This window comes from Corynebacterium simulans, assembly GCF_001586215.1.
Classification (GTDB): Bacteria; Actinomycetota; Actinomycetes; order Mycobacteriales; family Mycobacteriaceae; genus Corynebacterium; species Corynebacterium simulans.
In genome coordinates, this window is record NZ_CP014634.1 from 57,672 (window position 1) to 516,667 (window position 458,996).

Annotated in this window: 419 protein-coding genes, 8 tRNA genes, 3 pseudogenes and 1 riboswitch (2 of these 431 cut by a window edge); of the genes and pseudogenes, 165 read left to right on the forward strand and 265 right to left on the reverse strand. The window is 58.7% G+C overall.

Annotated features, from left to right (window positions below):
- Together WM42_RS00270 and WM42_RS00275 are read left to right on the forward strand one after the other, a co-directional pair.
- Positions 1-887, forward strand: partial view of a Mu transposase domain-containing protein gene (locus WM42_RS00270; RefSeq protein ID WP_235591219.1) — the 3' portion only. Its footprint begins 193 nt before the window's first position; 887 of the gene's 1,080 nt are visible here — the last part of the coding sequence; its start codon lies beyond the left edge, outside the window; its stop codon occupies positions 885-887.
- A gap of 6 nt (positions 888-893) precedes the next feature.
- Complete coding sequence (locus WM42_RS00275; RefSeq protein WP_062034988.1) at positions 894-1,661, forward strand: ATP-binding protein; 768 nt, start codon at positions 894-896, stop codon at positions 1,659-1,661.
- A 351-nt stretch (positions 1,662-2,012) separates the two neighbouring features.
- Here WM42_RS00275 and WM42_RS00280 read toward each other — a convergent pair whose 3' ends face one another.
- The 4 genes from WM42_RS00280 to gndA all read right to left on the reverse strand — a co-directional run bounded on the left by WM42_RS00280 (position 2,013) and on the right by gndA (position 6,770).
- A complete protein-coding gene (locus tag WM42_RS00280; protein WP_061922558.1) occupies positions 2,013-2,870 on the reverse strand; it encodes a VWA domain-containing protein in 858 nt (285 codons plus the stop codon).
- A 71-nt stretch (positions 2,871-2,941) separates the two neighbouring features.
- Positions 2,942-3,805 carry a hypothetical protein gene (locus WM42_RS00285; RefSeq protein WP_061922555.1) on the reverse strand — a complete coding sequence of 288 codons (864 nt, stop codon included), beginning with the start codon at positions 3,803-3,805 and terminating at the stop codon, positions 2,942-2,944.
- Positions 3,805-5,205 carry a DEAD/DEAH box helicase gene (locus WM42_RS00290; RefSeq protein ID WP_062034990.1) on the reverse strand — a complete coding sequence of 467 codons (1,401 nt, stop codon included), beginning with the start codon at positions 5,203-5,205 and terminating at the stop codon, positions 3,805-3,807. The genes WM42_RS00285 and WM42_RS00290 overlap by 1 nt, the downstream gene beginning before the upstream one ends.
- Before the next feature lie 119 nt (positions 5,206-5,324).
- Positions 5,325-6,770 carry an NADP-dependent phosphogluconate dehydrogenase gene (gndA, locus tag WM42_RS00295; protein ID WP_062034992.1) on the reverse strand — a complete coding sequence of 482 codons (1,446 nt, stop codon included), beginning with the start codon at positions 6,768-6,770 and terminating at the stop codon, positions 5,325-5,327.
- Between the two features lie 43 nt (positions 6,771-6,813).
- Between gndA and WM42_RS00300 the strand changes: the two genes are divergently transcribed.
- The gene (locus WM42_RS00300; protein WP_235591039.1) at positions 6,814-7,275 is read left to right on the forward strand and encodes a PaaI family thioesterase; all 462 of its coding nucleotides are present in this window, start codon (positions 6,814-6,816) and stop codon (positions 7,273-7,275) included.
- A 52-nt stretch (positions 7,276-7,327) separates the two neighbouring features.
- Here the strand turns inward: WM42_RS00300 and corA are convergent, their stop codons facing one another.
- The gene (gene corA / locus WM42_RS00305; RefSeq protein WP_061922546.1) at positions 7,328-8,401 is read right to left on the reverse strand and encodes a magnesium/cobalt transporter CorA; all 1,074 of its coding nucleotides are present in this window, start codon (positions 8,399-8,401) and stop codon (positions 7,328-7,330) included.
- Between the two features lie 108 nt (positions 8,402-8,509).
- Here corA and WM42_RS00310 point away from each other — a divergent pair, with 108 nt between their 5' ends.
- A complete protein-coding gene (locus WM42_RS00310; RefSeq protein WP_062034994.1) occupies positions 8,510-9,109 on the forward strand; it encodes a class I SAM-dependent DNA methyltransferase in 600 nt (199 codons plus the stop codon).
- A 27-nt stretch (positions 9,110-9,136) separates the two neighbouring features.
- On the opposite strand, the gene thiD is transcribed toward WM42_RS00310, so the two are convergent.
- The 3 genes from thiD to WM42_RS00325 all read right to left on the reverse strand — a co-directional run bounded on the left by thiD (position 9,137) and on the right by WM42_RS00325 (position 12,306).
- Positions 9,137-9,979 (reverse strand): bifunctional hydroxymethylpyrimidine kinase/phosphomethylpyrimidine kinase, encoded by an 843-nt coding sequence (gene thiD / locus WM42_RS00315; RefSeq protein ID WP_062034996.1) that lies wholly within the window; start codon positions 9,977-9,979, stop codon positions 9,137-9,139.
- Positions 9,967-10,064: riboswitch (TPP riboswitch) on the reverse strand. (Overlaps the previous gene by 13 nt.)
- 178 nt (positions 10,065-10,242) lie before the next feature.
- Positions 10,243-10,785 (reverse strand): CAP domain-containing protein, encoded by a 543-nt coding sequence (locus tag WM42_RS00320; RefSeq protein ID WP_062034998.1) that lies wholly within the window; start codon positions 10,783-10,785, stop codon positions 10,243-10,245.
- A 180-nt stretch (positions 10,786-10,965) separates the two neighbouring features.
- Positions 10,966-12,306, reverse strand: a complete 1,341-nt coding sequence (locus WM42_RS00325) for an NAD(P)/FAD-dependent oxidoreductase (protein WP_062035000.1) — start codon at positions 12,304-12,306, stop codon at positions 10,966-10,968.
- Between the two features lie 198 nt (positions 12,307-12,504).
- Here WM42_RS00325 and WM42_RS00330 point away from each other — a divergent pair, with 198 nt between their 5' ends.
- Positions 12,505-13,818, forward strand: a complete 1,314-nt coding sequence (locus tag WM42_RS00330) for a class I SAM-dependent methyltransferase (RefSeq protein WP_062035002.1) — start codon at positions 12,505-12,507, stop codon at positions 13,816-13,818.
- Here WM42_RS00330 and WM42_RS13490 read toward each other — a convergent pair.
- Positions 13,815-14,345, reverse strand: coding sequence for a heterodisulfide reductase-related iron-sulfur binding cluster (locus WM42_RS13490; protein WP_062035004.1), 531 nt, complete (start codon positions 14,343-14,345; stop codon positions 13,815-13,817). The genes WM42_RS00330 and WM42_RS13490 overlap by 4 nt on opposite strands.
- A 54-nt stretch (positions 14,346-14,399) precedes the next feature.
- On the opposite strand from WM42_RS13490, the pseudogene WM42_RS13540 reads away from it, so the two are divergent.
- Positions 14,400-14,624: pseudogene (locus tag WM42_RS13540) on the forward strand (hypothetical protein); the annotation flags it as partial.
- A 336-nt stretch (positions 14,625-14,960) separates the two neighbouring features.
- On the opposite strand, the gene WM42_RS00340 reads toward WM42_RS13540, so the two are convergent.
- Together WM42_RS00340 and WM42_RS12815 are read right to left on the reverse strand one after the other, a co-directional pair.
- Positions 14,961-15,659, reverse strand: coding sequence for a YceI family protein (locus WM42_RS00340; protein WP_062035006.1), 699 nt, complete (start codon positions 15,657-15,659; stop codon positions 14,961-14,963).
- 6 nt (positions 15,660-15,665) lie between these two features.
- Positions 15,666-16,007 (reverse strand): hypothetical protein, encoded by a 342-nt coding sequence (locus WM42_RS12815; protein WP_235591278.1) that lies wholly within the window; start codon positions 16,005-16,007, stop codon positions 15,666-15,668.
- Between the two features lie 127 nt (positions 16,008-16,134).
- On the opposite strand from WM42_RS12815, the gene WM42_RS00345 reads away from it, so the two are divergent.
- Positions 16,135-16,509: an RNA polymerase-binding protein RbpA gene (locus tag WM42_RS00345; RefSeq protein ID WP_061922522.1), complete on the forward strand. Its 375-nt coding sequence runs from the start codon at positions 16,135-16,137 to the stop codon at positions 16,507-16,509.
- A 142-nt stretch (positions 16,510-16,651) separates the two neighbouring features.
- Here the strand turns inward: WM42_RS00345 and WM42_RS00350 are convergent, their stop codons facing one another.
- Genes WM42_RS00350 through WM42_RS00360 form a run of 3 tightly spaced genes read right to left on the reverse strand, consistent with a single transcriptional unit; the run spans position 16,652 to position 19,702 of the window.
- Positions 16,652-17,542, reverse strand: a complete 891-nt coding sequence (locus WM42_RS00350) for a polyprenol monophosphomannose synthase (RefSeq protein WP_062035008.1) — start codon at positions 17,540-17,542, stop codon at positions 16,652-16,654.
- Between the two features lie 4 nt (positions 17,543-17,546).
- Positions 17,547-19,094: an apolipoprotein N-acyltransferase gene (lnt, locus tag WM42_RS00355; RefSeq protein ID WP_062035010.1), complete on the reverse strand. Its 1,548-nt coding sequence runs from the start codon at positions 19,092-19,094 to the stop codon at positions 17,547-17,549.
- Positions 19,094-19,702: an FxsA family protein gene (locus WM42_RS00360; RefSeq protein ID WP_062035012.1), complete on the reverse strand. Its 609-nt coding sequence runs from the start codon at positions 19,700-19,702 to the stop codon at positions 19,094-19,096. The genes lnt and WM42_RS00360 overlap by 1 nt, the downstream gene beginning before the upstream one ends.
- Positions 19,703-19,802: 100 nt before the next feature.
- On the opposite strand from WM42_RS00360, the gene WM42_RS00365 reads away from it, so the two are divergent.
- Complete coding sequence (locus WM42_RS00365; RefSeq protein WP_062035014.1) at positions 19,803-20,684, forward strand: hypothetical protein; 882 nt, start codon at positions 19,803-19,805, stop codon at positions 20,682-20,684.
- A gap of 70 nt (positions 20,685-20,754) precedes the next feature.
- Here WM42_RS00365 and WM42_RS00370 read toward each other — a convergent pair whose 3' ends face one another.
- The 13 genes from WM42_RS00370 to WM42_RS00430 form a co-directional block, all read right to left on the reverse strand.
- A complete protein-coding gene (locus WM42_RS00370; RefSeq protein ID WP_062035016.1) occupies positions 20,755-21,507 on the reverse strand; it encodes an SDR family oxidoreductase in 753 nt (250 codons plus the stop codon).
- The gene (locus WM42_RS00375; protein ID WP_062035018.1) at positions 21,508-22,692 is read right to left on the reverse strand and encodes a M24 family metallopeptidase; all 1,185 of its coding nucleotides are present in this window, start codon (positions 22,690-22,692) and stop codon (positions 21,508-21,510) included.
- Between the two features lie 23 nt (positions 22,693-22,715).
- A complete protein-coding gene (locus WM42_RS00380; RefSeq protein WP_062035020.1) occupies positions 22,716-25,529 on the reverse strand; it encodes a DEAD/DEAH box helicase in 2,814 nt (937 codons plus the stop codon).
- A gap of 21 nt (positions 25,530-25,550) precedes the next feature.
- Positions 25,551-26,612 carry a twin-arginine translocase subunit TatC gene (gene tatC / locus WM42_RS00385; protein WP_425248772.1) on the reverse strand — a complete coding sequence of 354 codons (1,062 nt, stop codon included), beginning with the start codon at positions 26,610-26,612 and terminating at the stop codon, positions 25,551-25,553.
- A gap of 85 nt (positions 26,613-26,697) precedes the next feature.
- Entirely contained in the window at positions 26,698-26,961 is a 264-nt protein-coding gene (tatA, locus tag WM42_RS00390) for a Sec-independent protein translocase subunit TatA (RefSeq protein WP_062035022.1), read from the reverse strand.
- A gap of 77 nt (positions 26,962-27,038) precedes the next feature.
- The gene (locus tag WM42_RS00395; RefSeq protein ID WP_062035024.1) at positions 27,039-27,995 is read right to left on the reverse strand and encodes a helix-turn-helix transcriptional regulator; all 957 of its coding nucleotides are present in this window, start codon (positions 27,993-27,995) and stop codon (positions 27,039-27,041) included.
- A 2-nt stretch (positions 27,996-27,997) separates the two neighbouring features.
- Positions 27,998-28,996, reverse strand: a complete 999-nt coding sequence (locus tag WM42_RS00400) for a helix-turn-helix transcriptional regulator (protein WP_062035026.1) — start codon at positions 28,994-28,996, stop codon at positions 27,998-28,000.
- Between the two features lie 34 nt (positions 28,997-29,030).
- Positions 29,031-30,407: a Pup--protein ligase gene (gene pafA / locus WM42_RS00405; protein WP_201057431.1), complete on the reverse strand. Its 1,377-nt coding sequence runs from the start codon at positions 30,405-30,407 to the stop codon at positions 29,031-29,033.
- Positions 30,408-30,451: 44 nt separating this feature from the next.
- Complete coding sequence (locus WM42_RS00410) at positions 30,452-30,643, reverse strand: ubiquitin-like protein Pup (protein WP_061922482.1); 192 nt, start codon at positions 30,641-30,643, stop codon at positions 30,452-30,454.
- A 73-nt stretch (positions 30,644-30,716) separates the two neighbouring features.
- Entirely contained in the window at positions 30,717-32,234 is a 1,518-nt protein-coding gene (dop, locus tag WM42_RS00415; RefSeq protein WP_062035030.1) for a depupylase/deamidase Dop, read from the reverse strand.
- Entirely contained in the window at positions 32,219-33,778 is a 1,560-nt protein-coding gene (gene arc / locus WM42_RS00420) for a proteasome ATPase (RefSeq protein WP_062035032.1), read from the reverse strand. Before arc ends, dop begins: the two co-directional genes overlap by 16 nt.
- Before the next feature lie 91 nt (positions 33,779-33,869).
- Positions 33,870-34,706 (reverse strand): tRNA (adenine-N1)-methyltransferase, encoded by an 837-nt coding sequence (locus WM42_RS00425; RefSeq protein WP_061922473.1) that lies wholly within the window; start codon positions 34,704-34,706, stop codon positions 33,870-33,872.
- Between the two features lie 45 nt (positions 34,707-34,751).
- Positions 34,752-36,011 (reverse strand): M18 family aminopeptidase, encoded by a 1,260-nt coding sequence (locus WM42_RS00430; RefSeq protein WP_061922470.1) that lies wholly within the window; start codon positions 36,009-36,011, stop codon positions 34,752-34,754.
- Positions 36,012-36,057: 46 nt separating this feature from the next.
- Here WM42_RS00430 and WM42_RS00435 point away from each other — a divergent pair, with 46 nt between their 5' ends.
- Complete coding sequence (locus tag WM42_RS00435; RefSeq protein ID WP_061922467.1) at positions 36,058-36,882, forward strand: RecB family exonuclease; 825 nt, start codon at positions 36,058-36,060, stop codon at positions 36,880-36,882.
- Here the strand turns inward: WM42_RS00435 and WM42_RS00440 are convergent.
- The 9 genes from WM42_RS00440 to WM42_RS00480 form a co-directional block, all read right to left on the reverse strand.
- Complete coding sequence (locus WM42_RS00440) at positions 36,879-38,546, reverse strand: formate--tetrahydrofolate ligase (protein WP_062035034.1); 1,668 nt, start codon at positions 38,544-38,546, stop codon at positions 36,879-36,881. The genes WM42_RS00435 and WM42_RS00440 overlap by 4 nt on opposite strands.
- An 85-nt stretch (positions 38,547-38,631) precedes the next feature.
- Positions 38,632-39,939, reverse strand: a complete 1,308-nt coding sequence (locus WM42_RS00445; protein ID WP_062038975.1) for an anaerobic C4-dicarboxylate transporter — start codon at positions 39,937-39,939, stop codon at positions 38,632-38,634.
- 295 nt (positions 39,940-40,234) lie between these two features.
- Positions 40,235-41,767 carry an aspartate ammonia-lyase gene (gene aspA, locus WM42_RS00450; RefSeq protein WP_061922458.1) on the reverse strand — a complete coding sequence of 511 codons (1,533 nt, stop codon included), beginning with the start codon at positions 41,765-41,767 and terminating at the stop codon, positions 40,235-40,237.
- A gap of 144 nt (positions 41,768-41,911) precedes the next feature.
- Positions 41,912-42,757 (reverse strand): ATP phosphoribosyltransferase, encoded by an 846-nt coding sequence (hisG, locus tag WM42_RS00455; protein WP_061922455.1) that lies wholly within the window; start codon positions 42,755-42,757, stop codon positions 41,912-41,914.
- Positions 42,758-42,774: 17 nt separating this feature from the next.
- Positions 42,775-43,038, reverse strand: a complete 264-nt coding sequence (locus tag WM42_RS00460) for a phosphoribosyl-ATP diphosphatase (RefSeq protein ID WP_062035036.1) — start codon at positions 43,036-43,038, stop codon at positions 42,775-42,777.
- Between the two features lie 49 nt (positions 43,039-43,087).
- Positions 43,088-43,765, reverse strand: coding sequence for an HAD family hydrolase (locus WM42_RS00465; RefSeq protein WP_246815585.1), 678 nt, complete (start codon positions 43,763-43,765; stop codon positions 43,088-43,090).
- 98 nt (positions 43,766-43,863) lie between these two features.
- Entirely contained in the window at positions 43,864-44,247 is a 384-nt protein-coding gene (locus tag WM42_RS00470; protein WP_062035040.1) for a hypothetical protein, read from the reverse strand.
- Positions 44,248-44,271: 24 nt separating this feature from the next.
- On the reverse strand, positions 44,272-45,510 hold the full coding sequence (gene mshC, locus WM42_RS00475) for a cysteine--1-D-myo-inosityl 2-amino-2-deoxy-alpha-D-glucopyranoside ligase (protein ID WP_062035042.1): 1,239 nt from the start codon (positions 45,508-45,510) through the stop codon (positions 44,272-44,274).
- A 92-nt stretch (positions 45,511-45,602) separates the two neighbouring features.
- Positions 45,603-46,427, reverse strand: a complete 825-nt coding sequence (locus WM42_RS00480; RefSeq protein WP_201040701.1) for an undecaprenyl-diphosphate phosphatase — start codon at positions 46,425-46,427, stop codon at positions 45,603-45,605.
- Between the two features lie 124 nt (positions 46,428-46,551).
- On the opposite strand from WM42_RS00480, the gene WM42_RS00485 reads away from it, so the two are divergent.
- Together WM42_RS00485 and WM42_RS00490 are read left to right on the forward strand one after the other, a co-directional pair.
- On the forward strand, positions 46,552-47,562 hold the full coding sequence (locus tag WM42_RS00485; RefSeq protein ID WP_145915022.1) for a hypothetical protein: 1,011 nt from the start codon (positions 46,552-46,554) through the stop codon (positions 47,560-47,562).
- Positions 47,563-47,577: 15 nt separating this feature from the next.
- Positions 47,578-48,687, forward strand: a complete 1,110-nt coding sequence (locus WM42_RS00490; RefSeq protein ID WP_062035046.1) for a quinone-dependent dihydroorotate dehydrogenase — start codon at positions 47,578-47,580, stop codon at positions 48,685-48,687.
- A gap of 92 nt (positions 48,688-48,779) precedes the next feature.
- Here WM42_RS00490 and WM42_RS00495 read toward each other — a convergent pair whose 3' ends face one another.
- A complete protein-coding gene (locus WM42_RS00495) occupies positions 48,780-49,319 on the reverse strand; it encodes a YbhB/YbcL family Raf kinase inhibitor-like protein (RefSeq protein ID WP_062035048.1) in 540 nt (179 codons plus the stop codon).
- A gap of 228 nt (positions 49,320-49,547) precedes the next feature.
- Between WM42_RS00495 and WM42_RS00500 the strand changes: the two genes are divergently transcribed.
- Positions 49,548-49,633, forward strand: a tRNA-Leu gene (locus WM42_RS00500).
- A 168-nt stretch (positions 49,634-49,801) separates the two neighbouring features.
- Here the strand turns inward: WM42_RS00500 and WM42_RS00505 are convergent.
- Positions 49,802-50,431, reverse strand: a complete 630-nt coding sequence (locus tag WM42_RS00505; protein WP_062038979.1) for a DedA family protein — start codon at positions 50,429-50,431, stop codon at positions 49,802-49,804.
- Between the two features lie 223 nt (positions 50,432-50,654).
- On the opposite strand from WM42_RS00505, the gene WM42_RS00510 reads away from it, so the two are divergent.
- Positions 50,655-51,371 (forward strand): TVP38/TMEM64 family protein, encoded by a 717-nt coding sequence (locus tag WM42_RS00510; RefSeq protein ID WP_062035050.1) that lies wholly within the window; start codon positions 50,655-50,657, stop codon positions 51,369-51,371.
- A 119-nt stretch (positions 51,372-51,490) separates the two neighbouring features.
- On the forward strand, positions 51,491-52,063 hold the full coding sequence (locus WM42_RS00515) for a hypothetical protein (protein ID WP_062035052.1): 573 nt from the start codon (positions 51,491-51,493) through the stop codon (positions 52,061-52,063).
- Here the strand turns inward: WM42_RS00515 and WM42_RS00520 are convergent.
- The gene (locus tag WM42_RS00520; RefSeq protein ID WP_062035054.1) at positions 52,060-52,902 is read right to left on the reverse strand and encodes a DUF3097 domain-containing protein; all 843 of its coding nucleotides are present in this window, start codon (positions 52,900-52,902) and stop codon (positions 52,060-52,062) included. The genes WM42_RS00515 and WM42_RS00520 overlap by 4 nt on opposite strands.
- Before the next feature lie 33 nt (positions 52,903-52,935).
- Between WM42_RS00520 and WM42_RS00525 the strand changes: the two genes are divergently transcribed.
- Positions 52,936-53,703, forward strand: coding sequence for an Rv1486c family protein (locus WM42_RS00525; protein WP_062035056.1), 768 nt, complete (start codon positions 52,936-52,938; stop codon positions 53,701-53,703).
- Positions 53,704-53,709: 6 nt separating this feature from the next.
- On the opposite strand, the gene WM42_RS00530 is transcribed toward WM42_RS00525, so the two are convergent.
- From WM42_RS00530 to WM42_RS00540, 3 genes are all read right to left on the reverse strand, one after another.
- Positions 53,710-54,783, reverse strand: a complete 1,074-nt coding sequence (locus WM42_RS00530; protein ID WP_062035058.1) for a ferrochelatase — start codon at positions 54,781-54,783, stop codon at positions 53,710-53,712.
- Between the two features lie 30 nt (positions 54,784-54,813).
- Positions 54,814-56,742 (reverse strand): DIP1281 family NlpC/P60 protein, encoded by a 1,929-nt coding sequence (locus tag WM42_RS00535; RefSeq protein ID WP_062035059.1) that lies wholly within the window; start codon positions 56,740-56,742, stop codon positions 54,814-54,816.
- A 1,763-nt stretch (positions 56,743-58,505) separates the two neighbouring features.
- Complete coding sequence (locus WM42_RS00540) at positions 58,506-59,003, reverse strand: Rv1476 family membrane protein (protein ID WP_062035061.1); 498 nt, start codon at positions 59,001-59,003, stop codon at positions 58,506-58,508.
- Positions 59,004-59,397: 394 nt separating this feature from the next.
- Here WM42_RS00540 and can point away from each other — a divergent pair, with 394 nt between their 5' ends.
- Together can and WM42_RS00550 are read left to right on the forward strand one after the other, a co-directional pair.
- The gene (gene can / locus WM42_RS00545) at positions 59,398-62,214 is read left to right on the forward strand and encodes an aconitate hydratase (RefSeq protein ID WP_235591279.1); all 2,817 of its coding nucleotides are present in this window, start codon (positions 59,398-59,400) and stop codon (positions 62,212-62,214) included.
- Positions 62,215-62,368: 154 nt separating this feature from the next.
- Entirely contained in the window at positions 62,369-62,941 is a 573-nt protein-coding gene (locus tag WM42_RS00550) for a TetR/AcrR family transcriptional regulator (RefSeq protein ID WP_062035063.1), read from the forward strand.
- 5 nt (positions 62,942-62,946) lie between these two features.
- Here WM42_RS00550 and WM42_RS00555 read toward each other — a convergent pair whose 3' ends face one another.
- Entirely contained in the window at positions 62,947-63,615 is a 669-nt protein-coding gene (locus WM42_RS00555; protein ID WP_062035065.1) for an SDR family oxidoreductase, read from the reverse strand.
- Between the two features lie 37 nt (positions 63,616-63,652).
- On the opposite strand from WM42_RS00555, the gene WM42_RS00560 reads away from it, so the two are divergent.
- Together WM42_RS00560 and WM42_RS00565 are read left to right on the forward strand one after the other, a co-directional pair.
- The gene (locus WM42_RS00560; protein WP_062035067.1) at positions 63,653-63,922 is read left to right on the forward strand and encodes an ACT domain-containing protein; all 270 of its coding nucleotides are present in this window, start codon (positions 63,653-63,655) and stop codon (positions 63,920-63,922) included.
- 2 nt (positions 63,923-63,924) lie between these two features.
- Positions 63,925-65,289 carry a PFL family protein gene (locus tag WM42_RS00565; RefSeq protein WP_062035069.1) on the forward strand — a complete coding sequence of 455 codons (1,365 nt, stop codon included), beginning with the start codon at positions 63,925-63,927 and terminating at the stop codon, positions 65,287-65,289.
- Positions 65,290-65,374: 85 nt separating this feature from the next.
- Here the strand turns inward: WM42_RS00565 and WM42_RS00570 are convergent, their stop codons facing one another.
- The 12 genes from WM42_RS00570 to WM42_RS00625 form a co-directional block, all read right to left on the reverse strand.
- A complete protein-coding gene (locus WM42_RS00570) occupies positions 65,375-66,439 on the reverse strand; it encodes an ATP-binding cassette domain-containing protein (RefSeq protein ID WP_062035071.1) in 1,065 nt (354 codons plus the stop codon).
- Entirely contained in the window at positions 66,430-67,113 is a 684-nt protein-coding gene (locus tag WM42_RS00575) for an energy-coupling factor transporter transmembrane component T family protein (RefSeq protein WP_062035073.1), read from the reverse strand. Before WM42_RS00575 ends, WM42_RS00570 begins: the two co-directional genes overlap by 10 nt.
- Positions 67,113-67,859 (reverse strand): glycosyl transferase family 9, encoded by a 747-nt coding sequence (locus WM42_RS00580; RefSeq protein ID WP_062035075.1) that lies wholly within the window; start codon positions 67,857-67,859, stop codon positions 67,113-67,115. Before WM42_RS00580 ends, WM42_RS00575 begins: the two co-directional genes overlap by 1 nt.
- 91 nt (positions 67,860-67,950) lie before the next feature.
- Complete coding sequence (locus WM42_RS00585) at positions 67,951-68,889, reverse strand: nucleoside hydrolase (RefSeq protein ID WP_062035077.1); 939 nt, start codon at positions 68,887-68,889, stop codon at positions 67,951-67,953.
- A 144-nt stretch (positions 68,890-69,033) separates the two neighbouring features.
- Positions 69,034-70,665, reverse strand: coding sequence for an ABC-F family ATP-binding cassette domain-containing protein (locus WM42_RS00590; protein WP_062035079.1), 1,632 nt, complete (start codon positions 70,663-70,665; stop codon positions 69,034-69,036).
- Positions 70,666-70,787: 122 nt separating this feature from the next.
- Positions 70,788-71,195 carry a metal-sulfur cluster assembly factor gene (locus WM42_RS00595; protein WP_062035081.1) on the reverse strand — a complete coding sequence of 136 codons (408 nt, stop codon included), beginning with the start codon at positions 71,193-71,195 and terminating at the stop codon, positions 70,788-70,790.
- Complete coding sequence (gene sufU / locus WM42_RS00600) at positions 71,196-71,645, reverse strand: Fe-S cluster assembly sulfur transfer protein SufU (RefSeq protein WP_061922380.1); 450 nt, start codon at positions 71,643-71,645, stop codon at positions 71,196-71,198.
- Positions 71,645-72,889 carry a cysteine desulfurase gene (locus WM42_RS00605; protein ID WP_062035083.1) on the reverse strand — a complete coding sequence of 415 codons (1,245 nt, stop codon included), beginning with the start codon at positions 72,887-72,889 and terminating at the stop codon, positions 71,645-71,647. Before WM42_RS00605 ends, sufU begins: the two co-directional genes overlap by 1 nt.
- Positions 72,890-72,897: 8 nt before the next feature.
- Positions 72,898-73,656, reverse strand: a complete 759-nt coding sequence (sufC, locus tag WM42_RS00610) for a Fe-S cluster assembly ATPase SufC (protein WP_062035085.1) — start codon at positions 73,654-73,656, stop codon at positions 72,898-72,900.
- 29 nt (positions 73,657-73,685) lie between these two features.
- Positions 73,686-74,867, reverse strand: a complete 1,182-nt coding sequence (gene sufD, locus WM42_RS00615) for a Fe-S cluster assembly protein SufD (RefSeq protein ID WP_062035087.1) — start codon at positions 74,865-74,867, stop codon at positions 73,686-73,688.
- On the reverse strand, positions 74,868-76,313 hold the full coding sequence (gene sufB / locus WM42_RS00620; protein ID WP_062035089.1) for a Fe-S cluster assembly protein SufB: 1,446 nt from the start codon (positions 76,311-76,313) through the stop codon (positions 74,868-74,870).
- Between the two features lie 16 nt (positions 76,314-76,329).
- Positions 76,330-77,028 carry a helix-turn-helix transcriptional regulator gene (locus tag WM42_RS00625; protein WP_062035091.1) on the reverse strand — a complete coding sequence of 233 codons (699 nt, stop codon included), beginning with the start codon at positions 77,026-77,028 and terminating at the stop codon, positions 76,330-76,332.
- A gap of 148 nt (positions 77,029-77,176) precedes the next feature.
- Between WM42_RS00625 and mptB the strand changes: the two genes are divergently transcribed.
- The 5 genes from mptB to WM42_RS00650 all read left to right on the forward strand — a co-directional run bounded on the left by mptB (position 77,177) and on the right by WM42_RS00650 (position 82,995).
- A complete protein-coding gene (mptB, locus tag WM42_RS00630; protein WP_062035093.1) occupies positions 77,177-78,904 on the forward strand; it encodes a polyprenol phosphomannose-dependent alpha 1,6 mannosyltransferase MptB in 1,728 nt (575 codons plus the stop codon).
- 6 nt (positions 78,905-78,910) lie between these two features.
- Positions 78,911-79,840, forward strand: a complete 930-nt coding sequence (locus WM42_RS00635) for an ABC transporter ATP-binding protein (RefSeq protein ID WP_062035095.1) — start codon at positions 78,911-78,913, stop codon at positions 79,838-79,840.
- Positions 79,841-79,849: 9 nt separating this feature from the next.
- Positions 79,850-80,611: an ABC transporter permease gene (locus tag WM42_RS00640; protein WP_062035096.1), complete on the forward strand. Its 762-nt coding sequence runs from the start codon at positions 79,850-79,852 to the stop codon at positions 80,609-80,611.
- A 271-nt stretch (positions 80,612-80,882) separates the two neighbouring features.
- The gene (locus WM42_RS00645) at positions 80,883-81,887 is read left to right on the forward strand and encodes a COX15/CtaA family protein (protein WP_062035098.1); all 1,005 of its coding nucleotides are present in this window, start codon (positions 80,883-80,885) and stop codon (positions 81,885-81,887) included.
- 136 nt (positions 81,888-82,023) lie between these two features.
- Entirely contained in the window at positions 82,024-82,995 is a 972-nt protein-coding gene (locus WM42_RS00650; RefSeq protein WP_062035100.1) for a quinone oxidoreductase family protein, read from the forward strand.
- Positions 82,996-83,056: 61 nt separating this feature from the next.
- On the opposite strand, the gene WM42_RS00655 is transcribed toward WM42_RS00650, so the two are convergent.
- Positions 83,057-84,001, reverse strand: a complete 945-nt coding sequence (locus tag WM42_RS00655; protein WP_062035102.1) for a heme o synthase — start codon at positions 83,999-84,001, stop codon at positions 83,057-83,059.
- Between the two features lie 291 nt (positions 84,002-84,292).
- Here WM42_RS00655 and tkt point away from each other — a divergent pair, with 291 nt between their 5' ends.
- From tkt to pgl, 5 genes are all read left to right on the forward strand, one after another.
- Positions 84,293-86,362, forward strand: a complete 2,070-nt coding sequence (gene tkt / locus WM42_RS00660; protein ID WP_201057435.1) for a transketolase — start codon at positions 84,293-84,295, stop codon at positions 86,360-86,362.
- 7 nt (positions 86,363-86,369) lie between these two features.
- On the forward strand, positions 86,370-87,452 hold the full coding sequence (gene tal, locus WM42_RS00665; RefSeq protein WP_062035106.1) for a transaldolase: 1,083 nt from the start codon (positions 86,370-86,372) through the stop codon (positions 87,450-87,452).
- 63 nt (positions 87,453-87,515) lie between these two features.
- Positions 87,516-89,087, forward strand: coding sequence for a glucose-6-phosphate dehydrogenase (gene zwf, locus WM42_RS00670; protein WP_082787598.1), 1,572 nt, complete (start codon positions 87,516-87,518; stop codon positions 89,085-89,087).
- Between the two features lie 13 nt (positions 89,088-89,100).
- Positions 89,101-90,033: a glucose-6-phosphate dehydrogenase assembly protein OpcA gene (locus tag WM42_RS00675; RefSeq protein WP_062035107.1), complete on the forward strand. Its 933-nt coding sequence runs from the start codon at positions 89,101-89,103 to the stop codon at positions 90,031-90,033.
- A 45-nt stretch (positions 90,034-90,078) separates the two neighbouring features.
- Positions 90,079-90,846, forward strand: a complete 768-nt coding sequence (gene pgl / locus WM42_RS00680; protein ID WP_062035109.1) for a 6-phosphogluconolactonase — start codon at positions 90,079-90,081, stop codon at positions 90,844-90,846.
- An 85-nt stretch (positions 90,847-90,931) separates the two neighbouring features.
- Here the strand turns inward: pgl and secG are convergent, their stop codons facing one another.
- The 29 genes from secG to pyrR form a co-directional block, all read right to left on the reverse strand.
- On the reverse strand, positions 90,932-91,168 hold the full coding sequence (gene secG, locus WM42_RS00685) for a preprotein translocase subunit SecG (RefSeq protein WP_061922327.1): 237 nt from the start codon (positions 91,166-91,168) through the stop codon (positions 90,932-90,934).
- 125 nt (positions 91,169-91,293) lie between these two features.
- Positions 91,294-92,073 carry a triose-phosphate isomerase gene (gene tpiA / locus WM42_RS00690; RefSeq protein ID WP_062035111.1) on the reverse strand — a complete coding sequence of 260 codons (780 nt, stop codon included), beginning with the start codon at positions 92,071-92,073 and terminating at the stop codon, positions 91,294-91,296.
- Between the two features lie 51 nt (positions 92,074-92,124).
- The gene (locus WM42_RS00695; protein ID WP_062035113.1) at positions 92,125-93,342 is read right to left on the reverse strand and encodes a phosphoglycerate kinase; all 1,218 of its coding nucleotides are present in this window, start codon (positions 93,340-93,342) and stop codon (positions 92,125-92,127) included.
- Between the two features lie 138 nt (positions 93,343-93,480).
- Entirely contained in the window at positions 93,481-94,488 is a 1,008-nt protein-coding gene (gene gap / locus WM42_RS00700; RefSeq protein ID WP_062035115.1) for a type I glyceraldehyde-3-phosphate dehydrogenase, read from the reverse strand.
- A 497-nt stretch (positions 94,489-94,985) separates the two neighbouring features.
- Entirely contained in the window at positions 94,986-95,975 is a 990-nt protein-coding gene (gene whiA, locus WM42_RS00705) for a DNA-binding protein WhiA (protein ID WP_062035117.1), read from the reverse strand.
- A 139-nt stretch (positions 95,976-96,114) separates the two neighbouring features.
- Complete coding sequence (locus WM42_RS00710; protein ID WP_062035118.1) at positions 96,115-97,083, reverse strand: gluconeogenesis factor YvcK family protein; 969 nt, start codon at positions 97,081-97,083, stop codon at positions 96,115-96,117.
- Between the two features lie 49 nt (positions 97,084-97,132).
- On the reverse strand, positions 97,133-98,005 hold the full coding sequence (gene rapZ / locus WM42_RS00715) for an RNase adapter RapZ (protein WP_062035120.1): 873 nt from the start codon (positions 98,003-98,005) through the stop codon (positions 97,133-97,135).
- Between the two features lie 45 nt (positions 98,006-98,050).
- Complete coding sequence (gene uvrC, locus WM42_RS00720; RefSeq protein ID WP_062035122.1) at positions 98,051-100,102, reverse strand: excinuclease ABC subunit UvrC; 2,052 nt, start codon at positions 100,100-100,102, stop codon at positions 98,051-98,053.
- Positions 100,103-100,105: 3 nt separating this feature from the next.
- Complete coding sequence (locus WM42_RS00725; protein ID WP_062035124.1) at positions 100,106-100,660, reverse strand: PH domain-containing protein; 555 nt, start codon at positions 100,658-100,660, stop codon at positions 100,106-100,108.
- A 30-nt stretch (positions 100,661-100,690) separates the two neighbouring features.
- Positions 100,691-101,170 carry a 6,7-dimethyl-8-ribityllumazine synthase gene (gene ribH, locus WM42_RS00730; protein ID WP_061922304.1) on the reverse strand — a complete coding sequence of 160 codons (480 nt, stop codon included), beginning with the start codon at positions 101,168-101,170 and terminating at the stop codon, positions 100,691-100,693.
- 19 nt (positions 101,171-101,189) lie between these two features.
- Entirely contained in the window at positions 101,190-102,494 is a 1,305-nt protein-coding gene (locus tag WM42_RS00735) for a bifunctional 3,4-dihydroxy-2-butanone-4-phosphate synthase/GTP cyclohydrolase II (RefSeq protein ID WP_062035126.1), read from the reverse strand.
- A gap of 11 nt (positions 102,495-102,505) precedes the next feature.
- On the reverse strand, positions 102,506-103,120 hold the full coding sequence (locus WM42_RS00740; RefSeq protein WP_061922298.1) for a riboflavin synthase: 615 nt from the start codon (positions 103,118-103,120) through the stop codon (positions 102,506-102,508).
- 53 nt (positions 103,121-103,173) lie between these two features.
- Entirely contained in the window at positions 103,174-104,199 is a 1,026-nt protein-coding gene (ribD, locus tag WM42_RS00745; protein ID WP_061922295.1) for a bifunctional diaminohydroxyphosphoribosylaminopyrimidine deaminase/5-amino-6-(5-phosphoribosylamino)uracil reductase RibD, read from the reverse strand.
- 54 nt (positions 104,200-104,253) lie between these two features.
- Positions 104,254-104,919, reverse strand: a complete 666-nt coding sequence (rpe, locus tag WM42_RS00750; protein ID WP_062035128.1) for a ribulose-phosphate 3-epimerase — start codon at positions 104,917-104,919, stop codon at positions 104,254-104,256.
- Positions 104,920-104,973: 54 nt separating this feature from the next.
- Positions 104,974-106,473 carry an RsmB/NOP family class I SAM-dependent RNA methyltransferase gene (locus WM42_RS00755; protein ID WP_062035130.1) on the reverse strand — a complete coding sequence of 500 codons (1,500 nt, stop codon included), beginning with the start codon at positions 106,471-106,473 and terminating at the stop codon, positions 104,974-104,976.
- On the reverse strand, positions 106,470-107,432 hold the full coding sequence (gene fmt / locus WM42_RS00760; protein ID WP_061922287.1) for a methionyl-tRNA formyltransferase: 963 nt from the start codon (positions 107,430-107,432) through the stop codon (positions 106,470-106,472). The genes WM42_RS00755 and fmt overlap by 4 nt, the downstream gene beginning before the upstream one ends.
- A 50-nt stretch (positions 107,433-107,482) precedes the next feature.
- Positions 107,483-107,992, reverse strand: coding sequence for a peptide deformylase (gene def / locus WM42_RS00765; protein WP_061922284.1), 510 nt, complete (start codon positions 107,990-107,992; stop codon positions 107,483-107,485).
- Positions 107,993-108,098: 106 nt separating this feature from the next.
- Positions 108,099-110,135, reverse strand: a complete 2,037-nt coding sequence (locus WM42_RS00770; protein WP_062035132.1) for a primosomal protein N' — start codon at positions 110,133-110,135, stop codon at positions 108,099-108,101.
- 11 nt (positions 110,136-110,146) lie between these two features.
- Entirely contained in the window at positions 110,147-111,379 is a 1,233-nt protein-coding gene (gene metK, locus WM42_RS00775) for a methionine adenosyltransferase (protein WP_062035134.1), read from the reverse strand.
- Positions 111,380-111,513: 134 nt separating this feature from the next.
- Positions 111,514-112,731, reverse strand: coding sequence for a bifunctional phosphopantothenoylcysteine decarboxylase/phosphopantothenate--cysteine ligase CoaBC (coaBC, locus tag WM42_RS00780; RefSeq protein WP_062038988.1), 1,218 nt, complete (start codon positions 112,729-112,731; stop codon positions 111,514-111,516).
- 198 nt (positions 112,732-112,929) lie between these two features.
- On the reverse strand, positions 112,930-113,232 hold the full coding sequence (gene rpoZ, locus WM42_RS00785; protein ID WP_061922276.1) for a DNA-directed RNA polymerase subunit omega: 303 nt from the start codon (positions 113,230-113,232) through the stop codon (positions 112,930-112,932).
- A 40-nt stretch (positions 113,233-113,272) separates the two neighbouring features.
- The gene (gene gmk / locus WM42_RS00790; protein WP_061922273.1) at positions 113,273-113,842 is read right to left on the reverse strand and encodes a guanylate kinase; all 570 of its coding nucleotides are present in this window, start codon (positions 113,840-113,842) and stop codon (positions 113,273-113,275) included.
- Between the two features lie 8 nt (positions 113,843-113,850).
- Positions 113,851-114,171 carry an integration host factor, actinobacterial type gene (gene mihF / locus WM42_RS00795; RefSeq protein ID WP_005531652.1) on the reverse strand — a complete coding sequence of 107 codons (321 nt, stop codon included), beginning with the start codon at positions 114,169-114,171 and terminating at the stop codon, positions 113,851-113,853.
- Positions 114,172-114,450: 279 nt separating this feature from the next.
- A complete protein-coding gene (pyrF, locus tag WM42_RS00800; protein WP_062035136.1) occupies positions 114,451-115,302 on the reverse strand; it encodes an orotidine-5'-phosphate decarboxylase in 852 nt (283 codons plus the stop codon).
- On the reverse strand, positions 115,286-118,627 hold the full coding sequence (gene carB, locus WM42_RS00805; RefSeq protein ID WP_062035138.1) for a carbamoyl-phosphate synthase large subunit: 3,342 nt from the start codon (positions 118,625-118,627) through the stop codon (positions 115,286-115,288). Before carB ends, pyrF begins: the two co-directional genes overlap by 17 nt.
- A gap of 25 nt (positions 118,628-118,652) precedes the next feature.
- Complete coding sequence (gene carA / locus WM42_RS00810; RefSeq protein ID WP_062035139.1) at positions 118,653-119,825, reverse strand: glutamine-hydrolyzing carbamoyl-phosphate synthase small subunit; 1,173 nt, start codon at positions 119,823-119,825, stop codon at positions 118,653-118,655.
- 40 nt (positions 119,826-119,865) lie between these two features.
- Positions 119,866-121,215, reverse strand: a complete 1,350-nt coding sequence (locus WM42_RS00815; RefSeq protein WP_062035141.1) for a dihydroorotase — start codon at positions 121,213-121,215, stop codon at positions 119,866-119,868.
- Positions 121,216-121,254: 39 nt separating this feature from the next.
- The gene (locus WM42_RS00820) at positions 121,255-122,208 is read right to left on the reverse strand and encodes an aspartate carbamoyltransferase catalytic subunit (RefSeq protein ID WP_062035143.1); all 954 of its coding nucleotides are present in this window, start codon (positions 122,206-122,208) and stop codon (positions 121,255-121,257) included.
- 1 nt (position 122,209) lies between these two features.
- A complete protein-coding gene (gene pyrR / locus WM42_RS00825) occupies positions 122,210-122,788 on the reverse strand; it encodes a bifunctional pyr operon transcriptional regulator/uracil phosphoribosyltransferase PyrR (protein ID WP_061922257.1) in 579 nt (192 codons plus the stop codon).
- A gap of 469 nt (positions 122,789-123,257) precedes the next feature.
- Here pyrR and WM42_RS00830 point away from each other — a divergent pair, with 469 nt between their 5' ends.
- The 5 genes from WM42_RS00830 (at position 123,258) to WM42_RS00850 (ending at position 126,823) form a co-directional block, all read left to right on the forward strand.
- Complete coding sequence (locus tag WM42_RS00830; protein ID WP_062035145.1) at positions 123,258-124,679, forward strand: TIGR01777 family oxidoreductase; 1,422 nt, start codon at positions 123,258-123,260, stop codon at positions 124,677-124,679.
- Between the two features lie 80 nt (positions 124,680-124,759).
- Positions 124,760-125,263: a YbjN domain-containing protein gene (locus tag WM42_RS00835; protein ID WP_062035147.1), complete on the forward strand. Its 504-nt coding sequence runs from the start codon at positions 124,760-124,762 to the stop codon at positions 125,261-125,263.
- Positions 125,256-125,744: a YbjN domain-containing protein gene (locus WM42_RS00840; protein WP_061922248.1), complete on the forward strand. Its 489-nt coding sequence runs from the start codon at positions 125,256-125,258 to the stop codon at positions 125,742-125,744. The genes WM42_RS00835 and WM42_RS00840 overlap by 8 nt, the downstream gene beginning before the upstream one ends.
- Positions 125,745-125,786: 42 nt before the next feature.
- Positions 125,787-126,326: a hypothetical protein gene (locus tag WM42_RS00845; RefSeq protein WP_062035149.1), complete on the forward strand. Its 540-nt coding sequence runs from the start codon at positions 125,787-125,789 to the stop codon at positions 126,324-126,326.
- A gap of 2 nt (positions 126,327-126,328) precedes the next feature.
- Positions 126,329-126,823 carry a hypothetical protein gene (locus tag WM42_RS00850; RefSeq protein ID WP_062035152.1) on the forward strand — a complete coding sequence of 165 codons (495 nt, stop codon included), beginning with the start codon at positions 126,329-126,331 and terminating at the stop codon, positions 126,821-126,823.
- Between the two features lie 27 nt (positions 126,824-126,850).
- Here the strand turns inward: WM42_RS00850 and WM42_RS00855 are convergent, their stop codons facing one another.
- The 8 genes from WM42_RS00855 to WM42_RS00890 are packed head-to-tail and all read right to left on the reverse strand — an operon-like array spanning position 126,851 to position 134,137.
- The gene (locus tag WM42_RS00855; protein ID WP_062035154.1) at positions 126,851-127,594 is read right to left on the reverse strand and encodes a sulfite exporter TauE/SafE family protein; all 744 of its coding nucleotides are present in this window, start codon (positions 127,592-127,594) and stop codon (positions 126,851-126,853) included.
- Entirely contained in the window at positions 127,591-128,067 is a 477-nt protein-coding gene (gene coaD / locus WM42_RS00860) for a pantetheine-phosphate adenylyltransferase (protein WP_061922236.1), read from the reverse strand. The genes WM42_RS00855 and coaD overlap by 4 nt, the downstream gene beginning before the upstream one ends.
- Before the next feature lie 10 nt (positions 128,068-128,077).
- A complete protein-coding gene (gene rsmD, locus WM42_RS00865; RefSeq protein ID WP_062035156.1) occupies positions 128,078-128,653 on the reverse strand; it encodes a 16S rRNA (guanine(966)-N(2))-methyltransferase RsmD in 576 nt (191 codons plus the stop codon).
- Positions 128,650-128,865 carry a biotin/lipoyl-containing protein gene (locus WM42_RS00870; protein WP_061922230.1) on the reverse strand — a complete coding sequence of 72 codons (216 nt, stop codon included), beginning with the start codon at positions 128,863-128,865 and terminating at the stop codon, positions 128,650-128,652. Before WM42_RS00870 ends, rsmD begins: the two co-directional genes overlap by 4 nt.
- Positions 128,866-128,875: 10 nt before the next feature.
- On the reverse strand, positions 128,876-131,002 hold the full coding sequence (locus tag WM42_RS00875) for an ATP-dependent DNA helicase RecG (protein WP_062035158.1): 2,127 nt from the start codon (positions 131,000-131,002) through the stop codon (positions 128,876-128,878).
- Positions 131,003-131,004: 2 nt separating this feature from the next.
- Positions 131,005-132,351, reverse strand: coding sequence for a DAK2 domain-containing protein (locus WM42_RS00880; RefSeq protein ID WP_062035160.1), 1,347 nt, complete (start codon positions 132,349-132,351; stop codon positions 131,005-131,007).
- 10 nt (positions 132,352-132,361) lie between these two features.
- On the reverse strand, positions 132,362-133,039 hold the full coding sequence (locus WM42_RS00885; protein WP_235591280.1) for a uracil-DNA glycosylase: 678 nt from the start codon (positions 133,037-133,039) through the stop codon (positions 132,362-132,364).
- A 27-nt stretch (positions 133,040-133,066) separates the two neighbouring features.
- On the reverse strand, positions 133,067-134,137 hold the full coding sequence (locus WM42_RS00890) for a thiamine-phosphate kinase (RefSeq protein ID WP_062035162.1): 1,071 nt from the start codon (positions 134,135-134,137) through the stop codon (positions 133,067-133,069).
- Between WM42_RS00890 and WM42_RS00895 the strand changes: the two genes are divergently transcribed.
- Positions 134,085-134,987: a DUF3515 domain-containing protein gene (locus WM42_RS00895; RefSeq protein WP_062035164.1), complete on the forward strand. Its 903-nt coding sequence runs from the start codon at positions 134,085-134,087 to the stop codon at positions 134,985-134,987. The genes WM42_RS00890 and WM42_RS00895 overlap by 53 nt on opposite strands.
- A gap of 6 nt (positions 134,988-134,993) precedes the next feature.
- Here the strand turns inward: WM42_RS00895 and WM42_RS00900 are convergent, their stop codons facing one another.
- Together WM42_RS00900 and WM42_RS00905 are read right to left on the reverse strand one after the other, a co-directional pair.
- On the reverse strand, positions 134,994-136,061 hold the full coding sequence (locus WM42_RS00900; RefSeq protein ID WP_062035166.1) for a D-alanine--D-alanine ligase family protein: 1,068 nt from the start codon (positions 136,059-136,061) through the stop codon (positions 134,994-134,996).
- A 22-nt stretch (positions 136,062-136,083) separates the two neighbouring features.
- Positions 136,084-137,082, reverse strand: coding sequence for an NAD(P)H-dependent glycerol-3-phosphate dehydrogenase (locus WM42_RS00905; protein ID WP_062035168.1), 999 nt, complete (start codon positions 137,080-137,082; stop codon positions 136,084-136,086).
- Between the two features lie 216 nt (positions 137,083-137,298).
- Here WM42_RS00905 and WM42_RS00910 point away from each other — a divergent pair, with 216 nt between their 5' ends.
- Positions 137,299-138,297, forward strand: coding sequence for a bifunctional NUDIX hydrolase/histidine phosphatase family protein (locus WM42_RS00910; RefSeq protein ID WP_062035170.1), 999 nt, complete (start codon positions 137,299-137,301; stop codon positions 138,295-138,297).
- A 60-nt stretch (positions 138,298-138,357) separates the two neighbouring features.
- Here WM42_RS00910 and WM42_RS00915 read toward each other — a convergent pair whose 3' ends face one another.
- From WM42_RS00915 to leuC, 3 genes are all read right to left on the reverse strand, one after another.
- Positions 138,358-139,275, reverse strand: a complete 918-nt coding sequence (locus WM42_RS00915; protein WP_061922206.1) for a hypothetical protein — start codon at positions 139,273-139,275, stop codon at positions 138,358-138,360.
- A gap of 95 nt (positions 139,276-139,370) precedes the next feature.
- Positions 139,371-139,961, reverse strand: coding sequence for a 3-isopropylmalate dehydratase small subunit (gene leuD, locus WM42_RS00920; protein WP_062035172.1), 591 nt, complete (start codon positions 139,959-139,961; stop codon positions 139,371-139,373).
- Positions 139,962-140,027: 66 nt separating this feature from the next.
- On the reverse strand, positions 140,028-141,449 hold the full coding sequence (gene leuC / locus WM42_RS00925) for a 3-isopropylmalate dehydratase large subunit (protein ID WP_062035174.1): 1,422 nt from the start codon (positions 141,447-141,449) through the stop codon (positions 140,028-140,030).
- A 50-nt stretch (positions 141,450-141,499) separates the two neighbouring features.
- Between leuC and WM42_RS00930 the strand changes: the two genes are divergently transcribed.
- Positions 141,500-142,183 carry an IclR family transcriptional regulator gene (locus WM42_RS00930; RefSeq protein ID WP_062035176.1) on the forward strand — a complete coding sequence of 228 codons (684 nt, stop codon included), beginning with the start codon at positions 141,500-141,502 and terminating at the stop codon, positions 142,181-142,183.
- Between the two features lie 105 nt (positions 142,184-142,288).
- On the opposite strand, the gene WM42_RS00935 is transcribed toward WM42_RS00930, so the two are convergent.
- Positions 142,289-143,092: a hypothetical protein gene (locus WM42_RS00935; protein WP_062035178.1), complete on the reverse strand. Its 804-nt coding sequence runs from the start codon at positions 143,090-143,092 to the stop codon at positions 142,289-142,291.
- Between the two features lie 200 nt (positions 143,093-143,292).
- Between WM42_RS00935 and WM42_RS12820 the strand changes: the two genes are divergently transcribed.
- Both WM42_RS12820 and WM42_RS00945 read left to right on the forward strand, forming a co-directional pair.
- Complete coding sequence (locus tag WM42_RS12820) at positions 143,293-143,583, forward strand: hypothetical protein (protein WP_082787599.1); 291 nt, start codon at positions 143,293-143,295, stop codon at positions 143,581-143,583.
- A gap of 105 nt (positions 143,584-143,688) precedes the next feature.
- The gene (locus tag WM42_RS00945) at positions 143,689-144,321 is read left to right on the forward strand and encodes a hypothetical protein (protein WP_062035181.1); all 633 of its coding nucleotides are present in this window, start codon (positions 143,689-143,691) and stop codon (positions 144,319-144,321) included.
- A gap of 106 nt (positions 144,322-144,427) precedes the next feature.
- Here the strand turns inward: WM42_RS00945 and WM42_RS00950 are convergent.
- Positions 144,428-144,500: transfer RNA gene (locus tag WM42_RS00950), tRNA-Glu, on the reverse strand.
- A 475-nt stretch (positions 144,501-144,975) separates the two neighbouring features.
- Here WM42_RS00950 and WM42_RS13545 point away from each other — a divergent pair.
- From WM42_RS13545 to WM42_RS00960, 3 genes are all read left to right on the forward strand, one after another.
- Positions 144,976-145,407, forward strand: a complete 432-nt coding sequence (locus WM42_RS13545) for a hypothetical protein (RefSeq protein WP_235591277.1) — start codon at positions 144,976-144,978, stop codon at positions 145,405-145,407.
- 99 nt (positions 145,408-145,506) lie between these two features.
- The gene (locus tag WM42_RS00955) at positions 145,507-146,586 is read left to right on the forward strand and encodes a Mu transposase domain-containing protein (protein ID WP_235591219.1); all 1,080 of its coding nucleotides are present in this window, start codon (positions 145,507-145,509) and stop codon (positions 146,584-146,586) included.
- A 6-nt stretch (positions 146,587-146,592) separates the two neighbouring features.
- Complete coding sequence (locus tag WM42_RS00960; RefSeq protein ID WP_062034988.1) at positions 146,593-147,360, forward strand: ATP-binding protein; 768 nt, start codon at positions 146,593-146,595, stop codon at positions 147,358-147,360.
- Between the two features lie 417 nt (positions 147,361-147,777).
- Here WM42_RS00960 and WM42_RS00965 read toward each other — a convergent pair.
- The 3 genes from WM42_RS00965 to gltX form a co-directional block, all read right to left on the reverse strand.
- Positions 147,778-147,850 (reverse strand) — tRNA-Glu (locus WM42_RS00965).
- 35 nt (positions 147,851-147,885) lie between these two features.
- A tRNA-Gln gene (locus WM42_RS00970) sits at positions 147,886-147,957 on the reverse strand.
- 279 nt (positions 147,958-148,236) lie between these two features.
- On the reverse strand, positions 148,237-149,745 hold the full coding sequence (gltX, locus tag WM42_RS00975; RefSeq protein ID WP_062035183.1) for a glutamate--tRNA ligase: 1,509 nt from the start codon (positions 149,743-149,745) through the stop codon (positions 148,237-148,239).
- 200 nt (positions 149,746-149,945) lie between these two features.
- Between gltX and WM42_RS00980 the strand changes: the two genes are divergently transcribed.
- The 7 genes from WM42_RS00980 to WM42_RS01010 are packed head-to-tail and all read left to right on the forward strand — an operon-like array spanning position 149,946 to position 158,856.
- Positions 149,946-152,291 (forward strand): choice-of-anchor M domain-containing protein, encoded by a 2,346-nt coding sequence (locus tag WM42_RS00980; protein WP_062035185.1) that lies wholly within the window; start codon positions 149,946-149,948, stop codon positions 152,289-152,291.
- A 56-nt stretch (positions 152,292-152,347) separates the two neighbouring features.
- Positions 152,348-153,433: a choice-of-anchor M domain-containing protein gene (locus WM42_RS00985; protein ID WP_062035187.1), complete on the forward strand. Its 1,086-nt coding sequence runs from the start codon at positions 152,348-152,350 to the stop codon at positions 153,431-153,433.
- Entirely contained in the window at positions 153,433-154,917 is a 1,485-nt protein-coding gene (locus tag WM42_RS00990) for an anchored repeat ABC transporter, substrate-binding protein (protein WP_062035188.1), read from the forward strand. Before WM42_RS00985 ends, WM42_RS00990 begins: the two co-directional genes overlap by 1 nt.
- A gap of 45 nt (positions 154,918-154,962) precedes the next feature.
- Positions 154,963-155,898, forward strand: coding sequence for a choice-of-anchor M domain-containing protein (locus tag WM42_RS00995; RefSeq protein WP_062035190.1), 936 nt, complete (start codon positions 154,963-154,965; stop codon positions 155,896-155,898).
- The gene (locus WM42_RS01000) at positions 155,882-156,622 is read left to right on the forward strand and encodes an anchored repeat-type ABC transporter ATP-binding subunit (RefSeq protein ID WP_061922149.1); all 741 of its coding nucleotides are present in this window, start codon (positions 155,882-155,884) and stop codon (positions 156,620-156,622) included. The genes WM42_RS00995 and WM42_RS01000 overlap by 17 nt, the downstream gene beginning before the upstream one ends.
- Positions 156,619-157,485 (forward strand): anchored repeat-type ABC transporter permease subunit, encoded by an 867-nt coding sequence (locus tag WM42_RS01005; RefSeq protein ID WP_062035192.1) that lies wholly within the window; start codon positions 156,619-156,621, stop codon positions 157,483-157,485. Before WM42_RS01000 ends, WM42_RS01005 begins: the two co-directional genes overlap by 4 nt.
- Before the next feature lie 15 nt (positions 157,486-157,500).
- Complete coding sequence (locus tag WM42_RS01010; protein ID WP_062035194.1) at positions 157,501-158,856, forward strand: choice-of-anchor M domain-containing protein; 1,356 nt, start codon at positions 157,501-157,503, stop codon at positions 158,854-158,856.
- Here the strand turns inward: WM42_RS01010 and WM42_RS01015 are convergent, their stop codons facing one another.
- Positions 158,857-160,005 (reverse strand): CE1 family esterase, encoded by a 1,149-nt coding sequence (locus tag WM42_RS01015; RefSeq protein ID WP_235591281.1) that lies wholly within the window; start codon positions 160,003-160,005, stop codon positions 158,857-158,859.
- 89 nt (positions 160,006-160,094) lie between these two features.
- Between WM42_RS01015 and WM42_RS01020 the strand changes: the two genes are divergently transcribed.
- The gene (locus tag WM42_RS01020) at positions 160,095-161,198 is read left to right on the forward strand and encodes an isochorismate synthase (RefSeq protein WP_062035196.1); all 1,104 of its coding nucleotides are present in this window, start codon (positions 160,095-160,097) and stop codon (positions 161,196-161,198) included.
- Positions 161,199-161,265: 67 nt separating this feature from the next.
- Here the strand turns inward: WM42_RS01020 and WM42_RS01025 are convergent, their stop codons facing one another.
- From WM42_RS01025 to WM42_RS01060, 8 genes are all read right to left on the reverse strand, one after another.
- On the reverse strand, positions 161,266-162,075 hold the full coding sequence (locus tag WM42_RS01025; protein WP_201057394.1) for a fumarylacetoacetate hydrolase family protein: 810 nt from the start codon (positions 162,073-162,075) through the stop codon (positions 161,266-161,268).
- Between the two features lie 73 nt (positions 162,076-162,148).
- Positions 162,149-163,165: a 3-isopropylmalate dehydrogenase gene (locus WM42_RS01030; protein WP_062035201.1), complete on the reverse strand. Its 1,017-nt coding sequence runs from the start codon at positions 163,163-163,165 to the stop codon at positions 162,149-162,151.
- A gap of 87 nt (positions 163,166-163,252) precedes the next feature.
- Complete coding sequence (serA, locus tag WM42_RS01035; protein ID WP_062035203.1) at positions 163,253-164,839, reverse strand: phosphoglycerate dehydrogenase; 1,587 nt, start codon at positions 164,837-164,839, stop codon at positions 163,253-163,255.
- Between the two features lie 66 nt (positions 164,840-164,905).
- Positions 164,906-165,862 carry a hypothetical protein gene (locus WM42_RS01040; RefSeq protein WP_062035205.1) on the reverse strand — a complete coding sequence of 319 codons (957 nt, stop codon included), beginning with the start codon at positions 165,860-165,862 and terminating at the stop codon, positions 164,906-164,908.
- Positions 165,810-167,603, reverse strand: a complete 1,794-nt coding sequence (locus tag WM42_RS01045; RefSeq protein ID WP_062035208.1) for a GmrSD restriction endonuclease domain-containing protein — start codon at positions 167,601-167,603, stop codon at positions 165,810-165,812. Before WM42_RS01045 ends, WM42_RS01040 begins: the two co-directional genes overlap by 53 nt.
- A gap of 98 nt (positions 167,604-167,701) precedes the next feature.
- Complete coding sequence (gene ilvC, locus WM42_RS01050; RefSeq protein WP_062035210.1) at positions 167,702-168,715, reverse strand: ketol-acid reductoisomerase; 1,014 nt, start codon at positions 168,713-168,715, stop codon at positions 167,702-167,704.
- Positions 168,716-168,806: 91 nt separating this feature from the next.
- The gene (gene ilvN, locus WM42_RS01055; RefSeq protein WP_062035213.1) at positions 168,807-169,331 is read right to left on the reverse strand and encodes an acetolactate synthase small subunit; all 525 of its coding nucleotides are present in this window, start codon (positions 169,329-169,331) and stop codon (positions 168,807-168,809) included.
- Entirely contained in the window at positions 169,328-171,121 is a 1,794-nt protein-coding gene (locus tag WM42_RS01060) for an acetolactate synthase large subunit (RefSeq protein WP_062035215.1), read from the reverse strand. The genes ilvN and WM42_RS01060 overlap by 4 nt, the downstream gene beginning before the upstream one ends.
- 415 nt (positions 171,122-171,536) lie before the next feature.
- Between WM42_RS01060 and WM42_RS01065 the strand changes: the two genes are divergently transcribed.
- From WM42_RS01065 to WM42_RS01075, 3 genes are all read left to right on the forward strand, one after another.
- Positions 171,537-172,109 (forward strand): PH domain-containing protein, encoded by a 573-nt coding sequence (locus WM42_RS01065; protein ID WP_062035217.1) that lies wholly within the window; start codon positions 171,537-171,539, stop codon positions 172,107-172,109.
- Positions 172,110-172,125: 16 nt separating this feature from the next.
- The gene (gene ilvD / locus WM42_RS01070) at positions 172,126-173,979 is read left to right on the forward strand and encodes a dihydroxy-acid dehydratase (protein WP_062035219.1); all 1,854 of its coding nucleotides are present in this window, start codon (positions 172,126-172,128) and stop codon (positions 173,977-173,979) included.
- 79 nt (positions 173,980-174,058) lie between these two features.
- Positions 174,059-175,327 (forward strand): glycosyltransferase family 87 protein, encoded by a 1,269-nt coding sequence (locus WM42_RS01075; protein WP_062035221.1) that lies wholly within the window; start codon positions 174,059-174,061, stop codon positions 175,325-175,327.
- On the opposite strand, the gene WM42_RS01080 is transcribed toward WM42_RS01075, so the two are convergent.
- The 3 genes from WM42_RS01080 to WM42_RS01090 form a co-directional block, all read right to left on the reverse strand.
- Positions 175,282-175,602, reverse strand: coding sequence for a transcriptional regulator (locus WM42_RS01080; protein WP_062035223.1), 321 nt, complete (start codon positions 175,600-175,602; stop codon positions 175,282-175,284). The genes WM42_RS01075 and WM42_RS01080 overlap by 46 nt on opposite strands.
- On the reverse strand, positions 175,595-176,050 hold the full coding sequence (locus WM42_RS01085; protein ID WP_062035225.1) for a hypothetical protein: 456 nt from the start codon (positions 176,048-176,050) through the stop codon (positions 175,595-175,597). The genes WM42_RS01080 and WM42_RS01085 overlap by 8 nt, the downstream gene beginning before the upstream one ends.
- 97 nt (positions 176,051-176,147) lie before the next feature.
- A complete protein-coding gene (locus WM42_RS01090) occupies positions 176,148-177,089 on the reverse strand; it encodes a DoxX family protein (RefSeq protein ID WP_062035227.1) in 942 nt (313 codons plus the stop codon).
- Between the two features lie 176 nt (positions 177,090-177,265).
- Here WM42_RS01090 and WM42_RS01095 point away from each other — a divergent pair, with 176 nt between their 5' ends.
- A complete protein-coding gene (locus tag WM42_RS01095) occupies positions 177,266-178,357 on the forward strand; it encodes a glutathione S-transferase family protein (protein WP_062035229.1) in 1,092 nt (363 codons plus the stop codon).
- On the opposite strand, the gene WM42_RS01100 is transcribed toward WM42_RS01095, so the two are convergent.
- Positions 178,311-179,195 (reverse strand): LysR family transcriptional regulator ArgP, encoded by an 885-nt coding sequence (locus WM42_RS01100; protein ID WP_062035231.1) that lies wholly within the window; start codon positions 179,193-179,195, stop codon positions 178,311-178,313. The two genes, WM42_RS01095 and WM42_RS01100, sit on opposite strands and share 47 nt — an antisense overlap.
- 70 nt (positions 179,196-179,265) lie before the next feature.
- On the opposite strand from WM42_RS01100, the gene WM42_RS01105 reads away from it, so the two are divergent.
- Both WM42_RS01105 and WM42_RS01110 read left to right on the forward strand, forming a co-directional pair.
- Positions 179,266-179,931 (forward strand): LysE/ArgO family amino acid transporter, encoded by a 666-nt coding sequence (locus tag WM42_RS01105; protein ID WP_062035233.1) that lies wholly within the window; start codon positions 179,266-179,268, stop codon positions 179,929-179,931.
- Between the two features lie 151 nt (positions 179,932-180,082).
- The gene (locus WM42_RS01110; protein ID WP_062035235.1) at positions 180,083-181,357 is read left to right on the forward strand and encodes an Nramp family divalent metal transporter; all 1,275 of its coding nucleotides are present in this window, start codon (positions 180,083-180,085) and stop codon (positions 181,355-181,357) included.
- A gap of 5 nt (positions 181,358-181,362) precedes the next feature.
- Here the strand turns inward: WM42_RS01110 and WM42_RS01115 are convergent, their stop codons facing one another.
- The 3 genes from WM42_RS01115 to gatB form a co-directional block, all read right to left on the reverse strand.
- Positions 181,363-182,793 carry a YkvI family membrane protein gene (locus WM42_RS01115; protein ID WP_062035237.1) on the reverse strand — a complete coding sequence of 477 codons (1,431 nt, stop codon included), beginning with the start codon at positions 182,791-182,793 and terminating at the stop codon, positions 181,363-181,365.
- A 166-nt stretch (positions 182,794-182,959) separates the two neighbouring features.
- A complete protein-coding gene (locus tag WM42_RS01120; protein WP_235591282.1) occupies positions 182,960-183,955 on the reverse strand; it encodes an NAD(P)-dependent alcohol dehydrogenase in 996 nt (331 codons plus the stop codon).
- A 119-nt stretch (positions 183,956-184,074) separates the two neighbouring features.
- Positions 184,075-185,592 (reverse strand): Asp-tRNA(Asn)/Glu-tRNA(Gln) amidotransferase subunit GatB, encoded by a 1,518-nt coding sequence (gatB, locus tag WM42_RS01125; RefSeq protein WP_062035239.1) that lies wholly within the window; start codon positions 185,590-185,592, stop codon positions 184,075-184,077.
- A 135-nt stretch (positions 185,593-185,727) separates the two neighbouring features.
- Here gatB and WM42_RS01130 point away from each other — a divergent pair, with 135 nt between their 5' ends.
- Positions 185,728-186,537: a DUF4261 domain-containing protein gene (locus WM42_RS01130; protein ID WP_062035241.1), complete on the forward strand. Its 810-nt coding sequence runs from the start codon at positions 185,728-185,730 to the stop codon at positions 186,535-186,537.
- A gap of 55 nt (positions 186,538-186,592) precedes the next feature.
- Here the strand turns inward: WM42_RS01130 and WM42_RS01135 are convergent, their stop codons facing one another.
- The gene (locus WM42_RS01135) at positions 186,593-187,624 is read right to left on the reverse strand and encodes an ATP-dependent 6-phosphofructokinase (protein WP_062035243.1); all 1,032 of its coding nucleotides are present in this window, start codon (positions 187,622-187,624) and stop codon (positions 186,593-186,595) included.
- 10 nt (positions 187,625-187,634) lie between these two features.
- The gene (locus WM42_RS01140; RefSeq protein WP_062035245.1) at positions 187,635-189,023 is read right to left on the reverse strand and encodes a DHA2 family efflux MFS transporter permease subunit; all 1,389 of its coding nucleotides are present in this window, start codon (positions 189,021-189,023) and stop codon (positions 187,635-187,637) included.
- A gap of 49 nt (positions 189,024-189,072) precedes the next feature.
- On the opposite strand from WM42_RS01140, the gene WM42_RS01145 reads away from it, so the two are divergent.
- Positions 189,073-189,396: a hypothetical protein gene (locus tag WM42_RS01145; protein WP_062038997.1), complete on the forward strand. Its 324-nt coding sequence runs from the start codon at positions 189,073-189,075 to the stop codon at positions 189,394-189,396.
- Positions 189,397-189,403: 7 nt separating this feature from the next.
- On the opposite strand, the gene gatA is transcribed toward WM42_RS01145, so the two are convergent.
- Positions 189,404-190,888, reverse strand: coding sequence for an Asp-tRNA(Asn)/Glu-tRNA(Gln) amidotransferase subunit GatA (gene gatA, locus WM42_RS01150; protein ID WP_062035247.1), 1,485 nt, complete (start codon positions 190,886-190,888; stop codon positions 189,404-189,406).
- Positions 190,888-191,190 (reverse strand): Asp-tRNA(Asn)/Glu-tRNA(Gln) amidotransferase subunit GatC, encoded by a 303-nt coding sequence (gene gatC, locus WM42_RS01155; protein ID WP_061922076.1) that lies wholly within the window; start codon positions 191,188-191,190, stop codon positions 190,888-190,890. Before gatC ends, gatA begins: the two co-directional genes overlap by 1 nt.
- Positions 191,191-191,399: 209 nt before the next feature.
- Between gatC and WM42_RS01160 the strand changes: the two genes are divergently transcribed.
- The gene (locus tag WM42_RS01160; protein WP_062039000.1) at positions 191,400-192,062 is read left to right on the forward strand and encodes an ACT domain-containing protein; all 663 of its coding nucleotides are present in this window, start codon (positions 191,400-191,402) and stop codon (positions 192,060-192,062) included.
- Here WM42_RS01160 and ligA read toward each other — a convergent pair.
- Entirely contained in the window at positions 192,052-194,070 is a 2,019-nt protein-coding gene (gene ligA / locus WM42_RS01165; RefSeq protein ID WP_062035249.1) for an NAD-dependent DNA ligase LigA, read from the reverse strand. The genes WM42_RS01160 and ligA overlap by 11 nt on opposite strands.
- A 54-nt stretch (positions 194,071-194,124) precedes the next feature.
- Here ligA and WM42_RS01170 point away from each other — a divergent pair, with 54 nt between their 5' ends.
- The 4 genes from WM42_RS01170 to WM42_RS01185 all read left to right on the forward strand — a co-directional run bounded on the left by WM42_RS01170 (position 194,125) and on the right by WM42_RS01185 (position 197,789).
- Entirely contained in the window at positions 194,125-194,796 is a 672-nt protein-coding gene (locus tag WM42_RS01170; RefSeq protein ID WP_062035251.1) for a 3'-5' exonuclease, read from the forward strand.
- A 38-nt stretch (positions 194,797-194,834) separates the two neighbouring features.
- On the forward strand, positions 194,835-195,356 hold the full coding sequence (locus tag WM42_RS01175; RefSeq protein WP_062035253.1) for an ArsR/SmtB family transcription factor: 522 nt from the start codon (positions 194,835-194,837) through the stop codon (positions 195,354-195,356).
- Complete coding sequence (locus WM42_RS01180) at positions 195,356-196,366, forward strand: serine hydrolase domain-containing protein (protein ID WP_145915023.1); 1,011 nt, start codon at positions 195,356-195,358, stop codon at positions 196,364-196,366. The genes WM42_RS01175 and WM42_RS01180 overlap by 1 nt, the downstream gene beginning before the upstream one ends.
- Before the next feature lie 292 nt (positions 196,367-196,658).
- On the forward strand, positions 196,659-197,789 hold the full coding sequence (locus WM42_RS01185; protein ID WP_062035255.1) for an ATP-binding protein: 1,131 nt from the start codon (positions 196,659-196,661) through the stop codon (positions 197,787-197,789).
- Here the strand turns inward: WM42_RS01185 and WM42_RS01190 are convergent, their stop codons facing one another.
- Together WM42_RS01190 and mnmA are read right to left on the reverse strand one after the other, a co-directional pair.
- Positions 197,790-198,701, reverse strand: coding sequence for a uroporphyrinogen decarboxylase/cobalamine-independent methonine synthase family protein (locus WM42_RS01190; RefSeq protein ID WP_062035258.1), 912 nt, complete (start codon positions 198,699-198,701; stop codon positions 197,790-197,792).
- Positions 198,701-199,786 (reverse strand): tRNA 2-thiouridine(34) synthase MnmA, encoded by a 1,086-nt coding sequence (mnmA, locus tag WM42_RS01195; protein WP_062035260.1) that lies wholly within the window; start codon positions 199,784-199,786, stop codon positions 198,701-198,703. The genes WM42_RS01190 and mnmA overlap by 1 nt, the downstream gene beginning before the upstream one ends.
- A gap of 58 nt (positions 199,787-199,844) precedes the next feature.
- On the opposite strand from mnmA, the gene WM42_RS01200 reads away from it, so the two are divergent.
- Positions 199,845-200,666 (forward strand): spermidine synthase, encoded by an 822-nt coding sequence (locus tag WM42_RS01200; RefSeq protein ID WP_062035262.1) that lies wholly within the window; start codon positions 199,845-199,847, stop codon positions 200,664-200,666.
- Here the strand turns inward: WM42_RS01200 and WM42_RS01205 are convergent.
- Positions 200,647-201,747, reverse strand: coding sequence for a glycoside hydrolase family 25 protein (locus WM42_RS01205; RefSeq protein ID WP_082787603.1), 1,101 nt, complete (start codon positions 201,745-201,747; stop codon positions 200,647-200,649). The genes WM42_RS01200 and WM42_RS01205 overlap by 20 nt on opposite strands.
- Positions 201,748-202,169: 422 nt before the next feature.
- Here WM42_RS01205 and WM42_RS01210 point away from each other — a divergent pair, with 422 nt between their 5' ends.
- The gene (locus WM42_RS01210; RefSeq protein ID WP_235591283.1) at positions 202,170-203,123 is read left to right on the forward strand and encodes an HNH endonuclease signature motif containing protein; all 954 of its coding nucleotides are present in this window, start codon (positions 202,170-202,172) and stop codon (positions 203,121-203,123) included.
- Here the strand turns inward: WM42_RS01210 and WM42_RS01215 are convergent.
- Genes WM42_RS01215 through WM42_RS01250 form a run of 8 tightly spaced genes read right to left on the reverse strand, consistent with a single transcriptional unit; the run spans position 203,095 to position 212,287 of the window.
- The gene (locus WM42_RS01215; protein WP_235591284.1) at positions 203,095-205,401 is read right to left on the reverse strand and encodes a bifunctional lysylphosphatidylglycerol flippase/synthetase MprF; all 2,307 of its coding nucleotides are present in this window, start codon (positions 205,399-205,401) and stop codon (positions 203,095-203,097) included. The two genes, WM42_RS01210 and WM42_RS01215, sit on opposite strands and share 29 nt — an antisense overlap.
- Complete coding sequence (locus WM42_RS01220; RefSeq protein ID WP_062035272.1) at positions 205,388-206,590, reverse strand: alpha/beta hydrolase; 1,203 nt, start codon at positions 206,588-206,590, stop codon at positions 205,388-205,390. Before WM42_RS01220 ends, WM42_RS01215 begins: the two co-directional genes overlap by 14 nt.
- Before the next feature lie 59 nt (positions 206,591-206,649).
- Positions 206,650-207,759: a cysteine desulfurase family protein gene (locus WM42_RS01225; protein ID WP_062035274.1), complete on the reverse strand. Its 1,110-nt coding sequence runs from the start codon at positions 207,757-207,759 to the stop codon at positions 206,650-206,652.
- Entirely contained in the window at positions 207,759-208,700 is a 942-nt protein-coding gene (locus tag WM42_RS01230) for an electron transfer flavoprotein subunit alpha/FixB family protein (RefSeq protein WP_062035276.1), read from the reverse strand. Before WM42_RS01230 ends, WM42_RS01225 begins: the two co-directional genes overlap by 1 nt.
- Before the next feature lie 9 nt (positions 208,701-208,709).
- Positions 208,710-209,486, reverse strand: coding sequence for an electron transfer flavoprotein subunit beta/FixA family protein (locus WM42_RS01235; protein ID WP_062035278.1), 777 nt, complete (start codon positions 209,484-209,486; stop codon positions 208,710-208,712).
- Between the two features lie 24 nt (positions 209,487-209,510).
- On the reverse strand, positions 209,511-210,650 hold the full coding sequence (locus WM42_RS01240) for a THUMP-like domain-containing protein (protein WP_062035280.1): 1,140 nt from the start codon (positions 210,648-210,650) through the stop codon (positions 209,511-209,513).
- On the reverse strand, positions 210,647-211,474 hold the full coding sequence (locus WM42_RS01245; protein ID WP_062035282.1) for an NUDIX hydrolase: 828 nt from the start codon (positions 211,472-211,474) through the stop codon (positions 210,647-210,649). The genes WM42_RS01240 and WM42_RS01245 overlap by 4 nt, the downstream gene beginning before the upstream one ends.
- Before the next feature lie 12 nt (positions 211,475-211,486).
- The gene (locus WM42_RS01250; RefSeq protein WP_062039006.1) at positions 211,487-212,287 is read right to left on the reverse strand and encodes an ABC transporter ATP-binding protein; all 801 of its coding nucleotides are present in this window, start codon (positions 212,285-212,287) and stop codon (positions 211,487-211,489) included.
- Positions 212,288-212,378: 91 nt separating this feature from the next.
- Here WM42_RS01250 and WM42_RS01255 point away from each other — a divergent pair, with 91 nt between their 5' ends.
- Positions 212,379-214,346 carry a maltotransferase domain-containing protein gene (locus WM42_RS01255; protein ID WP_062035284.1) on the forward strand — a complete coding sequence of 656 codons (1,968 nt, stop codon included), beginning with the start codon at positions 212,379-212,381 and terminating at the stop codon, positions 214,344-214,346.
- 34 nt (positions 214,347-214,380) lie between these two features.
- A complete protein-coding gene (glgB, locus tag WM42_RS01260; protein ID WP_062035287.1) occupies positions 214,381-216,501 on the forward strand; it encodes a 1,4-alpha-glucan branching protein GlgB in 2,121 nt (706 codons plus the stop codon).
- Here glgB and WM42_RS01265 read toward each other — a convergent pair.
- From WM42_RS01265 to rho, 23 genes are all read right to left on the reverse strand, one after another.
- Complete coding sequence (locus WM42_RS01265) at positions 216,498-218,108, reverse strand: hypothetical protein (RefSeq protein ID WP_070498332.1); 1,611 nt, start codon at positions 218,106-218,108, stop codon at positions 216,498-216,500. The genes glgB and WM42_RS01265 overlap by 4 nt on opposite strands.
- Positions 218,109-218,114: 6 nt before the next feature.
- Positions 218,115-218,912: an ABC transporter ATP-binding protein gene (locus tag WM42_RS01270; protein WP_062035291.1), complete on the reverse strand. Its 798-nt coding sequence runs from the start codon at positions 218,910-218,912 to the stop codon at positions 218,115-218,117.
- A gap of 53 nt (positions 218,913-218,965) precedes the next feature.
- Positions 218,966-219,361: an arsenate reductase/protein-tyrosine-phosphatase family protein gene (locus WM42_RS01275; protein WP_062035293.1), complete on the reverse strand. Its 396-nt coding sequence runs from the start codon at positions 219,359-219,361 to the stop codon at positions 218,966-218,968.
- 21 nt (positions 219,362-219,382) lie between these two features.
- Positions 219,383-220,819 (reverse strand): cation:dicarboxylate symporter family transporter, encoded by a 1,437-nt coding sequence (locus WM42_RS01280; protein WP_062035296.1) that lies wholly within the window; start codon positions 220,817-220,819, stop codon positions 219,383-219,385.
- Between the two features lie 123 nt (positions 220,820-220,942).
- Positions 220,943-221,827, reverse strand: a complete 885-nt coding sequence (locus WM42_RS01285; RefSeq protein ID WP_061921997.1) for a tetratricopeptide repeat protein — start codon at positions 221,825-221,827, stop codon at positions 220,943-220,945.
- Complete coding sequence (locus tag WM42_RS01290; protein ID WP_061921994.1) at positions 221,824-222,132, reverse strand: MTH1187 family thiamine-binding protein; 309 nt, start codon at positions 222,130-222,132, stop codon at positions 221,824-221,826. The genes WM42_RS01285 and WM42_RS01290 overlap by 4 nt, the downstream gene beginning before the upstream one ends.
- Positions 222,133-222,142: 10 nt before the next feature.
- Entirely contained in the window at positions 222,143-222,427 is a 285-nt protein-coding gene (locus WM42_RS12825) for an Rv1322 family protein (RefSeq protein ID WP_082787604.1), read from the reverse strand.
- Positions 222,427-223,119, reverse strand: coding sequence for an endonuclease NucS (nucS, locus tag WM42_RS01300; protein ID WP_062035300.1), 693 nt, complete (start codon positions 223,117-223,119; stop codon positions 222,427-222,429). The genes WM42_RS12825 and nucS overlap by 1 nt, the downstream gene beginning before the upstream one ends.
- Positions 223,120-223,143: 24 nt before the next feature.
- Entirely contained in the window at positions 223,144-223,620 is a 477-nt protein-coding gene (locus WM42_RS01305) for a DUF2550 domain-containing protein (RefSeq protein WP_062035302.1), read from the reverse strand.
- A gap of 180 nt (positions 223,621-223,800) precedes the next feature.
- The gene (locus WM42_RS01310; protein WP_062035304.1) at positions 223,801-224,169 is read right to left on the reverse strand and encodes a F0F1 ATP synthase subunit epsilon; all 369 of its coding nucleotides are present in this window, start codon (positions 224,167-224,169) and stop codon (positions 223,801-223,803) included.
- Positions 224,170-224,179: 10 nt separating this feature from the next.
- Positions 224,180-225,625, reverse strand: a complete 1,446-nt coding sequence (atpD, locus tag WM42_RS01315) for a F0F1 ATP synthase subunit beta (RefSeq protein WP_062035306.1) — start codon at positions 225,623-225,625, stop codon at positions 224,180-224,182.
- Between the two features lie 3 nt (positions 225,626-225,628).
- Complete coding sequence (locus WM42_RS01320) at positions 225,629-226,612, reverse strand: F0F1 ATP synthase subunit gamma (protein WP_062035308.1); 984 nt, start codon at positions 226,610-226,612, stop codon at positions 225,629-225,631.
- A 57-nt stretch (positions 226,613-226,669) separates the two neighbouring features.
- Positions 226,670-228,310 carry a F0F1 ATP synthase subunit alpha gene (gene atpA, locus WM42_RS01325; RefSeq protein WP_062035310.1) on the reverse strand — a complete coding sequence of 547 codons (1,641 nt, stop codon included), beginning with the start codon at positions 228,308-228,310 and terminating at the stop codon, positions 226,670-226,672.
- Positions 228,311-228,375: 65 nt separating this feature from the next.
- The gene (locus WM42_RS01330) at positions 228,376-229,191 is read right to left on the reverse strand and encodes a F0F1 ATP synthase subunit delta (RefSeq protein ID WP_062035312.1); all 816 of its coding nucleotides are present in this window, start codon (positions 229,189-229,191) and stop codon (positions 228,376-228,378) included.
- A 6-nt stretch (positions 229,192-229,197) separates the two neighbouring features.
- A complete protein-coding gene (locus WM42_RS01335; protein WP_061921968.1) occupies positions 229,198-229,764 on the reverse strand; it encodes a F0F1 ATP synthase subunit B in 567 nt (188 codons plus the stop codon).
- 45 nt (positions 229,765-229,809) lie between these two features.
- A complete protein-coding gene (locus tag WM42_RS01340) occupies positions 229,810-230,049 on the reverse strand; it encodes an ATP synthase F0 subunit C (protein ID WP_005532052.1) in 240 nt (79 codons plus the stop codon).
- Between the two features lie 105 nt (positions 230,050-230,154).
- On the reverse strand, positions 230,155-230,955 hold the full coding sequence (atpB, locus tag WM42_RS01345; RefSeq protein ID WP_061921965.1) for a F0F1 ATP synthase subunit A: 801 nt from the start codon (positions 230,953-230,955) through the stop codon (positions 230,155-230,157).
- Positions 230,956-231,392: 437 nt separating this feature from the next.
- Positions 231,393-231,836 carry a Cg1360 family ATP-synthase-associated protein gene (locus tag WM42_RS01350; protein ID WP_062035314.1) on the reverse strand — a complete coding sequence of 148 codons (444 nt, stop codon included), beginning with the start codon at positions 231,834-231,836 and terminating at the stop codon, positions 231,393-231,395.
- Between the two features lie 38 nt (positions 231,837-231,874).
- Positions 231,875-233,050, reverse strand: a complete 1,176-nt coding sequence (locus WM42_RS01355; protein ID WP_062035316.1) for an MraY family glycosyltransferase — start codon at positions 233,048-233,050, stop codon at positions 231,875-231,877.
- A gap of 15 nt (positions 233,051-233,065) precedes the next feature.
- Entirely contained in the window at positions 233,066-233,734 is a 669-nt protein-coding gene (locus WM42_RS01360; protein WP_062035318.1) for an L-threonylcarbamoyladenylate synthase, read from the reverse strand.
- A 30-nt stretch (positions 233,735-233,764) separates the two neighbouring features.
- Positions 233,765-234,610 carry a peptide chain release factor N(5)-glutamine methyltransferase gene (gene prmC, locus WM42_RS01365; protein ID WP_062039009.1) on the reverse strand — a complete coding sequence of 282 codons (846 nt, stop codon included), beginning with the start codon at positions 234,608-234,610 and terminating at the stop codon, positions 233,765-233,767.
- Between the two features lie 17 nt (positions 234,611-234,627).
- Positions 234,628-235,704 carry a peptide chain release factor 1 gene (gene prfA, locus WM42_RS01370; protein WP_061921954.1) on the reverse strand — a complete coding sequence of 359 codons (1,077 nt, stop codon included), beginning with the start codon at positions 235,702-235,704 and terminating at the stop codon, positions 234,628-234,630.
- Positions 235,704-237,494: a transcription termination factor Rho gene (rho, locus tag WM42_RS01375; RefSeq protein WP_062035320.1), complete on the reverse strand. Its 1,791-nt coding sequence runs from the start codon at positions 237,492-237,494 to the stop codon at positions 235,704-235,706. The genes prfA and rho overlap by 1 nt, the downstream gene beginning before the upstream one ends.
- Positions 237,495-237,831: 337 nt before the next feature.
- On the opposite strand from rho, the gene WM42_RS01380 reads away from it, so the two are divergent.
- From WM42_RS01380 to mobA, 5 genes are all read left to right on the forward strand, one after another.
- Positions 237,832-239,592: a long-chain fatty-acid--CoA ligase gene (locus tag WM42_RS01380; RefSeq protein ID WP_061921948.1), complete on the forward strand. Its 1,761-nt coding sequence runs from the start codon at positions 237,832-237,834 to the stop codon at positions 239,590-239,592.
- A 71-nt stretch (positions 239,593-239,663) separates the two neighbouring features.
- The gene (moaA, locus tag WM42_RS01385; RefSeq protein WP_062035322.1) at positions 239,664-240,680 is read left to right on the forward strand and encodes a GTP 3',8-cyclase MoaA; all 1,017 of its coding nucleotides are present in this window, start codon (positions 239,664-239,666) and stop codon (positions 240,678-240,680) included.
- Positions 240,681-240,738: 58 nt separating this feature from the next.
- A complete protein-coding gene (locus WM42_RS01390) occupies positions 240,739-241,941 on the forward strand; it encodes a molybdopterin molybdotransferase MoeA (protein WP_235591285.1) in 1,203 nt (400 codons plus the stop codon).
- A gap of 32 nt (positions 241,942-241,973) precedes the next feature.
- Entirely contained in the window at positions 241,974-242,453 is a 480-nt protein-coding gene (gene moaC / locus WM42_RS01395; protein ID WP_061921938.1) for a cyclic pyranopterin monophosphate synthase MoaC, read from the forward strand.
- Between the two features lie 3 nt (positions 242,454-242,456).
- A complete protein-coding gene (gene mobA, locus WM42_RS01400) occupies positions 242,457-243,059 on the forward strand; it encodes a molybdenum cofactor guanylyltransferase (protein WP_062035326.1) in 603 nt (200 codons plus the stop codon).
- A 16-nt stretch (positions 243,060-243,075) separates the two neighbouring features.
- On the opposite strand, the gene WM42_RS01405 is transcribed toward mobA, so the two are convergent.
- Positions 243,076-243,558 (reverse strand): molybdopterin-binding protein, encoded by a 483-nt coding sequence (locus WM42_RS01405; RefSeq protein WP_062035328.1) that lies wholly within the window; start codon positions 243,556-243,558, stop codon positions 243,076-243,078.
- Positions 243,559-243,790: 232 nt separating this feature from the next.
- Here WM42_RS01405 and WM42_RS01410 point away from each other — a divergent pair, with 232 nt between their 5' ends.
- Genes WM42_RS01410 through narI form a run of 5 tightly spaced genes read left to right on the forward strand, consistent with a single transcriptional unit; the run spans position 243,791 to position 252,098 of the window.
- A complete protein-coding gene (locus WM42_RS01410) occupies positions 243,791-245,116 on the forward strand; it encodes a nitrate/nitrite transporter (RefSeq protein WP_062035330.1) in 1,326 nt (441 codons plus the stop codon).
- Positions 245,117-245,148: 32 nt separating this feature from the next.
- The gene (locus WM42_RS01415; RefSeq protein ID WP_062035333.1) at positions 245,149-248,877 is read left to right on the forward strand and encodes a nitrate reductase subunit alpha; all 3,729 of its coding nucleotides are present in this window, start codon (positions 245,149-245,151) and stop codon (positions 248,875-248,877) included.
- Positions 248,877-250,472: a nitrate reductase subunit beta gene (gene narH, locus WM42_RS01420; RefSeq protein WP_062035337.1), complete on the forward strand. Its 1,596-nt coding sequence runs from the start codon at positions 248,877-248,879 to the stop codon at positions 250,470-250,472. The genes WM42_RS01415 and narH overlap by 1 nt, the downstream gene beginning before the upstream one ends.
- A 15-nt stretch (positions 250,473-250,487) precedes the next feature.
- Positions 250,488-251,306 (forward strand): nitrate reductase molybdenum cofactor assembly chaperone, encoded by an 819-nt coding sequence (gene narJ, locus WM42_RS01425; protein WP_082787605.1) that lies wholly within the window; start codon positions 250,488-250,490, stop codon positions 251,304-251,306.
- 9 nt (positions 251,307-251,315) lie between these two features.
- Entirely contained in the window at positions 251,316-252,098 is a 783-nt protein-coding gene (narI, locus tag WM42_RS01430; protein ID WP_062035339.1) for a respiratory nitrate reductase subunit gamma, read from the forward strand.
- A gap of 58 nt (positions 252,099-252,156) precedes the next feature.
- On the opposite strand, the gene WM42_RS01435 is transcribed toward narI, so the two are convergent.
- The 3 genes from WM42_RS01435 to WM42_RS01445 are packed head-to-tail and all read right to left on the reverse strand — an operon-like array spanning position 252,157 to position 255,778.
- Positions 252,157-253,524, reverse strand: a complete 1,368-nt coding sequence (locus WM42_RS01435; RefSeq protein WP_062035341.1) for a multicopper oxidase domain-containing protein — start codon at positions 253,522-253,524, stop codon at positions 252,157-252,159.
- Positions 253,525-254,724 (reverse strand): hypothetical protein, encoded by a 1,200-nt coding sequence (locus tag WM42_RS01440; protein WP_062035343.1) that lies wholly within the window; start codon positions 254,722-254,724, stop codon positions 253,525-253,527.
- Positions 254,711-255,778, reverse strand: a complete 1,068-nt coding sequence (locus tag WM42_RS01445; protein WP_235591286.1) for a DUF8744 domain-containing protein — start codon at positions 255,776-255,778, stop codon at positions 254,711-254,713. Before WM42_RS01445 ends, WM42_RS01440 begins: the two co-directional genes overlap by 14 nt.
- Positions 255,779-255,853: 75 nt before the next feature.
- Between WM42_RS01445 and WM42_RS01450 the strand changes: the two genes are divergently transcribed.
- The 4 genes from WM42_RS01450 to WM42_RS01465 all read left to right on the forward strand — a co-directional run bounded on the left by WM42_RS01450 (position 255,854) and on the right by WM42_RS01465 (position 259,364).
- A complete protein-coding gene (locus WM42_RS01450) occupies positions 255,854-256,114 on the forward strand; it encodes a DUF2249 domain-containing protein (protein WP_062035345.1) in 261 nt (86 codons plus the stop codon).
- A 22-nt stretch (positions 256,115-256,136) separates the two neighbouring features.
- Positions 256,137-256,853 (forward strand): molybdate ABC transporter substrate-binding protein, encoded by a 717-nt coding sequence (gene modA / locus WM42_RS01455; protein WP_062035347.1) that lies wholly within the window; start codon positions 256,137-256,139, stop codon positions 256,851-256,853.
- 10 nt (positions 256,854-256,863) lie between these two features.
- Positions 256,864-258,549, forward strand: coding sequence for an ATP-binding cassette domain-containing protein (locus WM42_RS01460; protein ID WP_062035349.1), 1,686 nt, complete (start codon positions 256,864-256,866; stop codon positions 258,547-258,549).
- Positions 258,550-258,668: 119 nt separating this feature from the next.
- Positions 258,669-259,364 (forward strand): helix-turn-helix transcriptional regulator, encoded by a 696-nt coding sequence (locus WM42_RS01465; RefSeq protein WP_061925864.1) that lies wholly within the window; start codon positions 258,669-258,671, stop codon positions 259,362-259,364.
- On the opposite strand, the gene thrB is transcribed toward WM42_RS01465, so the two are convergent.
- The 4 genes from thrB to argS all read right to left on the reverse strand — a co-directional run bounded on the left by thrB (position 259,361) and on the right by argS (position 264,732).
- On the reverse strand, positions 259,361-260,290 hold the full coding sequence (gene thrB, locus WM42_RS01470) for a homoserine kinase (protein WP_062035351.1): 930 nt from the start codon (positions 260,288-260,290) through the stop codon (positions 259,361-259,363). The genes WM42_RS01465 and thrB overlap by 4 nt on opposite strands.
- Entirely contained in the window at positions 260,287-261,624 is a 1,338-nt protein-coding gene (locus WM42_RS01475) for a homoserine dehydrogenase (RefSeq protein WP_062035353.1), read from the reverse strand. The genes thrB and WM42_RS01475 overlap by 4 nt, the downstream gene beginning before the upstream one ends.
- A 111-nt stretch (positions 261,625-261,735) precedes the next feature.
- The gene (gene lysA, locus WM42_RS01480) at positions 261,736-263,070 is read right to left on the reverse strand and encodes a diaminopimelate decarboxylase (RefSeq protein WP_062035355.1); all 1,335 of its coding nucleotides are present in this window, start codon (positions 263,068-263,070) and stop codon (positions 261,736-261,738) included.
- Positions 263,071-264,732, reverse strand: coding sequence for an arginine--tRNA ligase (argS, locus tag WM42_RS01485; protein ID WP_062035357.1), 1,662 nt, complete (start codon positions 264,730-264,732; stop codon positions 263,071-263,073).
- 197 nt (positions 264,733-264,929) lie between these two features.
- Between argS and WM42_RS01490 the strand changes: the two genes are divergently transcribed.
- From WM42_RS01490 to WM42_RS01520, 7 genes are all read left to right on the forward strand, one after another.
- Entirely contained in the window at positions 264,930-266,582 is a 1,653-nt protein-coding gene (locus tag WM42_RS01490; RefSeq protein WP_062035359.1) for an L-lactate permease, read from the forward strand.
- Between the two features lie 330 nt (positions 266,583-266,912).
- Positions 266,913-267,698 carry a (Fe-S)-binding protein gene (locus WM42_RS01495; protein WP_061925881.1) on the forward strand — a complete coding sequence of 262 codons (786 nt, stop codon included), beginning with the start codon at positions 266,913-266,915 and terminating at the stop codon, positions 267,696-267,698.
- Positions 267,698-269,203: a lactate utilization protein B gene (locus WM42_RS01500; RefSeq protein WP_062035362.1), complete on the forward strand. Its 1,506-nt coding sequence runs from the start codon at positions 267,698-267,700 to the stop codon at positions 269,201-269,203. Before WM42_RS01495 ends, WM42_RS01500 begins: the two co-directional genes overlap by 1 nt.
- Positions 269,200-269,835 carry a LutC/YkgG family protein gene (locus tag WM42_RS01505; RefSeq protein ID WP_062035363.1) on the forward strand — a complete coding sequence of 212 codons (636 nt, stop codon included), beginning with the start codon at positions 269,200-269,202 and terminating at the stop codon, positions 269,833-269,835. Before WM42_RS01500 ends, WM42_RS01505 begins: the two co-directional genes overlap by 4 nt.
- A 94-nt stretch (positions 269,836-269,929) precedes the next feature.
- Positions 269,930-270,003: transfer RNA gene (locus tag WM42_RS01510), tRNA-Arg, on the forward strand.
- A 194-nt stretch (positions 270,004-270,197) separates the two neighbouring features.
- Entirely contained in the window at positions 270,198-270,524 is a 327-nt protein-coding gene (locus WM42_RS01515; RefSeq protein WP_062035365.1) for a DUF2651 family protein, read from the forward strand.
- A 3-nt stretch (positions 270,525-270,527) separates the two neighbouring features.
- Entirely contained in the window at positions 270,528-271,490 is a 963-nt protein-coding gene (locus tag WM42_RS01520) for a hypothetical protein (RefSeq protein WP_062035368.1), read from the forward strand.
- Here the strand turns inward: WM42_RS01520 and WM42_RS01525 are convergent.
- Together WM42_RS01525 and istA are read right to left on the reverse strand one after the other, a co-directional pair.
- Complete coding sequence (locus tag WM42_RS01525; protein WP_062034988.1) at positions 271,408-272,175, reverse strand: ATP-binding protein; 768 nt, start codon at positions 272,173-272,175, stop codon at positions 271,408-271,410. The genes WM42_RS01520 and WM42_RS01525 overlap by 83 nt on opposite strands.
- Positions 272,176-272,181: 6 nt before the next feature.
- A complete protein-coding gene (istA, locus tag WM42_RS01530) occupies positions 272,182-273,792 on the reverse strand; it encodes an IS21 family transposase (protein WP_062035370.1) in 1,611 nt (536 codons plus the stop codon).
- A gap of 321 nt (positions 273,793-274,113) precedes the next feature.
- On the opposite strand from istA, the gene WM42_RS01535 reads away from it, so the two are divergent.
- Positions 274,114-274,539, forward strand: coding sequence for a cupin domain-containing protein (locus WM42_RS01535; RefSeq protein ID WP_062035372.1), 426 nt, complete (start codon positions 274,114-274,116; stop codon positions 274,537-274,539).
- A 91-nt stretch (positions 274,540-274,630) separates the two neighbouring features.
- Here the strand turns inward: WM42_RS01535 and WM42_RS01540 are convergent, their stop codons facing one another.
- The 7 genes from WM42_RS01540 to WM42_RS01570 all read right to left on the reverse strand — a co-directional run bounded on the left by WM42_RS01540 (position 274,631) and on the right by WM42_RS01570 (position 283,511).
- Positions 274,631-274,831: a hypothetical protein gene (locus WM42_RS01540; protein ID WP_062035374.1), complete on the reverse strand. Its 201-nt coding sequence runs from the start codon at positions 274,829-274,831 to the stop codon at positions 274,631-274,633.
- 142 nt (positions 274,832-274,973) lie between these two features.
- The gene (locus WM42_RS01545; RefSeq protein ID WP_062035376.1) at positions 274,974-275,261 is read right to left on the reverse strand and encodes a hypothetical protein; all 288 of its coding nucleotides are present in this window, start codon (positions 275,259-275,261) and stop codon (positions 274,974-274,976) included.
- Positions 275,262-275,345: 84 nt separating this feature from the next.
- Complete coding sequence (locus WM42_RS01550; RefSeq protein WP_062035378.1) at positions 275,346-275,864, reverse strand: MarR family winged helix-turn-helix transcriptional regulator; 519 nt, start codon at positions 275,862-275,864, stop codon at positions 275,346-275,348.
- A gap of 36 nt (positions 275,865-275,900) precedes the next feature.
- On the reverse strand, positions 275,901-278,480 hold the full coding sequence (locus tag WM42_RS01555; RefSeq protein WP_062035380.1) for an AAA family ATPase: 2,580 nt from the start codon (positions 278,478-278,480) through the stop codon (positions 275,901-275,903).
- 4 nt (positions 278,481-278,484) lie between these two features.
- Positions 278,485-279,582 (reverse strand): metallophosphoesterase family protein, encoded by a 1,098-nt coding sequence (locus WM42_RS01560; RefSeq protein ID WP_062035382.1) that lies wholly within the window; start codon positions 279,580-279,582, stop codon positions 278,485-278,487.
- Positions 279,583-279,636: 54 nt separating this feature from the next.
- Complete coding sequence (locus WM42_RS01565) at positions 279,637-280,470, reverse strand: SWIM zinc finger family protein (RefSeq protein ID WP_062035384.1); 834 nt, start codon at positions 280,468-280,470, stop codon at positions 279,637-279,639.
- On the reverse strand, positions 280,470-283,511 hold the full coding sequence (locus WM42_RS01570) for a DEAD/DEAH box helicase (protein ID WP_062035386.1): 3,042 nt from the start codon (positions 283,509-283,511) through the stop codon (positions 280,470-280,472). The genes WM42_RS01565 and WM42_RS01570 overlap by 1 nt, the downstream gene beginning before the upstream one ends.
- A gap of 237 nt (positions 283,512-283,748) precedes the next feature.
- On the opposite strand from WM42_RS01570, the gene putP reads away from it, so the two are divergent.
- From putP to WM42_RS01585, 3 genes are read left to right on the forward strand one after another with little or no spacing between them, the layout of a single operon-like run.
- Complete coding sequence (gene putP, locus WM42_RS01575) at positions 283,749-285,311, forward strand: sodium/proline symporter PutP (protein ID WP_062035388.1); 1,563 nt, start codon at positions 283,749-283,751, stop codon at positions 285,309-285,311.
- Positions 285,312-285,371: 60 nt separating this feature from the next.
- Positions 285,372-285,908, forward strand: a complete 537-nt coding sequence (locus WM42_RS01580; RefSeq protein ID WP_062035390.1) for an HNH endonuclease family protein — start codon at positions 285,372-285,374, stop codon at positions 285,906-285,908.
- 37 nt (positions 285,909-285,945) lie between these two features.
- Complete coding sequence (locus WM42_RS01585) at positions 285,946-286,389, forward strand: hypothetical protein (RefSeq protein WP_062035392.1); 444 nt, start codon at positions 285,946-285,948, stop codon at positions 286,387-286,389.
- 70 nt (positions 286,390-286,459) lie between these two features.
- Here the strand turns inward: WM42_RS01585 and fepB are convergent, their stop codons facing one another.
- The 4 genes from fepB to WM42_RS01605 are packed head-to-tail and all read right to left on the reverse strand — an operon-like array spanning position 286,460 to position 290,366.
- Entirely contained in the window at positions 286,460-287,485 is a 1,026-nt protein-coding gene (gene fepB / locus WM42_RS01590) for a Fe2+-enterobactin ABC transporter substrate-binding protein (RefSeq protein ID WP_062035394.1), read from the reverse strand.
- Positions 287,486-287,531: 46 nt separating this feature from the next.
- A complete protein-coding gene (locus WM42_RS01595; RefSeq protein WP_062035396.1) occupies positions 287,532-288,326 on the reverse strand; it encodes an ABC transporter ATP-binding protein in 795 nt (264 codons plus the stop codon).
- Positions 288,323-289,369 carry a FecCD family ABC transporter permease gene (locus WM42_RS01600; protein WP_062035398.1) on the reverse strand — a complete coding sequence of 349 codons (1,047 nt, stop codon included), beginning with the start codon at positions 289,367-289,369 and terminating at the stop codon, positions 288,323-288,325. The genes WM42_RS01595 and WM42_RS01600 overlap by 4 nt, the downstream gene beginning before the upstream one ends.
- 1 nt (position 289,370) lies before the next feature.
- On the reverse strand, positions 289,371-290,366 hold the full coding sequence (locus WM42_RS01605) for a FecCD family ABC transporter permease (RefSeq protein WP_201057396.1): 996 nt from the start codon (positions 290,364-290,366) through the stop codon (positions 289,371-289,373).
- Positions 290,367-290,432: 66 nt separating this feature from the next.
- On the opposite strand from WM42_RS01605, the gene WM42_RS01610 reads away from it, so the two are divergent.
- Positions 290,433-291,527 (forward strand): alpha/beta hydrolase, encoded by a 1,095-nt coding sequence (locus tag WM42_RS01610; protein ID WP_062035403.1) that lies wholly within the window; start codon positions 290,433-290,435, stop codon positions 291,525-291,527.
- A gap of 93 nt (positions 291,528-291,620) precedes the next feature.
- Here the strand turns inward: WM42_RS01610 and WM42_RS01615 are convergent, their stop codons facing one another.
- The gene (locus tag WM42_RS01615; protein WP_062035405.1) at positions 291,621-293,612 is read right to left on the reverse strand and encodes a DEAD/DEAH box helicase; all 1,992 of its coding nucleotides are present in this window, start codon (positions 293,610-293,612) and stop codon (positions 291,621-291,623) included.
- A gap of 161 nt (positions 293,613-293,773) precedes the next feature.
- On the opposite strand from WM42_RS01615, the gene WM42_RS01620 reads away from it, so the two are divergent.
- Complete coding sequence (locus tag WM42_RS01620) at positions 293,774-294,652, forward strand: SGNH/GDSL hydrolase family protein (RefSeq protein WP_062035407.1); 879 nt, start codon at positions 293,774-293,776, stop codon at positions 294,650-294,652.
- On the opposite strand, the gene hutI is transcribed toward WM42_RS01620, so the two are convergent.
- The 5 genes from hutI to WM42_RS01645 all read right to left on the reverse strand — a co-directional run bounded on the left by hutI (position 294,649) and on the right by WM42_RS01645 (position 300,831).
- Entirely contained in the window at positions 294,649-295,827 is a 1,179-nt protein-coding gene (hutI, locus tag WM42_RS01625; protein WP_062035408.1) for an imidazolonepropionase, read from the reverse strand. The genes WM42_RS01620 and hutI overlap by 4 nt on opposite strands.
- Positions 295,828-295,875: 48 nt before the next feature.
- A complete protein-coding gene (gene hutU / locus WM42_RS01630; RefSeq protein ID WP_062035409.1) occupies positions 295,876-297,552 on the reverse strand; it encodes a urocanate hydratase in 1,677 nt (558 codons plus the stop codon).
- A gap of 277 nt (positions 297,553-297,829) precedes the next feature.
- A complete protein-coding gene (locus WM42_RS01635; protein ID WP_145915024.1) occupies positions 297,830-298,492 on the reverse strand; it encodes a flavin reductase family protein in 663 nt (220 codons plus the stop codon).
- Position 298,493: 1 nt separating this feature from the next.
- Positions 298,494-300,047 carry a histidine ammonia-lyase gene (hutH, locus tag WM42_RS01640; protein WP_062035410.1) on the reverse strand — a complete coding sequence of 518 codons (1,554 nt, stop codon included), beginning with the start codon at positions 300,045-300,047 and terminating at the stop codon, positions 298,494-298,496.
- A 76-nt stretch (positions 300,048-300,123) separates the two neighbouring features.
- Positions 300,124-300,831, reverse strand: coding sequence for an IclR family transcriptional regulator (locus WM42_RS01645; protein ID WP_062039021.1), 708 nt, complete (start codon positions 300,829-300,831; stop codon positions 300,124-300,126).
- Positions 300,832-300,929: 98 nt separating this feature from the next.
- Between WM42_RS01645 and hutG the strand changes: the two genes are divergently transcribed.
- Positions 300,930-301,862, forward strand: a complete 933-nt coding sequence (gene hutG, locus WM42_RS01650; RefSeq protein ID WP_062039024.1) for a formimidoylglutamase — start codon at positions 300,930-300,932, stop codon at positions 301,860-301,862.
- Positions 301,863-301,902: 40 nt separating this feature from the next.
- Here hutG and WM42_RS01655 read toward each other — a convergent pair whose 3' ends face one another.
- Positions 301,903-302,337: a hypothetical protein gene (locus WM42_RS01655; RefSeq protein ID WP_235591287.1), complete on the reverse strand. Its 435-nt coding sequence runs from the start codon at positions 302,335-302,337 to the stop codon at positions 301,903-301,905.
- Positions 302,338-302,435: 98 nt separating this feature from the next.
- On the reverse strand, positions 302,436-303,782 hold the full coding sequence (locus tag WM42_RS01660) for a YjiH family protein (RefSeq protein WP_062035411.1): 1,347 nt from the start codon (positions 303,780-303,782) through the stop codon (positions 302,436-302,438).
- Positions 303,783-303,916: 134 nt separating this feature from the next.
- On the opposite strand from WM42_RS01660, the gene WM42_RS01665 reads away from it, so the two are divergent.
- The 4 genes from WM42_RS01665 to WM42_RS01680 all read left to right on the forward strand — a co-directional run bounded on the left by WM42_RS01665 (position 303,917) and on the right by WM42_RS01680 (position 307,136).
- Positions 303,917-304,330 carry a (deoxy)nucleoside triphosphate pyrophosphohydrolase gene (locus tag WM42_RS01665; RefSeq protein ID WP_061921839.1) on the forward strand — a complete coding sequence of 138 codons (414 nt, stop codon included), beginning with the start codon at positions 303,917-303,919 and terminating at the stop codon, positions 304,328-304,330.
- Positions 304,331-304,424: 94 nt separating this feature from the next.
- A complete protein-coding gene (locus WM42_RS01670) occupies positions 304,425-304,637 on the forward strand; it encodes an NUDIX hydrolase (RefSeq protein WP_338079382.1) in 213 nt (70 codons plus the stop codon).
- Positions 304,638-305,167: 530 nt separating this feature from the next.
- Positions 305,168-306,205 (forward strand): DNA cytosine methyltransferase, encoded by a 1,038-nt coding sequence (locus WM42_RS01675; RefSeq protein WP_061921833.1) that lies wholly within the window; start codon positions 305,168-305,170, stop codon positions 306,203-306,205.
- Positions 306,206-306,215: 10 nt separating this feature from the next.
- The gene (locus WM42_RS01680) at positions 306,216-307,136 is read left to right on the forward strand and encodes a NaeI family type II restriction endonuclease (protein ID WP_062035412.1); all 921 of its coding nucleotides are present in this window, start codon (positions 306,216-306,218) and stop codon (positions 307,134-307,136) included.
- Between the two features lie 4 nt (positions 307,137-307,140).
- Here WM42_RS01680 and WM42_RS13130 read toward each other — a convergent pair whose 3' ends face one another.
- The 3 genes and pseudogenes from WM42_RS13130 to WM42_RS01700 all read right to left on the reverse strand — a co-directional run bounded on the left by WM42_RS13130 (position 307,141) and on the right by WM42_RS01700 (position 311,271).
- Positions 307,141-307,809 (reverse strand): hypothetical protein, encoded by a 669-nt coding sequence (locus tag WM42_RS13130; protein WP_141744854.1) that lies wholly within the window; start codon positions 307,807-307,809, stop codon positions 307,141-307,143.
- 242 nt (positions 307,810-308,051) lie between these two features.
- Positions 308,052-309,854, reverse strand: a pseudogene (locus tag WM42_RS01695) (FAD-binding and (Fe-S)-binding domain-containing protein); the annotation flags it as partial.
- A 133-nt stretch (positions 309,855-309,987) separates the two neighbouring features.
- Positions 309,988-311,271, reverse strand: a complete 1,284-nt coding sequence (locus tag WM42_RS01700) for an MFS transporter (protein ID WP_082778585.1) — start codon at positions 311,269-311,271, stop codon at positions 309,988-309,990.
- 142 nt (positions 311,272-311,413) lie between these two features.
- On the opposite strand from WM42_RS01700, the gene WM42_RS12830 reads away from it, so the two are divergent.
- Positions 311,414-311,986, forward strand: coding sequence for a hypothetical protein (locus WM42_RS12830; RefSeq protein ID WP_235591288.1), 573 nt, complete (start codon positions 311,414-311,416; stop codon positions 311,984-311,986).
- Here the strand turns inward: WM42_RS12830 and WM42_RS01710 are convergent.
- The 3 genes from WM42_RS01710 to WM42_RS01720 are packed head-to-tail and all read right to left on the reverse strand — an operon-like array spanning position 311,941 to position 315,439.
- Positions 311,941-312,858: an ECF transporter S component gene (locus WM42_RS01710; RefSeq protein WP_141744855.1), complete on the reverse strand. Its 918-nt coding sequence runs from the start codon at positions 312,856-312,858 to the stop codon at positions 311,941-311,943. The two genes, WM42_RS12830 and WM42_RS01710, sit on opposite strands and share 46 nt — an antisense overlap.
- The gene (locus tag WM42_RS01715) at positions 312,848-313,684 is read right to left on the reverse strand and encodes a hypothetical protein (protein WP_062035418.1); all 837 of its coding nucleotides are present in this window, start codon (positions 313,682-313,684) and stop codon (positions 312,848-312,850) included. Before WM42_RS01715 ends, WM42_RS01710 begins: the two co-directional genes overlap by 11 nt.
- A gap of 60 nt (positions 313,685-313,744) precedes the next feature.
- Positions 313,745-315,439, reverse strand: coding sequence for a carboxylesterase/lipase family protein (locus WM42_RS01720; protein ID WP_062035420.1), 1,695 nt, complete (start codon positions 315,437-315,439; stop codon positions 313,745-313,747).
- A 188-nt stretch (positions 315,440-315,627) separates the two neighbouring features.
- On the opposite strand from WM42_RS01720, the gene WM42_RS01725 reads away from it, so the two are divergent.
- On the forward strand, positions 315,628-316,395 hold the full coding sequence (locus tag WM42_RS01725) for a hypothetical protein (RefSeq protein ID WP_235591289.1): 768 nt from the start codon (positions 315,628-315,630) through the stop codon (positions 316,393-316,395).
- A 154-nt stretch (positions 316,396-316,549) separates the two neighbouring features.
- On the forward strand, positions 316,550-320,266 hold the full coding sequence (locus tag WM42_RS01730) for a multifunctional oxoglutarate decarboxylase/oxoglutarate dehydrogenase thiamine pyrophosphate-binding subunit/dihydrolipoyllysine-residue succinyltransferase subunit (protein ID WP_201057398.1): 3,717 nt from the start codon (positions 316,550-316,552) through the stop codon (positions 320,264-320,266).
- Between the two features lie 118 nt (positions 320,267-320,384).
- Here WM42_RS01730 and WM42_RS01735 read toward each other — a convergent pair whose 3' ends face one another.
- On the reverse strand, positions 320,385-321,170 hold the full coding sequence (locus WM42_RS01735) for a hypothetical protein (protein ID WP_062035424.1): 786 nt from the start codon (positions 321,168-321,170) through the stop codon (positions 320,385-320,387).
- A gap of 133 nt (positions 321,171-321,303) precedes the next feature.
- Between WM42_RS01735 and WM42_RS01740 the strand changes: the two genes are divergently transcribed.
- Positions 321,304-322,440 (forward strand): Mrp/NBP35 family ATP-binding protein, encoded by a 1,137-nt coding sequence (locus tag WM42_RS01740; RefSeq protein WP_062035427.1) that lies wholly within the window; start codon positions 321,304-321,306, stop codon positions 322,438-322,440.
- Between the two features lie 31 nt (positions 322,441-322,471).
- Here WM42_RS01740 and WM42_RS01745 read toward each other — a convergent pair whose 3' ends face one another.
- The 3 genes from WM42_RS01745 to sigE all read right to left on the reverse strand — a co-directional run bounded on the left by WM42_RS01745 (position 322,472) and on the right by sigE (position 324,433).
- Positions 322,472-323,077 (reverse strand): twin-arginine translocase TatA/TatE family subunit, encoded by a 606-nt coding sequence (locus WM42_RS01745; RefSeq protein WP_062035429.1) that lies wholly within the window; start codon positions 323,075-323,077, stop codon positions 322,472-322,474.
- A 104-nt stretch (positions 323,078-323,181) separates the two neighbouring features.
- On the reverse strand, positions 323,182-323,640 hold the full coding sequence (locus tag WM42_RS01750) for an anti-sigma factor family protein (protein WP_062039033.1): 459 nt from the start codon (positions 323,638-323,640) through the stop codon (positions 323,182-323,184).
- 127 nt (positions 323,641-323,767) lie between these two features.
- Positions 323,768-324,433: an RNA polymerase sigma factor SigE gene (gene sigE, locus WM42_RS01755; protein ID WP_061921797.1), complete on the reverse strand. Its 666-nt coding sequence runs from the start codon at positions 324,431-324,433 to the stop codon at positions 323,768-323,770.
- Between the two features lie 151 nt (positions 324,434-324,584).
- On the opposite strand from sigE, the gene WM42_RS01760 reads away from it, so the two are divergent.
- Positions 324,585-325,229 carry an O-methyltransferase gene (locus tag WM42_RS01760; protein WP_061921794.1) on the forward strand — a complete coding sequence of 215 codons (645 nt, stop codon included), beginning with the start codon at positions 324,585-324,587 and terminating at the stop codon, positions 325,227-325,229.
- Between the two features lie 84 nt (positions 325,230-325,313).
- Here WM42_RS01760 and glgC read toward each other — a convergent pair whose 3' ends face one another.
- Positions 325,314-326,531, reverse strand: coding sequence for a glucose-1-phosphate adenylyltransferase (gene glgC / locus WM42_RS01765; RefSeq protein ID WP_062035432.1), 1,218 nt, complete (start codon positions 326,529-326,531; stop codon positions 325,314-325,316).
- A 109-nt stretch (positions 326,532-326,640) separates the two neighbouring features.
- Here glgC and glgA point away from each other — a divergent pair, with 109 nt between their 5' ends.
- The gene (gene glgA, locus WM42_RS01770) at positions 326,641-327,795 is read left to right on the forward strand and encodes a glycogen synthase (protein WP_062035434.1); all 1,155 of its coding nucleotides are present in this window, start codon (positions 326,641-326,643) and stop codon (positions 327,793-327,795) included.
- Between the two features lie 26 nt (positions 327,796-327,821).
- Positions 327,822-329,264, forward strand: coding sequence for a GH32 C-terminal domain-containing protein (locus WM42_RS01775; protein ID WP_062035436.1), 1,443 nt, complete (start codon positions 327,822-327,824; stop codon positions 329,262-329,264).
- Between the two features lie 114 nt (positions 329,265-329,378).
- Here WM42_RS01775 and WM42_RS01780 read toward each other — a convergent pair whose 3' ends face one another.
- From WM42_RS01780 to dapE, 7 genes are all read right to left on the reverse strand, one after another.
- Positions 329,379-330,245, reverse strand: a complete 867-nt coding sequence (locus tag WM42_RS01780; protein ID WP_062035438.1) for a methyltransferase domain-containing protein — start codon at positions 330,243-330,245, stop codon at positions 329,379-329,381.
- A 10-nt stretch (positions 330,246-330,255) separates the two neighbouring features.
- The gene (locus WM42_RS12835; RefSeq protein WP_005531903.1) at positions 330,256-330,423 is read right to left on the reverse strand and encodes a DUF3117 domain-containing protein; all 168 of its coding nucleotides are present in this window, start codon (positions 330,421-330,423) and stop codon (positions 330,256-330,258) included.
- A gap of 79 nt (positions 330,424-330,502) precedes the next feature.
- Positions 330,503-330,784 carry a hypothetical protein gene (locus WM42_RS01785; RefSeq protein WP_062035440.1) on the reverse strand — a complete coding sequence of 94 codons (282 nt, stop codon included), beginning with the start codon at positions 330,782-330,784 and terminating at the stop codon, positions 330,503-330,505.
- Positions 330,785-330,787: 3 nt separating this feature from the next.
- The gene (locus WM42_RS01790) at positions 330,788-331,522 is read right to left on the reverse strand and encodes a glucosyl-3-phosphoglycerate synthase (RefSeq protein ID WP_062035442.1); all 735 of its coding nucleotides are present in this window, start codon (positions 331,520-331,522) and stop codon (positions 330,788-330,790) included.
- Positions 331,519-332,370: a dihydropteroate synthase gene (gene folP / locus WM42_RS01795; RefSeq protein ID WP_062035444.1), complete on the reverse strand. Its 852-nt coding sequence runs from the start codon at positions 332,368-332,370 to the stop codon at positions 331,519-331,521. Before folP ends, WM42_RS01790 begins: the two co-directional genes overlap by 4 nt.
- Positions 332,360-333,124 carry an LOG family protein gene (locus WM42_RS01800; RefSeq protein WP_062035446.1) on the reverse strand — a complete coding sequence of 255 codons (765 nt, stop codon included), beginning with the start codon at positions 333,122-333,124 and terminating at the stop codon, positions 332,360-332,362. The genes folP and WM42_RS01800 overlap by 11 nt, the downstream gene beginning before the upstream one ends.
- A 5-nt stretch (positions 333,125-333,129) precedes the next feature.
- On the reverse strand, positions 333,130-334,230 hold the full coding sequence (gene dapE, locus WM42_RS01805) for a succinyl-diaminopimelate desuccinylase (protein ID WP_062035448.1): 1,101 nt from the start codon (positions 334,228-334,230) through the stop codon (positions 333,130-333,132).
- An 89-nt stretch (positions 334,231-334,319) separates the two neighbouring features.
- On the opposite strand from dapE, the gene WM42_RS01810 reads away from it, so the two are divergent.
- The 5 genes from WM42_RS01810 to WM42_RS01830 all read left to right on the forward strand — a co-directional run bounded on the left by WM42_RS01810 (position 334,320) and on the right by WM42_RS01830 (position 339,051).
- Complete coding sequence (locus WM42_RS01810) at positions 334,320-335,681, forward strand: amino acid permease (protein ID WP_062035450.1); 1,362 nt, start codon at positions 334,320-334,322, stop codon at positions 335,679-335,681.
- Positions 335,682-335,763: 82 nt separating this feature from the next.
- Positions 335,764-336,741, forward strand: a complete 978-nt coding sequence (gene dapD / locus WM42_RS01815; RefSeq protein WP_062035452.1) for a 2,3,4,5-tetrahydropyridine-2,6-dicarboxylate N-succinyltransferase — start codon at positions 335,764-335,766, stop codon at positions 336,739-336,741.
- 105 nt (positions 336,742-336,846) lie between these two features.
- Positions 336,847-338,193, forward strand: a complete 1,347-nt coding sequence (locus WM42_RS01820; protein ID WP_235591338.1) for an amino acid permease — start codon at positions 336,847-336,849, stop codon at positions 338,191-338,193.
- A gap of 152 nt (positions 338,194-338,345) precedes the next feature.
- The gene (locus WM42_RS01825) at positions 338,346-338,570 is read left to right on the forward strand and encodes a helix-turn-helix transcriptional regulator (RefSeq protein WP_062035457.1); all 225 of its coding nucleotides are present in this window, start codon (positions 338,346-338,348) and stop codon (positions 338,568-338,570) included.
- Positions 338,563-339,051 carry a hypothetical protein gene (locus WM42_RS01830; RefSeq protein ID WP_062035459.1) on the forward strand — a complete coding sequence of 163 codons (489 nt, stop codon included), beginning with the start codon at positions 338,563-338,565 and terminating at the stop codon, positions 339,049-339,051. The genes WM42_RS01825 and WM42_RS01830 overlap by 8 nt, the downstream gene beginning before the upstream one ends.
- A gap of 147 nt (positions 339,052-339,198) precedes the next feature.
- Here the strand turns inward: WM42_RS01830 and WM42_RS01835 are convergent, their stop codons facing one another.
- From WM42_RS01835 to typA, 9 genes are all read right to left on the reverse strand, one after another.
- Entirely contained in the window at positions 339,199-339,726 is a 528-nt protein-coding gene (locus WM42_RS01835; RefSeq protein ID WP_062039037.1) for a GtrA family protein, read from the reverse strand.
- Between the two features lie 66 nt (positions 339,727-339,792).
- Positions 339,793-340,620 (reverse strand): pseudouridine synthase, encoded by an 828-nt coding sequence (locus WM42_RS01840; protein ID WP_062035461.1) that lies wholly within the window; start codon positions 340,618-340,620, stop codon positions 339,793-339,795.
- Positions 340,621-340,623: 3 nt separating this feature from the next.
- Positions 340,624-341,727, reverse strand: coding sequence for a succinyldiaminopimelate transaminase (gene dapC, locus WM42_RS01845; protein WP_062035463.1), 1,104 nt, complete (start codon positions 341,725-341,727; stop codon positions 340,624-340,626).
- A gap of 86 nt (positions 341,728-341,813) precedes the next feature.
- Entirely contained in the window at positions 341,814-342,137 is a 324-nt protein-coding gene (gene fdxA, locus WM42_RS01850) for a ferredoxin (RefSeq protein WP_005531876.1), read from the reverse strand.
- Between the two features lie 50 nt (positions 342,138-342,187).
- Positions 342,188-342,568 carry a hypothetical protein gene (locus tag WM42_RS01855; RefSeq protein WP_062035465.1) on the reverse strand — a complete coding sequence of 127 codons (381 nt, stop codon included), beginning with the start codon at positions 342,566-342,568 and terminating at the stop codon, positions 342,188-342,190.
- On the reverse strand, positions 342,565-343,434 hold the full coding sequence (locus WM42_RS01860; protein ID WP_062035468.1) for a PIG-L family deacetylase: 870 nt from the start codon (positions 343,432-343,434) through the stop codon (positions 342,565-342,567). The genes WM42_RS01855 and WM42_RS01860 overlap by 4 nt, the downstream gene beginning before the upstream one ends.
- Positions 343,424-345,007, reverse strand: coding sequence for an ABC transporter family substrate-binding protein (locus tag WM42_RS01865; RefSeq protein ID WP_235591290.1), 1,584 nt, complete (start codon positions 345,005-345,007; stop codon positions 343,424-343,426). The genes WM42_RS01860 and WM42_RS01865 overlap by 11 nt, the downstream gene beginning before the upstream one ends.
- A 165-nt stretch (positions 345,008-345,172) precedes the next feature.
- Positions 345,173-346,024 carry a type IV toxin-antitoxin system AbiEi family antitoxin domain-containing protein gene (locus tag WM42_RS01870; protein WP_062035472.1) on the reverse strand — a complete coding sequence of 284 codons (852 nt, stop codon included), beginning with the start codon at positions 346,022-346,024 and terminating at the stop codon, positions 345,173-345,175.
- A gap of 191 nt (positions 346,025-346,215) precedes the next feature.
- Positions 346,216-348,126 (reverse strand): translational GTPase TypA, encoded by a 1,911-nt coding sequence (gene typA / locus WM42_RS01875; protein WP_062035474.1) that lies wholly within the window; start codon positions 348,124-348,126, stop codon positions 346,216-346,218.
- A 397-nt stretch (positions 348,127-348,523) separates the two neighbouring features.
- Here typA and WM42_RS01880 point away from each other — a divergent pair, with 397 nt between their 5' ends.
- The 3 genes from WM42_RS01880 to WM42_RS01890 are packed head-to-tail and all read left to right on the forward strand — an operon-like array spanning position 348,524 to position 350,716.
- On the forward strand, positions 348,524-349,204 hold the full coding sequence (locus tag WM42_RS01880) for an Rv1157c family protein (RefSeq protein WP_062039040.1): 681 nt from the start codon (positions 348,524-348,526) through the stop codon (positions 349,202-349,204).
- Positions 349,204-349,740: a ribonuclease FAU-1 family protein gene (locus WM42_RS01885; RefSeq protein WP_062035477.1), complete on the forward strand. Its 537-nt coding sequence runs from the start codon at positions 349,204-349,206 to the stop codon at positions 349,738-349,740. The genes WM42_RS01880 and WM42_RS01885 overlap by 1 nt, the downstream gene beginning before the upstream one ends.
- Positions 349,741-349,795: 55 nt before the next feature.
- Positions 349,796-350,716, forward strand: coding sequence for a DUF808 domain-containing protein (locus tag WM42_RS01890; protein WP_062035479.1), 921 nt, complete (start codon positions 349,796-349,798; stop codon positions 350,714-350,716).
- Positions 350,717-350,750: 34 nt separating this feature from the next.
- Here the strand turns inward: WM42_RS01890 and zupT are convergent, their stop codons facing one another.
- Positions 350,751-351,551, reverse strand: a complete 801-nt coding sequence (gene zupT / locus WM42_RS01895; RefSeq protein WP_062035481.1) for a zinc transporter ZupT — start codon at positions 351,549-351,551, stop codon at positions 350,751-350,753.
- A gap of 121 nt (positions 351,552-351,672) precedes the next feature.
- On the opposite strand from zupT, the gene WM42_RS01900 reads away from it, so the two are divergent.
- A complete protein-coding gene (locus WM42_RS01900; protein ID WP_062035482.1) occupies positions 351,673-352,752 on the forward strand; it encodes a hypothetical protein in 1,080 nt (359 codons plus the stop codon).
- A 32-nt stretch (positions 352,753-352,784) separates the two neighbouring features.
- A complete protein-coding gene (locus WM42_RS01905; protein WP_062035483.1) occupies positions 352,785-354,203 on the forward strand; it encodes a hypothetical protein in 1,419 nt (472 codons plus the stop codon).
- Here the strand turns inward: WM42_RS01905 and selB are convergent.
- The 3 genes from selB to WM42_RS01920 all read right to left on the reverse strand — a co-directional run bounded on the left by selB (position 354,200) and on the right by WM42_RS01920 (position 357,490).
- Positions 354,200-355,984 (reverse strand): selenocysteine-specific translation elongation factor, encoded by a 1,785-nt coding sequence (gene selB / locus WM42_RS01910; RefSeq protein WP_062035484.1) that lies wholly within the window; start codon positions 355,982-355,984, stop codon positions 354,200-354,202. The two genes, WM42_RS01905 and selB, sit on opposite strands and share 4 nt — an antisense overlap.
- Positions 355,985-355,987: 3 nt before the next feature.
- Positions 355,988-357,349, reverse strand: coding sequence for an L-seryl-tRNA(Sec) selenium transferase (gene selA, locus WM42_RS01915; protein ID WP_062035485.1), 1,362 nt, complete (start codon positions 357,347-357,349; stop codon positions 355,988-355,990).
- 46 nt (positions 357,350-357,395) lie between these two features.
- Positions 357,396-357,490 (reverse strand) — tRNA-Sec (locus WM42_RS01920).
- 118 nt (positions 357,491-357,608) lie between these two features.
- On the opposite strand from WM42_RS01920, the gene selD reads away from it, so the two are divergent.
- Positions 357,609-358,607, forward strand: a complete 999-nt coding sequence (gene selD / locus WM42_RS01925) for a selenide, water dikinase SelD (RefSeq protein WP_062035486.1) — start codon at positions 357,609-357,611, stop codon at positions 358,605-358,607.
- A 33-nt stretch (positions 358,608-358,640) separates the two neighbouring features.
- Here selD and yedF read toward each other — a convergent pair whose 3' ends face one another.
- The 5 genes from yedF to fdnG form a co-directional block, all read right to left on the reverse strand.
- A complete protein-coding gene (gene yedF / locus WM42_RS01930) occupies positions 358,641-358,946 on the reverse strand; it encodes a sulfurtransferase-like selenium metabolism protein YedF (RefSeq protein ID WP_082787610.1) in 306 nt (101 codons plus the stop codon).
- A gap of 49 nt (positions 358,947-358,995) precedes the next feature.
- Entirely contained in the window at positions 358,996-360,252 is a 1,257-nt protein-coding gene (gene yedE / locus WM42_RS01935; protein WP_062035487.1) for a selenium metabolism membrane protein YedE/FdhT, read from the reverse strand.
- 184 nt (positions 360,253-360,436) lie between these two features.
- Positions 360,437-361,555, reverse strand: coding sequence for an NrfD/PsrC family molybdoenzyme membrane anchor subunit (gene nrfD, locus WM42_RS01940; protein ID WP_062035488.1), 1,119 nt, complete (start codon positions 361,553-361,555; stop codon positions 360,437-360,439).
- Positions 361,552-362,610, reverse strand: a complete 1,059-nt coding sequence (locus WM42_RS01945; RefSeq protein ID WP_005531846.1) for a 4Fe-4S dicluster domain-containing protein — start codon at positions 362,608-362,610, stop codon at positions 361,552-361,554. Before WM42_RS01945 ends, nrfD begins: the two co-directional genes overlap by 4 nt.
- 13 nt (positions 362,611-362,623) lie before the next feature.
- Positions 362,624-365,911, reverse strand: a complete 3,288-nt coding sequence (gene fdnG / locus WM42_RS01950) for a formate dehydrogenase-N subunit alpha (RefSeq protein ID WP_235591291.1) — start codon at positions 365,909-365,911, stop codon at positions 362,624-362,626.
- Positions 365,912-366,015: 104 nt separating this feature from the next.
- Between fdnG and lplB the strand changes: the two genes are divergently transcribed.
- Positions 366,016-367,089, forward strand: coding sequence for a lipoate-protein ligase small subunit (lplB, locus tag WM42_RS01960; RefSeq protein WP_062035491.1), 1,074 nt, complete (start codon positions 366,016-366,018; stop codon positions 367,087-367,089).
- 17 nt (positions 367,090-367,106) lie between these two features.
- Here lplB and WM42_RS01965 read toward each other — a convergent pair whose 3' ends face one another.
- Both WM42_RS01965 and WM42_RS01970 read right to left on the reverse strand, forming a co-directional pair.
- Complete coding sequence (locus tag WM42_RS01965; protein ID WP_062035492.1) at positions 367,107-368,288, reverse strand: type II toxin-antitoxin system HipA family toxin; 1,182 nt, start codon at positions 368,286-368,288, stop codon at positions 367,107-367,109.
- Positions 368,285-368,500 (reverse strand): helix-turn-helix domain-containing protein, encoded by a 216-nt coding sequence (locus tag WM42_RS01970; protein ID WP_062035493.1) that lies wholly within the window; start codon positions 368,498-368,500, stop codon positions 368,285-368,287. Before WM42_RS01970 ends, WM42_RS01965 begins: the two co-directional genes overlap by 4 nt.
- Before the next feature lie 376 nt (positions 368,501-368,876).
- Here WM42_RS01970 and WM42_RS01975 point away from each other — a divergent pair, with 376 nt between their 5' ends.
- Positions 368,877-370,244, forward strand: a complete 1,368-nt coding sequence (locus WM42_RS01975) for a dicarboxylate/amino acid:cation symporter (RefSeq protein WP_062035494.1) — start codon at positions 368,877-368,879, stop codon at positions 370,242-370,244.
- Positions 370,245-370,362: 118 nt separating this feature from the next.
- Here WM42_RS01975 and WM42_RS01980 read toward each other — a convergent pair whose 3' ends face one another.
- From WM42_RS01980 to WM42_RS13815, 6 genes and pseudogenes are all read right to left on the reverse strand, one after another.
- Entirely contained in the window at positions 370,363-371,004 is a 642-nt protein-coding gene (locus tag WM42_RS01980; RefSeq protein ID WP_062035495.1) for a pentapeptide repeat-containing protein, read from the reverse strand.
- Between the two features lie 173 nt (positions 371,005-371,177).
- The gene (locus tag WM42_RS01985; RefSeq protein ID WP_062035496.1) at positions 371,178-371,645 is read right to left on the reverse strand and encodes a hypothetical protein; all 468 of its coding nucleotides are present in this window, start codon (positions 371,643-371,645) and stop codon (positions 371,178-371,180) included.
- Entirely contained in the window at positions 371,645-372,316 is a 672-nt protein-coding gene (locus WM42_RS01990) for a hypothetical protein (RefSeq protein WP_062035497.1), read from the reverse strand. Before WM42_RS01990 ends, WM42_RS01985 begins: the two co-directional genes overlap by 1 nt.
- A gap of 158 nt (positions 372,317-372,474) precedes the next feature.
- Complete coding sequence (locus tag WM42_RS01995; RefSeq protein ID WP_082787611.1) at positions 372,475-373,671, reverse strand: MFS transporter; 1,197 nt, start codon at positions 373,669-373,671, stop codon at positions 372,475-372,477.
- 67 nt (positions 373,672-373,738) lie between these two features.
- Positions 373,739-374,812 carry a GTP-binding protein gene (locus tag WM42_RS02000; RefSeq protein WP_062035499.1) on the reverse strand — a complete coding sequence of 358 codons (1,074 nt, stop codon included), beginning with the start codon at positions 374,810-374,812 and terminating at the stop codon, positions 373,739-373,741.
- Positions 374,813-374,855: 43 nt separating this feature from the next.
- Positions 374,856-375,163: pseudogene (locus WM42_RS13815) on the reverse strand (D-arabinono-1,4-lactone oxidase).
- A 354-nt stretch (positions 375,164-375,517) separates the two neighbouring features.
- Here WM42_RS13815 and WM42_RS02015 point away from each other — a divergent pair.
- Both WM42_RS02015 and WM42_RS02020 read left to right on the forward strand, forming a co-directional pair.
- Positions 375,518-377,065: a succinic semialdehyde dehydrogenase gene (locus WM42_RS02015; RefSeq protein WP_062035502.1), complete on the forward strand. Its 1,548-nt coding sequence runs from the start codon at positions 375,518-375,520 to the stop codon at positions 377,063-377,065.
- A 33-nt stretch (positions 377,066-377,098) separates the two neighbouring features.
- Positions 377,099-378,091 (forward strand): winged helix DNA-binding domain-containing protein, encoded by a 993-nt coding sequence (locus WM42_RS02020; protein WP_062035503.1) that lies wholly within the window; start codon positions 377,099-377,101, stop codon positions 378,089-378,091.
- Here WM42_RS02020 and WM42_RS02025 read toward each other — a convergent pair.
- Together WM42_RS02025 and ychF are read right to left on the reverse strand one after the other, a co-directional pair.
- Positions 378,088-378,996, reverse strand: a complete 909-nt coding sequence (locus WM42_RS02025; RefSeq protein ID WP_062035504.1) for a cation diffusion facilitator family transporter — start codon at positions 378,994-378,996, stop codon at positions 378,088-378,090. The two genes, WM42_RS02020 and WM42_RS02025, sit on opposite strands and share 4 nt — an antisense overlap.
- A gap of 279 nt (positions 378,997-379,275) precedes the next feature.
- On the reverse strand, positions 379,276-380,361 hold the full coding sequence (ychF, locus tag WM42_RS02030; protein WP_061921651.1) for a redox-regulated ATPase YchF: 1,086 nt from the start codon (positions 380,359-380,361) through the stop codon (positions 379,276-379,278).
- A gap of 47 nt (positions 380,362-380,408) precedes the next feature.
- Between ychF and WM42_RS02035 the strand changes: the two genes are divergently transcribed.
- The 3 genes from WM42_RS02035 to WM42_RS02045 all read left to right on the forward strand — a co-directional run bounded on the left by WM42_RS02035 (position 380,409) and on the right by WM42_RS02045 (position 384,111).
- Positions 380,409-381,938: an AI-2E family transporter gene (locus WM42_RS02035; RefSeq protein ID WP_062035505.1), complete on the forward strand. Its 1,530-nt coding sequence runs from the start codon at positions 380,409-380,411 to the stop codon at positions 381,936-381,938.
- Between the two features lie 46 nt (positions 381,939-381,984).
- Positions 381,985-383,058 carry a DNA recombination protein RmuC gene (locus WM42_RS02040; RefSeq protein WP_062035506.1) on the forward strand — a complete coding sequence of 358 codons (1,074 nt, stop codon included), beginning with the start codon at positions 381,985-381,987 and terminating at the stop codon, positions 383,056-383,058.
- Between the two features lie 90 nt (positions 383,059-383,148).
- Positions 383,149-384,111 (forward strand): DUF6542 domain-containing protein, encoded by a 963-nt coding sequence (locus tag WM42_RS02045; RefSeq protein WP_062035507.1) that lies wholly within the window; start codon positions 383,149-383,151, stop codon positions 384,109-384,111.
- Between the two features lie 104 nt (positions 384,112-384,215).
- Here the strand turns inward: WM42_RS02045 and WM42_RS02050 are convergent, their stop codons facing one another.
- Entirely contained in the window at positions 384,216-385,187 is a 972-nt protein-coding gene (locus WM42_RS02050) for a 4-hydroxy-3-methylbut-2-enyl diphosphate reductase (RefSeq protein ID WP_062035508.1), read from the reverse strand.
- Positions 385,188-385,410: 223 nt separating this feature from the next.
- Between WM42_RS02050 and xseA the strand changes: the two genes are divergently transcribed.
- From xseA to WM42_RS02065, 3 genes are all read left to right on the forward strand, one after another.
- Entirely contained in the window at positions 385,411-386,652 is a 1,242-nt protein-coding gene (xseA, locus tag WM42_RS02055; protein WP_062035509.1) for an exodeoxyribonuclease VII large subunit, read from the forward strand.
- 80 nt (positions 386,653-386,732) lie between these two features.
- Positions 386,733-387,029 carry an exodeoxyribonuclease VII small subunit gene (locus WM42_RS02060; RefSeq protein ID WP_062035510.1) on the forward strand — a complete coding sequence of 99 codons (297 nt, stop codon included), beginning with the start codon at positions 386,733-386,735 and terminating at the stop codon, positions 387,027-387,029.
- Positions 387,029-387,391 carry a hypothetical protein gene (locus WM42_RS02065; protein ID WP_061921631.1) on the forward strand — a complete coding sequence of 121 codons (363 nt, stop codon included), beginning with the start codon at positions 387,029-387,031 and terminating at the stop codon, positions 387,389-387,391. The genes WM42_RS02060 and WM42_RS02065 overlap by 1 nt, the downstream gene beginning before the upstream one ends.
- Here the strand turns inward: WM42_RS02065 and WM42_RS02070 are convergent.
- The gene (locus WM42_RS02070) at positions 387,388-388,023 is read right to left on the reverse strand and encodes a DUF4245 domain-containing protein (RefSeq protein ID WP_062035511.1); all 636 of its coding nucleotides are present in this window, start codon (positions 388,021-388,023) and stop codon (positions 387,388-387,390) included. The genes WM42_RS02065 and WM42_RS02070 overlap by 4 nt on opposite strands.
- Positions 388,024-388,245: 222 nt before the next feature.
- On the opposite strand from WM42_RS02070, the gene glpX reads away from it, so the two are divergent.
- The 4 genes from glpX to WM42_RS02090 all read left to right on the forward strand — a co-directional run bounded on the left by glpX (position 388,246) and on the right by WM42_RS02090 (position 393,335).
- A complete protein-coding gene (gene glpX, locus WM42_RS02075; protein WP_062035512.1) occupies positions 388,246-389,259 on the forward strand; it encodes a class II fructose-bisphosphatase in 1,014 nt (337 codons plus the stop codon).
- A gap of 249 nt (positions 389,260-389,508) precedes the next feature.
- On the forward strand, positions 389,509-390,909 hold the full coding sequence (locus WM42_RS02080) for a class II fumarate hydratase (RefSeq protein WP_062035513.1): 1,401 nt from the start codon (positions 389,509-389,511) through the stop codon (positions 390,907-390,909).
- A gap of 207 nt (positions 390,910-391,116) precedes the next feature.
- Positions 391,117-391,740 carry a TetR family transcriptional regulator gene (locus WM42_RS02085; RefSeq protein WP_062039043.1) on the forward strand — a complete coding sequence of 208 codons (624 nt, stop codon included), beginning with the start codon at positions 391,117-391,119 and terminating at the stop codon, positions 391,738-391,740.
- Positions 391,734-393,335 (forward strand): MDR family MFS transporter, encoded by a 1,602-nt coding sequence (locus WM42_RS02090; RefSeq protein ID WP_062035514.1) that lies wholly within the window; start codon positions 391,734-391,736, stop codon positions 393,333-393,335. The genes WM42_RS02085 and WM42_RS02090 overlap by 7 nt, the downstream gene beginning before the upstream one ends.
- A 460-nt stretch (positions 393,336-393,795) precedes the next feature.
- On the opposite strand, the gene WM42_RS02095 is transcribed toward WM42_RS02090, so the two are convergent.
- From WM42_RS02095 to WM42_RS02110, 4 genes are all read right to left on the reverse strand, one after another.
- The gene (locus tag WM42_RS02095) at positions 393,796-394,356 is read right to left on the reverse strand and encodes a GNAT family N-acetyltransferase (protein WP_201057400.1); all 561 of its coding nucleotides are present in this window, start codon (positions 394,354-394,356) and stop codon (positions 393,796-393,798) included.
- Positions 394,357-394,443: 87 nt separating this feature from the next.
- Positions 394,444-395,802 (reverse strand): RNA 5'-3' helicase PhoH2, encoded by a 1,359-nt coding sequence (gene phoH2 / locus WM42_RS02100; RefSeq protein ID WP_062035516.1) that lies wholly within the window; start codon positions 395,800-395,802, stop codon positions 394,444-394,446.
- A gap of 229 nt (positions 395,803-396,031) precedes the next feature.
- The gene (locus tag WM42_RS02105) at positions 396,032-396,694 is read right to left on the reverse strand and encodes an LGFP repeat-containing protein (protein ID WP_062035517.1); all 663 of its coding nucleotides are present in this window, start codon (positions 396,692-396,694) and stop codon (positions 396,032-396,034) included.
- Between the two features lie 120 nt (positions 396,695-396,814).
- Positions 396,815-397,609, reverse strand: coding sequence for a LysR family transcriptional regulator substrate-binding protein (locus WM42_RS02110; protein ID WP_062035518.1), 795 nt, complete (start codon positions 397,607-397,609; stop codon positions 396,815-396,817).
- Positions 397,610-397,710: 101 nt separating this feature from the next.
- Between WM42_RS02110 and WM42_RS02115 the strand changes: the two genes are divergently transcribed.
- Entirely contained in the window at positions 397,711-398,097 is a 387-nt protein-coding gene (locus WM42_RS02115; protein WP_235591292.1) for a DUF5997 family protein, read from the forward strand.
- Positions 398,098-398,143: 46 nt separating this feature from the next.
- Here the strand turns inward: WM42_RS02115 and WM42_RS02120 are convergent, their stop codons facing one another.
- Genes WM42_RS02120 through glyA form a run of 3 tightly spaced genes read right to left on the reverse strand, consistent with a single transcriptional unit; the run spans position 398,144 to position 402,116 of the window.
- The gene (locus tag WM42_RS02120; protein WP_062035520.1) at positions 398,144-398,827 is read right to left on the reverse strand and encodes an aminotransferase class IV; all 684 of its coding nucleotides are present in this window, start codon (positions 398,825-398,827) and stop codon (positions 398,144-398,146) included.
- Positions 398,814-400,766, reverse strand: coding sequence for a chorismate-binding protein (locus tag WM42_RS02125; RefSeq protein WP_062035521.1), 1,953 nt, complete (start codon positions 400,764-400,766; stop codon positions 398,814-398,816). The genes WM42_RS02120 and WM42_RS02125 overlap by 14 nt, the downstream gene beginning before the upstream one ends.
- Positions 400,767-400,814: 48 nt before the next feature.
- Positions 400,815-402,116: a serine hydroxymethyltransferase gene (glyA, locus tag WM42_RS02130; protein ID WP_061921596.1), complete on the reverse strand. Its 1,302-nt coding sequence runs from the start codon at positions 402,114-402,116 to the stop codon at positions 400,815-400,817.
- 148 nt (positions 402,117-402,264) lie between these two features.
- Here glyA and coaA point away from each other — a divergent pair, with 148 nt between their 5' ends.
- Positions 402,265-403,191, forward strand: coding sequence for a type I pantothenate kinase (gene coaA / locus WM42_RS02135; RefSeq protein WP_062035522.1), 927 nt, complete (start codon positions 402,265-402,267; stop codon positions 403,189-403,191).
- Positions 403,192-403,223: 32 nt separating this feature from the next.
- On the opposite strand, the gene WM42_RS02140 is transcribed toward coaA, so the two are convergent.
- Genes WM42_RS02140 through mca form a run of 3 tightly spaced genes read right to left on the reverse strand, consistent with a single transcriptional unit; the run spans position 403,224 to position 405,256 of the window.
- Positions 403,224-403,994, reverse strand: a complete 771-nt coding sequence (locus tag WM42_RS02140; protein ID WP_062035523.1) for an isoprenyl transferase — start codon at positions 403,992-403,994, stop codon at positions 403,224-403,226.
- A 49-nt stretch (positions 403,995-404,043) separates the two neighbouring features.
- Complete coding sequence (locus WM42_RS02145) at positions 404,044-404,358, reverse strand: hypothetical protein (RefSeq protein WP_062035524.1); 315 nt, start codon at positions 404,356-404,358, stop codon at positions 404,044-404,046.
- Positions 404,359-404,362: 4 nt separating this feature from the next.
- The gene (gene mca / locus WM42_RS02150; RefSeq protein ID WP_062035525.1) at positions 404,363-405,256 is read right to left on the reverse strand and encodes a mycothiol conjugate amidase Mca; all 894 of its coding nucleotides are present in this window, start codon (positions 405,254-405,256) and stop codon (positions 404,363-404,365) included.
- 94 nt (positions 405,257-405,350) lie between these two features.
- Here mca and WM42_RS02155 point away from each other — a divergent pair, with 94 nt between their 5' ends.
- The 3 genes from WM42_RS02155 (at position 405,351) to WM42_RS02165 (ending at position 406,957) form a co-directional block, all read left to right on the forward strand.
- Positions 405,351-405,836 (forward strand): DUF4307 domain-containing protein, encoded by a 486-nt coding sequence (locus tag WM42_RS02155; protein ID WP_062035526.1) that lies wholly within the window; start codon positions 405,351-405,353, stop codon positions 405,834-405,836.
- Positions 405,837-406,100: 264 nt separating this feature from the next.
- On the forward strand, positions 406,101-406,622 hold the full coding sequence (gene greA, locus WM42_RS02160; RefSeq protein WP_061921580.1) for a transcription elongation factor GreA: 522 nt from the start codon (positions 406,101-406,103) through the stop codon (positions 406,620-406,622).
- Positions 406,623-406,666: 44 nt separating this feature from the next.
- Positions 406,667-406,957 (forward strand): hypothetical protein, encoded by a 291-nt coding sequence (locus WM42_RS02165; RefSeq protein ID WP_062035527.1) that lies wholly within the window; start codon positions 406,667-406,669, stop codon positions 406,955-406,957.
- 103 nt (positions 406,958-407,060) lie between these two features.
- Here the strand turns inward: WM42_RS02165 and WM42_RS02170 are convergent, their stop codons facing one another.
- The 4 genes from WM42_RS02170 to WM42_RS02185 all read right to left on the reverse strand — a co-directional run bounded on the left by WM42_RS02170 (position 407,061) and on the right by WM42_RS02185 (position 411,501).
- Positions 407,061-408,809, reverse strand: a complete 1,749-nt coding sequence (locus WM42_RS02170; protein WP_235591293.1) for a hypothetical protein — start codon at positions 408,807-408,809, stop codon at positions 407,061-407,063.
- A 135-nt stretch (positions 408,810-408,944) separates the two neighbouring features.
- Positions 408,945-409,667 carry a DUF3558 family protein gene (locus WM42_RS02175; protein ID WP_062035528.1) on the reverse strand — a complete coding sequence of 241 codons (723 nt, stop codon included), beginning with the start codon at positions 409,665-409,667 and terminating at the stop codon, positions 408,945-408,947.
- A 399-nt stretch (positions 409,668-410,066) separates the two neighbouring features.
- Positions 410,067-410,894 carry a Bax inhibitor-1/YccA family protein gene (locus WM42_RS02180; RefSeq protein ID WP_062035529.1) on the reverse strand — a complete coding sequence of 276 codons (828 nt, stop codon included), beginning with the start codon at positions 410,892-410,894 and terminating at the stop codon, positions 410,067-410,069.
- Positions 410,895-411,126: 232 nt separating this feature from the next.
- On the reverse strand, positions 411,127-411,501 hold the full coding sequence (locus tag WM42_RS02185) for a PH domain-containing protein (RefSeq protein WP_062035530.1): 375 nt from the start codon (positions 411,499-411,501) through the stop codon (positions 411,127-411,129).
- 569 nt (positions 411,502-412,070) lie between these two features.
- Here WM42_RS02185 and WM42_RS13745 point away from each other — a divergent pair.
- Positions 412,071-412,193, forward strand: a complete 123-nt coding sequence (locus WM42_RS13745) for a hypothetical protein (protein WP_256366452.1) — start codon at positions 412,071-412,073, stop codon at positions 412,191-412,193.
- Between the two features lie 263 nt (positions 412,194-412,456).
- Here the strand turns inward: WM42_RS13745 and WM42_RS02190 are convergent.
- The 6 genes from WM42_RS02190 to WM42_RS02215 all read right to left on the reverse strand — a co-directional run bounded on the left by WM42_RS02190 (position 412,457) and on the right by WM42_RS02215 (position 417,222).
- Positions 412,457-412,530 (reverse strand) — tRNA-Leu (locus WM42_RS02190).
- A gap of 69 nt (positions 412,531-412,599) precedes the next feature.
- Positions 412,600-413,556 (reverse strand): Ppx/GppA phosphatase family protein, encoded by a 957-nt coding sequence (locus WM42_RS02195; RefSeq protein ID WP_062035531.1) that lies wholly within the window; start codon positions 413,554-413,556, stop codon positions 412,600-412,602.
- Between the two features lie 40 nt (positions 413,557-413,596).
- The gene (locus tag WM42_RS02200) at positions 413,597-414,145 is read right to left on the reverse strand and encodes a DUF501 domain-containing protein (RefSeq protein WP_062035532.1); all 549 of its coding nucleotides are present in this window, start codon (positions 414,143-414,145) and stop codon (positions 413,597-413,599) included.
- A gap of 93 nt (positions 414,146-414,238) precedes the next feature.
- Complete coding sequence (locus WM42_RS02205) at positions 414,239-414,832, reverse strand: septum formation initiator family protein (protein WP_062035533.1); 594 nt, start codon at positions 414,830-414,832, stop codon at positions 414,239-414,241.
- A 178-nt stretch (positions 414,833-415,010) separates the two neighbouring features.
- Complete coding sequence (gene eno / locus WM42_RS02210) at positions 415,011-416,288, reverse strand: phosphopyruvate hydratase (RefSeq protein WP_061921551.1); 1,278 nt, start codon at positions 416,286-416,288, stop codon at positions 415,011-415,013.
- Positions 416,289-416,430: 142 nt separating this feature from the next.
- Positions 416,431-417,222, reverse strand: coding sequence for a lysozyme family protein (locus tag WM42_RS02215; RefSeq protein ID WP_062035534.1), 792 nt, complete (start codon positions 417,220-417,222; stop codon positions 416,431-416,433).
- Between the two features lie 203 nt (positions 417,223-417,425).
- Between WM42_RS02215 and WM42_RS02220 the strand changes: the two genes are divergently transcribed.
- The gene (locus tag WM42_RS02220; RefSeq protein ID WP_062035535.1) at positions 417,426-417,869 is read left to right on the forward strand and encodes a hypothetical protein; all 444 of its coding nucleotides are present in this window, start codon (positions 417,426-417,428) and stop codon (positions 417,867-417,869) included.
- A gap of 22 nt (positions 417,870-417,891) precedes the next feature.
- On the opposite strand, the gene WM42_RS02225 is transcribed toward WM42_RS02220, so the two are convergent.
- The gene (locus WM42_RS02225) at positions 417,892-418,518 is read right to left on the reverse strand and encodes a MazG nucleotide pyrophosphohydrolase domain-containing protein (RefSeq protein WP_062035536.1); all 627 of its coding nucleotides are present in this window, start codon (positions 418,516-418,518) and stop codon (positions 417,892-417,894) included.
- An 82-nt stretch (positions 418,519-418,600) separates the two neighbouring features.
- Between WM42_RS02225 and WM42_RS02230 the strand changes: the two genes are divergently transcribed.
- Positions 418,601-420,100 (forward strand): amino acid permease, encoded by a 1,500-nt coding sequence (locus WM42_RS02230; protein WP_062035537.1) that lies wholly within the window; start codon positions 418,601-418,603, stop codon positions 420,098-420,100.
- A 105-nt stretch (positions 420,101-420,205) separates the two neighbouring features.
- Here the strand turns inward: WM42_RS02230 and mfd are convergent, their stop codons facing one another.
- Together mfd and WM42_RS02240 are read right to left on the reverse strand one after the other, a co-directional pair.
- Entirely contained in the window at positions 420,206-423,850 is a 3,645-nt protein-coding gene (mfd, locus tag WM42_RS02235; RefSeq protein ID WP_062039049.1) for a transcription-repair coupling factor, read from the reverse strand.
- A gap of 12 nt (positions 423,851-423,862) precedes the next feature.
- On the reverse strand, positions 423,863-424,471 hold the full coding sequence (locus WM42_RS02240) for a TetR/AcrR family transcriptional regulator (protein WP_062039053.1): 609 nt from the start codon (positions 424,469-424,471) through the stop codon (positions 423,863-423,865).
- 84 nt (positions 424,472-424,555) lie between these two features.
- Here WM42_RS02240 and WM42_RS02245 point away from each other — a divergent pair.
- Positions 424,556-424,630: transfer RNA gene (locus WM42_RS02245), tRNA-Gln, on the forward strand.
- Positions 424,631-424,697: 67 nt separating this feature from the next.
- Here WM42_RS02245 and WM42_RS02250 read toward each other — a convergent pair.
- Positions 424,698-426,329, reverse strand: coding sequence for a multicopper oxidase family protein (locus tag WM42_RS02250; RefSeq protein WP_062035538.1), 1,632 nt, complete (start codon positions 426,327-426,329; stop codon positions 424,698-424,700).
- 79 nt (positions 426,330-426,408) lie between these two features.
- Here WM42_RS02250 and WM42_RS02255 point away from each other — a divergent pair, with 79 nt between their 5' ends.
- The 9 genes from WM42_RS02255 to ppk2 all read left to right on the forward strand — a co-directional run bounded on the left by WM42_RS02255 (position 426,409) and on the right by ppk2 (position 435,503).
- A complete protein-coding gene (locus tag WM42_RS02255; protein ID WP_062035539.1) occupies positions 426,409-427,653 on the forward strand; it encodes an MFS transporter in 1,245 nt (414 codons plus the stop codon).
- Between the two features lie 120 nt (positions 427,654-427,773).
- A complete protein-coding gene (glmU, locus tag WM42_RS02260) occupies positions 427,774-429,219 on the forward strand; it encodes a bifunctional UDP-N-acetylglucosamine diphosphorylase/glucosamine-1-phosphate N-acetyltransferase GlmU (protein ID WP_062035540.1) in 1,446 nt (481 codons plus the stop codon).
- A gap of 15 nt (positions 429,220-429,234) precedes the next feature.
- On the forward strand, positions 429,235-430,209 hold the full coding sequence (locus WM42_RS02265; protein WP_062035541.1) for a ribose-phosphate diphosphokinase: 975 nt from the start codon (positions 429,235-429,237) through the stop codon (positions 430,207-430,209).
- Positions 430,210-430,352: 143 nt separating this feature from the next.
- Complete coding sequence (locus WM42_RS02270) at positions 430,353-430,595, forward strand: TM2 domain-containing protein (RefSeq protein WP_062035542.1); 243 nt, start codon at positions 430,353-430,355, stop codon at positions 430,593-430,595.
- Between the two features lie 481 nt (positions 430,596-431,076).
- Entirely contained in the window at positions 431,077-431,715 is a 639-nt protein-coding gene (locus WM42_RS02280; RefSeq protein WP_062035544.1) for a 50S ribosomal protein L25/general stress protein Ctc, read from the forward strand.
- 120 nt (positions 431,716-431,835) lie between these two features.
- Positions 431,836-432,375 carry an aminoacyl-tRNA hydrolase gene (pth, locus tag WM42_RS02285; RefSeq protein WP_062035545.1) on the forward strand — a complete coding sequence of 180 codons (540 nt, stop codon included), beginning with the start codon at positions 431,836-431,838 and terminating at the stop codon, positions 432,373-432,375.
- A gap of 102 nt (positions 432,376-432,477) precedes the next feature.
- On the forward strand, positions 432,478-433,548 hold the full coding sequence (locus WM42_RS02290) for an HNH endonuclease signature motif containing protein (protein WP_062035546.1): 1,071 nt from the start codon (positions 432,478-432,480) through the stop codon (positions 433,546-433,548).
- A gap of 108 nt (positions 433,549-433,656) precedes the next feature.
- Positions 433,657-434,523 (forward strand): fumarylacetoacetate hydrolase family protein, encoded by an 867-nt coding sequence (locus WM42_RS02295; protein WP_062035547.1) that lies wholly within the window; start codon positions 433,657-433,659, stop codon positions 434,521-434,523.
- A 71-nt stretch (positions 434,524-434,594) separates the two neighbouring features.
- Complete coding sequence (gene ppk2, locus WM42_RS02300) at positions 434,595-435,503, forward strand: polyphosphate kinase 2 (RefSeq protein ID WP_061921420.1); 909 nt, start codon at positions 434,595-434,597, stop codon at positions 435,501-435,503.
- A 37-nt stretch (positions 435,504-435,540) separates the two neighbouring features.
- Here the strand turns inward: ppk2 and WM42_RS02305 are convergent, their stop codons facing one another.
- The 3 genes from WM42_RS02305 to WM42_RS02315 all read right to left on the reverse strand — a co-directional run bounded on the left by WM42_RS02305 (position 435,541) and on the right by WM42_RS02315 (position 439,483).
- Positions 435,541-436,557: a glycosyltransferase 87 family protein gene (locus WM42_RS02305; RefSeq protein ID WP_061921418.1), complete on the reverse strand. Its 1,017-nt coding sequence runs from the start codon at positions 436,555-436,557 to the stop codon at positions 435,541-435,543.
- Positions 436,558-436,975: 418 nt separating this feature from the next.
- Entirely contained in the window at positions 436,976-438,454 is a 1,479-nt protein-coding gene (locus tag WM42_RS02310) for a glyceraldehyde-3-phosphate dehydrogenase (protein WP_167599039.1), read from the reverse strand.
- Positions 438,455-438,490: 36 nt separating this feature from the next.
- A complete protein-coding gene (locus tag WM42_RS02315; RefSeq protein WP_062039057.1) occupies positions 438,491-439,483 on the reverse strand; it encodes a nitronate monooxygenase in 993 nt (330 codons plus the stop codon).
- A 65-nt stretch (positions 439,484-439,548) separates the two neighbouring features.
- Here WM42_RS02315 and pth (WM42_RS02320) point away from each other — a divergent pair, with 65 nt between their 5' ends.
- The 9 genes from pth (WM42_RS02320) to WM42_RS02360 all read left to right on the forward strand — a co-directional run bounded on the left by pth (WM42_RS02320) (position 439,549) and on the right by WM42_RS02360 (position 451,124).
- Positions 439,549-440,262: an aminoacyl-tRNA hydrolase gene (pth, locus tag WM42_RS02320; protein WP_082787612.1), complete on the forward strand. Its 714-nt coding sequence runs from the start codon at positions 439,549-439,551 to the stop codon at positions 440,260-440,262.
- A 38-nt stretch (positions 440,263-440,300) separates the two neighbouring features.
- Entirely contained in the window at positions 440,301-441,131 is an 831-nt protein-coding gene (locus WM42_RS02325) for an SDR family NAD(P)-dependent oxidoreductase (protein ID WP_062035548.1), read from the forward strand.
- Positions 441,132-441,183: 52 nt separating this feature from the next.
- Positions 441,184-442,824 carry a peptide chain release factor 3 gene (locus WM42_RS02330; RefSeq protein ID WP_061921410.1) on the forward strand — a complete coding sequence of 547 codons (1,641 nt, stop codon included), beginning with the start codon at positions 441,184-441,186 and terminating at the stop codon, positions 442,822-442,824.
- A 159-nt stretch (positions 442,825-442,983) separates the two neighbouring features.
- Entirely contained in the window at positions 442,984-443,076 is a 93-nt protein-coding gene (locus WM42_RS13820) for a potassium-transporting ATPase subunit F (protein ID WP_061921406.1), read from the forward strand.
- Positions 443,073-444,725, forward strand: coding sequence for a potassium-transporting ATPase subunit KdpA (kdpA, locus tag WM42_RS02340; RefSeq protein WP_061921404.1), 1,653 nt, complete (start codon positions 443,073-443,075; stop codon positions 444,723-444,725). Before WM42_RS13820 ends, kdpA begins: the two co-directional genes overlap by 4 nt.
- Positions 444,722-446,854 (forward strand): potassium-transporting ATPase subunit KdpB, encoded by a 2,133-nt coding sequence (kdpB, locus tag WM42_RS02345; RefSeq protein ID WP_062035549.1) that lies wholly within the window; start codon positions 444,722-444,724, stop codon positions 446,852-446,854. The genes kdpA and kdpB overlap by 4 nt, the downstream gene beginning before the upstream one ends.
- 3 nt (positions 446,855-446,857) lie before the next feature.
- Positions 446,858-447,595: a potassium-transporting ATPase subunit C gene (locus WM42_RS02350; RefSeq protein ID WP_082787613.1), complete on the forward strand. Its 738-nt coding sequence runs from the start codon at positions 446,858-446,860 to the stop codon at positions 447,593-447,595.
- A 104-nt stretch (positions 447,596-447,699) separates the two neighbouring features.
- A complete protein-coding gene (locus tag WM42_RS02355) occupies positions 447,700-450,375 on the forward strand; it encodes a DUF4118 domain-containing protein (protein ID WP_062035550.1) in 2,676 nt (891 codons plus the stop codon).
- Positions 450,375-451,124 (forward strand): response regulator, encoded by a 750-nt coding sequence (locus WM42_RS02360; RefSeq protein ID WP_062035551.1) that lies wholly within the window; start codon positions 450,375-450,377, stop codon positions 451,122-451,124. Before WM42_RS02355 ends, WM42_RS02360 begins: the two co-directional genes overlap by 1 nt.
- On the opposite strand, the gene WM42_RS13495 is transcribed toward WM42_RS02360, so the two are convergent.
- The gene (locus WM42_RS13495; RefSeq protein ID WP_201057402.1) at positions 451,102-451,272 is read right to left on the reverse strand and encodes a hypothetical protein; all 171 of its coding nucleotides are present in this window, start codon (positions 451,270-451,272) and stop codon (positions 451,102-451,104) included. The two genes, WM42_RS02360 and WM42_RS13495, sit on opposite strands and share 23 nt — an antisense overlap.
- A complete protein-coding gene (locus WM42_RS13500) occupies positions 451,269-451,535 on the reverse strand; it encodes a patatin-like phospholipase domain-containing protein (protein ID WP_062035552.1) in 267 nt (88 codons plus the stop codon). Before WM42_RS13500 ends, WM42_RS13495 begins: the two co-directional genes overlap by 4 nt.
- On the opposite strand from WM42_RS13500, the gene WM42_RS02370 reads away from it, so the two are divergent.
- Both WM42_RS02370 and WM42_RS02375 read left to right on the forward strand, forming a co-directional pair.
- Positions 451,522-452,001 carry a hypothetical protein gene (locus WM42_RS02370; RefSeq protein WP_235591294.1) on the forward strand — a complete coding sequence of 160 codons (480 nt, stop codon included), beginning with the start codon at positions 451,522-451,524 and terminating at the stop codon, positions 451,999-452,001. The two genes, WM42_RS13500 and WM42_RS02370, sit on opposite strands and share 14 nt — an antisense overlap.
- A gap of 2 nt (positions 452,002-452,003) precedes the next feature.
- Entirely contained in the window at positions 452,004-452,546 is a 543-nt protein-coding gene (locus tag WM42_RS02375; RefSeq protein WP_062035554.1) for a gamma carbonic anhydrase family protein, read from the forward strand.
- Here the strand turns inward: WM42_RS02375 and WM42_RS02380 are convergent.
- A complete protein-coding gene (locus WM42_RS02380) occupies positions 452,543-453,196 on the reverse strand; it encodes a hypothetical protein (RefSeq protein ID WP_062035555.1) in 654 nt (217 codons plus the stop codon). The genes WM42_RS02375 and WM42_RS02380 overlap by 4 nt on opposite strands.
- 136 nt (positions 453,197-453,332) lie before the next feature.
- Between WM42_RS02380 and WM42_RS02385 the strand changes: the two genes are divergently transcribed.
- The 5 genes from WM42_RS02385 to WM42_RS02405 form a co-directional block, all read left to right on the forward strand.
- On the forward strand, positions 453,333-455,720 hold the full coding sequence (locus tag WM42_RS02385; RefSeq protein WP_062035556.1) for an MMPL family transporter: 2,388 nt from the start codon (positions 453,333-453,335) through the stop codon (positions 455,718-455,720).
- 2 nt (positions 455,721-455,722) lie between these two features.
- Entirely contained in the window at positions 455,723-456,322 is a 600-nt protein-coding gene (locus WM42_RS02390) for a TetR/AcrR family transcriptional regulator (RefSeq protein ID WP_061921380.1), read from the forward strand.
- 196 nt (positions 456,323-456,518) lie between these two features.
- Complete coding sequence (locus WM42_RS02395; protein ID WP_061921377.1) at positions 456,519-457,730, forward strand: NAD-dependent epimerase/dehydratase family protein; 1,212 nt, start codon at positions 456,519-456,521, stop codon at positions 457,728-457,730.
- Between the two features lie 15 nt (positions 457,731-457,745).
- Positions 457,746-458,885: a glycosyltransferase family 4 protein gene (locus WM42_RS02400; RefSeq protein ID WP_062035557.1), complete on the forward strand. Its 1,140-nt coding sequence runs from the start codon at positions 457,746-457,748 to the stop codon at positions 458,883-458,885.
- A 16-nt stretch (positions 458,886-458,901) separates the two neighbouring features.
- A protein-coding gene (locus tag WM42_RS02405) for a DUF6882 domain-containing protein (RefSeq protein WP_062035558.1) crosses the window boundary here: on the forward strand, positions 458,902-458,996 show its 5' portion. Its footprint extends 1,132 nt past the window's final position; 95 of the gene's 1,227 nt are visible here — the first part of the coding sequence; the start codon lies at positions 458,902-458,904; its stop codon lies off the right edge, out of view.

The following is a 458,996-nucleotide window of genomic DNA, read 5'->3' on the forward strand; positions in this document are numbered from 1 at the left end:
TGCTCGTACCGGCCCGACCTGGAAAACCTCGGGATAAGGCCGCTGTGGAACGCGCCGTCCAACTCGTCTACTCGCGCATCCTCGGCTACTTCGATGGGATCACCTTCTACAGTCTTGATGAACTCAATGAGGCTATCGCCCAGCGCGTCGACGACATCAACATGAATATGCCTAGGCCCGATGGGATAACCCGTAAAGAGTTGTTTGATGCTGATGAAGCGCCCATGATGCGTGACTTACCAGATACCCCGTTTACGGAAGTGTCCTGGCGAAACGTCAAAGTCGACCGTAACTGGCACATCTGCTGCGACTACCAGTACTACTCAGTGCCGTTCCAATACATCGGCAAAACCCTGCGGGCACGGCTGACCAACAGCCTGGTGAGCATCTTCGACGGCGACGACCTAGTCGCAGAGCACTCACGTATGCACGGGTTCAAGTACCGCTATTGCACTGACCCAGCCCATACCCCGGATAAGGACATTGCCGGGGTCAAACCTCTTACCCGTGACGAGCTGCTTGCTCGAGCATCATCATTTGGGCCGGCAACGGCCAAGGTCGTCTCCTCAATTTTGGAACGCAACGCCAAAGCCGTACCCCGCGGGCTACACACTGCCCGCAACGTGCTCGTCAAGCTGGGCAACAAGCACAACAAGACCACGCTTGAGCCTGCCTGCCAGCAAGTCATTGACCATAGCCTGGCACCCAACATGCAGGTCATCGCGCGGATTCAGGCCGACATCGCCCGCAACGGTCACACCCTCAACCAAACGCCAGCCGTCCAGGCCGATCACGCCCAGTCGCGCATTGTGGATATCACCGCAATCCCTGATGCAGTATTCCTGCGCCCAGCCAGCCACTACGACATCCCGAAGAAGGAGGCCTAGACCATCATGACCACCATCAACCTTGACGATGACATCCGAGCTACACTGCGTAAACTGCGTCTTTCCACCTTCGCTGATATCTTTTTCGACCTAGTCGCCGCCGATGACGCCAACACCGCTCTACCGGAGGAAATCTTCCTCAAAGCCGTGGAAGAAACCGCGGCCAAGCGCCGGCAAACCAACATCGCAAAAGCCATCACCCAGGCGAAATTCCGCTATCCGGGAGCAACACTCGCCGAGCTGATCAACCCAGATGAACGAGGGTTGAATCTACGCCAGCTCAAACGACTAGCCGCAACACCCTGGCGCGACGAACCTTCCAATGTGCACGTCCTAGCGCCCACCGGTGCGGGTAAAACCTACATCGCCTGCGCTATCGGTATTGCTGCTTGCCAGGCTGAATACAGTGTCGCGTACTACCGGCTGGATCAGCTCGTCGATGAATTAGGGGCCTTCCTGCCAGCAGATGAACGCTATGTAGCTAAAATGCGCAAGCTACAAAACATTGATGTACTCATCCTCGATGATTTCCTGACCATAGGAATCAACCAGCGCGGACAAGAAGACCTAACCAAGATCATATTCGACCGCGACGGCAGACTGCCGACCATCATCGTCTCCCAGACAACCGCCGCCTACTGGGTGAAGAAACTACCCGACCCCATCGGCGCGGACTCACTGGTCAGCAGACTCAATGCCGGACAGCGCATCGAACTCGGCGACTACGACATGCGCCAACACCTGGCAAGCGCCACATATGGCGCCAACGAGTAGTCGATCGGATTAGAAGCCCGGCCGCTGGCCCCAACAGGGCCAGCGGCCCGGCCCTACCACCTAGTCGGAATCCAGCCCTACCACCGTTCCGCAACACCCCTACCAACAAGCCGCTCTCAGCAGAACGGGCTAGTAAGGCACTAGCTCTAGGTGCACCGCAGCCGGATCTCTAAATGGTGAGGACGCGACGTAAAAGCTGTGCTTGATGTATAGCGATGATGTTGGTGTTACGCGACCTCACCATCTGATCCTCACCATTTGGACTTCACCATTTGGACCTCACCATTTGCAGCGAAAGACGGAGACGCTACGGGGGGAGGCCCCGAGGTGGCGTAAGGCCAGCAACGGCGATTAAACTCCTGCGGCTTGATTTAGGGCTTTCTCGAGGGCGGACTGGTCGGCAGGGTCGGTGACTTCGGTGAAGGAATCGGCGGCGTCGTCAAGCACTGCGTCTTTTTCCCCGGGGCCAATATGCACGACGGAAAGCGAGACGTTGTCGCTCTTGGCATCGGCGAGAGCTTGCTGGAAAGTTGGATCATCCATGTCTTGGGCCGTACCGGTGGTAACGAGCAGAACCTTGGCCTTTTGCTCGGTGCCTGCGGCTTGGTCGGCTGCGTTTGCCACCGCTGCGGTCACGGCGCTGCGGGTCTGCGGAACGCCGCCGGTTCCAAACTGCTGCAGGGCAAAGGCCACTGGGGCGGCCTCCCCATAGCCGATATTCTGGCGGTAGCCCACCGTCGCGGTCTCAGACAGTGGGGAAGAATAGTTCCACAGGCCTACCAAACCAGACTTTTCGCCAAGCGCGTTGGCGGTGTTGCCCAAGGCCTGCGTTACCTGGTTGAAATACGGTGCCAGACCCTCGGAGGTATCGAGGAGAACCAGGGTATTTTCGGCGAACGTGGCAGGCTTATTTTCCTCTGGTTGCTTCTCCGCGGAAGAAGGAGCGCTTTCTGAAGACTCAGGCGCAGAGCTTGCGGCGGCGCTGCTTTCTGCTTGCTCATCGCGCGCGGCAGCATCAGAAATTGCTGCGCCTGATTCCTCGGCTGGCTCTACTGCGGAAGACGCTGCTGCAGTGGCGGTCGAGGCGTCATCGTTGCCGCGGAAAAGGAAATAGGCGCCGACGGCGAGTGCGAGGATCAACGCTGCAAGGAGGGCCAATACCCAGCCTGCCACTGCGAATGTGTTTTTGCCGTTGGAATGTCTTGCCACGAAAGTTCCTTCCACACTGGGGCGGTAATAGCCGTTCTCACAACCGGATATCGAGCCTTAAGGAGGCCACATTAACGGTTGCTAATTGTAGCCGCCATGGCTTCGTCAACAATGGCGACAAGCCGTTGACGCAATGGTTTGGCTTTCTGGGCTAGCCCGCGCTGGCGCTCCACATATTCCGCCTTGCCGGCCGCGGTCTCGATTGGGACCACGCCGAAGCCCCAGCCACGGCAATCATAAGGTGAGGCCTCCATGTCGAGTGTTCTGGCTTCGATGGCAAGTTCCAGCGTTTCGATGAACAGTTCGCCTGGAACCAGCGGGCCGAGTTTCCAGGCCCACTTGTAAAGGTCCATCGTGGCGTGGACGCAGCCGGCCTGGTCGCTGTCTGGTTGGCCCTCACGGGTCAAGACCGTGAGGTTGAGCGGGCGCGCAGGCTCCGTGAAAAATCGGAAAGCATCATAGTGCGTGCAGCGAATGCGATGGGATTCCACTACCTCGTTGGTGCGTTCGGCACCAAGGCGTAGCGGCAGGTTATGGCGCGGTGAGTCCGTCTTGTAGACCATGGCCCACTCATGTAGCCCGAAGCAATCGAACTGAGCCGGATTCGTGGTTGTTTTAGCCATCAGGTTGCGGATATAAGTGATGGAATCGCCCCGCCGTGCCCAGAAGTTTCCCAGGTCAAGGGTTACGCCTTGCTCTGTGCGATGGTAGTCGCGCCATTCCTCATGCGGGATCGTGCCCGGCGTGCCGGCGAGCGTGACGTTAAAGCCAGGGTGCCAACGGCGCAAATGCGAGGGACGCACCGGATAGTACTCGAAGAGGAAGTCATAAACCGGGTGATAGTCACCGGGATGGCGGAACTGGGCTAGCAGCTCGTTGGCGCGGGAGACGTGGGCGTCATGCCGTGTCCGCCACTCCTGCTCAGTCAGCAGCATTAGCGCTGACCACCACCTCGGCGGCGAGAGCCACCTGGCTTTCCGTTGCGGGAGCGGTAGCCCTTGCCGTTGCTCGAGGCTCTGCGGTCTGTAGAGTTGCGGCCCGAGCCCTTCTTCGGCTGATTAGGCTTACCCTGCGAGCCTTTCCGGGATCCAACCGGCTTTTTCTTCCCGCCTTGCTGGGAAGATGCATTCTGATTCGGTGGAGGAAGGGGGCTACCGCTTGGCTTACGCGCGCCGGTGATCTTGGCTAGCTCTGGGGCACCGGCGGGGGTGGGGCGATCGCTGAGATCGAGTTCTGCTGCCGCAACGCCGGCCTTCTTGATGAGCTTGGCAACTTCCTCACGCTGTTGGTCCATAACTAGTGTCACCACGGCACCTGATTCGCCGCCGCGCGCGGTACGGCCAGCACGGTGCAGATAAGCCTTGTGCTCAGCTGGTGGGTCAACGTGGACGACAAGGGAAACGTTCGCGATGTCGATGCCTCGGGCAGCGATATCGGTAGCCACGAGCACCGGCACGGATCCGTCGGCGAAGCCCTCAATCGCCTTGGTGCGTGCACCCTGGCCCTTATCGCCGTGCAGTGGAAATGCATTGATGCCCACACGGCGCAGCTTCTTGGCTTGGCGGTCGACGCCATGCTTGGTGCGCATGAACATGATCGTCTTGCCCTCACGTGCGGCGATTCGCACGACGACGTCGTTTCGCGCGTCGCGGTCGCCCACGAATACCAGGTGGTGTTCCATCGTGTCCACGGCAGCCTCAACAGGCGCAGTGGAGTGTGTTACTGGGGAGTGCATGAACTGGCGCACCAGCTTGTCCACGTCTCCGTCCAGCGTGGCAGAAAACAGCAAGCGCTGGCCGTCGGCAGGCGTGAGCTTTAAAAGCTTGCGCACCTGCGGCAGGAAGCCCATGTCCGCCATGTGGTCAGCCTCATCGAGCGCTGTGATGGAGACGTCCTCCAAGGAGAGCTTGCCCTGGTTGATGAGGTCCTGTGCACGGCCCGGCGTGGCAACCAAAAGGTCGACGGGACGTGCCAGAGAACGGATGTGATGATTGATGTTCACGCCGCCGACCACGGAAAGCACGCGCAGGCCCAAGGCATTAGCTGGGTCGTTGAGGCGCTCGTGGATCTGGGTGGCAAGCTCGCGGGTGGGCGCGAGCACTAAGCCGCGTGGCCGGGCAGGCTTCGAGGCGCCGGATTGAGCCAGGCGCGCGAGCATCGGCAGACCAAAGGTGAAGGTTTTGCCGGAGCCTGTCGGGCCGCGGCCAAGCACGTCCTTGCCAGCGAGCGCGTCAGGGATAGCCGCCTGCTGGATGGGAAATGGTTCGGTGATGCCCTGTTTGTTGAGGACACACACGATTTCTTGCGGTAAGCCGAGTTCGGCGAAAGTAGTCATTGCCTTAAATCTTAGTGGCCAACGCTTCTTAGACCGCAATCCAGGCAAAGCAAAAGCGCTAGGCATCCTCCGCTGAAGAAGAGAACCTAGCGCCTTGAAAGAAGGCTGAAAAAGCCTTTTTACATCTCAGTCAGGCTGCGGTCGCCGGACCACTCGATGTGGAAGGTGCCTTCCTTGTCCACGCGCTTGAAGGTGTGCGCACCGAAGAAGTCACGCTGACCCTGAATCAGCGCAGCCGGCAGACGCTCAGCGCGTAGGCTGTCGTAGTAGGACAGGGAAGAGGCGAATACCGGCACCGGCAGACCCATCTGGGTTGCGGCAACGACAACGCGACGCCACGGAGCGATGAGTTCGGCGAGCTCGCCCTTGAAGTATGGGTCGAGGATGAGAGCAGGCAGCTGCGGGTTGGTGTCATAAGCCTCGCGGATGCGATCCAGGAACTTCGCGCGGATGATGCAGCCGCCGCGCCAGATGGTGGCAAGATCGCGTGGGTCAACGTCCCAACCGAACTGCTCGGAGCCAGCCTTGATCTCATCGAAGCCCTGCGAGTACGCGATGAGCTTGGAGGCGTAAAGGGCACGGCGTACGTCCTCGATGAACGCCTGCTTGTCGACATCCGAGGGGATGAGGCCTGCTGGCAGCTCACCGTCTTGCGCAGCTGCGCGCTGAGTAGCAGAAGAAGACAGTGCGCGGGCGAAGACTGCCTCTGCGATGGCGGTGACTGGTACGCCGAGCTCTAGGCCGTTGATGGCGGTCCAGCGGCCAGTGCCCTTTTGGCCGGCGGCGTCCAGGATGACGTCGACAAGCGGCTTGCCCGTTTCTGGATCGTTCTGTGCGAGTACCTCAGCGGTGATCTCAATCAGGTAGGAATCGAGGTCGCCGGAGTTCCATTCCTTGAATACCTCAGCGATTTCTGCCGGCTCCAAGCCCGCGCCGTAGCGCAGCAGCTGGTATGCCTCGCCGATGACTTGCATGTCGGCGTACTCGATGCCGTTGTGGACCATCTTGACGAAGTGGCCAGCACCATCCGGGCCGATGTGGGTAACGCACGGGGTGCCGTCGACTTCAGCGGCGATGGACTCGAGAATTGGGCCCAGAGTCTCCCAAGATTCAGCCGGACCACCCGGCATAATGGAAGGACCGTTGAGAGCGCCCTCTTCGCCGCCGGAGATGCCCGCGCCGACGAAGTGCTTGCCCTTGGCAGCTACTTCCTTCTCACGGCGCATTGTGTCCGTGTAGAGGGCGTTGCCGCCGTCAATGATGATGTCGCCTTCATCCATGGCTTCTGCCAGCTGGTCGATGACTGCATCGGTAGCCTTGCCCGCCTGAACCATGATGATGGCCTTGCGTGGGCGCTCGAGAGAAGCGACGAAGTCCTCGATGGTCTCGGAAGGGATAAAGTTGCCTTCAGAACCGTGCTCTTCGATGAGCTTGTGGGTCTTTTCCGGGCTGCGGTTGTAGACGGCTACGGTGTTGCCGTTGTGGGCAAAGTTGCGGGCCAAGTTGGAGCCCATAACAGCCAAGCCGACAACGCCGATGTGGGCGAGTTCAGTCTTTTCAGTCATGGGCTCTATCCTACGTCAGAGTTTGCAGCTACTCTGTCATGGCATGAGCCAAGAAAACCCAGACAAGTTTGAACTCATGGCGAAAATGGTCGCCACCGTCCAAGAACGCCCGCTTTCCGCCGAGGAACTCGCGATTTTCAACGCCCACAACCACGGCTTTGGCGAGCTGCTCGGCCTGGATTTTACTTTTGTCTCGAAGGACGAAGTACGTGCCCAGCTTGAGGTCAAGCCTGAGCACCACCAGCCGTGGGGCGTTGCCAACGGCGGCCTTTATTGCTCCATCGCGGAATCCGTGGGCTCCATTGCATCCTTCGTTGCAGCGGCTGCACCGGTCGTTGGAATCAACAACAATACTGACTTCATCCGCTCAGTGTCTGACGGAATTCTGGAAGCAGTGGCAACACCAGTACAGCTGGGTCGGCGCACTCACATCTGGTGCATTGAGATGCGCCAAGCCGGCAAACTCATTGCGCGCACGAACCTGCGCACGATGGTCAACCCATAGTGCTGCGGACCCTAGGGAATGCTGTGTACTCCCTAGGGCGTTTGTTTCAGCCCTAGAGCCAGTGGTTGCGTCGGAACCACCACCACATGACCGCGACCACGAGCACCATGACGCCTAGCGCCATGAAGTAGCCGCCGCCCCAGTGCAGTTCCGGCATGACATCGAAGTTCATGCCGTAGATGCCGGCGACCAGGGTAGGGGCAGCCCACATGCCGACCACCGCGGAGATGGTGCGCATGTCGCTGTTTTGCTGCATGGTCACCTTGGCAACGGAGGCGTCGATAAGCGAGGTTAAGCGCTCGTCGAAGCCCGCAACCTGGTCCTTGACCACAAGCTCGTGGTCGTTGACGTCGCGCAGGTAGGAACGGATCTGCTTGGAGATGAGATCCTTGTGATCATTGGTCATGGCCTTTAGCGCTACCGAAAGCGGGTCAATGGCGTGCTTCATCTCCAAGATCTCACGCTTAAACATGTAGATCCTGTCGATGTTGAACTTGGTCTGTGGGGTAAAGACCTCTTCCTCGATCTCATCGATCTCTATTGCGATGAGGCGAACGATCTCGGAGTAGCGGTCCACCAGCATATCCAGAATCTTCCAGGCCATGGCTACCGGGCCGAGCTCAACCAAGTCCTGCTCGTCCTGCACGGTGTAGGCGAGATTGGGCAGCTTAGCCGAGTGGCGCACCGTAATGATGAAGTTGTTGCCCAAAATCATCTGGACCTCACCAGTGGAGATGATCTGGCGCTTATCGGCAACCTCATCATGGTCGCGGTAGTTAACCGAGCGTGCGACGACGAAGAGCTGGTCATCATAGCGCTCCAGCTTGGGACGCTGGTGCGCCTGAACGGCGTCTTCCACAATCAGCTCGTGAATACCGAACTCGGAAGCGACCTTCGTCATCTGGGATTCATAAGGCTCATGCAGACCCACCCAAACGAATCCGCGGCCATATTCCTCGACGGTCCGGAGTGCGGAGTGAGGGGTGAACTCGCCCGGTAGTGCCTCGCCGTCGACGAAGACACGGCAGTGTTCTATCGCGCGCTCAGCTGGAACGGAGAAGGTGCGGGAGGAACTAGGAGGATCGTTTCTCTTGCGTGGCCTAAAGGGCGACGGGACAGACGGCATCGTTTCAGCCTCCTTCACTTCTATAACGTTTGCGCGCCAAAACAGGTTCGGCAGGCAGTTTTACTTAGCGGCTAAATCCTACACTGCTTAGGGCATATACTAGTTTTCATGCCTACCTGGAAAGAAGTAACCGCAGCTAACCCCGCGCACTCGGAGAATTTCGCACGCAAATGGAAGATGCTTGCTGCGCAGGGCAAAGACATCCACGGTGAAGCACGGCTTGCCGACGCCATGGTGGAACGCGGCTCTCGCATCCTCGACGCCGGCTGTGGCACGGGCCGCCTAGGCGGCGAGTTGGTGAGCCGCGGCCACACGGTGGTGGGCGTCGACGTGGACCCGATCCTGATTTCGCATGCCGAGCATGACTTTCCGGATGGCCAGTGGGTAGTCGGCGACTTGTCTGAAGACGAGATTCCCGAAGGCGACTTCGACCTAGCGGTATCTGCAGGTAACGTCATGACCTTCCTGGCAGTAGATGGCCGTGAGGCAGCCCTGCGCAATATCTACAACTCGCTGCATTCCGACGGCCGTTTTGTCGTCGGTTTTGGTGAGGGCCGCGGCTGGGCATTCGATGACTTCCTGACCTTAGCTAAGGAGGTGGGCTTCCGCGTTGATTTCCTTTTCTCCTCGTGGGATATGAAGGTCTTCAAGGAAAGCTCCACCTTCCTGGTGGCGGTTCTCACGCGCCCGGGCGCTGACCTTCTCTAAACGCGCTTGAGTAGCTGATACGAGCTGCTATGAAAGCCCTGCGAGGCGTCGCAGCATATGGCCATGGTCCACCGGGCCGTGGCCTTTTCCTACGTTTAGGGCATCCGCATTGGCAATCGCCTCGTGCAGCCAGGTGGTGGACCATTCCAGAGCCTCTGCTAGATCTTCGCCGGCGCCCAATCGTGCTGCCAGTGCCGAAGACAGTGAGCAGCCGGTGCCGTGGGTGTTCTTGGTCTCTACGCGCGGGCTCGATACCTGCACTAAGACGCCGTCCGCGCTTACAGCAGCGTTTCCTGCATCGCCGGATGGCAGGTGGCCGCCTTTGACGATGACGGCAGTGCCGGTATCAGCAGCCCAGCGCTGGGCGATGACCGTAGCCTCCTCGAAGGTCTGGGCCTGCGGAGTATCTGTGAGCACCGCGAGCTCCTTCAAGTTCGGCGTAATCACGGTGGCCTTGCTGCACAGCTGCCGCACTGCGGCCTCAGCTTGCTCGTCCAAGAGGCGATCGCCACTCGTTGCGACCATGACTGGGTCGAGAACAACCGGCGTGGAAGGTGCTAGCTGGTCTAGAAACTTTTCCACGGAGGCGGTGATATCTGCATTGCCGAGCATGCCGATCTTGACGGCGTCAACCGTGACGTCGTCAAGCACTGCGTCCAACTGGGCCTGTAGGAACTCCAGCGGCGGCGTGTGCACCGAGCGCACGCCCTGCGTATTTTGCGCCACCAGCGCCGTTACCACGGACATGCCATAAGCACCCGCAGCCATAAACGCCTTCAAGTCCGCTTGGACGCCGGCGCCGCCTGTCGGATCGGTGCCCGCAATGGTCAATACGCGCGGCAAACTACCCCGTGGATGAGAATTCTCCACAACTATCCCTTCGCTAGTGCTAACTAAGTGCAGGTTCTAAGGGTCTAATCTCAGCCGCAGGCCTGCGGCACCCCTTGTTGTAGAAGTGAGATTAACAAAGACTGGGAGTGCACGAAGGCGGTTTGCCTAGCTTATCGGCAGGTAGTGCGTTGGAGGCCCCGTCTATTATCACGCAATGTTGCGGAGTTCAGATGCATCGACAAAAGAAGAGTCCAGCTCCCACGGCGTTGTGGGAGCTGGACAATGCATCAACCTAATGCGGACTATGCCCTAGTATTCGGTACTGCAACGTCAGAGATTTTTTGAACAATGACTTTCTGGCCCTTGAATTTGCCGCTCTTCATGATAGCTACGCCATGGCCTGCGTGCTTGGCATCGTCAGCGCGCATGTTGGCGCGGTGGCCGCTGGAATTGTGCCAGCTGTTCCAGACGGCTTCGGACACATCATTGGTCATGATGATCGCAATGTTTTCGCGTTCATTGAACTTAGGGTCGTGGTAGAACTGGCCGGTCTCAGCAAGATAGTTTGCCCACTCCTGAGCGCGCTGATCCATCGTGCTGGAGCGCTGTACCGCCTCCAAACCATACTTTGCGCGGTACTTGTTGAGCTCGTTGAAGACGCGGGTTTGATCTGCAGCCACGTTGAAGTTTCCGTTGCTAGGGCTCGTAACCGAGGGATTGCCCGGCTGCGGTGCATTGGAGCTAGAGCCCACTGAACCGCCGGTGAAAATACCGACGAGAGTCAGGATGAGAGTGAGAAGGCCGGCCAGAATCTGCGGGACCATGTTGAGCAAGGAAGTAGGCATAGAGAACCGTCCTTGTAAGGAGAGAAGGGGTAGATACATTTCTCATATAACCACCCGTCACGCGTCTTCGGACGTGGTTCCGCAGAAACGAGATCAAGGACACAAAATCCCCCGCACACCAGGTGGTTTGGTGGTTGTGCGGGGGATAGCTGCAACAGTTAGAACAGCGACTATTTGGGCCTACTTGTTCTTGTTGATGAAGTTGCGAGCGATGCGCTGCTGCTCGGTGATTTCGAGGTTGCCGCGGTCGCGGGAGATCATGTTCTGGATCCAGTTCACCGCGACGGTGGTGCGGTTGCGGAAGCCAAGGACGTACATGATGTGCAGTCCCATCCAGGAAACCCAAGCCGGGAAGCCATCGAACTCGGTCTTGCCCATCTTCACAACCGCGTTGAAGCGGGAGATGACGGCCATGGAGCCCTTGTCGAAGTACTCGAATGCCTCGCGCTCGTTGGCGGTGGACTCCTCGTCGACCTTTGCCTTGATGAGCTTGGCCACGTGTGCGCCACCCTGGATCGCAACCTGTGCCACGCCAGGCAGGCGGTTCAGGGAGATCATGTCGCCGACCATGTAGACGTTGGAGTGCTGGCCCACGGTCAGATCATCATTAACGGAGACACGGCCAGCGCGGTCTGCTTCGACGCCTGCCTGGTCAGCAACCATCTTGCCCAGTGGGGAAGCGGCCACACCGGCGGACCAAATCTTGGTTGCGCCCTCAATGGTGACGACTTCGTCGTTCTTCATGTTCTTGTAAGTGACGGCGTCCTCGGTGACGTCAGTGACCATGGCATTCAGACGCACATCGACGCCAAGACGCTCCAGGGTGCGCTGCGCCTTGCGGCCCAGGCGCTTGCCGAATGGCGGAAGAACCTGCGGTGCGCCATCAAGCAGGTAGATCTTGGCGCTGGTGGTGCCGTAGTTGGAGTACTGGTCACGCAGAGTGCGGTTAGCCAGCTCGGCGATCTGGCCGGTCAACTCAACACCAGTTGGGCCGGCGCCGACGATGACGAAGGTCAGGAGACGCTCGCGCTCAGCTGGGTCGTCAACGAACTCGGCCTTTTCGAAGGCGGAGACGATTCGGGAACGCAGCTCCAGTGCGTCATCCAGGGTCTTCATACCCGGAGCGAACTCAGCGAAGTGATCGTTGCCGAAGTAGGACTGTCCAGCGCCAGCGGCGACGACGAGGGAATCGTAGGCGAAGGTACGCTGGAAGCCCTCCAGCTCAGCGGTAACGGTCTGGCCTTCCAGGTTGATGTCGGTGACTTCGCCGTTGACGAAGTGAGCGTTGGCCTGGTTGCGCAGTAGCTGACGGGTGGAAGGAGCAATCTCGCCGGCGGAAATCATGCCGGTGGCTACCTGGTACAGCATCGGCTGGAAAAGGTGATGGTTCTTCTTATCAATCAGGGTGATCTCAACGTCAGCGTACTTCAGCTGCTGAACTGCATTGAGGCCGCCGAAGCCGGCGCCGATGACGACTACATGGTGGCGTCCGCCTGCAGGGCGGTAAGGGGTTTCAGCCATAGTGGGGAGATACCTTCCTAAGAAAGCGAAAAGTTTTGTACCGAATCAGTCTAAACCCTAGTCACCGTACATGCATACTTTATGTAGGCTAAACAGCTCCTTCTTCGGCATGGCGGCGCATCTAGGTGGGCTTTTCACACTAGGGTTAATTGGAAGCCTTCGTGCACGTAGACGTTTGCCAAGGAGAAAACCGGACCAATGGGTGATTTTCCACATCTAGCCACCATCGATGCCAATCAGTGGCCGAGCGTAGCGACGCTTCCGGCGGTGAGCTTTGCACGTTTTAAAGCCCGGCGTGCGGAGGCGGAATTCGCCAAGGCCTGTGATCTCGCGGAGTTGGATCTGGATCCTGAATCTAAGGCAGAGGGCGGACCAGACCTTTCCGTGTTGCACGACGCCCTCTTCATTCGCATCGCAGCCACCGGCTGGCTTGGCTTTGCGGAATCTTATCTGGCGGGCGAGTGGACCACCGCTGACTCTGACAAGCTGGTCAAGGTATTGCGTGGACTGCTGCGTGCGAATTATCGCCCGAAGGCGCGCGAGCTCGACGTCGAGCATTCCACCCCGGGTGAGTTACCCGTGGAATTGGTGCGTCTTTATGCCGGTGATGGCTATACCCATTCGGGCGGCATCTTTGCCAGCGGCGTTCCCACGACAGTCCGAGAGGCGGTGCCTAGCTTTAGTCCACAGGCTGGCCGCAAGGAACCTAAGGAGCACTTCGTTGACGTCACGCACGTTAGTGAGCCGACTGCGGTGGACCGTACCGATCTAAAGGATGGCCAAGAGCGTGCTGCGCAGTGGCTTCTCGACGCCACGCGCACCGGCGCCGGCACTCATCTGCTGGTTTATCCCGCAGCCGGAATGAATGTGGCTGTCGAAGCAGTCAACAGGCGGGCGACGGTGGATGTGCTGACTGCCGACGCCGAGCAAGTCGAGGACTTCAACGAAACCCTAGTGCTCGAGGGCGCAGCAGATTCGGTACAGGTTCAGCAGATCGATGACACCGTGCCGCATCCGAAACAATGGCGTGGTCGCTACGACGCGATCATCAGCGTGGAAAAGCTAGAGCTGCTTACGCCTGCAGAGCGCAAGCGCTTCGTGGGGATTCTGGATCGCTCTCTGATCCCAGAGGGCAGGGTCGCGCTCGCCTCGACTTTTGCTACCGAGACGATGACCCCGGCTGCCCGCTCGGCGTTACAGGTACTGCGCGCCTATGTCTGGCCCGGTCTGGATTACCCAACGCTCGAGGAAACGCACAAGCTTTTCGACCGCAACTCGAATCTGCGCATCGTCGCGCAGACGCACGTGGGCGGTCACTACGTGGAATCGCTACGCGAGCAGCGCAGCTATTTCGATGGTCATCTACGCGAAGCCGCGGCGGCAGGTTTCGATCCTGTGTTCCGCCGCCTGTGGACTTTCCAGTTTGCGTTGCGCCAGGCTTTGCTGGAGCTTGGCCAGGTGGATGCCGTGCAGCTCACGGCCACCCACCGCCACCGTGGTGGCCGCCGTTAAGGCGTGACCACTGGGCGCGAAGCCCGCTCGAGCAGTACCGCGATTGAGTCGTAGGCCTTGCCGGAGATCATCTCCAGGCCCATCTCACAGGTGCGGTTGTCGGAGACGAAGGCATCGAAGTCTTCCGCCTCCAGGCTGGCTCGCTCCTCACGGGTGGCAGATTCCACCAGCTCCGGGTGCAGCATGACGCGGTCACCAGCGGAGCCGCAACACATGGCGCCCTCTGGCACCTTGGCTTCGCCGCAGAGTCCGGCCAAGGCAACGAGGTCATCGCTGATACCCATGTGGTGGGTAGAACACGTCGGATGTACTGCGATCCTGCCCATAGAGTGCACGATCGGCAGGTGAGGGGCCACTTCATCGCGCAGCCATTCCACAACATCCATGATGCGCAGCTGATTCCACAGTTTTAGCTCGGCGTCGGAAAGCTCTTCTGGCACGTTGTCGAGCAAGCCATGAGTGCAGCTGGCGGCGTCGACAATGATCGGCAGTGCGCCCTCGTCGGACCACTGCCAGAGATCGCGCACGATCTTGGTGGCTTGGTAGGTAAAACCCTCCTTATAGCCCTTGGATGACCACGGGGTCTGGCGTCAGCATTAGCGCTTCAGTTCTTTACGCCGGAGGCTGCGTTGCCTGGCGTCGTTGCTGCGGTGTGGGCGAACATTACTGGCGCCGTGTTCGCGGCGCTGGTTCGCCGCAAGCCTTTGCCGGGAGAAAGCGGACCCGGAGGTGATGCCGAGACTGTCGGTGAGTCTGACTCTAGTGCACGGAGGGAGGCAGACGAGGTTTCTGTGCCTGCCGGTTAGATGGGAGATTGGCCAGCCCTGTCTGAAATGACATAATGTACATTATCGGACATTTATCAATATAGATAAACGCGATCGCCCGCCATTTTCGCGGTTGTCCGGCATACACTTACACCACCGTTTAAAGTAACTGTGACTTTAAGCGGTGGTGTTTCCGTTACTGGCGTTTGTATGCGTTAAACAATTGGAACCCCGTCAGACATCCCAATAAGACTGCAACGCCGAGCAACAACCACATCTGTTGGATGCCGACGAATATGGCAAAGCCAATCAACACTACGAGCCTGAACCAGATGATCGGAATCAGATGTTTGGAGTTCATCACTATCTGATTTTCTACTTCTCGAGCGTTACACGGATATTAACTTCGCCTTCTTCGGCGATCTTTGCGGCGATTAGTTCTGGGGTCTCAATTCCATAATCCAGTCGGTTCACCGGAATGTTGCCGCCCAGGACAATCGTCTTGCCGTCACGGACAACGTCAAAATCTTCACTAACCTTCTTCGTCTTGTCCTTAATAGTAAGCTCGCCCGTCAGTGTCACCTTGGCCAACGAGCCGTCCTCAGGAACGTTCGACAAGTCAGCGGGCTCCGTCAGCTTGAAGCTGGCCTCCGGGTACTCGCGCGTGATGAAGAGCTTGTCCTTCATATTCTGGTCACGGACCTTCTTATCCGTGGTCAGGCTGGTCATATCGACAACGATTGTGCCTTCTTCAACCTTTTGGTCCTTAATTACGGCCTGACCTTCAACTTCCTTGGTGGAACCCGAGGTGCGGGTTTTCTCAGCAGGTAGGATTTCGTCGATGCTGAAGCCAACTGAGGTGAAATTATGCGGCGTACCAGCGATAACGTGCCATTTGCCGTCTAGTTCAGTGCTTGCTGGCTTGGTATGTGTGGCGTCGACAGGCTTGGTCTCTACGCCACGGCCCATGTAGATCGAGTAAAACAGCGGGCCAAGCGCCACCAAGGTTGCAATGAGGATCAGCACCACGAAAATGGAGATGACCAGCTTGCGGTTACGTAGAAGTTTCTGCATTTGTCCTTATCTCAATTCCTCGAGCCGACGTGCCAGAGTGACAAGCTCCGTGCATAGCTGTTGAAGCTCTTTAGCGTCCGCGCCTTCCTGTGCGGCAATCCCGATGTCCTCTGCGGAGCAACGCAGCTCAAACAGGCCGTCGCGAAGCGCGTCAGCGCGTTCGGGCGTCATGATGACAGCGTCTTTCGGAATCGAGGTTCCAGAGACGTTGTTGCGCTGCTCGTATGCTCGTTGTTTGCAAGATGGGCTGCAGAATTTACGAGGGCGTCCACGCCCTCCTTGCGGGATCTCCTTGCCGCACCATTGGCATGTGGCTTGGGCGCGGTCGCGGGTAGCTTGACGGATCACCTGATACACCTTAGTCCATTTATCCCGGGGTGGGAACAAACCCGCGGAGTACTTCGTTATACTGTTAGTTTCTTGGGTGATGTATGTCTACCCTTCCAAGCACACTTTATGAAAAGGATGATGTTGCATGGCAGATCGCGTACTCCGTGGTAGCCGCATGGGCGCCGTCAGCTACGAGACGGACCGTGACCACGATCTCGCACCACGCCAGATGGTCAAGTACCGTACCGAAGATGGTGACATCTACGAAGTTCCTTTCGCAGATGATGCGGAAATTCCTGAGGAGTGGATGTGCAAGAACGGTAAGCTTGGCACCCTGATTGAGGGCGAAGGCGTTGAGTCCAAGCCAGCTAAGCCACCACGCACCCACTGGGATATGCTGCGTGAGCGCCGCTCCATTGAGGAGCTGGATGAGCTTCTCAGCGAGCGCATTGAGAACCTGCGCTCCCGCCGTCGTTCTGCCGCTCGCCTGCTCAAGGAACAGCAGGAGAACCAGGGCTAGTGCGGCCTTCCCCAGCGGAGAAACGCAGCTAAATAGAAATAAGAAAGCGGCCTGTCAGCTCTCCTAGATATTAAATCTAAGTGTTAAAGGAGAAGCTCACAGGCCGCTTTTGCGGGCTTAGCCCGACGAAGTACTTGGTGTACTACTTGGAGTTGCCGAACTGGTGCTTGAGCAGAGACTTGACCTCGTCTGCGAAGTCACCGGTCCAGGCAAGGCCTTCCTTGACCTTGGCACCCAAGCCCGGGATGTTGCTGTGGCGGTAGGTGTAGGATGCGATGTTTCCTACCTCACCGGCGAAGTTCTTGACCTGCTCAGAGCGATGCGCGACGCCCCACTTGGTTACCTCCATCAGTGAATCCTTGACGAAAGAGCCGTCAAGCTTAGACTCGCCGTACTCGCGCTCGGTGAAGGTGATTGGCACCTCGCGTACATCCCAGCCGTCTTTGACGGCGCGGAAAGCAAGATCTACCTGGAAGATGTAGCCAGCCTTAGACAAGTCTTCGAAGTCGATGGACTCGAGCAGCTCGCGGCTGAATGCGCGGTAGCCTGCAGTCATATCGGACAGGCCTGCGCCCAGAGCCACTGAGATGTAGATATTGCCCAGGCGAGACAGGTACTCGCGGGAAGCCGGCCAGTTGACGGTCTCGCCGCCTGGAATGTAGCGGGAGCCGATTACCAGATCAGCGCCCTTGTCGATCTCAGCGAGCAGCAGGTGCAGTTGCTCCGGTGCGTGAGAGCCGTCAGCGTCCATCTCACAGAGAACCTGGTAGTCGCGCTCTAGGCCCCACTTAAAGCCGGCGATATAAGCGCCCAGCAGGCCACCTTTGCCCTCACGGTGCAGGACGTGCAGCTTTTCGTCTTCAGCTGCGAGCTTATCCGCTGCTTCACCGGTGCCGTCGGGAGAATTATCGTCAACGATGAGGATGTTGACCTCTGGCGTTGCCTTGCGGACGCGTCCGGTGATTAGCGGAAGGTTTTCGATCTCGTTATAAGTCGGGATGATAACCAAGGTGGAAGCGTGGGTGTTGCTCACGTTTTTAAAGCTCCTCTTTGTTTGCTGCCGCTAAGACGGCAGAGTTTCTGCGTGGCGCGCTTAAACAAGGTTTCTTCCGCAATGAGCGAAGAGCCCACAACGCGCTGACTGTACCAATGATAACCATCAGCCATTGCAGGAGCGAACCAAACCTTACAGCGATCGTCGTACCCTCGCGCAGCGGAAGCGTCTCAATCAGATACTTGGGCTCAAAAATTTCGCTCTGTTGGCTCACCGTGCCATCTGGGGCGACGATGGCGGAGACGCCGGAGGTCGCCGCCACCACAACCGCGCGGTCGGTCTCCATGGCGCGCAGACGGCTCATGGCCAACTGCTGATAGGTCATGTCGGAGTATCCGAAGGTGGCGTTATTCGTCGGCGTCGTAAGAATCTGCGCCCCATTGCGAATCGAGCTGCGGAAGGCTTGGTCGAAAGAAACCTCGTAACAGGTAGCCACCCCAACCAATACGTTGTTCATGTGGACCACGCCGGGGCCATCGCCGGCCTTGAAATCACCGGCCAAATCCACCAAGTCGGTGATCTTGCGGAAGAAAGAACGCATCGGCATGGTCTCGCCGAAAGGCTGCAGATACTTTTTGTAGTGGTGCTCTCCTACTTCCCCATCTGCTTTAAAGACCTGCATGGTATTACGCGAGCCCGCTGCGTCCTCAGTCAGTGTGCCCACGAGGATGGGGGCCTTGATGGCGTGCACCGCGGCGTCGATAAGCGCGCTTGCTTGGGCGTCCTCAAATGGGTTTACGTCGGAAGAATTCTCCGGCCAAATGACCATGTCCACTGGTTTGCCTGCCGCGGCGGCCTCCTTCGTTACCCGCACGTGGTTTTCCAACACCGCACGGCGCTGAGCGGCAAAGTCTAGCCCCATGCGCGGCACGTTGCCCTGGATTGCTGCAACGTTGACCTCACCTACTGTTTTGCTTGGGCGATTAACTAGACTGCCTGCAGCGAACCCAACGATAAGCGGAAGGATGACAGCAGCGGCAGCCCCCGCACGCAACTTGCCGCGCGATCGAATCATCCCTACGAGGCCGGACGCCATTAGCACCGTGGCGAAGGTGATAAGCGCAGGCCCGCCTAGCGGTGCGAGGTTCGCAAGCGGCCCGTCGATCTGCCCCCAAGCCAGACGCACCCAGGAAAAACCGCCGAAGGGAACGCTCGAACGCAGCATCTCGACGGCGACGTAGAAGAACGCAAAGAAGATAAACCCCGTTTTATGTCGCGCTAACGCAGTGCCGCCCATGCCCAGCAGGAGGCTGTATAGCGCTAGCCAAAACGCCAAGGCGACGTAAGGAAAATTGCCCACCAATTCGCCGATCCATGGCAGCGTGAGCAGGTAGAGCACGAATCCATGTGCAAACGCGTTGCCCGCGCCGGCGCGCAAAGTAGGGGCATTACTCCCCCACGGCGTGAGCACGCCATAGAGCAACGCAATGCCTAGGATTCCCATTGGCCACCAGCCGAGTGGCTGGACGGCTAGAAAAGTAAGACCGCTCGACAGGCAGGCTAGCGTCAGGCGGATTAAAAGGTGTTTCATTACTTCGCGGAATCCCCCGCAGAACCAGATCCACCGTCGGTGAAATCATCCGGACTGAGATTCTCGCTCCACTTGCGGATTTCTTCCTCGTCAAGGACCTCTGCCGAGCCGTCTTGGAAAGGATTCCGCACGTTAGAACCATTGTTTGTTTTGAAGCCATCGAATCCGCCGAAGCTGCCATAAGAATCGTGGTGCTGTGCCATGGGGCTAGCTTCGAAGATGCGGGTACCCATGTGCTCAATCTTGCGCACCATTGATGCTGCGAGGATAGTACGCGCCAGGGAACGGGTAGGCGCGAAGATCAGCAACGCGCCCACAATGGTGGACACAAAGCCTGGCATCGATAAGAGCATGCCGCCTGCCAGCGTGAGTCCCACGTTGCCTGCGGTCTTTCCCGCCTGCTTGCCGTCCATGTAATAGATGCCATCTTCGCCGCGGACCACCTGACGACGCATGATGCGGCGAACCTCCCATGCGGCAATGGTCATGCCGAAGAACATGGTGATAAAAAGCGCCAGCACCGCGCCCAAGATGCCTAGCCATTTAGCCACGGCCCAAAAGGCGACGGACTCGAGCAAAACATAGGCGATAAACAGAACAAAAGGCATGGCTTCTACCCTACCTATCCGCAAACTTTGCGCGTGCGGCCAACACCCCTTGGCAGACGCGAATATTGGCGGTAGGTCGAGGAAAGTTAAGATCGCAGCCATGACTGATTTGCCCCACACCCCGCCCCAAGAATCACCGCAGGGCGCTCCTCATGGCGCGCCGCTGCTGCTTGACGACGCCACCTTCGGCACCATCGCACGCTTTGTTCCGGTCGCAGGCTCGACCACCGCGACCGACTGGGTAGAGATTGCGGCCCTGGCTCAAGATTTGGCCGATGGGAATGTGTACTTGACAGAAGGCGCCGCACTGGAGCTACGCGGCGTGCATGATCAGCAAGAGCTGTTGGAGCGCGTTAGCGCCCCGGGTTTGCTGGCAGGTACTAAGCCGGTGCTGGCCTCTCCTCTATCTGCCGCTGCTCGTGCCGTGGCACGCGATATCGCAGCAGTAGTAGAAAGCTTGGATGCTGCGGCAAACCTGCGCCTCGGAGTCGACGGCGGCCACGGCGACATCCTGTACGAGGGGCTGGACTTTGGTGCGATGCTGGAGGGCGAAAATAGCGCGCGCCTGATTAAAGGCGGCGCACTAGATAAAGATGTTTTCAGCATCGAGGAGCTAGTGCCAGCCCTAGTCCAGGCGCTGGAAGAAAGCGATACCCTTTCAGCTACCGTGGCGCATGGCTCCGGCAATGCCCAACACGACCGTGGGGCTTTTGAAGGCGAGCGGCCAGCGCTGCCAATTGGTTGGCTGGCTGAGCATACTCGCGAAGGAATCGTGGACCTTGGCGCGGGCCTACACAAAGGAATCATCCCGGCAGAGTTTGCGGATCTGATTGGTCGTCTCGATGTCCCGATTACCGTCACCCCGTGGCAGGGACTTATCTTCCACGACATCGCGGAAGGCGATGCCGAAGTGGTCCTGCGTGTTCTTGCGCCACGCGGGTTCATCTTCGACATCAATTCGCCGCATCTCTACAGCTTTTAAGCGCGCCTATTGGCCACGCAGTTTGGCTTGGCTACAAGCTAAACTCGGCAGTCAATTCTCAACGCTGCGTCTAACGCGGCATATGCCGCCAGATAGGACGTGGTACAAGCCGCATGACCCATGCCAGAGCCTGCAAAGCGCGAGGAATCCAAAGCGTGCGGCTGCGAGGCATGCGGCCTTCATCTGCCGTGATGGAATCCACGACGGCGTCTGCCACGACGTCGGGAGTCACTGATAACGGCGCCGGCTTCATACCAGTGGTCATGGAGCCAATCACGAAGCCCGGGCGAGCAGTGATTAGCGCGAGCGGACCACCGTGCAAGCGATCTGCCAGTCCCTGGCAAAAGGCGTCTAGACCAGCCTTGGTGGAACCATAAACATAGTTCGCGCGGCGCGCGCGCCATCCGGCAATCGAAGAAAAAGCGACGATGTGTCCGGACTTCATCTCATCAGCTAAGACCGTAAGCATGGACACCTGAGCGGCATAGTCCACCAGTGCGATATCGAATGCGTGTGCTTCGTCATGCTCCGCGCGTTCTTGCTCGCCCAAGATGCCGAACGCGACTACCGCCGTTTTGAGTTCTTCGCCCTCGCCAAGGCAGCGCTGCGCCGCGTGTACGAGGTCGCGATGCTTTTCTACCTGGGTGGCGTCGAAATCTAGCGTATGTACTTCGGTGGCACCCGCGGCGCGAAGCGTGGCGACGCGCTCGTCAAGGCCTTGCAGGCCACGGGCGGCCAGCACCAGTTCATTTCCCGGCGCAAGGCGCAGCGCAATCTCGCCGGCGATGTCGCTGCGACCGCCCAAGATCAAAACCCCTGCCATCTAGCGCAGCTCCCGCGGAGCCTTGTTCAGGGACTCGTAACCATCCGCAGTGGTGTAAACGATGTCCTCCAAGCGCATGCCCCATTTGCCCGGAATGTAGATGCCCGGCTCAATGGAAAAGGCCATGCCTTCCTCCAGCACGAGCTCGTTGCCTTCCATGATGAAAGGCTCCTCGTGAGTGGAAAGCCCAATGCCGTGACCGGTGCGATGGGTGTAGTACTCGCCATAGCCCGCCTCTTCGATGATGGAGCGGGTGGCGCGGTCTACATCCTGCGCGGTGGCACCGGGCTTGGCCGCAGCGCGGCCGGCAGCCTGGGCACGCTCCAGCACTGAATAAGCTTTCTGGAAGTCCTGCGGTGCCGCGGAAACGTCGCCGCCGACGACGTAGGTGCGGGTGGTGTCGGAGTGGTAACCGGACGGCAAGGTTCCTCCGATGTCGACGACCACCGGCTCGCCTTCAGTGAGCACGCGGTCGCCGTAGTCATAATGCGGGTTCGCGCCATTCGGGCCAGAACCAACGATGATGAAGTCGATCTCGACATGCTCGCGCAGGATCAGCTCACGCAGATCAGCGGCGACGTCGGCCTCGGTGCGGCCAGGCTGAAGCAGCTCCGGCACGGCGTTATGCACGGCGTCGATAGCCGAGCCCGCCTTGGCCAGCTCCTTGATCTCGGCGTCATCCTTGCGGGTGAAAAGCTCAGCCAAAGCGTAGGTGGCTAGTACGTACTGCGGTTGCGCAGAAGAATTGGCGCGCAGCTTATCCTGCAAGCGCAGCACATGATCGGCAGTCAGGGAGGCGCCCAGCGCAATAGTGGGCGCCTTGTTCCCTTTGTCCCCTGTGCTTTCAGAGCCTTCCTGCTGCTGTGCAAAGGAATCGCAGGCCAGCGCATAGGGATTTTCGCCATCTTGCCAGCCGCGCAGTTCGATGCCCAGCTCCGCGACAGGAGAAGCATTCAGCGTCTCAATATCGGTTGCAGGGGCAACGATGAAAGGCGCGGCGTCCGGGCGCAAGACCAGTGCGGTCAGGCGTTCGTGGGAAGAAACCCACGAGCCGGTGAGGTAGGCAAAGTCTGCGCCGGTACCGAGAATAAGGAGGTCAATCCCCTTTTCTGCGGCGACTTCTTGCGCATGCTTAAGACGCTGCGCGTAGACCGAAACGGGAAAAGCAACTTGTGAATCAGACATGCCCTCGAGCCTACCTTTTTGGATTAAGCTCCAATTGCCACAACGCCGCGCTGAATCGCATCCATAGCCCTGCGGGCATTGCGGCGAATATCTTCCTCGTAGCCCGTCTTCGCAATCTGCTGGAGCATATCGACCATCTGGCGGCACCAGCGCACGAAATCACCTGGAGTAAGCTCCGCACCGGCCTCGTTGGCTGCTGCCATGCAGTAGCCCAGCGGTGCGCCCGCGGCCCACTGGTGGATGGCGAGCGCAAAGCCGGCCTCAGGCTCGCGAGTGCGCGGCAGGTTGTGGCGTGCTTCGTCTGCGATGAGCTCAGTGTAGATGCGGTAGGTTGCCTCCATCGCATCGGCCATCGCCTCCGTTGCAGCCTCCGGCTCACCGCGGGTCTCCTTGCGGTTTTCGAAGACACACAGCGAAGCCACGCCCGCGAGCTCCGCGGGATCCAACTCGTTCCAGATACCGCGCTTGAGGCACTGCGCGACTAGTAGGTCGGATTCGCTGTGGATTTGTGCAAGGCGCTCGCCCTCGTCGGTGATAACGGGGGTACGTTCTGCGCCAAGGCCTTCGAACTCCACATAGTCCATCTCTGAAAGTAGGTCTACGATGCGGCTGAAGGTCTTGCCCAAGGTGTCGGTGGCGCGCTCGATACGAGCGTTGACCTTCTCGAGGTCACGTTCACGGCGGGCAAGCTTCTGAGCCAGGCCTGCGAGCTGCTCGCGGTCCGTGGCCGGCCACGCATGCGCTGGGTGTTGGCGAATAGCGTCGCGCAACTGACCGACCTTTTTATTTGGTCGGTTGCGCGGCTCCAAACGCATCTTCTTCGGGCGGTCATAGTGGTTGCGCTTGAAGGAATCCTGCACGAACTTGGTGTTGCGACGGGGATTCTTCTGCACTGGGCGCGGCAGCTTCATACGCCCGACCACAATCGGCGGGTTGTTGATCCCGGAGGCGTCGATGCGACCGGACCAGCCGGTTTCAGTAGTCACCCAAGGGCGCGGATCGGTAGCCTGGTTTGCCGGGGTGACCACCACGGCCAAGATTGGGCGCTTTTTGCCTGCGATAGCAATGACTTCACCGACTTGCAGGCGGGCGAGCATCACCGTGACTTCTTGGTTGCGTTGTGCGGTGTTGTTCGCGTGCGCGGCTTTTTCTTCTTCGGTGAGCTTGCGGCGCAAACGGATATAGTCCATGAGCACCTCGGCCGGGTCCTCCCCGTCACGCGCCGGCGGTGCTAGAGCATCGATGGCGTCGTCAAGCTGATTGCGAAGCTCGCGTACGCGGTGCTCTGCCTTTTCTACCTCGCGGGTCTCCTCCACCACTGAGCCGTCTGCCTGGAACTGTGCAAAGGACTTTTCCAGCAGGCGCAGCGATTCCTCGAAGCCCAGCATGCCGAGCAGGTTGATGGCCATGTTGTAGCCCGGCGTAAAGGTGGAAATGAGCGGGTAGGTACGCGTGGAGGCAAGACCTGCGACGGCGTGCGGATCCATCGCTGGCGCCCATTGCACCACCGCATTGCCTATGGTGTCGATGCCACGACGGCCCGCGCGGCCAGTCAGCTGCGTGTACTGGCCCGGGGTGAGATCGACGTGCGCCTCGCCGTTGAATTTGATCAGTTTTTCTAGCACCACAGTACGGGCCGGCATGTTGATGCCCAGCGCCAGGGTTTCCGTGGCGAATACCGCGCGCACGAGACCTTTAACGAAGAGCTCTTCAACGATGTGGCGGAAAGCCGGCAGCATGCCCGCGTGGTGGGCGGCAAATCCTCGCGACAGCGCTTCGCGCCAACGCTTGAAGTCAAGCACCTGGAGATCTTCTTCCGGAATGCCTTCTACGCCGGCATCGATAATCGCCTTGATCTCCTCGGACTCTTCCTGAGTGGTCAACACCATGCGGCTGCGCAGGCATTGATAGAGCGCGCCGTCGCAGCCAGCACGGGAAAAGATGAAGGTAATTGCCGGCAGCATGTCCATTCCTTGGAGCACCTGAAGGGTTTCCGGCCTGCCGAGCGGACGATACCGGTCTTGGGATCGGGCATTGCCAGAGCGGCCGCGCTTATCGCGGCTTCCGCCGTGTCCGCCACCCTTGTGGCGAGCGCGGCTGCGAAAACCTGCACGGTCGTTGCCAGCCGTCTTGCCGTCGTCACTATCGCCGGCTTCAAGGCGCCGGATGCGGCGCGCTAGTTCGGCGTTTACCTGTCCCTCAGTCTCTGGCTCGAAGAACGGATAGACCTTGCGGCCAATCATCATCCATTGGTCGAGCGGAACTGGACGGTGCTCAGAGACGATGACGGTGGTATCTCCGCGTACGGTAGACAGCCACTCACCGAACTCCTCCGAGTTAGAAACCGTGGCTGACAGACCGATGATGGATACGCTTTCATCAAGGTTGAGGATGACTTCTTCCCAGACCGCACCACGAGAGGCATCGGCCAGGAAGTGGATCTCGTCCATGACAACGTGGCTAAGCCGCTCCAAGGCTCCGGACTCGGCGTAGATCATGTTGCGCAGAACTTCGGTGGTCATCACCAAGATTTCCGCGCCGGAATTGATGGAGACATCGCCAGTTAGAAGCCCCACAGCATCCTCGCCGTGGGCAGCTACGAGATCGTGGTATTTCTGATTGCTTAGCGCTTTAATCGGCGTGGTGTAGAAACAGCGAGTGCCGCGCGAAAGCGCCAGGGAAACTGCAAACTCACCGACGATGGTCTTACCCGCGCCAGTAGGCGCGCAGACCAGCACGCCGTGGTCATCTTCAACCGCACGGCAACCTTCCACCTGGAAGTCATCGAGGGGGTGGCTAAGTTCTGCGCGAAAGGTATCCAGGTGCATGGAAGTCATAAGCACCAAGGCTACCTGTTGCTACAACACATCGTCGAAGAAGCTCGCGTTATTGTTCGGTGCCGACTGAGAGTTGGGAATTGATGGCTGTGAAGCCTGCGTGGGACGGGTTTGCTGCGGTGCGGCAATCGGGGTCGGAGCCGAGACTGCGGAGGCGCCGCCAATGCCGCTGGCTTGGGTATTAAGCGGTGAGGCTGTCTCGTCGTCCAAGTCCAACCACTCGGGGCGTTCGCGTTTGCGGCGCCTATCGTTGATGCGGCAGAACTGGAATGCAAGCTCTACGAGCAAGCACAGCGAGCCAGCGAGCACCAGCATCGAGAACGGATCCTGGCCAGGCGTCATAAACGCGGCAAAAATCATAATCAACACGATGATGATGCGGCGCTTGTCCTTAACGTGCTCGTACCGCAGGATGCCCAACAGGTTCAAAGCAACAACGAGCAACGGGATTTCGAAGCTGACACCGAAGATAATGAGCAAACCGAGCAAGAAACGATAATAGTCCCCACCAGTCAACGCTGCGGTCTGGAATTCCTCACCAATGCCCATGAGGAATTCAAGGCCAACCGACAGAATGAAGTAAGCAAGAACTGCACCGGCAACGAAAAGAATCACCGCGATAGCGACGAAGCTAAAAGTAAAGCGGCGCTCATTCTTATGCAGGCCAGGAACAATGAAGGCCCAGATTTGGTAGAGCCACACCGGCGAAGACAGCACGGCACCCGCTAGGGCGCCCACCTTAACTCGCAGCATCAGCATCTCGAACGGGGTGGTTGCCAAAAGGCGGCACTCTCCGTCCGCGGTAAAGGACACGCGCTTTTCTTCCGGAAGCGAACAATAAGGTCCGCGCAGAATCTCACCGAGCGGTGGCATGTTAAACGGTGCCTGTTGATACCAAATGAAACCGACGATGGTTCCTACCACCAGCGCAAGCAAGGAGATGACAATGCGGCGGCGCAACTCTTGCAGGTGCTGGACGAGCGTCATCTCCCCCAACGGGTTCTTTTTTGCCTTGCGTTGCGCGCGCAAACGCGCAAGTGCGCTCGCGGGCTTCGCGGCTTTCGCAGGAGAATTCTTCGGCATTGTTTAAAAGGATGCTTTCACATAAAAAGGCGAACACCGAACCTCAGCTGAGGCTGGAGTTCGCCGTGGTTGCTAGGCCTAGTGATTAGTTAGCGTTGCCGCCGTTTGGCTGGGCCTGGCCTGGCTGCGAAGAGGTACCGTTCCAGAACTCCTCGTCGGACTGCTTAGCGGCAGAAATCTGGTTTGGCTCCTGCTTTGGCTGGTTTTCCTGGTGCATCTCGTTTACTTCAGACTTGAAGATGCGCATGGAGCGGCCCATCGAACGAGCCAGCTCCGGCAGCTTGGTAGCGCCGAACAGAAGCAAAACGACAAGCAGAATAGCTAGAATTTCCCAAGGTCCCAGGCTCATGGGTTCCTCTTTCTTTTCAGATTATTGGTGTGGGGCGGCAGTTTTAAAAAGCAACCGCCTTCTGAACTTACGAACGGCTATTTAGTATAACCGCCCAGTGCCGCTAGACGGCGATCTGTAATCGCCTTCACGAGCGAATCCGGGCTGGTGACCCGCACTCTATCAGCTTGGCTTAACGCGAAACGAATAAACCACTCCTCCGATCCAATCGCCATCGTTGCAGCTACGTAGCCATTTTTTAACGTCTCGCCCAAGTCAATGTCGTGCTGTTCTGCTAACCATGTGAATTCTGGGTGAATCTCTAATGTCGCTTTCTTGGCGTGTCGCATGGCAAAGGGCTGCTCGGGATCGAAGTCAAGTTCCCGCAGGTGGGGGTAGGCCTTTTCAGCAAGCGTCTCGACCTCCTGAATGCGGTCCAAGCGAAAGGTGCGATGCGCTTTTTTCGATTCCTCCCACGCAACGAGGTATGGCTCGGATTCATAGATAAAGATGCGCGCAGGATCCACTGTGCGTTCTTTTTCCTGGTTGCTGGAGGCGGACCAATATTTAAAGCGCACGCGGTGCCGCTTATCGACGGCGCTTGCTAGCGTGGCCTGGACTTGAGACTCATGTGGATCGGTATCCGCGAGAGAGTCATAGATAGCTGCTGTCTTTTCATCCATAATCTCCCGCAGCTTTGCGGCTGCTGACTTAACGGCCTCGGTATCGATGAGGCCAGGCATGGCCTCGAGGCTTTCGAGGGTGAGCAAAAGCGCACCGGCTTCCGTCGGAGTAAGCCGCAGCGCCTGCGTTAAGCCTTGGTCATTGTAGATTTGGATGCCGTCGCGATAATCGAAGGACAGGTCGATCAGGTCTTCGGTGTGACGGCCTACGCCTGAGCAAAAGAGGCGATCCACCGCGTCTTTAAGCTCCGCCGGCGTCATACCAAGGTCGGTGGCGGCTTCCATCGGGGTTTGGCCCGGATGATTGCGAAAGTACGGGATCAGGTTTAAAGAGCGTACTAGCGCTTGCAACTTCTGCGAACCATCAGCCATGGCTACTCCCCTCCTTCCAGTGCGGCCTCATCTGTGACGCCGAGTGGCGCACTCAGCAGCTTAATTATCGCCTCGCGTACCTCTGCAGGTTCCTTAACCTCCACCTCGGGCGCATAACTTGCTGCTATTCGCACGAGCCAATCCTTATCCACGCCGCGCATCTCCACGATTCCATCATCGCGTCGTACACCTGCTGCTTCCAGCTCCCGGGCACCGCCTTCAGGAATCGCCACCAGCGCATCGACGCGCTGACCGCGCTTAAGCGTGTCTACCACCAGCTCTTGCAGTGGCTTGGGGGCAACAAGGTGGGTTGCCTCCTGCCGGGAACGTTTCACATTATCGATGCGAGTGGCGCGAAATACGCGAGGGGCTTGTCTGTCGACGTCCCAGCCCACGAGGTAAACGCGGCTGTCATGGTTGACTAATCCCCACGGATCCATAGTGCGCCGGACTGCCGGCGCGGAAGGCCGCGCGTAGTAATCGAAGCTGATACGCAACCCCTTACGCACGGCCGTCAGCACTGCGGTGGTTACCTCAGGGCTAATGCGGGTGATGTCGTTAACCGCAACGTAGACCGGCGCGCCGCTGAGATCCCTTGAGGCGCCCGAGGCGGCAATCTTGGTCCAAGCAGACAGCGTGAAATCGCTGAGTCCGCCCGGCTTGCCGATGCCGCCGGCTACGCCCAACACCATCGCTTCCTCTGGGGTGAAGTGGACCGGAGGAAGTTGGTATTCCTCCTGGTTAAGACGATAGGTCGAGCCAAATTCACCACTGGTATGGACCACTGGCACGCCTGCGCGCTGGAGGGTGACGACGTCGCGCGCAAGCTGTTTTAGAAAGGCCTCGTCTCCGCGATCTTGGTAGCCTTCCACGTTCTTGCGGATCCAGGCTGCGCTGCGATCGGGACTGCCGCCGCCGTGGGCTGCGCCCTGCAGTGCAAAGGAAAGATTGGTCAATCTTTCAACGGCGGGGTCGCGTTTGCCTGGTTGAGGCTTCGCCATAGGCCCGTGTGCTCCTTAAAGGCAATAGGTAAATTTATGCGTTGTGCTCCATGTAGTCTAACAACGCTTGCAGCCGTGCATCTTCGAAGACAAACGGGTCTGAGAACTCCTCAGTGTGCGGTTCAGGTCGGTTTACCTTCAGACGCGTCCAATCCACGGTGACGTTGGCGCCCAAGCGGCGTGCCGTCTGCAGGAATTCTCCGCGCAGGCGCGCACGCGTAGTCTGCGGCGGAGTATCGACGCAGGCCGCGATAGCCGCGTCGGTGGTCCAACGCTCAACCATCTTGCGCGATTCCAACACATTGAATAGGCCGCGGCCAGGGCGAATGTCGTGATAGGTCAAGTCAATCTGCGCCAGCTTGGGGTGGGCCCAATCGCCGCCGAGGCGCTCACGATAGCGATCCAGAAGGCTGCGCTTGATTACCCAATCGATCTCGCGGTCTACGCCGCTGAAATCTTGGGTATCAATTGCGTGCAGCGTGCGCTGCCAGAGGTCTACTACCTTGCGCATCTCGGCATTCGGAGTGCCCTCATCCGGGCGTTCCTCCAGCCAGCGTTGGGCTGCCTCGCACAGGGCGTACTGCACTTCCAATGCTGTGATGGTCGAGCCGTCCTTCAACCCCAATTCGGTACGGCCAGTGGTATCGCGGGCGATGTCACGGATGCGATGAATAGGATCAACGACATCGAAACGCGGTACGTCGAAGCCTGCCTCTAGCATTTCCAGCATCAACAACGTTGAACCAACTTTCAACGCCAGCGTGGTCTCCGACATGTTGGAATCGCCGACGATGACGTGCATGCGGCGGAAGCGTTTCGAGTCACCATGCGGCTCGTCGCGTGTGTTGATAATTGGTCGCGAACGAGTCGTGGCCGAGGACACGCCCTCCCAGACTTGATCCGCGCGTTGGGAAAGCAAAAAGCGAGCTGGCTGGTCTGCCTTAGCCGGTTGAATCTTGCCGGCGCCGCAGATGAGTTGGCGGGTGATCATGAAAGGCAGCAAGGCCAGGCCTAAGTCTTTGAGCACCGCGTGACGGCTAATGAGGTAGTTCTCGTGGCATCCATAAGAGTTGCCTGCTGAGTCGACGTTATTTTTAAACAAGTAGACGGAAGCTGGGCGATTTTCGGCAGCCATCGTCCCTTCAGCCTTGCGGGCGAGCTCGTCTACGATGCGGTCGCCGGCGCGCTCATAGTTGATGAGCTGAGTGAGGCTATCGCACTCGGCAGTGGCGATTTCCGGGTGTGAGCCCACATCAAGGTAGAGCCTTGAGGCATTTGGGCTAAAGATATTCGAGGAAGAATATTGCTCCACAACGGGCCGGAACAGGATGCGCGCCACCTCATCCGGAGTCAGCGCGCGCTGATTGCCATCGACCCGTGAGGTCACGCCATATTCGGTCTCTATGCCCATGATGCGGCGGGCATAGACATGATCCGTGTGCGCCTCGCTCACGTCTATTCGCCGCCCTTTTGCACATATGCGCGTACGAATTCTTCAGCATTGTTCTCGAGCAGGCCGTCGATCTCATCAAGCAGATCATCCGTGCCCGCGCTATTGATGCTCACCTGGCCCGCGGAGAACTCCGCTGCCTCGTCACCGTTGCTACCGCCGTTGCCGGCGTTTACCTGGGATTGGTTTCCGCTCATTGTCCTTAATCCTTCTTTCTTTCCTACTATCTTTCTATCTTTTCGGTGAATTGCTTCCTATGGATTCTTCGCGCTAACTGTGCCGAATCGCTACCCCGGCCTTGTCGAGCTCAACGAGTAGTGTTTCGACGTCGTCAGCCCGCTCGATGAGCTCCGCAGCATCAGCTGCGCCTAGCTCTAGCGTGTCATCGAGAGTGACGGTCGCGATGTTGGAACCGTGACGCAGGGAGACAGACTGCCAGCTGGCGGCAACGACTTCCTCACCGTATTTTTCTATGACTCGGCCGCGGAAGAACGCACGCGTATCCCGCGGCGGGTTTTGGGCTGCCCTCGCAATCTCCTCCTCACTGACGAGCACGCGCATGCGCCCCTTTCGCACCAGCGCATGGTAAAGCGATTTGGCGGGATCGACGTCAGTGTATTGGAGATCGATAAGCGCCAGTTTGGGATCGTCGACGGCCACGCCGCGATCCATGTATGCCTTGAGCAACTGGTATTTGGCTACCCAGTCCACCAGATGCGCCGCGGAAAGCGGCTCTGCCGCGAGCAGGCCGACGACCTCGTCCCACGCCGCCAGGACCTTCTCATCCACGGCGTTCGTCGGAGTGACCCGCTTGCGATATTCAGCTAGCAAATCAAGTGCTGTGAGCTCGCGGCCGTCCTTGAGCTTCAGCTTGTGCTGTAGCTTGAGGTCTCGGCTGACCAAGGAGACCTCGGCTACCGCATCGCGGAGCTGTAGGTCGCTGAAATCGACGCCCGCTTCAATGGCATCAAGCACTAAGGAGGTCATGCCAAGCTTTAACAGGTTTGCTGTCTGTGACATGTTGGCATCGCCAATGATGACGTGTAGGCGGCCAAAGTCCTCAGCTACCGCGTGCGGCTCGTCGCGAGTGTTGATGATGCCGCGGTTGAGCGTTGTCTCCAGCGAGATTTCCTGCTCGATGTAGTCGGCGCGCTGGGAGATCTGAAATCCTGGCTCTTCACCTTCTTGTCCAAGGCCAACGCGGCCAGCGCCAACCACTACCTGACGTGCCACGAAGAACGGGATGAGGCCCGCGGCAATCGCGGAAAATTCGGTAGAACGCCGGTACTGGTAATTCTCGTGCGAACCGTAGGATGCGCCTTTGCCATCCACATTGTTCTTGTAGAACTTCAGTGGCGGGCACGGATCATGGTTCGCCAGCACAGATGTGCCCTGCGCGGATAGGCGCGCTACCGCTTCGGCGGCTTGTTGCAAAACTACGTCACCGGCGGCGTCGTAAAGCATGGCGTCCCAAGCATTCGTGCATTCCGGGGAGGAATACTCCGGGTGCGCGTGGTCGACGTAGAAGCGCGCACCGTTTGCGGTCACCACGTTGGCCACGCCGATTGCATTCGGATCGACCACGGGAACGGTTTGATAGCGCTTCAAATCAAAACCGCGGGAGTCACGCAGCGGATGCTCCTCGCGGAAGTCCCAGCGCGAACGCGCCAAAGTATGAAGCGCCGCATAAGCCACGACCGCATGGGTCGAGGTGACAATGGGCGAAAGCTCTGGACTCGTGGGAGTGGAAATCCCGTACTCAGTCTCTGTTCCTAGGACGCGTGCCATGAGGTACTCCTAAAGCCCATTAGCTCAACTCGGGTTACTTCTGCGCCAGCCTGGGTGCCGGCAACAATCTTGGTCCACTCCTCAGGGCTAGCCGAGGTCGGTACGTATTCTGACTCCGCCTGCTCCGCGGCAATGGCCTGGCGCAAGTGATCCGAAGTAATACCGTGCGTGCTCATCTCGCTATCAGCAAGCGCTTCCTTGATCGCAAGCTTCTTTGCACGCGCTACGATGTTGGCAATCATCGCGCCAGAGACAAAGTCGCGGTAGAACAACGTCCGCGGCTCATCATTGCGGTAATGCAGACGCACGAAGGGCCGCTCCGAATAGAGCTCTTCGACTGCTGAGTCAATGAGCCCCTCGAGGTCCGCCTGGTGCGGTACCTTCTGACCCAGATGCCGGCTAAAGATCTCGCGGGCGCCTTGCTTGCTGGGGCGATTGACGCGAATCTTGATGTCGAGCCGGCCCGGGCGCATGATGGCAGGATCGATGAGCTCCTCACGGTTGGTGGCGCCGATGACGATGACGTTGCCCAGCTTTTCGACGCCATCGAGCTCCGTCAGCAGCTGCGGAACCACCGTTGTTTCCATATCTGAGGAAACTCCGGAACCACGGGTGCGGAAGATGGATTCCATCTCGTCGAAGAAAACGATGACCGGGCGGCGCGAGTCCTGGGCTGCGAGCTCGCGAGCGCGTTCAAAGATCAGGCGAATGCGGCGCTCGGTCTCACCCACGTACTTGTTTAAGAGTTCAGGGCCTTTGACATTCAAAAAGAAGCTCGGGCCGCCGCTACCCATCTTGGTAGCAAGGGAGTTTGCCACGGCCTTAGCAATCAAGGTTTTGCCGCAGCCCGGCGGCCCATAGAGCAACACGCCCTTCGGCGGCTCCAAGTCATATTGCCGGTAAAGATCCGGATGCAGGAAAGGAAGCTCGACGGAATCGCGAATTTGGGAGATCTGAGCATCCAGACCGCCGATGTCGTCGTAACTGAGCTCTGGGACCTCCTCCAACGAAAGTTGCGCCACCTCGGACTTTTCAATCTTTTCGAGTGCGACACCTGCCTTGCCGTCGACAAGGACTGTGTCGCCAGTGCGAATGCCCTCGCGAAGACGTGCGGACAAGAGCACCACCTGCTCCTCGCCGGAGGAGTTCGCAATAATGACGCGGGTGGTGCCTAAAGTCTCTTGCACGGTGGCAAGGCTTCCCGTTTGCGGGTGACCACAAGCTTCGACAACGACGAAGCCCTCGCCCAAACGCACGAGTTGGCCGGCTTCGAGGCTGCCTGGCTCTAGGTTGGGCGAGACCTTAACCCGCATGGGGCGGCCGTTGGTATAGACCTCGGCGTCGCGCCGGGAATCATGCGGCTTTCCTGAGTATCCGAGGAATACACCATAGGTCGAGGCAGGCTCTGAAAGCTCATTGACCTCGGCCAACATCTGCTGCAGCTTGTTGCGGGAATCCTGCAGCAGCGAAGCGAGCTTGGTGTTGCGCTCGGCTAACTGATCAATCTGCCTTTTGAGGGCGGCTGTGTGACTTGCGTCGGTCATAGCTACACACTAGCGCGTGAACCATGCCGACAAGTCAGGTTGGCCTAAAATCCCCCGCGGATTCTTTGGCTCCGCTTCGTTTCTTTTGCACCTACTTGCGGGCGCGGCGCTGCGGGCGGGGTGGAGTCACGCCGTCGGCAAGGCGGCGCGTCCAGATGAGGAACGCAGTGTGCGCGTTCATGCGGTGCTCTGGACGGGTGGCAAGGCCTTCCACCTTCCATTCACGCACGAGGGACTCCCAGGCCTTCGGCTCGGTAAAGCACTTCAGCTCGCGGATCCCCTCCATGACCTTCATCAGCTGCGGCACGGTAGCCACGTAGGTCATGAAAACGCCGCCTGGGATCAGGATGTCGCGAACCTTCTCCAGGTGCTCCCACGGCTCAAGCATGTCGAGGATGACGCGGTCAACCGGACCGCCGAGTTCTTCCACGGTGACGTCCGCCAAATCACCCAAGCGCGGCGTCCACCACTCAGGCTGCTCGCCGAAGTATTCCTTGACGTTGTCCACGGCGTACTCCAGGTGGTCATCGCGCACCTCGTAGGAGAAGACGTGTCCCTGCGGGCCAACGGCGCGCAGCAGCGTCATGGACAACGCACCGGAGCCGGCGCCAGCCTCCAAGACGCGTGCGCCCATGAAAATATCGCCTTCGACCAGGATCTGCGCGGAGTCCTTCGGATAGATGACCGCCGCGCCACGCGGCATGGAAAGCACGTGGTCCACCATCAAGTGACGGAAGAGCAGGAAGTCGCTGCCCAGCGTGGAGCGCACCACGGAGCCCTCATCCAGACCGACGATTTCGTCGTGGCGGATGATGCCCTTGTGCGAGTGAAACTCGCCGCCTTCCTCAAGTATCACCGTGTAGTGGCGGCGCTTAGCATCGGTCAGTTGGACGCGATCGCCATAGTGAAAAGGTCCGGAATAAGGCATGGTGTGTGCTTCCTATGCTTTCTCGTGGATTTAAAGGAGGTTTAATTAACCCAACAAGTATGCCTCAATGGCCTTGGCCATCCATACTTGGTCACGTTCGCCGACCATCTCGCGTGCGGAGTGCATAGAAAGCATCGGCACGCCGACGTCGACGGTGTCGATACCTAAGCGGGTCGCGGTGATGGGACCGATGGTGGAGCCACAGGGCACGTCGTTGTTGCCCACGAAGCGCTGGAAAGGAACCTTGGCCCGCTCGCATGCGCGCTCCCACAGGGAGACGGTCGTTGCGTCGGACGCGTAGCGCTGATTGCCGTTGATCTTGGTGACGGGGCCCTTACCGATAATCGGGTGATGCGTGGGATCGTGCTTGCCTGCGTAATTAGGGTGGACCGAATGCGCGGCGTCGGCCGACACGCAGCAAGAACGCGCATACATTTGATACCGCTCCTCCTCGTTGGCTCCCAGCGCGCGACCAGTGCGCCCCAGGACATCGGCGAGAATCGGGCCGGCAGCACCGAAACGAGAAGCCGAGCCCACCTCTTCGTGGTCGAAGGCAGCCATGACCAAAATGTCTTCGTGTCCATAGTCCTTCTGCTGGGCGGCATTGCGCATTGCGACGAGGCTGGCAAACACGGAAGAAAGATTATCCATGCGGCCGGCCGCGATGAAGCGCTCACCGGTGCCGAATACGGCGCCCCGCTGGGCATCGGCAGTAATGAGATTGAATGCAGAGATCTCATCCTGAGCCACGCCGATGGACTCCGCTACCACGCGCAATACCGAGGCATCGGGAGTGCCCACGGAAAGCACCGGCTGCATGTTGTGCTGGCGATCCGGCTTGAACTCGTCCTTGCGGTAGAGGTGGATAGCCAGCGAAGGAAGACGCAGAATCGGGCCGGTGTTAACCAAATGATGCACGCCATCCTTCGTTACCACCTGACCGGCAACGGTCAGCTCACGGTCAAACCAGGTATGCAGCAACGGGCCGCCGTAAATTTCTACCGCGACCTGCTGCCAGCCCGCAGCATCAAAATCGGGGGTCGGCTTGAGCACAAGGCCCGGCGAATCTGTATGAGAACCGATGATCCTAAACGCGGAGTGTTTGCCCGCGCCCTCCGGCACGAACCAAGCCATGATGGCGCCGCCGCGAATCATGTAGTGGCCGCCTGGGGCTGCTGACCATTCCGCGGCCTCATCCTGGCGGACAAAGCCCACCTCTTCTAGCTGGCGCGCCACCTCGTGGGCCGCGTGATAGGAAGAAGGAGAAGCGGCTATGAAATCAAGGAACTCATCCGAAATACTCATGCCTCCTACTTTGCCATGAATTGCGCCGCGCTAGGCTAAAAGGACCATGGCTGATGCACGAAAACCTCGCCCGTTGGCGCTTTCGCCTTCTCGGGCCTCAGACTATAAACAGTGCCCACTTCTCTACCGCTTTCGGGCAATTGACAAGCTCCCCGAGCCGAAGACCGTAGCGCAAGTAAAAGGGACGCTGGTCCACGCAGTTTTAGAAAACACCCACAAGCTGCCGCGCGAAGAGCGTGACTACCCCGCTGCAGTGAAAATGATTAAGCCGGAATGGGCCAAAATGGTCGCTGCCGACGCCGAGCTTAAAGAGCTCGTGCCCGAGGAAGAAACCCTCGATTTCTTCGTAGCGGCCCGCGAATTGCTCAAGGGCTATTTCCAGATGGAAAACCCGCAGGGCTTCGATGCTAAAGAATGCGAGATGTACGTCAATACTGTCTTGCCAAACGGCGTGCCGGTCCGCGGCTTCATCGACCGCGTGGACGTTGCCCCAACCGGTGAGGTCCGCGTCGTGGATTATAAGACCGGCAAGAAGCCAATCCCCCGCTTTAGCCAAGACGCCCAGTTCCAGATGCGTTTCTACGCGCTTGTCTATTGGCGAATGCTGGGCGTCATCCCCGCCCAGCTGCGCTTGATGTATCTCAAGGTCATTGACTCGATGTTCCTTACCCCAACCCGCGAAGAGCTGGAGTACTTCGAGCGCGACCTAGGCGAGCTCTGGGCAAAGATCGAGGGCGACGGTAAGGAAGGTCTCTTCCGCCCGAAGACCTCGAAGCTTTGCGGCTGGTGCTCTTTCCAAGAGCTTTGTCCTGAATTCGGCGGAACCCCGCCCGAGTATCCGGGTTGGCCGGGCTCCGCCGCAGATAACTAGAACAGGCCGGAAATGGTGCCATCGGCGGCAACATCGATGTTGTTGGCCGCCGGCTTCTTCGGCAGACCCGGCATGGTCATGACGTCGCCAGTCAGCACCACGATGAAGCCCGCGCCAGTACGCGGCAGCAGCTCGCGCACGTGGAGGGTATGGCCCTCTGGAGCGCCCAAGGAAGCCGGGCTATCGGAGAAGGAGTACTGCGTCTTTGAGATGACCACTGGGAAGTTATCCCAGCCATTGTCCTTGATGTACTGCAGGTCCTTCTTGGCCTTCGGGTCGTACTCGATAGAGGTTGCACGGTAGACCTCGGTGGCGATCTTTTCGATGGACTTTTCCACGCCCTCTGCTGGATCGTAGAGCTGATGTGCCTGACCCTCGGAGAGGTTTTCTAAGAGAGTTTCTGCCAACTCCTTGGCTCCTTCGCCGCCCTTTGTCCAGACATCTGCCTCAGCCAGGGCGACGCCAAAGTCCTTGGCCCAGGTCCGCATGAATTCGCCCTCGGCCTCGGTATCGCTGTAGAAGGAGTTGAGCGCAACTACTGGTTGCAGACCAAACTTGCGGATGTTTTCAACGTGGCGCTCGAGGTTGACGATGCCCTTGCGCAGTGCGTCAAGATTTTCCGTGGTCAGGTCCTCACGGGCCTGGCCGCCGTTGTACTTTTGGGAGCGGATGGTGGCAACGACCACAGCACCCGCGACGTCGAGCTCGCCAAAGCGAGCCTTGATATCCATGAACTTCTCGCCGCCCAAGTCAGCGCCAAAGCCAGCCTCGGTGAGCACAATGTCGCCGAACTTCATCGCAGTCTGTGTTGCAAGCAAGGTGTTGCAGCCATGCGCAATGTTGGCAAAAGGTCCACCATGTACGAATGCTGGGGTGCCGCCGAGAGTCTGCACGAGGTTCGGGTTGAGGGCGTCGCGCATCAAAGCGGTTAGTGCGCCCTCAGCACCAAGCTCGCGTGCCGTGACTGGCTCTTGGTCGAAGGTATAGCCAACGGTGATATCACCCAAGCGCTTCTTAAGGTCTTCGAGGTCAGTAGCCAGGCCCAAGATAGCCATGATCTCAGAAGCTGCGGTGATGGTGAATCCAGTTTCCGCAGGCACTCCGTGTGCCGGGCCGCCGAGGCCGGTGACGATGCCGCGCAGCGCACGGTCATTGACATCGAGGCAGCGCTGCCAGGTCACGCGGCGCGGGTCGATGCCGAGCTGGTTTCCTTGGTGTATGTGGTTATCGACGATGGCAGCCAAGGTGTTGGTGGCCGCTGCGATGGCATGGAAATCACCGGTGAAATGAAGGTTGATATCCTCCATCGGGACAATTTGGGAATAACCACCGCCGGCGGCACCACCCTTGATGCCCATGACTGGGCCTTGGGAAGGCTCACGCAAAGCGACGATGGCCTTGTGCCCCAGTAGTGCCAAAGCATCGGTTAGGCCAATCAGCGTGGTGGACTTGCCTTCACCAGCCGGTGTTGGAGAAACACCAGTGACGAGCACCAGCTTGCCTTTAGTGGGAAGGTCCTCGAGCTTCGTGATATCCACCTTGGCTTTGGTGTTGCCATAAGGAATTAGCGCTTCCTCCGGGATTCCCGCACGAGAAGCAATATCGGTAATTGGCTCCAGTTTGTGAGCCTGTGCGATTTCGACGTCTGAGAGTTGGGTAGCCATGGCTTTATGCTACAGAGAAAAGCCGCCCGATCTGCCGGTTTCGGAGAAAAGGACAGTGGGCGGCTAAATTGTCAAATCGCGGGCTCTAGGCGATGACAGCACCGAGTGCGTAACTCAGCAGAACAGCGACCACGATGGAGACCGTTCCTGGGATAAGGAATGGATGGTTGAACACGGCCTTTCCGATGCGGGTGGAGCCGGTATCGTCCATCTCAACTGCGGCCAGCAAGGTTGGGTAGGTCGGGAGGATGAACAGAGCGGAAACGGCTGGGAATGCGGCCAGTGCGGTCAGCGGACTTGCGCCCAGGGCCAGTGCGGCCGGCAGCAGCGCCTTGGTGGTAGCAGCTTGGGAGTACAGCAGTGCGGCGGCGAAGAAGAGAACGACGGCCAGCATCCACGGAGCGGACTTGACGACGTCGCCCGCCATGGCCTGGATGTTGTCCATGTAGTGGTTGATGAGCGTGGTGCCCAGCCAAGCGACGCCGAGAACACACATGGAAGCAGACATACCGGACTTGAATACCGGGGTGTTGAGGATGTCGGCGGCTGGAATCTTGGTGATCATCACGATGAGCGTTGCTGCGGTGAGCATGACCGTCATGATGGCCTCGTTGCGTGGCAGAGTCGGTTCTGCGATGAGGCCAACCTGCTCCGAGGTCAGCGTTGCCCAAATCATGACAATGACGATGGCAGCCAGGAAGATGTAGATGGAGGCCTTTGCACCCTTTTGCGTGCTTTGGTCGGTGTGTCCCTTCGGCATTGCGACGAGGCCCTGTGCGAGGCGCTCCTGATAGACCGGATCGTCTTCTAGTTCCTTACCCGAGTGGTTTGCTAGCCAAGCAGCCGGGAAGATGCTGAGGAATGTTGCTGGAATAAGAACGCCGAGCAGCTGGAGGTAACCGATGCCGGTTGGCTCCAGAAGTGAGGCCAGCAGGACCACAGCGGCGGAAATCGGCGAGGCACAGATTGCCATCTGGGAGGCTACAACGGCGATGGAAAGCGGACGCGATGGGCGTACCTTGCCTTCCTTTGCTACCTCGACGATGACGGGCAGCGTAGAGAATGCGGTGTGGCCAGTACCTGCTAGAACGGTCATCAGCCAGGTGACGATCGGTGCATAGTAAGTGATGCGGCGCGGGTTCTTACGCAGGAAGCGCTCGGCCACCTGGACTAGGTAGTCCATACCGCCCGCGCGCTGCATGGCGGCGATGGCGGCAATAACGGTCATGATGATGCCGATGACGTCGAAAGGAATATCTTCTCGGGTAACCGGTACGCCTGTTAGGCCCAGCAAGAGGACGCCGAGACCGCCGGCGACACCGATGCCGATTGAGCCAATGCGGGCACCTAAGTAAATCGCGGCAAGGACAATGAGGATATGGACTACAGCCATGAGAATCTCCACAAGGTCGAAAAATTAAATGGCTTCCTCAGCCGAAAATAAACGAGTCAGCCATGCTCTGTCCTCCCCATTGTCCCCCAAATCATGTGGCTTTGGTTAATTAAAACGCCCGTTTGTGCTTGTTCCCACAAAAATAGCCTATTGCATTACGGTTGGTTGATTGAAAACCAAAGAAATCCCTGTACAGCAACAAAACGACGAAAGGCCATGTGGTAAAACCACATGGCCTAAAACCCGTACTTAATAGCTCGCGGGGGCGCTGATACATTTAGGGCTTAGGTCGGATTTAGTCCTCGTCGATGTAGAGCTGGCCGCGGAACTCTGGGTGCATCAGGTTCTCAACGGACAGAACCTTGGACAGGGTTGCCTCGTCCATAAGGCCCTTCTCCAGAACGAGTTCCTTGACGCCCTTGCCGGTCTTCAGGGACTCCTTAGCGATTTCGTCACCGTTGTGGTGACCGATGAACGGGTTCAGGTAGGTGACGATACCGATGGAGTTTTCAACGTATGCGCGGCAGACATCAGCGTTGGCGGTGATGCCGGTGACGCACTTCTCGCGCAGGGTGTCAACAGCGTTGCCCATGATACGGATGGACTGGAACAGTGCCTCACCGATGACCGGCTCCATGACGTTGAGCTGGAGCTGGCCAGCTTCAGCAGCCATGGTGACAACGTGGTCATTGCCGAAGATCTTGAAGCAGACCTGGTTGACAACCTCTGGGATAACCGGGTTGACCTTACCCGGCATGATGGAGGAACCAGCCTGGCGAGCAGGCAGGTTGATCTCGCCCAGGCCAGCGCGTGGGCCGGAAGCCAGCAGGCGCAGATCGTTACAGATCTTGGCCAACTTCATAGCGGTGCGCTTGATGACGGAGTGCAGCAGAACGTATGCGCCGCAGTCGGAGGTTGCTTCGATGAGGTCGCGAGCGGTCTTGATCTCCAGGCCAGTGACCTCGGATAGAGCTGCGGTGACCTGGTGGCGGTAGCCAGCTGGGGTGTTAACGCCGGTACCGATTGCGGTGGCACCGAGGTTGATCTCCAGCAGGCGCTTCTGAGCGTCGCGCAGTACAGCCTGCTCCTCAGCCAGGTTATGAGCGAATGCCTTGAACTCATCACCCAGGGTCATAGGAACAGCGTCCTGCAGCTGGGTGCGGCCCATCTTCAGGATGTCCTGGAACTCGTTGCCCTTGTCGTGGAAAGCGTTCTGCAGGGAATCGATACGCTCGATCAGGGTGTCCAGGGAGTAGTACAGACCCAGGCGGAAACCGGTTGGGTATGCGTCGTTGGTGGACTGGGACATGTTGACATCATCGTTCGGGTTGATGATGTCGTATGCGCCCTTTTCCTCGCCGAGGTACTCAAGAGCGAGGTTGGCAACAACCTCGTTGGTGTTCATGTTCAGCGAGGTGCCCGCGCCGCCCTGGAAGACGTCGAGCGGGAATTGGTCCATGCAGCGACCCTCGTCCAAGATCTGGTCACATGCCCAGATGATTGCTTCTGCCTTCTGCTTAGGCAGAACGTGCAGACGACGGTTGGCCATTGCGGTGGCCTTCTTGACCATCACCATGCCGCGGATGAAGTCTGGAATGGTGTTGATAGTGACGTAGGAGATCTGGAAGTTGTCGATGGCGCGCAGGGTGTGGACACCGTAGTACGCGTCATTCGGGATCTCCATGGAGCCGAGAAGGTCGGTCTCGGTGCGAGACTTCTTAGAAGAAGACTTCTTAGCCTTGGCAGCGTCCTTGGCCTCGTTAGCAGAAGGTTTTACGCCCTCCTGCTTAGCGTCGATTTCTGCATCCTTCTTAGTGGTCTTAGCCATTTGGCGGGACTCCTTAAGTGGTCAATACTCGCTGAAAAATCCGCGAGCATTTCGAACGATAGTTGTTTGAGTAAACTCAAGGCCCATCGTAGCTAGAGCAGGCATTCCGGCGTTCAATCTGCGCAAGATCTCTAAAATTTACCCCTAAAAGCGGGCGATGCGTAGCTCTGATGCCAGGATAGCTTCCGCTCCCAACGCCGAAAGGTGGTCCATAATTCGATTCGCATCCTGCCGTGGGACCATCGCGCGCACCGCTACCCAATTGTCCCTTGCGAGAGGGGCAACCGTGGGCCCGGTAAGCCCCGGTGTTACTGCCGAAGCCGCCTCCAAGTCTTCTTTGGGCACGTTGTAATCGAGCATCAAATAGTTACGCGCATTTAGGATGCCCTGGATGCGTTGGAGGACTACTTGCTCTTCATCGCTCAATCCCACGCCGGCGCGCTTGATGAGGACCGCCGTGGACTCGGTGATGGCTTCCCCAAACGGGGCAAGCCCCTGCTGACGCAGCGTCGCTCCGGTAGAGACCACGTCTGCGATCGCATCGGCAACGCCTAAGTGGATGGAAATTTCCACCGCACCATCGAGGCGGATAACTTCAGCTTCAATCCCCCGCTGCCGCAGATCCGCGCGCACGAGATTGGGATAAGAAGTAGCGATCTTTTTGCCCTGCAGCTTCTCAATGGTCCAGTCTTCACCTTGGCGGGCGGCGTAGCGGAAAGTGGATGCGCCAAAGCCTAGATCTAGAACCTCGTTGAATGATGCGCGGGAGTCACGCGCGAGATCGCGACCAGTAATGCCTAAGTCCAAGACGCCTTGGGCGACGTAGATGGCGATGTCTTTGGGGCGCAAAAAGAAAAACTCGACACCGTTAGCCTCGTCAACGATGTTGAGTGCCTTGGAGTGCCCGCGGCCTTTGTAGCCGGCTTCTGCCAAGATGCTAAGGGCAGCCTCGGACAATGATCCCTTGTTGGGAACGGCAACTTTAATCATCTTAAGGCTCCTTCCCTTTAGAGATACTTGTAGATATCTTCTGGCCTAAGGCCCCGCTTTAGCATCATGACCTGTAGCCAGTAGATAAGTTGCGACATTTCCTCGGCGAGCTCTTCGTCGGATTGATACTCGGCAGCAATCCAGACCTCACCGGCTTCCTCGATGATCTTCTTGCCAAGATGATGAGCGCCCTTATCGAATGCAGTCACGGTTCCAGAGCCCGCCGCACGGGCCTGAACCTTCTCGGACAGTTCTGCAAAAAGGGACTCGAAATTCTTCACGGATTCTATTGTTGCATAGAAACTTGGCTCCGAGGGCTAAAATCGATAACTAAATAGATTTGGACGAATTAGAGCTGATCTCGCCAAACCACGCATAGACATCGGCCGCATTAACGCCGTCTAAGTGACGCGCAGGCCGTAGCGTAGAAATTTCAGTTACTTCCGCTGGAACCACTACCCTGTCATCCTCCGGTAGGCCAATGACATGGCAGCCGGCGTCGACAGCCGCACGCATGCCCGCAGCGGAATCCTCAAAGACCAAGCAATCAGCGGGATGAAGGTCGAGGCGACGCGCTGCCTCCAAGTACATATCGGGTGCAGGCTTTCCGGCTGGTACTTCGTCACCGCAGATTGTATCGACGAAGAACTCTTCGCCTATCTCCGGAATGGCCGAAGAAGCGACATAGCGCTCCGTATTCGTGGTGACCATCATCGGCATACCATCCGCATGCAGTTCGCGCAGAAGCTCCGGGATACCTGGGAAGATTTCTAGGTTGCCGTGGAAGAGATTTTTGACGTAGTCAAAAGTAACCTCCTGGTAACGCTGATAGTCACCGGGCATAAGCTCGACTCCAGCCAACTCAGCGCAGACTGAAAGAGTTTTTTCAAAAGTGCCGCCAACCGTAGCAAGCCGCTCCTTCGGGGTCATTGCATGGCCCATAAGGCTAGACAGATGCAATGTGGCTTGGGCCCACAAAGGCTCAGAGTTGGTTAGTGTGCCGTCCATGTCCCAAAAGATTGCTGCGGGCCGTTTGGGTATGGCTTGACTGGATGCGAAACCTGCAGATTCGAAAGATGAGCTCATCAAAAGATAAGGGGTTACGTTTAGAAGTCGAGCTCAGGCAGTTGCGCCAAGGCTTCGTCATCGGCGCCGGTGGCTGCGGAGGCATTGTAGATAAGCTCAGAGAGCTCTTCCTTTTCCTCCGGCTCCAAAACTGCATCCGCGTTCTTGCGGTTGAACGCAGCCAGCTTCTCGACTGACTTGTTTACGCTCGCGGCAAGAGATTGCCCGTCTGGATCATCAGGGAGTGCATCAAGATCGTCAAGAAGCTTTTCCACAATGGAACGCAGCTCTGGAAGAACGCCGGCGTCGAAGGGCGCCTCCCAGAATTCTTTCTCTTCTTCTTTGAGGTAGCTGCCAGTGGCAAAAGACTCGAGATTGCTGATGAACTCATCGACGGTGGGCTGAAAGTCTGCGCGAATGCTCATGAAGTGAATTCTGCCTGATATTTCTTAAACGTGCACGCCAAGTAGCGAATAAAAAGCGGTGCGCAGCAATTCAGCCGCCTGCTCGTCATCTGCGCCGCGCTCGCCCGCTGCCCACTCGTCGACGGCCTGCAAAGCTGCCGGCGTATCCAGGTCATTGGAAAGCGCGAGACGCACTGCGTCGACAAGCGCCTGTGCGGCATCTACGCTGCCCGGATTCTCCAGAGCCTTACGCCAGTTTGCCAGGCGTTCGTTGGCCGCGTGCAGAACCTCATCGGACCAATCGCGCTCGCTGCGATAGTGGCCTGCGAAGACGCCCAGGCGAATGGCGGAGGGATCAACGCCCGCTTCAACCAGCTTGTGTACGAAAACGAGGTTGCCCAGAGACTTCGACATCTTGACGCCGTCGAGGCCAATCATGCCGGTGTGCACGTAAACCTGCGCCATACGCTCCACACCCAAGGCTGCCTCCGCATGCGCTGCTGAGAACTCGTGGTGTGGGAACTTAAGATCGCTGCCGCCGCCCTGGATATCAAACGAGGCGCCCAGGCGATTGGTGGCGATAGCAGAACACTCAATGTGCCAACCAGGTCGGCCCGGGCCAAATGGAGAATCCCATGCCGGCTCGCCTTCACGGTTAGCGCGCCAAATCAAGGCATCCAGCGGGTTGCGCTTTCCTGGACGCTCAGGGTCCCCACCGCGTTCGGCGAAGAACTCCTCCATCTCCGCTGCGGAGTAGTTGGACTCGTAACCAAAGGCTTCCGTGGCTTCGATGGACGCATAGACGTCGGGGTATTCGGGGTCGTCAACGATGTAGGCGGCGCCGGCGTCGAGAAGCTTGCCCACCATCTCGGTGACCTCATCGATGGCTTCCATCGCGCCCACGTAATCCTGGGGTGGCAAAACAGAAAGCAGCTCCATATCGGAGCGGAAAAGATCAATCTGGGAGGTGCCGAGCTCACGCCAATCGACGCCGTCGCGCTCTGCACGCTCAAAGAGCGGGTCATCCACATCCGTGATGTTTTGGACGTAATGAACCTTGTAGCCGTTATCCAGGAGCTGGCGATAGGCCAGGTCAAAGGTCAAATATGTTGCCGCGTGGCCCAGGTGGGTCGAATCATAGGGAGTAATACCGCACACGTACATGGTGGCGGTGTCCCCCGTTACCTCTACCTTCTGGATCTGCTGATCCGCGGAGTCGTAGAGGCGGAGTGCGTGGGGTTTCCCTGGAACTAATTCAACATGGGGTTCAGGCCAAGAATGCATGCGGTCTATCGTAGCGCCCTTTTCATGCCTAATGCACTTTGTACAGCATTAGGCATCAGGCAGGGCTAATAGCCAGTTATGAGAAAACCGGCCTATGGCTGAAGGTAGCCGAAAGCGATGAGCGCCATGATGATAATGCCCACTGGGATGCGGTATGCGGCAAACCATTCGAAGGAATGGTTGCCCACGAACTTCAGCAGCCATGCAATGGAGGCATAGCCAATCGCAAAGGCGATGAGGGTGCCCACCAGCAGCTGCGCGCCGGTTGCGGACTGGCCGACAGTCGGGCCGAAGGCATCCCCCAAAGAAAACAGCCCGGAAGCCAACACGGCTGGGATTGCGAGCAAGAAGCTAAATCGAGTTGCCACCTCGCGGTCGAGGCCCAAGAAGAGACCTCCAGAGATGGTACCGCCGGAACGGGAAACGCCAGGCACCAGCGCCAAGCACTGGCATAGACCCATGACGATGGCGTCCTTCATGTTCAATTCTTCGAAGCCGCGCTCCTTTTTTCCGGTGCGCTCAGCCGTGATGAAGACAAAAGAGAAAAGGATGAGCATCGCAGCCGTAATCCACAGGTTGCGCAGATTGTCACGGATGAAATCCTTGCCCAGCACGCCCAGGATGCCGATCGGAATGGAACCGACAATGACCATCCATCCCATTCGATAGTCTTGACCCCGTTTTTCCTTGTTGAAAAGTCCAGCAAACCAGCCTTTAAGGATCTGCCAAATCATTCCGGCGAAGTAGACCAATACGGCTGCTTCCGTACCAAGCTGGATCACGGCAGTAAAGGATGCACCAGCGTCTTGACCCCAAAAAAGCTCGGAGACGATCCGCAGGTGGCCGGAAGAGCTAACTGGCAGAAACTCGGTGAGGCCTTGGACAATGGATAGGACGATGACCTGAAGCCAGGACATTGCGTCTGTTGCTGCTGCAGTATTCACTTGGGTGAGCATACATAGTCTGGCGCGCTTCGGGATCTACCCACGCTGGCTGCTAGGATAAACAACCGTGAAACCACTGGCCAGAACAAAGAAATTGATGCCACTGACGCTTTTTGCAAGCGCCCTAGCACTTAGTGCATGCCAGCCGGAGGTAGGCGTTGGCGGTGATCCAGATTCAGCCCTGAAGGTAAACGCCACGCCTGCTCCTACCTCCAACGATGGGGTAAAGCCTGCAGGCAAGGTCGCGAAATTTGCGGAGAAGGTAACGGACCTCGCGGCCCACGGCAACACTATCGCCGTCCGCACCAAGGACGCACTCTACGTCGGTCAGCAGAACGAGTTCCTCGGCGGCGACGCAAAGAAGATAGACATCGACGAAAAGTGCGGCGATTTGAACGCCTCCGAGCAGAGCTTCGTACTTGCCTGCGGCGATAAGGTCTATCTCATTGACCCAACCAAGCCCGATGCCCCGACCGAGGTAGCCATGGAAGAAGAAGCTCCGGTCACCGTCGCCACGCAACTTTCCAGCGGCGAGATCTTCGCAGGCTCCAAGGACTCGCGCACGGTTGGCATCTATGAGGACGGCAAGCGCGATCGCGACATTGAGGTCGAGGAAGGCTCCGATCAGCTCCTAGCTGTGCCTAACGACGCCGGTGCCGACAACGTCGTGCGCATCCTGCGCGCTGATTCCACGATCCAGAACATCGATTGGCAAAACGATCGCGCCGGCGGCCGCCTTCGCGCAGGCCAAGGCATCGGCCAGATCTCTGTTGGTGGCGGCGCCCTCGTCCTTGCCTCCGATACCTCTGGCGAGCGTCTTGCGGTATATACCGCCGACGACGTAATCCGCCTGCACCAATACGGCAACGTCGACGGCTCGCCATGGGGCGTGGCATGGGACCCACAGCGCCAGCTGGCATGGGTTACGACCACCGACAACGGCAAGGCACATGCCTTTTCCATCGTCTCCGGCGTCCCAGAGAACAAAGGTAGTGTTGACACGGTCGCAGATGCTCAAAATATCGCCGTGCTTGACGACGCCACCGTGGTCACCGCCTCTGCGAGTGGCAGCGGCATCCAGTTTATTTCCGAACCGAATCTGAAGTAAGGGCCCTTTAAAACCATGCAAGAAACTCGCGTCGACGCACTGCGCAAAGCCGCCTATCAATTAGCGCTCAAAGGCATGTTTAAGCTCGCGCCCGAGCGCATTCACCTCATTATGATGGGTGCTTTATCCGGCTTGCAGAAAGCACCCCTGCTGCACCGCGGTCTACACAAGGTGGTGCCAGTCAATGATTCAGTACTGGAGCAAGAGGTATTCGGTGTAAAGTTCCCGCGTCCGCTGGGACTTGCAGCTGGTTTTGATAAGAATGCCGCAGCCGCCGATACTTGGTCTGCTGTTGGCTTTGGCTATGCAGAACTGGGCACCGTCACGGCAAAGGCGCAACCGGGAAACCCTGCCCCACGCCTTTTCCGCTTGAAGGCGGATCGCGCAATCTTAAACCGCATGGGCTTTAACAACGAGGGCGCAGCCGCTGCAGCCCGCAACCTGCGGGCACGTCGGACTTCCGACGTCATCGGCATCAACATTGGCAAGACTAAAGTCACCCCTGCCGAAGAAGCGGTCCAGGACTACCGCCAGTCAGCTTCGGTTTTGGGCGACCTGGCTGACTACCTCGTAGTTAACGTCTCCTCGCCAAACACCCCGGGCTTGCGTGACCTCCAAGCCGTTGAGTCCCTGCGTCCGATCATGGCCGCTGTGCAGGAATCCACCAGCTCTCCAGTCCTGGTCAAGATCGCTCCAGATCTCTCTGACGAGGACGTTGACGCCGTTGCCGATATGGCGGTCGAGCTGGGCCTTGCGGGCATCGTGGCCACCAACACCACTATTTCACGTGAGCGACTCAAGACCCCCGCCGACGAGGTTGCTGCAATGGGCGCCGGTGGAATTTCGGGCGCACCGGTTGCGGCGCGCTCCTTGGAGGTCCTCCACCGCCTCCACGCGCGGGTGGGTGACAAGCTCGTGCTCATCTCCGTTGGTGGCATCGAAACCCCGGAGCAGGCGTGGGAGCGCATTGCTGCAGGAGCCAGCCTCCTGCAGGGCTACACGGGCCTGATTTACGGCGGCCCGGACTGGATTCGCGATATTCACCGCGGCATCGCCGAGCAAATTCGTGCTCACGGCCTTCGCAACATCTCTGAGGCTGTAGGATCCGGCCTTCCTTGGAAGTAGAAAGCTGCCAAGACAAAACCACGAAACGCCCGTCCCACCACCTCAACCTACAAGGTGGTGGGACGGGCGTTTTAACACGTCTTTAACGAGCCTTAGGTGGTCTCGTACCAACCCCAAGTGATCGCACGCCCCAGGGCGTGGAAATGAAGATTAAAGCCTAGGACAGTCGGCGTGGATTCTGGGGCGATGTCGAGCTTTTCCACATCTACCGCATGCACTACGTAGAGGTAACGGTGCGGGGCATGCTCTGCGGGCGGATTCGGGCCGTAGTAGGTCTTCTTGCCGGAATCCCCGCGCAAGCTAACCACGCCTTCGATGCCTAGGTCCTCAGCCGAACCTGCGCCGGTTGGAAGTTCTGTAACGGTGGCTGGGATGTTAAAGGCCGCCCAGTGCCAGAAACCCGATGCCGTAGGCGCGTCTGGGTCGAAGCAGGTAACCGCATAGGATTTCGTGCCTTCAGGCGCGCCGCTCCACTTCAGCTGTGGAGAGACATCAGAGGGGGCGCGGAAACGCTCAGCGATCTCCTCGCCCTCTACAATGTCTGCGGAGGTCAGCTCGAAGCTCGGCAGATCCTTTAACGGCGCATACGGATCGTGGCCGGGGAAACGGGAATCTTGTGCATATGAAGTCATATTTCAGTTGTACCTGAGGCCACACTATGCTGTCGATGAGTCTGGCATCTCAATTGGCAGCCCCCACGACATACCGCAGGCGCAACTGCCAACTTACAACGATGTACTTTTACGCGCTTTAAAGGCCTCAAAACTAAGCCATTTTCCACTACTACCTGCTGATTTGTTTAATCTACGCGTTTCGCGCTACAGTATTCGAGTGCCCAGCCGAGAGGCTGAAAACACCCAGCCCGGGTGGCGGAATGGCAGACGCGCTAGCTTGAGGTGCTAGTGTCCTATTAACGGACGTGGGGGTTCAAGTCCCCCCTCGGGCACAAATGTGAAGTCTCGCGACATCGTTCCTATCGATGTCGCGAGACTTTTTCCGTAGCATCTATTGCCCTCCCTGCCTCGAGCTAAGATGAGGGCAATTATCCAAATGTTAAAACAAGGCGCACAACTCTCGCTTGCCTCGGAAGCGCGGCCACCGCCAAGGTAGCCGCCTAGACGACAGCCTCCGGCTCAGCCTCGGAACCCTTAAGCTTTTTCGCTTTACGGCGTTCGATGAAGTACTTGATGATGATAGGCAGTACTGAAAGGAAGATGATGAGCAACATGATCTTCTCAATCGAGTCCGCGATTCCCGGAATATTGCCCAGGAAGACGCCCACCAGATTCATCGACACCACCCACGCGATGGCGCCAGAGACGTTCCACCCCACGAAGTTCTTATAAGGCATCTTCGCTGTTCCAGCGGCAACCGGGATGTAGGTACGAACAATCGGTACGAAGCGGCCGAGCACAAGCGCAACCGGGCCATGCTTGGCAAAGAATTTTTCTGCCGCGACGAGGTGCTCAGTCTTCAAGATGCGTGCATCATCTTTGAATAGGCGGCGGCCGAAGCGATGGCCCAGGTAGTAACCAACTTGATCGCCCAGCACTGCAGCCACAATACCCACGCCGAGAAGCGTCCAGATATTCACGTGCAGCTGGTCGCGCAAGATCGCCGCTGTAACCAGCAGCGAGTCACCCGGCAGGAACGGGAACAAAACGCCCGACTCAATGAATACAACGACGGCAATGCCGGCGATTACCCATGGCCCAAATGATTCCAATAGGGTCGCAGCGTCCATGTAGGACAAAAGGTTAGAAATTGCGTCCACTCGATACTCCAAAACATTCTTAAAGCGCCTCAACCAAAAAGGAGGCGCAGGTGATTGCATTTAAGTATCTCCCCTGTCTTGCCACTAAGTACAGCTCGACATGGCCCTTCACGGCAAATTGTCGCGATCGACACAGCATACATTCAGCCACCGCGATTCCACATCCAAAGATTGGCCCACTACTGTTTTATCCATGACTCGACTTCTTGGATGGCTGCGTAGCTTGGGCGGCTTCGTAAAAGACGTCTGTGCCTCTGCAGTCGCCGCCGTGCAAGGTTGGTCAGCCACGCGATGGTTGGTCGTCCTCACTGCTGCCATTTGCCTAGGCGTTGTCGCAGCGCTTGTCGATGTCCCTGACATCACCGCCCTGCGCTCCTGGGCAGAGAATATGGGCACCTGGTTCATTATCGCCTTCTTCCTAGGTTATGTCATATTTACGCAATTTCCGCTGCCCCGTACCTTTTGGACCGTGGCTGCCGGCATCCTCTTCGGCCCTTGGCTAGGTCTTAGCATCTCTCTTGCGGCATTGACTGCATCTGCAGTGCTTTCGCTTTTCATCGTTCGCCTTCTCCTCGGCGACTGGATTCGCCCGCACCTCACCCACCCTGCGGTCTTCAAAATCAACACGAGGTTAGAAAGGCGCGGGTGGCTTGCCATCGCAAGCTTGAGAATGGTGGCAGGCGTGCCTTTTTCCCTCCTCAATTATGTCGCCGCGCTCACCCCTATCCCAGCCGGCCAATTCACCGTGGCCACACTTGTGGGCTCCATTCCCACTACCGCCATCGGCGTATTCTTCGGCGATACTCTGACCGGCCAATCCGAGCCTTGGATCTTCGTCGCCATTGCCTTTCTCGCGGCCATAGGCGTCGCAGGCTTGGTTCTCGACGCCAAGTTGCCGATGCGCCCCTAGTTAAACCCTCAAACGCCATGAAAGCCAAAGACCGGCGAGTCAAGTTTCACCTATAGACTTTATGGACGCTATGCTGATTAGCACTTCGCTTTGAATATTCTTCGACCCTAGGAGGCACAATGCTCGCTGTACACGCACGTTATCGCGGCCGTTCGGTACGCCGCGCGGAACTGGTGCAGCGATCCGCCACCGCCCTTTCCACGCTCGACGGAGTCGGTGAGTTCCACGTCCTGGGTGTCGAGGACATCTGCGCGGTGGCGCACTCTGCGTCCTCCGTGTGTGACGTTGTCATGGCGCTGCTTGCCGACGGCGACTGGGCCATCGGCATCGGCGTATCCCCCGGAGCAAGCGGCGACGAAGACGCTGCCCGCCAGGTGGCCACTGCCGCGCTGAAAGGCTCGGCGCGCGCGGGCCAGGTATACGCCAAGATCAGCAAGCGAGGGCGCGCTTCGGAAGCAAACGATATTGCCGCCACATTTGCCTTGCTTGGATTCGTACTCCACAAGCGCACGATTGAGGGCCGCGAGGCAACCTCGCTAGTGCGCGCTGGGCTAAATCAGAATGAGGCAGCCGAGGAACTCGGTATCTCCAAGCAGGCAATGTCGCAGCGTCTACAGGCCGCTGGTTGGGCCGCCGAGATGGCGGGTTGGCAGCTGGCGGTCAACATCATTGAACGCGCCGATACCCTTTAATATCCGAGGTCAGCTTTCGAAAGCTCGGGCGTAGTCACGAAATCGACCAGCCTTTCCACTGCCCCAATCAGCGTCGGATCTAGATCCCGGAACGTATTGACGGCGGTATAAACTCGGCTCCAGCCTTCCTTCGGGTCAGACCAGCCCACGCGCTTAACGATGCCCGTCTTCCAATCCTCACCGTATGGCACCTCCGGCCATTCGCGAAGACCCAGACGCTCGGGCTTTACTGCCGCCCAAATATCGATAAAAGGATGGCCCGTTACCAGCACGTGCTCGCCCACACTCTGGGTAAGGCGGGTTTCCTTAGAACCTTCGACTAGATGGTCTGCCAGAACGCCGACGCGCCTGCCGGGGCCAGGCTGGAACTCAGCGAGACGTTCTTCCAAGTTGTCTAGACCCTCCAGGTATTCCACGACCACGCCCTCAACGCGCAGATCATGGCCCCAGACCTTCTCCACAATCGCGGCGTCGTGAATGCCCTCAACCCAGATGCGCGAGGGTGCCGCAACCTTTGCCTCAACATTGGCCACCCGCCGCGAACCGGAGTTGGACTTTTGCGGGGCCTGCTTTTCGACGTAGCGCGTCAGGGTAACCGGCTGCCCCTTCAACAGGAAGCCGCCTTCCACCAAGTTGAAAACACGCTCGTTTCCGTACCGATCCTCGAGGCGGACTACTTGACCAAACACGGTCTTGTCCACGCCCATCACTGCGCCGACAAAGTCGTCGCCACGTACCTCAACAACCATTCCAGGTTCTGCTGGAACTTTTGGGTACTCCTTCTTCTGTGCGCGCTTATGGCCTGCAAAGATGTCGCCGCCGTATGGATCGATACTCATGGGCCAAAAGTCTATCTACTAAACTTTGCCGTCATGGATATGCGCGCCGAGGTTTGGTCTCCTTTACAAAACACCGCAGTCTGGCTGGGCGCCTGGCTGTGGGGACACGAGTCCACGGACGATCTCTTGGATGCGATGCAGGAGCTCGGCGGCTTGCAGGTGATGGAGGATGAAGCACCCTTTGTGGATTTGCTAGCTTACCTGCGGGCAGAAACTTCCGAGATTGTGCAAAACGGCGAGTGCGAGCCCGTGCTGCGTCTTGTCCTTTCCGGGCCGGGTGAGTCCCCGCTATTGCCGGCAGGCTCGAAGTCATGGAAGGCGGCGGCCGCAAGCGATGCGGGCACAATCGTTGTGCGCATCAATAATCGCAGCCGTCACTTAGTGCTCGTGCCCCACTATGGAAACTCCAGCACCACTTGGCACGTGTTTGAGGAGGAACTGCCCTTGCCTGCGCCTGCGTGGCTGAGCCCCGGCGAGGCTGACGAGCTGCTCAGCAAGGCAACCAACCAAGCCGCACTACTCATCGAAGCTGCGGGCTACAAATCGGATGCTTTGCATAATCCACGGCTAACCGTGGGCAGTCTCAGCGATTTTTATGACACACCGGGACTTCCACGAACAGTATCACCGCGGGCCGCGAAGCTTTTCTCCCGTGCAGACCGCGTGGGCGCGATTATCGAAACCGTGACGGAAAGAATGAACGATCACAGCTTCGATCATCACCTTTTAGGTCTGTGGCGGCATATCCGTCAAGCGCGTATGGCGGGCGTTGCACACGCGCTTTCGGATTTCAGCCGCTAAGGGCCATTATTTACGCAGCGACCAAATATCGCAGCAGCCCTCAGCGCAGGGAGCGCCGTTGGTAGTACAGCCTTGAACGGTGACGTTGCCAATGCTCTCCCACTGCTTATCCTGCTCGAGCTCCTCAATAAGATCCACGATCATCGATGCAAAAGAATCGGTCGGGCCAGCGGTACGGGTACGTTCAACGAGCACGCCCATCTCGTCGGCCGCGTTCTTAAGCTCCGTATCGAGGTCCCATACAACCTCCATATGGTCGGAAATGAAGCCGATCGGACAAACGACGACCGCCTCAACGCCATCCTTGTCATGGATTTCAGTGGTATGATCGACGATGTCGGGCTCGAGCCATGGGGTCTTTGGGTTGCCGGAACGCGACTGCCAGACCAAGTCATAGTCAGCTACACCTGCGGCTTCTGCCACGAGACGGGAGGCTTCGGCAACCTGGCGGGAGTAGATATTTTTATCGCCTTCGCCGCCACCGACGTTATCGTGCGCGGTAGGTACAGAATGCGCAGTAAAGAGCATGCGTACCTGCTTGCCCTCGGGGATCTTGGCGTAGGCGTCCTTTACCGCCTGTGTCATCTCCGCGATGAACTTCGGGTGATCGTAGAACTGACGGATCTTAGTGAACTCAATCTCCGGCAGGCCTTTTTCCGCGAGGTGCTCGCGCAGCTGGCGAATATCCTCGTCGTACTGGCGGCAGGCAGAATAACCGCCCCACGCAGAGGTTGCGAGAACTGCAACGTTACGGACGCCGTCAGCAGCCATCTGCTCCACTGTTTCGGTGCCGAATGGGTGCCAATTACGGTTACCGAAGTAGACAGGTAGATTATGTCCGCGTTTTTTCAGCTCCTGCTCGACGTGATCGATGATTTCGCGGTTGAGCTTGTTGAGCGGGCTTACGCCGCCGAAATGAAAATAGTGCTCGCCCACTACCTCAAGGCGCTCACGTGGAATGCCGCGCCCGCGGGTAACGTTCTCTAGAAACGGAACGACCTCCTCGTTTCCTTCCGGGCCACCGAAAGAAAGAACGAGGAGGGCGTCGTAGTTGCAGGCAAGCTGTTGTGCGTCAGTCATACCGCAACTTTACCAACCAAAGGTTGGGGCTTAGAGGAGGCGCACGACATTAGGCGTCATTCCGGACCAACGCACAGGAGAAATCTGAACGTTAGATCCAGACTGAGGGGCCTCAATCATGGTGCCGTCGCCAAGATAGATAGCTACGTGCTGGCTTGCGCCGGGCCCGTAGAAGATAAGATCGCCGCGCTGCATCTCGCTAGCTGGGACCTGAGTACCCTTCTGGTACTGGTAGCCGGTGTAGTGCGGCAAGGAGATGCCGACACCGGCAAAGGCGTACATCGTAAGGCCAGAGCAGTCGAAGCCGACCTTGTTGTAGTCGCCGTAGGAGTCAGCCACGCCGCCGTCGCGGATACCCTTGGTGGGGCCGTTCGCGTTGCCACCGCCCCAGGCATAGGGCATGCCGATCTGGGACTTTGCGCGGGCGATGACCGCTTCAATCTTCGCGTTGCGGTCGGCATCGCCAAGCGCACTCGTTGCTTTTTCCGTGACATCATCCGTGGTGTCCAACTCGCCCAGGACGTCAGAGACCTCACCGGTCAATTCATCGTCCTCGGTGTTGCTGGTGGTGCCGCCCTGGAGAGCTGCTAGCTGCGAAGAACCCTGCGCCAGCGAGTCCAGCTCCTCCTGGGTCAAGCCCGTATGATTTGGCTGGGCCGCACCAACAATCGCGGCAGCCGCACCGATTGCGGTGCCCGCGAGCGCCAGTGTCGAGGAGTCGACGGAAGAACCCTGCATGCTGAATCCTTCGGAGGAAAGCTTCTGCACGTTCGGATCCGAAGACAGCTCCTGGGCCGCCTCCGCTGCCTTCTGGACGTCGCTCGCGCTAAGCTGCGAGCCAGACTTATCCGCACGGAAGTCCCGAGTTACGGACTCCGGCTCCCCTCCCTGCATCATCGAAGCAGACTCGGTAGCAGATGTAGATGACTCCGCCGCGGAAACGCCAGAAGCAGCCGCCGCTTCGCCACCGTTGGCATTAGCATTCGCAGAAGCGCTTTCCGACGCCGACTGCGTCGCGCCCGCAGCAGTGCTTGCCGCCGCGTTAGCGGTGTTGGATGCGGATGCGTTCTGCTCAGTGGAAGCCACCGCGGACTCCTGGGAGCCTGCTGCCGGCGCCTGCGAAGTAGCCGCGCCAGAGGTCTGAGCTTCCCTCTTTGTCAAGTCATTTGACTTGACGTTTGAGCCGGGCTCCGCAGCCTTAGACTCGTTTGTATCTAGCCCCTTGGCTTGATTTAGTGCATCTTGCACCTGGGAGCGCTGCTTTAGCAAGCTCTCGCGCTCGGAGGAAAACTCGGCCACGTTCGACTGGCTTTCTTCCAGGGTTTGACGCGCTTGAGCTTCAGCCTCGGTAGCTTTTTCCTCGCGCAGCTGTGCCAACTCCTGGGTCTTGCGAAGCTGCGATTCCTTGTTCGCCTTCTCGGTGCGCTCTCGCTCCAACCGATCCAAGACCGCCTGCTGATCCTTGGCTTGCGTATGCAGATAGGTTTGGCGCTCCAGCATGTCGCCGCGCGCATCATTTCCCGCAGCCGTGGAGACAGCGTCAGAAGTATTGGCACGGCGATAAGCAGTACGCGAAAGCTCATTGAGCTTCTTCTGAGCCTTTTCGACTTCCGACTGTGCGGAATCGAGTTCACCACGCGCCGCAGTGGTGCCACGGCGAGCCTGAGCGGCTTCCGTACGCGCGTCCTGGAGGTCGACCAAGGCACGGTTTACTGCCTCACGTCGCATTCCAATTTCTCCCTCGAGCTTCGCAATCTGCTCTTCAATGGTGGCAATGGCGCCAGCAAGGTCAGCGACAGATGCATCTTTCGAGGAAAGCAAGGACTGGATGTTGACCGGTTCTTCCGCCTGGGCGGCAACCGGAGCAAGGGTGGAAACGGTAGATAGCGTCGCGGTGGTTGCGACGGTGACTAACAGCGTCTTCAGACGCCGGGAGCCGTACTTAAAGATGGTGGCCACGAGAAGTATCTCCTAGACACCCACACTTCGCCGAATCGTTTCACGGCATGCAAAAGCACATCCCTACACAATCGGCCTCAATCAGCCCAGCCAAACCCGATAGAAGCTACGAGAGTTCTCGCCTGCGACCAGCGAGGTAGACGTAGAGCATCTACCTCGGCACAAGATACAGATGTGCCTGTCGGAGAACTGGCTGGCAGAAAGCTAGCGGGTTTGCACTGTTGATTTAGATTTAGGAATGCCCGGGACTTAGCTTAAGCCAGCTTAAAAGCGCATGGCTTAATTAGCGCACCCCTTTAATCTCTTTTGCCTAATCGCACAATGGCAAAAGCTAGGGGCACGTTACCCGGCACCAGGCCGCCTGGAATAGGTGCAGATATACGCGTTAGATACGTACACTGCCCTGACAGTACGACCTTTAGGCAGGTTGTGCTTACGGTGAAAATGCGTGACGTTTATGCGCCGATCACGGGCGCGGGAGAAGCAATGCTGTGTTGAACTCGCGCCTTAACCCCGTATGAACCGCTCTAAAATCCGTGGCCTGCCGTCGCCGCAATTCCGTTGCGCTTGCGCGCGGTCGGGAGGGCGGAAAGCAAAATCCACGAACCTTGAACGGGCCGCACGAAGCTAGCCCTACGAGTAACTCGCTATGCCGATCACATTGCCATCCCCTTACCGAGAACCCGCAGAAGCTTCTCGCCCCAGAAGGCTGAAGCTGCACCGGCACCCGGTGAGGCGACGACAAGACCAACCGGCTTGCTTGTCCCCAATCGGAATGTGGGTGTGTCAATTCTTAAAAAATTCGAACACTGGAATCGGCTTCGACGAATCGTTCTTGGGGTGCCAGGTGTGTTCGAAATAAGCCAGCGCTGCTTTACGACGCCGCTGTCTCCGACACGCAACAGAGTTAAAGGCTCGCGCCTTAAAGCGTTATGCGTCAGGGCTTCAAACAACTAGGCCCCATCCCATCTGCTCATCGTGAGCCAGGCGGCGAACCTCAATCCCGCGATTTCCACTCGTGGCGTGCTTCCCCACATACCCGTGTGTCATCTCGATTGAGAGTCAAGGCTTGGCCCATGAACGTATGGAACAAGAATCAACCCGTGAGTCGATATTTGAACCATACGTCACCGACACACCGTCGCGCACACTTTCCTCAAAATTCACTCCAGTCAAGTCGCGCCACATGACGTTACAAAGGCAGCCAACCTGCAATAATTTTGTTACCTTCCCGTGATTGTGTGTTTCATCACACTACTAGTGAAATCTCCACGCAAACCCCCTTTAGCAGCCCCTCCCCCACCGCTTGTCAAGTCAGGGTGGTTGACTAGATCCCCTACCCCACTCTTGGAATTTGACACTCGCCAGACCAATTTCGACATCCGCCGGCGCCCAGATGTCCACAATCCCATAGCCGCCAGATGGGCATGGATTGGTTTCCGCTTTAACTAAAGGGCGCAAAACGATCGCCTCGCCCAGCGTTAAATGGGAGGCAAATTCCCAACGGATTGAGGTCCAGATCCGCGCGAGATCGATGGCTCAGGTGTAGCCAGATCGGTAAATTTAATGGCCAACTTTCGGGTTGATTGCAACCGCACGGTTCCCCTCATTCGGCACCCGGTGACCCCGACGGTTCACTCAGGTTCTGGGGATAGTTTTTCGAACAAATCTAAGTCTCATAGTTTCCGAAACGCTGAAAACGAGAGAAATCTTCGAGCTTCGGTTGAACCGAGGTTCGGCGGACAATCGTCCCACCGTTGGGCCTAGCCCATTTTCTCGGAACGCGTTTCACGCCTTGATGCAGACCTGAAAGCTATCCAAGCAACGGCGAGCGCGAGCACCATCATAATGGCGGTGAGAAACACCGAATGGACGTCAAACCTATCTATGCCATCATAAAAGCGTTCAAGGAGCTCAACCTGATCGATACCCCTAGGAATCTTGCGTTGCACCGCTTCCAGTTCCGCACGCGACAGCGAGCTACTCACGGCAGAGACATGCGAAGGCACTTGAACAATGACGGTATCTAATCCCGTGGCATTTTGAAGATCGACGGCAAGGTTGCGGCTTTCTGCCGCAGTGGCGGTGTAGTCATCCACAACAGCAACGCCATGGCCGGCATGCAACGCCGCAGAAATGGAGTCCTGAACGGATTGATCGTTGGCCAGGTCCGCATTAGTAAAGGCGGAGCCATCCGCACGTAGCTGCGCGGCGAGGTCAGCGATATCAATCACCGGAGATTCGGCGCTTTCCACACTCATTGCTCCCCTCCTCCACTTCGGTTGCTAATGCTGCCTTGCCGTAACCCACCCTATAAATAGCAACCCATGGGCGCCCGTGAGCGAGCAGCTTCGATTTATAAAGTATCGCTGCCATCATCGGGACCGCCTATGTGACGCGCGGAACTTTCCAAAAAGATGAAACAGAACGCTCGTACTGTTATAGTTGACACGGTCGTCGGTCGAAACCATTAGACTGGTTTCCGAACCTTCGCGTTCTTCTCGTTTCCAGCGCCTTGGCCTTAAACGCAAGCGCCTTATTCCTCATATATATGTGAACCATATATGTGAACATGGAAAGTGGCGGCTTACCTTTAAGGCGGTAGAGCTGGAAACCATGAACTTTTGTTCTGACAAACAAGGAATGGAGCTCCCTGTGACTGAAAGCCTAAACTCCTTCGGTGCCAAGAAGACTCTTGACGTCAACGGCAAGTCCTATGACTACTTTGACATCAACGCAGTCGCTGGCCTGGAGAAGCTGCCTTACTCCCTGAAGGTGCTTGCTGAGAACCAGCTGCGCTACGAGGACGGCAAGAATGTAACCAAGGATCACATCAACGCACTTGCTAACTGGGATCCGTCCGCTGAGCCGGACACCGAGATCCAGTTCACTCCGGCACGTGTGCTGATGCAGGACTTCACCGGTGTTCCGTGTGTAGTCGACCTCGCCACCATGCGTGAGGCAATCTCCGCTCTGGGTGGCAAGCCAGAGCAGGTTAACCCGCTGAACCCGGCAGAGATGGTCATCGACCACTCCGTTATCGTTGAGGCCTTCGGTTCCGCAGAAGCGCTCGAGAAGAACGTTGAAATTGAGTACGAGCGCAACCAGGAGCGCTACCAGTTCCTGCGTTGGGGTGCTGAGAACTTCTCCAACTTCCGCGTTGTCCCACCGGGAACCGGCATTGTCCACCAGGTCAACATCGAGTACCTGTCCCGCGTCGTCTTCGACAACGACGGTGTCGCATACCCAGATACCTGTATCGGTACCGACTCCCACACCACCATGGAAAACGGCCTGGGCATCCTGGGCTGGGGTGTTGGCGGCATCGAGGCTGAGGCTGCAATGCTCGGCCAGCCGGTCTCCATGCTTATCCCGCGCGTTGTCGGCTTCAAGCTGACCGGCGAGATCCCAGTCGGCGTTACTGCAACCGACGTCGTTCTAACCATCACCGAGATGCTCCGCGAGCACGGTGTTGTCCAGAAGTTCGTTGAGTTCTATGGCAATGGCGTTAAGTCCATTCCGCTGGCTAACCGCGCAACCATCGGCAACATGTCCCCAGAGTTCGGCTCCACCGCCGCAATCTTCCCGATTGACGAGGAAACCATCAAGTACCTCGAGCTCACCGGTCGCCCAATGGAGCAGATCGAGCGCGTCGAGGCTTACGCCAAGGCGCAGGGCATGTGGCTGGAGCAGGACGCTCCAGAGGCAGAGTACTCCGAGTACCTCGAGCTGGACCTGTCCACCGTTGTTCCTTCCATCGCCGGTCCGAAGCGCCCACAGGATCGCATCCTGCTGTCCGAGGCAAAGGAACAGTTCCGTAAGGATCTGCCTACCTACGCAACTGGCGACGTCGTCGTTGACGAGTCCTCCCTTGAGGCAAAGCGCATGACCTCCGAGGGCGACGCTGACGAGGCGCTCGTTGACGTCACCGGCGGTCTGAACAACTCCCGCGAGGGCCACGGCGAGTCCGCAGCTAAGGGCGGCTCCGGCCGTCAGTCCAATCCAGTTACCGTCACCTCCCCGAAGGGCGGCGAGTACACCCTGGACCACGGCATGGTTGCAATCGCTTCTATCACCTCTTGCACCAACACCTCTAACCCATCCGTCATGGTTGGCGCTGGCCTCATCGCCCGCAAGGCTGCTGAAAAGGGCCTGACCTCCAAGCCATGGGTTAAGACCATCTGTGCACCGGGTTCCCAGGTTGTTGACGGTTACTTCCAGCGTGCAGACCTCTGGAAGGACCTTGAGGCTCTGGGCTTCTACCTCTCCGGCTTCGGCTGCACCTCCTGCATCGGCAACTCCGGCCCGCTGCCGGAGGAGATCTCCGCTGCCATCAACGAGCATGACTTGGCTGCAACCGCAGTCCTGTCCGGTAACCGTAACTTCGAGGGACGTATCTCCCCAGACGTCAAGATGAACTACTTGGCTTCCCCAATCATGGTTATCGCTTATGCTATTGCCGGCACCATGGACTTCGACTTCGACACCCAGGCTCTGGGTCAGGATCAGGACGGCAATGATGTCTTCCTGAAGGACATCTGGCCTTCCTCCGAGGAGATCGAGGACACCATCCAGAAGGCAATCTCCCGCGAGCTCTACGAGGCTGACTACGCTGACGTCTTCAAGGGCGACGATGCATGGCGCTCCCTCGATGTGCCAGAGGGCGAGACCTTCGACTGGAACGAGGACTCCACCTACATCCGCAAGGCACCGTACTTCGACGGCATGCCGGCAGAGCCGACCCCAGTCGAGGACATCAAGGGCGCTCGCGTTCTTGCCAAGCTGGGCGATTCCGTCACCACCGACCACATCTCCCCTGCTTCCTCCATTAAGCCGGGCACCCCTGCTGCTCAGTACCTGGATGAAAACGGCGTTGAGCGTCAGGACTACAACTCCCTCGGTTCCCGTCGTGGTAACCACGAGGTCATGATGCGTGGTACCTTCGCCAACATCCGTCTGCAGAACCAGCTGGTCGACGTTGCTGGTGGCTACACCCGCGACTTCACCCAGGAAGGCGCACCGCAGTCCTTCATCTTCGACGCTTGCGAGAACTACAAGGCAGCTGGCATCCCGCTGGTTGTTATCGCTGGCAAGGAGTACGGCACCGGTTCTTCCCGTGACTGGGCTGCTAAGGGCACCAACCTGCTTGGCGTCAAGGCTGTCATTACCGAGTCCTTCGAGCGTATCCACCGCTCCAACCTCATCGGTATGGGCGTTATCCCACTGCAGTTCCCAGAGGGCGAGTCCCACGAGTCCCTCGGCCTAGATGGCACCGAGACCTTCGACATCGAAGGCATCTCTGCTCTCAACGAGGGTGGCATCCCGAAGTCGGTTCACGTAACCGCTACCAAGGAATCTGGCGAGACCGTCGAGTTCGACGCTAAGGTCCGCATCGATACCCCGGGTGAGGCCGACTACTACCGCCACGGCGGCATCCTGCAGTACGTGCTGCGCCAGATGGTTAAGGCTTAAGGTCTTCACACCATCTAATTCCTAGGTAAAACCCTAGGTAGAGCGGGGACCGCAAGTTATCTTGCGGTCCCCCTTTTAGACTTGACCAGGGGAATCCAAGCTCCGGTTAGAACTTAATATTTTTAACTTGCCATCTAGAAGAAACGGATTTTCTATGCCCATCGTGAGTGATGCTGAGCTCAACCGACGTCGACATGACATCCTCGTCGGTGCACGCAAGTGTTTCGCCGAGCATGGCTACGAGGGAGCTACGGTCCGCCTTCTAGAAGAGGCCACGGGCAAGTCCCGCGGCGCCATCTTCCACCACTTCGGCGACAAAGAGTCATTGTTCTTGGCGCTGGCGCGTGAAGACGCTGCCCGCCAGGCGGAGGTCGTTGCGAATAACGGCTTGGTCGAAGTAATGAGTGAAATGCTCCGCCACCCAGAGCGCCACGATTGGCTGGCTACTCGGTTGGAGATCTCATCGCTGCTGCGGACCGATCCTTCGTTCCGCGCGCGGTGGGTGGACCAACAATCGGTGCTTTCCGACGCAGTCCGTGCCCGCCTACAGTCCAACGCTGAGGAAGGTCGAATGCGCGACGACGTCAGCGTGGACACGTTGGTGCTCTACCTCGAGACCTTCATGGATGGCTTCATTTCCCGCCTGGCTCTCGGTGACCACGCTGGTCTTAGCGCTGTGCTAGACCTCGTGGAGCAAACCATCCGTAAAGATAAAGCGGGTGCCTAGCCGGCTTAAATACTGCTGACTGGATTCTCGCCATCGATGAAAGCCAACGGGCTAGCCGGAAGGCTCTCGCGGCCAACAACTTCAGTAATCACCTCGGCAACCAGCTCACGGCTAGTCTGGCCGTGAGGATTCGTATCCTCGATTACCTCGATGCCGCCCGCTGGCTCTTCCGTAAGCGCAGAAGGGCCGAGGATGACATAGTTCAGTTCAGAAGAATTCAGGCGGTTGTCTACCGCCTTCTTTGACTCAACGTAGGCGTACCAAGACTCATCATTGGGATCGGTCTCGTTGTGCGTTGCGCCAACGTAGGAGATCATCACGTAATCAGGTACCTTTTTGCCCTCTGCTTTGAGCAGCTCTAGGGCGTCGATAGTTGCCATTGCGCCATCGCGATCTACAGCCCAGGTAAGGTCTGCGCCGCCACGTCCGCCGTTACCGGCACCCCACACCACGACGTCGAAGTTTGCGAAGAGCTCAGCCCATTCTTGCGCGCTGGTTTTTGTGATGTCCTTCAGCACTGCGGTAGCGCCTAGGTTTTCAATCTCTTCCACTTGGGACTCGGAGCGGATCAGCGAATGAACGCTGTGGCCCGCTTTGACCATCTTCGGGGTGGCAAGCAGACCGACCTTTCCGTGTCCGCCAATGTACAGTACTTTCTTTTTCGTCAAAGTCATGGCCCCACCGTACGTGAAAGGCGATAGAATTTAATCCATGATTGCCATCATGACTGTTACCGGTGCGGATAGCACCGGAATTATCGCTTCTGTTACAACCAGTCTCGCTGAACTTGGAGTCAACATCGTTGACGTCTCCCAGACCTTGATGTCTGGCTTCTTCACGATGATTCTGCGCGTGGAATTCGATGAATCGCAGGTTACGATTCAGCAGATTCAGGAGGCCATGAACAAGGTGGGTGAAGACATTAACCAGTCCATCCGCGTTCAATCCGAGGCGCTGTTTACAGCGATGAACGAGATCTAAATATGCTCAATCGATTCAATACTGCAAGCATCCTCGACACAATCGAGATGATCGATAAGTACCGTCTCGATATCCGTACCGTCACCATGGGCATCTCGCTGCTTAGCTGCACGCGCTCTTCTATGGACGCTACAGCACAGGCTGTCTATGACTTGGTCACCGAGCGTGCCAAGCACTTAGTTGAGGTCTGCGAAGGCATCGAGCAAGAGCTCGGCATCCCGATCGTGAACAAGCGCATCTCGGTGACCCCGGTCAGCCTGATCGTTGCTGGGGTCGACGGCGACCCAGTCGAGGTAGCCAATGCGCTCGATCGCGCAGCGGCTGAGACCGGTGTGAACTTCGTCGGTGGTTACTCTGCTCTCGTGGAAAAGGGCGCCACCACTGCGGAAAAGCGCCTTATCAATTCCATTCCCGAGGCGCTTTCCACAACTGAGTTGGTCTGTTCTTCGGTGAATATTGCCTCCTCCCGCGCGGGCATCAACATGAACGCAGCCAAGCGCATGGGTGAAGTCATCAAGGAGGCCGCCGAACTGACCAAGTATCAGTCGGCGATCGCCTGCGCCAAGCTGGTGGTCTTTGCAAACTCCGTGGGCGACAACCCGTTCATGGCGGGTGCCTTCCACGGCATCGAGGAACCGGATTGCGTGGTTTCCGTGGGCGTTTCCGGCCCCGGCGTAGTTGACCGTGCGTTGGGCAACCTCGAGGGTGCCACCCTGGATCAGGTTGCCGAGGAGGTCAAGAAGGCCGCGTTTAAGATCACGCGTGCTGGCCAGCTCGTGGGCAACATGGCCTCCGAGCGCCTTGGCGTTCCCTTCGGCATCATTGACCTTTCCCTGGCGCCAACCGCCGAGCTCGGCGATTCCGTGGCACACATTCTGGAGCACATGGGCCTTGACCAGGTCGGTACTCATGGCACGACAGCCGCGTTGGCACTGCTTAACGACGCCGTGAAGAAGGGCGGCATGATGGCATGCTCGCGCGTCGGCGGCCTTTCGGGTTCCTTCATCCCGGTCTCCGAGGACAAGGGCATGATCGACGCAGTGCGTTCCGGTGCCATCTCCATGGACAAGCTGGAAGCCATGACCGCAATCTGCTCGGTCGGCTTCGACATGATTGCGCTTCCTGGCGATACCTCTGCGGCAACTATTGCCGGCATGATCGCGGATGAAGCCGCCATCGGTGTGATGAACCATAAGACCACCGCAGTACGCGTCATCCCGGTTCCGGATGCGGAAATCGGTGACGAGGTCAACTTTGGCGGCCTGCTAGGTTATGCGCCGGTCATCCCCGTGAACAAGGTGGGAAACTCCACGTTTGTCAACCGCGGCGGCTTTATCCCCGCCCCGGTCCACGGATTCCGCAATTAATGGCGTGTGGGTAATGGTGAAGGTTTCACCCTTCACCGTTTCCCGCGCTCCACGGATTCTCATCCTTGAGGTTTCGGGCGCTGCGTCAGTTCGCTAGGTTTATTTCGTCTACCTTTGCGTAGGAGGCGACCTCGGCCACGAATGCGGGATCGTGGCAGGTCAATACTATTGACGCCGATGCGGAGAGCGCGTTGTGAATGAGGCGATGGACCATCACTCTGCCACGGGCGTCGAGAAGCGTGTCCGGCTCATCAAGGATGAGAATACTGCGGCGCAGTGCCACCGCATGCGCTACCTGCGCGACCCGCAATTGCGACGCCGAGACGTCCAGTGGGTGCTCTTCTAGAGGTAGGTCAGGTATGAGATCTGGCTCCTGCACCCACGCTCCAATGGTGGGTTCGAGCACTTGGTCCATGGGCGATTGCAGCGCCATCGCGATGCTGGGATGGGCGGGTTCATTGCTGTCGAGGCCAGCGGCTGCGCGCAGCAACGTGGTCTTGCCTGAACCGTTTCCGCCACGCAGCCACAGCACTCCTCCGGGCCGCAGTTTCAAGTCCACCGGGCCAACCTCGAAAGAGCTGGATTCCGGAGCTTTGAGGTGCCACCAGCGCCTGGGTTTCGCACCGCGCTTGGCACGCAACTGGGATATCGTGATGCTTTCCGAACTCGGAGCCACGCGGGCAAGGTCTAGATTGCCGTCTGCGCTGGAGTCATGCTCGACGAGGATGACCGCGGTTTCCTTCAGCGTTCCGAGATAACTGGCGATGCGCTCGCGTGAATCGAGATCGAGGCCCGCCCACGGCTCGACCACGATGAGCACGGGTGGCTCGGCTATCGCGACCTGCGCGAGCGCAAGCCGGCGTGTTTGACCACCAGACAGGCTGGAGGGTTTGCGCATGCCGTCGAGGGCGACGTCGCAAAGCGCCTGCTCTATCCTGGCTTCCATGTCCTGCGGATCCATCCCAAGGTGTTCCAACGCAAGCGCTAGTTCTTCCCTGACTGTCTCGCGCAGGAGAGATACGTGTGCTGCCGCATCGGCGCCGATTACTGTGTCAACACCCAAAATCTCTGCGAGTTGATGCGCAACGTCGTCGGCATTTTCGCTAAAGCCCACGCGGACGGTCTTGCTTGTTCCTGGGACTAAATCCATAGCAATACTCCAAGAACGCTGATGATGGGCAGTGCCCACCGTACGATGCGCTGAACCAGGCTGTCTGGAACGGGGACCAAAACTGTGCGTCGGCCTGGTCTGTCGAATCCGATCGCGGCTAAGGCCTGGCCCCGTTGCGCGCCCTGGGTGAGCAGGCGTGCGATGACCGGGATGATGACACGGGAGGCAACGTTGCGAAAGGAAACCTTCACGCCGCTGAGGCGGTTAGCGTCGCGTACCGCGGCGATGGCGCGCGCACCCTCGGGCAGGGATTGAAGGGAGGCACCCACCACGTAGGCGGCTTTGTGGCCGAGGCGAGAGGTTTGGAGCCACTTGGCGACGTCGCTGACCTTAACCATGGCGGCAGCCGCCACGATACAGCCCATCAAGGCGGCGAAACGTAGGGAAAGTTGGCCTGAAAGAAGCAGGCCATCACTGGTGAGTAATGGGAATATACGGGCAGTGCCGTAGGGCGCGTGAATGAGCACCATCGATGCCGCGGCGGGAAGTGCAAGCACCGTGGTGGTAGCGACCACCGCTATTGAGCGTGATGCGATGGTGCCAAATATGAGCCACATGATGAACACAGCCGCATTGAGTAGGGGTGAGTTGACGGCCACGATGAGAAACCAGGTGGAGGCTGCGGCGCTAAAAACAGTGGCTGGGTGCATCATTAACGCGGGCGCAGGCTTTCGAGGGTGCGCTTCGGCAGTGCCTTGATTGCTGCCCACACGATGAGGAAGACGATGGCCTTATCGAGCGGATCGGAAATGAAGGACTGCAGGGTCACCGAAGCGATAAGCGAGTTTCCGAGCTCGCGGAAGAGCGAGACCACGGCGCCTGTTCCCAGGCCAGCGGTGCCGCCGTAAACGAATGCTGCGACGGGCGCGGCCAGCATGCCGGAAATGATTCCGATGATGGCGCCGGAAAGGATGACGGCCCACCACTTTTTGAAGGCGCCCTTGTTGATCGCCCAACCCGCAAGGAAACCTGTCGCAGCCGATACAGCCGCAAATGGCAGGGCTGCCGGGTTGAGAAGACCCCACACCACGGAGGATAAAGTACCCGTAGCCAGGCCAGCGATAGGGCCGGCAATGGCGGCGACGAGGATGGTACCCACGGAGTCGATGTAGAGCGGTACACCAATGGAACCGATGATCTCGCCGACGACGATGTTGAGGACCAACGCGACAGGGATGATTGCGATGGTTCGGGCGGGAAGCGCTGGCAGCGCGCCTGCAAGCAGTAAGGCGGCACCGAGCAAGTAGCCGACCAAGGTGATGAGTGCTTCAGTGGAGCCCGCGACGGACTCCCAGGAAGTCGGACGAACCAAAACGAGATAGATCCAGGTGGCTACGACGATGAGCGCACCGGCGATTACCAGGCCTTTGCGGGCTGGCGATAAAGAGATCTGTGACATGAAACTTTCACTTTGGGAAGTAGTAGATGTACAAAGTGTTGGCAAAATTCTGCCCTATGTCACCTCGGGCAGCCCATCAATAATAAGCGCACTAAACGCGACGAGCCAAAATCCCGGCCGCACGGGTGAGCTCTGCGTGCGCGCCTACGATATCTACGGCGGTCACCATGTGTGCGTTGGCCGGCGCATCCCAATGTCCCCGTAGGTCCGCCACGGATGTTCCGCGCAGCAACTGCGACTCAGCCTCCACATCCACGGTGGTGTTGTGCTTAAGGAAGTCCACCTTGCCAAGCGCGATCATGCAGGTGAGCAAGTCATGGATTTGAGCTTGGTAGCCCTCCCCTTGCTCTTGATGGAACTCGAAATAGAAGCGCAGGATCTCTGGAAGGTGGTGGGCCACCGGATGCTCGCCAAGCTCCGCGATGAGTCGCTCCAAGCGCGGCGGCGCAATGAGAAACTGCTCGGTCACTTCCAGTGAGCACAGCGTCGCTTGGCTGTTGCTTTCGCGCAAGTCGGCAAAGGCCTGCTTTGCGGCATGCGGGTCTACCCAGAAGTTCCACTCCGCTGTGGGCGTGGTGTTGCCGCGGTAGTTCACTGCGCCGCCCATCACTGTCATCTGGCTGAACTTGCTCACCCCGGCTAGCGCTGCATTGGTGAGCGGACCGGTGACGATGAGCTGCGCGCCCTGTTCAGCTGCGTTGTTCCACAGGTCCCGCCAGTTGTAATCGGAGTTCCAGTCCGGGGCCGTGACATAGCCCAGGCCAGCTGGGCCATGGGTTTCCGGGGTCGTTACCAGTGGAACCTCCAAGGGAGCTGGGTGGCCGGGTGCCACGGGGATCTCCCCTAGCCCGCATGCGCTGAGAATGAACGCCGCGTTGCGAGCAGTGGTGTCGACGTCGATGTTGCCGGCCGTCGTGGTGACACCAACGAGTTCAATCTCGCCGGCGTGGTGAAGCGCCGCGAGATAGATAAGGGCAAGGGCGTCATCAATTCCGGGATCGCAGTCAAGCAGGATGCGGGGCGTAGTCATCGGCTAAAGGCTCCTAAAAGACGAGGGTATCGAGGAATTTCTGGGCGCGCTCCGTCTGCGGGTTGTCAAAGAACGCATTGGGCTCGCCGGTCTCTACGATACGTCCTGCGTCCATGATCACAATCTGGTCCGACACTGCAATGTTTAGGCCAGCTCAACGATCTCTAAGTATTCGTCGTTCCATAGATCCTCATCGCCATCAGGCATGATGATGACGCGCTCGGGCTTGAGTGCTTTCACTGCTCCCGGATCGTGGGTGACCAATACGACTGCTCCAGTGTAGGAGCCCAGAGCGTCGAGGACCTGCTCACGCGATTGCGGGTCGAGGTTGTTGGTCGGCTCATCGAGGAGCAGTACGTTTGCGCGCGAGGAAACGAGAGCGGCAATGGAAAGTCGGGTCTTTTCACCACCGGAGAGCGTGCCTGCCGGTTGCTCCAGCTTGTCGCCGGAGAACATAAAGGCACCGAGGAGGCCGCGGAGATCCTGTTGGCCTGCGTTCGGGCAGGCTTCAATGGTGTTCTCCCACACGGTCTTGTTCGGGTCGATGTTGTCGTGCTCCTGCGCGAAGTAGCCGATACGCAGACCATGGCCGGAAACAATGCCGCCCTCACCGTCGGTGCGTTCTACTCCCGCAAGCAGCTTCAGCAACGTGGTCTTACCAGCTCCGTTGTAACCGAGAACAACCACGCGGGAACCCTTGTCGATGGCGAGATCGACGCCGGCAAAGACTTCCAAGGAGCCGTACATCTTGGTAAGACCCTTAGCGTTCATCGGGGTCTTGCCGCACGGCGCGGGCTCAGGGAACTTAATGTGCGCGACCTTGTCGGCCACGCGCACTTCGTCCAGTTGGTTCATCATGCGGTCCGCGCGGGCAAGCATCTGCTTGGCAGCGGCCGCCTTGGTGGCCTTCGCACCGAGCTTGGCAGCCTGCTTCTGCAGGGCCGAAGCCTTCTTCTCCGCATTGGCGCGCTCACGTCGGCGGCGAGCTTCGTCGGTAGCACGCGCATCCAGGTACTTCTTGAAGCCCATGTTGTAAATGTCGGCCTCGGCGCGCACCGCATCAAGGAACCAGATCTTGTTGCACACGGCCTCAAGGAGGTCCACATCGTGGGAGATCATAATGAGACCGCCCTCGTGCTTGGACAAAAAGCTACGCAGCCAGGTGATCGAGTCAGCGTCCAGGTGGTTAGTCGGCTCGTCCAGCAGCAGGGTGGTCTGGGATTTGCCCGAGCCAGCCGACGCTGCGAAGAGGATCTGTGCTAGCTCCACGCGGCGGCGCTGACCGCCGGAGAGAGTCTTCAACTGCTGGTCAAGGATGCGCTGCGGCAAGCCTAAGTTGTCGCAAATCTGCGCACACTCGGCGTCGGCCTCGTATCCGCCAAGAGCGTGGTACTCCTCCTCTAGACGGGAATACTTGCGGATGGCTTTGTCGCGGAACTTTTCATCCGTGGCAGTCTCCATCAGCTCCTGCTGCTTTGCCATACGGCGCTTGATCTCGTCCAAACCGCGGGCGGAGAGAACGCGCTCACGAGCGGTGATTTCGATATTGCCTTCGCGGGAGTCCTGTGGCAGGTAACCAATGGGGCCGGAACGCGTGACAGAGCCGCCATAGGGCTCGGTCTCCCCTGCCAGGATACGCATGGTGGTCGTCTTGCCCGCACCGTTGCGTCCGACCAGCCCGATGCGGTCGCCCGGCTGCACACGCAGGTGCTGGCCAGGGGCGTCGAGAAGCGTACGTGCGCCCACGCGCACCTCGAAATCATTGGTCACAATCACGAGGAATCAGTCTATCAACCGGCGCTAACAGGTCATAGCTGAGCCAAAACCAGAAAACAAGATAAGTCCCGCGGCCATTCGGCAGCGGGACTTATCAAGATGTGGAAGCTTAAATTGCTTGCCTAGACTGCGAAGCCTAGGGCCTGCAGCATTTCGCGGCCTTCCTCGGTGATCATGTTCGGACCCCATGGCGGCATCCAAACCCAGTTGATCTGGACGGCGTCAGCAAGCTTATTGCCCACCACTGCGTCTTCAACCTGCTCGCCGATGACATCGGTCAGCGGGCATGCCGGCGAGGTCAGCGTCATGTTGATCTTGGCGGTCTCCTTGCCGTCGACGTCCTCGAGCCAGACGTCATAAACCAAACCCAAGTCCACGACGTTGATGCCCAGCTCTGGGTCAATCACGTCACGCATGTACTCGGTGATGTCGTAGGCCTTGGCAATCTGCTCCTCGGTCTGCGGTGGGCGCTCGCCGCTGCCGGAAAAGTTGGCGTTGGAATCCTGATATGGATCTACTGGTTCAGACATTTATTTCTCCAGTTCATTGAGTGCTTCCATGGATGCGGCCTGAAAGGCCTTCCATCCGAGCAAAGCGCATTTGACGCGGGCGGGGAACTTGGCGACGCCGCCGAAAGCAACACCGTCTCCAATGATCTCATCGTCGCCCTCGATTTCTCCGCGGGAGGTGACCATCTTTTCGAACTCGTCGAGCTTCGCGCGCGCTTCATCCAAGGACTTGCCCACGATCTCCTCCGCCATGACGGAGGTGGAGGCCTGCGAGATGGAGCAGCCTTCGGCATCGTAGGAAACATCCTTTACGGTCTTGCCGTCCTCCGAAAGCTTCACGCGCAAGGTGATCTCGTCACCGCAGGATGGGTTGACGTGGTGAACCTCGGCCTGTCCTTCACGCAAGCCCGCGAATTTCGGGTTCTTATAGTGGTCCAGGATGACGTCCTGATACATCGAATCTAGATTCATTACTCCACTCCAAAGAATTCACGTGCTGCCTTGACGGCCTGGATGAGCTTATCGACTTCTTCCTCCGTGTTGTAGAGGTAGAAGCTGGCGCGCGCAGTCGAATTGACGTTGCCCGCACGGTGCAGCGGCCACGCGCAGTGATGACCGGTGCGGATCGCGACGCCGTACGAATCCAGGACCTGGCCCAGATCGTGCGGGTGCACGCCATCGACGACGAACGAGACCGCACCACCGCGGCTTTCGGTATCCTTCGGGCCCACGATGTGCAGACCAGGGATTTGCTGCAGGCCTTCTAGTGCACGGGCGGTGAGTTTTTGCTCATGCGCATGGATATTGTCCATGCCGATTTCAGACAAGAACTTCACCGCCGCACCAAGACCAACTACCTGGCTGGTCATCTGAGTGCCCGCCTCAAAGCGAGTCGGCGGCGCGGCGAAGGTGGTCTTATCCATCTTCACGATTTCGATCATCGAACCACCCGTTAGGAAAGGCGGGAGCTTTTCCAGTAGCTCAGCCTTTCCGTACAGGGCACCGATGCCGGTCGGACCACACATCTTGTGGCCTGAGAACGCGGCAAAGTCGACGTCGAGCGCGTGAAAATCCACCGCCATGTGTGGCACGGACTGGCAGGCGTCGAGGACGACCAAGGCGCCGACCTCACGAGCACGGCGCACCAGCTCATCGACGTCGGCCACCGCACCGGTGACGTTGGACTGATGGGTAAAAGCCACTACCTTGACGGAATCGTCGAGCTCGAGGGATTCGAGATCGATGCGGCCGTCTTCGGTCATGGAATACCACTTCAGCTGCGCACCGGTGCGCTGGCACAGTTCCTGCCATGGCACGAGATTGGCGTGGTGTTCCAGCTCGGTAATGACCACGGTGTCGCCCTCGCCTACGTACAGATCGCCTGCGCGTTCGTCGGAAAGCACGTAGGCAACCTCGTTGAGAGCCTCAGTTGCGTTCTTGGTGAACGCAATCTCATCGCGATCCGCGCCCACGAAAGCCGCGATGGCTTGGCGAGCGGACTCGTAAGCGTCGTCAGCCTCCTCCGCCAGCTGATAGGAACCGCGGTGGACCGGAGCGTTCGTGCCTAGCACGAACTCCTCCTCGGCCTTCCACACTGGCAGCGGACGCTGGGACGTAGCTCCCGAATCGAGGTACACCAGCGGCTTATCGTCGCGTACGGTGCGGCTCAGGATCGGGAATTGCTCCCTGATGGCACAAACGTCGAAGTTAGACATTGTCCTTCTTACTTAACGAATTGATCGTAACCGGACTCTTCAAGCTGGTCAGCCAGCTCAGCGCCGCCGGTCTTGATGACCTGGCCGTTGGCAAAGACGTGGACGAAGTCCGGTTTCACGTAATTGAGGATGCGCTTGTAGTGGGTAATCATCAAGATGCCGCCGTTGGTCTCCTCTTGGAAGCGGTTGATGCCCTCGGAAACAACGCGGAGAGCATCGACGTCCAGGCCGGAGTCGGTCTCATCCATGATTGCGAACTTTGGCTTGAGCAGATCGAGCTGCATAACCTCGTGACGCTTCTTCTCGCCACCGGAGAAGCCCTCGTTGACGGCACGGTGTGCGAAGGACTTATCGATGGAGAGCTTCTCACGTGCCTCGGTTAGTTCCTTGTTCCACTCGCGCAGCTTCGGGGCCTCGCCGCGGACAGCGGTGACTGCGGAGCGCATGAATTGAGCCATCTTGACGCCCGGAACCTCGGTTGGGTACTGCATAGCCAGGAAGAGGCCAGCGCGTGCGCGCTCATCAACTTCCATCTCGAGGACGTTTTCGCCATCGAGCAGGATCTCGCCCTCGGTTACTTCGTACTTTGGATGACCAGCGATGACGTAGGACAAGGTGGACTTGCCGGAGCCATTCGGGCCCATGACGGCGTGGGTCTCACCGGACTTGATGGTCAGGTTGACGCCCTTGAGGATTTCCTTGGCCTCGCCGTCCTCCTCGTTCGGGAGGACCTGCGCGTGGAGATTCTTGATTTCCAGGGTAGACATTGAGTTAGACCTGCTTTCGGGGATTGTTTCTAAGCGTTGATTTTTTCGAGCTCGTCAATGACGCGGGTTTCTAGATCCTCGCGCAAGGACTCAACTGGAATGCGGGAGATGACCTCGGAGAAGAAGCCGCGGATGATGAGGCGGCGTGCCTCTGCAGCCGGGATACCGCGCGACATCAGGTAGAACAGCTCGAGGTCGTCGAAGCGGCCAACGGTTGCGGCATGGCCAGCACCCACGATTTCGCCGGTCTGAATCTCTAGGTTCGGGATCGCATCGGCGCGCGCACCCTCAGTCAGGATGAGGTTGTTGTTGGTCTCATAGGTATCGGTGTTGTTGGCATCCTTGCGGATCAGTACGTCGCCAACCCAGCAGGTGCGGGCCTCGACACGGCCAGACTCGGCGGAACCGTCAGCGTGGGTTTCACCCTGCAGCGCACCCTTGTAGAACACGCGGGAGCGGCAGTTCGGTACTGAATGGTCAACGAGCAGGCGGTTCTCGAAGTACTGGCCTGCATCGGCGAAGTAGACGCCGAGCATCTCTGCGTCGCCGCCTGGAGCGGTAAAGGCTACGCGTGGAACGATTCGCACGATTTCGCCGCCGAAGATGGCGGTGTTGTGGCGCAGAACAGAATCTCGACCCATGGAGGCTACCTGGTGGCCCAGGTGTACCGCGTTGTCTTCCCAGTCAGCGTCGACAACAACGGTGACGTTGGCGCCGTCGCCGACGATGAACTCAACGTTGTCAGCGTGGGTGCCGGAACCGACGTACTTGAGCACGACGGTGGCCTCTGCGTGGTGGCCTACCTGGATGGAGGTTGCCCCGAAGGAGGTCACGCCCTCACCCGCGCCAGTGATGGTGATTTCCACTGGCTTATCCAGCTGAGCCTCAGCATCGATGGTGACCAACTGCGCCTCTGGCATGGAAGACCATGCCTGGGCTGCAACGCGGTCTGCAGGCGCACCTGCCTTGCCCAGACGGGAATCGTCGGCAGCGACAGTCTCGGAGCTAACGCCTTCCGGTGCGCTGACTGCAATCTTCTGCGCTACCGCCGGAGCGAACTCGCCGTTGTGCAAGCCACGCAGGTTACGCAGGGCGATAAAACGCCAAACCTCGTCGCGACCGTGTGGTACTGGGAAGTCCTCCACATTGAAAGACGTGAACTGATCGCCCTTGGTGACGTCAGCCGGATTGAATTCGTTAGATGCGACCACTTAGCCCACCGATCCTTCCATCTGCAGTTCAATAAGGCGGTTGAGCTCGAGGGCGTACTCCATCGGGAGCTCCTTTGCGATTGGCTCCACGAAGCCGCGCACGATCATCGCCATTGCCTCTTCTTCCGCGATGCCGCGGGACATGAGGTAGAACAGCTGCTCTTCGGAAACCTGGGACACCGTTGCCTCGTGGCCCAAGGTCACGTGGTCATTACGGATGTCGTTGTACGGGTATGTATCGGAACGCGAATTGTTGTCCACGAGCAATGCGTCGCACTCGACGTTCGCGGTCGAGTTGGAGGCGTTCGCGTTGACCTGCACCAGGCCGCGGTAAGCCGCGCGGCCACCGTTGCGGGCGACGGACTTGGACACGATGTTGGAGGACGTATGCGGGGCCATGTGCAGCATCTTGGAACCGGTGTCCTGAACCTGATCCTCGCCAGCGAAGGCCAGAGAGAGAACTTCGCCCTTGGCATGCTCGCCGGTCAGCCAACAAGACGGGTACTTCATGGTGACCTTGGAACCGATGTTGCCATCGACCCATTCCATGGTGCCGCCCTCTTCCACCTTTGCGCGCTGGGTAACCAGGTTGTAAACGTTGGTGGACCAGTTCTGGATCGTGGTGTAGCGGCAACGGCCGCCCTTCTTCACGACGATCTCGATAACGCCGGTGTGCAAAGAATCGGAGTTGTAGATAGGAGCGGTACAACCCTCGATGTAGTGAACATAAGCGTCTTCCTCAACGACGATGAGGGTGCGCTCGAACTGGCCCATGTTCTCGGTGTTGATGCGGAAGTATGCCTGCAACGGAATATCCACGTGCACGCCCTTTGGAACATAGACAAAGGAGCCGCCGGACCAGCAGGCATTGTTCAGCGCGGAGAATTTATTATCGCCAGCCGGGATGACGGTGCCGAAGTACTCCTGGAGAATTTCCGGGTACTCGCGCACTGCGGTATCGGTATCGACAAAGATAACGCCCTGGGCCTCAAGGTCCTCGCGAATCTTGTGGTAGACAACCTCAGACTCGTACTGCGCAGCAACGCCGGAGACCAGGCGCTTCTTCTCGGCATCCGGGATACCCAGCTTGTCGTAGGTCTCCTTGATATCAGAAGGAAGATCGTCCCAGGTCTGCGCCTGCTTCTCAGTGGAGCGGACGAAGTACTTGATGTTGTCGAAGTCGATAGCGGAAAGATCCGGGCCCCACGTTGGAACCGGCTTCTTGTTAAAAATGCGCAGTGCCTTCAGACGGGATTCCAGCATCCACTCCGGCTCGTTCTTCTTCTCAGAGATATCGCGGACGACGTCCTCGCTGAGTCCTCGGTGAGCCGCCTGGCCCGCTTCGTCGGAATCGTGCCAGCCGTACTCATAGCCACCGATGGAAGAGATGATCTCGTCATCACTCATCTTGGTCTCGAGGCCTGGCGCCGGTTGTGCCTGAGTCATAACCCGCTCCTTTCGTCTAATGATTTGTTTTCCGGTCTTGGCTAACCGGTGTCAAGGGGATGTTTGTCAAGGGGATGTTTGTGGTGCAGATTCCATGGCCATCTGCAATAGAAGCCAAGGGCTGCACGTGTTTACCTAACAGGGCAGAAAAGACTTCCTGTTCAGCCTCACATAGTTCCGGATGCTCTGCAGCCACATGGGCGACTGGGCAATGGTGCTGGCAAATCTGCACACCAAAGCCGGCACTGTTGACGGTCGCAGCATAGCCATGTTCGTCCAAGACAGCAGCCAACTTTTGGGCAACTTCCTCTATGGACTCATCTTCCCCGATAAGCGGGTGCACGTCCTCAAGGAGCTTTTCAAAGCGGGCTTTTGCGAAATTGCGCACGGCCTCGGCTCCACCTGCCGCCCTTAGGGCGTTCAGGGCATCGGAAGCCAGTGCGTCGTAGGCATGCCCGAATTGTGCACGCCCGCGGTCTGTGAGGCGGAAATGCTTGGCGGGGCGGCCGCGGCCAGCCGCGAGCGACTTACGCTGGACCACCTCCGTGAGCTCTTCTTCCACCAGAATGTCTAAGTGCCGGCGGATACCGGCGGCCGAAAGACCTAGGCGCTCGCCAAGATACGAGGCCGTAACCGGCCCATCCTTAAGAAGGAGAAGCATGACCTGGCGGCGGGTATCGCCTTCAGTGGTTCTGGTCTCCTTTTCTGGGACCATCTGCTACACCTCCCGTCTTGAATGCGAACGACTATTTTTAGACAACACTAGTGTTCCCTAATTCATTCCCAATTTCCACCAACGCAGGTACCCGGCGTGGCGAGCCCTCACCCCCAACCCAATTGGCGGCCCGCTAGAGTAAACATTTATGAAACAACGCCTCACTGCTTTCCTCACGGGTATCCGCCAGGATCTCCCGCGTCTTGGCAGTGCGGGATCGCGTTCCGCGCAGCTGCATGCCGATGGAAATAGCGAAGATGCGGCCGGCTCCCTGCCCGGCGCACTCTATGATCTTCTGCCAGATGAAGACGCCGCTCGCCCGCGTACCACCATCGCCCAGCTGCGCGCCTTCTTTGTGCTGCGATGGATGGGCACGCTGGGTGCCATCCTCATCGCCGTCGGCGGCCTTGGGGCCGGCGCGCTGCCCGTAGTAGGCAACCCCTATGACAACGTGCCCTTCGGGTCATTGATGTCGCGCATGTTGCAATCGGCTTCTGCCCTCGTCTTCTGCGGTGTAGGCCTGATGGTCACCGCATGGGTGCTCATGGCCCCGTTTGTTGGAACGCCTTTGCGCAACACCGAAAACAATGGCGAGCATTCACGGCCAGGCCGGTTGGTTACTGAAAGCCAGCTCTGGCGCACCTGGGCCGGTTGGGTGATCCCGCTTATCTTCACTGCGCCCCTTTTTACCCAGGACATTTATTCCTATTTGGCCAACGGCTCCATCGTCGCCCAGGGCCTCGATCCATACTCTGGTGGCCCGGTGGAGCTTCTCGGTTCAGCCGATCCTTTGGCGCGCTCGGTCCCCTTCATCTGGGCTAACTCGCCCTCGCCTTATGGCCCCGTCGCACTCGGGTTGGCCGGGATAGTCAGCGTGCTCACCAGCAATTCGATCATCCTGGGGGTTATCGCACACCGCCTGCTTTCGCTAGCCGGCATCATCGCCGCTGGCTGGGCCATCTCGCAGTTGGCTATCCGCTGCCGAGTCTCGCCCGAGTCCGCACTGTGGTTGGGCATCCTTAACCCGCTGACAACGTTGCACCTGGTAGGTGGCATCCACAATGAATCGGTCATGCTGGGATTGGCCTTGGTTGGCGTTGAGCTCGGCCTGCGCGGCGTCGACCGCCTAGGCGGCGCTCCGGCATGGCTGTACTTTTTATGCTCGGGGTTGCTCATATCATGCGCCGGAATGGTCAAAGTTACGGGCTTCATTGGACTGGGATTCGTCGGAATGGCTCTCGCCCGCGTGCTGCTCATCCGCCGCGGATACTCCACCCCACGCGCCATCGGTAGCGCCATCGCCCTGCAATTTTTCATCCTGATGGCCGCAATTGCCCTTGTCACGCTGACTTCCGGGATCGGGCTTGGCTGGATAACCGGGCAAGGCGGCGCGGCATCCATCCGCTCGTGGTTGTCCTCTAGTACTGCAGTCGGCGTCAGTGCTGGCTTCCTCGGAATGCTCTTAGGACTGGGCGATCACACCGACGCCATCCTCACTTTCACCCGTACCATCGGCGTCATCATCGCAGCCGGTTTCATGCTGCGTATGTTGCTAGCCACCTATCGTGGCAGCATCCACCCGGTAGGCGGCCTCGGCATCGCCACCTTGGTGCTGGTCATCTTCTTCCCGGTGGTTCACCCGTGGTACATCCTGTGGGCCGTACTGCCCTTGGCGGCGTGGGCCAACCGTCTCATCTTCCGTATCACGGTGGTTATATATTCTGCGGCGATGAGTTTCTTCGTGCTCCCTCGGGGCCTTGGCCTACCGCCCGGCACAATCTTGGTCATTTATACCGCAGCTATCGTCACTTATCTCGTGGTCATGGGACTGTGGATGGTGCTATTACGCCGTTCGCGAATCAGTGTCCTAAACTAGGCACTCGTGAATGCAACTTTCGATGGAGCACCAGCGCTAGAGCTCAGCAACGTGGTCAAGTCCTTCGGCGATAAACGGGCCGTCGACGGACTCAGCTTCCGCGTAGAACGCGGCGAGATGCTGTGCCTGCTTGGACCTAACGGCGCCGGCAAAACCACCACCATCGAGATGTGTGAAGGCTTTAAGAAGCCGACGTCGGGAAGCATCCGCGTCTTGGGCCTTAATCCCAGCACCGACCCCGATGCCGTGCGCGAGCGCATCGGCATCATGCTCCAGGGCGGCGGTTCCTACTCTGGCATCCGCGTACGCGAGATGCTGCAGCTCAGCGCCAAGTACAGTGCAAACCCGCTCGATCCCGACTGGCTGATTGAACAGCTGGGGCTTAAAGGAGTGGAGAAAAACACTTATCGACGCCTCTCCGGTGGCCAGCAACAGCGCCTGTCCCTAGCGCTGGCAATCATCGGCCGCCCGGAGTTGGTCTTCCTCGATGAACCAACTGCAGGGCTCGACGCCCAATCCCGCTTGGCCGTGTGGGATCTCATCCGCGCGCTCCGCAACGACGGCGTAACCACCGTTTTGACCACCCACCTGATGGACGAGGCCGAGGCTTTGGCTGACCATGTGGTCATCGTGGACCACGGACACATGGTGGCGCAGGGTACAACGGCAGAGCTCATGGAATCCACGGGCTCACCTCTCATCACTTTCGAGACAGCCACCGAGGTGGACCTTAACGCGCTCAACACGGCAGGGCTGCCCACTGAGGCCACCCGCCCACTGCACTACCGCGTGGAAACCCCGGCTACCCCAGACGTCATCGCCCGCCTGGCCCAGGAGCTTGCCCAGCAAAGCGTTACCTTGCGCAACCTGGACACCACCCACCGCAACCTTGAGGATGTCTTCCTCGACATCACCGGCCGCGAGCTGCGCAGCTAAGGAGTAATCATGACGCGTTTCGAACCAGGAACCTTTCAGCCTCACCCGCAGCGTGCCAGCGTCTGGACCATGGCACGAGCTCAGGGCCTAATCGAGTCCAAACTCATGCTGCGCCATGGTGAGCAGCAACTGCTCAGCATCGTCATTCCCCTGGCCTTTTTGATTGGCGCCGCACGGATGGAGAACATCACCGGCCACGGCCTGAAAGAAATATTCCCCATGGTCTTGGCTGTGGCGGCCACAAGCTCCGGCTTTACCGGCCAAGCCATCGCGCTGGCCTTTGACCGCCGATACGGCGCACTGAAGCGAACCGGCGCCTCCGGCGTCCCGGCCTGGACCATCATCGTGGGCAAGATTGCCGCTGTCTTCTCAATGGTCGCGGTCCAAGTCCTCGTCCTCGGCGGTGTTGCCTTCCTGCTTGGCCTTCGGGCTAGCCTTGGCGGCATCTTGCTGGGGCTTATCACCCTCATCCTGGGCGTGTGCGCCTTCACCGCGCTCGGCCTGCTGCTCGGCGGCACTTTAAGTTCCGAGGTAGTCCTCGCGGTTGCGAACCTCATCTGGTTCATTCTGATGGGAGTCGTCGGCTGGGCCATGTACACCCAGGGCTTGAGCAATGACGGCATCCTTACCGTGGTGCCCACCGTCGCGATGGCAAGCGCGCTCGCCGACGCCCTCAACCACACCTTCCCCTGGCAGGAACTACTCGTGCTCCTCGCCTGGGCCGGCGCCGCCTCCTTCGCAGCGGTGCGCTGGTTCCGCTTCGAGGGCTAGTCGCGCACCTGGCCGCACCACGCGGGCTTGATCCGTTTGATGAGGGCTCACATCTGCAAATGGTGAGGTCACCCCGTAACAGCTGTGACCCGAGTATTGCGCTGAGACTGGTGCAGCCTCACCTCACCAAGTCGACCTCACCATTTGGAAACTGCGAAATGCAACCGCGAAAAAGTTCCATTTCTGGCAGCAAATGTGACTTTTATCTTTTTCGCTCCCGCAGGCATTCGGGGTTTCGTTCCGAGCCTGTCCGAGCGGTAGTCTTTTTAACGTGAATTCCGGTAACAAAGTATCTACGTTTTTCCGCGAGGCGACGCCCGCCATCAAGGCGCAGCGTTTCATCGCGATGATTCTGCTTGTCTGCCAAGGCGGCATTACCGTATCCGGCGCCATTGTGCGCGTTACTGGTTCCGGCCTTGGCTGCATCACCTGGCCCGAGTGCCACCCGGGCTCGCTTGTTCCTCTCTCCGGCGCAGCACCGTGGATCCACCAACTCATCGAGTTCGGTAACCGCCTACTTACCTTCGTCGTCACGGCCGCCGCAGTGGCTGCCATCATGGCGATGCATATGGCGCGCCGCCGCACTGAGTTGAAGGTTTACGCGTGGTTGAACTTGGCCGGCATCGTGGTTCAGGCAATCATCGGCGCCATCTCCGTTTTATTGAAGCTCAACTGGTGGGCCGTGGCGCTGCACTTCCTGCCATCGATGGTTCTCGTCTGGTTGGCTGCAATGCTTTACTCCCGCATCCTTGAGCCTGACGACGGCGTGCGTACCCAGATCTTCCCGCAGGCCATCCGCGTGTTGGCCGCGATGGCATCCATTGCCCTCGCCGTGGTTCTCACCACCGGCACCATGGTCACCGGCTCTGGTGTCCACTCTGGCGACGATGGCGTCGGCATGGAAGGGCGCCTCAACGTCGATACCGAGATGATGGCCGTGGCTCATGCGATTTGCATGTACGCCTACCTGATCCTCACCGTCATTGTGGTCTTCATGCTTTACCGCGTTCAAGCACCAGCTTTGGTCAAGAAGGCCGCGTGGATGCTCATCGCCTGCATTCTCATCCAATGGGGTATCGGCGTCGCCCAGTTCTACATGCACATCCCGCGCTGGACGGTGCCAATCCACATCGGCATGTCTTCCGTAGTCACCGCTTTCACCGCTCTCCTATGGGCGCATGGTGTTCGCCGCGTCAACGGCACAGAGGGCCTGAAGACTGGCTCCCCAGCAGCCGAAGAAAAGTTCGCTGCACGGCAGGCAACACTGGCGAAATAAAACTTAAACCAGGTTGTAGACTCCCGAGACTTAATAGTCTTCGGCGAAACCGCTCCACCTACTCAAACCGGCCCTGAGGCCGTTCGGTGGAGCGGTTTTCCTGCATGTATGCGAGTAGCTGCGATAGCCTTGAAACATGTACGCAATTCAGGTCAACCACAAAGGTGGCCCAGAGGTCCTCGAGTATGTAGAGACTTCGGCACCCACCCCTACCGAGGATCAGCTGCTTGTCGACGTAATCGTGGCCGGTGTCAACTACATCGACACCTATTACCGCGAAGGCATCTACAGCGCCACGCCTCCTTTCATCCTCGGCCTCGAAGGCACTGGTCGCGTTGTCCACGACCCAAAGGGCGAAATCGCCGAGGGCACCATGGTGGCTTGGGACCACGCTTTCGGCTCCTATGCGGAGCAAGTATGCGTGCCGCGCGACCGCATCGTTGCGGTCCCCGATGACTTCCCGCCTGAGGTAGCTGGTTCGATGCTCCTGCAGGGAATGACCGCTCATTACCTAGCAAATGGCGTGTACCAGCTCGGCGAGGGCGCCTCCTGCCTTATCACCGCGGGCGCAGGAGGCGTGGGCCTTATCCTCACCCAAATGGCTAAGGCAGCCGGTGCCACGGTTTACACGGTGGTCTCTACCGATGAAAAAGAAGCCTTGTCATACGAGGCTGGCGCTGACCAAGTGTTCCGTTACGGCGAAGGACTTGCTGAGCAGGTTCGCCGCTTCAACGGTGGTTTCGGTGTGGACGTTGTCTACGACGGCGTCGGCAAGGATACCTTCATGGAGTCGCTCGAAGTGGTGCGTCCACGCGGCACCGTGGCACTGTTTGGCGCGGCCTCCGGCCCGGTTCCACCGATGGATCCGCAGCTACTCAACAAGCACGGCTCAATCTTTTTGACCCGGCCTTCTCTGGGCGCGTGGACCTCCCAGGAAGGCGAGTTCCAAATGCGTGCCCAGGCAGTCGTTCAGGCGGTAACCGACGGCGACGTGGTCTTCAACGTCACGGCCTCCTACCCGCTCGCAGAAGCCGCGCAAGCCCATCGCGATCTCCAAGAGCGCAAGACCACCGGTTCTATCGTCTTAAGAGTGCGCGAGGACAACTAGGCTAGGTTTTATTGCCGCTTGTTCTATTTCACCTTCAGACCCACCAAGTTGGCTGATCGTGTTAGAACCAAGCCGTCGACCAGCCAAGCATGCTGCCGATGGATTCCCAGCCCAGCACAGCGTCGATAGATAGGCCGATGAACAAGACCGACAGGTAGTTATTGGAGTAGATGAACAAGCGCATGGGCTTGACCTTTTCGCCCTGCTTGACGCCTCGGTGAAGTGCAACGGCAATCCACAAGAAGACGGCGCCGGAACCAACTGCAGCCACCAAATAGATCCACGAGGCGGCAGGGATGATCAGGAAGGTCACGATGAGCGTACCGACCGTGTACCAGACAATCTGGCGGGTTACCTCGACCTCAGGGGCGACTACCGGCAGCATCGGAACGCCTGCCTTGCGGTAGTCCTCCTTGTACTTCATTGCCAGTGCCCACGTATGCGGCGGTGTCCAAAAGAAGATAATAAGGAACAGCACGATAGCCTGCCACCACTTATCGGGCTCACCAGCAGGGGCATTGTCACGAATTACTGCCCATCCCACCATCGCCGGCATACAGCCAGCGAGGCCGCCCCAGACGATGTTTTGGGAATTGCGCATCTTCAAAAACTTCGTATAGACGAAGACATAGAAGAAGTTAGTCAGGATGACGAAGAACGCTGCCAGCCAGGAGTGCGCCAGAACGCCCAGCCAGAAGACCGAAAGCGCCAACATCACCCACGCAAAGATGGCAGCATTGCGGCGCGAGATACTCGCACGCACGAGCGGCCTAGCGCGAGTGCGCTGCATTTTCTGGTCGATCTCATAGTCCACCACATTGTTGAAGGTGTGGGCAGCCGCAGCGCCCATCCAGCCGCCGAAGATGGTGGAAAGGATTAGCCAGAAGTTATCCGTGACGGATTCAACACCACGCTGCGCTTGGAGCATCGCCGGAATTGCGGCGACTAGCAAAAGCTCAATGATCCTCGGCTTCGTCAGCGCAAAATAGGCCTTTAACGTCTCCAAGGAATATTCCTCCAGTATCTGGCACGGGGTAAATTTTTGTGGCCGCCTGGTTATGGCCGCAATCTAGTTGTCGGCTTCGGGGGTTAGAAAGTTCCCCCGCCTTTAACCAAGGCTTCTTAACCATGCCAGCCTACAGTTTCTTGGACCGTTTTAGATAATCCACCACAATCCGTGACAATCCACCACCCGTTAATCAAAACATCTAGACTTGAGGGGTCAATACTCAACCGATCCACAAAGTAAGGGGCGTCCCCAGTGTCGCAAGAAAAGCTGACCCCAGAATTGCAAGCCATGGTCGAGCGCCGTTATCCGGCTGACTGGACTGATGTGGATACTCGCGCGGTCGACACCGTCCGCGTTCTCGCAGCAGATGCTGTCCAAAAGTGCGGCTCCGGCCACCCCGGCACCGCGATGTCCCTGGCACCGTTGGCTTATACCCTGTACCAGCGCGTCATCAATCATGACCCGAACGATGTTAAGTGGGCCGGCCGCGACCGTTTCGTTCTTTCTGTTGGTCACTCCTCGCTGACGCAGTACATCCAGCTTTACTTGGGCGGCTTCGGCCTGGAGCTGGAGGACCTCAAATCCCTCCGTACCTGGGGTTCGCTGACGCCAGGCCACCCCGAGGTCAACCACACCGACGGCGTGGAGATCACCACCGGCCCGCTCGGCCAGGGGTTGGCCTCCGCAGTCGGCATGGCCATGGCGGCCCGCAAGGAACGCGGGCTTTTCGACGCCGCAGCCCCGGCCGGCGAGTCCCCGTTCGATCATTTCGTTTACGTCATCTCCTCTGATGGTGACCTACAAGAAGGCGTTACCGCCGAGGCTTCCTCGCTGGCAGGGACCCAGAAGCTGGGCAACCTCATCGTCTTTTGGGATGACAACCGCATCTCCATCGAGGACGATACGAACATCGCCTTCAACGAGGACGTCGTAGCGCGCTACGAGGCCTACGGCTGGCACGTCCAGACCGTCGAGTCCGGTGAAGACGTCGAGGCGCTCGAGGCCGCTGCACAGGCCGCCCGCGAGGAAACCGAGCGCCCATCTTTCATCCGCGTCAAGACCGTCATCGGTTACCCGGCACCAAACAAAATGAACACCGGCGGCGTGCACGGCGCTGCGCTAGGTGATGAAGAGGTTGCCGCCACCAAGGAAGTTCTGGGCTTCGATCCAGAAAAGACTTTCGAGGTCTCCGACGAGGTAGTAGCCCACACCCGCAAGCTGCGTGAGCGCGGCGCCGAGGCGAACGCTAAGTGGCAGGAAAAGTTCGACGCTTGGGCTGCCGCAAACCCAGAGGGCAAGGCGCTCTTTGACCGCATGCAGGCACGTAAGCTGCCGGAGAACTTCGCAGCAGAATTACCGGTCTGGGACGAGGGTGATTCCATCGCTACCCGTAAGGCCTCTGAGGCCACCATCCAGGCACTGGCTGCTGCAGTTCCGGAGATGTGGGGCGGTTCCGCCGACCTGGCTGGCTCCAACAACACCGTCATCAAGGGCGCCCACTCCTTCGGCCCTGAGTCCATCACCACCGGCGCTTGGGATGCTAAGCCTTACGGCCGCAACCTCCACTTCGGTATTCGCGAGCACGCGATGTCCGCAGTCATGAACGGCATCGCGCTGCACGGCAACACCCGCGTTTACGGCGGCACCTTCCTGATCTTCTCCGAGTATCAGTACCCGGCCGTCCGTCTCGGTGCCTTGATGTCCACCGATACTTACTACGTCTGGACCCACGACTCCATCGGCTTGGGCGAGGATGGCCCAACCCACCAGCCGGTCGAGACCTTGGCTGCCCTTCGTGCTATCCCGAATCTCTCGGTCATCCGCCCAGCCGACGCCAACGAGACTGCGCAGGCTTGGGCCGCCGCCTTCGAGTACAAGGCAGCTCCAAAGGGCCTTGCGCTTTCCCGCCAGAACCTGCCGGTGCTTGCCGGCACCAAGGAAAAGGCAGCCGAGGGCGTACGTCGTGGCGCCTACGTCTTGGTAGAAGCATCCAAGGAAACCCCAGACGTCATCCTGCTGGCCACCGGCTCCGAGGTGCAGCTGGCTGTCGAGGCCGCAAAGCAGCTCGAAGCAGAAGGCACCGCCACCCGCGTTGTCTCTGCGCCATGCCTGGAATGGTTCGACGAGCAGGACGATGCCTACCGCGAGTCCGTGCTGCCTTCCGCAGTCCGCGCCCGCGTCTCCGTCGAGGCTGCTCTCGCAATGCCTTGGTACAAGTACACCGGCACCTTCGGCCGCAATGTCTCCCTCGAGCACTTCGGCGCTTCTGCCCCAGCCGGCGAGCTCTTCGAGAAGTTTGGCATCACCACCGAAGCCGTAGTCAACGCCGCCCACGAATCCATCACCGCTAGCAAGTAAGGAAAACATGTCGCATATTGATGAACTCGCTCAACTCGGTACCTCTACCTGGTTGGACGATCTTTCCCGCGAGCGCCTAGACTCCGGCAACCTCGAGGAGATCATCTCCTCCAAGTCCATCGTGGGTGTCACCACAAACCCGGCCATCTTCGCCGCTGCGATGTCCAAGGGCACCGCTTACGATGCCGCGATTGCGCAGCTTAAAGAAGAGGGCGCAAAGGCTGACGACGCCGTCTATGCCCTTGCCATCGAGGATGTTGCCCGCGCATGCGATATGTTCGCAGGAATCTACGAGGCATCTTTAGGCCGCGACGGGCGCGTTTCCATCGAGGTCGATCCCCGCATCTCCGCCGATGCCGAGGCCACCATCCAGCAGGCACGCGAGCTGTGGGCGCGCGTTAACCGTCCGAACCTGATGATCAAGATTCCAGCCACCGAGGGTTCCCTTCCGGCCATCGCTGACGCGCTTGCCGATGGCATCTCCGTCAACGTCACCTTGATCTTCTCCGTCGAGCGCTACGGTGAAGTCATCGACACCTTCAAGAAGGGCCTGCGCCGCGCCGAGGAGGCCGGCCACGACGTTTCCAAGATTCACTCCGTGGCTTCCTTCTTCGTCTCCCGTTTGGACAGCGAAGTCGACAAGCGCCTCGAGGCAATCGGAAGCGATGCTGCCTTGGCAGCGCGCGGCAAGGCGGGCGTCGCCAATGCCCAGCGCGCCTACGCCCTGTTCAAGAAGGAGCTGCTGGAGGCAGGCGATCTTCCCGCAGGAGCGAATGTGCAGCGCCCGCTGTGGGCGTCGACGGGCGTTAAGAACCCCGACTACCCCGCTACCTTGTACGTTTCCGAGTTGGCTGGCCCGCACACGGTCAACACCATGCCGGAAAAAACTATCGACGCAGTGCTAGCAGAAGGCAACTTGCACGGTGATACCCTAAGCGATTCCGCCGAGCAGGCAGAAGCCGTCTTCACCGAGCTGGCAGAACTCGGTATCGACTTCGACGATGTCTTCGCGGTCCTAGAAAAAGAGGGCGTCGATAAGTTCGTCGCCGCTTGGGAAGAACTTCTGGAATCGATGGCCGCGCGCCTGTAGCTGCGGCCGCCTATTTGGCCGCGCGCCCCGCTGACTAACCTCGGCGGGGCGCTTGTCGCTAGAATGTGTCGCTGGAGAATTAAATTGGGAAAGGAACCCCCTGTGACGGAATCGAGCGCCTGGGTAAATCCACTGCGCAACGCGAAGGACAAGCGCCTACCGCGCATCGCCGGTCCCTCGGGCATGGTGATTTTCGGTGTAACCGGTGACCTCGCTTATAAGAAACTGCTACCCGCCATCTACGACCTTGCACACCGCGGCCTCCTGCCCGCTGGTTTCACCTTGGTTGGCTATGGCCGCCGTGACTGGAACAAACAAGAGTTCTGCGACTACGTGATGGGTGCAGTCAAGGCAGGCGCCCGTACCAAGTTCAACGAGCATGTCTGGCAGCACCTGGCGCAGGGCATCGAGTTCGTGCACGGAGCTTTTGATGACGCCGGCTTCGACGCCCTGTCCGCACGCTTGGCGGAGCTAGATTCCTCCCGCGGTACCGGCGGCAACTGGGCTTATTATCTTTCTGTTCCACCGGAGTTCTTCTCCAGCATCTGCCACCAGCTTGAGCGCGTTGGCATGGCCAACAGCGCTGACGATTCTTGGCGCCGTGTCATCATTGAAAAACCTTTCGGCCACGACCAAGCATCTGCTCGTGAGCTCAATGAGATTGTCAACGCGGTCTTTCCGGAGTCTTCCGTATTCCGCATTGACCACTACCTTGGCAAGGAAACCGTCCAGAACATTATGGCGCTGCGCTTTGCCAACCAGATCTTCGAGCCGATGTGGAATGCGCACTACATCGACCATGTGCAGATCACTATGGCAGAGGACATCGGCTTGGGAGGCCGCGCCGGCTACTATGACGGCATCGGCGCCGCCCGCGACGTTATCCAGAACCACCTGTTGCAGCTGCTCGCCCTCGTAGCTATGGAAGAGCCTTCTTCCTTTGAACCGGAGGCACTGCAGGCGGAAAAGATCAAGGTCTTGCGCGCGACTCAGGCGGTTCACCCGTTGAACAAGACCACCGCCCGCGGCCAGTATTCTGCAGGTTGGCAGGGCTCCGAGTACGTGCGGGGCCTGCGTGAGGAGGACGGATTCGATCCTGCTTCTACCACTGAGACCTATGCGGCCTGCACCCTTGAGGTCAACTCCCGTCGCTGGGCCGGTGTGCCTTTCTACCTGCGCACCGGCAAGCGCCTCGGCCGCCGCGTCACCGAGATCGCACTGGTATTCAAGACCGCCCCGCACCAGCCGTTCGACAACGGTCAGGCAGAGGCCCTCGGCCAGAACGCCGTGGTCATTCGCGTCCAACCAGACGAGGGCGTAACAATGCGCTTCGGTTCAAAGGTGCCGGGTTCCACCATGGAAGTCCGCGATGTCAACATGGACTTCGCCTACGCAGAGGCCTTCACCGAGGAATCTCCTGAGGCTTATGAGCGCCTCATCCTCGATGCTTTGCTCGACGAGTCCTCACTTTTCCCGACCAACGAGGAAGTCGAGCTCTCCTGGTCCATCCTCGACCCAATTCTTGACTATTGGGCCAAGGCCGGGCAGCCGGAAGAGTACCCAGCGGGCACTTGGGGCCCTGAATCCGCCAACACGATGCTGCGCCGCCGAGGCCATACCTGGCGTCGCCCTTAAGGAGGCCACAGCGATGATTATCCCATTGCCTGATACCACGACCCGCAAGATCTCCAAGAAGCTCGTTGAAGCGCAGGAGCACTACACGCTAACCACTGGCCGCGTGCTCACGCTCATTGTTGCCGCTAACGAGGGAGACGATATCGAGGGCATCCTAGCCTCCGTTCGCGACGCTTCGCACGAGCACCCCTCCCGCGTGCTCGTCGTCATCGCCGGCTCCGGCGACAAGGAAACCCACCTCGATGCCGAGCTGCGCGTCGGCGGTGAGGCTGGCGCCTCGGAGATCGTCGTCATGCACCTGCACGGCGACCTAGCTGAGCAGTCCGAGTCCGTGGTTATCCCGCTGCTGCTTCCGGATACGCCACTGGTTGCATGGTGGCCCACCAAGTGCCCAGCAAATCCAGCGCAGAGCCCAATCGGCAAGCTGGCGCAGCGCCGGATCACCAACGTGGCCTACGGGGATGGGGCGAGCCATGAGGAACTCATGCAGCTCTCCCGCGGCTATACCCCGGGTGACTCGGATATGTCTTGGGCAGCCATTACCCTGTGGCGCGGCATCGTGGCATCGGCGCTTGACCGCCACCCACATGAGCCGGTCGAGTCCGTGGAAGTCTGCGGAGCCGCAGAAAGCCCGGCCGCTGACTTTGCTGCGGGCTGGCTTGTCGACGCCCTGGGTGTTCCGGTAACCCGGAAGACCACGACCGCCCCGGAGCCGGGGGCGTTTCCTATCCACTCCCTGCGCTTTAAACGCGTATCCTCACACGTAACAGTCGACGTCGTCGACGCTAGCACCGTCCGCGTACGGGTTCCGGGTTCCCCGGATTCCCTGGTCTCGTTGAGCGTGCGTTCGCAGGCAGAAATCCTCTCTGAGGACCTGCGCCACCTCGACTCTGACAAGACATATGCGCACTCGCTTCGCGCACTGTCACGCGTGGGCTACAGTTAGTCGTACACCTTTATTTTTTATAACCCTTTTAAGGATCAAACACACATGGTCACTCTTCACCGCGTGAGCGATGTAGACGAACTCATATCCTCTGCCGCCCGCAAATTCATCGACGTAGTCACGTCGGTCCAGGCCCCGGGCGGCGGCCTTCACAACGACGGCGTGGCGCGCGTCGTTCTCACCGGCGGTGGTGCCGGCATTGGAACCCTGCGCGAGCTGGCTCGCCTCGATGCCGCTGCGAAGCAGCAGAGTGAGGATTACCCAGCCTTGGCCATCGATTGGACCCGCGTGCACGTTTTCTTTGGCGATGAGCGCAATGTTCCAGTCTCCGATCCTGATTCCAACGAGGGCCAGGCCCGTGCGGCACTCCTGCACGCAGCGGGCGTTCCGGAAGAACACATTCACGGTCTCGACTTGGGCGCAATCGCCATGGAACATGCGGCGAAGGCCTATGCGGGCGAGATTTCGGAGTTCGCACCTAACGGCTTCGACCTACATCTGCTCGGCATGGGCGGCGAGGGCCACATCAACTCCATGTTCCCGCATTCTGCGGCAGTAATGGAACAAGAAGACCTCGTTGTAGCAGTCCCCGACTCTCCCAAGCCACCAGCAGAGCGAGTCACGCTGACGCTGCCTGCGGTTAACCGCTCCGAGCGTGTGTGGTTCTTGGTCTCCGGTGAGGAAAAGGCTGAGGCGGCCTCCCACATCGTGGCTGGCTCCCCCGCCATCGAATGGCCTGCAGCCGGTGCGCATGGCACTAGCGAAACCATTCTTTTCCTAAGCGACGACGCCGCGACGGTAATCGAAGAATAAGCAACGAAGAATAAGCAGAAAAGTAAAAGGCCGCGCTTCCTTAAAAGTAAAGGAAGCGCGGCCTTTCTTTAAGCCTGCTTAGGCTTTAAACGGCGTATGCCTGGATCAGATTGAGTGCTACGATGCAGGCCAACCAGATAATGACCATCACGATGGTGTAGCGGTCCAAGTTCTTCTCCACGACGGTGGAGCCAGAAAGGTTGGACTGGACGCCGCCGCCGAAGAGGCTGGAAAGTCCGCCGCCCTTGCCCTTGTGCAGCAGCACGAAGATGGACATGAGGATCGCGGCAATCACCAAGATGATTTCCAGTGCCAAGATCATAGGATCGTTCCTCTCAGAATTTATTAATTAACTCCGGACTACTCTACACCACGACGCGGGCCGAAGAATACTTCGACCCACATGCGTAGCGCTGGTTATCCGGTACCTATTTCTTGACTCGGTGCTTAGACAACGGTGGATGCGTTCGCAGCGAGCTTGGCAAATTCGTCGCCTACCAAGGAAGCGCCGCCAACTAGCCCGCCATCGACGTCGGGCTTGCCCACGATCTCAGCGACGGAGTCAACCTTGACGGAACCGCCGTAGAGAATACGAATGCCTTCTGCCACCTCTTCGCCCGCAAGTCCGCACACGAGAGCACGGATTGCAGCGCAAACCTCCTGGGCGTCGTCAGCGGAGGCAACCTTGCCGGTGCCGATGGCCCAGACAGGCTCATAGGCAACGACGGTTTTAGACAAGTCCTCAGCGGACAGGCCTGCGAGGGAATTGCGGGTCTGGTTGACCACGTAGTCAACGTGGGTGCCGGACTCGCGAACGTCGAGCGGCTCGCCGACGCAGACGATCGGGCTCAAGCCGTGCTTGAGTGCTGCAGCAGCCTTTTCCGATACGAGCTCGTCAGTCTCGCCGTGGTACTCGCGGCGCTCAGAGTGGCCAACTACGGCCCACTTGCAGCCCAAGGATGCGAGCATCTTGCCTGAGACCTCACCGGTGTAGGCGCCAGAATCGTGCTTGGAGATGTCCTGTGCGCCGTAGGTCAGAAGCAGCTTGTCGCCCTCGGAGAGGGTCTGCATGGTGCGCAGGTCAGTAAACGGCACCATGAAGGCGACGTCGACCTTGTCGTAGTAGTCCTTCGGCAGGGAGAAGTCGAACTTCTGGATGGAGGCGATTGCTTCCTTGTGGTCCAGGTTCATCTTCCAGTTACCGGCAATCAGTGGTTTACGTGCCATGGAAAATTTTCCTTTCGGGGTTTTGTGCGTAGGCCTGTGTAACTGCGGCGCTTATGCCTGCAGAACGGATACGCCCGGCAGTTCCTTACCCTCGAGGAACTCGAGGGATGCGCCGCCGCCGGTGGAGATGTGGGAAAAGCCCTCTTCATTCAGGCCAAGCAGGCGAACCGAAGCGGCGGAGTCGCCACCGCCGACGACGGTGAAGGAGCCGTTGTTTTCGGTGGCAGAGATGATGGACTTAGCAACGCCTTCGGTGCCCTTGGAGAATGCCTCCATCTCGAATACGCCCATCGGACCATTCCAGAATACGGTCTTAGAGGATGCAATAACCTCGTCGAATGCCTTAACGGACTCAGGTCCAATGTCTAGGGACATCCAGCCCTCTGGGATGCCGTCGAGGGCGACAACCTTGTTTTCCGCATCAGCGTTGAACTCGGTAGCGGCGATGAGATCTACTGGCAGAACGAGCTTGTCACCGAAGCGCTCGAGCAGGTCCTTGCAGTTGTCGATCTGGTCTTCCTGCAGCAGAGAGTTCTGAACGTTGTAGCCCTGTGCCGCGAGCAGGGTGTAGCACATGCCTCCACCGATGATGACCTTGTCAGCCTTATCTGCCAGCGCTTCGATGACGCCGAGCTTGTCAGAGACCTTCGCGCCGCCGAGGACAACCACGTATGGGTGCTCTGGCTTTTCAGCGACAGCTGCGAGCGTCTCGACTTCCTTCTGCACGAGTTTGCCTGCAAACGCCGGCAGGCGCTTAGCGACGTCGTATACGGAAGCCTGCGCGCGGTGGACAACGCCAAAACCGTCGGAGACGAAGGCGCCGTTATCCGCAGCCAAGGCAGCGAGCTCATCAGCGAAAGCGCCGCGCTCAGCCTCATCCTTGGAGGTCTCGCGAGCATCAAAACGCACGTTCTCGATCAGCATGACGTCACCGTCGTTAAGACCATTTGCGCGCTCGTGTGCGTCCTCACCGGTTACGTCGCCAGCAAGCGCTACGTATTGACCCAGTGCCTCAGAAAGAGCCTCTGCTACCGGCGCCAGGGAGTACTTCTCGTTTACCTCGCCCTTTGGACGGCCCAAGTGTGCGGAAAGGATGACCTTGGCGCCACCTTCAACGAGTGCCTTGATGGTTGGCAGGGATGCGGTGATACGTCCGGAGTCAGTAATGTTGCCTTCCTCGTCGAGCGGCACATTGAAGTCGGATCGTACGAGGACGTGGCGGGAGCCCACACCCTCTGCGATGAGGTCATCAAGGGTCTTGAAAGCCATTGGATTCTCCTTCATTGAAATCTTTGAAAAACGTTCTACACAAGACTACCGGCCCACGCATGACCCTTGGGCGGGAAATTACGTGAGCCGGTAGAACATCTAAGCCAAGCCTCTAGTTAGGACTTGCAAGCGCCGAGCTTAAAGCTTGGAAGCGACCAAGGAGGTGGTGCGCACGAGCTGGTTGGTGTAGCCCCACTCGTTGTCGTACCAGCCAAGGACCTTGACGAGGTTGCCGTTGGAGACCTTGGTCATGCCGGCGTCGAAGATGCAACCGTGTGGGTCGGTGATGATGTCGGTGGAAACGATTGGGTCTTCGGTGTATGCGAGGGTCTCGCCGAACTCGCCAACAGCGGCTTCCTTGATTGCAGCGTTAATTTCCTCAACGGTGACGTCGCGGGAAGCGGTGAAAGTCAGGTCGGTTGCGGAACCGGTGATGGTCGGAACGCGCATTGCGTAGCCGTCCAGCTTGCCTTCGAGCTCCGGAAGAACCAGTGCAACTGCCTTTGCAGCGCCGGTGGAGGTCGGAACCATGTTGACCGCTGCAGCGCGTGCACGGCGTGGGTCCTTGTGTGGTGCATCCTGGATGCGCTGGTCACCGGTGTAGGAGTGAACGGTGGTCATCAGGCCCTTTTCGATGCCAAACTTGTCGTTAAGGACCTTTGCCATCGGTGCCAGGCAGTTGGTTGTGCAGGAAGCTGCGGAAATAACGTTGTGCTTTGCAGCGTCGTATTCGTCGGAGTTGACGCCGTAGACGAAGGTGCCGTCAACGTTCTTGCCCGGTGCAGAAATAATGACCTTCTTAGCGCCAGCCTCGATGTGAGCCTTTGCTGCCTCACCATCGGTAAAGAAGCCGGTGGACTCGATAACGATGTCAACGTTGTGCTCGGACCAGTTCAAGTTCTTTGGATCGCGCTCAGCAGAAACTGCGATGCGGTGGCCGTTGACGGTGATGGACTCGTCATCATGGGTGATCTCGCCGTCGAGGCGGCCGAGAACGGAATCGTACTTGAGAAGATTTGCCAGGCTGCCGTTGTCGGTGAGGTCGTTGACTGCAACTACCTCGAGGTCGGAGTCGCCCTGGGCAACTGCACGGAAGAAGTTGCGGCCGATGCGGCCAAACCCATTGATGCCTACGCGGATGGTCACTGTTTTTCTCCTCTATAAATCGAGTAAAAGTTATGTGGGCTCCGAGGCATCTCCTATAGTTCGTCTTTGGTGCGAAGAACCTCGGTGAGTTTTCCCAACACGGCCGATACTACCGAGCAAACACCAAGCATGCAGCGGCAAAAGGGCCGCCCCGAGGCTTTCTAGAACCAGGTAATGACGTAAGGCAAAAACAGGCGTACAATCTTTCGCCCACATGCCTAATCCGCACTGAAAATCCCCTGCACTACTCCCGAGTTTGTCTGTATATGTTGGTTTATGTTGCCTGGGGTGGGATATATCACTCCCCCAGCTCAGCGCGGATTAGCAGCCATATCCAGCAGGTACCAGACACAGCAATGCTCGGTGTTAAGTATTCGCCTACTCCCGAATGTGCCTGTTTTGCCCGAACAAAACCGCCCCGTCCGATCGGACAAGGCGGCTGGCGGCTAAGGCTTTGATCGAAGCCTTAAAATCAGAAACTTTTTGAGCTAGAAAGTCTACGACTCGTCAAAAAGGTCCTCTGTGATCGATTCGTTGGTGTCCGGGATATCGAGCTCCTCGGCGCGCTTATCTGCCATGGAAAGCAAGCGCCGGATACGTCCGGCAACAGCATCCTTAGTCATTGGAGGATCAGCCAGGCGACCCAGTTCCTCCAAGGAGGCCTCGCGGTGCTGGACGCGCAGGCGACCCGCATCTGCGAGGTGCTCGGGCACGTCGTCGCCCAAAATTTCCATCGCGCGCTCGACGCGGGCGGCCGCGGTTACCGCAGCACGCGCAGAACGGCGCAGGTTAGCGTCATCGAAGTTATCAAGGCGCTTCGAGGTATCGTGCGCCTCGCGCTTGACGCGCTTCTTCTCCCATGTCAAGCGGGTTTCCTGAGCGCCCATGCGGGTCAACAACGCGCCAATAGCATCGCCATCGCGCACAACGACGCGATCGGCGCCACGGGTTTCCTTGGTTTTTGCAGAGATTCCTAGGCGGCGTGCACAGCCCACCAAAGCCAGCGCGGCTTCTTGGCAAGGGCACAGCACCTCGAGGGTGGACGATCGGCCCGGCTCGGTCAGCGTTCCTTGGGCAAGGAATGCGCCCCTCCATGCGGCCTCGTTGTCAGCGATAGAGCCCGAGATTACCTGCGGCGGCAGCCCCACCACCGGATGGCCCGAACGAGTGACCAACCCTAGGCGACGCGTTAGCTCCTTTGCACCGGAGGAAACGCGCAGCTGAACGCGAGACTTCTTCTGCGAACCGGCCGGCCCCACAACATGCGAGGTAGCCTTGACACTGTAGAGGTCATCGAGGGCTTCGATGAGCCGCTCGGCAATGCGCAGATTGTCCACTTCGATTTCGTAGGCCATCTGGTCCCCGCTCACGGTCAGCTCGCCGGCAAAGCGCAACATAGCGGAAATTTCCGCGGCACGAGCGGACTGGCGTGGAACGGAGACTGCTGTGAGTTCATCCTTGACCTGTTCGGTCAATGAAGCAGACAAAGTCCTTGCCCCTTTCTCAATGATTCTTGCTGCACAGACCAAGGATCATCCATCCAGGCCTGCGCAGTCACGGTATGCCTTATACAGACATAGAGAAACACTAGTCTAGCCTGCACGATAATTCCTTGGCCGCACCAGGCTAGTTTTGCTCGAGCAATCCCTTCAGCGCAGCAGAAAGTTTGTGTGGATCATGCTTGTTTAAACGCACTCCGTTTTCATCACGCAGGCTAACGTCAGCGAATACCGCTTGGGCGCCCAGTACGTTGGCGGCGCGCTGCAGATAGCTGCGCTCACTCTCACTCGGGATAGCGTTGGAATCCACCAAGACTCGGTCGATGCGCAGTTCCGGCGCATGCTGCGCCAACACGTGGAGATGCCGCTCCGCAGAAAAGCCCTGAGTCTCGCCCGGCTCTGCGGAAAGGTTCAGCACAACCACGCGCATCGCGGAAGAGTTCTTCACAGTGTTCACGATTTCCGGCACCAGCACGTGCGGTAGCACCGAGCTAAACCAAGATCCGGGGCCGATGGTGATGAGGTCGGCATCGGAAAGCGCGGCCAAAGCATTCGGATTGGCCTGTGGATGCGCCGGCAGGATGCGTACGCGACGTACCTGACCCGGCGTGGAAGCCACCGCCACTTGGCCGCGTACGGCCCGCATGATGCGGGGATCGTCGTCAAGCCCGGCGACCTCCGCCTCGATGTCCAGCGGCTGATTGACCACCGGCAGCACGCGGCCGCGGGAATTGGTCAGCTGGGCCACCTTATCCAGGGCCGCCTGATAGTCGCCGAGAACCTCAGTCAGGCCAGCAATAAGCAAATTACCCACGGCGTGCCCTGCCATCGCACCGTTGCCCCGGAAACGATGTTGCAACGTCTCTGCCCACATTTGGCCAGTTTCCGTGTCATCGGAAAGCGCGGCCAGCGCCATGCGCAGATCACCGGGTGGAATGATGTCCAGCTCACGGCGCAGACGCCCTGAAGAGCCACCGTCATCGGCGACGGTAACTATGGCTGAGATCCGCTCCACGCCCGTCATCTGGGCAGCAAGAAGGGTTTGATAAAGACCATGGCCGCCACCGAGGCAAGCCATGTGGGTTTGTCGAGTCATTGGTGGATTTATAAGCTTTCCGGGTCAATTGTGCAAGGAAATAGAAAAACTAGCCGCGTTGAATATCGCGGTGCAGAGCGTTTACCTCGAGGTCTCCGCGCTGACGCAGGCGCCGGGTCAATTCCTCGGCAACGGCAACGGAACGGTGGTGGCCGCCCGTACAGCCGACGCCAACTGTGATGAAGCTCTTGCCCTCGTGACGATAGCCCTTGAGCATGGTGCCGAACATATCCAGAAAGTGCTCAATGAACTTCTCGGCAGCAGGATGGGCCAAGACATAATCCGAGACCGGCTCATCGGTGCCACGGTAACCGCGCAGCTCCGGAACCCAATAAGGATTGGGCAAGAATCGCACGTCAAGCACAAGGTCTACATCGCGAGGCGAACCATTTTTGAAGCCAAAGGACTCGACGGTGACGTGCTGGACGTCTTTGCGCATATCACCGAAGGCGGCCTCCATCGCCCGCCGCAGATCATGGATGGAGAGATTGGTGGTATCGATGATGATGTCAGCACGCTCGCGGGAATGCGCGATGGCTTTTCGCTCCCTCTGAATGCCCGCCTTCAACGTGTCGCCGCCCTGTAGGGGGTGGGTACGGCGCACGGAATCGAAACGACGAATCAAAACGTCATCGCGTGCATCGAGAAACAGTACCGTTGGCTTCATGCCGAGTTCGCTAACCTCATCGATGGTCTCCAGCAGCGAACCTGGAAACATGCGGGAACGCACGTCAGTTACCGCTGCGACCTTCTTAACCTTGGTCTCCTCCATCGCGCACAGCTTGAGAAGATCAACGATGGCCTTCGGCGGGATGTTGTGGGCGACGTAGTAGCCTTTGTCCTCCAAGACTTTGGCTGCGGAAGTCAAGCCACCACCCGACATACCGGTGATGAAGATGGGCGGGGATTCTAAGTGCGTCATGCAGCCTATCTTAACCCGCGAAGACTTATAGAACACTGAATTTCTTTAACCATGCAGATGTTCATAGACCACACCGGCAAGTTTCGGGCCAAAGCCCTTTACCGCTGCGATCTCCTCCGCCGAAGCTTCCTTGAGCTTTTTCACCGAGCCAAAGTGCTTGACCAAATCGGTGCGGCGCTGCGGCCCCAAGCCCGGCACCGAATCCAGTACCGAAGAACGCATGCGCTTGGAACGCTGCTGGCGGTGATAAGTAATAGCAAAGCGGTGTGCCTCGTCGCGGATCTGCTGTAGCAAGTACAGCGCCTGCGAGTTACGCGGGAGAATAACCGGTTCATCATCACCCGGGACCCAGATTTCCTCCAAGCGCTTTGCAAGGCCAACGAGGGTCACGTCCACGATACCGAGCTCATCAAATACCTCTTGCGCTGCCGCAACCTGCGGAGCGCCACCGTCCACGATGAATAGCTGCGGCGGGTAGGCAAAACGACGTCCCGCTTCTGCGGATTCTTCCTGCACATTCTCGTCGTCGAAGGTGGACTCCTCGACTTCCTCGTCTGGGTTGGCGAGCTTGTCCTCGTTGTGGCGCTTGAAACGGCGGCGAGTTACCTCGGCGATGGAGCCGACGTCATCAGAGCGACCCTCACCAGCCGCCTCCTTGATGCGGTAACGCCTGTAATCAGCCTTGCGTGGCAGACCGTCCTCAAAGACCACGAGGGAAGCAACCACATCGGTGCCTTGAATATGGGAGATATCGGTGCACTCGATGCGCAGCGGCGCCTGGTCCATCCCCAAGGCTTCCTGGATGTCCTGCAGGGCCGCCGAACGCGCGGTGAGATCACCGACGCGCTTGAGCTTGTGCTGGCGCAGCTGCTCCTTAGCGTTGCGCTCGACGGTCTCCATCAGGGAGTGCTTATCGCCGCGCTGCGGTACTCGCATATTCACCTGCGCCCCACGCAGATCCTCGAGCAGGGAGATGACTTCAGCCGACTCGTACGGCATGGCCTGCACCAAGATCTCCCGCGGAATCACGTTGCCGCGGCGGGTTTCCGTATGCGATTCCTGGTCCACACCGCGCCTGCTAAGAGCAGCGTCTTCCTCCATCTCTTGCTGCTCGCGGTCTGCCGCATCCGAATAGAACTGGATCAGGAAGTTTTGCATCAACGCCGGCAAAGCCGGATCGCTTTCGCCTTCTTCCCACGGCCCCGTCGGGGCTTGGTCGCCTGAGCGCTCTACGACCCAGCCGCGCTGGCCACGGATGCGGCCGTCACGCACATGGAAGATCTGCACAGCGGCCTCCAGCTCATCAGAGCTAAAGGCAATGAGATCCGCATCAGTTCCGTCATTGAACACGACGGCCTGCTGCTCCATAATTTTGTTGATTGCGCCTAAGTCATCGCGCAGGCGCGCAGCAAGCTCAAACTCGAGGTTTTCCGCGGCTTGCTCCATGCGCTGGGTTAGTTCACGGGTCACGGCGGAGGTATTGCCGTTCATAAAGGAAACCAGCGAATTTACGGTCTCCCTATGATCTGCCTTCGATACCGCACCGGTACACGGTGCCGAACATTTGCCGATATATCCCAATAGACACGGACGGCCCAAGCGCTCGTGCCGGTTGTAGACACCCTTGGAACAGGTGCGCATGGGGAACACGCGCGTGAGCAGGTCCAAGGTTTCGCGCACCGCCCAAGCATGGGAATACGGACCAAAATAACGCACGCCCTTCCGCCGCGGGCCACGGTAAAAGAAGGCGCGTGGGACGATCTCTCCTACCGATACCGCAAGCATCGGATAGGTCTTATCGTCGCGGTACATGACATTAAACCGCGGGTCGAAGCGCTTAATCCAAGTATATTCCAGCTGCAGCGCTTCCACCTCGCTGGCAACTACGGTCCATTCCACAGACGCAGCGGTAAGCACCATCTGGCGCGTGCGCGGATGCAACTGCGTGATGTCCTGGAAATAGTTAGACAAACGTGCGCGCAGGTTCTTGGCCTTGCCTACATAAATTACCCGGCGGTTTTCATCGCGAAACTTATAAACGCCAGGCTCTGTTGGAATAGTGCCTGGCGCTGGTCGGTAGGTAGCGGGATCTGCCACTTTTTAATCCTGCGGCATGTACTTAACTTCAAGGTCGCGGAAAGCGCGAACCTTCGGAATAACGGCGGCCTTATCGCCAGCCTGCAGTGCCCAGACCGGCACATACTCGAAGTCGGGCAACTCGATGCGCGCCATCCGCTCGCCCTCTGGGAAGGATAGTCCGTAGACGACCTGCCAAGGATAAAAACGGGTACCTACGATGTTACGCACCTCGACGCCGTCTTCATTCGCACGCAAGCGCGGGCGCGTCAGGGCCAGCCAAGACAGAACCGAGATAAGCAGGCCCACGCCGGGGAAAGCGAACTTATCGATAGTGGTGACGGCAGCACCGGTGAAGGAGATATCCAAGGTAAGGCCCATGAAAATATGGATAGCCATGACGAGGATGACCCAGCCGATGGCCACCTTGCGCAAAAATTGCGACTTAGCCTCATAAATCCACGGCTTCGTCGAAGTCTGCGCGAACGGATCCGCACTGGTGTAGGCCAGAACCTCGGCGTCGGTAAGCTGCGTGCGTGTCGACGTCTCGCGGGCCCCAGATTCTTGTGCGTCAGTCATTAGTTCCTTCTTCGTGGTTTACAGGCTGGCCTAGCCTGCCAGCCCATCTAGTGTACGCAATTTCAATACCGTGTCTAAAGCGGCCACCATCGACTCCGCGCCCTTGTCTTCATCTGAGGTGGCAAAGCCTGCGCGATCGACTGCCTGAGAATACTCGTTCACGGTGAGCACGCCGTTGCCCACCGGAGTGGACTCGTCTAGAGCGATGCGGGTTAGGCCCTGCGTTACGGAGTCACACACGTAATCGAAGTGCGGGGTGCCGCCCTTTACCACGCAGCCCAGCGCAACCACGGCATCGTGGGTCCGGGCCGCCGCCTGCACCACGACGGGAAGTTCGAGTGCCCCAACCACGCGAGTCTCGGTCACCTGCGCGCCACATGCACGAGCAGTCTCTACAGCGCGCTTGTGCAGCTGGTCGCAGATTTCGGCGTTCCACGTCGCGGTTACGACAGCCACGCGGATCCCCTCAGCGGGGACCAATTCAATTTCAGGCAAGCCTTCTTTAGCCATCGGAAACCTTTCTTAGTGCTTAGTTGCGGTGGTCTTCATCATTCGCGTCGTGGCCACCACCTGCTGGATGCTGCATATCCCAGTGTTCAACCTGCGGCAGGTCATGGCCCATGCGGTCACGCTTGGTGCGCAGGTAGGTGATGTTGTCCTCGTTTGCTTCCACAGCAAGCGTAGTGTGCTGAGAAGCATCGACACCAAAGCCGGCCAAACCCTCACCCTTGTGCGGATTATTAGTCATGAGGACAACGGAAGCAATGCCAAGGTCCCGCAGAATCTGACCCGCCACGGAATACTCGCGCGCGTCTTCGGGCAGGCCCTGCTCGAGATTGGCATCGACGGTGTCAAGGCCTTTGTCTTGCAAACGATAGGCTTTCAGCTTGTTCACCAAGCCAATGCCGCGGCCTTCTTGGCCACGCAGATAAATCACCACGCCACGTCCGGCTTCCTGAACCGCCTTGAGCGAAGCGTTGAGCTGAGGGCCACAATCACAGCGACGGGATCCAAACACGTCACCCGTGAGGCACTCAGAGTGCACGCGCACCAGCACGTCTTCCGCGCCGCGAAGCTCCTCGACGTCGCCTGCAACCAGCGCGATGTGCTCGTTGCCGTCGATGTCATGGGTGTATCCCAGCACATTGAACAGGCCGTGATCGGTGGGCAGGCGCGATGCCACCGAGCGGCGAATCTGGGTTTCCTTGTGGCGGCGCCAATCAATGAGCTGCTCGATGGAGATCATGGTCAGCCCATGGGTATCGGCAAAGCGTCGCAGTTCCGGCGAACGCGCCATATCGGTGGGGTCTTCCTCGGAGACGATCTCGCACAAAACGCCGGCCGGCCGCAGCCCCGCCAAGCGCGCGAGATCTACCGCAGCTTCCGTGTGTCCATCACGCTCCAGAACGCCGCTTGGGCGTGCGCTCAAAGGAACCACGTGACCCGGACGGGTGAAGTCAGAGACCGTGGTGGTCGGATCAGCCAAGCGCCGGATGGTCTCTGCTCGGGAGCCCGCGGAGATTCCCGTGGTGCCGGTCGCTGCATCTACTGTCACCGTGTAAGCGGTGGCGCGCACGTCCTCGTTAAGCGCCATCATCGGCGGCAGGTTCAGTCGCGCGCAATCTTCTGGCAACAGCGGCGCACAAATATAGCCGGAGGTGTAGCGGACCATGAAGGCCACGAGTTCTGGGGTTGCCAGCTCCGCGGCGAAAATGAGGTCGCCTTCGTTTTCTCGGTCTTCGTTGTCAACCACAACCACCGCTTTGCCGGCCGCAATATCAGCAATGGCCTGTTCAACAGTGTCGAGTTTGACGGAAGATTCTGCTGCGGTCATAAGGATTTACTTTAGCCCCTGTGGTTTGCGTCCTGCGCGTTAGGCCCGTACATCTTCTCAACGTACTTGGCCAACACATCTACTTCTAGGTTTACGGCAGCGCCGACCCCCATCGTGCCGAAGATTGTGTCGCGCAGGGTGGTTGGAATCAGCGACACCTCAAACCAGTCCGCTCCGATCGCGCTTACGGTCAACGAGGTGCCGCTAACTGCGATTGAGCCCTTCTCGACGACGTATCGTGCAAGGTCGTGGGGAAGGCTAAAGCGCAACACTTCCCAATTCTGCGAAGGGGTACGCGATAAAAGTTCTGCGGTGCCGTCCACGTGGCCTTGCATGATGTGTCCGCCCAAACGCGTGGTGGGCAAAAGCGCCCGCTCCACGTTGACGACGGAGCCCTCGCGCAACTGCCCCAGCGCCGAGCGTCGCAACGACTCGGCCATGACGTCGGCGACGAAAGCATCGCCATCCAGCGCTGCCACCGTAAGACAGACTCCGTTGACCGCAATCGAGTCACCGAGCGCGGCGTCGCTAAGCACATGAGGCGCTCTAATCCCCAGCCGAATCGCATCGCCCTGCTCCTCAACGGAGCAGACGGTGGCTAGTTCCTCTACGAGTCCTGTAAACAAGCAAACTCCTTCTATTTATGATTTGTTGACTCTGTGTGTCTAACTCTGTGCGTCTAACTCGGCGAATTGAGCACGTACTCAATTAAGACATCATCACCCAAGACCTTGGTGGCACTGCGGCGGAAACGCTTAGCGTCGCTCAAGGTCTGGGCCACCGGATGCGCCAATACGCCACGGCCTTCGCCCAAAAGAACCGGGGCAATATAAGCCTGCACTGCATCGACGTAGCCTGCGTTGAGAAAAGAGCTAGCAAGACCTGCCCCGCCTTCCACCAAAATATCGCGTGCGCCATCCGCATAGAGCTCGCACAAGGCTTGGTCGATGTCCTCAAACTGCAGGTAGCCGAGCTCGCGCAAGTTGCTGGCCGCCGCGCCCGCGTCCTCCAAGTTGCGGCGACCAATCACCACGCGGCGCGGCTGCTGCTCAAAAAGGCTGCCGTCTGGGCGGCGGGCGGTAAGCGACGGGTTATCGGCCAAAGCCGTGCCCGTGCCGATCAAGATAGCGTCGCGTTGTGAGCGGTCAACGTGCACCCAGGCGCGGGCATGCTCGCCAGTAATCCACTGGCTGGTGCCGTCTACTGCGGCGGTGAACCCGTCGAGGGTCTGCGCAAATTTGAGGGTGACGTGTGGCCTGCCCATTTCGATGGCACGCAACCACGGCAAGAGCGCGTCGGGAACATCCTTGTCAACGGGTGCCGCAACCTGTGCAACTTCAATCCCAGCTGCTTGCAGGGTGCTCGCTCCCCCGGCTGCTTCCTGGTTTGGATCGCCATGCAGGAAAAAGACCCGCGAAACCCCAGCATCAATAAGCGCCTGCGCGCACGGACCGGTGCGCCCGGTGTGGTTACACGGTTCAAGGGTGACCACCGCAGTGCCATTGCGCGCAGCCTCCCCAGCTTCGTTGAGAGCCATTACTTCCGCGTGCGCACCTCCTGCCGGCTGGGTGGCACCAGTACCAACCAATTCGCCCTGAGCATCTAAAATGACGGCACCCACAGGCGGATTGGGGCTAGTGGTACCGCGGACAGACTGGCCAGCCTCCATTGCACGCAGCAGGGCCGCTTCTAAATCAAGCTTCATGAAAATTCTTTCAGGCTTTTGCGAGCTTCGATTCAAAGCTCTATTCACGGTCTTCTACAGGGTGGCCAGCTCGCGCAATTCCGCGACTGCGCCAGCTTTATCCTCCTGCTTATAAATTGCAGAGCCGGCAACGAAAGCATGGCAGCCAGCCATTGCTGATTCACGGATGGTCTCCGCCGAAATGCCACCGTCGATCTCAATGAGAGTTGCAAGCCCTTCATCATCAATAACTGCACGCAAAGCACGCACCTTATCCAGCATCTCCGGCATAAACTTCTGGCCGCCAAAGCCCGGCTCCACGGACATCACGAGCACCAAATCAAAGCTAGCGAGCTTGTCCAACCACGGCTCGATTGCGGTATCCGGCTTGACCGAGATACCTGCGCGCACGCCCAGCCCCCGAATCTTTTCCGCCAAGGCGAGGCTGGCCGCCACATCCGCAACAGCTTCCGCGTGGAAAATGATGCAATCGGCGCCGGCTGCAGCATAGGTCTCCACCCATTTTTCTGGCTCCTCAATCATCAAATGCACATCAAGCACCTGGTCCGTGACTGCGTCAACGGTCTTGGTGACGTCTGGGCCAAAGGAAAGGTTGGGGACGAAGTGACCATCCATGATGTCGACGTGGATCCAATCAGCGTTGGATACGGCGCGCACTTCTTCGCCCAAGCAGGAGAAGTCAGCGGCGAGGATGGATGGGGAAATAATCGGAGCGGACATGCCCCATAGTCTAGACCTAACCTGCGACGCCTCGCCGCGAAACCGGCTCGGCGCCTAGTTCGTGCGCCGCAAAGCTGCGAAGAACATCGCATCCGTGCCATGACGGTGCGGCCACATCTGGACCGACTTGTGGCGGCCCACATCCCCCATGTCTGGAATTAGCGTATGCGCGTCGAGTTCCTCTGCGCCCAGCTCGGCCACGGCGCGGTCCACAATATCGCGCGTTTCCCTAAGGTCTGGCGAACAGGTGGAATAAACCACCACGCCGCCAGGACGGACGAGCCGCAGCGCGGATTCGAGCAGCTCAAATTGCAGCTCATTGAGGTCAGCAATGTCGCTTTCAGCCTTCCGCCAACGAGCCTCCGGACGGCGGCGCAAAGCACCCAGGCCGGAGCACGGGGCGTCGACCAGCACGCGATCGAAGCCCGGCTCCAGGCCAGGTTCGCGGCCATCCCCCACGTGCACGCGCACCGGGAGATCCGCCACGGTCTTTTTGATGAGCTCCGCACGGTGCGGTGAGACCTCGACTGCATCAACGGTGGCCTGCTCAATACGCGCCAGCGCACCCATCAGCGCCGCCTTACCGCCAGGGCCGGCGCACAGATCCAGCCAGCGTCCGGAATCCTCCCCTTCCAGCGGCGCCTCCGCAACGGCGCGGGCGATAAGCTGCGAACCCTCGTCCTGCACTGCGGCAAGTCCTTGCTTGACCGGCTCCAGATCGCCTGGATCACCGGCAGACATGTACACCGCATAAGGCGAGTACTTGCCCTCCTCGTTGCCGGTCATAAGGGCCAGCTCCTCCGCACTGATCTCACCAGGACGTGCCACCAAGTGCACGATCGGGCGCTGCGAATCCCCCTCCAAGGCGGCCTCCAGCTCGCCCAAGCCGACGACGCGGGCGAAGGATTCCGCAATCCAGGTCGGGTGCGCATGCTTGAAGGCAAGCGCTGCTACCTCACCACTCGGCGCGAGCTTGTCCAGCCACTTCTCGGAAGGCGTGCGCGTTACCGTACGCATAATGCCATTGGCAAAGCCCTTCGCCTTCTCGAAGCCGGCGGCCTCCACCAAGCGCACGGTGGTATCAACCGCAGCGTGAGCCTCAACGCGGGTGAAAAGCACCTGATAGGTACCCAGACGCAATGCGTCGAGCACCTCTGGTGCGATGGCATCGAGCCCACGGGAAGAGCACTTTTCGATGACGGCATCGAGCACGCCCTCACTGCGTAACGCCCCGTAGGTCAGCTCGGTGCAGAAAGCTGCGTCCCGGGCCTCCAACTTGTGTACGCGCAGCGCCTTCGGCAGGGTGAGATTCGCAAAAGCATCATCACTGTGCACGCGGCGCAGTACCTCGTAGGCAACCGCGCGCGGGACATCGATGCCCGCGCGGCGCGCTGCTTTCACGAAGGAAGGGTTCTCCTTCCTGCCGCACGCATTGTTGCGCACCGGCCGCCTATTACCTTTATTAGGTTTGCCAGACTGACCGCGCCCCTTATTCTGGGACGTTTCCTTAGGCTTGTCTCCAGACTTGGAACGAGAACGGAATCCGCCGCTCATGAAAACCTCACTTCTTTAGCGCCGCCAAGACCGCGTGCCCAGTCTGCAGCGTTCATCATCTTCTTTCCTGGGGGTTGCAGGCGATCAAGCTTGACAATCCCCTCGCCCGTTCCAACGTATACGGCCTTCTTCGTGATGTGCGCCTGACCTGGTTCGAGCGCGACGTCGGCAAGCGCCGCGCCAGACTCAGCTTCCTCGACAAGGCTTAGCGGAGAAAGCTTCACGCGCTGAGAATCCAGCAGCGTCCAAGCGCCTGGCCCCGGAGTATGCGCGCGGATGTGGCGATCCACCACGGTAGCCGGTGCCGTCCAGTCCACTTGCGCGTCCTCCACCGCAATCTTGGAGGCGTACGTGGCCTCGCCCTCCTGCGGGCGCGGTGTGATGCTGCCGGCTGCCAAACCGTCCATTGTCTCAACCAGCAGATCTGCCCCCTTAAAAGCCAGGCGGGTCAGCAAGTCATCGGCAGTGTCGGTCTCCGAGATATCTGACTCCACGACTCCGAGAATCTCACCGGTATCGAGGCCTTCATCGATGCGGAAGGTGGTAGCGCCCGTGCGCTCATCGCCTGCCGCAATCGCTGCCTGGACCGGCGCCGCCCCTCGCCATGCCGGGAGCAAAGAAAAGTGCAGGTTTACCCAACCGTGCTCGGGTACATCCAGCAGGTCCGGTGTAATCAGATTGCCATACGCCACCACCGGAATCGCAGCCGGTTCGAGCTCATGCAGGCGCTCACGCAGCGCCTTTCCATCCTCGGTATCCGGCTTCAGCGAGGTAGGAGTTAACACCTCTATGCCGTGCTTTTGCGCCAGCTCTTTCACCGGGCTCGGATGCAGACTGCGCCCACGCCCCTTGCGAGCATCCGGCCGGGTAAGTACGGCGACGACTTCGTGTTCAGAGGCAATCAGCTTTTCCAGTGCCACGACCGCGGGTTCCGGCGTTCCAGCGAAGATGATTCTCATGCTGTGGCGTCTCCTTTATAAGTATGCTTTGAAAAATACTAGGTAGTTTTTTAAGAATTAAACCAGTCAGAATTGCGGATTACCTGCATGGCCTGCTTGCGCTTTTCCTTAGTCAACCGGTCCAGGAACAACACGCCATCGAGATGATCGGTCTCGTGTTGGATACAGCGCGCCATGAGCCCGGAGGCGACCATAGAAATGGCGTTACCACGGATATCGCGGCCGCTTAAAACCACGGTTTCGTAACGCTCCGTATTTTCAGAAATCCCAGGGATGGAAAGACAGCCCTCAGGGCCATCCTGCTTCGCCTGTCCGATGGGCTCCCACACGGGATTGATGATTGCGCCACGCAAACCCGTTTGCACGTGCGAGCAATCGTAGACAAAGATGCGCTTGGTCAAGCCAATCTGATTCGCCGCAAGTCCTACTCCGCCTGCCTCGTCCATAGTCTCCAGCATGTCAGCCGCTAGCGCTGCAAGTGAAGCATCGAATTTCTCAATCTCCACCGCACGGGAGGTGAGAACTGGGTCGCCGTACATGCGGATTGCTCTTAGTGCCATTTAATAGGAGCCTTCCTCGCCTCATCCACGTTGATTCTTCTTTTATTTGCTGCCCTCGACAATAGTGGAACAATCCCCCGGCACCGCCTAACGGGGTATGGAAGGACTAGCCGATGTGGATGGGATCGACTTGGATGCGCAAAGGAAGCTCGTCCTTGCGCGCGCTGCGGGCGGCATTGGCCTTACGCAAGGCGTTGCCCAATTGGGCACGCGGGCCCAACGGGGTCCTAATCAGTACGCGTTGCGGCGGCCCAAATCGCTGCTCGTCATATTCGCCGGGCAGGCTCAGCCCCGGTGGCAACGGTACGGGTCCCAAAACCTCCACGTTTTCCGGTAGCTCCGCAATAGACATGAAGTGATCCAGGCTGGCATCGGCACCATCGACCGCAGCCATGTGCACTGCTGGCGGGAAACGCACTTCCCGACGCCCCGCCAGCTCACGGCGTGCGGCACCAACCATGTCCCAATTCAGCAAGGACTGAATGACCGGCAGTTCACCGTCAGCGGCGATGACCACTTCACCGCCCTTGTTGTGCGAACAGACCAAGGTAGCTGCAGACGCCCACTTAGAGAGAGCTTCCTCCGTGGCGCGCAGATCCTGGCGGTTGAGCAGCGTGCCTGCATCCAACAGCAAAGCTGCGCCGTAGTGCCCGCCGTGGGCGACGGCCGGTTCTGCGCCCGGCGTTGCGATGACCAGTGCCGCCTCATCTGCGACCTCGTCTACGACCTTGTTGCCGCCCGAGACAACGATGCGGGTACTCGGAAACGCCCGTCCCAACTCTTCCGCCGTGCGCTCAGAGCCCAGTACGATAGCCCGCAGCCGCGGCGAGCCGCATTCGACACAGCGGAATTTCGACTCGATGCGGCCACACCACCGACACGTGGGCAAGGAGGCATGGTGCGTATCTCCCCCGCGTCTATCGGCGGCAAGGCCCAAGGGGCCGTTACAGTGGCGGCAGCGCGCGGGGGCTCGGCAATTGCCGCAAGCCAGAATTGGTGCGTAGCCCTTCCGCGGGACCTGCACGAGCACCGGCTGCGCACGGTCCAGCGCACGCTTCGCAGCTTGGAAGGCAGGCCCTGTAACCGAGGTGGTTCCGCCCTGCAGATCGCGCGCAACCTGCAGGCCAAACGCCCCTACCGCAGTCATTGCAGGACGCCGTGTTTCCAACGTGGATTCACTAGCGAGCAGGTCATGCGCCCACCCAGATTCGACCAGCAGCTGTGTCTCTGCGCTGCGGGCATGCCCCGCCAGAATCAGACTGCAGCCTTCCTTAGCTGAGCGCGTGGTCAGCACCTCGCGGGTGTGGACATAGGGTTTTAGGTTATCTACGAGGTTGTCGTTGCCATCATCAAAAATGAACGCCAGGCGTAGGTTCTGTACCGGCGCAAAGGCCGCCGAGCGGGTACCCAACACAATGCGCGCCTGCCCCACCAAAGCGGAAAGATATCGGCGGTAGCGTGCCTGCGGACCCGTGGCATTGCCCAAGACGGTGATCTGCTTGGCTGCGACCACTTTTCGCAAAGCCTTTTCCAGCTTGTCGACGCCGCGTTGGTCCGGCACCACGAGCAAGACTCCGCCGCCGTCGAGTGCCACTTTTGCGGCCAATGTCGCGACGGCACTCGCCCAGTCATCGCCCGGCGCAATCTGCCATGCGGCGCGGGCCAGCCCACCGGCCAATACCGAGTCCACAAAGGACTCACCATGCTGATATGCCGACCACCCCGAAAGAACTGGTTCTTGTGCCTCGCCCATCTCCTCCCACGGGGTGGCGAGATCGGATTCTTCTGCCTTGGCATGCCGCGGCGGAATCGCGGAGCGAATAATGTCTGAGCGCACCGCCCCATAGCGGGCCGCGAGCGACTCGATGAGTTCGGCAAGCTCAGCTGAGTAGACCGCATAAGGCGAAATCACGCGGTCCAGATAGCGCAGCTGGCCGTCGAACTCGCTGTCATTGCGGCGCTCCAAAACGATGGCGTCTGTCAGCCGCCCATTGAAGCGGATGCGCACGCGCACGCCGGGCTTAGCAGCAGCCGACTGCGATTCGTCGACGCGATAATCGAAGCCGCGGTCTAGGTGGGCGACGCCCAATAAAGGCAACACCCGCGCGACCGGTTTATGGGCGGCGGGTGTTCTAGCTGGCATAGGCTCTGATACTACAGGCCGGCAGCCTCACGCAGTGCGACGGCACGGTCGGTGGACTCCCATGGCAGCTCAATGTCGGTGCGGCCGAAGTGGCCGTAGGCTGCGGTCTGGCGGTAGATGGGACGCAGCAAGTCGAGATCGCGGATGATAGCGGCCGGGCGCAAATCGAAGACCTTGTTGACGGCGGCCTGAATCGTGGCGTCGTCAAGCCCGTGTTTCGCAGTGCCAAAGGTCTCGACGTACAGGCCCACCGGCTTCGCACGGCCGATGGCGTAGGCGACCTGGACCTCAGCCTTGTCAGCCAAATCCGCAGCGACGATGTTCTTAGCTACCCAGCGCATGGCGTAGGCCGCAGAGCGGTCCACCTTGCTCGGGTCCTTGCCGGAGAACGCGCCACCGCCGTGGCGAGCCATGCCGCCGTAGGTATCGACGATGATCTTGCGGCCGGTAAGGCCAGCATCGCCCATCGGGCCACCCAAGATGAAGGAGCCGGAAGGGTTGACCAGCAGCGTGGTGTCCTCGCCGTAGAAGTGCTCGAGCTTGGCGTCCTTGATAACCCATTCCACGACGTGCTCGCGCAGTTGCTCCATGAGCCACTCCTGGGAAACCTCGGGATCGTGCTGGGTGGAGATAACCACGGTGTCCAGGTGGGAAGGTCGGTTATCGTCGGTGTAGGCGAAGGTCACCTGGGTCTTGCCGTCTGGGCGCAGGTGATCGACGATGCCCTGCTTGCGAACCTCGGTCAAGCGGCGCGAAAGGCGATGTGCCAGTGCGATAGGCAACGGCATGAACTCATCGGTCTCGTTGGTGGCGTAGCCGAACATCAGGCCTTGGTCACCGGCACCGGCGGTATCATTTTCCTCGTCGTAGTCATCGGAACGGTCACGAGCCTCCGTAGAGGTATCGACGCCAGCGCCAATTTCCTGGGACTGCTCGCCGATGGCGACGTTAACGCCACAGGTGTGGCCGTCGAATCCGACGTCGGAGGAAGTAAAACCGATGTCCGTCAAGGTCTTGCGGACCAACTGCGGGATTTCTACGTAGCCGGTGGTGCGAACCTCACCGACAACGTGAACCTGGCCGGTGGTCACGAGGGTTTCCACTGCCACGCGCGCCTTCGGATCCTTTTCCAACAGCGCATCCAAAATGGTGTCGGAGATAGCGTCGCAGATCTTGTCCGGGTGGCCCTCAGTCACGGATTCGCTGGTGAACAAACGGGTAGCCGGTGCAGGGTTTAAAGTCACAGATATTCCTTAGTGCAGACAGAAAAGCTTAACTAGCGAAAGCTCTTTTAGCGTTCGATGCATGGTTCTGGCCCCAAGCTTTAACAACTAGCCAGCATAGACCAAGCGGTCTATTAAATCAATTAGGCTTTTATCTAGTTGCCCATTATCTCTTGTACTGCGTCGAGGATTTGGGACGCGACCACATGCTTTGAACCATGAGCCACCACTTGCGGCGCTGCATCACGACTTAAAATCCAGCCCTCGCTATCAGACTGCCCAAAGACCTTACCCTCGCCCACCTCGTTGGCCATCAAGAGGTCACAGCCCTTCTTCAAAAACTTTTTCTTGGCAAAATCGAGCGCGGAATGGGTGGCATCGCCGGTCTCCGCGGCAAAGCCCACGATGACGGCATTGGGGTTAAGCTCGCCGGCATCACGCTTGGCGACGATCCCTTTGAGTACATCAGGGTTCTCCACTAACTGGATGCTAGAAAGCTCGGCATCTGCCTGACCTTTCTTCATCTTTGACTCTGCAATGTGTGCCGGGCGGTAATCGGCAACGGCAGCGGCCATGATGACCACGTCTGCATCGCGCGCTTCCTCCTCCATCGCCGCCTGTAGCTCCGCCGTCGAAACAACCTTGCGAACCTTTGCCCCAGACGGAACAGGCAGCTTCTCCGTGTTACCGGCGACGAGGGTGACGTTCGCGCCGCGTTGTGCGGCAATCTCGGCAAGTGCGAAGCCTTGCCGGCCGGAGGAACGGTTACCCAAGTAACGCACCGGGTCAAGGTTCTCCTGCGTACCGCCTGCAGAAATAACGACATTCTTGCCTGCAAGCCCCTGGCCCATGCGGTAGCCCGCCAACTCGGTGCGCACGAGCTCGGCAATCTGCTCTGGCTCGGGCAAACGCCCCGGGCCCGAATCGCGGCCGGTTAGGCGGCCGTGTGCTGGCTCCATCACGGTGATTCCGCGGCGCCGCAAGGTGGCAACGTTATCCACCGTGGCCGGGTTCTGCCACATCTCGGTGTGCATTGCAGGGACAACGATGACAGGGCAGGTCGCCACCAGCACCGTGGCCGTCAGCAAGTCATCGGCACGGCCAGCGGCGATGCGGGAGATGACATCGGCCGTGGCGGGAGCTACAACAACGGCGTCTGCGTGCTGACCAATATTGACGTGCTGGACTGAATCCACATCATCGAAAACCGAGGTGCTCACGGGGTTGCCAGAAAGCGCCTCAAAGGTAGCCGCGCCCACGAACTGCAGTGCCGCTTGAGTTGGCACAACGCGGACGCTATCTCCGTGCTCTTTGAAGTCGCGGACTAAATGGCAAGCCTTGTATGCGGCGATACCACCGGCTACTCCCACCACGATATTGCGCGGCCGAGCGGATGTTTCTGATGCAGTAGAAGGCGCGGAAGAAGATGCAGAAGAATGAAGGTTCGCTTGATTCACCCGGCCAATTCTACAGCCCGGAAACTTTTCGGCCGCAAGACGCCAAAAGGCCCAGGCTCCCCCGCCAAGATGGCGGCAGGATACCTGGGCCCGACAAAGCTTATTTGAAAGCTTTTACTTTCCTTCCTCGTGATCGAGGAGACCAGCTTCAATCTCACGCAGAGCGATGGAAAGCGGCTTCTCGCCCGCCTCAGGGGTTACCAGAGGACCGACAAACTCGAAGACACCCTCATCCTGCTCTTGGTAGTAGCTGTTGATCTGACGCGCGCGCTTAGCGGCGAAGATCACCAGAGCGTACTTGGACGAGACCTTATCGAGGAGCTCGTCGATCGGCGGAGCAGTAATGCCCACTGGCGGATCGAACACTGGCTCTGGCTTCGGGGCCTCAGCATTAGCAGGGGTGGTCACGTTAGTCACATGCACCTTTACTTCACTTGGAAATGGTCAAAATCTAGTTCTATCCCTGCAGGATAGCACTAATAGCTGCCACGGCGTCATCAAGATTCTCATTGACAACGACGTGCTCGAACTCGTCTTGTGCGGCAAGTTCAGCGTGTGCGGTCTTAAGCCTACGGTCGATGACGTCCTGCGGCTCGGTGCCACGGCCGGTCAGGCGCTCAACGAGCACCTCCCATGACGGCGGCGCCAAGAACACGGTCTTTGCTTCCGGCAGGGCGGCCTTGACGTTGCGAGCGCCTTCCAGGTCCACCTCTACGAGTACGGGGCGGCCTGCCTCCATTGCTTCCTTTACGGGCTGTGCAGGAGTGCCGGAGCGCTGGAGCCCGCCGTGAATATCTGCCCATTCGAGCATTTCACCGGCGTCAATGCGCTGCTGGAAAGCTTCAGGAGTAACGAAGAAATAGTCAACCCCGTCCTGCTCACCAGGTCGGGGTTGACGCGTCGTCATTGAGACGCTGAAGTACAGCTGATCGACGTCATCGCGCAGACGCGAAACCACAGTGGACTTACCCACAGCGGAAGGCCCAGCCAGAACGACCAGGTTACCGCGTGCAGTTGCGTCAGACATCGCGAATCTTATTCGCCGTAGCCGAAGCGCTCGAGCAGGGCACGGCGCTGACGATCGCCGAGGCCGCGCAGACGACGGGTCTGAGCAATCTCGAGATCTTCCATGATTTCCTTAGCCTTGACCTTGCCAACCTTCGGCAAAGCCTCGAGGAGAGCGGAGACCTTGGTCTTACCGATGATCTCGTCGGTCTCAGCCTTGTCCAGAACGTCCTTCAGGTTGGTTTCGCCGCGCTTCAGCGCAGCCTTGAGCTCGGCGCGAGCCTTGCGGGCCTCAGCGGCCTTTGCGAGAGCTTCCTTGCGCTGCTCATCAGTCAACTTTGGAAGGGCCACGGGTTTCCTCCGATTTCATTAGATTGATAATTTACGTCCAGTAAGTCTTACCAGAATTCGGTCGCGAAAACGGGAATCAAAATCCCGCTGTGCCGAGCAAAACGACTAAAACCACTAGTCACAGGCTCGGCGCGAACCGACTTCTGGCAATCCTAGCACTGGTGATTACGCGATGACATCATTTGGGTCCGTATTGTACGGAATTCCTGCACGTCATCGCGGTGCGTTTCTCAAAGTACCAGGTAAATGGCGGGCCTTATAATCGGCCGCGCCATAACCTTAAAAAGCGGTCTCTTCGGTGGCCTCTGCCAGGGAAGATTTCACTGCTTCACGCAGGTCAACAACCTGCGGGCCAGCGGAAAGGACCGAACGGGAAACGCTGGCGAAACCCAACTGCGGGGCCGCCGCAGTGATTACTTTCACGTCCTGCGCAGTAGCACCTTGGGCACCGACGCCCGGCAGCAAAACCGGGCCGTTCAGCTCGTCTAGGACAGGCGGCTGCGCAAGCGTGGCGCCGACTACGACGCCGACGTTGCCCGGACGTCCTGCGACTTTGTACGCGGCATTGAGCGCGGCGCATTGGTTGACCACGCCCTGCGCCAGCGTCACGCCTTCTTCGTCCATGATGGACTGAAACGCCACGGCCTCCGGGTTGGAAGTTGCAGCCAGAACGAAGACTCCCCTGCCCTTTTCTTCCGCCAGGTCGAACACCGGCTGGAGCGAACCGACTCCTAGATATGGAGAGACGGTCACTGCATCCGCGGACAACGGCGAATCATCGCTAAGCCATGCAGCAGCATAGCCGGCCATCGTGGAGCCGATGTCGCCACGCTTGGCGTCGGCAAGCGTCAAGCAACCTGCTTCACGCAAGTCCCGCAGGGTCTCTTCCAACACCGCAAAGCCCGCAGACCCAAAGCGCTCGAAGAAGGCCACCTGCGGCTTAACCATTGCGACGGTCTCGGCGAATGCCTCCACGCAGGTACCCGCGAATCTCCGTAGCCCATCGACGTCGTCGTTTAAGCCCCAAGCACGCAGCAGATGCGCATGCGGGTCGATGCCCACGCACAGCCTGCCGCGCTCGGCACCGGCAGCGACGAGCCGCTCACCGAAGGTGCTAGTGCTTTGCGTCATGCTCAAGCTCCTGCAGTGCACGTACCTCAAGGTTGCCGATGCGCAGCGCCTCGATGCCCTGGACCGCAGCGGTAACGCCCTGGACGGTGGTAACAAGCGGAACGCCCACGGAAACAGCCGCCGCGCGGATGTCGTAGCCGTCGTGGCGTGCGTTGTCTGAACCAGCCGGGGTATTGAGGATGAGGTCGACCTTGCCGGCAAGAATCTGGTCAACGATGGACTCCTGGCCATCTGCTGCCTCGGAGACCTTGACCGCTACCTCGCACTCCACGCCGTTGCGGCGCAGCATCTGCGCGGTGCCTGCGGTAGCCACGATGTTGTAGCCCATGAAGGCCAGACGCTGGATTGGGAAGATGAGGGTGCGCTTGTCGCGGTTAGCCACGGAGACGAAGACCGTGCCCTCAGTCGGCAAGTGGCCGAAGGCAGCGATTTCGCCCTTGGCAAAAGCCGCGCCGAAGTTACTTGCTAGGCCCATGACCTCGCCCGTGGACTTCATCTCTGGGGAGAGCAAGGTATCAAGCAGCGTGCCGTCTGGGCGGCGGAAGCGGTTGAAAGGCAGCACAGCTTCCTTGACCGCAATCGGGTGCTCCAGTGGCAAGGAACCACCATCAACCTCGGTAGGCAGCATGCCTTCTGCACGCAGATTAGCGATGGACTCGCCCATCATGACGCGAGCTGCAGCCTTAGCCAGCGGCACGCCGGTGGCCTTGGAAACAAAAGGCACGGTGCGCGATGCGCGCGGGTTCGCCTCGATGACGTACAGCGTGTCATCCTTCAGCGCGTACTGCACGTTCATCAGGCCCTGTACACCGATGCCCTTAGCTAGCGCGCGGGTGGAGCGGCGAACATTATCGATGTCTTCAGGCCCCAGAGTCATCGGTGGCAGTGCACAGGAGGAGTCACCGGAGTGAATGCCGGCCTCCTCGATATGCTCCATCACGCCGGCCAAGTAGACCTCTTCGCCATCGCAGAGAGCATCCACGTCAATCTCGATTGCGTTGTCGAGGAAGCGGTCCACCAATACAGGGTGGTCGGAGGTGATTTCCGTTGCGCGGTCGATGTAGTCACGCAGGGAGTCCTCATCGTAGACAATCTCCATGCCACGGCCGCCGAGCACGTAGGAAGGACGAACCAGGACCGGGTAGCCGATGTCGCGGGCTACAGAACGTGCCTCCTCGAAGGAGGTTGCGGTGCCGAAATCTGGCGCTGGAAGCTTTGCTTCTGCCAGTACCTTGCCGAACTCGCCGCGGTCCTCAGCCAAGTCGATTGCCGCAGCGGAGGTACCGACGACTGGAACACCAGCCTCGGTCAGGCGCTCTGCAAGGCCCAGCGGAGTCTGGCCGCCGAGCTGAACGATGACGCCGGCAACTGGGCCGGACTGGGTCTCAGCGTGGTAGACCTCCATAACGTCCTCGAAGGTCAACGGCTCGAAGTACAGGCGGTCAGCGGTGTCATAGTCAGTTGAGACCGTCTCCGGGTTGCAGTTGACCATGACGGTCTCGTAGCCGCGCTCGGACAGCTCCAACGCTGCGTGGACGCAGGAGTAGTCGAACTCGATGCCCTGGCCAATACGGTTCGGGCCAGAGCCCAAAATGATGACCTTGCCCAACTTATCGGCAGGCATCGGCTTGACCTCGGACTCTGCGTCTGGGTCCAGCTCGTAGGAGCTGTAATGGTACGGGGTCTGCGCCTCGAACTCGCCAGCACAAGTATCGACCGTCTTGTAGACCGGGCGAATGCCCAGCGACCAGCGCAGGGATCGCACGCCATCTTCGCCAGCGAACTCGGTACGCAGGGCGGCAATCTGGGCGTCGGAAAGCCCGTAGAACTTCGCCTCACGCAACAGCTGCGCGTCCAGGACCGGTGCGTTCAGCAGCTCCTCGCGGAAGTCAACCAAGGCCTTGAGCTCAGCAAGGAACCATGGGTCGATCTGGGAGTGCTCGTAGAGCTGTTCGACGCTAGCGCCGAGGCGGAAAGCCAGTTCTACGTCGTACATGCGGCCCTCGGTCGGACGCTCTAGGTCCTTGAGCACTGCATCCAGGTCCGTCGCGCGATCGCCGGCGAAGTACTCATCCGGGCGGGTCCAGAAGCCGTGCTGCTTGGACTCCAGGGAGCGCATGACCTTGTTGAGACCGGCGATGTAGTTACGGCCGATGCCCATGGCCTCGCCGACGGACTTCATCGTGGTGGTCAGGGTGTCATCAGCGCCCGGGAACTTCTCAAAGGCAAAGCGTGGTGCCTTGACGATGACGTAGTCCAAGGTCGGCTCGAATGCCGCAGGGGTAACGCCGGTGATGTCGTTTTGTACTTCGTCAAGGGTGTAGCCGATTGCCAACTTGGCTGCCAACTTCGCGATTGGGAAGCCGGTGGCCTTGGAAGCCAGCGCGGAGGAACGAGACACACGCGGGTTCATCTCGATGACGATGATGCGGCCATCAACCGGGTTGACGGCGAACTGGATGTTGCAGCCGCCGGTGTCAACGCCGACCTCGCGAATAATCGCAATGCCGAGGTCACGCATCTTCTGGTACTCGCGGTCGGTCAAGGTCAGAGCCGGAGCAACGGTGACGGAATCACCGGTGTGCACGCCCAAGGCATCGACGTTTTCGATGGAGGCAATGACCACTACGTTATCGTCGCCGTCGCGCATGAGCTCCAGCTCGAATTCCTTCCAACCGAGGATGGATTCCTCGATGAGCACGTTTGCCTCGGGTGAAGCAGCTAGGCCGCCGCCTGCGATGCGGTCGAGATCTTCCTGGTTATAAGCCAGGCCAGAGCCCAAGCCGCCCATGGTGAAAGAAGGACGCACGACTACCGGCAGGCCGAGCTCTGCGACGGTCTCGTGCACCTCGTCCATGTTGTGGCACACGCGGGAACGCGCGGACTCGCCGCCGATGGACTCGACGATGTCCTTGAACTTCTGGCGGTCCTCACCACGCTCAATCGCCTCAATGTCGGCGCCGATGAGCTCGATGCCGTACTTGTCCAAGATGCCTGCGCGGTCCAACTGCACCGCAGCATTCAGTGCGGTTTGTCCGCCCAGGGTTGCAAGCACCGCATCAATCTTGTGGCCTTCTTGCTGTTCCTTAACAATGATCTTTTCGATGAACTCAGGGTCAATCGGCTCCACGTAGGTGTGGTCTGCGAATTCTGGGTCCGTCATGATGGTTGCCGGGTTGGAGTTGACCAGCGTGACACGCAGGCCTTCTTCCTTCAGCACGCGGCAAGCCTGGGTGCCGGAGTAGTCGAACTCGCAGGCCTGGCCGATAACAATTGGGCCAGAACCGATAACCAGGACGTGGTTTACATCGTTACGCTTTGGCATAAGTTTCTAATCCTCTTCCTGGTGCCTACTTGTTAGGGGTCTTTTCGGTCATCAGCTCAACGAACTGATCAAACAGCGGGTTTGCGTCATGCGGGCCCGCAGCGGACTCTGGGTGATACTGAACGGAGAAAGCCATTCCGTCCTTGAGCGCTACGCCCTCAATCGTGTTGTCGTTGAGACAGGTATGGGTGACGATGCCGCGGCCGAAGTCGGTATCGAATTCCTCGCCAGCCGGGTTCTCCTGGCCAGACGGACTAGCGATGGCAAAGCCATGGTTTTGCGCGGTGATGTCGATCTTGCCGGTCAAGACGTTGCGTACCGGTACGTTGATGCCACGGTGCCCGAACTTCATCTTGAAGGTGTCTAGGCCCAGCGCGCGGCCTAGAATCTGGTTGCCAAAGCAGATTCCGAAGAAGGGAATGCGGGCATCCAGGATGTCGCGGACGATGGCCACCATTTTGTCGGCGGTAGCTGGGTCACCAGGGCCATTCGAGACAAAGACGCCATCCGGGTTGTACTGCTTAATCTCAGCATAAGGGGTATTAGCCGGTACCACGATGGTCTCAATGCCGCGCTTGGCAAAGTTGCCCGGCGTAGCGGTCTTAACACCCATGTCGTAGGCCACGACGGTGAACTTCTTTTCGCCTTCTTCCGCCACGGTATATGGCTTTTCGGTAGCGACCTGCTCAGATAGATCCAGGCCCTCCATCGATGGCTGGCCCTTGACCTCCTCAAGCAGCTCCTCTACTGGGCGCTGCGCGTCCTCACCGGAGAACAAACCGGCGGCGATGGAGCCATAGTTGCGCAGGTGACGAACCAAGGTGCGGGTATCGATTCCGCGGATGCCGATGATGCCTTGGGCTTCCATCTCATCCGAAAGGGAACGCTCCGCGCGCCAGTTAGATACGCGCTGTGCGAGGTCACGAATAACCAGGCCGGCAACCCAAATCTGGTTGCCATGAGACTCGTTGTCTTCGTCGTTCCAGCCGGTGTTACCAATGTGCGGCGCTGCAGAAACGACGATCTGGCGGTGGTAGGAAGGGTCAGTCAAAGTTTCCTGGTAACCAGTCATTGCAGTGCTGAACACTGCCTCACCGAGGGTGGTGCCGGTGGCACCAAAGCCGTATCCGCGGAAAGTGCGGCCATCAGCCAGCACGAGAATTGCCGGGATTCTTGCTGGTTTAGTCTCAGTCACAATGTGGCCTTTCTGTGGCTTGGTGGGTCTATAGGGTGCAAGGTTACTTGCCTTCAGCTTCGTCTGCGGCCAGTTCGTAGGTCACGGTGCCGCGCAGAATAGTGTGGGTGACGCGTGCGCTGAACTCCTCGCCCTCATAAGGGTTATTCTCAGACTTCGAAGCCAGCGTGGTGGAATCGGAGACCCACTTGTGCTCGGGGTTCACGATGGTGAGGTTGGCGGGCTCGCCCACTGCGATCGGACGGCCGTGGTCCGGCAGCTTGGTGATCTCTGCCGGGCGCTCCGACATCACACGGGCGACGAAGCGCCAGTCTGCGAGACCGGAGGCCACGAAAATCTTGGCGATAATCGCCAGCGAGGACTCAAGGCCCAGCATGCCTGGCTTCGCGTTTTCGAACTCAACGCACTTGTCTTCGGAACCATGCGGTGCGTGGTCGGTTGCCACGACGTCGATGATGCCGTCGAGCAGCGCCTGGCGCAGAACCAAGGTGTCGCGCTCCTCGCGCAGCGGCGGATTCACGCGAAAGACGCCGTCATAGCTCACCAGTTTTTCATCAGTAAGCAGCAGGTGATGCGGGGTAACCTCCGCAGTCAGTGGAATATCCTGGCCCTTTGCCCACTTCAGCAGCTCGACGGTGCCCTCGGTGGATGCATGGCAGATGTGCATGCGATTGCCGTAGTCACGCGCCAGCAGTGCATCGCGGGCGACGATGGACTCTTCCGCCACGCGCGGCCAGCCGCGCAGGCCCAGCTTGGCTGCCGTCTCCCCCTCGTGGGCAGATGCGCCCTCGGTCATGCGGTGGTCTTCCGCGTGCTGCGCGAGCAAGACGTCCAAGCCCTTGGCGTATTCGAGCGCGCGGCGCATCAACTGCGGGTCCTGCACGCACTTGCCATCATCGGAGAACATGCGCACTTTCGCGTCCGAGCGCGCCATCATGCCGAACTCGGTGAGGGTCTTACCCTCCAGACCCTTGGTAATAGAACCCACCGGGTGAACGTCGCACAGGCCGAGCGCCTGTGCCTTAGCCCAAACGGACTCCGCGATAATCGGCTGATCGGTCACCGGGTTGGTGTTGGCCATGGTAAATACGGCGGTAAAGCCGCCCTTGGCAGCAGCGCGGGAACCGGTTTCGATGGTCTCAGTGTCCTCGCGGCCTGGCTCGCGCAAGTGCACGTGCATATCGACCAAGCCCGGCAGCAGCACGTTGCCTTCGGCGTCGATTGCCTCATCGAACTGCGCGCTTGACTCAAGGTCAGCGCCCATATCCGCAATGACACCGTCGGCGATGAGCACCTGCACTGGCTCTCCCTCGCCGTAGGGGCGCACGTTCTTAATCAGCAATCGCTTTTCCGCAGCGGCAGAAAGACGGCCGGTTTCTGGATAGTTAGTCATGGTCTCTTACTCTCTTCCCTTTTCTTGATTCCGGCTGAATTAGATTCCGGCGTGTTCTCCGTTGGTCAACAGCGTGAACAGCACCGCCATGCGGGCGTATACGCCGTTGTTTACCTGCTGCAAGACTGCCGCCTTGTCGTAGTCAGCAACGGCATAGTTGATTTCCATACCGCGCAGCATTGGGCCCGGGTGCATTACGATTGCGTCCTTCTTCATGGCTGCGGCGCGCGCCTTGGACAGGCCATAAAGGTTCGCGTACTCGCGGTGCGATGGGAAGAAGCCGCCGTTCATGCGTTCTGCCTGAACGCGCAGCATCATGACGATGTCTGCGTCGGCCAGCTCGGAATCAAAGTCATAGGAGACCTTGACCGGCCAGGTATCGACGCCGAATGGGAGAAGAGTAGGCGGAGCCACAAGGGTGACTTCCGCACCGAGGGTGTTAAGAAGGTCAACGTTCGAGCGAACCACGCGGGAGTGCAGGCAGTCACCCACAATCTTGACCTTGAGCCCGGAGAAGTTGCCGCCCTTGATGCCAAGTCGCTGGCGCATGGTCACGGCGTCGAGAAGCGCCTGCGTTGGGTGCTGATGTGCACCATCGCCGGCGTTAATAACGGAAGGGCCATCGCCGTTAGGCGCTACCCAACCCGCCAACTGCTGCGGCGCGCCAGACGATGCATGGCGAATAATGATAGCATCCGCACCGACAGCGCTAAGCGTGAGGCCGGTGTCCCTCAAGGACTCGCCCTTTTTCACTGACGACGTCGAGGTCGACAGGTTGATGACGTCTGCGGACATCCACTTACCCGCCGTCTCAAAAGAGGAGCGGGTACGAGTGGAGTTTTCATAGAACAGTGTAAAGACGGTACGTCCGCGAAGGGTCGGAAGCTTCTTCACTTCCCGGCCTTCAAGCGCTTCGTGGAAACGGTCTGCCTCATCGAGCAGACCAACGATTTCGTCTTTGTTGAGATCAGCAATGGAAAGTAGGTGCTTCATTTTAAGCCTCCGCGGTCTTGCGGGTCAGGACTACCGCGTCCCGGCCATCAATTTCGGCGTTGTAGACGATGACATCTTCGTCGCGTGCCGTTGGAATGTTTTTGCCGACGTAGTCTGCGCGAATCGGCAGCTGGCGATGGCCGCGGTCCACGAGGACTGCGAGCTGAATGATTTCCGGACGGCCAACGTCGGCCAGCGCATCAAGTGCAGCGCGAATGGAGCGACCGGAATATAGGACGTCATCGACCAGGATGACGGTCGCGCCGTTGATACCACCGTTCGGAATTTTGGTGGGCTGCAATGCGCGGTGCGGCTTGTTGTGGAGATCGTCGCGATAGAGCGTGATGTCTAGGGATCCCCATAGGATTTCTACGCCGGAAAATTCCGCAATTTTTTGTGCAAGACGCTGAGCCAATGGCACGCCACCAGAGGGAATGCCAAGGAGTACGACCCGAGTTGCGTTCTCAGAGTCGAGCGCCGTCTTTTCAATGATCTGGTGCGCGATGCGTGCGACAGTGCGCGCGACGTCATCAGAGCTCAACAGCTCGTTAGACTCCGCGTTGGTGTCAATTCCACTCATCGTGACCTCCTTCCCCGCCTCACAGTGCGGTCTTTAAAGGATGCCGGTAAATGGGAATGAAGTAACTTTGCGCCCACCGTGGGCGGAAAATTGCCTCAAGCGTCCGAGCAACGTGGTTGCTCACATGGACAACGATGATTTTAGCATCAACCTATAGTTCCTCGAAGTCGTTTCATTCAGCTACTACCCCCACAAGTAGCAACGATCTCAATTTCGCCGACCTTTTCACGTATCGCGGCGGTCAGCGCAGCCTACCCAACCCCGCTCGCAGGTGTGAGCCTGCACACTAGTTCCGGTTGAACTGCGGCGCTTCTCGCCCAATTGTTAATGTTTAGGGAATAAAAAGTATTTGGGCTCCCCATGAGTCCGCCGTACTGGCACCTAAATCCGCTGAATTCTTGTCCCGTACAGTCGGCATCAATATCCTGCGCGATCGGCATAGATATAAGGAGAGGAAGACCAAAACCACGTGAGCTTTTCGGCCAAACACGAAGTTCCAGCCCCACGCGAGCAGGTATGGCAATGGCATACCCGTCGCGGCGCACTAGCGCGCCTTACTCCTCCTTTTACTTTCATGACCCCGTTAAAGCAGACAGAATCCTTGGCTGATGGCACCTCGATCCTGGGCCTGCCGGGCGGCCTCAAGTGGGTTGCCCGCCACGACCTTTCACGCTTCCAAACCAACGTCAGCTTCAGCGACGTTTGCCTCAACGCTCCCATGCGCTCCTGGGCCACATGGCGCCATCACCATCTCTTTGCCGATGCCACTACCGGTTCCGATAACGATGCTGGCGCTACCCAAATCACCGACACCGTCGACACCCGCATTCCGTCATGGGCTGTTAACTCCGTCTTCGCCTATCGCCAACACCAGCTCATCGAGGACTTCCAGTTTTTGAACCGTCTGCGCGACCTTGACACCCACGCCACGGCACCGGCTGTCGACCCTTCGGGCACCGTTCGCCCGTTGGTTTTCGCCATCAGTGGTTCCCGCGGTGGCGTGGGTCGAAAGCTCACCGCGCAGCTGACTACCGCAGGACATCAAGTTATCCAGCTTGTGCGCAATAGCCCCAAACCGGGCCAGCGTCAATGGCGCCCGAACCTGCCGGCGCCGGATCTCTTGGAGGGCGTCGACGTCCTTATCCATCTAGCCGGCGAACCAATCTTCGGCCGCTTCAACGCCGCCCACAAGGCAGACATACGGGAGTCCCGCGTGAACCCGACACAGCTACTGGCTGAGGTTGCCACCGCAACGCCTGAGCTCAAGGCAATGGTCTGTGCATCGGCAATCGGCATCTATGGCGCCGACCGGGGCGATACCGAGCTGACTGAAGAGTCCAGCCGCGGTGACGGCTTCCTGGCTGACGTGGTCAGCGATTGGGAGGCCGCCTGCACACCTGCCCGCGAGGCCGGAAAGCGTGTGGTCAATGTTCGCACCGGAATCGCCCTCTCCGGCAACTCCGGCTTGCTGCCGCTTTTGCGCGCGCTGTTTTCTACAGGACTCGGCGGCGCGTTTGGCAAGGGCGAATTCTGGTACAGCTGGGTCGCCATGGATGACCTGACTGATATCTACTTCCGCGCAGCAATCGATTCGCAACTTGCTGGCCCAGTCAACGCCGCCTCGCCTACCCCGGTCCTTAACAAGGATTTTGTCCATGCGCTCGGTGAGGAGCTCAAGCGCCCAGCGGTCGTGCCCATTCCAACTTTCGGCCCGGCACTGCTCTTGGGCAAGGAGGGCGCAAGCGAGCTCGCTCTGGCTAACCAGAAGGTCATCCCGGCCCGCCTGAAGGAGCTCGGCCACACCTTCCGTTACTCCACAGTCGCAGCTGCGCTTGCACACGAGCTAGGAGGCGAGGAGTTGTGGACTCCCGCCACGCGGGCGGCCAACTAGCAGGCACGCATCCCGGCTCCGGTAGCCTTGATCAAGATTCCGATTTATTCACCATGTAAGCAACGTGAGGATTGTTTTCAGTGACTGATCAAGCCGATGGTCAACCAACCATCTTGCCCGATACCCCTATCGAGCCAGTGACGCTCGAGCGCATTGCGGAAATCTTCGACTCTGAGAAGTTGGAGTACCGCATCGAAGAACAGCCAGTTTCTGAAGAAAAGACCGTCAAGATGCTGCGCACTGGTTTCTCGAACGCAGCCATCGCATTCCAGCTGCGCGAGAACGCCATCACCGCCGATTCCGTGTGGCGCGGCACCATTCCGGCATCTGAGGGCCCGAACCTTCTGATGCACATTAACCAGTGGAATCAGAACCATTTTGCGCCGACCTTCCGATTCTTCGAAGGTCCGGAAAACACCCTGGCTGTCTCCGGCGTGCGCGAGCTGGACACCGCCCACGGCGCTTCCCGCAACCAGCTGGGCGCTTTCGTTATGTCCACCTTGGACGCCATCCTGCAGTCCTTCGCATGGATTGAGCAGCAGTACCCGCAACTCGTCACCTGGGAGGAACACGAAAATGACTAATCAAGCTTATGCTCAGCCGCAGGTCACGCTCGACCGCATCATTAGCGCAATGCAGACCTTCGACATCGAGTTGACCAAGGTCGAAGGCCGCGACGATGCCGCTACCGCTAACTTGAACGGCCTGCCTTGCCTGTTCGCAGTTCTGGATTCCGTCGCCATCGTGCGCTGCGATGTGCCAACCGACGCCGTCTACACCCAGGCCGATGCTGGCCTGTTCCTAGCCGCGAACCAGATCAACTCCGTCGCCTTCGGCGCACGTGCCGTTATCTCCGAGCACGAGAACCTGCTTGTCGTACGTACCGAGCGCGATATTCCTTGCGCCGCTGGCCTCTCCGATGATCAGTTGACCGCTGCTTTAAAGGGCGCAGTCGACGGTGTCATTGGTGCCCAAGACGCAATGGTTGCCTCCGCAGAGGAGATGGCCAAGCTCGGTTCCGAAACCGCAGCCCAGGCCGGCGAGGCCAGCCCCGCCAGCGAATAGCGCTCCTTTAACTCCGCGAAACACCTCTAGAAAGCGTGCGTTGTGACCAACCAGTCCATCTCTGAAGTCAACATTCACCGGCTCGCAGAGCTCTTCGAGCAGCTCGAGGCCGATTACGTCCTACTCGACAAAATCGAAGACCCCGCCCGGGAGGACGCTGCCGCTGACGGCGGCGAAGGCTTGGTACTGCAGACTGGTTTGCCACACATCACCATCCACTTCGACATCGAGGATGACACCTTAAGTGCCTTCGCGGTGTGGGAAGGTCGCCTCCCGGCAAGCGCGGAAGACAAGGTTGGCGCATTCATTGCGGAATTCAATTGGAACATGTCCGCGCCGACCTTAAGTTATGACTTCCGTCCGAAAGGCACTGGCGCGGGCGCCAAGCAGGAGGAAGAAGAAATTGCCATCTGCGCCAACCGCGCGATGGGCGTAGGCATCGGCCTTAGCTCTAACCAGCTAGGCAGCTTCGTCTTGAGCGCCTTCGATAGCTTCGGCATGGCTTTCGACGCCGTTGCCGAAGCCTTCCCGCAGGCAGCTAAGTGGAACGATAAGGCAGCAAACAAGAAAGGTCGCAGCTAAGAATGTCTACCCCGAACGCATTTCCTTTTGACCTGTTTAGCAAGCCTGATTTTCCTGCAGTAACGCTAAAGCGCGTGCGCGAGCAACTCAGCACCCCGGAGATGAACATGTTTCCGGAGGATAACCCGGACTTTCCGGATTCCTTGAGTGCTCACCTTAATAACTTGAAGTGGGTCATCAGCGGGGCGGAAGATTTGGTGAAGCTGGAGTGCCTCCTGCCCACCACCCTTTCCTACGAGGATGTCTCCCCCGTCTTCCACGTCATCGCCAACGAGCACAACGCTTCTGCTTTCGACGGCCGCGCTCTCGTGGGCCGGAGCGAAGAAGACACCGTGGAACTGCGTGGCGACGCCACCTTCGTCACCACCGCGGGCATGAACGACGAGCAGCTTTTCCACGCGTTGAACCTCGCGGTCATCGCCGCCCAAGACGCGCTTCTTAGCACCCTGGACCGCTTCAACGAGTTCGCTCACGCGGTCCAGGAATCAGAAAGCTAAGGGAGGCTGAGGGACCTCCGTCCCCGTTTAGAGACTAATCAGGCCACGAATCAAAGCGCTGACTGCGCCCAGGGAAGCCACGGTCAAAGAAAGAATGCGTGCCTTCTCGCGCGGCACGTGGCGCGCAATACGAGTGCCCGTGGCGATGCCGAGGAACATGCCAATGACGCCGGCGGGCCAAATTAGCCACGTCACATCACCGAATCCGCCCGCACCCACGGCCAACTTGGTGCTCACTGAGAATAGACCGCCCACGATAAAACAAGGCTGCAACGTAGCGGCGTAGACCGCCTGCGGCCAGCGCGCCGCCTGCGCATAAACGGTAATAACAGGGCCGGCTACACCAGCTAGCGTGTTTGTGAAACCGCCGAGCACACCCGCTGACAGGGAGGGGCCAAGGCCGTGCATTTCCGGCACGAAGCGCTTGCCAAAGGTCACCACGCCCAGGGCGATGAGCAGGGCCGCGCCCACCAAGACCAGCAAGGCGGCCGAGTCGATATTAGCCACCAGCAAGGCCGCCGGGATTGCGCCCAGCACCATCACCGGCGCAATACGCAAGAACTTGCCCCAGTCCACGTTGGCACGCATCGAATACGTAGTCAGCATCGCGTTGACCACCGCCAGCACGTTGATGACCATGATGCCCTGGACTGGGCCCAGAAGCAGCGTCAAAATAGGTCCGCCGACGAGTCCAAGCCCCATGCCGGAGACTCGTTGCAGGCAAGAACCCAACGTCACGGTCAGTAGGATCGCGAGTGGGATTGCAATCATTGGGCGTACTTCTCCACCACTGCGCGGCCCACGTGCGCTGGGAACATGCCCGTGACGTCCCCACCAAACTTGGCCACCTGCTTGCACAGCGAGGAGCTGATGTAGCCGTACTTTTCATCGGTGAGCAAGAAGACCGTATCGATGCCGGAAAGACGGCGGTTCATCTGCGCCATCGGCAGCTCGTATTCGTAGTCCAAGGAGGAGCGCAGCCCCTTGACCAGTGTGTCCACACCGTGTTCCGTGGTGTAGTCCACGAGCAGGCCGGACCAATAATCGACCTTGATGTGCTCGTCGAAAGTCGCACGAATAAACTGCACGCGCTCTTCCACGCTAAATAGGCCGGAAGGCTTATCCGGGTTGCCGGTGACCAACACGGTTACTTCGTCGAACATCGCCGCCGCTCGGTTGATGATGTCCACGTGGCCCAAGGTAATGGGGTCGAAAGAACCCGGGCATACTGCTTTAGTCGGCATAGGTTTTCCTTTACTCCCCGCTTGCATCCGGACGGTGGTAGATGGCCATATCAAAGCGCGCTATACCAAATGTGCGCTTCTTGAGCTTCTGGCCGGTGGGCTCAAAGCCTTCGGGCCACTGCGGTTCTGGGCTATCTACGTGACGCTCGATGACGACAATCGCTGCATCATCAAGCACGGGCTCAATGGCGTCCAGCAGGCCCTGTACATCGTTGAAAGCATAAGGTGGGTCTGCCAACACCATGTCAAAGTAACCGCGCGGTGCGGTGGCCAGGTAGGTGGAGGCCTTCATCTCGCGTACGTCCACGCGCGGGTGCTTGACGACGCCCACGTTGTGCTTGATCACCTTCACTGCCGCCGGGTTGGATTCCACCAGAACGACTTCCTCCGCGCCGCGGCTAGCTGCCTCCAGTCCCAAGGCACCAGAGCCGGCAAACAAATCCAGCACGCGGCTATCAGCAAAACCCCAGCGCACATTCAACGAAGAAAAGAGGCCCTCGCGTGCGCGGTCCGCGGTAGGGCGCGTGCCGGACTCTGGCACCTTGATGCTGCGCCCGCGGGCTTCTCCGGCGATAATTCTGGTCATCGTGCCTCCCCAATAATCGCTAGTACGTCACCGCCATAGACTGCGGCAAAGTCTTCAGTACACAACTTATCCACCACTCCACGTCCCGGGACTACGACGGGAGCTTCTAGTTTGGTGGCCTCCACGGTAGCGATGGCATCTCCCGCAGAGACCTCTTGGCCCACGCTCACGTGAAAACGCACAGTGCCGGCAAAAGGTGCGCAAATGTTCATGGGCTCTAGATTAGTTCTTTTCTAGGTATTCCTGCTCGCTCTCGGTCATGTTCCGGGTTAATTCCACCGCCAATTCTGGGTTGCGCTGCACTAAACGGTACGCATCATCGTGCGTGCGCTCAATGATGTCGCGGTCATGGGCCAAGTCCAGCAGGCGCAGCGAGCGCTGGGTTCCCGATTGCAGGGTGCCCAGGATGTCTCCCTCGTGGCGCTGTTGCAGGTCAATCTCCGCCAACTCGAAGCCTGAGGTGGTGTCCGCAATCTGCATGATGCGTTTAAAAGAGCCCGTGTTTTCCGCCGCGGTGGTATGGAACAGGCAGATGGAAGCATTGCCGCCGCGGCCGACGCGGCCCCGCAGCTGATGCAGCTGCGAGACACCAAAGTTCTCGGACTCGCGAATGAGCATCACCGTGGCATTGGGCACGTCAACGCCGACCTCGATGACGGTCGTAGAGACCAACACATCTGTTTCACCCCGCGCAAAGCGCGACATGACCTCATCTTTATCGTTCATGCGACCATGCAGAACGTCGAGTTTAAGGTCACGTAGCGGTCCGGCCTGGAGTTGGGACGCCACCTCGAGTACGCCACCTTCTCCCTCGATGCGCGGGCAGACGATATAGGCCTGGTGGCCAGCCTGCACCTCCTCACGGATGCGCGCTAAAGCACGCTGCACCCAGGCTGGTGCCCATTCCGGAACCACGCTGGACTGGATGGGCTTGCGCCCGCCAGGCAGCTCGCGCAGGGTAGATACCGCCAAGTCACCGAAGACAGTCATGGCGATGGTGCGCGGAATCGGCGTTGCCGTCATGACCAGCATGTGTGGGCTCGTGCCCTCTCGAGTTTTCGAGCGCAGGCTATCGCGCTGCTCCACGCCAAAGCGATGCTGCTCGTCTACTACCACGAGACCTAGGTCGAAGAACTCTACAGAGTCCTGGATAATGGCGTGCGTGCCGATGACGATGTCGGCCTCGCCGGAGACAATGTCCAGCAGTGCCTGGCGCTTTTCCGCAGAGCGCTGGGAACCGGTCAGGACGGCGACCTTGACGCCATCGGGCACGCTCGCGCTAATCGACGCCCCGTGCTGCGCCGCCAGCACCTCAGTCGGTGCGAGCAGTGCCGCCTGTTTGCCTGCATCGACCGCCTGCAACATCGCACACGTAGCCACCATGGTCTTGCCGGAACCAACCTCGCCCTGCAGCAGGCGCATCATGGGCAGTGTGCCGCAGAGGTCTTCGTCGATTTCCGCAATGACCTTACGCTGCCCTGCCGTTAGTTCGAAGGGTAGGTTGCTCAGCAGCCCATCACGGTAGCCGTCCAAGATGGAAGGCATCGCCACGGCGGTACGCGCCTTGAAGTCGCGTTGGCGCAGGGCCATGACGAGGCCAATGGACAAAGCCTCGTTGTACTTCAAACGCTGAATAGCTCTTTCCGGGCCAGCCGCTGTGGGCTCGTGGACTTCACGGATAGCTTGGTCAAGTTCCACCATCATCCGGTAGTCCAGCGGCTCGGGGATCGTCGGAGTATTCTCCAGCACCATGTGGATAGCGCCCATGATGTACCACGAGGTCACCTTGCCGCTGGCGGGATAAATAGGAATCCACTCGCGCTCAAGCAAAGATTCCAGTTGCCCGAACTGCGAGAGGTTACGCAGCGAGCCTGTAGCCGTAACCTTGCCGCCGCTGCCTCCGGAAGGCGCTGCGTCGTAAAGCGCGTTGCTCGCGCTGCCTGCACCGCCTGCATCGATAACCACGAAGTCAGGATGTTGGAGCTGCGGCTGCCCGCGGTAGAACTTCAGCTTGCCGCTTAGCATCAAACGCATGCCTTGGCGCAGCACGCGGGTGAGATAGTGCGCGTTGAAGAAGGTGGCGGTAATCCCATTGTCCATCGCCAAAGTGAGCAAGAACCTCTTGGCTGTGTTCCGCTGCTGCAGACGCACCACCTGGCCGGTGACGGTGACATAATCGCCTTCGTTGGCACCGCCCAGGCCTACCTCTTTGTTGTGGCGGATGTAGTCACGCGGATAGTGGCTGAGCAGCTCGCCGCAGGTGGTGTACCCAAATGCCTTTTTGATTTTGGTGGCGTCTTTGGCCGGCAAGATCTCTTTCAACTCCCGCTCGTCCCGCCATCCCAGCATGCTTACTCCACTCCGATCTCAGTCTTGATGCCCTCAACATGGATGGCAACGACCTCCACCTCGAGTGCCTCAGACAGGTAATCATCATCCAGCTTAAGGCTGGTGAGGACGGTGACTTGCTCTCCCCCGGCAGCCAACATTTCACGGCTTTTGACCAAGATAGAGTCAACGTCTTCATGCGCAGGTTTATCCACGCGCATGGAACGCGCGGCATCCCCCATAACAGAAACCATGGAATCGGTGTCAGGATTATCCGGCTCATAGACGGAGATTGCCGCCAGGCCTGCAACCAAAGACTCAGTGGGCACCACGCGGGCCTCCCCGGCATCGCCCTCAAACCCGTTGGGCAGGTAAATATCCTGCGGCTGCGAAACCGTGACTTGCTCGCCTGGGCGAACAATCTTGGCGCCTACGGTTTCAAAAAGTGCTGCGACCGGGCCTGCCGGCGCTACCGCAAAGATGCGCCGTGATGACTCATCCACTACGGGTTCGTCTGCTGCCTCCGGCAGTACTTCCAAGCGCAGGTTGCTTACCACGCCGGAGCCGAAGGCCATCTCGATGACAGGGCCGGCCTCACGGGTATGAATGTGTACCGAGCCGGAGTTCTCAGTGGCGCGGGCAATGACGAGGCTATTGCCATGCTCACCTATCTTTTCACCAAGTGCGTCCAGATCCCCTTCGAAGAAGAAGACCACCTCGAGCTCGGCCTCAACCTCGTCTTCGTGTTCGGCCTCGCGCACTGCGCCGCCCTCGATCTCAGCCAGCAAGGCCTCAAGCAGGATGACGAACCCGGTACCGCCAGCATCGACCACACCGGCCTCTCGCAGTACAGCAAGCTGCGAAGGGGTCTTGGACAATGCAGTGCGGGCGGCAGTGATGGTTTCGACCACAATGTCGTGGAATTGCTTGCCAGGCTGCTCAGCAGACGCGGAAGCCGCAGCTGCCGCCGCACGCAAGACCGAAATGACCGTGCCCTCCACCGGACGCGCAATGGCGCGTTCCACCAGCTGCACTGCGAGGCTCAAAGCAGACGCAAAAGTCTGGCCATCCACGCGGGAATCAACCGTGGTATCCGCGATGCCGCGCAGCACCTGGGATAACACCATGCCGGAGTTGCCACGGGCGCCGCGCACGGAACCGATAGCAAGTGCCTCGGCTACGTCGCCTCCCTTTTCCACCTGCTCGAGTGCAGCCTCCATGGTGTGGGCCATGTTGGAGCCGGTATCGGAATCTGGAACCGGGAATACGTTAAGCGCATTGATTTCAGCGCGTCGGTGGGAAAGTTCACCAACAGTTCGGATCGCCCAGTTATGAAGACCACGGGCATCTAACGAACTCGGATATGACATGCCGAATAGTTTACAAGTGCCAGTCGACATCCGGCGCGCCCTGGTCGCGCAAAAGCTCATTAGCGCGCGAAAACGGCCGTGAGCCAAAGAATCCTCGGCGTGCGGAAAGAGGCGAAGGATGCGCCGAATTGATAATCGGCACGTCCGGCAAGAACTTCGCGCAGGCCTTGGCATCATTGCCCCATAAGATGGCCACCATCGGCTGCCGGTTGAGCGCCCGGATTGCAGCCTCCGTGATGGCCTGCCAGCCGAGCTTACGATGCGAGCCTGCCTCACCCGGTGCCACCGTGAGCACGCGATTTAAAAGCATGACTCCCTGGGACTCCCAAGCGCTCAAGTCACCGTCTTCGCGCGGGGCGACGCCTACGTCCTCGCTTAACTCTTTGTAGATGTTGTGCAAGGAACGCGGTGGTTTAACCCCAGGTGCCGTGGCAAAAGACCTACCTACCGCGTGTCCTGGCGTGGGATAAGGGTCCTGCCCCACGATGAGCACGCGTACTTGGGGCAAAGGCACGCGAAAGGCAGCAAAGACATTTTCGGCCGCTGGCAGGAATCCATCTTCCGGCAGCTGCTGCAATTGCTGCTCAATGGCCGGCAGGTGCTCTTCTAGTACCGGCACCAAGACCGGCAACCACGAGCTATCGATTACCGACGTATCAAAAAGTTGCGAGTACGGCGCAGTCATCATTTCCTCCCCTGAAAATTCCTCGCTGCTTTAAAAGCTCTGCCAGCCAGCGTCATACCCCGGCTTCTTACCATCCACGGTCAGCCCAGTGCCGCGGTTGACGGTGCCGATGACGCGGAACCCCGATGGCGCTTCCTTGTTGGTGGTAGCCACCAAGGTATGGTCCTCGCCGCCAGTGAGCACCCATTCCCATGGGTCAACGCCCAAAACCACGCCGGCTTCAGTGAGCAAAGCGTCAGGAGCGATGGCGGTGGAATGCAAGTCGATGTGCACGTTGGAGCGCTTTGCCACGCCCGCGATATCTGGCACGAGGCCATCCGAGTTATCCGTCATGGCGGTAGCCCCCGTGGCGCGGGCGATTACGCCGCGGCCTGGTTTGAGCGAGGGATTGCAGTGGGCGTCGATAAGCGGCCATAGCTCCGAAAGCTCGGGCGGTAGGTCGCGCCCATATTCCTGCAGCAATGCAAGCCCCGCCGCGGAGTAACCAATCTTTCCGTGGCTGACCAGCTTCTGTCCCGCTCGTGCCCCACCCAGGGTCAATGGGGGTTGGCTTCCGCCCAACGTGCCAATTGCGGTAACGGTGATAACCAGCTGTGAACCGCGCGTGAGGTCACCACCGACCAGCTCTGCGTTATAAAGGGCGCAACGCTGGGCGATGCCCTCCGCAATACCGCGCACGAAGGACACGTGGGTCTCCGCAGGCGCCGCAATCGCGAGCAACGCTGCAGTGGGACGCGCGCCCATCGCCTCGATATCGGCAAAGTTGCGCAGAATCGCTTTCTGGCCCACCTCCATCGGAGTGGACCAGTCACGGCGGAAATGCCTGCCCTCCACCATCATGTCGGTGCAAGCCACCGTGCGTGAGTTCGGCGGATCCGGGAACATGACGGCGGCATCATCACCGTTTAGCGCGCTGGGCGCCGCGGCTACGATTTCACCGATGACATGTTGCTCGCCGGCTTGCCCAAGGGTATGCGACAAATGCACGATGGCCTTTCTCAAAGGGAGGTTAATACTGACACTACTTAACGCGTTAGGATGAACGCTTATGACCAACCAATTTAACCGCACCGCCGTATTTATCTCACTTGGACTATCCATTGCGATGGTATTCGCGGTTATTTTTGGCGCGAAGTTCTACTTCGAAAACACGGCCAAAGCCCCAGTTGCGCTGTCCCCCATTCAATCAGACGACGCTAACTCCGCGGAGTGTAAGGCCGTCGTCGCCGCAGCGCCCGAGGAGTTCATGGGCCAGCCCCGGGCCGAAATCGCCGAGCCGGTTCCGGCGGGCGCCGCTGCGTGGGCAAAACTTTCCTCCGAGTCGGTCAGCTTGCGCTGCGGCGCCAACCTGCCGTATCAGTACACCGCCTACTCCCAGACCGAGGACATCGACGGCGATGCCTGGCTCAAGGTCAAAGACATGACCCCAGGCTCCAACCTCACCACGTGGTACAACACCGATCGCAGCCCTGTGGTAGCAGTGACCACCTTCAACGACGAGCGTCCCACCGGTTTGGAAAAGACGCTCGAGCCGCTGCGCAAGGAGCACCACGAGCCCCGCCCGGCACCGCTTTTAAAGCTTGCCGACGGCCCGGATAAAATGTGTACCCCTTTGGAAAAGGCGCTGCCGGAGCACATCGCGGATGGCTACACCCGCCGCAGCGACATCGAGGACAAAAACACCTACGTCTGGAGCGCGGAAGGCCGCGAAGACATCGTGGTGCGCTGCGGCGTCGGCGAACCCGAAAACTACAAACCGGGCGTACAGCTCCAGCAAGTAAACGATGTGCCTTGGTTCGAAGACACCACCTTGGCCGAGGGAACTACCGGCGGAACCTGGTTCGCCTTGGGCCGCGCGAACGACTTAGCCTTGTTCGCGCCCCAAGACGTTGCCAACTCTGCGCTGGTGCGCATGAGCGACACTTTGGCCAAGCACACCCCTGGCCAGTAGCGAAGGTTATTTCGCGCGAGCGAGAGCGTTGTCTACCAGGGCGTCGAGAAGCGCTGCGTAATCGACGCCGGTGGCGGCAAATACCTGTGGATACATGGAGATCGGGGTAAAGCCCGGGAAGGTGTTGATCTCGTTGATGTAGAAAGCATCTTCGGTGATGAAAAAGTCCACGCGGCTAATGCCCTCACAGCCCAGTGCGCGGAAAGCCGCGATGGCGGTCTCTCGCAAAGTCTTGGTTAGGTCTTCCGCCAGCGGGGCCGGAATCTGTGCACTGACGCCTTCATCGATGTACTTGGCATCGAAGCCATAGAAGCCTTCGTCAGCCTCCTCAATGCCATTGAGCTGTGCCGGAACCGAAGCAATGATGGAACCATCCGCGTACTCCAGCACGCCGATTTCTACCTCAGCGCCCACGATCTCAGGCTCGACGAGCACCTTGCCATCGCTTTCGAAGGCCACCTCGGCTGCGTGCGGGAAATCCGCCCAATCCCTGACCTTGGAAACGCCGATGGAAGAACCACCACGTGCAGGTTTTACAAAGACCGGCAAACCCAGTTCCTGCTTTTCTTCCTCGGTCAACGCGGTGCGCTCCTTGAGCACCACCTCGGGCGCTACCGGCAGGCCCTCTGCCTTGAGCAGCTTTTTGGTAAATTCCTTGTCCATTCCGGCCGAAGAAGCCAGAACGCCGGTGCCCACATAAGGAATATCGGAAAGCTCAAACAGCCCCTGGACAGTGCCGTCTTCGCCATATGGTCCGTGCAGAACCGGGATGATGACATCGACTTGCGCATAGTGGTTGTGCTGAGTGACGTTGTGGAAACGGCCCTTGGTGGCTGGGTTTAGGGACAACGCCAATTCATCGCCCAAGGTCACCTCCGGCATAACGCCATCGATGATTTCTAGGCCTTCGGTGGTTCCCGGCGTCCACTGGCCTTGCTTAGTAATTCCGATAGGCACCACCTCGTACTTCGCAGGGTCAAGGTGATTCATGATCGCGCCTGCGGAAATACAAGAGACAGAATGCTCGGAACTACGACCGCCATATACAACGGCTACACGGATCTTTTCGCTCATAACGGCAAACTTTACCCTCGCACTATTCCGACTTCTTTGAACGCCCCATCAACGCGACGATCATGTCTTCGACGTCGACGCCGCGGTGGCAAACTCCGTAGACCGCTTGGGTAATAGGCATCTCGACGCCCACCTGCTGAGCCAACCGGAAAATAGAATCCGAGGAGATAACGCCTTCTGCCACTTGGCCATTCGTTGCAGCCTTGGCTTCTTCCAGCGTGCCGCCCTGGCCCAAGCGGTAGCCAAAGGTGCGGTTACGAGAGAGGGTCGAGCTACAGGTGGCCACGAGGTCACCCATGCCAGCAAGTCCAGAGAAAGTAAACGGGTCAGCACCCAAAGCCACGCCAAGGCGAGTGATCTCCGCAAGACCGCGAGTGATGATGGTGGCCAGAGTGTTATTGCCCAAGCCACGACCAGAGGCCATGCCGCAGGCGAGGGCGATGACGTTCTTGCAGGCACCACCGATCTCGGCACCAATGACATCGGTGTTGGTATATGGGCGCAGATACGGTGCGGCCGCTGCATGCTGGACAGCCTTCGCGCGCTCCTCGTCGGTGCACGCGATGACGGTGGCCGCCGGCTGCTCCTCCGCTACCTCTTTAGCCAGGTTCGGGCCGGAAAGTACTGCGATGCGCGATTCATCGACACCAGTTGCATCAGCGATGACCTCGCTCATGCGCTTTAGAGTTGCTGCCTCCACGCCTTTCGAGATGGACACCAAGGTGGAATCAGCAGGCAGCAAGGGCGCCCACTTTTCCAAGTTGCTGCGCAAGGTCTGCGAGGGCACACCGAAAATCACGATGGCGGAACCGTCGAGCGCCGCTGCGGCATCCGACGTCGCAATAAGGCCCGAGGGCAGCTCGAGGCCCGGCAAGTAATCAGGGTTGATATGCGTCGTATTAATAGCCTCAGCCAGCTCGGGGCGGCGCGCCCACAAGTGGACCTCGCTTCCCGCATCAGCGAAGACTTTCGCCAAGGTGGTTCCCCAAGAACCCGCGCCCATTACTGCAACCTTTTGCATTAGCTCTCCCCTTTGCGTATCTCGTGCAACATACCTAGATTAGCCCAACCGGCCCGCACAAAAGACAAGCTTTTTCAGCCTGCGGGCCAACTGGGGGTAAGTGAAGTAATATTCAGCCAACCGAGCGCGAAGAACCGGCGCGTGCGGATGCAAAGCGCGCTCAAAAAGCGCAAGATAGTTAAGAATAAGCTGCGCAGCCATCTGTTAAGGAGCGAAATGCCCAAGGCAAAAAACATGCATGAGACGGACAAAGACGCAAAGTCTGAGGTCTTCATCTCGGGCCGTCATCAGGAAATTCCTACCAATCCCGCCAAGGAATTCAAGCGCACCACCTTGGCAGCCGGCGCCGTGTTGTGGCGTGGCAATCCCCAGGATCCCGAGGTAGCGGTAATCCACCGCCCCCACTACGACGATTGGTCTTTGCCTAAGGGCAAGGTCGATCCAGGTGAGTCCCTGCCCACCACTGCGGCGCGCGAGATCCTTGAAGAGACCGGCTATGATGTCAAGCTTGGCAAGCTCATCGGCAAGGTCACCTATCCAGTCCAAGGCCGCACGAAGGTGGTCTACTACTGGTTGGCCCAGTACCTTAAAGGCAGCTTCGAAGACAATAGCGAGACCGATGAGCTGCGCTGGCTGCCCATCGATGAGGCCTGCGAGCTGCTTACCTACGACGTCGATACTGACGTTTTAGCTAAGGCCAAGAAGCGTCTGCGCTTGGCTCCCACCACCCGCGTTCTCTATGTGCGCCATGCACGCGCCCATCAGCGTCGCAACTGGGAGGGTGACGATAATCTGCGCCCGTTGGATAAAAAGGGGCGTCGCCAAGCAGAAATGCTCGTTCCGATGCTTTCGCCCTACCACCCCACCGCCATCTACTCGGCGAGCCCACAGCGCTGCCAGCAAACCGCAGCGCCGCTTGCCGACGAACTCGGGCTCGACATTGCTGTCAACAAGGACTTCGGGGACGAGGGCTGGCAAAAGTCTCCCGCAGCTGCCGAGCAAGCCTTCCAACGGGTGGTGGCGAAGGGCGGCGTGCCGGTCATCGTCAGCCAAGGTGAAACCATCCCCGGCATTCTCGAAAGCCTAAAGCCACAGTTCCTCAAGACCGACTTCGAAGACCTTCGCTTCAAGAAGGGCTCGGTGTGGGTGCTCTCCTTCAACAACGGCGTGCTCACCGGCGCTGACTACCTCGCTAGCGCGCTGCCAGTTCGCTAGCAAAACGTATTGAACTCGGATCCTATTTTAGGAATCCGAGTTCTTTAGGTTTTCGCCGTTTTATACCCAACGGTGAACCGGGCGGCCAGTGGCTTGCCTGTAGAAAATCATCATCATGAATGCCTGGATGCCGAGGGCGAACGAGAGCCCGACGATTGGAATGCAGGCCAAGAGGCTAACGAGCAATCCGCCCACAATGAGGCACAGGAGAGACTGGCCAACGTTATTCTTGGTCAGATTGAAGGAGGTGCGGAAAGTTTCGCCGAGACTCATCTCTGGGTTATCCGCCTTGATATATGGAACGAAGGAGAGGAAGAAGCTGGCAAGCAAACCCGGAATGATAAGCAGGATAAGGCCCACATACACGATGATTTGGACCACGATGTAGTGACCCATTAAGCCAAAGGTATTTCCGCTTTTAAAGAAGTCTCCAAAGCTCGCGCGTTGGCCGTCCGTCTCTTTCGCGGCGGCTCTGTAGACGTTTGCTGTCATCCAAAAGCAATAGAACAACATGAAGACTACGCAGAAAACGCCCCCAATCGGTGCCAAAATATTTCCAGCTTCGGAAGGATCGGAAGTGCTCGGTGCTAGCCCCGCGACGATTGCTACTATTACCCCCGCGAGCAGAAACATGATGACAAAGTGCGCAAGCGGTGCCAAAATCCACGGTCCAGGATTGCGGAAGAAGCCCTTAAACCCCTGTCCGATGGCGTCGCCGGCATCTAACCTTGGCGGCGGCCCCTGCAACTGACCAGTCATCTGGTTGCCATTAGGGGCGTTGCCAGCACCGGCATAACCCGCGCCGCCCTGTGCGCCGTACTCGCCGTACTCGCCATATGGAGGCAGGCCCGGATTAGGCTGTCCGCCCTGAACAGGTTGGCCAGACTGCCCGAAGGGATTGTTCGGGTCGTTCTGGTTAGCGTTCGGGTAGTTACCGTTAGCGTTAAAACCGTTATTGTTTCCAAATTCTTGAGTCACGACTCACAGACTATTCTGACGCGTGCAAGGTTTCTAGAGAAAAATCAGTCCTGTTACCGATTGTTAACGCAACAGGGGTAAGTGACTGGCAATTATCAAAAAGAAGCAACAGAAGGTTTAAAAGTTGGACGCCGGTCTTCGTAGTCTGTGATCGCGTCTTCGTTGCGCAGCGTCAGCCCTACGTCATCGAGTCCCTCCATGAGGCGCCAGCGCGTGTAGTCATCAATCTCGAAGGAATACTGATTGCCGCCAACGCTTAAGCGTCGCGCCGCCAGGTCCACCGTCACCGAAGTCTCGTTTTGTTCCAGCTGCTTCCATATCAGCTCAATGTCTTCCTGCGCCATGATGCCAGTGAGCAGCCCCGCCTTGCCGGAGTTGCCGCGGAAGATATCCGCAAAGCGCGAGGAAAATACTGCCTTGAAACCGAATTCCCGCAGCGCCCACACCGCATGCTCACGCGATGAACCGGTACCGAAGTCGGGGCCTGCGAAAAGCACCGAGCCGTTGCAGAAAGGCTCACGGTTAAGCACGAAGTTTTCATCCGCGCGCCAATTTGAAAAAAGTCCCTCGGCAAAGCCCGTGCGCTTGACGGACTTTAGGTAGCGGGCCGGAATAATTTGATCAGTATCGACATTGGAAGCGCGCAGCGGCACGCCGATGCCGGTATGGGTAGAAAATTTCTCCATGGTGGTTGCCTTCTTTGCTTAATAGGGTTTGATGTTGGTACCGAATCTAGAAACGGGTAGATTGGCCTAGCTAAGGTCTGCTGGGCTGGCCAGGTGCCCTAAGATCGCAGTCGCCGCGGCCACGGCGGGAGAAACCAGGTGGGTGCGCCCGCCTGGGCCCTGCCGGCCTTCGAAGTTGCGGTTTGAGGTCGAAGCAGAACGCTGCCCCGGCTTTAGCTGATCCGGATTCATGCCCAGGCACATGGAGCAGCCCGCCGTACGCCACTGCGCGCCAAAGTCCTTGAAAATCGTGTCGAGGCCTTCTTTTTCAGCTTGGGCCTTGACCAAGGCAGAGGAAGGCACCACGAGCATGTTTGTCTCGGGATAAATGCGTTTTCCTTTAACCACCGCGGCGGCCGCGCGCAAATCCTCGATTCGCGCATTCGTGCACGAGCCCAAGAAGACGGTATCGATCTTGATGTCTCGCAGCGGCGTGCCGGGCTCAAGATCCATATAGGCCAGAGCCTTTTGCGCCGCGGCCTTAAGGTTCTCATCACCAATATCCTCTGGGTCTGGCACATTTGCACTCAATGGCAAGCCTTGGCCCGGGTTGGTGCCCCAGGTGACAAATGGAGACAGCTCGGAAGCATCGATTTCCACGACCGCATCAAAATGCGCGCCCTCATCGGTAGGAAGGGTCTTCCAATAGGCCACGGCGGCTTCCCAGTCCCTGCCCTTCGGGGCAAACTCGCGGCCACGCACATACTCAAATGTGGTCTCGTCCGGAGCGACCATTCCCGCACGCGCGCCCGCCTCGATAGACATATTGCAGATGGTCATCCGCGCTTCCATCGACATGTTGCGAATCGCCTCGCCGCGATATTCAATGATGTAGCCTTGGCCGCCGCCGGTACCAATCTTGGCAATGATGGCCAAAATCAGGTCCTTCGCGCTCACGCCTTCCGGCAGGTCGCCGTTTACCTCTACAGCCATGGTTTTGAATGGCTTTAAAGAAAGCGTCTGCGTTGCCATAACGTGCTCAACCTCGGAGGTACCGATGCCCATGGCGATGGATCCAAAAGCACCGTGCGTCGAGGTATGCGAGTCGCCACAGACGATTGTCATACCCGGCTGCGTAATTCCAAGTTGCGGGCCCACGGTGTGGACGATTCCCTGCTGCTCCTCGCCCATCGAATGCAGCCGCACCCCAAACTCTTCGCAATTTTCTCGGAGGGTCTTGACCTGTGTACGTGAGACCTCGTCCTTAATCTCCAGCAGATTTCCCGTGGCAATCCCGCGGGTTGGAACGTTATGGTCCTCCGTTGCCAGGTGCAGCTCTGGGTGGCGAAAAGGACGGCCAGACAAACGCAGCCCATCGAAGGCCTGCGGGCTGGTAACTTCGTGGAGGAGTTGAAAGTCGATATAGATGAGATCTGGTGCGCCATCGCTTCCCTTTTGGACTACGTGATCACGCCAGACTTTCTCAGCCAAAGTCAGTTTTTCCGACATATTCATCACTCCGCTTGAAATCTCATGAATTGGAACGTAAATTTCATTATATGGGAGAGTATAGCGAAATATCCGGAATCAAGGTTTTAGATCGCGCCGTCGCCATCATGATGGCAGCCGCCAACCGTCCGTCCAACCTCAACGAACTCTGTGAAACCACCGGCCTGCCTAGGGCAACCACGCACCGCCTCGCCACCGCGCTTGAGGCTCACCGCATCTTGACTCGCACCCCGGATGGCAAATGGGGCGCCGGGCCCGCACTCCCGGGCAATCGGGATCATCTCATCGAAGCAGCCGGCCCCATCATGGACAAGCTGCTCGCAGACACTGGCGAATCCGTGCAGCTCTATCAGCTCTCGGGCAATTCTCGTACCTGCATTGCCACCCGTGAGCCCGAGTCCGGCCTGCACAACGTGGTTCCCGTTGGCCGCCAGCTCCCTCTTACTTCCGGCTCGGCCGCCCGCATCTTCGCCGCCTTCGAAGATATCGATATCGAAAACGCGACCTTCAGTGTCGAGGACGTCGAAAGGGCCCGCAGCAACGGTTACTCCGAATCCATCGAAGAGCGCGAAGCAGGTCTTGCCTCCATCTCTGCACCAGTCTTCGACCCGTCCGGCACACTCGTCGCGGTAATTTCCGTGTCCGGTTCCGCCGAGCGCTTCCGCCCTTCCCCCTCCGAGAAGTACGCCCCGCTGCTTGCCGACGCCGCGCAGAAACTCACTGCCCGCCTATAAGACATGAATCTATAAAACTTCGAATAAGCCGCCACCTCAGAAAAGGTGACGGCTTATTTCTTTTAAAGGGCAGGCTTTCTACCTCAGCCGCCTACACCCGGTTGCCTAGATAATGATTCCGTAGTTATTTGCAATGCCGCGGATCGCATCGATACCAAAGCCCTCGCTACTGGTGGTTGCCAGCCCTTCAGCTTGATCACCCGCCTTGCGGAGCTCAACCCCCGGCACCTCTACGATGTTGCGCGGCGGTGCGATGTTGGGGCGGCGCGGCACGAAGCCTTGGTGCGGCAGGCCAGCCAACTCGTTGGCATAAGGCATGCGCGCATAGTTTGCAAAGGAGGCCTGCTTGCCGTTGCGGCTGACCACGGTTCCGCCCTGGTAGATTCCAACGACGCCCGAACGGCCCGGCATGAACACGCCAGAGCCGCTGTCACCGTTTACCTTGGGCAGGTTCGTGGCGTAGTGCATGCCGTCGAAGTCCTTCGGGCCGTCGATCGCCTGCGCGCAATCATTGCCGCTGAGACGACCGGTTACACAGACCTGCTCGCCGGCACGCGGAACCGGATTGATGCCGTCGCCACTGAGCGGATTACCTTCGCTGTAGGTGCCGGCCGCAAACTGCACATAGGCCAAGTCATGTTCTGCTGCACCGGAAGGTTTAAACCACCGCAGGGTACCCAGGTGCTGGCCATACTCGTTGTAGACCTGCTGCCCCGAAAGACCACAGTGCGCGGAGGTCCAAGCACGCGAACCTTCCACGTATCCAACAGTGCAAGCAGTGCCTTCGGCAGTAAGAATTACTTGCCCTTGCTTCACACCAACCCCCGGATTGGCATGGGCCACGGCCTGGCCGCCCAGCAGGGCAAGCGTTGCGCCGGCAACGGCAGCAAAACCCTTTATTAGTCGCATAGATCCCTTCCTCCCTTGCGCCACTTCCTTAACATAGCGTGCCGAGAGCGTTTTTCATACCTCACCCACACCCCGCGCGTCACTAAAGAAAAAGTTTTGAAAAACTTTGGCCGCCTTATTGAAATCGAAATGAAAACATTGTTTAATGGAAACAGATTGAAAACGCGGAGCAACCGCACGACCCACAAGGAGTAGAAACCATGGCACACACCATCCACGAAGACCACGCACACACCCACGGCGAGGGCTGCGGCCACGTCGCATTCCCACACGGCGACCACACCGACTACCTCCACGATGGCCACATCCACCGTGAGCACGAAGGCCACTGGGACGAGTGCGAGAGCACTGAACATCACGAGCATGCGGACCACGACCACCAGCACGGTGAGGGCTGCGGCCACGTTGCGGTTCCCCACGGCGACCATGTTGACTACCTGCACGATGGCCACCGCCACGCCGCCCACGAAGGCCACTGGGATGACCACTAATCGGTAGCGAACTATAACCGTTACCTCAACCGTCACCTCTTTCTTAGAGGTGACGGTTTTAATCTTTTCGAACATACGCCACACGATCCGCGTTAGGCTTAGGGCATGTTTGCTTCACGACGCCTTCCGCTAACGCTCGCCACCATCGCACTCGCCGGCGGGTTTACTGCGGCTTGCAGCCCCGCCCCGAGCGATCACCCCACCCCGGCTGAGCCAAGCTTCAACAACAGCTTTGAAGAGTTAAAGGCCCTTCAGCAAACCAACGGCGCTTCCGTCCCCGATGCCCCGCAGCCCACGCTGGACCCCAACGCACCACAAACAGTGGCGCAGCAGGCAACCCCGCAAGGTGGTGGCCAGGAAGACGCCAACAACCACGTCACCGACCAAAACGCACGCCAGAATCTCATCGACTCCCTCGGCGTACAGGCAGGAGACGCTCCAGGAACGAAGGTGACGGTTAACGGCACTCCATCCGAGCTGTGCATGATGGGTGACGGTTACCACATCAACTTCCTCATGGCGGGCCCAAACACCAGCTGCGACTTTGCCAAGGAAACCACAAGCGCGCTTATCAATGCCACCCCAAGCCCTGCAGAGGACCTGCGCGGGTATATCCCCGGTTCCTTAAACGTTGCTAGCCCAGTAACCGGCAAGACTTATCAGATGAGCTGTAACGTGGCCGAAAACGCGCTGATCACTTGCAAGGGCGGCAACAACGCCACGATTTTCATCGTCTAGGGCGTTGAGCCAAAAGCACCAACGATTGGTACGCGCGAGTTTTAAACCATAAGCAAAAATCTCGAAACACTAACCACCTGGAAAGTGTTTCGAGATTTTCTATTTGTACCCCGTACGGGATTTGAACCCGTGTTACCGGCGTGAGAGGCCGGCGTCCTAGGCCGCTAGACGAACGGGGCTCGTTTAGCTGTCCGTTGCGGACTTGATAAGAGTAAACGATGCGTAAACAATTAAACAAATCGCCTGCTAGCAATAGAAAATCCCGAACCCTTTGGCGCTTTTCTTGCGTGGTTAGCAGCTTGCTTTCTCTTAGGCTGGGCGCGGATCGAATCAGTGGTTATTCCGCTTGCAATCTGTTGATAGACAGAGCCTGGAAATTTAGCGTGCCAACTCGGGTTCGGGATGACGCTTAACGTCTAACAGCATTCGATTTAGGCTCCTACTTCTACGAGAGTTGGTTTAAAAGGAAGTTATGGATTCTAGCGATGCTGCCTAGTTGCCGTTTCGGCGTAGTTGGTAGGGGCAATCCGCGTAGTTGGTCGGGGTTTTCCGGATAGATGGTAGGGCTCTCTGTTTTCGGTCATTGTATAGGTGGCGTTGGCACAACTTGTGCCGGCGCGTCATCACCTTTCATGACCTTAAGGAGGGCCTTTCATGGCCAACTTCAAAGACATCATGGCGATGTGTTTGGACGGGGGAAGCTATGCTGCCATCTCTGCGGCGTTGGGATGTTCCAACCGGGATATTGCCAAAACCAAGACACTGATTGCGGACCTGAGCATCACCAAGGAGTCGTTTGCTCAGCTGGATCCATCATTCTTCGACGAGCACTTCAGCGACCATCGCGGGGCCCGTCGCAAGCGCTACGACCAGCCAGACTTCGAAAAGCTCGCCAAGCGACTAGCCAATAACAAGCACTTGACCCGCCACAAGCTCTGGCTGGACTACGTTGCTGCACCTGTCGGTGAAGGCGAGTCGAAGTATCAGTACTCCCAGTTTTGCGAACGCCTGCGCACCCACATCCGCACCACTGGAATGACCTCGATTATCGAACACGAGCCAGGCCAGGAACTCTATGTCGACTGAGCCGGCGACAAGGTTTCCATCATTGACAAGGCCATCGGTGAAGTCGGCATGAAAGCCAGCTTATTCGTGGCCATCTGCCCCTATTCTTCACTGTTGTTTGTGACAGCAACAGCTAACGAGAAGATGGACAACTGGATTTCCTGCCATGTGAAAGCCTTAGACTACCTCGGTAAATGCCCTGGCATCATCGTTCCTGACAACGCACCGACCGCGACTTATCGGCCGGTGAAGAACAAGCCCGGCCGGCGCATTCAACAACGCTACGCGGACTTCGCCGACTACTACGACATCCTGCTCGTACCGGCCCGACCTGGAAAACCTCGGGATAAGGCCGCTGTGGAACGCGCCGTCCAACTCGTCTACTCGCGCATCCTCGGCTACTTCGATGGGATCACCTTCTACAGTCTTGATGAACTCAATGAGGCTATCGCCCAGCGCGTCGACGACATCAACATGAATATGCCTAGGCCCGATGGGATAACCCGTAAAGAGTTGTTTGATGCTGATGAAGCGCCCATGATGCGTGACTTACCAGATACCCCGTTTACGGAAGTGTCCTGGCGAAACGTCAAAGTCGACCGTAACTGGCACATCTGCTGCGACTACCAGTACTACTCAGTGCCGTTCCAATACATCGGCAAAACCCTGCGGGCACGGCTGACCAACAGCCTGGTGAGCATCTTCGACGGCGACGACCTAGTCGCAGAGCACTCACGTATGCACGGGTTCAAGTACCGCTATTGCACTGACCCAGCCCATACCCCGGATAAGGACATTGCCGGGGTCAAACCTCTTACCCGTGACGAGCTGCTTGCTCGAGCATCATCATTTGGGCCGGCAACGGCCAAGGTCGTCTCCTCAATTTTGGAACGCAACGCCAAAGCCGTACCCCGCGGGCTACACACTGCCCGCAACGTGCTCGTCAAGCTGGGCAACAAGCACAACAAGACCACGCTTGAGCCTGCCTGCCAGCAAGTCATTGACCATAGCCTGGCACCCAACATGCAGGTCATCGCGCGGATTCAGGCCGACATCGCCCGCAACGGTCACACCCTCAACCAAACGCCAGCCGTCCAGGCCGATCACGCCCAGTCGCGCATTGTGGATATCACCGCAATCCCTGATGCAGTATTCCTGCGCCCAGCCAGCCACTACGACATCCCGAAGAAGGAGGCCTAGACCATCATGACCACCATCAACCTTGACGATGACATCCGAGCTACACTGCGTAAACTGCGTCTTTCCACCTTCGCTGATATCTTTTTCGACCTAGTCGCCGCCGATGACGCCAACACCGCTCTACCGGAGGAAATCTTCCTCAAAGCCGTGGAAGAAACCGCGGCCAAGCGCCGGCAAACCAACATCGCAAAAGCCATCACCCAGGCGAAATTCCGCTATCCGGGAGCAACACTCGCCGAGCTGATCAACCCAGATGAACGAGGGTTGAATCTACGCCAGCTCAAACGACTAGCCGCAACACCCTGGCGCGACGAACCTTCCAATGTGCACGTCCTAGCGCCCACCGGTGCGGGTAAAACCTACATCGCCTGCGCTATCGGTATTGCTGCTTGCCAGGCTGAATACAGTGTCGCGTACTACCGGCTGGATCAGCTCGTCGATGAATTAGGGGCCTTCCTGCCAGCAGATGAACGCTATGTAGCTAAAATGCGCAAGCTACAAAACATTGATGTACTCATCCTCGATGATTTCCTGACCATAGGAATCAACCAGCGCGGACAAGAAGACCTAACCAAGATCATATTCGACCGCGACGGCAGACTGCCGACCATCATCGTCTCCCAGACAACCGCCGCCTACTGGGTGAAGAAACTACCCGACCCCATCGGCGCGGACTCACTGGTCAGCAGACTCAATGCCGGACAGCGCATCGAACTCGGCGACTACGACATGCGCCAACACCTGGCAAGCGCCACATATGGCGCCAACGAGTAGTCGATCGGATTAGAAGCCCGGCCGCTGGCCCCAACAGGGCCAGCGGCCCGGCCCTACCACCTAGTCGGAATCCAGCCCTACCACCGTTCCGCAACACCCCTACCAACAAGCCGCTCTCAGCACCTAGTCGAAGGCGTTAGAGTAGCGTCGGTGAAAATGATGCGTTTCAATATCCGCCATCTACTCTCCTTTCATCCGGTAACTGCTTATATCTGCAGTCTAGGCACCGAATATCAGCCGCGGAAGCACTTTGGAGAACTTCCCAGTGGTCCCTCCCCTGGTACTTAAGCCTAAGACAAGAAGTGCTCGAGATTTAGCGCGCTGGTATGGGGTAAACAAGGACCGGTCCGCGCCGCCAACATAAGAAAAATCTCGAAACACAATCTTTAACGAAAGTGTTTCGAGATTTTTAATTTGTACCCCGTACGGGATTTGAACCCGTGTTACCGGCGTGAGAGGCCGGCGTCCTAGGCCGCTAGACGAACGGGGCATAGAACTGTGATACGACTTTAAGCAGTATCACTGCTGGCCTACCAGGACTCGAACCTAGAATGACGGTACCAGAAACCGTTGTGTTGCCAATTACACCATAGGCCATCATCGCTTTGAGCTGTTAACCACCTTGGAGGCGAACCCCGCGGTGTTGCTCGCTGCAACGGTTTATTACTATAGCCACCGTTTCGGTTTTCACACAAATCGCCACGTCATCGCAGCTTTTTGAACTTTAAAAGGTGCGTTTTAGCGCGTTCTAATTACAACGTTGCGCTTTGCACCAGCCGCCGCTTCCGACTGTCCCAAACAGACGCGGCCCCACTCCCAACTCATTGCGGGAACGGGGCCACGAGAAGTGCTTAGCTAGTAGCTACAGCTTTGCCGCTACTGCTGCGCGGGCGCCTGGAACGGCGTGACAGCCAGAGCGGCACGCAAGCGATTGAGGGTGGACTCCTTGCCCAGGAGCTCCATGGACTCAAACAGTGGCGGGGAGACCTGCTGGCCGGAGATAGCTACGCGCAAAGCACCGTAGGCCTTGCGCGGCTTCAGCTCAAGCTCCTCAATGAGGGCCTTGGACAGTACGGTCTCAATGGCATCCGTCTTCCACTCCTCCAGCTCCTCCAAGCGAGCAATGGAGACCTCCAGCGGCTGCACCGCATCTTCCTTGAGGTTCTTCTTTGCAGACTTCTCGTCGAGCTCCAGCTCGGCATCCGGAGTAACCAGGAAGCTCATGAGGCCATAGGCATCGCCAAGCATCTTGATGCGGGTCTGTACCAGGTCTGCCACGAAGGCAAACTTTTGCTCGTCATAATCAGCCGGGAAATCGGTGTACTCGGTCAGGTAATCACGCAGACGCTGCGCGAAGACCTCGGGCTCCAGCAGGCGAATGTGATCGGCGTTGATAGCCTCCAGCTTCTTCTGGTCAAAACGAGCCGGGTTACCCAGAACGTCTTCCACATCGAAGTTCGCAACGAGCTCGTCCACGGAGAAAATGTCCTGATCCGCAGACAGGGACCAGCCCAGCAGGGACAGGTAGTTGAGCATGCCCTCCGGAATGATGCCGGCGTCGCGGTGATTAAAGAGGTTGGACTGCGGGTCGCGCTTAGAAAGCTTCTTGTTTCCCTCGCCCATAACGAACGGCAGGTGGCCAAATTCCGGGGTCTGCTTAGCGATGCCGAGTTCCTTCAGCGCCTCGTACAGCGCCAGCTGACGCGGAGTGGAGGAAAGAAGGTCCTCACCGCGCAGAACGTGCGTGATACCCATCAGCGCGTCATCGACCGGGTTAACCAAAGTGTAAAGCGGTGCGCCGTTGGAACGTGCAACGACGTAGTCCGGCTGGGTCTCAGACTTGAAGGTCAACTCACCACGAACGAGGTCCTTCCAGGTCCAATCCTGCTCCGGCATGCGCAGGCGCCACACTGGTTTGCGGCCTTCCGCCTCGAATGCCGCAATCTGCTCGTCGGTGAGATCGCGGTCGTAATTGTCGTAGCCCAACTTTGGGTCACGGCCGGCCGCCTTGTGGCGCTCTTCTACCTCCTCGGCAGTGGAATAAGCCGGGTAGACGTAGCCACCCTCCTTCAGCTTCTCCAGAACATCGGCATAGATGTCCATGCGCTGGGACTGGCGGTAAGGCTCGTGCGGACCACCTGTCACAACGCCCTCGTCCCAGTCCATGCCCAGCCACTTTAGGGAGTCAATGATGGCCTGGTAGGACTCTTCGGAGTCACGTGCAGCGTCGGTGTCTTCGATGCGGAAAACCAGCTTGCCACCAGTATGGCGCGCGTATGCCCAGTTAAAAAGCGCAGTACGAACCATGCCCACGTGCGGGGTGCCGGTGGGCGATGGGCAGAAACGTACGCGTACGTCAGAAGTAGTTTCAGTCATGCCCACCATGGTAATGCAGTCTCTTTAAGCCAGTGCCACCACCCAACTCCCGTCACTTCCACGGCTTCACCCAAAATGGGGTAACTGAAAATAGAATTCAATAGTTTCTGCCAGCGGTTTCACAATCTACATCAGGCTGCTCAAACAAAATGGAAACTATTTTCTATAGTGAAGGCCTTGGATCAGAACTGAAGAAAGGTCTCCACGCTGTGGCACGTTCTCGCACCCGCTACCTAGCCATCCTTACTACTCTCTCGCTTATCGCCCCGGCACCGGCCTTCGCCGGGCCCGACGACGGAAAGGCAATCGCCACACAGGGACACGTCGATTCCCCCAAAACATTTTGGGAAGACGATAACTTCACGCTCAAGTCTGAGCATAACTCCACCACCACAGACCTAGCAGACACCGTCGCGTGGATCGGCAAGGGCTGGAATATCGACGGAGGAAACCAATACCAATTCACTCTGCCGGACAACGGCGCTTTCGATTTCATTGGTCAAGCACGCAAGACCTACTACACGGCACCAGCCAACATCTTGGGCAGCGCCGATCCAATCTGGCTTGGCTTCGGCGCGGATTCCGGGCTGCCTGAAGATGACTTCCGCGATAACTTCGCCTCGCTCGACATCCTCTCGGTAGACGGTCCTGGCGATTTCGAGCTTTTCAGGTATCGCGACTCCGAGGGCGGCCTCGACCGCTTCATCGGCACCACGCCGAACTCCGCGTATTCTTCGATGCTGCACGCAGGCTCCCACACCCATAACTACACGCTTTTCACCAAGCCTGGCCGCTACGAGGTCACCTACCGCACCACCGCGCGTAAGAAGGACGGCACGCTCGTCGCCTCGGAGCCGACCACCACTTCCCTACAGGTAGGAGGCATGAAGCCTGCCGATAACACGACTCCTTCCTTGCGGGAGCGCTACGACGCCGCGACTGACGGCGATGCCTCTGCGGCAGGCTACAAGCTCGACATTTCGCCGAAGTCCAATCCTGAAAAGGACGGCGACAAGAACCTGTCCACCATCAGCTTCAATGCAGAAAACAAGGCTTCAGGCACGCTGACGCTGCTTATCGACGGCTATTTCCTCACCGATCTGCCTGTAACCGATGGCCAGGCCGAGTGGGACGAATTCCTGGGCCCGGAAAAATCGAACATCCAGGCCGTCTTTACTCCGGAAGGCTCGGAACCACGATGGATCTCGCAACAGGTTGAATACGCTCCAGGCGCAACAAATTCGACGGATTCGACCAAGTCTGCCGATGCGTGGGAAGAAACCCACAACGTGCGCAAGCTTGCGCCGCAGGAGGAGATGACTCCAACGAGCAAGAAGTTTCAGGCCAAGATTGAGCCGGCCGGCAAGTCTGCATCCAAGGTCGTCGTCGATACTGAGGACAAGAACTTCAATGGCTTTATCAGCGGCGGCTTCTACAAAAACGACAGCGATATCGCCACTCTTGATTTCACGGGCGCTGTTACCAACGGCCACGGCGAGTTCCTTGTGGACGAGGCGACCTTTTATAACGACTACAAGCTCAAGTTGACGCTGAACCCGCATCCGACGGTCAAAGCGGAGTCCGGCTCGGTCGTCGTCGCTGATTCCTATGCCTTCGGTAAGACCTTCGAAAAGGACGGTGCTCTGGGTACTTCCCCACAGCACCAGGACGCCGACAAGCGTGAGGAAGGCGAGAAGGAAGAAGGCGCTGCCGATCCTTCAACCACGTGCAACGAAAAACTCGTCCTGAACCGCGGCCACATCGACATCATGGCCACTCGAAAGGACGATCACTTCGATCTGCGTCTCAAGGACGAAACCAACATCGGTGCAAACAAGATGGTGATGCGCCGGCTTGACGACGTCGTGATTTCCGTGCGCGACAACGCCCTGATGAAGCGCCCCGAAAAGTTCGGAGGTGCCGAGTACGACTTCATGAACCCAGTCGGCGAAAAGACTTATGTCTTGCCGCAAACGCAGAACCGCGACATCATCTGGCCGGGCTACAACACTGAGAAGCTTGATTATTCGCAGTTCAAGGACGGTAAGGTGCACCTGAACCTGCAGCCAAAGGAGGTGCCGGAAGGCGCCACCTTTGGCATGTGGACCACCGGCGGTCTCGGCGGCAAGGACCAGGTTCTCATGGATTCGAGCAAGGACGACTTCACCATCGATACCGTCTTCGCATCACACGCCCACACCAACTGGGCCTTCAGCAAGCCAGGCGTCTACAAGTTCGACGTGACCTACACCGCCACCACCACCGACGGCAAGAAGGTCGAATCTGAGCCACAAGAGCTGCTATTCACCATCGGCGACGAGGCCACCAACAACTGCGGTAAAGACAAGCCAGCACCGAAACCAGAGCCCAAGCCGCAGCCGAAGCCGCAACCCAACCCAGAGAAGGAAGGTTCTTCTGCTGAAGGTTCTTCCTTCAACCCGTGGAGTCTGGTGCTCCCGCTCGTGCTGGCGACCATCTTCCAGGCGGCGCTGAACTTCATCCATGATCACCGCGCGGAGATTGATTACTGGGTAAAGGGAATCACTGGCCGCTAAATGGGCCCTGACCGTTCCTAAACCGCATTTGTTAATTGCAGAGGACTTAAATAGTTATGGACACACTCTCTCCTATGCCGTCCCGGGTCGTACCTCGGCCTGCGCTTTACCGTCGCACCCTGGGCTGGTTGTTTACGGTGATGCTCGTAGTCTTTTCGATGCCGCTTGCTGCGGCGCAGGCCCAAGAGACGGAATTTGATTCCGGTCACGTCGACGTCTTCTACGTCACTGCGCCGGATGGCCAGCTCTCACTGTCGATGAAGGAAGACATCACCGGCTCAGAGGTCGAGCGTCCCGGCGATGACGTAGTGTTGCGGGTCAACGAAAACGCGTGGTCTGATGCCACCGAGAGCGTGGACGCCATCGGCACGCCCACGTACTTTCTGCCGCAGACCCAGAAGTCGGACATCATCTGGCCGGGCTGGGATACCCAGAAGGCACAGCAAGCAGGCTACAAGGACGTTGACCTCAACTTCGTGGATGTTAGTGGGCCTGGTGCGGTCTACATCTTTGAGACAACGGGCTTCGGTGACATTGAATCTGTTACTGACTCCGGTGACTTGGAGCTGCGCAGCGGCGAGGTCATCAATCAGCCCTACCCTGCTCATCGCCACGTCAACTGGGCGTTTAGCGAGCCAGGTACCTACACCATGACCGTGCAGGCTTCTTCTAATGGCGATACCAGTAACAAGGTCACCTACACCTGGTCCGTAGGTGATGGTGAAGCCGCAGGCGAAGAAGATGGAGAATACGTTGAAGACGAGGACTTCGACGACGTCGAGGGCGAATCCGATTCCACCGATTCGGATGCCGAGTCCGACGGGCATTCTGCCTCGGCAGGTTCCTTGTCTTCTGCTGGTGGAGCACTAGGCGGTGCCAATGCAAGCGGCAATCGTGCGGCTTCAGGTAATCACTCTTCGGGCAAGCCCGGCCGCGAAAAGTCGCGCAAGCATGTGCGTCGGGGCCACAAGTCGCACTCGGGTGCGCAGGAAGATGGCTCGGATGTGGCTTTGCAATCGGCGGGCAACGACTTCGTTGAAGCCCCCAACTACCTGCCGTGGGGCTTGGGGTTGCTCGGCGTTGGCATGTTGATGCTGGGCCTTGGTGTTATGCGCTGGGTGCTGGCGAAGGTCCAGGACTAATGCTGCACCGAAACAATCGTTGGGCTGTCGCGTCGTCGCTAAGCGCCGTGGCTCTCATAGCCGGCTGCGCGGCCCCAGGTGTTGGGCAGGCGCCGGAGGGCCTGAATGTCGTGGCGACAACGCCGATTCTCGCGGACGTCATTAGCCACGTTGCAGGCGAAGACGCCAACGTCACCACCCTTATCCCCGCAGGTAAAGACCCACATACCTTTGAGCCTTCGCTGCGCACCATCCGTAACGCGGCGAACGCGGACGTCGCGTTCGCAAACGGCTATCTGCTTGAGCCGCAAGGGCTCATGGATACTTTGCGGGAGACCACGCATGTCCCGGTTATCGAGGTCGCAGACCAAGCTTCCACCCGCGGCGCAAAGCTCGTTCCGCTCGTGGAAAACACTGCCCTCGATACCGTGTGGCTGGGACTGCGCATCCAGGATGCCCCGGCCAACTCGCACGCGGTGGAGCTCAGCATGGTCTCTGCCGAGGGTCCCGGTGACGTGGCAGCTTACGTGGTCTCCACCTTCGGTACGCCGGAGGTGCTGTTCAACAGCGCGGACGGTATCAACGATCATGAGGACACCGCCCGCTTGCCCGCTAACGCGCACACGCATGTCTCGTGGGGCTTTTCCAAACCCGGTATCTATCGCATTGGGTTTAAGGCCCACTCTGAAGACGGCGATACCGCGGTGCAAAATATCACCGTCGCCGTGGGCGTTAATCCCCCAGAAGGAATGCGCGCACACGATGAGGGGCACGTGGACATCACAGCGAATATCGCAGCGGGGTCCATTGATCTGCAGGATAACGGCGCCCACTTCGATCCCAACACCACTGCGGTAGCTTTGCCTTCTTCAACATTGCAGCCGATTCCGCCGAATCCGGCGTATCGCTTCTTGGGCCGTCCGGGCAGCGAGACCTATCTCCTGCCACAAGCCGTGCTGGGCAAGCACATCCATGGCGAGGTTGACCCACACCTGTGGCACAACGTCGACAATGTCATCGCAGAAACCGAGGTGGTGGCCGATAACCTCGCGCTGGCAGACCCCACCCATGGTGCGGCCTACCGCGAGCGCGCGGCGTCGTATATCGAGCAGCTGAAGGAGACCGACGCTTTCGTTGCCGAGCAAATAGCCTCCATCCCGCAGGCCCAGCGCCATCTGGTCACGCCGCATCACGGCTATGCCTACCTGGACCAAGGCTACGGCATGCAGGTCGCAGGCTTTATCACCCCGAATCCTGCCATCGAGCCCTCCCCGCGCGATGTCATTGCGCTGCGCAGGACGTTGGAGAACCTGCACCTACCAGCCGTTTTTGTAGAGCCGACACAACAAGCAAGCACGGCAACACTCACCGAGGCAGCCGCGCAACAAGGAATCCGCGTCTGCACCATCTACGGCGACACGTTGGATGAAAAGGCTCCGACGTACATCGACATGATGCGTACCAATGCGCAGACGCTCCACCGCTGCCTTAACCCTTCGCCCTAACCAGTCACACCTAAAGAAAATCTCTGAGAAACAAGGAATCCACAAATGAATTCAACTTCCGCGAAAGCCACTGGGCCGCTAAGTCGCATCCTCGCGAGTGCGACGGTGGTCTATGCGTGCTTGGCCGTTCTAGCTGCGATCTTGGTAACCTCCGCCATCCCGGCGCCTAGTGCATGGGCTGGTGACCTCGCCCAGGTGGTCAAAGACGACGAAGAATTCGCTCCGGCAGGCACCGAAGCAATCATCGACCATGGCCACGTGGACGTCGGCGCGCAGTTTACAGGCGAAGGCGCGCACTTCCTCGCGCGCGACGATTCCGCAGCCACACCCGTATGGCGCGAGCTTGACGACGTCGTGTTCAAAGTAGGCGACGAAGCCCAACTCGCGCTCCCAGACGATGAGCAATTCGGCTTCGTCGGCGGCAATGCCGGCGAGAACGTCTGGGTCATCCCGCAGACAGAGCAAGCAGGCGTTCCCTGGGTGGGCTGGAATACCCAGGCACCCTCGCTTATCGATGCCGCCGACCGCGGCGTGAACATGGAGTTCCTCGGTCACACCGGCCCGGGCGAGTTTTCGCTCTTCCTCCAAAATGGCGGCTTCGAAGCACCCCAGGTGCTCTGGTCCACCGCTAAGAACCAGCGCGAGGATTTCTGGGTAGACCTCAACACCCATACCCACGCCAACTGGGTTTTCACTGAGCCGGGCATCCACCAGGTGGGTATCCGCCTTAAGGGAAAGACCAAAAATGGAGAAGACTTCAGCACCGACGGCATTTTGACCTTCGCGGTTGGAGCAGAGACCGACGTGACTGAGGCCAACGCCACCGAGTGGGATCAAGAGGCTGCTCAAGAAGGCTCCTCTTCCTCCATCGCTGGATGGATTTGGGTATTGCTCGGAGCCGGCGCAGTCGTGCTTATTGTCTCGGCTTTCCTTCTTATCCTTGCAGCGCGCAAGAAAGGCAAGCATGCCGACCAAGACTAAGGAAGCACTGATAGATCTAGAACACGTGCGCGTGACCTTGAGCGGGCGCCGCGTTATCAACGATGCATCGCTGCGCGTATACCCTGGCGAATTCATCGGTCTTTTAGGCCCCAACGGCGCCGGCAAGACGACGTTGATGCGCTCAATCCTGGGCTTGGTTCCTGCCAGCGGGCACATTCAGTGCGCGGCGTCGGTGGGTTATGTGCCACAGCGTCACGACGTAGAGTGGGACTTTCCCATCAACGTCTATCAGGCGGCGTTGAACGGGCGCACGGGTTTGATTGGGTGGTTCCGCAGGCCCCGCGCCAAAGACCACGCGGCAACCAAGCGCGCGCTGGAGCTGACGAACCTCACGCACTTGGCAAAGCGGCCCATCGCTGAGCTTTCCGGTGGCCAACGCCAGCGCGTGCTCATCGCGCGCGCTTTAGCCACAAATCCGCAGGTGCTCCTGCTTGATGAGCCTTTCACGGGTCTCGATGCCCCCAATACGGAGGCGTTGCTCTATCTTTTCGACGAGCTCTGTGCAGGTGGCACGAGCATCATCATGTCCACCCACAATCTGGCGGAGGCTGCGCACACGTGCCAGCGCTTGGTGCTATTCAATAAGGAAATCACTGCGGATGGCCCTGCTGAGCAAGTGCTTGGCGACGCCGCCGCCTGGACCGCCGCCTTCGGCGTCAGCACCGATTCCCCGCTCCTTTCCGCGATTGGGGTGGCCGCATGATCGAGGTCTCCCTGTTTGATTTCTTTAGCGATCTGGCTAACCCGCAGCTAGACTTCCTCGCTCGCGCGGTGGGTATCTCGATGCTGTCTGCGGTGGTCTGTGCCGTGGTGGGCTGCTACGTGGTGCTGCGCGGTATGGCTTTCATCGGCGATGCTGTCTCCCACGCGGTGTTCCCGGGCCTGGCGGTTGCTTTTGCCCTGCAGGGATCCATCCTGCTGGGTGGGGCGGTTGCCGGCACGGTCGTAGCATTGCTCATCGCTTGCTTTTCGCAGCGCCGCAGCGTGCGCGCCGACTCCGTCATCGGAATCTTCTTTGCGGCTTCCTTTGCCCTCGGCATGGTGATCATCTCTCGGACTGAGGGCTACACCGCATCGCTGACGAGCTTTCTCTTCGGCACCTTGACCGGCGTATCGAAAGCGGACCTCTACACCGCCGCTGCAGTCACCGTGATCATCGTGGGCCTCATCGCATTGCTTGGTCCACAACTTACGGCCAACTGCCTAGACAAGGAAACGGCACGCGCAATGGGCCTTCCCGTTTTCGCCCTCGACATCGTGCTCTACCTCTGCGTAACCGGCGCGGTGGTCATCTCGGTGGGAACCATCGGCAACATCCTGGTGCTGGCACTGCTTATCACTCCCGCGGCTACTGCCCGCCTGCTAACCAACTCACTGGGCACGATGATGCTCACCTCCAGTGCCATAGGCATCTTCGCGAGCTTCACCGGCATCTACTTGGCGTGGGCCATCGACCTACCAGCGGGCGCCACCATCGTGCTCGTGCTTACCGCCCTCTTCCTAGTGGCATGGGCAATCTCCCCGCTTCTTCAGAAGAAGACGTCCGAATCCAAGACCAACTCATAGAGAGGACTACCCCACATGATTTTCTCGCACTCCCGCGTACCACGCACCGTCGTCGCCCTCGGCGCTGCCACCTTCCTCGGCCTTTCCGCACCACAGGCTTTCGCGGAGGATACCTGCGCCGTGATGGATAGCTACCACATCGAAAAAGGCCACCAGGATGCCGCAGTGCGCGACGACGACGGCCCGCTGCGCTTTACCGTAGACGACGACAGCACCGGTGAGCACGTCGAGCGCGATTCCCGCGATTTCGTCGTGGTAGTCGATGACAACATGACGGGCTCTCTCGACGAGCTAGGCTTCCCCGGCATTTCTGGCGATGCATGGCTGCTTCCCCAAGACCAAGACCATGACCGCCCGTGGTTCGGTTTCTCGCTGCTGCACCTTTCGAACATGACTGAGGATGAAACCGCTCAGCTATCCATGGAGCTTCACGACGCACCTGAGGGCGGCCGCGTCCTCGCTTGGCAAACCGGCGACTTGAGCGACTCAGAGCTCAAACTCGATAGCGAAGACCCGAGCATGACATGGGATTACCCACGCTCCCATACCCACGTCAATTTCGGCTTCACCCAGCCGGGCGCCTACGCCGTCACTTTTACCTTCACCCTCCCGGACGGCTCCGAGCACTCACTCGACGCCCCGTTCCTCGTGGGCAATTCAACCGATGATTCAGAGCTCTGTGAGCTCGATTGGGGCGGCAGCTCCGCAGGCAACTCTGGCCCAAAGAGCAAGGCTGGACAGTTGACCACTGACATCAACGATACCGCAAAGGCCATCGGCACCCTCGACAAGGCCCTCGATAAGACCCTCGACGAGGCCGACAAGATGGTTGCCACGGAGGCGCCTAAAGCCAAGTCTGACAAGAGCAAGAACGAAAGCAAGAACAAGACCGAGCAAAAAGACAAAGACAAGGCCAAGGACAAGTCCAAGGCCAAGGACACCACCAAGGCCCAAACCGAAAAGAAGGCTGCTAACCCGCAGCCACAATCGACGCCAGGCGGCACGGTTATGGGCAGCAAGCCAGCAGTCCGCTCGGCTAATACGGCAGGATCCACTAACACAGGAACCAAGTCAGCACCGTCGAAGTCCGAACAAAAGGAAACAGAGAAAAAGAAGAAGGCGTCGGCAAGCGCACACCGCCCCGGACGTGGAAATAGCCTTGCCACCGAAGACGGACAAGGCTATGTAGAAACGGATGCGCAAGAATTAAGCTATGGCGTCCCGATGCTCAACTTCTGGGCCGGCGTTCTCTCCGGTATCGGTGCATTCGCATTGCTTTTGGGCACCGGTTTGTTTATTTGGGCCCAGTTCTTCCGCAAGCCAAAGCGCAATCAGTCACAGGAACTAGGCCAAACCCAGCAGATCCTTTAGTTACTTGCGCTTATCCGAAAGGAAGTTCCACACCTCGTTCGAGGTGTCCGGCTCGTACCACCAGGTGTGGTCGCCCTTGACCTTGAGGAGCTCAACGTTTTTCAGGCAGTTGTTAAAGCGCAGGCGCTCAGCCATTGGGCCGTTCTGCTCAGCCTGGAAAGTCATATCGCAACGGTTGCGTTTGAGGTAGCCGCCAAGAACCTCACGAACCGGTAGGTAGCCGGCCTCATGGCGGATGCCGCCCTCGTACTGCATCATGCGGTCATTCACTCCGTGCATGAGGAGGGTGTGCATCGGGGCGTCAACGCAGTTCTGCTCGACCGGATTGTAGAAAGCGCCGGAGACGGTTGCCACAGCAGCGAAGGTCTCCTGCGCGTGGCAGCCCAGAACAGAAGTAAAGCCGCCGCCATTAGACATTCCCATCGCATAAACGCGGGAGCGGTCGACGCGGTAATCCTTGTCGACGTCGTCCAAGATGCGCTGAATGAAGCGAATATCCTCGCCGTCGTGAGTCTTTGCATACGGCGCAGCCTCCCAAGCGCGCTCGAAGCCCTCAGGGTAAACGATGATCGCTTCCTTAGCGGCGCCAGTATTTCCCATGCGGTTGTAGCTGGAGAAGTTCTCTGGGGAATCCTCCCAACCGCCGAAGCCGTAGAGTACCGGTGCTGCCACGTCCGGGTTGTAGTTGTTCGGGATCCGCAGCAGGTAGCGGCGAGTTTTGCCCTCGTGCTCCATGTTGATAGAACGCATCTGGCCATTTGAAATCGGCTGAACTGGGTTCACGGTCGGGTCCGCTGGGACTACCGGCTCAGCTGGCGCGGCAGGATTATCATTTTCTGGCGGCAGCTGCGGCTGAGTTGCCAGCTCAGGCGATACGGCCGGGGTCGATTCCTTAACACCTTCAGGAATCAGATGAGAGCCATCAGCCGTAGGAGCAGGTGCAGGTGTAGGTGCAGGTACCGGGGCTGGCGCAGGGGCCGGAACGGGTGCGGGAGCTGGTGCCGGAGCAGGCGCTTCCTGAGCGGCGGCGAAACCAGGCGCGCTGACGACGATGGCCGCGGCGGCGAGGGATACCGCTGAACGTTTGAGCTTATTCATCCAGCTTTGCGGGCTAAGCACCTGGGACTCCTTGGGTAGGGAAAAGATCACTGTTGACACAGTAATCACACTTTTCACACAGGCCTCATTCAACACACGGAATTCTGTCAATTTTCTCCAAGGAAGTAAGCTTGATTCTCATGCACGAGAACAGACCAGCCACCGCACCTGACTTTTTGCTCTCCCGAGCCACGGGATCGGTACGCACACAGGGTTCTCAACGCACCTTTACCGACGTCGAGAAAGCAATCGCCGCACTACGCGATAAGTCCGCGGAGATGATTGTTGGCGCGCTGCCTTTCAACACGGACGATCCAGCCGCACTCACCGAGCCTGCTTCCATCATTCGCGAGGACGGCCCGCTCGAACCGCCGGCCTACTATCGCCAGGGCACGCTCAACGCACGGGTTACCGGATTCGACCCGGAACCAGAAGAACACCTGCGCCGCGTCGACGCCGCAATTGCCACGATTCAAACCTCCAAGCTTGACAAGGTGGTCTTAGCGCGCGCCGTCGACCTCGAATTCACCGAAGCAGTCGATCCACGTCTCGTGGCCGCAAGGCTTATCGATATTTCCGCGAACCGTGACGGCTTCATCGCCGATCTCACCCCGGCTGGCCGCGAGGGCGCCACGCTGGTCGGCGCATCCCCCGAGGTACTGGTCAAGAAACAAGGCTCGACTGTCACCGCTTTCCCGCTAGCAGGCTCCGCGCCACGCCAAGCTGATAAAGCCCGCGACCATTTGGCTGGGCAAGACCTACTGCGTTCCGCGAAGGATCTCCACGAACACTCCTTTGTGGTCGATCACCTACGCCGCATCCTCAGCCCGCTGTGCACCACTCTCGACGCACCGAGCACCCCGGAACTGATCAACACCAATGAGATGTGGCACTTGGGCACGCCTATCGCCGGCACCTTGAAGGAACCCGAGCTAACCGCACTGGAGCTTGCCATGCTGGTTCACCCCACCCCGGCAATCTGTGGCACGCCCACCGAGGCCGCCCAAGCACTCATCGAAACCGCAGAAACCGATCGAGGCTTCTACGCGGGCACCGTGGGTTGGTGCGACAACAACGGCGACGGCGAGTACATGGTCGCCATCCGTTGCGCCGAAGTAGCCGGCAACGGCCTTAGCGCCCGCGCCTGGGCCGGCGGCGGAATTGTCGAGTCTTCTAATTCGCAGGAAGAACTGGCTGAGACCACCGCAAAGCTACGCACCATTCTGCGGGCGTTGGGCCTTTAAAACCACGTCCGCGTTGTGAGTAACGCTCCTCGAATTCTTCCCGGGTAGGCAACGAAGGCTTTAAGCTTTAAGCCTTTTCAATCGGGTTCTTAAGCGTGCCAAGTCCCGGAATCTCGATTTCAATCGTATCGCCAGGGAACATCGGCGCGGTACCTGCCGGAGATCCGGTTGTGATGACATCACCAGGCAGCAAAGTATAGGAGGCGGAAATTTCCTCGAGAATTCCGCCCATCTTCACAATCATCTGGTCAGTGTTGGAGTCCTGCTTCTGCTCGCGTTTACCATCGTGAGTCAGGTAAGCATTGATCTTCTGATCATCCAGATTCAATGAGTCCAAGTCAGTTTCAATCCATGGACCCAGCGGGCAGAAGGTATCGATGCCCTTCGCACGCGCCCATTGACCATCCTTGAACTGCAGGTCACGGGAAGAGACGTCATTGCAGATGACGTAACCCAAAACGTGATCCTTCCAGTTCTCAGCCTTGATATTCTTCGAAACCTTGGAGATCACAACGGCCAGCTCACCCTCGAACTCCACCTTCGTGGCAAATTCTGGGATCTTGATTGGCACGTTCGGGCCGACGACTGCGGTGGAAGGCTTGATGAAGATTGTCGGCGGGAGGTGCTCGGCGGACTCTTTGAAGACCTCCGCGACATGGTCTGCATAATTACGGCCAAGCGCTACAACCTTGGTTGGCAGGGTCGGAGCTAGCAGGCGAACTTCGCTCAGCTTCCACTCGCGGCCAGTCGGTTCTGGGGTGGTAAATGGAGTACCGGCAATCTCCTTTGCCGTCAGTTCCTCGAGTGGGGCATCCTTTGGCCCGTCGATGATGGCAAAGCAGATTCCTTCTGGGTGAGCTATTCGTCCTAAACGCATAACGGCCATGCTACCAATTTGCGTTCTTCACTCGTTAGCTAAGGGTGCGTGTGAATTCTTTTCACACCCGAGCTTAGGCTAGCGCGGCCGCAATCCTGTCGCCAACTTCTGCGGTATGAATCGTTTCATTGCCCCGCTTGGCGACGTCGCCTTCCACAGCGGCTTCAATCCGCCCCGCGTTTGCATCGTCTCCGAGATGCCGCAGGAGCATCGCCGCCGACAAAATGGCCGCAGTTGGGTCGGCAACCCCCTTACCCGCAATGTCCGGCGCCGAGCCATGCACCGGTTCAAACATGGAAGGATTCACGCCTGAGGCATCGATGTTTCCAGAGGCTGCGAGCCCGATACCGCCCGTGATGGCACCGGCCAAATCCGTGAGGATATCGCCGAAGAGGTTGTCTGTAACAATGACGTCATAGCGCGAAGGATCCGTCACCATAAAAATGGTCGCAGCATCGATGTGCTGATAATCCACGGTTACTTCGGGATACTCCGCGGATAACTCGTCGACGGTGCGCTGCCACAGCCCACCCGCATTAACCAAGACGTTGGTCTTGTGTACCAGGGTCAAATGCTTGCGGCGGCACGCCGCCCGCTCAAATGCGTCACGCACTACGCGCTCGACACCAAAGCGGGTGTTTTGGGAAACCTCCGAAGCCACCTCATGTTTGGTGCCTTCCCGCAAAGTTCCACCGTTGCCACAATAGAGACCTTCGGTACCCTCGCGGACCACCACTAAGTCAACCTCCCCCGGGTTTGCCAAAGGCGAGGTTGCCGTGGGATGGAGCTTGGCAGGGCGCAGGTTGACGTGATGGTCAAGCTCGAAGCGCAGCTTTAACAGCAGGCCCCGCTCCAAGATACCGGGCGCAACCTTATCGGGCGCGCCGATGGCGCCAAGCAAAATCGCATCATGCTCACGCAATGATTCCAGGTCGGCAGCAGTGAGAAGCTCGCCATTGCGCAGGTAACGGCGGCTACCGAGGTCAAATTCGGTCACCTCGATATCGTCACGCACGGTACGCAATACCTTGAGCGCTTCCGCAGTGACCTCAGGCCCAATGCCGTCTCCACCAATAACCGCCAGTTTCATGATGCGGGATTCCTTTCTCACATAATGGATGTGAGAATCAGGTTAGCAGACCCTTCAACGCTATTTCTCGAATTTCCACCTCCCTCTTTAAGCGTCGAGATCCAGCTGCACGCACTCCGCACCGAGAGCCGCCTTAATGTCTTCAATCATCTCGTCTGGCACCTCTTGCTCGACGCGAAGAATGAGAACGGCGTCGCTTGGTGTCTTGCCCTGCGTCAGTGCAGCCGCCACGATGTTGATCCCGGCGGCCCCCAGCTTGGTGCCCACCGTACCGAGCGCACCGGGGGCGTCATCGTAGCTAAAGAAGAGGTTGCGGCCCGTTGCCCGCATGTCGACGCCACGAGCGTTGATGCGGATGATCTTCTCCACGCCATCGATGCCCGTGATGGCGCCGGTCAGCTGGGAGGTCGAGCCATCCGCGCCAATCACCATCACCACGAGCGAGGAACGCTGCCCCTTCGATTCAGCCTGGGTCCGCACGTCCACCTCGACACCGCGCGCATGTGCAATCTGCATGGCGTTGACAAAGGTCACAGGCTCGTCGACGACGCCACTGAACAAGCCGCGCACAGCCGAAAGGCCCAGCGCCGAGACGTCCTCGTTAGCGAGTTCACCGCGCGCCTCTACCTCGATGGCAACCGGCGCCTGGCCCAGCAATTTTCCTGCGGCAAGCCCCAGCTTTCGTGCGAGATCCAGCCAACCGGCCACTTCCTCGCCCACGTGTCCCGCGGACACGTTAACTGCATCGGCAACGAATTCGCCGGAGAGCGCCTTTAGAACAGAGGCCGCCACATCCGTACCTGCTCGGTCTTGCGCTTCCACCGTCGAGGCGCCTAGGTGCGGCGAAGCGGTCACCTGCGGCAGCTGAAATAATGGCGAATCAGTGCACGGCTCGGTTTCGAATACATCGAATCCTGCTCCCCTATGCCTGCCCGCCTTAATGGATTCCGCCAGCGCAGCCTCATCCACAAGACCACCGCGTGCGGCGTTAATAAGGACTTGGCCCTCCTTCGCCTTAGCAAGCAGCTCCGCGTCGAACATCCCCGCGGTTTCCTTCGTCTTAGGCAGGTGAATGGTTACGAAGTCAGCGCGGCGCATTAGCTCCTCAAGCTCCACGAGCTCGACACCCAATGCGGCAGCGCGTGCCGGATTGGCGTAAGGATCATGGGCGATGATGGTGGTTTCAAAGGCCTTCAAGCGCTGGGCAAACAGTTGGCCAATGTGGCCAAAGCCGACGATTCCGACGGTCTTGCCGTAGATTTCCACGCCCTTGAACGAGGAGCGCTTCCACTCGCCGTCACGCAAGGACTTATCGGCTGCAGGAATTTGCCGGGCGGTAGCAAGCAGCAGGGCAATCGCCTGCTCGCAGGCGCTGTGAATATTGCTGGTTGGTGCGTTAACCACCATGACGCCACGCTCGGTGGCAGCAGGGATATCAACGTTGTCGAGCCCCACGCCCGCACGCCCGACAATCTTGAGGCGCCGAGCTGCGGCGAGCACCTCGGCGTCGACTTGCGTGGCAGAACGCACGAGCAAGGCATCCGCATCCGGCACTGCAGCGAGCAGATCGGCGCGGTTTGGCCCATCGACCCAGCGGACTTCCACCCCATCTCCCAATGCGACGACGGTGGACTGGGCAAGCTTATCGGCGATTAATACGACCGGCTTCGACATGACTTCCTTAGTTAGGCTGTGTTGGGCAAACGCATGAACCATGCGCATGTTGCAAGGAAGTGTAGTTTATTCTTGCCAGCCTTGAGCGATTTTCTCGCTAAATTCTTTCGGTTGACCGAATTCGGGGCCGAGGGCCACTACCGGCCCGTTTTCGAGACCGATAACCATGGCCGCGCCTACCTTGGTTGCCGTGGGATCCGGGTCCGGCATCAGCAGAATGCTGCCGCCATATGCGTTGGCGTTGGCAACATTGACCAGCGGAGTCTGCGCCGTGGCAACGATGTTCGGCGCCATCTGCCCGTCCCTGCGGGTCTGGCCAGGAATAGCCGGCATCTTCTCGTGGGTAATCTCCTGCGGCAGCGGCTGCCATGCCGCCTTCAACTCGAAGCGGTCGTTTGCATCCAGTCTCGCTACTTCCTCGACCATGCGTGCAGGATCCGCGATCACCTTCGAGGTAAATGAATAGGCTGTGTATTCTCCCAGCGCCTTAGTGTTTCCCGGGTCATGGACAAATTGATGCTCGTGCTCATGGCCCGGATGGAAAGTATCGGCGAAGGGAACATCACCCACCGTAACCACGAGCCCAGCTCCGATGTCGTCAACCAAGCGTAGAATCTCGCTGCGGTTGGAATCGTCGTAGACCACCATCGGCGCACGTTGCGCGATGGCAATTGAAGCCGAACGCAGTTTTGCCGCGTCGGAATTTTCCGCCACGAACAAGGTATGCGACTTATTAAAGAAAAGTCGCGCTGATTCGATGCCCCATTCGTCCTGGACCACCGTCACTTTGTCGACGAACTTCGGGTCGATAAGTCGGTTCGTGTTCTCCGCATGCGCGCGGGTTAGATCGATGTCCTCGTCAGCCATTCTCGCCAACGCAGGCGTGACAAGCTTTTCCCCACGCCCGATGTCAGAGCATGCATAAAGCGTGGGAAGCATCAGCGCGGTTAACGACGCCGCGAGGACCTTCTTAACGCCCAAAAGCTCGCGGGCCTTCCTCGCCGCCAGAGAGGTTGGCTTCATCAACGTCGCGGATTACCTCCTTGTCGAGCGCATATTCAACGATGCCGACGAAGCGTTCACGTCGATCCACGAAGAATTGCTCGGCCTTGGTCGAACGGAAAAGGTCAATGTTGAGCTCGTGCGAGGAAAGTACGGCGTCGAACTCGGCATCTTCCATGATCGACTTGGACTGTACACGCGGCAGGTAGCGCTCCGGCGCATAGCCATCTAGAACTACCTCGGTGCGCTTGCCCATCGGCGTGCGGTTCAAAACGGAATTGGCAAGAACGTCACTGATGCCATGACGCTTGCACCAGTTCAGCGGGAAAACCGGATAAAAACCCGGCTTGAGCTCCTCGAAAGTCTTGCGACTAAATTCGGTGCCGGTGCGCCAATCGCGTGCGCCGCGGGCCATGAGCAGCGCATATAGACCGTGCCAAACTCCGTCGTGCTCGCCCACCGAAAGCAGGCGGGACTCGCGGAACGAAGCATCTTTCACGGTCTTCGGCATCTCCTCGGTATCGCCAGCAACCCAGGCGGTGACCTCGTCGACGTCGCGTGCCGCGCGCAGCATAACTGCTGAAGAGCCATAAAGCTCACCAAATACGCCACTCCAGAACCAACGGTTTAAACGGTCCCAGGACTTCTTATCCGCCAAGACGCCCCGACGACCGGCCAGGCGAGCCAGAATTACGGCCAACGGAATGATCTGCTCGCTATAAGGCACCTGCTCCAGGCTCAAGATGCAGCGATCCGCCAAGAACTCTGCGACCTCGCGGAAGGTGATGCGCAATGTTGCCGAGGCATTCTTATACTCGTCCAGTGACAGCTGCAGGATATCCTCACGCTGCCCGCCGGCCGCTCCCTTCTGCCCAGAAACATAAAGCGAGACCGCAGAAAGAAACTCGGTGCGCCCAATTCCGTCAAGCGCCGCGCACTTGCGCAGATCGGCCTCGACAAGCGCCCAATCATCCGCCAAATGGAACTTTGGATCCTCAGAAGCAAAGACTGCGGTGAGCAAATCGAATACGTCCATCTGTAGGCCGGCGGAGTTTGCCTGCGCAAAGATTGAGCCGATGCCCGCCTGCGCTGTCTCGCGGGAAAGACGAATCATCGGAACGTTATAGCCAGAAAGCGGACGCAGGATGCGGTTGTTAAAGGCCGCGACAACCTCTCGGTTGATGCCGTCGCCGACTGCAGCCAGCTCGAAGAGCATGCTGGTGCCCTCTTCGCTCAGCAGCGCCGATACCGGAATGCAGCAAGCACCTAGCGCAGATTCACGGTCCACGATGGCGCCTTCGATAGCCGGCGCAAAGTGGGAGCAAACCTCACCGCGCTCATCGACGGCGAAGACCGCTTCATCCGGCATAACTTCATGCGAGATGGCCTTGCGCAAGTCCAAGTAGAAGGTGCGGGTTACCTTCTTCGAACGGAAGTCGGTAGTGGCAACCGAGCCGTTGCCGCGGAAGCAATGATAGAGCGTGGTCAGACGCTGTTGACCATCCAACAATAAAAGTCCCGGGTTGACGCCGGTATCGGGAGCGCCCGCAAGCGCCCGGGGCTGGAAGCGCATCGTTTCGTTGCGCGTATCCAGCGCCATGAGCGCGCCTATGGGATATCCACGTAACACCGTGACGATGAGGGAACGGATGCGATCCTCGTCCCAGGAATATGAGCGCTGAAAGTCCGGAAGCTGAATATCGCCGCGGTCAATGCGTGCGAAGAGGTCGTTGAGGTCGTAGCTTGGCGTCGTAAAACCCATAACTTTGACAGTACCCTCGCTCACACGGCATTGCCCGTCCAGAAATATATCTCACATATTCGCAATCATTCAGACATCAAAGCCACACCGATGGTGTTCTAGAACCCGCTCTGCGTCGGCGTCTGCACCCAGCTCATGAGCTCACGCAGCTTCACGCCGGTCTCCTCCACCGGGTGCTGGGCAACCTTGGCACGCATATCTTCCAGTTCCTTGTTGCCGCCTTCAACGTTCGCGACCAAGCGTCGCACAAAGGTGCCGTTCTGAATGTCAGTCAGCACATCCTTCATGCGCGCCTTCACGGAAGCGTCGATGATGCGAGGACCCGCCAGGTAACCGCCAAACTCGGCCGTATCAGAAATAGAGTGATTCATGGCGCTCAGGCCACCTTCGTAAATGAGGTCCACGATGAGCTTGATCTCGTGCAAGACTTCAAAGTAAGCCATTTCCGGCTCGTAGCCCGCCTCAGTCAGCGTCTCGAAGCCATACATAATTAACTGCTCGAGGGAGCCACACAGAACCGCCTGCTCGCCGAAGAGATCGGTTTCGGTCTCTGCCTTAAACGTCGTTGGAATGACGCCGGCACGAGCACCACCAATAGCGGCAGCGTAGGAAAGCGTCAGATCGCGGCCTTCCCCACGCGGGTCCTGCTGCGTTGCAATCAAGCAAGGCACGCCCTTGCCGTCGATAAACTGGCGGCGCACCAGATGACCCGGCCCTTTCGGCGCAACCATGCCGACCGTGATGGACGCATCCGGCTTGATGAGACCGAAGTGAATATTGAGTCCGTGGCCGAAGAAGATCGCGTTGCCAGGCTCCAGGTTGGGTGCAATATCCTCGGCAAAAATCTGCGCTTGCGAGGTATCCGGAGCAAGCAGCATGACGATGTCGGCCCACTGCGCAGCCTCAGCGTTACTCATGACCTGGAAGCCAGCTTCTTCTGCCTGCTCTCGGGATACAGACTCCCCGCGCAGGCCGATAGCAACCTCCACGCCGGAGTCGCGCAGGTTCTGCGCGTGCGCATGGCCTTGAGAGCCATAACCAATGACGGCGACTTTTCGATTCTGGATTATGGACAGGTCAGCGTCGGCTTCGTAAAAAGTCTCAATTGCCATTTCTTTAATTCCTTACTGTGTCAATGGTGGGTGTGGAACCTAAGACCACTTGTACCACACCGTGAGATTGAATGTTCGTATTATGAGATTCTTAATTGGAAGGGGCTAGAGTCTTAGGCCCGCGCCCCAGCGCCACGTGACCAGACTGCGCTAGTTCCCGGATGCCAAACGGCTCCAAGACGTCGAGCAATGCTCGTAGCTTACCTGGCGTACCGGTTGCCTCGATGACAACCGACTCTTGCGCGACGTCGACTATGCGGGCCCTAAAAATATTCACCGCATCCACAACCTGCGGGCGGTTCGTGTTGTCAGCATTGACCTTCACCAGCATGATCGCGCGGGCGATGCTTGCCTCTTCTTCCAGCTCCACTACCTTGAGAACCGGCACGATCTTATTCAGCTGCTTGGTCACCTGCTCGATAACGACGTCGCAGGCATCAACCACGATGGTAAGCCGGTTTATCCCCTCCACTTCGGTGCGCGCCGAGACGAGGGACACTAAGCTGTAGCCGCGCCTGGTGAACATACCGGTCACGCGCGAGACTATCCCCTCAATGTCCTGGACCAATACCGACAGGGTATGGCGAGTAACTTCATTCGTTGCTACCTGACTCACTTTTCTTCCCCAGCTTTCTCAAACAATGGGCGCAGACCCCGCGCGTATTCAATTTGTTCATTGGAAGCGCCACCGCCAATCATGGGCCACACTTGCGCATCGTGCCCCACGATGAAGTCGATAACCACCGGCCGGTCAGTTATCTCCTGCGCCCTGCGTATGGCAGGTGCCACCTCTTCCGGAGTGGTCACTCGAATCGCTTCGCATCCAAGAGCCTTGGCCAGTTGGACAAAGTCCGGCAGATACTCGTCAGGTTCGCGCAGCTTGGTGTGCGAGTAATTCCGGTCATAGAAAAGGGTCTGCCATTGGCGCACCATACCCAGGTTGCCGTTGTTAATGACGGCCACCTTAAACGGCAGCCCCTCGATGGCGGCAGTGACCAATTCCTGATTGGTCATCTGAAAGCATCCATCACCATCAATTGCCCACACTTCTTTATCTGGACAGGCAGCCTTTGCCCCCAACGCCGCAGGGACGGAATAGCCCATCGTTCCCGCGCCGCCAGAATTCAGCCACGTGCGCGGATGCTCAAAGTCAATAAACTGAGCCGACCACATCTGATGCTGACCAACTCCCGAGCAGTAAATGGCTTCAGGTCCAACAAGCTCGCTGAGTTGCTCAATCACATATTGCGGATTCATCAACCCATCCGGGGTCGGCTCGTAGCCACGCGGGAATTGCTCTCGCAGCCCCACCAGATAGGTCATCCACTCCCCAATCTCGGGCACGGCTAATTGATCGTCCCGAACGAAAGCCTTCCGCAACTGGATCAGCACCTCTTTGGCATCGCCAACGATGGGTACCTCGGCCGCACGAATCTTGCCTATTTCGGCTGGATCAATATCAGCGTGGATCACCTGCGCACGCGGAGCAAAGGTTGCCACTTCTCCCGTAACTCGATCATCAAAGCGCGCACCGACCGCTATCAGAAGATCCGCTCGTTGCAGGGCGGCAACCGCAGATACAGTTCCGTGCATACCGGGCATACCGAAAAATTGCGGATGTGTAGACGGGAATGCTCCCAAGGCCATGAGGGTAGTAACCACGGGGATACCAGTAAGCTCCGCAAACTCCCTTAGCTCCTGCGCAGCATTAGCCTTGATTACGCCACCGCCGACGTACAGCACCGGCGCCTTCGCCGAAGCAATCAGCTGGGCGGCCTGCGCAATCTGCCGCGGGTGTGGAATGGTGTTGGGCTTGTATCCTGGCAGATCAATTTCCGGCGGAAACTTGTACGCCACCCGCGCATTTTGCACGTCCTTAGGGATATCAACCAGCACCGGACCAGGCCGACCTGTGGACGCCAAATGAAAGGCCGCAGCAATGGCAGTGGGGATCTCCTGCGGATCGGTGACGATGAAGTTGTGCTTGGTAATCGGCATCGTCACGCCCCTGATATCTGCTTCCTGAAAGGCGTCGGTGCCAAGGAGCCCAGTGCCCACCTGCCCCGTAATGGCCACCACCGGCACGGAGTCAAGGTTGGCGTCGGCAAGCGGCGTCACCAAGTTGGTCGCCCCAGGGCCAGAGGTTGCGATCATAACGCCCACCTTCCCTGAAGCTTGCGCGTATCCCTCAGCGGCATGACCCGCACCCTGTTCATGACGCGTGAGCACGTGCCGCAGCTTCGCAGAACGGTTCAGCGCATCGTAGAGTGGCAGAACTGCGCCGCCTGGGATACCAAAGACGATCTCAGTACCAAGATCCTCTAGGGTCCGAACAATGGTCTCAGCGCCGCTTAGCGTTTCCGGCTTCCCCTGCATTGCAGAAGCTACCGTTGCCGGTGTCGGCATTTTTGTAGTCGCCACTTCTAAAGCGCTCCTTTTACTTGGTCTCGGTATCTACTTTGCGTTTTCTCCCCAATGGGTGGCGAGGAGTCCGTAAGATTTCGGCGCCCAGGGTGCGGCGACGAGGCCTACAAGCTGACCAGAAATAACAAAAGCCCTCGTTCCAACTGCCTGGTAGGTAGTTGACGAGGGCGTTTGCTTTTCGACGTCGCTAAAGAAGTTGCTCGGCGACTCGATGCGGCAAACGCCGCGCCGGTACTACTAGCTGAAGTCGAATAATGATCATGGCAATTACTATACACATACAGGTATTCAGGATGCGGCAAATACCCCCATTTTTGGGATGTGCGTTCCATAAAATGGGATTGTTCTGGTGAGGCGGTTTACACAGCGCTGTCCATGTGAATTAGCATAGGCAGCTATGACGCCATCTCACCCACGGAAAGCTGACTCCGCATCTACCGCGGACGCCCAGGCCACCCATGCCCAGGCAAAGGTATTCACACCCGCCCGCGACCACATCTTAGGAATTATCTTCCTCTCCGCCATCGCTCTGCTCAGCATCGGTTGGGCCCCAAAATACCTGGGATGGCTTCTCATGATCCCCATCCTCGGAATCTGGTGGGTTCTCAAGTCTCGCACCCGCGTGAGCGAAAAAGGCATCGCCATTAGCTACGCGTTCAAAGGCTCCAAGACCATCCCTTGGGAAGAGTTCTCTGGTATCGGCTTCCAGCGTGCACGCGCCTTTGCGCGCACGAAGTCGGGCAAGCAGCACTCCCTTCCCGGCATCACCTTCAATTCTCTACCTGAGCTTTCTAAGGCCTCGCGTGGCCGCATTCCCGACGCCCTGACTGCCGGGCGCGAGGCGGCCGACGAGAAAGTCGTGGTGGTCCACCGTGACGGCCAACAAGTCTTGATGAGCAAAGAAGAGTACGCCCGCCATCTAGCAAAGCACCCGGAGCTCAAGAAAGACGCTGGTCGCACTAAGAAGTAAGGATGACCCACTCCCCATGTATCCGCTGCGCTCTAAAGTTACAACCGTAGGCAGGCAAGCCTCTGGCGCCAGAGCGCTCTGGCGCGCAACCGGCACCCAAGAACATGAGTTCGGCAAACCCATCGTGGCGATCGCAAACTCCTATACACAGTTTGTGCCCGGACACGTTCACCTTAAAAACGTCGGCGACATCGTAGCGGATGCAATCCGCGCCACTGGTGGCGTGCCCAAGGAATTCAACACCATCGCAGTTGATGACGGCATCGCCATGGGCCACGGAGGCATGCTCTACTCCCTGCCTTCGCGCGAGATCATCTCCGATTCCATCGAGTACATGGCCAACGCGCATACTGCCGACGCCTTGGTATGCATCTCCAATTGCGACAAAATCACCCCGGGCATGCTCAATGCCGCGCTTCGTCTCAATATCCCCACCATCTTCGTCTCCGGTGGCCCGATGGAGGCAGGCAAAGCAGTCGTCGTCGATGGCATTGCGCACGCACCGACGGATCTCATCACCGCCATCACCGCCTCGGCATCCGAGGCAGTATCAGACTCCGACCTACGTACCATCGAGGAATCCGCGTGCCCGACGTGCGGCTCGTGCTCTGGCATGTTCACCGCCAACTCGATGAATTGCCTTACCGAGGCTTTGGGTCTGGCACTGCCCGGAAACGGGACCACTCTGGCAACCCACACCGCGCGCAAGGAGCTTTTCACAAAGGCAGGCACCACCATCGTCGACATGTGTCGCCGTTACTACGGCGAAGAGGACGATTCCGTGCTGCCGCGCGCCATCGCAACGAAGGAAGCCTTTAGCAACGCCATGGCACTGGACATGGCGATGGGTGGGTCCACCAACACCGTCCTCCACACCTTGGCCGCAGCACAGGAGGGCGAGGTGGACTTCACTTTGGAGGACATCAACGAGATCTCCTACCGCGTACCGTGCCTGTCCAAGGTCGCGCCTAACGGCACCTACCACATCGAGGACGTCCACCGTGCCGGCGGCATCCCCGCCATCCTTGGTGAGCTGCGTCGCGCTGGCCACCTCAACCTGAAGGTGCACACCGCGCTCTACGACAACGCTGAACAGTGGCTCGACGACTGGGACATCCGTAACGACAAGGCTCTAGACAAGGCGCGCGAGCTCTTCTACGCCGCACCGGGTGGCGTGCGCACCACCGAACCTTTCTCCCAATCCAACCGCTGGGAGTCGCTGGATACCGACCAAGCCAATGGCTGCATCCATGATGCAGAGCACGCTTACTCCTCCGACGGCGGCCTCGTGGTCCTGCGCGGCAACCTCGCTCCGAATGGCGCCATCGTCAAGGCAGCGGGTGTCGAGGAAGAACTGTGGAAGTTCAGCGGCCCGGCCCGCGTGGTGGAGTCTCAAGAAGAAGCCGTCTCCATCATCCTGCGCCGCGAGATCAAGGCTGGCGATGTCATCGTCATCCGCTACGAAGGCCCCTCCGGTGGCCCCGGCATGCAGGAGATGCTGCACCCGACGTCCTTCCTCAAGGGCTCGGGTCTCGGCAAGGCATGCGCGCTGATTACCGACGGTCGTTTTTCTGGCGGCACCTCCGGACTCTCCATCGGACACATCTCCCCGGAGGCCGCACACGGTGGACTCATCGGCTTGGTCGAAGATGGCGATCAGATTTCCATCGACATCCACGCGCGCAAGCTCACCCTGGACATTGATGAGGCAGAAATTGAGCGCCGTCGCCAAGCGCAGCTGTCCCGCGAAAAACCCTGGACGCCCGTCTCCCGCAATCGCCCCGTGACCAAGGCACTGCGTGCCTACGCGGCGATGGCCACCTCGGCCGACCGCGGCGCGGTCCGCGTGGTCGATGGACACGTGAATTAGCCCAAATCATCACACTAACTTCGCCCATGCGCCACGTCCTACGCAGCGCATGGGCGAAAGTGTCCTATTGTTGATTCCGATGAAATCCGCGAATACTACGACTGCATCGGCGGCCAAATGGGCGCTGACCCTCTTCGGACTAATTGCCGGAACCATTGGAATGGTCAAGCACACGCGTATGACCGATTTCCCCATCGACATGGTGATCTACCGCGAAGGCGTCAAGGCATACATCGAGGGACGTTCGCTCTACTCCGAGCCAATGATGGCCGGTGACATTGCGCTGCCTTTTATCTACCCACCTTTCGGCGCGCTCGCGATGGTACCGCTTACTGCGCCCGACTGGATCACCCACGATCTAGCCGGCGACATCATGAACGTCCTGTCAGACCTGCTGCTTCTGGTCTGCCTCTATTTTGTATTCCGCGCGATTTTAAAGCGTCAAGACCTGTTGCTGCCCGTCGTTGCGCTGTGTTGGGCGGCTGCCCTGGCCTTTGAGCCGATTCGCCTCAACAATGGCTTTGCCCAGGTCAACATCGTGGTGATGGCATTGGTCGTCCTCGATCTGGTGCCCCGCAAGCGTTTTCTGCCGCAGGGCATCCTCATCGGCTTGGCTGCCGCCATCAAGATTACTCCGCTGGCGATGCTCCTTTATTTCTTGCTGCGCAAAGAACTGAAGCCGATCTTCGTTGCGATCGGCACAGCAACCGCGGCCACCCTCATCGCCGGCGCAGTGCGCTGGCAGGCCTTCGAGGAGTTTTTCACCTCTAAGCTGCTCGACATGGGCTCCGGCGCGGATTTCGGCGTGGCCACGGATTATCAGTCCAATAGCTCGCTCAAGGCGGTGGTCCAGCGCCTTTATACCTCCACGGAGGCAATGGAAAACAACAGCACCCTGATCAACCTCATCTGGTTGGTCGGCTCCCTCGCGGTGGTTGTGATTGGCGCACGCCTTATCCTGGCTCTTTTGAAACGCAACATGCTTGTCGACGCCCAGTTGGTCACCGCCCTCGTCATGCTGCTGATTTCCCCCGTCTCGTGGTCACACCACTGGATCTGGCTGGCACTTATCATCCCGGTCTTTACCTACCGCGCATGGACTTGGCGCAACCACACTTGGGTTGCGGGCTTTCTCCTCGCGGTAATGACGGCGTGGATCGCCATGGTTGTGTCCGTCCCGCCGAAGTGGTGGTTCGGCGATTCCATCGACGTTCACAGCCAGCCCTATTATCAGAAGTTCTTGGTCGACGACTTCGTCTGGCTCACCTTCATCGCAGTAGCGCTCTTTGCCTACTGCCTGCGCTACGTTGCGGCCTCGCCTGCCATCTCGCGCAGAGCCTCCAAATGATTTGCAAAGGCCTCGCGGCCTTCGGCAGTCAGCATCACCCACACGGTGTCCTTCGACCGCGAGGAACCATATTCCCTAAAGCGGCTGACCAACCCTGCCTCCTCTAGCGTATTCAACTGCTTGGACAGCGTGGCGTCGGAAAGCCCCGTCTCATCACGCAGCGAGGAAAAGCGCATCTCCATGCGCATCGTGGCATCCGCCGCGCCATAAGCATTGAGCGTGGCGCAAATCTTAAAGCGGTTAATCGGGTGAATAACGGGGTTAAGCTCAGGCATTGCCCACTGCTCGCTTCTGCAGATCAAGCGCACCGCTTTGCAGTGCCCAAAAAGCTCCGCACGCCCAGGCCGCGGCCACAACGACCACCGCAACGACATTGCCCTTAATAAACGGGTTGAAAAGAATCGGGCTTAGCATAATGAACACGCCCAACCAATAGCGCTTATCCGCCTTGGGCTGGTTAAAGGGATCTTGGCGCAGAGCGGGGCGCGTCTTCTTTTTACGCTCCACAACAATCGCAATGGCGCATATTACAACCAAAAAGACCACCAAAAAAGCTGTCGAGGGTGCTCCTTTGGGGAGAAGATTCATCGCGACGATCGAACCGGCTCCAAAAATCGCAATCAGAAAATAGAGAAAAGTTTGTTTGCGGCTCGCCCGCTCGTTTATCTGCGCTTCGAAGTTCAATGCTTCGAGCACATCATCCGAGGTCTGTTTGTTTTCCATATAAGAAACTATGACACTTTCCACTATGGAAATCAAGGGGATCTAAAAAATCCGCCAGCCCAATGCGAGCCAGCGGATTCCTAAACTAAAGAGCGATTTAGGCCAGTGGATTAACAGCGGCGCCGAACCACCACAGCGCTACCAGCACGGCGATACCGATGACCACGAAGATCCACGAGGTAGCCAGTGGGCGACGCGCCCAAGAACGCTTTGCATCGAAGGAGATAAAGCCCGGGCCGGTAAACTGCAGTGCCACCGCAATAACGAACAGCACCAGCGACAACCAGACGGAATCCGGCCAGTTGAAGATATCCAGGCCAGCGCCGGAGGCAGCCAGCTCGTGCAGTGCCATAAAGCCGGTAACAACGAGGCCAATCATTGCCGCAAAAGGAGTCACTAAGCCGAGCAGCAAGAAGGCGCCAGCGATAAGCTGCATCGTCGGAACCGCGATAGCCAGCGGGGATGCGAAAGCATAATCAGCAAAGTCCGTTTCTAAGCCAGAAAGCCCCTCGCTGCCACCGAGCTTGAAGAAGGTGGTTGCACCGGCGATAAGCAAGTAAGCGCTCAGCGCGATACGCACGAAAAGCAGACCAAAGTCAATGGTTCCGCGGCGACCATACTCGCGGTAGCCATCACGGCGTACCTGCTCATCTTCCTTGGTCTCAGCCGGAACTTCATCCTCTACTTCTTCATCCTCATCGAGGTCAGCCGCGCTAGCCGGCATCGCAGTGGTAGCAAAGTCCTCATCATCGTAGGCAGGCTCCGGCACCTCTTCCGCCTTCTCCACCTTCTCCGTCTTTGGCTCCTCCGCACGCGGCGTCTCAAACTGCCGGGTTTCAGTAGCCTCTTCCTCCTCAAGGGCCGCCTCTGGCACAGTCTGCGCGTTCGGCTTAATCTCCTGCGGCTCAGCGCGGCCGGCACGCTTAAACAAGCGGGACCGGGTGGGCTTTTCTTCAGCCTTCGCGTCGGCGTTATAGGTCGGGATATCGAGATCGTCGTCGAAGCTCGTTGCTTTATCGGGTACGTTCTTATCGCTCATACTTCAAACCTAGGGCAGCACCCAGCGCAAATGTTGCACATCACACGGCGCGGCGCGGGCTAGCCATAGATTTTTATCGACGCCTTGGCCACTTCCATTTAAAGGATGTACCATCGAGAAATAAACTTTGTTGACACGTATACAAAACTGCGCAGACCACTGGAGGGCCACTCGAAATGAGCACCAATTCAAAAGCCGACTGGGCCGGCGACGCTAAAAATGCCTCACCCGACGGCGAATTTATCCGCGATACCAACTACATCGAAGACAGGATCTCCGGCCGGGTTAGCGAGGTTACAGCCCAAGATAACGGCACCTTCCACTGGCCACTAGAGTCCGGACGATACCGCCTGATTGCCGCCCGCGCCTGCCCATGGGCACACCGCGCCGTCATTACCCGCCGCCTCATGGGGCTCGAGGACGCCATCTCCTTGGGCCTGGCCGACCCCACCCATGACATCCGCTCCTGGACCTTCGACCTTGATCCGGGCGAAGTAGACCCGGTCCTCGGCATCGCGCGCCTTCAGGAGGCATACTTCAACCGCTACCCCGACTACTTACGTGGAATCACGGTCCCTGCGCTCGTCGAAGAGTCAACGAAGCGCGTGGTCACCAATGATTATTCTTCCATGGTGCGCGACTTCATCAAGGAGTGGACACCATTCCAGCGCGCCGGTGCGCCGAATCTTTACCCGGACGAGCACGCTGCCGAAATTGAAGAGCTAAACGACTATATCTTCCACAACATCAACAACGGCGTGTACCGTTGCGGCTTCGCCGGCTCCCAGGATGCCTACGAAAAGGCATACGCAGACCTCTGGGAGGCGCTCGATTGGGTTGAAAAGCGCTTGGGAACCCAGCGCTACATGGTCGGAGACCACATCACCGAGACCGATATCCGCCTTTTCGTCACGCTGATCCGATTTGATCCCGTCTACTACTCCCACTTCAAGTGCTCGCGGGCCAAGATGGCGGAAATGCCCAACATCCGCGGCTACCTGCAGGAGCTCTTCCAGCTTCCGGGATTCGGTGATACCACCGACTTCACTGAGATCAAGCAGCACTATTTCATGGTCCACACCGAAATCAACCCCACCAAGATTGTCCCGGTTGGCCCCAATATGGATTGGCTCGTGCAGCCACATGACCGCGAGCGCTTTGACGGTCAGCCTTTTGCTGCAGGCACCCAGCTTCCAGGACCACTCCCTGCTGGCGAAGAGATTAAGAATCCTGAGCCCTTCCAGCAGGCACTTGCCTCAAAACACTAGAGGCAGCAACCACTATCTCGGTGAGATGCTCGAGCATCTCTGACTCCAGGCGCCAGCGCTGCCAGTAGAGATCGATGTCCATCGGCTTATCATCCAAGACCTTAAGCTCCCCGGCGTCGATAAGCGGCCGCGCCTGCAGCTCACTGACCAGACCCCATCCCAGGCCGTAACGCACAGCGTCGAGATAGCCCTCGGAAGAAGGAATCTGTGAGACCCGCGCGCGGATGACATGCGAATCAATAAATCGCTCGCGCATCGCATCGTCCAAAATCTGATCGTTGGGGCCATATCCCACCAGCGGCATTGTCTCCCATGACTCAAACCCTTCAGCCAGGTTCGGGGCCGCCACCGCGAAATAGCGCAGCGAACCCAAGTAGGTCGACTCGCAGCCGGAGACCGGCGCATGCTCGCGGGTGATCGCACCCAGCACGTCGCCGCGATGCAGCATGGCCAGGCTGCGCGCTTCATCTTCAATGCGGATGCGCAGCGCCACCTCGCCGCGCTTGGCGACGTCGCGCACCACCTGCTTGAACCACGTGGCCAAGGAATCTGAATTGACCGCTACGGTAAGTGGCACGCGAGCCAGCCGGGCCTGCAGACGGGCATCCGTTTCCGCCTGCAGCAACGCCATGCGCCGGGCCGACTGCAGCAAAATCTCCCCCGCCTCGGTTGCCGTAACAGGCGTGGAGCGATGCAGAAGAATGCGGCCCGTCTTCTGCTCAAGCGCCTTGATGCGCTGACTAACCGCGGAAGGCGTGATTCCCAACACTGCGGCCGCAACTTCAAAGCTGCCCTCTTCTAAAATCACCAGCAAAGTTTCCAAATGCACCGGGTTCATGAAGCTATTCTAAATCAGCTTTAGAATCATTAACTAGACTTCAGAACACTGCTTAGGCACACTAAATCTCATGTCAATTCTGCTCGCAGGCTTCCTTCTCGGCCTATCTCTGATCATCGCCATTGGCCCCCAAAATGCGTACATCATCAAGATGGGTGTCAAACGCGATCACATTGGCGCCATCATCCTCGCCTGCTTGCTTAGCGACGTCATCCTGATCAATGCCGGCGTCGGCGGCATGGGCGTCCTCGTGGAGAAGTTCCCTACCGGCCTAGTCATCATGAAGTACCTAGGTGCGGCCTATCTGCTTTACTTTGGCTTTAGCTGCTTCCGCGATGCCTTCAAGAAGGAACAAGAGGCACTCGTCGTCGAAAGCACTCAGCCCACGGTGCAGCCACGGCCAGTCCACGGCTCTACTGCCGTCATAACCGCGCCCCGCCTTAAGTCACGCACCTGGCTAAAGCCCGTTATGGGAGCGATGGCACTGACCTGGCTCAACCCCCTGACATACGTTGACGTATTGGTCATGCTTGGCGGCATTGCACAGCAATATGGCCAGCAGCGCTGGCTTTTTGCCGCCGGCGCGCTGCTGGCCAGTGCCGTGTGGTTCCCCACCCTGGGCTATGGAGCATTCAAGCTTTCGCCTGTGCTTGCAAAGCCCATCACATGGCGTTATGTGAACTTCGCTATCGGTTGCGTGATGATGATTCTGACAACCAAGCTCCTGCTCCACTAATCACACCTTCACTAGTCGCATCTTCACTAGTCGCACTCAGGGGCGCCGAAGCCGCCCTGCCACAAAGTCGAGTGCTCAAAACCACACCAGAGCGCCGGGCTCTACTCTATTGTGACCTGTAGTACATTTTGACTTACAGGAAGGCGCACCCATGAGTACCCCCGCATCCTCATCACCTCCCGCCAGTGGGCATACAGACGTACCAAAGTGGAAGGTAATCGGACCTGGCCTCGTCGCCGCCGCTACCGGCGTTGGTTCTGGTGACCTGGTCGCCACGCTCATCGCCGGTCAGAAGTACGGCTTCGCGCTTCTCTGGGCCTGCATTGCGGGCACCATCATGAAGATCGTCTTGGTCGAGGGCGTCGGACGCTACACCCTGGCCACCGGCAACACCATGTTCCATGGTTGGTCATCCCTCGGTAAATGGACCTCCTGGTACTTCGCCCCTTACATCATCATCTGGGGTTTTGTGTACGGTGCCGCTGCCATGAGCGCCACCGGCATGGCTCTCCACGCGCTCATCCCGCAAGTCCCACTCGTAGCTTGGGCCGTCATCTCCGGCCTCATCGGATTCGGATTAACCTGGGCCGGCCAATACCGAATGTTCGAGAAGATCATCGCCGTCTTGGTGGGCGTCATGTTCCTCACCGTAGTGGGAATCGCCAGCCTATCGCTAAGCAACATCGGAGAAATCCTCAAGGGCTTGGTTCCAACGCTGCCAGAGGGCTCATTCGTTTATGTGCTCTCTCTTGCCGGTGGCGTGGGTGGCACAATCACACTTGCCGCTTATGGCTACTGGCTGCATGAGAAAGGCTGGGACTCCCCTCCGTGGATGCGCGTCATGCGCCTTGACAACACCGTGGCTTACGTGGTCACCGGTATATTTGTTGCTGCAATGCTCATCATCGGCGGCGACTTGCTCTACTCGGCCAACATCGCTGTTTCCAAAGGCGATAAGGGACTACTTGATCTGGCTGACGTGCTCCGTGACCGCTATGGCAGCTTCATGGCACCGGTCTTCTTGATTGGATTCTGGGCCGCCGCGCTGTCTTCCGTTCTTGGCGTGTGGAACGGCGTTTCCATAATGTTTGCTGACTACGTTGGGCACATCAAGAAGCTGCCTCAGGAACACCCCGATACGCAGATGGGTGGCAAGTACTACCGCTGGTACGTCTTGTGGCTTACCTTCCCACCGATGCTGCTGCTCTTCCTGGACAAACCCACGGCACTCGTTATTTCCTATGGTGTCCTCGGCGCATTCTTCATGCCATTCCTCGGCCTCACCCTATTGATCTTGCTCAACACAAGGCACACGCCGCGCGAGTGGCGCAACGGTTGGTTCGTCAACACGTTGATGGCCATTATCTCGGCGGCGTTTGTGTATATCTGCGTCAACGAGCTCATCAAGATCTTCGTTGGCGGCTAGTTCAGCTATTTCGCGTCTTCTGCCTCTTCGGTAGCTTCTTCAACGGGTTCCTCCGGATCTCCGGAGGCACCCGTTTCTTCGAGCCAAGCCTTGATCTCTTCCTCCGTGCGATCTGTTTCTACAGCGTCGCGCTCGGTGTAGTAGGTCGCTTCGTTGCGGTTTTCTTCCCACTCGCCCTTATCGAAGTCGACCTCCTCGTCACCGTCTAGGCTCTCTGCGACTTCGGTCGCCAGATCCTCGTACAGTGCCTCGTCCTCCATGTTGGAGTCAACGATGTGCTGGCCGATTTCGTCATCGTAACGAGCAGCGTCGTATTCCTTGTCTGGGTGCAGCTTCAGGTGCATCAGGGCGCGGATGCGCTCGCGGCGCATGCCCTCATCCCTGATCTGACCAAGGGAACGCAGCCACGCAACGGCCAAGATGACCACCAGAATGAAGCCAATGTAGCCCAGAACCGGGTAAACGTACTGCATCAGAGTCTTAAAGCCGGCGAAAGAAACCGCAAAGCCTGCCAGGCAGCCCGCCAGGAAGATCGGACGGTAACGGTCCTCATGGCCAGCGGACAGACGCTTACCCAGCGCGTAGAACATGCCGATAGCGGTATTGAAGATCATCAGGTAGATGATAATTGCCATGATGACGCCCAGTACTGGGTGGATGGAGTCAACCAAGGTCAGCATCGGAATGTCAGAGTCACCGAGCATATCGGTGTTCATCAGCAGCGCAAAGCCTGCGATTCCCATCAGGACCGCATAGAGAATGCCGCCGACAACGCCGCCCCAGCCTGCTTCGCGCGGGCTGATGTTATCGCCACCGATAACCAGGGACATGGACACCGCGAGAATCAAAGCTAGGCCGTTGTAGTTGAGCGCTGAAACCAACCAGTTGGAGATCGGAGACTCGATCTCAGCAGAAGCTGCGATAGCGGCACCCGGATCAGCGGGCATGTTCATCAACGTGTAGATGCCGACTCCCAAAACCGCGATGATGATGGTTGGCGTGAGCATACCGATGACCTTCGAGACCTTGTTGACGTCGAGCATTCCCACACCCATGACCATGACGAGCATGAGCAGTGAGCCCACCCAAGCCTGCCAGCCGAACTGCTGCTCTAGGTTGGAACCTGCGCCTGCCAACATCACGAAGCCGACCGCAAACAAGGTTAAGATAACGGCCACATCGAGGCACTTGGAAACGATTGGGTGGGTGACCTCACGGAATACCTGGTTGTGCTCTGAGGCATGGAAGTAGCTACCCAACTGCAGGAAGACCGTGCCGGCCAGCGTCATTACGATGCCAGCAACGATGATTCCCCACACACCAGATAGGCCAAAGGACGTGAAGTACTGCACGACTTCCTGGCCGGTTGCAAAGCCGGCACCGACGAGCAGTCCCACGAAGGACAAAGAAATGGACAGAATATTTTTGGTAGACACGTGTGTCTGATTGCCTTACTAATTAGACGATTTAATAGACGATAGCCTCGATCAAGAATACGCAACCGTAGCCCGCAAATCACAAACGCCCGGGCGCCAATCCATTAAAACCTGAAAAATAGGCTCGATAGAAAAGCGCCCGGACCTGTGGAAACCCGAGAAGTATTTAGTTATTAAACGATTCGGTATCAATTACGAATCGGAACTTGACGTCACCTTCGACCACGCGATCGTAAGCTGCGTCAACCTCGTCTACATTCACCTTCTCGATGACTGCACCCAAACCATGCTCCGCACAGAAGTCGAGCATCTCCTGAGTCTCGCCGATGCCACCGATGTTGTTGCCCGTAAGGACCTTACCGCCGCCCACAATTCGGCTGAGCTTCAGCGACATTGCCTCCGGTGGCAGGCCAACCACGGACATAATGCCGCGTGGCTTCAGCAGCCCAAGGTATCCCTCAAGATCGTACTGCGCCGAAATCGTGGAGAGGATGAAGTCGAACTCACCACGGTGGTTGCTGAAGAAGTCCTCTTCCTCAGAGGTTGCGAGCGTGCGGTGTGCGCCAAGCTTCTTCGCTTCTTCTGCCTTGCGGGAAGTACGGGAGAGCACGGTGACATCTGCGCCCTTTGCAGCAGCAATCTGGACGCCCATGTGCCCCAAGCCGCCGAGACCGACGATAGCCACTTTGTCCCCCTCCTTGACGTTCCAGCGCGCCAGGGGCGAGTAGGTGGTGATGCCTGCACACAGCAGCGGTGCGGCAACGTCGAAGTCGAGCCCGTCTGGAATGCGCAGAACAAAGTTCTCGTTAACAACGACCTTTTGCGCGTAGCCGCCCTGGGTAATGGTGCCGTCGACGTCTTTAGAGTTATAGGTGCCAACGTAACCGTTCAGACAGTTCTGCTCCATGCCGGCCTGGCACTGCTCGCACTCGCCGCAGGAGTTGACGAGGCAGCCGACACCGACGCGGTCACCAACCTTGAACTGGGTGACCTTTTCGCCCACTGCGGATACGACGCCCGCAATCTCGTGACCGACGGTCAGCGGGAAGTGAGCCTCTCCCCACTCGTTACGAATGGTGTGAATGTCGGAGTGGCAGATACCCGCGGCCTTGATGTCAATAACTACATCATCCTCGCGCGGGTCGCGGCGCTCGATTTCCACGACCTTGAATGGTGCATCGGGAGAGGTCTTCTGAAGTGCTTTAGTCTAAATTGGCATGGGAACCACCCTACGCCTGTTTTCATTACCGGCGCCTAATGAAAATGGCTCCCAAAACTCAATTAACCCTGCAGCTTCTCCGCAATCAGCTTGTTAACCTGCGCTGGGTCTGCCTTGCCGCGGGTGGCCTTCATGACGGCACCCACGATGGCGCCGGTGACCTTCGTGTTGCCAGCCTTGTACTTCTCCACGATGTCCGGGTTAGCGGCAAGAGCCTCGTCAACAGCGGCTTCAATCGCGCCGTCGTCACGCACAACCTCGAGCCCGCGCTTAGCGACGACCTCGTCAACGTCACCCTCGCCCGCCAACACGCCGTCGACAGCCTGTCGAGCCAACTTGTTGGTCAGCTTGCCCTCGTTGATCAATGCGATAACGCGCGCGACCTGCTCCGGGGTGATATCGAGAGCGCTAAGCTCCACGCCAGCCTCGTTTGCCTTACCCGCCAGGTAAGAAACCCACCAGGAACGTGCCTCATCCGGCTTCGCGCCAGCTTCAGAGGAAGCGACGATGAGATCAAGCGCGCCAGCATTGACGAGGTCACGCATTTCTTCATCCTTCAAGCCCCACTCTTCCTGGATGCGAGCGCGGCGAATCCACGGCATCTCCGGCAAGGTCTTGCGGATTTCCTCAACCCAGTCGCGGGAAACGATAACCGGCGGCAGATCCGGGTCGTTGAAGTAACGGTAATCCTCAGCGGTCTCCTTTGGACGTCCCTTGGAGGTGGAACCATCCGCCTCCTGGTAATGGCGGGTCTCCTGGACGATCTCGCCACCATCGGTGATGACCTGAGCCTGGCGCTGCATCTCGAAGCGCACTGCCTGTTCGACGGACTTCAGGGAGTTGATGTTCTTGGTCTCGGTACGGGTGCCGAACTCCTCCTGGCCCACCGGGCGCAGCGAAAGGTTGGAGTCCACGCGCATAGAGCCCTGGTCCATGCGGGCATCGGAAACGCCAAGAGCCGCAACCAGCTCGCGCAAAGCGGAAACATAAGCCTTGGCTACCTCAGGAGCGCGCTCGCCAGCGCCGATGATCGGCTTGGTGACGATCTCGATGAGCGGGATGCCGGCGCGGTTACAGTCCACCAGGGAGCTCGTCGCACCATGGATACGGCCGGTAGCGCCACCGATGTGGGTCAGCTTGCCGGTGTCTTCCTCCATGTGTGCTCGCTCGATCTCAACGCGCCACTCGGTGCCATCCTCCAGAACGACATCCAGGTAACCGTCGTACGCGATCGGCTCGTCGTACTGAGAGATCTGGTAGTTCTTCGGCTGGTCCGGGTAGAAGTAGTTCTTGCGCGCGAACCGAGAAGACTCAGCGATCTTGCAGTTGAGCGCAAGACCAATCTTGATTGCACCCTCGACGCCGGCAGAGTTGACTACCGGCAGTGCGCCTGGCAGGCCCAAGGACACTGGGTCGACGTTCGAGTTCGGCGCTGCGTTGAAGTTCGTCGGCGATGTGGAAAACATCTTGGTTTGGGTATTGAGCTCGACGTGAACTTCCATACCCATTACTGGTTCGAACTTCTCCAGGACCTCGTCGTAGTCCATCAGATCATAAATCGCAGCAGTCATGGGTGCCATCTTAGTATGAAGCCACGAACGCGCATGCATTCCCCTAGGATGGTCGATACGGTTGGGCGGCGCGCGCCCGAAACCACTGCACAACTAAAACGAAACTACAGCGAAAGCAAGCCGCAAACAGCTAAGGAGCCCTCAATGACCACCGCTTCCCCACAAGGAACCCCACACGCTGTTGACTATGGCCTCGTCACGTCTCTGGCCACCTCCCTCGTGTTCTTCGACAGCGCGCCCGACACCGAAGCGATGAAGTCCATGATTACACAAGCCTTCGGCGAGAACCTCGGACCGCTGGAGCAATCGGAGAAATCCTTGGTCGTAGAAATCAACGACGAGTATGCCCTCGCGTTTACTCCGGCCGCAGCAACTCGAGCAGACCTTGAAGGTGATCCATCCTTCCATCAGCACCCAATTCTGTCCGGCGATCCTGCAGGCTGGGAGGACATCGCGTGCATGGTCCTTATCAACGTCTTCCCCTCTAACGAGCGCCTCGAACTCATCAAAAACACCCGCGAGGCCCGCCTGCACCAGCTGGTCACGTTAGGCCTTGCGACGTCGGCAATTGCCCAGACTCCCGGCGCAATTGCGGTCCTTAACTCCGTGGGCCGCGTGGCCGAGAGCACGGAAAACTACGTTGAAGCTGTGGCCGATAAGCTGCCCGCACACTACCTCGCGTCCACTTGGGTGGCACAGGACGACAACGGCCTTCAGGCCTACACTTTGGGCATGCCCATGCTCGGCCACCCAGAACTCCAGATCCGCGACTTCCAGGGCAGCCCCGACGAGCTGTACTCCATGCTTGCCAACATTGCTGACTACGCCCAACAAGGCGCGACCTTAAAGGATGGCGACACCATGGCCTTCGCGGAGGGCGAACCCCCGATTCGCATCACTGCGGAGCCGTGGATTGTCGACGCCGACGTGCCCGCCCTTCGCATTCACTTCTAGGCAAAACGAAAAATGTCACCTCACAGGCGAGGTGACATTTTTATTTGCGTCCTATCTAGCCAAACAACGCTTGGGCGTTGGCATAACGCTTTGGCGGAACCGTCTTGAGCTTGCCCACGGCTTCTTCCAGCGGAACCAGGTCGATGCTCTCGCCGTGCAGCGCCACGCACATGCCCGACTTGCCATCGTGAGCAGCACGAGCTGCGTGCACGCCGTAACGGGTAGCCAGAACGCGGTCGTAGGCAGTCGGCGTACCGCCACGCTGGATGTGACCAAGAACGGTGGTACGGACGTCGTAGCCCGTACGCTTCTTGATTTCATCGCCGATGACTTGGCCAATGCCGTTGAAGGTCTGGTGACCGAACTGATCCACTCCGCCCTCTTCAAAGTCCATGGTGCCTTCCTTCGGCAACGCACCCTCAGCCACACAGATGATTCCGTACTTCTCGCCCATCTGGAAACGGCGTTCCATCGCCTTGGTGATGTCGGCAATATCGAAAGGCACCTCGGGAATGACCGTATAGTGCGCGCCGCCGGCCATGCCCGCGTGCAGTGCAATCCAGCCCACGTGACGGCCCATGACCTCCACGATGAGGATGCGGTCATGCGACTCTGCGGTGGTGTGCAGACGGTCAATTGCATCGGTCGCGACGGAAACTGCCGTATCGAAACCGAAGGTGTAGTCGGTGGCGTTGACATCGTTGTCAATAGTCTTTGGTACACCAATGACCGGAATGCCATTGTCGGACAGCCACTTCGCTCCCTTTAGCGTGCCCTCGCCACCGATAGCAATGAGCGCGTCGACGCCAGCGTCTTCCATATTTGCCTTGATGGTATCCAAACCAGCCTTGAACTTATCTGGGTGCAGACGACCGGTACCCAGAATGGTTCCACCACGCAACAGGATGCGATCGATCTCGGCATCGTCATAAAGATCTCGCCGGCGATCTTCCATCAGGCCTACCCAACCATCTTCGTAGCCCACGACAGTGGAACCGAATTCGTTGGAAGCGGTGCGAACAACCGCGCGGATAACAGCATTCAGGCCGGGGCAATCGCCGCCGGAGGTAATTACAGCAAGGCGCATGAGTTCCAACTTACCCGCTCATAATTTCGCTCGCACCGTGCAGGGTGTCCCGAAAGCTTAAGGAAGCCAGCCCACCGACTACAAGCACCGCTAAGATGACGAACAGTGCTGCAGAAATACCCGCCGCCTGAAGTGCGGCCGAAACTGCCGCGACGCCGAGGACCGAGCCCACCTGGCGCGAGGTGTTGTACACGCCCGAAGCAGCCCCCATTAGATCCGGCGGTACGTCGCGCATAGTGGTCGCCGCATTCGAGCCCCAGATGAAGGATTGCCCGCAGCCCAGCACAGCAATCGGCGCACACATCCACCACGCGCCGAAATCTAGGTTAATCACCACAAGCGCCGCGCTAAACGACGCCGCCATAATCACGAAACCGGTAATCGCCAACCGCCGCGGGTCCAGGCGATCCGCCAAGATCCCCGCCACCGGTGAAATTAATAAAGACACCATTGCCATCGGCGCCACGATGACTCCTGCAGTTGCCGCCCCAACCCCCTTGTCTTGCTGCAGCCACAACATGATGGGCAGCATCATCGACGCGGCCATAAAGCCCATAGCAGCGATTGCGAAGCTGCCCGCGGAGTAATTGCGGTCGTCGAAAAGCCGCAGCGGCACCAAAGCCTCGCTGCCAGCTCGAGATTGCAACCACACAAAAGCTCCCAGACCTGCAAGTCCTACGGCCAACAGTGCCCAAATCCAGCCATCCCAGCCAGTCTCAGGGCCTTGCTGAATGCCGAACACGAGGGCGCTCAAAGCAATAAAGGACACCGCCACCGAAACGCCGTCGACCTTGCGCGCTGTGGTCTTAAGCGCCGGAACCCACATGGCCGAAAGCACCACTGCCGCAACCACGAAAGGAACGTGCACCCAAAACACTGCCGGCCAGCCAAAGCCACCAACAAGGAATCCGCCCAGCAAAGGTCCCAAAAGTGAAGCAACCGAACCAATAACTCCCCATACGCCAAGCGCACGTCCCCGCCGCTCACGAGCAAAGACGCGATTAATGACAGCCATCGACTGCGGCATCTGCAACGAGGCGCCGACGCCCTGCAGCGCACGGGCAGCAATCAGAACCGAAATATTGGGCGCTAAAGCACAGGCCAGCGCACCCAAACCGAATACACTCACGCCCAGTTGGAACATTCGCTTTTGCCCGAAAATGTCTCCCAGACGGCCCGTGCACAGCAATGGAACGACCACGCCCAACAAATAAATAGCCGAGACCCACAGCACCTCGTTGATAGAGGCACCTAGCCCTTTCTGGATGCTAGGCAAAGCAACTGCGATCATTGACTGATCGAGCAATGACACGAAAAAGCCCAGCGACAAGGCGAACATCGCCCGCCACGCCTGCCGCTCTGGTGGCAATCCTTCAGCTTCAAAAGTGGGCACATTCATGATTGCGAAGTCTAGCGACAGCCACCGACACGGGCCTAAACTGGCCGTCATGGCAATGATCGATATCAAGAAACCTCAGCAAGTATCCACCGCCACCACCGTGACCTTTGGCCTCATCGGTGGCTGGCTCAGCGCCAAGGAGACCGGCATTCGCCCGTTGGGCGGCGTCATCCTCGGTGCAGCGGGAATCTGGGCCGGCCGCAGCTGGTTGGAAAAGACCAACCCAGCTACCACCGCTGCCCTGTCCGCACTCTATGTAGGCGCATTCGGCGCCTCGCACCCGCTGGCCAAGAAGATTGGCGCGTGGCCCGCCGTGCTGAGCGTAACGGCGGCCTCCGCGGGTGCTTCCTACGTCCTCTCAGACGCGAAGTAAAAGCTAGCTACTTACGGCCAGCTTCGTAGGCAGCGCCGACCTTGTACAGGCGGTCATCTGCGAAGGCCGGGGCCATGATCTGCAGGCCCGTCGGCAGGTTGGTATCAGATGCCATGCCGGCGGGCACGGACATGCCGCACACACCCGCGAGGTTCAATGGCAGCGTGCACAGGTCGAAGTTGTACATGGCCATCGGATCCTCAACCTTCTCGCCCAGCTTGAATGCGGTGGTCGGGGTGGTCGGGGAAACCAAGACATCGACCTTCTCGAAGGCCTTCTCAAAGTCCTGCGCAATCAGCGTACGCACGCGCTGTGCCTGCAGGTAGTATGCATCGTAGTAACCCACGGACAACGCATAGGTGCCCAGCATGATGCGGCGCTTGACCTCAGGACCAAAGCCCGCCGCACGGGACAAGGACATAACCTCTTCTGCAGAGTGCGATCCATCGTCGCCCTCGCGCAGGCCATAGCGCATGCCGTCGAAGCGCGCCAGGTTAGAAGAAACCTCACACGGCATAATCAGGTAGTAGGCGGCCAGCGCATCATCAAAGTGCGGGCAGTCCACCTCGACAATCTCCGCACCCTGTTCTTTAAGCTGCTCTACCGCTGCGTGGTAAGCCTCCATGACGCCCGGCTGCCAGCCGTCGCGCTCAAATTGCTTAATGAGGCCGACCTTGACGCCAGTAAGATCGCCCTTTGCTCCTTCGCGAGCAGCCTCCACGACCGGCGCGACCGGCTTATCCACGGAGGTTGCATCGAATGCGTCGTGGCCAGCGATAACCTCATGCAGCAGCGCAGTATCCAGAACCGTGCGGGCGGTGGGGCCAGCCTGATCCAGAGAAGAAGCAGCAGCGATGAGGCCATAACGAGAAACCGTGCCGTAGGTCGGCTTCACGCCGACGGTATTGGTCAGCGCTGCCGGCTGACGGATCGATCCGCCAGTATCGGTACCGATGCCCAACGGCGCCTGGCCTGCCGCAAGAGCCGCAGCAGTACCGCCACCGGAGCCACCCGGGGTGCGCTCGGTGTCGTACGGGTTATGGGCCGGGCCATACGCGGAGTTCTCATTGGAGGAACCCATTGCAAACTCGTCCAAGTTGGTCTTGCCCAGAATCGGGATGCCCGCCTCACGCAGCTTGGTGACCAAGGTTGCGTCATAAGGAGACATCCAGCCCTCCAGCATCTTGGAAGCTGCGGTAGTCGGGGCGTCGGTAGTAACCAGCAGGTCCTTCAGAGCCAGAGGAACGCCAGCCAGTGCGGAGGCCGGCTTTTCGCCTGCATCGAGCGCCTTATCGACGGCGTCGGCAGTAGCCAGCGCCTGCTCCGCACCGACGTAGAGGAATGCGTTGAGCTCGTCGTTGGTCTCCGCAATGCGATCCAAGAATGCCTGCGTCACCTCGCGGGAGGTCAGCTCACGGGAATGGATCTTATCCGCCAGCTCCGCAGCGGAAAGGCTTAAGATGCCCTCTTCAGGTGCAATGAAAGTCGACATTATTCTTCTCCTCCACCCAAAATCTGCGGTACTACGAAACGATCATCCTCAGCAGCCGGAGCCTGATCCAAGGCCTGCTCGGCGGTCAGGGTGCGCACGATGACGTCCTCACGCATCGGAGCGACCACGGAGTGCGGGTGGGACATCGGCTCGACGCCCTCGGCGTCGACCTTACCCACGGCAGACACGGAATCGACAATCTTGTCGATCTGCGTCGCAAACTGCTCCAGCTCTTCGTCGCTTAGCGCGAGGCGCGACAGCTTAGCCAGGTGCGCGACCTCTTCACGCGAAATCTCAGACACGCGTTCTCCATCCTTTAATACACAGACGTGATTGGTTACATGCTTGTAGCTATCGCACCATGGTACTGCACGAACAGGTTCCGACACAGCACCGGTCCCCGATCACCTACGCGCGAATTTAATTCCGGTTTTCCAGAAAATTTCTATTGAACACTGTGGAATTGGGCTTGTACGATAGTGAAAACTATTCTTACGACCGAAAGTTAAAAATGTCCTTCCTCGTCCGTGTCCTCCTTCCCGATACCCCCGGTAGCTTAGGCAAGTTAGCGGACGCTTTAGGCAACGTCAACGCCAATATCGAATCCGTCGACATCGTGGAAAACTTCCCCGATGGTTCAGTCATGGATGACATCGTGATTGAGCTACCCAAGGGCGCAATGGCCGATGAAATCATCACCGCCGCCCAAGGCGTCGACGGCGTCGATATCGATTCGATCCGCCCCTTCAGCGGCCGCGTCGATCGCCGCGGCCAGATTAGCTTGCTTGCCGACGTCGCTTCCAAGAAGAACGTCACCGCCGCTATGCAGGAAGTATGCGCCGCAATCCCGAAGGCACTTACCTCTAACTGGGCCATCGTAATCAACAACAATGCCCCCATCAGCCGCGTGGTTGGCTCCGATGCCGCTCCCGCCGACGACGGCACCATCCCCGAAAGCATTGACGTCGACACCGCCCGAATCTTGAACCCAGACCGCGAGGAGTGGATCCCCGAGTCTTGGTCACTTCTCGATTCTGCGCTGGCCGCAGCACCACTGGTTGGCACCAACTACGTCATCGTCATGGGCCGCGTCGGCGGGCCGGATTACCTAGCCTCCGAGGTAGACCACTTGGGCAATCTCGGCACGATTTTGGGTGCTTTCCTTAGGAAGTAGCCAACAGCTCCTTAAAGCCCTCCTCATCCAAGATGGTCAGGCCCAGATCGCGCGCCTTCGTTTCCTTCGAGCCGGCATTCTCACCAACCACGACGTAGTCGGTCTTCTTAGACACCGAGCCAGAAGCCTTTCCTCCCCTTGCGATAATGGCCTCCTTCGCCGAGTCGCGGGAGAAGTCCTCCAGGGTGCCGGTCACGACGATGGTAAGCCCCTCGAGCGTCTGCTCTAGTTTTTCGGTGACCGTATCTTCCATAGTCACGCCAGCATTCGCCCACTTTTCCACGATGTTGCGGTGCCAGTCGATTTCGAACCAGGCCTTAAACGACGCCGCGATAATCCCGCCTACGCCGTCGGTATCCGCGAGCTCGCTTTCCGACGCCGCGCGCAGCGCCTCCATCGAACCGAAACGCGTCGCCAATGCACGCGCGGCAATCGGGCCAACGTGGCGGATCGAAAGGCTAACAAGCACTCGCCAAAAGTCAGTCTGCCGCGCGCTTTCCAAGTTCTTCAACAGCTTCTTGCCTTGCGCGTTGAGCTTGCCCGCTTTGGTCGTATAGGCAGAAGACTGCAGCAGCTTTTCCTCATCCAAATCGAAGAGTTCCGCCTCGTCGACCAGCACTCCCGACTCGATGAGGTCAATGGCGGCCTTCTCACCCAAGGCCTCAATGTCCATACCTTTGCGAGAAGCCAAATACTCCAGGCGGGCGGAAAGCTGTGCCGGGCAGCTGCGCGTATTGGGACAACGCCAGTCTTGGTCGCCGTCTTTTTGCGGTGCCAACCTCGTGCCACAGGATGGGCAGTTTTCCGGGAACACCCACTCATGCACGCTATCGTCGCGCAGTTCGAGAACGGGCCCCAGCACCTCAGGAATGATTTCACCGGCCTTGCGGATAACGATGGTATCGCCAATCATCACGCCTTTGTTCTTGACCTCGAACTGGTTGTGCAAGGTTGCCTTCGACACCGTCGAACCAGACACGAATACCGGTTCCATCACTGCAAACGGCGTAATCCTGCCGGTACGTCCCACACCGACCTCGATGTCCAGCAGCTTCGTGGTCACTTCCTCCGGCGGGTACTTGTACGCGATGGCCCAGCGCGGCGCACGCGACGTCGCGCCCAGCGCCCTTTGTGAAGCCAAGTCATCGACCTTGACCACGAGACCATCCATCTCGAAGTAAGCATCATGGCGATGCTCTGCCCAATACTTCACTTCCTTTTGCACGGCTGCAGCCGAGCTAACCTTCTTTGTATATGGCGAAACCGGCAGCCCCCAAGCCTCCAGCGCCTTGTACGCATCATGCTGGGAGGTCGGCTCAAAGCCCTCACGGGCACCGATGCCATGGCAGACCATGTGCAGGCGACGCTTCTTGACCTCGTTCGGGTCCTTCATGCGCAAGCCACCTGCCGCTGCATTGCGCGGATTGGCAAACGTCGGCTTGCCGTCTTCGCGGCGTGCCGCGTTAATCTCCGCAAACTCGTCAGGGCGCATGTACACCTCGCCGCGGATTTCCACTAGCTCTGGAACGGGATATTCATCGCTGTTGCTTAGCTCATGCGGAATATCTGGGATGACCCGCGCATTCGCCGTAATGTCTTCACCCACGCGGCCGTCGCCACGCGTTGCAGCCGTAATAAGCTTGCCGCCGCGGTAAACCAAATCAATGGAAAGTCCGTCGATCTTCAGCTCAGTCAGATAGGACTTCGCCGGAGTCCTATCCAGCCAATCCTGCATCTCTGCCTCATCGAAGACGTTATCCAAGCTGTAGAGGCGCTCTAGGTGCTCAATATCCGCACCCTCGGCTGGGGTCGCGCCGACCTGCTGGGTCGGAGAATCCGGAACTGCCAACTCCGGATGCTCTGCCTCTAGCTGCAGAAGCTTTTGGAAAAGCTTGTCGAAATCTGCATCTGGAATCGCGGGCTCACCGTTGTAATAAAGCTCCCGGTGCTTGCGCACTTCCTGCGCTAGTTCGGACCATTCGCGTTGAATATCTACTGGATTAGTCACAGTGAAACAGTCTAGCCAGACTCCATGTCTGGCCGAAGCGCTAGAGTGTTCCACATGAACTTCGACGCCAGCCGCATGCTCTCCTTTGACCTCGAAACCACCTCCGTAAACCCAAAAGAAGCACGAATCGTCACCTCTGCATTGGTCCGTATTGATGGCCGTGAAGTGGACAAACGCGAAATGCTCGCCGACCCAGGCGTAGAAATCCCTGAGGCCGCTGCAAAGGTCCACGGCATCACCACTGAGAAGGCCCGCGCCGAGGGCCAACCGCATGACGAAGTCCTCGAAGAGACCGTCCGCTCCATCAAGCAGGCGTGGGAAGATGGCCTCACCCTCATCGTCTACAACGCCGCCTACGATCTCTCCGTCCTGCGCGCGCTCACCGGTGATTTCACCGTCACCGGCCCTGTCTTCGATCCTTTCGTGGTTGATCGCGTCAAGGATAAGTGGCGCAAGGGCAAGCGCACGCTTGGCGACGTTTCTGCCCACTACGGCGTCACCCTCGAAAACGCGCACGAAGCGACTTCCGACGCCCTTGCCGCAGCCCGCATCGCGTGGATGCAGGTTCGCCAGCGTTACCCCGAGCTATCCCAAATGAGCACCGACGAGCTCATGGAGTACCAAGCAGTCGAATGGTACAAGGACCGTGAATCCTTCAAGAAGTACTTGGAAGGTCAGGGTAAAGATGCCAGCGACATCTCCACCGCTTGGCCAATGATTGGCTAAACATTGCAAGGTTTTTAAAATTATGGAATTCTAGAATTATGGATTCCAAAACTTCCGCACGCCAACTCGAAGCCCGCCTCACCGCCCTCGAGGCTCGTGTCGAGGCTCTCGAAGAGCAGAACTCGGCCGCTCCGCCCCCAGCACCCACCTCCGATTCCCGCTACTGGCTCGTCGAGGCCCTCGAAGAAGGGCCCGACATTCCCGACGGCTCCGTCATCTTTGGCGGCGACATCACCATCGGCAATCGCGAGTACAAATACCAATGGCAGCGCCCCACCCAATTCGTCACCGACGAGTCTTGGGAAGAAAACATCAAGCGTCTTACCGCCATCGCACATCCCACCCGCGCGGAGATCCTGCGTCGCCTCCTATGTGCGCCCGCCAGCGCCAACGACCTTGTACAGGAGGGCCTGGTTAGCTCCACAGGAACCGCATATCACCACCTCAACGAACTAAGCAGCGCCGGTTGGATCGCCAAATCCAAGTCCGGCACCTTCGAAATCCGGCCGACCCGCGTCATCCCCCTCATGATAATCATCACGGCGGCGGAGGCGCACTAATGAACTTTTCCATTGGCAAACTCGCAATCGGATTCCTGGTCACTGCTCTCGTGGCATCCGGCCTTGTCCTGGTAGGCCCTCACCGCATTGCCCTGGCAACCGAGGCCACTGGCTCAACCGACCTAGCCCAGAAGCTGCGTGACAATGCGCAGCGCGGACACCACAATCTGACGGCCTTTACACTGGCGAACGGCGAGACCTCCTTCGCAGGCCTTGGCGCCGATGAGCACACCGAAGTCGAAATCGGGTCGGTAACCAAGATGTTCACCGCGGAACTCATCCGCCAAGAGGTCTCTGAAGGCAACCTCAAATACGACGCTAGGGTTGGTCAGTTTCTTGATACCGGCGATTCTCCTATCAGCGATGTGCGCATCGAAGAGCTAATGGAGCACACATCTGGGCTACCAAGACTCGCTGTAACTAATCCCTTTACCGGAATCTCCACCATGCTCACAGGAGGCAACCCCTACGCGAAAGAAACTAAAGAGCAACTCATCGATGCCGCCACTTCCTCCGACCTCGCAGGTCGCGGCGAAGAGAATTATTCCAACCTCGGCTACGGACTTCTCGGGCTCATCTTGGAAGAGGCTTCCGGTAAGCCTTTCGAACAACTGCTGCAAGAGAAAATCTTTGCACCGATTGGAATGCAGGAGACTTACCTCATGACCCCAGGCAGCGTTCCTTCCGATGCCCCGCGTGGCTACACCAGTCGCGGACAAAAGGCTCAACCCTGGGAATTTCCAGCAAGTGGCGCCGCCGGCGGTATTCGGTCAACGCCCAAAGACATGAGCTTGTTCGCCAATTGGCTCATCGAACATGGCGACTTCCAGCATGGCTGGCAAGACAACGAGGCCCCAGTTCCCGCTGGTTACTGGCACAACGGAGGCACTTACGGATATTCGACAATGCTCATTATCGATCCACAAAGTTCAAAAGTAGCCTTCGTCTCAAATGACACTGAGAAGGGAACTGAAGAACTCGCTCGCACTATTTTTGGAGAGCTAGATTGATGTTTTCACTTGTAGTAATTATCGGTCTTCTGCTGAACATTGCGTGGCACCTCGTGAGAACTAAAACAGTATCCACAAACCGCATAGTCGACGTTTGCATAACCTGCATTGTCGTTGCTCTTCTTGGGCGAACCCTGCCTTGGAACTCCGATCTCAGCGTGTTCTGGTGGTACGCTTTGGTAGCCATGACGGCACTTTATGCTGGAAAAGTGGCCTTTCGTAGAAAGTCTCCCAAATCTCCGGCCGCCAAAAAGTCTCCCAAATCTCCTTGTTTGAGGTAGCCTTGCCGTCTATGAGCACCCGCAGTAATCCTTTCCGCCCCACCTTCGGAGTCCCGCCTCTTTATTGGGTGGGCCGTACTGCTGTGCTCGATGCATTCCGCAATGCTCTGCAGTCCCCAGCCGGCGCCTCCGCTCGCACGATGATCGTCAGCGGTGCACGCGGTATCGGAAAGACAGTTCTACTCAATGAACTGGAAGATTCTGCGAAAGCACAAGGCTGGATATGCATTCGGGCTTCTGGGCGCACCAACATGGTCGAGGAGCTCGTCGAGACCACCATTCCGCGGTTGATCGAGCAACTCGCGCCCCGCGACAAGCGGAAAATCAACCGCATCGGCATCGGCGGGGTCGGCTCAATCGGCCTGGAGCACAACACGGATGAGCCTTATAAGCCCACGCTAAATACCCGCCTCCGCGATCTCCTCGCCCAACTATCCGGGGTCGGAATTCTGCTCAGCATCGACGAAGTGCAAGACGCCTCAGTAGAAGACCTCACTTCTATCGCAGTGGCCTACCAGGATCTCCTGCGCGATGAGCTCGACATTTCCTTTGTCGCCGCCGGATTGCCGCAAGGCGTCAACCGCCTGCTCGATCTCCCCGGCGTTACTTTCCTGCGCCGCGCCCAAAGATTCGTTCTAGGTCCGCTTTCTGCAGGCAACGCCGCCGAAGCCTTTACTGCCACCGCAGCTGACTCGGGCCTTAATTTCTCAGAGGAGGCCATCAGCAAGGCCGTCGAGCTGTCGAAGGGCTACCCATACCTCGTGCAGCTGGTGGGTTCCTTGGCTTGGGAGCGCGCAAACGCACGCGACGAGACCAAGATTGCAGCTTCAGACGTAGACAGCATTGCCGACGAAGCCATTTCCATCCTGTGCACACAAGTGCACTTGCCTGCCGCGTCCTCGCTGCCTCCTGCTCAGCGCCAGTTCCTTGACTCGATGTCTAACGCTTCCGTTGATGGCATCGCCACGATTACGGAGATTGCAGAAAGCCAAGGCCGCACGGTCCGCTCGCTTTCGGCAACGCGCCAAAGGCTTATCGACGCCGACCTCATCGAGCCCGCCGCCCACGGCGAGCTGCAATTCGTCATCCCCTACATGGAGTGCTTCTTCAACTCCACCGACAAGCTCGGCAGGGTCGACTAGCTATAGATCACCGGCGTCGCGCACCAACATTCCCGCCGTCTCCACGACCGAGCGCAGCGTGCTTGCCGACGCCTCCCTTGGCACCACGTCTACCGCATCCACCAGCAGCTCACGTGGCATTCCCATGCGGTCAAAGTGCCGGGCCACAGCCACTGCTTCTGCCCGCGCATCGACGCCTGCAATTGCGAAACCGATTCGCTTGCCTTCGCTTAAGAACTCGCCAAGACCATCGATGTTCTTTGCCGTGTCGAGCCCAACGAAGTCAGTCACGAATGTTTCCGCGGCATCGGCGATTTCCCAGTGCGGCCCCGCAACTAGGTAATCCGCGCCCAGCTCCTTGAGCTTCTCCCGAGCAACTTCCGCTGGGATCGCGCGAATCTCGTCAAAGTCGGTGGTACCGGGGACCTTTCCAGTAAGGACGTCGCCAAGCAAAGGCTCGTCCACCTGCACCCGCACCTCACCGTGGAAGCGACGCACCAGCTTCTTCACGTGCTCCCCGATGCCCATCTGCAGGGCTTCATGCAGATCGCGGGTAGCACCGGCGTCGGAAAGCACGCGGTGTCCATTCGCAAGCTCTACCGCCGCTGCTAAGCTCCACGGCCCCAAAACCTGCATCTTTAAAACGGGAACAGACTCGCCCCATACCTCTTGGATGGCGTCCAAATCACGCTCCCACAGATCCCATGTGCGTCGCATCATAAGCTGAGGGCGCTGGGTCATCTGCCACGCGCGTGGGCCGCGGTCAACGTTGACCGCTTCTAAAAGCGCGGCCGTAGAACCCACGGCATCCGCACCAAGCCCACGCTCCGGAAGCTGCGGAATCGCCGGCAGATGTCCAGACTCGCCCATCACGATGTCGGCGGCCTCCGTCATGGACACCCCACGCATCGGACCCAGCGAGAATCCCGTCACTATGCTGTCCCACAGATGGTGCCGGAACCGAGGACGATATCCCCCAATTCATCGGGACTTGGCAGGTACAGCACTGCGGCCTGGCCGCGTGCCACACCGGAGAGCGGTTCTTTTAGCTCCAGCGTCATCTTGTCGCCCTCGCGGTCCACAAACGCCTTGCAAGGCACAACCGACCCGTGCGCGCGAACCTGGACCTCACATTCCAGCTCGCCGTCCATGGCCGGGTGCAGATACTTCAAGCGATCTGCCTGAATCCTCGTCACCGCCAAGTCCTCGCGCGAACCCACGGTCACGGTGCCGCTCGCTGCATCGATGTCGGTGACATAGCGCGGGCGTCCGTCTGCCGTCGGTTCCTTGATGTCAAGGCCCTTGCGCTGACCGATGGTGTAGTTCCATGCACCGTCATGTTGCTTGAGCTCCTGGCCCTCCTGGTCCACGATCATGCCTGGACGCAAACCAATTCGCGAGCCCAAAAATGCCTGCGTATTGCCATCCGGAATAAAGCAAATGTCATAGGAGTCAGGCTTTTTGGCCGTGGAAAAGCCATGACGGGCCGCTTCCTCGCGAATCTGCGGCTTTGGGGTATCGCCGATCGGGAAATAACAATGCTCTAGTTCCTCCGCGGAAATAACGCCCAAAACATAAGACTGATCCTTGTTTTCATCCTTGGAACGGCGCATGTAGCCGGCGTCGTCGAGCGTGGCGTAATGGCCCGTCGCTACCGCATCGAAGCCCAACGCCATACCTTTTTGGAGTAGCGCGCGAAACTTGATCTTCTCGTTGCAGCGCAGGCACGGATTCGGCGTCTCGCCGCGGGCATAAGAATCCACGAAGTCCCCGATGACCTCTTCCTTAAACTGCTCGGAAAAATCCCAAACGTAGAAAGGAATGCCCAGCTTGTCACAGATGCGACGTGCGTCTGCAGAGTCCTCCAAGGAACAGCAACCCCTGGCCTTTTCGCGGGTTTGTTGTGCGTCTTTGTGCAGTGCCAAATGCACTCCCACCACATCGTGGCCTGCTTCCACGGCGCGGGCCGCGGCCACAGAGGAATCGACTCCGCCTGACATCGCTACGAGAACTCGCACTTAAACTCCTTTTCTTCGGCGGCCAAGCTTACTCTTCCAACCCATTAAGCTTAAATGCATGCGCAAAAAGGACGATCTCGTTGGCACCTACGAAATTTCTACCGGCACCGCGGAGGTGGTGGCGGACGAGTACCACGATAACGGATACACACTCATGGTCAATGGAGTACCTTCAAGCCACATCGTGTTGGGCGCACCGGAAGTCCTCGAGTTTGAGTACATGCGCTGGATCGCCACCGCAGTCGAAACGCTTCTGCCAGTGGCACCCGATACCCTCCGCATGACACATCTGGGTGGTGCAGGCTGCTCGCTCCCTCGCTATTTCGCCAGCATTTGGCCCAAGTCCCGCCATACCGTAGTGGAACTCGATGCCAAGCTCGGCGAATTAGTACGCACGCTTTTCGACGTCCCCCGTTCCCCCACCGTCAAAATCCGCGCCGGCGAAGCTCGCGCGGTCACCGATGGCTTCGCACCCGCTAGCCGCGACGTAATTATTCGCGATGTCTTCGCTGGCGACAAGACCCCGCATCCGCTTACTACCCGCGAGTTCTTTCAATCGGTCCGCCACGCCTTGGCGCCTGGAGGACTCTACGTTGCCAATTGCGGAGATCACCGAGATCTCAAAATCGCAAAGTCGGAATTGGCCGGGATGAAGGAGGTATTCGAGCACGTGGCCGTAATCGCGGATCCCCCGATGCTCAAGGGACGGCGTTACGGCAACATCGTTCTTCTCGCCTCAGATCGCGAAATGCCAGCTGCCGGCTCCGTGGAAGCCGCACAACTGGCAAAGTCACTGTTATCTGGCGCGGTCCCTGCCCACTATAAGGACGAGGCGTGGACCATTAACTTCATGCAAGGCGCTACTGCGCGAGCTGATTAACGGCGTCCTGCGCTTGCTCGACTTGGTTCGGGTTGGCGCCGTTCGCGGTGGCAACGTGGCCGGCGTTGTCTAGAAGGATTGCAAGGTCACCGACGGTGAAGTCACCGGAGGCCATGCCAACCAGGTCCTCAATCGGCAAGGAACCATTCTTGGTCAGCTGCTTCACGAAGTCCGTAAAGACGCTCGCAGAGTTGCCATCCAAGCCAGCCTGCTGTGCGGCGTCGATAAGCTGCGGGCTCGCAATGATGCCTGCTGCCAGTGCGAGGATCGCGCCGATCAGCGGTGCGCTGTTGGAGCTCAGGTCTGGCGCGTCGTCGCCAAGCACAAGCCCCTCAAGGATGCCACCGATGTCCAGGTAGTTGCCGTTGCTGAAGGAATCCAGCTGGCCCTCGCTACCATTGAAGACGTTCATATCGACCGGACCAGTGATGCCGTTAACGCGGCCAGAGCCGGAGCGCTGCCAGAAGGAAATCTTATTCCAGCCACCGACTGGATCCGGCGCCTCATCCTGGTAGGCCGCGAGCCATAGCGGCATGTCGGAGAACTCCGTGGTGTTCCCCATCTGCCCCATCCAGAAGTACTTATAGGTATAGATCATCGGGGTACGGCCGGTTAGCGTGCGCAGCTCCGTGGTGAAATCACGGATCCACTGTTCAAGCTGCGCCGAAGAAAGACCTTCATCAACCTCAATATCAAGCACGGGCGGCAGCGTTTGATTCGGAACCAGCGCAAGCTGTGCAGCGAAGTGTGCAGCCTGACGCGTGGCTGACGACGCCGGGCGTGCGTAGTGGTAAGCACCAACCTTCAGACCGCTCGCTGCGGCGGCGTTCGAGTCGGTGATGAAGTGGGGATTCGTCCAGTCGGAGCCCTCGGTCGCCTTAACGAAAGCAAAGGACTGGCCGTCGGACTTTACTTCGCCCCAGTTGATCGGAGCCCCGCCCGGGTGCTGATGGTTTGCAATATCGATACCCGTGGTCGCACCGGAGGTCCAGGCGCCGGCTGTCATCGTGCCTGCGACAGCAAGCGCCACAGAACCAACAACGGCGACGATAGCCTTGCGCATTCCCTTAGATGAAGTCATGCGCGCTACTGTACCGACGAAACAACACAATCCCCTTTAGTAACACGCGTATCTTTGCTTTTATTTTTGCCCAGTTTTCTCTTCCCTTATCATTCGTACATATTTTCGAGTTTCTGTTGATTGGGTTCGGTGGGCTGGATATAATGAGGGCATGAAGATTTCAAGGCAGTTTATTCCAACGGGGGTATGGAAAATTGGAAGCATATTATCTTGTAAATGACCTTTCCAGCACATTAGCAACCTCAGCTCGCAACATCCGTAAGCTCGAGTTCAAACAATGGGAAAATAGCCTCCCTGATCTCGATTCAGACATCGAACTAGTTATCCATAGTTTGGCCACACATACCGGCCTTGGGAAAACCAAAACTAAAAACATCGCCTTCGCGCTCTATCGCCTACGCGAACTTCCACGCCTGCGTACGATGCAGCTCGATTCCTACTTCCTCGATATGACACGCCTGTGCACTATCGACTCCGCCCTTAACAAGCTAGGCGCACCCACTCCCGAGATTCTCCAACGCGTCGATGAAGCCCTTTGTGAGTTCTTCACACCCACCAGCCCAGCAGAAGTCTTGCCTTCTAGCCGTGCCATCCGCACCTTTATCCATGACCTCATCAAACTCCTCGCCCCAGAAATAGATCCTAAAAAGGGCGAGGAAGAAGCCAACAACTCTTACTCCACTTACCCTGTGCCCGGTGGAAAAGAAGCCATTAGCGCCGAATACGAACCAGTAACTGCCTATGAGCTCGACCAACGCATAAAGAACACCGCCGAGAAACTGGAGATAACTCCTGCAGAAGCGCTCGAAAAGCTCATCCGCGGAGAGGCTAACTCCGAGACCATCGTCATCCTGAATATGTACCGCGCCTCGGATATTCCCAATGCACCCGCTTTCATCCAGGGTGCCGGCTGGGTCTCCCCCGAGATCGCTGATTCCTTCGAGCCAAAGGTCGTACGTGACATGACCAAGGCCGCTACCGCGGAGAGCCCTAGCTACACCACACCTTCCACCATCGGCGCTTTCGTTGAAGGCCGCGATGGCACTTGTCGCATGCCACACTGTGACAGGCCCGCGCAGCACTGCCAGAAAGATCACCGGATCAACTTTGCCGAAGGCGGACCGACCGCAGGCTCGAATCTGGCTAGCCTCTGCCAGCACCATCACAACATCAAGACCGATGGCCGAGCCAACTACATCATGGACCCGCTCACCGGAGACATCGTCTGGCTCTTCGACGATGGGCACTGGGAGTATGACGAGCCGACCGGCCCGCTAGCTCCCAAGAAGCGCAACTGGGTACAAACTTTTGCCCAAGCCATGGAATCCCGGCGAAGGGAGGCGCACGCTAAGTGTTTGAATGACGAAGTGCCTTAAGCGCCTCGGTGGCCTTCAGATTCGGAAGGTAAGCATGGACCACCGCGAGGCCAATCGCTGGGAGGGATAACTCATCCTCATAACACAGGAACCACTTGTGCTCCTCCGGCTGGAACTTGCGCTTGCTTGCGGCTAAAGACCGAAAGCCGTAAAGCGGTTCCATCTGCTCGCCGAGTTTCATCAGCAGTGAATCTAAGGTCGAAGGATTTTCGGTCGTCCCTGCCAACGGAGCGCCCGAAAGCGAAATCCATTCACAGCCCTCACCCGCCGCGATAACGAGCGCCTCAGAAATCAACAGCTCCATAACCCCTTTGAAACCTCGCTCATTACGGCGCATCACATCGAGGGTGTAGCCCACCAACTGCCCATCACGCCGCACCGGCAGCCAGCTGGTCATGCCGTGCACCAGACCATCATCGTCTAGAGCCAAAAGGAGACGAGTACCTGAAACCTGCATCTCGTCGATACCTCCCAGAGTAAAGCCCATCTCCGGAAGGGCCTTCTCGCCGACCCATTCTTCGCTTAGCGTGACCAAAGCGGCGGCAACAGCAACATCGAGTTGATCCCACGTGGTCCACACGGTTCTCACGCCTTCTTTTGCTGCCTTATTTCGCGCGGTGCGGATATTCTGGAACTTCTTGCCCTTGAACTCCGTGTTTTCACAGCTCAACACCGCCTCGTCCGCGACCTGAAGCCGCTTCAATCCAGGATGAGAAACCGCGAAATCGCTTGCCACCGAATACCACGCAGGAGTTAGTCCCTGAGATTTGACGAACTCCTCGAACTCGCGAGAGATGTCATCGCCAACCGGTCCACCCAATGTCAAAGCAACGCCATTGGAAGCGCGATATGCCACGAAGGAATCGCCAGCGAAGAAATATCTGTTTCCCTCCCACAAGGTCATGAAGGATAGGTGGTCGCCAGTTCGGCGCTGCAGGATTTTCCGTGCCCGCGAGCGGTCCGATTCCCGTTGCGGGTCCGAGGGCGCGGAGAAGCACCGCCACAGCGCCCAAATGACGCACAGCCACCACACGTTGCCGACCCACGAATAGACAAACCAGCCAAATCCACTTGCCGGCACCAATTCATGGGGAGAGACGAGCGTTATTACTACAGGCAAGAAACGCAACGGCCACTCCGCCAACGCTGCGCTTAGCGACGCCCCGCCCACAAAGGCAGACTTCAACAACAAGGTAGAAAGCAACCAGGTGGCAGAACAAATAAGGAATACCCCGCCCAGCCAAGCCGCGTGCTTTTTAATAATCTGCGGCGCTTCACGAACTTGGAAGAGCCGGCGGGAGTACATGAGCACAGCGAGGCAGAACAACCAGGGCAACAGGGCTTCAAACAGGTTAAGCCCGTAGATGAAGAAACCGTCTTGGTCTAGGTCCCACAGCTGAACGAGCAGGAAGGCCAAGGAAGCAACTTGGATGAGGCACGAAAGTACCCACGCAGCATGGCGGCCACGCACGAGCCCGAAACACAATACAAGTTGGATAAGCAGCGGCATGAGGTTGGCAAGCAAGGGACCGACACCATGCATGCGTGCGACGTCAGCCGCGGATATACAGTCCCTGGACGTTTCGTCGAGAGTGCAGAGAACCTCAACCGCGACGTCGGAAAGCGCAGGCCCCCACATCAGCTCGGTGAGGAGGGAAAATGGGCCTTCGGCGATTGGATTGATAGCAACCAGCACCGGGCTAATGGCAACCGCGATGAGGATGAAAGCTACGAGCACGCGCCGCTCGCGCAACGAGGGCTTTGCGGTCTCCCGCGGATGACGCCACAGGCCTAAAAAAAGGCCGAATACCGCGGCGGTAAGTCCCAAGATGTCGGCCATCGAACCAGCATAAAAGACGTTCGTGAACGCAAGAACGAGGATGATAACCCGAAAACGGCGCTTCCACAGGCGCGGCATCTTCGCCGAGGCATACATCGCAGAGCCGAAAATCCAGCCTATTGGTGTAAAGAGGTAGCTGTTGAGGAGATCGTCGCCCCATCGGTTCAGGCCCGATACTTCGACGCCTCGCGCGATGAAAAAGGCAATCGGTAACGAAAGAAACTGAAGGAAAAGGCCAACGACGAGGTATTTCCTGCTGCCCAAGACTCGCTCGGCAGGGCCACCGAAAAGAATGGCGAAGAAGGTTACAACGACGGATCCGCCAATTGTGACGGTGGTCAAACCGGTTGCCTCAACCCAATCATTGTCCACGAAGTGGAGAACCCACATGACCACAATCAGGAGCAAAGTTACGGGAAATTGCTTAAGTATGAACATCGTTGTCCTCGATTCCATGGAATGGGTCATGGATGGCTGTAAGTCCCCCGCGGCGCGCAGCAAAAGCGAAGGATTGACGCAGTGCTGGGCGCCACACCCCGAAGGAGTGGCCACCGCTTAGAGCACCGACATAAGTCTTTCCGCCTGCCCCGCGAACGAGCTCAGCAAGTTGGTTTTGAGCAGCAATCGCGGGCTTGTCCTTGTCGCCTGCAAAGAAGACGACACTGAGCCCGGGATAGCGATTTTTCTTCAGCAAGAAGGCCGGATTTTGCGCCTGGAAGGCTTGCTCATCTCCGCCAAAGAACTTCTGGACGGTATCGGCATGCTTGCCGATGGTCGGCTCCGCCTCACCGGAGAAGTCCAAATACGTTCCGAAGGCCTCGGGATGGTTGGTGGCAACCTGCAAAGTACAGGTACCTCCGTAGGAAAGGCCGCCGAGAGTCCAATGCGACTGGTCTTCGTCAACGCGCAATTGCTTTTTGATCTGGGCTGGAACGTCTTTGGTCAGATAGGTCATTACCTTGGCGGATTGAGAGTCCGCGCAAACAGGGTTAGCGGTTTCAGAACCGGTGGCGTCAACTGCTACGACGATGGGCGATACTCCCCCGTTTGCCTTCTGAAATTCATCGGCGGTCTGTGCGGCTTCGCCAGTTCCAAACCACTGGGTTGGGCCACCGGGATTGCCATGGAGCAAAACGAGCACCGGCAGGCGCTTTCCGCTCCAATAGGCTGGCGGCAAATAGGCGGTAGCTTCGCGGGCTTTGAATCCTTGGCTTGGTAAGTCGAGATGAACCAGACCGGCGGAACTGCCCGCATGCGAGGCTAGTTCGGAGGCGGGAATAGTTTGGGCCACCGGTCGCGGATCGAGGGAACCGACCGTGGAATAGGTCTGGTACTCGAGGTTGACTAGCCCGACGACCGCAACGAGTGATGCGATGCCCGCGAGCGTCGTGGAAAGTTTCGGCTTACGCAGCAGTGCGGCGAGGCAGATACCAGAGGCGACGAAGACATGAGCAGGGATATCCCAATGCTGGAGGAAATACCAGGCACCAACCGATATAAACAAAGCCAAAACAACAGGCACAATCTTGCGCGCCCATGCAACAACTATCGCGGAAAGAACCACGATGACCGCATATATCGCCCCATTTACGGGTTCGGCCAGCGGCAGGCCAAGGAGGAAATTCACTCCTAAATCATAGGCCTGCGCTGGCCAAATAGGCTGTTAAGTACCTGGGAGGTCGGTACTTATACGCTGCGGGCGCGCTTGACGACGTCGGGAAGCTGCGCCAGGACGTACTCGACGTCGGCAGGCGTTGTGTTCCTACCAAGGGTAAAACGCAGCGAACCGATTCCATCAGAGTCGGACACATTCATCGCCTCAAGGACGTGCGACATGCGGTTGACGCCCGAGTGGCAGGCGCTGCCGGTCGAGGCCTCGATGCCCAAGGAATCGAGCAACATGATGAGGCTGTCGCCATCGGTGCCGGGGAAGGACACATGCAGGTGCGAAGCCAACATAGGTTCCTCGCAATTGAGGATGACGTTGTCGATGCTGGAGAGAATGCCGGCACGCAGCTGGTTACGAAGAGCACCGACGCGCTTGGTCTCGGAATCGATCTCAGAGACAGACTCCTCGAGCGCAGCCGCAAGAGCAGAAGCACTGGCGACGTCCACGGTGCCGGGGCGGATGCCCCTTTCTTGGCCGCCTCCGAAAGCGATGGGCTGCGGGGCTGGGCTGCGTTTTGCAAGCAGCAAGCCGATGCCACGTGGGCCGCCGAACTTGTGGGCGCTCGCCGCGAGCGTGGTAGCACCGAGCTCGTGGAAGTCGATGGGCAGCTTGCCTGTGACCTGAACTGCATCGATGTGAACTGGGGTGCCAACTAAGTTTGCGCGGCGCACAATCTCGGCAACTGGCTGGATGGCACCGGTCTCGTTGTTTGCCCACATGCAGGTGGCAACGTCGGCAGGCGTATCTAGTGCGGAGAAGTCGCTGACGTGGGAATAACGATCGACGGGCAGAAGATCGACCTGTGCATCCGGCAGCTGGGCAACGCTATCGCGAACGGCTGGGTGCTCGATAGGAGTCGAAACCACGCGGTTGGTGGTGCCCAGACGGTACAGGCCTTGGATGGCGATGTTGTCGGCTTCGGTGCCGGAGGAAGTGAAGATGACCTCGATCGGCTCACAGCCAAGAATATCCGCGACTTTCTCGCGGGCGTCGTCAAGCACGGAGCGAGCCTTTCGGCCCGAGGCATACTGCGCGCCGGAGTTTACCGCGCCAGAGGCGGCAACCCACGCATCGATGGCCACCTGGCGCATCGGCTGAGTAGCCGCATAGTCAAAGTAGTGCGACATTACTTGCGGGACTCCAGCTCAGCGACCAAAGCCGGGGAAATCTCGTGGACGTCACCAACGACGCCGAGGTCAGCGATCTGGAAGAAAGGCTCGTCCTGATCCTGGTTAACCACAACGATGGTGCCGGAGGTCTGCATGCCGGAGGTGTGCTGGATAGCACCGGAGATGCCAAGCGCGATGTACAAATCCGGGGAAACCGTGACGCCGGTCTGGCCCACCTGGTGTGCTGGGTCGTAGAAGCCCTGATCGACTGCATCGCGGGTGGCACCGACGGCACCGCCGAGGGCGTCGGCAAGCGGCTCCACGATGGTGGAGAAGTTGTCGTCGACGCCGCGGCCACCAGAGACAACTACCTTCGCGGCAGTCAGCTCCGGACGAGCAGACTTCTCATGCGGGGTAAAGGAGGTGACGGTGACGTCCTTGGCAGTTGCGGCCGGCAGGGGCATCGGCGCCGGAGCGGCGGCTACCGGCTGCGGATCCGCGGCGATTGCGCCTGGGCGCAGGGTGTAGATCGGGCTCGCGCCAGATGCTGTCGCAGTAGTCTCGTAGGAACCGCCGAAGATGGTCAGGTGCGCGGAGCCGTCGGCGTTAATCTCGTCGACGTTGACGAGGGCGCCGGAAGCCAGACGCGCGGAAAGGCGGCCGGCAATCTCGTTGTTGGTCGGGGTCGCAGCTAGCACGATTGGGGCTGGGTTCGCGGCGGCGAGGGCGTGCAGGGCATCGACCTCGGGCAGGATGATGCGGTGCTCGTAGTCCTCAGCGCTTGCCTGCACGATCTGTGCGGCGCCAAGGGCGGCCAGCTCGGAATCGAAGGCATCTGCTTGCTTGCCGACGACGACTGCGGAAACGGTACCCAGCGCACGCGCTGCGGTAATCAGCTCACCGGTAACAGGGCTAAGGGCGTTATCTTCGTGCTCTACAAGTACGTATACGTGAGACATTTTCGGCTCCTAGATAAGGTTCTTCGCGGCGAGGAAGTCGGCAATCTGCTTTGCGGCTTCCTGCGGATTCGGCTCGGTGATGACCTCACCCGCGGTGCGGGCAGGACGCTGGGCGGCGGCTGTCACCGTGGTGGTTGGTGCCACGGCATCGATGCCAAGGGAGGCCACGTCGAGGGTGGTGATCTCGGCCTTCTTGGCCGCCATGAGTCCCTTGAAGTTCGGGAAGCGCGGCTTATCGGCCTTATCGGTGAAGGTCGCGATGGCTGGCAGGGCTGCCTCCAGCTCCCAGTGGCCGTGAGCGTCCTCGCGCACACCGCGCAGGACGCCGCCCTCGAGGCTCAGGGACTTCAGCTCGGTCATCGCCGGGAGCTGACGGTACTCAGCGAGCAGGCCAGCCAGCAGGCCGGTGGAAGCATCAGAGGAGTAGTTGCCCAGGGTGATGATCTGGACGTCCTCGATAGTGTTGATGGCCGCGTTGAGTGTCCAGGCGGTGGAGAGTGCATCGGCGCCGGAAAGGGCGTCGTCAAGCACGTGTACTGCGTCGTCTGCGCCCATCGCAAGGGCCTTGCGCAAAGCTTCGTCAGCGCCGGCGGGGCCCATGGTCACTGCGACGACGCGGAAGTCTGGGTTTGCTTCCTTGATGCGCAGGGCCTGCTCGACGGAATACTCGTTGACCTCGTCGATGACGTTGTCGACGCTCGTGCGGTCGAGGGTGTGGTCTTCCTCGAGGGACTTGGTGGACCAGGTATCCGGTACGTGTTTGACCAGAGCCACGATTGCGGGCATTGGACACTTCCCTTTCCGATAGATTTATGTTGCGTAATTATCCTCGGACGATACTACTCGTGGTCCGCACAGCAACGCGATTCCCTTAGTTCCGATGCGTGTCATGATGACGGCCATGGAACGGCTTCCTTTGAGCTTAAGCTTCTTCCGCAACTGATCGGGGTCGACGTCTAGACCGCGGACCAGTATCTCGAGGGAGCCAGCATCGTGTGACTGCAGTGCGGCTTTGAGTTTCTTGACTGGCACCGCCTCGATGAATTCAAATCCGGACGTGCCTGCCGGGATGCGTTGCCCTGTCAGGTAAGCGATGCGCGGGTCCAGCTGGTGGAGGCCTTCGCGCTTGGCGTAGTGACGCACGAGCCCCGCGCGTACAACCGCGCCGTCTGGGTCCATGATGTAGGTGCCAATGTCGTCGGCTTCGGGCAGGTCGGCCTCGTCGAAGTCGGTGTTGGAGAGAACATCAGCCTTTCCGCCTTTGATCATGACTGCGCTGCGGCCAACGCCCAGGCCGGGTGTATACAGGCAGGCCTCTTTGACGTTGCCGTCGACGCTGGCGACGGATACTAAACCTTGCCAATCTGAAAAGTCGAGACCGGGGGCACACTTGACGGCGAGTTCGCACTCGTGTGCCGCCAGAAGATCGGGCAACGGCGGCAGGAGCTTTGCGGGATCGGTGATGCGTTTGCCGCCGCTTCGGCGCGCTGGATCGGCGATGATAACGGGTGCCGTTGAGCTCTGCGTCAAAGCGTCTGCGCAGAAGAAGGGATGCGGGGTGTTGTGCTGCGCCATCTTGATGCGCGACCGGTCGAGGTCAGAGCCTACATATTTTCCTGGAGCCCACGCAGCCCCCTCGGTACCGATGGAACAGGTGACATCGTGGACGAGCTCGACACCCAGGCTTGTCAAGAAAGCGGCACGATGTTTGGCTACTTCGAGCGGGGTGGCCTGCTGCACGGAATCGGAGTCCATAAGCCAGTCACTGGGCAGCTTTTTACTGTTTCGGGCTTTGATGAGTTCGGCTACGGCGCGGGCGTGCTCACCGAATTCTTGCTGGAGCTTGGCGACGTCGCCTAATTGGGAGGCCTTGCTGAATTCAAGGTCAAGTCCCGCTATCTCCGGTTGGTGCTGGATTAAGAAGTCGATCTCGGCGAGGGTATAACTCATATTCTGTCTACGGGTTGAGTGCTGAAGAATTCGCGGTAGCGCGGGTCGTGCTCTGGGTCGCCGATGATGGGGCGAAGATCGGAGAAGGAGGCGTCGTCAAGCGCTTCTCGCACCGTGGAGTAATTGCTAAGCCGCAGCATTTGCGCCCAGGTGGGAAGGGCTAGGCGGACCAGCCCGGCGCGCCACCCGTCGAGGACGAGGCGGGGCGGGAACCATCCGGCGTCGGCAGCCTCGGTGGTTTCCCCGTCTGGTTCTTGGCCTTCCGGTAGAACGGCGATGAAGAAGAAGGTATCGAACCATTGTCCGCAGTCTTCGCCTGCCCACCGAGACCACGGCATGAGCATGTCGGCGTCGGCGCGCATGCCGTTGTTCATGAGGAATTCGGTAAAGGAAATCTCGTGGGTCTCCAGCATGACGCGTTCGCGGTGATAGCGTGAGGCGTCGGAGACGATTCCGTCATCGCGAACGGCGAGCAAGGTACCGGATTCCTCGAAGAGTTCCCGGATGGCGGCGAAGACCAAGGCATGGGTCTTGTATTTGGTAACGCCCATGCGACGGGCCAAGGAAATAACGGAGCGGCCCGCCCAGAGATCGCCGGAACTCCACATTCTTGGCGGGAAATCGCGGGGGTCTACTCCCCCGCCCGGAAACACTGCGTGCCCCGGGTAATTGCGCATCGTGGAGACCCGTTCCTGGAGCCAAACCTCGAGCCCTTCTTGGCCGTCGCGCAGCAGCAGGACGGTAGCGGCCAAGCGTCCACCGTTAAAACCGGTGGTTTCGCTGTGGTCGATCGCGTCAAGGCGCTCGTGAATGGGTCGGGTCATGCAAAGTTCCGTTTAGCGTATGCGGCGAGCGAAGTAACGTTCACCGATTCGATCCACCTGAATTGGTTGGTGGAAAGCCTGCGTAAGGTTTTCTGAGGTAAGGACCGTATTGATTAGTCCCTTCGCCACGACCTTACCCTCATCGAGGATCATCGCATGGGTAAATCCATAAGGGATTTCCTCGACGTGGTGGGTAATCATGACGATTGCTGGTGCATCGGCATCCATTGCCAGATCGCCCAAGTAACCCACGAGATCCTCGCGGCCTCCTAAGTCCATGCCAGCGGAAGGCTCGTCGAGAATGAGTAGCTCAGGGTTGGACATAAGGGCACGAGCCAAGATGACACGCTTCTTCTCACCCTCCGATAGGGTTCCCCAGGTGCGTTCGGCCAAGTGGCGGGCGCCCACCTGGTCAAGAATTTCGAAGGCGCGGCTAAAGTCCATGTCTTGGTATTCCTCGCGGAAGCGTCCCAAGACTGCATAGCCGGCGGAGATAACGAGGTCGTCGACTCGCTCGCCGTCGGGAATGCGGTGCTGTACTGCGGCGGAAGAAATGCCGATTGCGGCACGCAGATCGCGCATGTCGGTCTTGCCGATCTGCTCGCCCATCAAAAAGGCGGTTCCTTTAGAAGGAAACTCTTCCGCAGAAGCCATGCGGACCAAGCTGGTCTTGCCGGCGCCGTTTGGGCCGATGATGACCCAACGCTCGTCGAGCTCTACTTGCCAATCGACTGGGCCCACCAAGGTTCTTCCGCCACGGCGCAGCTCGACGCCGCGAAAGTCGATGAGCCAATCTTCGTCGGTTACGGGCATTGTTTCGTTATTCACAGCATTCACGTCTTATATTGTGGCGGAAATTCTGGTTGCCCGGTGAAACTGACACAGCTGCACTACTCTAAAGGGCATGACTACACGCCTCGCCATCGATGATGTCCGTCCTAGCTTCTCTCCCACTAAGGCCGTGGTTAATGAGGTGGTTCCGGTAACCGCGTTGGTCTGGCGGGAAGGCCATGATGCGGTGTCGGCAACCCTTTCGGTATGGAATACCGAATCCCCTTCGGTTTCCTCGGTGACCATGGACCAAGACCCAATTGACCCTGACCGTAGGCATGGTGTGTTTACTCCGCTTACCTGTGGGCGCTGGTTCTTCCGTATCGATGCGTGGTCAGACCCGATGGCAACGTGGCGCAATGCGGTGGAAAAGAAGATGGCTGCGGGGCAGACGGCCGCCGAGCTTTCCAACGATCTCCTCCACGGCGCAGAGCTTTTTGAGCGGGCGGGAATGCCCGATGTTGCTAAGTCGCTAGCGAATGAGTCTTTGGACCTGGCCTCGCGCGTCGAGGCAGCGCTTTCCGACGCCGTGGCAAAGAAACTGCATGCGCACCCCTTACGGGATCTGCTCGTGGAAGGCGAGGTCCACGAGGTACTGGTCGAGCGCCGAGAAGCGCTTTATAACTCTTGGTATGAGCTCTTCCCGCGTTCTACGGGCGGTTGGGATGAAGAAGGCAACCCAGTCCACGGCACTTTCAAGACCACGGCCAAGGCGCTGGAGCGAGTCGCAGACATGGGCTTCGACACAGTGTATTTTCCGCCGATCCACCCCATCGGCAAGGTTCACCGCAAGGGCAAGAACAACTCGGTGGTGGCTGAACCAGGCGACGTCGGCTCGCCGTGGGCAATTCAAGATCATTCCACCACTCACCCAGACTTGGGCACGATGGATGATTTCAAAAAGCTGGTTTCCCGCGCGCAGGAGCTGGGGCTCGAGGTAGCGCTGGACTTAGCGCTCCAGGCCGCACCGGACCATCCGTGGGCCAAGACGAACCCAGAGTTTTTCACGGTCTTGGCTGACGGCACCATCGCTTATGCGGAGAATCCTCCGAAAAAGTACCAGGACATCTATCCCCTAAACTTCGACAACGACCCAGACGCGATCTATAAGGAGATCTTCCGCATCGTGATGATCTGGATCGAGGCGGGCGTAACCACCTTCCGCGTGGATAACCCGCATACCAAGCCGGCAAACTTTTGGACCTGGCTCATAGACAAGGTGCACGTGACCCATCCAGAGGTCATCTTCCTGGCGGAGGCCTTTACCCGCGCGCCACGGCTGTTCGGCTTGGCAAAGGCAGGCTTTACCCAGTCCTATACCTATTTCACCTGGCAAACCTCGAAGCACGAGCTGACCGAGTTTGCCAAGATGCACGTGGATCAGGCGGATATTTGCCGCCCCAACCTCTTCGTGAATACGCCTGACATCCTGCACGAGTCTTTGCAGACCGGCGGGCGGGCCATGTTCGCTATCCGCGCGGCTTTGGCCGCGACTCTGTCTCCGCTATGGGGCGTGTACTCCGGCTATGAGCTTTATGAGCACGAGGCAGTGGCGCCGGGCAGCGAGGAGTACATGGACTCTGAGAAGTACGAGCTGCGCCCGCGCGACTTCCAGGAGGCGGCTACCCGTGGCGCATCGTTGGAATCCTATATTCGCCTGCTCAATCTCATCCGCCGTGAGAACCCCGCGCTGCAGCAGCTGCGCAACCTCAAATTCCACGACGTCGATAACGAAAAAATCATTGCCTACTCCAAGGCAGATCCTGCGACGGGCAACGTGATCCTGGCCGTGATCAACCTGGATCCGCGCAATGCCCAAGAAGCCACCGTTACCGTAGATATGGAAGCGATCGGCAGGGCCGACGGTGACGTCTACACCGTCCACGATGCCATTACCGGCGCCGCCTATAACTGGTCCAACCGCAACTTCGTGCGACTCGAACCGATGCGCGACGTCGCCCATCTGTTCGTGCTGCCGCAGGCTGACCCGCATTCCTTGGACCGCCTTGCCTGGCGCGACGTCAACGATTATCGACCTTAAGTCCTGTCTCCTTCGATTTAGGTAACGTGAACTCATGAACATTCCGGAAGCAGATCTCGCCCGCCTCAACGAGTGCCGCCACCATGCCCCACATGACTTTTATGGCTGGCACGACGGCACGGTTTTAACTCGTCGCCCCGGCGCCGAGAAGGTGGAGCTGGTCACCGAAACTGCAGTGCACGAGATGAATGCTGTAGGCCACGACCTGTGGGAGTGCGCACTAGACCAGGAGCAGGATTATCGCTTCCGGGTGACTTACCCAGGCCAGGCTCCGGTCGAGGTGGCCGACGGCTACCGGTTTTTACCCACTGCCAGCACTTTCGATCTACATCTGATTTCAGAAGGTCGTCACGAGCGGCTTTGGGAGGTACTTGGCGCGAATCTGCACAGCTACGACACGCATTTGGGCCGGGTTGAAGGTGTTTCGTTTGCGGTGTGGGCGCCGAATGCCAAAGGCGTTGCCGTAGTAGGCGACTTCAACGGCTGGAATCCCGCGCAGTCGCCGATGCGCTGTTTGGGCGCAACCGGGGTCTGGGAGCTCTTCGTCCCCGGCATCGGCCCCGGCGAGCGCTATAAGTTCGCGATTCAAACCGCGGACGGCCGGCGCATCGATAAGGCTGATCCGATGGCGAAGCAAACGATTGCTCCGCCGGAGACAGTCTCGGTAGTCATGGCAAACGATTACGAATGGAATGACTCCGCATGGATGGATGCTCGTAACGGCAATCTCGATGTGCCGATGAGCGTCTACGAGCTGCATGTGGGTTCTTGGAAGCAAGGCGCCGACTACAACAGGCTGCGCGCTGAGCTCATCGATTACGTCCTCGAGCAAGGCTTCACCCACGTCGAGCTGCTTCCGGTGGCAGAGCACCCCTTCGGCGGCTCTTGGGGCTACCAGGTCTCGGGCTACTACGCGCCGTCGGCGCGCTGGGGGTCGCCGGATGAGTTGCGTGCGCTAATCGACGCCCTGCATAACGCCGGCATCGGCGTCCTCATCGACTGGGTTCCGGCGCACTTTCCCAAAGACGAATTTGCACTGGGCCGCTTTGACGGCCAGGCACTCTACGAGCACCCCGATCCCCGCCGCGGCGAGCAGGCCGACTGGGGAACCTACGTCTTTGACTTTGGCCGCAACGAGGTGCGCAACTTCTTGGTAGCAAACGCGCTGTATTGGGCCGAAGAATTCCACGTCGACGGCCTGCGCGTGGATGCTGTAGCCTCGATGCTCTACTTGGACTACTCCCGTGAAGTATGGCTGCCCAATCAGTACGGTGGACGCGAAAACCTGGAAGCGGTACAGTTCTTGCAGGAGACGAACGCTACCCTGCAGCGCCTGCATCCCGGCGTGCTGACCATTGCCGAGGAATCGACCTCTTGGCCGGGCGTTACTGCTCCCACCTCGGAAGGCGGCCTCGGATTTTCCCTGAAATGGAATATGGGCTGGATGAATGACACCCTCGAGTACTTCACACATGAGCCCATCTACCGCCAGCACCATCACGGCGAGCTGACCTTCTCTATGGTCTATGCCTATTCAGAACGCTACGTGCTGCCGTTTAGCCACGATGAGGTGGTCCATGGCAAGGGCTCGCTGTGGACGCGCATGCCTGGCGACGATTGGAACAAGGCCGCAGGCTTGCGTGCGCTGTACGGATATATGTTCTCGCATCCGGGCAAGAATCTGCTGTTTATGGGCCAAGAGTTTGGCCAGGTCGCAGAGTGGAACGAATCCAGTTCTGTGGACTGGGCCAATCTCGAAGGCTGGGGCGGTGAGTGGCATCGAGGCATCAAGCGCTTAGTGCGCGATATCAATATCGTTTACAAAGACACCCCTGCCCTGTGGTCCCAGGACTTTACGCAGGATGGTTTCCAGTGGGTCAAGGCTGATGACTCGAACAATAACGTCTTGGGTTACGTGCGCTACGGCAACGATGGCTCGGCGCTGCTCGCCGTGTGCAATTTCTCAGGCAACTCCATTCCGAACTACCACATGTGGCTGCCCCGCGACGGCGCGTGGGAGTTGCTGCTCAACACCGACGACGCCGTCTACGAGGGCGCGGGCAATGACTTGGCACATAAGGTGCACTCCACATCGAATTCCGCGGATCTACACCTCCCGGCCAACTCCGTGCAGTGGTACCGCTTTGTGGGCTAGCTGACCCAGGTGTCGACCTTGGCGTAAATCTCCGGCATCCGGCCGTCGACCCGCTTGCCGGCGATAAACGCCACCAGTGCGTGGACGATAGCCGGTACGGCAAGGCTCAAGATGACACCGACTGCTAGCAACGGAGCCTTGTCTTGGGTAACGGCGATGCCTAGGCAAACAAGACCTGGGGCCACGGCAATCCAGCCGAAGATGAGTCCGAAGAGGCTGGCCACAAAGGCGGGTGCGGAGTAGCCAGACTTATCAGTCCACGCATTGGTACCCGGCGCGGAGACGGGATAAGGGTTATACACCGACAAAGCGAGTGCGCAGGAGCTTACGGAAAGCAGCATTCCTATTGCAGCACAACCAAAGGCCAATACCTTCAGGCGTTCAGGGCTGATGATGAGCGCCAGGATGACGCAAATGAGGATGACAACTGCAGAAGGCGTCAGGTGCGCGCGATGGCGGGCCAGCAGAAATTTGCTTGGTGCACAAGGTGCCATCATCTTCAGCCAGCCGGAGGGGCCATCGTAGCCATAGTCGTTGACGCCGAGCAGGCCGCCCAGGAGACCGAGCATCACGAGCACGCCTAAACCAGCGGTCAAGTTGCCGTTAAAGATGTGGTAGAGACAGAATCCTGCGAGCACCGGCATGAAGATCAAGGTATTTACTAGGCGCATATCGCGGACGATATAAAGCAACGAGCGCGAGTACTCCATCATGGCGGGACTGCGATAAGCCAGGCCCATCAGGCGGAGGCGGGATACGCCGTGCTCCTTTGTCTTTGTGGCTGGCGCAGGCCGGGCGTGCTTTTGGCTTTGGGCGAATTCTGTTTTGATTAAGTGCCGCCAGACCGCGAAGAGCCCCACTGCGGTGAGAATAGCGATTAGAAGCTGTGCGAGTGCTTCCATGTAAGAGCCATTGCCAAGCGCTGTGGCCCAACCGGTCGCTGCGGTAAACGGCGTCCACGCGGCATACTTGCCGATGGTGCCGAGCGGCACTGCATCTTCAATCTGGCCGTTTAAGAGAATGACGCAGAGCATCAATACGGTGCCGAGAATGCCGCCAATGAACTTGCTGCGATCACTTTCCAAGCTGACCACGTTGCTGGCAACGCTCATCAGGCACTCCGACAAACAGATAGTGATAAACCACGAAAGCGCCATGCCGAGCACGAATGCGGGTATTGCAATGACATTGAAGTCACCGATGCTCACGAGCATGATCGCACCGACGATTGCCCAGATGATGCTAAAACCTGCAGAAAGCCAGACGCGGGAGTTAAGGAAAGAAATGCGCAGCATGGCGGGCCGGACCTCTTCTAAAGAAAGCGGCAGGCCCTTCAAGGTATCGGGGTAAAGCTGCTTTTCACCGGCGGGCATGATTATCGCGAGCATGAGGTACATCGCTACGCCGAGGAGGTTGACTGTGGTGAGAGCGTGAGCATTGCGCGTGCCTTCGCTCAGATCTAAGCCGGCCATAAACCCAGTGTTGGCGAGACCAATCAGGCCATAGATGGCGAAGAGGAGCACCATCATCCACTGCGCGGTGTTTTCCTTGAAAGTCCTGCTCCATAGTGTGCGGTGTAGCTTGACGAGGGTTTTGCTGGTGTCCATCACGGCCTAGTTTCCACCCAACCACTGGAAGGCGTTGGAATCGAGATCGGCGCCGCCGACGAGCTCGATGAAGACGTCAGTGAGGCTCTTGTCACCGCGGACCTCATCGACGGTGCCGGAGGTAAGCACTTGGCCATCATTAATGATTGCCACGGAGGTACAAAGTCCTTCGACTAGGGACATGACGTGGGAGGAAATCACCACGGTGCCACCCCGGGCAGCGAAGTTCACGAGCACGTTTTGGATGAGGCGGCCGGATACTGGATCGACTGCCTCGAGCGGCTCATCGAGGATGAGCACCTCGGGATTATGGAGTACTGCGCCGGCAAGCAGAATCTTCTTGGTCATGCCAGCGGAATAGTCGGCGATGCGTTTGGAGGCGGCGTCGTCAAGCGCGAGCACGTGCAGGAGCTCGGCGGCGCGGCGCTGTGCCTCCCCCTCGTCGAGCTTGCGTAGCGCGCCCAAGTAGTAGAGATACTCGGCGCCGGTGAGGCGGTCGAATACGGGTGCGCCGTCCATGAGCAAGCCCATCGATGCCTTCGCAGGGATTGGATCGTGCCACACGCGGTGACCGGCAACGAATGACTCGCCGCTATCGGGGCGCAGAAGACCGCAGCCCATGGTCAGCATGGTGGTCTTGCCCGCACCGTTGGGGCCGACGATGCCATAAATAGAACCCCGCGGGACGTCGAGATCTAGATTGCGGACGGCGGGAGAACCATTGAAGGATTTGTTAAGGCCACGGATTGCAAAGGCTTGCTGCCTAGGATCGGACGAAATCGGTGCTCGGTGCGGACTAGTCATGCACCGCATTTTATTAGAAAATGTTACCTATTTCTAGGTATTTAGTATCTAAATTAATTATGGCGCGCAATCAATTCTTTGACGCGGGCATCAATATCGTCGCGCAGCTCGACCATCCTTTGCTTGCCCTCCACGCCACGCTGGGAGGGATCTTCAATCTCCCAGCGCTCGGCGGGTCCATCGTACTCGGCGCCACCGACGATGATGACGTGATCGACATTGGCGGCAAGTTCCGGATCAACCGGCTTGGGCGTGCCCTCAGACATGTCGGCGCCCACTTCGGCCAGGCAATGGGATGCCTCGAGATTTACATCGCCGGACTGCCCCGGTTCGGTCACTTGCACGCCGGCCGAATAGACCTTCCACGAGGGAGCATGCAGCTTCGCCAAAGCTGCGGCCATCTGGGACTTGCCGCGGTTGGAATTACAGAGGAATAGTACTTTCGTCATAGGCTCGCAGTATAGCGAGAACTACTTGTAGTACATCTCAGAGCCGTCTTTGTAGCGCTCCAAATCAACCTGCTGCGTTGGCTGCAGGCGCTCGTGGGCTGGGTTCTCCACGTCTGGCATGCGCAGGTTAACGGTGCTGTCCTTGCCAGAATCAGCGTATGGTTCCTCACCGTTGAGTACCTTCGTGACGCGGTCCATGTCCACGGTCTTGGTCCAGCGGCCAACCAGGATGGTTGCGAGCGCGTTGCCGGCAAAGTTGGTCAGAGCGCGAGCCTCGGACATAAAGCGGTCGATGCCCATGATGACGTCGACGCCGCCGAGGAGCTCAGGGCGGTGGGACTGCAAGCCCGCAGCCAGCGTTGCGATGCCGGCTCCGGAGACACCCGCTGCGCCCTTGGACGCGATGATCATAAAGACCAGCAGGCCCACCTGCTCGCCCAAGTTCATCGGCATATGCATTGCCTCGGAAATGAAGATGGCGGAAAGCGTCAGATAAATAGCGGTGCCGTCCAGGTTGAAGGAATAACCGGTCGGTACAACGATACCCACGGTCGGCTTCTCCACGCCGAGGTGTTCCAGCTTGCGCATGAGGTTCGGCAATGCGGATTCAGAGGAAGAAGTAGCAACGATGAGCAGGAACTCGCGGCCCAGATACTTGCAGAGCTTCCACATGCTGATACCGCCGAATACACGGGCGATGAGGCCGAGTACCACGAATACGAAGAGGAAGCAGGTGATGTAAAAAGCCAGCATCAGGGTGGCCAAGGACTTCACGGCATCCATGCCGGTCTCACCAACGACGCCTGCCATAGCTCCGAAAGAGCCGAGCGGAGCCAGCCACAAAATCATGTTGAGGATCTTGAAGACGAGGCGCTGCAGGCTGGCGACGAAGCCAAGAATAGGTTCGCCTGCTTCGCCCATGGACTGCACGGCGAAGCCACACAGTAACGCGATAAACAGGACCTGGAGAACAGATCCCGAGGTAAACGCCGAGAACATGGTCTCTGGGACGATGGAGCTGACAAAGCCCCAAAGACCCTCGCCTTCCGCACCTGCCTTGATGTACTTAGAGCCATCACCGCCGCTAATATGAAGGCCAGCGCCGGGATCGATGAAGTTTCCGACCACGAGGCCGATCGCCAGCGCAAAGGTGGACATCGTGATGAAGTACGCCAGAGCGATGCCGCCGGCCTTACCGACCGATGCCGCAGCGCGCACCGAGCCGATGCCCAGCACGATGGTGCAGAAGATGATTGGCGCGATGACCATCTTAATGAGGCTGACGAACATCGTGCCCAATGGCTTGAAGTTAACGGCAACGCCCGGGGCGACTAGACCCAAGGCAATACCGGCAATCACCGCAACGATGACGCCGATGTAGAGCCAGTGGGTACGGTCCTTCTTCGGGGCTTTGGGCTCCGGGATTTTTGGACCATTAATTGGTTGCAAAGTCGGCATAGAGCACTCCCTTTTAATTGGCCTTTTAATTGGCTCTGTCAAGGATTTCTGCCCTGATAATAGAACCGGATAAAAGCGATCCAGAAATTCCAGAAAGCCGGGGGTGCTCTAGTTACCCCTTCGCTAATAAAGAGCGCTTGCGAGCTTGGTGCGCGCTTGCAGGACACGGGAATCGGAGGCGTCGAAAAGCGCGAAGAGCTCGAGCAAGCGAACCTTGAGGGCTTGCTTGTCGTCGCCTGCGGTTCTTTGCATCGCCGAGATGAGGCGCTCGAAGGCTTTCTCGGGCGCACCGGCGACGACCTCGGCGTCGGCGGCATCGCACTGCTTGGCGACGTCGGCTGGCGCAGCGTCGGCAGCAGCAATCGGGTCCTCGGTGCGGTTGGCTGGGTCCAGACGACGCAAAACCTGGGTGGTGTTGCGGGCCTGCTTGACCTCGGCGTTGTCTGGATCGTCGGCCAAAATGGCGTCGTAGTGGGCGATGGCTGCGTCGAAATCGCCGTGGTTTAGGGACTCCTCGGCGGCCTGCACGCGTGGGTCCGCGGCAGTTTCTGGTTCTGGGGTCTCGGTGCTGAGACCACTCAATTGCGGCCCAAGCTTCTCGACGAGCGTGGCAGTCCACTGCTCCAGCGCATCCTTGGGCTGGGCTCCCTCGAAGTTGGTAATCGGCTGGCCGGCAGCTAGGGCGACGGTGGTCGGCAGGTTTCGCACGCCAAAGACCTGCGCTACCTGCGGGATAGCATCAGCGTCGATGTAGCCAACGATGAACTTGAGACCACCGGCCTCTGCGACAGCGCGCAGGTCATTCTTCAGTTGCTCGGAGGCGGGCGAACGCGAAGAACCGATGAGCGCAATAACGGGGACCTCGGCGGAACGGCGAATCAATTCGGATTCGAAGTTAGCCTCGGTTACCTCGAAAAATGCAGATACCCCGGAAGGCGCTTCCTCAGTCTCCTTTTGCTGCTTCAGCGCGCCCAAGTCAAGGGCACCGCCTACATAAGGTCCGGTCACTTGTTTTCCTCCAAACGTCGATTCACAGACTCCACCTTTTGCGTCAACTGGCCAGTCACACCTTCGCGGATATCGGCCTTGACTACAAGCGAGGTACGCGGCGAAACCTTGCGTACCGCATCGGTGGCTTCCTTGATTACGGCAAAGACCTCATCCCATTCGCCTTCTATAAGGGTAAACATGGCATTGGTCTCGTTGGGCAAGCCGGATGCGCGCACCACGCGGACGGCTTCGGCGACGGCTGCAGACATCTCCGCAGTTTCCTCGCCCACCACGGTTGGCGCGACAGAAAAAGCAACAATCATGCCCGCTATCCTACCCACGCTCCCAGCAGTGACGGTGCCAATGGCGGCGGTCATCTTCCCTGCCGCCTGTATCACGCGGCCAGGCCACGATATGGGCAACGCGAGGCGGAATATTTTGGTTGCAGCCGGGGCAGATATAAAACTTTGTAGCCGCCGCGCTGCCGATGTGGCGCATAACGAAGAGCTCACCGTGGGTCCACTTTGGGCCCTCGACGGTCTGCGAGCCTAGAAAAGTAGAGCCATCCTTAGGCAGCGGGCGCGGGCTGACGCGGTTTCTCCTATTGCGGCGTGGCATTAGAAAAGACGCAGCTCGTTCGACTCGATGCCGCGCAGATCTTGGTAGTCAAGGATGACACAGCGAATACCGCGGTCCTCGGCCAGCGTACGGGCCTGCGGCTTGATTTCCTGGGCTGCAAACACGCCTTGCACGGGTGCCAGTAGCTCGTCACGGTTGAGAAGCTCCAGATAGCGTGTGAGCTGCTCGACGCCGTCTATACCACCGCGGCGCTTAACCTCAACCGCAACGAACTTATTGTCTTGGTCTTTGGCCATGATATCGACTGGGCCAATTGCGGTTGGATACTCGCGCCGAACGAGTGAATAGTCCTCGCCCAGGGTATCGATGTGCTCGGCGAGCAGCTCCTGCAGGTGTGCCTCGACGCCGTCCTTAACAAGCCCTGGGTCCTCGCCCAACTCTACGGAGATGTCTTGGTGAATCTCCGCGATGGTGATACGCAGCTGCTCCCCCTTGGGGTTTTCAACGAGCCACAGCTGCTCACCAGTGTCCTCGCCGTCGATGTCAGTGATGGCGGATTCCTCCAGCGTGCACGGCGGAGTCATCCAATTCAGCGGCTTATAGGCGCGGTCGTCGGCGTGGATCGACACGGAACCATCTGTCTTGATGAGGATGAGGCGATCGGCGACTGGCAAATGGGCATCCAAACGGCCGACATAATCAACTGAGCAACGAGCGATGACTAAACGCATGCCCTCTACCCTATAGGTAGCCGCCTACTCCTTAGTAAAACGGGTAGCGCGCTGGCGCAGACGCCGATAGTCAGGACGTTCCAAGCGCTTGGAAGGCGCCGCCTCAATCCAGGCGGTGAGCCCCATGATTCCGTGTAGGTCAGTGGCGATTTCGTATTCCTGATCCGCGAAGGAAAAGCGGATGACCTGGTCGGCGGCGGACATAAAAGCAGCCTCGTCATCGTCCAATTGACGAGTGCCAATTAGTTCGACGCCGAGGCGATTGAAACGAAGGTCTGCTTGGACCGAAACCGAGCGCAGCTTGAAGTACTCCACGTATTCCCCGCTATAGCGCATCACGCCATGACGCCAAGAACGAGAGTTTTTAGCAGGCAGGGTTCTCAGCAATACAGAGGTCCCGCGCGCCCGCAACTTGAAAAAGCGGCGAGCAGCAAGCATAAGACACAAAAGGATAGAAGCCGCCACGATGAGGAACAACCAGCCTAGACCTGAAATGTTCATATCCTGCCGCTCCTTTTAATCCTGAACCTGAAAGATATTAGGTAAAATTCTAGTATCTTCCCCAGCCGTTATGCCACTAAACCCCGTAGCAAAAGCCAACGAAAAAGCGCCCCACCTTTCTGGTGAAAGAAAGGTGGGGCGCTTATGAGAGCGGAAGGGCTTTGCTGCCCGTTACTCTACCTAGCCCTTGGCGCGACGAAGTGCTCGCTGAGCGGCTTCACCACGGTTGTGGACAATGGGCTCCTCGGACTTCTGGTCTTCGGAAGCCTGTGCCTCATCAACTTCAGTGGACCAAGTGGCCCAGTTGGCGAGGACAGTGATCTTGTCCTTGGACACGGAGAGGAAGCCACCCTGGACCGCGGCGACGAGGCGCTCGCCGTCGACTGGGTGGATGGTCACAACACCATTGTCGGCCAGCTGACCGACCAATGGCTCGTGGCCAGGAAGCACGCCGATCTCACCCTCAGTGGTCTCAGCCGTAACCAGCGTGGCCTTACCAGCCCACAGCTTACGCTCGACGGATACCAGTTCAGCGGTGATGTCAGCCATGTGCCACTCCCTACTTCTCGGAAAGCTTCTTGTACGCAGCCTCGACGTCGTCCAAGCCACCCAGGCCGTTGAATGCCTGCTCTGGGTAGTGATCGAACTCGCCGTTGCAGATGCGCTCGAAAGCATCGATGGTCTCGGTCAGCGGGACGTAGGAGCCCGGCAGGCCGGTGAACTTCTCTGCGACGAAGAAGTTCTGGCCCAGGAAGCGCTCGATACGACGTGCGCGCTGAACGGTGACCTTGTCCTCCTCGGACAGCTCGTCCATACCAAGGATGGCGATGATGTCCTGGAGTTCCTTGTTCTTCTGCAGGATGTGAATGACGCGCTGCGCAACCTCGTAGTGGTGCTCGCCCACGATGGACGGCTCCAGAATACGAGAGGTCGAGGTCAGCGGGTTCACAGCCGGGTAAATACCCTTGGAAGCAATACCACGGTCCAACTCGGTGGTTGCATCGAGGTGGGCGAAGGTGGTGGCCGGAGCCGGGTCGGTGTAGTCATCCGCAGGGACGTAAACGGCCTGCAGAGAGGTAATCGACTTGCCCTTCGTGGAGGTAATGCGCTCCTGCAGGACACCCATCTCGTCAGCCAGGGTTGGCTGGTAGCCAACGGCGGAAGGCATACGACCCAGCAGGGTCGAAACCTCAGAGCCGGCCTGGGTGAAACGGAAGATGTTGTCAATGAACAGCAGCACGTCCTGGTTCTGCACATCGCGGAAGTACTCCGCCATGGTCAGGCCGGACAGAGCCACGCGCATACGGACTCCTGGCGGCTCATCCATCTGGCCGAACACGAGGGCGGTGTCCTGGAGAACGCCCATCTCTTCCATCTCGAGGAAGAGGTCGGTGCCCTCACGGGTACGCTCGCCGACGCCGGCGAAGACGGAGGTACCGGAGAACTCGCGTGCGATACGAGTAATCATCTCCTGGATGAGAACGGTCTTACCAACACCTGCACCGCCGAAGAGGCCGATCTTGCCGCCCTTCACGTACGGGGTCAGGAGGTCGATAACCTTAATACCGGTCTCCAGGATTTCGGTTTTGCCCTCGAGCTGATCGAATGCCGGCGGCTCGCGGTGGATGCCCCACTGCTCGCCGTCGCGGCCCAGACCAGGCTGGTCGAGGCAGTCGCCCAGTGCGTTGAAGACGTGGCCCTTGACCACATCGCCGACTGGAACGGAGATTGGCTTGCCAGTATCGGTCACGGTAGCGCCGCGGACGAGGCCGTCGGTCGGTGCCATGGAAACGGTACGGACGAGGTTGTCACCGAGGTGCTGAGCGACCTCGAGGGTGACGGTCTTTGCAACAGCCTCGAGAGAAATCTCGACGGTCAGTGCGTTGTACAGTGCCGGCAGTCCGCCACGCGGGAATTCCACGTCGACGACCGGACCGATGACGCGCACCACACGGCCGGCAACAGCCGACGACTGTGTGTTCTGCTCTTGCAGAGCTGAAGTCATAATCTAGTCACTTTCTGCGCTTTCGGCGAGCGCCCCAGCGCCACCGACGATCTCTGTAATTTCCTGGGTAATCTGTGCCTGACGAGCCTGGTTGGCCACGCGCGAGAGGTCCTTGACCAGCTCGGTTGCGTTGTCAGTAGCAGACTTCATTGCGGTACGGCGTGCTGCGGACTCGGAAGCGGAAGCCTCCAAGAACATCGCAAAGAGGATACGAGAGACGTACTGCGGAAGCAGTGCCTCCATAAGAGTGTCAGCATCCGGCTCGAACTCGAAATCAGGCGAAACCTGATCCGTAGGCTCGGAGTCGGAGAGCGCGGACTCTCCGAGGTGGAATTCCTCATCCTCAATAACCGGAACCACCGGCAACAACTGCTGTGCACGCGCGGTTTGGGTCAGCATGGACTCAAACTCGGTGTACACAACGTGAACCTGGTCGAAGCCACGGATGCCTTCGCCCTCGGTGTTGAGGCCGTCGCGGTACTTGGCAGTCCCCTTGGAACCTGCAATGAAGCCGTCGATCATGTGACGACGGACATCGTGGGTGGTCTCCCAGGACGGATCCTGCGAGAAACCAGCCCAGCTTCCTGCGACATCAGCTTCACGGAACTTGTAGAAGCCAACGCCCTTATTACCCGTGACGTAGCGGACGGTCTCGTAGCCTTGCTTCTTGAGCAGGGCTTCGAGCTCGGCTGCCTTCTTGAAGATGTTGTTGTTGTAGCCACCACACATACCGCGGTCAGAAGAGACCACGAGAATAGCGGCGACCTTGCCATCTTCCCGTTCACGAAGCATCGGGTGATCCAGCGAGCTGGCCGCTGCGAGCTTGTTCATCACATTCGCAAGCTCGTGTGCGTAAGGCTGTGAAGCCTCAACCCTAGCCTGTGCCTTGGTAATGCGCGAGGTAGCAATGAGCTCCTGTGCCTTGGTGATCTTCTTAGTGGAATTGACGGACCGGATTCGGTCGCGCAGTTCACGAAGATTAGCCATGGTGTTCGCTCCTCCCTTCTATTATCTCGACGGTTGATTCTTAGAGCTGTGCGGACTCTAGTTAGCCGTCTTACGGGAGACGCTGAGCTCGGTCTTCTTTACCTCTGCCGCATCGAGCGGATCGACCTCTGCCTCGGAGCCCAAGTTGTGGCCCTCGGTGGTGCGGAAGGTCGGGGCGAAGTCCTTAGCAGCCTTGACGAGCGCATCCTTGGATTCGTCGGACAGAGGCTGGCCACCAGCGATCTGCTCGAATACCTGCGGGGTATTCGAGTGCAGGTACTCGTGTACCTCAGCCTCGAAGCGACGTACATCCTCGACGGGAACGACGTCGAAGATGCCCTGGTCAGCCAAGTAGATGGAAACCATCTGGAACTCGACTGGCTGCGGGGAGGACTCCGCCTGCTTGAGCAGCTCAACCAGACGCTCACCGCGCTCGAGCTGTGCCTTGGAGGCAGGGTCGAGGTCGGAAGCGAAGGCAGCGAATGCCTGCAGGTCACGGTAAGCAGCAAGCTCAAGACGCAGGTTACCGGCAACCTTCTTCATGCCCTTGGTCTGTGCAGCGCCACCCACACGGGAGACGGAGACACCGACGTTAATTGCCGGACGGACGCCCTGGTTGAACAAGTCGGACTCCAGGAAGACCTGGCCGTCGGTAATGGAAATAACGTTGGTCGGGATGAAGGCGGAAACGTCGTTCGCCTTGGTCTCGATGATCGGCAGTGCGGTCATGGAACCTGCACCCATGTCGTCGGAGAGTTTTGCAGCACGCTCCAGCAGACGGGAGTGGAGGTAGAAGACGTCGCCCGGGTAAGCCTCGCGGCCCGGCGGACGGCGCAACAGAAGGGAAATCGCACGGTAGGCCTCAGCCTGCTTGGTGAGATCATCGTAGATGACCAGGACGTGGTTGCCCTGGTACATCCAGTGCTGACCCAGAGCTGCACCGGAGAACGGTGCCAGCCACTTGAAGCCGGCGGCGTCGGAAGCCGGAGCTGCCACGATGGTGGTGTACTCCAGTGCGCCGTGCTGCTCCAGGGTGTGGCGGACTCCAGCAATGGTGGAGCCCTTCTGGCCGATAGCGACGTAGATACAACGTACCTGCTTGTCCTTGTCGCCAGACTCCCAGTTAGCCTTCTGGTTCAGGATGGTGTCGATGCAGACTGCGGTCTTACCCGTCTTACGGTCACCAATGACCAACTGACGTTGACCACGACCAATCGGGGTCATTGCGTCAATAGCCTTGATGCCGGTCTGCATCGGCTCTTCAACCGGCTGACGCTGCAGCACGGAAGGTGCCTGCAGCTCGAGGACGCGGTCCTCTTCAGCGGCGATTGGGCCCAGGCCGTCGATCGGCTGGCCCAGTGGGTTGATAACGCGGCCGAGGAATTCCTCGCCCACAGGGATGGAAAGGACTTCGCCAGTCCTCTTGACCTCGTCGCCCTCGGTGAGGGACTCGAAGTTGCCCAGGACAACGACACCGATGGAGTTGGTGTCAAGGTTCTGTGCGACGCCAATAACGCCGCCTGGGAACTCGAGCAGCTCATTCGCCATAACGGATGGCAGGCCAGAAACCTGCGCAATACCGTCAGCTGCCGAAATGACCACGCCGACCTCCTCACGGGAGGCCTCCGCGGAGTAGCTCGAGGTGTAGTTCGCAATCGCGCTACGAATCTCATCGGAGGAGATCGTCAGCTCCGCCATGTTCTTCCTGCTCTCGGTAGTTTCTTCCAGCAATTACTTAATCATTTCTGTCGTTTCGGCCTGACTTAAGCCATCTTGGCACGCAGGCGGGCAATCTTGCCTGCCGTGGAGCCGTCGATAACTTCGTCGCCGACGCGGATGGTCATACCACCGAGGAGGCTGGTGTCAACCTCAGAGTGAATGGACATCGCACGACCATAAATTTTGCCCAGCTTCTCAGCGAGTGCTGCACGCTGGCTATCATTCAGCTCACCCGCGGTGGTAACACGAGCAATGGTGCGACCCTGCAGCTTAGCTGCGTAGTCGGCCAGTGCCGCGACATCATCGATCGGGTTCTGCTCAGGGCGGCCGATGGCCTGGAGCGCGAGCGCCTCAGAAAACATCGTTACCTTGCCGTAGAGCACGCTTGCCAGCAATCCGCGCTTACGTGCGGACGTAGCAGTTCGGTCGGAAAGCAGCTGGGTCAGCTCTGCCTCGTTCTTCAGGATGCTAGACAGGCGGAAGAGCTCGTCTTCTACCTGGCCCAGCTGGCCCTGAGCCTCAGCACCGCGCAGAAGAGCGCGGCGGCCGAGAGACACGAGACCCTTGACGAAGTCACGGGAGGTGGACCACTGCTCGGCAGCAGAAGCTTCGATCACCTGGGTGGCGACCGGAGCAATCTTTGCACCGAAGAGGTTCTGTACCAGTGACTTGCGGTTTGCAGCCGGAACGGCGGCGTCGGTTAGCGCGACGCGCAGTTCACGGTCAGCATCAAGGACATCAACGACCTCGAAAAGGTCGAGACCTGCCTGTGCCGCCGTCGCAATCGCATCGTCCTGCGCCAGAATCTGATCCAGCTGGGACTCTACGTGTGCGAGGGCTTCGCGGCTAGCTGCCTTCATAGTTGCCTACTTTCCGGCCGGTGCCACAGAATCGAGCTCGGACAGGAAGTTGTCAATCGTGGAGGACTGCTTGGTTGCGGAAGAAAGTTCGCCGCCCAGCAGCTTCTCAGCCAAGTTGATGGAGTTCTGTCCGATATCGGAACGCAGCTCAGAGATGACCTGTGCACGGGAAGCTTCCAGCTGCTTCTCGCCAGAGGCGACAATGCGGCGGGACTCTTCTTCTGCCTGGGTCTTAGCCTCAGCCTCGATCTGCTTGCCGCGCTCGCGCGCCTGCTCGCGGATCTCTGCAGCTTCTGCACGTGCGTCAGCAAGCTGTGCGTTGTACTTCTCGAGAGCAGCCTTAGCTTCAGCCTGCTGAGCCTCAGCACGCTTCATGCCGCCCTCGATGCGGTCCTCGCGCTCCTGGAGCATCTTGTTGTATGCCGGAAGAACGAACTTCCAGAACAAAATCAAGATGACAACGAAACAGATCAAAGACCAGAAAATGTCATAGTTCTTGGGCAGAAGAACGGAGAAGCTGCCGGAACCCGGGTTCTCCTCCCCCGCCGCAAGCGTATAAAAGACGTTGTTCATGTGGTCTCCAGTCTTAAAAGGTTGGTTTAGGAAAACGCGAACTTTTTAGAACAGGAAGCCTGCAACGAGGCCGATAAGTGCAAGAGCCTCGGTGAAGGCGATACCCAGGAACATGGTGGTACGCAGCTGGCCGGCCATTTCAGGCTGGCGTGCCATAGCCTCAACGGTCTTGCCGGCAACGATGCCGATACCGATACCAGGGCCGATTGCGGCGAGGCCGTAGCCAACAGCCTTCAGGCTGTCGAGGTTAGCGGCAGCATCCTGTGCAAGAATGATTTCGTTCATGGTGAAAGTCGTTCCCTTTCGTATGTCCTGCCCGCAGGTTTACGGACAGGGAGATAGTTTCTGTGAAGTTGAGATTATTCTCGGTCGCGCTCGTCGACCTCGTCCTTAGTGCGAATCCGCGTGCAGGGACAGTTCGATGTACACCGCCGTCAAAAGCGCGAAGATGTAGGCCTGCAGGAAGATGACCAGAAGCTCGAACAGGCTGAAAGCCAGTCCCAGAACAATGGTCAAACCGGACAGTGCCGTCCAACCGTTCAGCTGCCAGAAGAAGAAGTTCGAAGCAGAGAAGAGAAGGACCAGAATGATGTGTCCTGCCAAGAAGTTCGCCATGAGACGAATGGCGAGGGTAACTGGTCGCAGAATGAAAGTCGAGAAGAACTCGATCGGCACAACGAGCAAGTGCAGAGCCGGCGGCAGGTTAGGAATAACCACCGAGGACTTGATGAACTTGCCGAAGCCATAGCGCTTTGCGCCGGCGTAAATCATTGCGATGTACGACACGACTGCAAGGACGATAGGCATGCCGATACGACCATTTGGCGAGACGTTGAGTCCCGGGATGATGGTCGGCACATTCATAAACAGGACTGCGAAGAAGATCGTCGCGATTACCGGAAGGAATCGCTTGGCCTCCTTAGTACCCAAAATATCTTCGGCGATGTGGATACGGACGAAATCGACCGCATTCTCGCCGACGTTCTGCAGACCCTTCGGAACCAACTTCGGGTTCTTGAAGGCCAGCATGAAAAGAACCACCAATACCAGCGTCATCAAGATGCGCACCAGCATTAGGCGATCAAGCGCGAACCATCCGTCGGCAAAGTCGCCGAAGAACAGATGGTCAGCATCTACTTGCCCCGGGAAGAATTCTTCACCCAGATCAGGCGCGTGGAAGTGCCCTTTCATGGCCAATGTTGTAACGCTCAGCGTTCTCTCCCGTGTTAGGGCCGCCGCAAAATAGCTTTGCGGACGGTGCGATGGACGTCTCAAGCTCTCTGTCACGACTTCGGACTCCGTCGCACATCTTCGAAGAAGTGACAGGGATTGACCGCGCGGGATCCAATGCAAAAATCTCGGTCCCGTGGTAACCCGCGAGAAATAATATCAGTTCAGGGCCTAATTCACGTGTACCAGGGTAGGCACAGGTTGACACCCGTAGCTCGCGGGCGATTCTTTGGCCGAAATAGAGCCCATGACTAGGCAAAAGCCCCCGTATGGCCTTTGTCACAAACCGTTTTTGTACACCACCTCGGGGGTGGAATTAACACCCTTTCCACATCTTCCCCCAAGGAAATTAAGACTAGAGGGCTCGTGTTTTATCCCCGCCGCCCTTTTCAGGATGGCTAGTGCACATAGGAGACGCGGGCACTGACGACGCCCCAGGCCTCGGTACCCAGCGTTGCAATAAGGGCCATCACTACGGTGACAAAGAGCGCCATCTTATCGTAGAAGTCCATGTCGCGGATGACCGCGAGGATGACAATCAGCACCAGCAGTTTGATGAGCCAGCTACCCATAACGACGATGATCGTGTTGGTGGGGCTAGTCTTCGAGGCAGCAAGCACGGAAAGAACCGTCAGCAGCACAAACCCACCGCCGATGCCGGCACCGACGAGCACTCCCCAAATTCCCGGAATTCCACGCATGCCACCCCACACAGCGAGCGAGATAATCGTGATGGCCACCAGCGCAATCGAGCCGAAGCGCAGTGCACGCTTGAGCGGCAAAACTGGGTCGTCAAAGTCATCCACGTTGTTTATTGCCGCGTTCGTCATCGGATCAGTCATAGGCCAAAAGCCTACCGCACTACGACAGCCCGGGACTCCTAGGCGGGATCGGTATGCGCCACCACCGTGGTAGCCCGTTTACTTGGGCCAAGCTTCCCCTGGCGCAGAGGAATGAGCGTGACGCCGAATGCCACCCCCAGCGCGATGGCGGTAAGCGCGACGGCAACGGGCCACGGGACGATGGAAAAGGACACCGCGCCGAAAGCTACCGCCGAGACCCACAGGTATAGCACCAAGACGGTGCGGCGGTGGGTATGGCCGAGCGAAAGCAGGCGGTGATGAATGTGCGCCTTATCAGCAGAAAAGGGCGATCGGCCCTGCGAAAGGCGGCGAATAACCGCCCAGACAAGGTCCAAGACTGGAATAAACACAGCTGCGGCGACCACAATGAAAGGCGATGCGAGCGCCACCATGTCAACGGTGCCATACAGCGACATGTTGATCTTGCCGGAAGCAGAGGTGGAAGCTGCGGCCAGCAGGAGACCAATGAGCATCGATCCGCTGTCGCCCATAAAAATGCGCGAAGGCTCAAAGTTATGCGGCAGGAAGCCCGCACAGATACCGACCAACGCAGCAGAGATGATCGCCGGCGGATAGGCAGAGACTGCCCCACCCTGGTCATGCAAAACCGTGATGGAAAAGATCAAGATGGCGCCACCTGCAATAAGCCCTAAGCCAGCGGCGAGACCATCAAGGCCGTCCACAAAGTTCATTGCGTTGATGAGCAGCACCGTAAAGAAGGTTGTCAAGAGTGTGCCCTGGATTTGGTCGAGCAACACCGTAGTTCCGCCGCCGAATGGAATAAACAGAAGCGTCCAGGTAAGGCCAAGGCCGCTCATGATTCCAGCGGCGAGCAATTGGCCGACCAACTTCACCATCGCACCCAGTTCGAGGGCATCGTCGATGACGCCCACGAGCACGATGGCCAGCGCTGCCCAAAACACGGCATTCATCTCAGGGGTAACGGGCATGAAACCGCGAGTCAAGGCTGGAAGCTGGGCGGCTAGGAAGACTGAGGCGCCGAAACCGGTAAACATTGCCACGCCACCCATCTGCGGGGTGGGCTGGGAATGCGAATCGCGCAGGCGAATCTCTGCCACTCGCCCAGTGCGGACGAGGAAGCTACGTACCAAGCCCGTGGCGAGGTAGGTAAAGGTCGCTGCGACCAAAATGACAAGCGCTAGCTCGCGCAGCGGTACACCGGTGCCACTCACACAATCTCCTTTTGTTTAGGCAATGGGGCGAGTGCGCAGCGACTCGGCGCTCACGCCAATGACCTCAGCGATTTCTTCGGCAGAAAGCGCGCCCTCACGCAGCAGGTATGGGTGCTCACCGGACAAATCGATGATGGTGGAAGGCTTGCCAACGGCAGTCTCGCCACCGTCCAAGTAAACGGTAACGGCTTTACCAAGCTGCTGCTTTGCAGCCAGCGCGGTGGTCGGTGGCTGGTGGCCGGAAATATTCGCGGAGGACACAGCCATTGGGCCAACCTCGCGCAGAAGCTCGATGGCAATAGGATGCAGCGGCATGCGCAACATCACCGTGCCGCGGGTATCTCCTAAGTTCCACGGCAAGGAAGGCGCCTGCGGGACCACGATGGAAAGTCCACCGGGCCAAAAAGCCTCGACGAGTGCTCGCGCAGTATCGGTGTACTCCGCGACGAGACCGCGGATGGTGTCCCAGGACCCCACGAGGACCGGAACGGGCATATCGGGGCCACGCTGCTTGGTTGCAAGGAGGCTGGCCACAGCGTCGTTGTCGAAGGCGTCACAGCCGAGGCCGTACAACGTGTCAGTAGGCATCACGACGAGGCGGCCAGACTTTGCTGCTTTGACCGCGATGGCTAGGCCTTCTTCACGCTCTGCCTTATCGGCACAGTTATAAATCTTTCCCTGCATTCTTTCCTCACTTCGTGTGTTCAGACCAACCTACTGTACTCCCGCCGGGGTGGCGGTCGCACTTTTAATAGCAGTTACAAAACGCGCGGTACCTGTTAGGTCTCGCAGCACTGCGACTTCGTGGAATCGCCCAGAATTCAGCAATGCAACTTGCACGGCCTCGCTCGTGGCATCGTCGTGCTCGATGCCCACTTTCCCGCCGGGACGCAGTAACTTCGCAATGCGAGGTACGAGGCGGTCGATGACCTCCATGCCATCGGCGCCGCCGAAGACCGCCATGTGGGGGTCGCGGTAGACTTCGGGCTCTAGGTCTGGCGTCTCCGGAACATAAGGCGGATTCGTGAGCACGAGATCCACGGTGCCGTCGAGTTCGGCCAGAAGCGAGAAGTCTGTTGCATCGCCGTGGACCAGATGCACGCCTTGGGCAAGATTGCTGCGGGCAAAAGGCAGCGCATCTTCAGAAAGCTCGACCGCAAATACATCCGCGTCCGGCCGCTCGTGGTTTACATAGGCGGCCAGTGCCCCGCTGCCGGTACACAAGTCGACAACGCGGGGCTTGGCGACGTCGCGAAGCACCCGCACTCCCCAATCCGCCAGGACTTCCGTTTCTGGGCGTGGAATAAACACGCCCGGACCTACCTTGAGCTCGAGCGGACCAAACCACGCCGTGCCCAGAATATGCTGCAGCGGCTCGCGAGCCTCACGGCGTTCGACCCAGCCCTCATAGGCGATGGCAAAGCCGGGAATCGGTTGGGCATCCAGCGGGATGTCCATATGCCCACAACCAATGAGCTCGGCGGCAAGCACTCGTGCGTCCCACTCCGGGCTAGGTACTCCAGATGCGCGAAAGCGCTCCGCGGCATCGCGAAGCGCCATTGCGTAGGTATCCACCTCTAGTCTTCCGCCTCCAAGCGCTCGGCGCGCTCTTGAGCCTGCAAAGCGGTGATCAGATCCTGCATATCGCCGTTGAGAACGGAATCCAGGTTATTCGCCTTGTAGCCGATGCGGTGATCAGTGATGCGGTTTTCCGGCCAGTTATAGGTGCGGATACGCTCGGAGCGGTCCAAGGTGCGCACCTGGGATGCACGTTGCTCCCCTGCCTCAGCCTCACGGGCTTCGCGCTCGATCTGATCCAGGCGTGCCTGCAGCACCTGCAGTGCGCGGGCCTTGTTCTGAATCTGGGAACGTTCCTTCTGGCAGGTGACCACCAGGCCAGTCGGCAGGTGGGTAATGCGTACTGCGGAGTCAGTGGTGTTAACGCCCTGGCCGCCCTTACCGGACGAGCGGTAGACGTCGATGCGCAGGTCCTTTTCGTCGATGTTGACGGATTCGACCTCATCCGGCTCCGGGTAAACCAACACGCCGGCTGCTGAGGTCTGGATGCGGCCCTGAGACTCGGTCACCGGAACGCGCTGGACGCGGTGGACGCCGCCCTCGAACTTGAATACGGACCAAGCGCCGTCGCGAGACGGGGTCTTGGACTTAAACGAGATGGACATGTCCTTCACGCCGCCCAAGTCAGACTCGTTGAGGCCCAAGACCTCCCACTGGAAACCAGCTTTGTCGGCATAACGCTCGTACATTCGCGCGAGATCGCCTGCGAACAATGCGGCCTCCTCGCCGCCGGCGCCAGCCTTGATCTCCATAATGATGTCTTCGGAGTCGTGCTCGTCACGTGGAGCGAGTAGGTCTGCTAGCTTTTCCTCCAGTTCAACGACGAGCGGCTCGAGGCGGTCGACTTCGTCCTGAAAGTCATGGTCCTCGTAGGCCATTTCCTTGGCATCTTCGAGGTCCTGACGAGCCTGCTCTAGCTCGTTGTTGACCGCGACGATTGGACGCAGTTCGGCATAGCGCTTAGACAGCTTACGGAACATCGTCTGATCGCCAGCGACCTCGGGATCGCCCATCTGCATCTCGATGCCCTGGTACTCGGAGACAATGTCGTCTACGAGGGAAACTTGATTAGCCATTAGATGTAATCCTCAGCTTCCTTGTCAGCGACCATCGGCGCCGAGCTTGCCACCTGCATCAAGAACTCGCCGTTGGAGCGGGTCTTCTTCAGCTGCTTGATGAGCAAGTCGATAGCGGCGAAGGAATCCAAACCAGAAAGGATGCGACGCAGCTTGGTCATGATGCGCGCTTCCTCCGGAACGAGCAGCAGCTCGTCCTTGCGGGTGCCGGATGGGTTAACGTCCACGGCCGGGAAGATGCGACGCTCGGAAATGGCGCGGTCGAGCTTGAGCTCGGCGTTGCCGGTGCCCTTGAACTCCTCGAAAATGACCGTGTCACCGGTGGAGCCGGTCTCCACCATCGCGGTGGCGATGATGGTAAGGGAACCGCCGTTTTCGATATTGCGGGCAGCACCCAGGAAGCGCTTCGGTGGGTAGAGCGCATTGGAGTCCACACCACCGGAGAGGATGCGGCCGGATGCTGGGGAGGAGTTGTTGTAAGCACGGCCCAGGCGGGTAATCGAGTCCAGGAGAACCACGACGTCCTTGCCCTGCTCCACCAAGCGCTTCGCGCGCTCGATGGCCAGCTCGGCAACGGAGGTGTGCTCTGATGGCGGGCGGTCGAAGGTAGAGGCAATGACCTCACCCTTGACGCTGCGCTGCATGTCGGTGACCTCTTCTGGGCGCTCGTCTACTAGGACGACCATGAGGTAGCACTCTGGGTTATTTGCGGAAATCGCGTTGGCGATGTTCTGCAAAATGGTGGTCTTACCGGCCTTCGGCGGGGAAACAATCAGCGCACGCTGGCCCTTGCCGATAGGCATGATGAGGTCGATAACGCGGGTGGTCAGGATCTTCGGATCCGTTTCCAGGCGCAGACGCTGGTTCGGGTACAGCGGGGTCAGCTTGGAGAAGTGAGGACGGTCCTGTGCCGCTGCTGGCTCCATGCCGTTTACCGTGTCAACCTGCACCAACTGGTTGTACTTGCGGCGATTACGGCCATTGCCGTGGGTATGAGTTGGGCCAGAGACCTTGACCTGGCCGGTCACGGCGTCGCCAGAGCGCAGGCCCAAGCGCCGGACCAAGTTGTTGTTGACAAAGACGTCAGAGCTTGCCGCGCGGTAACCGGTGGTGCGCAGGAAAGCCACGTTGTTGTCGACGACCTCGAGGATGCCGCCTACTGCCTGGACTTCATCGCCCTCGCGGATCTGGAGATCGTTGCCGCCGTTGTTGTCATTACCACCGCGGTTGCGGCGGTTGCGACGGTTGCGGCGGTTGCGGCGGCCGCCACCGTTGTTGTCATCGTCATCATGGCGGCGGTTGCGGTTGCCGCGGTTGCGCTCGCCGTTATCACGGTTGTCACGGTTATTGTTATCGCGATTGTCGTTAGAGTTCTCGGAATCCTTGTTCGGCTCCTTGGCCTCTTCCTTAGCGCCCTCCTGCTTTGCCTCGGCGTTCTCGCGCTCCTGGCGGCGGGCGCGGTTGCGGCGGGCACGGCGAGCCTGGGAGCGTGACTCGTAGCGCTGCTCCTCGTTCTTCTCACCCTTTTCTTGGGTCTTGTCTTCGCCACTATCCTTGGCGTTATCCTCAGCCTTTGCCGACTTCTCTTCAGCGGGCTTACGTGTGCGGCGCTGTGGCTTTTCCGCCTTTTCTGCCTTCGCAGGGACCTGGCCAGTGCTCAGGGCGGTGATCAGATCGCCCTTGCGCAGACCCGAGATGCCGCGCAGGCCGCGCTCGGCAGCCAGCTTGCGCAGTTCCGGCAGCTTCATGGATGCGTAATCCTGTGCTGCGGCTTTGTCCGTATTGCTCACGGATATCCTTTCGTCGCTTCACCAGCGTCTAAATGCTTTTCGCCTGCAGTCCGGCTTAAGCGCTGGAAGCCAATCTGTATTTTTATGGTGCATGCCGCCACAAGCGGGAAGCCGCGGGCGGTGAAATATCTAGGCCTCTCCTCTGGGAAAAGGAATGCCACGGAGGAGAATTGATAGAAGGCGACTGCGAGCGAGAAAAAAGAAACGCTCTGCGGCGGTTCTGCAATACTCGGTTACGCGGGAGCTTTCCTAAAATTCGGGCTAGTCCGCGTCAGTCACGAGCCACTATACCGTATTAGCATCCCGCGCCGGAAGTGACACCGCTAAAGTAGAACTCATGCTTTCTACCATGCAGGATATCCCCCTGTCCCTGACCCGCATCCTGGAATACGGATCGACGGTGCATGGGCAGACGCAGGTGACCACGTGGCGCAACCATAGCGAGCCGGAAACCACCGACTTCGCCGCCATCGGCGCACGCACGGCCGCATTCGCGCACGCATTGCACGATGAGTTGGGCATTACTGGGGACCAGCGCGTGGCATCTTTCATGTGGAACTGTGCTGAACACCTAGAGGTCATGTTCGCCACTGCCTGCAAGGGTGCTATTTTCACCCCGCTAAACAAGCAGTTAATGAATGATCAGATTCGCCACATCATTAACCACTCCGAAGCGGAAATTGTAGTTGCCGATCCGCGCTTAAAGGATCAGCTGGCTAAGGTCTTAAACGGCGTAAAAACCGTGCGTGCGGTGGTTCTCATTGGTCTAACCGATCCCGCCGACTACCTGGGCAAGTTTGGCGCTGGCATCGAGGTCTATTCCTATGAGGCGCTACTCGACGGCCGCCCTACCGAGTACAACTGGCCTGAGCTAGACGAGCGGACGTCGGCCGCCTTGTGCTATTCCACCGGCACCACTGGCGCGCCCAAAGGCGTGGTCTATTCCCACCGCGCGCTCTACCTGGAGAGCATGCAGTTGCGCGCCTCCGATTCGCTGTGCGTTACCCACGGCGAGACCTTCCTGTGCTGCATCCCGATTTATCACGTGCTCAGCTGGGGCGTTCCCTTTGCCGCCTTTATGACGGGCACGCCACTAGTGCTTCCCGACGCCGACGTATCCGCACCGACGCTTGCTAGCATCATCGCTGCCACCTCGCCCCGCGTGGCGCATGGCGTGCCCACCATTTGGATTCAGCTTTTCGCGCACTATCTCAAGAATCCCCCAAGCCGCATGACGCTGACCGAGATCTTCGCCGGCGGCTCTCCCGTCCCGCCGCAGCTGATCAAAATGTGGGAGGAACGCTACGGCGTCGACGTCGTGCACGTGTGGGGCATGGTGGAAACCACAACGGTGGGCACGGTGGCCCGCCCTCCCCAGGGTGCCGATGGCGATACCCGCTGGGCATACCGCATATCCCAAGGACGTTTCCCGGCCTCCTTGCAATACCGTGTGGTCAATGACGGCGTCGTCGTGCCCAAGTCCGACCGCAATGCCGGCGAGATCCAGGTCCGCGGCAACCTCGTTACCGGCTCCTACTACCACTCGCCCACTTCTGAACCGGGCGGTAGTGCCGACGAGTTCCGCGGCAAGCAAGTCGAGGATGCCGAATCCAAATTCACCGCGGATGGCTGGCTGCGCACTGGCGACGTCGGCTCGGTAACGGAAGACGGCTTCTTGACCGTCGAAGACCGCGCCCGCGACGTCATCCGCTCTGGCGGCGAGTGGATCTATTCGGTCCAGCTCGAAAACCTCATCATGGCTAACCCGGTCGTCGTGGAAGCCGCCGTCATCGGTTATCCGGATAAACAGTGGGTGGAACGCCCTCTGGCGGTAACGGTGTTGGCACCAGGGTTTTCTCCGACAATCGAAACCGCCGAGCGCATCCGCGAGGGTATGCGCAAGGAGCTGCCTTCGTGGATGCTGCCGGAGTACTGGACCTTCGTAAAGCACATCGACAAAACCTCGGTGGGCAAGTTCGATAAGAAGGACCTGCGTTCACACTTGGCTGAAGGCGAATACAACATCATTCGATTGAAAGGCCCTGGCGAGTCACAGCGTCTGGATGACTTGCCACAGCATTTCCCGCCCCGTGATTAGACCCCGGATTAAACGCGAATATTTCCGGGTTAATATGGATAAGACCACTCTCCTTATAGACTAGGACGACAATGACTTATCCGCTTCTAGACAAATACGGCCGCAGGGCCCGCGACCTGCGCGTTTCGCTTACTGATCGCTGCAATCTCCGCTGCACGTATTGCATGCCAGCCGAAGGTCTCGAGTGGTTTCCCACCGCAGAAACCTTGAGCGATGAGGAAACGATCCGCCTTATCCGCATCGGCGTCGAAAAGCTAGGCATCCGCCAGGTACGTTTCACCGGCGGCGAACCGCTCCTGCGCAAGTCTTTGGAGAAGATTGTCGCTGCTACTAAGCAATTGCGCACCGACGAAGGTAAATCACCGTCTACCGCACTGACCACGAACGGCTTGGGCCTCGACCGGCGTATCGATGGATTGGTGGAAGCAGGCCTCGACCGCGTGAACATCTCGCTCGATACCACCGACCGCGAGCTTTATGCCCGGCTAACCCGGCGCGACCGCATCCAGGATGTCTTCACAGCCATCGAAGCCGCGACCCGCGCCGGGCTGCACCCAGTCAAGGTCAATGCGGTAGTGATGCCGGGCATTAATGAGGATTCTATTATCCCGCTGACGGAATACTGCATTGAGGCAGGCGCACAGCTGCGTTTTATCGAGCAGATGCCGCTGGGCCCGCGCGATAAGTGGCGGCGCGAGGATATGGTGACCGCGGACGATATCTTGGCCCGCCTCGGCGAGTCCTTCGAGCTCTCCCCCGCTGATGAGCCGCGCGGCTCTGCCCCGGCATCACTGTGGAATGTCTATCGCGGAGGCCACGAGATAGGACAAATCGGCGTCATCGCCTCAGTCACCCGCTCCTTTTGTGGTTCCTGCGATCGCACGCGCCTGACAACTGACGGTGCGGTGCGCAATTGCCTATTCGGTAATTCGGAGACCTCTCTTCGCGACCTCATGCGCGCGGGCGCCAGCGATGAAGAGCTCATGGAGGCCTGGGCCGCAGAAATGTGGGCGAAGCTGCCCGGCCACGGCGTGAATGACGAGGGTTTCTTGCAGCCGGATCGTTTGATGGCAGCAATCGGTGGCTAAAGGCTAAGGATCTAGTTTGAAAAGCATGCGCACCCCACAAGAACATTTTGAGGCGATAATGTCTCACGCCCGGCCGGTGCCGGTAGAGGTATTTCCGGAAGCCCAGCCAGTCAACGAGAAACTTCTAGGCCGCGTTATTGCAGAAGGCGTTACTGCGTGCCTAGCAGTGCCGCCTTTTAGCAACTCTGCGATGGATGGCTTCTTGGTACACCTAAAGGATCTGGTTGAGCTGCCTGCGCGTTTGCCCGTCGCAGGCGACGTTCCGGCGGGCCAGGCACCCATGGAGGTGCCAGCGGGCAAGGCGGTGCGCATCATGACCGGCGCGCCGGTTCCGGAGGACAACGATGGCCTAGTTGTAGTCCCAGTGGAGTTGACCGATATTCCAGCCGGCCCACACGAGCTGCCGAGTGAGGTCACCATCAACGAGACGCCAAGGCGCACGCACATCCGCCCGAAGGGAGAAAACGTTCGGGAGGGCGCGAACATCGCCAAGCCGGGCACCGTGGTTGATGCCGGCCTTATTGCCGCGCTGATTTCGGCTGGCATCACGCATGTTCGCGTCTACCGCCCCGTTCTCGTAGGCGTGGTCTCCTCCGGCGACGAACTGGTCGAGGGCTCGAGCCTCGAGCCGGGCCAGCTACCCGATTCGAATGGGCCGATGATCGAATCGCTGATTCGCTCCACCATCCCGCACGCAGTGGTAACGCACATGCGCTCTTCCGACTCCTCGGAGCAGCTGCGCGAGACGATTGAGCAGCTGTTTCATTCCCACGAGGTAGTAATCACGACGGGCGGTGTTTCCGCCGGTGCCTTCGACGTCACGCAGACCGCGCTTCAGACCGCAGAGGACTGTGAAGCTTGGTTCGGCGGGGTCAAGCAAAAGCCCGGCACGCCGCAAGGTTTTTCCCTCTATGGAGGTTTGCCGGTTATCTCCCTGCCGGGCAATCCCGTAGCGGCGTTTGTTTCCTACCACCTTTATGTTTCGCCTTTCCTCGAGGCCTTGAGCGGGCGCCCTGCCCGCACGAAGGTCTGCAGCGGGCGCACAATCGTCGCGCGCGCCGGGGAGGAGTTCCCCATGGCGCACAAGCACGGCACGGCATTTGTGCCCACGCGTTTGGAGTTCGGCGAGGCCGTCGTGGCGTACCCCTTTGCCAGCGGGTTGAGCAGCCACTTCGTAGCCTCGCTCCACGGCACGTGCGGTCTGGTTGAGGTGACCTCCGAAATTCAGGCTGGCGATGAAGTCCGCGTGGTTGTCTATTAATTCTCGATTAGGACTTAATTAGACTAGACCCCATGAAATTTACCCATCTCAATTCCTCCGGCTCCGCCTACATGGTGGATGTGACAGAAAAGCAGCCCACCGTCCGCTCCGCTACCGCGCAAGGCGAGGTTGCATGTTCTCCTGAGGTTCTTTCTGCGCTTCGCGACGGCACGGTTCCCAAGGGCGACGTGCTAGCGGTCGCGCGCATCGCCGGCATCTCGGCGGCCAAGAAGGTCCCGGAACTGCTTCCCCTCGCCCACACCATCGGCGTGCATGGTTGCTCGGTCGATCTGGAAATCCGAGACGACCATGTCTTCATCGAGGCAACGGTGCGAACCGCCGATCGCACCGGTGTGGAGATGGAGGCGCTTACCGCGGTCAACGTTGCGGCGCTGTCCATCATCGATATGGTCAAAGGCGTCGACCGCTCCGCATTTATCCGCCGCTGTGGGATCACCGCAAAGTCCGGTGGCCGTTCCGGCGACTGGAGCCGCGAGCTTCCTAAAACCTAGGCAATGCTGAACTACAAACCGCATGAGCTAGGAATCATCATCCTGGCAGGCGGCCACGGCACCAGGATGGGCGGGCGCGATAAGGGCTCGGTGCGTGTACGGGGCGAAAGGCTTGTCGACGTCGTGCGCAGGCAGCTTCCTTATGGCGCGCCGGTCTGCGTGGTTTCCCCGTTTCCGCTGGGCCTGCCGCAGGTATGCGAAAATCCGCTTTTTGGTGGGCCTGCAGCTGGCATCGTGGCAGGCCTGAAGAACCTAGAAGCACGTAGTTTAGCGCCACTTCGCTATATCGCAGTGTTATCTGTGGATGCGCCGGATTCGCCCCAAATGCTGCCAAAGTTGTTGGAAAAACTCGCCGCTTGCGAAGCGCAAAGCTCGATTCCCTCGGTAGCGGCGGCTTTAAGCGGCGATTTTATCCAGCCGCTGTGCGCGCTGTGGCACTACGACGGCCTGCGCCAAGCGGTAGATTCCTTCGACTGCCTGCACAACAAGTCAGCCCGCAGGCTGTTGCACGCAGTCCCCCGCCTCATCGCGGTGCCGGGTACAGGCGCGGAAGAGGACTACGATACCTTGGCTGAACTCGCCGAATGGGAGCGCCGCCGAGCGTAGTAAGTAACCGCGCTTATCAGTTACTCTTCGCATCCCGGAAGATATCCCCGAGCAAAGGGAGAACGACACCCAAGGTGTCAGCAACTGCGCCGCGGGAGGACGCGGAATTGATAATCAGCGAGCCACAGCCGCGGTCAGTCATGCCAATGACCCCGCGGGAAAGGCCAGTCTTGTGCGAACTCTCCAGACCTTTGAGCAGCACCTGGGTTTCCAGCCCGTGAAGGCGGGCAGCGATGAACTCTTCGGTTACTTCAGGTGTGTAGTTGGTGGGACCGACGCCAGTACCTCCAATGACCACAATGACGTCGACGCCAGCCCGTACTTGCTCGCGCAGCGCTTCGGCCACGCGGGCGTAGCCTTCCGCAACGACATCGTGGCTCGTCACTTCGAGCCCCTGAGCCAACAAAAGCTCCTTGGCCAAGGTTCCTGCAGAATCAGGCTTTGCGCCGCTCAAAACGCGGTCAGCGGTGACGATTATGGCAGCGGTGGCAGGTTTCATTTGGGCGTCCTTTACCTCGGTTTAGTGGTGTGACATTTTTAACAGAATCGAGTCATAAGCAGCGGTTTCCCACCCCTTAATGGGTTAACCAGCGAAAGGTCGGTATGTGAAATGTTTTCGCAACACTAATGTTTCCTAATTAAACTCGGATAACTCCGTAGAAAATGTCTCTTTTTAGGGTAATTGAAACTAAATTGGACAGAGACAGTTTCTACGAGAATACCGAGGAAAAATGACTGCACTTGATACGTCGGGCAAGACCATCCAAGGATGGAACCCCGAAGAAAAAGACCACTGGGATTCCAAAGTTGCGTGGCGAACCTTGTGGGTTTCCACCTTCGTGCTGATCATCGGTTTTGCAACGTGGTACCTCGTTTCCGCAATTGCACCGATGCTCAACCAGATCGGCTTCGATCTCAGCAAGAGCCAGCTGTACTGGCTAACCTCTATTGCAGGCCTCGCATGCGGCTTATTCCGCCTGCTGTTTATGTTCCTGCCGCCTATCATCGGCACCCGCAAGCTGGTATTCGTTTCCTCCCTGCTGTTCATCATCCCGATGCTCGGCTGGTTTTTCGCCGTGCAGGACACCTCCACCCCATACTGGTGGCTTTTAACCTTGGCTTTCCTCTCCGGTATCGGCGGCGGCGTCTTTTCTGGCTTTATGCCTTCCACCGGCTACTTTTTCCCTAAGCGCATGTCCGGCACCGCCCTCGGCCTGCAGGCTGGCTTGGGCAACTTCGGTATTTCCTTCATTCAACTGGTTGCACCGTGGCTGATGGGCTTTACCCTCCTGGGAATCGGCTTCGTGGCACCGCAGCGCACAGATGATGGCGCAATCTTCGTGCACAACCCGGCCATCTTCTTGGTTCCATGGGCAATAGTTGGTGCTGTTCTCGCATGGATGCTGCTCAAGGACGTTCCAGTCAAGGCAAACTTCCGCCAGCAGATCGATATCTTCGGCAACAAGAACACGTGGATCTTGACCGTTGTCTACTTGATGACCTTCGGCGCTTTCTCCGGCTTCGCGGCTCAAATGGCGCTTCTTATCAACCAGACCTTCGGCGCCGATTCCCAGTTTGCTGGCCAGTTCGATGACCTGCCGCGCGGTGCTGCCTATGCCTTCCTCGGCCCGCTGATCGGCGCGCTGGTCCGCGCGCTGTGGGGCCCGCTGTGCGATAAGTTCGGCGGCGCTATCTGGACCTTCGTCGGTTGCGTAGGCATGACGGTGTTTACTGCCCTTTCTGCGCTTTTCTTAAACCCCTCCGACCCGAGCGAGTTCAAGGGCTTTTTGACCTGCATGCTCATCATGTTCTTCTTCACCGGCCTAGCCAATGCCGGCACCTTCAAGCAGATGCCAATGATTTTGCCGAAGCGTCAGGCAGGCGGCGTCATCGGTTGGACTGGTGCCATCGGCGCATTCGGCCCGTTCGTCGTAGGCGTGTTGCTTTCCATGATGCCGGCCGCCACGTTCTTCTGGGGCTGCGTTGTGTATTTCGCAATCACCTCTGTCCTCGTGTGGATCTACTACGCTCGTCCACGCGCACCTTTCCCCGGCTAAACCACGCCTTTCCAAAGGAGTAACCCACCCCCATGACTGAAAATAAATCCGGCCCCAGCTCCCTTTTCAAGCTCGGCGCCTATCTGCGCAAAGGCGAAGCCAGCGACTCTGGCCAACAGCTGTTTTTGAAGGGCGGCAGACAGGCAGATGTCTTCTACCGCAACCGCTGGGCCTTCGACAAAATGGTTCGCTCCACACACGGCGTCAACTGCACGGGTTCTTGCTCGTGGAAGGTCTACGTCAAAGATGGCGTCATCACCTGGGAATCCCAGGCCGTGGACTATCCCACCACCGGCAATGACATGCCGGAATACGAGCCGCGCGGATGCCCTCGTGGTGCTTCTTTCTCCTGGTACACCTACTCGCCTACCCGCGTGCGCTATCCCTATGCGCGCGGCGTTCTGGTGGACATGTTCCGTGAGGAAAAAGCTAAAAACGGCGGCGACTCTGTCCTCGCATGGCGTGCCATCCAGGAAGATCCTGAAAAGCGCAAGGCTTATATCTCCCAGCGTGGCAAGGGCGGCCTGATTCGTATCAGCTATGAAGAGGCGATCGACATCGCTGCTGCGGCGCACGTTTACACCATTCGCAAGTACGGTCCGGACCGCATCTTCGGCTTTACAGTTATTCCTGCCATGTCGCAGGTCTCCTATGGCGCCGGCACCCGCTTCCTGCAGAGCATCGGCGGCGTCGCTCTGTCCTTCTATGACTGGTACGCCGACCTGCCGCCGGCATCCCCCCAGACCTTCGGCGATCAGACTGACGTACCGGAATCCGGTGACTGGTACAACTCTTCCTATCTCATGATGTGGGGCTCCAACATCCCGGTAACCCGTACCCCGGATGCACACTTCATGGTGGAGTCACGCTACAAAGGGACCAAGGTCGTCGTGGTTTCGCCGGACTTCGCCGACAACACGAAGTTCGCCGACGAGTGGGCCCGCATCGAACCCGGCTCGGATGCCGCTTTGGCCTTTGCCATGGGGCATGTCATCTTGAAGAAGTTCCACGTTGAGCGCCAAGAACCGTACTTCTTGAACTACATGCGCAAGTACACGGACTCGCCTTTCTTGGTCACCTTGGACGAGCGCGAGGACGGCACCTATACCCCAGGCAAGTTCCTCACGGCTTCCCAGGTCTCCGATGCGGAGCTGAATTCCTCGCCAAACGCCACCCACCGTGGCCTCGTCATGGAAGAAGACGGCAAGGTAGTCGATCCGGGCGGCACCGTCGCTGACCGCTGGGACAACAACTCGGCGAAGTGGAACCTCTCCCTCGACAACGCCGATCCTGTCATGTCCATCGCAGAGACCGATTCCTTCGAGACCGCCGAGGTACTCTTCCCGCGCTTCGACCTGGATGCGGACCCAGCCGACATCGGCACCGAGAAGCCTGTCGGCACGGGCATCGTGCACCGCGGTGTGCCGGTTCGTCGCGTCGACGGCAAGCTCGTGACCACGGTCTTCGACGTCATGCTCGCACACTACGGCGTCAACCGCGAAGAACTTAACTTGCCAGGTTCCTGGCCGAAGGACTTCTACGATGCCTCCGAAGTGGGCACGCCAGCCTGGCAGGAAGGCCTCACCGGCGTGCCTGCCGATACCGCCATCCGCATCGGCCGTGAGTTTGCGCAGAACGCGGCAGATTCCAAGGGACGCTCCCAGATCATCATGGGTGCCGGCGTCAACCACTACTTCCACGCAGATACCATCTACCGCACCTTCTTGGCGCTGACCTCGATGTGCGGCACCCAGGGTGTCAACGGTGGCGGCTGGGCTCACTACGTGGGCCAGGAGAAGCTGCGCCCTGTCAACGGGTGGACCCAGTGGGCCATGGCCACCGACTGGCAGCGTCCTCCGCGCCACATGATTTCGACAGGCTTCTACTACTTCGCCACCGAGCAATACCGCTACGACAACTCCCGCGCCTCCCATCTGGGATCGCCCCTGGCCAACCACGGTGCCATCGGTGACAAGATGGTCTCCGACACCATGGCTGAGGCTATGCGTCGCGGCTGGATGCCGGCTTACCCGCAGTTCAACCGCAACAACCTATTGCTTGCGGCAGAGGCAAAGGAAAAAGGCGTCGACATCAATGACTACGTTGTAAGCCAACTCAAAGATGGCGACCTCGAGTTCTCCTACGACAACCCTTCGGCAGAAGAAAACTGGCCGCGCATTCTTTTGAACTGGCGTACCAACCTGCTGGGCTCTTCTGCAAAGGGCACCGAGTTCTTCTTGCGTCACTTGCTCGGAATCGACTCCGATGCCACGGCCGAAGAGCTCGCTGCCGAGGATCGTCCACGCACCATCAAGTGGGTTGATGAAGCTCCTGAGGGCAAGCTCGACCTCATGATGACCACAGACTTCCGCAATACGTCGACGACCTTGGTCTCTGACATCGTGCTGCCGGCAGCTACCTGGTACGAAAAGCACGATATGTCCTCGACGGATATGCACCCATACCTGCACTCCTTCAACGCGGCCATCAACCCGCCGTGGGAGGCGCGCACCGACTTCGAGGTCTTCCGCGACCTCGCGGCTTCGCTTTCTGCCAAGTCCGCAAAGTGGCTCGGCGTGCAAACTGACATCGTCACGCAACCGAGCCACCACGACTCCCCCGATGAGTTGGGCATGCCAAACGGCATTGTGCCCGACGTCGAAAAGCTCGGCTTGGTGCCAGGGGTTACCATGCCGAAGCTGCATGTGGTGGAGCGTGACTACACCAAGATCTATGAGAAGTGGACCCACTTGGGCCCGCTGCCGGCCAAGGCCGGGACTGCGGTGCATGGCACCAAGTTCAACGTGGAAAAGCAGGTCAAAGAGCTTGAGCTCATCTGTGGAACCTCGAAGACCTCGATGGGTGAGCTCATTGACTTGAGCAAAGACACAAAGGTCATCGACGCCATCTTGCACCTGTCCGGTGTATCCAACGGCGAGCTGGCAAAGCAAGGCTTCGAGTATCTGTCTTCGCGCACCGGCCGTGACATGACACCGCTTGCGACCTCCGATGAAGACGTGCGCATCAGCTGGGATTCCATCAAGGAGCGCCCGACCGAGGTCATCACCTCGCCGGAATGGACGGCTGACAAGCGCAATAAGCGCCGCTACACGGCGTTTAGTATCAACGTCGAGTTCGACAAGCCATGGCACACGCTGACCGGCCGCATGCACTACTACATCGACCACGATTGGTTCATGGACTACGGCGAGGCGCTGCCTATCTTCCGCCCACCGCTTGATCATCTGCATATGCACGGCGAATTCGCGCCGGGCCAGACCTTGCAAAATGAGCGCGGCGAGGTCGAGGTCACACTGCGTTATCTCACCACCCACAACAAGTGGTCGATTCACTCGCAGTACTTCGACAACCTGCACGTGCTGTCTATTTCCCGCGGCGGCCAGGTGGTCTGGATGTCGGACAAGGACGCCGCAAAGATCGGCGTGAAGGACAACGAGTGGGTTGAGGTCTACAACCGCAACGGCATCGTGTCCGCCCGCGCCATCGTCTCCCACCGCATCCCGGAGGGCACGATGATCTGCAACCACGCCCAGGAACGCACCGTTGGTACCCCAATCAACGAGTTCACCGGCCGCCGCGGCGGCACGCACAACTCGCTGACCCGTATCTCCATCAAGCCGGTCCATATTGCCGGCGGCTACGGCCAGCTGACCTATCACTTCAACTACATCGGCCCAACCGGCAACAACCGCGACGAAGTCACCCGCGTGCGCCGTCGCTCCCAGGAGGTTTCTTACTAATGAAAGTCATGGCCCAAATCTCCATGATCATGAACCTGGACAAGTGCATCGGCTGCCACACCTGTTCGGTCACGTGTAAGCAGGCATGGACCAACCGCGAAGGCACCGAGTACATCTGGTTCAATAACGTCGAAACCCGTCCCGGCGTGGGCTACCCGCGCACCTGGGAGGACCAGGAAAAGTGGAAGGGCGGCTGGGAGCTTACCGGCTCTGGCAAGCTAAAGCCCAAGGCCGGTGGACGCTTGAAGAAGCTGGCTACCCTGTTCCATAACCCGAACCTGCCGACGATCCAGGACTACTACGAGCCGTGGAGCTACCAATACGAGGATCTGATGGGTGCCAAGGCTGGTCAGAAGACCCAGCCCACCGCAAAGCCGGTCTCTCAAATCGATGGCCGCGAAATAAACAAGATTGAGTGGTCTTCCAACTGGGATGACAACCTGGGTGGTTCTATTGAAACCATGGACCAGGACCCTACCCTGCACCAGATGAATCTGCAGGTAAAGAAGGAGATCGAGGACTCCTTCATGTTCTACCTGCCACGCATCTGCGAGCACTGCATGAACCCCACCTGCGTGTCTTCGTGCCCTTCCGGCGCGATGTACAAGCGCGCTGAAGACGGCATCGTGCTCGTGGATCAGGACCAGTGCCGCGGCTGGCGCATGTGTGTCTCGGGCTGCCCTTATAAGAAGGTTTACTTCAACCACAAGACCGGCAAGGCCGAGAAATGTACGCTCTGCTACCCGCGCCTTGAGGTAGGCCAGCCCACGGTTTGCTCTGAAACCTGCGTGGGCCGCCTGCGCTACTTGGGCGTCATCTTCTACGATGCCGATCGCGTGGCCGAGGCCGCCGCGACGCCGAATGAGCAGGACCTCTTTGAAGCGCAAAAGTCCATCATGCTGGACCCACACGACCCTGCTGTCGTAGCTGCCGCACAGAAAGAAGGCATCCCGCACTCCTGGATCGATGCCGCGCAGAACTCGCCAATCTACGACCTCATCTTCAAGTACAACGTCGCGCTTCCGCTGCACCCGGAGTACCGCACGCTGCCGATGGTCTGGTACATCCCGCCGCTTTCGCCCATCGTGGACCAGGTAAGCGCCACCGGCAATGACGGCGAGGACCACAAGATCCTCTTCTCCGCACTGTCTAACATGCGTATTCCGCTGGAGTACCTCGCAGGTCTTTTCACCGCAGGCGATACCGTGCCAGTGGAAAAGTCGCTGCGCCGCCTAGTCGCTATGCGCTCCTACATGCGCGATATCAACTTGGGCAACGAGCCACAGGAGGAGATTGCACAGGCCGTCGGCATGACCGGAGAGGACATGGTGGCAATGTACCGCCTGCTTTCCATCGCCAAGTACGACGACCGCTACGTCATCCCGACTGCCTCCCCGGAGACCCCGCGTGGCATCGCTTCGCTGGATCCTTTCGGCGACGTTGACCCGGCACGCGCTTCCGAGGACGTCTTCCATGACTTGGGCATGGGCGCGCCGGAAGCCTGCACGCACGGCGCGGCAGCAGGTTCCGGCACGGTTTCCCTACTGTCGTGGACTGGTGACCGCCCCGATTCGATGTTCCCAAACCGGGACTAGGGGGTAAGGCTGAAGATGAATATCTTTGAAAAGCTTGCCACCCGTGCGGCTCAACCTCCGCAAGATGACGCCGTGGCAGGATACGGCACCGTCAGCGGTGTGCCTGCCGGCATCGGCTCTTTGGGCGGAGCTGCCGATGTCAAGCGCACGGCACGTACACACACCGGCCAGGTCCCCACTGACTTCGTGACACCGGTGGCGGTCGATGAGACCCAGCGGCGCATCGTCGCCATGGCAGCCAGTGTCTTGCTGCGCTACCCGGAGGAGGATTTCCTCTCCCATTTGGACGTGGTCCAGGACCAGCTCGACCAGCTACCAATGGCGCTGGCAACGGACTTCATGGGCTTTATCGACGCCGCCCGTACCGCGGGGCTGCGCGCGCTGCAGGAGCACTACGTTGAGACCTTCGATCAGCGCCGCCGCTGCTCGCTGTTTTTGTCCTACTACGCCGTCGGCGATACCCGGCAGCGCGGAATGGCCATCTTGTCCTTCTCCCAGCAGCTTGAGTCCTTTGGTTTCCAGCTGGCAGAAAATGAATTGCCGGACCACCTCTGCGTGGTTCTGGAAGCGCTAGGACTCGCCGAGGGCGAAGACCATGCGCGCGCCGTTGAGATGCTGGCGAGCTATCGCGAGGGCATAGAGGTGCTGCGTGCTGCGCTTTCACAACAGGATTCGCCTTATGTGCGTCTTATCGTCGCCGTGTGCAAGGCGCTGCCGAAGGTAGATGCCGAAACCGCGCAGAAATACGTCGATCTCATTCGTACCGGCCCTCCAGCTGAAATGGTGGGCATTGCCGATCTTCCTTTCCCCACTGCCCAACCTGATCTCGTTTAAGGAGCACTCATGGATTATTTCAACAACTTTTTCTGGGGTGCCTTCCCGTGGCTGGCCATCGCCGCGTTTTTCGTCGGCATCTTCTGGCGCTGGCGCACCGACCAATTCGGTTGGACCACGCACTCTTCCCAGATCTATGAATCGAAGCTGCTACGCCTTTCCTCCCCGCTGTTCCACTGGGGCATGGTCTTCGTGGTCATCGGCCACCTGATGGGCTTGGCTTTCCCAAAGTCGTGGACGCGTGCAGTAGGCATCAGTGACCACGCTTATCACCTGTTAGCGACGATCCCTGGCTCCATCGCGGCGGTCGCCGTGGTTCTTGGCTTCGTGGGTCTGCTTTACCGCCGCATCGTTAATCGCTCAGTGTTTCTGTCCACCTCGAGCTCGGACAAGGTCATGTACTTCTTCCTGGCGCTAGCGCTGCTGTCTGGCACCATCGCGACGTTTAGCACCCAGGTCTTCGGCGGGCCACATGGCTATGACTACCGCGAGACCATCTCGCCGTGGCTGCGCCAGCTGCTGATCTTCAACATCCACCCGGAGTGGATGGCTGATGTTCCCTGGCAGTTCAAGGTCCACGTTTTGTGTGGATTTACCATCATCGCCGTCTGGCCTTTTACTCGCCTGGTCCACGCTTTCTCGGCGCCGGTGGGCTACGTCACCCGTCCGTACGTGGTCTACCGTTCCCGCGACCAGCGCGCCACGGATATGCGCTCACACACTGCGTGGGAGCCGGTGCGTTCCCACCGCGCGCAGCTCGACGCCAACGAGACTCCTGCCCACGGAGCCTAATCACTAGATCGATTAGAGGAGCGAGGAAGATTTCTTCCTCGCTCCTTTTGTCTAAGCTCTACTGCGTGACCACAATCTTTCCGTGCTGGCCCTTTTCGGCCGAGGTCATGATGTGATTGACAAAGCTATAGGTGCCGGGTTCATTGAAGGTCATCTCCACGAAGCCGCCCTGCGCGGGTAGGAGATCCAGCGCCTGCGAACCCGAATCGCGACGGTCCTTAATCAGGTAGTCGCCCTCCTTGTACGCGGTGTCAAATTGCTCGCCCACCACGTGGAAAGACAACGGCTGGTCTGGGCCCACGTTGAGCAGCCAGATGCGTACCTTATCGCCCACCTTGGCATGCAGTGGCTCAAGGTCGTACTGATTCGGATAGTAATTAAACGCCATCAGGTCGTACTCGCCGTTTGAGACGCGGTCGGCGTCGGCGCCATTTTCGTCGCCCAGGAAGATTTCGTCGGCGATCATTGCGTACTCCGCATCGGCGTCGCCAAGCTCTGGCGGATCGATGACCACCGCACCGGCCATGCCGTTGGCAATGTGTAGGCTCATCGGCGCCGTGGAGCAGTGATACATCCAGATGCCGGAGCGATGCGCGGTGAACTCATAAGTCAGGGACTCGCCCGGCGCGATGGTCTTCATGTTCTCATCCGGGTTGACCTCGCCGGCGTGGAAGTCCACGGAGTGGCCCATGCTTCCCTCGTTCTTGATGGTGATCTTGAACTTATCGCCCACCTTGCCGCGCAGGGCTGGCCCTGGGGCTTGGCCGTTGAATAGCCACCGCGTTTGTTTTACACCTGGCGCTACCTCGACCTCTTCCTCGGTCATGGTCCAGGTTTCCTCGTGGGTGGTTCCTTCGGCCTTGGCCAAGCGGGCATCGAAAGCCTTGAAGTCGTCGCGCTTCTGGGTGCGCTCCGCCGCACTCGGTACGTCGGGGTGGCTCGCAGAGTGATGGTGCTCGTGCATGGCATCGCCTGCTGTGCCTGCAGCTCCCGCGGCGTCGTCAGTCGTGTTGATCTGGAGCACCATACCCTGTGCTTTGTGCCCGGCGATAGTGCAATAGCCCTGGGTGGATTCGTTGATAATGCCCGCATCGAGCTCAACGGTCTTGCCTGGCTCCACACGGCCGGTCTCGTTGTCACCAATCTTTAGGTCGTGGACCTGGTCGCCGTCGTTGGTGAAGTTGACCACAAGGTGGGCGCCCTGTGGCACGTCAATCGAAGCCGGGACGAAGGCCATGCCGGAGACTGAGACGTCGACAACGGTCGCTTCCACGCCCGCGCTTTCCGACGCCCTTTGCGCCTTGCCCGTGCTATTAAACACCGCGAGCGCGATAACCGCAGCAAGGGCAATGCCGATGAGCAGCCAGGAGGCCCAATTGTTTTGAACCGGCGGCTTCGGAGATTGATTCGAAGAAACGCTGAGCATTTAGTTCTCCAGTCTTTTCTGCTTGTAAACGGCCACTACGATGGCCAAGACGTTGGTGATAAGGCCAAGCCCCATCATGATAAGCCCGGCAACATCCGCGCCGAGTAAGCACAACACTGCGCCCAAGTTGATAAGCACCAAACGCGCATAACCGCCGCGGTCAGCGACTTTTCGCCCTAGTGTGACTTTCGCCAGACCGCCGCCCAACAGGGTGGGCAGGAGGTGATGCAGCACGCCGATGACCAATTGCAACAGGCCAGCGCCGACGAAGGCGGGCATGAGCAACAACGTCACCGCGCGCGGGTAGACGCCGATGACGGCGCACACCGCGTCCGCAGCGCACAAGCTGAGCATCCACAGCAGGCCCGCCTGCACGGAGACGGCAGCAGTGGTCTGCTGCGGGTTTCCCGCCACCACCGTGGCCAGGATGGGCTGAATGATGAGAATCGCGGCGAGCACGACGAGCAACTGGGCCATGCCCGCTGCCCGTGTAAGCCCCACCGCGTAAAGCCCCACCGCGAGGGCGAGGCCTACGCAGTGCACCGTAAGTACCCGGGAACAGCGGGCGCGCGCTGCCGGGGCGATCTTGGTGCCCGACAGCGTGGGCAGCAGCGTGACCACAGTTCCGAGGATGGTCAGCCAGGCAAAGCCCCACACCATTCCGCGGGAGTGCGCGGCGACCAGCAGTGAGTAGTTGCCCACACCGTTACCCGCCAAAATGACCATCACGACTGAGGCCACCAAGAACACGGCGGCCGTAATGTAGAAAGGTACTGTCACGGCAAAAGAACCCGCAAGCGAGCCTTTGAGCGCGCGGTAGATGTCCCACGCGTGCCAGAAGAAGGTGACGATGATGAGAAGCGAGGCGGCGTCGGAAAGCGGGCCCCAATCATAGCCCGCACGATCGACGAGCAGGAGGACCAAGCCCACCTGAATTAGCGCCACGCGCCAGGCCACCGACTTGTAGCCACGGGCCTGCATGCGGGTCAGTGCCTCAGTAAAGTGCGTGGAATACACGATGATCGCCGTGGTCATCGCGCCAATCGTGAACGGGTGAATGAGTTCCCACCACACCACGTTGGCACCGAGATTTCCTGCCACGTTGATGGCAACGCCCACCACCACCCAGAAGCCAATGACGCTCGCTGCAATCGTGTGCCAACGTCCGCGGGCGGCTAAAGATACGTCAGCGATGTGCACGTCGTGCCTCCCGGATGGTCAAAACAAAGCCACTTAAAACGAACAGCAGCACCGCCACCACGTTAGTCATACCGCCTACCTGATACACCCCGGTGTGAACAACGATATCCGCGCCGACGCGCACCACGAGGCCCGCGTGCAGTAGCACCACTGGCACATAGAGAACGGGGTTATAGGGCAGCTTCTTTCGAATGACAGACGTCAAGATGATCGGTGCGTGCGCAAAGATCATGGACATGACAAAGCCCAAGAAAACAGTGTGCACCGAAGCGTCGTAACTAAAGCCGCTGACCTGCCCCATACCGAGCCACGCCAGTCCAGCTAGCGCCAGCCAGAAGTAACCGGCCAGCATGCAGGCTGCGGAATATTGGGGCAGTCCCTTAGCGCGCACGAGGTTCTTGGCCACGTCCACGCGCACAGTGGTCAAGGAGATGGCAAGCAAAAGCGCACCCATCAGGCGGTAGCCCACTGCGGGCACGAGGATGTAGATAACTCCCGCGGCTGCCAGGGCGAGGACCAAGGCAGTGATGAGGTTTTCCGCGCGAGTGCCGGCCATGGTCACGCGGGCGAGCTCCATACGTTCGCCGATGATGGTGGCGACGACGTAGAGGACGCACAGCGGCATGGCCGTAGCAAAGGAGGGAGTCATCGCCCACAGTAAGGAAGCGGCGACTCCCCCAATCACGCCGGCAGCCTGGACGAGGACAGCGAGGGTGGGCTGGCGGCGATGGACCTCCAGATAGATAAAGCCCAGGACGAGGAAGCTCAGTGCAAAGCACACCGCGGGTACGGGTCGCGTTACCCCGACGAGGAGCGTTAGCACTGCCAGCACGTGAAAGGCCGGGCCCGCCCAGGCCCACGTCTTCTTCACTGCGACGGCACGCTCCAAGCCGATGGCGCCGCCCACGAAACCGAACACCATCAGCGGGCCATGGGCGTTGGTCACTGCGCTGGCTGGGGCAACGCCCAGCAGTGAGGCACCGGCGAAAAGACCGACGAGCAACGCCGCGCCGGCGAATGCCAGGAACACGAAACGATGCGCTATATTTTTCACAAGTTTTATCGTACTAATATTGGGGCTAAGGTGAAACTCGAAACACTTTCGAGCACCTCCAACGAAAGGAACATCATGCAACTGCCTATCTCTGATGCGCACAAGGGCAACGACATCCCTACCCTGAACGCCTCTGAAATTCCGCACGCAGTCCGCCACGGCGCCATCCACGGCGCGCTCGGCACCCTCAACGTTGGCGAGTCGATGGTCCTCATCGCGCCACACAACCCGGTGCCACTGCTCAAGGAGATCGAGGCACGCGACGAGTCCTTCGACCTTGCCTACCTCAAGGAAGAACCACAGGATTTCCACATCAAGTTCACCCGCACCGCCTAGTGCTGGCGTAAGTTAGATGGCTATGAAGAAGCTCCTTGCCCCGCTCATTGCATCGACACTTGCGGCTCTGTCGCTGAGCGCCTGCGCCAGCGACCCCGCGGAACTCAACGTTTTTGCTGCGTCCTCGACGCGTGTGCTGAACGATGCCCTCACGGCCACCACCCCAGTGCTTATCAACAACGGCGGATCGGCATCCCTCGTCGATCAGATTCACCAAGGAGCACCGGCAGACCTCCTCATCACGGCCTCAGAAAAGACCATGGACAAAGCCGTGGACAACGGCGATGTGGACAAGCCCCGCCTGCTGGCCACCAACACCATGGTCATGGTGGTCCCGCCTGGTAACCCGGCAGGGATTTCCTCGGTCCGGGACTTGCGCGAGGAGGACTACTTCGTGCGCTGCGATCCATCCGTGCCCTGCGGCGACATCGCGGACAAGATCATGGAGGACCTCCACCTCACCATCACTCCCGATTCGGAAGAAGGCCAGGTAGCTGACGTCGTGGGCAAGGTCGCCAGCGGCGAAGCCGACGCCGGCTTTGTCTACTCCACGGACGCCGCGGCCAACCCAGACCTCGAGGTCATCCCCATCGAGGGCGCAGAGAAGTTCCGCAACAAGATTATGGGCGCGGTGGTCACGCACACCGAGCGACGCGACGCTGCCGAGCAATTACTGGATACGCTCTCTGACGACTTTGATGAAACCTGGACGCAGTACGGCTTCCAACCCGCCGACTAAACTGCTCTGCATGGCTTCTCGAGAAACCCCCACCCGCGCCCCGTGGCCCTTCGCCATCGTGGGCGCCGTGGCGGTTTTATACGTTGCTATTCCCGTCGTGGCACTAGCAACGCGCGTGCCATGGTCCCGTCTCGGGGCGGTCGTCGGTCAAGACTCCACCCGCGACTTGCTGCGCGTGACTTTGGGTTCTGCGGTCTTGGCCACCGTCCTTGCCACGTTCCTGGGCGTCGGGCTCGCCATGTGGCTCCACGGCCTCAAACGCATGGGCCAGGCTGTGCGCCTGCTGGTCTACCTTCCGCTGGCCATGCCGCCGGTGGTGGGTGGCCTAGCGCTAAGCGCGGCACTCGGTCGGCGCGGGCTTTTGGCCCCGCTTCTCGACGCCCTCCACTTGAAGTTCGCCTTTGCCTTTGCCGGTGTGGTCACAGCGCATACTTTCGTGGCGCTGCCCTTCGTGGTGGTGGCGGTGGACTCGGCATTACGCCACATTGACCAGGAGGTATCCACCTCAGCGCGCCGGGTGGGAATGTCACGGTGGGCGGTATGGCAGAAGATCACGCTGCCTACCATTGCGCCCTCCATCTTTACCGGCGCCGTTCTGGCCTGCGCGCGCAGTCTGGGCGAGTTTGGCACCACGATTACCTTCGCTGGTTCGTCGCCAGGTATTACGCGCACGATGTCGAGCGGCATCTACTTAGAACGCGAGGCCAGCGCGGACAACGCCTATGCTCTCTCCGCCGTGCTCATCGGCCTAGCCGTGCTTTGTTTAGCACTCGCGGGCCTGCCCACGCTGCTGCGCAAGGAACCAGCGCCACGGGCACACGCACAAGGCCCACTTGATATCGAAAAGCTCCGCGAGCTAAGCAGGCCGCAGCAAAGCCGCGAACTCACGCCGTTCCGGCCCCATGCCACGACTGCCGTGGTGGGCGTTAACGGCGCGGGCAAGACAACGCTGCTGCGCCGCATCGCTGACTCCTCCGACAGCGTCATGCTCACCCAGAAGCCCGCATTGCCGCCGCTGTCCACAGTGACCGAGGCGATCACCATGGTCACCGGTGTCGAGGACGTTACCGCGCAGCTCATTTCCGCTGCCGGGTTAGATGAGATCGCCCACGTCAAGGTGCGGGACCTCTCCGGCGGACAAGCAGCACAAGCCGCCTTGGTACGCGCTTTGGCCGCGCGGCAGGCAGTGCTACTACTCGACGAACCCCTGGCTGCAGTGGACGCCGCTGCCGCCGCACAATGGCGCCGCCTGCTTGCTGCCGCGGCGCACGACCGCACCACGGTCCTCGTCACCCACAATGTTCTCGACCTTCTCAGCCTGGCCGATGACATCGCGGTGGTGGAAAAAGGCGAAATTCTTGCACACGCCCCTCGCCAGGACGTCGTCAATGCTCCGCCCAACCGCTTCGTGGCGCAGTTACTTGGCCGCAGCGTCATCCGCGGCAACCAGGTTGCAGGCGCGCTGCAGCCCGATCCGCAGGGCGACACAACGCTCGTCCTAAGCAACAGCGACGTCGTGCTTTCCCCTTCCGGAAGCATCACTGCCACCGTGCTGGATTTGCGAGCTATCTCCTTAGACCGGGCCGTCGTTACCCTGGACTTGGGCGGGCAATCTGTAGACGCCGAAATCTCGGTCACCGAGGCAACAAAGCTCGTCGTCGGCGGGCAAGTCCACTGCTCCATCCTCACTAATTAGGGGGAAGTAGCTCCACGTAGTGGCACATATCGCACCTCTATCATTGTCTTTTCTACGGGTCAGCGCTGTATCGTCATTATTAACAACTGATAACCCTTATAAATTATTTGAGGAGAAACATGCCTGTCCATGCACCGCGGTCCTCCACAGAACTTTTCCCAGAAGCACTACGCCTGTCACCCAAACAGCGAGAAGTTTTAAACGTTCTGCAGGAATATCCGCAAGGAGCACGCGCGGCGGACATCGCCAAAGACATGGACATGCATGTCAATACCGCGCGCGGCCACCTCGATGAGCTGGTACATGTAGGCGCAGTCCGCGTTATTACCGCACCAGCCAAGGGCCGCGGACGCCCTTCGCTGATTTTCCAGGTGCGCATCCCTGATAACCGCTCAGTGGCAGAAGAATACGTCACCCTCATTAGCGTTTTGGCAGAGATGTTGGCAGATAAGGAAGAGCTCAACGATTACGCCTCCGAACAGGCACGCGCAATTGGCCGCAAGTGGGCTACCTCAACACACCAGGACCAGTTCCCCTCCGCCAACGCGCTGACCCCGCTATATCGCAAGATGCGCGATATGGGATTTGACCCCACTGCATCGGCTACCGAGCTCGAAGAAAAGGGTCAGACCGACATGGAGCTGCATGCCTGCCCGTTCGTAGCGGCAGGCATCAAGCCCTCCCCGTTCGTCTGCGCTATCCACGATGGTTTCTTGGAACAAACCGCAGCCGATTCAGGCGAGCACCTCTCGCTTACCCTGGTTCCGAAGTCAGGCAACGGAACCTGCTGCGTAAACGTCAAGCAGACTGCTTAAGCCCGCGCTGCATGGACCTCGACCGGGCCTGCGACCTCCAACGGGAGTACTCGCAGGCCCGCTTCGCGTGCATCCTGCAAGATTGATTCCTCGATAGGCTCAGTGTGCAGCACCATCGCGGTAGGGCCCGCACCTGAAAGATAGGCTGCATAGCCACGGTTGCGCAGACGGTTGACCCATTCCGCGGTAATGGGCAACACATCAGCACGATAAGGCTGGTGCAGCCTGTCACGGGTGCCTTCCCACAACAGTTCCGGATACTTCTGCAGTGCGACGACCTGCACGGCAGTGCGCGAGACGTTGAAGGAAGCATCGCCGTGCGTCACGTGCGAAGGCAGCACGCGGCGGACGGCTTGGGTGGAGGCATGGAAATCCGGTACCAAGGCTGTGGCCTGGATGGATTCGTGTACATCCACACTGACAGCGCGATATTCTGGCAAAGATCGGCCGTCTACCGGCACTGTGGTCCAGGAGACCACGGCATTGCCTAGCACGGATGCCGCGGCGTTATCGGGGTGGCCCTCAAAAGCCGAAGACAGCTGCACTAGCTGATCGCTGTTTAGCGGTGAGCCTGCCAAGGCATTGCCCGCTGCAACGCCGGCGACGGCAGCGGCGGCCGAAGAACCAAGACCACGCGACTGTGGGATGTTGTTATTGCAGGTAACGCGCAGACCCGGCGCCGCAGCATCCGCCGCATTCAGCGCGGAACGGATGGCTTTAACCACCAGATGAGAGTCATCGCGTGGCAAGTCCTCTGCTCCCTCACCGAAGATTTCTACCTCCAGCCCAGCGGGGATGACCTCAACCTCGACGGTGTCATAAAGGCTCAGCGCAATGCCGAGGGTGTCATAGCCGGGGCCCAGATTAGCTGAGGAAGCAGGGACTTTTACCGTGGCCCCCACGCCTACCTCTACCTCCGTGCTCACAGCTGGCCACCGTCCAGGCGGATAACGGAGTGGACCGCCTTGACATCATCAAGCTGGCCCAGCTCCTCAACGATGCCCTGCATCTCATGCTCCAACGCGGTGTGGGTGACCACGATGAGGCGAGCGATTCCGTCGCCGTCTTTCTGGCGCACAGTGCGCAGGGAGACGTTGTGCTTGGCAAATAGCGCGGAGATCGCAGAGAGCACGCCTGTGCGGTCTACGACTTCCATATCGATGTGATAGCGGGTGTATACCTCACCAAAGTCTGCTATCGGCAGGTTAGCGTAGGTGTTCTCCCCCGGTGCACGGCCGCCGTGGACGATGTTGCGGGAGGCGCCGACGACGTCGCCAAGCACCGCGGACGCCGTCGGGTTACCGCCGGCACCGTTGCCGTAGAACATCAGGGAGCCAGCTGCCTCGGCTTCGACGAAGATAGCGTTATAGGACTTGCTGACGGAGGCCAGCGGGTGCTCCTTAGGGACCAAGGTCGGGTGCACGCGTGCGTTGACGGACTCATTGCCTTCCGCATCACGCAGGCGCTCGCAGATGGCCAGCAGCTTGATGGAATAGCCTGCCTGCTGTGCGGCGGCAATATCCTCAGCAGTGATGTTGGAAATGCCCTCGCAATAAACATCGTCGAAGGTAACGCGGGTATGAAAGCCCAACGACGCGAGGATGGCCGCCTTCGAGGCGGCATCATGGCCCTCGACATCGGCAGTTGGATCGGCCTCGGCATAGCCTAGCCGCGTGGCCTCAGCGAGCGCGTCCGCGTAGGAGGCGCCCGTGGACTCCATCGCGTCCAAAATAAAGTTGGTGGTGCCGTTGACGATGCCGGAAATGCGTTGAATCTGGTCGCCCGCGAGCGAACGGCGCAGCATTCCCACGACCGGGATGGCAGCAGCCACTGCAGCCTCGAAGTAGAGGTCCACGCCAGCGTTATCGGCGGCTTCTGCCAGCTCGTCCGCATGAGCAGCCACCAGCGCCTTGTTCGCGGTAACCACAGACTTACCGGCGTTCAGCGCAGCCAGCACGAGCTCGCGGGGGAAATCGATACCGCCGATGACCTCGACAACCAAGTCGATGTCGTCGCGCATGACTAGGGCCTTCGCATCGTCGGTAAGCAGATCCTTCGGCACGCCAGGACGCAGCTTATTTTTGTTCTGCACGGCGACGCCGCGGATTTCTGCGGGACCGCCGATGCGGTGGGCAAAGGCATCAGCGTTTTCCCCCAGCAGGCGGAAGACCTCGGCACCAACGGTGCCGAAACCAAGCAGCGCGATGCCTACAGCTTCGCCTTCGCCTTTACCAGTGCGGATCTTGGTCTGTGAAGTCATATCGTCCCTTAATCGTTAGTAGTTAAATTGCTACCCACACTATACGGAACGAGCTGTCTAGTTTTTGCGCTTCCAGAAGATTCTTTTGCTCAACAGTTAAAAGCGGTGAATTTAATCAATTTCAAGGGCCATTAGGTCCTCGACTGTCTCGCGACGCAGCATCAAACTAGCCTCACCATCGCGCACGGAGACCACGGCCGGGCGCAGCGCGCCGTTGTAGCGCGAGGCCATCATGTACTGATAAGCGCCGGTGGTGGCGAAGGTCAGCAGATCCCCTGTCTTAATGTCACCCGGCAGCTTGCGTTCACTAACCAAGATGTCACCGGACTCGCAGTGGAAACCCACCACACGGGAATCCACTGGCTCGCCCTGAGTCAACCGGTTAACCACGCGCACGTCATATTCCGACTCATAGAGCGCGGGGCGGATATTATCCGACATTCCGCCATCGACTGAGAGATAACGGCGCATCGGCAGCTCGGCCTTGCCGGTCTCTACGTCTTTGACGGTGCCCACCGAGTACACGGTTACCGCAGAGGCGCCGACCAGCGAGCGGCCCGGCTCGACCAGAACGAAAGGCGCATCGATGCCCAGTTCGCGAGCGGTGCGCTCCACTGCGGCAAGCAGATCTTGGGCCAGCTTGGCGACGTCGAGAGCTTCCTCGTACTCCATGTATGGAATGCCGAAACCGCCGCCCAGGTCGAGCTCCTTGAGCGCTACCCCCAGCTCGGTATGGATGCGCTTATAGAGCGAAAGCACGCGCTCGGCGGCCAATTTAAAGCCATCAGCATTGAAAACAGACGAACCCACGTGACAGTGCAGCCCCACCAGCTCCAAGTTTTCAGCTTCCAGAGCTGCCTTAGAGGCACCAAATGCCGCACCTGTGGCCAGGGAGATGCCGAATTTTTGATCCTCATGCGAGGTTGCGATGAATTCGTGGGTGTGGGCATCGACGCCGGGCTTGACGCGAATCATGACTGACTGAACGCGGCCGGCCGCACGCGCGATTTCATCAAGCTGCGCCAGCTCACCCTCGTTGTCGAGCACGACGTGCGCTACACCATTGTCCACACACAGCTGTAGGTACTCGCGCTCTTTGTTGTTGCCGTGCGCGGTCATGCGCTCCGGCGGGAAGCCAGCTGCCAGGGCTACCTTGGCCTCATTGAGGGAAGCCACGTCAAGACATAGGCCTTCCTCGGCCACCCACTTCACGATGCGCTTGGTCAAAAATGCTTTCGATGCGTAGTGCACGTGCTCAGGCCCGCCGAAGGCACGTGCCATGTCGCGGCAACGAGAGCGGAAATCGTCCTCGTCGAAGACATAGAGCGGCGTGCCGTATTCCTGAGCGAGCTCTGTAAGTGGCAGGCCGGCGATGGTGACCACGCCATCGTCCTGGCGCTTGGCGTTGCGCGGCCAGACGTGGGCTGGAAGCTGGTTGAAATCCATTTACATCTTCTCCGGGGCGCTAACGCCCACCATGGTCAGAGCGTTGGAGAGGACCTGACGTGCGGCGTCGGCAAGCGCGAGGCGTGCGATGTGGATTGGCTGCGTTGTCTCATCCGCCTTTGGCAGCACCTGGCACTGGTCATAGAAGCGGTGGAACACAGCCGCCAACTCCTCGGCGAAGCGGGCGATGCGGTGCGGCTCGCGCAAGGTCGCTGCGGTGGAGACAACCTCAGGGAACTCGCCCAGAGTGCGGATCAGATCGCCTTCCTTCTCGTGCGTGAGAAGCGCGAGGTCTGCATCTGCCATAGCTGCGGCATCAAGGCCCAGCTCTTGCGCTTTGCGCAGGATAGAACAGATGCGCGCGTGGCCGTACTGAACGTAGTAAACAGGGTTATCGGAGGACTGGGAAGCCCATAGGCCCAGGTCGATGTCGATGGACTGATCCACGGAAGAACGCACCAGGGAGTAGCGTGCGCCATCGACGCCGATGGCCTCGACGAGATCGTCGAGGGTGATGACGGTGCCGGCACGCTTGGACATCTTTACTGCCTGACCGTCACGCAGGAGGTTGACCATCTGGCCGATGAGCACCTCGACCTGCTCTGGGTTATAGCCCATGGCAGCAGCGGCCGCGCGCAGGCGGGCGATGTAACCGTGGTGATCCGCGCCCAGCATGTAGATGGCCAGGTCGTGGCCGCGGTCAAACTTGTCAGCTACGTAAGCGATATCGCCAGCGATGTATGCGGCGTCGCCGTCAGACTTGATGACCACGCGGTCCTTGTCATCGCCGTAGTCGGTGGACTTCAGCCACCATGCACCATCTTCGAAGTAGAGCTTCTCGTTGTCCTTCAGGTGAGCGACGGCCTTTTCGACGGCGCCGGACTCAAAGAGGGAATTCTCGTGGAAGTAGACGTCGAAGTCAACGCCAAACTCGTGGAGAGAATCCTTGATGTGCGCGAACATCATCTCCACGCCGGAGGCGCGGAACTTCTCGCGGACCTCGTCTAAAGAACCTTCCAGTGCGTTCGGGACCTGCTCGACAACCTTGGCCGCAATCTCCTGGATGTAGTCTCCGCCGTAGCCATCTTCCGGGGTCGGCTCGCCCTTGGCCGCAGCAACGAGGGAGTTGGAGAAACGGTCAATCTGGCGACCGTGATCGTTGAAATAGTACTCGCGAGTAACCTCAGCTCCCGAAGCCTCGAGCACGCGCCCCAGGGAGTCACCTACTGCTGCCCAGCGGGTGCCACCTAGGTGGATTGGGCCGGTGGGGTTCGCAGAAACGAACTCCAGGTTGATCTTCTGATCCTTATAAGCATCATTGTGGCCATAAGAAGTGCCGGCCTCGCGAACCTGGCTGACGATTGCGCCCTGCGCGGCAGCGGCCAGACGGATGTTCAAAAAGCCTGGGCCGGCGATCTCCGCGACGTCGATAGCGGCGTTTGCTGCCAGCGCCTCAGCGAGCCAGGTGGCCAGATCACGCGGATTCACGCCAGCCTTTTTGGCTACCTGCAGGGCCAAGTTGGTGGCGTAGTCACCGTGCTCGGGATTACGCGGACGCTCCACGGTCACGGTCTCAGGAAGGACGGCGGTGTCGAGCTCGTGTTCGCTCAATACAGCGACTGCGGTCTCTTTAATAAGCACAGAAAGATCTACGGGATTCATAGCGTCAGAGTCTATCGTCCCGCGCTGACATGAGCAGCATCAGGCACGCGTTGGGGCCTTTTACAAAAGCAAGCAACTTGTGTGACATATGCCCTTTATTGCGAAACTTACGTGATAAGGCTCGCTCAAGTTTTAGGCTTTAGGAAGACTAAGTATTAAATAAAACACTCGTTTTCCTTCTAGAGACTTGGGTAACTATGAACACTTTCCAAATATCGACGGATTCCATCGGCGGTAGCCTTGGCCTTTCCGCTGCCGTAGCGACGCTACCGCTTATCGCCTTCTTCATAATGTTGCTGGGTTTTAAGGCCCGCGCACACACCTCGGGCGCAGTTGCCCTCACCGTCGCACTCCTCATCGCCACCTTCGGCTTCGATATGCCAGCAGGCATGGCCTTTTCCTCTGCGGTGCGCGGCGGCCTGTTTGGCCTGCTTCCCATCGTCTGGGTCATCATCACCGCCATCTGGTTCTACGAGATCACCGTAGCTTCCGGCCGCTTTGAGGATCTGCGCAAAACCTTCGACTTGCTTGGCGAAGGCGATATCCGCATCCAGGCCATCCTCATCGCGTTCTGCTTCGGCGGCCTCCTCGAAGCCCTGGCAGGCTTCGGCGCTCCGGTAGCGATTACCGCAACGATGATTCTGGCATTGGGTGTCAAACCACTGAAGGCTGCCACCACCGTCCTTATTGCCAATACCGCGCCCGTTGCCTTCGGCGCCGTGGGTATCCCCGTTACCACCGCGGGTGAAGTTGGCGGCCGCACCGCGGAGCAGACCGCCGATATTGCGGGCCTGATTTCCTTACAGGTCCTGCTAATCGCAGCCGCAGTTCCATTTTTCATCCTCTTTATCCTGGACGGTATGCGCGGCGTCAGGGAGGCAGCACCTGCCGCCGCAGTCATCGGCGGCTCCTTCGCCATCGCCCAGTGGGCCGCGGCCAACTTCTTTGCCTACCAGCTGACTAACGTCGTGGCCTGCATCGTTTCCCTGGGCTGCGCATTCGTGTTCCTGCGCATGTGGAAGCCAAAGGGCGTTGCCGAACTGCGTCAGCGCATGGAGATCCCAGCGCAGGAGGAAGTCACCGATCTTTCTGGCGTCCGCATCTGGATGGCGCTGCTTCCCTACGCCGTGGTTACCGCAGTCTTTGCGCTTGCCACCGCCGTGCCCAAGCTCTTTGGTTTCTGGAAGATTAAGTTCGCCTGGCCGGGCCTGGATGGCACAGTCCTCGACTCTGCCGGCAAGGCAATGGACACCTCGTTTAGCTTCAACGTCTTTGGTAATCCCGGCACCTTGCTGCTGATTTCTGGACTAATCGTGGCAATCATCTTCTGGATTTTCAACGATGGTGGCCACTACCATCTGGCAAAGTCCGCGCCGCTTGCCAAGTTTGGCGAGGTCTGCGCCCGCATGAAGTTCTCGGCGCTTACGATTATCTTGGTCCTAGCCTTGGCCTACACCATGAATTACTCCGGCCAGACCATCTCTATTGGTGAGTTCGTGGCGTCGGCAGGCGGCATCTTCGCCCTCTTCGCACCCGCCCTGGGCTGGATTGGCACGGCTGTCACCGGCTCGGACACCTCAGCCAACGCTCTCTTTGCTAACCTCCAAGTCACCGCCGCCGAGCGCATCTCCGTCAATCCAGACCTCATGCTTGCTGCTAACACCGCCGGCGGCGTGGTGGGCAAGATGATTTCCCCGCAGTCCCTGGCCATCGCCGCAACGGCCGTCAAGATGGAAGGCGAGGAATCCCGCATCCTGAAGGCCGTGGTGGGCTACTCTCTGGCCTTCCTAGCCACGGTCTGCATCATCGTGTTCCTAATGACCAACGTGCTGGGCTTCCTGGTTCCATAGCCGCAATTTTCAAAGCCAAAAAGTCGCCGCACCTACCCGGTTATTAGGTGTGGCGACTTTTGTATACCCCCAAAAGGTTTGAACTTGCCAGTGACGCATCACTCACTTGGCGCCGCAGATCGGACTTTGACAAAAGACGTGCGTCCATCTGTGCACGTGAGCAATTTCGCAACACTAGTGTTGTGAAATAACCCCAGTTAAACAGGCCTTTTTCGACAGAATATCTGCGGAGTTATCGGTAGTATTTATTCCACAACGAAAAACGTTTGCCTGAGCCTCCTGCATCCAGCTCATCGGAGGCAAACTTGGGCAGTAAAAGGAGCGCAAAGTATGCGAATTGCACTATTTTCCACGTGCATTGGTGACGCCCTCTTCCCGGACGCACACAAAGCAACCGCACTAATCCTCTCCCGCTTGGGCCATGAAGTGGTCTTCCCGGAAGAGCAGACCTGCTGCGGACAGATGCATATCAATACCGGTTATCAGAAGGAAACCCTAGGGATGATCCGCAGCTATGCGGACGCCTTCGCGGATCCTTCCATTGACTACGTAGTCTCCGCTTCTGGCTCCTGCGTCGGCGCAGTCCGCGAACAGCACGTCAAGATTGCTGACCGCTTCGGTACCTCCGCTGACGTCGACGGAGCCAAGATTGCTTCCCAGAAGACCTTGGACCTCCCGGAGTTCTTGGTCGACATCGAGCAGCGCACCGACTTAGGTGCCTTCTTCCCACATAAGGTCACCTACCACGCTTCCTGCCATGGCCTGCGCTTTTTGAAGTTGGGTGACCGCCCGTACCAGCTGCTGAGCAAGGTCGAAGGCATCGACCTCGTGCCGCTAGAAAACGTGGAAGAGTGCTGTGGCTTCGGCGGTACCTTCTCTATTAAGAATCCTGAGGTCTCCCAAGCCATGGTCTCGGACAAGACCCGCCACGTGAAGGACACCGAGGCTGAGTACTTGACCGGCGGTGACTCTTCCTGCCTGATGAACATCGGCGGCGCCCTCTCCCGCCAGCGCAGTGGCGTGCGCGTTATCCACATGGCCGAAATCCTGGCTTCCACCAAGGAGCACCCATGGACCCCTGATACGGCCGCATATTCCAAGGAGAAAATGCTCTAATGACTTCCTTCCTCGATACCACCCCACCGCGGGCGCCCGAAGGTTACGGCAACCTGCGCGGCAGCAAGGCATTCGTGCCGCTGGCACACGTTGGCCTGAACAACGCTACCCAGCGCCGCAACCTGCACCACGCCACCACCACTATTCGCAATAAGCGCGCCAACGCCGTCGAAGAGCTACCGGATTGGCAGCAACTGCGTGACGCCGGCTCCGCCCTCAAAGAGGACGTGGCAGCCCGGATGCCTGAGCTCCTCCTCCAGTTTGAGGAAGAGGTAACCAAGCGCGGCGGCATTGTTCACTGGGCCCGCGACGCCAAGGAAGCCAACGAGATCATCGAGGGCCTTATCCGCGAGACCGGTGAGACCGACGTCGTCAAGGTCAAGTCCATGGCAACCCAGGAAATCGGCCTGAACGAGCACCTCGAGTCCGTAGGGATCAATGCCCGCGAAACCGACCTGGCTGAGCTCATCGTTCAGCTGGGCGAGGATAAGCCCTCCCACATCCTGGTTCCAGCCATCCACCGCAACCGTGCCGAAATCCGTGACATCTTCGTCAACAAAATGCCGAACACGGATGAATCCCTAAAGGCTGAGCCAGCCGAACTCGCGGAGGCTTCTCGTACCTTCCTGCGCGAGCAGTTCATGAAGGCCAAGGTCGCCATCTCCGGCGCGAACTTTGGTGTCGCAGAAACCGGCACCATCAATATCGTGGAGTCTGAGGGCAACGGCCGCATGTGTCTTACCCTGCCGGAGACCCTGATTACTGTGATGGGCGTCGAAAAGCTCGTGCCAACATTCCAGGACCTTGAGGTCTTCCTGCAGCTTTTGCCGCGTTCTTCCACGGCAGAGCGCATGAACCCGTACACCTCGATGTGGGCGGGCGTAACTGAAAACGATGGCCCGCAGAACTTCCACCTCGTTCTGCTGGATAACGGCCGTACCGCAGCACTATCCAGTCCGATCGGCCACCAGGCACTCAAGTGCATCCGCTGCTCCGCCTGCCTGAACGTATGCCCAGTCTACGAACGCGCCGGCGGCCACGCCTACGGCTCGGTCTACCCAGGCCCCATCGGCATCTCCATTACCCCGCAGCTAACCGGTATCAAGGACCACCACGATCCTTCCGCCAGCCTGCCTTATGCTTGCTCGCTCTGCGGCCGCTGCGACGAAGTCTGCCCAGTCAAGATTCCGCTGACCGACGTCATCTTGGAAAACCGCCACCAAAAGGTCACCAACGCTACCCCGCCGGTGGAATCCAAACTGTTTAGCGCGGTTCAGCTCGTGTGGGGCCACCCAAAGGTCTGGAACCAGATCACCCACATGGTCGCTCTCGGCCGCGTATTGGGCGGCTTCAACGGCGTCATCGATAACTTGCCTTTGTTCCTCTCCGGCTGGTCCGACGCCCGCGATACTGCAGTCCCCCCGAAGAAGTCTTTCCGTCAGTGGTTTGACTCCGATGAAGCTAAAGAATTGCTCGCCCAGGCCAAGAAGGAGGGCATCAAGTGAGTACCGCCAAAGAAGAAATCCTGAAGCGCATTCGCACCGCGCAGAAGCAGGCAGGCCTGCCTGAACACGTCGACATCCCGCGCGAGTACGAAACGCAGGGCACGCTAAACGCGGATGAGCTGCGTGACATGCTGGTTGACCGCCTAGAGGATTACAAGGCGGAGGTCCACGTTACGGATGAAGTTTCTCTGGCCCAGACCATCTCGCAGGTCTTCACGGACAAGAATTGCTCCACTGTGACCTATGCACAGGGCATGGACGCCGCGCTTATCGACGCCATCACCTCCGACGTCACCTTAACCGCCGACGATCCCACGTCTGACCCACGCGAGCTGGATACTGTCGACGCCGTGCTCACTGAGTCCCACGTAACTTCCGCACAGACCGGCACCATCGTACTGGAGGCGGGCCCGCTGTGCGGCCGCCGCGCTCTCACGCTGGTCCCAGACCGCCATGTATGCATCGTACGCAAAGAGCAGGTGGTCTACGGCGTGCCGGAGATGGTCTCGCGCATCAATCCGGACTTCCCAGCAACCTGGATTTCCGGCCCGTCTGCTACTTCCGATATTGAGCTCTCCCGCGTCGAGGGCGTGCACGGTCCGCGCGATCTCATAGTCATCATCGTGAAGTAAGGCTCGTATGCGGAACTCACCCCGCATTAGCTTCTAACTACCGGCATGCGCTAGAATCACACCGTTGATATCTGGCGCATGCCACCTATCATTTGCCTCCGTAGCTCAGCGGATTAGAGCATCGGTTTCCGGTACCGAAGGTCGCAGGTTCGATCCCTGTCGGGGGCACAAATTCTCCCCTCGCTTGCTCGGCGTTCAACCCGGCAGGCGAGGGTTTTAGCTTCGTATCCACATTTTCCATTTCTTGCAGCTTCCAGATATCTCTAGCGCATCGCCGTCGCTCGATATTAGGAATCCCCCCTACCACACGAAGTCAAAGAATCATTCCTAAGAATGATCTCGCGGGCTGTAAGGTCAGGGCCATGGAATCAACGTCTCGTCCGAAGCGGGCCTACCTCTCGTTTATCGCTACCGCGTTAGCGTTCTTCGTGGTACCGGGGATTGTGGGCGCAACTCTTAGTGGGAGTACAGCGACTGTGACCATGCTGGTGCTGCTGCCAGTGATGGCATTGGCATTAGGCATGCTGGATGGCCGGCTCTTCCGCTATACGCTGTCCTTTCCGCTCATTGCGGCCTTTATATTTTGGCTTTCTACCAAGGTCTACTACAACACCGGTACGTGGATTTACGCAGTTGAAGTCGTCCTGCTTGCTTGGTTGGGCAGCTGGTTAACAGGAAGGAAGGCCTAGGTCATGGAAACGTGGACGCTTGACCATCCGGAGGCCGGAAAACTCGAAGTCACGGTCGGCCCCGATGTGGAGTTTGCTGCAGCTTATGAAGACTGGCCGCAAGAACCGAGCGAGCAAGAATACACCGCCCTGGACGCCAACATGCCACTTAAAGAAAGAATCCGGGCATTCATTGATAATCCACCTATTCGCGTGCAAATTTGCCGCGATGGCGAAGTCCTTGGAAGGTACACCTCGTTGTCTTCGGCGCGAGTGGCACTAAAACAAATCGATACCGACGAGCTGCACAGCTTAGAGCTTGTCAACCGCACGAAGCCGCACCTCAAGCTCCACGCGAATGCTCTCGACGAGTTGCTCGAGGTGACCTATCACAACGGCTCAGAGGTGGTCGAGTTCGATCCACCAGCTGGCAGCCGTGGAGCGCGGCGTCGCGAAGAGATGGAGCAAAGCCCCGTTAAACGCGTGACCTATCCCCTCCTCGCAGGCCTCGGAAAGGGCGGCTGGGCGTTGGCCGTCATCGTACTTGGTCCTATCCTTCGCAAGCTGCTGGACTGGCTGCCCATCCCCGACATCAACTGGCCAGACCTTCCAGACATACCCGAACCTCCCCAAATCCATCTGCCAACCATCAGTATCGATTGGCCGGACATCAACTGGCCGAACATCGATTTCCCTGACCTCCCGGCGCTGCCCGAGTGGATGGTCTTCTTGCTCGATAACTCGAAGGTGTGGGTGCCCATCGTCATCGGTATCGCCATCGGTGCTGAGAGCGGCTTGTTGGTAGGGGTGTTGCGGAACGGTGGTAGGGCTGGATTCCGACTAGGTGGTAGGGCCGGGCCGCTGGCCCTGTTGGGGCCAGCGGCCGGGCTTCTAATCCGATCGACTACTCGTTGGCGCCATATGTGGCGCTTGCCAGGTGTTGGCGCATGTCGTAGTCGCCGAGTTCGATGCGCTGTCCGGCATTGAGTCTGCTGACCAGTGAGTCCGCGCCGATGGGGTCGGGTAGTTTCTTCACCCAGTAGGCGGCGGTTGTCTGGGAGACGATGATGGTCGGCAGTCTGCCGTCGCGGTCGAATATGATCTTGGTTAGGTCTTCTTGTCCGCGCTGGTTGATTCCTATGGTCAGGAAATCATCGAGGATGAGTACATCAATGTTTTGTAGCTTGCGCATTTTAGCTACATAGCGTTCATCTGCTGGCAGGAAGGCCCCTAATTCATCGACGAGCTGATCCAGCCGGTAGTACGCGACACTGTATTCAGCCTGGCAAGCAGCAATACCGATAGCGCAGGCGATGTAGGTTTTACCCGCACCGGTGGGCGCTAGGACGTGCACATTGGAAGGTTCGTCGCGCCAGGGTGTTGCGGCTAGTCGTTTGAGCTGGCGTAGATTCAACCCTCGTTCATCTGGGTTGATCAGCTCGGCGAGTGTTGCTCCCGGATAGCGGAATTTCGCCTGGGTGATGGCTTTTGCGATGTTGGTTTGCCGGCGCTTGGCCGCGGTTTCTTCCACGGCTTTGAGGAAGATTTCCTCCGGTAGAGCGGTGTTGGCGTCATCGGCGGCGACTAGGTCGAAAAAGATATCAGCGAAGGTGGAAAGACGCAGTTTACGCAGTGTAGCTCGGATGTCATCGTCAAGGTTGATGGTGGTCATGATGGTCTAGGCCTCCTTCTTCGGGATGTCGTAGTGGCTGGCTGGGCGCAGGAATACTGCATCAGGGATTGCGGTGATATCCACAATGCGCGACTGGGCGTGATCGGCCTGGACGGCTGGCGTTTGGTTGAGGGTGTGACCGTTGCGGGCGATGTCGGCCTGAATCCGCGCGATGACCTGCATGTTGGGTGCCAGGCTATGGTCAATGACTTGCTGGCAGGCAGGCTCAAGCGTGGTCTTGTTGTGCTTGTTGCCCAGCTTGACGAGCACGTTGCGGGCAGTGTGTAGCCCGCGGGGTACGGCTTTGGCGTTGCGTTCCAAAATTGAGGAGACGACCTTGGCCGTTGCCGGCCCAAATGATGATGCTCGAGCAAGCAGCTCGTCACGGGTAAGAGGTTTGACCCCGGCAATGTCCTTATCCGGGGTATGGGCTGGGTCAGTGCAATAGCGGTACTTGAACCCGTGCATACGTGAGTGCTCTGCGACTAGGTCGTCGCCGTCGAAGATGCTCACCAGGCTGTTGGTCAGCCGTGCCCGCAGGGTTTTGCCGATGTATTGGAACGGCACTGAGTAGTACTGGTAGTCGCAGCAGATGTGCCAGTTACGGTCGACTTTGACGTTTCGCCAGGACACTTCCGTAAACGGGGTATCTGGTAAGTCACGCATCATGGGCGCTTCATCAGCATCAAACAACTCTTTACGGGTTATCCCATCGGGCCTAGGCATATTCATGTTGATGTCGTCGACGCGCTGGGCGATAGCCTCATTGAGTTCATCAAGACTGTAGAAGGTGATCCCATCGAAGTAGCCGAGGATGCGCGAGTAGACGAGTTGGACGGCGCGTTCCACAGCGGCCTTATCCCGAGGTTTTCCAGGTCGGGCCGGTACGAGCAGGATGTCGTAGTAGTCGGCGAAGTCCGCGTAGCGTTGTTGAATGCGCCGGCCGGGCTTGTTCTTCACCGGCCGATAAGTCGCGGTCGGTGCGTTGTCAGGAACGATGATGCCAGGGCATTTACCGAGGTAGTCTAAGGCTTTCACATGGCAGGAAATCCAGTTGTCCATCTTCTCGTTAGCTGTTGCTGTCACAAACAACAGTGAAGAATAGGGGCAGATGGCCACGAATAAGCTGGCTTTCATGCCGACTTCACCGATGGCCTTGTCAATGATGGAAACCTTGTCGCCGGCCCAGTCGACATAGAGTTCCTGGCCTGGCTCGTGTTCGATAATCGAGGTCATTCCAGTGGTGCGGATGTGGGTGCGCAGGCGTTCGCAAAACTGGGAGTACTGATACTTCGACTCGCCTTCACCGACAGGTGCAGCAACGTAGTCCAGCCAGAGCTTGTGGCGGGTCAAGTGCTTGTTATTGGCTAGTCGCTTGGCGAGCTTTTCGAAGTCTGGCTGGTCGTAGCGCTTGCGACGGGCCCCGCGATGGTCGCTGAAGTGCTCGTCGAAGAATGATGGATCCAGCTGAGCAAACGACTCCTTGGTGATGCTCAGGTCCGCAATCAGTGTCTTGGTTTTGGCAATATCCCGGTTGGAACATCCCAACGCCGCAGAGATGGCAGCATAGCTTCCCCCGTCCAAACACATCGCCATGATGTCTTTGAAGTTGGCCATGAAAGGCCCTCCTTAAGGTCATGAAAGGTGATGACGCGCCGGCACAAGTTGTGCCAACGCCACCTATACAATGACCGAAAACAGAGAGCCCTACCATCTATCCGGAAAACCCCGACCAACTACGCGGATTGCCCCTACCAACTACGCCGAAACGGCACCATCGGCGTGATGTCCATGCGCAACCACAAAAAGTCCGAACAGCATAAGAGGCAATGGCAGGACGGCGGCGAAGATACGAGAAAAGAGAATCCGATGCATTAATACGCGGGCGCGCATAAGCTGGTGTTGAAGAACCATAATCTCTACAAGGAGGTACCTGACATGTCAGATCTGCGCACCGACCATGGTCCGAACCCTTATGTTCTCAACATCGAAGAGACCACCCTGGCTAACGATGCTTTCCGTGACACCCTGTGGACCGGCCAATACCTGCAGATGACCGTCATGTCTATTCCTGCCGGCGGCGAAATCGGCGCGGAGGTCCACGATGACCATGACCAGTTCCTGCGCCTCGAGTCCGGCAAGGGCCGCATCATGATTGGTGAAGACAAGGACAACCTGGACATCGATCAGGTAGTCGAAGACGACTTTGCCATCTTCGTACCAGCTGGCAAGTGGCACAACTTTGTCAACGAGGGCTCCGAGCCGGCAAAGCTCTACTCCATCTACGCCGCACCGGATCACGTTAAGGGCACCATCCACGAGACCAAGGAAGACGCGGACAACGATCCGAACGAGCAGCACTAATTGCGGCAGGCTTTTAAAACAACAAAATGGCGGTCCAGAAGATGGGCCGCCATTTTAATATTTAGCTATTGAGCTTTGAGTTCTCCAAGTACTACTTGATGAACGGGTTTACGATCTCCTGGGTGATGTCCAGGGAGCCGTGCTCGATGTAGAACATGCCGAGGAACATAGCGGTAACGAGAACGAAAGCCAGGAGCATGTTCGGGATCCACTGGACGAACACAGATACCCAGCCGTCAGCCTTGTCACGTGCAGCTGCTTCGCGCTGTTCCTGTGCCTCGTATTCGTTCATAATCCGTTGTTTCCTTTCACTGCGCCTTGTACTCCCTAGGCACACCTCGCCTAGCAAGAGTAATCACTGGCACTAACTTTAGCAGTAGATCGTTATGAATTTGTAGTTATCCACCGTTTGATTGACACCATTGCGGCCTGTTTTAAATACCAGGGTCCTCGTTGTTTTCGAGGGCGTCGACAAAAGCGTCTCTATCGGCGAACATGCGGTTGATATCGGCTTCTTCGCCAACAATCCAGTGGCCGCCTTCCTCGTCAAAGGTAATTGCAGCGTCTGGAAATTTCTCCAAGGCGGCGTCCATAGCAGCCACCTGTTCTTCCTTAGCAATTCCCTCGAGGTGAGCTTCCGGGTCGCCCAGGTCATCGAGAACAGTGATGTTGTAGTGCGGGTACTGGCGCTTAGGGTGCTCGAAGAGCTCTTGTCCCATCATAGTGGTCTCCTTCTGAGGCTCCGTGTGTTATGGCTTGGGCGCTACGGCACATGATAGGTCAAGTAAGACCTTGGCCTTGCAAGCTTAAGCCTGCGGTTCGTCTTGCCCGTGCAGAAGTTCGTCCGGTACGAATCCTTCGTAGCCAGGGACGTTCTTTACTGCTAGCACTCCTTTGAAAAAGTTAACCAGCGAGGGAACATCTTCCTCGCTTAGGTGATCGAAGACAAGGCGGCGCACGGACTCGACGTGCTCAGGAACAGCGCGCTCGAGGCGGGTAAAACCATCATCGGTTATCTTTACCACCACGCCGCGGGCATCGCCGACGCTCTTGCACTTGGTGACGAGCCCGCGCTTTTCCATGCGCGTTACCTGGTGGGATGTGCGGGAACGGTCCCAATCCAGCTCGGCACACAGCTCGCGCAGGCGCATCTGATGATCTTTTTGCTCGGACAACGTCACTAGGACGGCAAACTCAGAAGCAGAGACTTCCCCACCGGACATGAGCGTTTCTTCCATGCCGCGATTGATCTTGCGGATGGCGCCAAGGAGCAGGCGCCAAAGCTCCTGTTCCTCCTCATTAAGCCAGCGAGTTCCCGTAGTCATGCAAATAACAGTACACACTGGATTTACTGAGAAAAACTAAGCCTTCAGCTCGTCCATGGCAAGCTCCGTGCGCTCCGGTACACGCGCGTATCGCTGCGGCATACATGTAAGCACGAGCACCTGCGAATGCTTGCCTACCTGGGCGAAGAGCGTCGACATCAGGTTCAGGCGCGTCGAGTCAGTAGAGCCCAGCGCATCGTCCACAATGACGGGCACACCGGACTCTTGAACGAGCCCGGCAATAGCGAACCGTGTAAGGATGGCCAGCTGCTCCTTCGCGCCGCCGGAAAGCGAACCCATATCAATGGTTTGGCCGTTGCGGCTACGCGCGGTGACAACGAGCTCCTCGGAGAGCTCGAAGTCGACGTCACCGCCGAAGACGGTGCGCGCGAGAGCATTAAGCTTTGTCACGAAAGGCGCGGCGTAGCGCTGGCGCGCAGCATCGCGATGCTTAAGCAACAGCTCCCGCAGATAGCGGGCAGCATTTGCACGCTTTTCGACGGCCGCGAGTACCTCCCGCGAGATTTCCAGCTCGGCGCTGGCTGCAGCCAGGCGTTCGGCCACACCAGAGTGCATCTCGATTCGGCCGACATATTCGCGCATGTCGCCATCGGCTTTCAAAATTGCGTTGTTCAGGCTACGTACCTGTTTTTCCGCGCCCTTGTGCAGAGCAAACACCGTATCGACGTCGATGGCGCTTAGTTCTTGCAGGCGTTCGCGCTGCTGCTCCAGTTGCACCTTCGCCGCATGGAGAGCCTCTTTAACGTCTGCATCCGTTGCTGCATCGCGGGCCTGACGCAGAGCCTCCTCAGCTGCAGCATGCAGGTTGGCAGCGGATTCATGCCGCGCCGTCGCCGCAGCCAGCTGCGTGGCCACCTGGCTATCCCGGTACGGGGCCAGCTCTTTTTCCGCCATGGTGACTTCGCTGCGCGCGGCCTCCTCAGCTGACTCGGCGGCAGACAAGTCGAGTGCTTCCTCAGATACGTCCGTGCCTTCGTGCTCGCTAGGCTCTTCAAAGACCCCTGACTGTGCGGCATATTTTGCTTTGAGCTCGCCTAGGTCGTCGGTGCCCAAGGCCGCCTTGAACTCGCGCTGAACTTGTTCGACGGCGCGCTGCTTTTCCAAGAATTCCTCGCGTAGCTTCTGTGCCGCAGCAAGGTCTTCGCAACCAGCGTCTTCAAGCAGTTCCGCAAGGCGCGTGCGTGCCTGTGCCACGGTATCGGCCGAGGTATCACCGGCTGCTGCTTGGTAGGTTGCCTGAAGCTTGCCGAATGCAAACTTCATGCCATCGCGTAGCTGGATGGTTTGTGTGTTGTCGTCGGTTTGTTGGACTTCGCCGTCGACCTCGAACTCGCCTTTACCGCTGATGACCAGCTTGGCGGAGGCCGCAGCAAAGACGCGTTCTTGGACCTGAACTTCGTTGGCGGCTTGCTCGATGTCTTTCAGGTTCGCAATCTCTGGTGCTTGAGCTAGCTCGGCGCGGCGGTCAGCTAGTTCTTTGTCGAGCTTGCCCAGGTACTCAAGGCGCTCGCCAAGGGCCTCCCGCTCCTTCTTCTTGTGCGCCTTTCGCGCGTGTTGGAGGTTGGCGCGTGCCTTCTCATAGGTTTGATTTGCGCGCTCGAGCTTTTCCTCGAGCGCGCTGCGGATTTCTTTCTCATCTTCGACGCTCGCGCTAAGCTCTTCGACCTTGGTGGCTAAAGCCGTGAGATTCGCAGCGGCCCTAGAAACCTCCTCCACCGCGCTGCGGCGGCGTTCGAGGGCTTCTTTCTTGGCCTCCACATCTGCCGCAGCGCGGTCAACCACTTCGCGCTGGGCTTCGATCTTTTCGAGGGCGGCGCGGGCCTCAACAACGTCCTTTTCGCGCTCGGCTAGTTCTGCCTGTGCTGCCGGCAATGCTTCCTCGGCGTCGCGCTTGGCAAGTTGTGCAGCCTCGTGCTTGACCACGACATCGTCAAGCTGGCGCAATGCTTCCGTGGCCTCATTGTGCGCAAGTTCTGCCGCGTTGTAGCGCTCTTGGGCATCCTTTAGTTCCTTAGCCGGCTGCCCGGTGCGCGCGGTGAAGTATTTTTCGTATTCCCTCTGCACGCGATTGACCAGCTCAGAGTCTTCCGCGGCCGCGGTATCCATACCACTGGCTTCTTCTAAGGCATTTGTCACCGATGGAATTCCCACGGCAGCCACGCCTGAGCCTAGGTCGTCTTGGCGGAGGAACAGAGCGTCAAGGAGCTGGCGGTCAAGATGCTCGTTCAAGATGCGATCCAGCTCGTCATCGGCCTCGCCGCCAGTAAATTGCGCCGCACGCGGTGCCAGAACGCGCAATTCAGACATCTTCTTCTTGAGCCAGCGCTTGTGGATGCGGAAGTGATACGGACCCACGGTGACCTCAAGCTTTACCTCAGGGCCCGCATCTCGGTCCACCGGTTTGAGCGCCTTAATCTTCTTAGCGGCACCCGTGTGCTTTTCCGTCAGCACGGTATCGATGGCTTCCACGATGGTGGACTTGCCGGCCTCGTTCTCACCGTGGATGACCACGACGCCGGTCTCCGGCAGCTGTTCGATGCGCAGATGCTCGACGCCGCGGACGTTCCAGATTTCCAAGCTGTGTAGACGCATCATGGCGTTAGGCCTCCTTCACACTGAGACGGAACAACAGATTGACTGCGTCGCGGGCTACAGGGTCCTCCAGGTTTTCCACCAACTCCGCCAAGGCATCAGCGGCAAAGCCGGAAAGCTCTAGGCTGGCAAGTTCCTCCTCATCGGGAGCAAGGTGCAAATCCATGGTTCGCTCACGCGGCCGCAGCGAGGCGAAGACCGGCTCGAGCTCGGCCAAGCCTTGCTCCAAACGCGCTTGGGCGCCCAACCCCACCGTGCCGCGCAAGCCATACTTCACTGCGGTACGGGACTTATTCGGCATGTCATCGAGAACAGTGAGGAAGCGCTCGACATCCTCGTCGGAGTTGACGTCTGCCGCCACGGCGCGAAAAGCCCAGCGGCCGATGTGGTGTGGGGTGACCTCAACCTGCCCGTTGTCGATTACCACGACCAGTGCATTGCCGGAATCGCGCTCGCGGTCATCAAAAGCGGTAGTCTCCGGGCTGCCGGAGAACCAGACGCGCCCCGACTGCCCCAAGGCCTGCGTGGAGTGGGTATCTCCCAGAGCAAGGTAATCGATGACGCCCTCAGAAATCTGGTTTTCGACAAACTTTAAGTCAATAACGTCAGCCTCAGACTCGCGTGCTTCCACCTGCCCGTGGCCTACGGCGATTCGGACGCCGTCGTAAGGCGCGAGCGGGGCGAGCGCTGCCTGCACGAGGTCATAGTTTGCGCGCTTGGAGAGATACGGGGCACCGACGATCTCTACTCCTTCGCGCACCTCAATCGGGGTGGAATCCGCGATGACGTGGACATTGTCCGCAAAAGGCTTGCGCAGGATGGAATCCGCCACCAGCGGATCGTGGTTGCCGGGCAACAGATAAACAGGCACCGGCAGATTGCGAAAGGCCTCCTTGGCACGGCCCAAGGTGGCCTTGCTGAGCGAATTATGCTCAAATACGTCACCTGCCACCACGATGAATTCCGCGCCGGTTTCCGCGGCTAATTCACCGAGCCTGACAACGGCCGCCTCACGGTCATCGTTGAAGCGCACCTGGGCCTCGCCCTCGAGGAACCAGCGGGTCATGCCCAACTGAAAGTCCGAGGTATGGATGAAGGTCACCATGGATGAAACTCTCCCCTTTTAAAGTCTCCGGCAGCAGGTACTAAGCCCTTATGCCTATTGGTGAGTCAGATGATAGTAAAGGTCCTCGACATCAGAGACCGCGCGAAGCAAATCTATGTTCGTATGGCTGACGGCGCGCATGGCCTTACGCAGCAGATCTGGGTCAGAGTCATCAACTGCCGGTGCCACTTTCGGGCGCGGCATATCGGGCAGCTGCCGGCCTTCCCAAAACAGCTCGTTGCGCTCTTCGGGGCTGAGGCTGCTACCGGAAAAACTGTCCTGGGAGACATTTTTCGCCTGCTCCATCACGGCCTGCTCGAGGCGCGCAAAGTCCAAGCCGCGCAGCGCAAAGATCACCGAGGGATCGGCATCCATGCGCGCCGCCAGCCGGTCGGCCACGGCGACCACATGCTTGCACACGTACTCGGGGTCCGGGCAGGTGCACGAAAACCGCATGTCGGCTGGGTCTTGCGCAATGAGAATGTCGAGCGCTTCCTCACTGAGCAGGCCGTCGCGTGCGTTCGCGATCGAGTTCGGCGTGCGGGCAAACATTTGGCTCAGCTCCGCCACGTCATCGTTGGTGCGATACGGCACCTGCAACAACACGGTGAAAGGCTCGTTCTGGGAACCGGCAACCTTGCCGTGTACTGCGCCGTTGCGCACGTCCAGGCCCACCACGTGACCGCCGTTGGCGTACTGGCGACCACGGGTAATGCGCCCGGAGTCGGCCTCCTTATTCACGAAGGAGACGATGCGCGTTGCCGCAGGAGCCATGCTGCGCACGCGAGAGACGCGGCCGACCTCCTCCGGCGTGCTCACGCGTTTGCGCGCGCCGAAGTTGGCATAGATGACGTTGTCGTGTTCCTCAGACTTAGTATGCTGCGCCATTAGTCAGCCTCCCTGTAACTCATCAGCTGTGCCAATTGCTCCGGATCCAGCTCGGTTAACCAGCCTTCGCCCTCGCCCACCACGGCGCCGGCCAGGTGTGTCTTGCCGTCCAAAATGTCCTGGATGGATTCCTCGAGCGTACCCGCAGTAATCATCTTGTAGACCTGCACGTTGCGTTGCTGACCAATGCGGAAGGCACGGTCGGTCGCCTGGTTTTCCACGGCGGGATTCCACCAGCGGTCCATGTGCACGACAATCGACGCCGCGGTCAGGTTCAGGCCCGTGCCGCCTGCCTTGAGCGAGAGGATCATCGCCGGCGGCCCGTCCGGCGCCTGGAATTCCTCCACCATTCGGTCACGACGGTTCTTTGTCACCCCACCGTGCAGGAACGGGATGTCCCTGCCCAGCTGCTGGGTGAGATAAGGCTGCAAAAGGTCGCCGAAGGCCTTGTACTGGGTAAAAATGAGGATGCGTTCTTCGCTTTCTACAGCTTGGTCCACAATCCGCATCAGCTCTTCGACCTTGCCCGAGCGGTGCTTTCCCTTAATGGTAATGGCAGAGCCATCGCCCAGATAGTGTGCCGGATGGTTACAGATCTGCTTGATGCGTGTCAGCGAGGCCAACACTAGGCCGCGGCGCGACATGCCCTCGCGGACCTCCAAGGCCTTTTGCACGTCGTCAACAAGCGCCTTGTACAACGCCGCCTGCTCAGCCGTCATCGCCACGGTGATGATCTGCTCCGATTTCTCTGGCAGGTCATCGATGATGTTCGGATCCGTCTTGAGACGGCGCAGGATAAACGGCGCTGTCAGCTGGCGCAGGCGCTCGGCCATGATCTCGTCGTTTTCACGCTCGATAGCCTTGGCAAAATGATTGCGGAAGAAGGACGCGCTGCCTAGGACGCCGGGATTGCAGAAATCCAGGATGGAGCGCATCTCCGACAAGCGGTTTTCCACCGGCGTGCCGGTCAACGCGATACGGTGACGCGAAGGCAGCGAGCGCACCGCCTTCGAGGAACGCGTCGCGGCATTCTTAATCGCCTGCGCCTCATCGAGGACCACGCGGTCCCATTCCACCTTGCCCAAGGTAAGGAAGTCTCGAGCCACCGTGCCATAGGAGGTGATGACGAGGTCTGCCTTCTCCGCGGCTTTGATAAGTTCTTCATCCTTCAGGCGATCCGAGCCGTGCTGCACCAGGACTTTGAGGCTCGGCACGAACTTCGCAGCCTCGCGCGCCCAGTTGCCCACCACGGAAGTAGGCGCCACGACGATGGTCGGTTTAAGCTCCGGATTTTCTTGGCGCTCGATGGCAAGCAGCGTAAGCAGCTGGAGGGTTTTGCCCAAGCCCATGTCGTCGGCAAGCACTGCTCCAATGTTGTTGCGGGACATCCAGTAGAGCCAATCCACGCCGCGGCGCTGATATTCGCGCAGCTCCGCCTGGACGGTATCGGGCAGCTCGACGCGCGCGGGCGCGGGAGAATCCATGCCGCCAAGCAGAGAGGTATGCCACGTCGAGCCGGTAAACTCCACTGGCTCCTCGGCCATGGATTGCAGGGCCAACTCGCGCAGCTCCGCCACGGAGACCTGGGAAGTTTCGCCCTCGTTGAATTCTTGCAAGCGCTTTTCGACGTCCGCGACAAGTTCCTGCCAGCCCGGCTGTTCTAGCTTCCGAGCGCGCTCGGCGGCAGCGCTAAGCCGCTCGAGTTCCTTCTTCTTGCGCTTCTTGGCGGTCTCTGCCAGCTTGTCCATGTACTCGGAAATTTTGGACAACGCCTGGGTATCGGCGGTCACCCACTCGCCGCGGAGGCGAATCAGGCCGGACTTGGACGCCACCAGCTGGCGCATCTCTTCCTCGGTGAGCTCAATATCGCCTACGGAAAGATGCCAATCATATTCCACCAGCTTGTCCATGCCGAGGTGGGCCTTGGTGGATCCTTCGGCAGGGTCACGCACCTCGCGGATTTCCAGTTTGGCTTTGGTTTCCATGTGCGCCCATGCCTTAGGCAGCAGCACGGTAAAGCCGGCTGCCTTGAGCTGGGCGACGTCCTTGGAAACGAACTCCACCAGCTGATCGGTGCCCAAGAATACATCCCAATCGCCGGCGTCATAGTCCGGAACGGCCGAAGACTCGCGCAGGCGCGGCGCCAGGCTAAGTGCCTTGCGCTGCGAGTCGCGCAGCTTGACCACGCTGCCTCTGTCCAGCTGCTCCTCGATGATGGGGCGCGGAGCGTCGGTGCCGGAACGGACCTGCACGCGGATGGGCCAGACGCTGGATTCTGGAGCTTCATCGGGGCCGGGCTCTTCCACAATGAACACCAACTGCAGGTCGACAGAGGTAATCGAGTCTTTCCACTCGTTTAGAGCACGCAGCAGCTGCGCGCGCCCCTTTTTCACCGGTGAGGTCGTGAGCATGGCCTGCGCGAAGTCGTGCCACGGTGCGGGACGCGGGGCGTCGGCAAGCGAGCGCAACTGTGTAAATGCGATCCAGTGGGTCAGCTCGTCTGCCATGTCATCAGAAAGCGCGCGGTTATTGATGATCAAAATGCCCGGCGCGGCAGCCAGCATCTCAGCGAGCCATCCGCGCTCGCCCAATCCGGAGGTCAGCTGCCACATGGGGAACCACTCGCCGCCCTGATAGGAAAGGCGGATGGTTACACGCCCGGCGCGCACGAACTTGCTAAGTCCCCGGTAGGCGCGAATCAGCCACAGAAGATCTGGGGCGATGGTGGCTTTTTGTTCCGGTGTTGCCGCCTGGCTTAGTGAGTCTAAAAACTCCATCTTGGCCAGGGTGGCCACGGCTTCCTCGGGAGCAAACATGGCCATGGGAACCATGAGGGAGACGTCCTTGCCCTTTGGCGTGCGCAAAGAGACGCGGGCGCGGTTGCGGAAGGACTTCTTGGCAAGAATTGTCTCCACCACCTCGGGGAAAGTCCCCTCTGGCACTGCCGAAGGCATGACGATCTTGTGCCCTTCCACCTGCTCAATCCATAGGCTAAGCCCCGAGACTGGGAGCCAAAGGCCGTGGAGAAGGTAAGAAGCCATAGCTGCCAGTCTAGCAGCGCACCATTTGGGGGCAGGGCGAGAGCTTTGAGGGCGAAAATTGCAAGAAAGCGCAATCGTTATAGTCTCGTTACATTCTTACGTTTCCACTGATAGACCATGAGATTTACCTGTGTATGGAGTCACATATTTTTGGTAACGGGACAGAATCTCGTTGGGTTGTAATGAGCGTCACGTTAGCGTGGGAGGGTCCTACTCTCAAACAACGAGGAGAAATCCGTGCAAGATTCCACTTGGTACGTCGTGGCGATGATTCTCTATCTGCTCGCGATGGCCGCCATCGGTTTCTGGAGCTATAAACAAACAGACCAGTACGACGATTATGTCCTGGGCGGGCGTGGACTCCACCCCTTCGTCGCGGCACTGTCCGCCGGCGCCTCGGACATGTCCGGCTGGCTGCTCATGGGCCTGCCTGGCGCATTGTTCTTAACGGGTATGTCAGAGCTATGGATGGCCATCGGCCTGCTGGTTGGCGCATGGGCCAACTGGAAATGGGTCGCCCCACGCCTGCGCTCCTACTCTGAGATTGCCGGTAACTCGATTACCGTTCCGTCCTTCTTTGAGAACCGCCTGCATGACAAGTCCCGCGTGCTGCGTATTCTCTCGGCCGCCATCATCATCTTCTTCTTTACCTTCTATGTCTCTTCCGGCATGGTCTCCGGCGGCCGCTATTTCGAGTCCACCTTCGGCGGCGATTACCTGGTCGGCATGCTGATCGTTGCGGCCGTTACCGTGTTCTACACCTTCGTCGGCGGCTTCCTCGCGGTCTCCTACACCGATACCGTGCAGGGCCTGCTCATGTTCGCCTCTCTCATCATCGTTCCAATCATGGCAATCATGACTTTGGATAATCCTGGCGATATCTTCAGCTTCGCGGCGGAGAATCCTTATGCTTCCGGCGGAGTCATTGAAAACCCTGAGTACTTCTCGCTCTTCTCCGGTGTTTCCGCAGCAGTTATCATCGGCAACCTAGCCTGGGGCTTGGGGTATTTTGGTCAGCCGCACATCATCGTGCGCTTCATGGCGCTGCGCAAGCCTGCCGACGCCCGCGCGGGCCGCTTCTACGGCGTCAGCTGGATGTTCCTTTCCCTGATTGGCGCCATCTTCGTGGCCTTGGCCGGCACGGTATTCTTCACCAACACTGATCACGCCATTACCGATCAGGAAAACTACGAAACCATCTTCCTTGACATGGCGCAGGTCATGTTCCACCCACTTTTTGCAGGTCTGGTTCTTACTGCGGTTCTGGCCGCCATCATGTCCACCATGTCCTCACAGATGCTCGTGGTTTCCACCTCTCTGATCGAGGATCTGTTCATGATCGTGGCAAAGAAAAAGCCATCCCAGGACGTTCTCATTAACCTATCGCGTACGGCTGTGGTTGCCATTGCCATCATCGCGACAGTCCTGGCGATTAATCCTTCCGATTCCATCCTGGGCTTGGTCGGCTTCGCTTGGGCTGGCTTCGGTTCCGCATTCGGCCCGCTGGTGCTGCTGTCCCTGTACTGGAAGCGCCTGAACTCCACCGGCGCGATTGCCGGCATGGTGACCGGTGCCGTCGTGGCTGTCGGCTGGGGCATGTCTGCGCTTTCCGATGCCCTCTACGAGCTGGTCCCAGGCTTTGCCATCTCCCTGGTGGTCACCGTCGTGGTCTCCCTAGTGACCAAGGCACCAGATACCAAGGTCGTCACCGAGTTCGAAGAAGCTTCCCAGCTGGCCAAGCTTGTTGAAAACAACAAAAACTTGGACTTCGAGGAAGCAGCAGAGAAGGTACAAGGCTAAGCCACCCTTATATCTCCCCACCGGGAACCGCGCACAGCACGGCACAAGTCTAAATAGTCTATGAAGCACTATTTTCTTGCCGGGCTGTGCGCGGTTACTGCGTTGTGGGGCCTAAACCACTTCCTGCCGGGCCCGCCCTTGGGCGTAGCAGAAGCAGATATGCGAGTTCGCATCATCGGCTACGAACGCGAAGCCTTCGGCGGCTGGCTACCCGATACGAAGGACATTGTACGAGATGCCCAGGCCACCGCCTTCGGCCTATACGATCCTTATTCGGGTAAACACAGCCCAGCCTCCGTTGAGGTCGACCACGTCTTCCCCCTTTCAGCGGCGTGGGACATGGGCGCCTTCCGCTGGGATAGGCAGCGCAAGACAGCCTTTGCCAATGACCCGCTCAACTTGGTGGCAACTGCAAAAGATCTCAACCAGGACAAGTCCGATTCCCTACCTTCCGAGTGGCTACCGCCTGCCAACCGCTGCGACTACTCCCGCCGGCTTGCGGCCGTGGCACGCAAATATGATTTGCCCCTTCCAGCTGCGGATGTACGGGTAATGCGCAGACAGTGTCGGTTCGATTTCCAGCTCACCACTGACTAAACTTCTTGCGAACCCCAAACTGAAGTGAAAGGCCTCCATGACTAGTCTTCTAGTAATTCTGCATGTCCTCGCAGCAGTGCTGCTCATCGGCCCAGTCTGCGTGGCAATTTCTGCCTTCCCTGGTCAGATGTTTAGCGCCGCCAATGGTGAGCACGTGGCAATCGGTGCAGCGCGCATCCTGCACAAGATCACCAACACTTATGGCTACGTCTCCGCCATCGTGCCGGTTCTGGGCGTCGCTGTCTTCCTGACGGACCTCGAAGCCTACAAGTCCGCAGTCCAGTTCCACATCGCGATCCTGCTGGCAGTTATCGCTTGGTGCCTGCTGTTCTTCCTGATTGTGCCGAAGCAGAAGAAGGCCATCGCTGCTCTCGACGGCGCCGAAGACATGGACGCTGAAGGTCTGAAGAAGCAGCTTTCTGCTTTCTCCGGCATCTTCAACCTGCTGTGGATGATCTGCGCAATCTTGATGTTTGTCTAATCAGCCAACAGCATAAATAGGCCGCGATCCGTGGGGATCGCGGCCTATTTATGCTGTTGGGGCCTTGCGCTTATTCAGCAAACTGCTTGGCCAGGGAATCGAGCATCAGCTGCGCGGAGAAGTAATCAAGGCGGAAGGTCTCCCCTGGCAAAAAGTAGACCTGCTTATTCTTATATGCCGGTGAAGTGTTGAAGGCTTGTTCCTTTTCCATTGTCGCTTGGGTTTTCTTATCGCCAGCGACGACGATCCAAGATTCGCCTGGCAGACCTTTTTGCACGTTTTCCAAGGACAGCTGGACGATGTCGCCGCGCGACTTGCCCATCGAAGTATCACCCTTTACTTGCTCAGGGATATCCGTCAGCGTGAAGCCAAGTCTTTCCAGGAGCTGCGATTGCGCAGCCTTGTGCGTCAGTGCAGCTGCGCCCGAGCCATCTCCAAAGACGGTTAGCGGCGACACCGCATGATCTGGGACCTTGATGGATTTCGCGACCTTGTCCACTTTCTGGTCGAAGTCCGCAAGAATTTGTTTGGCCTTGTCCTCCTTGCCGGTTGCCTTCGCCAGCATGGTCGTGACGTCTTGCCACGAGGCCTTCGTATAATCCACCACCATCACTGGCGCGATCTTCCGCAGCTGATCCACCTGGTCATAGGCTGAATCGCCGCCATTTTTTGAAACGATGATTAGATCCGGCTCGTAAGGCAGAACGTCTTCTGGGTTTGGTGAAGAATTCGACCACAGCTTTTCAACTCCTTTAGCTTTGGCCTGCTCCGAGTATTGATTGAAAAAGCCCTGATCATCGGACAATCCCTCGATATTGGGCTTGGTCGCGCCCGAGGCCACGACGGGCGCGTCTAGGGCGAGGAGCGAACCGGTCAGTGTCGTCGAGGTCGAGACGATGCGCTGTGGCTGTGCCTCAATCTCGAGGTTGCCGTCATCGGTTTCTACGGTGCGGGGCCACTGCCCCGTCTGCGTCGCTTGCGTCTGAGCCTCAGGTCTTTCCTGCTCACCAGCGTCTTGGCTGCTGCAGCTAACAAGCGCCACGCTGGTAGCTAATACAACCGTTAGCGCCGTAATAGCGTTGAGATGTCGTTTCAATTTTTCTCCTTGAGAAATCGGATGGACTTTGTTTAGGGGTTCGAGATCAGGAATTTGGCTTCAACCGCGGCCTGGGAATGACCATCGGCTCGTGGGTGAGTGGGTCTGGGGTGACAAGGCAGCGCACACCGTAGACATGTTCGAGCAGCTGCTCAGTGACCACCTCACGAGGCGGCCCTTGCCCCACGACGGCTCCGTCTTTCATGACCACCAGATTGGAGGCATAGCGCAGCGCAAGATTGAGATCGTGCAAGACCGCCACCACCGTTCGGCCTTCATTGCACAACTTCTGGCACAGTTCCAAGATGTCGATGTGATGTGCAAGGTCGAGAAAGCTCACCGGCTCATCGAGCAGGATGGTCTCAGTCTGCTGAGCCAACACGAGTGCAAGCCAGACGCGTTGGCGCTGGCCGCCTGAAAGAGCATCTACCTCTCTATCTGCCAAGTCGGCAACACCAGTTTGTGCCATGGCCAGATCTACAGCTTCACGGTCCGCGCTCGACCACTGGCGGAAAAGGCTTTGGTGTGGCGAGCGGCCATGCGCCACCAGTTCACGCACGGTCATCTTCTCTGGCGCCTTGGCATCCTGCGGCAGCAGCCCAAGCCTTCGCGCGAGTTGCCGGGGCGCGGTGGCATAGACTTCCCGCCCATCCAGCACGATGGAGCCTTCGTCAGGCTTGTGTAATCGGGCGATGGCACTGAGCAGCGTTGACTTGCCGCAGGCGTTTGGACCAATGATTGCGGTAAATTCCGCTGCCGGAATCTCCAGCGTCACCGATTCAGAAATCACGTTCTTGCCATAGGTAGTGCGCACTTCGCTCAGCTTTAGTTTTGTCTTCATCTTGTTTCCTTCCGCAGCAACAGACCGAAAAAGTAAAACCCGCCTACTGCAGCAGTGATGACTCCCACGGGTAGTTCGGAAGCCCAGACCTGCCCCATGACATCGGCGCCTAGGAGCAACGTTGATCCGACGGCAGCCGCCGGAACAACTGGGGTGTTACAACCGGTAAGCTGTTTCGAAATATGAGGAGCTAGTAACGCAATGAACGCGATGGGGCCCGCGGTTGTAGTCGCGATGGCGACCATGAGCGTTGCCAAGATAACCAACCAAGCGCGTTCCGTGTTAACGCGCATACCGAGTGTGCTAGCGCGTTGCTCCCCCAGTGCTAAAAGGTGCAGCTGGCGCTGCGCACACAGCAGGAGGAGCATCACCACCCCGCCAGCGGCGAGAGCAACGGTCACTTCCTTCCACTCGACTGCGGTAAGCGTTCCCGTAATAGCACGAGCCGCGCCATAGGCGGCATCGCTATCGGCCTGGAGCAGGAGCCAGCGATTTAAAGAGCCCAGCATCGCCGACAGCGCGATGCCGGCCAAAATCAGGCGCACACCGCCAAAGCCTCCTTTGCTGGACAAAGCAAAGATCACTGCCCCGGCTAGGGTTCCGCCCACCATTGCCGCGAAGGAAGAACCAAGGATGCTGCCGCCAAAGACGAGGACGCTCACCAAGATTCCCGTCTGTGCGCCCATGGAAAACCCGATGATGTCCGGGCTGCCCAAGGGGTTGCGAGTTATCGTTTGGAAAACAACACCCGACATACCCAACAGCGCTCCTACCACGATGCCCGCAAGGATGCGCGGTAGACGCCACTCCACTATCACCAAGCGAGCGCGCTTTTCCCCGCCTCCGCTAAGAACTTCCCACAAGTCCGCAAATCCATAACTAGCGGTACCAACGCGTAAAGCGACAAGGCTCAATGCCAATAGAAGTATGGAACATGCTAAACAAACGCCCCAACTGCGGAAATGGACAATGACCGAGTACTTCCCCGTTCCCACTCGCCACTGACCTTTCGGCAGACCACCTCGCTGTATTAGGTGTGACATGTCAGCTCCGAGTCTTCATTCGAGTTGCCATAAAGAACAAGAAGGGCGCTCCGACAAAGGCAGTAAGGACACCCACTGGGATCTCGGAGGGCCTGGCGATGACGCGGCCCAGGATGTCTGCAGTGAGCATCAAGCACGGTCCGAATACCAAGCACAAGGAGATGGTCCAGGCAAGGTGTGAGCCCATCAGCCATCCCGCCCACAGTGGGACCATGAGCCCCACGAAGCTGATGGGGCCAGCAATCGCAGTTGCGGCAGCACAAAGCAAGGTCAGCCCCACCAAGGCAAGGCCTCGGGTTCGCACCACATCGGTGCCCAAGGCGGCAGCGACGTCGTCGCCAAGCGCCATGTTTGAAAGCTGCGGGATCGTTGCAAAGATGATGACGAGCCCAGCGGCGAGCGGTACCGCAAACCACCACAGGTTGACGTCGTTGCGAGTTAGCGCGCCCACGTCCCAGTAGCGAAACGTTTGAAATGCATCTTCGCGCAACAACAATAGTGCCGAAACGACGCCGCCGGACGCGGCGGAAAAGGCGGCGCCAGCGAGCACCAGCCGCACGGGCGAGGCACCGCCCACTTGCGAGGCACCGCCAACGAAGTACACCAAAGTCGCAGCGCCGGCCGCGCCCACCGCAGCGAGGAGAAATTGCATGTGGGCACTATCAGCGCTACCCAAGCACGCACCCACCACGATGGCGAGCGAAGCCCCAGAGTTGACGCCCAGTAAGCCTGGGTCTGCCATCGGGTTCCTAGTAATCACCTGCATTACTGCACCTGCGACTGCAAGGGCTACTCCCACGAGCACGCCCACCACCGTCCGCTGCAGACGCAACCCATTGACGTTGTAGCTTTCACCGGAGCCATCAGGATGAAGGAGCAAGTGCCACACGTTGGCTAGCGGAATGTGGGATGAACCGATAGCTAAAGAAGCAAAACACAACAAGGCAAGAATTGCGCAGGTCAGCACTAAGACGGCAATACGCCGAACTGTGAGCACGAGGCAAACCTCCCACCGAACTAAAGTAACCCATTATTTATTTAGGTGATGCTATACTAACTCGTTATGTTATCCGAAATTAGCCTTCTTAGTGCAGCTCAGCGCATTGATTTCGATTGGGACGAAGTTAATCCCGAAAAGGTCTATGCGCGTTACCAGGTGCTTTCGCACACCGATGACCAAGCGGTTGTACTCATCGCTTCGCCTCACGACGCTTACGTTTTCTTCGACACAATCACTCACGTCCATCGCGAAGACCTCGAGCATTTCCGGCTACGGCCTTACCGCGACTGGTTCGTCGGCGCTTTCGCGCTACCGCGCGGTCTCGTAATGAGTGCCGGGCTAATTCCTGCAGGCAAGCCAATTTCAACCGAACGGGAGCAATGGATTAAACACATTGAAACTGCCACAGCACTCGACCAAGAATCCGAGAGGGTGGGAAACCTTACTTGCCTGCGCGTGCCAGCGTCTGGTGAAGTTCCGGCCGCGCCTTATCCCGTTCGCAAGCCCCAACACCACACGCTTTTCGATATTGCCGCCCCCGACGGCCACCGCTTTAGTGTGGAGGCCTGGGCTGATATCACCGGCGGCCCTTCGCTTCTGTTGCTCACAGATGGCAACAGGTACGTAAACTCCTACCCGTTCGCGCCGCAGTGCAGCACCGCATATTTCAGCACCACGAATGCGCAAGACCGCGGCACCTTGCTGTGCAACGCGGCGGTGCTTGAGCCTTTTCTCGCCGATCAGTTGCTTCCCTGGCTGCATGGTCTCGGGGTAAATATGCGACCTGCGGACACCGCCATCGCCGGCGCTTCCTTCGGCGGGCTCGCCGCCGCTCGCACCGTGCGCAGGCGTCCGGACCTGGTAGAAAATGCCATCGTGCAGTCGGCGTCCTTTTGGTTTGATCCAGAAGAACTTGCGGCTTGGCAAAAGCCGCTTGCCGGGCCACCGCGGCGAATCTTCCATGAGATTGGCACCCTAGAGACCGCATTGAGTTCCAGCACCCCCACGAAAAAGGATTCCATGGGCAGTGTCAATCAAGAGTTCGCGCGTTGCTTGCAGTCACCTCACCAGGTATCGCGCCAATTCGTCGGCGGCCACGATTATGCCCCATGGCGCGAAGGCATCATCGCGGGCATACAGCATTTGAAGTTGCGCTAAAACGGCGAAACCGCCGTCCCCCCATTCTCCCTGGTTTGCTGCACCTCTCAGGTACCGCGGAAGAAAAAGGACGGCGGTAACGCTTTGCGCGTGTTAGTCGCGCCAACCGCCACGACGGTCATCACGGTCACGGTAGCCACCACGGCCACCCCGTCCGCCACGGTCGTCACGGCGCCCACGGCCTCCGCGACGATCATCACGGTAACCACCACGGCCGCCGCGTCCGCCACGGTCATCGCCATCGCGGCGCGGCGGGCGGCCGGTGTCCTTGGCGATGTTAATCAGCTGGCCGGAGATGCGTGTGTCCTTCAGACGGTCCAGCACTGCGCGGTCAAGGTTCTTCGGCAGGTCAACCAGAGTGTGGCCCACTGCAATGGTGATGCGGCCAAAGTCCTTGGAGGACAAGCCACCCTCGTTGGCCAGAGCACCGACGATGGCGCCTGGGCGCACGTTCTGGCGCTTGCCGACGTCCAGGCGGTAGGTCTCAAAGTCACCGTCCGGGCGGCGCGGGCCACGGTCACGATCGCGGTCGCGGTCACGGAAGCCGCCACGTCCACCGCGGTCGCAGCGATCCCCACGATCAAAACGGTCGCGGTCACGGCGGTCGCGCTTCGGCGCTGGCTGCTCCTTGAGCAGGAAGTCCTTGCCGCCCTGCAGCTGGACTGCAAGCGCTGCGGCGATGTCATCCATGGCAACGTTGTTCGCTGCAGAGTACTCGCGGACCATGTCGCGGAAGAACTCGAACTGCTTCTCGCCCAGGGACTCGCCGATCTTGGCCAGGAACTTTTCCTTGCGCTTCTCGTTGACCTCGTCAGCGGAAGGCAGGTCCATTTCCTCGAGGCGGGCGTTAGTTACGCGCTCGATGGAGCGCAGCATGCGGCGCTCACGCGGGGTGACGAACAGGATCGCCTCACCGGTACGGCCTGCACGGCCGGTACGGCCAATGCGGTGCACGTAAGACTCGGTGTCGTTCGGGATGTCGTAGTTGACCACGTGGGTGATGCGCTCAACGTCCAGGCCACGAGCGGCGACGTCGGTAGCCACGAGGATGTCCAAGCGGCCATCCTTGAGCTGGTCAACGGTGCGCTCACGCTGCTGCTGGGCGATGTCGCCGTTAATTGCAGCCGCGTTATAGCCAGCGTCGCGCAAATTGTCAGCGACCTCTTCGGTCTCGTGCTTCGTACGGCAGAAGACGATGATGGCGTCGTACTCGATGACCTCGAGGATGCGGGTGAAGGCATCCATCTTCTGACGGTGTGGGGTCAAAAGGTAGCGCTGCGTGATGTTGTCATTGGTGCGGCGCTCAGACTTGACCGTTACCTCAGCAGGATCGTTGAGGTACTGCTTAGACAGGCGGCGGATGGAGTTCGGCATCGTTGCCGAGAACAGCGCGACCTGCTTTTCTTCCGGAGTGTCTTCCAGGATGCGCTCAACGTCTTCCTGGAAGCCCATGTTCAGCATCTCGTCTGCCTCGTCGAGGACCAGGAAGCGCAGCTGGGAAATATCCAGGGAGCCCTTCTCCAGGTGGTCGATGACGCGGCCTGGGGTGCCGACGATGATCTGGGCGCCACGGCGCAGACCAGAAAGCTGAATGCCGTATGCCTGACCACCGTAGATTGGCAGCACCTCGATGCGGCCCAGGTGATCAGCAAAGGACTGGAAAGAGTCCGCAACCTGCAGGGCAAGTTCACGCGTTGGGGCGAGAACCAGTGCCTGTGGGTGGCGTACTTCTGGGTCGACCTGGGATAGAACCGGCAGCGCGAAAGCTGCGGTCTTTCCGGTACCCGTCTGGGCGAGGCCCACGACGTCGCGGCCTTCCATCAGGATCGGGATGGTTTGTTCCTGGATTGGGGATGGCTGGGTAAAGCCGACCTTCGCAACGGCTTGCTGAACATCGTCAGGCAGGCCGAGAGTTGCAAACCCCTGGGAATTGTCGTTGGCTGAAGTATTTTCAGCGCCGGTGTCCTCAGGGTTATTCGCAGCCCCGGTGGTTTCAACGTCACCTTGCGAGATTTCCTGAGATTCCGACTTATTGATTTCTTCCGGCTCGTTCACGCCGCCGGTGGCGTTATCGGTAATGCTCATTGCTTGCTCCACAGTACGTTATACAAGCCCGTCCCCGCCATCGATCGAGATAAAAGCGCTTTAAAGGTGCCAACAAACACACCATCTACCCCATTACCTAGCGGTCACACTCGCCCAATTGCATAGTCAACCTTCCCCCGCATTTGCGTACAATCACGCCCATGACCATCCCCGCTCGTCTCTTTCCGCGCCACCTGCGCCACAGCACGCTGGCTGCGCTGGCAACCGCCACGTTGGCGCTCAGCCTCAGCGCCTGCGACACAGCAAAAGAAAAGACAGGCAAGGACGAGCAGACTAGCGACGCCCTGCACTACGTCGCGTTGGGAGACTCTTATGCCTCGATGGGCACCCGGCACGGCCCGCACACTGGGCCGAAATGGTGTGCACGGGCGAGCGACAACTATCCGTCACAGTTACAGCAGATGAAGGGGCTCGCGCTTGACGACGTCACGTGCCAAGGCGCCCTAACCGACCACGTCCTTGGGCCACGTGCGGACCTTCCGCCGCAGTTGGACGCCGTGGACACCACGACCGACATCATCACCTTGTCCATCGGCGGCAATGACGCCGGCTTCGGCGTGCTGACAAGCTGCGCAATGAACACCAGCGACCTGAATTGCGCCGAACTCCACGGCGGGGAGATCGACCAAGCCTTGGCAGCATTGCCTGCCAAGCTAGACGACGTCTACGCCGGCATCCACCGCAAGGCCCCACAGGCCAAGATTTTCGCGACCGCCTATATGCCACTTCTTGCACCGACGGACAACGAAGCCAATTGCCCCGCGATTGAAAAAGTCAGCGACGTCGACCGCCTTTGGCTGATGCAAAAGATTTCGCAGATCAACTTGGAAGTCGAGCAAGCAGCCCACCGCGCCGGCGCGCAGTTCGTTGTGCCACCGGGCACCGAACTGCACACCGGCTGCGCCCCCGTTGCGGAGCGCTGGGTCGACCTCGCGGGGACTGAAACTGGGGCCTACCCCATGCATCCCACCCACGAAGGGCAGTCAGCGATGGCACATGCCATCGCTGAGCACCTTTAGAACGCAGGTTTTCCTGCGACAAACGTACGCCACGTCATGGGCATACCCGGGCGATAAGCCAAGTGAATGGCGCTCGGTGCATCGAGCACATGAAGATCGGCCGCAGCACCTTCAACAATCGTGCCCTTTGCCGGGCGCCCCTGCGCATCTAGGCCTCCACCAACATCGTGCCTGCGAAGAGCTTTAGCGCCACCAAACGTCGCTGCTCGGACAGCCTCGTCTAGAGATAGACGCTGCTGCAGCACCGCCGTAGTAACGCAAAAGTTCATCGAGGAGGTATAAGACGTTCCCGGATTCAGATTAGAAGCGATAGCAACGGTGGCGCCTGCATCAAGCAGACGACGCCCCGGAGCTAGCGGCTCGCGAGTGGAAAGATCGCAGGCAGGAAGCATGGTAGCGACGGTCTCGGAGTTGGCTAAAGCCTCAATGTCGGCATCGCTCAAATAGTTAACGTGGTCGACTGAAGCGGCATCCAGCTCAACCGCGAGTTGAACACCGGGCCCCTCACCCAACTGATTACCGTGTACACGCACGCCTAAGCCACGATCCTTGCCAGCGGCAAGAACCCGCCGAGACTGCGTCTCATCAAACGCGCCTCGCTCACAGAACACGTCAATCCAATTCGCATAGTCTGCGACGCCGTCAAGCATCGGACCTACGACCTCATCCAAATAGGCATCAGCATCCGCGCCTGGCGGAACAAGGTGCGCGCCGAGAAAAGTGACGTCATCTGCGTACTTGGATGCTACTCGCGCAGCAAGCACTTCGGATTCGGTGTTGAGGCCGTACCCAGTTTTTGTCTCGACGGTCGTGGTACCGCCTCGACGGGCCGCTGCAATGCGCTCGACCAGAAGCTGCTCGAGTCGGCTTTCGCCAGCAGAGCGAGTGGCATCCATAGTGACTGCAATGCCGCCTGCTTCATAAGAGCCACCGCTCATGCGGGCCTCGAATTCGGCGGAGCGGTCTCCATCGAAAATCATATGGGTATGCGAATCGACCCAACCGGGCAAAACTGCTCGCCCACCGCAATCCACGATGTCGTCAGCGGCCGGCGCTTGAGACCGCTGCCCCACCCAGGAAACCACACCATCGGTGACGACGATGGCGGCGTCGTCAAGCGTTCCGGCTTCACTAACCGTGTGTAATTCGGAGATTCCAGTAAACAGGGTGCTCATCTAAAGCGTCCTTTCTGGGTTTGACCAACCCGTATGTGGTGCCGTCTGCTAGTCGCGAGCTCGAAATTCCATCGGAATACGTACGCCGCGCTCATCAGCTACTTCCTTCGCGCGAGTGTATCCAGAATCGACGTGGCGGATAACGCCCATGCCCGGGTCGTTGGTGAGGACCGCGCGCAGCTTGGCGGCGGCCAGCTCGGTGCCGTCTGCAACGGTAACCTGACCGGCGTGGATGGAACGGCCCATGCCCACGCCGCCGCCGTGGTGAAGGGACACCCAGGTAGCACCGGAAGACACAGCGGTCATGGCGTTAAGCAGTGGCCAGTCGGCCACGGCATCGGTGCCATCGAGCATCGCCTCGGTCTCGCGGTATGGGGAGGCCACGGAGCCGGAGTCCAAGTGGTCGCGGCCGATGACAATAGGAGCCTTGATTTTGCCCTCGCGCACCAGGTCGTTGAAGAGCAGGCCGGCCTTGTGGCGCTCGTTATAACCCAGCCAGCAAATACGTGCCGGCAGTCCCTCGAACTCGACGTACTCCTCTGCTGCGTCGAGCCAGTTGTGCAGGTGCTCGTTGTCTGGGAAGAGCTCCTTGAGTGCTTGGTCGGTGACCTTGATGTCCTCTGGATCGCCGGAGAGGGCAGCCCAGCGGAATGGGCCCAAGCCTTCACAGAAGAGTGGGCGGATATATGCCGGGACGAAGCCTGGGAATTCGAAAGCGCGCTGGTAGCCGGCCTTGCGAGCCTCGTCACGAATGGAGTTGCCATAGTCAAAGACCTCAGCGCCCTCATCCTGGAATTCAACCATCGCTTGAACCTGGGCCGCCATGGACTCACGGGCCTTCTTAGTGAAGGTGGTTGGATCCGCCTTAGCCTCGTTGTGCCAGTCTTCCACGGTGATTTCAGAAGGCAGGTAGGACAAAGGATCGTGGGCCGAGGTCTGGTCGGTGACGATATCGACGGTGAATTCGCCCGCGCGCTGGCGGCGCAGAATCTCCGGGAATACCTCAGCGGCGTTGCCTACCAGGCCTACGGATAGCGGCTTCTTGTTTTCCTTGGCGTCAAGAACCAGCTTGAGTGCTTCATCTAGGTCGGTGACAACCTCATCGAGGTAACGCTTATGCTGGCGGCGCTTTAGGCGGGTCTCGTCCACGTCTACGATGAGGCAGGCGCCACCGTTAAGGGTGACGGACAGCGGCTGTGCGCCGCCCATGCCACCGCAACCACCGGTCAGAGTGAAGGTGCCGGCCAGGGTGCCGTTGAAGCGCTTCTTCGCTACGGCCGCGAAGGTCTCAAAGGTGCCCTGCAGGATACCCTGGGTAGCGATGTAGATCCAAGAGCCGGCCGTCATTTGGCCGTACATCATGAGGCCTTCATCCTCGAGCTCGCGGAAGTGCTCCCAGTTTGCCCAGTCTCCCACGAGGTTGGAGTTGGCGATGAGCACGCGGGGGGCCCACTCGTTGGTCTTCCAGATGCCCACCGGCTTGCCGGACTGCACCAGCAAGGTCTCGTCGGACTCGAGATCCTTAAGGGACTCTACGATGGCATCGAAGGCCTCCCAGCTGCGCGCTGCACGGCCGGTGCCGCCGTAGACCACGAGGTCCTCGGGGCGCTCGGCTACCTCCGGGTCGAGGTTATTCATGAGCATGCGCAGGGGCGCTTCGGTCTGCCAGGACTTGGCGGACAGTTCGGTTCCGCGCGGTGCGCGTACTTCGCGTGGTTGAGACATGGTGAGGATTCCTTTCGCTTGTGCTTTTCGACGCCCTCCCAAGCCCCCTAGGCCGGTATCCCGGGGCTGTCCCCGAGGACTTGTTCAGCGTCACATGTCATAAAGTACTGTGACGCAGCCCTGTGTACCATGCCACAAAACCTCAGACTGTCTCGTATATGAGACACAGGTGGGACGATCGACGATGCCGTGCATGCGTCGGTTCCTCCCCTTGCTTTGCGTGGCCCTCCTTACCGCTTGATCCGCCCACGCGGGCCAGCGGGCTATGGCCGATGCGCTACGCGCTGCCCTCTAGTCCGGCGCGCGCGGCGTCGTCGGAGCCGGGCACGCGCATCTCGAATTTTTCTGTGACCACGGTGTAGTCAAAGTAACCCATGCGCGCGATGGGCTTGATCTTGAGGATGTCAAGCCTGCCTTCCTCATCGATGACAGATTCATCGATATGGATAGTCTTTACATCTGCCACCACGAGGTCGATGCTGCCCACCTTGGAATTGCCAGGCACGCGCAGCGTGGTCTTGTACTGGCACTCGAATTTCACCGGCGATTCTTTCACCATGGGAATGCGGTAATTGTCCGCATATTCCTTGGTAACGGACAGGCGATCCCACTCGCTGTCGCCATAGTCGAGCACCTGGGCGGATTTATTGACTTCCTCGCGTAGATCATAGGTGGCCATATTCCACACAAACCAGCCGGTCTCCTCCGCGTTAAGCACCGTGTCCTTGCGACGACCATCCGGGTACTGGTTGGCCGAAAACATCACCATGGGTGGATCGAAGGTGAGGTTTTGCCACTGGCTATAGGGCGCGATGTTTTCGCGGCCCTCACCATCCACGCTGGAAAGCCAGCCAATGGGGCGCGGTACCGTGCTGGCTTTAAAAGGGGAAAACGGCAAGGGGTTGGGCTCAGATTGCGGGCGCCAAGAGATGGTCGACATTTTAACCACGCAGCTTTCCAGTAGCATTCTCGACGGCTTCGACAAGCGCGCCCTCCTTGACTAGGCGCACGGTCTCCTCGATTTCCGGCGAGAGGCAGCGGTCCACACCTGGCCCCTTGACGGTTTCGCGCAGCTTGGCGATCACCGCGCCGGTTCCCTTAGCCGGGGTGCCCTCGCGCATGTCGATGGCGCGGGCGGCGGTGAGGATCTCAACGGCCAGCACGCGCTGCAGGCCATCGACGGCCTTGCGCAGCTTGCGAGCCGCGGACCAGCCCATAGACACATGGTCTTCCTGCATGGCAGAAGAAGGAATGGAATCGGCCGAAGATGGGTTGGCCAGGCGCTTCATTTCGCTCACGATGCCTGCCTGGGCATACTGGGCAATCATGTGGCCGGAGTCAACACCGGGGTCGTCGGCAAGAAAGGCGTTCAGCCCGCGGTTGCGCGCCGGGTCTAGGAAGCGGTCGGTGCGGCGCTCAGAAATGGAGGCCAGGTCCGCCGTGACAATGGCTAGGAAATCAAGCGCGTAGGCCACCGGCGCGCCGTGGAAGTTGCCGTTGGAGACCACGCGACCATCCTTGGTCACCACCGGGTTATCTACCGCGGCAGCCAGCTCGCGTTCAGCCACCTGGGCAGTGTGGGTCAACGTATCGCGGAATCCGCCAGCTACCTGCGGGGCGCAGCGCACGGAGTAGGCATCCTGCACCTGATTCTTCTTGAACTCCTCGAGGGCCGATTCCAGGATCTCAGATCCCTCGGCCACCTGGAGGATATTCGCAGCGGCATCGGCCTGGCCCGGATGTGGGCGCAACTGCTGCAGGTCATCTGCAAAGACAACGAGGGTACCCAGCAGGCCCTCCACGGTCATGGCGGTGGCAATATCGGCGGTCTTTGCGGCCGCGCGCAGGTCAGTAATGGCCAGGCAGAGCTGGCCGAGCATGCCATCGGTGCCGTTGATGAGCGCTAGGCCTTCCTTCTCGCGCAGCTGCAGCGGCTCGATGCCAGCTGCGGCCAAGGCTTCGCCCGCATCCTGCAGCTCGCCGTTTACCCGCACCTCGCCTTCTCCCAACAGGGCCAGTGCACAGTGAGCAAGCGGCGCCAAATCTCCGGAGCAGCCCAGCGAGCCATACTCGCGCACCACCGGCACAATGCCGGCATTGAGGGCCTTGGCATACGTTTCCACCACTACGGGGCGCACGCCAGTGCGGCCGGTGCACAGGGTGGACAGGCGCAGCAGCATCAGTGCGCGGATGACTTCTTCTTCTACTTCCGGGCCGGTGCCCGCAGCATGCGAACGTACCAGGGAAAGCTGCAGCTGGGCGCGCATCTCTTCCGGGATATGACGGCGGGCCAAAGCGCCGAAACCGGTGGAAATCCCGTAGACGGGGGTCGGATCCTGCGCGAGTTCTTCAATGCGCTCGCGGGTAGCGGCCACCTCTGCTAGCGCTTCGGGAGCAATCTCCACCTGCGCGCCATAACGGGCAACGGCAACGACGTCCTCGATGCTCAGCGCGCCGACATTTACGGTCACGGTAGTTGGGTAGGCGTTAGGCATGGCAAAAACTCCTTTAAAAGGGATCAACAATTTCAATGTGTCGCGCGACAGCCTAACGCGATGAATGTATGCTACCTCACTTTTTATGATTGCGGTACATTTTAGCCGCCATCTTGTCCGATACCTCCAGCAAAGCTCGAATAGCGGCGTCTACCTTCGTATCCGGCGTCCCTACCGGATACGTCACCGCCACCGCCGCCGCTGGGCGGTCCAAATGATCCAGGATGGGTACCGCCACAGAGGCCTGACCGCGAGTAATTTCTTCAATCTCTTGGTCCCACCCGCGTGCAGCTACCAAACCCAAGCGTTCTTTCAACGCGGCAAAGCCGCTACCTCCCGCAGTATCAAAGGCGGCGCGCACCTCCGCATCAGGCAGATGCGCCAGCATCACACGCCCGGATGCCGTCTTATGTGCTTGCAGGCGCACGCCCACCTCGGTCACCAAGGAAGTAGCCCCGGCCGCACGCACCTCCTGCAGATACAAAATTTCCGATCCAGCCATACGTGACAGATGCCCCGATCCACCCACCAGCGCCGCACACTGTTCCAAGTCCCGAGTAGCCATGCGCACCAAGGGCTGCTGCGTTACATAGGCCGAGGCCATGGAATACGCCGCCAACCCCAGGCCATAGGTCTTATGCTCCGGCAAATGGGCTACAAAACCAGCATCAACCATCTCCGCCAGCAGGTGGTACGTAGATGAGCGCGGCAGGTTGAGCTCACCTTGGATGCGGGCGGCAGAAATAGGGACGTCGATCGTGGATAAAAGCTTGAGGATCTCCATCGCGTGACGCGCCGCGGGGACTCTGTTGGTACTCACGCTTAGTGATTGTAGGCAGAGTTTCCTGCCACATGCCGCGGTTTTACCTAACATCGAAGACCATGAACACTGAAACAGCTGAACTTTTCACCCCCGCCCCCGAATGGTCCGGCCGCTCCGATGGCCCGGGACCAGAGCATGCTCGCTGGCATAGCGTTATCAATCAGTCCGCCACTTCCCCAGCCCCAGTGACTCTCTTGGGTTTTGCTTCCGACGAGGGCGTGCTGCGTAATGGTGGGCGCCAGGGTGCAGCCGCAGGCCCAGCCGCGCTGCGTTCCGCGCTTGGCTCCTTGGCGGTGCACCATGAGCATGCGCTTGCCGACGCCGGCACGATCACCACACAGGCCGATGACCTCGAGGGTGCCCACGACGCCCTTTCCGATAAGGTGCAAGAACTCGTCGCGGCCGGCACCCTCCCCATCATCCTGGGCGGCGGGCACGAAACCGCCTTCGGCTCCCACCGCGGCCTGTATCGCGCGGTAGGCGCCACCAAGATCATCAATCTCGACGCCCACTTCGATCTCCGCCGCGCGGACCAGGCGACCTCCGGCACCCCGTTCAAGCAGATTTCGGAGCTTAGCGATGACTTTGATTACACCGTGCTGGGCATCTCCCGCCCCAATAACACCAAGGTGCTTTTTGATGAAGCCGAATCTCTCGGCGTGGCCATCACTTTGGATGAAGAGCTAACCAACCTCACCCCGGCCGAGTGCGGCGAACTTGCAGCCCGCGCCACCGAGGGCAAGGACAAGGTTCACTTGTCCATCGACCTCGATGTCCTGCCGGCTTCTACCGCGCCGGGCGTATCCGCCCCGGCATCTCTGGGCGTGAGCTATGAGCGTATCCGCGCCATGGCCGTAGCAATTGCGCGGACGGGCAAGCTGGCTCTGGTGGACGTCGTCGAGCTCAATCCCACCTTTGACATAGATAACCGCACCGCCAAAGCAGCCGCGCGGCTTATCGATGACATCGTGACGGCCCACCTCACTAGCTAAACGCCAACGGCGTTGGGGTTTACCCGGGCCGTGCAGTTTATCAGGTAGCTTTCTTACTCATCCAACGTTGGACTCCCCACCACATAGCAGGAGTAAAGGCAACAGCGATGAGCCAGTAGACAAGCCAGAAGCTACCCGCTAAGCCAGTCACCACAATGCCTATGAGCAGCAAAAGCGCTGCGCCAGCACTCGCAACCACACACTTTGTGAAACTGCGCCTGTCCGCATGAGCACTTTCTCGGGGTGCAACTCCAGAAACCTTCCGGTCTACGAATCCAATAATGTCTTTGCCGAAGACAACAGAGAAAGAAATATAAAAGGCCGCGAATCCGTGCATGAACTCGGCCCTACCGCCTTGGCTCAGGCTCACGTAGAAAAATACTAAGAGCAGCAGGTCGATGATTGGGGTCGCGGCCATAAGTATCAAACCGAGTTTGCGCAGATTAAACACGTAGCGCAAGAGGCAGCCAGCCACTAAGCAAAGCCAAAAGGCTACCTCAGCTGCGATAGTGGCTATAAGCATCATTGCCCTCCAGCGATATAGATCCTCTAACCCGTCTTGGGTTTAACCTATCAAAACAGCAGGTGGGCAATCGGGGTGGCGATAAGAATGGTCAGCGCGACACGCTCAAACCAAATGATGACCAAGTGAGTCAGCTTCACCGGAATCTTGGTTGCCAGGATGCACGGCACCAATGCGGAGAAGAAAATAATGGCAGAGACTGCCACCACGCCGATGACGAACTTGAGCACCATGCTGTCGCTGCCTGCCACTGCGGTGGCGGGCAGGAACATCTCCGCAATTCCCATGGCCGCGCCCTTGCCCGCTAGTACCGGCTCCGGAAGCCGCGCTACCCACGCAAATGGGTAGAACAGGTAGCCAATCCACTCGAAGATGGGCGTAAAGCGCGCAAGCAGCAGTCCGATGAGACCCACCGACATAATGGACGGCACGATTGCTGCCGCCATGCGCACACCATCGCGCAGGTTCTCCCAGATGGACTCCCACAACGACGGTGCGCGTTGTAGCGCCAACATCGCCTCGCGCCACGCGTTTTTGATGCGCGAGCCTTCCACCGGCTTTTCCGGATCTGGGTGCGCGTCCGCAAAACACTCGTCTGGAATGGTGCGCAGCGGCGGAATCCGCACGGTAATGGCGGTAACCACAAAAGTCACGATGAGCGTGACGATGAAGTATGTGCCCCATACCTTCATCAAGTCGAGCTGCTTGGCCACGATGACCATGAAGGCCGCAGAGACCGTCGAAAAGCCGGTGGCAATAATCGCTGCCTCACGCCCGGTGTATCCGCCCTTTTGGTAGACGCGGTCCGTGACCAAAATTCCCAGTGAATATGAGCCCACGAACGAGGCCACTGCATCAATAGCAGAGCGTCCCGGCGTCTTCCACAACGGTCGCATGATGGGCTGCATGAGCACGCCGACGAACTCCAGCAGGCCAAAGCCAATGAGAAACGCTAGGAACGCACCACCAATAGGCACGATGAGGCCTACCGGAATGGCAATCGAGTTCCACAGGAACGGCACCAAGTCCTCGTCACCGAGCACCCACGGCAGCGCGTCGATGACCATAAGAAACGAGATCACCGCACCGACAACATTGAGCACCGCAAAGACTGCCTGAAGCGCGCTTTCTTTAAATGCGCCGGTAATAAAACTCCGCACCGTTCCGTACACGGCCAAGGCAAAAATAATCCACGGCACCGCCGCCGGAATCCCCTCACGCACCATGGTGACCATGTGGTCCAAAGGAATAGAGCGCTTATCCTGATACGTCACCGGCAGGAAGAATACGAATGCGCCAATCGCGCTATATAAAAAGAGTTTCCACCGTCCCCCAGGCTGCGGAATTTCCCCGTCATGACTCTGGTGGGAGGAGTAAACCGATTCGGTAGAAGTCACAGTAAAACCGTCCCCTCAAGCTTGCATACAAAATTCAAGCCCGCGCGACAGCCTTTACGCGAACATTGGGAATATGTTAGCTAAGTTACAGACTGCTGTCTACACGTTTTCGAGATCCAAGGCACAATAGAGTCATGTCTAAACCCATTCGCGTTGTGGGCGCCGTCTTCGTCGATGAAGAACGCACACAGCTTTTAGCCTTCCGCAAGAAGCCCGGCACTTCCCTTGCTGGCATGTGGGAATTTCCCGGCGGCAAGATCGAACCCGGCGAAACACCAGAGCAAGCACTCGCGCGCGAACTTAAGGAAGAACTCGGCATTTCAGCCACCGTCGGTGAAAAGGTAACGACAACCGTTCACCATTACGATTTCGCCACCATCGAGCTCACCACCTTTTACTGCACCACCACCGCCTCCCTGCTAGCCGACGACCTCAGCCTCACCGACCACGACGATACGAAATGGGTTACCTCCACAGAGGCCGCGCATCTTACTTGGGCTCCCGCAGATATCCCTGCGGTAGAAGCTATTGCTTCTAGTCACAGCTAAGAAAGGAATCCACCCGCGGACTTGACCAACTAGATAGGCCCCCGAGCAAGCCCTCGCCCGTGAGCTTCACGAAGAGCTCGGTATCGAAGCCACCATCGGCGAGAAGGTCACCACCACCGTGCACGAGTACAAGTTCGCCACCATCGAGCTGACTACTTTTCGCTGCACCACCGAGGCCAACCTGACAACCGAAGGCCTCGCCCTCACCGACCACGACGCTACCCACTGGGTCACCCCAGACAAAGCCCAAGAACTAGAGTGGGCGCCGACCGACATTCCGAGCCTTAAACTCTTAGGCCTGGGATAACGAAACTCCGGTATGTGTCAGACTCCAGCATTTGCTGTATCTTAATTCCAGCTTCAAAGACTTCCATCTGGTGCTCAATCATGTATTCAACAATCGAATAAGTAGTTTTTCCACCATTGGTCGCGTTTCCTGGATATCCTGGGCGTGCAGTTAATAAGTCGTAGTATTTTCGCTCGACTCCATTAACATTACGGAATTTCGTGTCCTCTTCACCTGGCTCAATTTCAGGGTGGACGGCGCATCTACGCAGTAGACTCGAGAGCTTTTCCATTTCCGAACGCGGCGACGTGTTCGGCCACCCATACTTGATCCCGATCGCAGCCACTACCAAGATCTCATCTCGATGCCAGGGCACTCGCGTCGTTTTCATGCAATTACACCTCTTAAGGGAACAAGCGTTCGTAAAATTATATGGAATGTCCGCCAACTCGCTATGCTCTCAACAGAGAATCAACACAGACACTTTATTAATCAAACCATTATCACACGATGATTGTTTACGTTTTCACGCTCAGAAAGGAACCGGCTCGATGGCTACCTCACGCCTCCACTCATTCGAGATTTGCGCTGGCGCTGGCGGCCAGGCTTTGGGCTTAGAACAGGCAGGTTTCCATCACGCAGCGGTCGTCGAAATCGATAATTGGGCCGCTGAAACTCTCCGCCAGAACCGCGGAACTGAAGGACCTCTTGGAAAATGGAATGTCCATGAAATGGACGTCCATAACCTGGATGGTAGGCCATGGAGAGGGAAAATCGACCTATTTGCTGGCGGAGTTCCATGCCCTCCTTTTTCAATAGCAGGTAAGCAACTTGGCGCCGACGATGAACGCGACCTCTTTCCACAGGCGCTACGTCTGATCAACGAAATTGATCCACGTGCTGTGCTTCTAGAAAACGTTAAAGGGCTCGGTCAAAAACGGTTTGACTCCTACCGAGATCAAATAATCGATCAGCTTGAAGAAATGGGGTACACCGCCTTTTGGAAACTTCTCCAAGCAGCTGATTATGGAGTGCCGCAGCTTCGACCAAGGTTCATCCTTGTCGCTTTAAAGGACGAATTTGCCAACTATTTTGCCTGGCCGAAAGTAGTTAAATCACACATGCCGGTGGGAACAGCACTTCTCCCGCTAATGGCAGAAAATGGTTGGCCTGGAGCTGAAGCTTGGGCTCGAAACGCAAACACAGTGGGCCCGACTCTTGTGGGCGGAAGCAAAAAACATGGTGGCCCAGATGTAGGGCCAACGCGTGCTCGAGAAGCCTGGAAGAAACTCGGAATTAAGGGCTCCTCTATCGCCGAATCACCGCCAGCTGCTGATTTCACAACAGACCCCGAACAAGAAATGCCGCGTTTGACGGTACGAATGGGTGGTGTCATCCAAGGTTTCCCCGAAGACTGGAAGTGGGCCGGTGGGAAAACCGCACAATGGCGGCAGGTTGGCAATGCCTTTCCTCCGCCGGTGGCCAAGGCACTCGGCGAACGCATAAAGTTCGCGCTGCGAAAGAAACCAATTCCGAAGTCTCTAGAACCTGCAACACCAACCCGTGTCAACCAGCTGAGTCTGATTTAAAATTGGCAAGGTGATTGCCAAGATTCAACCTGACACGATTTCTATACAGCTAGCGGCTGCATTCAAAGAGCAAGACCCCACGGGAGAACGCCTCGGACGTGTCTTCCGCGAGTCTTTCGACCAGATTTATGATGGTCAACATACTGGACGTTTCGCCATTAGCCAGCTCAGTAAGACCGAATCTGCTCACCTCGGCTCAATAGTCGAAATCAACATTCGCCGAGAATTCGACGGCTTTATCGGCGACGGTGAGGTGATGGATTTCGACATCGAGGGCTTCGAAGTTGACTGCAAGTACTCGAAACAGAAGTTTGGCTGGATGATCCCTATCGAGGCTCTCGGGCATCATGGAATGCTTTGCCATGCCGACGATGAGCAGGGAACTTTTCGAGTGGGATTCGCTTTTCTCGATTACTCAATTCTGACTAGAGGCAGCAATCGCGACGGCAAGCGCTCGATTTCCGCCGCTGGTCGCAGCGCAATTCAATGGCTTTTCCTAGACGAAGCTTTTCCGCCGAACACCCTCCTACAACTCAGCGAGGACGACCGAGCAAAGATTTTCTCTTCAAGTTCCGGAGCTCAGCGCCTCAATGAATTGTTCAGAATTGCTCAAGGCATCATAGTCCCACGTGGCATCATCGCCACTGTCGCGCAGCAAAAGGACTATATGAAGCGTATTCGATACAACGGAGGCTCTCGTTCTGCTCTACAGCCTGAGGGGATCGTGATCCTTGGAGATTACCTCAAGCACCAGAAAATTGCCGCCGAATTAGGCCTGCCAATCCCCAAAGACGGTGATTCACTATCAACGCGATTAGTTAAGTGTGAGAAAAGCTTCGAGGGCTCTAAAACCTATATCGATGATTCTTACTGGCGAATTGCAACACCAACCGATGCAGTCGAACCAGCCCCGACACTCCCATTCAAGTAGACGTCTAAACTCCGGTCCTGATGTAGTGACGCCCATTGAATCGATTTACGATCCGCGACTCAACATTAACCAGCCCCAACAGCGCAGCAGTCAGAGCTTCTGTCCCTAGCCAAGCATTCACTACGGTTTGAGAAATACTCAAATCTACGGGGGACTCAGCTTCTTCTAGCGCCTCTGGACTAATTGTTCGAGCACCATTCAGCTTTTTCCCATGCATCACCTTGGACACTGCTTCACTTTCGTATGCAGATTTCACGATTTCCATGACTTCTTCATACGGAGCGTGACCATACTGCTCCTGCCAATACTTAAACTCATTTTGGAAAAGCGGAAAATACAAATTCAGATGTAAAACGCCTTTACCCGTTCCACCATTATTAGTTCTGAACCTTTCGTTTGGTTCGAACCTCGCTGCGAGGAACCGAACCTCGAATGGAAAATCGTCATCCCATGAAACCTTTGAGATGCCATCGGATTTCGCTCGACGCACACCGGTTTTGTCCCCATCAATAGATTCTGACAGAACGGCCGTGTCGCCTTGTCCTCCAGTTGCTTCGTTTGAGCCACTATGAGTCTCGGAATCTTCACCACGCGGCCTGCTACCGCCTAATGACTCGGGAGACCCTGTTGAAGAAATTAATGCACTTTTCGTCCATGCGCTCTTACACGCCATTCCGCGAAAGCACGTTTAAGTCTTCCCAGGTGGCACAGCACCATCCATGGATGCGTTGCGACGGCCAGGATCGCCGCGGCCCGCACAAGCCATACGGCTACCCTGCGCCGCGGTACTAACCGCGAACTTGTACAAGAACTAGTGGACAACAACCAGCGCTAGTACAAAACAGCCAGCGGCCAGTCTTCCCTACTTTGTGGCGGAAGCCCCGGCCGATGTTGTGGTTTTTATCGGGCGCCTGCTTAGTTGTAGTAACTGGCCTTGCCGATGATGCCGTGGACGATTTCAGCGATGTGTTGGGCGTTTGTGCCGGTGCCCTGTTCGATCTGAGTGCGGCAAGAAAAGCCATCAGCGATGACAACCTTGCCTTCCGTGGCTGCCTTCTTCACCTTCGGGAATAGTTCGCGCTCCCCCAGCGCCATGGACACTTCAGCGTGGCCTTTCTCAAAGCCCCAGTTGCCGGCCAGGCCGCAGCAGCCGGTAGCGATCTGTTCCTCGTTGATGCCCAATGCCCGCAGCACGGCAGCGGAATGTTGCGGATCGCCTAATGACTTTTCGTGGCAGTGCACCTGTGTCAACGCGGAGACATCGCCCGGCGCGATGACGCCGGCGGCGACGAATTGCTCAAGGCGCTTGGCAATAAACTCGCTAAACGAGTGGGTGTTGCGCGCCAGGTTTTTAATCACTGCGCCGTATGTCGGGTCGTCGCAAAGCTCAGCGGCTTCATGTTGCAGCATCACGGTGCACGAGGGCTCCACGCCAATCACAGGCAGCCCGCGGTCCAGGTAGGGCTTCATCACCTTGACCGTCTGCCGCAGCACGCGCTTTACCATGTCGAGCTGCCCAGTCGAGTGCCAGGTCAAACCACAGCACACAAACTCCTGCGGTATGACCACCGTGTACCCGAGCGCTTCGAGCACCTCCACCGTGGCCGTCGCGGGTGAAGTACCCAGAGAGGAATTGAAAGAATCCGGCCACAACACCACGGTGCGTTCCCCCGGTGGCAATGGTGGAACTGGAGCGGCCGAAGAAACTGCCTCATCGCTACTTTCCGTGCTTCGGTTTACCGCGGCGTCGCCAAGCACGGGCACCGGCTCATGCTCTTTGTGCCACTTGCGCAGCGAGGTATGCGCGAAGTGGATGAGCGGACGGCCAGCATCCAACCCGGAGACTTTCGCTATAAGCGGCGCCAGTCGCGGCGCAGACATCACCTTATCCAACAGCGTGGGCACCACCGGAATCTTGTGCGCCACGTAGCCCAAAAGCGGCAGCCAGCCCATCACATAATGCGCACCCGGACGCAACTTGCCCTTGTAGTGGTTGTGCAGGAACTCCGCCTTGTACGTCGCCATGTCCACGTTCACCGGGCATTCGGAAACGCACGCCTTGCAGGACAAGCACAGGTCGAGAGCTTCCTCAACCTCTTTGGAACCGAAGCCGTCCTTGATGGACTCGCCACGGAACATCTCACTGAACATGCGGGCACGGCCGCGGGTCGAGTGCATCTCGTCGCCGGTAATCTGGGAGGACGGGCACATCGAGCCTGTCTCACTGCGGCACGCGGATACACCCACGCACCTATTGATGGCGTTGACCAGCGAGCCCTTGTCCTTGCCCAACTTGTGCACCGGCGTGAGCTCAAAGCGTCGCTGCCCCGGCGCCATGCGCAGCCCCTCAGTCACTGCCTCCGGCTTTACTAGAACGCCCGGGTTAAAGAAATTCTCCGGATCGAAAATCTCCTTGAACTGTTCGAATCGCTCGCGCATCTCCTGCGAGTACATGCGGTCCAGCAACGCCGAGCGTGCGCGGCCATCGCCGTGCTCGCCCGAGAGCGAACCACCGTGGGCCGAGACCAACTCCGCTGCCTCATTCATGAAGGATTCGAACTGCGCGATGCCCTCATCCGTGCCGAAGTCGAAGGAGATACGCACGTGCACGCAGCCCTTACCGAAGTGACCAAATGGAATACCGCGCAGCTCATGCTTTGCCATCAAAGCGTACAAATCCCGCAAATAGGCCGCCCGCTTGCTCCTGGCCCACCTTGGAGCGCAGCGCCTCCAACAGGCCGCCGCCCATGCCCTCGATTGTTACCACGTCCGGCATGCGAAGCTTCGCCGCTGCCGCCGCCCTTCTCGACGCACGAGTCGAGGAAATCTGGGACGCTCACACTGGCGAGTTTTAAAGGCGCTTCTTCTTGCGCAGCGGGATTCGGCGGACGATAGCGCGGCGTTCTTGGAGAGTCTCACGGCCGCACAGCCAAGCCACGAGCCCCATGGCGGCCACGCCCGCGCATACCGCGAAGGCTTTGGCGAAGCCGAAGTAGTCCGCCAGGCCGCCAACCACGATGGGACCAAGAATCTGGCCAAAGTCACCGGCCATCTGGAAGGTGGAAAGCACCTGACCGCCGGAGCGCTTGTTGCCCACGACGTCGCCAATAGCGGCAGTCTGCGCCGGATTGATAAGCCCGGAGGCGACGCCGGCAAAAGCCGAGACAATGAGCAGCGTCGGGATGGTATCGGCCAAGCCCATAAGCCCCACGAACACGCCCGTGCCCACCAATCCGATGAGGATCATAGGACGACGGCCGTAGATATCGGCCCACCTGCCAGAAAATTGCAGCACCACAGCGTTTCCCGCAGCGAATACAGCTAGAGCAAAGCCGGAGGCAGCGGCGCCGTTATGAAAGACCGAGGCGGCAAACAACGGCAGCACGGAAACTCGCACGCCCATGTTGATCCAGCCCTGCGCAAAGTTTGAGGTCAACACCGCCCGATACGCGGTATCGTGCCATGCCTCGCTGAGCTTCATCGGCGGCAGCGCCGCGCCCGCAGAACCATCGCGCGAAAGCGAAGGCATGAGAACCCAGACCACAACCGCCGCAAGCGCGACGCCCGCGCCATAAAGCACGAAAGGCCACCTAAAGCCCATAAACGCGAGGCTGGCGCCAAGCAGCGGGCCGATGATATTGCCAAGCAGGAAGGCCGTGGCATAGGTTGCAGAACACTTGCCGCGGATAGTCGGCGGCGAAAGCTTCACGATAAGCCCCATGGCAGAGACCGTGAACATCGTGGAACCGATACCCGCCAGGGCGCGAAAGAGCACGATGTGCCAATACTCCTGGGCCACCGCTACGAGCGCCGTGGTAATCGCCACCGTAAATAGGCCCGTCAGATAGACCCAGCGCGAGCCAAACTTGTCCACGAGCTTGCCCGCACCGGGCGCAAAGATGAGACGGCTGGCGGAGAAAATCGAGACCACCATGCCCGCGGCGGCCATGGATACATCGAAGCTCACCACGAACTGTGGAAGCAGCGGCGCGATGATGCCGTAGCCCAAGGCGATAATGAAGGCCGCCGAGACCATAATCCAAATTTCACGGGGGATCTTTGGCACTGCTTGCGGTTTGGGCTCACCGGCACTTAATTCATCTGCTGCAATAGCTGCTTTTTCATTGTGGGGCATAGCAACATTTACCTTAACCCGCTTGGCAAACCGGCAGCTAAGGATGGAAATGACACTAGAAATAGTTTAGAAAAATCCCAATTCGAACAAATTTTCGAACAGTTTTCTTTTCATGTCAGCTACACCAATTAGGTTGTGCGCCATGAAGAACTTCAAGAACTCCCCTGCTTCCACAAACACCTGTTTCGGCATCCGCCACGCCGCAAGCCGGCGTGCACGCACTACCCATAGCCATTCGCATGTGTCCGAGCGCCTCCGCGCCGGCGAGATAGCCGCTGACATCCTCTTCCATGAAACAGAAACGCTCAACGCTCTAAACGGGATAGTGCGCCATCCACGCTCGCTGGCGCGGCCCACGCCAACATGGCGGCCACCATTAAAGGAGCTTCCGGCAGTAGCAGGCTTTCCGGCACTAACCATGGCAATAACGCGCCATCGTGTGGGCGAGCGCGCCCGCGCACGAGTCTTGGGCTATGGCGAAGACCGAGTGCCCGCGTATCTCGTCTCAGTACGAATTACTGATTCGACAGGAGCCTCTGTTACCCCGGAGCTTGCCGAAGCATGGGTGCGTGCAATGGTGCCGCCGGAGCTAGCAGACGCTGTCCACGAGCTAACCAATGCCGAAGCGCAGCGGTTCGTGTGGCTGGTTGACAGTGCCTACCTTCCGGTTCACTCTCCAGTCTCACTCTTCGCAGGCTTTAGCCAGGCAGCATAGCGGCTGATACCACGGTCCATATAGCGCAAACCGCGGCGAATGCCATCGCCGTGCCCAAGGTTTTCGCTATTTTCACGGAAGACGCTATCCGCAATTGCTGCGTTTCCGGGATAGACGGCATAGGACCGCAAGCCGGCAGGGGCAAAACGGATGAGGAGACACGCCGCAACGACCGTGAAGGCCTTGTCAATGGAATCAGAGGTAAGCGCCTGGCAGATAATGGCCAAGCGGTCATTTCCAGTTACCATCTGGTAGAAGTTCAACAGGCCTTCACGCCCGATATCGCCTTCCCCACCGAGCGAATAGATCGTGGGATAGACGACAAGCATGCCGGACAAGCATCCGGCCAGCAGGCCAATCACGATGGTGGTTGCCACGTAACGGAACATGCGCCGTTGCGCCAGCGCACCGAAGATATACCCTACGAACATGGACACAGGGATAAAGGCTAAAGGATGCGCAGCATAACTAGCGCTCAGCACAGAAGCGCCGAGGCCTGTAGCCATACCCAAGGTAGGCCCATACAAAATGGCAACCACGATAGTGCCCAAAGTATCGAAATAAAAGGGGATGTTCGTTCCTACCACCAAAGAGCCAATAAGCATATTCAGCGCCATCCCCATCACGGGGTTGAACATCATATAGCGCGGAAATAGCCCGTACCTAGAAAGTAATAGGCCCGCAGTTGCAACCAAGCCCAACGCCCAAATGGTGATGGTCAAAGGGCTCGAGAAGGTATAGGTTATCTCCCGGAACTGCGGGGATGTCGACATAGACCACGCGCCTGCGGCAACCAGCACCGAGAAGAGGACGCTTAGTTGACGCCAGCGATTGCGGAAGAGGCCCGATACGGCGCCCAGTTTAGAGCTCATCCTCGTCATCGTAGTCATCGATGACATCATCATCTTCATCATCTAGCGCTTCATCCTCATCGTCGTCAGCGCCGAAGATGTCGTAGACGTCGGGCTCCTCAAACTGTGCATCGTCGAAGGAAACCAACTGACACTCCCAGTCCAGAGCTTGATCGGAGACCAAGCTCAGCACATCAAAGAGGCGATCGAAGTCAGTGTAGGTACCAAGCTCCAAGGCCTCGGCCGGGACTTCAATGATTGGGGCGGAATCGTGAGCCTCGCCGACCTCAAACAATGCAAGACGCTGCTCCTCGCTCAAGTCATCGTCCTCGTCCTGCTCCCACAGCTCGTTGATGGCTTCATCCTCGAGCTCGTCATACTCTTCCTCGTCAAAGTCGAATGCCAAGAAACGCACGATGGCAGAGGGCACGCCATCGACAGTCTCTACGAGCACGCGCAGCTCAGAGTCGTTAGCCACCTCAGCCACGACGAGGTTCGGGTTGAACTCATCCTGCATAAACTCAAGGTCCGCAATGCGTTCATCGGTGCCTTCCAGCAGGTCCCGCAAAACCGTCACTACCTGATCGGTAGCGATGTGCTTTGCCACAGCCTCAACTGCATCATCCACGGAGAAGGCCACCGAGACCAGCACGGCCTCAAAGTCTTCATCGTCTTCATCCACATCCGCTGCCGCAATGTAGACATTCGCGGCAGGCAGGATTGGGTCAATTTCCACTAGTTGAATCTCAAGATCCGAAGTAATGGGCACAAACATCACGTCATCATTGACGCGGGACTCAATTCCCTCAGCGTCCAACGCAGAAGCGATATCTTCAAAAAAGCTCATCAGTGCAATCCATCCATGTGGCAGTTGGTCACCATGGCTATCACCAAGGCTCCTCAAAGCCTACCCGTTATCCTGCTGCCGTGTTTTTAAACCGAGCGCAGCCAAAAGCTCTGGTCGACCGCTTCCCCACTCGAGCATGTGATAGTTCTGCCATGCTTGGCGACGCCGCTCGAAGGGGGCATCCACGACCTGCGGCTCCGAGTCAAAAATCATGGTCTTGCGCTGGCTTGGCTCATAGCGCGGCCAGTCCTCGTTTGGCCGACCAGTACGGATAAAAGAGGACCACTGCGACTGCATGAGTTGGGTCATGTCATCCATCAGTGCACTATCACCCATACGGGTCAGTGCGGAGACCCGGGAAGCGCCAGGATCGCCAAAGATATTGGAAAGCTCCATCGAGTGCATCGCACCTAGCCCAAGCCACTTCAACGCCGCTGGCGCGAAGTCAAAGCGGTACATCCACGTCTCATGTTCTCTCGAGTGCGCATCGGCAACTCGTACGGTGGGCGCCCAGAACAGGGCGTCGGTAAGCAGGTGCGCAAAATCCTGCCGAGCAACTGCCCCGCCATAGGCCTCCACCACAGCTGGGGCGTTGACCTCGTCGAAGGAAGCAAGCAGGCGCAACGCGGCGCGCCGGCGCGCACTCTGACGCTGGTAGAGAAACTTGCCAAAGCTCGCCTCGTCCGAGTTCGTCCCCACCAACAGCGGTACATCGACTTGTTTGCCTTGGGCGAAAGCCTCCAACGGATGCAAAGGAATCAGATCGTCATCCACCGTGGGCGCGTAGCAGGAATTCAAGTGGAAAAGCTCGCCCGCACGCCACATCATCGATTGGCCCGCGCGCACTATGTCGCCGAACTCAGCCTCGCGCAAATCATCCACGCTGGCTGCGCGCGGCAAGGCCATACGGTTGACCAACTCGCGCGCCCAGAACGTTGACTGCGCCCGCGAATGCAGCATGCCAATCGGCGGCGACTGCGCAATCGCACGGTGAAACAGCCCGTGCGCACGCGGCACCGTCATCAGTGTCAACACCGCTGCGCCACCGGCAGATTCACCCATCAAGGTGATGTTGCCATCATCCCCGCCAAAAGCGGCGATGCTTTCCTTAACCCACTGCAAGGCCAGGAGCTGATCCGATACCGCTGGATTGGCCGAGCACTCGCCGCCCAGGCTGCGCAGATCCAAATAGCCCAGCGCACCCAAACGGAAGTTGATGGAAACGTAGACCACATTCATCTGCGCAGCCAGTTCGAATCCGCGCAGCATAAGCATGTGCGAGGAGCCAACGATGAAACTGCCGCCATGGATGTAGACCACCACCGGCAGCTTTTCGTCGTTGTCTGGGCGAACGACGTCGAGATGCAAGCAATCCTCTCCGCCCGCGACGCGATCCTGCCAAGAATAGATAGGCTGCGGGGCTACTGGGCCAAAGTCATAGCACTCGCGCACGCCTTCCCAACTGGGAGCTTTCTCGGCAGCACGAAAACGCTGGGCGCCGCTGGTATCGGCGCCGAATGGAATGCCCCTCCAAGAGCGCACGGGCGCGGAAATTGGGCGATCTGTACGGAGATCTTCTTCCCTCGTGCCACGTACCCAGCCAGATGAAGTCCGTACCGTCAGCTCGTCTTCCCACACGTTGGCTGCGGCCTCCGCCGCAGCACGCGCACGACGATGCGCATCCGCTGCATGCATGCGGGCAGCGGCGGAACTAGTTTCACGGGGTACATCCCCGAAGCTCCCCTCAGCTTTCATACTTCTAAGACTAGAAAAGTTTCTCTCATTTAGACGAGTTTGGATACTTAAAAAAAGTCCTCGACCAACGCTATCGCTAAATCCACAGCAAGCGCTCAGGAAGAAGCAGAGACACTTCGCTACGGTGGTTTTACAACAGGCAACCAAATACCGGTTGTCATAAACAGTTTTTAGAGGTGATTTAGAAGATGAGCATTTTAGATAAGGCAAAAGGCGCAATTGAAAAGAGGGTTTCTAACAACGCGACGGGCCCGGCAAATCCCACCAACTCCGACGATGTTTATGAGATCAACCCGGAGGAAGCCAACCGCGTCACCAACGCGCTTTTAGATGGCCTAGACAAAGCAGTCGCAGCGCAGTCTGGTGTTATCAAGAAATACGTTGATGGCCTTCGCAAGCGCAATCCGGAGTCAAGCCCAGCACAAATCCAAGCAATCCTCGATAAGCACTTGCTCAACCTAGTCTCTGGCACTGGTGCTGCTGCTGGTGCTTCCGCCGCAGTTCCTGGTGTGGGCACCATCGCCGGCATCGCTGCTATCGCGGCAGAATCCGTGGTTTTCCTGGAAGCCGCCTCCTGGTACGTCTTGTCTTCTGCTTACCTGCGCGGTGACAACATCGGAGACGAAGAACGGCGCCGTGCCCTGGTTCTGCTGGTGCTGACCGGTTCTAAGGGCAGCGCCTTGGTTGACACCTTGGTCGGCGACATGGGCACCGTCAAGGGCGTTACTTCCGCCGCCACCCTGTCGCGTTTTACCGGCCCAACCCTAAGCGGCCTCAATGGCCGTCTCACCAAGCTTTTTGCCAAGCAGGTAACCAAGCGCCTGAAGTGGGCATGGGTCTCCAAGCTGATGCCAATGGGCATCGGTGCAGTGCTCGGCACTTCTGCCAACCGGAAACTTGCCAAGAAGGTAATTGAGCATGCTGGCGAGCAACTTTCGCCTTTGCCCACCTCATAAGGGGCGCTTTCACCCCTGACCTAGTGAGCAAAACAACTCGGAACGTATCATGGTTGAAGACACTTTTCGGGGTGCTGTGTGCACCCGCGCAAAGGCCCTACTAAAGTCCCATTAATGAACCGTAATTAACAAGGAAATGAGGCGAATTCCTGCCGTGAGCAACTCGAGCATTTTCGGCCCCAATGCGTGGCTGATTGACGAACAGTTCCAGCAGTACTCAAAGGATCCCAACTCCGTAGATAAGGAGTGGCGCGATTACTTTGAGGCCAACGGAGCACCGAAGAACGCGGCTTCTGCCCCAGCAGCCGCTGCACAATCCTCCGCGAAGAAGTCCACTCCGGCAAAGCCAGCTGCAGATTCTGCTACCCCGAACGGTGCACCAGCTGCAAAACCAGCGAAGGTAGCAGAGAAGCCAGGCAAGGATTCTGACTCCAAGAAGAAGTACCCAGATTCCCCGCTCGATCGCATCGGCGAGGCTCCGGAGGCTGGCGAGCGTCAGCTAAAGGGCATGTTCAAGGCAATCGCTAAGAACATGGACGAGTCCCTCGAGATTCCAACCGCGACCACCGTGCGCGACGTTCCAGTCAAGCTGATGTGGGAAAACCGCGCGATGATCAACGATCACCTCAAGCGCACCCGCGGTGGCAAGATTTCCTTTACCCACATCTTGGGCTACGCCTTGGTCAAGGCGACCCAGATCCACCCGGACATGAACGTCCGTTACGAGGTCAAGGACGGCAAGCCGACTGTCGTACAGCCAGAGCACGTCAACCTGGGCCTCGCTATCGACCTCCCACAGAAGGATGGCTCCCGCGCACTCGTTGTGGCAGCGGTCAAGGAAGCGGAGAAGATGTCCTTCTCCGAGTTCGTTGACGCATACCAAGACATCGTCAACCGCTCCCGCCAAAACAAGCTCACGATGGATGACTTCTCCGGCGTCACCATCAACCTCACCAACCCGGGCGGCATCGGCACCCGCCACTCCATCGCCCGCCTGACCAAGGGCTCCGGCGCCATCATCGGCGTCGGCTCCATGGATTACCCGGCTGAGTTCGCCGGCACCTCCGAGGACCGTCTGGCTGACATGGGTGTAGGCCGTCTGGTCACCCTGACCTCCACCTACGATCACCGCGTCATCCAGGGCGCGGAGTCCGGCGAGTTCCTGCGCACCTTGGGCCAGCTGATCACCGATGATCGCTTCTGGGACGAGCTGTTTGAGTCCATGGGCGTTCCTTACCAGCCATTCCGCTGGGCACAGGATGTCCCGAACACCGGCGTGGACAAGAACACCCGCGTCATGCAGTACATCGAGTCTTACCGCTCCCGCGGCCACCTCCTCGCCAACGTCAACCCACTTGGCTGGCGTCAGCCGGGCCTGCCTTGGCCGGATCACCGCGACCTTGACCTTAAGACCCACGGCCTGTCCATCTGGGATCTGGACCGCACCTTCAACGTCGGCGGCTTCGGCGGCCAGGAGACCATGAAGCTGCGCGACGTCGTCAAGCGTCTGCGTGATGCTTACACGCTGAAGGTCGGCTCCGAGTACGCCCACATCTTGGACCGCGATGAGCGCAGCTGGCTGCAGGATCGCCTCGAGGCTGGCATGCCGAAGCCAACCAACGCTGAGCAGAAGTACATCCTGCAGAAGGTCAACGCTGCTGAGGCATTCGAAAACTTCCTGCACACCAAGTACGTCGGCCAGAAGCGCTTCTCCCTCGAGGGCGCTGAGTCCCTCATCCCGCTGATGGATGCCATCGTGGACACTGCTGCAGGCCAGGGCCTCGACGAGGTCGTCATCGGCATGCCGCACCGTGGCCGCCTGAATGTCTTGTTCAACATTGTTGGCAAGCCACTGGCTGACCTCTTCGGCGAGTTCGACGGCAACTACAAGGGTGGCCAGCTCGGTGGCTCCGGTGACGTTAAGTACCACTTGGGTTCCCAGGGTCACCACATCCAGATGTTCGGTGACGGCGAAATCGACGTCAGCCTGGCTGCTAACCCGTCTCACCTCGAGGCCGTTGACCCAGTCCTGGAGGGCATCGCCCGCGCCAAGCAGGACCTGCTAGACAAGGGCCAGGACGGCTTCTCCGTTGTCCCAGTTATGCTGCACGGTGACTCCTCCTTCAACGGCCTGGGCATTGTTCAGGAGACCATCAACCTGTCCCAGCTGCGTGGTTACACCACCGGCGGTACCGTCCACATCGTGGTCAACAACCAGGTGGGCTTCACCACTACCCCGGATTCCGCACGTTCTACCCACTACGCCACCGACCTGGCAAAGGGCTTCGATTGCCCGGTATTCCACGTCAACGGCGACGACCCAGAGGCAGTTGTCTGGGTTGGCCAGCTGGCTACCGAGTACCGCCGCAAGTTCGGCAAGGACGTCTTCATCGATCTCATCTGCTACCGTCTGCGCGGACACAACGAGGCAGATGATCCTTCGATGACCCAGCCGGAGCTGTACTCCATCATCGATGACCACAAGTCTGTCCGTGAGATCTACACCGAAGAGCTCATCGGCCGTGGTGACCTGTCCGAAGCAGACGCTGAGGCTGCAGCACGTGACTTCCACGACCAGATGGAATCCGTCTTCACCGAGGTCAAGGAATCCGAGGCCGGTGCCCCTGGCGAGCAGCACGGTATCACCTCTGCGCAGAAGCTCACCCACGGTCTGGATACCTCCATCACCGCCGAGGAGATCGAGGAAATCGGCCAGGCCTACGCCAATGGCCCAGAGGGCTTCGAATACCACAAGCGTGTTGCCCGCGTTGCCAAGGAACGCCTGAAGACCTCCACCGAGGGCGGCATCGACTGGGGCTGGGGCGAGCTTATCGCCTTCGGCTCCCTGGCTAACCAGGGCAAGCTGGTCCGCCTGGCCGGTGAGGATTCCCGCCGCGGTACCTTCACCCAGCGCCACGCTATCCCAGTTGATCCGCGCGATGGCTCCGAGTACAACCCGCTGAACTACCTGGCTCAGGCCAAGGGCAACGGCGGTCGCTTCCTGATTTACAACTCCGCGCTGACCGAGTACGCAGGCATGGGCTTCGAGTACGGCTACTCCGTGGGTAACCAGGACGCACTCGTTGCATGGGAGGCTCAATTCGGTGACTTCGCAAACGGTGCACAGACCATCATCGACGAGTACCTGTCCTCCGGTGAAGCGAAGTGGGGCCAGCTCTCCAGCCTGGTTCTGCTGCTGCCGCACGGCTACGAGGGCCAGGGCCCGGACCACTCCTCTGCCCGCATCGAGCGTTACCTGCAGCTGTGCGCTGAGGGCTCCATGACGGTGGCTCAGCCTTCTACCCCGGCCAACCACTTCCACCTGCTGCGTCGCCAGGCGCTGGGCTCCATGAAGCGTCCGCTGGTCATCTTTACTCCGAAGTCCATGCTGCGTAACAAGGCATCCGCTTCTGCTATCTCCGAGTTCACCGAAATCAAGCACTTCCAGTCCGTCATCAATGACCCGAGCTTCGTTGACCACGAGGGCAAGGTTGTAGGCGACGCCGAGAAGGTCAAGACCATCATGCTGGTCTCCGGCAAGCTCTACTGGGAGCTGGCTAAGAAGAAGGAAGCAGACGGCCGCGATGACGTTGCAATCGTCCGCCTCGAGATGCTGCATCCGATTCCGTTCAACCGTCTCGCAGAGGCATTCAAGGCCTTCCCGAATGCCACCCAGGTTCGCTTCGTCCAAGACGAGCCAGCAAACCAGGGCCCCTGGCCTTTCTACAACGAGCACCTGCGTGAGCTCATTCCGGATATGCCGGAAATGGTCCGCGTATCTCGCCGTGCGCAGTCCTCGACTGCAACCGGTATCGCCAAGGTCCACCAGATCGAGCAGAAGAAGCTGCTTGAAGCGGCCTTCGATGTCTAGGGCTTCAAAAGCCATATAGAACGGCTAAAGCGCCCTTGCCGCCTCGAATAGAGGTAGCAAGGGCGCTTTAGTATATTTTCGAAAAGCAAGCTCTACGGGAAGCTGCCCAGCAGCCAAGCTAGGACTTCGGCTTGCTCGAATTGTCCTTTTTCTCATCGCCGGAGGTCAGATCGGATCCTCCAGAAGAGTTGGAATCGCCGCCGGTATCCATGACGGTGCCCGCATTGGATTGCGAGATCCAATCGCTTACGGTTTGCTCCACAGAACCAGACTCGTCGGTCTTTTCCAGCAACTCACGGATTTCCTCATCGGTCAAAAACTTGGTCAGGGAAGACACTGCGAGGCGTTCCTCACGGTCAAAAAGACCCTTGTAATAGACCACGACGTAGTTCTGCGGCAGATCCGGCTCCGCGTCCTTGCACCCCTGCGCGCTGGAAGGCTCTACCACCGCGAGGTCCGGCGGTAGCGCATTCATCAGCGCCACGTGGGTAGTAGCCAAGAAATCCTCGCCCGAGGGGTCCTTTTGGTCTTCCTCGTAGCGCTTCGAAATCTCGCGTGCGGCATCAGGGTTGAAGGCATCGAGCAATTCACCGGTGCAACCGATGTAGAAGTTCGTAGCGCCGTCGTCGCCCTCAATAAGCGGGAGGTTCTGCTCGCTAGCAGAGGTGGCCTCCAGTTCCTCATCACCGGCCACATTTGCGGCTCTGCCCTGGGACTCCAAAGTCTGCTTATACAACTCAGCGAGCAACAGATGCCGCTTGGACTTTGGGTTGACGGAAATGGTTACCGCTTGGTGCAAGCCAGGTTTTTCATCCGCCGAAGGATCGAATTTGGTGCAGGAGCTCAATGCAGCCAATGCCAGTCCGGCAGTCGCTAGCGTCGCTACAAGGCGGCGGGATCGCATCGGCACAGTTCTCCTTAAAGTTATGGTTCTTCCTAAATATTCCTAAAATTCTACACGGCACTGCTGGGCTTTCCGACGCCGCCTTATCCCAGCGTTTTCCTGTATTTAATAAGGGGCTAAGATGGGTTGAGTTATGACTAGCGCTATTACTGAATCCGCCGTTCGGGAGGCCCTTAGCCGGGTTGAAGACCCAGAAATCGGCCGCCCTATCACCGAGCTCGACATGGTGAAATCCGTCGCCATCGACGGTAATGACATCAGCGTCGAAATCTATCTGACCATTGCCGGCTGCCCGATGAAAAGCACCATCGAAGCCAACACTCGCGCCGTCCTCGAGGACATCGAGGGCGTTGGCAATGTCAGCGTGACCATGGACGCCATGAGCGATGAACAGCGTCGCGCTTTAAAGCAGAAGCTGCGCGGCGGCCAGGCTGAGCCGGAGATTCCTTTCGCCAAGCCAGAATCCACCACGCGCGTGTTCGCGGTGGCCTCTGGTAAGGGCGGCGTCGGCAAGAGCTCCACCACCGTCAACCTCGCGGCCGCGCTTTCGGCCAAGGGCTTGAAGGTTGGCATTGTCGACGCCGATATCTACGGTCACTCCGTACCGGGCCTGCTGGGTTCGACCGCCGGCCCCACCGTCATTGATGATGAAATGCTGCTGCCGCCAATTTCCCACGGCATCAAGCACATCTCCATTGGCCAATTCGTCGAGGGCAACGCCCCGGTGGTCTGGCGCGGTCCGATGCTGCACCGCGCGCTGCAGCAATTCCTGGCTGACGTCTTCTGGGGCGATCTGGACGTTCTACTGCTCGATCTCCCACCCGGCACTGGCGACGTCGCGCTTTCCGTGGCTCAGCTCATCCCGAACGCCGAGCTGCTCATCGTCACTACCCCGCAGGCAGCAGCCGCGGAGGTGGCAGAGCGTGCAGGCTCCATCTCGCAGCAGACTCGCCAGCGCGTAGCCGGCGTCATCGAGAACATGGGCGCCATGGTGCTGCCCGACGGGTCCACGATGGATATCTTCGGTACTGGCGGCGGCAAGGTTGTAGCAGAGCGCCTTAGCACTATCCTGGGCTACGAGGTGCCAGTCTTGGCTGAGGTCCCGCTCGATCCGGCTCTGCGCACCGGCGGCGATGCCGGCGAGCCAATCATCACCGCCGCCCCGGATTCTCCTTCTGCAAAAGCAATCAAGCAGCTGGCGGATAAGCTCGCCATCCGCAACGACTCTCTGGTGGGCAAGACCTTAGGTCTGGGCGTTACCCGCCACTAATAATTAGGCAGACACTTAAAGCAGTAACTGCTTAGGTAACATCCGCCCAAGAAAAGCCGGTTCCTTCTGCGTTGTCATTTGCCGCAGTTGGCGTCGGCTTTGGCGTAGGTGCCTGCGGCTGTTGAGCCGAGCTCTGCTGCGGTTGTGCCGGTGCCGCGTAAATCTGGGAGTAGTCGAAGGTCGGGCGCTGCTGGCCCTGCTGACCTGAATTCGCCTGCTGACTGCGCTGGCCATGTTGGACACGTGGCCCGGAAGCACCGCGCTGCGCTGCGGAGTGCGCTTGCTCATCGCCCGCGCTTAGATGCGGTTTGCCCATTCCCTCGGTTAGCTTACGCGGGTCGAAATCATCCCAAGCGGAATCGTCTCCATCGAAAAGAGCCTTGGTGATAGCACCACGTGGGCCCAAGCGCGTCCATTCGGCGGCCTGGCTGATGGGACCACGCAGAGTTTCAAATTCCTCGCTCAAGCCGCCCATTTCACCTTGTAGTTCGGCCTTGGCATTGTTGATTGCCTTGCGCGCAGCATAGATTGCCGCACGGACATCCATGATTACGCCGGGGAGCCTCTCTGGACCGATGATCACGATGCCAAGAAGCACGATGACGGCAATCTCTGTCCAACCGATTGAAGAAAACACGATGTTATCTTAGCCCTCCACCAGCGCCTGCGCTTTATGTGAAACGGGCACCAACCTCATTCGCCTTGACTCCGCTGCTAATAGCGCCACTTAGCGCCACTGCATTAACGCCTCTGATTGTGCTTGATGGCGCGAATGACCATCTCGACCTTGTCAAGGATATCGCGCTCGCCGACGCCACTGGTACCGCCGTGTGCGCTGAAATTGTTTCGCCCTTTTTCAGGTGTGGCGGCGTCCTCGTCAGCTGCTTCAGCTGCGATTCCGGCCAGCTTGGCCATCAAATCCTTCGGTGCACGCACTTGGTGGTCAACGTTGCAGTTGCGCACCCACTGGGAAGCACGGCGCTGTTCGCGGACGTCGGCGCGACATTCAGCGCAGTGCACCAGGTGAACATGCACACGATGAGTGGCTTTGGGATCCATCTCGCCATCGACGAAGGCTGCCACAGCTTCGGGGCCTAAGTGCCCAATGGAATCAGCCCGCCGAGCCCTTGCTTTGGCCTTATCACGGGCCTTGGCAAGAGTCTTGTCAAAGGTGGTGGTGGCGCCTTCTACTCCACGCATATGAAACGAGGCGCGGTGCTGATGTGCAGAATCCTCCACGGGAGTTTTGCCACCTACCTTTCTATCGAACGTTGGGTTCGTTAATTAGTCTCCACAATAGACCTCATTGCACTTTGGCGTGGGCGGCCTAGCGGCTACGGAGCAAAACTCGGGCTTCGTCGTTGGTCTGCGCGGCGGTTTCGAGAGCCGCGCGCAGCTGTGCACGGCCGCGGTGGATGCGCGAACGAACGGTACCCATCTTCACGCCCAGGGTCTCTGCGATTTCGTCGTAGCTCATTCCCACGACGTCACACAGAACAACTGCTACACGGAAGTCAGGGGCCAGCTCGTCGAGCGCCTTTTGCAAGATCGGGTCCAAGTTGGCCACGGTATAAGCTTGCTCCGGGGTCATATCGGTGCCGGGCACGCGCTCATAATCTTCCGGCAGGGCCTCCATCCGTATCTTGGCACGATGGCGGACCATATCTAAGAAGAGGTTGGTGGTAATCCGGTGCAACCAGCCGCGGAAAGTACCGGGCTGATACTTATCAAGCGAGCGGAACACACGCATGAAGGTCTCTTGGGTCAAGTCCTCTGCATCATGCTGGTTACCGGACAAGCGGTATGCCAGGCGGTAAACGGAGTCTGCATGCTCGGCCACGAGCTCCGACCACGAAGGCATCGCAGCCTGGCCGGCGTCGAACGCGGCTGTGCCGCTGAGTTCTTCGGAAGCAGCGACGTGAGGCTCCGTTGGGCTAGTGGCCACACCAGTTTCCTGGCGCAAAGACGAATCGACGCGATGCTTCCTTTTCATGCTTTCATCTTCCTATACCGAGCTTCAAAACGCCAGACAGTACCCTGCGAAGTGACTGTGAGCGTCACCGAAAACAAAAACTTCTACCTCATCAGTAACAATCCTGGCGTCTTGACACCGCATACACAGAAAATTACCTATGGTTTAGGTTGTGACTAATACGGCATACGACGCACTGCGTTCTTACATCGAATCCACCAGCGAAGTTTCTACGGCACTCGCCGGGGCCCGTTCCCATGCCGAGGAATTTGGCTTGTCCGTACCGGACGAAGCAACCGGGCAGCTTCTTTCCTCCCTTTCCGCAGCCAGCTCTGGCACTGATCGCCCCCAGGCCATCGCTATTACTCCGGCTGCTGCTGTAGCCGGAATCTACCTCCTGCAGGGCCTGCCTAACAATGGAATCGTCACCTGCATCGATCCGGAGGCAGAGCATCAGGCCATGGCGAAGACCACCTTCCGTGAGGCTGGCTTTGCCACCACCCGCGCGCGCTTTTTGCCCTCCCATCCTCTGGAGGTCATGGGACGTCTCGCCACCGCTTCTTATCAATTGATCTTCGCAGACGTTCCCGCGCTGGATATGCCGGCTCTTATCAACGCCGCTTTCCCACTGCTGCGTAAGAACGGCACGCTGGTTCTCGCGAACTCTTTGTTGGATGGCACCCTCGCCGACACCACCCGCAGCGACCGCGACACTGCCGCTGCCCGAGAAGCAGACGAGCTCGCCCGCTCACTCGAAGACGCCGTAGTAACCCGTCTACCACTGGGTTCCGGCCTAACGCTTATCACCAAGCGCTAAGAAAGTAGAAACCTCACACGAGATACAGGCGGCTGCCCCTTCATCTCGTGTGAGGCTTCTGTGTTTTCTCCCCGCCGCGGTGCGCTAGACGGTTTCGTTCTTGCCCACGACGACAACGCCGCCGTCAGAGACCTTAAAGCGGGACTCGTCGCGCTCGCGGTCGCAGCCGATGATGGCACCTTCGGAAACCACCACGTTCTTATCCAAAATGGCATGGCGGACAACCGCGCCCTTGCCCACGCGCACGCCTGGCAGCAGCACCGAGCCTTCTACTGAAGCTCCGTCGGCCACATGCACGTCCGAGGACAGCACAGAGTTGCGCACGGTGCCGCCGGAGATGATGCAGCCGGGGGCCACCATGGAAGACTGCGCGATGCCGTTTTGGACGAACTTCGCTGGCGGAAGGTTGGACTCATCCGTGGAGTGGATGGGCCAATGATTGTTATAAAGATTGAAAATCGGGTGCACCGAAATTAAGTCCATGTGGGCTTCGTAGAAAGAATCGATGGTGCCCACATCGCGCCAATAACCATGATCGCGCTCAGTAGAACCTGGCACGTCATTGGCCATGAAGTCATAGACATGCGCCTGCCCGCGCTCCACGAAGTACGGAATGATGTCGCCGCCCATGTCGTGGTCGGAGTTTTCATTCTCCTCGTCCTTTAGCAGGGCCTCAATCAGAGCATCAGCCGTAAAGACGTAGTTACCCATGGACGCATAGGTCATGTTCGGATCATCCGGGGTCGAAGGCGGATTATCCGGCTTTTCCAAAAACTCGGTGATGGTTCCCATACCATCTGCCTGAATGCAGCCAAATGCGGTGGCCTCGCTACGCGGCACGCGAATGCCCGCCACGGAGCAGTCGAGCCCGGTAGCGATGTGTTCCTGAACCATCTGCTGCGGGTCCATGCGATAGACGTGGTCTGCGCCGAAGACGATGACATAGTCCGGCTTTTCGTCATAAATCAAGTTAAGCGACTGGACAATAGCGTCGGCGGAACCGTTGTACCAGCGCTTGCCGCGACGCTGCTGTGCGGGCACGGAGGCGATGTACTGGGAAGTCGGGCCAGACAGATTCCAAGCCTGCGAGATGTGACGGTCTAGGGAATGGGATTTGTATTGAGTGAGCACCGCAATCTTGAGGTAGCCCGCGTTGACGAGGTTAGACAGGACGAAGTCGATGAGGCGGTAGGAGCCGCCGAAAGGGACGGCGGGCTTTGCGCGATCTTCCGTGAGGGGGAATAGGCGCTTGCCTTCACCGCCGGCGAGGACAATGGCGAGAACATTAGGCTGGGATTTCACATGTTCCAACCTATTCAGTTTTAGGCCGCTTCGCAGAGGAAATAGGTCAAAAACTACCCCCACGAAAGTTTTCTGCACGGTATGGGTTTTCTCCGTATTCTGGGAGGATATGAGAGCCGGAATTTTTTCCAAGGAATACCCACCTGAAATTTATGGTGGCGCTGGCGTGCACGTCGCCGAGCTAACCCGCTTCATGCGGGAGTTAATCGATGTTTCCGTTCACTGTATGGGCGGCCCACGTGAGGAAAAGGACGTCTTCAACCACGGCGTCGATCCAGAACTTTCCGCAGCCAACCCCGCTATCCAGACTCTTTCCACGGGGCTGCGCATGGCAAATGCAGCTTCCGATATTGATATCGCGCATTCCCACACCTGGTACTCCGGCCTCGGTGGCCATCTTGCCGCCCGCCTTTACGACATCCCACATGTGGTCACCGCCCACTCTTTAGAGCCACACCGCCCATGGAAGCGTGAGCAGCTCGCTGGCGGCTACGAGATTTCCTCGTGGTCCGAGAAAAACGCCATGGAATACGCCGACGGCGTCATCGCGGTTTCCGCTGGCATGAAAGCCTCCATTCTGGATGCTTATCCCCGCATCGATGAGTCCAAGGTGCATGTTGTGCTCAATGGCATCGATACCGAGCTGTGGCAGCCGCGCGAGGCAGACTACCTGGACAAACTCGGCGTCGACAAGCAGCGCCCCATCGTTGCCTTCGTCGGCCGCATCACCCGCCAAAAGGGCGTGAAGCACCTGCTGAAGGCCGCGGCCCAGTTTGATTCAGACGTCCAGCTGGTGCTGTGCGCAGGCGCTCCCGATACTCCAGAAATCGCCGCGGAAACCGCAGCTTTGGTCGAAGACCTGCAGGCCAACCGCGACGGCGTGTTCTGGGTGCAGGAAATGCTCTCTCGCAGCCTCATCCAAGAGGTGTACTCTGGCGCCGACGTCTTCGTATGTCCTTCTATCTACGAGCCTTTGGGAATCGTTAACTTGGAGGCCATGGCGTGCGGGACTGCAGTAGTTGCATCTGACGTCGGAGGAATCCCCGAGGTTGTCGTCGACGGTGAGACCGGAATCCTCGTCCACTACGACGAAAATGCGGTCGCTGACTTCGAGGCTAACCTCGCCACTGCAGTCAACCAGGTCGCCGCCGACAAGGAGCGCGCAACCGCATTCGGCCAAGCCGGCCGCATGCGAGCTGTGGAGAAGTTCTCGTGGGCCACCATCGCCTCCCAGACCGTAGATATTTACCGCGCACTGATTTAAATCGAAATTCTTTAGAAAGGTACTTTGTGACAACCCATCGTCCTGAACTGCACTTCACGCCTGAGTCTGGAGTCCTCGAGGCTCCGGCCGGCGTGCTGCTAGACGGCAATACGTGGCACCTGTTTTTCCAGTACCGCCACGAACTTTCCGCCCCGGCGCGCTGGGGACACAACTATTCTGAAGAATTTCCATTCGATTGGTTAGAGTGCGACGACGCACTTGCCCCTGTCGGCGGTGAGCTTTCCTTGCGCGCCGGTTCTGTAGCCGCGGGCGAGGATGCCATCAACCTCTACTTCACATCCGTGACTTCCACCGGCACCTCGGTGCGCTTGGCGCGCTACACCGATTTCAACGATGTCTGCGAAATTTCGGATGACTCCAACGCACTAGACCCGAACGTCGTGCGCTATGGCGAGGTAGCCGCCAACGTCACCAATTACTCCCGCTTCCGCTCGCCTTCCGTGGTTCCAGACTGGGTCGCGGTCGACCGCGATGAAGGCCACGAGGGCTGGCTCATGCTCGCACTAACCGGCCACTCCGACGCACCGTTGCCCGTTATCCTGCGCTCGGCCGACGGCTTGACCTGGAATGTGGAAGGCCCGCTCGAGTTCGATGGCGATCCTGGTTTCAACGAGGGCGAGGTCCCGGCAAACTCGCCGATTCCACCGGTTGTCTCTCCACGCCTGGTCCGCTTGCGTGACGAGGTAGATGAGCGCATTTACGACGTCCTCCTGGTTACCCTTGAGCGCGATAACCGCGATGTCTCCGGTTACCTCGTCGGCCGCTTGGAGGGCACCACCTTCACCGTCGCCTCCGGTTTCCAGCGCATCGACTTCGGCCATGATTTCTCCCGCCCGCGCAACACCAACACCACCGAGGGCACCATCCTGCAGGAGACCCGCTACGACGAAGCGGTTGTCCTGGGTCTTCTCAACGGCAATGGCCGCGGCGACGATCCTGCAGCGCATCCTTCCTTTGAGGAGGAAGGATGGGCCAATACCCTCGCACTGCCGCGACGCATCACCCTGCAGGGCGGCAAGCTCTTCCAGACTCCTCCGCGCGGCCTGCCGGATGCCATCCGCCAGTCAGAGCGCGCCCGCTCCTGGGTCGGCGTAATGGATGTCCCGGAAGGCTCCTCCGTCACCGTCACCTTGCTCGACGGCAACGGCAAGCCCTCGGCAGTCATCACCCATGCTGGCAGCACACTGACCTTGGATCGTTCCATGGGCACTGCTTTCGATTCCTATTTCAAGGACTCGGCTCCTGCCGTGGCGCATTTGGCTGAGGGCGATTCCGATTCCCTCACCGTCGTGGTCGACGGTGCCACCGTAGAGGTCTACGCCGACGGCGGCCAGGTAGCCATGGGCTCCCGCGTCTACTTCGACGGCGGTTGCTCTGATATCCAGGTCGAGACCGCCGGTGAGGCCGTCATCGAGCAATCCTGGCAGCGCAAAGGCTCGCAGCTCTAAGCGCGGCGTGTTTTAACACTCAAAACGGCAAGAAGGAAAGGCAGAGCATCTGTGCTCTGCCTTTCCTTCTTGTTTATGCAACCGGCCAAGCGTTTGGGCCTTGCACACCGCCTTTTAGACTGCGCGCAGACGGTCCAGGCGGGCATGAGCGGTGACCTGCATGGTCTCTGGTAATTTTGCCATGCGCTCAGCAAGCTCTTCCTTTTCAAGGTGGCGGGCAGACGGGCTCATGCCAACCTGCGCGGCAATAGAGGCGCGATCCAGGGTCATCGGATAAGAGATATCAACCGGATCTGCTGCCTGCTCCAGGTAGCCGGCGGCCTGCTCGTACATGCGCTCGATCTTGCCTTCTTCCACGCCCAAGATTCCCAGCGGCTCGCGCAGTTCATCCAGATGGCCGAGGTCCGGAGTCAAGACAATGACCTCGCCGCCTGGACGCAAGATGCGCTGGAACTCCGCTGGGTTGCGCGGGGCAAAGACCACCGATACCGCATCGATGGAATCATCCTGCAGCGGCAACCGCTCCCACACATCCGCCACCACGGCGCCAACGCGCGGATGGCACTTTGCCAGATGCTTGGCAGCATGTGGGGAAATATCCAAACCAACGCCACGGGCCTCAGCGATGGAATCCAAGGTATGTGCTAGGTAATAGCCGGTGCCGGCACCGACTTCAAGCAGCATAGGCTCGGCAGTCTCAGGCAACTCGTTGGCATCAAGTGCGTCCTGCACTGCGCCAGTGACAGCCTCCACAAATGGGGCGAAGTGGCCCAAAGACAAGAAGGTCTCACGCGCGGAAACCATCTCACTGGAATCGCCCTTATGCTTTAGCCCTGCCCCGGGGGCAAGGGTGACATAGCCTTGTTTGGCCACATCAAAAGAGTGCCCAGACTCAGAGACGAGACGAGCAAAATCGTCGGCGCCGCTTAGCGCGGTGCCATCGTTTGGGTCGGCCAGAACATCGATGACGTGTGAAAGCATGCCTTAAAGACTAGCTGGAAACTTCGGTCAGCAATGAACCAAGTTCCGCAGCCTCCTCTTTTGTGAGCTCCACAACAATACGGCCACCACCATCGGAGGGGATTCGCATGACAATTTTGCGGGACTCCTCAACCGCTTCCATTGGCCCACCTGTCGTGCGTGGCTTCATAGCTGCCATAGCTGTACCGCTCCTTTGGGATGTAAAATTTTTGGGTTACCCAAACCACTCTACGCCTTTATTGCTAGTCAAGGGGCGGTTACGAAATTGGTCTAGCCGTTTCGCCCTCGCTTCGGTAGCGCTTTTCTACCTCCGCCAGCAAGGCATCCACCTGGGATTGGCGGTATCCATGGGAAACGACGTCGAACTTGATGTCATCAAAGTTGCCATCTTGAAGCGCTCGCTGATTGTTTGCCAACACATCGCGTTTTTCATCAAGATCGTCTAGCACTTCCCCCCGCCCAAAAATCGAGCCCCACGCCCATGTTCCTAAAACCACCAACGCGAGCAGAACGACGATAAGCAAAATCCACGACAGCATGGGCTAAAGCTTACCGCCGGATGGTTCACGTTGAGCAACAGGACCTATTACTCCGTCGCGTGACAAAATCGTGCGCGCGACCACCTCAGCCATGGGCGCAAGCTCATGCAGCGGCCGGTTGCGGTGGATGCGCTCGCCAAGGTCTACTTCGGCGATGGAAGAAACACCGCAGCGCTTAGCGACGTCGATAAGCAGCCCGGCTTCCACCCCGTAGCCATCAACAAATGGCAATGCCCGAGCCAGCGACGTGCGCAGCGCATATTCGCCACCCAAGGGCTGTGCGATATCTCCGAGCTCCGGGAAGAAGGTGCGCAGCAAAGGCTTAGCGGTCAACTCCGTGACCCGCCCGCCGCCGCTTGGGGCACCGTTGAAGGTACGACGATAAGTAGCTTTGACCATCTGGATCTCTGGATCCGCAAACGGCGCAGCCAACTGCGCGACCATCCCTGGACACGCAGACTCCAAGTCGGCATCAACGAAGACCACGATGTCACCTTGCGCTGCGGCGACCCCGCGCCAGAGGGATTCACCCTTGCCCGGCCGCGGCGCAATCTCCGGCAGGATTTCGCGCCAGTTGTATACCTTTGCTCCGGCAGCGGCAGCGCGCTGCGCGGTGTGATCCGTGGAGTCAGCATCGACAACGATGACCTCCATTGGGTCATCTGCCAAACAGGCTCGTACCACGTTCGCGACGGTTGCTTCCTCGTTGAGCGCTGGGATGATGACAGAAACGCTCATGCGAGCCCACGGGTGGTGTTCAGCGGGGCCATCGTGCCTTCGATAGCTGCGGTCATACGAATGACGTCGAGGGTCTCCGCGACCTCGTGGACGCGGAAAGCGGCCACACCATGCGCCGCCGACCACGCGGTTGCGGCCAATGTCCCTGCCACGCGCTTGCCGACGCCGCGGTCCAAAGTCTCGCCTACGAAGTCCTTGTTAGACAACGCCATCAGTACCGGCCAGCCCGTGGCAACAACCTCGTCGATGCGGCGCAGCAACTCCAGCCCGTGAAAGGTGTTCTTGCCAAAGTCGTGGGTTGGGTCGATAAAGACCAGCTCCTCCGGGCACCCCAGGCTCGCCGCCTTTTCTGCCAGAGCAGTCGTCTCCGCGATGACATCCGCTACGACGTCGTCAAAGTGCACGCGGTGTGGGCGCGTGCGTGGGGTGACGCCGCCCGTATGCGAGCAGACATAGCCGACCTTATGTTCTCCGGCGACTTCGATGAGCTCAGGGTCCCAGCCCGCCCATGTGTCATTGATGAGCGTCGCCCCGGCTGTGATGGCGGCTTCGGCAACGCTTGCGCGCCATGTATCTACTGAGATGGTGACATCCGGGTAGCGCTCGTGCGCCGCGGCAATCGTGGGAACCACGCGCTCGATCTCTTCCTGCGCGTCCACGGCTTCGCCAGGCCCTGCCTTCACGCCACCGATGTCGACGATGCTGGCACCCTGCTCGATCACCTCGGCACAGCGGCGAAGGGCCTCAGCTTCGGCGAAGGTTGCGCCCTTGTCATAGAACGAATCCGGCGTGCGATTGACAATTGCCATCACCTGCGCCAACTTGGCGCTACGCGGATTAGCGCTCATCACGAATCCGCTTATCGCTCATCACCTTGTGCGAGTTCACGATGTGTGCGACCGCTTCGTCGACGTCATCAGTAAGCAGGAACAAGTCCATGTCTGATGCGCTGATAAGGCCGCGTGCTGCCATGGTGGACTTCATCCACTCTAGGAGTCCGGACCAGTACTCGGTGCCCATCAGGACGATTGGATAATTGGTGACCTTTCCGGTTTGCACCATGCAGGCCACCTCAAAGAACTCGTCCATGGTGCCCATGCCACCAGGCAGACAGATAAAAGCCTGGGAATACTTCAAGAACATCGTCTTGCGGGCAAAGAAGTAACGGAAGTTCAATCCCAGATCGACGTATTCGTTAAGTCCCTGTTCATGCGGAAGCTCGATGCCAAGGCCTACCGAAAGGCCTTTTTCCTCATAAGCACCACGATTCGCAGCCTCCATTAGTCCTGGGCCGCCACCGGTGATGACCGCGTACTGGGCATTGGTTAGCGCTTTGCCCACGCGAACGCCCAAGTCATATTCCGGCGTGCCCTCGCCCAGACGTGCGGAGCCGAAGACGGTGACAGCCTTCGGCAGCTTTGCCAAAGCATCAAAACCCGAGACGAATTCCCCCTGGATGCGCAGAACCCGCCACGGGTCCGCGTGCTGCCATTCGTGGTCGGCCCCGGATTCCAGCAGGCGCTGGTCATAGGTTGAGGTCTGCTCGCCCTCGGTGCGCAGCAATAATGGTCCGCGCAGGGTGCGATTACGTTCTGGCGACATATTGGTTAGGCCTCCTTGGCGTTTGCGCCGCTTAAATACTCAATCAAAGCATCGGACACGGAAGTAATTTGCGCAATTGGAACCTGCTCGTCTTTCTTATGCGCAAACCCCGGATCACCCGGGCCAAAATTCACGGCCGGAGTGCCCATCTCGGAAAAACGAGCAACGTCAGTCCAGCCGTATTTCGCACGGAAGTTACCGCCGACGGCGTCGACAAGCGCGCGAGCGGCGGGCTGGCCCAGGCCTGGAAGGGCTGCGGAGGATTCGTCATCAACCTCAATGGTGACGTTTTCATGCTCTCCGATAACCTCACGCATATGCGCCATGGCCTCGCGCAAGCTCCGGTCTGGCGCGAAGCGGAAGTTCACAAACATCCATGCCTCATCTGGAATGGTGTTGGTTGCTACTCCGGATTCCAGATGCACGATGTTGAGACCTTCCTTATAGGTACAACCATCAATGGTGACCTCGCGCGGAGCGTAGTTCGCCACGTTGACCATGATCGGTGCCAGTTTATGAGCAGCATTAGACCCCAGCCAGGCACGCGCGGAATGAGCGCGGGTTCCGTGCGCCGTGATGCGGAGACGGATGGTACCCTGGCAGCCGGCCTCGATCATGGCGCCGGAAGGCTCTCCCAAAAGAGCTAGATCGCCGTGCAGCCACTCGGGGTGGTCTTTTTGCAGATGTCCCAGCCCATTAAATTCCGAGGAGACTTCCTCCCCCTCGTAAGCAATGACTGTTAAGTCATGGGCGAGGTCGGGGGCGTCGTAAAGCGCAGCAAAAGCGTGCAGGTACACGGCCATGCCAGACTTCATATCGACGGTGCCACAGCCCCACATGACATCGCCTTCCATGTGGTGGGGAACGTTATCCGCCAGCGGGACGGTATCGATGTGGCCAGCCAGAATCACGCGGGATTCGAGCCCGCGATTGGTGCGGGCGCAGACGGTGTTTGCGTATCGCACCACTTCGATCTTGTCATTATCAAGGCCCCGTAGGGCTGCCTCTATTGCATCAGCGATCTCCTCCTCATGATGAGAGGGGCTCGGGATGTCTACGAGCGCTTTGGTCAATTCGATTGGGGAGGCAAAGAGATCTAAAGTCACAAAGCGCCATCGTAGCGACCTTGCACGATGGCTGCATTGTGTAATATACCTCTCAATACTTTGTTCTAAATCACAAAAGGTGCATTGATATGGCAGAAACCTCACAGCAGCTCAAGACACGCCACCTCACGATGATGGGGCTCGGGTCTGCGGTTGGCGCAGGCCTCTTTCTAGGCGTTGGCCTGGGAATCCAAATGTCCGGTACCTCGGTTCTGCTTTCCTATGCAGTCGCCGGCCTCTTGGTCGGCGCCATCATGTGGATGCTCGGCGAGATGGCAGCAGCCCGCCCCTCGCTAGGATCCTTTTCCACCTATGCCGGCCAAGCTTTTGGCAATTGGGCACGCTTTACCCTGGGCTGGTTGTTTTGGTTCATGCTAGTGATGGTGATGGGAGCCGAGATTACGGGCGCTGCCGCAATCATCGCCTCCTGGTTTAACATCGCAGCGTGGATTCCCGCCCTTATCGCAGTCTCCTTCTTCGCGGTGGTCAACTTTGCAGCCGTTCGTGGATTCGGCGAGTTCGAATTCTGGTTCGCCATCATCAAGGTGGCCGTCATCCTAGCCTTCCTGGCAGTGGGCGTACTGATGCTGATTGGCGTGCTGCCAGGCTTCAACGGCGACCTCGCAACCACCAACTTCACGGAGAACTTCCTTCCGAATGGCATGCCGGGCTTTGCTTCCGGATTGCTCGCCGTTGCATTCGCCTTCGGCGGTATTGAGATGGTAACCATCGCCGCCGCCGAGTCGGAGGATCCTGCACGCAACGTCGCGACCGCCGTGCGTGCGGTTATCTTCCGCATCATGGTCTTCTACATTGGCGCCATCGTGGTCATCACCATGGTTTTGCCATTTAAATACATCCAAGATGCCGATGCAGCCGCCGATTCCCCATTCACCCTGGTGCTAGAGGCCGCGCAGATCCCATTCGCCGCGGGCTTTATGGAAGTCATCATCGCTTTGGCCCTGCTTTCTGCATTCAACGCGCAGATCTACTCCACCTCCCGCGTAATTTTCGACATGGCTAAGGACGGCTCGGCACCGGCTATCTTTAAAAAGCAGAACCCATCGGGCTCCCCAGTCTTCGCTGTCATCTTGTCCATGCTTTTCGCATTCGGCTCCGTGCTGCTGCAGTTCTGGAATCCGCCAGGACTTCTGTCCTTCCTCTTCAATGCAGTCGGCGGCTGCCTGCTAGTGATCTGGACCTTCGTGGTTTTGTCCTACTTGAAGCTGCACCCAATCATGAAGAAGAACGGTGAGCTTTCCGCCGTCGAGGTCATCGCCTACCCGGTTCTGCCATGGGCCACCCTGCTGGCGATTGCCGCATTGGTTGTTCTCATGCTCTTCGACCCATCCGCACGCAACCAGGTCCTTGCAGTGAGTGCGCTGACCGTCGTGCTCATCGTTGCGTCCCGCCTCACAAAACCTCGCCAAGTAAACACGGTGTCGAAGTAGCTGTGTATGCTCTAGCGGTGAAAGAAATGGCCTAGTTTTCGCTAGGCTCTACCCCGCATTTGTGAAGGTTTTTCCTAAAGCTATGACTTCTGCATCCGCACGCGGCCTTGCCACCCTTACCCACGATGGGACCGTTCTCGACGTGTGGTTCCCCGCCGTTCATATCGGCGATGACGCCCCGGTAACCGAGTCCGGCACCACTCGCTTGGAAGAGACCCCTCAGCAGTTCGCCGCCTTGGCGGGCCCGGATGAGGAGCGCGGCGTCGCCCGCGTGGCGGTTGAGACCGCCATTAAGGACTTGGATGATGCGCCGCTGGACGCATATGACGCATACCTGCGCCTACACCTGCTCTCGCACCGTGCCGTCAAGCCGCACGGTCTGAACATGGACGGCATCTTCGGACTTCTGGCCAACGTTGTGTGGACCAACTACGGCCCATGCGCTGTGGCTGACTTCCAGATGATCCGCGGCCGCCTGTCCTCCCGCGGCCCGGTCACCGTCTACTCCGTAGACAAGTTCCCGCGCATGGTGGACTACGTTGTGCCAACCGGCGTGCGCATCGGCGATGCTGACCGCGTCCGCTTGGGCGCTCACCTGGCTGAGGGCACCACCGTCATGCACGAAGGCTTCGTCAACTTCAATGCTGGCACCCTGGGCGCCTCCATGGTCGAAGGCCGCATCTCTGCAGGAGTTGTTGTCGGTGACGGCTCCGATATCGGCGGCGGCGCCTCCATCATGGGCACGCTTTCCGGTGGCGGCAAGGAAGTCATCTCCATCGGTGAGCGCTGCCTGCTCGGCGCTAACTCCGGTATCGGCATCTCGCTTGGCAACGACGCAGTTGTCGAAGCCGGCCTCTACGTCACCGCCGGCACGAAGGTAAGCGTCTTCGGAAAGGTTGCCGAGGCACTGGGCGTGGAGGAAGGCTCCACCGTCAAGGGCTCCCAGCTCTCCGGCGCATCGGGCTTCCTGCTGCGCCGCAACTCCGTTTCCGGCGCCGTTGAGGCCACTGAATGGAAGTCTGATGCAATCGCTCTCAACGAGGATCTGCACAAGAACTAAGCCCGCCGACTCGTGGATTTAGTCATGGCTTAAACTATTCGGGTGACCGATAGCAATAAATCCACGCAAAATCTTGGCAAAGGCCTCAAGGTCCGCCATCTGACCATGATGGGCCTGGGCTCCACCATCGGCGCCGGTCTCTTCCTCGGAACCGGCGTCGGCATCTCGGCTGCAGGCCCTGCCGTCCTCCTCGCCTATTGCATCGCAGGCTTATTAGCCATCTTGGTAATGCAAATGCTCGGCGAGATGGGTACCGTCATCCCCGCCTCCGGCTCCTTTTCCGAATATGCCGAACACGGCATCGGCCGCTGGGCAGGCTTTACACAAGGCTGGATTTATTGGCTAGCCACCGTGGCCGTGCTGGGCGCTGAGATCACCGGCGCCGCCGGCTTCATCGGTTCTTGGTTCGGTGTTTCCCCATGGATTCCCGCGGCTATTTGCGTGGCGTTCTTTGGAATCGTGAACCTGCTGCGCGTTCGACTCTTCGGCGAGTTTGAGTACTGGTTCGCCGCCATCAAGATCCTCGTCATCGTGGCCTTTTTGATTGTCGGCTTCCTGCTTATTTTTGGTCTTCTGCCTGGGCATGAAGCAATTGGCACCAAGGTCTTTTTGGATGACGGCTTCATGCCGAATGGCTTGGGCGGCGTCGCCGCTGGCCTGCTCGCCGTGGCATTCGCTTTCGGCGGCATTGAGGTCGTCGCCATCGCGGCGGCTGAGTCTGAAGATCCGGAAAAGTCCTTGGTCAACGCCGTTCGCACGACCATCCTGCGCATCTCGGTGTTCTACTTGGGCTCCGTTTTGGTAATTACCTTTCTGCTTCCCTACTCCTCGCTGGGTAACGCTGATACCGCGGCGCAATCGCCATTCACTCAGGTTCTCGACCATGCAGGAATTAAGGGCGCTGCGGGATTCATGGAAGTCATCATCGTGTTGGCACTGTTTTCCGCATTCAATGCTCAGATCTACGCTTCCTCCCGCATGATGCACTCGCTGGCCTCTCGCCACGAAGCACCGAAGATCTTCACGAAGACCAATGCACAGGGTGTTCCGACGCACGCGATTGCGCTTTCGGTCATTCTCTCGGTCATCATGGTCGTGCTCAACTATGCCGACACCGGCTGGTTGTTGTCCTTCATGCTCAATGCGGCGGGCGCCTCCCTGCTCATCGTGTGGGTCTTCATCGCGGTCAGCCAGCTGCGCCTGCGCCGCCAGCTTGAGGCCATTCACCCGCTGCCCATCCGCATGTGGGCTTTCCCGTACCTGACGTGGTTTGCATTGGCCGTCTTCGCAGCGATTGCGGTACTCATGCTGACTGACGCCTCCGCTCGCGTCCAGCTACTGTCCGCCGGTGCGATGTTCGTCGTCCTTGCGTTTGCGGGCGTACTCAACGCCAAGGCGCGCGGCATTTCGCCTACTTCGACGCTGCCGCTGCCGGACGTCGCCAAGCCCTAGCGATTCGCCTCGAATAATCCCCGGGCCAGCTGTTTCCTTCCAAACGCTGACCCGGGGATTTGACGTTTTGCGGCACCACTCTTGACATGATGACAATGATCCTTTACATTTAGGGATGTAAGCACGACATAGAAACTTGAAAGCTTTACATCATGCCCGAACACTCCAATATGGTTCGCAAGTGGCGTCGATGGCTGGAAATGACCCAGGCAGACCTCGCCGCTGAGGTAGGCGTTTCCCGGCAGACCATCGCGAACATCGAAAAAGGTAACTACTCGCCTTCCGTGTACTTGGCACTAGACATCTGCAAGGTGCTCGGCAAGTCCGTGGAAGAAGTCTTCAACAACAACCCAGAAAGCGTGAACGATAATGGCTAATAACAACGATGGCTTCTTTGCCAACCTGACCTTCAAAGAGATTGCAAGCTACTCGCTCGATGAGTTCGAAGAGGAAACCTACTTCAAGACCTATGCCATTGGCTACACCACTGCCTTGTTTACCGTCTACTGCGTGTCCGCGCTATTAGCGTGGGTCCTGCCGGGCCGACTTTCCTTGTGGAGCCTCTCGCCCATCGTCGCGCTCGCGATTGCAGAATTTGTCTCGGCGCATTGGATGAAAAAGCGTGTTCCGCGTCCGAACAAGATGCGTTCTTGGACAGGCATAATCTTGATGCTGGTCCCCACCATTGCGCTTTTCGCTGGACTCGCTATGAAACTCAGCATCGACAGCGATTTCGACAACGGTCTCGTAATCGGCGCATTCACAGGTATAGCTGCGGTACTCATCCTCGGTCCCATTTTCCTAAAGTGGCAAAATGGCCGCGACCAGCAGCGCTTGGACAGCCAGCTAGAGGGCTAATCAAGAGGTTCCTCACCATCTGGCTTCCTAGTCCCCTCGTGTGACACTCCTCTTTTGGTCCTTTTGCTCGGCGCCCTTTGCCGGGGGAAAGGACCAAACAGCTCGTTTTCAGCGGCCGTCGAGAGAGCCCAACCTGGGCCAGCCAGCTTAAGCCGGCTCGGTGTGCTCGACCAAGACTGGGGCCTTCGGGCTAGAGCGGAAGGTCCACAGCTTATTAATGATGAAGTTAATCGGCATCGCAAGCAGGATGGATCCCGCAGTAGCCCAGTAAAACTTGGTGCGTAATCCAGTGGAATTATCGAAAATATCCGTGGGTAGACCAACCGGCGAATTCGGGTTCATAAACAAGGTCAAAAGCAAAAGGCTGACGACATACGCCCCCAGTCCCGCAACAAGAAACGCAACGTAGCCCCGAAGCCAGGAGACCTTTTCCACCGATTTGAAAGTCCACATGCGATTGAGCTGGTAGTTCCAGGTATTCGCTACGAGGAAAGCGATGGTCTGAAACACGTGGTACCAACGAACATGGAACGCGGAACCGAAAAGATTCACAAAGGGGTCATCGGGCGTAATGCCACTGGTGGCTAGTGCAATTTTGACTGCGATGTATGACACCGCCAGGTTGACCACCGTGCCCGATCCGCCGACCATGCCAAACTTGATAAATTGGCCCATATTGGACGCAAAACGCCCAGCGGCAACTGATGAGCTCACGCGTTCCTCTTTCCGGTTAATCGATAACTAAATCAGGTTACCGCCCAATTGCCGCAAAGTGGAAAATTCGCGGCGTGTGCCGGATAACGGATCTGCAAACTCTAGGCGGTGCGCCACGAGTTGGAGAGGCGAGGAAAAGTCGTAGAGGTCGAGTCCGCGGTCTACCGGGTAGGTGTCGTCGCCTTGGATGGGAGCGCCTAAGTAGTTACAGACCACCCGCAGCTGGTGGGTATGCCCCGTGTGCGGAATGAGCGAGGCCGTATAGCCGTGTGCCTCCACTTGGGTCAACGTGGGCGTACCGCCGAGCGAGACTTGGCGGCTACCTTTGACCTTGTGCATGGAAAGCTCAACCGTTCCGGAGTATTCCAGGCAGGCAGAAAGGCGCGCATGGTAGGTCTTGGTTACTTTGCGCTCAGCAAAAAGCCTCTGATACCTCCCGCGTGTGCGAGGGTTGCGTGAGCACACCACTACCCCGGCAGTCAGGCGGTCGAGGCGGTGCAGCGGCACAATGTCATCTTCACCGAAATCCACGCGCAGGCGTGTCTGTAGGGTCTCGCGCACCAATCGCCCATTGCTGGTCGTGGGTAAAAAGTGTGGCTTGTCCACGACGATGAGGTCGCGGTCTTCATAAAGCACCGTGTAATCGAAGGGAATCGGCTTCTCTTCGGGCACATCAGGGTGATACCAGGCAGGGACCGGACGTGAAAGCGCCATTCCCGCAGGCAGAAGCTGCCCCGGTGAAAACGGCGAATCGCCCGCCGCGGCCGCGAAGTACTCGGTGTCCGCGGGCACGACTGCCTGCAGGACTACTTTGCGCGGAGAAATCCCCTCGCGGGCTGGCGGGCGATAGGTCACGGGCTAGTTGTCAGCAGCAAGGCGGGCCACAGCGGCATCGATACGCTCATCAGTGCCGTTCAAGCCGATGCGCACGAACTTATCACCCGATGGGCCATAAAAGTCACCCGGGGCAACCAAGATTCCGCGCTCGGCCAGCCAATCTACGGTAATGCGGCACTGCTCATCGCGGGTCGCCCACAGGTACATGCTGGCCTCAGAGTGCTCGATGCGAAAGCCGGCGCCAGTTAGTGCGCGCAGGAGCTTAGCGCGGCGGGCGGCATAGTGGCGCACCTGCAGCGTCGCAGAATCGTCGTCGTTTAGCGCTTCAACCATCGCAGCCTGAATCGGCCCTGGAACGATAAGGCCTGCGTGCTTGCGCAGCTCGAGAAGCTCCGCGATAAGCGCCTCATCACCCGCGAAAAAGCCCGTGCGATAAGAGGCCAGGTTATGGGACTTCGACAACGAGTGCATCGCGATAAGACCCGTGTTATCGCCGTCAGTCACGCGCGGATCCAAGATGGAAACCGGCTTCTTCTCGTCGTCCCATGCCAACGCCAAGTAGCACTCGTCAGAGGCCACAATGACGTTGTTCTCACGCGCCCATGCCACCACGGCACGCATCTCTTCCACGGTCTTTACTCGGCCGGTCGGGTTCGACGGCGAGTTGATAAAGGCCAGCTCTGCATCGCCAAAGTCGCGAGGATCGTCCGCGCGCTCTGGGTATGCGCCAGCAATCAGCGCGCCCACCTCGTAAGTCGGATAAGCCACGGAAGGGATGATGACGCGCTGGCCGCGCATGCCCAGCAGCGTCGGCAGCCAAGCGATAGACTCCTTCAAGCCGATTACCGGCAGTACGCCGAAGGAGGAAGGTTGAGCGCCCGTGCGGCGCGCAACATTACCGCGGATGGCTTCCTGCAGCTGCGCAGTGCCCGCCGTGGTGGGATAGCCGGGAGCCTCCGCGTGCGAAGCCATCGCCAGCTGCACGCCCGGAGCTACTGGATCGACCGGGTTGCCCACGGAAAGATCCACGATGCCATCTGGGTGCGACTGAGCCTTCTTCTTCGCCTCAGCAAGCGAGTTCCACGGAAAGTCCGGCAGGCTATTTCCAAGCGGTTGACGAGCCATTCTTAGGTCAAGCTCCTTATTTACAAGGTAGGCAGCGGGAAAAGTTAAAGCCCGGACCCAAATGCGTGAGGTCCGGGCAGCAGAAATTAATCCTGGTTCTGCGGAGGCAGGGCCGCAATCATTGGAGCGTCGAAGTCCTGTGGACCAAGCGCTGCAGCACCACCCGGGGAGCCAAGATCATCAAAGAACGCAGCGTTAGCGTCGTTGTAATCAATCCACTCATCCGGAACGTCATCCTCGTAGAAGATTGCCTCAACTGGGCAAGCAGGCTCACAAGCGCCGCAGTCTACGCACTCGTCAGGATGGATGTACAGGGAGCGCTTGCCTTCGTAGATGCAATCGACGGGGCACTCTTCAACGCAAGCGCGGTCCATCACATCGACGCATGGCTGCGCGATAGTGTAAGTCATGAGGTGCTAAAACTCCTGTTTTCACGGGTTTTGGGATGTCTAACAGTATGTCACTTTTGGACAAAAAATGGGAAAATTCCGCCCCCGATTCCGGCGATTAACAGCAGGAGCGAAAGAATATTATTGGCCAGCCACATATCGCCGGTCACGACCACACCCAGCACGAATGCGAAGTATCCCAGCAGCCAAGCCGCCAAAGGAACAAGCCCGATGTAGGCATTATCACTCCAGAGCCTTGCTGTGCGCGTGAGCACTGTATTAAACCACCAGGCTAGAACGATCGTGATGGGAAAAGCCACGCTCGTCCCACCCGGCAGCGGCAACCTGGCGGTGAGGTAGACAACTTCTAGAACCAGGGAGGTCAGCGCGCCTAGGCACAGCCAGGCCAGGCCGGTTATCTGCTCGCCGCGTGAGTATTCATTCAAAATCACAGGCCCTCCAGCAGCGCATCTGCAGGCTCGCCCTGCCCCAGCTGGTAGTGCTCAGCACGCAACAACGGCATAACAAGGAGGTTGGACAGGCCATATGCGCTTGGCGACGCCGCCGGGTCCCCAATGGCCGCCGCAGCCGCTACCGGGTTCGTCTGGGTCACTGTGGAGTCAGCCACCCAAATCTGCGTGGCATGGGCGACCATGGCGCGACGCTTGGCGGCTAGCGCGGCATCGTCAAGCCGGTATTCCACGTCAGCGCCCTCGTTGGTGAAATTGTCGAGGTAACCCCGGTCCGGCTTTCGCCAGCCCTCCGGTGCGCCGATGGTTTCAAGCGCGCTGTAGTGCGCACCACGTTCGAAGATTGCCCACCAGATGCGCTGGTCTGGTGCTGCGGCCGCGTGGACTGCCTGGTGCACGGCGATGTGGTCCGGGTGGCCATAGCCGCCGTCCGGTCCGTATGTCAGCACGATATGCGGGCGAAGCTGCGCAAAGTGCTCGCGCAACAAGTCTGCCGCCTCGTCAATGCGGCGCACCAAGGCACGCGGATTCTCGTGAGCCGGTGAGCCCTCCATGCCGGAATCGCGGAAGAAGCCAAAGCCGCCGAGTTGAATACCGTGGACGCCCAAGATATCGAGGGCGTCGGAAAGCTCACGTGCCCTGAAACCGCCTAGCTGGTCTGCATTGCACAGGCCTTGATAAGGCGTGCCAATGACCTCGCCTTCCTCGCCGAGCGTGGCCGTGATGACCGTGACCTCGGCGCCCCTTGCAGCCATGTCAGCGAGCGTTCCGCCGGTAAAAAGCACCTCGTCATCTGGGTGAGCATGTACGGCCACCACGCGGTAACCGCGCAAATCATTATTTTTCATCTTTCCTCCACATCGGTGCCGTAATAAGCCCTGCATCCCAATCTTCGATGCGTTGACCGGGCCCAAGGATACCCCTGCCCAAAGCATGGATACGCACCTCGTCCATCAAAGGTACGTAGAGCACCTCGTCAGAATTGAGTTTGCGGACCTTTTCCAAGGCGGCATCAGGATTGATACGCCCAGACAAGATTTCGCCGCGCATGTCCTCTGCCTCGGCAGGGCAAAAGCCGGAGATATCGCCGGCGCGTACCTCGTCGTTTTCACACATATAGAGGCTCGCCAGACTCTCCGGAGACACGTTTGCATTCTCCCAGGCCACCACGGCATCCACCTCTGCCTCCGGCAGCATCTCGCCGGCAATGGTTTGAGTGCGGTCAGAGACTACCTCTGCACTAATTGCTTGCGCTTCGAGGACGTCGACGATGGTGCTGGCAGCCGCCATAGCTTCCGGATGCGTGGGATCAGCTGCAATGCGCAGCGGCTTGCGGCCCGCGCGCTCGCGAAGTGGCGTCAGGTCTACTTCTTCGTTGACCGGGTTTTGGCCCGGACGCAACTCCGAGGCACGGCCCGCCGCCAGGCGAGCGACCTGGTCGGTCTCAATGAGCGAGGCCAAAGCACGACGCTGGCGTTGCTCTGGCAACGCGCCTTCCCGGGCGGAAAGGTGCAGGCGCAGCTGGCGATTACGGGTCACGGTCCCGGCGTTGACGTTGCTCAGCAAACTGAGGCTCTCCAGCGAGGTTTGTTCCGGAGTAAAGTCCACGAATCCCACCTGGCCCGAGCGCAACATGTTGACCGCCTGACTGGTATCACGGACAGCACGCAGCTGGACGACGTCGACAAGCGCGGGCCCCGCACCCCAGAAGCGGTCGTTGCGATTCAGGGTAATAACTCCCCTGCCGCGATCGACGGCCTCGACGGCATAGCGCCCAGCGGATGCAGGGATGCCGTCGGCAAGAGCTGCCGTGAACTCGGCGTCCTGCAGCAGGTGCGAAGGAAGAAGGTGAGCGAAAAGGCGGTGCCAATCGGATACGCGCTGCTTAAAATCCACCACCACAACGCGCCCTGCCGAGGTCGTGCTGATGTCCTCGATGGCGAAGTAGCCCGCTGGGTCCACCACTCCGGGGGTGGAGGTCATTTGGGTCCACAGGTAGTGAAAGTCACTGCCGCTAATCGGAGTGCCATCGGACCATTGCGCCGGTGAGGCAATCTTGTACACCACGCGCTGGGCAACACCTTTCGGCGGCTCTACCTCCGCCGCGCTGGCCAGCACATCGGAATCCATGTGTTCGCCGTGGAAAGCAGAAGGAAGGACGAGCTCTGCAATCTGGCTGACCAGCTCGCTGTTGTTGGCTACCAGATGCGGATTGAGTCCGCCGCGGAGCGGATCGACGCCGATGGCGACGGTCTCGCGCTCGACGCCGTCCTCTTTTTCCTTCTTCTCGGGCGTCGGCGTTTCGGTCTGGGTGCTCTCGGCAGCTGGCTTGTCCTCGACGGGCGGCGGGCCTGGATTGGCCATGCACGAGGTGAGCACGCTAAGTGATGAGGCAACCACTACCGCGCCAAACTTTCGCACTTTGATACCGCCCTTCTACCTAGATCTGGAACCACTTTAGTCGGCTGGCGGGCATTGCTTGGAATTTGACGCTGTGTTTACGGCGCTCTTCAGCTGCATTCGAACCATCGAGTGGCTCTCTTGGGTGCCTTTTGGCGCCCTTCGATGGTTCGAATGCAGGTTGTTTTAATACATGAAGAAATGTGGATTGAGAAGCCGCAAGACCGCCAGGTGCCACGTACCAGTTTGCTGATGAGGAGCACTGCCAAAATCCGGTTGGTCCGCAGTACGAACTTGCTCGATGATGGCTGGGAGATGATGCGCCACGCAATGCCCCGTGTAGCGCAAGGTGCGCCACCCGCGAAGCACGGCGTCATTGTTCTTCCAGTGATCCTTTATCCAGGTATCCAGTGCTGAGTGAAATTTCCGACCATTAATTTCGATGGCAATTCGCTTGTCCTTTAATACGATGTCCCATGCATAAACACCGATGAAGTAATTGCACTCAACGTCCATTCCCGCATCTTGTAATCCGCGGGCCACCTTAATTTCCGCCGAAGAATCGGTGAATAGGACTGCTTCTGACAACGCTTCCTGCGTTCTCGAGTCTAGGCGAGCAAGCTTTCTTCTATCTTCTTCAAGCCGCGTTCTGCTACGTCGTCCTCGGTAGACCGCTTCGAGCATTTCTACTGCTTGAGTGCGCTCTGCAAAAGCCGCGGCCGCGAGCGGATTGTGTACTTTAAGACCTTCATATTCAAAGTGGTCTCTGACTTGGCTGCGTTTATAGGTAAACAGTGCACCGCTTCGCATCTTGTGTGGGCCTGCCACGATGACTGGAAAACTAAGGTCTTGTTCACTCAGCAATTGAGCTGCTGTATTCCCCGTTGCGCAACATCCGTGCTTGGCTGTTAGCAACGTGAGGACATCCCGCGGGTTCGGTTTACCCCACACATAAATCCCGCGAGCAATTTTTGTTATTTCCCCCGAGCGCACGCGGGCAGCTATTTTCGATCGACTAAGCCCCGATACTGGTTGCATGCTTGCCCCTCCCCCTTGCATTGGCATCATCCAGTTTCGATGCTCAAGCTAGCACGAGAGAAAGCAACCTGCATTCGAACCATCGAGTGGCTCTTTTGGGCGCCTTTGGCGCCCTTCGATGGTTCGAATGCAGGTTCTCTGGCAAAAGAAAAGCGCGACCCCAAAACGGCCGCACTTTAATCTCCTAAGCGTTACTTGTTGAGCTGCTTCGCACGGGAAGCTGCACGCTTACGGTCGGTAGCGGAAAGCTCGACCTTACGCACTCGCATGACGTTCGGAGCAACCTCGACGCACTCGTCGTTGCCACAGAACTCAAGCGCCTCGTCCAGGGAAAGGGTACGCGCCTTTGCCAGGGTGACGGTTGCGTCTGCGGTGGCAGAACGCATGTTGGTCAGCTTCTTTTCCTTGGTGATGTTGATGTCCATATCCTCATCACGGTTGTTAGCGCCAACGACCATGCCCTCGTAAGCCTCCATGCCTGGCTCGACGAAGAACTCGCCACGGTCAGCCAGCTGCTGCAGTGCGTATGCGGTGATCTGGCCGGAGCGGTCAGCAACCAGGGAGCCAGTCGGACGGGACTTGATCTCGCCTGCCCAGACATCCAGGCCATCGGCGATGGAGTTAGCGATACCTGCACCGCGGGTCTCGGTCAGGAACTGGGTGCGGAAGCCGATGAGGCCACGCGCCGGAACGCGGAAGATCATGCGTACCCAGTCACCCTCGCGGACGTCCATGGACTGCATCTGGCCCTTGCGGGTAGCCAGTAGCTGGGTAACGGCGCCCTGGTACTCGGAAGGTGTATCGATGGTGAGCATCTCGTATGGCTCCATGGTCTTGCCATCGACAACCTGGGTAACAACCTGTGGCTTACCCACGGTCATTTCGAAGCCCTCTCGGCGCATGTTCTCAATCAGAACGGACAGCGCCATTTCGCCGCGGCCCTGTACCTCCCAAGCGTCAGGACGCTCGGTCGGCAGAACCTTCAGGGACACGTTACCGATAAGCTCCTGTTCCAAACGAGCCTTGACCATACGTGCGGTCAGCTTGTCGCCACCGCCCTGGCCAGCCATTGGGGAGGTGTTAACGCCGATGGTCATAGAGATTGCCGGCTCATCAACGTGAATCTGTGGCAGAGCAACCGGGTTTTCAACGTCGGCGATGGTATCGCCAATCATGATCTCTGGGATACCAGAAATGGCGACGATGTCGCCGGCAATAGCCTCGGTCTCTGGCTGGCGCTCAAAGCCGACGGTACGCAGCAGCTCGGCAACCTTAACGTTCTTAACTACCTCGTTGCCGTCCTCATCCCAGGAGATCCAGGCAACCTGCTGCCCCTTCTTGATCTTGCCGGAGTAGATACGCAGCAAAGCGATACGGCCCAGGAAGTCAGAGGAGTCAAGGTTGGCCACATGCGCCTGCAACGGGCCGTCGACGGAAGCGGATGGCTCCGGCAGAACCTCGTAGATGACGTCGAAAAGCGCCTGCAGGTCCTCAGCCGCAGGAACGTTGCCGTCTCCTGGGTTCTCGGTGGAAGCCTTGCCCTCACGGCCAGAAGCGTAGAGTACCGGCAGATCCAACAGTGTTTCTGCAGCAGCAGCTGCTTCCTCATCCTCTAGGCCGGAGGCGATTTCCAGCAGGAGGTCGTGGGACTCGTTGACAACCTCGTCGATACGAGCGTCTGGGCGGTCGGTCTTGTTAACGCAGATGATGACCGGCAGCTTGGCTTCCAGAGCCTTGGTCAGAACGAAGCGGGTCTGTGGCAGCGGGCCTTCGGAGGCGTCGACAAGCAGCACGACGCCGTCAACCATGGAGATACCGCGCTCGACCTCGCCACCGAAGTCGGCGTGGCCTGGGGTGTCGATGACGTTGATGATGAGGTCGCCGCCGTCCTTGCCCAGACCCTTGCGGTGAATAGCGGTGTTCTTCGCCAGAATGGTAATGCCGCGCTCGCGCTCCTGGTCATTGGAGTCCATGACGCGGTCCGTGTGCTCGCCGTGGTCACCGAAGGCGCCGGACTGCTCCAGCATGCCGTTGACGAGGGTGGTCTTACCGTGGTCAACGTGGGCGACGATGGCGACGTTACGGAACTCGGTATTAGTCACTGGTGGGGTGCTCCTTAAAAGCAAAGTTGGAACGCTTAAGCGCAAGATTTTGAACGGGGTCTAAATATACTCTGCAAGTTTGCAATTTGCAGCATTGGAACACCCCACTGAAGCGGGAAACCGCAGGAGCCAGCGTTTTGTAACAAATCTATAACCCCGGACGAAAGACGGGTTGAGACACACTTTCGCTTTAGAAACTGGCTTGACCGCAAGAAAAAAGTGAATATTGTTACCAGAGATACTATTGTGACCAATGTGCCGAGTGTTATCGTCAAACATCTCGCACCCATTTCCGTCTCCTACACCCAATTCAAGGAATCTGATAATCGTGAGCACCTCGAGCACCGCACCTAGCTCCGAGCACAACAACGGACGCCGCCTCCGCGCGAGCTCCGGCATGATTGCTGCCGCTACCGCGGCGCTCATCGGTCTAGCCACTCCCCTTATCGCACCGGCCCAGGCAGACGCCCCGGACCTGGCCGCGCTGGAGGCACAGGCAATGTCGCACTCCCCGCTGGATTCGCTGGGACGTCCCAATGAGGCAACCCAGAATCGTATCCGCGAATTCGCCGCACAGCCATGGATTCCTAACGACATTCGCAGCGCCATCCTCTCCGGACTTGCTTTCAGCATGGGCCAGGGAGGCGATCCAGGCGTGGAATTGCCAGAGGGCCAAAGCCCGGCATTCCGCCAGTTCTACTGGCCTACCGTCTCCGCAAAATGCATCGGGGGCCAGGGCGATTCCATGGGTTCTGCCATCGCTGTCCCGGGCCCTACCAAGATACCAGCACCGGGTGCAGGTCCAGGTGAGACAGTCTTCCTCTTCACGGCACTGGGCACTTCCCCTGCAGCTAAGGAGCAGGGCAACATGAAGGTCCAGTGGTTCAACCTGGACACTTTCCAGTCCGGCGTTACCCCGCTTTTCAACAACGGCATCAACGCCGACGGCCCCACCACCGTCTCAGGCCGCGCCACCACGGGCAAGGGCACCGTCGTGGCCATCTTGTCCGGTTCCGTCAACACCCAAGATTCCGCGTGCGCATTCCCGCCAACTGCCGCCTTCCTTGAGGTTAATTAATGAACGTCGATCTACACCCTGTCAAGCAAGAAACCTTTAATACAGCGGAAAACATCAACGTCGATCCAAAGGGTTTCTTGCGCGAGGTCGACACCTACAAAGAAACCGAATTTGGTCTTTACATGGCCCGCGGTACTAATCATCCGCGCTTTGGTTACCTCGAATCTTGGTTGCTGCCTGAACTGGGCCTGCGTGCGAATATCTTCCACTTCCGGGAAGGGGTTGAGGCACACCAGGACTTCTACTTCGATATCGCTGACATCGATAACAAGGATGGCGTCTGGACTACCCGTGACCTTTACGTCGATCTGGTCTCCAACACAGGCGAGCCAATCGACGTTCTCGACATCGACGAACTGGCCGCAGCCACCTCCGCGGGTTTTATCTCGGCAGAAGAGGCAGAGCGCGCTATGGACCGTACCCTCATCGCGGTCGAAGGCATTACCCGATACGGCGACGATTCCATGGCTTGGCTGCGCGCCCTCGGCATCGAGCTTTCTTGGGCTGACTCTGTCAATCTGACGCCTGCGGAGTAGTTGCGTAAGATATCTAGGGTTACTTACCCCTTCATATTAAGGATGCTTATTCCCCATGGCCGGTGGACTTTTTGCACTGCTTGACGACGTCGCGGTAATCGCTCGCGCGGCAGCCTCCAGCGCCGACGACGTCGCTGCCTTAGCTGGCAAGACCTCGGTAAAGGCGGCGGGCGTCGTGGTCGACGATGCCGCCGTTACCCCACAGTATGTCTCCGGCGTTACCCCAGCCCGCGAGCTGCCTATCATTTGGCGCATCACCAAGGGCTCGCTCATCAACAAGATCGTCATCATCTTGCCGATCGCACTGCTGTTGTCTTGGATTGCGCCGTGGGCGCTGACCCCCATTCTCATGTGCGGCGGTACTTATCTGTGCTTTGAAGGCGCAGAGAAGATCTTCCACCACTTCGCAGCGCATGGCGCAGAAGAAGAAAAAGAAGAACAGGCGGACGCAAAGGATCCAGACGCCGAAGACAAGTTGGTTAAGTCTGCCGTTACCACGGACCTTATCTTGTCCGCTGAGATCATGGTGATCTCGCTCAACGAAGTCATTGACCAAAGCTTCTGGATGCGCCTAGGCGCGCTGCTCATCGTCGCCGTCGCTATCACTTTGGCGGTCTATGGCGCTGTCGGCGTGCTGATCAAGATGGACGACCTTGGCATTAAACTGCTGGAGCGCAACGAAGGAAAGTCGGCCGTCGGCAACGCCTTGGTCAAGGGCATGCCGGTAGTTCTCGACATCATCTCCGTCATCGGCACGGCGGCAATGCTGTGGGTAGGTGGCCACATCGTTATCAAGGGTCTGCACGAGTTCGGCATCAACCAGCCGCACGGTTTTATCCATCACCTAACCGAACCCATCTCCAACGGCGCGCTGGCCTGGACCGTAGATACCGTCTGTTCCATGGCCTTCGGCCTTGTCCTGGGCACCATCGTCGTGGGCATCGTCACAGGTGTCAAGAAGGCTCTCGGTAAGTAGTCGAGAACCCCTCCAGGTTTTCTCAGCTACTCGATTACAGGAACATAAGCAGCGACAGCGCCATCACTGCCATTCCGGCAATCAGCCCGTAGATGGCGTGGTGGTGTTCACCAGTTTCCTCTGCGGTGGGCAAAAGCTCATCAAGCGAGATGAAGACCATAATGCCGGCGATGGCTGCAAAGCTAAAGCCCATCGTGGCAGACCCCATCAGCGGCAGCAGGAGAACGAAGCCCACCGCTGCCCCAACTGGCTCAGCGAGCCCCGAAACCGTAGCCCACCAGAAGGCTTTGGCTCTCGAGCCCGTGGCTTCCCGTAGTGGCACCGCGACTGCGATGCCTTCCGGAATATTGTGAATCGCAATCGCCACGGCTACCGGAATCGCGATACGTGGGTCTTCCAAACCGGCGAGGAAGGTGGCAAAACCTTCCGGAAAATTATGAAAGGCCAAGGCGCAGGCCGTAAACACGCCCGTCTTCATCAGCCGCTTGCGGCGTGCTTCTTCTTCCGTGGTGGCAGGCTCGTGCGGATTAATCTCTTCCGGAACGATTCGGTCAATAACCGCAATTATCGCGATGCCGGCGAAGAACGCGAGCACCACTGCCCAAGTTCCTGCCCTCTTTCCGCCAAAGGCCTCCGTCAATTGCTCGAGGCCCGTAGGCAGGATCTCCATGAAAGAGACATAAAGCATGACGCCAGCCGAAAGGCCTAACGCGGCAGCCATGAAAGCCGAACCAGCATGGCGTTTACTGACGGCGATGCCGGCGCCGATGGACGTCGATAAGCCGGCCAAGAGCGTAAGACCGAAAGCCACCGCCAAGGAAGACGCTGTATACATAACTTAAGACTCTAGAACATTAGCGCGTCCCAGCCCCCACTCCGTGGTGCGTAGGCTTTAAATGCGTAGGCTAGAAGCCTATAAACCTTTAAAGATTTGGAGGCCCTCGTTGGACGTGAGCATGTACCCACTAGCTAAAAGCTACTTCGGCGTCACTCACGTCGCAGTTCTCGAGCATGTAGTCCACTCGGTAGCGCTCAGCCTCCCGCTTTTGCACAAAGGGCCCCTTGCGCTGGCGGTCACGCTCGAGCCCGAGGCTTTCAGCGGCGGCTGGCGTGTGCGCAGTGAGTTTGGCATCTTAGGCTATCTTGACGCCGCGGAAACCGCGGAGTTTCCTGCCCTGCAGCGCGTGCGTGCATCAGGGTTTAGAGTCGCAACTGACGCTACGGTTGAGCTCGTGCCTGAGGACGCGACTATCGACGTCGCGGTTAACCTCGGTCTTGCCCCGTGGATGGTGCCTGTCAATGAGCAACCCGCAGGCTCCGTACTGTTGCAGGGCGGCCTCGGCCTCCTTCTCGATACCGCAACCGGGCAGCTCAATGAATCTCAACTTTCGCGCTTAAATACCCAGCAGATCTTCGTCTCGCTGCATCTGGTTGAAGGCGATATTGTCGCCGCTGCCCCAGGCTCCGTCCTGGGCCGCGTGTGCACCACACAACAACAGCCCCACCTCGGTGCGATCCTGGAACGTAGCGCTGCACAAGACGCCGCTATCGCTGCCCGTGCTTACTGCGCCGACGGCCGCATCGCTGTCGACGTGCCCGAGGTGGGCGCCACCGAGTTCTTCTCCCCCGCCGTCCCCGCCCTGCGCGTGCCGCCCGAAGCGCCCGCCATCCCTCCTGCCGTCGAGCCCGTGGCCACGCAGGATTGGGAGACCGGCCTCGAGGCCGCAGACTTCCATGCCGACCTGCCGCGCGGAGCCAAGAAAATCGCGCGCCTGGTGACTCTAGCGGCACAGCCTGCCCCGGAAGCAGTAGGAAAACCGGAACCAGCGGACGAACCTGAACCGCTGTCAGAGCCTGCACCGTGTAGCGAGCTCTCAAGCCTCGTCAACCACGTCCCGGGCCAACAAGCATTAGCATGGCGGCAGCTTCCCGTCGCTGCGGCGCCGGGTCGCTTCTCCTCGGAGTCAGCGCGTGTGCGCGCACGACGCTCTGAACGTGCAGCCTCCCGGCAGCGCGGCGGGCACCACCGCAAGTAAACTTGCAGCTTTCCCACCGAAAGGACTTAACAATGCTTTCCCACAACCGGCGCTTGCTGCGCATCGGCGCGACCGTGCTGGCTGGCAGCCTCTTTTTGGCTGCCTGCGGCGAGGGCGAGTCCGCCAACCCGCGCATCATCCAAGGCTTGCACCAGAAGAAGCCGAAAGAGCCGATTGCCCGCCCGATGTCGGAGATGGTTCCAGCAGAGGTCGCAGCAGGACTCGGCAGCGAAAAGTACGGACTGCCCACCGCCCACGGCGCATCCATCGCATCGGGAGCGATGGAGCAATGCCAGGACTTCAAAGGCGATACCTTCCAAGCTGTTGCCGATGCCAAGACTTTGGAGGACCACGAGATCGAGGTGGACTACGGCCTCGACGATGCAGACATGACATCCTGGGATGGCATGTGCGCACCCATCAAATTCGAAGGCGCCAATGCCTTTGCCACCGTGGCGACAGTGCCGTATAAGCAAGACAAGAACGAAGTCACGGGCCCGATGCTCTACATCTTCAACGGCGGTAACGGCGCTCCCCTGGTCACCCAGCCTTTCGAGCTGCCGCACGAATTTGCCGGGAAGAAGATGAGTGATTTCGCCATCACCCAGGTGGGCGAAAAGCTGGTCTTTTCCCTAAACGATGTGCCGGAGGACAAAGCCCCACAAATCTTCACCCTCTCGCTTGCTGATGCCACCTCAAAAACCGTCAATCAGCCAGAGCCGCCGGCGAATACCTCGCAGCGCCGCCTAGAGGAATTCCGCATTCAGGATTCCTATGTTTATATCGCCGAACGCAACAGCGAGGCCGGATATCAGCTCGTTGCTGTCGATGCCCTAAGCGGCGAGGACACCGTCTTGGTGGATGCGGGTTCCCCGGGCTTCGACGATGTCGAGCTGCCGCCCGAGGCCAAAGGCTATACCTTGCTGCACAACAACGACTTCCTAGTGGGAATCTCCGACAACGCAGCGCGCCCGACCTTTGTCTACGACAAGCAGCAGGGCCCGCGCATGCTTGGCGATGCCTTCCCGCTCGACGACCCTGAGGATCCCGCCCACGTCTCCAGCCCTACGGGCACCATCGTGCGCAATCATCTGACGCTGCTGGATAAAGATGCCGGCATCAAGGTCATCAATCTGGCTAGCGGCGAGCAGGTGGGGGAAGTCTCCAACGAGGAGATGACTGAACCTTTCGAGACCGAGGACTACAAGGAGCAGGGCATCTCGGCTATTTCTGATGGCCAGGCACTGTACCTTTCTACCGGCAAGACCGAGGAATCCACCGAGCGTTACAAGCTCAACCTGGAGACCTTGGAGGTCGAGGAAACGAACCCGAAGGCCGTGCCACTCTTCGATACCCAGAACCTCTTCTTTGCTGGCTCCACCCTATTCGCCAACTTCGGCGAGGCCGGCGAGACCATCCCGGCCACCGGCGTTTACGCCTACTACGACTAAGCGAGCTCGCGCAGACTGCCATCGAGGCGTCGGGTAATCCCCTTCGCATCCAGTTGCTCTAGCAGCGGGATGGCAACCCGGCGCGTGGTGCAAAGCGCCTGACGCGCCTGCGAGGTGCTAAAGGGCTGCTCGATTCCTTGCAGGCGGGTTCTCGCCTCCGCGACTGCCGCGGGCAGCAACACCACGCCGTCCTTTAGGCGCAGCAGTCTCCCGGCGCGCTCAGCTGCGGCAAGCTCCTTGTTTCCCAGACCAAGCTCGCGTAGGTCCGCGGCCTCCGGCGCGGCGAAGGGCTCTCTCTTTAGCCGGCGTTCCAGCTCGGCAACGCTTGCTTCTGCCTCGCCCAAGTTAACCGCAGCGCCGGGCAGCCGAATAACGCCTTCGGCGGACTCCAGCTTCGCCGCGGCGACAGCTAGGTTGAGCAGGCTATCTTCTTCGACACCCAATACATCACGGGCGGCACCGCGCGGCAGGCCGACAGACAGCGGCTTGGCCGCCATGTGTTCCTGTACCGCATCATTAAGCGCCTGCTTCCACTTTCCCACCTGGCCGGCGGTGATCCACCACTTGTTAAAGGCAATCACTCCGGCAGGCGGCGCGGAGGTCTCATAGCCATCCTGTTCTAACTCGCTGAGCAACGCGTAACCGCGGTGGCGCAGGCTTTGCGCCGGATTGCGGTAGTCTTCCAGCTGCGCGAGTTCTTCCGCGCGGCGGGCTGCAGCTCCCCGCCGGCGCAGCGCGGGCGGGACAAGGTCAACAATTTCCACGCCGGCCAACACGTGGCGAGCGCCGGGCCCGCGCAGCACAAAGCGATCCCCCAGCTGAAGAGCCAATGGGGCACTGAGTCGAATGCGCGCGAAGTCGCCGCTGAGAGGTCGCACGCGTGCTTCCACGCCCGCCGTGCCGGTATGGGCGATGAGCTCCTGGACCACGTCACTTAGGCTTTCGCCAGAGACCCGACGCACGTCGAATTCTTGTGTGACCCGCCACGTGCTTGGGCTGAGCAGGCTATCGCCGCGGCTAATCGCCTCTGCCTCCACCCCGCGCAGGTTTACCGCAACGCGGGTGACTGGCTGGGCTGAGACAACCGCCGTATTTTCACTGTGCAGGCCGCGTACCTCGACTGGGACCAGCTCCCCGCCGCTGAGCAGATCAAGTCGATCGCCCACGGCAATGCTGCCTGCCCCAAGTGTTCCGGTGACCACGGTGCCCGCGCCCTTCACGCTGAAGGAGCGATCTACCCACAGGCGAACGCGCTGCTCGGCATCTGGAGCAGGCGCGGCGGCCAGCACGGTGTCGAGCTCAGCGCGCAGCTTCTCGATGCCCTCCCCGGTCTTAGCGGAGACCTCGATGATGGCGGCGTCGGCAAGCGCGGTGCCCGCGAGCTGCCTGCCTACCTCCCCGCGCACCTCCTGGCGACGCTGATCATCCGCACGGTCGGAGCGGGTCAGCGCCACGACGCCGTGGCTAATTCCCAGCGCGGCGATGGCATCGCGGTGATCGGTGGACTGAGCCTGCCAGCCTTCATCGGCGGCGACGACGAAAAGCACCACCGGTGCAGGCCCCAGGCCGGCCAGCATATTTCCCAAGAAACGCTCGTGGCCTGGGACATCAACAAAGGCAACATCGGCGCCCGAGGGCAGGTGCGTCCACACAAAACCCAAGTCGATGGTGAGCCCGCGGCGCTTTTCCTCTTCCCAGCGATCCGGATCCATACCTGTAAGCGTCCGCGCGAGCGTGGACTTTCCATGGTCCACGTGGCCGGCGGTGGCGACGACGTACATCTTTTACTCCTCAGGCTGTAGCTTTTGGGCTTTGCGGATGGCCGCGATGAGCGCGGCGTCTTGGGAGGCAGGGATGCAGCGGACATCGATAAGACACTGGCCCTGGTGGACGCGCGGCAGCACGGCCGACTGCCCAACGCGCAGAAGAGCGGCGAGCTCTTCCGGCAAAGCCACGGCAAAGCCTTCGAGCGGGTACTCAGGTGCCCCACCACCGCCAACACGTCCGGCGTGTGCAACCACCTCGCCGCCTACCGCCTGCGCCACCTCTTCGGTGCGGCGGCGGTACTCGGCGGAATCAATATGCAGGGCCTCCTCGACTGCATTCACCGGCGCATTCAGCGCTGCTTCCAGGGCGTTTAGCCGCAGCTTATCGATGCGCACCGCACGCGCGAGCGGGTGCTTCTTCAACAAAGCAATGGCCTTCTTGGTGCCCAAGATGATGCCGGCCTGCGGCCCGCCGAGCAGCTTGTCACCAGAGGCAATGACCACGTCCGCGCCGGCATCCAGCTGCTCGCTGAGGCTCGGCTCCTCGGGCAGGGTCGGGTCCGGCACCAGCAGCCCGGATCCCAGATCGACGATGAGGCTGACCTGCCCCGCGCCCTCTCCGCGAGACTTGTTGTGCTTCTTCAGTGCCCCACGCAGCTGCGGCACATCCACGGCGGTGGTAAAGCCCTCGATGCGAAAGTTGGAAGGATGTACCTTAAGCACCGCGCCGGTGTTATTACCCAGCGCAGCCTCGTAGTCAGCGAGGTGGGTGCGGTTGGTGGCGCCAATCTCTTTGAGGACTGTGCCGGAGGATTCGATGAGTTCCGGCAGCCGGAATCCGGCGCCGATCTCGATGAGTTCGCCGCGGGAGATGATGACTTCCTTTCCGGGGGCAAGAGCGGCGGTGGCCAGCAACAGCGCTGCAGCTCCGTTGTTGACCACGAGCGCATCTTCCGCGCCCGGGCAGGCTGCAAGCAACGCATTGATGGCGCCGCGGCCGCGGTCCTTAGAACGCACGCCGGCCGGAAGATCGAGTTCGACGTCGGTGTAGGCAGCGGCATCGGCAAGCGCAGCGATGGCAACCTCCGGAAGCGGCGCGCGGCCCAAGTTCGTGTGCACGATAACCCCGGTGGCGTTGAGCACCGGGCGCAGGCTATACGGGCTTGCGTTGTTTAGAGCATCCCGGACCTTGGCGGTGACATCCGCTGGCGCGATGACTCCCCTTTGCGCCTGCTTGACGACGCCCCGGATAACAGCCCGCACTGCATGTTCCGCGAGCTTCTCGCGCGCGGCTTGGGCCTCCGGCAGCGCCAAAAGTTGATCGGTACGGGGGATGTTGCGGCGCTCGTCCTGCCGCTGCGAATCGCTCTTGCTTGTCACAAACGTTCCTTGGGTTGCGGGGAGATGCCACGGGTGCCAGATACGCTGGCGGAGACGGACAGGAATCGAACCTGCCAGACCGAGCTACTCGGCCTCACCGGTTTTGAAGACCGGGGCGCCCACCAGGACACGTACGCCTCCATTGCAAGAGTTTACACTTAGGCAAATTCAGCCAGCGCCCTGCCCAGCACCGCGCCGGCGCGAATCCACAAAGGCATCATTGTCCCAGCGTATTGCCAGCAGTTGTACACTCGGGATAATGAACGACATATTATTGACATCTTTTGCAGCAGGCGGCGGATGCGCCTGCAAAATCCCGCCGGGCGAGTTGGAATCGGCCGTCGAAGGCCTCGTGGGCAAGGCCGATCCGAACGTCTTGGTGGGCCTCGATGACGGCGACGATGCCGCGGCTGTCAAGATTCAAGATGGCCTGGCGGTAATTTCCACCGCGGACTTTTTCACCCCGATGCTCAACGACCCTTATGACTGGGGCCGAGTGGCGGCAGCGAACGCGCTTTCTGACGTCTACGCCATGGGCGGCACCCCAGTCACCGCCATCAACTTGGTGGGTTGGCCGCGTGAGGTACTCCCCCTCGACGTTCTGCGCGAGGTCTTGCGCGGCGGAATGGATGTCGCGACGCAAGCTGGTATCTCCGTGACCGGTGGCCACTCAATTACCTCGCCAGAGCCAATCTACGGCATGGCGGCCACGGGCATCGTGGCGCCGGAGAAGCTGATGCGCAACGACACTGCGGAAGCGGGCCTTCCCATCACGCTGACCAAACCCATCGGCGTGGGCATCTTGAACAACAAGCACAAGGCCACTGGTGAGGTTTCCCAAGCGGCCGTGGACTCAATGACCACGCTCAACCGCGAGGCCTCCCGTGCAGCAGTTGAGGCTGGCATTTCTGCAGCTACCGACGTCACCGGCTTTGGCTTGTTGGGTCACCTCTACAAGATGATGCGCGCCTCCGGGGTCGCTGCTGAGCTCGACTTCAGCGCTGTGCCTGCAGTCGAGGGTGCAAAGGAAGCGCTGGCCGAGGGCTTTATCCCCGGTGGCTCCCGCCGCAACCTGGACTGGGTCCGCCCACATCTAACCAACGAGGCTGGCCTGAGCGAAGAAGAGCTGGTCTTCCTCGCTGATGCACAGACTTCCGGCGGTCTGCTGCTCATCGGTGAGGTACCTGGCTACCCGGTCATCGGACGCACCGTGGCTCACGATGGTTCTGAGGACAGCACCTTCATCACCATCAAGTAAGACTGCGGTTTCAGCCGTGGCCTGCTGGACCGTCTAGGCCTTCTTCTTAAACAGGCGTGATACCCACCCGGACTTTTCCGCGGTGGGGTGCGTGCCGAGGATCTTCTCGCCCCGTCGGAACACGAACGTCATGCGCGCGCCCTCGCGGGTGGGCTCACCGATGAGCTCGTGGCCCGCTGCTGTGGCGTCATCCGGCACGTTGCGATAAGCCTGCGGGCAATCAGTGGTTACTTCCAGGATCTGCCCCGGCTTGAGGCCATGCAATGCCTCCAATGTGTGAATGACCGGGTACGGGCACGACTCGCCACACAAGTCGATTTCAAAATCAGGTGTGGTCACACTAGGTCCTTACCTTTGCTAACAGAGCTCAGTTTTTGCAGTGTTTTCTTTACGCGCTACGGCTGTACTGGGATTCTAGACGCGCACGACGGTCGCCACGGCGCGGTGCTTGAAGTAGCCACCACCCCACGAGCAGAGCCAAGGTCAGTGCAAGTGCGGGCCATGGGCTAAAGGACTCATAGAAGTTGAGCTTCCAGGAGTTTGCCACCAAGGTGTCGTAAACGCCCCAATGATCCCAGCCATATGCCAGTACCGTTGCGCCGATGACGTTTCCGGCAAAGGCAACCCACGCAACCAGCTGGCCCTCCATTGCGCGGTACAACATGCCGGTCTCGCAAGCGCCAGCCATGATGATGCCCAGCCCGAAGAGGAAGCCGCCGATCACGGTTCCCCATCCTGCCGGCTTCGTCAGCGGTTCCATTCCGGTTCCCAGTAAAACAAAGAAGGTCACGATGACGGCGGCGGCCAAGCCAATAATCAGCGAGTCTGCGAGCTTAGTCTTCTTGGTCACCCACAAGTCGCGGAAGGCCGCAGTAAAGCAGATCTGACCGCGCTGGATGAGGATTCCAAAAACCAAGCCAAAGACCACGGCTGCAGCCAACATGTTCTTGCCCGTCATGGAGTAGACGATGGTGACCACGACCATCACCGCGCACATCCCGATGGCAACAACGAGGTGGCGGATACGGCGGCGTCTTAAAGCATCAGCGTCACCGGCGTCCTTAGCCTGGGCCGGGCGCGGGCGCGTGGGACCACGCCACCAGTGTTGCTTGATCACCTGCACCCCGACCCAGGTACCTACCGCAGTCATCACGGTGAAAATCCACGCGTGCAGCGAGAACTGCGGAATGCCCGTGAACATCGCCGCGAGATTGCAACCGTAGGCCAAGCGCGCGCCAAATCCGGCGACGATGCCGCCCACCAAGGCTTGTGCCCACCGGCGCTTGAGCGGCGGAATGCGCCACCGGAAATCCCCTGCTGCCAGGGCCGCGATGAGCGAACCAAGCAGCATCGCAATGACGATCCAGCCATCAGTGCGCTCGAGTGGATTGCCCTGCATTTTGGTTACTTCTGCATAGTATTTCCAACCCTGAATATCAGCGCCGAAGGCCTCCACGACGTGGCCGCCAAGGCGCGTGAACTCGCCGGTGACTGCCCAAACAGTCCCGGTGATGAGGAAGTACAAACCAGACAGGCTGCCCAACACGGCAAAGACTGGTCCTGGGGCGAGTCCCACGCGGGTGCGATAAAAAGCGTCATAAGACTTCTTGTCATACGAGCGCAGACTACGAGAAGGGGTGGACATCCTTTTTCTTCTTTCACAATCCAAGGCGCGGCGTGTGTTTTACGTCTAGAAAGAGAATAGGCGGAGGCCACCGATTGAAAAGCATTAGGGTCCACGAGAAAAGCCCGCGCTTGCTAGAACTTCGTATTCTGGCAAGACGCGGGCTTGAGGGTTTCCGCGCAAATGCGCGAGAAGCAAGTGCGGCTTAGTGCTTGGAGGTGACCACCGAGTGGGCCAGGCCTTCTTGCGCACGCTTGCGCGCGGCGCGACGCTTTTGTGGTTCGATGGTGGTCGCAGGATCCTTGACCGCCTCGATACCCGCGTTGAGCACGCCGAAACGGGTGCAGGCAGAACCCGCCATGAGCGAAAGGCCCGAAAGCACGGAGAGGGTACGGGACTTCGTGGCCGCTGCCACAGCGGTGCCCACGCCACCAGCGGCGATGAGGTACTCGCTGGCCTTCATCAACTTGCCTGGGGTGCCGTTGTGCAAAGGAGCCACGGTCTCTGGTTCCATGTTTTCTTCCATGATCTTGGTCGCGGCCAAGTCACTAGCAGCGGCGGCCATGCCCAAGGCACGGGCTGGGCCGGCATGCTCGACTGGGGTGAACACCATGGCGCAGCCAGACGCGGCTGCCGACGCCGAAGAAACAAAGACATAGGCCAAGTGCTTCTTGGCGTCGTTCCACGTAGGGTTCGAGGTGTTGCCCAATAGCACTGCGGTGTAGCCCGCCAAAGGACCGCCCAATACACCGGCAACCACACCAGCAGGACCAGCCGCAGCGCCCAGTGCTTTGCGGGCAAAGCGCGGCAACGGCAGCTTCTGCTTAGTGAGTTTGTCGGCTTCATACAATGCAGGCAACGACGCAGCGGTGGCGAAGGAGCCCAGAATCCACGAACCCACGCTCATCGGCGAGGTCACCTTGAATACGCGGAACATGTTGAGCAAACGCTCAGGGCGGCCAAGGTCAAGGACCAAGAATACTGAGCCACCAGCGGCGGCAGTAAATGCAGCAATGCGGGTGCTGCGCGCCAAGGGCTCATTCTTCGTGGCAGATGCGCCGGCGGCCAGCAAAGCGGAGCCGCCGGAAAGGCCGCCTAGGAACAGGTAAGCGCCAATCGGCCACTCCCATGGCGGAGCCTTGACCACGGGCTTGCCGTAGTAGGAGGAGAACTCGAAGTCCTCCGCCATGCGCTCTTCCTTGGAACCGTCCTGCGCACCGGCACCAGGACGCTTGCGCTTCTTCTTTGGCTTGGTGCCGTCGAACTTGCGGTAGCGGTTAGCGCGCGCTGGTTGCGGCGGGCGGTACTCGTCGAATTCGCTCACTTGCGGCCTCCCATCACGAACGCACCGGCAACAGCCAAGGCCATGCCGCCGATAGCTTTAGCTGCGGTCTTGTACATCTGCGGCAGGTCCGCAGTAGGAACCCGCGGGTCTGGCGGCAAACCGTAGACCTCCGGCGAGTCCAGGATAAGGAAGATAGAGCCGGTGCCACCGACGCCGTCCTCGCGGTTGGCGCCGTACAGGCGTGCCTCGGTCAGGCCCTGCTCGTGCAGAACTTTGACGCGCGCCTCGGCTGCGGCCAGCATCTCCTCGTACGGGCCGAACTGAATGGAGTCAGTCGGACATGTCTTGGCGCAGGCTGGCTGCTCGCCGATCTTAAGGCGGTCGTAACACATGGTGCACTTCTGAGCGACGCCGAGGTTCTTAATCGGCATCTTCTCACCCGGCGTGTGGTCCTCGCCTTGCGGCTTGAGCTGCGCGAGCTTCTTGAAGACGTTGATGCCCGCGTGATCATCGTGCTGGTAGTCCACGGTGGCGGTCTTATCGGTCTTCAGCGTCACGCCACCGTCGTCGCGGCGCTCGATAACGCCGAAAGGACAGCCGGCAACGCAGGTGCCGCAGCCATTGCAGACGTCATCCTGGACAACCACGGTGCCGAACTCAGAGCGGAACAGCGCGCCCGTTGGGCACACGTCCAAACAACCGGCGTTGGTGCAGTGCTTGCACACGTCGGAGGACATCAGCCAGCGGAAATCGCCGGTATCCGGCGGAGTGGTATCCACCGCGGCGGGCTGGGTGCCAACCCCCGGCATGCCGAGAGAAACCAGCTGACGGCCTTCCTCGCGCGCCTTTTCGATGCGGTCATTGTCCTGCTCGATAAAGGCCACGTGACGCCATGTATTCGCACCCAGCGAACCGGTGTTGTCATAAGAGTCACCGGTGACCGCATATCCCTCAACCGGGTTGCGGTTCCATTCCTTACAGGCCACCTCACAGGCTTTGCAGCCAATACAGATCGAGGTGTCCGTAAAGAAGGCCATGCGGTTATAGGACTCGTAGCCGTGTTGATCGGCTTTTTCAGTAAGCAAATTAGCCATGAGCTCTCCTCACCTACCCTTCTTTGCCTTCATAGTCGGCTACGTTACCGGCGGTGTCATCAGCGCCGGTGTTTTCGTCCTTGGAATTAGCACCCTTGTCTTCGGGATTCAGCGTGAAAGCATCGTCGACGTCGACAAGCTGGTTACCGGACTCCAGGTCAAGGTGAGCCTTGTCCTGGTATTCCTTGAGCAACTCGATGCGGGCATGTCCGCGTGGGCGACGGCCCGGGCGGATATCGCAGGCACCAATCTTGGAGTTCTGAATCCACACGTTCGGCTCAAGCGTGAGACCAAGCAGGTCATTCGCGCCGTCACCAGCCACGTCCGTGGTTTCGGACTCGCCGTAGTGATACGGCAAACCGATCTGGTGGAAATCCTCGCCGTTAATCGTCAGCTTCTGCACGCGGCCGGTGACCAAGACCTGTGCCTCGATCACACCACGCGGCGAAACGATGGTTGCCCATTCGCCATTTTCCAGCCCGCGCAGTTCTGCAAGCTCCTTCGAGACCTCACAGAACAGGCCCGGCTGCAGCTCCGCCAAGTAAGGCAGGCGGCGCGACATCGCACCCGAGGTATACATCTCGGTCAAACGGTAGGTGGAGAACACGAACGGGAAGACCTCGGAGCCTGGCTCGCCCGGTTCTGGGCGCGACAGGTTATCTGGACGCTTAATGGTAAGACGCGTCGGCGATTGCTGCTGCTTGTAGAGCAGGTTGTGCGCTGGGGACTCATGCGGCTCATAGTGCGTTGGCAGCGGGCCATCCGATAGCCCCTTCGGGGCGAAGAGCCAGCCGACGCCGTCCGCCTGCATGATGAATGGATCGTCACCGTCGAGCGCGGCAGGGCCGACGGCGTCGATAGGCGCACGGTAATCCGGCGCCTTGTTGACTGGGAAGTCTGGGACGTCGTCGCCAACCCATGCCTCCTTGGCAGCATCCCACCAGATGTACTTCTTGCGCTCAGACCATGGTTTTCCGTCTGGGCGTGCAGAAGCACGGTTATAAAGGATGCGGCGGTTAGCAGGCCAGACCCAGCCCCACTCGAGGGCGACCTCGTTTTGTTCAGATCCCGGTACCTTCTTGGCGGCATGGTTGATGCCATCCTTGAACACGCCGGTGTAAATCCAGCAGCCACCGGAGGTGGAGCCGTCGTTCTTCATCTCCACGAAGGTCGGCAGTAGCTCGCCCTTCTTAGGACCATCGAGGTAGTAGCCGTTGATCTCCTTGAGGATCTCCTCGGAGTCTGGCTCACCTTCCTCGTTTTCGGTGTAATCCCAGGTGATCTTCTGAACCGGAAGATCGCGCGGATCGGTGGAGTCGGCCAAGCGCTCCTTGATCTTCTTACCCAGCTGGTAGAAGAACCACAGGTCACTGGTGGCCTCACCCGGCGGGGTGACCGCCTGGAAACGCCACTGCAGCATGCGCTGGGTCTGGGTGAAGGTGCCGGCCTTTTCCACGTGGGTAGCTGCTGGCATGAGGAAGACCTCGGTACCGATTTCCTCGGTCTTCAACTCGCCGTTTTTAATCTCTGGCGAGTCCTTCCAGAAGCTGGCGGTCTCGATTTCTTGGAAGTCACGAACGACCAGCCACTTCAGCGCAGCCAGACCACGGCGCTGCATACCGCCGTTGGACTGTGCCACCGCTGGGTTTTGACCGAAGACAATGTAGCCCTCAACCTCATGCTCGAGCATGGCCATCAAGGTCTCATACGTCGAGTGCGCACCAGAAATGCGCGGCATGAGGTTATAACCCCACTCGTTTTCCGCCGTAGCGGCATCGCCCCAATAAGACTTCATGAGCGATACGGCATAGTTCTCGCCTATCTGCCAGAAGCCCTTCTGATCTTCCTTGCGGAAGGTATTGACGTAATCCTTCCAGCTCTGCAGGTTAACGTGCGGCATCGGCAGGTAGCCCGGCAGCGAGTTAAACAGCGTCGGGATATCCGTGGAGCCTTGGATGGAAGCGTGGCCACGCAACGCCATGATGCCGGAGCCCGGGCGGCCGACGTTGCCCATCAGCAGTTGCAAGATAGCAGCGGTACGGATGAACTGAGCGCCCAGCGTGTGCTGGGTAAAGCCCAAGGCATAGGCAAAGCAGGTGGTGCGATCCGGCTTGGAGTTATCCGCGATGGAATTAGCCAAGTAGTAGAAGTCTTCCTGCGAAATACCACAGGTCTCTTCCACCAGCTCCGGGGTGTAACGGGAGTAGTGCCGCTTGAGAATCTGGAACACCGAATTCGGGTGCTGCAGAGTCTCGTCCTTCTCCACGTTCCACGAGGAGCCTTCCGGCTTACGGACGTACTGCCACGAGTCGGTAACGTACTTGCCGGTCTCTGGGTCATAGCCAGAGAACAGGCCATCCAAGTCCTCGGTGTCCTGGTAATCAGGCGAAATGATCGAGGAAGCGTTGGTGTACGAGACCACGTAGTCGTGGAAATAAAGCTCGTTGTCGAGCATGTACTTGATGATGGCGCCAAGCAGCACCACGTCAGTACCACCGCGAATGCCGATGTGGCGGTTCGCGAAAGCCGAAGTACGGGTATAGCGCGGATCCACGTGGATGATGCGCGCGCCGCGCTTCTTGGCCTCAACTACCCACTGGAAGCCCACTGGGTGGCATTCAGCCATGTTAGACCCCTCAATGACAATGCAGTCCGCATTTGCCATATCCTGCAGCGGTTGGGTTGCGCCGCCACGGCCAAACGAAGTTCCCAAACTGGGAACGGTGGCAGAGTGTCAAATACGAGCCTGATTTTCGACCTGTATCGCGCCGGTGGCGGTAAACAGCTTCTTAATCAGGTAGTTCTCTTCGTTGTCCAAGGTCGCACCGCCCAGACCGGCGATACCCATGGTGCGGTTGAGGGTTCGGCCCTCTTCGTCGGTGTCCTGCCAGTGCGCCTTGCGGGATGCCACAAAGCGATCGGCAATCATGTCCATGGCGGTCTCGGTATCGAGGTACTCCCACTCGGTGGAGTAAGGCGCACGGTACTTGATCTTAGTCAGACGCGTAGCAGAATTAATAAGCTGCTCGGAGGCAGAGCCCTTCGGGCAAAGGCGGCCGCGCGAGATCGGAGAATCTGGATCGCCTTCAACCTGAATGACTTTGTTGTCCTTGACATAAACGCGCTGGGCACAGCCCACCGCACAATAAGGACAGACAGACTGCACGACGCGGTCCGCTTCAACGGTCCTGCCGTGGAGCTCTTTGCTCTTCTTCGACTGGGTGCTGAGATCCCTGCCGAAGGCGTCCTTGGAACGCACCTGGCGCACTACTGGCCAGTTGAGAGGACTAAATTTAGACATACAGTCAAAAGTAGTGTGCCCCATTGCCTAAATCTAGAAAGGCGTGCCTAACTTAGGACCTTCAGTTCTGGAACAATCAGCCGCCCTACAACGTTGACCAAGATATGGCTAACCCAACGCATTTCGAACTCAAAGTCCCAGGCGGCAAGCTCCTTGTCGTAGACATCGAGGTCACCGACGGCACTATCTCCTCCGCGCAGGTCTCGGGTGATTTCTTCCTTGAGCCGGAAGAGGCCTTCGAGGCTCTCGGCCCCACACTGGAGGGCTCCAAGGTTTCTGATTCCACGCAAGAGATCACCGCGCGGCTCGATGCAGCACTCGCCAAGATTGAGGCGGAGCATCCTGTAGCCCTCCACGGCTTTTCCACCCACGATCTGGCCGTGGCCGTCAAACGCGCAACGTCGGGCGGCACCGACTTTACGGACCACCAATGGGAGATCCTCCAGCCCGGCGTGCTGCCTACCCCGGTGAACGTGGCGCTCGACGAGGTCATCCTCAACGAGGTAGCTGAGGGCAAACGTGGTCCGACGCTGCGTTTCTGGGAGTGGGACGACAAAGCGGTCGTGTTCGGCTCCTACCAGTCCTATGCCAACGAGCTGGACCAGGAGGGCGTCGACAAGCATGGCATCACCCCGGTCCGCCGCATGTCCGGTGGTGGCGCGATGTTCATGGAAGGCGGCAACTGCATTACCTATTCCATCTATGCGCCTGAGTCCCTGGTAGCCGGTTACTCCTACGAGGCTTCTTATGCCTACCTCGACCAGTGGGTGCTTGCTGCACTGGCCAAGCATGGTGTGAACGCCTGGTACGTGCCGATCAACGACATCACCTCCGATGGAGGAAAGATCGGCGGTGCCGCACAGAAGCGTCGCGCGGGCGCGGTGCTCCACCACACCACGATGAGCTACAACATCGACGCGGACAAGATGATGAAAGTCCTTCGCATCGGCAAGGTGAAGGTCTCCTCGAAGGGGCTTTCCTCCGCCAAAAAGCGCGTGGACCCGCTGCGCCGCCAGACCGGCGTGGCGCGCGAGGAGATCATCGAGACCATGGCCCGCGAGTTCGCCACTCGCTACGGCGCCAAGGACGCCGCGCTTTCCGACGCCACCCTTGCCGAGGCCGAGCGTCTCGTTTCCGAAAAGTACTCCACCGAGGAGTGGACGAAGCGAATTCCGTAATTCTTTCGCTACTCAACTCAGAGCTCTAGAGCAGCCCGGCGAAATCGCAGTTCCCGCTCAGCAGCATAGAGCGGGGAACCTGCGACCCCTAGAGCTGATAGATCGACCCGCTGGGCAGCCTCCAGCACTTTTCCATTGAGCCTATCTATCACCACAGAGTTAAGCCCCAGAAAAGCGGCAAAATTATCCCAATGCGTACGCTTAAGTCCCTTGGACTTCCCGTCCACGGCCAGCGCCATTGTCTTGTCGCCATAGAGTATCGTGCACGGCACGTCGTAAGCGGGGGCTACCACCCACTGACCAGAAGGCCGTTGCAATAGGGAAATATTTTTGGCGTGCAGATCTCCGTTTCCTGTAAGCCACGCATACAGAAACTGGATATAGATGGCGCGCGCTGCAGCAAGCGGCGACGACACTTTTTCGATGAGCGCTTCAGCCACCTCTTCTGCCGAGATTCGATATTTATCTGCTGGAGGTATGCCAACGATCTGCGCTGCATCTTCCAGCGCTAAGCGCCGAACCTCCCCGGCACTATCCACGTAACGATCGAACCTTGTCACCCATAACCCCTGGGTACCTTTGCAATCGTAAACAATTGATGCTTGGGCAACCGGAATTTTCAGATTCCTCATGGCATCTAAATGCGCCCATTCGTTTTTTACGAGCCCTGGGTAAGCATCCGGATTCAGCTTCAAAAGCCCGCCACCTGTGGCGCTATTTAGTGGATTAGTAATCATTGCGTCAGATGCTTTGATTTGAACACCCGGAAGTGAATGCGGGTCTACGCGGTCAATAAGCTCATCGAAGTCCATCTCGTCAAAGTTCCGCACTTCGGCTTTTGTCGACGGCTCTAGTTTCTTTCCATGCGCTACTATCTGCACATCTCCCGGAGTATCAATACCTACAGCCAGTAAAAGTGTTAGTTCGTCATCGAGGGAGGTCTTTGCTGCTCTTTGCAACACGATCAATCGATGCCCCTCAGGTAACAAACCGGAAAAGAATGGCGGAAGCGCTCCGCTCCCTTCGCCCCTGACTTCCCCGCGATCCGGCAGCCCTAGCGAGACAGAAGGCCCAGCGTATTCATCGCGGTAGCGAAATTCGACGCCTCCGCCGGTACGTGAAAGCTGTCCTACAAGCACTCCGGACTTATAGACGTCAGCGCTAACAACATTCTTAAAGTCCTCCGCATTAGTCGTCATGCGTTCACAACCTCAACACGCAGCCCCACCGCGCTGAGCAGTTCTAACACGGTGGAAAAGCTTGCTTTTCCGGTCCCCAGCTCCACATCTCGGACCGTTCTGTCGCTCACTCCCACCAACTCGCCCAATTCTTCCTGAGTCAATTGATACGACTTTCGGTTTTCCCGCAGTGCGGTCCCGAGCTCAGTCAACCAGCCATCGATGCGATTCATATCGGAAATATCCTTCCCTTTTACGCTTTTCAAACTCTAGAATAGCCTCGAAATCACAAAACAGGAAGCATTTTTCCGATTTATCCATTTCCCCCGACACCCTCTTCATCCCGGCAAGTTTTCGGAAGGATATTTCCCTTTCAAATAGCCCAAACCACCACGCGGCCCGAAGGCCGACGGAACGCCCTTGCGTACCCCGGGCGCCCCAACTATGAGTCCGGGCCCACAATAGTTGCACGGGAATTTATAAACGTCGTACAGTGTTGATGTCATTAGTGAACCGATCAGTCCATAGTCGATGGACTAGACAGTTCAAATACATACAAAGTTGTCTACAACGCCGAACTCTCACGAGTTCGAAGTAAAAGGAATTTTCGTGTCTCAACCACAAACGCAATCACGGAAACTGCCCAGCTGGGTAACCGGCTTCGGCGCGCAGGTTATCGCGGGCCTTATCATCGGCCTGATCCTGGGATTTATCGCTTCCAAAATGGACGCTAGCCTGCCGGCCGACGATGAGAAGGGCTCCTGGCTCACCCAGACCCTCACCGGCGTGGGCAGCGCTTATGTCCAGCTGCTCAAGGTGATGGTCCCGCCGCTGATCTTCGCGGCCGTTGTTACCTCCGTGGCTAACCTGCGCAAGGTGGCCAACGCCGCATCGCTCGCGATTTCCACCTTGGTGTGGTTCGCAATTACCGCCTTCTTCTCCGTCATCAGCGGCATCGTCGTTGCCCTCGTGCTGCGCCCTGGCGTTGGCACCACTGTCGATGCAGCGAGCGCAGCGGAGCCGTCCCACGTCGGTTCGTGGACGGCCTTCCTGCAGCAGCTCATCCCCTCGAACTTCATTGGTATGAAGGCTTCCTTCGACGAGGGCGAGGTTTCCCTGGGCTTCGGAGCCCTTCAGCTGCTGGTTATCTCCCTGGCGCTGGGCATTGCCGCCGTGAAGGCCGGCAAGGCAGCCGACCCATTCCTGCGCTTTACCGAGTCCTTCCTCAAGGTCATCCAGGTTGTCCTGTGGTGGATCATCCGCTTGGCGCCGGTTGGCACCGCAGCCCTCATCGGTAAGGCAGTGGCCACCTACGGCTGGGACGCACTGGGTTCCCTGGGCAAGTTCGTGCTCGCGATGCACGTAGGCCTGGCAATCGTCATCGGCGTGGTTTACCCGGCAGTTCTTGCCTTCAACAAGATTCCGGTCATGGGCTTTTACAAGCGCGTCTGGCCAGTGTTCTCCTTGGGTTTTGTCACTCGTTCCTCCATGGGCGTGATGCCGGTGACCGAGCGCTACACTGAGCAGGCAATGGGCGTTCCGCGCGAATACGCTTCCTTCGCCATCCCGCTGGGCGCTACCACCAAGATGGACGGCTGCGCTTCGGTCTACCCTGCTATCGCCGCCATCTTCATCGCTCAGTTCTACAACATTGACTTGACGTTGACGCAGTACCTACTCATCATCTTCGTGTCCGTCATCGGCTCTGCTGCTACCGCGGGCACCACGGGCGCAACCGTCATGTTGACCCTGACCCTATCCACCCTGGGCCTGCCTTTGGCCGGCGTTGGTCTGCTGCTGGCAATCGAGCCAATCATCGATATGGGTCGCACCGCCGTGAACGTTACCGGCCAGGCACTGTGCGCCACCATCGTCGCCAAGCGCGCCGGCATCCAGAACCAAGAGGTGTGGGACGCAGCCGAGCACGGCGTATCCGGCTTGATGGAGTCCGAAGAGCGCGAATCCGGCAACGCCTAAGAAACTTAAGTATTAACGCAGGAAGGCACCTCACTGAGTGGGGTGCCTTCTTCGTTTTGCTTCGGTTACTCTCGGTGCCGGTCGGACTGGTCGGTGCCGGTCGGCGGTGGGCTGTGTGCTAGTCGACGATCGCCCCAAGAAAGGCCGCCATGGCAGGTGCCAGGTGGATAGCCTGTTCGTTAGTGAGTACCGCGCCTTTGAGGGAACCCACACCAGAGATAGCGTCGAAGTCGAGGCCGCGGAAGTCCACGTCTTTCATCCGCGCCGCATCCACCCGCAGGGTCCGCGCGCGGCAGCCCCGGAAGGCCACGCGTTGGGCCTGCACCTGGGACAAATCGACTTCGTCGAATACGCAGTCTTCAAAGAGGACATCCCGCAATGTTCCACCAGAATGGTTAGTCCAGGCGAACTTGCACCCGCAGAACTTCACCGAAAAGAGGTCCGCTTCGGCGAAGTCTGCAGCGCCAAAGCGGGAATCAGCCACCTCGACGTCGCGAAGCACGGTGCGCGCCATCCTCCATCCCGGCGCATCGAGGCCGGTCAGCTCGCACTCGGTGAAAGTGGACGAGGAAAGGTCGATTCCGTCGAGTGAGGAATCAGCAACCATGCACCCAGTCAGTGACATCCCTTGAAGGTTGCGCTCAAACTCGCCGGAGAACCACTCGTTTTCAAACACTCCCCTCGCGTCCAGTCCCAGGCCTTCCCGCACTTCCAGGTGCAACGAAGATAGTTGGGGCGCTTGGACGATCCGGCGAGTCACTGCTTACTTCCTTGTTGGTTGTGTTTTATTCATTTACGCGTTGTGTTCTATAGGCGCAAGCTTACGCAGCACCAACTCCGGCATCCACGAACGTGCCCCGATTGTCTGGGCAAGCATCCAGACAAGAACGAGAAGGGCTGCAACTGGCGCGAAGACAGCAGCGACGCGGAAGCTCACAAAGTCGCGGGATCGACTGGGACGCTGATCGATTGTGCAGGAAGATAAGGGCGCAACAAGGCGAGGAGGCCAAAGTGGCGCTTGTTGAGCAGTGGATTGAACAGGCTTCGTGCGCTGATCTGAAGGTCCGGCTCAGCAGTCAGCAACGCTTGGTACACCGGCCACTGCTCCTCATCCGACGCTAAAGAGTGAACCAAATGCACCCAGACGGTTTCGCCAAAGCGATTGACAGCGTTGGGATCGGCGCCTGCAGCGATGAGCTTTTCGATGACTAGGGCGTCCTGCGCGCAGAGCTCTGGGTTGTCCGCCAGCTCCGGCAGCAGCTTGGTTGGCGGTGCCCAACCGAACTCAAGCATCGCCGTGAGAGCCTCAACTCTTTCGGCAGTATCACGGACACGCGATGCATCGAAAAATACGGCTTCCGGGTCATGGCTCGCCCAGTCGATAGTGTCAACGAAAGTCATTACTGTGCCTCCTGGAGTTGAATCACGAGCCAATCGGGAATCCATTCCGCGGTGCGCGGGAAAGTCTCTATGTCGGCCGCCCACTGCTGCGGGCTAGGTTGTACCGACCATGCCGGGCGGTAAGCAAAGTTAGGTCTGAGGACAAAACCGTTAGGTCCTGGCTTACCGTGCAGCGAGAGCCACGCTCCACGGGGATCGTCTTTGCAATAGCGGGCATCCAAGAATTCGGCACGCTTGCCTGCTGGCAGTTCCCCACTGACCTCGTAGATTTCGCCGCATGCACGAAGTACGAACTCTGGCAGGTCGGCGTCGATGGTGCCGTAGTAAGGCTCCTCTTGGCTGTTAACAGGCGTGGCAGGAGCAACGCCGTATTTTTCTTCGGCCCACTGACGCGCGGATTCGAGTTGAGTGCGGGCCTGGAGACGCAGCTCATCCACCTCTTGCGCGGAAAGGCTCTTGCCATCGATGATGCCATGTTCGGCAGGAGCGAAGTCGATGAGCTCTCTCATCGTCATCTGCAACTGTGCTCCCCTGAAAGGCGCGATGTCTAGGGTATGCGCCTCCAGATGCGGTAGCTTTTTGCGGCTGCGAATCTTGAGCTGGAGCGGACGCGGCTTTGCTAGCGCCACTCCGACCAACGGGGCAAAATTGAAAGTATCGGGCTTTTTCATGGCAGTCTCCTGTCGCGTATAACTACAAAGCCGTTGACCATGTGCCGCCTAGTGTAAATAACTACTGTGACGTCCGCCTCAGGAGTTTCCGCACTGAAGTTTCACGCTGCGCAAAGCGCTAAGAAACGGCTGTGTTGCATCAGCCGCAGACCGAGGAGCTAAGCAGTGGCAGCCGTAACGTGCACTGTTTCGCCGTATGCGCGCCGACCATGCACGAAGTAGTACAGCACCGTCGCCAAGGCCACGGTTGCGGCGAGCACCCAATACATAGCGGAGTAGCCCAGCGCAGAAATCAGCATGCCCAAGACCACGGGGCCAAAGCCGATTCCGATGTCGAGGAGTAAGAAGAGCGTCGAAATACCCGCGCCCATCTCGTGCGGAGCCACGAGGCGCACGGCCACCGCTTGCGCCGCCGGCATGATGGAGCCATAGCCCAAGCCAACCAAAGCACCCGCGATGACGACCTCCCAGTCAGCTACTGCGATAGCAAGCACCACGAGACCAATCATGAACGAAGCGAGCGCACCGTAGAAGATGACGTTATCGCCGTGGCGGTCCTGGACACGGCCCAAGACAAAGCGCATCGCGAGGCTGACAATCGCATAAGCAATGAAGAAGAAGCTGGCGCCCGTCGCCAGGTCGGACGCGTCAGCATAAGCGTTGAGGTACGTGATGATGCCTGCATAAGCAACGCCGATGAGAAGCATGAAGAAGCCAAAGGGTGCGACCGCCGGGTGGACGATGTTGGCCAGGCTAAAGGTCACGCTGGGGCGCTCCTGCGTAGGAATCTTGAGTGCCAGTGCCAAAGCCACGGCACATACCGTGAGGCTGAGCACCACAACGAAGATGGTGTTGTAGCCACTCGCACCGACGATAGCCAGTCCTGCCGCCGGGCCAAAAGCGGTGGCAAGGGTAGTTCCCAAGGCAAAGTAGCCCGTACCCTCAGCACGGCGATGTTCAGGAATGACGGACTGCGCCACGGCCATGACGGCAGTCGACGCCACCGCATACCCCAGGCCATGAATGATGCGCACGACGATAAGCAGTGCCAACGAGTGCGCAACAAAATACGCGGCACATGCCACGGTCACGAGAACCAACGAGACCAAGAGGGACTTTTTACGTCCTGCCGCATCAACCAGATATCCCGAGAACAGTCGCGCAATGGTCGCACCGACCACGAAGGAGCTGGAGGCAAAGCCGCCCGCCGTGTCTGATGCACCAAACTGTTGCACCGCATACAAAGCCATGATCGTCACCAACAGGTAAAAGACCATGAATTGGGCAAAATTAACCAGCCATGCAAAGACGAATGTTGGGGTGATGAGTTTCTGCTCAGCGGACGTAGGAAACACCTTCTTGAAGCATATGGAGTTAAAATCAACCCTAAAACGGTATCAGACCCTTAATCGGCACATGGCACTAGCTGGGCAGCAGAGCGGCTACCTCGGCGTCGGAAAGCACTGCGTCCTCGAAGTTGCGCAGCGTCTCCTCCGCATTGAACTCCACACCGATGAGCACGACCTCAGAGCCCGGCGTCACTCCGTTGGAGGCCCACAGTGAGGCCGGCTGGATCTGGAGGTTGGGGCCTGCCTGCTGCCAAGCGTGGGCAACGCGCAGATCCGTGTCGATCCAGCAATACCCCTTGGAGCGAACCAGCCCGGTACTCGCGCGCAGCGCCTTGAGCAGTCGCTCACGATTGAACGGCCTATCGGAGCGAAAGACCACGGAAGAAATCCCGTACTCCTCAGTCTCCGGTGTGTGCGGATTGGCCAGTTCCTCGGCATAGCCGTGATAGGTCGCGGCGGTAGCGGGGTTATAAAGGGCGGCATCGAGGATGAGCTCGGTGGCGATGACGCCGTTGGTCACCGGCACCACCTTGGCGCGGCGGTTCATAGCCTTGACGGTAGCGATGACCCGCTCGGTCTCCTCCGCGTCGACGAGATCGGTCTTGGTAATCAAGATAAGGTCGGCGAACTCAACCTGGTCCACTAAAAGGTCCGCGATGGTCCGGTCATCTTCCGGAGTCGCTTCGATTCCCTGTGAGACAAGGCTGCGGCCCCGCCGGAGCTGGTCCATGAACGTGGAAGCATCGACCAAAGAAACCATGGTATCAATGTTCGCGTAGTCCTGCAGCTTGAAGCCGTCTTCAAATTCCCACTCAAAAGTGGCGGCAACCGGCATCGGCTCGGAGATGCCGGTCGACTCAATGATGATCTGGTCATATTTGCCTGACCTTGCAAGGCGCGCAACCGAGTCGATGAGGTCCTCACGCAGGGTGCAACAGATGCAGCCGTTGGACAGCTCCACGAAACGGTCTTCGCCGCGTTCGAGGTGGCCCTCCCCTGCAACGAGCGCCGCGTCGATATTGACCTCGGAGAAGTCGTTGACGATGACGGCGAGCTTGCGGCCTTCACGGTTAGCCAGCAGGTGATTGAGCACGGTGGTCTTGCCGCTGCCCAGGAATCCAGAAAGAACAGTCACGGGTGTAGTCATTCCGCAAATGATAATGGTTTTCAATTACGGAGACAACTACGCCCTAACCGAAGACCCTCCGCGTGTAATCAGAACCAAAGCGCCACTGCGGGTCCAGTTCCTCACGCAGGGCACAGAACTCGTCGAAGCGCGGATACAGCGCGGAGAAGTCTGCCCGCGTCAAGGTGTTCATCTTGCCCCAGTGTGGGCGGCCGCCGGCAGCCTTCAGAATGGGTTCCACCTTTGGCATGTACTCGTATGGGTTTTGAAACGCGGGACGTGGAACGCGATGTACATCGACTCGCGGCCGTTGGCGGTAGACAGCGCAACGTCGTCAGGTGCCGTGGTGCGTAGCTCCAGCGGGAAAGCAATCTGTCAGCCCTGTGCATCAATTAAACGTCGGATTTCTCGCATCGCTTCAGGCCCGTCCGCCAGTGGTCGACTTCGCGGGAGTGCGGATGAGTGAGCGCCGCGGTCCGACTTTGACGCCACGCGGATGGGAAGCCCACCCGCACGCGTCACCATTTGTTCCGCGTTGAAGTCGAAAGCGGCAATGTCAATGACACCAAGAGGGGCAGCCGCCTCGCCGGCCCTGACGAGTGGCGCGATAGTTTCTCGGAGCTGCGGGCTCGGAATTTTTGAAAGCGTTGCCATAAAGTCATGCTACTCACACCGGCACCATGATTGCGATACATATCACAATCAATTTCTGGCACTATAGACTCCATGAAAACCTTCACTAGTGCTCATCTCCCGCCGCGCGTCTCTGATTTCCTGGCCACCAACCCGGTAGGCGACGTGCGCGGTTCCGGCGCTCAACACACAGCACTCATGCCGTTTACAGGCGAAGAGCTTTTCTCCTTCCCCACGGCCACGCCCAAGGACGTCGCCGCTGCCGTTACCACCGCACGGGCCGGGGTAGGCCAGGGCAATCGCGGGCGCATACTGCTCAAGCTCCACGACCTAATCCGGAAACATGAAGAGCTCATCCTCGACCTCATTCAGGCTGAGAACGGCAAGTCCCGCTCGCACGCCTACGACGAGGTGATGGATCTCTATAACTGCGCGCGCTTTTATGGCGTGAACATACGCAAGGCCTTTGGTCCGGAGCGACATCCCGGCGCGTTGCCGGTGCTCACCAAGACGCGCACCCAGCACTACCCACTGGGCGTCGTGGAGCTCATCTCCCCGTGGAACTATCCGCTTTCCTTGGGCGTGGGCGACGTTCTGGCGGCGCTTTCTGCTGGCAACTCTGTGGTTCACAAGCCTGATTCCCAGACCACGCTGACGGCAATCTTGGTCCGCCGGCTGGCGATTGAAGCCGGCCTTCCGGAGGCTGCCTGGCAGCTAGTACCAGGCAACGGCGCGGAGGTGGGCGACGCCTTGATCCCCCTCGTCGACGGTCTTTCCTTTACCGGTTCCACCAAGGTGGGCAAGTCCATTGCTGCCCAGGCGGCCGGACGTCTCATCCCCACAATGTTGGAGCTCGGAGGTAAGAATCCAATGCTGGTGCTTGACGACGCCCCCCTTGAGCCCACCGCTCGCGGCGCCGTGCGCACGGCCTTCTCGTCCTCGGGCCAACTGTGCATGTCCGCCGAACGTGCCTACGTGCACACGGACATTTATGAAGACTTCCTCGTTGCGCTTACGAAAGCCCTCGACGAACAGAGACTGGGCGCAGCGTTCTCCGATGCCGCAACTATCGGCTCCCTGACTTCGCAAAAGCAGCTCGACGCCGTCCAAGCCCATGTGCGCGACGCTGTGGACAAGGGCGCAACCATTGTCTACGGCGGAAAGCATCGCCCGGAACTCGGTCCGTTTTTCTTTGAGCCCACGGTGCTCACTGGGGTAACGCAGAAAATGGAGCTCTTCGCTAACGAGACCTTCGGCCCAGTGTTGGCGGTGTACGAGGTCGATTCTGATGCTGCTGCCATCCACGCAGCAAATGACACGAACTACGGCCTATGCGCCTCAGTGTGGTCGGGCAGCTCCCGCCACGGCTGGGAGGTTGCTTCCCAGCTAGAAGCGGGCATGGTCAATATCAACGAGGGCTTTGCCGCAGCATATGGTTCTATTGCCGCCCCGGGTGGCGGCGTAAAGGAGTCCGGCCTCAATCACCGCCACGGTATTACCGGCATGCGTTTGTGGGCAAATGAGCGCACCGTAGCCGAGCAAAAGCTGCACCCGCTGGCGCCCTCGGAGCTACTGCCGCCGCAGCGCTTCCAGAAGCTCATCACCACGGGCATGGCGGCCATGAAGGCGCTGCGCTTGTAGCAGCATAAAGAAAGTCCGAATAAAGTTTAAGCAATGCTCCATCTAACGCTGCCTGAACTTCGCGCCCGCCGCCTCATCGCCCAGGGCCTGGCCCCTTCGGCGGCGCGCCCAGCCAACACTTCACCGCTGGCTGCGGCCGAACACCTCTTGGCAGTCCAAGGGCAGAACTATGCCGCGGGCGTGCGAGCGCTAGCCCTGCGCAGCACCCAAGGATCCGCAGCACCAGACGATGCCGCAGTGCTCGACGCCATCGATGAGTTCCAGGTCGTGCGCTGTTGGCCGCAGCGCGGCACGGTCCACTTCATGCCTGCTGCCGACGTGCGTTGGATCTCCCGCCTGCTCTATCCCCGTGTCGAACGCAGCCAGCAAGCCCGGCGCCCAGGGTTGGGCCTCGACGAAGACCTGTTTAACCGCGCACACGCCGCACTTCACGACGCCGCCCTTAAAAGCACGACGCCGACTCTAACCCGCGCCGAGGCCTACGAGATCTTCCGGTCAGTTGGCATCGCTCCGGATGGCGGCCGTGGATCGCACCTGCTGCGCGCATTCGGTGGCGCGGGCGACCTCGTCCAAGGACCGAAGCACGGCAAGCAGGAAACGTTCATGCACGTCGATGTCCTCCCCGTCGAGCAACGTCAACCGGAGGAGCCGCTCCGCGAGCTAGCACTGCGCTACGTCAATGGACATGGTCCGGTGAGTGCCGCCGACCTAGCTTGGTGGACCATGCTCGCCAAAGGCCAAGCAGCCAAGGCCCTCGAAAACTCCGGATTGGTGCGGGCTGAGCACGAGGGCGAAACCTTCTGGCTCAGCCCATGGCAGCAGGACGTGACCGCAGAGGAAATCTCGGTCGCATTGGCGCTGCGGCTCGAGCTTCCCGCCTTCGACGAATACTTGTTGGGCTACGCCAACAAGGAGTGGATTCTGCCCGATGAATTACGCCCAGATATTCTCACCAAGAACGGGCTTAGCTGGCCGTGGGTGATGGAAAACGGTATGGCCGTGGCTAGCCTGCGTGAACCCGCTTAAGGCATGCGCAAGATGCGGCGATGCACCGTGCCGGCGGGCTCGACGTGGATGAACACTTCGGCGCCTGGAAAAAGCTCGTCGATGTTGTCCTCGATGCGATCCGCGATGTCGTGGGCCGCAAGAACTGTCCACTCGCCAGGCACGTCCATGGTGAGATAGACCAAGCGCTGGCGGCCCGATGCGATGGTACGACGGGACGTGAACAACACGTCGAATTCATCCTCAAGCTCAGCAAGTCGCGCATCAAGCTCAGCGTGCTCTTCCTTGGGCAAGGACTCGGAAAGCAGGCTGCTCAAGGATTCTTTGAGCAGCTTGTAACCGGTCCACAGGATGTTGATGCCCACTGCAAAAGCGACCATCGGATCGAGCCACAGCCAGTCCGTCAGGGCAACCAGCGCGATGCCCACGAGGACGCCAACAGAAGTCCACACGTCAGTCAGCAAGTGATGGCCGTCAGCTTGAAGCGTTGCCGAACGATATTTCTTGCCCGCTTTCAGCAACACCAGACCGACAGCCAGATTAAGGACCGAAGCTAGCGTCGAAAGCGCCAAACCAATGCCTGGCTGTTCCAAAGGCTGGGGGTTGAGCAAGCGCAATGCAGAGGTATAAATGATGAGTGCTGCGGCGACGAAGATCATCGCGCCCTCTACCAACGCGGAAACATATTCGGCCTTGCCGTGGCCGAATTGGTGGTTCGCGTCAGCCGGCTTCGCAGCAATGCGAAGGGCGATGAAGCCCACTACTGCAGCAACGAGGTTGACTCCGGATTCCAAAGCGTCAGACAGGAAGCCGACGGAGCCAGTAAGCATGGCCGCAAGGACCTTTAAGACAATGGTGAGAACAGCCGTCGCGATGGACAGCTTCATGAAACGCTCAAGCAGGAGCTGCTCGGAAGGAAGTGCCATACAGATACCTTCGGTTAGTTTGGCGCCAACCGAGCATCCAACAACGGGGACAATCGGTCGACGTAGGAACTACGGACCGAAGGTCTCGCTCACTCACGAATTTCGCAAGCTGGGTGGCCGGGCGCAAAGGCACCAGTATGTCGACCATCCATCCGCAGCCATGGGGGCCGCGGAGGAGCTACTCCCCTTCAGGAGGTTTTAGGTTAGCAAGCCGCCAAGTTGCCAACAACTCGGCGGCTCAAGCAATGCTGAGACTACAGCTTTAATCTCAGGCGAGCGCTAGCCGCCAATCTTGAAGTCGCAGACGTCGCCGTCCTGCATGATGTATTCCTTGCCTTCTTGACGGACCTTGCCCTCAGCACGGGCAGTGGCCATATCGCCGGCGGCATCCAGGTCATCGAAGGAGACGATCTCAGCCTTAATGAACTTCTTTTCGAAGTCGGTGTGGATGACGCCTGCTGCGGCAGGAGCTGCCGCGCCCTGCTTGATGGTCCAGGCACGCGCTTCCTTCGGGCCTGCGGTCAGGTAGGTCTGCAGGCCGAGGGTGGCAAAACCTGCTTTAGCCAGAGTTGCCAGGCCAGGCTCGGTCTGGCCGACGGACTCGAGCAGTTCCATTGCCTCTTCCTCGTCGAGCTCAAGCAGCTCGGTCTCAGTCTGTGCATCGAGGAAGACGCACTCTGCCGGGGCGACGAGCTCGGCGAGCTCGGCCTTCTTCGCGTCGTCGGTAAGCACTGCTTCGTCGGAGTTGAACACGTACAGGAACGGCTTCGCCGTCATCAAGTGAAGCTCACGAACCAGTGCGAGGTCGATCTCGCCATTCTTGGAAGCGGCGAAGAGCGTGCGGTCATCCTCCAGGATTTCCTGTGCCTTCTTGGTGGCCTCGACGGTCTCAGCCAGCTCCTTGTTCTTGCGCGCTTCCTTCTCCAGTCGCGGCAGGGCTTTTTCAATGGTCTGCAGATCCGCCAGGATGAGCTCGGTGTTAATTACGGAAATATCGTGGGCAGGATCGACCTTGCCATCGACGTGGATGACGTTGTCATCGGCAAAGGCGCGCACGACCTGGCAGATAGCATCTGCCTCACGGATGTTGGCAAGGAAGGCGTTACCCATGCCCTCACCTTTGGATGCGCCTTCGACGATTCCGGCGATGTCCACGAAGGACACGGTCGCCGGCAAGATACGCTCGGAGCTAAAGATCTCCGCCAAGCGGTTAAGACGGTGATCTGGTAACTCAACGAGGCCGACGTTCGGCTCGATGGTGGCGAACGGGTAGTTCGCTGCCAGAATGTCAGAACGGGTCAGGGCATTAAACAGCGTGGACTTGCCAACGTTAGGCAGGCCAACGATTCCAAGTGTAAGACTCACAGGGGCAATCCTAACGCACCCAAGGTTTTTTAAGGCAAGATGGTGGGGTGAGTTCTCATTCGCCTTCCTCATCATCCACGCCGCCATCCGGTCACCACTCGGATCCGGACCACGCTGGGCTCGGCGATCGTTTTGACGAGTCTGTTGATGCCGCAGCGCTTGACGACGTCTCCCCTCACCCACCCGGAGACCAAGTCGACCGTTCCGTTGTAGTCGGCGAGGTAATTAAGTCTGCTTCCCTATGGGCACTGCGCCTGTTCGTCATGTGCCTTTTCCTTTATGCACTCTTCCGCATCGCAGGCAACCTCTGGCGCGGCATCCTGCCTATCCTGTTGGCTCTCATCATCTGCACAGTTTTGGCTCCGATCACGCGATGGCTGCGCCGCCACCATGTGCCAAGTTCGCTAGCAGCGGCGTTGACGATCTTGGTTTCCTTCAGCGCACTGGGCGCGCTGTTTCTTTTCATCGCGCCGAATTTCGTGCGGCAATCCCAAACGCTTTATTTGCAAACAGCCAACGGCATTCAGGCACTGCGCCTATGGGTCCAGCAGCCGCCGCTGAATCTCAATGAGGATCAGATCGGCACCTACATCGATGAGATCGCCGCCTGGGCACAAAAGCAGGCCGGCACCATTGCGGGGTCCGTGTTCAACGGTATTGGGCAGGCAACCAACATCATCGTGACCTTGATGGTGGTTTTGGTCTTGACCTTCTTCTTCCTGAAAGACGGTCACCGCTTCCTGCCATGGCTGCGTGAAGCCACGGGCCGGCGCACCGGTTGGCATTTGACGGAACTGCTCACCCGAGGCTGGAACACACTGGGCGGTTTCGTGCGTGCCCAGGCGCTCGTATCGCTAGTCGACGCCATCTTCATCGGCATTGGCTTGGCCATCATCGGGGTCCCGCTGGCACTAACGCTGGCCATCATCACCTTCGTTGCGGGCTTTATTCCCTTTGTTGGCGCTATCGTCGCCGGCGCGCTTTCGGTGACCATCGCCTTAGTCTCCTTGGGAATCACCAAAGCACTGTTGGTCTTGGCGCTCGTGCTCTTGGTCCAGCAGCTTGAGGGCAACGTGCTCTCCCCCTGGTTGCAATCCAAGGCGATGAACCTGCACCCCGTCGTTGTACTGACTTCCGTTACTGTGGGCTCTGCTCTCTTTAACCTCGTAGGTGCGTTCTTGGCTGTGCCAGCGGCCGCAATGTTCGCTGTGGCGTATCGCTACTTCCAGGACATGATGATGCTGCAGTCTGGCGAGAAAACCGCAGAGGATATGCATTTTGCCACGGTGGCAGGCTTCCTCATTGGCCGCTATACCCAAGAGCAGGGCGATCATAAGCGGGAGGCCTGGTTGGAGATGCCGGACCACGCCGCCCCGGAGGCCGCTCCTACCGATGTTGCTAATCACGGCAATAGTCCGCACCTCGACGCTGCGGTCGATATGGATGCCAGCCCTACTGGTGCGGGCGAGGGAGAAGCGCCTGCTTCCCGCGGCACGCAGATGCGCGTTGTTCGAGGTGGCGTACAAAAAGCTATGTCGCGCGTCGAACATCTGTTGCATCCACGACGCGAAGATTAGGCCAAGACAAACAGCAATGTCCGGAGCACGTGCTTAGGTGGTGGCTATGTCTACCACCTTGCCCGTGCTTTTGTTATTTCTAGGTCTTTTCATCGGCGCCATTTTGGGCTGGCTGCTGCGCGAATACCGCAGCAATTCCGCGCGCCCCAGCGATGAGCATCGCGCGCTACAGGAATCGCAACGCCGGCAAGCGGAGCTTGCGCCTTTAGAGAAAGCTATGGACCGCTTGGGATTCAAACTGCAGGAATTAGAGGAAGACCGCGCCACTGCCCTAGCAGCATTATCGAGCCAAGTCCAGGCTGTTACCCGGACTTCATCCAGGCTGACAGATCGCACTGACAAGCTCGTGGGCGCTCTGCGTTCCCCCAACGTCCGCGGCCGCTGGGGCGAGATGCAACTAGAACGCGTCGTGGAAATCGGCGGCATGACCAAACACGTGGATTTCGATTCCCAAGTAACAGCAACACTCAACGGAAAATCCGTACGCCCCGACCTCGTAGTGCATCTAGCAGGTGGGCGCAACATCGCTGTCGATGCCAAGGTGCCGTTTTCTTCTTATTTGGACGCAATGGACACCGAAGATCCAGAGGAGCACGCAGGTTACCTCCGCCGGCATGCACACCTGTTACGCAACCATGTTCAAGCACTCTCCCATCGCGATTACATTGAGGCCTTCTCTCCCACTCCTGAGTTCGTAGTGCTCTTCGTCCCGGCGGATCCGTTCCTAGACGCCGCATTGAGCATCGATCCTGAGCTGCTCGAGTTCGCTTTCGGGCGCAACATCGTCATCGCCACGCCAAGCACACTCTTCGCGCTCCTGCGCACCGTGGCACTGGGATGGCGGCACGAAGACATTTCCGAGAAGGCACGCGAGGTGCAACGTCTTGGCCGCGAGCTCTATGCGCGGCTAGGCACTCTCAACGAGCACTATGAGAAAGTCGGCCGCAGCCTTGAAAAAGCTGTCGAAGCATTCAACTCCAGTCTCGGCTCCTTGGATTTACGCGTGGGGGTTACTGCACGCAGGCTCTACGAGCTAGAGATCCCAGCACGCACCGATAAAAAGCCAGTCTCCCCGCGCCCCATCGAGGCAGAACCGCGGCACCTACGCTTTGGGGAATAGCTGCATTTACCTCCTTCACGGAAATAAATTTCGCCACATTCGGGCGAAGATAAAACGATAACCCCAGCCAACGCTGTAGAATCTTCCGGCGTGTCACTTGCCAAAAATCGAAACCACCGAGCCGCGCGTGAAACCTCCGCCGCTGCGCATGAGCTGCCGCTAGCCAAGGGTCTCCTTGGCCTAGTAGCCACGTTCGTCGTAGCCGCACTGATCACGATTGCCGTGGGTTCGATTGGTTGGCCATTCTTCATCATCTCCGCGGCCGGTGCGCTGGCAGTCACCTACTTCGCCCGCCTGCGCAGCTTGTACCTCCTGGTTGTCAGCATTCCAGTTGTGTTTACGGTCGCTATTGTGTTGACCTCCTGGGCGCTGACTATTCAAGCCGCGCCAAAAGGTGCATCGCCGTTTTCGACCACGTCCCTGCTATCCGCAGCGTTCCCTTTCATCGAGCGTTTCCCCTGGTTGCTCATCATATTTTTATTGTGCGCTACCCTTGCCGTGGTCCGTCTATGGCGACACAAGAACGTGGCTCGAACCCGCGACGCCAAGGCACAGGTTGCCCGTCGCGCGGAGCAAGAAACCAATGAGCGCACTACCAACGAGCGTCTTTCCGTTGCCGAGCTTATAGCTCGTGACCGCCGTGATACAGAAGGCTCGGGTGAAGCACTTCCCCAGAGTTCGCAGCGCCGCCGTACCCGTGCCCGCGAGTTGGACCGCGAGGTTCGTCGCCGCCGCCAGGCAGAAGAACGCGAGCAGCAAGCCCGAGAGCGCGTGGAAAAGAGCCGCTCAAGCAGTGAGGAGCTCAAGCGCGCACACGAAGAGCGCGTGGCTCAAGCACGCTCCTACCGCGAGGCACGTGAGGCCCGCGAGCGGGGTACCACAGCTAGCTCCGCGGAGTACGACGATTCCGACTTCGCACCGCGCCGCCCCGACCCCGCACGCCGTGCTGGCGATGCAGGTGAATCCCGCGAAACCGAAACCACCAAGCCTAAGGCGTCCAAGGCAAAGCCAAAGTCCTCGTTCTTGGAAGACAATCTCTACGACGAAGACTAGTTCACCGCGCAAACCAGCTCGAATATTAGCTATCAATAAAACACCCAGGGCAGCCATTTACTGCTCTGAGTGCTTTTCTTTTGCTGTGGCTTAGGAGGGCACCCTTAAGCCTTTGGGGCCTGCGACGTGCGCGCCGGACGCAGCTCTCGTGGCAGGGAGAACTGGATAGTCTCGGTGGAAGTGGTAACTTGCTCAACGTTGCTGTAACCACGCTCGTCGAGGAATTCGAGCACCTCGCGCACGAGCAGCTCAGGTACAGAAGCGCCACAGGTAACGCCGACGGTCTCGACGCCTTCGAGCCACGCCTCATCGATCTCACGGGCGAAGTCGACGAGGTGGGAAGCCTTGGCCCCTGCCTCTAGCGCCACCTCAACTAGGCGCACGGAGTTCGAGGAATTCTTCGAGCCCACCACAATCATCAAATCGCATTTCGGAGCAATATTCTTCACCGACTCCTGGCGGTTCTGGGTGGCGTAGCAGATGTCGTCTGAAGGCGGATTCTCGAGGTGCGGGAAGCGCTCGCGCAGCTTATTCACAATAGTGATGGTCTCATCCACCGAGAGGGTGGTCTGGGATAGCCAGATGAGCTTTTCATCTTGCAGGGACTCAGGCAGCTTGTCGACGCCCTCGATGCCATCCACCAAGTGCGTGACCTCAGGAGCCTCGCCGGCGGTGCCTTCGACCTCTTCGTGACCTTCGTGGCCCACCAACAAGATGTGGTAGCCATCTCGCTGGAAACGGCGCGCCTCGTTATGCACCTTGGTCACCAGCGGGCAAGTTGCATCAAGGGTCAGCTGCTTGCGGCCTTCAGCCTCCTCACGCACCGCCGGGGCGATACCGTGTGCGGAGAAGACAAGGTGCGCGCCCTCGGGCGCTTCGGATGCTTCCTCGACGAAGATGACGCCGCGCTCAGCTAGCGATTCCACGACGTAGCGGTTGTGGACAATCTGCTTGCGCACATAAATCGGTGCGCCGTACTTTTCAAGTGCCTTCTCCACGGTCTCAACTGCGCGATCGACACCGGCACAATAACCGCGCGGTGCTGCCAGGAGAACATTCTTGCCAGTCTCAGTCATGCGTTCCAGCGTATCTAAAACTGCTTTGAAACAGTAGATTGGGTCGCTTTGCAAAGGCAATAGGTGGCCTATTTCTGACGTGGACAGCAATGTGACTTCGCTCGAACTTTCCCTGGCCCGCTGACCTTTAAATTTGCCCAAGCTGGCTGCCCCCGAAGACCACATGTCCGGGCTGGACAATAGACTTAAGTGGCAATCCACTGCTGCATAGAAAGGCTGCTTTGTGAATCAACCAGCAAACTCTGCGGAGACGCCCTGGCCCGTAGGCCGGGTCAATGACCAGGTCAAGGGTTGGATCGAGCGTCTCGGGTTCTTGTGGGTCGAAGGCCAATTAACCCAGATCAACGTCAAGCGCTCATGGAGACTTTCCTACCTCACTTTGCGCGACGTCGAGCAGGAAAAGTCCGTGCAGCTAACGTGCCCAACTGACATGGTCTTGAAAATGCCCACGCCATTAAAAGACGGCGATCGCGTGGTGGTCTACGGCAAGCCCGCCTTTTATGCCGGCCGCGGTTCCTTTTCATTGTGGACCACTGAGATTCGCCACGTCGGCGTCGGTGATTTGCTAGCACGCATTGAGATGCTGCGCCAACAGCTTGCTGCTGAAGGGCTCTTCGATCCTTCGCGCAAGTTGGCGCTGCCCTACCTACCTAACAAGGTAGGGCTTATCACCGGCCGCGGCTCTGCTGCTGAACGTGACGTGTTAGCCGTGGCAAAGGACCGCTGGCCGGCAGTGCAATTCCGCGTCATTAATACCGCGGTGCAGGGAGCGAACACCGTTCCAGAGGTTATCAACGCGTTGGAAACCCTCGATGAGGATCCAGAAGTAGACGTCATCATCATCGCCCGTGGCGGCGGTTCTGTCGAAGACCTTCTTCCTTTCTCCGAAGAGGCTCTACAGCGCGCAGTTGCCAGCGCACGCACTCCGGTGGTCTCTGCTATTGGCCATGAGCCAGACAATCCAGTGCTCGACAATATTGCAGACCTCCGCGCCGCCACTCCTACTGACGCCGCCAAACGAGTAGTGCCATCGGTTGCTGAGGAATACGCATTGGTGGATGAAGCGCGTTCCCGCATGGCAGCAGCACTGCGTGGTTGGGTCGAAAGGGAAAGGCGCGGGCTGGAAAATATTCGTTCACGCCCCGTGCTTGCGGATCCAATGACGCCGATCAACGCACGCCGTGATGAGCTTGAGCGCTCCCGCGCGTTGATGAAGCGCGAGATCACTTACTTGCTCGAGCGAGAAAAGAACAAGGTCACTGCCCTGCGCGCACAGGTCTCGGCTCTCGGCCCGTCGGCCACCTTGGAACGCGGCTATGCCATCGTCCAAGTCGTGCCGCGTGATGGTTCGGGCCCAGAGGTTGTGACTTCCTACAAGCAATCACCACCCGGCTCGCAATTGCGTATCCGCGTCGGTGATGGCTCGATTACCGCAGCGGCAATGGCTGCCAAACCGGCTGACTAACAAACTTCAGTAATCATTCAGCGCTAAAGCGCTTAAGAAGATATAGACCCGAAGCCAAAGACTTAACTAAAGGAGCAGACATGAACGAGACAATCGGTACCGGTACTCCCGGCCAGGACGCATTCCCGCCAGTAGAGGAACTTACCTACGAGCAGGCTCGCGATGAGCTCATTGAAACCGTCAAGATTCTTGAGCTCGGCCAGATGGGCCTCGACGAGTCTCTGAAGTACTGGGAGCGCGGTGAAGCGCTGGCAAAGGCCTGTGAGGCCCACCTTGACGGCGCTGCGCGTCGTGTCGAAAAGGCACTAGATAGTGCCGATAACTCTGAAGATGCCACAGACGCAGAAAGCGCATCATCCAACGAAGGAGAGTACTAATGCAGATTTACGGCTACCCAGGTGAGCGCGTGGACTTCGTATCAAAGTCCGGTTCTGCCGGTTCCCTGCTCTTTGGAGATCCACGCCATCTTGCAGAGGAGTTTTTCGGCACGCCGCATACGGCAAGCACGGATGAAATCTCCTATTACTCTGGCTCCATCGTGCTGTGCTTTAAAGAAGGCCGTCTCCGCGAGGTAAAAATCTACCCGCAGAACTCCAAGCGCGAACGAGTCGACGTCTACGTTGCTAAGCAGCGCCTGAGCGGCCTAGACGAAGAAACCCTCGCCCAAACGGTAGAAACCGCGGGCGAGGGTGTCCAGGTCGAGTTTGCAGACGGCCTTTACTCAGCCACCTTCAGCTAAGGCTGCTGCGAGGTCGGTGCTGAAGCACCGTCCTCCTGCGCACCAGCTTCGGCTGCCCCGTCCTCATTCACGTGCAGAACCGGTGCCTTGGCGAATGCCTCGATGGTGGTCTCGTAATCCGCTTCAGAGGCGGAGCCGGACAATACCAGGCGGGAGTCACCTAAATCCGTGATCCATAGTGGACGAACATTAGCGTCGTCGCTTTCTAGGATCTTGACCTTCTTGCCAGCAACCTCACGCTCGGATTCGTTGGCACGGTAGTTGGAGTCATAGCCTTTCTCCGCCTCTTCAATAGAGACTTGGGTCTGCGTAGACTCCACATAGCCTTCATCAGCAGTCAGCCAGCTCACCACGGAGGCGTTCTCCCCCGCCACAGCGGAGCGACGCGCGGCAGTAGGCGCCCAGCCTTCGGGCATCTGTGGGTTACGGATTACTGCCTCCGTAGCGCGTGCTTCCATCTCTAGGAACGTCGTGGCATCGACATCCTGGACAGGCCCCTTCTTTGTCTCCGGGTTCACGCTACACAAGCCGGTAGCTCCTACAACAAGGAGCATGGCGATGACGGTCACGCCGAGAGACAAAATAATGTCCCGGGCGCCCTCAAAAATCTTGGGTTTCTCTTCTGCTGCCACGCGACCAGTATTCCACGTACCCAAGCGCACAACGAAAAGCTGGGGCGAACTCAAATTCTTGTGCTGCGAATTTTCTACTTCACTGCCCCCGGGATCGGGCAAAGCCCTCAATCGGGGGCACCAACCTGCCTAAAAATCCATTCAAAAGTGCAAGAATAGGAAACAGTGCCCTGGAAGGTTCCAGCGGCGAGACAGAAAGAGAATGGAAGGCAGCCTAAACACATGTCCGAAAACACTTCTTACATGCCAGATCGCAACCTCGCTATGGAGCTGGTTCGCGTCACTGAGGCCGCAGCTTTGGCCTCCGGCCGCTGGGTAGGCCGTGGCAAGAAGAATGAGGGCGATGGCGCAGCTGTGGATGCAATGCGCAAGCTCATCAACTCCGTCGCAATGAACGGCGTTGTGGTCATCGGCGAGGGCGAAAAGGACGAAGCCCCGATGCTGTTCAACGGCGAAGAAGTGGGCACCGGCGAGGGCGCTGCAATGGACATCGCAGTTGACCCGGTCGACGGCACCCGCCTGATGGCAGAGGGCCGTCCGAACGCTATTTCCGTCATCGCTGCCGCAGAGCGTGGCACCATGTATGACCCGTCCGCCGTCTTCTACATGAACAAGATTGCTGTCGGCCCAGCTGGCGTCGGCGCAATCGACATCAACCAGTCCGTTGAGTGGAACATCAACTCCGTTGCTAAGAAGCTCGGCATCAAGGCTGCCGACCTCACCGTCGTTGTACTGGACCGCCCGCGCCACCAGGACCTTATCGATCAGATCCGCGCTGCCGGCGCAAAGGTTCGTCTCATCATGGACGGCGACGTCGCAGGCGCAATCGCTACTTGCCAAGATTCCAACTCCATCGACATGATGATGGGCGTCGGCGGCACCCCTGAGGGCATCATCACCGCTTGCGCTATGAAGTGCATGGGCGGCGAAATCCAAGGCAAGCTATGGCCGAAGGATGAGGAAGAAGCCGAAAAGGCTCGCCAGGCTGGCCACGACTTGAACCGCGTTCTGAGCACCGACGATCTAGTTTCCTCCGATAACTGCTACTTCGCTGCTACCGGCGTTACCAACGGTGACATGCTGCGCGGTGTTTCCTACCGTGCAAACGGCGCCACTACCCGTTCCCTGGTTATGCGCTCCAAGTCCGGCACCATCCGCTACATCGATTCCGTACACAAGCTGGCCAAGCTGCAGGAGTACTCCGTTATTGATTACTCCAACGCAGCGGATGCCTAAAGGGTATTAAGCCCCGCTTTTGCATTTGGTGCACGCCCTTTTCAGCACGGACGTGCACCTTGCACATTCGCACGCTTTTTAGTCCATACTGGTTTTAGTGAGGCGTGACTTCCAGCACCATTATGGTGCCGGTTGATACAAATCTTATTATTGCGTTTACTGCCGGAAGGGACACGTTAGTCCGACTCCCTCCCGGCACAATCGCTAAATGAACATCTTTATTCAACACATAATTTTGAGGTGGATTTCATGACTGAGTACCGCATTGAACACGACACCATGGGTGAAGTGAAGGTTCCTGTTGATGCTCTGTGGCGCGCACAGACCCAGCGTGCTGTAGAAAACTTCCCGATTTCCGGCCGCGGGCTTGAGGCCGCTCAGATTCGCGCTTTGGGCCTGCTGAAGGCAGCTTGCGCACAGGTCAACAAGGATTCCGGCACACTCGATGCGGACAAGGCTGACGCAATCATCGCTGCAGCGAAGGAAATCGCTGAGGGCAAGCACGACGCTGCTTTCCCAATCGATGTCTTCCAGACCGGCTCCGGCACCTCCTCCAACATGAACACCAACGAGGTCATTGCCTCCATCGCCCACAACAACGGCGTAGAGATTCACCCCAATGACCACGTAAACATGGGCCAGTCCTCCAACGACACCTTCCCTACCGCAACCCACGTTGCGGCTACCGAGGCAGCTGTCAACGACCTCATCCCAGGGCTGAAGGTGCTACACGAGTCCCTGAGCGCCAAGGCCAAGGAATTCGCGGACGTCGTTAAGCCCGGCCGCACCCACCTGATGGACGCAACCCCGATCACCCTGGGCCAGGAGTTCGGTGGCTACGCACGCCAGATCGAGCTCGGTATCGAGCGCATCGAAGCCACCCTGCCACGCCTGGGCGAGCTGGCTATCGGCGGCACCGCAACCGGCACCGGCCTGAACACCTCCGCTGACTTCGGCGCAAAGGTCACCGAAGAGCTCAAGCAGCTCACCGGCGTTGAGCAGCTCAAGGAAGCAGAGAACCACTTCGAAGCTCAGGCGGCGCGCGACGGACTCGTTGAGTTCTCCGGCGCAATGCGCACCGTTGCGGTATCTCTGAACAAGATTGCCAACGATATCCGCATGATGGGCTCCGGCCCACTGACCGGCCTGGCAGAAATCCACCTGAAGGATCTGCAGCCAGGTTCCTCCATCATGCCGGGCAAGGTTAACCCGGTTCTGTGCGAGGCAGCCACCATGGTTTCCGCCCAGGTCATCGGCAACGACGCTGCCGTTGCATTCGGCGGCGCCAACGGCCACTTCGAGCTGAACGTGTTCATCCCGGTCATGGCACGCAATGTCCTTGAGTCCGCTCGCCTGCTGGCTAACGTCTCCCGCGTCTTCGCTGAGAAGTGCGTCGACGGCATCGAGGCTAACGAGGAGCGTATGAAGAAGTTCGCTGAGTCCTCTACCTCCATCGTTACCCCGCTGAACTCCAAGATCGGCTACGAGAATGCAGCGAAGGCTGCTAAGCACGCACTGCACGAGAAGATCACCGTCCGCGAGGCCGTCATTGACCTGGGCTTCGTCGACGGCGAGAACCTCACCGAGGAAGAGCTGGACGAGCGCCTCGACGTCTTGTCCATGACCAACCGCGAGCGTGATAGCTTCTAAGTTTTCCACCTAACGGTACTTTCAAGCAGTACTTTTTAGCCTCCCACTGCCTTGCCGCTCGGGTACCCACCCAAGTGCATGACAGCGGGAGGCTTTTTGCTACCCCAAAAGCATTTGTGACCAAGCGCACTGAAAGCGCGCCAGGGACTCAAAAATCACGAAGTTTGCACTTGGTGCAAACTTGCACCGGGTGTAATGTTACACAGCGTGCAAGAAGAAATGTCACTACGCGAGCAGAAGCGACTCAAGACGCGACTGCGTATCGAAGACGCCGCCACTTCCCTGGTGGACAAGCGAGGCTTCGCCGCAGTCACCATTGAGGAGATCTGCGAAAAAGCGGGGATTTCAAGGCGCACATTCTTTAACTACTTCGATTCCAAAGACTCCGCAGTCTTGGGCGCCCCTAGCGCACTATTTTCCCAAGACCAACGAGCATATTTCCTTGATACTCCAACGGAAAACCTGCTGCGTTTGACCGTGGAACTTGTCATTTCTCATTTGGACGGGCACCACGCTGACAAGGCAATTGCAGCAAGGCGGCGCCGCATAGCAAGCGACCCAGATGCTGCCGCGGCGTCGTTTAGCCGCAAACGCGCCAAGTCAACCGAGATTGCAGAACTCATCACGCTTCGCCTCAAGCAAGAACCGCAGCTACAGCTCATGCCAGAAGTTGCGCCAGAGACAGAAGCATTACTCATCGGAGCCACCGTTAGAGAAGCGCTTTGGATTGCCACCGCTTCCCCCGAAATCAGCTGCGAACAACCATTTGAGCAAAAGTTCAATGATGCACTCGCACTCCTTATCACTTTCACGAAAGGACTGAAATGGTAGATACCGCCAAGTTGCCGACTAACAACGTCGGCGAGGCGCAGCCAGCACAAGCTGGCGGAAACGAAAAGAAAGAAAACAACGTAGCTCTCGTTTTCTCCGCCCTCGTTCTCACCATGTTGATGAGCTCCTTGGGCCAAATGATTTTCTCTTCGGCCCTGCCCACTATTGTGGGCGAGCTCGGCGGCGTCGACCACATGAGCTGGGTTATCTCCGCTTTCTTGGTCACCATGACCATCGCTATGCCAATCTCTGGCAAGCTGGGCGACATGATGGGCCGCAAGTGGCTCTATATCGGCGGCATCGCAGTCTTCGTCGTCGGCTCTGCCATCGGTGGCTTCGCAAATGACATGAACTGGCTCATTTTGGGCCGCGCTGTCCAGGGCTTCGGCGCTGGCTTCATGATGATTTCCTCCCAGTCCATCATCGCGGAGGTCACCACTGCTCGTGAGCGCGGCAAGTTCATGGGCATCATGGGCGGCGTCTTTGGCCTTTCTTCCGTTCTGGGCCCAGTCCTCGGCGGCTGGTTCACCGACGGCCCGGGCTGGCGCTGGGGTCTGTGGATGAATATTCCACTTGGTCTGCTCGCCATTACCGTGTGCACCATCGTGCTGCACCTGCGCGTTGGCGATACTGACCTGCGTAAGTTCGACGCTCTTGGCGCTACTTTCATCGCTATCACCACCGCTTCCCTCATCCTCATGACTACTTGGGGCGGCACGCAGTACGAGTGGTCTGACCCAATCATCATTGGCTTGGGCATCACCGTTGTCGTCGGCGCTATTATCACCGTGATCGTCGAGTCGAAGGCCAAGGAGCCGCTGATTCCGGTTCACCTTTTTAAGAACCGCAACATGGTTCTGACCACCGCAGCCGGTACTGTCCTCGGTCTGGCAATGTTCGGTGTGCTTGGCTACATGCCAACCTACCTGCAGATGGTTCATACGTTGACCCCAACCAAGGCGGGCCTCATGATGATTCCGATGATGGTAGGCCTCATCGGCACCTCGACTGCCGTTGGCTTCATCATCGCCCGCACGGGCCACTACAAGATTTACCCAATCATCGGCCTTATCATCACCGCCGGTGCTTTGTTCTGGATGTCCAAGCTGACCGTGGATACGCCCCTGGTTCAGCTCGGTGCTGAGTTCTTCGTCTTCGGCGTGGGCCTGGGTTTTGTGCAGCAGGTTCTGGTTCTCATCGTGCAAAACTCCTTCCCTATCGCGCTGGTCGGTACCGCAACGGCTGCCAACAACTTCTTCCGCCAGATTGGTTCCGCAGTTGGTGCTTCCCTCGTTGGATCCCTGTTCATCCACAACATGAAGGATGAGATGGCAGCCAACATGCCAGCTGCAATCAAGGCCATGGGCCCTGAGGGCGCGCAGTACGCTGAGCAGTTCGCTTCCGCAACGGGCGGTTCTTCCCGCCTGACCCCGAACATGGTTGCGCACCTTCCGGATGCAATTCAGTCCGTCATCCTCAACGCCTACAACGATGGCCTGACTCCGGTCATCTTGCTCATGGTTCCTATGGCCATCGTTGCCCTTCTTTTGGTTCTTCCCATCACGGAAGAGCACCTTAAGGAAGAGATCTCTTAAATATCACTCACCAGACAAAGAATCGAAGGCTACTAGCGAGGAGCGCTGTGAGCTCCAGTCCCGCATTGCGCTAAACGACGCCACCCTAGAAAACAACCTTGGCTATCCCCCCGGGCTTGCTCAAGGAAGTCTTGGCTCTAAATGCTAGCCTGGTCGACGTATGGCACACTCGCGACTATCTGGTCGCACTCGCTGAGAAAGAAGGAATTGAAATTCCAGCTTTTATCTGCCCTTTTTACTCTATCCCTCAGGGGTTCCATCATCAATGATACCGGTGGCAACACCCTGCATAGAAAATTCCCGGTCTGAAATAGGAAGCGATTTCAGACCGGGAGTTCTCTTATATCTTCAGCAATTGCGCCAACCTCAACGCCGCGACATTGACGAGGTCATGAGGACAATAATGCGCGGTACATTCCCCGCCGCCGAGTTTTCTAGCTCTATTGCCTAGCTAAAAGTCCTAATTATTGTTGCCTCGCTCCCGCTCATCTGGCTTCGGAAGCAGCAGCTCGTAGACGTCGGTGTCGCGCCACTGACCGGCCATCTCGCCGTAGGTCATCTTCGCCATGTGGGAGTAGGTACCGACCTTGACGAAGCCGCGAGACTTATGTAGGCCTGCGGAACCCTGGTTTTCTGGGAAGATCCACGCGTGGATTGCCCACTTGTGGAGGTCCTTGCAGGTTTCGATGAGCTTATCGAGCAGGGCACCGGCGATGCCACGGCCTTGAGCCTCCGCGCTGATGTAGATGGAATCTTCCACCACACCATGGAAGACTGAGCGGGAGGAAATCTGCGCTGCAGAAACCCAGCCCAATACCTTGGAATCATCGTCTTCCTCAACCGCAACGAAGACCGAGGACATGATCTTTGCACGGGTAAACTGCTCCAGTGTCAAAGAACGCGTTTCATACGTAGCGTGACCGGTGTTTAGGCCCTCTTCATAAATTGCCCGCATCTGGGGATAGTCGGCCGTAACAAAAGGTCGAATCTTAAAGTTCTTCGCGGGTTTGTTTTCTGCCATGTGATTCATTATTACAAGACAACTACCTGTACGGCTATATAAACCGGAAAAAGTTAGCTAGCCGCGATCAAGGAAGACGGTTTAACCTTAAGCCTCGCTTTCGAGTAAGTCCGTGACAAGCTCGGCGATTGCAGAACGCTCTGAGCGCTGGAGGGTCACGTGTGCAAATAGCTCATGCCCTTTGAGTTTTTCAATGACAGCCTGCACACCGTCATGGCGGCCCACGCGCAGATTGTCACGCTGGGCGACGTCGTGCGTCAACACCACGCGCGAGCCCTTGCCCAAGCGAGACAGGACGGTGAGCAATACGTTGCGCTCAAGTGACTGCGCTTCATCGACGATGACGAAAGAATCATGCAAGCTCCGACCACGGATGTGGGTCAGCGGCAGAACCTCAAGGAGGCCGCGGTCATGGACTTCCTCCATGACGTTGTCAGAGACAAGCCCTTCGAGGGTATCGAAGACGGCCTGGGCCCACGGATTCATCTTCTCGGACTCGCTACCTGGAAGGTAGCCCAGCGTCTGCCCGCCCACTGCATACATGGGGCGGAAAACCACGATGCGGCGGTGCTCACCGCGCTCTAGGACTGCTTCAAGGCCGGCGCACAGCGCCAGCGCAGACTTACCAGTGCCGGCACGGCCGCCCAGGGACATGATGCCCACGGAGGGATCTGACAAAAGGTCAAGTGCCACGCGCTGCTCCGCGGAGCGGCCCTGCAGTCCAAACGCGTTGACGTCACCGCGTACGAGCTGGATGGTGCCCTCCGCCGTCATGCGGCCAAGCGCGGACTGTCCTGCCGCGTCCAGCTTGATGCCGCAGTGAACTGGAAGCTCTTCGATAGCAGTGCCATCTTCAGTCAGTGCGCCGTCTACCATGACTTCCCCATCACGGTAGAGGGCATCGATGACTTCAGCAGAAGTATGAACCACAGCCATGCCGGTATAACCGGTAAGAACTACGTCCTGCGCGTGGTACTCGTCGGCTTGCAAGCCAACTGCACCAGCCTTGACGCGCAGTGGGACATCCTTTGTCACAAGCACGGTGTCTTTGCCCTCGTGCGCCAGATTGAGTGCGCAAGCGAGAATGCGGTGGTCCCCTTCGGTCCCTCGGAAGGAAGATGGCAGCAAAGACTGATCCTGATGATTGAGCTCAACGCGTAAGGTTCCGCCTTCAACGTTGACCGGAACCGCCTGGTCTAGACCGTCGTATGCACCACGCAGGTCCTCCAAAAAGCGAAGAGCTTGGCGGGCGAACCAGCCAAGCTCAGGGTGATGACGTTTTCCTTCCAATTCGGAGATGACGACGATGGGAAGGATGACCTCGTGCTCTGCGAACTTGCGCAGGGCCCATGGGTCAGAAAGGAGGACGGAGGTATCAATAACGTAGGTCTTGGTGGCCACTGCACTGGGGCTCATAGGCTCGGTCAGAACAGAAGGATTGGTCATGATTGCGGGGTTCTCCCTTTAGATCGTGTTGCTTGATCGCTTCCCAAGCTAAGCGCCAAAGGTTGAAATTACATGGGTGAAAGATGAACATTGCGAAAACGCAAGGTTCATACCAGCCAAAAGCTCGTGAATTGTTACTGCGACCATGAGGACCAACAGTGATCACACAACAGTGATCACAAAAGCCGGCTAGGTAGAAACCTAGCCGACTTTATTAAATTAGCGAGATTTACTCAACGGTAGCCTCGTACTGGCCGGACTCACCCTTCATCCACTTGATGGTGCCGTTGGTGAACTCCTGAACCCAGCCGTTACCTTCAGCCTGCTCTGGAGCGGTAGGCAGGCCAACCTTGTTTTCCAGGCCGCCCTCGCCCTTCCAAGTCTCAGCGATCTTGCCGATGATTGGCTGTGCGCCGGACTCCTCGTTGAAGGCAATCAGCTTGTCCTCAGCGAAGGTAGCCAGGGAACCATTCTCGGAGTTTTCTACATCCTGAACGTCGCCCCACTCAGCAGACTTTTCGTCGATTGCGGAAGCCAGAGCGGCCGGAACCTCAACCTCGCCAGCCGGGGTGTTGATCTTCTTCATCTCACCGGAAGCTGCGCCGTCCTTGGAATCATCGGAGCTCATCTTGTCGGAAGCATCAGCGGCAGTATCGCCGGCCTTGTCCTTGGCATCGTTGGCAGCGTCGCCAGCCTTGTCGGTAGCCTCGCCAGCCTTATCCTTGGCGTCATTAGCTGCTTCACCGGCCTTGTCGGTTGCCTGGCTTGCTGCGTCCTTTGCGGCATCGCCAGCGTTGTTTGCTGCATCCTCAGCGTCAGAGCAAGCAACAACTGCCAGGGACAGGGAAGCTGCGGTCAGGCCAGCGGCGAAACGACGGGAAATCTTATTCATGATTAATAATCCTTTTCTAAATATGTGAATTTCTTCTGCCTTGCGGCAACTCAATTAACGCTATAGACAGATCACCCACAGCAGCCACCCAGTTTTCAACAATTTAGGCGAAAAATGTCGTTATTTGCGTCGTTTTCCCCGCTGAGAGAATTTCTTACTTTTTGGTAACGGATTGGTTTTTCGGCCTTGAGCAGCCCGCTTGTTACCGGACCGTGACCTAGAACTTGTCGTTTTCTGGCCACTTTGCTGACCTTTTCCTTGGCCACCTTGGCCCTTGGCCGCGGCTTCCCGGCGCGCTTGCTTCGCTTTAGATTTCTCGCGGGCGCTAAGCTTCACGGCAGTACCGCGGGAGGAGTTTTTGGTTCGTCCTTTAGCTACCCCGACAAATGCTTGGATGTCCTCGCCATCGCGGTCCTTACGCCAGACCAAAGCAATGGCAGTGCGCGCCACTGTCGGATCGTTGAACGCCAAAGGCACTACTTGCTTTTTACTGAGCACCTTCAGCAATGGGCGCGGGGCAATGACAATACCCACGTTGGCGCCCACCACCTGAAGACCTGTACGCACTGCTTCGACGTCGACCTGGGCGTCGTCGCCAATGCGGTAGTTCAGATGCTCCTCAGAAACATCGGAGGGCTCAATCTCTTCGCCTACTTCTGCATAAACAGAATCCTTGGGAACGGCAATTCCCGGGGCTTCTTCATATAGACGCACTAGATGGAAGGAATCGTCGATGCGCGGATCCGCGCCCTCTGCGGGGATTCGGGCCAAGGCAAGGTCGGCTTCGCCTTCTAGCAAAGTTGCAAGAGCATCATCAGCGTCTAAAGTGACTAGCTCCCCATAATCCGGGTTGGAGCGGTATCGTTCAAACCATTTTCCTGGTTCGGTGCCCGTGGCAAAAACTAGTCGCAGCATGCAGCCAATAGTACTGTCTTGCTTGCTCAGTACTAGTTCCTGCACTTTATAGGCAGTGACACCTACCCTGCCGTGCTGCTACCGTAGGGAGAGTGAATGAGATGAATAAACAGCCTTCTGGCACCGCGATGCGTGCGCAAACCGCAGCGAAGAAGCTCGGCATCTACTTGCCCGCTACCCCGGAGGAATTCCAGAACTCCGCTGTCAGCCATACAGAGCTACGCGAGCTGCAAGACAACCCACCACAGTGGTTGGTCGACCTGCGCCTGAACGGCCCACACCCACGCCCCGTCGTGGCACAGAAGCTCGGTATCTCCGTTACTTCTCTAAAGAAGAACGAATTTGACCGCCCGATGACCACTCCAGAGATCAAGGAACTCTTGGTAGAAATGCCGGAGTGGCTGGCTGCTGCGCGCAAGGCACATGCCGAAAACCGTGACGGCAATGGGCAGCCTGCCTCTGAAGACTCTCCTGCTAACGAGTCTTAAATCTTAAAGGCCCTAGCGTCAACGCAGAACCAAGGGCTGAGAAAATCTAGGAATAGTCTTCTGCCAGTGGCACGGCGGACTGCCACAACTGTTCGTTGAGCTCCGCAGCGCTTTGACATTGTTTGCCCAATGCTGGGTGCTCTGCTCCGGCAAGCGTTTTACCACCGATGAGCCACTTCGTTACCGGCGTCCAACCATGCAGTGCGCTGGCACACCAGGCTGGCAGCTGAGGAGCTTCCTCCACGGTAAGTTCCGCTCGGCGCGGTTTAACAATAAGCCCCGCCTCGACGGTGGCGCGCACCGTGGTCGAGAGCAAAACAGAACCATGTGGGCCTATCACGAGACCCTTCTCATCTTTGAACACGATTGCCGCATTTGCGGCCTCATGGACAACCCCACTGGCCGAAAACAAAACCGCATCATCCGCACCATGGTCGCGGGCCTGTTGTCTTAGCTTCGCGAGCTTAGGCAAATCCGGGCCTTTAAGCAATGGATGCTCCCGCGGATCCACAGTCTCTGGAACCCACAACGTCGAGTGGGTGCGCAGCGTCGGGGCTAGACGCCATTCCACAGCATTTTCTGTAATTCGCGGAAACCATTGCCCCTCCCGCGGGATTTCGCCGAGTACTGGATAGCCATCGCCGAAGCGTTTGCGGTGGAGGTCCGGGCGGATAGCGCGCCCTTCACGGACCAGAAAAGAATCCACCAGGCGGAAATCAACGTGATTCATCTAAGGTCTCCGAGCTTTCAGCATGTGGTTCCTTCCGCGCGTGAAGATCGCTTGGAGCCATGCCCAATTGATTAAACAGCGGACGCGCTTTGACCATGGTTTCTTCCCACTCCGCGGAAGGCTCGCTTACAGCCAGCACTGCCCCGCCCACACCGTAATAAGCGCCGCGTTCGTTGCTGACCACTGAGCGAATCACCATGGAAAAATCCGCCGTACCGGTCGGCGAAAGGTAGCCAAAGGCGCCAGAGTAGACGCCGCGCCAGGTGTCCTCGATCTCATCAATTATCTGCATCGTGCGTTCTTTAGGCGCGCCGGTCATGGAACCGCCGGGAAACGCGGCCTCAATCGCATCTATGGGGCTAGACTGCTGCTTCAGTCGCCCGGTTACCTCACACATGAGTTGATGCACCGTGGAATAAGAGTGCACCTGAAAACCATGGGGCACCCGCACATCGTCGCAGGCGCGGGCTATGTCGTGGCGGACCATGTCCACCACCATGAGCAGTTCCGACGTGGTCTTTTCGCCCCGGAGACTACGCGCATTCGCCGCATCTATTTCTGGGTCCGTATCGCGCGGGCTCGTTCCTTTAATTGGCGTCGAGGAAACGTTTCGCCATGCGTCAATGCTTAAGAATTGCTCCGGCGACGTCGATAGCAGCGCGTTGCCGGCAAACCCCAGGAAGCCGGTGCGCTTGCTCGGATTAGCCGCGCGCAGTTGGAGGAAGGTCTCCAAGGGATTTGGCACAGGCTCCAACTCAATGCGATTGGTCAGACACACCTCATAAGACTCGCCGCGCACCATATAGTCCTGAGCGGCAGCGATACGTTCTAGATATTCTTGCTCGCCGTGAACCAGCCGGCCAGGACTTTGCCACGGAGCTTGCGGTGCCGAATCCATGGCAAGCTTAAGCTGCCACTTACTGTCGTCGGCGAAGCTTAAGAGATAAGTTCTGCGCTGTTCATGGTCCACCACTATCGCCCGGTCGCAGAAAATAAACTCTGCGTCTGGCCCCGGTGACCTATGCCTTTGGAACTGAGCAAAGCGCTGCTTTTCGACGCCGACTTCATAGCCAAGGTAGCCCACCCACCCTAAGGCGAAGTCGCAACCAGGAATCGGAGCGCCAACGCGCGCGGGGAGAACGTGGCGTTCATACTCGCGTTTAGCCACTTCGAAGAATTCCTGGCCCGGCTGGCAGCTATAGCTGAGATGCCGGGACCTGTGACCAGAGTCATCGCCAAGAATGCTAAAGCGGCCAAAGTCGAGCCAAAAGGCATTTCCGGTCAGCGCACGAGCTGCATCTTCGAGTGAGACTTCTATATCCACAGTGCGTACGCAGAAATACTGCTGTGCGTAATAGCGTCTGGCGAGGCCGAGGAAATTCTCGATGAGCTGCGGGCCAGAGTCAGTAAGCAGTGACTCCGGGTGGAATTGCACGCCCCACTGGGGTTTTGTGCGGTGCGCGATGGCCATTGTGAGCGTCGTGCCAAAAGTGTCGGCGCAGGTGGCGGTCACATCGAAGCATTCGGGAACACGGTGGGCCACCAGCGAGTGGTAACGCACCACACGATGTGGGCTGGCAAGGCCTTCGAAGAGCCCAGAGCCATCGTGGTCTACTTCAGTAACAATACCGTGTGCCGGGGCGGAAGCCAGGCCCACTTCCCCACCTTCAAGGTGCACCATAGCTTGCATGCCAAGGCACACGCCGAGGATTGGGCCGGTGAATTCACGCAGCACATTGGCACTAATTCCCAAGTCGGCCGGATTGGCCGGGCTACCAGGCCCGGGCGAGATGATAGCGGCGTCGTAAAGCGCCAGATCAATGCGAGCCCACGGGATGTCATTCGGGACAACCGTGGGCTCACACCCGGTTACCCGCCGAACGTAGTCCACGAGGTTGAAGGTAAAAGAATCGTGGTTATCTACGATCAGCAGGTTCATAACCGGAATTTTATAGGCAGCAGATGCGCGGGGTAGCGCTTGGCTGTCTTAAACCATCTTCCAATCCTCAAGACCGTCGTAGAGCGGGTACTGCTCAGCGATCTTGGAAACGCGACCGCGCAGGGACTCAACATCAGCGTTCTTGCCCTGTGCGAGTGCGGTACCGATGATGTCAGCGACCTCTTCGAAGGCTGCTGCATCGAGGCCACGGGTGGCCAGCGCAGGGGTTCCGATACGCAGGCCGGAGGTGACCATCGGTGGGCGTGGATCGTTTGGCACAGCGTTGCGGTTGACGGTGATGCCAACCTCGTGCAGCAGATCCTCAGCCTGCTGGCCATCGAGCTCAGAGTTGCGCAGGTCTGCCAGAACCAGGTGGACATCGGTGCCGCCGGTCAGCACGTCAACGCCGGCTGCCTTGGCATCGGATGCGGTCAGGCGCTCAGCAAGGATGCGTGCGCCCTCGAGGGTGCGCTCCTGACGGTTCTTGAACTCCTCCGAAGCTGCAATCTTCAAAGCGATTGCCTTTGCAGCGATGACGTGCATCAGAGGGCCGCCCTGCTGACCTGGGAAGACGCTGGAGTTGAGCTTCTTAGCGTAGTCCTGCTTCGCCAGGATGAGGCCGGAGCGTGGGCCGCCCAGGGTCTTGTGAACCGTGGTGGAAACGACGTCAGCGTGCGGTACCGGAGAGGGATGCAGACCAGCAGCAACCAGACCTGCAAAGTGAGCCATATCGACCCACAGCTTTGCGCCGACCTCATCCGCGATGGAGCGGAAAGCAGCGAAGTCGAGAGTACGTGGGTACGCGGACCAACCGGCGATGATGACCTTCGGCTGCTCCTTGATAGCCTGCTCACGCAGCTTATCCATGTCGATACGCATGGTCTCTGGGTCGACCTCGTAAGCTGCGACGTCGTAAAGCTTGCCGGAGAAGTTCAGCTTCATGCCGTGGGTGAGGTGGCCGCCGTGCGCCAGGGACAGGCCCAGAATTTTATCGCCCGGCTCGGCGAGGCTGGACAGTACCGCAGCGTTAGCCTGAGCGCCGGAGTGTGGCTGCACGTTGGCGAAGTCAGCACCGAAGAGGCTCTTGGCACGCTCACGTGCCAGATCTTCGATGACATCAACGTGCTCGCAACCACCGTAGTAACGGCGACCCGGGTAGCCCTCTGCGTACTTGTTGGTCAGAACGGAGCCCTGTGCCTGCAGAACGGCACGCGGAACAAAGTTCTCAGAGGCGATCATCTCGAGAGTCTCGCGCTGGCGGGCGATTTCGCCGTTGATGGCGTTAAAAACGTCCGGATCCAGCTCGCGCATCTCCTGATAGCGCACGTCTGCGGAATTATTGGCAGTCATGGAAGCGTTGATTCCCTTCTCGGTTGCTTAACTGGTCGTTTCAAACCTGCCCTACATATTAACTGCCACGCCCCCACGCGGGGGACGAAAGTACCATTTCATCCCCCAAGGTTTTCCCCAGAAAGAAATAAGGTGCGACAATGTGGCCATGGCGCGTGCAACCGATTCCAGTCCATACCTTGACTTCGACCGTGAAACCTGGCGCCAAAGGCGCTTGTCGATGCCCCAGGTTCTCACCGCTGCAGAAGTCGAGGCGCTTCGTGGTATCGGTGATCGCATCGACCTAGACGAGGTCGCTGACGTTTACTTGCCGTTATCGCGTCTTATCCATCTGCAGGTAGCAGCCCGCCAGGAGCTCACGGCTGCTACGGAGGAATTCCTGGGAAACAGCGCAAACCACGTGCCCTTCGTCATCGGTGTCGCAGGCTCCGTTGCGGTGGGTAAGTCCACCACTGCCCGCGTTCTGCAGCTGCTTCTGCAGCGCTGGGAGACCCACCCAAAAGTAGATCTAGTGACCACTGACGGATTCTTGTATCCGGCAAAGGTGCTCCATGAGCGCGGATTGATGCAGCGCAAAGGTTTTCCGGAATCCTACGACCGGCGCAAGCTCATGCGTTTTGTCACCGACGTGAAGTCAGGCAAAGCGGAAGTCAAAGCGCCGGTCTATTCGCATATTTCCTACGACATCCTGCCTGACGAACATCAGGTGGTGCAAAGGCCCGACATCCTTATCCTAGAGGGCCTAAACGTCCTCCAGACTGGGCCTACCCTAATGGTCTCTGACCTTTTCGACTTCTCGGTCTACGTCGATGCGCGCGTTGATGACATTGAGCATTGGTACATCGAGCGCTTCCTGCACCTGCGGCATACCGCCTTCCGTGAGCCGGGCGCGCACTTTGCTGCCTATGCAGAGATGAACGATACGGAAGCCCGCGCGCAGGCTCGCGAGATTTGGCAGTCCATCAACCTGCCCAACTTGGTGGAAAACATTTTGCCCACCAAGCCGCGCGCTTCCCTGGTTTTGCGCAAGGGTTCCCACCACTTGGTGGAAAAGGTACGCATGCGCAAGCTCTAGTAAACGGGGTTTCTAGGCGCGTAGATGAGGCCCTACTTGCCGAAGCGACGCGAACGCTGTGAGTAATCCCGCAGCGCGCGCAAGAAGTCCACGCGGCGGAAAGCCGGCCAATAGGTATCGGTGAACCAGATTTCGGAATACGCCGCCTGCCACAGCAAGAAGCCGGAAAGGCGCTGCTCACCGGAGGTACGGATGACAAGATCTGGGTCCGGAAGGCCCTTGGTATACAGGTGGCTCGTGATGGCCTCGGCGGTAACATTGCCCGCGATTTCCTCCGCGCTATGGCCTTTCCCGGCCTCATCACGGATAAGGTTTTGCACGGCGTCGACGATTTCCTGACGCCCGCCATAGCCGACGGCGATGTTAACGATGACGCCCTTATTACCCTCAGTTGCCTGCGCTGCAAGGCGCATGCGCTCGGTGACCTTAGCCGGTAGGAGATCCAGATGGCCGACCAAGCGAATCTGGCAGTCCAAGTCGCCCTTGGAAAGATGGGTGACAACGTCCGAGATGATGTCGAAGAGAAGCTGCACCTCTTGGGTGCTGCGCTTCAAGTTCTCCGTGGACAAAAGATAAATGGTGACGACCTCAATATCGGTGTCTTTGCACCATGAGATCATCTCGCTGATCTTCTTCGCACCTTGGCGGTGACCGTGGCTGATATCAGTGAATCCAGCCTCCCGCGCCCAGCGGCGGTTTCCGTCCGCCATGATGGCGACGTGCCGGGGCTGCGGGGTTCCCTTGATAGCGCGCGTGAGGCGAGCCTCATACAGGGGATAAAGCAACTGGCTGAGGAAGTTCACGGTTAGTCCTTAAAACACAATCCAAGACGAGGGACAGGCCGCAATTGACCTACAAGAAGGAGCGCTTGCTCTGGTCGAAGATGCCTGCTTCCTTCATCGCGGCGTCGACAGCCTGGTCATCGAAAGGGTCGATGCCGTGGTCTTGGGCGAACATGATGCGACGACGAAAGCGCGAGTAACGACGGTGGAAATTCCACCCCGCAAACAAGACGGCTGCACCCATCAACGCCAAGATGAGAAGGCCAATTGGCGAGGCCTTGCCAAACTCAGGCCCCATCGGGCCTTCCTGGGCACCCTGGGCTAGGTAGTTAACTTGTGCGTGGACGTCACCTGCTGCAAGAATCAGCGAATCAAATGCGCTCATGCTTCTAAGACTCCCCTACTTCGGCAATTCCTGCAAATAAATCCGACTCCGGCAGCTCAGTAGCAACGCGGGTCTGCGCGAGCTCGAACTCCTCGGTGGGCCATAGGCGCTGCTGTACATCGACGTTCGTCGCCAAGAATGCTCCTGCCGGATCAATCTGGGTGGCATGCGCGCGCAGGGCATCCTCGCGATTTTGGAAGTAGTCTGCGCACTCTACCTGCGTGGTAACGCGCGCCATGATGTCCCCAAAGGCCGTATCCCAGCGCGCCAGCATCGGGCCATAGGGGCTGGTCTTTCCCTCTTCTTCCAAAAGATCATGGAAGAGCTTCATGCGCTGGTAGACAAAGCCATGCGAGTAATAGAGCTTTTGCGGCGTATAAGGTTCGCCCAGTTCTGGGTGGTAGGAAGGATCTCCGGCCTTTTCCCAGGCGATGATGGAAGCTCGATGGACCATCAGGTGGTCTGGATGCGGATAGCCGCCGATCTCGTCATAAGTGACGATGACCTGGGGGCGGAACTCACGAATGGTTTTCACGAACTCTTGCGCTACTTCATCATCTGGAATAAGTGCGAAGCAACCTTCCGGCAGCAGATTCTTTAGATCCGGATCGAATGGATCACCGCCTGGCAGGCCGGAATCGACATGCCCCAGCCAGCGGTGCTCTACGCCCAAGGCTGCGGCGGCCTTCGCCATCTCTTCGCGGCGAATCTCGCCCATGTTTTCTTTCACACCCGGCTTATCCATCGCTGGGTTGATGACGTCACCGCGCTCGCCGCCGGTACAGGTCAGCACCAGAACCTCGGCACCTTCAGCCGCATATTTCGCAGTGGTTGCAGCGCCCTTGGAAGATTCGTCATCTGGGTGCGCGTGAATGGCTAGTAGGCGCTTGTCGCTCATAGTAGGGTTCATCTCCTCTAGCGCTGAATTTCGGAACAGAGGTCCATCCTAGTGGATAGTTTGAAAATCTTGACTGTTGGTTAGACTAAGATTCATGACTTCCGCCGGTACCCCTCGTTCAGGTGCTCGCTACGGTGCCCGCCCCACGGCAGACAGCTCTGCGAATAATACCTCGAGCATTACAAACAAAGCCATCGTTTTGGTCTTCGCCGCCATGTTTATTGCCGCGATTATCTATGGCGTGCAGTACTTCCAGAAACAGGAGAAGGTCAACGCGGACATCTCCTACGTCACCCACGAAGTTCTTTCCGACGATTCCACCCGTGTGTGGGCGGATGTCACCCGCAACCACATCGATGAAGACGCATACTGCATCGTGCAGGCCTTCGATTACTCCAAGGCAGAGGTCGGACGCCGTGAGTTCGCGGTCCCTGCCGGCGGCCCGAAAACCCAGCGCATTGCTGTCGACGTCCCCACTAATCACCGCGCAGTAGCCGGTGGCGTTTATGGTTGCTCGGGAAATATTCCTTCCTACTTGGATATGGAACACCCTGACTACGTTGAGCAATCCAGCAACTAAATAGATTTATCAATCTATATTGATCAAGGTGGGCACCGTCTTCTTGCTCGATATCTTGGCGATAGCCGCCCGCCCCGCAATTCGCCTGCGGATTCACCCCTTAAGTGCGGAGCCTTACGCACTAGTCGACGCCGTGGCAGGCGCAGCGCATGTGCTAGGATTTGTAGCGCTTAGGACAGGTCGCGGCTGCAAATCGCAGTTTTGGAGCTGACCTTATCCATATAATTTTCATTTCTTCACCCCCGCTTTACGGAAGGTTGCACTATGGCTGAGCAGCAGAAGCAATACATCACCCCGGAGACCAAGGCCAAGCTTGAAGCTGAGCTGCAGGCTCTCATCGACCACCGCCCGGTCGTTGCTGCCGAGATTAACGAGCGCCGCGAAGAGGGCGACCTGAAGGAGAACGCAGGCTACGACGCAGCCCGCGAGATGCAGGACCAGGAAGAGGCCCGCATCAAGCAAATCTCTGAGGTCCTGGCTAACTCCACCACTGAGCGCACTGCCGTTCAGGAGGGCGTTGCAACCGTCGGCTCCGTTGTCCACGTTTACTACAACGGCGACAAGGAAGATAAGGAAACCTTCCTTATCGGTACCCGCGCTGCCGCTTCCGATAACAAGGACCTGGAGACCTACTCTGAGCAGTCCCCGCTGGGCGCTGCACTGATTGGCGCCCAGGAGGGTGAGACCCGCGAGTACACCGCACCAAATGGCAAGACCATTTCGGTCACGGTGGAATCCGCAGCGCCGTATGATTCAGCTAAGGCCGCAACTCCGCGCGAGTCCTAATTTTCTTTTCTTTTATTTCAATTCATTCTGGAGAAAGAGCACCCATGAAGAAGTTCTCCCGCTTCGCAACTGCTGGTTTGGTTTTCGCTGCAGGCCTGTCCCTGGCAGCTTGCCACCCACCGAACCAGCAGGATTCCACCAGCGAGAAGATCGATAACGCCTCCACCTACACTGGCAAGGCTCCAAAGCCAGCTGAGTCCAGCTCCCAGTCCGAGGCTTCCGCTACCCAGGCTCCTGAGGCTGAGGCCACTGGTGCTGAGGCCGCCGGCTCCGAGGCTCCTGCCGCTGGCGATCCGAACGTAGTTGTTGAGACCCAGGTAGTTCCGGCTCAGTAAACGTCGCGGCTGATGCTGCGCACCAAGCAGCAGCTAGCAATCACTAGCAGTAAAGCGCCTAGGCATTCCACCTGGGCGCTTTACTCATTCTTCGACAATCGACTTAACTCTCTTCACGGGCCCACGCCCCAATGACACCCGGCAATGCTGCCGGCGGCTCGCCTAGGAGATCACGACGGTTGGGATCGCGTTCGACCTTGCTGGTCACCGATTTGATACGCCGATCTTGCCCGCCGCCCTGGCCGGTTCCTGCCATCAACGGCATCATTCGGCCACCCATCGCACCGCGTGTATTACCCGCACCCCGGGCCGAATTAACGCCCGCTGCAGCGGTACCTGCAGTATTACCCGGACCGCCTACTCCACCAGCACCCAATGCGCCTGTGCGTGCACTCGGCGCCGCGGTTGACCCTGCCGAGCCTGCCAGCCCAGCGCCGCCAATGCCTCCCGTGCCGCCAACTCCACCGGCGCTAAAAGCTCCGCCCGGTCCTACAGCGCCAAGACGTCCCGCTCCATGGCCACCTGCGTTAGATACTCCAAGGCCCAGCCCTTGTCCACGACCAAGGCTTTGCCCCTTCGCTGAAGCATTACCTGCAAGAGCCGGTGCGCCGCCAAGGGCTCCCATCATCGGACCAGTGCCTGCACCAGAACCCAGACCACCGGTAGCTCCCACACCTGCGGTCATAGTCGCTGGACTTAAGGTCGCACCGCTACCGGAAGCCAGCGATGGCGCCCCGCCAAGAGCACCCGCTCCTACACCAGGGCCCATGCCCATACCGGCGCCCGCACCTCCTGGCGCAACAGGAGCAAGATTGACACTTGCTCCCCTAGTGCCGACATCACCGGCAGCGATCGGGTTGAAGCCTCCCGCGCCTAGTTCCGCAAGTGTATTCCGACCATTGGTGACCAAGTCATTATTGAACTTCTGAATGTCAGCATCGCTCATGCCTAAGCCCTCAAGGCCTTCGACCTTGCCATTTACGATCCCGAAAGAACCCGGCCCCAATTCGCCCCGTGAGATCGCTTCAGCGATATGCTTCGGCCACGCTACGTTGGCAGTGCTATAACGCTGCCCGCTCCCGCTTACTCCGCCAAAGTTGGTGCTCACGTCGCCGCCGCCTGAAGGCGGCATCGTGGTCATCAGTGGATGCTGGAACGGCATCGCGGCGACCACTTGGGTTTGGAGTGCGCTTTGCATGAAGGCCAAACCTGCCTGCTCGGCGGCCTTGCGTGCTGCTGGATCAGGAATCGCCATCGCGGACATGGCCAAGCCCATCGCCTTCGGCTGGGAAGCCATCAGATTGGCTTGGAAGCCGAAAAGTTTCTGGCTCATCACCTCAGCATTAGCAATGAAGTGATTACCTGATTCCGCCACCATCCGAATTTTCTGGGCCGCGCGTGCAGTTGCCTCACTGTCATTTTCAGATTCCAGTGAAGAGGCCACCTCGTTCAACCCATCGACAATCGCCGCGACTTCAGAAGAAAGAAACCGCCACCGCGAATTGGTCTCCGAAACACTCCAGATCTTGGTATTCAACAAATCCATCGCCAGCCCGAACAAGTCAGAACCAACATTGACCACCGGCATCACGAAGCCAAAAGGGCTATAGCCCGGGTCAGGCTGATTCATCACCGGCATCGCCTCACCCGTTACCGAGCCACCTGCATCGGCGATGTCCAAACCACGACTATTAGCCAAGTCTTGAGATTCAAACCCTCGAGCTTCAGCTACCAACGTGTTAGACAACCATTCGATCTGTTCGTCGAAGCTACGCAGTGAATTGCTCGCTGAGCCTGGGTCCGTGGCAATCACCCGTTGATGAATTGTTCCAACGTCACCAACTCCGTTCACGCTCGAGAAACTACCGTCAATCGGAGAAATCGCTGTCCCAGCCGCTGATCGTAATCGTCGAGATAGATTGCCAACCTGCTCACTCACTCTGACGAAGTTATTCAATGAAATTTTCATTTTCCCCCCAATTTCAATCTAAGACAGACTAATTAATATCGATTCTGCTGAACTGCACTTTTCAGGCATCGGAGCTTTTAAGGCTTGATCCCCAAAGCTAACGCTCAAATCACCACGCACTGTTTCAACGTGGATTGCGCAATAGAGCTCGGTACCAAACTCATTTTCAAAACCAACTACAGGTAGTTTGGCGCCACGATAGATTTCTTTTCTACCTTCCGACGCTTCTACTTCTTTGAAAGAAAGTTCGCTCGAGGCTAAAGACACAACCGCGGGTTCGTCGCCTCCGTTGAACAAAAAGGAACAATGTTTGGAGTCGGGAAAGCTAAAGTCGCCTTCCAGACGTTCACCAAGACCAGCCTCCTTTAACTTCTCCTCTGGAATTTCTGTGCAAGGATCAAATAGATCGAAATCTGGGTCGGTGCGATCGAAACTGCCGAATGGCGGCAGAACGCCGTTCCCTTCCCCCTCTGCGGTGATGCTGGAATCCGCACCAGCATCACCGCTGTCGCTCGTGTCATTGGAATCCTTGAAGCCCCCATCCCCGGTAGCCTCCACAGCATCCCCCGGATTGTCGGCGTTTTCTGCCGCCTTGTCCATACTTGTGCCGTAGGTGTCCCCAGCCTCTTTTACGGTATCTGGTTGGTTTTCCTTCGCGCTCCATGGAGCAAGGTCTATAGCGCAGCCCGTCAGCACCCCCATGCTGACAATCAGCGCTACAACAATCCCCTGCTGCTTCATGACTACCCTTCATCAGACTTCAATGACGAGCCGGAGGCCGCTGTTGTGGCTGCTAGCCGCTGGCTGCCTCCCGAAAATAGGATGCACGAATCTGCGCAGCCTGTCGCGCCAAGATATGAATTGGGTCAAATTCGGGGCGTCTTCTACGGTATAAAGATGCCTTGCCTAAACCTCAAAATGGGAAAATATTTCCTGCTCAAATCATATGAAAAGGCTGTAAAAGAGTTGGAAGAACCATAAACTCTCAACCATTTATCGATTCCCCCATTTCTACACCCGAATTACAAAAGTGTGAGTTATCAAACTTAAGCCTCCAGTTGCGCAGAAAAGAACCCCCAGCCGCCAAGGACTCACCCTGGAGGCTGAGGGCTAAGTAAAGCTGTTTAATCCAGAACGTCGTTAGCGGTTCTGGAAGTAGGACAGCAGGCGCAGAATCTCGGTGTAGAGCCAGACCAGGGTCACGGTCAGGCCAAGGGCTACACCCCAAGCGGTCTTGCTCGGTGCACCCATGCGGATCAGACGATCAGCATGGTCGAAGTCCGTCAAGAAAGACATTGCAGCCAAGACAATGCAGACCAGGGAGAAGATGATGGAGATAATGCCACCATCGCGCAGCGGGTTGAAGTCGAAGAAAATTGCGGTCAGGAAGTTGCCCAGTGCCAGAACAGCCACACCTGCAATCAGACCAAACATAATCTTGTTGAACTTCGGAGTGACCTTAACGGCGCCAGTCTTGTAGACAACGAGCATGCCGATAAACACACCAACAGTGCCCATAATTGCCTGGCCGATCAGAGCCATGCCATCGGAGCCAGCAACATTGACACCAGCAAAAAGCAGCGAGAAACCGCCGACGAACAGTCCGTCGAGAAGCGCATAGGAGATGGTCAGAGGCGCAGAGCCAAACTTCTTACTGAAAGCTGCGATTAGGGTAACGACAAAGCTACCGATGCCGCCCACGATGGTCAGAATCAGCGAAAGACCGTAGCTCACCTGAACACCGATGAAGAAGTTGACGACGGCCATGACGATCAGCACAGCAAGCGTGATGCCCGTCTTCGTAACGACGTCGTCAACAGTCATCGGACGCTCGGCAGACTGGCCACTGCCCTGCTGATCAAACGGGTTTACGTTTTGGTTGGCAGCATACGGATTGTTTCCACCGTACTGCGAAGTCGAACCCTGACTCTTGGTCAGAGTGTTCATTACCGGATTGCTAGAACGCATTAAATTCCCGATTCCTTTCACTGGATTAGTCGCTGGGGTCAACGGGCCCAGCCTAACAGCATCAACTAACTGAGGGGCTGGAGGATTATTTGAAGATTTCACTAAGTGAAACGCTTTTGATTCGAATTAAGTTCCCGAAGCAAAGCCTTTCGCTGAACTATTTAAAAATCAGCTACCTTCGAAGCCCCCAGCGGCTATCTCTCCAGATGCGGTGGAATTTAGGCTCCTCCGCTTAATACGAGCTATTTAGAACGCAATGCGCAATTAGATTATCGATACGGCGGACATCAATCTTTTTGCCCAACTTAATCTTGAGATACCCCGCTCGCGTCCACAGCTCGACTTCCGCATTGAAATCAATTCTTCCCGCATTTTCAGTGGACCACATGTTGATAGCGGAGTAAGGAATTGAGTAGATTTCTACCTTCTTGCCGGTCAACCCCTGCGCATCGCGGATAATAAGGCGCTTTGAGGTAAAGATCGCAGAGTCACGGAAAGTCTTATACGCAGCATGCGGCTGTTCACCCGCAATCAGCAATTCCGTAACATCGTTTGGGATTGGGACTTCTTCAAAGAAAGTCCACTCAGTAATAGGAGCGGTCTCCATTTTCTTCCTTGCTTTTGAAAGGACCAATAATTTGTGAATCGGCGGAGCTATCCCCATAAGAGGTCACGTAACCGCCTCGTCTAACTCTAATAGCGGTTACATGACATTTTCCGAGAAAACTAGTTCACCCACCGCAATTTCGTTTCCATAGCGGCACACTTGTCCCGACGACGACAATCAGACAGCAAAAACCTATAAACGAGTCCAGCAATGCCGCGACTGACCATCGAAATTTCGAACCAGGCGATATGCGAAATCTTCTCAAAAGAAGATGATGCGCCATATATTTTTGGCCACTACTCCTCTTTCAGTGCCGCCAAAGTTTTCAATCGTTCTTGGCTACTAATCGTGACCGCTTCTCGCGGTCTCATTCGGGTTCACTCAAGGACTTGAGACCTTGGCTTTCTTTCTCACCGCTCTCCAAAGGAGTCTTGCAATGACTACTCCAACCACTGGTCCAGAAGACACTGGATTCCAGAACAGCCCTCAGATGGCGTGGCCAGCGCAAAGCGCGGCGACGCCTGCCGAGACTCCAAAAGGCCGCAACACTCGGCATCATCGCGGTAATCATGTTCATCGCAGTGATTGGCTCCAGCATCAATGAGGCAACCGGCGGCGACACCACTGTCTCCAACAATGCGGATGGCGAGTCCGCAGATGGCCATACCGTCACGGGTTTGAGTGAACCCTAGCTTTAGGCTCGGCCTTTCAAGGCCGGGCCTTTCGCGTTCTTTCTGGGCTTCTAGATGGCAAATCCGCTTGTTATGAGCCGCGACAACTGTAAAAGTCGCTGACAGCTGAGGAATGGAGTTTGTCATCTAGTTTTACCGTCTGGGTATGTGCCGTCAGCGGCCCTTGAGCGTGTGCCTGCAGCTGCCGCAAGCCCACGACCAAGGCATAAACAAAAGCCTCAAGACACCATCCAAAAGGAATGATGCCTCGAGACCTCACACGGTGCCCCCACTGGGACTCGAACCCAGACTGAATTGATTTTAAGTCAACTGCCTCTGCCGATTGGGCTATGGGGGCTTGGTGCGGTTCTATTTTAAGCCACCCCGTCAGCACTGCTGCGCAATAGGGTGGCTTCAGTGCGAATCGCTAGAGGTCAGCGGCGATGCCGGCGACGATTCCGTCGAGGATATCCTTCTCGCTGATAAAGAATGAAGAGGCGTCGCTGTTGCGCTCAATCATCTTGATGATGCCCTCGACAGCCACCGAGCCACCGCCGATTACGTCAGCGCGGCCTGGGTGGATGACTGGGTTGAGCGCACGGGTAGCCGAAGGCTTCCCCATCAGCTGGCGCGTGAGCACTCGCAGCGCATCAAAACGCAGCTCCGAGCCATGGATTGCATCGGGGTCATAGCTTTCCAGGCCTTGTGCCAAAGCAGACAGCGTGGTGAAGGTACCCGCGCAGCCAACGAAAGTCTTGGCCGAGGAAATCGGCACAATCTTTTCAACTTCCTGCATGCGCTCTTCCACGTAATCTTCCGCGATTTCGATCTCAGAATCCGTTGGAGGATCTGTGCGCATGATGCGCTCTGTCAGGCGCACGCAGCCCATCTGCGCGGAATGCGCGCCGAGAATGTCACCGTCGATAGTTCCGACGACGAATTCCGTCGAGCCGCCGCCTAAGTCGATAACGCAGTATGGCCCGCGCTCAGAACGCAGGTCCGCCACTGCCCCCTTGAAGGACAGCAGAGCTTCTTCTTCACCGGTGATGACCTCAGCCTTGGCACCGGATTCGATCTGGCCCAGCAGCTGCGCCGTCATTTCGAAGAACTCGTCCTGGTTCTTCGCATCGCGGGTAGCAGACGTTGCCACCATGCGTACGCGCTGAACCTTCTCAAACTTCATCTGCTTTACGTAGCCCTCCAGCGCCACGCGGGTGCGCTCAAGGGCCTCTGGTGCAAACTCGCCCGTGGCATCTACGCCCTGCCCCAGACGCACGATTTCCATGGTGCGGACGATATCGCGAATCTTGCCGTCAGCTTGTACTTCACTAATGAGCAGACGAATCGAGTTGGTGCCGCAATCCACCGCAGCGACGCGAGTCATGTAATACCTGCCTTCTTGGTCTCAGCCTTACCTGGAAATACTATTCAGCGTTAGAGAAATCGAACTGGCTCAGATCAATGCCCAGGTCGTTGACGCTCGGCCAGTCCTCCGGAATTGCGGTACCGCGCAAGCGACCATGGTCCGCAGCCATCGCCACCGCTTCGGTGCCTAGACGGAAATGCTGTGGTCCTTCAGCCAGCGCATAAGCAATCAGCACGTGCAGGCACTTCACGCGATCTGGCATACCCCCACCTGAGAAAGTGGTACCTAGGTCTTCAATAGCGTTGCGCTTTTCCAAGAAGTACTCATGGGCACGCTCGTAATCTTCTGCCAGCTCTTTATCTTCAGCTAGGCGGGCCTCCATCCACTTCATCACGTGCGCAACCTCAAGGCGGGAAGCCTCAGCGGTAAGACGTGGGTCGGTCAGATAGTACAACGTAGGAAATGGAGTTCCATCCGGTAGCTTCGGCGCCGTCTTCACCACAGCCGGCTGGCCATCTGGAGTGCGGTAAGCGATGTCGAGCACTCCGCGGGGCGCGCGGCCGAGTTGCTCTTTAACGATTTCTAGGTCTGCATCATTGACGGTCATGGCAGCTATTGTCTCATGCCGCAGCGCATTTGCGGTGCATAGGATTCACCGCGCCTTCATAAAGGCTTTTAGCCGGGCTAATTACGGTACGCGTTACTGGGCAGCTGGCGGGTTTTCAGGGCCCGCGCTTGGCGACGCCGGGGTTACCGGCAGGCTGCCCGGGTTTGCGTTGGTCGAGCCCGTGGCGCTGACGTCTTCATCTTCTGCGATGGAGCCCCACAGGATTTCGTACCACGGACGCTCATCGACGTCGTCAAGCTTGTTCGTGGTGACCGTGCTGTCCGGATTCATTCGGCGATCCATGATGCGATAAGCGGTCTCGCCCTCCGCGATGACGCCGAAGCGGCGGCGCGCTTCCTGCTCGAGGTAATCCTCCGACTTGTATTTATCGATCTCGTTGAGAAGCTCTTTTTTTTGGGCCTGCTTAGCAGCGATGGAATGTTGCAGGCGCGCAGTTTCAGAGCGTACGTGGTAGTAATTACGCAGCGGCACGGCGATGGTCAGCAACACGATGAGGACCACCACGAGGATGACGCTGAGACCAACAATGTCCATACGGCCCATGCGTTCGCCGCGTGCCTTCTGTGTCTTCTTGGCTTTGGCTGCAGCCTCTCGCTGGGTAGCAGCGCGCGAGACCACGGGGACGGTGGTCCGGGATTTCTTCGAAGTGTGGTTCTCGCGTGCCATAGGGTTTCTATCCTAGCGGCGCGAGCTTATTGAAACGGGTGACGCGCGTGTGAATGAAGTAAATTCTCACAAATTAAAAGGCCGCCTTCTCAAAGCTCCCGCCACCTACGTTTGAAAACCAAGGGTAGGTAGCGAGGGACCTTGAAGAGGCGACCTAACTAAAACCAGCGCGAGGGGTTTAGCCCTGGAAACGCGGGAACGCGGAGCGGCCTGCGTAGACTGCACCGGAGCCCAACTCCTGCTCGATGCGCAGCAGCTGGTTGTACTTAGCAACGCGCTCGGAACGAGCCGGGGCGCCGGTCTTGATCTGGCCACAGTTCAGAGCAACTGCGAGGTCAGCGATGGTGGTGTCCTCGGTCTCGCCGGAGCGGTGGGACATCATGGTGCGGTAGCCGTTGCGGTGCGCGAGCTCGACTGCGTCGAAGGTCTCGGTCAAGGTGCCGATCTGGTTGACCTTAACGAGCAGTGCGTTAGCAGCCTTCTTCTCGATGCCCTCGGCCAGGCGTGCCGGGTTGGTGACGAAGAAGTCGTCGCCAACAATCTGAACCTTGTCACCGATGGTCTCGGTGAGCTTGGTGTAGCCCTCCCAGTCATCTTCCTGCAGCGGATCCTCGATGGAGACGATTGGGTATTCCGAGATGAGTTCCTCGTAGACCTTGGCCATCTCCTCGGCGGTGTGCTCGCCGCCTTCGAAGTGGTACTTGCCATCCTTGAAGAACTCAGAGGAAGCAACGTCAAGAGCCAGGGCGATATCCTTGCCTGGCTCGAAGCCAGCCTTCTTGATTGCCTCGACGATAAGATCGAGTGCAGCCTTGGTGGACTCAGCCTCTGGAGCGAAGCCGCCCTCGTCGCCCAGGCCGGTGGATAGGCCCTTGGACTTAATAACGGACTTCAGGGAGTGGTAAACCTCAGCACCCATGCGCAGTGCCTCAGCGAAGGACTCGGCGCCAATAGGAGCAATCATGAACTCCTGTACGTCAACACCGGAGTCAGCATGTGCGCCGCCGTTGACAATGTTCATCATCGGAACCGGCAGGACGTGTGCGTTCGGGCCGCCGATGTAGCGGTAGAGCGGCAGGCCAGCGGACTCTGCAGCCGCCTTCGCGGTAGCGATGGAAACACCGAGGATTGCGTTTGCACCAAGGCGGGACTTGTTTTCGGTTCCATCGAGCGCAATAAGCGCCTGGTCGAGCAGGCGCTGATCGTCTGCCTCGAAGCCGGCGATCTCATCGACGATTTCCTCATTGATGTTTTCAACGGCCTTGAGAACGCCCTTGCCCAGGTAGCGGTCACCACCATCGCGAAGCTCATGAGCCTCGTGCACACCGGTGGAAGCACCGGAAGGGACGCCGGCTACGCCGCGTGCTCCGTCATCAAGGAAAACCTCGGCCTCGACGGTCGGGTTACCGCGAGAATCAAGAATCTCTCGAGCAAATACGTGGATGATGTCAGCCATGCTGCTTTCACTCCTATTGAGCCAAATTGATTTGATATGAGATTCGGGTTCCTTGCCCCAAATCACCTGAAGACAATTGTTCCAGAAAACTTCGGACGGTGTCGGGCACTATGTCACATACTTGCCTAAAAAGTTGGCTTTTCTAAGAAGAAGCAGGCTGCGGAATCGAATATGAGTTGGCAGCAGCGGCAACGCGTTCCAGATAGTCCCTGGACTGGTTGTAATTGAGGATGCCAGCCTCCCAGTCTTCAGACTTGTCCATGTTGCGCCCGCCGAAGCAAAGCAAGGCCGCCGCGCCGAGGGCGGCATCATCGATCTGATTGGGATCTGCTACTCCATCACCGTTGGCATCGCGGCCCACGTGGGACCACGAGGAAGGAATGAACTGCAACGGCCCGACGGCGCGATCAAACTCAGCGTCGCCATCGATTTGGCCATCATCCGTGTCCGGGGTATGAGCGGTACCGTTCGAGCCGTCGAGAGCAATGCCGATAATCGGCGGATCTGGGTACCCATTTTCATCCAGCTTGGAGGGGCGCAGCCAATTGCCGTTGTAGGTGCCATGGCGGGTTTCTACCCAACCCAGACCGGCCAGAGTATTCCATCGCAGGTTGCATTCAGGCCACGCATCGCGGGCGATGAGCTCGGCGTTGCCATAAGCACGTAGCGCCTGGCCGGAGATTCCTGTCTGCGATTCCAACTGGGAGGACCAATAAGAAAGCTTGTCCGCGGTGCGCCCTTCCGAATGAACGTCAATGTTAGGAACTTCCATGCCAGCAATCGGCGGCATCGCCTGCGGAACGGGCCGCAGCGGTTTCAAGGTTGCAGGCTTGCCTAGGGCAGAAAGCACCCAGCCCACGAGAGAAACCACAACGACGACAGCGAGGACTGCGGCCAGGCCGCAGCCCCCGAGTTTCCGCAGCCGCTTAGTCATGAATGCCAATCATAATGACTCCCCTAGCCACTTCCCGAACTGACACTACGGCCCCCACTCCCCTTCCAGAAATTTAACAGTAAGCAACAAGAAGTTATGTCAGGCCTTTCACTACTGCACCATCTTTAACATTTTGCGCTACAGTAACAAGGTCAGGTTTCACGCCTGCCCCTGCACCGCACACCTTAAAAAGGAGCCTTTCCATGTCCCTTCGCCGTTACGCCGCTGCCACCGCCGCAGCGCTTAGCCTTTCCCTCGCCGCCCCAGCTGCAGCACAGGCTCAAGACCTCAGCTTCTTGGGCGACCTTAACAATGTCGCCACGCAGCTCATTAGCGGCGCCGACTGCGGCACCGTTCGCACCACGCTGACTGTCATCGATCAAAACACCGAAGGCGTGCTCTTTAACGAGAACACCACCCGCAACCAGCTCGCTCACAACCTGCAGAACCTTGGCGGCAACGCGAACGCACAGGTCTCCCCGCTGACCATCGCAGCTGTGAAGTACTCCGGGCTAACCGCAGACCGCGCCCTGGCCTGCGGCATCGTCAAGCAGGACAACATCCTCACTGGCGGTACTGGATTGTCCTCCAAGATCTCGGACTATGCTCCGACGCTCTCGTCCATGCTGAACCTGCCGAAGCTCTAAGGAACTTCAGAAGAATTTCCGGCTAGTCCAAGGCCTGCGACTTTTCGCGGGCCTTTCCTTCTGCCCACAACTGCTCCTGCCGCTCAATCGCAACAAGCTCATTCGTTCCATCAAAGAGATAGGGCGCACGGGAGCGCAGCTTCGCCACGAAGGAATCCGCGACGTCGTCAAGCGTGAATGCTCCGCGCCGCGAGGCTAGCTCGGCATGAAAGAGAACTTGTAGCAGGACGTCGCCAAGCTCGCCGCGCATGTGCTCATCGCCTGCCTGGGAACGTACGGATTCGGCAAATTCCGCGGATTCTTCGGCGAGATAAGGCAACAGACTCTCGTGAGTTTGGGCACGTTCCCACTCGCCAATCCGCACTGCCTGGGCCATTGCAGTACGCGCCTGAAACATCGGATCTTTGCGCGACTCTGCTTCGATAAGACGCTCGCCAGCATCCAGCCTTGCAACGACTTCCGGTTCGTGCGCATCAGTGGAAACCAGCAGGCCAACGCCCATTGGGTCCTCTCCTTTTAGGAGATCGCTAAAGTTCCATCGCACGCGCACTGGAACCTCACCGGTGAAGCTAACAGGGCCCAAAAGCGCCCCATGTGCCTCCATCGGAATCAGCGTGGGCCAGCGTTCATCGAGCAACAGAACAGTCATGGCCACAAAGTATAGGGCAGTTTAGTAATCAGGTTTTAAATGCTGACTTCGCTCCGTGGCTTTTGCGGGGTATTTTAGTCGCATGACCTCCACTACTTCCTCCCCGGCGAACGCCGAGTCATCGGGTAATCACACGGTGACTCTGTGGACTCTCGTCGCCTTGATTATCGGCTCCACCGTGGGCAGTGGAATATTCTCGCTTCCTCAAAACATCGCCTCGGTTGCAGGTCCCGGCGCAATGCTCATCGGTTGGCTCATCGCCGGCGTGGGCATGCTCTCTGTCGCGTTCGTGTTCCAGTACTTGGCGCACCGCAAGCCGCACCTCGACTCCGGCGTGTACTCCTACGCCCGCGCGGGCCTAGGTGATTTCATCGGTTTTACCGCAGGCTGGGGCTACTGGATTGGCTCCGTAATCGCGCAGGTGGGGTATGCCACGCTCTTTTTTAACACCTTGGGCCACTATGTGCCGCTTTTCGACGCCGATCATCGCTGGGCCTCCGCCATCGCAGTGTCGGTAATGTCTTGGGCCATTTTTGCAGTTTTGGCAGGCGGCATTAAGCAGGCCGCTGTGATGAACATGGTGACCTCGATTGCCAAGATCGTCCCTATTTTGGCTTTCGTAGTCTTCATCGCGTTCCTCGGCTTTAGCTGGGACAAGTTCACTTTTGATTTCTGGGGCAAGGATTCCGGCTCAACCGTCTTTGAGCAGATTCAGGGCATCATGCTCTACACCGTGTGGGTATTCATCGGTGTCGAAGGTGCCTCCGTCTACTCCAAGCAGGCCCGCTCCCGCAAGGACGTCGGCCGTGCCACCGTCATCGGTTTCTTCTCCGTGCTGGCGCTTTTGGTTTCGGTCTCCACCTTGTCATTCGGTGTGCTCTCCCAAGCTGAACTGGCAGCATTGCCGGATAACTCCATGGCTTCCGTATTAGAAGCTGTCGTCGGCCCATGGGGCGCGGCTTTTATCTCCATCGGCCTCTGCCTTTCGGTGTTGGGCGCTTACGTGTCTTGGCAGATGCTGTGTGCTGAACCCATCGTAATGATGGCTATCGACGGCCTGCTGCCACGCAAGATCGGCACCATCAACGTGGCCGGCGCCCCATGGGTAGCGCAGCTTATCTCCACCTTTGTTATCCAGGTCTTCATCATCGTCTTCTTCTTGAATGAGACTTCATATAACGCCATGGTGCAGCTGGCCACCATCATGTACCTGCTGCCTTATATCTTCACCTCGCTCTACCTGCTTTTACTGGGTATCCGCGGCAAGGGCCTTTCGCACCCGCACGCAGGTGTGAAGTTCGATCTTTCGGGCCCGGAAATCTCGAAGCGGGAAAACCGCCGTCATATCGTCATCGGCGCCATCGCGTTCGCTTACTCGCTGTGGCTTATCTACGCCGCCGACCTGGTTTATGTCTTGCTCGGTGCGCTCGCTGTTATTCCAGGTCTTATCCCTTACGTGGGAACGCGCCTGTATAAGAAGGAGCGCGTCTTCAACTCCTTCGAGTGGTGCGTCGTGGCCATCGTCTTCATCGGCGCAATCGCCGCTCTGTGGGGATTGGCAAGCGGCAAGCTCTCGCTTTAAGCAAGACAACTGCATAGATAAGTACTCCCTACCGGCTCGGCTTCACGCTGGGCCTGTAGGGAGTACTTTTCTGCTAGGACAGTGCTCTGCAGGTGAAAAAGGGCCTTACTGGCTTACAGAGATCACATTCTTCCCGCCGACCTTCGCGCCGGTGACATCGATCTTGTCCAGTTCGAACATGGCGGAAAGGAAATCCGCCATCCACTGCAGCAGCTCGATATCCCGCAACTTCGGGGAGGTGACGTTGCGGCCGGCCTTCGGGAACCCCAGCTGAATGGCCTTGGCCGCGGCGCGGTAATTGGAGCCCGGGTAAAGGCGCTTCAAGCGCACCTGCTTCGAATCCGCCAAATCCACCGGGTGGACCTTAATACGGGTTCCCTGCACCGCAATATCGCCCACGCCTGCCCGGCGCGCCTGGTGACGCAGTCGAGCGACAGCCAGCAAACGGGTAACTGGCTCCGGCAGCGGGCCGTAGCGGTCTTCCATTTCTTCTACAGCCAACTGCAGATCGTTATTGTCCTTCGAGGCCGCGAGCTTGCGGTAGACCTCCAGGCGCAGGCGCTCGGAGTTGATGTAATCCTCTGGGATATGGGCGTCGACTGGCAGGTCGATGCGGATCTCCTTCGGTCCCTCGTCGGTGGCCTTCGGAACCTCGCCACGGGCAAGGGCCTTGAAGGTCTCCACTGCCTCCCCGACCAAGCGGACATAAAGGTCGAAGCCGACACCCGCGATGTGGCCGGACTGCTGCGCGCCCAAGACGTTGCCGGCACCGCGCATCTCCAAGTCCTTCATCGCCACGGCCATGCCGGCGCCCAGATCATTGTTCTGGGCGATGGTTGCCAGGCGGTCATAGGAGGTCTCGGTCAGCGTGGCGCCCTTCGGGTACAGGAAGTAGGCATAGCCGCGCTCACGGGAACGACCCACGCGCCCGCGCAGCTGGTGGAGCTGAGACAGGCCCATGTGGTGCGCGTTTTCCACGATGAGCGTATTCGCATTAGCGATGTCCAGGCCGGTTTCCACGATCGTGGTACAAACCAGGACGTCGTACTCGCGGTTCCAGAAGCCCTGCACCGTCCGTTCGAGGGCTTCCTCGTTCATCTGGCCGTGCGCCACGACGATGCGCGCCTCCGGCACGAGATCGCGGAGCTCGCGGGCCTTCTTTTCAATGTCAGAGACCTTGTTGTGGATGAAGAAGGTCTGGCCGTCTCGCAGCAGCTCGCGGCGGATCGCCGCAGCAATCTGTTTGTCCTCGTAAGCACCCACGTAAGTCAGGACCGGATGGCGGTCTTCCGGCGGGGTCAGGATGGTAGACATCTCGCGGATGCCCGCCATGGACATCTCGAGGGTGCGCGGAATTGGGGTCGCAGACATCGTCAGCACGTCAACGGAGGCTTTAAGCGCCTTGATATGTTCCTTATGCTCCACGCCGAAGCGCTGCTCCTCGTCTACAACGATTAGCCCTAGGTTCTTCCAATGCACACCTGTTTGCAGCAGGCGATGCGTTCCGATGACGATATCGACGGAACCGTCTGCCAGACCGGAGACAATCTCCTTGGCGTCCTTCGTCGACGTAAAGCGGGACAGCACCTGAATGTTGACCGGGAAACCGGTCATGCGCTCGCGGAAGGTATCAGCATGCTGTTGCGCCAGCAAGGTGGTCGGCACCAAAACCGCCACCTGCATTCCGTCCTGCACCGCCTTGAAGGCTGCGCGCACCGCTACCTCGGTCTTGCCATAGCCCACATCGCCGACGACGACGCGGTCCATCGGCACGCTGGATTCCATATCCTGCTTCACAGAGTCGATGGCCATCATCTGATCTTCAGTCTCGACATATGGGAAGTTATCTTCCATCTCCGCCTGCCACGGGTTATCCGGCGCAAACTGGTGTCCCGGCGCGGCTTGGCGCTTGGCATAAAGCTCCACCAGCTCGCCCGCGATTTCGCGGACTGCGGCGCGGGCTTTCTTCTTGGTGTTCTTCCAGTCCGAGCCGCCCATCTTGGACAGCGTCGGCTTCTCGCCGCCGGTGTACTTGGAGAGCAGATCCAGCGAGTCCATCGGGACCCAGAGCTGATCGGCCGGCTGACCGCGCTTCGAGGAAGCGTACTCCAGCACGATGTACTCACGTCGGGAGGTTTCATCACCCGACTGAATCGTGCGCTCGGCCATCTTGAGGAAGCGGCCAATGCCGTGGGTTTCGTGCACCACGTGGTCGCCCTGTTTGAGCGCGAGCGGATCGACGCGGTTGCGGCGCTTTGCTGGGCGTCGCTTAGCGCCGGCGATGTCGCCCACGCGATTACCCGTCAGGTCGGTCTCCGTAATGACAACCAACGGGAGCTGTTCCTTCTGCGAGCCGCCGGCGCTGCGGGCCTTCGGGAATACCAAGCCCGCATGTGAAAGCGCCTGATACAAAGTGACCTCGCCAGGCGTCGGCTCCCAGCCAGGAGTCGCGACCTTGGTGCGGATGCCCTTTTCCGCAAAACGCTCAACCATGCGCTTGATGGCACCCTGAGCCGGCGCGATAAACGCCGCACGGCCGCCGTCGCGGGTATGCGCGAGCAGCTGCGCCATCATGGCGTCGATTTCCTTAATGTCACCACGCGGCGTCGGGCCCGGTTCATACTCGAGCGGCAAGGTCTGCGCCTCGTCGGCCATGAACATTCCAGGGGGCGCAAAGGTCCACAGCGGCAAACTCGCATTAGCGCACGTTGCTTCCAAAGACTCGTAGGAACGGTAGCTAGCGGCCTCGGTGTCCAGGCCTTCAGCGGTCAAAGGACCATCCGCCCCCATGGCAGCGGCTTCCCAACCGGCAGCCAAGAATTCCGCGTCCGTGGACTCTAGATCCGCAATACGGGTGCGAATCTTTTCCGGCGCGACCAGCAGCACGTGGGTACCCTCCGGCATGAATTCGGGAAGGGTGACCAGCGGGGCGTCGCTAAGCACCGCCAGCAGCGCCTCCATGCCGTCGGCCGGAATATGCTCACCTACCTTGGTCAAAAGCTCCACGAGGGCAGCATTGCCCGGGTGCTGCAGGGCAAGGTCTTGGGCACGCTTGGCGACGTCGTCAGTAATCGGAAGCTCACGCGCCGGGAAGATGTCCACCGCGCCGACCTCAATCTCTGGAATCGCGCGCTGATCAGCGACGGAAAATTGCCTGATATCGGTAATTTCATCGCCCCAGAACTCCACACGCACCGGGTAATCGAGCGTCGTGGGAAAGACATCCAAGATGCCGCCGCGGACGGCATACTCGCCGCGCTTGGCCACCATGTCCACGTGCTTGTAGGCACGAAACTCCAGCTGTGAGACGATGGCCTCGAGCTCGATTTCCATGTCCTCGGCCAGGCTGATCGGACTGCGGCCTTCCACGTTTTTCAAGATCGGTTGGCTATATCCACGCGCTGCTGTGACGACGACGCGCAGCTTGCCTTCTGCAATGCGGTGCAGCACCTGCGCGCGGCGGCCCACGATATCCGCGCCGGGCGAAAGGCGTTCGTGTGGAAGGGTTTCCCAGGCCGGGAACTGGGCAACCTTGTCCCCCATCATCGCGGTTAACTCCGCGGTGAGGTCCTCGGCCTCACGGCCGGTGGCGGTAACGACGAGAACGGGCGCCTGATTCGCCAGCGTGCCGATAGCCCACGGGCGCGCTTGGTCGATGCCGGTGATGTGCAGGTGTGGCTCGCCTACCTGGGTGGCAAGCCCTTTGAGTTTCGGGTCGGAAGCCGCGACCTTGAGTAGTCCGGCGAGCATCGGCGTTGCCACTTAGTTAGTTCCTCTCAGTTTTGGCTTAGCTTCCATTCCAGACAGCCCATTCCAGCACAAGTTTACGATGTGCGCAGCCACCACTTCCTTTGCCGGCTGGCGGGTATCCAGCCACCATTGGGCGGTCATCGAGACCATGCCGACTAGCGCTTGGGCATAAAGTCCTGCCAGTTTCGCGTCGAGGCCGCGGCGCTCGAAGGCGGCGCCCAAGATATAGGAGACCTGCCCCACGGAGGAATTAAGCAAAGTGGAATAGGAGCGTTCGTCGCCGGGCTTGGAGTCGCGTACGAGGATTAAGAATCCATCGGTTTCTTGCTCCACGTAGTTTAAAAGTGCGACAGTGGCTTTCTCGATGCGCTCGCGCCAGGTGCCTTCGCTAAGCGAATGCGTGATCACCTTCTCCAGGGCGAGCATCTCGCGGTCCACGATGACCGCATAGAGGCCTTCTTTTCCCCCGAAGTGCTCATAGACCACGGGCTTGGAAACGCCAGCTCGCGCCGCAATCTCCTCCACGCTGGCTCCGTCGAACCCCAGCTCGGCAAAAGCCGCTCGGCCAATCACGATCAATTGCTCGCGACGTTCGCGTCCAGTCATCCTCTGTCGAACCATGCGATCAAGCTTAGTGGGTGGCATTTGTAATTAAGGCATACGCGTCAGGTACTATTAGCAACGCACGCCTTGAGCGCGCGGTTATTCCCCATGGTGTAATCGGCAACACTACGGTTTTTGGTACCGTCATTCTAGGTTCGAGTCCTGGTGGGGAAGCCAAGGAAACTCCTGCTCACTTCGCATTTCGAAGGAGCAGGAGTTCTTTTATTTTGAGACCTCGAAAAGCCTAGGAAGTCGCAGACGGAGTCGCGTACGGGCTACGGGATGAGTCCACTACTTGCCCAGCATGTGCGCTATGCGACGCCCCAGCAGACTTCTCGAATACAAGCGCCGCCGGCTTGACGCGAACGTCGGGTTTTTCGCCCTTGTTCACCACAACCATCTGGCCCATCATGCCCTTGTCCTCGTGCAGGAGCATGTGGCAGTGGTACATGTACGGAATGGTCTTATCCGGGAAGTAGCCCAACTCCACGAGCAGCTTGGCGGTTGCCTTGGGCGGAAGATTGACGATGTCCTTCCAGCCCATCGTCGGAACCGCGATGTCCTTGCCATCGCCATAGTCATAAGACAAGACCTTGAAACGCGAATTGTGGATGTGGAAGTTGTGCGGCCAATCGCTATTTTCGTTGGTCACAGTCCATACCTCAGGCTTGTCTTCCTCGATTACGGTGTCCACGCGGGCCATGTCCATGGACTCACCGTTAATCATGAAGGTATTGAGCACGAACTCGCGCTCGGTCAGCCCCTCGGCAGACGGGACGTCGGCAGCCGCGGGATCCAAGGTTTGCGGCAGAGCTGGCACTGCAGGCGCATCCTCCCCCGGCGCGGTGATATGCAGGATGTCAAAGCTGTCCTTGAAGCCAAAGTCCGCAGAGTACTCATCTTCGGGGATGCTGAAGTTGTCCTTGCGCGGCACCGACTGCAACACCACGTCCTTGCCGGGCTCCAAGTCCACGAGGACCTCGATGCGCTCGCCTGGTCCGATGAGAAGCTCGTCAACCTCAACGGGGGCGTCGAGAAGCCCGGAGTCAGTAGCGATGACGTTAAACGGCGTCCCATTATCCAAGGCCAGTGTGTAGAAACGCATCGAAGCGCCGTTGAGCAAGCGCAGGCGAACCCGGCGCGTGGTCGCGGCGAAAGAAGCATTCGTGATGCCGTTAACCACAGGAGTAGTGCCCATGAGACCGAGAGTGCCGTCAACCTGGTGATCGAACTGGCCGTCCTCAGTGAACTTCGCATCCATAATGACCACCGGAATGTCATCCACGCCGTACTCAGAAGGAATGTCGAGCTTATCCGATACGTCGTCGTCCAAGATAAACATGCCAGCAAGTCCGCGGTAGGCATGGGTTGCCGTGGCCATATGCGGGTGCGGGTGATACCAGACGGTGGCGGCGGGCTGGGAAACTTCCCACTGTGGCTTCCATGTCTTGCCCACCTCAATCGGCGAGTGTGGTCCACCATCGGAATAGGCCGGAAGCTTCATTCCGTGCCAGTGCACTGTGGTCATTTCCACCAGGTTGTTGGTGATTTCCGCGCGAACCTTGTCGCCCTTGTGTGCGCGCAGCGTCGGGCCAAGGAACGGGCCGTTAAAGCCCCAAGTGCGGGTGTTGTTATTGCCAGAGATAACCTCCGAATGGCCGTCTTGGGCCGTGAGCTTAAAGACCCTTGTACCGCCATCCATCTCACCTTCTAAAAGTGGCGGGATAGGAAGCGGCCGCGGCGCCGCGTCATAGCCCACCGGGGCCGGCTGATCCTTATTTTTCGTATTGGCACAAGCCGTGATGGCCGCACCCGCCGCAGCGGCAGAAGCAGTAAACAAGACACCTTTAAAAAAGACACGACGCGTAAAACCCATAAATTCCAGAGTATTTTAGTTGGCTACTAAGCCAAACCTATTTCGGCCAATTCAGGTATTAATCACATACGCTTGATTTATGCCGATCCCAGACCAAGAGGCTCGTCCAGCCCGCCTTTTCGCATCTTCAAACGCCTTACAAGGCATCGGTGACCAATTAGTCTCCGGAAAGACCGTCCTGCCCTGGCTCTTTGCGCAGCTGGGCGTCCCGCACTCTTTTACCGCACTCCTGGTGCCTATCCGAGAGTCTGGCTCCATGCTCCCACAGGCCGCACTGACCCCGTGGGTAACTTCCCGTCCGACCCGCAAGAAGCTATGGGTGTGGGGCTCGGTCGTTCAAGGCATCAGTGCCCTCGTGATTGCAGGTGCCGCAGCGGTATTTGAAGGTTGGGTTCTCGGCACGATAACCATCGCCGCGCTTGCCGTGCTTTCTGTTTTCCGCGCTTTGTGCTCGCTGACGGGAAAAGACGTCCAAGGCCGGACCATTTCTAAAGGCAGCCGCGGTGAGGTGACGGGGCTTGCTGCTCAAGCATCGGGCGCGGTAACCCTACTCGTTGGCCTTGTGCTCGCGTTCTTGGGCCAGCTTCCGCCACTGGGGCTTGCCGCAGTTCTCGGTGGCGGTGCGCTGAGTTGGTTCGTTGCGGCAGCGATATTCTCCTCCATCGATGAGCCCGTTCCGGATGAAGCAGAAACCGCGGCCGCCAAAAAGGATGCATCCGAGGGTCCCCGTTGGTGGAGCGATACTTGGAAGCTATATACCTCCGACGAAGATTTCCGCCGCTTTGTTAACGTGCGCGCCCTTTTGCTGGTGACTGCGCTATCAACCACTTTCATCGTCACGCTTTCCCATCAAAGCGGCACCACGGTGCTCAGCGGACTCGCAGGCTTCGTGCTTGCTTCTGGCCTTGCCAACTTAGTGGGAGGAAAAATTTCCGGCATCTGGTCGGATCGCTCTTCCCGATTGGTGATGTCGTGGGCGTCGGTTGCGGCGTCGCTGACCCTAATCCTCGTGGTCGCTTGTGCTCATTGGGCACCAACCTGGGTTTGTGCTTGGGCTTTGCCGCTGGGGTTCTTTTTGGTCAACCTCGCGCACACAGGCATCCGCGTCGCGCGTAAGACTTACATCGTGGACATGGCAGGTGGCGATAAGCGCACCTTTTATGTCGGTGCGGCCAACACGATGATGGGCGCAATCTTGCTTGTTGTAGGCGCAATCTCCGCAGTCATTTCCCTTGCCGGGCCTACCGCTGCCCTGCTTTTCTTGGCTGCACTCGGCTTCATCGGAGCTTGGCGCGCCAGGATGCTGCGTGAGGTCTCTGCCTAGTTCATAGCAAAGCCAGCGCCGAACTGGGGTGTGCTTTATCCCCCAATAACTACGTGGGGCGTTAAGATGTGGGACATTACTCCCTAAATAAGACTCGACGACAGGAGAACGAAGAAACTCGTGGCAGATACAACTAAGTGCGCGATTGTTGTTCTAGCAGCGGGCGCTGGCACCCGAATGAAATCCGCAAAGCAAAAGACTTTGCACGAAATCGGCGGGCGCCCGCTCATCGGGCACGCGCTGCATGCTGCGGCTGGTATGCACCCGGAGCACCTCGTCGCCGTCGTCGGCCACCAGCGCGAGCAGGTCTCTCCCGCCATTGAGGCCATCGCCGCAGAACTGGGAACCGAAGTCTCCCAGGCAGTGCAGGAAGAACAAAACGGCACCGGCCACGCAGTGCAGTGCGGTCTCGAGCCACTCCCCGACTTCGATGGCACCGTCATCGTCACCAACGGTGACGTCCCCCTTCTTCGCACTGAGACCATCCGCGAGCTTTTCGACGCCCACGTTACCGCCGGCAACGCCGTGACGGTTCTGTCGATGCAGCTTGCTGACCCAACCGGTTATGGCCGCATCGTCCGCGGCGCAGATGGCAATGTCGAAGCCATCGTTGAGCAGAAGGATGCAGCAAGCGAGCAGCTTTCCATCGACGAGGTCAACTCCGGCGTATTCGCTTTCGACGGCGCAATTCTGCGCGACGCCCTAACCAAGCTCGATTCCAACAACGCCCAGGGCGAGCTCTACATCACTGACGTTTTGGAAATCGCCCGCACCGCAGGCCACAACGTCGGCGCGCACATTGCTGCCGACGCCGGCGAGCTGGCAGGCGTCAATGACCGCGTCCAGCTCGCCGCAGCTGGCCGCGAGCTCAACCGCCGCACCGTGGAAGCCGCCATGCGCGGCGGTGCCACCATCGTCGACCCTGCCACCACCTGGATTGGCGTTGACGTCACCATTGGCTGCGACGTTCTCATCCACCCGGGCACCCAGCTGTGGGGCAAGACCCACATCGCTGATGGCGCAGAAATCGGACCAGACACCACCTTGACCGATATGCAGGTCGGCGAGGGCGCCAAGGTCATCCGCACCCACGGTTCCGAGTCTGTGATTGGCGCTAACGCCAACGTCGGCCCGTTTACCTTCATCCGCCCGAAGACCGAGCTCGGCGAAGGCGGTAAGCTCGGCGGCTTCGTCGAGGCAAAGAATGCCCAGATTGGACGCGGTTCCAAGGTTCCGCACCTGACCTACATCGGCGATGCCACCGTGGGCGAGGAATCCAATATCGGCGCTTCCTCCGTATTCGTCAACTACGACGGTGTTAACAAGCATCACACCGTAATCGGCAGCCACGTGCGCACCGGATCTGACACGATGTTTATCGCACCAGTCAATGTCGGTGACGGCGCTTATTCCGGGGCGGGTACAGTTATCAAGGAAGATGTTCCTGCGGGAGCACTCGTGGTCTCCGGTGGCAAGCAGCGCAACATCGAAGGCTGGGTTCAAAAGAAGCGTCCGGGCACTCCGGCAGCAGAAGCTGCCGCCCGCGCACAGGACAACAACAAGTAAGGGGAATTACCGCCCATGACTGGCAAGGTAACCGGCAGCAGCAAGAATATGAAGCTCTTTTCTGGGCGTGCACACCCAGAATTGGCTGAGGCTGTGGCCAAGGAACTGAAGACGGACCTCGTTCCAACCACCGCTCGTGACTTTGCAAACGGTGAGATCTTCATCCGCTTCGAAGAGTCTGTCCGTGGTGCAGACTGCTTCGTAATGCAGTCCCACACCCAGCCGCTGAACAAGTGGCTGGTGGAGCAGCTCATCATGATCGATGCGCTCAAGCGTGGTTCCGCAAAGCGCATCACCGCTATCCTGCCGTTCTACCCATACGCACGTCAGGATAAGAAGCACCGCGGCCGCGAGCCGATCTCCGCTCGCCTCGTTGCTGACCTGCTGCAGGCAGCGGGCGCAGACCGCATCGTTTCTGTTGACCTGCACACTGACCAGATCCAGGGATTCTTCGACGGCCCGGTCGATCACATGCACGCAATGCCGATCCTCGTGGACTACATCAAGTCCAAGTACTCCCTGGATAACCTCGCTGTGGTTTCCCCGGATGCTGGCCGCGTCAAGGTGGCTGAGAAGTGGGCGCATGAGCTTGGCGACGCCCCACTGTCCTTCGTTCACAAGACCCGTTCCACCGAGGTTGCTAACGAGACCGTATCTAACCGCGTTGTCGGTGAGGTCGAGGGCAAGGACTGCATCCTTCTGGATGACATGATCGATACCGGCGGAACCATCGCTGGCGCAGTTCGTGTCCTGAAGGAAGCAGGCGCGAAGTCCGTCGTCATCGCTTGTACCCACGGCGTCTTCTCCGATCCGGCACGTGAGCGTCTGTCCGAGTGCGGCGCTGAGGAAGTCATCACCACTGATACCCTTCCGCAGTCCACCGAGGGCTGGTCCAACCTGACCGTTCTTTCGATTGCTCCACTGCTGGCTCGTACCATCCACGAGATCTTCGAAAACGGCTCCGTAACCACGCTCTTCGAGTCGAACTAAGCACTTAATAAGCAGCACATAAAAGACCGTCCAGCACACGGCTGGGCGGTCTTTTCCATTTCCACAAACAGAAATGAATGAACCTGTGCTACGACTTGCATGTCGGCAACGGATACCGCACCACAATGAAAGGACATAATGATATGACCTACAATGCGAACTATTTCTCTGGGGAAAGCAAATACAGCAAAGGTGTCGCAGCTGTGCTGTGCGTCCTTGGTCTCTTCCTTGTGGCTGGTCTACACCGCATATATGTGGGAAAGATCGGAACTGGTCTGCTCTGGCTCTTCACAGGAGGACTCTTCTTAGTGGGAACCATCGTGGATCTCATTATGATCGCCACAGGGGAATTCAAAGACAAGAGCGGATACAAGCTACTCTCCTAAACAGAACACAAGGAACCTCCACCTGAATTGATCCAGGTGGAGGTTCCTTGTGTTGTTGTTCTGCTTGTTACATCTTAAGGTAATTCCGCCTGCACAATTGGACAGCCTGCATGAGCTTATCTCCATGAAGAGCTGGTGGGATAGCGTCGATAGCCTCGCTAAGGTGGTAGGCAGCGCGCTTAGCGAGGCCGATGATTCCAATGACTTTTCGGCCGAGGACTACGAAGCTGACGAAGGCTAGGGAGTTGTCGGCGAAGAAGAGCAGAAGTAACTTGCCTGCTCTCGGCGCTGCGTGTTAGTATTCTCGCTGTCTCGGCGAGGGCTGCCCAGAATTGGAAAGCCGTTATCGACGCGATTAGAAGTTATTTCACACGTTTTAAGCCTGCGATGACTCGACCAAGACGACCATCGGCAGGCTTTCGCCGTTTTTCGAACTCGCTAAAGTCTCGCCGCACCAATCTTTGACACTAGGAGTTTTACTATGGCAAACACCCGCCCAGTATTGAAGGCAGAAGTACGTAACGAGTTCGGCAAGGGCTTCGCTCGCCGCCTGCGCGTTGCTGGCAAGGTCCCAGGCGTTGTCTACGGCCACGGCGTTGACGTTCTGCACTTCGCTGTTGACCGTCTCGAGCTGACCGCACTGGTTCGCGCACACGGCGTCAACGCTGTTTTCGAGCTCGAGCTCGAGGGTGAGCAGCACCTCGTCATGGTCAAGCACGTTGACCAGAACGTTCTGACCCTGGACATCGACCACATCGACCTGCTTTCCATCAAGCGCGGCGAGAAGGTTGAGGTTGAGGTTCCGGTTGTTCTCGAGGGCGAGAGCGCACCGGGCACCATGTCCGTTCAGGATGCTGACGTCCTCCTCGTTGAGGCAGACGTTCTGAACATCCCAGAGGAGATCTCCGTTTCCATCGAGGGCCTCGAGGACGGCGCTGTCGTCACCGCTGGCGACATCACCCTGCCAGAAAACACCACCCTGGTTGCAGATGCAGAGACCGTCATCGCTTCCATCTCCCTGCCTGAGGTTGACGAAGAGCTCGAGGCAGCCGCTGAGGCTGCTGAGGAAGGCGGCGCTGAGGCTGGCGCTGAATCCGCAGAGGAAGAATCCGCAGAGTAATTCAGAGTTTCTCGCTCTTTTACGCGCATTCGCCCGCACTGGCCATCGTGGCTGGCGCGGGCGTTTGCCCGTTTTCACGCCAAGAGCCGCTCTTTCGCACCGGCATGAGACAATGGCTTAGTGACTGATTATCTCGTCGTCGGCCTGGGCAACCCGGGCCCCAAATATGCCGGAACCCGCCACAACATCGGTTTCGATGTTGTCGATGAATTAGCTAACGACAACTTCACCAGCTTTTCAGTGCATAAGAAGACCAACACCGAAGTTGCCGAAGTTCGCCTTGGCTCGACCAAGTTATTCCTTGCCAAGCCGCGTTCTTTCATGAACCTCTCTGGTGGCCCTATCAAGGCACTCCTCCAGTACTTTTCGCTATCCCCTACAAACCTCATCGTGGTCCATGATGAGCTGGAGCTGGAATTCGGCGTCGTCAAGCACCGCGTCGATGGTGGCGACCACGGGCACAATGGCCTGCGCTCCACCACCAAGTCTCTGGGTACCAAGGATTATCAGCGGCTTTCCATAGGCATCGGACGCCCACCGGGTCGAATGGATCCCGCAAGCTTCGTGCTTAAACCGTGGGCAAAGAAAGAGCAAGCGGACATCCCCATCATCTGCGCAGACGCAGCACAAGAAATCACCCGCATCGCGTCCGCGAGTTAGCTGCGCTTGCCGACGCCGCTCCAGTTGCGGCGTGGCATAAGCTGCTTTAGGGTCTGGGCTATGACAGTTTTGGGGGAACTGGCCAGCACGTTAAGTCGGGGCATGGATATTGTCGAAGAAGCCGTGGGCAAGACAGCGAGTGAAATCGCTAGTCTCGGGGTGCCCGATGCTCTGGCAATAGACCTTGCAGCCCTCGCTGAGCCCTTCGCGCCCAGTAACTCTTTTCAGCGCTTGCGTCGCGAAACCATGGAACGCGGGCGTGCTCACTCCCTTACTACGCTCCTTGCCGTGGAAAAGCAGGCCCGCAAGTTGCGCACGGAGGCCGAACGGTGGCGCGTGCGCCATACGGCTTTGGCCACGGCCGGTGATACGAGAGACGTCGAGAAGAAGGCCCGCGAATTGGTTGCTGCGCACTCGCCTCGCCGCGAACGCAAGCCTGGAATACGCCTGGCCCAGCATCCCGATGGTCAAGCTACCCTGACTATTTGCGGCCCCTCCGCCGACCTCACCGATATGCGCGACAGCCTTGACTGCAGCAGCGCTGAATCTGCACTCGCGGGGCTAAAACAACGCTGGTTCGGCGAAGGAAACCCTAGTCAGCCAGCAATTTCTGTCATGTTGGTGACAAAAATGGAAAACTACGCGCGGGCCTTGGAAGGCCACGAAGTCTGGTTCCAATTGAGCAATGGCGCGCTCATCTCCTCGACTGAACTGGCTACCCGGAACATCCTTGATCACGGCTTCCACGTACTCATGCATCCTGTGCATGGGCCTGTGAACCTGCACCGCGTCTCGCGTTTTGCCTCCACCAAGCAGCGGCTTATGGCTACTGCGGAAAACCCGCGCTGTGCCTGGCTCGGCTGCAAAAAGGGCGCGAACGATTGCCAAGTCCACCATCTAAAGGCCTGGCGCCATGGCGGCGAAACATCCGCGGAAAACCTCACCATGGCCTGCCAGTATCACAATGCCGTCAATGACGACGAGACCGCCGGTGGACGCGGATGGCTAGAGCGGCATGGCACAGTCTATTGGGTTCCGCCCAGCGGCTGGTACATCCCACCTTGGACGGATAAATCTCCGCCGCCGCTTAACTCGCCGCTGCCAGATTGGTTGGAAGAAGAACGCAACTACCTCGACGAAGAGCTGAGCAATTTCTCAGAACACGCTACTTAGCTCGCGAAGCAAGTTGTCTAGCCCGCCCACGGGCCAGATTCGCATGCCTTAAAACTTCTCCCTGGCTTGTGCGCCAAGCTGCCTGCAACTCCGCGTAAAATTTCCGACATGAAACTTGCCACCTTGCGAACTCAGTTTGGCACCACTGCGATCCGCATCGACGGCCCCGGCGTGGGCGTGGAGCTCGACTTTGACGACGTCGGCCAGCTCCTGCAGGCCGAGGATTGGTGCAAGTCCGCGCAACTTTCTGGCGAGCCGATTGCTTTTCGCGAGCAGGACTTAGCGCCCGTCATCCCGACGCCGTCGAAGATTATCTGCGTGGGCGTCAATTACGCCAAACATGCGCGTGAGATGGGGCGTGAACTGCCTGAGCAGCCTACCTTGTTCGTTAAGTTTCCGGAGGCGCTCACCGGCCCCTACGACGATATCTATGTCCCCGACTGGGCCACGAGCAAGCTCGACTATGAGGGCGAACTCGCCGTGGTTATCGGCTCTCGTGCGCACAATGTTGCGATGGCAGACGCGCTCGAACACGCCGCAGGCTACGCCGTGATGAATGACTACACGCTGCGGGATTTCCAGCGGCGTACCACTCAATTCCATGCCGGCAAATCTTTCTACCGCACTGCTGGATTCGGTCCATGGCTAACCACTTCTGATGAGTGGGCGCCTGGCGGCAACGCGCGCATTACCACCACCGTTGATGGCGAGGTGCGCCAAGCGGATAACACCGATGACCTGATTTTCTCCGTCGCGGAGCTCATCGCGTTCTGCTCAAAGCTGTACCCGCTTAACCCCGGCGATGTCATCGTGACCGGCACGCCCGAGGGCGTGGGATTTGCGCGTCAGCCACAGGCCTTTATTCAGGACGGCCAAACCGTCCGCATTGAGGTCGAAGGCTTGGGCGCTATCGAAAACACCACGCACTACGGCGAAGCGCCTTCTGGATGCGGGCCGGAGTGCACGTGTGGTTAATTACTATGCTTGTGCATAATTGTCCTGGATTTATTACCTATCTTCGCAGATAGCGGGCTAAAATTAAATCCATGAGCAAGAAATCCAAAACCGCCCCTGCCAAGCTCGATAAGGAAGCTTACGAGGAAGAACTCAAGCGCCTGCAGGCCGAACTCGTCGAGATGCAGCAGTGGGTTGTAGAAACCGGTGCCCGCATCGTCATTATCATGGAAGGTCGCGACGCTGCAGGTAAGGGCTCTGCTATCAAGCGCATCACCCAGTACCTCAACCCCCGCACCTGCCGCATCGAAGCTCTGCCTAAGCCCAACGACCGTGAGGCCGGCCAGTGGTACTTCCAGCGCTACATCGAAAAGCTTCCGACCGCGGGCGAAATAGTCATTTTTGACCGCTCCTGGTATAACCGCGCCGGCGTCGAGCGAGTCATGGGCTTTTGCTCCCAACAGGAATACGTCCGCTTCTTGCACCAGGCGCCCCAGCTCGAAAACATGCTCGTTGAAGACGGCATTATTCTGCTGAAGTACTGGTTCTCCGTCTCTGACGAAGAGCAGATCGCGCGCTTTAAGTCCCGCCGCAACGATCCGCTGCGTCGCTGGAAGCTCTCTCCCATGGATCTGCAGTCCATCACCCGTTGGGAGGACTACTCCCGTGCAAAGGACGAGATGTTCGTCCACACCGATACCCCGAACGCTCCGTGGTACACCGTTGAATCTGAAGACAAAAAACGCTCTCGTATCAACGTCATCAACCACATCCTAAAGACGGTTCCGTATCAGCACGTCGAGCAGGTGGTTCCGGAGATTCCGGAGCGCCCGGCTGAAAGCGGCGAGGAATACCAGCGCCCGCCGCGCGATGAGTTCGCCTACGTCCCCGATGTGGCCGCCGAACTTGAGCGCGACAAGGTTGCTGCACACAAGTCCGAAGGCAAAAAGCACAAGGGCAAGAAGAAAAAGAAGACCGGGAAGCACAAGTCAGACAAGTAGTCATCCCACCAACTGCTGAGCCTTGCCGCCCCGCCCGCTAAGGATTAACCTGCGGCCGCGGGGCGCGCACGGCAAGCACAAGGTATGCCACTGCGATGAGGACGAAGTCTGCTGCGCATATCGCCGCCCACCACTGCGTGGTATCCAAACCGTCAACGAACCAGTGTGGTCCAATGAAGGTAAGCAGCATCGTCGCGATCGCCACGGGCGTAGCGCCCGGCACCCCACCACGGGTCCAACGCACGAGCTGCGGGAGAAGCAGCACCGGCAACCAAACCCAGTGATGCGACCAGCTCACCGGGGAGATAAGAAGTGCTACAAGCGAGTTGAGTCCTAGCAGCACCACCATGTCACCGCGGTGTCGCCACATGGTCACCGCGATGACGCAGAAGGCCACCAGCGACGCGCCAACCCACAGGCCGTGGCCCTCCCCTGGCCCGAGGGCACGCTCAACGACGCCGCGGAGAGATTGATTGCCCACGTAATCGATTCCACCGATCCGGGTCGGATCGCCCAAGGTATGCGTCCAGTATTCGCGGGAGTCGGCCGGCAAGACGAGTGCTGCCAACAGCGTCGCTGCAATTCCGGTCGCTACGGACATCGCCGCAGCCTTAAATTGCCGGGTGATAAGGAAATACAGGCCAAAGACCGCAGGAGTAAGCTTGATGGCCGCCGCAAGTCCCACGCCCCACCCACGGAGACTGCGGCGACCAAAGACATCGGCGAGCACGAGAAACATCAGCACGATGTTGATCTGGCCAAACATGAGGGTCTGCCGCACGGGTTCTGTCACCAAGGCCAACGCAAGCAGCCCGGTGCTCAGCCACCCTTTGCTGCCACCGAGATACTCAGCAAGCCCCAGCATGTCCACGATACGGTGAATGCACCACCAGAGCGCCGCGGTTGATACTGCGAGCATGATAACCGCTGCGACCGAGTGCGGCAGAAGCGACAACGGGGCAAAAAGCATTGCGGCCAACGGCGGATATGTAAAAGGCAAATGCGCCCCACGCACATCGAAGCCGTCGTCGTAGAGCGACTGGCCTGTCAGCACCGCGCGACCGCCTGCAGCGTAGACATCAAGATCGATGTAATACCGGAGGTGAAAACCTCGTAATACTGATGGTGCCAGCGCCGCGCACAACGCAGTAATAATGACAAGCCTTCCCCAAGGCGTACCGATCAGCCATTGCCCGGCGTTTATCCACCGAGACGCAGGAGATTGATTGCTACCAGCATTTTCAGCTATTTCAGCGCTTTGGGCACGGTGTGGTTGCGAATGCCTGGGTTTAGATTTCACATCGAAACATCCTAAAACTCAGCCGTGGATACACGTAGTCGAACAACCCACTCAGGGGTACGTGCGCCCTAGCACTACAACCCGATCCCATGCCTGCCTAAACAAAGACCCCTGGAGCCACACCGAAAATGTGGCCCCAGGGGTGGGTAGCGCTTAATCTGCGCGAAAAGGCTTAGAGCTCGTGTGCCTCAACGCGAGCCGGGAATACGCGAGGACGTGCGCCTGCGATGTCCTCGACGATGCGAATTACCTGGTTGGAGTAGCCGAACTCGTTGTCGTACCAGACATAGAGAACCAGGTGCTTGCCGGAAGCGATGGTTGCCAGGCCGTCGACAATGCCGGCGTGAGTGGAGCCGACGAAGTCAGAGGAGACAACCTCCGGAGAAGCAATGTAAGAAATCTGCTGGCGCAGGTCAGAGTGCAGGGAAACGTTGCGCAGGAAGTTGTTGACCTCGTCGCGCTCGACTTCCTTCTCCAGCTCCAGGTTCAGCACTGCCATGGAAACGTCCGGGGTAGGAACGCGGATAGCGTTACCGGTCAGCTTGCCCTCAAACTCCGGAACAGCCTTGGAGACTGCCTTCGCAGCACCGGTCTCGGTGAGAACCATGTTGAGACCAGCTGCGCGGCCACGACGGTCACCCTTGTGGAAGTTATCAATCAGGTTCTGGTCATTGGTAAAGGAGTGAGCGGTCTCCACGTGGCCGTGGACAACGCCGTAACGATCATTGATGACCTTAAGAACAGGGGTGATGCCGTTGGTGGTGCAGGATGCGGCAGACAGGATCTTGTCAGAATCCTCGATGGTGTCATCGTTGATGCCGTAGACGATGTTCTTCAGATCGCCCTTGCCCGGTGCGGTCAGCAGCACGCGGTCGATGCCCTTGGACTGCAGGTGCTGCTCCAGGCCAGCGCGGTCACGCCATACGCCGGTGTTATCAACCAGGATGGCATTGTTGATGCCGTAAGCGGTGTAGTCGATATCAGCCGGGTCGTTGGCGTAGATCATCTGAATCTTGGTGCCGTTTGCCCAGATAACGTCGTTTTCTTCATCCACAGCGATGGTGCCGTTGAAAGCACCATGAACGGAGTCGCGGCGCAGCAAGGAGGCACGCTTGAAGATATCGCCGTCGCCCTTCTTGCGGGCAACGATGGCACGCAGACGGACGCCGCCGTATGCAGCCTCACGAGCGATCAGGATACGGGCCAGCAGACGGCCGATGCGGCCAAAGCCGTAGAGCACAACGTCGGTGCATTCCTTATCAACAGCAGCGCCAACCAGGTCGCAGAGTTCCTGCTCCAGGTAGTCGCGCAGGTTGTTGGCGTCAGACTCAGAGTAGCCAGAAGCCAGGCGGCCCAGGTCGATGGAGGCAGAGCCCAGGTTCATGTCGCACAGTTCCTTCAGGATAGGAAGGGTCTCTGCGGTGGAAAGTTCGCGCTTTGCAATACGACGTGCGTAGCGGTGCGCCTTCATGATGTCGATGTCCGTTACGCCATTCAAGTTGCGGCCGTAGATGGTGGCAACAACGTTGTTGGTGCGGTGCAGTTGGTGGATCAGCGGGATCATTTCCTGAGCAAGCTCAAGGCGCTCGTTCCAGTCAGCGTGTCCAACCTGTGCGTTCGCAGTCACGTGTTCTTTTCCTTTACTCGTCATGGGGGTAAACCAACATTCAACCGTAAATATTAACGCCTAGTGTTGCCCGTTTTGGCATAGACACCGCAGGATTTCCGCCACACTACCCCCGTTTATTTTCTCCACCTGCTCCCCCACCAGGCAATAGGCCACTGCAGCATCCTTTTCTTGGCGGCGTGGTTTCAAGATCGGATTCAAGAAGGGGTACATCGGGGGCATTTTTGGGTGGGCCCGAGTGAACTCAGTTTCCAGCCCACGGGCAAAGCGGCCGGAAAACGCGCGAGTGGATACGCTCTTGCCGCCGCCTGCGAGAAGCTCGCGATTAAAGGTGCTGGTTCCAGCCTCCTCGGCCAGCAAGAAGGCCGAACCACAGCTGGCTGCTTCAACGCCTGGCCATGAAAGGGCTTGTGCAACGTCTTCGGATGTACGCAGCCCACCTGCGACAATCAGCGGTAAAGGGGCGTCGCCAAGCGCGGCGTAAACTGCCGCCACCAGCTCCGGCAGCGGGCGCCAATCCGGATCCGCTTCGGCATCCCAGACCCCGCGGTGCCCGCCGGCCTCAGGCCCCTGCACACACAACGCGTCTACCCCAGCTTTTGCAGCAGCGATAGCTTCTTCCGGCGAGGTAACCGTGGTCCAAGCCTCCGCTCCCGCAGCGTGGATACGGCTAATCTCGCCAAGACTAAAGGTACCGAACATGGACCACAGCACCGCCGCGCCGCCATCTAGCGCTAGCTGGAGCTTGTCCTCCCATCCGTTGGAATAGTCGACGCTAGGAACCTCCACGCCTTCTGATTCCGCCATAGCGCGCACCGCCGCCATCGAGTCTTCACCCAGCGGCTTCTGCGGGCAGAAAAGATTGACCCCGAAATGCTCGCCCTCGCAGGCCACAATCTGTTCCCGCGCCGCTTCGAGGGAAGCAGTGCCCAATGCCAAAGCACCAAAGGAGCCGGCTGCCGATGCCGCCAGAACGCTGCGCGGGGTCGTGGGTCCCCCGGCCATGGGGGCGGGAAGTATTCTGGCTTCTAAGCTTTCAAGTAGTGTGCTCATCTCGCCCACACTAGGCAAAGGATGCGCGTAAGCTATTTTTTACTCCCCACATTAAGGTGTGTTTTATGTCTTCCCTCGGCGCAACCATCAAGGAATGTTTGCAGCAGCTTCGCTCTTCGGCGGGTTCTAAAGCAAGTACGGTGAAAGAGGGGCTTCACCGGAACACAGCACGCCAGAAGCAGGCTCCCCTGCTGGAAGTTTCCGACCTTTCTGGCCAATGGCTCGTGGTGGGCCTTGGCAACCCCGGCGCGCAGTACGCCGCGACGCGCCACAACGTGGGCTACATGGCAGTCGATGACCTTTTAGCCGATTCCGGAGATATCCTGCAGCCGGTTAAGGGCCATAAATTGTCCGCGGCGCAGGTAATGGTGGGCGATATTGCCGTAGTCGTTGCCCGTTGCGCAACTTTTATGAACTTGTCTGGTGACCCGATCGCTCCCTTCGCAGAGGAATTACAGATTCCAGCGGAGCGCATCATCGTGATTCATGATGAGCTCGATTTGCCAGCGCATAAGATTCGCATCAAGGTAGGCGGCAATGAAAACGGTCACAACGGGTTGAAGTCCTTGAGCGAACGCTTGGGAACCCGCGAGTACCCTCGCATACGCATCGGCATCGCCCGCCCGCCGAAGGGCACATCCATTCCGGATTATGTCCTGGGGCCGGTGGATTCCGGTACTGGTTTCGACGCCGCAATCGCCACGGCTGCCGACGCCGTGGGGCTCATCGTTTCCCGCGGCATTCAATTCGCGCAGAATGAGATTCATTCCCGCAAGTAACCCACCAGAGAAAGCTCATAACCCCTAAGCTTTAATTCATGAGCCACGACCCACAAACCATCGTCATCACTGGTGCCTCTGACGGCATCGGCGCTGCAGCAGCCCGCGTGCTCCGCGCTCAACGCCCGCAGGATCACCTGGTGCTGGTTGGCCGTAATCCCGAAAAGACCAAGGCTGTGGCAGAAAGCGTGGGGGCTTCCTTCCACCTAGCGGACTTTGAGTCCTTGGGCCAGGTGCGCCGCTTGGCAGAAGAATTAGGTGAGCTCGAGGAGATTCACGCGTTGGGAAACAATGCGGGCGGGATCTTCGATGGCCCCTTCACCACGGCCGATGGATTTGAACGCACGTGGCAGGTTAACGTGGTGGCGCCTTTCCTGCTGACTTCCTTGCTACGGGAGAAGCTGCGCAAAACGGATGCCACCATCGTGCAAACCGCTTCGGTGGCTAATTTCTTGATGTCTGCATTCGATCCGGGCGATCCAAATACCTTCCAGAAGTTCACCGCAGAGCGTGCCTACGGCAACGCCAAGCTGGGCGATATTTTGCTTACGCAGTATCTCCACGATCATGGGATGACTTCCGTGGCCTTCCACCCCGGCGTCTTGGCAACCAACTTTGCGCGGTCATCGCAAACCCGCACGAGCAAGTTCTACACCGGTGCCATCTCCAAGTACTTTGGAAAAGCCCAGGCCGGCGGCGAGAGCCTTGCTTATTACCTCACTGGCACGCCGGGCATGCACTTCGAGTCTGGCCAGTATTTCAACAGCAAGCGCAAGCCGGGCATGCGTCGACCGATGGCCAAGAAGGCAACCGTTGCTCGCCGCATCTTCGATGACTTGGGCGAGCAACTTGGCGTGGACTGGAATTAGTCGCTGCGGCGCGATTCCAGCACTTTAGGTCAAGGCCGCTAAACTTACGCGCATGAGTATTGCCTCCGAAGCCACCCGCCGTCGTACATTTGCCGTCATCGCCCACCCGGACGCCGGTAAGTCCACCCTCACGGAGGCGCTGGCGTTGCATGCGCACATCATTAATGAAGCAGGCGCCGTGCACGGCAAGGGCAACCGTAAAGCCACGGTCTCTGACTGGATGGAGATGGAAAAGGACCGCGGTATCTCCGTGGCTTCTTCTGCCCTCCAGTTCGAGTACGCCCCGGAGGGCCATACGGGTGAGCCTTACATGATCAACCTGGTCGATACCCCGGGCCACGCGGACTTCTCGGAGGATACCTATCGCGTTCTTACTGCGGTTGATGCCGCGGTCATGCTTATCGACGCCGCGAAGGGCCTGGAGCCACAGACCCTCAAGCTCTTCCGCGTGTGCAAGGCCCGCGGTTTGCCGATTGTTACGGTTATCAACAAGTGGGACCGCGTCGGCCGCGAGCCGCTGGAGCTCGTGGACGAGATCGTCAACGAGATTCAGCTACAGCCCACCCCGCTGTACTGGCCGGTCGGCATCGCTGGTGACTTCCGTGGCTTGGCGCACATCAATGAAGACGGCGAGGCGGATAACTACATCCACTTCATCCGTACTGCGGGTGGCTCGACCATCGCACCGGAGGAGCATTACGATCCGAGCGGCGCTGAGGCCAAGGAAGGTGATGCCTGGGAGACCGCCGTCGAGGAGGCAGAGCTACTGGCTGCCGACGGCGCGCTGCATGACCAGGAGCTATTCGAGCAGTGCGTTACTTCCCCGCTGATCTTTGCCTCCGCAATGTTGAACTTCGGCGTGCACCAGATTCTCGATACTCTCTGCGCCATCGCCCCGGCCCCGCGCTCGCGCGATTCCGATCCGAAGGCAATCGAGGCGTCCGGCGGCGCCAACGCAGCCATCGACGAGGTCCGCGAGGTCACCGATGACTTCTCCGGCGTCATCTTCAAAGTGCAGGCGGGCATGGACCGCAAGCACCGCGATAACTTGGCATTCATGCGCGTGGTCTCCGGCGAGTTCGACCGCGGCATGCAGGTCACCCACGCCCAATCCGGCCGCAGCTTCTCCACGAAGTACGCGCTGACTGTCTTCGGCCGCACGCGCGACACCATCGACACCGCCTACCCGGGCGACATCGTGGGCCTCGTCAACGCCGGTTCCCTGGCACCTGGCGATACCATCTACTCTGGCAAGAAGGTGCAGTTCAAGCCGATGCCGCAGTTCGCACCGGAGGCATTCCGCATTCTACGTGCGAAGTCTTTGGGCGATTACAAGGCCTTCCGTAAGGGCTTGGATCAGTTGGCTGCTGAGGGCGTCGTCCAGATCCTGCGCAATGAGGCCCGCGGCGACGCAGCTCCGGTGATGGCTGCGGTGGGTCCCATGCAGTTCGAGGTCATGCAGGCGCGCATGGAAGTGGAATACAACGTGGAAACCGTCACGGAGCCCATCCCGTATTCCGTTGCCCGTCGCACCGACGCCGAGTCCGCCTCTGAGCTCGGCCGCCAGCGCGGCGTGGAAATCTTCACCCGCACTGACGGCGAACTAATCGCCCTCTTCGGCGATAAGTGGAAGCTAGCCTTCATTGAGAAGGAGCACCCGGAGCTGACCATGGAGCCACTCGTCGCAGACTAGCTCTTCCCTCAGAGTAGATGTCAAAATCTCGTTAAGACCCAGATGTAGCGGTGCCGATGGGTGCTTTTATACATCCATGGCATTCGACATTATTTTGACGCTTGCCACCATTGTGCTGTTCGTTATCATTCAATGGATAGCTCAGGTGGTGGATAAGCTATGACCTGGGAACTTACTGTAGGCGCGATTCTAGGGATCGCGGCCGTCATCTATTTGCTCATCGCTCTGTTGCACCCTGAGGACTTCTCATGACCGGGGTTATCGGCGGGTATATCCCGTTCGTCGCGGTATTCACGCTCCTCGCCGTGCTGTACGTCCCACTGGGCGGGTACATGGCAAAGGTTTTCACAGGAGCCAACGATCTCAAGATAGAGAAGGCCATCTACAAGGTGTTGGGGGTAGATTCTTCCGCCCGGCAAACTTGGCGCCGCTACGCCGGTAGCCTCTTGGCCTTCTCCATGTTTTCGATCATTGTCTTGTACCTACTGCAACGCCTCCAGCAGTACTTGCCGTGGGCGCACGGCATGGGCCCAGTAGATCCGGACCAAGCGTGGAATACTGCGGTCTCGTTTACAACCAATACCAACTGGCAGTCCTACTCCGGTGAAACTGCGATGTCGCAGCTGACGCAGATGCTCGGCATGACGGTCCAAAACTTCGTCTCCGGTGCCGTAGGCATTTCCGTCGCTGCTGCGCTTATCCGAGGGTTCGCGGCCCGTAACGGCGACGGGCGCATCGGTAACTTTTGGGTGGATCTTACCCGCGTCTGTCTGCGCATCCTCCTGCCCATGGCAACCTTGGGCGCGCTGTTTCTCATGACCCAGGGAGTCATCCAAAACCTGCAACCCCCGGAGACTTTTACCACAGTTACCGGCGCTACCCAGACCATCCCCGGCGGCGCTGTGGCCTCCCAAGAAGTCATCAAGGAACTGGGTACCAACGGTGGCGGATACTTCAATGCGAACTCGGCCCACCCGTTCGAGAACCCGACCGTGTGGTCCAACGCCCTGGAAATCTTCCTCATCCTTGTCATTCCGGTGTCTCTCACTCGCACATTCGGTCTCATGGTCCGCGATACCCGCCAGGGCTACGCCATTCTTTCCGCCATGGCGGTGTTGTACTTCCTGTCACTCGCTTCCGTCACCGCCCTCGAGGCCACTGCTTCCGGCGCTATCGGCGGCGGCATGGAAGGTCGCGAAATGCGGCTTGGTACCATCCCGTCTGCGCTGTTCGCGGTGACAACGACAATGACGTCGACCGGCGCAGTTGATTCATTCCACTCGAGTTACACTCCTCTCGGCGGCGGCCTTCTCATCTTAAATATGCTGCTCGGCGAAGTCTCTCCAGGCGGTGTCGGCACTGGGTTGTACGGCATGCTGGTCATGGCCATTCTGTCGGTGTTCATCGCCGGCCTTATTGTCGGGCGCACACCGGAATACCTGGGAAAGCGCATTGGCGTCGGCGAAATGATCAAGGTCTGCCTGTACGTCCTCGTGATGCCAACCCTCGTGCTGGGCGGAGTGGCACTATCCGTCCTTCTGCCAAGCACCCCAGACTCTCTATCCGCGGCGGGACCGCACGGTTTTAGCGACCTGGTCTACGCATTCACCTCCGCATCCAACAACAACGGTTCGGCATTCGCCGGATTCGGAGCAGACACCTGGTGGTTCAACATCTCCCTCGGTATGTGCATGCTGTTGGGGCGTTTTCTGCCCATCGTTATGGTCCTGGCAATTGCCGGCGCCATGGCCAAGCAACGCATCATCCCGACGACTTCGGGCACTCTGCCGACGCACAGCGGGCTATTCGTCGGCCTGCTGATAGGCGTCGTTCTCATCGTCGGTGCACTAACATTCCTTCCCACTCTCGTCCTAGGACCGATTTTGGAGGCGACTCTATGAGCTCGACCACATCTACTTTTTCCGCAGAGCAGATCAAGGCCACGGTGCCTTTGGCTCTGCGCAAGATGAGCCCGAAAGAGCTCGTTAAAACGCCGGTGATGTTCTTAGTAGAGGTGGGCGCTGTGTTCACCTTCATCATCGCCTGTACCCAACCGACTTTGTTTAGTTTCTCCATTTCTCTCTGGCTCTGGGCCACGGTGTTCTTCGCAACCTTTGCTGAAGCCTTCGCAGAAGGTCGCGGCAAGGCTCAGGCGGACGCTCTACGTCGATCGCGGACGACCACCACTGCCCGTCGCATCACCTCCACGGCCCTCGTCACCGCCGGGTCCGGCTCCGGCCGCACCAACGATGAGCTCAGCCCGGCCAACTACGAGACCGAAGAAGTCCCCTCAACCGAGCTGGCCAAAGAGGATGTCGTCCTCGTAGAAGCCGGTCAGACCATTCCAGCCGACGGCGACGTCATCGTTGGGGCGGCCTCCGTGGACGAGTCAGCCGTCACCGGCGAATCCGCCCCGGTCATCCGAGAATCTGGAGGCGACCGGTGCGCCGTCACCGGTGGTACCCGCGTGTTGTCTGACTGGGTCGTGGTCAAGGTCACCAACGAGCCCGGTCAGTCCTTCATGGACCGCATGATCGGTTTAGTCGAAGGCGCCAATCGCCAGAGGACCCCGAACGAGCTTGCCTTGTCCACGCTCCTCAACGTATTGACCCTGATATTCCTGCTCGTTGTCATGGCGCTAGCCCCGACCGCGGCATTTAATGGTGCGGCGCAGGATCCCCTGGTTCTTGTCGCCTTGTTGGTCTGCCTGATCCCAACCACCATCGGCGCGCTGTTATCCGCCATCGGCATCGCCGGCATGGACCGCCTGGTGCAGCACAATGTGCTGGCCATGTCCGGGCGTGCCGTCGAGGCTGCCGGTGACGTCTCCACTCTGTTGCTTGACAAGACGGGCACGATTACGGTCGGCGACCGCCAGGCCGTGAACGTAATTCCTGTGGGCGGGTACGACCAAGACGAGCTTCTATACAAGGTGCAGCTTTCCTCCATGGCCGACGAGACCCCGGAGGGACGTTCCATTGTCAAGCTGGCGGAAGCCGCCCGAGGTGAAATGCCAGAGGAACACTTTCGCAACCTCGAATTCATCGCATTTACTGCGCAGACCCGCATGTCGGGGGTGAAACTCAGCGATTCCGAAATGATCGTCAAAGGCGCGGCCAAGCAGATCATGACAACTGTCCGCGAGCTCGGCGGCACTGTTCCGGCAGAGACCGAGGACGTGGTCAACTCAATCAGTCAAGACGGCGGCACCGCACTCGTGGTCGCCGAGCTCATTAATGCCCCGGAGCCCGGATCCGATCCTCGTGAAGCGACCGCCAATTCCTCCTTGTCACGCGTCCTCGGTGTTATTCATCTTAAGGACATTGTGAAAGACGGCATGGTCGAGCGCTTCAAGACGCTGCGCGAGATGGGCATTCGTACCGTCATGATCACCGGTGACAACGAGCTGACTGCTCAAGCCATCGCCAAGGAAGCCGGCGTCGACGACGTTCTCGCCGAGGCTACTCCGGACCAAAAACTCGCGCTCATAAAAAAGGAGCAGGCCGGTGGTCACATGGTGGCCATGACCGGTGACGGCACCAACGATGCTCCGGCGTTGGCGCAGGCTGACGTGGGCGTGGCGATGAACACCGGTACGACCGCCGCCAAGGAAGCCGGCAACATGGTCGACTTGGACTCAGATCCGACGAAGCTCATCGACATCGTGGGAATCGGCAAGCAGCTGCTCATCACGCGCGGCTCCCTGACGACCTTTTCCATCGCGAACGACGTAGCAAAATACTTCGCCATCTTACCGGCGATGTTCATCACCGCATTCCCGGGGCTGCAAGCCCTCAACATCATGCACCTGCATTCTCCGACCTCGGCCATCTTGTCCGCTGTCATCTTCAACGCGCTCATTATCGTGGCGCTCATTCCGTTGGCGCTCAAGGGCGTGTCCTACCGCCCGGCCAGTGCTTCCGCACTGCTGCGCCGCAACCTACTCATTTTCGGCCTCGGTGGCTTCGTAGCCCCGTTCATTGGCATCAAGATCATCGACCTCATCATTGGTAATGGGTTAGGAATTTAAACCATGCACACTCCTCAGACTCCACAATCCGCGAGGGCACACTCAACGGCAACGGATGAGCCCATCAGCCACGACCTGACGCGCTCGGATGAATTCGGGAACAACCCGGATCTGTACCACGCTGCCGGCGCAAGTCCTTTTAGCACGGGATTCAACGTCCGCGCGCAATGGACTGCATTGCGAACACTGTTGGTGATGATGCTCATACTGGGCTTCATCTATCCCATGGTCCTCGTCGGCGTGGGCAAGCTATCCCCGGATAAGTCCAACGGTGGCCTCCTACGTGACACCAACAACGAGATCGTCGGCTCCCGCCTCATCGCCAACCCCGTCGAGGGAGACCAGTGGTTCCATCCGCGGCCGTCCGCCGCAGGCGACAATGGCTGGGACGCTATGTCTTCGTCCGCGTCCAACGCCGCCGTGGTATCGCAGGAATATCAGGACGAGATTGCAAAGCGCCGCGCAGAGGTCGCTGCCCGCGAGGGCGTGAGCGAAGACCACGTGCCTGTCGATGCCGTCACGGCTTCCGGCTCCGGTCTTGACCCGCACATCTCCACCGCGTACGCCGAGATCCAGGTGCCACGCATAGCCAAGGCCACCGGCCTAGGCGAGGACGATCTCCGTCAGCTTATCAAGGACAACCAGGTAGGGTTCATGAACTCCTTTACTGGAAGCCCGAATGGTGTGGCCGTCAACGTAGTCACACTCAACTACGACCTCGCTAAGCTTGTCGCCGAGTAATCCTCTTTTCGCCCCGTGCCCGCCCGCGCGGGGTCTGTCTTCGTCTTTCTCCCCTCGACACACGCCGCCCAGAATAAACACTCCCAAGGATATAATTGGTAACTATGTCTGCCTCTGAGTCTCCTCGAGCGACTACCGACTCTGCGCCCTTCGAGCCATCCCACAGCCACCGTGGAAAACTCAAAGTCTACCTTGGCTTTGCCCCCGGCGTGGGCAAGACCTGCGCCATGCTCAACGAAGCACATGAATTGCAGCGGCAGGGGCTTAACGTCATGGTCGGCGTCGTAGAAACGCACGGCCGGAAACGCACCGCGGAACTGGTCGAGGGTTTAACCGTCATCCCGCGAAAGAAAACCACCTATCGCGGGCGGGTCTTCGAAGAGCTAGATGTCGACGCCTGCTTGGCACTTGCTCCAGACGTGCTTCTCGTCGACGAGCTCGCGCACACCGTCGTCACCGGTGATGCCGAGTTCGCAGCCACAGAAGTCTCGCAAAAGCGTTGGCAGGACGTCTACACGCTGCTTGACGCCGGGATCGACGTCATCTCAACGCTCAACATCCAGCACCTCGAATCGCTCAACGACGTCGTAGCGGCGGTCACAAACACCCGGCAGCGTGAAACAATCCCCGATCAGGTGCTCCGCGATACCGACCACATCGAGCTGGTCGACTTATCCCCCGACTCGCTGCGTATCAGGCTCGCGCGGGGTGAGATCTACCACGGAGCCATGGCGACCAAGGCCCTGGAGAACTACTTCCGCTTGGGAAACCTGACTGCCCTGCGCGAATTGGCGCTGCTGTGGTTGGCTGACAAGGTCGAAGAAGGTCTCGCGGCCTACCGCGAGAACCACGAGATCGACTCGACATGGCCGACCCGCGAGCGCCTCATCGTAGCGGTGTCGGGCAGCGACGGGTCCGAAGCACTCATTCGGCGCGCCGCCCGTATCGCAGGAAGAGTTTCGGGCAGAGAAATGGTGGCGGTCTACGTCGCCAGCAACGAGGGTTTGACCTCCAACCAAACCCCTTCCGCGCTGCGCCGTCTGCAAGAGCTGGTGGAAGATCTCAATGGCCAGTGGCGCGTGCTCATCGGCGACGACGTCGCCGGCACGCTGTTGGAATACGCACGCTCTATCAACGCGTCGCAATTGGTTATCGGCCGCCGGCCACGCTGGGGGCACACTCTTGCCAATGGAGTTGCCGAGCGTGTGATCGATGGCTCGGGCACGATTGATGTCCACATCGTCTCCCTGTCCTCGTCAGATGACTCCCAGCCAAAACGGCCGCGGCGAGGCACGGTTTTCGGCCGAGTCCGCCTACTGACCGGTTGGTTTGCGGCGTTGCTCTTCCCCCCGGGGTTTACGGTGCTCATGTTGCTCTTTAATCCGGAGGAAAAGTTCTTGAGCCCCATCCTGCTGGGATTTCTCACCATCGTGGTCTTTAGCGCCATCGCGGCCGGCGTGTGGCCGGCGCTGCTCGCGGTCATCAGTGGTTCGCTGTTGGCCAACTGGTTCTTTACCGCTCCCACCCACACGTTGAGTATTACCGAGCCGGAGTCGATAACCTCGGTGGGCTTCTTCATCATCATCGCTCTGACCGTGGCGTATATCGTGGACTACGCTGAACGGCGCGCAGACGAAGCGAAACGACGTCAAACACAGGCCGTCATCATGGCAGACCTTGCGCGCGGCGTCATTTACGAGGGGGCGGATCTCAAATCACTATTGCGGCGACTTGGCGAGACTTTTTCGTTGGACAAGGTCCTCCTTCAGCGCTATTCCAGTGAAGACAAGAAGTGGTGGACCATCGAGTCCAACGCGGAGTCCTCGGATGTAGTTGTGGCACAGCAAAAAAGTCGTGCCGGTGAATCCGCCAACCACGTGGGGATCGGTGACTCACTGCGCCTAGTCATCGGCAACCGGGAACTCAGCCCGTCTGAGATCGATATGATCGAAGCCCACGGTGCTCGCATTACCGCCATTCTCGACCGGCAGGAAATGGAAGCGATGCGACGGGCGACCACAGCCCTGGAATCCTCCAACCGAGTCGGTTCCACGCTGCTCACCGCGGTCTCGCACGACCTACGAACGCCGCTAGCCGGCATCACCACGGCAGTCTCCGGACTCACGCTCGGCGACGTCGAAATCTCTGAGGCAGACCGTCAGGCCCTCATCAACACCATCGAGTCCTCGGCGCACCGTCTCGAGATAGTTATCAATCATCTGCTTGACATGTCTCGCCTCAATACGGGGATGCTTCGACCAAACTCGCAGGCTATTGATGTCGCGGACATCGTCGACGCTGCGCTCGATGAGCACAGCGTCTCTGCAGGAGGCGTGCGTGTGGACATCCCTGTCACGCTGCCCCCGATCCTCGCGGATTACGGCCTCGTCCAGCGCGTACTAGCAAACGTCATCGCCAACGCGGTCAACCACGGCGCGGGCACCCACATCGATATCACGGCGCGCGAGGCACACCTGGCCAGCGTGGCCGACGATGCCGCTTCAATCGGGCCTTCTGGCCTTCGCGACGACCATAACATCGTACAGATTAGGATTGCTGATCACGGCCCTGGCATTCCTCGAGACCAGTGGGATAGCTTGTTTCTGCCTTTCCAACGGCTATCAGATGACGCCTTGGGGCTCGGCCTGGGTCTGGCCGTGGCCCGTGGTTTCACTGAAGCCATGGGCGGACACATCTACCCCGCCGAGACCCCCGGTGGCGGCGCGACCATCGTCATCGAAATGCCTTGTACCTCTACACCCGAAGGTGGAAAGCAGTAGTGTCCCAACTCCATTCATCCTCTGCGGCACCCGAAGCCGACCAAGGGCCCCGCATCCTCATCGTTGAAGACGACCATACGCTAGCCCTTGCGGTTTCAATCAACCTCAAGGCGCGGGGTTATCAAGTTCGCGTTGCAAAGACAGCAGCCTCCGCCCTGAAAATCTCTGGGCAGTGGCAACCCCAGGCAGTTCTGTTGGACCTCGGCCTTCCGGACACGTCTGGTCTAGAAGTCCTGCGCTCGCTGCGCACATGGTCGACTGTGCCCGTCATCGTGGTCTCCGCCCGCCATGAACAAGAGGGCAAGATCAACGCCCTCGACGAGGGCGCCGACGACTACGTCACCAAACCGTTTTCCACTGGTGAGCTGCTCGCCCGGCTCCGATCCGCCCTACGCCGCGCCGCCACCGCCTTCGCCACCGAACGAGTGAACCCCGTACTCGTCTCCTCGGATAACCGGTTGCGCCTCGACCTTGCCCAATCAAGTGTCTACGTGGATGACTCACGCATCCACCTCACACCCATTCAATGGAAAATCGTCGAATACATGGCCCGCAACTACGAGTCTCTCGTCAAAAGCACCGATTTGCTACAGGCAGTGTGGGGCAAAAACTATGAGCGAGAGACCAATTATCTGCGCGTGTACATGTCGCAACTGCGCCACAAGCTCGAGCCGGATCCGTCACGTCCGCGCTATTTCCTCACTGAGCCGGGCTTGGGCTATCGCCTTAATGGCTTCGCCCCCGCATGATGGCCAAAGTCGCGAGCGGGATGATGATCGTCACGACGGCAACGTCGAGGGCGCGCACGTACATGTTCATGTCGGCCTGCTCGTGGATATCGTCGCGCGTGATGTAGACGGACTTGCCCGTATCTGCGCGCGTCGTCGCCAGGTTCATCTCCGCCGGGTTCGCCTGAAATGCTTCGAAGTCGAAGGCAGTTCCTTGTCCGAGGAGCGCTCGTAGATATACTCCGCGTTGAAATACCCCGTGCCGCGCAGCACCGAGGCCACCCCGCCGAAGCTCGGGTTATGGGCGAAGTCCACGAAGGAATCCTTCGCCCGCCACGCGTCGCGCGAAAGGTAATTCACGGTGTGCGAGGACCCCGCGGACACGCCGCCCACCCAGCCAAACTGCACGTCTTCCTCGATGAGCTTGACCACGCAGGCCGCCGCCTTCAAAAATCAGGGCGGTATCTTTTGCATCAATCACGTTGTTTTACCGTACGCGGCTGCTTACGATGTTCACATGGGATTACTTGACGCGCTCCGCTCGCTCACCGGCCCCAAGGCCCCGCGCCTCGCCACGCCCGAGGCTGGCGCGCCCGTCGTCGAGGTCGACCATCTCGCGGTCCACACCGCCGGAACCTTGCTCATCGTCGTCACCGACTCTTCCGGCGCCGCAGCCCTCCGCGAGGTCGCCCGCGCCGCCGAGCCCGCCTGGCTTGCCGATGCCCCCACCCGCGTCTTCTTCTCCCCCTCCCCGCGCCCCGAGGTTCCGGTCCGCGATCCCAAGAAAGGCTGGGCCATCCCGCTCGACCCGGACACGCGCGCCACACTCCTAGAGACCCTGCGCGCCGAGCCGGGCGACTACGAGCTGTCCAAAACCCTTGCCATCTCCGTGGAGTAATCATGCTCATTCTTCCCTTCAACGGCCTCCGTCCCCGCATCCACCGCAGCGCGTTTATCGCGCCGAACGCCACGATTATCGGCGACGTAGAAATCGGCCCCGACGCTTCCGTCTTTTACGGCACGGTCCTGCGTGCCGACGTCGGCGCCATCCGCATTGGCGCACGCACGAATATCCAGGACAATTGCGTACTCCACGTCGACTGCGACGCAGACTGCATCCTCGAAGACGACGTGACTGTAGGTCACATGGCGATGGTCCACGGCGCACACGTCGAATCCGGAACGCTCGTGGGTATGCAGGCCACTGTGCTCTCGCGCTCGCATGTCGGTACCGGCTCGCTCATCGCCGGCGGCGCCGTGGTCCTCGAAGGCCAGCAGATCCCGGCGCGCTCGCTCGCTGCTGGCGTGCCCGCCAAGGTCCGCCGCGAGCTGAGCCCCGAGGAATCCGCCGCGTTTATCCCGCACGCCGCGCGATACGTCGAGACCGCCCGCGGCCAGGCGCCCGAGTCCGAGTCCCTGCGTCTCGAGGACGTCTCGTTCTAGAGCGAGACCACACCCATGATGATGAGGAAAACCGCAACCGCGTAGCCCGAGTACAGCGCGACCTGGGTCGAGTTGCGGCGCGCAGCCGCGAAGACGCGCCCGGCTGGGCTGTCCGGGTAGTGGCGCACCATCGCGAGTCCCAGGCCACAGAGCGTGGGCAGGCTCAACGCCAGGCAGGCGTAGAGCAGGCCTGCGCTCACCCGCGAGCTCACCGAAAGATCGCCTGCGGCCAAGTGCATGAGGCCGTAGTAGAACGGCACCGAGGTGAGCGATTGGATAATGCCCATCGCGAAGCCGACAAGCGCCGTAAGCAACGACGGGGTGCGCAGCGGGCCTAGGAGTTTCTCCACGAGCGGGTTCGACTCGCCTTTGGAGCGCCACGCGCCGAGCGCGAGGAGGACGCCGACCACGATGAGCACGATGCCCGCGATGGGCGAGTCGAGCACCGAGATGATCTGGTCCTTGATGCCAAGGAAGATAGAGAACACGAGCGCCGTCGCGGCAAGCACGCCCAGCCAGTCTCCCACAACCACGAGCGTAGCGATCTTGCGATACATCCCGCGCGGCAGCATGATGCCAATCGCGACGAGGATGCCGATGAGCAGCGCATTCACGGAGTCAAGGAGAGCATAAAGGACGGCATGGAGCATGCGCGCAAGTCTACAGCGCTTATGCAGCGCCTCCCCAAACCGATCCCAAATCGAAAACTTGCATAGCAACTGCAAGTTTGCGTAAGATGTGCAATATTGCAGAAGTAACGCAAACTTAATCAAAGGAAGTCTGTACATGTCGAAATTCCTCTACCGGCTCGGTAGTTGGTCATACCGAAAAGTGTGGCCATTTCTCGCGTTCTGGCTCGTAGTCCTCGTGGGCTTCGGTGGCCTCGCGGGCGCTTTTGCCAAGTCCCCTACCCCAACCTTTTCCATGCCTGACATGGATTCCACCGTCACTCAGGAAAAGATGATGGAGCGCTTCGGTAATGAAACCGATGCCATGAGCGCGCCTAGCGCCACCATCACCATTCAAGCTCCAGAAGGCGAAAAGCTCAGTGACAAAGAAGTCATGGGCGAGGTCGATTCCATGATCGAGGAGTTGCAAGGCACGGACGCGCTGCGCGATTCCGACAAGATTGTCAATCCCGTCATGGCCGCGATGGGCATGGAAAAGCAGCTGACTGAAAAGATGTCGGCGCAGGGCATGCCTGAAGAGCAGATCCAAGAAAACCTGGCTGCCTTATCCCCGCTCAGCGAGGATAAGCGCACAGGCACCATCTCCATCGAATTCGATGCAGATACCGTCACCGACATCCCGCAAGAAGAGATGGCTGCGGTCACGGATATTCTGCGCGACTACGACGAGGGCGACCTCACTGTGAAATACGGCGGCAACGCCTTCAACGGCGCCACCGAGATGAACATGGTCTCCGAGGTCATCGGCCTCATCGTCGCGGCCGTCGTGCTGCTTATTACCTTCGGCTCGTTCGTAGCCGCAGGCATGCCGCTTATCTCCGCCGTCATTGGCGTGGGCGTCGGCCTGCTGGGCGTCCAGCTCGCCACCATCTTCACGGACTCTGTCTCCGATCAGACCCCGATGCTGGCCTCCATGATCGGTCTCGCAGTGGGCATCGACTATGCCCTGTTCATCGTCGCTCGCTTCCGCAACGAGCTGATTACCTCCTCTGGTCTCAATGACTTGAACCCCAAGGAGCTGGCCGCAGAGCTTAAGAAGATGGACAAGGCTACCCGCGCACATGCAATGGGCATGGCGCTCGGCACCGCCGGTTCCTCCGTCATTTTCGCCGGCATCACCGTGGTCATCGCCCTCGCCGCGCTGACCATCATTGGCATTCCGTTCCTTTCCACCATGGCCATCGCAGCCGCAGCCACCGTGGTCATCGCGGTCTGCGTAGCACTTTCCTTCCTACCGTCCCTCCTCGGCCTGTTGGGCACCAAGATCTTCGCAGGTCGCGTTCCCGGTCCTAAGGTTCCGGATCCAGAAGATGAAAAGCCAACGATGGGCCTAAAGTGGGTACGCCGCGTGCGTGCGCATCCATTCCTGCACCTAGTTGCCGGCGTGCTGTTGCTGGGCATCCTCGCACTTCCGGCTGCCAACTTGCGCCTTGCGATGCCGACAGATGGCACCTCCAAGCTAGGCACCCCCCAGCGCGATGCCTACGAGATGACCGAGGAGGCATTCGGCCCGGGACGCAATGCTCCGATGATCGCTTTCGTCGACGTCGCGAACGTCGCCGAGCAAGACCGCCTGCCTGCATTCCAGCAGATCCTGCAGGAATTCAATGACACCGAAGGCGTCGTCAATGCCCAGATCGTGGCAACCACCGACTCCCAAGATGCCGCGCAGATCATGATCACCCCGTCCACCGGCGCGACCGATGAGGAAACCACCCAGACCTTGGAGCGTCTGCGTGATTACCAGGGCGAGTTCAGCGAAAATACCGGCGGTAGCTACGGCATCACCGGCATTACCCCAATCTTCGATGACATTTCGCAGAAGCTTTCCGACGTCCTGGTCCCCTACATCGCCATCGTCCTGGGCCTCGCCTTCCTGGTGCTGCTATTGGTATTCCGCTCCATCTGGGTACCGCTGATTGCCGCGGCCGGCTTCGGCCTATCAATGGCCGCCACGTTCGGCATCACCGTCGCTATCTTCCAGGAAGGCATGTTCGGCATCATCGATGACCCACAGCCACTGCTTTCCTTCCTGCCGATCATGCTCATCGGCCTGACCTTTGGCCTGGCGATGGACTACCAGGTCTTCCTGGTTACCCGCATGCGTGAAGGATTTGTCCACGGCAAGACGGCAGGCAACGCCACCTCCAACGGATTCAAGCATGGCGCCCGCACCGTGACCGCGGCGGCGCTGATCATGATCTCCGTGTTCGCGGCCTTCATGCTCATCGACCTCCCCTTCATCAAGACCATGGGCTTCGCACTCGCAGTCGGCGTCTTCATGGACGCGTTCGTCGTACGCATGATGCTGATTCCGGCCACCATGTTCCTACTCGATGACAAGGCGTGGTGGATGCCAAAGTGGCTGGCGAAGATTCTGCCCAACCTCGATGTAGAAGGAGAAGCCCTGAGCGCGCAGCGGGAAGAACTCCAACAATTCCAGCGCGATAAGGTAGAAGCAAAGTCCACCGGAAAAGGAGCATAAAAATGGCGAGCTTGCGGGAAGCAAAAAAGCGGGCCACGCGCCACGCCATCGCAGATTCTGCCGCACGCCTGGTGCTCGCTGAAGGAGCGGAAAAACTCACCGTGGCGCGCATTGCGGAGGTCGCCGGGGTCTCCCCACGTACCTTCCACAACTACTTCACCTCTGCTTCCGATGCGCTTTTGTTTTTCACCGCAAGCGTCCTTGAGTCCTTCTCGGAAAATATCGACGAGCTCTATCCCGAGGCTGACATCAACGAGTTCTTTGAGCACCTAGTCTCGGATATTCTGGAATCCGAGGACGAAAACCTGCATTCGATTGCTACCTTGGTGGCCATCGGCGAGAGTCTCGAAGGGCTTAGCCACACTGCCGAAGAGCGTCAACGCTACGAGTCTTGTGCCGAAGACATCCTGAAGTCCTTCAGCACGCGAATGGCCGACTTTTCCGAAAGAGAAATGCGCGTCATTTTGACTGCCCATGGCGCGGCCGCACGCCTTGCCCTGATGGAAATCAATGCCGCAGAAAAGGAAGGCCATGCTTTGAGCATTGAAGAAAAGAAGCAAATCGTCAGCGAATGCCTTGCAGCGCTGAAAAAGATTTCCTAATCGATTTCTCAAGCACTGCGCTTTCCTGCAGTTCACTGAAAATTCACCCCGGACCGGCGGCGACACCTGCCGGTACCGGGGTACTGTCGTATAAGTCGTATTTTCCGCCCACAGGCCTCGCTCCTCCGGGCAAAGATAGACCTTCCTGTCAGCGCATGTTCGCATGCATCCCTCGAGTAAGTTTGGAGTGTTCACAGTGAAGATTGCGATTCTGGGCGGCGACGGTTTCTGTGGATGGCCAGCATCCCTCTATCTGTCCGACCAGAGCCATGACGTCATCATCGTGGATAATCTCTCACGCCGCGCTATCGACGAGGAACTCGGCGCGAGTTCGTTAACCCCCATCGTCTCGATTGAGGAACGCATCGCGGCATGGCATGAGGTCTCCGGCAAGACCATCGCTTTCCACAACTTGGACGTTGCTCAGGACTACGACGCTTTGCTCGACTTCCTGGTAACTGAACAACCGGATGCAGTAGTGCACTTTGCTGAGCAGCGCGCTGCTCCTTATTCCATGAAGAATTCGCGTACCAAGCGTTACACGGTGGATAACAACATCAACGCCACCCATAACCTGCTGGCCGCCATCGTGGAATCCGGCCTCGACATCCACGTGGCTCACCTCGGCACCATGGGCGTCTACGGCTACGGCACCGCGGGCATGGAAATCCCGGAAGGCTACCTCGACGTACAGGTCAAGGTGGAGGGCCAGGAGCCAATCGAGCAGTCCATCCTCTACCCTTCCAACCCAGGCTCGGTCTACCACATGACCAAGGTGCTGGATCAGCACCTTTTTGCCTACTACGTCAAAAACGATGAGCTGCGCGTCACCGACCTACACCAGGGCATCATCTGGGGTACTCACACCGAGCAAACACTTAAAGACGAGCGCCTCATCAACCGCTTCGACTACGACGGCGACTATGGCACGGTGCTCAACCGCTTCCTCATCCAGGCAGGTATCGGTTACCCGCTGACTGTCCACGGCACCGGTGGCCAGACCCGCGCTTTCATCCACATCCGCGACATGGTCCGCTGCATCGAATTGGCTCTGGAGAATCCACCGGCCAAGGGCGAACGCGTAAAGATCATCAACCAGATGACAGAAACCCATCGCGTGCGCGACCTTGCAGAACTCGTCGCCGAGCTTTCCGGTGCGAAGCTCGCCATGGTGCCGAACCCGCGCAAGGAATCGGCAGAAAACGAGCTGCACGTTTCCAACAACACCTTCTTGGAACTTGGCCTTGAGCCAACTACCTTGAGCGAGGGGCTCCTCCACGAGATCGAGGAGGTAGCAAGGCGCTACGCGGACCGCGTGGATCGCTCCAAGATTCCAGCGCAGTCGCTGTGGACGAAGCAGCAACAGGTTGGAATTCCGGAGGAATTCCTCGACAAGGCCGCTCACTAACCCCACTTTTAAACCGTGCGCATCGCAATCGTTACCGAGGTCTTTCTCCCGAAGATCGACGGAGTAGTCACCCGCCTGACCAAGACCCTAGAGCAGCTTGCTCTTCTAGGCCACGAGGTAAAAATTTTCGCCCCGGGCAATCCTCCGAAAAGTTTTGCAGGCTTTGAGGTTTCCCCGATCCCCAGCCTTTCCTTACCGGTCTACCCGGAGATCAAATTCGGTCTTCCAACTTGGGGATTCTTCAGGGAAATCCGCGAATGGGACCCAGACGTAATTCATGCCGTCAACCCCATTTGGACTGCCGCACTAGGCGTCTTCGCTGCCCGGCGCGATGCGGTCCCGCTGGTGGCAAGCTTTCACACCAACGTCCCGGAATATGTTGACGCTCTCGGCATCGGGTGGACACGCCCGCTGACAGAGCATGCGATCACCTACCTACACAACCAGGCCGCGGTGAACCTGTGCACGTCTGCTCCCATGGTGGATAAGGCCCGCATGATTGGGATGCACAACGTGAAGTTGTGGCCAAAGGCCGTAGACACTCAGACCTACCACCCGAAAAAATCCACACTAGTCATGCGTGAGCGCCTCAGCGCAGGTAATCCCGACGCACCGCTTCTTACCTATATCGGCCGCATTTCCAAAGAAAAGGACCTGGAGCGGCTCGCCAACGTAACAAAACTCGTGCGCCAGGAAGTACCCGCGGCACGCTTGGCCATCGTGGGCGCTGGCCCCTATCTGGAGCAGCTCAAGAAGTCCTTCGACCCCGAAGTCACTGTCTTTACCGGCTATTTGTCCGGCGAAAAGCTCGCGCAAGCATTCGCTTCCGGTGACGTTTTCCTCTTCCCCTCAGCGACGGAGACTTTAGGCTTGGTTGCCCTTGAATCCTTTGCTGCCGGAGTGCCTGTCATCGGTACAAACGCCGGCGGCATCCCTTTCGTCATCGACGAAGGCGAAACCGGTCACCTCATCGATCGCGATGCTTCCGACGCCGAATGGGCCGCAGCTGCGATTAGCCTATTGACAGATCCCGCGCGACGCGCCCGCATGGGTCAGGCCGCGCGTACCGAAGCAGAGCGCTATTCATGGTTAGAATCCACAAAGGCACTCGTTGCCGCTTATGAAGAAGCGATAGATAATCCCTACCGACGCTGAGGAAGTTTCACGCCCCATGCCATTGCCACCGTTGCCACTGCCTGAAAACCAGGAAGAAATTTACTCCGCCGGCGCCTTCGTGCAAGCAGGTATCGATGCGGAATTTACAAA

Excerpts from the sequence above, each read along its gene's own strand:
- WM42_RS01880 (WP_062039040.1), top strand. The coding sequence starts at position 348,524 with ATGATTGCTGCCGCTACCGCGGCGCTCATCGGTCTAGCCACTCCCCTT.
- WM42_RS01615 (WP_062035405.1), bottom strand. The coding sequence starts at position 293,612 with ATGAGCATTACCGATAACGCCACCGGCGGCGTGAACGAGCCGGAAGAA.
- dapC (WP_062035463.1), bottom strand. The coding sequence starts at position 341,727 with ATGGCTCGTCAACCGCTTGGAAATAGCCTGCCGGACTTTCCGTGGAAC.
- WM42_RS02255 (WP_062035539.1), top strand. The coding sequence starts at position 426,409 with ATGCCGATCCCAGACCAAGAGGCTCGTCCAGCCCGCCTTTTCGCATCT.
- WM42_RS00755 (WP_062035130.1), bottom strand. The coding sequence starts at position 106,473 with ATGAGCGGCGGATTCCGTTCTCGTTCCAAGTCTGGAGACAAGCCTAAG.
- WM42_RS02185 (WP_062035530.1), bottom strand. The coding sequence starts at position 411,501 with ATGGAGACCGCTCCTATTACTGAGTGGACTTTCTTTGAAGAAGTCCCA.
- WM42_RS01550 (WP_062035378.1), bottom strand. The coding sequence starts at position 275,864 with ATGACTACGGGAACTCGCTGGCTTAATGAGGAGGAACAGGAGCTTTGG.
- tkt (WP_201057435.1), top strand. The coding sequence starts at position 84,293 with ATGGTCGAGCGCCGTTATCCGGCTGACTGGACTGATGTGGATACTCGC.
- WM42_RS01890 (WP_062035479.1), top strand. The coding sequence starts at position 349,796 with ATGGCCGGTGGACTTTTTGCACTGCTTGACGACGTCGCGGTAATCGCT.
- WM42_RS00855 (WP_062035154.1), bottom strand. The coding sequence starts at position 127,594 with ATGATTGCAATCCCACTCGCGATCCTACTGACCGTGACGTTGGGTTCT.
- WM42_RS01585 (WP_062035392.1), top strand. The coding sequence starts at position 285,946 with ATGACTAGTCTTCTAGTAATTCTGCATGTCCTCGCAGCAGTGCTGCTC.
- gltX (WP_062035183.1), bottom strand. The coding sequence starts at position 149,745 with ATGGTGGGCATGACTGAAACTACTTCTGACGTACGCGTACGTTTCTGC.
- WM42_RS01305 (WP_062035302.1), bottom strand. The coding sequence starts at position 223,620 with ATGAACATTTCAGGTCTAGGCTGGTTGTTCCTCATCGTGGCGGCTTCT.
- WM42_RS01390 (WP_235591285.1), top strand. The coding sequence starts at position 240,739 with ATGTCTCACGCCCGGCCGGTGCCGGTAGAGGTATTTCCGGAAGCCCAG.
- WM42_RS01450 (WP_062035345.1), top strand. The coding sequence starts at position 255,854 with ATGCAACTGCCTATCTCTGATGCGCACAAGGGCAACGACATCCCTACC.
- WM42_RS01645 (WP_062039021.1), bottom strand. The coding sequence starts at position 300,831 with ATGGAGATCCTCAAGCTTTTATCCACGATCGACGTCCCTATTTCTGCC.
- atpA (WP_062035310.1), bottom strand. The coding sequence starts at position 228,310 with ATGGCGGAGCTGACGATCTCCTCCGATGAGATTCGTAGCGCGATTGCG.
- secG (WP_061922327.1), bottom strand. The coding sequence starts at position 91,168 with ATGATCTTGGCACTGGAAATCATCTTGGTGATTGCCGCGATCCTCATG.
- WM42_RS01330 (WP_062035312.1), bottom strand. The coding sequence starts at position 229,191 with ATGAAGGCAGCTAGCCGCGAAGCCCTCGCACACGTAGAGTCCCAGCTG.
- WM42_RS01025 (WP_201057394.1), bottom strand. The coding sequence starts at position 162,075 with ATGCGTTTAGGACGAATAGCTCACCCAGAAGGAATCTGCTTTGCCATC.
- leuC (WP_062035174.1), bottom strand. The coding sequence starts at position 141,449 with ATGTCGGAAAAACTGACTTTGGCTGAGAAAGTCTGGCGTGATCACGTA.
- pgl (WP_062035109.1), top strand. The coding sequence starts at position 90,079 with ATGGTCACTCTTCACCGCGTGAGCGATGTAGACGAACTCATATCCTCT.
- WM42_RS13545 (WP_235591277.1), top strand. The coding sequence starts at position 144,976 with ATGGCCAACTTCAAAGACATCATGGCGATGTGTTTGGACGGGGGAAGC.
- modA (WP_062035347.1), top strand. The coding sequence starts at position 256,137 with ATGAAGAAGCTCCTTGCCCCGCTCATTGCATCGACACTTGCGGCTCTG.
- WM42_RS01280 (WP_062035296.1), bottom strand. The coding sequence starts at position 220,819 with ATGCCGACTTTGCAACCAATTAATGGTCCAAAAATCCCGGAGCCCAAA.
- WM42_RS02375 (WP_062035554.1), top strand. The coding sequence starts at position 452,004 with ATGCTCATTCTTCCCTTCAACGGCCTCCGTCCCCGCATCCACCGCAGC.
- WM42_RS02025 (WP_062035504.1), bottom strand. The coding sequence starts at position 378,996 with ATGGCACTTCCTTCCGAGCAGCTCCTGCTTGAGCGTTTCATGAAGCTG.
- WM42_RS01885 (WP_062035477.1), top strand. The coding sequence starts at position 349,204 with ATGAACGTCGATCTACACCCTGTCAAGCAAGAAACCTTTAATACAGCG.
- glpX (WP_062035512.1), top strand. The coding sequence starts at position 388,246 with ATGTCCGAAAACACTTCTTACATGCCAGATCGCAACCTCGCTATGGAG.
- coaD (WP_061922236.1), bottom strand. The coding sequence starts at position 128,067 with ATGCCGACTAAAGCAGTATGCCCGGGTTCTTTCGACCCCATTACCTTG.
- WM42_RS01200 (WP_062035262.1), top strand. The coding sequence starts at position 199,845 with ATGCGCAAAAAGGACGATCTCGTTGGCACCTACGAAATTTCTACCGGC.
- WM42_RS00945 (WP_062035181.1), top strand. The coding sequence starts at position 143,689 with ATGTTTGCTTCACGACGCCTTCCGCTAACGCTCGCCACCATCGCACTC.
- moaC (WP_061921938.1), top strand. The coding sequence starts at position 241,974 with ATGAAATTTACCCATCTCAATTCCTCCGGCTCCGCCTACATGGTGGAT.
- WM42_RS01600 (WP_062035398.1), bottom strand. The coding sequence starts at position 289,369 with ATGTCACACCTAATACAGCGAGGTGGTCTGCCGAAAGGTCAGTGGCGA.
- WM42_RS01635 (WP_145915024.1), bottom strand. The coding sequence starts at position 298,492 with ATGTCGACCATCTCTTGGCGCCCGCAATCTGAGCCCAACCCCTTGCCG.
- WM42_RS00395 (WP_062035024.1), bottom strand. The coding sequence starts at position 27,995 with ATGGCTGATGGTTCGCAGAAGTTGCAAGCGCTAGTACGCTCTTTAAAC.
- rsmD (WP_062035156.1), bottom strand. The coding sequence starts at position 128,653 with ATGACCAGAATTATCGCCGGAGAAGCCCGCGGGCGCAGCATCAAGGTG.
- serA (WP_062035203.1), bottom strand. The coding sequence starts at position 164,839 with ATGTCGAAGCCGGTCGTATTAATCGCCGATAAGCTTGCCCAGTCCACC.
- WM42_RS00320 (WP_062034998.1), bottom strand. The coding sequence starts at position 10,785 with ATGCCTACTTCCTTGCTCAACATGGTCCCGCAGATTCTGGCCGGCCTT.
- WM42_RS01135 (WP_062035243.1), bottom strand. The coding sequence starts at position 187,624 with ATGCGCCTTGCTGTAATTACCTCCGGCGGCGATTGCCCCGGCCTGAAT.
- WM42_RS02240 (WP_062039053.1), bottom strand. The coding sequence starts at position 424,471 with ATGGTTCGACAGAGGATGACTGGACGCGAACGTCGCGAGCAATTGATC.
- WM42_RS02220 (WP_062035535.1), top strand. The coding sequence starts at position 417,426 with ATGTCCCTTCGCCGTTACGCCGCTGCCACCGCCGCAGCGCTTAGCCTT.
- WM42_RS01710 (WP_141744855.1), bottom strand. The coding sequence starts at position 312,858 with ATGAGCTCTAAACTGGGCGCCGTATCGGGCCTCTTCCGCAATCGCTGG.
- lysA (WP_062035355.1), bottom strand. The coding sequence starts at position 263,070 with ATGGATTTCAACCAGCTTCCAGCCCACGTCTGGCCGCGCAACGCCAAG.
- WM42_RS00840 (WP_061922248.1), top strand. The coding sequence starts at position 125,256 with ATGACTAATCAAGCTTATGCTCAGCCGCAGGTCACGCTCGACCGCATC.
- mobA (WP_062035326.1), top strand. The coding sequence starts at position 242,457 with ATGCTGAACTACAAACCGCATGAGCTAGGAATCATCATCCTGGCAGGC.
- WM42_RS00935 (WP_062035178.1), bottom strand. The coding sequence starts at position 143,092 with ATGCGACTAATAAAGGGTTTTGCTGCCGTTGCCGGCGCAACGCTTGCC.
- WM42_RS02120 (WP_062035520.1), bottom strand. The coding sequence starts at position 398,827 with ATGAATCACGTTGATTTCCGCCTGGTGGATTCTTTTCTGGTCCGTGAA.
- WM42_RS01020 (WP_062035196.1), top strand. The coding sequence starts at position 160,095 with ATGCACGAGAACAGACCAGCCACCGCACCTGACTTTTTGCTCTCCCGA.
- WM42_RS00540 (WP_062035061.1), bottom strand. The coding sequence starts at position 59,003 with ATGAGTGTGGAAAGCGCCGAATCTCCGGTGATTGATATCGCTGACCTC.
- WM42_RS02145 (WP_062035524.1), bottom strand. The coding sequence starts at position 404,358 with ATGAGCGCATTTGATTCGCTGATTCTTGCAGCAGGTGACGTCCACGCA.
- WM42_RS01720 (WP_062035420.1), bottom strand. The coding sequence starts at position 315,439 with ATGAAAGCTGAGGGGAGCTTCGGGGATGTACCCCGTGAAACTAGTTCC.
- fmt (WP_061922287.1), bottom strand. The coding sequence starts at position 107,432 with ATGAGAATCATCTTCGCTGGAACGCCGGAACCCGCGGTCGTGGCACTG.
- WM42_RS00275 (WP_062034988.1), top strand. The coding sequence starts at position 894 with ATGACCACCATCAACCTTGACGATGACATCCGAGCTACACTGCGTAAA.
- WM42_RS02060 (WP_062035510.1), top strand. The coding sequence starts at position 386,733 with ATGAACGAGACAATCGGTACCGGTACTCCCGGCCAGGACGCATTCCCG.
- WM42_RS02310 (WP_167599039.1), bottom strand. The coding sequence starts at position 438,454 with ATGACGAGTAAAGGAAAAGAACACGTGACTGCGAACGCACAGGTTGGA.
- WM42_RS00985 (WP_062035187.1), top strand. The coding sequence starts at position 152,348 with ATGGACACACTCTCTCCTATGCCGTCCCGGGTCGTACCTCGGCCTGCG.
- fdxA (WP_005531876.1), bottom strand. The coding sequence starts at position 342,137 with ATGACTTACACTATCGCGCAGCCATGCGTCGATGTGATGGACCGCGCT.
- WM42_RS02370 (WP_235591294.1), top strand. The coding sequence starts at position 451,522 with ATGAGCTTGACCACGCAGGCCGCCGCCTTCAAAAATCAGGGCGGTATC.
- WM42_RS01215 (WP_235591284.1), bottom strand. The coding sequence starts at position 205,401 with ATGTTCATACTTAAGCAATTTCCCGTAACTTTGCTCCTGATTGTGGTC.
- ribD (WP_061922295.1), bottom strand. The coding sequence starts at position 104,199 with ATGAAGCTTGATTTAGAAGCGGCCCTGCTGCGTGCAATGGAGGCTGGC.
- hutI (WP_062035408.1), bottom strand. The coding sequence starts at position 295,827 with ATGAGCACCCTGTTTACTGGAATCTCCGAATTACACACGGTTAGTGAA.
- WM42_RS01905 (WP_062035483.1), top strand. The coding sequence starts at position 352,785 with ATGCTTTCCCACAACCGGCGCTTGCTGCGCATCGGCGCGACCGTGCTG.
- glgA (WP_062035434.1), top strand. The coding sequence starts at position 326,641 with ATGAGAGCCGGAATTTTTTCCAAGGAATACCCACCTGAAATTTATGGT.
- WM42_RS00900 (WP_062035166.1), bottom strand. The coding sequence starts at position 136,061 with ATGAGCGAAAAGATCCGTGTAGCCGTTGTATATGGCGGTCGTAGTTCC.
- WM42_RS01985 (WP_062035496.1), bottom strand. The coding sequence starts at position 371,645 with ATGACTTTCGTTGACACTATCGACTGGGCGAGCCATGACCCGGAAGCC.
- pth (WP_082787612.1), top strand. The coding sequence starts at position 439,549 with ATGTCTTCCCTCGGCGCAACCATCAAGGAATGTTTGCAGCAGCTTCGC.
- WM42_RS01475 (WP_062035353.1), bottom strand. The coding sequence starts at position 261,624 with ATGACTTCACAGACCAAGATCCGCACTGGTAAAGGCGAAGGCGAAGCT.
- WM42_RS01540 (WP_062035374.1), bottom strand. The coding sequence starts at position 274,831 with ATGAACGAATACGAGGCACAGGAACAGCGCGAAGCAGCTGCACGTGAC.
- ilvD (WP_062035219.1), top strand. The coding sequence starts at position 172,126 with ATGTATCCGCTGCGCTCTAAAGTTACAACCGTAGGCAGGCAAGCCTCT.
- WM42_RS01990 (WP_062035497.1), bottom strand. The coding sequence starts at position 372,316 with ATGAAAAAGCCCGATACTTTCAATTTTGCCCCGTTGGTCGGAGTGGCG.
- WM42_RS01075 (WP_062035221.1), top strand. The coding sequence starts at position 174,059 with ATGAAATCCGCGAATACTACGACTGCATCGGCGGCCAAATGGGCGCTG.
- WM42_RS00930 (WP_062035176.1), top strand. The coding sequence starts at position 141,500 with ATGGGAGAGTATAGCGAAATATCCGGAATCAAGGTTTTAGATCGCGCC.
- WM42_RS00625 (WP_062035091.1), bottom strand. The coding sequence starts at position 77,028 with ATGGTCCCAGAAAAGGAGACCAGAACCACTGAAGGCGATACCCGCCGC.
- mshC (WP_062035042.1), bottom strand. The coding sequence starts at position 45,510 with ATGCATTCTTGGCCTGAACCCCATGTTGAATTAGTTCCAGGGAAACCC.
- WM42_RS01095 (WP_062035229.1), top strand. The coding sequence starts at position 177,266 with ATGAGCACCAATTCAAAAGCCGACTGGGCCGGCGACGCTAAAAATGCC.
- nucS (WP_062035300.1), bottom strand. The coding sequence starts at position 223,119 with ATGCGTTTAGTCATCGCTCGTTGCTCAGTTGATTATGTCGGCCGTTTG.
- WM42_RS02020 (WP_062035503.1), top strand. The coding sequence starts at position 377,099 with ATGCTCCATCTAACGCTGCCTGAACTTCGCGCCCGCCGCCTCATCGCC.
- WM42_RS01545 (WP_062035376.1), bottom strand. The coding sequence starts at position 275,261 with ATGATGGGACAAGAGCTCTTCGAGCACCCTAAGCGCCAGTACCCGCAC.
- WM42_RS02390 (WP_061921380.1), top strand. The coding sequence starts at position 455,723 with ATGGCGAGCTTGCGGGAAGCAAAAAAGCGGGCCACGCGCCACGCCATC.
- WM42_RS00445 (WP_062038975.1), bottom strand. The coding sequence starts at position 39,939 with ATGGCTGTAGTCCATATCCTCATTGTCCTTGCCGCGATTTACTTAGGT.
- glgB (WP_062035287.1), top strand. The coding sequence starts at position 214,381 with ATGAACATTCCGGAAGCAGATCTCGCCCGCCTCAACGAGTGCCGCCAC.
- hutG (WP_062039024.1), top strand. The coding sequence starts at position 300,930 with ATGAACACTGAAACAGCTGAACTTTTCACCCCCGCCCCCGAATGGTCC.
- hisG (WP_061922455.1), bottom strand. The coding sequence starts at position 42,757 with ATGATTAAAGTTGCCGTTCCCAACAAGGGATCATTGTCCGAGGCTGCC.
- WM42_RS02115 (WP_235591292.1), top strand. The coding sequence starts at position 397,711 with ATGAATAAACAGCCTTCTGGCACCGCGATGCGTGCGCAAACCGCAGCG.
- WM42_RS01175 (WP_062035253.1), top strand. The coding sequence starts at position 194,835 with ATGGATTCCAAAACTTCCGCACGCCAACTCGAAGCCCGCCTCACCGCC.
- WM42_RS01105 (WP_062035233.1), top strand. The coding sequence starts at position 179,266 with ATGTCAATTCTGCTCGCAGGCTTCCTTCTCGGCCTATCTCTGATCATC.
- WM42_RS02180 (WP_062035529.1), bottom strand. The coding sequence starts at position 410,894 with ATGCGTTCTAGCAATCCGGTAATGAACACTCTGACCAAGAGTCAGGGT.
- WM42_RS01725 (WP_235591289.1), top strand. The coding sequence starts at position 315,628 with ATGAGCATTTTAGATAAGGCAAAAGGCGCAATTGAAAAGAGGGTTTCT.
- WM42_RS00365 (WP_062035014.1), top strand. The coding sequence starts at position 19,803 with ATGACTGATTTGCCCCACACCCCGCCCCAAGAATCACCGCAGGGCGCT.
- WM42_RS02040 (WP_062035506.1), top strand. The coding sequence starts at position 381,985 with ATGTCTACCACCTTGCCCGTGCTTTTGTTATTTCTAGGTCTTTTCATC.
- WM42_RS01490 (WP_062035359.1), top strand. The coding sequence starts at position 264,930 with ATGAACACTTTCCAAATATCGACGGATTCCATCGGCGGTAGCCTTGGC.
- WM42_RS02065 (WP_061921631.1), top strand. The coding sequence starts at position 387,029 with ATGCAGATTTACGGCTACCCAGGTGAGCGCGTGGACTTCGTATCAAAG.
- WM42_RS01715 (WP_062035418.1), bottom strand. The coding sequence starts at position 313,684 with ATGAGCTTTTTTGAAGATATCGCTTCTGCGTTGGACGCTGAGGGAATT.
- sufU (WP_061922380.1), bottom strand. The coding sequence starts at position 71,645 with ATGAATCTAGATTCGATGTATCAGGACGTCATCCTGGACCACTATAAG.
- atpB (WP_061921965.1), bottom strand. The coding sequence starts at position 230,955 with ATGAAAGGGCACTTCCACGCGCCTGATCTGGGTGAAGAATTCTTCCCG.
- WM42_RS01380 (WP_061921948.1), top strand. The coding sequence starts at position 237,832 with ATGCTTTCTACCATGCAGGATATCCCCCTGTCCCTGACCCGCATCCTG.
- WM42_RS00495 (WP_062035048.1), bottom strand. The coding sequence starts at position 49,319 with ATGACTTCATATGCACAAGATTCCCGTTTCCCCGGCCACGATCCGTAT.
- argS (WP_062035357.1), bottom strand. The coding sequence starts at position 264,732 with ATGAATCCCGTAGATCTTTCTGTGCTTATTAAAGAGACCGCAGTCGCT.
- tal (WP_062035106.1), top strand. The coding sequence starts at position 86,370 with ATGTCGCATATTGATGAACTCGCTCAACTCGGTACCTCTACCTGGTTG.
- WM42_RS01230 (WP_062035276.1), bottom strand. The coding sequence starts at position 208,700 with ATGTCTCACGTATACGTACTTGTAGAGCACGAAGATAACGCCCTTAGC.
- WM42_RS00820 (WP_062035143.1), bottom strand. The coding sequence starts at position 122,208 with ATGAAGCACCTACTTTCCATTGCTGATCTCAACAAAGACGAAATCGTT.
- WM42_RS00480 (WP_201040701.1), bottom strand. The coding sequence starts at position 46,427 with ATGTCCTGGCTTCAGGTCATCGTCCTATCCATTGTCCAAGGCCTCACC.
- WM42_RS01210 (WP_235591283.1), top strand. The coding sequence starts at position 202,170 with ATGCAGCTCGATTCCTACTTCCTCGATATGACACGCCTGTGCACTATC.
- WM42_RS01830 (WP_062035459.1), top strand. The coding sequence starts at position 338,563 with ATGGCTAATAACAACGATGGCTTCTTTGCCAACCTGACCTTCAAAGAG.
- WM42_RS01265 (WP_070498332.1), bottom strand. The coding sequence starts at position 218,108 with ATGGACACCAGCAAAACCCTCGTCAAGCTACACCGCACACTATGGAGC.
- WM42_RS00995 (WP_062035190.1), top strand. The coding sequence starts at position 154,963 with ATGAATTCAACTTCCGCGAAAGCCACTGGGCCGCTAAGTCGCATCCTC.
- WM42_RS01005 (WP_062035192.1), top strand. The coding sequence starts at position 156,619 with ATGATCGAGGTCTCCCTGTTTGATTTCTTTAGCGATCTGGCTAACCCG.
- WM42_RS01515 (WP_062035365.1), top strand. The coding sequence starts at position 270,198 with ATGGAATCAACGTCTCGTCCGAAGCGGGCCTACCTCTCGTTTATCGCT.
- WM42_RS01340 (WP_005532052.1), bottom strand. The coding sequence starts at position 230,049 with ATGAACGAAATCATTCTTGCACAGGATGCTGCCGCTAACCTCGACAGC.
- WM42_RS01030 (WP_062035201.1), bottom strand. The coding sequence starts at position 163,165 with ATGAAACTGGCGGTTATTGGTGGAGACGGCATTGGGCCTGAGGTCACT.
- selB (WP_062035484.1), bottom strand. The coding sequence starts at position 355,984 with ATGTACGTCGTCGCCACCGCCGGCCACGTGGACCATGGAAAGTCCACG.
- WM42_RS01290 (WP_061921994.1), bottom strand. The coding sequence starts at position 222,132 with ATGATTGTTGCTTTTTCTGTCGCGCCAACCGTGGTGGGCGAGGAAACT.
- WM42_RS00695 (WP_062035113.1), bottom strand. The coding sequence starts at position 93,342 with ATGGCTTTCAAGACCCTTGATGACCTCATCGCAGAGGGTGTGGGCTCC.
- WM42_RS02125 (WP_062035521.1), bottom strand. The coding sequence starts at position 400,766 with ATGAACCTGCTGATCGTAGATAACCACGATTCTTTTACCTTCAACCTC.
- WM42_RS02380 (WP_062035555.1), bottom strand. The coding sequence starts at position 453,196 with ATGCTCCATGCCGTCCTTTATGCTCTCCTTGACTCCGTGAATGCGCTG.
- WM42_RS01735 (WP_062035424.1), bottom strand. The coding sequence starts at position 321,170 with ATGCGATCCCGCCGCCTTGTAGCGACGCTAGCGACTGCCGGACTGGCA.
- zupT (WP_062035481.1), bottom strand. The coding sequence starts at position 351,551 with ATGTATACAGCGTCTTCCTTGGCGGTGGCTTTCGGTCTTACGCTCTTG.
- WM42_RS01820 (WP_235591338.1), top strand. The coding sequence starts at position 336,847 with ATGATGGGCCTGGGCTCCACCATCGGCGCCGGTCTCTTCCTCGGAACC.
- WM42_RS00360 (WP_062035012.1), bottom strand. The coding sequence starts at position 19,702 with ATGCCTTTTGTTCTGTTTATCGCCTATGTTTTGCTCGAGTCCGTCGCC.
- WM42_RS01520 (WP_062035368.1), top strand. The coding sequence starts at position 270,528 with ATGGAAACGTGGACGCTTGACCATCCGGAGGCCGGAAAACTCGAAGTC.
- WM42_RS02290 (WP_062035546.1), top strand. The coding sequence starts at position 432,478 with ATGGATATTGTCGAAGAAGCCGTGGGCAAGACAGCGAGTGAAATCGCT.
- WM42_RS00910 (WP_062035170.1), top strand. The coding sequence starts at position 137,299 with ATGCCCAAGGCAAAAAACATGCATGAGACGGACAAAGACGCAAAGTCT.
- sufC (WP_062035085.1), bottom strand. The coding sequence starts at position 73,656 with ATGTCTACCCTGGAAATCAAGAATCTCCACGCGCAGGTCCTCCCGAAC.
- WM42_RS00440 (WP_062035034.1), bottom strand. The coding sequence starts at position 38,546 with ATGGCTACCCAACTCTCAGACGTCGAAATCGCACAGGCTCACAAACTG.
- narI (WP_062035339.1), top strand. The coding sequence starts at position 251,316 with ATGGATTATTTCAACAACTTTTTCTGGGGTGCCTTCCCGTGGCTGGCC.
- WM42_RS01010 (WP_062035194.1), top strand. The coding sequence starts at position 157,501 with ATGATTTTCTCGCACTCCCGCGTACCACGCACCGTCGTCGCCCTCGGC.
- WM42_RS01965 (WP_062035492.1), bottom strand. The coding sequence starts at position 368,288 with ATGACGACTAATGCGGAGGACTTTAAGAATGTTGTTAGCGCTGACGTC.
- moaA (WP_062035322.1), top strand. The coding sequence starts at position 239,664 with ATGACTTATCCGCTTCTAGACAAATACGGCCGCAGGGCCCGCGACCTG.
- WM42_RS00430 (WP_061922470.1), bottom strand. The coding sequence starts at position 36,011 with ATGAGTATTTCGGATGAGTTCCTTGATTTCATAGCCGCTTCTCCTTCT.
- ribH (WP_061922304.1), bottom strand. The coding sequence starts at position 101,170 with ATGGCTAAAGAAGGCTTGCCTGAAATTGAATTGGTCCCCGCTGAGGGG.
- WM42_RS01360 (WP_062035318.1), bottom strand. The coding sequence starts at position 233,734 with ATGCAGGGAAAGATTTATAACTGTGCCGATAAGGCAGAGCGTGAAGAA.
- WM42_RS00435 (WP_061922467.1), top strand. The coding sequence starts at position 36,058 with ATGGCTGATGCACGAAAACCTCGCCCGTTGGCGCTTTCGCCTTCTCGG.
- folP (WP_062035444.1), bottom strand. The coding sequence starts at position 332,370 with ATGAGCGCTAATCCGCGTAGCGCCAAGTTGGCGCAGGTGATGGCAATT.
- carB (WP_062035138.1), bottom strand. The coding sequence starts at position 118,627 with ATGCCAAAGCGTAACGATGTAAACCACGTCCTGGTTATCGGTTCTGGC.
- WM42_RS01435 (WP_062035341.1), bottom strand. The coding sequence starts at position 253,524 with ATGCTCAGCGTTTCTTCGAATCAATCTCCGAAGCCGCCGGTTCAAAAC.
- WM42_RS01140 (WP_062035245.1), bottom strand. The coding sequence starts at position 189,023 with ATGAATGTGCCCACTTTTGAAGCTGAAGGATTGCCACCAGAGCGGCAG.
- coaA (WP_062035522.1), top strand. The coding sequence starts at position 402,265 with ATGGCGCGTGCAACCGATTCCAGTCCATACCTTGACTTCGACCGTGAA.
- WM42_RS02110 (WP_062035518.1), bottom strand. The coding sequence starts at position 397,609 with ATGCTGCGACTAGTTTTTGCCACGGGCACCGAACCAGGAAAATGGTTT.
- WM42_RS01405 (WP_062035328.1), bottom strand. The coding sequence starts at position 243,558 with ATGAAACCTGCCACCGCTGCCATAATCGTCACCGCTGACCGCGTTTTG.
- WM42_RS01810 (WP_062035450.1), top strand. The coding sequence starts at position 334,320 with ATGGCAGAAACCTCACAGCAGCTCAAGACACGCCACCTCACGATGATG.
- WM42_RS01415 (WP_062035333.1), top strand. The coding sequence starts at position 245,149 with ATGACTGAAAATAAATCCGGCCCCAGCTCCCTTTTCAAGCTCGGCGCC.
- WM42_RS02230 (WP_062035537.1), top strand. The coding sequence starts at position 418,601 with ATGACCTCCACTACTTCCTCCCCGGCGAACGCCGAGTCATCGGGTAAT.
- WM42_RS00570 (WP_062035071.1), bottom strand. The coding sequence starts at position 66,439 with ATGGATTTAGTCCCAGGAACAAGCAAGACCGTCCGCGTGGGCTTTAGC.
- WM42_RS02270 (WP_062035542.1), top strand. The coding sequence starts at position 430,353 with ATGACCTACAATGCGAACTATTTCTCTGGGGAAAGCAAATACAGCAAA.
- WM42_RS01065 (WP_062035217.1), top strand. The coding sequence starts at position 171,537 with ATGACGCCATCTCACCCACGGAAAGCTGACTCCGCATCTACCGCGGAC.
- WM42_RS01495 (WP_061925881.1), top strand. The coding sequence starts at position 266,913 with ATGCGAATTGCACTATTTTCCACGTGCATTGGTGACGCCCTCTTCCCG.
- WM42_RS00580 (WP_062035075.1), bottom strand. The coding sequence starts at position 67,859 with ATGTCACAGATCTCTTTATCGCCAGCCCGCAAAGGCCTGGTAATCGCC.
- WM42_RS01310 (WP_062035304.1), bottom strand. The coding sequence starts at position 224,169 with ATGGCTGACATCACCGCTGAACTGGTATCCGTCGAGCGTAAGCTGTGG.
- WM42_RS00310 (WP_062034994.1), top strand. The coding sequence starts at position 8,510 with ATGCCTACCTGGAAAGAAGTAACCGCAGCTAACCCCGCGCACTCGGAG.
- WM42_RS01185 (WP_062035255.1), top strand. The coding sequence starts at position 196,659 with ATGAGCACCCGCAGTAATCCTTTCCGCCCCACCTTCGGAGTCCCGCCT.
- WM42_RS01085 (WP_062035225.1), bottom strand. The coding sequence starts at position 176,050 with ATGGAAAACAAACAGACCTCGGATGATGTGCTCGAAGCATTGAACTTC.
- WM42_RS01000 (WP_061922149.1), top strand. The coding sequence starts at position 155,882 with ATGCCGACCAAGACTAAGGAAGCACTGATAGATCTAGAACACGTGCGC.
- WM42_RS13130 (WP_141744854.1), bottom strand. The coding sequence starts at position 307,809 with ATGGCGTGTAAGAGCGCATGGACGAAAAGTGCATTAATTTCTTCAACA.
- WM42_RS02385 (WP_062035556.1), top strand. The coding sequence starts at position 453,333 with ATGTCGAAATTCCTCTACCGGCTCGGTAGTTGGTCATACCGAAAAGTG.
- mca (WP_062035525.1), bottom strand. The coding sequence starts at position 405,256 with ATGAGCGACAAGCGCCTACTAGCCATTCACGCGCACCCAGATGACGAA.
- WM42_RS01860 (WP_062035468.1), bottom strand. The coding sequence starts at position 343,434 with ATGAAAAATAATGATTTGCGCGGTTACCGCGTGGTGGCCGTACATGCT.
- WM42_RS00530 (WP_062035058.1), bottom strand. The coding sequence starts at position 54,783 with ATGACTGACGCACAACAGCTTGCCTGCAACTACGACGCCCTCCTCGTT.
- WM42_RS01350 (WP_062035314.1), bottom strand. The coding sequence starts at position 231,836 with ATGACTGATCCGATGACGAACGCGGCAATAAACAACGTGGATGACTTT.
- WM42_RS00595 (WP_062035081.1), bottom strand. The coding sequence starts at position 71,195 with ATGTCTGAACCAGTAGATCCATATCAGGATTCCAACGCCAACTTTTCC.
- WM42_RS02280 (WP_062035544.1), top strand. The coding sequence starts at position 431,077 with ATGGCAAACACCCGCCCAGTATTGAAGGCAGAAGTACGTAACGAGTTC.
- WM42_RS02015 (WP_062035502.1), top strand. The coding sequence starts at position 375,518 with ATGAAAACCTTCACTAGTGCTCATCTCCCGCCGCGCGTCTCTGATTTC.
- arc (WP_062035032.1), bottom strand. The coding sequence starts at position 33,778 with ATGACCGACGCAAGTCACACAGCCGCCCTCAAAAGGCAGATTGATCAG.
- pafA (WP_201057431.1), bottom strand. The coding sequence starts at position 30,407 with ATGGGCATAGAGACCGAATATGGCGTGACCTCACGGGTCGATGGCAAT.
- WM42_RS01675 (WP_061921833.1), top strand. The coding sequence starts at position 305,168 with ATGGCTACCTCACGCCTCCACTCATTCGAGATTTGCGCTGGCGCTGGC.
- WM42_RS01080 (WP_062035223.1), bottom strand. The coding sequence starts at position 175,602 with ATGCCTGAGCTTAACCCCGTTATTCACCCGATTAACCGCTTTAAGATT.
- WM42_RS00710 (WP_062035118.1), bottom strand. The coding sequence starts at position 97,083 with ATGACTCGACAAACCCACATGGCTTGCCTCGGTGGCGGCCATGGTCTT.
- sigE (WP_061921797.1), bottom strand. The coding sequence starts at position 324,433 with ATGAAAAGGAAGCATCGCGTCGATTCGTCTTTGCGCCAGGAAACTGGT.
- WM42_RS00895 (WP_062035164.1), top strand. The coding sequence starts at position 134,085 with ATGACCAACCAATTTAACCGCACCGCCGTATTTATCTCACTTGGACTA.
- mfd (WP_062039049.1), bottom strand. The coding sequence starts at position 423,850 with ATGCTCGCCGGACTACTCAAGGTCGCGGCTTCCGACCCGAAACTCAAA.
- dapD (WP_062035452.1), top strand. The coding sequence starts at position 335,764 with ATGACTTCTGCATCCGCACGCGGCCTTGCCACCCTTACCCACGATGGG.
- WM42_RS01270 (WP_062035291.1), bottom strand. The coding sequence starts at position 218,912 with ATGACTAGTCCGCACCGAGCACCGATTTCGTCCGATCCTAGGCAGCAA.
- WM42_RS00470 (WP_062035040.1), bottom strand. The coding sequence starts at position 44,247 with ATGAGCATTCGCGCAGACTTTCAGCCCACCGTCGATGAGTTCATCAGC.
- tpiA (WP_062035111.1), bottom strand. The coding sequence starts at position 92,073 with ATGGCACGTAAACCACTGATTGCCGGTAACTGGAAGATGAACCTGGAC.
- WM42_RS00505 (WP_062038979.1), bottom strand. The coding sequence starts at position 50,431 with ATGGACGCTGCGACCCTATTGGAATCATTTGGGCCATGGGTAATCGCC.
- WM42_RS01465 (WP_061925864.1), top strand. The coding sequence starts at position 258,669 with ATGCCTGTCCATGCACCGCGGTCCTCCACAGAACTTTTCCCAGAAGCA.
- WM42_RS01410 (WP_062035330.1), top strand. The coding sequence starts at position 243,791 with ATGACTGCACTTGATACGTCGGGCAAGACCATCCAAGGATGGAACCCC.
- WM42_RS01130 (WP_062035241.1), top strand. The coding sequence starts at position 185,728 with ATGACCACCGCTTCCCCACAAGGAACCCCACACGCTGTTGACTATGGC.
- WM42_RS01560 (WP_062035382.1), bottom strand. The coding sequence starts at position 279,582 with ATGGTGACCTTCATCCATACCTCGGACTTTCAGTTGGGCATGACCCGC.
- WM42_RS01245 (WP_062035282.1), bottom strand. The coding sequence starts at position 211,474 with ATGACCCGACCCATTCACGAGCGCCTTGACGCGATCGACCACAGCGAA.
- WM42_RS01780 (WP_062035438.1), bottom strand. The coding sequence starts at position 330,245 with ATGCTTTCACACGTCATCGATGTTCTGGCCGACCCAAACGATGGCACC.
- WM42_RS01870 (WP_062035472.1), bottom strand. The coding sequence starts at position 346,024 with ATGCAACCAGTATCGGGGCTTAGTCGATCGAAAATAGCTGCCCGCGTG.
- WM42_RS12830 (WP_235591288.1), top strand. The coding sequence starts at position 311,414 with ATGAAGAACTTCAAGAACTCCCCTGCTTCCACAAACACCTGTTTCGGC.
- WM42_RS01225 (WP_062035274.1), bottom strand. The coding sequence starts at position 207,759 with ATGTCGCACTACTTTGACTATGCGGCTACTCAGCCGATGCGCCAGGTG.
- WM42_RS00550 (WP_062035063.1), top strand. The coding sequence starts at position 62,369 with ATGCCCATCGTGAGTGATGCTGAGCTCAACCGACGTCGACATGACATC.
- WM42_RS00560 (WP_062035067.1), top strand. The coding sequence starts at position 63,653 with ATGATTGCCATCATGACTGTTACCGGTGCGGATAGCACCGGAATTATC.
- WM42_RS02225 (WP_062035536.1), bottom strand. The coding sequence starts at position 418,518 with ATGACTGTTCTGTTGCTCGATGAACGCTGGCCCACGCTGATTCCGATG.
- WM42_RS01620 (WP_062035407.1), top strand. The coding sequence starts at position 293,774 with ATGACCATCCCCGCTCGTCTCTTTCCGCGCCACCTGCGCCACAGCACG.
- phoH2 (WP_062035516.1), bottom strand. The coding sequence starts at position 395,802 with ATGACCAATCCTTCTGTTCTGACCGAGCCTATGAGCCCCAGTGCAGTG.
- glyA (WP_061921596.1), bottom strand. The coding sequence starts at position 402,116 with ATGACTGCCAATAATTCCGCAGACGTGCGCTATCAGGAGATGCGCGAG.
- WM42_RS01825 (WP_062035457.1), top strand. The coding sequence starts at position 338,346 with ATGCCCGAACACTCCAATATGGTTCGCAAGTGGCGTCGATGGCTGGAA.
- WM42_RS02195 (WP_062035531.1), bottom strand. The coding sequence starts at position 413,556 with ATGACTCGCGTCGCTGCGGTGGATTGCGGCACCAACTCGATTCGTCTG.
- WM42_RS00300 (WP_235591039.1), top strand. The coding sequence starts at position 6,814 with ATGAGCCAAGAAAACCCAGACAAGTTTGAACTCATGGCGAAAATGGTC.
- WM42_RS00565 (WP_062035069.1), top strand. The coding sequence starts at position 63,925 with ATGCTCAATCGATTCAATACTGCAAGCATCCTCGACACAATCGAGATG.
- greA (WP_061921580.1), top strand. The coding sequence starts at position 406,101 with ATGGCTGAGCAGCAGAAGCAATACATCACCCCGGAGACCAAGGCCAAG.
- gmk (WP_061922273.1), bottom strand. The coding sequence starts at position 113,842 with ATGTCTGACGCAACTGCACGCGGTAACCTGGTCGTTCTGGCTGGGCCT.
- WM42_RS00735 (WP_062035126.1), bottom strand. The coding sequence starts at position 102,494 with ATGACCGCAGCAGAATCTTCCGTCAAACTCGACACTGTTGAACAGGCC.
- kdpB (WP_062035549.1), top strand. The coding sequence starts at position 444,722 with ATGAGCTCGACCACATCTACTTTTTCCGCAGAGCAGATCAAGGCCACG.
- WM42_RS01565 (WP_062035384.1), bottom strand. The coding sequence starts at position 280,470 with ATGGCGCAGCATACTAAGTCTGAGGAACACGACAACGTCATCTATGCC.
- WM42_RS01790 (WP_062035442.1), bottom strand. The coding sequence starts at position 331,522 with ATGAGCGTTTCTGTCATCATCCCAGCGCTCAACGAGGAAGCAACCGTC.
- WM42_RS00770 (WP_062035132.1), bottom strand. The coding sequence starts at position 110,135 with ATGCCAGCTAGAACACCCGCCGCCCATAAACCGGTCGCGCGGGTGTTG.
- WM42_RS01740 (WP_062035427.1), top strand. The coding sequence starts at position 321,304 with ATGACTAGCGCTATTACTGAATCCGCCGTTCGGGAGGCCCTTAGCCGG.
- WM42_RS00485 (WP_145915022.1), top strand. The coding sequence starts at position 46,552 with ATGCCACTGACGCTTTTTGCAAGCGCCCTAGCACTTAGTGCATGCCAG.
- WM42_RS02330 (WP_061921410.1), top strand. The coding sequence starts at position 441,184 with ATGAGTATTGCCTCCGAAGCCACCCGCCGTCGTACATTTGCCGTCATC.
- WM42_RS00375 (WP_062035018.1), bottom strand. The coding sequence starts at position 22,692 with ATGTCTGATTCACAAGTTGCTTTTCCCGTTTCGGTCTACGCGCAGCGT.
- eno (WP_061921551.1), bottom strand. The coding sequence starts at position 416,288 with ATGGCTGACATCATCCACGTATTTGCTCGAGAGATTCTTGATTCTCGC.
- WM42_RS00650 (WP_062035100.1), top strand. The coding sequence starts at position 82,024 with ATGTACGCAATTCAGGTCAACCACAAAGGTGGCCCAGAGGTCCTCGAG.
- WM42_RS01610 (WP_062035403.1), top strand. The coding sequence starts at position 290,433 with ATGTTATCCGAAATTAGCCTTCTTAGTGCAGCTCAGCGCATTGATTTC.
- WM42_RS13820 (WP_061921406.1), top strand. The coding sequence starts at position 442,984 with ATGACCTGGGAACTTACTGTAGGCGCGATTCTAGGGATCGCGGCCGTC.
- WM42_RS00325 (WP_062035000.1), bottom strand. The coding sequence starts at position 12,306 with ATGGCTGAAACCCCTTACCGCCCTGCAGGCGGACGCCACCATGTAGTC.
- WM42_RS01275 (WP_062035293.1), bottom strand. The coding sequence starts at position 219,361 with ATGACGAAAGTACTATTCCTCTGTAATTCCAACCGCGGCAAGTCCCAG.
- WM42_RS00575 (WP_062035073.1), bottom strand. The coding sequence starts at position 67,113 with ATGATGCACCCAGCCACTGTTTTTAGCGCCGCAGCCTCCACCTGGTTT.
- WM42_RS00400 (WP_062035026.1), bottom strand. The coding sequence starts at position 28,996 with ATGGCGAAGCCTCAACCAGGCAAACGCGACCCCGCCGTTGAAAGATTG.
- WM42_RS02325 (WP_062035548.1), top strand. The coding sequence starts at position 440,301 with ATGAGCCACGACCCACAAACCATCGTCATCACTGGTGCCTCTGACGGC.
- kdpA (WP_061921404.1), top strand. The coding sequence starts at position 443,073 with ATGACCGGGGTTATCGGCGGGTATATCCCGTTCGTCGCGGTATTCACG.
- WM42_RS01500 (WP_062035362.1), top strand. The coding sequence starts at position 267,698 with ATGACTTCCTTCCTCGATACCACCCCACCGCGGGCGCCCGAAGGTTAC.
- WM42_RS01970 (WP_062035493.1), bottom strand. The coding sequence starts at position 368,500 with ATGAATCGCATCGATGGCTGGTTGACTGAGCTCGGGACCGCACTGCGG.
- zwf (WP_082787598.1), top strand. The coding sequence starts at position 87,516 with ATGTGTCGCTGGAGAATTAAATTGGGAAAGGAACCCCCTGTGACGGAA.
- WM42_RS01255 (WP_062035284.1), top strand. The coding sequence starts at position 212,379 with ATGACTACACGCCTCGCCATCGATGATGTCCGTCCTAGCTTCTCTCCC.
- WM42_RS00905 (WP_062035168.1), bottom strand. The coding sequence starts at position 137,082 with ATGCAAAAGGTTGCAGTAATGGGCGCGGGTTCTTGGGGAACCACCTTG.
- pyrR (WP_061922257.1), bottom strand. The coding sequence starts at position 122,788 with ATGAGTGGAATTGACACCAACGCGGAGTCTAACGAGCTGTTGAGCTCT.
- WM42_RS12820 (WP_082787599.1), top strand. The coding sequence starts at position 143,293 with ATGGCACACACCATCCACGAAGACCACGCACACACCCACGGCGAGGGC.
- WM42_RS02155 (WP_062035526.1), top strand. The coding sequence starts at position 405,351 with ATGACTTCCGCCGGTACCCCTCGTTCAGGTGCTCGCTACGGTGCCCGC.
- WM42_RS00525 (WP_062035056.1), top strand. The coding sequence starts at position 52,936 with ATGGATATGCGCGCCGAGGTTTGGTCTCCTTTACAAAACACCGCAGTC.
- def (WP_061922284.1), bottom strand. The coding sequence starts at position 107,992 with ATGGCACTAAGAGCAATCCGCATGTACGGCGACCCAGTTCTCACCTCC.
- WM42_RS01045 (WP_062035208.1), bottom strand. The coding sequence starts at position 167,603 with ATGGGTTTTACGACGCCAAGCTACGACCTCAACGACCTCTTCGCACGC.
- WM42_RS02080 (WP_062035513.1), top strand. The coding sequence starts at position 389,509 with ATGACTGAGTACCGCATTGAACACGACACCATGGGTGAAGTGAAGGTT.
- gatB (WP_062035239.1), bottom strand. The coding sequence starts at position 185,592 with ATGGCACCCATGACTGCTGCGATTTATGATCTGATGGACTACGACGAG.
- WM42_RS01800 (WP_062035446.1), bottom strand. The coding sequence starts at position 333,124 with ATGTCGCCAGAACGTAATCGCACCCTGCGCGGACCATTATTGCTGCGC.
- WM42_RS01060 (WP_062035215.1), bottom strand. The coding sequence starts at position 171,121 with ATGCCGACACCGGCAACGGTAGCTTCTGCAATGCAGGGGAAGCCGGAA.
- WM42_RS02205 (WP_062035533.1), bottom strand. The coding sequence starts at position 414,832 with ATGGCACGCGAGAACCACACTTCGAAGAAATCCCGGACCACCGTCCCC.
- WM42_RS01750 (WP_062039033.1), bottom strand. The coding sequence starts at position 323,640 with ATGCGTGGAGTAGAAGGCGCCACCACCACCTTTGACAAGACTCTTGCC.
- atpD (WP_062035306.1), bottom strand. The coding sequence starts at position 225,625 with ATGACTTCAGCTCTGCAAGAGCAGAACACACAGTCGTCGGCTGTTGCC.
- WM42_RS00410 (WP_061922482.1), bottom strand. The coding sequence starts at position 30,643 with ATGAGCGGAAACCAATCCCAGGTAAACGCCGGCAACGGCGGTAGCAAC.
- hutU (WP_062035409.1), bottom strand. The coding sequence starts at position 297,552 with ATGTCTCAACCACGCGAAGTACGCGCACCGCGCGGAACCGAACTGTCC.
- WM42_RS01250 (WP_062039006.1), bottom strand. The coding sequence starts at position 212,287 with ATGCCCGTAACCGACGAAGATTGGCTCATCGACTTTCGCGGCGTCGAG.
- aspA (WP_061922458.1), bottom strand. The coding sequence starts at position 41,767 with ATGGCTAAGACCACTAAGAAGGATGCAGAAATCGACGCTAAGCAGGAG.
- WM42_RS00370 (WP_062035016.1), bottom strand. The coding sequence starts at position 21,507 with ATGGCAGGGGTTTTGATCTTGGGCGGTCGCAGCGACATCGCCGGCGAG.
- WM42_RS01570 (WP_062035386.1), bottom strand. The coding sequence starts at position 283,511 with ATGGCTTCTTACCTTCTCCACGGCCTTTGGCTCCCAGTCTCGGGGCTT.
- WM42_RS01235 (WP_062035278.1), bottom strand. The coding sequence starts at position 209,486 with ATGCCCGCAATCGTGGCTCTGGTCAAACACGTACCGGATACCTGGTCC.
- WM42_RS02200 (WP_062035532.1), bottom strand. The coding sequence starts at position 414,145 with ATGACCGTCAATGATGCAGACCTAGAAATCGTTAAAGAGCAACTCGGC.
- WM42_RS00425 (WP_061922473.1), bottom strand. The coding sequence starts at position 34,706 with ATGCCTTATTCCGGACCTTTTCACTATGGCGATCGCGTCCAACTGACC.
- WM42_RS02095 (WP_201057400.1), bottom strand. The coding sequence starts at position 394,356 with ATGGCAGAAAACAAACCCGCGAAGAACTTTAAGATTCGACCTTTTGTT.
- WM42_RS02090 (WP_062035514.1), top strand. The coding sequence starts at position 391,734 with ATGGTAGATACCGCCAAGTTGCCGACTAACAACGTCGGCGAGGCGCAG.
- WM42_RS00345 (WP_061922522.1), top strand. The coding sequence starts at position 16,135 with ATGGCAGATCGCGTACTCCGTGGTAGCCGCATGGGCGCCGTCAGCTAC.
- WM42_RS01460 (WP_062035349.1), top strand. The coding sequence starts at position 256,864 with ATGGCTTCTCGAGAAACCCCCACCCGCGCCCCGTGGCCCTTCGCCATC.
- WM42_RS00330 (WP_062035002.1), top strand. The coding sequence starts at position 12,505 with ATGGGTGATTTTCCACATCTAGCCACCATCGATGCCAATCAGTGGCCG.
- WM42_RS01665 (WP_061921839.1), top strand. The coding sequence starts at position 303,917 with ATGTCTAAACCCATTCGCGTTGTGGGCGCCGTCTTCGTCGATGAAGAA.
- tatA (WP_062035022.1), bottom strand. The coding sequence starts at position 26,961 with ATGAGCCTGGGACCTTGGGAAATTCTAGCTATTCTGCTTGTCGTTTTG.
- WM42_RS02355 (WP_062035550.1), top strand. The coding sequence starts at position 447,700 with ATGTCTGCCTCTGAGTCTCCTCGAGCGACTACCGACTCTGCGCCCTTC.
- ppk2 (WP_061921420.1), top strand. The coding sequence starts at position 434,595 with ATGAGCAAGAAATCCAAAACCGCCCCTGCCAAGCTCGATAAGGAAGCT.
- WM42_RS00880 (WP_062035160.1), bottom strand. The coding sequence starts at position 132,351 with ATGTCATATCCGAGTTCGTTAGATGCCCGTGGTCTTCATAACTGGGCG.
- WM42_RS00990 (WP_062035188.1), top strand. The coding sequence starts at position 153,433 with ATGCTGCACCGAAACAATCGTTGGGCTGTCGCGTCGTCGCTAAGCGCC.
- gndA (WP_062034992.1), bottom strand. The coding sequence starts at position 6,770 with ATGACTGAAAAGACTGAACTCGCCCACATCGGCGTTGTCGGCTTGGCT.
- WM42_RS02315 (WP_062039057.1), bottom strand. The coding sequence starts at position 439,483 with ATGAGCACACTACTTGAAAGCTTAGAAGCCAGAATACTTCCCGCCCCC.
- istA (WP_062035370.1), bottom strand. The coding sequence starts at position 273,792 with ATGGCCAACTTCAAAGACATCATGGCGATGTGTTTGGACGGGGGAAGC.
- WM42_RS01535 (WP_062035372.1), top strand. The coding sequence starts at position 274,114 with ATGTCAGATCTGCGCACCGACCATGGTCCGAACCCTTATGTTCTCAAC.
- WM42_RS01040 (WP_062035205.1), bottom strand. The coding sequence starts at position 165,862 with ATGAAGCCAACCTCTCTGGCGGCGAGGAAGGCCCGCGAGCTTTTGGGC.
- narH (WP_062035337.1), top strand. The coding sequence starts at position 248,877 with ATGAAAGTCATGGCCCAAATCTCCATGATCATGAACCTGGACAAGTGC.
- WM42_RS00875 (WP_062035158.1), bottom strand. The coding sequence starts at position 131,002 with ATGCTGGGATGGCGGGACGAGCGGGAGTTGAAAGAGATCTTGCCGGCC.
- prmC (WP_062039009.1), bottom strand. The coding sequence starts at position 234,610 with ATGGCGCTTCGCGATGCCGCGGAGCGCTTTCGCGCATCTGGAGTACCT.
- rapZ (WP_062035120.1), bottom strand. The coding sequence starts at position 98,005 with ATGACGCACTTAGAATCCCCGCCCATCTTCATCACCGGTATGTCGGGT.
- dop (WP_062035030.1), bottom strand. The coding sequence starts at position 32,234 with ATGGCACGCGTCCTAGGAACAGAGACTGAGTACGGGATTTCCACTCCC.
- WM42_RS13745 (WP_256366452.1), top strand. The coding sequence starts at position 412,071 with ATGTTCATCGCAGTGATTGGCTCCAGCATCAATGAGGCAACCGGCGGC.
- WM42_RS02165 (WP_062035527.1), top strand. The coding sequence starts at position 406,667 with ATGAAGAAGTTCTCCCGCTTCGCAACTGCTGGTTTGGTTTTCGCTGCA.
- ilvC (WP_062035210.1), bottom strand. The coding sequence starts at position 168,715 with ATGGCAATTGAGACTTTTTACGAAGCCGACGCTGACCTGTCCATAATC.
- WM42_RS00960 (WP_062034988.1), top strand. The coding sequence starts at position 146,593 with ATGACCACCATCAACCTTGACGATGACATCCGAGCTACACTGCGTAAA.
- lplB (WP_062035491.1), top strand. The coding sequence starts at position 366,016 with ATGGCTAACCCAACGCATTTCGAACTCAAAGTCCCAGGCGGCAAGCTC.
- WM42_RS00675 (WP_062035107.1), top strand. The coding sequence starts at position 89,101 with ATGATTATCCCATTGCCTGATACCACGACCCGCAAGATCTCCAAGAAG.
- WM42_RS00815 (WP_062035141.1), bottom strand. The coding sequence starts at position 121,215 with ATGACTAACTATCCAGAAACCGGCCGTCTTTCTGCCGCTGCGGAAAAG.
- WM42_RS02250 (WP_062035538.1), bottom strand. The coding sequence starts at position 426,329 with ATGGGTTTTACGCGTCGTGTCTTTTTTAAAGGTGTCTTGTTTACTGCT.
- WM42_RS00285 (WP_061922555.1), bottom strand. The coding sequence starts at position 3,805 with ATGCTGCTGACTGAGCAGGAGTGGCGGACACGGCATGACGCCCACGTC.
- WM42_RS00520 (WP_062035054.1), bottom strand. The coding sequence starts at position 52,902 with ATGAGTATCGATCCATACGGCGGCGACATCTTTGCAGGCCATAAGCGC.
- WM42_RS02050 (WP_062035508.1), bottom strand. The coding sequence starts at position 385,187 with ATGACTGAGACTGGCAAGAATGTTCTCCTGGCAGCACCGCGCGGTTAT.
- WM42_RS01110 (WP_062035235.1), top strand. The coding sequence starts at position 180,083 with ATGAGTACCCCCGCATCCTCATCACCTCCCGCCAGTGGGCATACAGAC.
- WM42_RS00510 (WP_062035050.1), top strand. The coding sequence starts at position 50,655 with ATGACTCGACTTCTTGGATGGCTGCGTAGCTTGGGCGGCTTCGTAAAA.
- tatC (WP_425248772.1), bottom strand. The coding sequence starts at position 26,612 with ATGCCGAAGAATTCTCCTGCGAAAGCCGCGAAGCCCGCGAGCGCACTT.
- WM42_RS01335 (WP_061921968.1), bottom strand. The coding sequence starts at position 229,764 with ATGAACAACGTCTTTTATACGCTTGCGGCGGGGGAGGAGAACCCGGGT.
- WM42_RS02265 (WP_062035541.1), top strand. The coding sequence starts at position 429,235 with ATGACTGGCAAGGTAACCGGCAGCAGCAAGAATATGAAGCTCTTTTCT.
- WM42_RS01320 (WP_062035308.1), bottom strand. The coding sequence starts at position 226,612 with ATGGCTAATCTTCGTGAACTGCGCGACCGAATCCGGTCCGTCAATTCC.
- WM42_RS00640 (WP_062035096.1), top strand. The coding sequence starts at position 79,850 with ATGACGCGTTTCGAACCAGGAACCTTTCAGCCTCACCCGCAGCGTGCC.
- WM42_RS02295 (WP_062035547.1), top strand. The coding sequence starts at position 433,657 with ATGAAACTTGCCACCTTGCGAACTCAGTTTGGCACCACTGCGATCCGC.
- corA (WP_061922546.1), bottom strand. The coding sequence starts at position 8,401 with ATGCCGTCTGTCCCGTCGCCCTTTAGGCCACGCAAGAGAAACGATCCT.
- WM42_RS01170 (WP_062035251.1), top strand. The coding sequence starts at position 194,125 with ATGAACTTCGACGCCAGCCGCATGCTCTCCTTTGACCTCGAAACCACC.
- prfA (WP_061921954.1), bottom strand. The coding sequence starts at position 235,704 with ATGGCTAATCAAGTTTCCCTCGTAGACGACATTGTCTCCGAGTACCAG.
- pyrF (WP_062035136.1), bottom strand. The coding sequence starts at position 115,302 with ATGACGCAAAGCACTAGCACCTTCGGTGAGCGGCTCGTCGCTGCCGGT.
- WM42_RS01700 (WP_082778585.1), bottom strand. The coding sequence starts at position 311,271 with ATGCCCCACAATGAAAAAGCAGCTATTGCAGCAGATGAATTAAGTGCC.
- WM42_RS00380 (WP_062035020.1), bottom strand. The coding sequence starts at position 25,529 with ATGACTTCCATGCACCTGGATACCTTTCGCGCAGAACTTAGCCACCCC.
- WM42_RS01900 (WP_062035482.1), top strand. The coding sequence starts at position 351,673 with ATGTACCCACTAGCTAAAAGCTACTTCGGCGTCACTCACGTCGCAGTT.
- WM42_RS12835 (WP_005531903.1), bottom strand. The coding sequence starts at position 330,423 with ATGGCAGCTATGAAGCCACGCACGACAGGTGGGCCAATGGAAGCGGTT.
- WM42_RS02175 (WP_062035528.1), bottom strand. The coding sequence starts at position 409,667 with ATGAAGCAGCAGGGGATTGTTGTAGCGCTGATTGTCAGCATGGGGGTG.
- WM42_RS00890 (WP_062035162.1), bottom strand. The coding sequence starts at position 134,137 with ATGGATAGTCCAAGTGAGATAAATACGGCGGTGCGGTTAAATTGGTTG.
- WM42_RS00725 (WP_062035124.1), bottom strand. The coding sequence starts at position 100,660 with ATGACTGACGCACAAGAATCTGGGGCCCGCGAGACGTCGACACGCACG.
- narJ (WP_082787605.1), top strand. The coding sequence starts at position 250,488 with ATGAATATCTTTGAAAAGCTTGCCACCCGTGCGGCTCAACCTCCGCAA.
- WM42_RS00870 (WP_061922230.1), bottom strand. The coding sequence starts at position 128,865 with ATGAACATTTGCGCACCTTTTGCCGGCACTGTGCGTTTTCACGTGAGC.
- WM42_RS01240 (WP_062035280.1), bottom strand. The coding sequence starts at position 210,650 with ATGAGTTATACCCTCGCCGAGATCGACTTCTTAATCCAGCACCAACCG.
- sufB (WP_062035089.1), bottom strand. The coding sequence starts at position 76,313 with ATGACTCAGGCACAACCGGCGCCAGGCCTCGAGACCAAGATGAGTGAT.
- WM42_RS02350 (WP_082787613.1), top strand. The coding sequence starts at position 446,858 with ATGCACACTCCTCAGACTCCACAATCCGCGAGGGCACACTCAACGGCA.
- WM42_RS01090 (WP_062035227.1), bottom strand. The coding sequence starts at position 177,089 with ATGAGCGATAAGAACGTACCCGATAAAGCAACGAGCTTCGACGACGAT.
- WM42_RS02000 (WP_062035499.1), bottom strand. The coding sequence starts at position 374,812 with ATGACTACACCCGTGACTGTTCTTTCTGGATTCCTGGGCAGCGGCAAG.
- WM42_RS01785 (WP_062035440.1), bottom strand. The coding sequence starts at position 330,784 with ATGCTGTCGTGGATTTTGCTTATCGTCGTTCTGCTCGCGTTGGTGGTT.
- yedE (WP_062035487.1), bottom strand. The coding sequence starts at position 360,252 with ATGTCCACCCCTTCTCGTAGTCTGCGCTCGTATGACAAGAAGTCTTAT.
- WM42_RS00290 (WP_062034990.1), bottom strand. The coding sequence starts at position 5,205 with ATGACTACTTTCGCCGAACTCGGCTTACCGCAAGAAATCGTGTGTGTC.
- WM42_RS00490 (WP_062035046.1), top strand. The coding sequence starts at position 47,578 with ATGCAAGAAACTCGCGTCGACGCACTGCGCAAAGCCGCCTATCAATTA.
- WM42_RS01100 (WP_062035231.1), bottom strand. The coding sequence starts at position 179,195 with ATGAACCCGGTGCATTTGGAAACTTTGCTGGTGATTTTAGAAGAGGGC.
- WM42_RS01555 (WP_062035380.1), bottom strand. The coding sequence starts at position 278,480 with ATGATGCGTCTACACAGCTTGGAAATCTGGAACGTCCGCGGCGTCGAG.
- WM42_RS00850 (WP_062035152.1), top strand. The coding sequence starts at position 126,329 with ATGTCTACCCCGAACGCATTTCCTTTTGACCTGTTTAGCAAGCCTGAT.
- WM42_RS00340 (WP_062035006.1), bottom strand. The coding sequence starts at position 15,659 with ATGCAGAAACTTCTACGTAACCGCAAGCTGGTCATCTCCATTTTCGTG.
- WM42_RS00585 (WP_062035077.1), bottom strand. The coding sequence starts at position 68,889 with ATGACTACGCCCCGCATCCTGCTTGACTGCGATCCCGGAATTGATGAC.
- WM42_RS00885 (WP_235591280.1), bottom strand. The coding sequence starts at position 133,039 with ATGATGACTGCGCCGTACTCGCAACTTTTTGATACGTCGGTAATCGAT.
- WM42_RS00555 (WP_062035065.1), bottom strand. The coding sequence starts at position 63,615 with ATGACTTTGACGAAAAAGAAAGTACTGTACATTGGCGGACACGGAAAG.
- WM42_RS02215 (WP_062035534.1), bottom strand. The coding sequence starts at position 417,222 with ATGACTAAGCGGCTGCGGAAACTCGGGGGCTGCGGCCTGGCCGCAGTC.
- lnt (WP_062035010.1), bottom strand. The coding sequence starts at position 19,094 with ATGAAACACCTTTTAATCCGCCTGACGCTAGCCTGCCTGTCGAGCGGT.
- WM42_RS01945 (WP_005531846.1), bottom strand. The coding sequence starts at position 362,610 with ATGGCTAATTTGCTTACTGAAAAAGCCGATCAACACGGCTACGAGTCC.
- WM42_RS01205 (WP_082787603.1), bottom strand. The coding sequence starts at position 201,747 with ATGACTTCATCTAAGGGAATGCGCAAGGCTATCGTCGCCGTTGTTGGT.
- WM42_RS01525 (WP_062034988.1), bottom strand. The coding sequence starts at position 272,175 with ATGACCACCATCAACCTTGACGATGACATCCGAGCTACACTGCGTAAA.
- WM42_RS01595 (WP_062035396.1), bottom strand. The coding sequence starts at position 288,326 with ATGAAGACAAAACTAAAGCTGAGCGAAGTGCGCACTACCTATGGCAAG.
- WM42_RS01160 (WP_062039000.1), top strand. The coding sequence starts at position 191,400 with ATGTCCTTCCTCGTCCGTGTCCTCCTTCCCGATACCCCCGGTAGCTTA.
- mptB (WP_062035093.1), top strand. The coding sequence starts at position 77,177 with ATGAAACAACGCCTCACTGCTTTCCTCACGGGTATCCGCCAGGATCTC.
- WM42_RS00605 (WP_062035083.1), bottom strand. The coding sequence starts at position 72,889 with ATGTCTAACTTCGACGTTTGTGCCATCAGGGAGCAATTCCCGATCCTG.
- hutH (WP_062035410.1), bottom strand. The coding sequence starts at position 300,047 with ATGCCTAACGCCTACCCAACTACCGTGACCGTAAATGTCGGCGCGCTG.
- WM42_RS00465 (WP_246815585.1), bottom strand. The coding sequence starts at position 43,765 with ATGGACGGCACACTAACCAACTCTGAGCCTTTGTGGGCCCAAGCCACA.
- WM42_RS01835 (WP_062039037.1), bottom strand. The coding sequence starts at position 339,726 with ATGGGCCAATTTATCAAGTTTGGCATGGTCGGCGGATCGGGCACGGTG.
- WM42_RS01180 (WP_145915023.1), top strand. The coding sequence starts at position 195,356 with ATGAACTTTTCCATTGGCAAACTCGCAATCGGATTCCTGGTCACTGCT.
- WM42_RS01145 (WP_062038997.1), top strand. The coding sequence starts at position 189,073 with ATGGCAATGATCGATATCAAGAAACCTCAGCAAGTATCCACCGCCACC.
- WM42_RS13495 (WP_201057402.1), bottom strand. The coding sequence starts at position 451,272 with ATGAACCTGGCGACGACGCGCGCAGATACGGGCAAGTCCGTCTACATC.
- WM42_RS02105 (WP_062035517.1), bottom strand. The coding sequence starts at position 396,694 with ATGAATAAGATTTCCCGTCGTTTCGCCGCTGGCCTGACCGCAGCTTCC.
- gatA (WP_062035247.1), bottom strand. The coding sequence starts at position 190,888 with ATGTCGACTTTCATTGCACCTGAAGAGGGCATCTTAAGCCTTTCCGCT.
- WM42_RS01580 (WP_062035390.1), top strand. The coding sequence starts at position 285,372 with ATGAAGCACTATTTTCTTGCCGGGCTGTGCGCGGTTACTGCGTTGTGG.
- WM42_RS12825 (WP_082787604.1), bottom strand. The coding sequence starts at position 222,427 with ATGCCACGCCGCAATAGGAGAAACCGCGTCAGCCCGCGCCCGCTGCCT.
- rpe (WP_062035128.1), bottom strand. The coding sequence starts at position 104,919 with ATGTCCGCTCCGATTATTTCCCCATCCATCCTCGCCGCTGACTTCTCC.
- WM42_RS00515 (WP_062035052.1), top strand. The coding sequence starts at position 51,491 with ATGCTCGCTGTACACGCACGTTATCGCGGCCGTTCGGTACGCCGCGCG.
- selD (WP_062035486.1), top strand. The coding sequence starts at position 357,609 with ATGAACGACATATTATTGACATCTTTTGCAGCAGGCGGCGGATGCGCC.
- leuD (WP_062035172.1), bottom strand. The coding sequence starts at position 139,961 with ATGGAGAAATTTTCTACCCATACCGGCATCGGCGTGCCGCTGCGCGCT.